The sequence below is a fragment of the Streptomyces sp. NPDC057002 genome (assembly GCF_042673825.1).
Taxonomy (GTDB): domain Bacteria; phylum Actinomycetota; class Actinomycetes; order Streptomycetales; family Streptomycetaceae; genus Streptomyces.
On the sequence record NZ_JBHURZ010000003.1, the window covers coordinates 337,500 to 782,100 of the forward strand.

General features: G+C 70.1%; 467 protein-coding genes, 4 pseudogenes and 2 riboswitches (2 of these 473 only partly in view). Of the genes and pseudogenes, 226 read left to right on the forward strand and 245 right to left on the reverse strand.

The window, feature by feature from the left end; translation table 11 throughout:
- The 5 genes from rpsM to truA all read left to right on the forward strand — a co-directional run.
- Nucleotides 1-100, forward strand: the end of a protein-coding gene (gene rpsM / locus ACFT32_RS16020) for a 30S ribosomal protein S13 (RefSeq protein ID WP_189728755.1). 281 nt of this gene lie to the left of the window's left edge; 100 of the gene's 381 nt are visible here — the last part of the coding sequence; its start codon lies beyond the left edge, outside the window; the stop codon is at nt 98-100.
- A 65-nt stretch (nt 101-165) separates the two neighbouring features.
- A complete protein-coding gene (gene rpsK, locus ACFT32_RS16025; RefSeq protein ID WP_003956432.1) occupies nt 166-570 on the forward strand; it encodes a 30S ribosomal protein S11 in 405 nt (134 codons plus the stop codon).
- Nucleotides 571-719: 149 nt separating this feature from the next.
- Nucleotides 720-1,742, forward strand: a complete 1,023-nt coding sequence (locus tag ACFT32_RS16030; RefSeq protein ID WP_003966937.1) for a DNA-directed RNA polymerase subunit alpha — start codon at nt 720-722, stop codon at nt 1,740-1,742.
- Nucleotides 1,743-1,888: 146 nt separating this feature from the next.
- A complete protein-coding gene (gene rplQ / locus ACFT32_RS16035) occupies nt 1,889-2,389 on the forward strand; it encodes a 50S ribosomal protein L17 (protein ID WP_382489375.1) in 501 nt (166 codons plus the stop codon).
- 69 nt (nt 2,390-2,458) lie between these two features.
- On the forward strand, nt 2,459-3,313 hold the full coding sequence (gene truA / locus ACFT32_RS16040) for a tRNA pseudouridine(38-40) synthase TruA (RefSeq protein ID WP_382489377.1): 855 nt from the start codon (nt 2,459-2,461) through the stop codon (nt 3,311-3,313).
- A gap of 3 nt (nt 3,314-3,316) precedes the next feature.
- Here the strand turns inward: truA and ACFT32_RS16045 are convergent, their stop codons facing one another.
- Nucleotides 3,317-4,189 carry a hypothetical protein gene (locus tag ACFT32_RS16045; protein WP_382489378.1) on the reverse strand — a complete coding sequence of 291 codons (873 nt, stop codon included), beginning with the start codon at nt 4,187-4,189 and terminating at the stop codon, nt 3,317-3,319.
- 74 nt (nt 4,190-4,263) lie between these two features.
- On the opposite strand from ACFT32_RS16045, the gene ACFT32_RS16050 reads away from it, so the two are divergent.
- The 4 genes from ACFT32_RS16050 to glmM all read left to right on the forward strand — a co-directional run bounded on the left by ACFT32_RS16050 (nt 4,264) and on the right by glmM (nt 7,336).
- Nucleotides 4,264-4,599: a hypothetical protein gene (locus tag ACFT32_RS16050; RefSeq protein WP_382489380.1), complete on the forward strand. Its 336-nt coding sequence runs from the start codon at nt 4,264-4,266 to the stop codon at nt 4,597-4,599.
- A gap of 214 nt (nt 4,600-4,813) precedes the next feature.
- On the forward strand, nt 4,814-5,257 hold the full coding sequence (gene rplM / locus ACFT32_RS16055; RefSeq protein ID WP_003992380.1) for a 50S ribosomal protein L13: 444 nt from the start codon (nt 4,814-4,816) through the stop codon (nt 5,255-5,257).
- A gap of 44 nt (nt 5,258-5,301) precedes the next feature.
- Entirely contained in the window at nt 5,302-5,814 is a 513-nt protein-coding gene (gene rpsI / locus ACFT32_RS16060; RefSeq protein ID WP_184591418.1) for a 30S ribosomal protein S9, read from the forward strand.
- A 163-nt stretch (nt 5,815-5,977) separates the two neighbouring features.
- On the forward strand, nt 5,978-7,336 hold the full coding sequence (gene glmM / locus ACFT32_RS16065) for a phosphoglucosamine mutase (RefSeq protein ID WP_382489382.1): 1,359 nt from the start codon (nt 5,978-5,980) through the stop codon (nt 7,334-7,336).
- A gap of 114 nt (nt 7,337-7,450) precedes the next feature.
- Here glmM and ACFT32_RS16070 read toward each other — a convergent pair whose 3' ends face one another.
- Entirely contained in the window at nt 7,451-8,389 is a 939-nt protein-coding gene (locus ACFT32_RS16070; RefSeq protein WP_382489383.1) for a DUF389 domain-containing protein, read from the reverse strand.
- 32 nt (nt 8,390-8,421) lie between these two features.
- Nucleotides 8,422-9,390 carry a type I pantothenate kinase gene (coaA, locus tag ACFT32_RS16075; RefSeq protein WP_359887783.1) on the reverse strand — a complete coding sequence of 323 codons (969 nt, stop codon included), beginning with the start codon at nt 9,388-9,390 and terminating at the stop codon, nt 8,422-8,424.
- A 201-nt stretch (nt 9,391-9,591) separates the two neighbouring features.
- Here coaA and ACFT32_RS16080 point away from each other — a divergent pair, with 201 nt between their 5' ends.
- The 3 genes from ACFT32_RS16080 (at nt 9,592) to glmS (ending at nt 13,361) form a co-directional block, all read left to right on the forward strand.
- Nucleotides 9,592-10,620 (forward strand): ATP-binding cassette domain-containing protein, encoded by a 1,029-nt coding sequence (locus ACFT32_RS16080; RefSeq protein ID WP_382489385.1) that lies wholly within the window; start codon nt 9,592-9,594, stop codon nt 10,618-10,620.
- Nucleotides 10,617-11,426: an ABC transporter permease gene (locus tag ACFT32_RS16085; RefSeq protein ID WP_382489387.1), complete on the forward strand. Its 810-nt coding sequence runs from the start codon at nt 10,617-10,619 to the stop codon at nt 11,424-11,426. Before ACFT32_RS16080 ends, ACFT32_RS16085 begins: the two co-directional genes overlap by 4 nt.
- Nucleotides 11,427-11,513: 87 nt before the next feature.
- Complete coding sequence (gene glmS / locus ACFT32_RS16090; RefSeq protein WP_382489389.1) at nt 11,514-13,361, forward strand: glutamine--fructose-6-phosphate transaminase (isomerizing); 1,848 nt, start codon at nt 11,514-11,516, stop codon at nt 13,359-13,361.
- A gap of 83 nt (nt 13,362-13,444) precedes the next feature.
- On the opposite strand, the gene ACFT32_RS16095 is transcribed toward glmS, so the two are convergent.
- Together ACFT32_RS16095 and ACFT32_RS16100 are read right to left on the reverse strand one after the other, a co-directional pair.
- Entirely contained in the window at nt 13,445-13,792 is a 348-nt protein-coding gene (locus ACFT32_RS16095; protein WP_382489391.1) for a hypothetical protein, read from the reverse strand.
- Nucleotides 13,793-13,838: 46 nt separating this feature from the next.
- Complete coding sequence (locus ACFT32_RS16100; RefSeq protein WP_382489393.1) at nt 13,839-14,237, reverse strand: hypothetical protein; 399 nt, start codon at nt 14,235-14,237, stop codon at nt 13,839-13,841.
- A 309-nt stretch (nt 14,238-14,546) separates the two neighbouring features.
- Between ACFT32_RS16100 and ACFT32_RS16105 the strand changes: the two genes are divergently transcribed.
- A complete protein-coding gene (locus ACFT32_RS16105) occupies nt 14,547-14,918 on the forward strand; it encodes a holo-ACP synthase (RefSeq protein WP_382489395.1) in 372 nt (123 codons plus the stop codon).
- Nucleotides 14,919-14,950: 32 nt separating this feature from the next.
- Here the strand turns inward: ACFT32_RS16105 and ACFT32_RS16110 are convergent, their stop codons facing one another.
- Complete coding sequence (locus ACFT32_RS16110; RefSeq protein WP_382489397.1) at nt 14,951-15,223, reverse strand: hypothetical protein; 273 nt, start codon at nt 15,221-15,223, stop codon at nt 14,951-14,953.
- Nucleotides 15,224-15,351: 128 nt separating this feature from the next.
- A complete protein-coding gene (locus ACFT32_RS16115; protein ID WP_382489398.1) occupies nt 15,352-16,506 on the reverse strand; it encodes a hypothetical protein in 1,155 nt (384 codons plus the stop codon).
- 217 nt (nt 16,507-16,723) lie between these two features.
- Here ACFT32_RS16115 and ACFT32_RS16120 point away from each other — a divergent pair, with 217 nt between their 5' ends.
- From ACFT32_RS16120 to ACFT32_RS16140, 5 genes are all read left to right on the forward strand, one after another.
- Nucleotides 16,724-18,172: an NAD(P)H-hydrate dehydratase gene (locus ACFT32_RS16120; RefSeq protein ID WP_382489400.1), complete on the forward strand. Its 1,449-nt coding sequence runs from the start codon at nt 16,724-16,726 to the stop codon at nt 18,170-18,172.
- Nucleotides 18,173-18,310: 138 nt separating this feature from the next.
- Entirely contained in the window at nt 18,311-19,480 is a 1,170-nt protein-coding gene (alr, locus tag ACFT32_RS16125) for an alanine racemase (RefSeq protein WP_382489401.1), read from the forward strand.
- 108 nt (nt 19,481-19,588) lie between these two features.
- Nucleotides 19,589-20,848, forward strand: a complete 1,260-nt coding sequence (locus ACFT32_RS16130) for an alpha/beta fold hydrolase (protein ID WP_382489403.1) — start codon at nt 19,589-19,591, stop codon at nt 20,846-20,848.
- A complete protein-coding gene (tsaE, locus tag ACFT32_RS16135) occupies nt 20,817-21,335 on the forward strand; it encodes a tRNA (adenosine(37)-N6)-threonylcarbamoyltransferase complex ATPase subunit type 1 TsaE (protein WP_184591390.1) in 519 nt (172 codons plus the stop codon). The genes ACFT32_RS16130 and tsaE overlap by 32 nt, the downstream gene beginning before the upstream one ends.
- 191 nt (nt 21,336-21,526) lie before the next feature.
- Nucleotides 21,527-21,694 carry a hypothetical protein gene (locus ACFT32_RS16140; protein WP_382489404.1) on the forward strand — a complete coding sequence of 56 codons (168 nt, stop codon included), beginning with the start codon at nt 21,527-21,529 and terminating at the stop codon, nt 21,692-21,694.
- A gap of 157 nt (nt 21,695-21,851) precedes the next feature.
- On the opposite strand, the gene ACFT32_RS16145 is transcribed toward ACFT32_RS16140, so the two are convergent.
- The 6 genes from ACFT32_RS16145 to ACFT32_RS16170 form a co-directional block, all read right to left on the reverse strand.
- The gene (locus tag ACFT32_RS16145) at nt 21,852-22,205 is read right to left on the reverse strand and encodes a helix-turn-helix domain-containing protein (protein ID WP_382489406.1); all 354 of its coding nucleotides are present in this window, start codon (nt 22,203-22,205) and stop codon (nt 21,852-21,854) included.
- A gap of 562 nt (nt 22,206-22,767) precedes the next feature.
- Nucleotides 22,768-23,085, reverse strand: a complete 318-nt coding sequence (locus tag ACFT32_RS16150) for an SCO5918 family protein (RefSeq protein ID WP_382489408.1) — start codon at nt 23,083-23,085, stop codon at nt 22,768-22,770.
- 47 nt (nt 23,086-23,132) lie between these two features.
- Nucleotides 23,133-23,447, reverse strand: a complete 315-nt coding sequence (locus tag ACFT32_RS16155) for a hypothetical protein (RefSeq protein ID WP_382489410.1) — start codon at nt 23,445-23,447, stop codon at nt 23,133-23,135.
- 87 nt (nt 23,448-23,534) lie between these two features.
- On the reverse strand, nt 23,535-25,025 hold the full coding sequence (locus ACFT32_RS16160) for a DEAD/DEAH box helicase (RefSeq protein ID WP_382489411.1): 1,491 nt from the start codon (nt 25,023-25,025) through the stop codon (nt 23,535-23,537).
- Between the two features lie 201 nt (nt 25,026-25,226).
- Nucleotides 25,227-25,430, reverse strand: a complete 204-nt coding sequence (locus ACFT32_RS16165) for a cold-shock protein (protein ID WP_189725621.1) — start codon at nt 25,428-25,430, stop codon at nt 25,227-25,229.
- Between the two features lie 403 nt (nt 25,431-25,833).
- The gene (locus ACFT32_RS16170) at nt 25,834-26,388 is read right to left on the reverse strand and encodes a hypothetical protein (RefSeq protein WP_382489414.1); all 555 of its coding nucleotides are present in this window, start codon (nt 26,386-26,388) and stop codon (nt 25,834-25,836) included.
- Between the two features lie 263 nt (nt 26,389-26,651).
- Here ACFT32_RS16170 and tsaB point away from each other — a divergent pair, with 263 nt between their 5' ends.
- Genes tsaB through ACFT32_RS16190 form a run of 4 tightly spaced genes read left to right on the forward strand, consistent with a single transcriptional unit; the run spans nt 26,652 to nt 29,188 of the window.
- Complete coding sequence (gene tsaB, locus ACFT32_RS16175; RefSeq protein WP_382489416.1) at nt 26,652-27,305, forward strand: tRNA (adenosine(37)-N6)-threonylcarbamoyltransferase complex dimerization subunit type 1 TsaB; 654 nt, start codon at nt 26,652-26,654, stop codon at nt 27,303-27,305.
- Nucleotides 27,306-27,316: 11 nt separating this feature from the next.
- Complete coding sequence (rimI, locus tag ACFT32_RS16180) at nt 27,317-27,808, forward strand: ribosomal protein S18-alanine N-acetyltransferase (RefSeq protein WP_382490702.1); 492 nt, start codon at nt 27,317-27,319, stop codon at nt 27,806-27,808.
- On the forward strand, nt 27,801-28,934 hold the full coding sequence (gene tsaD / locus ACFT32_RS16185) for a tRNA (adenosine(37)-N6)-threonylcarbamoyltransferase complex transferase subunit TsaD (protein ID WP_382489418.1): 1,134 nt from the start codon (nt 27,801-27,803) through the stop codon (nt 28,932-28,934). The genes rimI and tsaD overlap by 8 nt, the downstream gene beginning before the upstream one ends.
- A complete protein-coding gene (locus ACFT32_RS16190; protein ID WP_382489420.1) occupies nt 28,931-29,188 on the forward strand; it encodes a hypothetical protein in 258 nt (85 codons plus the stop codon). The genes tsaD and ACFT32_RS16190 overlap by 4 nt, the downstream gene beginning before the upstream one ends.
- A 9-nt stretch (nt 29,189-29,197) precedes the next feature.
- Here the strand turns inward: ACFT32_RS16190 and ACFT32_RS16195 are convergent, their stop codons facing one another.
- Nucleotides 29,198-31,519, reverse strand: coding sequence for a glycoside hydrolase family 3 N-terminal domain-containing protein (locus ACFT32_RS16195; protein ID WP_382489422.1), 2,322 nt, complete (start codon nt 31,517-31,519; stop codon nt 29,198-29,200).
- Nucleotides 31,520-31,681: 162 nt separating this feature from the next.
- On the opposite strand from ACFT32_RS16195, the gene ACFT32_RS16200 reads away from it, so the two are divergent.
- The 5 genes from ACFT32_RS16200 (at nt 31,682) to ACFT32_RS16220 (ending at nt 35,936) form a co-directional block, all read left to right on the forward strand.
- Entirely contained in the window at nt 31,682-32,749 is a 1,068-nt protein-coding gene (locus tag ACFT32_RS16200) for a LacI family DNA-binding transcriptional regulator (RefSeq protein ID WP_382489424.1), read from the forward strand.
- An 11-nt stretch (nt 32,750-32,760) separates the two neighbouring features.
- Nucleotides 32,761-32,979: a cellulose binding domain-containing protein gene (locus tag ACFT32_RS16205; RefSeq protein WP_382489426.1), complete on the forward strand. Its 219-nt coding sequence runs from the start codon at nt 32,761-32,763 to the stop codon at nt 32,977-32,979.
- A gap of 94 nt (nt 32,980-33,073) precedes the next feature.
- On the forward strand, nt 33,074-34,117 hold the full coding sequence (locus ACFT32_RS16210; protein ID WP_382489428.1) for an LCP family protein: 1,044 nt from the start codon (nt 33,074-33,076) through the stop codon (nt 34,115-34,117).
- Nucleotides 34,118-34,254: 137 nt separating this feature from the next.
- On the forward strand, nt 34,255-34,611 hold the full coding sequence (locus tag ACFT32_RS16215) for a YciI family protein (protein WP_382489430.1): 357 nt from the start codon (nt 34,255-34,257) through the stop codon (nt 34,609-34,611).
- A gap of 47 nt (nt 34,612-34,658) precedes the next feature.
- On the forward strand, nt 34,659-35,936 hold the full coding sequence (locus ACFT32_RS16220; protein ID WP_382489432.1) for an RNA polymerase sigma factor: 1,278 nt from the start codon (nt 34,659-34,661) through the stop codon (nt 35,934-35,936).
- A gap of 3 nt (nt 35,937-35,939) precedes the next feature.
- Here the strand turns inward: ACFT32_RS16220 and ACFT32_RS16225 are convergent, their stop codons facing one another.
- Entirely contained in the window at nt 35,940-37,103 is a 1,164-nt protein-coding gene (locus ACFT32_RS16225; protein WP_382489433.1) for a methyltransferase domain-containing protein, read from the reverse strand.
- 166 nt (nt 37,104-37,269) lie between these two features.
- Between ACFT32_RS16225 and ACFT32_RS16230 the strand changes: the two genes are divergently transcribed.
- From ACFT32_RS16230 to groL, 4 genes are all read left to right on the forward strand, one after another.
- A complete protein-coding gene (locus ACFT32_RS16230; RefSeq protein WP_382489435.1) occupies nt 37,270-38,157 on the forward strand; it encodes a polysaccharide deacetylase family protein in 888 nt (295 codons plus the stop codon).
- A 35-nt stretch (nt 38,158-38,192) separates the two neighbouring features.
- Nucleotides 38,193-38,885 carry a polysaccharide deacetylase family protein gene (locus ACFT32_RS16235; protein ID WP_382490704.1) on the forward strand — a complete coding sequence of 231 codons (693 nt, stop codon included), beginning with the start codon at nt 38,193-38,195 and terminating at the stop codon, nt 38,883-38,885.
- Between the two features lie 205 nt (nt 38,886-39,090).
- Entirely contained in the window at nt 39,091-39,399 is a 309-nt protein-coding gene (gene groES, locus ACFT32_RS16240) for a co-chaperone GroES (protein ID WP_003974211.1), read from the forward strand.
- A gap of 121 nt (nt 39,400-39,520) precedes the next feature.
- Nucleotides 39,521-41,146 carry a chaperonin GroEL gene (gene groL / locus ACFT32_RS16245; protein WP_382489437.1) on the forward strand — a complete coding sequence of 542 codons (1,626 nt, stop codon included), beginning with the start codon at nt 39,521-39,523 and terminating at the stop codon, nt 41,144-41,146.
- A gap of 72 nt (nt 41,147-41,218) precedes the next feature.
- On the opposite strand, the gene ACFT32_RS16250 is transcribed toward groL, so the two are convergent.
- The 3 genes from ACFT32_RS16250 to ACFT32_RS16260 all read right to left on the reverse strand — a co-directional run bounded on the left by ACFT32_RS16250 (nt 41,219) and on the right by ACFT32_RS16260 (nt 43,556).
- Nucleotides 41,219-41,926, reverse strand: coding sequence for an ester cyclase (locus ACFT32_RS16250; RefSeq protein ID WP_382489439.1), 708 nt, complete (start codon nt 41,924-41,926; stop codon nt 41,219-41,221).
- Nucleotides 41,927-42,019: 93 nt separating this feature from the next.
- Nucleotides 42,020-42,793 carry an SDR family NAD(P)-dependent oxidoreductase gene (locus ACFT32_RS16255; protein ID WP_382489441.1) on the reverse strand — a complete coding sequence of 258 codons (774 nt, stop codon included), beginning with the start codon at nt 42,791-42,793 and terminating at the stop codon, nt 42,020-42,022.
- A gap of 94 nt (nt 42,794-42,887) precedes the next feature.
- Nucleotides 42,888-43,556 carry an MOSC domain-containing protein gene (locus ACFT32_RS16260; protein ID WP_382489443.1) on the reverse strand — a complete coding sequence of 223 codons (669 nt, stop codon included), beginning with the start codon at nt 43,554-43,556 and terminating at the stop codon, nt 42,888-42,890.
- A gap of 80 nt (nt 43,557-43,636) precedes the next feature.
- Here ACFT32_RS16260 and ACFT32_RS16265 point away from each other — a divergent pair, with 80 nt between their 5' ends.
- Entirely contained in the window at nt 43,637-44,533 is an 897-nt protein-coding gene (locus ACFT32_RS16265) for a LysR family transcriptional regulator (protein WP_382489445.1), read from the forward strand.
- 48 nt (nt 44,534-44,581) lie between these two features.
- On the opposite strand, the gene ACFT32_RS16270 is transcribed toward ACFT32_RS16265, so the two are convergent.
- Nucleotides 44,582-44,911, reverse strand: coding sequence for a WhiB family transcriptional regulator (locus ACFT32_RS16270; RefSeq protein WP_184591351.1), 330 nt, complete (start codon nt 44,909-44,911; stop codon nt 44,582-44,584).
- 380 nt (nt 44,912-45,291) lie between these two features.
- Between ACFT32_RS16270 and ACFT32_RS16275 the strand changes: the two genes are divergently transcribed.
- The 4 genes from ACFT32_RS16275 (at nt 45,292) to ACFT32_RS16290 (ending at nt 49,804) form a co-directional block, all read left to right on the forward strand.
- On the forward strand, nt 45,292-45,903 hold the full coding sequence (locus ACFT32_RS16275) for a response regulator transcription factor (RefSeq protein WP_003948568.1): 612 nt from the start codon (nt 45,292-45,294) through the stop codon (nt 45,901-45,903).
- A 430-nt stretch (nt 45,904-46,333) separates the two neighbouring features.
- Nucleotides 46,334-46,921 carry a sigma-70 family RNA polymerase sigma factor gene (locus ACFT32_RS16280; RefSeq protein WP_189722729.1) on the forward strand — a complete coding sequence of 196 codons (588 nt, stop codon included), beginning with the start codon at nt 46,334-46,336 and terminating at the stop codon, nt 46,919-46,921.
- 150 nt (nt 46,922-47,071) lie between these two features.
- On the forward strand, nt 47,072-48,574 hold the full coding sequence (guaB, locus tag ACFT32_RS16285) for an IMP dehydrogenase (RefSeq protein ID WP_193481566.1): 1,503 nt from the start codon (nt 47,072-47,074) through the stop codon (nt 48,572-48,574).
- 105 nt (nt 48,575-48,679) lie between these two features.
- Entirely contained in the window at nt 48,680-49,804 is a 1,125-nt protein-coding gene (locus ACFT32_RS16290; protein ID WP_184591345.1) for a GuaB3 family IMP dehydrogenase-related protein, read from the forward strand.
- A gap of 15 nt (nt 49,805-49,819) precedes the next feature.
- Here the strand turns inward: ACFT32_RS16290 and ACFT32_RS16295 are convergent, their stop codons facing one another.
- On the reverse strand, nt 49,820-51,028 hold the full coding sequence (locus ACFT32_RS16295; protein WP_382489448.1) for a nucleotide sugar dehydrogenase: 1,209 nt from the start codon (nt 51,026-51,028) through the stop codon (nt 49,820-49,822).
- Between the two features lie 272 nt (nt 51,029-51,300).
- On the opposite strand from ACFT32_RS16295, the gene ACFT32_RS16300 reads away from it, so the two are divergent.
- Nucleotides 51,301-53,007 carry a glycerol-3-phosphate dehydrogenase/oxidase gene (locus tag ACFT32_RS16300; protein WP_382489450.1) on the forward strand — a complete coding sequence of 569 codons (1,707 nt, stop codon included), beginning with the start codon at nt 51,301-51,303 and terminating at the stop codon, nt 53,005-53,007.
- Nucleotides 53,008-53,092: 85 nt separating this feature from the next.
- Here the strand turns inward: ACFT32_RS16300 and ACFT32_RS16305 are convergent, their stop codons facing one another.
- Nucleotides 53,093-54,136 carry a serine hydrolase domain-containing protein gene (locus ACFT32_RS16305; protein ID WP_382489452.1) on the reverse strand — a complete coding sequence of 348 codons (1,044 nt, stop codon included), beginning with the start codon at nt 54,134-54,136 and terminating at the stop codon, nt 53,093-53,095.
- A gap of 172 nt (nt 54,137-54,308) precedes the next feature.
- On the opposite strand from ACFT32_RS16305, the gene ACFT32_RS16310 reads away from it, so the two are divergent.
- From ACFT32_RS16310 to ACFT32_RS16345, 8 genes are all read left to right on the forward strand, one after another.
- The gene (locus ACFT32_RS16310; protein WP_382489454.1) at nt 54,309-56,348 is read left to right on the forward strand and encodes a serine/threonine-protein kinase; all 2,040 of its coding nucleotides are present in this window, start codon (nt 54,309-54,311) and stop codon (nt 56,346-56,348) included.
- 153 nt (nt 56,349-56,501) lie between these two features.
- The gene (locus ACFT32_RS16315) at nt 56,502-59,021 is read left to right on the forward strand and encodes a protein kinase (protein WP_382489456.1); all 2,520 of its coding nucleotides are present in this window, start codon (nt 56,502-56,504) and stop codon (nt 59,019-59,021) included.
- Between the two features lie 167 nt (nt 59,022-59,188).
- Nucleotides 59,189-60,925: a serine/threonine-protein kinase gene (locus ACFT32_RS16320; RefSeq protein WP_382489458.1), complete on the forward strand. Its 1,737-nt coding sequence runs from the start codon at nt 59,189-59,191 to the stop codon at nt 60,923-60,925.
- Nucleotides 60,926-61,030: 105 nt separating this feature from the next.
- Entirely contained in the window at nt 61,031-62,245 is a 1,215-nt protein-coding gene (locus ACFT32_RS16325) for a protein kinase (protein ID WP_382489460.1), read from the forward strand.
- Nucleotides 62,246-62,327: 82 nt separating this feature from the next.
- Nucleotides 62,328-64,001, forward strand: coding sequence for a serine/threonine-protein kinase (locus ACFT32_RS16330; RefSeq protein ID WP_382489462.1), 1,674 nt, complete (start codon nt 62,328-62,330; stop codon nt 63,999-64,001).
- Nucleotides 64,002-64,072: 71 nt separating this feature from the next.
- Complete coding sequence (locus ACFT32_RS16335; RefSeq protein WP_382489464.1) at nt 64,073-65,692, forward strand: serine/threonine-protein kinase; 1,620 nt, start codon at nt 64,073-64,075, stop codon at nt 65,690-65,692.
- 144 nt (nt 65,693-65,836) lie between these two features.
- Entirely contained in the window at nt 65,837-67,465 is a 1,629-nt protein-coding gene (locus tag ACFT32_RS16340) for a succinic semialdehyde dehydrogenase (RefSeq protein ID WP_382489466.1), read from the forward strand.
- 72 nt (nt 67,466-67,537) lie between these two features.
- Nucleotides 67,538-69,325, forward strand: coding sequence for a GMC family oxidoreductase N-terminal domain-containing protein (locus ACFT32_RS16345; RefSeq protein WP_382489468.1), 1,788 nt, complete (start codon nt 67,538-67,540; stop codon nt 69,323-69,325).
- Nucleotides 69,326-69,430: 105 nt separating this feature from the next.
- On the opposite strand, the gene ACFT32_RS16350 is transcribed toward ACFT32_RS16345, so the two are convergent.
- Nucleotides 69,431-70,411 carry an LAETG motif-containing sortase-dependent surface protein gene (locus tag ACFT32_RS16350; RefSeq protein ID WP_382489470.1) on the reverse strand — a complete coding sequence of 327 codons (981 nt, stop codon included), beginning with the start codon at nt 70,409-70,411 and terminating at the stop codon, nt 69,431-69,433.
- Nucleotides 70,412-70,624: 213 nt separating this feature from the next.
- On the opposite strand from ACFT32_RS16350, the gene ACFT32_RS16355 reads away from it, so the two are divergent.
- The gene (locus ACFT32_RS16355; protein WP_382489471.1) at nt 70,625-71,761 is read left to right on the forward strand and encodes a hypothetical protein; all 1,137 of its coding nucleotides are present in this window, start codon (nt 70,625-70,627) and stop codon (nt 71,759-71,761) included.
- 546 nt (nt 71,762-72,307) lie between these two features.
- Here the strand turns inward: ACFT32_RS16355 and ACFT32_RS16360 are convergent.
- On the reverse strand, nt 72,308-72,601 hold the full coding sequence (locus ACFT32_RS16360) for a chorismate mutase (protein WP_382489473.1): 294 nt from the start codon (nt 72,599-72,601) through the stop codon (nt 72,308-72,310).
- Nucleotides 72,602-72,944: 343 nt separating this feature from the next.
- Here ACFT32_RS16360 and guaA point away from each other — a divergent pair, with 343 nt between their 5' ends.
- On the forward strand, nt 72,945-74,525 hold the full coding sequence (gene guaA, locus ACFT32_RS16365; protein WP_382489475.1) for a glutamine-hydrolyzing GMP synthase: 1,581 nt from the start codon (nt 72,945-72,947) through the stop codon (nt 74,523-74,525).
- Between the two features lie 3 nt (nt 74,526-74,528).
- Here the strand turns inward: guaA and ACFT32_RS16370 are convergent, their stop codons facing one another.
- Entirely contained in the window at nt 74,529-75,002 is a 474-nt protein-coding gene (locus tag ACFT32_RS16370; RefSeq protein WP_382489477.1) for a pyridoxamine 5'-phosphate oxidase family protein, read from the reverse strand.
- 190 nt (nt 75,003-75,192) lie between these two features.
- Here ACFT32_RS16370 and ACFT32_RS16375 point away from each other — a divergent pair, with 190 nt between their 5' ends.
- Nucleotides 75,193-75,987: a class II aldolase/adducin family protein gene (locus tag ACFT32_RS16375; protein WP_382489479.1), complete on the forward strand. Its 795-nt coding sequence runs from the start codon at nt 75,193-75,195 to the stop codon at nt 75,985-75,987.
- 12 nt (nt 75,988-75,999) lie between these two features.
- Here the strand turns inward: ACFT32_RS16375 and ACFT32_RS16380 are convergent, their stop codons facing one another.
- Nucleotides 76,000-76,866: a DUF4429 domain-containing protein gene (locus ACFT32_RS16380; RefSeq protein ID WP_382489480.1), complete on the reverse strand. Its 867-nt coding sequence runs from the start codon at nt 76,864-76,866 to the stop codon at nt 76,000-76,002.
- A gap of 289 nt (nt 76,867-77,155) precedes the next feature.
- Here ACFT32_RS16380 and ACFT32_RS16385 point away from each other — a divergent pair, with 289 nt between their 5' ends.
- Nucleotides 77,156-78,460: a hypothetical protein gene (locus tag ACFT32_RS16385; protein WP_382489482.1), complete on the forward strand. Its 1,305-nt coding sequence runs from the start codon at nt 77,156-77,158 to the stop codon at nt 78,458-78,460.
- A gap of 127 nt (nt 78,461-78,587) precedes the next feature.
- Complete coding sequence (locus tag ACFT32_RS16390; protein WP_382489484.1) at nt 78,588-79,115, forward strand: DoxX family protein; 528 nt, start codon at nt 78,588-78,590, stop codon at nt 79,113-79,115.
- A gap of 72 nt (nt 79,116-79,187) precedes the next feature.
- On the opposite strand, the gene ACFT32_RS16395 is transcribed toward ACFT32_RS16390, so the two are convergent.
- Nucleotides 79,188-79,406: a hypothetical protein gene (locus tag ACFT32_RS16395; RefSeq protein ID WP_184591311.1), complete on the reverse strand. Its 219-nt coding sequence runs from the start codon at nt 79,404-79,406 to the stop codon at nt 79,188-79,190.
- Nucleotides 79,393-80,865: a PspC domain-containing protein gene (locus ACFT32_RS16400; protein ID WP_382489485.1), complete on the reverse strand. Its 1,473-nt coding sequence runs from the start codon at nt 80,863-80,865 to the stop codon at nt 79,393-79,395. The genes ACFT32_RS16395 and ACFT32_RS16400 overlap by 14 nt, the downstream gene beginning before the upstream one ends.
- 178 nt (nt 80,866-81,043) lie before the next feature.
- Here ACFT32_RS16400 and ACFT32_RS16405 point away from each other — a divergent pair, with 178 nt between their 5' ends.
- The gene (locus ACFT32_RS16405; protein ID WP_382489486.1) at nt 81,044-82,330 is read left to right on the forward strand and encodes a PspC domain-containing protein; all 1,287 of its coding nucleotides are present in this window, start codon (nt 81,044-81,046) and stop codon (nt 82,328-82,330) included.
- The gene (locus ACFT32_RS16410; RefSeq protein ID WP_382489487.1) at nt 82,327-83,070 is read left to right on the forward strand and encodes a LuxR C-terminal-related transcriptional regulator; all 744 of its coding nucleotides are present in this window, start codon (nt 82,327-82,329) and stop codon (nt 83,068-83,070) included. The genes ACFT32_RS16405 and ACFT32_RS16410 overlap by 4 nt, the downstream gene beginning before the upstream one ends.
- Before the next feature lie 22 nt (nt 83,071-83,092).
- On the opposite strand, the gene ACFT32_RS16415 is transcribed toward ACFT32_RS16410, so the two are convergent.
- Nucleotides 83,093-84,160 (reverse strand): NlpC/P60 family protein, encoded by a 1,068-nt coding sequence (locus tag ACFT32_RS16415; RefSeq protein ID WP_382490707.1) that lies wholly within the window; start codon nt 84,158-84,160, stop codon nt 83,093-83,095.
- A gap of 421 nt (nt 84,161-84,581) precedes the next feature.
- Here ACFT32_RS16415 and ACFT32_RS16420 point away from each other — a divergent pair, with 421 nt between their 5' ends.
- Complete coding sequence (locus tag ACFT32_RS16420; protein ID WP_382489489.1) at nt 84,582-84,935, forward strand: hypothetical protein; 354 nt, start codon at nt 84,582-84,584, stop codon at nt 84,933-84,935.
- Here ACFT32_RS16420 and ACFT32_RS16425 read toward each other — a convergent pair.
- On the reverse strand, nt 84,913-85,929 hold the full coding sequence (locus ACFT32_RS16425; protein ID WP_382489491.1) for a hypothetical protein: 1,017 nt from the start codon (nt 85,927-85,929) through the stop codon (nt 84,913-84,915). The two genes, ACFT32_RS16420 and ACFT32_RS16425, sit on opposite strands and share 23 nt — an antisense overlap.
- A 76-nt stretch (nt 85,930-86,005) precedes the next feature.
- The gene (locus ACFT32_RS16430; RefSeq protein ID WP_382489493.1) at nt 86,006-87,178 is read right to left on the reverse strand and encodes an NlpC/P60 family protein; all 1,173 of its coding nucleotides are present in this window, start codon (nt 87,176-87,178) and stop codon (nt 86,006-86,008) included.
- Between the two features lie 8 nt (nt 87,179-87,186).
- Nucleotides 87,187-87,345, reverse strand: a riboswitch (cyclic di-AMP (ydaO/yuaA leader).
- A gap of 304 nt (nt 87,346-87,649) precedes the next feature.
- Here ACFT32_RS16430 and pcrA point away from each other — a divergent pair.
- Entirely contained in the window at nt 87,650-90,127 is a 2,478-nt protein-coding gene (gene pcrA, locus ACFT32_RS16435; RefSeq protein WP_382489495.1) for a DNA helicase PcrA, read from the forward strand.
- Nucleotides 90,128-90,207: 80 nt separating this feature from the next.
- Here the strand turns inward: pcrA and ACFT32_RS16440 are convergent, their stop codons facing one another.
- Together ACFT32_RS16440 and ACFT32_RS16445 are read right to left on the reverse strand one after the other, a co-directional pair.
- Nucleotides 90,208-91,875: a M23 family metallopeptidase gene (locus ACFT32_RS16440; RefSeq protein WP_382489497.1), complete on the reverse strand. Its 1,668-nt coding sequence runs from the start codon at nt 91,873-91,875 to the stop codon at nt 90,208-90,210.
- A 97-nt stretch (nt 91,876-91,972) separates the two neighbouring features.
- Nucleotides 91,973-92,839: an esterase/lipase family protein gene (locus ACFT32_RS16445; RefSeq protein ID WP_382489499.1), complete on the reverse strand. Its 867-nt coding sequence runs from the start codon at nt 92,837-92,839 to the stop codon at nt 91,973-91,975.
- 476 nt (nt 92,840-93,315) lie between these two features.
- On the opposite strand from ACFT32_RS16445, the gene ACFT32_RS16450 reads away from it, so the two are divergent.
- The gene (locus tag ACFT32_RS16450) at nt 93,316-93,732 is read left to right on the forward strand and encodes a cobalamin B12-binding domain-containing protein (RefSeq protein WP_382489501.1); all 417 of its coding nucleotides are present in this window, start codon (nt 93,316-93,318) and stop codon (nt 93,730-93,732) included.
- A 155-nt stretch (nt 93,733-93,887) separates the two neighbouring features.
- Here the strand turns inward: ACFT32_RS16450 and ACFT32_RS16455 are convergent, their stop codons facing one another.
- Nucleotides 93,888-95,519: a DUF5691 domain-containing protein gene (locus tag ACFT32_RS16455; protein ID WP_382489503.1), complete on the reverse strand. Its 1,632-nt coding sequence runs from the start codon at nt 95,517-95,519 to the stop codon at nt 93,888-93,890.
- Nucleotides 95,520-95,652: 133 nt separating this feature from the next.
- Nucleotides 95,653-97,008, reverse strand: coding sequence for an SWIM zinc finger family protein (locus ACFT32_RS16460; RefSeq protein WP_382489505.1), 1,356 nt, complete (start codon nt 97,006-97,008; stop codon nt 95,653-95,655).
- A 145-nt stretch (nt 97,009-97,153) separates the two neighbouring features.
- Between ACFT32_RS16460 and ACFT32_RS16465 the strand changes: the two genes are divergently transcribed.
- The 6 genes from ACFT32_RS16465 to sucD all read left to right on the forward strand — a co-directional run bounded on the left by ACFT32_RS16465 (nt 97,154) and on the right by sucD (nt 105,972).
- The gene (locus ACFT32_RS16465) at nt 97,154-98,272 is read left to right on the forward strand and encodes an AAA family ATPase (protein WP_382489507.1); all 1,119 of its coding nucleotides are present in this window, start codon (nt 97,154-97,156) and stop codon (nt 98,270-98,272) included.
- Nucleotides 98,273-98,341: 69 nt separating this feature from the next.
- Complete coding sequence (locus ACFT32_RS16470; RefSeq protein ID WP_382489508.1) at nt 98,342-100,831, forward strand: DUF5682 family protein; 2,490 nt, start codon at nt 98,342-98,344, stop codon at nt 100,829-100,831.
- Nucleotides 100,832-100,970: 139 nt separating this feature from the next.
- Nucleotides 100,971-102,134, forward strand: coding sequence for a VWA domain-containing protein (locus tag ACFT32_RS16475; protein ID WP_382489510.1), 1,164 nt, complete (start codon nt 100,971-100,973; stop codon nt 102,132-102,134).
- Nucleotides 102,135-102,357: 223 nt separating this feature from the next.
- On the forward strand, nt 102,358-103,380 hold the full coding sequence (locus ACFT32_RS16480; RefSeq protein ID WP_382489512.1) for a hypothetical protein: 1,023 nt from the start codon (nt 102,358-102,360) through the stop codon (nt 103,378-103,380).
- A 507-nt stretch (nt 103,381-103,887) separates the two neighbouring features.
- Nucleotides 103,888-105,066 (forward strand): ADP-forming succinate--CoA ligase subunit beta, encoded by a 1,179-nt coding sequence (gene sucC / locus ACFT32_RS16485; protein ID WP_189722767.1) that lies wholly within the window; start codon nt 103,888-103,890, stop codon nt 105,064-105,066.
- A gap of 21 nt (nt 105,067-105,087) precedes the next feature.
- Nucleotides 105,088-105,972: a succinate--CoA ligase subunit alpha gene (gene sucD / locus ACFT32_RS16490; protein WP_193481601.1), complete on the forward strand. Its 885-nt coding sequence runs from the start codon at nt 105,088-105,090 to the stop codon at nt 105,970-105,972.
- Between the two features lie 104 nt (nt 105,973-106,076).
- On the opposite strand, the gene ACFT32_RS16495 is transcribed toward sucD, so the two are convergent.
- Complete coding sequence (locus ACFT32_RS16495; RefSeq protein ID WP_382489514.1) at nt 106,077-107,321, reverse strand: helix-turn-helix domain-containing protein; 1,245 nt, start codon at nt 107,319-107,321, stop codon at nt 106,077-106,079.
- A 114-nt stretch (nt 107,322-107,435) separates the two neighbouring features.
- Between ACFT32_RS16495 and ACFT32_RS16500 the strand changes: the two genes are divergently transcribed.
- Complete coding sequence (locus tag ACFT32_RS16500; RefSeq protein WP_382490710.1) at nt 107,436-109,388, forward strand: DUF6350 family protein; 1,953 nt, start codon at nt 107,436-107,438, stop codon at nt 109,386-109,388.
- A 16-nt stretch (nt 109,389-109,404) separates the two neighbouring features.
- On the opposite strand, the gene ACFT32_RS16505 is transcribed toward ACFT32_RS16500, so the two are convergent.
- Nucleotides 109,405-110,184 (reverse strand): hypothetical protein, encoded by a 780-nt coding sequence (locus ACFT32_RS16505; protein ID WP_382489516.1) that lies wholly within the window; start codon nt 110,182-110,184, stop codon nt 109,405-109,407.
- A 345-nt stretch (nt 110,185-110,529) separates the two neighbouring features.
- Here ACFT32_RS16505 and purN point away from each other — a divergent pair, with 345 nt between their 5' ends.
- Both purN and purH read left to right on the forward strand, forming a co-directional pair.
- Nucleotides 110,530-111,168: a phosphoribosylglycinamide formyltransferase gene (purN, locus tag ACFT32_RS16510; protein ID WP_184591279.1), complete on the forward strand. Its 639-nt coding sequence runs from the start codon at nt 110,530-110,532 to the stop codon at nt 111,166-111,168.
- Nucleotides 111,165-112,730 carry a bifunctional phosphoribosylaminoimidazolecarboxamide formyltransferase/IMP cyclohydrolase gene (purH, locus tag ACFT32_RS16515; RefSeq protein ID WP_382489518.1) on the forward strand — a complete coding sequence of 522 codons (1,566 nt, stop codon included), beginning with the start codon at nt 111,165-111,167 and terminating at the stop codon, nt 112,728-112,730. The genes purN and purH overlap by 4 nt, the downstream gene beginning before the upstream one ends.
- A 351-nt stretch (nt 112,731-113,081) precedes the next feature.
- Here the strand turns inward: purH and ACFT32_RS16520 are convergent, their stop codons facing one another.
- The 4 genes from ACFT32_RS16520 to ACFT32_RS16535 form a co-directional block, all read right to left on the reverse strand.
- Nucleotides 113,082-113,564 carry a hypothetical protein gene (locus tag ACFT32_RS16520; RefSeq protein WP_382489520.1) on the reverse strand — a complete coding sequence of 161 codons (483 nt, stop codon included), beginning with the start codon at nt 113,562-113,564 and terminating at the stop codon, nt 113,082-113,084.
- 133 nt (nt 113,565-113,697) lie between these two features.
- Nucleotides 113,698-114,033, reverse strand: a complete 336-nt coding sequence (locus tag ACFT32_RS16525; RefSeq protein WP_382489522.1) for a hypothetical protein — start codon at nt 114,031-114,033, stop codon at nt 113,698-113,700.
- A gap of 121 nt (nt 114,034-114,154) precedes the next feature.
- Nucleotides 114,155-114,538 (reverse strand): hypothetical protein, encoded by a 384-nt coding sequence (locus tag ACFT32_RS16530; RefSeq protein WP_382489523.1) that lies wholly within the window; start codon nt 114,536-114,538, stop codon nt 114,155-114,157.
- A gap of 105 nt (nt 114,539-114,643) precedes the next feature.
- Nucleotides 114,644-114,973, reverse strand: a complete 330-nt coding sequence (locus ACFT32_RS16535; RefSeq protein ID WP_382489525.1) for an ATP-binding protein — start codon at nt 114,971-114,973, stop codon at nt 114,644-114,646.
- Between ACFT32_RS16535 and ACFT32_RS16540 the strand changes: the two genes are divergently transcribed.
- Nucleotides 114,866-115,108 (forward strand): Scr1 family TA system antitoxin-like transcriptional regulator, encoded by a 243-nt coding sequence (locus tag ACFT32_RS16540; protein ID WP_382489527.1) that lies wholly within the window; start codon nt 114,866-114,868, stop codon nt 115,106-115,108. The genes ACFT32_RS16535 and ACFT32_RS16540 overlap by 108 nt on opposite strands.
- Nucleotides 115,109-115,183: pseudogene (locus ACFT32_RS16545) on the forward strand (hypothetical protein); the annotation flags it as partial.
- Between the two features lie 57 nt (nt 115,184-115,240).
- Here ACFT32_RS16545 and ACFT32_RS16550 read toward each other — a convergent pair.
- The 6 genes from ACFT32_RS16550 to ACFT32_RS16575 all read right to left on the reverse strand — a co-directional run bounded on the left by ACFT32_RS16550 (nt 115,241) and on the right by ACFT32_RS16575 (nt 121,633).
- On the reverse strand, nt 115,241-116,728 hold the full coding sequence (locus ACFT32_RS16550) for a protein kinase (protein WP_382489529.1): 1,488 nt from the start codon (nt 116,726-116,728) through the stop codon (nt 115,241-115,243).
- A gap of 173 nt (nt 116,729-116,901) precedes the next feature.
- Nucleotides 116,902-117,507, reverse strand: a complete 606-nt coding sequence (locus ACFT32_RS16555) for an ALF repeat-containing protein (protein WP_382489531.1) — start codon at nt 117,505-117,507, stop codon at nt 116,902-116,904.
- Between the two features lie 171 nt (nt 117,508-117,678).
- A complete protein-coding gene (locus ACFT32_RS16560) occupies nt 117,679-118,413 on the reverse strand; it encodes an FHA domain-containing protein (protein ID WP_382489532.1) in 735 nt (244 codons plus the stop codon).
- A gap of 197 nt (nt 118,414-118,610) precedes the next feature.
- A complete protein-coding gene (locus tag ACFT32_RS16565; RefSeq protein WP_382489534.1) occupies nt 118,611-120,170 on the reverse strand; it encodes a protein kinase in 1,560 nt (519 codons plus the stop codon).
- Nucleotides 120,167-120,913 carry an FHA domain-containing protein gene (locus ACFT32_RS16570; RefSeq protein WP_382489536.1) on the reverse strand — a complete coding sequence of 249 codons (747 nt, stop codon included), beginning with the start codon at nt 120,911-120,913 and terminating at the stop codon, nt 120,167-120,169. Before ACFT32_RS16570 ends, ACFT32_RS16565 begins: the two co-directional genes overlap by 4 nt.
- 132 nt (nt 120,914-121,045) lie before the next feature.
- Nucleotides 121,046-121,633: a hypothetical protein gene (locus ACFT32_RS16575; RefSeq protein WP_382489538.1), complete on the reverse strand. Its 588-nt coding sequence runs from the start codon at nt 121,631-121,633 to the stop codon at nt 121,046-121,048.
- Nucleotides 121,634-121,908: 275 nt separating this feature from the next.
- Here ACFT32_RS16575 and ACFT32_RS16580 point away from each other — a divergent pair, with 275 nt between their 5' ends.
- The 10 genes from ACFT32_RS16580 (at nt 121,909) to ACFT32_RS16625 (ending at nt 134,894) form a co-directional block, all read left to right on the forward strand.
- Nucleotides 121,909-122,763 (forward strand): bifunctional methylenetetrahydrofolate dehydrogenase/methenyltetrahydrofolate cyclohydrolase, encoded by an 855-nt coding sequence (locus ACFT32_RS16580; RefSeq protein ID WP_382489540.1) that lies wholly within the window; start codon nt 121,909-121,911, stop codon nt 122,761-122,763.
- Nucleotides 122,753-123,382 (forward strand): DUF3017 domain-containing protein, encoded by a 630-nt coding sequence (locus tag ACFT32_RS16585; RefSeq protein WP_382489542.1) that lies wholly within the window; start codon nt 122,753-122,755, stop codon nt 123,380-123,382. The genes ACFT32_RS16580 and ACFT32_RS16585 overlap by 11 nt, the downstream gene beginning before the upstream one ends.
- Before the next feature lie 385 nt (nt 123,383-123,767).
- A complete protein-coding gene (locus ACFT32_RS16590) occupies nt 123,768-125,111 on the forward strand; it encodes a DUF2690 domain-containing protein (RefSeq protein WP_382489544.1) in 1,344 nt (447 codons plus the stop codon).
- Between the two features lie 739 nt (nt 125,112-125,850).
- Nucleotides 125,851-126,840 (forward strand): malate dehydrogenase, encoded by a 990-nt coding sequence (locus tag ACFT32_RS16595; protein ID WP_382489546.1) that lies wholly within the window; start codon nt 125,851-125,853, stop codon nt 126,838-126,840.
- Nucleotides 126,841-126,943: 103 nt separating this feature from the next.
- Complete coding sequence (locus ACFT32_RS16600) at nt 126,944-127,528, forward strand: DinB family protein (RefSeq protein ID WP_382489548.1); 585 nt, start codon at nt 126,944-126,946, stop codon at nt 127,526-127,528.
- Between the two features lie 180 nt (nt 127,529-127,708).
- Entirely contained in the window at nt 127,709-129,229 is a 1,521-nt protein-coding gene (locus ACFT32_RS16605) for an aldehyde dehydrogenase family protein (protein WP_382489550.1), read from the forward strand.
- Between the two features lie 107 nt (nt 129,230-129,336).
- Entirely contained in the window at nt 129,337-130,869 is a 1,533-nt protein-coding gene (locus ACFT32_RS16610) for a GMC family oxidoreductase (RefSeq protein WP_382489552.1), read from the forward strand.
- Between the two features lie 5 nt (nt 130,870-130,874).
- The gene (locus ACFT32_RS16615; protein WP_382490712.1) at nt 130,875-131,987 is read left to right on the forward strand and encodes a glycine betaine/L-proline ABC transporter ATP-binding protein; all 1,113 of its coding nucleotides are present in this window, start codon (nt 130,875-130,877) and stop codon (nt 131,985-131,987) included.
- A complete protein-coding gene (locus tag ACFT32_RS16620; RefSeq protein ID WP_382489554.1) occupies nt 131,987-133,936 on the forward strand; it encodes an ABC transporter permease in 1,950 nt (649 codons plus the stop codon). Before ACFT32_RS16615 ends, ACFT32_RS16620 begins: the two co-directional genes overlap by 1 nt.
- Before the next feature lies 1 nt (nt 133,937).
- On the forward strand, nt 133,938-134,894 hold the full coding sequence (locus ACFT32_RS16625) for an ABC transporter substrate-binding protein (RefSeq protein WP_382489555.1): 957 nt from the start codon (nt 133,938-133,940) through the stop codon (nt 134,892-134,894).
- A 6-nt stretch (nt 134,895-134,900) separates the two neighbouring features.
- On the opposite strand, the gene ACFT32_RS16630 is transcribed toward ACFT32_RS16625, so the two are convergent.
- The 5 genes from ACFT32_RS16630 to ACFT32_RS16650 form a co-directional block, all read right to left on the reverse strand.
- A complete protein-coding gene (locus ACFT32_RS16630; RefSeq protein ID WP_382489557.1) occupies nt 134,901-135,617 on the reverse strand; it encodes an isocitrate lyase/phosphoenolpyruvate mutase family protein in 717 nt (238 codons plus the stop codon).
- Nucleotides 135,614-136,060: a carboxymuconolactone decarboxylase family protein gene (locus ACFT32_RS16635; RefSeq protein ID WP_382489559.1), complete on the reverse strand. Its 447-nt coding sequence runs from the start codon at nt 136,058-136,060 to the stop codon at nt 135,614-135,616. Before ACFT32_RS16635 ends, ACFT32_RS16630 begins: the two co-directional genes overlap by 4 nt.
- Nucleotides 136,057-136,584: a carboxymuconolactone decarboxylase family protein gene (locus tag ACFT32_RS16640; RefSeq protein ID WP_382489561.1), complete on the reverse strand. Its 528-nt coding sequence runs from the start codon at nt 136,582-136,584 to the stop codon at nt 136,057-136,059. The genes ACFT32_RS16635 and ACFT32_RS16640 overlap by 4 nt, the downstream gene beginning before the upstream one ends.
- Nucleotides 136,565-137,542 (reverse strand): RNA-guided endonuclease InsQ/TnpB family protein, encoded by a 978-nt coding sequence (locus ACFT32_RS16645; protein ID WP_382489563.1) that lies wholly within the window; start codon nt 137,540-137,542, stop codon nt 136,565-136,567. The genes ACFT32_RS16640 and ACFT32_RS16645 overlap by 20 nt, the downstream gene beginning before the upstream one ends.
- Before the next feature lie 94 nt (nt 137,543-137,636).
- Complete coding sequence (locus tag ACFT32_RS16650) at nt 137,637-137,894, reverse strand: helix-turn-helix domain-containing protein (protein WP_382490714.1); 258 nt, start codon at nt 137,892-137,894, stop codon at nt 137,637-137,639.
- A 364-nt stretch (nt 137,895-138,258) separates the two neighbouring features.
- Here ACFT32_RS16650 and ACFT32_RS16655 point away from each other — a divergent pair, with 364 nt between their 5' ends.
- Entirely contained in the window at nt 138,259-138,726 is a 468-nt protein-coding gene (locus tag ACFT32_RS16655; protein ID WP_382489565.1) for a carboxymuconolactone decarboxylase family protein, read from the forward strand.
- Nucleotides 138,727-138,801: 75 nt separating this feature from the next.
- Here ACFT32_RS16655 and ACFT32_RS16660 read toward each other — a convergent pair whose 3' ends face one another.
- From ACFT32_RS16660 to ACFT32_RS16690, 7 genes are all read right to left on the reverse strand, one after another.
- Nucleotides 138,802-139,599 carry an aminotransferase class IV gene (locus ACFT32_RS16660; RefSeq protein WP_382490716.1) on the reverse strand — a complete coding sequence of 266 codons (798 nt, stop codon included), beginning with the start codon at nt 139,597-139,599 and terminating at the stop codon, nt 138,802-138,804.
- Between the two features lie 13 nt (nt 139,600-139,612).
- Complete coding sequence (locus ACFT32_RS16665; RefSeq protein ID WP_382489567.1) at nt 139,613-140,791, reverse strand: FAD-dependent monooxygenase; 1,179 nt, start codon at nt 140,789-140,791, stop codon at nt 139,613-139,615.
- Entirely contained in the window at nt 140,788-142,383 is a 1,596-nt protein-coding gene (locus ACFT32_RS16670) for a class I adenylate-forming enzyme family protein (RefSeq protein WP_382489569.1), read from the reverse strand. The genes ACFT32_RS16665 and ACFT32_RS16670 overlap by 4 nt, the downstream gene beginning before the upstream one ends.
- 23 nt (nt 142,384-142,406) lie before the next feature.
- Nucleotides 142,407-143,930: an AMP-binding protein gene (locus tag ACFT32_RS16675; RefSeq protein ID WP_382489570.1), complete on the reverse strand. Its 1,524-nt coding sequence runs from the start codon at nt 143,928-143,930 to the stop codon at nt 142,407-142,409.
- Nucleotides 143,927-146,923 (reverse strand): aminodeoxychorismate synthase component I, encoded by a 2,997-nt coding sequence (gene pabB / locus ACFT32_RS16680; RefSeq protein ID WP_382489571.1) that lies wholly within the window; start codon nt 146,921-146,923, stop codon nt 143,927-143,929. Before pabB ends, ACFT32_RS16675 begins: the two co-directional genes overlap by 4 nt.
- Nucleotides 146,924-146,953: 30 nt before the next feature.
- Nucleotides 146,954-147,568: an antibiotic biosynthesis monooxygenase gene (locus ACFT32_RS16685; RefSeq protein ID WP_382489572.1), complete on the reverse strand. Its 615-nt coding sequence runs from the start codon at nt 147,566-147,568 to the stop codon at nt 146,954-146,956.
- Nucleotides 147,569-147,656: 88 nt separating this feature from the next.
- Complete coding sequence (locus ACFT32_RS16690; RefSeq protein WP_382490719.1) at nt 147,657-148,529, reverse strand: hypothetical protein; 873 nt, start codon at nt 148,527-148,529, stop codon at nt 147,657-147,659.
- 162 nt (nt 148,530-148,691) lie between these two features.
- Here ACFT32_RS16690 and ACFT32_RS16695 point away from each other — a divergent pair, with 162 nt between their 5' ends.
- The 5 genes from ACFT32_RS16695 (at nt 148,692) to ACFT32_RS16715 (ending at nt 153,758) form a co-directional block, all read left to right on the forward strand.
- Entirely contained in the window at nt 148,692-149,054 is a 363-nt protein-coding gene (locus ACFT32_RS16695; RefSeq protein WP_382489574.1) for a hypothetical protein, read from the forward strand.
- A 14-nt stretch (nt 149,055-149,068) separates the two neighbouring features.
- The gene (locus ACFT32_RS16700) at nt 149,069-150,250 is read left to right on the forward strand and encodes a glutathionylspermidine synthase family protein (RefSeq protein WP_382489576.1); all 1,182 of its coding nucleotides are present in this window, start codon (nt 149,069-149,071) and stop codon (nt 150,248-150,250) included.
- A gap of 95 nt (nt 150,251-150,345) precedes the next feature.
- Nucleotides 150,346-150,432, forward strand: a riboswitch (ZMP/ZTP riboswitch).
- 31 nt (nt 150,433-150,463) lie between these two features.
- On the forward strand, nt 150,464-151,909 hold the full coding sequence (locus tag ACFT32_RS16705) for a glycine hydroxymethyltransferase (RefSeq protein ID WP_382489577.1): 1,446 nt from the start codon (nt 150,464-150,466) through the stop codon (nt 151,907-151,909).
- A gap of 115 nt (nt 151,910-152,024) precedes the next feature.
- Nucleotides 152,025-153,038: a tryptophan--tRNA ligase gene (gene trpS, locus ACFT32_RS16710; RefSeq protein ID WP_382489579.1), complete on the forward strand. Its 1,014-nt coding sequence runs from the start codon at nt 152,025-152,027 to the stop codon at nt 153,036-153,038.
- Between the two features lie 141 nt (nt 153,039-153,179).
- Nucleotides 153,180-153,758 carry a 2'-5' RNA ligase family protein gene (locus ACFT32_RS16715; RefSeq protein WP_382489580.1) on the forward strand — a complete coding sequence of 193 codons (579 nt, stop codon included), beginning with the start codon at nt 153,180-153,182 and terminating at the stop codon, nt 153,756-153,758.
- 7 nt (nt 153,759-153,765) lie between these two features.
- Here ACFT32_RS16715 and ACFT32_RS16720 read toward each other — a convergent pair whose 3' ends face one another.
- A complete protein-coding gene (locus ACFT32_RS16720) occupies nt 153,766-154,521 on the reverse strand; it encodes a decaprenylphospho-beta-D-erythro-pentofuranosid-2-ulose 2-reductase (RefSeq protein WP_382489581.1) in 756 nt (251 codons plus the stop codon).
- 15 nt (nt 154,522-154,536) lie between these two features.
- Nucleotides 154,537-155,919: an FAD-binding protein gene (locus ACFT32_RS16725; protein ID WP_382489582.1), complete on the reverse strand. Its 1,383-nt coding sequence runs from the start codon at nt 155,917-155,919 to the stop codon at nt 154,537-154,539.
- Between the two features lie 133 nt (nt 155,920-156,052).
- On the opposite strand from ACFT32_RS16725, the gene ACFT32_RS16730 reads away from it, so the two are divergent.
- From ACFT32_RS16730 to ACFT32_RS16745, 4 genes are read left to right on the forward strand one after another with little or no spacing between them, the layout of a single operon-like run.
- Nucleotides 156,053-156,574, forward strand: coding sequence for a phosphatase PAP2 family protein (locus ACFT32_RS16730; RefSeq protein WP_382489584.1), 522 nt, complete (start codon nt 156,053-156,055; stop codon nt 156,572-156,574).
- Between the two features lie 10 nt (nt 156,575-156,584).
- Nucleotides 156,585-157,529, forward strand: a complete 945-nt coding sequence (locus ACFT32_RS16735; protein ID WP_382490721.1) for a decaprenyl-phosphate phosphoribosyltransferase — start codon at nt 156,585-156,587, stop codon at nt 157,527-157,529.
- A complete protein-coding gene (locus tag ACFT32_RS16740) occupies nt 157,526-157,981 on the forward strand; it encodes a GtrA family protein (RefSeq protein ID WP_382489585.1) in 456 nt (151 codons plus the stop codon). The genes ACFT32_RS16735 and ACFT32_RS16740 overlap by 4 nt, the downstream gene beginning before the upstream one ends.
- Nucleotides 157,969-158,898: a YihY/virulence factor BrkB family protein gene (locus tag ACFT32_RS16745; RefSeq protein ID WP_382489586.1), complete on the forward strand. Its 930-nt coding sequence runs from the start codon at nt 157,969-157,971 to the stop codon at nt 158,896-158,898. The genes ACFT32_RS16740 and ACFT32_RS16745 overlap by 13 nt, the downstream gene beginning before the upstream one ends.
- Nucleotides 158,899-159,673: 775 nt before the next feature.
- Here ACFT32_RS16745 and ACFT32_RS16750 read toward each other — a convergent pair.
- Nucleotides 159,674-160,978 carry a D-alanyl-D-alanine carboxypeptidase family protein gene (locus ACFT32_RS16750; RefSeq protein WP_382489588.1) on the reverse strand — a complete coding sequence of 435 codons (1,305 nt, stop codon included), beginning with the start codon at nt 160,976-160,978 and terminating at the stop codon, nt 159,674-159,676.
- A gap of 91 nt (nt 160,979-161,069) precedes the next feature.
- Here ACFT32_RS16750 and ACFT32_RS16755 point away from each other — a divergent pair, with 91 nt between their 5' ends.
- The 3 genes from ACFT32_RS16755 (at nt 161,070) to ACFT32_RS16765 (ending at nt 164,555) form a co-directional block, all read left to right on the forward strand.
- Nucleotides 161,070-161,309, forward strand: coding sequence for an SCO4848 family membrane protein (locus tag ACFT32_RS16755; RefSeq protein ID WP_382489590.1), 240 nt, complete (start codon nt 161,070-161,072; stop codon nt 161,307-161,309).
- A gap of 23 nt (nt 161,310-161,332) precedes the next feature.
- Nucleotides 161,333-162,850: a metallophosphoesterase gene (locus ACFT32_RS16760; RefSeq protein ID WP_382489592.1), complete on the forward strand. Its 1,518-nt coding sequence runs from the start codon at nt 161,333-161,335 to the stop codon at nt 162,848-162,850.
- Nucleotides 162,851-162,998: 148 nt separating this feature from the next.
- Entirely contained in the window at nt 162,999-164,555 is a 1,557-nt protein-coding gene (locus ACFT32_RS16765; RefSeq protein ID WP_382489594.1) for an ABC transporter substrate-binding protein, read from the forward strand.
- Nucleotides 164,556-164,568: 13 nt separating this feature from the next.
- On the opposite strand, the gene ACFT32_RS16770 is transcribed toward ACFT32_RS16765, so the two are convergent.
- The 3 genes from ACFT32_RS16770 to ACFT32_RS16780 are packed head-to-tail and all read right to left on the reverse strand — an operon-like array spanning nt 164,569 to nt 166,259.
- A complete protein-coding gene (locus ACFT32_RS16770; RefSeq protein WP_382489596.1) occupies nt 164,569-165,312 on the reverse strand; it encodes a TetR/AcrR family transcriptional regulator in 744 nt (247 codons plus the stop codon).
- A gap of 32 nt (nt 165,313-165,344) precedes the next feature.
- Nucleotides 165,345-165,839 (reverse strand): thiol-disulfide oxidoreductase DCC family protein, encoded by a 495-nt coding sequence (locus ACFT32_RS16775; RefSeq protein WP_382489598.1) that lies wholly within the window; start codon nt 165,837-165,839, stop codon nt 165,345-165,347.
- Nucleotides 165,840-165,851: 12 nt separating this feature from the next.
- Nucleotides 165,852-166,259 (reverse strand): hypothetical protein, encoded by a 408-nt coding sequence (locus ACFT32_RS16780; RefSeq protein WP_382489600.1) that lies wholly within the window; start codon nt 166,257-166,259, stop codon nt 165,852-165,854.
- A gap of 118 nt (nt 166,260-166,377) precedes the next feature.
- Between ACFT32_RS16780 and ACFT32_RS16785 the strand changes: the two genes are divergently transcribed.
- Complete coding sequence (locus ACFT32_RS16785; protein ID WP_382489602.1) at nt 166,378-166,770, forward strand: hypothetical protein; 393 nt, start codon at nt 166,378-166,380, stop codon at nt 166,768-166,770.
- Nucleotides 166,771-167,031: 261 nt separating this feature from the next.
- Nucleotides 167,032-167,214 carry a hypothetical protein gene (locus tag ACFT32_RS16790; protein ID WP_382490767.1) on the forward strand — a complete coding sequence of 61 codons (183 nt, stop codon included), beginning with the start codon at nt 167,032-167,034 and terminating at the stop codon, nt 167,212-167,214.
- A 1-nt stretch (nt 167,215) separates the two neighbouring features.
- Here the strand turns inward: ACFT32_RS16790 and ACFT32_RS16795 are convergent, their stop codons facing one another.
- The 6 genes from ACFT32_RS16795 to ACFT32_RS16820 form a co-directional block, all read right to left on the reverse strand.
- Nucleotides 167,216-167,827, reverse strand: a complete 612-nt coding sequence (locus tag ACFT32_RS16795; protein WP_382489604.1) for a Uma2 family endonuclease — start codon at nt 167,825-167,827, stop codon at nt 167,216-167,218.
- A 154-nt stretch (nt 167,828-167,981) separates the two neighbouring features.
- Nucleotides 167,982-168,761 (reverse strand): succinate dehydrogenase iron-sulfur subunit, encoded by a 780-nt coding sequence (locus ACFT32_RS16800; RefSeq protein WP_215119176.1) that lies wholly within the window; start codon nt 168,759-168,761, stop codon nt 167,982-167,984.
- Nucleotides 168,761-170,515: a succinate dehydrogenase flavoprotein subunit gene (sdhA, locus tag ACFT32_RS16805; protein WP_382489606.1), complete on the reverse strand. Its 1,755-nt coding sequence runs from the start codon at nt 170,513-170,515 to the stop codon at nt 168,761-168,763. Before sdhA ends, ACFT32_RS16800 begins: the two co-directional genes overlap by 1 nt.
- Before the next feature lie 19 nt (nt 170,516-170,534).
- Nucleotides 170,535-171,017, reverse strand: coding sequence for a succinate dehydrogenase hydrophobic membrane anchor subunit (locus ACFT32_RS16810; RefSeq protein ID WP_031107857.1), 483 nt, complete (start codon nt 171,015-171,017; stop codon nt 170,535-170,537).
- A 5-nt stretch (nt 171,018-171,022) separates the two neighbouring features.
- A complete protein-coding gene (sdhC, locus tag ACFT32_RS16815; protein ID WP_031107855.1) occupies nt 171,023-171,403 on the reverse strand; it encodes a succinate dehydrogenase, cytochrome b556 subunit in 381 nt (126 codons plus the stop codon).
- A 255-nt stretch (nt 171,404-171,658) separates the two neighbouring features.
- A complete protein-coding gene (locus tag ACFT32_RS16820; RefSeq protein ID WP_382489608.1) occupies nt 171,659-172,117 on the reverse strand; it encodes a 2-oxo-4-hydroxy-4-carboxy-5-ureidoimidazoline decarboxylase in 459 nt (152 codons plus the stop codon).
- Nucleotides 172,118-172,435: 318 nt separating this feature from the next.
- Between ACFT32_RS16820 and ACFT32_RS16825 the strand changes: the two genes are divergently transcribed.
- The 4 genes from ACFT32_RS16825 (at nt 172,436) to ACFT32_RS16840 (ending at nt 175,821) form a co-directional block, all read left to right on the forward strand.
- Entirely contained in the window at nt 172,436-174,013 is a 1,578-nt protein-coding gene (locus ACFT32_RS16825; protein ID WP_382490724.1) for a glycoside hydrolase family 20 protein, read from the forward strand.
- Between the two features lie 96 nt (nt 174,014-174,109).
- Nucleotides 174,110-174,616 carry a hypothetical protein gene (locus ACFT32_RS16830; protein ID WP_382489609.1) on the forward strand — a complete coding sequence of 169 codons (507 nt, stop codon included), beginning with the start codon at nt 174,110-174,112 and terminating at the stop codon, nt 174,614-174,616.
- Between the two features lie 108 nt (nt 174,617-174,724).
- Nucleotides 174,725-175,279 (forward strand): hypothetical protein, encoded by a 555-nt coding sequence (locus ACFT32_RS16835; RefSeq protein WP_382489610.1) that lies wholly within the window; start codon nt 174,725-174,727, stop codon nt 175,277-175,279.
- 146 nt (nt 175,280-175,425) lie between these two features.
- Nucleotides 175,426-175,821, forward strand: coding sequence for a hypothetical protein (locus tag ACFT32_RS16840; RefSeq protein WP_382489613.1), 396 nt, complete (start codon nt 175,426-175,428; stop codon nt 175,819-175,821).
- Nucleotides 175,822-175,823: 2 nt separating this feature from the next.
- Here the strand turns inward: ACFT32_RS16840 and ACFT32_RS16845 are convergent, their stop codons facing one another.
- The gene (locus ACFT32_RS16845; RefSeq protein WP_382489615.1) at nt 175,824-177,101 is read right to left on the reverse strand and encodes a peptidoglycan recognition protein; all 1,278 of its coding nucleotides are present in this window, start codon (nt 177,099-177,101) and stop codon (nt 175,824-175,826) included.
- A 231-nt stretch (nt 177,102-177,332) separates the two neighbouring features.
- On the opposite strand from ACFT32_RS16845, the gene ACFT32_RS16850 reads away from it, so the two are divergent.
- Nucleotides 177,333-177,950, forward strand: a complete 618-nt coding sequence (locus tag ACFT32_RS16850) for an RNA polymerase sigma factor (protein ID WP_382489617.1) — start codon at nt 177,333-177,335, stop codon at nt 177,948-177,950.
- A 136-nt stretch (nt 177,951-178,086) separates the two neighbouring features.
- The gene (locus ACFT32_RS16855; protein WP_382489619.1) at nt 178,087-178,617 is read left to right on the forward strand and encodes a hypothetical protein; all 531 of its coding nucleotides are present in this window, start codon (nt 178,087-178,089) and stop codon (nt 178,615-178,617) included.
- Nucleotides 178,618-178,663: 46 nt separating this feature from the next.
- On the opposite strand, the gene ACFT32_RS16860 is transcribed toward ACFT32_RS16855, so the two are convergent.
- The 21 genes from ACFT32_RS16860 to ACFT32_RS16960 form a co-directional block, all read right to left on the reverse strand.
- On the reverse strand, nt 178,664-179,635 hold the full coding sequence (locus tag ACFT32_RS16860) for a ScbA/BarX family gamma-butyrolactone biosynthesis protein (RefSeq protein WP_382489620.1): 972 nt from the start codon (nt 179,633-179,635) through the stop codon (nt 178,664-178,666).
- Between the two features lie 583 nt (nt 179,636-180,218).
- Nucleotides 180,219-180,695, reverse strand: coding sequence for a flavin reductase family protein (locus ACFT32_RS16865; RefSeq protein ID WP_382489622.1), 477 nt, complete (start codon nt 180,693-180,695; stop codon nt 180,219-180,221).
- A gap of 96 nt (nt 180,696-180,791) precedes the next feature.
- On the reverse strand, nt 180,792-181,901 hold the full coding sequence (locus ACFT32_RS16870; protein WP_189722831.1) for an LLM class flavin-dependent oxidoreductase: 1,110 nt from the start codon (nt 181,899-181,901) through the stop codon (nt 180,792-180,794).
- 63 nt (nt 181,902-181,964) lie between these two features.
- Nucleotides 181,965-183,230, reverse strand: coding sequence for an ATP-grasp domain-containing protein (locus ACFT32_RS16875; RefSeq protein ID WP_382489624.1), 1,266 nt, complete (start codon nt 183,228-183,230; stop codon nt 181,965-181,967).
- Nucleotides 183,227-184,570: a PLP-dependent aminotransferase family protein gene (locus ACFT32_RS16880; protein WP_382489626.1), complete on the reverse strand. Its 1,344-nt coding sequence runs from the start codon at nt 184,568-184,570 to the stop codon at nt 183,227-183,229. The genes ACFT32_RS16875 and ACFT32_RS16880 overlap by 4 nt, the downstream gene beginning before the upstream one ends.
- Nucleotides 184,571-184,623: 53 nt before the next feature.
- On the reverse strand, nt 184,624-184,929 hold the full coding sequence (locus ACFT32_RS16885; RefSeq protein ID WP_382489628.1) for a YciI family protein: 306 nt from the start codon (nt 184,927-184,929) through the stop codon (nt 184,624-184,626).
- A 46-nt stretch (nt 184,930-184,975) separates the two neighbouring features.
- Nucleotides 184,976-185,731, reverse strand: coding sequence for an SDR family NAD(P)-dependent oxidoreductase (locus ACFT32_RS16890; RefSeq protein WP_382489629.1), 756 nt, complete (start codon nt 185,729-185,731; stop codon nt 184,976-184,978).
- 30 nt (nt 185,732-185,761) lie between these two features.
- On the reverse strand, nt 185,762-187,009 hold the full coding sequence (locus tag ACFT32_RS16895; RefSeq protein ID WP_382489631.1) for an MFS transporter: 1,248 nt from the start codon (nt 187,007-187,009) through the stop codon (nt 185,762-185,764).
- Nucleotides 187,009-188,598, reverse strand: coding sequence for a transposase (locus tag ACFT32_RS16900; RefSeq protein ID WP_382489632.1), 1,590 nt, complete (start codon nt 188,596-188,598; stop codon nt 187,009-187,011). Before ACFT32_RS16900 ends, ACFT32_RS16895 begins: the two co-directional genes overlap by 1 nt.
- A 163-nt stretch (nt 188,599-188,761) precedes the next feature.
- Nucleotides 188,762-189,991: a hypothetical protein gene (locus ACFT32_RS16905; protein WP_382489633.1), complete on the reverse strand. Its 1,230-nt coding sequence runs from the start codon at nt 189,989-189,991 to the stop codon at nt 188,762-188,764.
- On the reverse strand, nt 189,988-190,875 hold the full coding sequence (locus ACFT32_RS16910) for an FAH family protein (RefSeq protein WP_382489634.1): 888 nt from the start codon (nt 190,873-190,875) through the stop codon (nt 189,988-189,990). The genes ACFT32_RS16905 and ACFT32_RS16910 overlap by 4 nt, the downstream gene beginning before the upstream one ends.
- Before the next feature lie 72 nt (nt 190,876-190,947).
- A complete protein-coding gene (locus ACFT32_RS16915) occupies nt 190,948-192,093 on the reverse strand; it encodes an enolase C-terminal domain-like protein (protein WP_382489636.1) in 1,146 nt (381 codons plus the stop codon).
- On the reverse strand, nt 192,083-192,964 hold the full coding sequence (locus tag ACFT32_RS16920; RefSeq protein WP_382489638.1) for an alpha/beta hydrolase: 882 nt from the start codon (nt 192,962-192,964) through the stop codon (nt 192,083-192,085). Before ACFT32_RS16920 ends, ACFT32_RS16915 begins: the two co-directional genes overlap by 11 nt.
- 43 nt (nt 192,965-193,007) lie before the next feature.
- On the reverse strand, nt 193,008-194,681 hold the full coding sequence (locus ACFT32_RS16925; protein WP_382489639.1) for a GH3 auxin-responsive promoter family protein: 1,674 nt from the start codon (nt 194,679-194,681) through the stop codon (nt 193,008-193,010).
- A 154-nt stretch (nt 194,682-194,835) separates the two neighbouring features.
- Nucleotides 194,836-195,030, reverse strand: a complete 195-nt coding sequence (locus tag ACFT32_RS16930; protein ID WP_382489640.1) for a hypothetical protein — start codon at nt 195,028-195,030, stop codon at nt 194,836-194,838.
- Nucleotides 195,027-195,713 (reverse strand): hypothetical protein, encoded by a 687-nt coding sequence (locus tag ACFT32_RS16935; RefSeq protein WP_382489641.1) that lies wholly within the window; start codon nt 195,711-195,713, stop codon nt 195,027-195,029. Before ACFT32_RS16935 ends, ACFT32_RS16930 begins: the two co-directional genes overlap by 4 nt.
- Before the next feature lie 308 nt (nt 195,714-196,021).
- Nucleotides 196,022-196,828 (reverse strand): carbon-nitrogen family hydrolase, encoded by an 807-nt coding sequence (locus ACFT32_RS16940; RefSeq protein ID WP_382489643.1) that lies wholly within the window; start codon nt 196,826-196,828, stop codon nt 196,022-196,024.
- Nucleotides 196,829-196,876: 48 nt separating this feature from the next.
- Nucleotides 196,877-197,638 carry an SDR family NAD(P)-dependent oxidoreductase gene (locus ACFT32_RS16945; RefSeq protein WP_382489645.1) on the reverse strand — a complete coding sequence of 254 codons (762 nt, stop codon included), beginning with the start codon at nt 197,636-197,638 and terminating at the stop codon, nt 196,877-196,879.
- A 43-nt stretch (nt 197,639-197,681) separates the two neighbouring features.
- Nucleotides 197,682-198,245 carry a TetR family transcriptional regulator gene (locus ACFT32_RS16950; protein ID WP_382489647.1) on the reverse strand — a complete coding sequence of 188 codons (564 nt, stop codon included), beginning with the start codon at nt 198,243-198,245 and terminating at the stop codon, nt 197,682-197,684.
- A gap of 198 nt (nt 198,246-198,443) precedes the next feature.
- On the reverse strand, nt 198,444-199,412 hold the full coding sequence (locus ACFT32_RS16955) for an NAD-dependent epimerase/dehydratase family protein (protein WP_382489649.1): 969 nt from the start codon (nt 199,410-199,412) through the stop codon (nt 198,444-198,446).
- Nucleotides 199,409-200,074: a ScbR family autoregulator-binding transcription factor gene (locus ACFT32_RS16960; RefSeq protein ID WP_382489651.1), complete on the reverse strand. Its 666-nt coding sequence runs from the start codon at nt 200,072-200,074 to the stop codon at nt 199,409-199,411. Before ACFT32_RS16960 ends, ACFT32_RS16955 begins: the two co-directional genes overlap by 4 nt.
- Nucleotides 200,075-200,213: 139 nt before the next feature.
- Here ACFT32_RS16960 and ACFT32_RS16965 point away from each other — a divergent pair, with 139 nt between their 5' ends.
- Nucleotides 200,214-201,146 (forward strand): ScbA/BarX family gamma-butyrolactone biosynthesis protein, encoded by a 933-nt coding sequence (locus ACFT32_RS16965; protein ID WP_382489653.1) that lies wholly within the window; start codon nt 200,214-200,216, stop codon nt 201,144-201,146.
- A gap of 49 nt (nt 201,147-201,195) precedes the next feature.
- Here the strand turns inward: ACFT32_RS16965 and ACFT32_RS16970 are convergent, their stop codons facing one another.
- Nucleotides 201,196-202,116, reverse strand: coding sequence for a LysR family transcriptional regulator (locus ACFT32_RS16970; RefSeq protein ID WP_382489655.1), 921 nt, complete (start codon nt 202,114-202,116; stop codon nt 201,196-201,198).
- 116 nt (nt 202,117-202,232) lie between these two features.
- Between ACFT32_RS16970 and ACFT32_RS16975 the strand changes: the two genes are divergently transcribed.
- The 4 genes from ACFT32_RS16975 (at nt 202,233) to ACFT32_RS16990 (ending at nt 206,124) form a co-directional block, all read left to right on the forward strand.
- Nucleotides 202,233-203,258 (forward strand): DMT family transporter, encoded by a 1,026-nt coding sequence (locus ACFT32_RS16975; RefSeq protein WP_382489657.1) that lies wholly within the window; start codon nt 202,233-202,235, stop codon nt 203,256-203,258.
- Entirely contained in the window at nt 203,255-204,019 is a 765-nt protein-coding gene (locus tag ACFT32_RS16980) for a cyclase family protein (RefSeq protein ID WP_382489659.1), read from the forward strand. Before ACFT32_RS16975 ends, ACFT32_RS16980 begins: the two co-directional genes overlap by 4 nt.
- Nucleotides 204,020-204,358: 339 nt before the next feature.
- Nucleotides 204,359-205,033: an RNA polymerase sigma factor gene (locus ACFT32_RS16985; RefSeq protein ID WP_382489661.1), complete on the forward strand. Its 675-nt coding sequence runs from the start codon at nt 204,359-204,361 to the stop codon at nt 205,031-205,033.
- Nucleotides 205,033-206,124 carry a hypothetical protein gene (locus ACFT32_RS16990; RefSeq protein ID WP_382489663.1) on the forward strand — a complete coding sequence of 364 codons (1,092 nt, stop codon included), beginning with the start codon at nt 205,033-205,035 and terminating at the stop codon, nt 206,122-206,124. The genes ACFT32_RS16985 and ACFT32_RS16990 overlap by 1 nt, the downstream gene beginning before the upstream one ends.
- 157 nt (nt 206,125-206,281) lie before the next feature.
- Here the strand turns inward: ACFT32_RS16990 and ACFT32_RS16995 are convergent, their stop codons facing one another.
- Complete coding sequence (locus tag ACFT32_RS16995; RefSeq protein WP_382490727.1) at nt 206,282-207,133, reverse strand: L,D-transpeptidase family protein; 852 nt, start codon at nt 207,131-207,133, stop codon at nt 206,282-206,284.
- 149 nt (nt 207,134-207,282) lie between these two features.
- On the opposite strand from ACFT32_RS16995, the gene ACFT32_RS17000 reads away from it, so the two are divergent.
- On the forward strand, nt 207,283-208,863 hold the full coding sequence (locus ACFT32_RS17000) for a methylmalonyl-CoA mutase (protein WP_382489665.1): 1,581 nt from the start codon (nt 207,283-207,285) through the stop codon (nt 208,861-208,863).
- Between the two features lie 58 nt (nt 208,864-208,921).
- Entirely contained in the window at nt 208,922-209,575 is a 654-nt protein-coding gene (gene leuE / locus ACFT32_RS17005; RefSeq protein WP_382489667.1) for a leucine efflux protein LeuE, read from the forward strand.
- A gap of 4 nt (nt 209,576-209,579) precedes the next feature.
- Here leuE and ACFT32_RS17010 read toward each other — a convergent pair whose 3' ends face one another.
- Nucleotides 209,580-210,986 (reverse strand): FAD-dependent oxidoreductase, encoded by a 1,407-nt coding sequence (locus ACFT32_RS17010; protein ID WP_382489669.1) that lies wholly within the window; start codon nt 210,984-210,986, stop codon nt 209,580-209,582.
- Nucleotides 210,987-211,060: 74 nt separating this feature from the next.
- Here ACFT32_RS17010 and ACFT32_RS17015 point away from each other — a divergent pair, with 74 nt between their 5' ends.
- Entirely contained in the window at nt 211,061-211,711 is a 651-nt protein-coding gene (locus ACFT32_RS17015) for a TetR/AcrR family transcriptional regulator C-terminal domain-containing protein (RefSeq protein WP_382489671.1), read from the forward strand.
- A 10-nt stretch (nt 211,712-211,721) separates the two neighbouring features.
- Here ACFT32_RS17015 and ACFT32_RS17020 read toward each other — a convergent pair whose 3' ends face one another.
- The 4 genes from ACFT32_RS17020 to ACFT32_RS17035 form a co-directional block, all read right to left on the reverse strand.
- A complete protein-coding gene (locus tag ACFT32_RS17020; RefSeq protein WP_382489673.1) occupies nt 211,722-212,645 on the reverse strand; it encodes a class I SAM-dependent methyltransferase in 924 nt (307 codons plus the stop codon).
- 63 nt (nt 212,646-212,708) lie between these two features.
- The gene (locus ACFT32_RS17025; RefSeq protein WP_382489675.1) at nt 212,709-213,863 is read right to left on the reverse strand and encodes an acyltransferase family protein; all 1,155 of its coding nucleotides are present in this window, start codon (nt 213,861-213,863) and stop codon (nt 212,709-212,711) included.
- Between the two features lie 231 nt (nt 213,864-214,094).
- Nucleotides 214,095-215,426 carry an alpha-2,8-polysialyltransferase family protein gene (locus ACFT32_RS17030; RefSeq protein ID WP_382489677.1) on the reverse strand — a complete coding sequence of 444 codons (1,332 nt, stop codon included), beginning with the start codon at nt 215,424-215,426 and terminating at the stop codon, nt 214,095-214,097.
- Nucleotides 215,426-216,412 (reverse strand): glycosyltransferase family 2 protein, encoded by a 987-nt coding sequence (locus tag ACFT32_RS17035; RefSeq protein ID WP_382489679.1) that lies wholly within the window; start codon nt 216,410-216,412, stop codon nt 215,426-215,428. Before ACFT32_RS17035 ends, ACFT32_RS17030 begins: the two co-directional genes overlap by 1 nt.
- A 198-nt stretch (nt 216,413-216,610) precedes the next feature.
- Between ACFT32_RS17035 and ACFT32_RS17040 the strand changes: the two genes are divergently transcribed.
- The 4 genes and pseudogenes from ACFT32_RS17040 to ACFT32_RS17055 form a co-directional block, all read left to right on the forward strand.
- Nucleotides 216,611-217,957, forward strand: coding sequence for a DUF6716 putative glycosyltransferase (locus ACFT32_RS17040; RefSeq protein ID WP_382489680.1), 1,347 nt, complete (start codon nt 216,611-216,613; stop codon nt 217,955-217,957).
- Between the two features lie 35 nt (nt 217,958-217,992).
- Complete coding sequence (locus ACFT32_RS17045) at nt 217,993-219,258, forward strand: cytidylyltransferase domain-containing protein (RefSeq protein ID WP_382489682.1); 1,266 nt, start codon at nt 217,993-217,995, stop codon at nt 219,256-219,258.
- Nucleotides 219,259-219,271: 13 nt separating this feature from the next.
- Nucleotides 219,272-220,219, forward strand: coding sequence for an N-acetylneuraminate synthase family protein (locus tag ACFT32_RS17050; RefSeq protein WP_382489683.1), 948 nt, complete (start codon nt 219,272-219,274; stop codon nt 220,217-220,219).
- Nucleotides 220,220-220,266: 47 nt separating this feature from the next.
- Nucleotides 220,267-221,313, forward strand: a pseudogene (locus ACFT32_RS17055) (hypothetical protein); the annotation flags it as partial.
- Between the two features lie 429 nt (nt 221,314-221,742).
- Here ACFT32_RS17055 and ACFT32_RS17060 read toward each other — a convergent pair.
- Entirely contained in the window at nt 221,743-222,423 is a 681-nt protein-coding gene (locus ACFT32_RS17060; RefSeq protein WP_382489685.1) for a class I SAM-dependent DNA methyltransferase, read from the reverse strand.
- A 299-nt stretch (nt 222,424-222,722) separates the two neighbouring features.
- On the opposite strand from ACFT32_RS17060, the gene ACFT32_RS17065 reads away from it, so the two are divergent.
- The 9 genes from ACFT32_RS17065 to ACFT32_RS17105 all read left to right on the forward strand — a co-directional run bounded on the left by ACFT32_RS17065 (nt 222,723) and on the right by ACFT32_RS17105 (nt 233,184).
- Complete coding sequence (locus ACFT32_RS17065; protein WP_382490729.1) at nt 222,723-223,955, forward strand: M20 family metallopeptidase; 1,233 nt, start codon at nt 222,723-222,725, stop codon at nt 223,953-223,955.
- Between the two features lie 248 nt (nt 223,956-224,203).
- Nucleotides 224,204-225,250, forward strand: a complete 1,047-nt coding sequence (locus ACFT32_RS17070; RefSeq protein ID WP_382489687.1) for a BMP family protein — start codon at nt 224,204-224,206, stop codon at nt 225,248-225,250.
- 261 nt (nt 225,251-225,511) lie between these two features.
- Entirely contained in the window at nt 225,512-226,561 is a 1,050-nt protein-coding gene (locus ACFT32_RS17075) for a BMP family protein (protein WP_382489689.1), read from the forward strand.
- A 211-nt stretch (nt 226,562-226,772) separates the two neighbouring features.
- Nucleotides 226,773-228,338, forward strand: a complete 1,566-nt coding sequence (locus ACFT32_RS17080) for an ABC transporter ATP-binding protein (protein WP_382489691.1) — start codon at nt 226,773-226,775, stop codon at nt 228,336-228,338.
- On the forward strand, nt 228,338-229,459 hold the full coding sequence (locus ACFT32_RS17085; RefSeq protein WP_382489692.1) for an ABC transporter permease: 1,122 nt from the start codon (nt 228,338-228,340) through the stop codon (nt 229,457-229,459). The genes ACFT32_RS17080 and ACFT32_RS17085 overlap by 1 nt, the downstream gene beginning before the upstream one ends.
- Nucleotides 229,456-230,730, forward strand: coding sequence for an ABC transporter permease (locus ACFT32_RS17090; protein WP_382489694.1), 1,275 nt, complete (start codon nt 229,456-229,458; stop codon nt 230,728-230,730). Before ACFT32_RS17085 ends, ACFT32_RS17090 begins: the two co-directional genes overlap by 4 nt.
- Nucleotides 230,727-231,131: a cytidine deaminase gene (locus tag ACFT32_RS17095; protein WP_382489695.1), complete on the forward strand. Its 405-nt coding sequence runs from the start codon at nt 230,727-230,729 to the stop codon at nt 231,129-231,131. The genes ACFT32_RS17090 and ACFT32_RS17095 overlap by 4 nt, the downstream gene beginning before the upstream one ends.
- A gap of 85 nt (nt 231,132-231,216) precedes the next feature.
- On the forward strand, nt 231,217-232,494 hold the full coding sequence (locus tag ACFT32_RS17100) for a thymidine phosphorylase (RefSeq protein WP_382490732.1): 1,278 nt from the start codon (nt 231,217-231,219) through the stop codon (nt 232,492-232,494).
- A 96-nt stretch (nt 232,495-232,590) separates the two neighbouring features.
- Nucleotides 232,591-233,184, forward strand: coding sequence for a Uma2 family endonuclease (locus ACFT32_RS17105; protein WP_382489697.1), 594 nt, complete (start codon nt 232,591-232,593; stop codon nt 233,182-233,184).
- A gap of 1 nt (nt 233,185) precedes the next feature.
- Here the strand turns inward: ACFT32_RS17105 and ACFT32_RS17110 are convergent, their stop codons facing one another.
- Nucleotides 233,186-234,112 (reverse strand): AEC family transporter, encoded by a 927-nt coding sequence (locus tag ACFT32_RS17110; RefSeq protein WP_382489699.1) that lies wholly within the window; start codon nt 234,110-234,112, stop codon nt 233,186-233,188.
- A gap of 139 nt (nt 234,113-234,251) precedes the next feature.
- Between ACFT32_RS17110 and ACFT32_RS17115 the strand changes: the two genes are divergently transcribed.
- Entirely contained in the window at nt 234,252-234,638 is a 387-nt protein-coding gene (locus ACFT32_RS17115; protein WP_382489701.1) for an STAS domain-containing protein, read from the forward strand.
- Here ACFT32_RS17115 and ACFT32_RS17120 read toward each other — a convergent pair.
- The 3 genes from ACFT32_RS17120 to ACFT32_RS17130 form a co-directional block, all read right to left on the reverse strand.
- Nucleotides 234,522-235,538 carry a sigma-70 family RNA polymerase sigma factor gene (locus ACFT32_RS17120; protein ID WP_382489703.1) on the reverse strand — a complete coding sequence of 339 codons (1,017 nt, stop codon included), beginning with the start codon at nt 235,536-235,538 and terminating at the stop codon, nt 234,522-234,524. The two genes, ACFT32_RS17115 and ACFT32_RS17120, sit on opposite strands and share 117 nt — an antisense overlap.
- 140 nt (nt 235,539-235,678) lie before the next feature.
- The gene (gene dnaN, locus ACFT32_RS17125; protein WP_382489705.1) at nt 235,679-236,818 is read right to left on the reverse strand and encodes a DNA polymerase III subunit beta; all 1,140 of its coding nucleotides are present in this window, start codon (nt 236,816-236,818) and stop codon (nt 235,679-235,681) included.
- 98 nt (nt 236,819-236,916) lie between these two features.
- Complete coding sequence (locus tag ACFT32_RS17130; RefSeq protein ID WP_382489706.1) at nt 236,917-238,188, reverse strand: MFS transporter; 1,272 nt, start codon at nt 238,186-238,188, stop codon at nt 236,917-236,919.
- A gap of 63 nt (nt 238,189-238,251) precedes the next feature.
- Here ACFT32_RS17130 and ACFT32_RS17135 point away from each other — a divergent pair, with 63 nt between their 5' ends.
- Nucleotides 238,252-239,211 carry a LysR family transcriptional regulator gene (locus tag ACFT32_RS17135; protein WP_382489708.1) on the forward strand — a complete coding sequence of 320 codons (960 nt, stop codon included), beginning with the start codon at nt 238,252-238,254 and terminating at the stop codon, nt 239,209-239,211.
- A 98-nt stretch (nt 239,212-239,309) separates the two neighbouring features.
- Here the strand turns inward: ACFT32_RS17135 and ACFT32_RS17140 are convergent, their stop codons facing one another.
- Nucleotides 239,310-240,071, reverse strand: coding sequence for a prolyl oligopeptidase family serine peptidase (locus ACFT32_RS17140; RefSeq protein WP_382489710.1), 762 nt, complete (start codon nt 240,069-240,071; stop codon nt 239,310-239,312).
- A 123-nt stretch (nt 240,072-240,194) separates the two neighbouring features.
- Between ACFT32_RS17140 and ACFT32_RS17145 the strand changes: the two genes are divergently transcribed.
- The 11 genes from ACFT32_RS17145 to ACFT32_RS17195 all read left to right on the forward strand — a co-directional run bounded on the left by ACFT32_RS17145 (nt 240,195) and on the right by ACFT32_RS17195 (nt 247,218).
- The gene (locus tag ACFT32_RS17145) at nt 240,195-241,295 is read left to right on the forward strand and encodes an adenosine deaminase (protein ID WP_382489712.1); all 1,101 of its coding nucleotides are present in this window, start codon (nt 240,195-240,197) and stop codon (nt 241,293-241,295) included.
- Complete coding sequence (locus ACFT32_RS17150) at nt 241,214-242,908, forward strand: recombinase family protein (RefSeq protein ID WP_382489714.1); 1,695 nt, start codon at nt 241,214-241,216, stop codon at nt 242,906-242,908. The genes ACFT32_RS17145 and ACFT32_RS17150 overlap by 82 nt, the downstream gene beginning before the upstream one ends.
- A 238-nt stretch (nt 242,909-243,146) precedes the next feature.
- The gene (locus ACFT32_RS17155; RefSeq protein WP_382489716.1) at nt 243,147-243,449 is read left to right on the forward strand and encodes a hypothetical protein; all 303 of its coding nucleotides are present in this window, start codon (nt 243,147-243,149) and stop codon (nt 243,447-243,449) included.
- A gap of 110 nt (nt 243,450-243,559) precedes the next feature.
- The gene (locus tag ACFT32_RS17160) at nt 243,560-244,369 is read left to right on the forward strand and encodes a hypothetical protein (RefSeq protein ID WP_382489718.1); all 810 of its coding nucleotides are present in this window, start codon (nt 243,560-243,562) and stop codon (nt 244,367-244,369) included.
- Complete coding sequence (locus tag ACFT32_RS17165) at nt 244,359-244,688, forward strand: hypothetical protein (RefSeq protein ID WP_382489719.1); 330 nt, start codon at nt 244,359-244,361, stop codon at nt 244,686-244,688. The genes ACFT32_RS17160 and ACFT32_RS17165 overlap by 11 nt, the downstream gene beginning before the upstream one ends.
- A gap of 414 nt (nt 244,689-245,102) precedes the next feature.
- Complete coding sequence (locus ACFT32_RS17170) at nt 245,103-245,399, forward strand: hypothetical protein (protein ID WP_382489721.1); 297 nt, start codon at nt 245,103-245,105, stop codon at nt 245,397-245,399.
- On the forward strand, nt 245,392-245,706 hold the full coding sequence (locus tag ACFT32_RS17175) for a hypothetical protein (RefSeq protein WP_382489723.1): 315 nt from the start codon (nt 245,392-245,394) through the stop codon (nt 245,704-245,706). The genes ACFT32_RS17170 and ACFT32_RS17175 overlap by 8 nt, the downstream gene beginning before the upstream one ends.
- Before the next feature lie 80 nt (nt 245,707-245,786).
- The gene (locus tag ACFT32_RS17180) at nt 245,787-246,146 is read left to right on the forward strand and encodes a hypothetical protein (protein ID WP_382489725.1); all 360 of its coding nucleotides are present in this window, start codon (nt 245,787-245,789) and stop codon (nt 246,144-246,146) included.
- Nucleotides 246,147-246,218: 72 nt separating this feature from the next.
- Nucleotides 246,219-246,383, forward strand: a complete 165-nt coding sequence (locus ACFT32_RS17185) for a hypothetical protein (RefSeq protein WP_382489727.1) — start codon at nt 246,219-246,221, stop codon at nt 246,381-246,383.
- Between the two features lie 140 nt (nt 246,384-246,523).
- Nucleotides 246,524-246,925 (forward strand): hypothetical protein, encoded by a 402-nt coding sequence (locus ACFT32_RS17190; protein ID WP_382489729.1) that lies wholly within the window; start codon nt 246,524-246,526, stop codon nt 246,923-246,925.
- The gene (locus ACFT32_RS17195; protein ID WP_382489731.1) at nt 246,922-247,218 is read left to right on the forward strand and encodes a hypothetical protein; all 297 of its coding nucleotides are present in this window, start codon (nt 246,922-246,924) and stop codon (nt 247,216-247,218) included. The genes ACFT32_RS17190 and ACFT32_RS17195 overlap by 4 nt, the downstream gene beginning before the upstream one ends.
- A gap of 52 nt (nt 247,219-247,270) precedes the next feature.
- Here ACFT32_RS17195 and ACFT32_RS17200 read toward each other — a convergent pair whose 3' ends face one another.
- The 77 genes from ACFT32_RS17200 to ACFT32_RS17580 all read right to left on the reverse strand — a co-directional run bounded on the left by ACFT32_RS17200 (nt 247,271) and on the right by ACFT32_RS17580 (nt 308,663).
- The gene (locus ACFT32_RS17200; RefSeq protein WP_382489733.1) at nt 247,271-248,770 is read right to left on the reverse strand and encodes a hypothetical protein; all 1,500 of its coding nucleotides are present in this window, start codon (nt 248,768-248,770) and stop codon (nt 247,271-247,273) included.
- A 4-nt stretch (nt 248,771-248,774) separates the two neighbouring features.
- Entirely contained in the window at nt 248,775-249,038 is a 264-nt protein-coding gene (locus tag ACFT32_RS17205) for a hypothetical protein (RefSeq protein WP_382489735.1), read from the reverse strand.
- Nucleotides 249,035-249,502: a hypothetical protein gene (locus ACFT32_RS17210; protein WP_382489736.1), complete on the reverse strand. Its 468-nt coding sequence runs from the start codon at nt 249,500-249,502 to the stop codon at nt 249,035-249,037. Before ACFT32_RS17210 ends, ACFT32_RS17205 begins: the two co-directional genes overlap by 4 nt.
- Before the next feature lie 8 nt (nt 249,503-249,510).
- Entirely contained in the window at nt 249,511-249,807 is a 297-nt protein-coding gene (locus tag ACFT32_RS17215) for a hypothetical protein (RefSeq protein ID WP_382489738.1), read from the reverse strand.
- 8 nt (nt 249,808-249,815) lie between these two features.
- Complete coding sequence (locus tag ACFT32_RS17220; RefSeq protein WP_382489739.1) at nt 249,816-250,058, reverse strand: hypothetical protein; 243 nt, start codon at nt 250,056-250,058, stop codon at nt 249,816-249,818.
- Nucleotides 250,059-250,068: 10 nt separating this feature from the next.
- On the reverse strand, nt 250,069-250,551 hold the full coding sequence (locus ACFT32_RS17225) for an HNH endonuclease signature motif containing protein (protein ID WP_382489741.1): 483 nt from the start codon (nt 250,549-250,551) through the stop codon (nt 250,069-250,071).
- Nucleotides 250,548-250,841 (reverse strand): hypothetical protein, encoded by a 294-nt coding sequence (locus ACFT32_RS17230; protein ID WP_382489742.1) that lies wholly within the window; start codon nt 250,839-250,841, stop codon nt 250,548-250,550. The genes ACFT32_RS17225 and ACFT32_RS17230 overlap by 4 nt, the downstream gene beginning before the upstream one ends.
- A gap of 231 nt (nt 250,842-251,072) precedes the next feature.
- On the reverse strand, nt 251,073-251,756 hold the full coding sequence (locus ACFT32_RS17235; protein ID WP_382489744.1) for a transglycosylase SLT domain-containing protein: 684 nt from the start codon (nt 251,754-251,756) through the stop codon (nt 251,073-251,075).
- A gap of 80 nt (nt 251,757-251,836) precedes the next feature.
- On the reverse strand, nt 251,837-252,121 hold the full coding sequence (locus ACFT32_RS17240; protein WP_382489746.1) for a hypothetical protein: 285 nt from the start codon (nt 252,119-252,121) through the stop codon (nt 251,837-251,839).
- Nucleotides 252,118-252,858, reverse strand: a complete 741-nt coding sequence (locus ACFT32_RS17245; protein ID WP_382489747.1) for an N-acetylmuramoyl-L-alanine amidase — start codon at nt 252,856-252,858, stop codon at nt 252,118-252,120. Before ACFT32_RS17245 ends, ACFT32_RS17240 begins: the two co-directional genes overlap by 4 nt.
- Nucleotides 252,858-253,169 carry a hypothetical protein gene (locus ACFT32_RS17250; RefSeq protein ID WP_382489749.1) on the reverse strand — a complete coding sequence of 104 codons (312 nt, stop codon included), beginning with the start codon at nt 253,167-253,169 and terminating at the stop codon, nt 252,858-252,860. The genes ACFT32_RS17245 and ACFT32_RS17250 overlap by 1 nt, the downstream gene beginning before the upstream one ends.
- 13 nt (nt 253,170-253,182) lie before the next feature.
- Nucleotides 253,183-254,688 (reverse strand): fibronectin type III domain-containing protein, encoded by a 1,506-nt coding sequence (locus tag ACFT32_RS17255; protein ID WP_382489751.1) that lies wholly within the window; start codon nt 254,686-254,688, stop codon nt 253,183-253,185.
- Complete coding sequence (locus ACFT32_RS17260) at nt 254,681-254,857, reverse strand: hypothetical protein (RefSeq protein ID WP_382489752.1); 177 nt, start codon at nt 254,855-254,857, stop codon at nt 254,681-254,683. The genes ACFT32_RS17255 and ACFT32_RS17260 overlap by 8 nt, the downstream gene beginning before the upstream one ends.
- On the reverse strand, nt 254,854-255,255 hold the full coding sequence (locus ACFT32_RS17265; protein WP_382489754.1) for a hypothetical protein: 402 nt from the start codon (nt 255,253-255,255) through the stop codon (nt 254,854-254,856). The genes ACFT32_RS17260 and ACFT32_RS17265 overlap by 4 nt, the downstream gene beginning before the upstream one ends.
- A gap of 1 nt (nt 255,256) precedes the next feature.
- Nucleotides 255,257-255,502, reverse strand: a complete 246-nt coding sequence (locus ACFT32_RS17270) for a hypothetical protein (protein ID WP_382489756.1) — start codon at nt 255,500-255,502, stop codon at nt 255,257-255,259.
- 106 nt (nt 255,503-255,608) lie between these two features.
- Nucleotides 255,609-255,860 carry a hypothetical protein gene (locus tag ACFT32_RS17275; RefSeq protein WP_382489758.1) on the reverse strand — a complete coding sequence of 84 codons (252 nt, stop codon included), beginning with the start codon at nt 255,858-255,860 and terminating at the stop codon, nt 255,609-255,611.
- A gap of 1 nt (nt 255,861) precedes the next feature.
- Nucleotides 255,862-256,155: a hypothetical protein gene (locus ACFT32_RS17280; RefSeq protein ID WP_382489759.1), complete on the reverse strand. Its 294-nt coding sequence runs from the start codon at nt 256,153-256,155 to the stop codon at nt 255,862-255,864.
- 5 nt (nt 256,156-256,160) lie between these two features.
- Nucleotides 256,161-256,730, reverse strand: coding sequence for a hypothetical protein (locus tag ACFT32_RS17285; RefSeq protein WP_382489761.1), 570 nt, complete (start codon nt 256,728-256,730; stop codon nt 256,161-256,163).
- A complete protein-coding gene (locus ACFT32_RS17290; protein WP_382489763.1) occupies nt 256,727-257,494 on the reverse strand; it encodes a hypothetical protein in 768 nt (255 codons plus the stop codon). Before ACFT32_RS17290 ends, ACFT32_RS17285 begins: the two co-directional genes overlap by 4 nt.
- A gap of 3 nt (nt 257,495-257,497) precedes the next feature.
- Nucleotides 257,498-257,692, reverse strand: coding sequence for a hypothetical protein (locus tag ACFT32_RS17295; RefSeq protein ID WP_382489765.1), 195 nt, complete (start codon nt 257,690-257,692; stop codon nt 257,498-257,500).
- Nucleotides 257,689-257,973, reverse strand: a complete 285-nt coding sequence (locus ACFT32_RS17300) for a hypothetical protein (protein ID WP_382489767.1) — start codon at nt 257,971-257,973, stop codon at nt 257,689-257,691. The genes ACFT32_RS17295 and ACFT32_RS17300 overlap by 4 nt, the downstream gene beginning before the upstream one ends.
- A 3-nt stretch (nt 257,974-257,976) precedes the next feature.
- On the reverse strand, nt 257,977-258,345 hold the full coding sequence (locus ACFT32_RS17305; protein ID WP_382489769.1) for a hypothetical protein: 369 nt from the start codon (nt 258,343-258,345) through the stop codon (nt 257,977-257,979).
- 116 nt (nt 258,346-258,461) lie between these two features.
- Nucleotides 258,462-258,749, reverse strand: a complete 288-nt coding sequence (locus ACFT32_RS17310) for a stage V sporulation protein S (RefSeq protein ID WP_382489771.1) — start codon at nt 258,747-258,749, stop codon at nt 258,462-258,464.
- A gap of 63 nt (nt 258,750-258,812) precedes the next feature.
- A complete protein-coding gene (locus ACFT32_RS17315; RefSeq protein ID WP_382489773.1) occupies nt 258,813-259,379 on the reverse strand; it encodes a crossover junction endodeoxyribonuclease RuvC in 567 nt (188 codons plus the stop codon).
- Nucleotides 259,379-259,843 carry a hypothetical protein gene (locus tag ACFT32_RS17320; RefSeq protein WP_382489775.1) on the reverse strand — a complete coding sequence of 155 codons (465 nt, stop codon included), beginning with the start codon at nt 259,841-259,843 and terminating at the stop codon, nt 259,379-259,381. Before ACFT32_RS17320 ends, ACFT32_RS17315 begins: the two co-directional genes overlap by 1 nt.
- Entirely contained in the window at nt 259,840-260,748 is a 909-nt protein-coding gene (locus tag ACFT32_RS17325) for a hypothetical protein (RefSeq protein WP_382489776.1), read from the reverse strand. The genes ACFT32_RS17320 and ACFT32_RS17325 overlap by 4 nt, the downstream gene beginning before the upstream one ends.
- Nucleotides 260,730-261,092, reverse strand: a complete 363-nt coding sequence (locus ACFT32_RS17330; protein WP_382489778.1) for a WhiB family transcriptional regulator — start codon at nt 261,090-261,092, stop codon at nt 260,730-260,732. The genes ACFT32_RS17325 and ACFT32_RS17330 overlap by 19 nt, the downstream gene beginning before the upstream one ends.
- A complete protein-coding gene (locus tag ACFT32_RS17335; protein WP_382489780.1) occupies nt 261,092-261,406 on the reverse strand; it encodes a hypothetical protein in 315 nt (104 codons plus the stop codon). Before ACFT32_RS17335 ends, ACFT32_RS17330 begins: the two co-directional genes overlap by 1 nt.
- Nucleotides 261,406-262,452 carry a hypothetical protein gene (locus ACFT32_RS17340; protein ID WP_382489782.1) on the reverse strand — a complete coding sequence of 349 codons (1,047 nt, stop codon included), beginning with the start codon at nt 262,450-262,452 and terminating at the stop codon, nt 261,406-261,408. The genes ACFT32_RS17335 and ACFT32_RS17340 overlap by 1 nt, the downstream gene beginning before the upstream one ends.
- A 206-nt stretch (nt 262,453-262,658) precedes the next feature.
- Entirely contained in the window at nt 262,659-263,075 is a 417-nt protein-coding gene (locus ACFT32_RS17345) for a hypothetical protein (protein WP_382489784.1), read from the reverse strand.
- Nucleotides 263,072-263,437, reverse strand: a complete 366-nt coding sequence (locus tag ACFT32_RS17350) for a hypothetical protein (protein ID WP_382489785.1) — start codon at nt 263,435-263,437, stop codon at nt 263,072-263,074. The genes ACFT32_RS17345 and ACFT32_RS17350 overlap by 4 nt, the downstream gene beginning before the upstream one ends.
- 22 nt (nt 263,438-263,459) lie before the next feature.
- Nucleotides 263,460-265,337, reverse strand: a complete 1,878-nt coding sequence (locus tag ACFT32_RS17355; protein WP_382489787.1) for a DNA polymerase — start codon at nt 265,335-265,337, stop codon at nt 263,460-263,462.
- 81 nt (nt 265,338-265,418) lie between these two features.
- Nucleotides 265,419-266,162, reverse strand: coding sequence for a hypothetical protein (locus tag ACFT32_RS17360; RefSeq protein ID WP_382489788.1), 744 nt, complete (start codon nt 266,160-266,162; stop codon nt 265,419-265,421).
- A 3-nt stretch (nt 266,163-266,165) separates the two neighbouring features.
- A complete protein-coding gene (locus tag ACFT32_RS17365; RefSeq protein WP_382489790.1) occupies nt 266,166-266,618 on the reverse strand; it encodes a hypothetical protein in 453 nt (150 codons plus the stop codon).
- Nucleotides 266,615-267,067 (reverse strand): hypothetical protein, encoded by a 453-nt coding sequence (locus tag ACFT32_RS17370; protein ID WP_382489791.1) that lies wholly within the window; start codon nt 267,065-267,067, stop codon nt 266,615-266,617. Before ACFT32_RS17370 ends, ACFT32_RS17365 begins: the two co-directional genes overlap by 4 nt.
- Complete coding sequence (locus ACFT32_RS17375; protein WP_382489793.1) at nt 267,064-267,534, reverse strand: hypothetical protein; 471 nt, start codon at nt 267,532-267,534, stop codon at nt 267,064-267,066. The genes ACFT32_RS17370 and ACFT32_RS17375 overlap by 4 nt, the downstream gene beginning before the upstream one ends.
- A gap of 96 nt (nt 267,535-267,630) precedes the next feature.
- Nucleotides 267,631-269,220 (reverse strand): DEAD/DEAH box helicase, encoded by a 1,590-nt coding sequence (locus ACFT32_RS17380; protein WP_382489795.1) that lies wholly within the window; start codon nt 269,218-269,220, stop codon nt 267,631-267,633.
- Complete coding sequence (locus ACFT32_RS17385; RefSeq protein ID WP_382489796.1) at nt 269,220-270,200, reverse strand: toprim domain-containing protein; 981 nt, start codon at nt 270,198-270,200, stop codon at nt 269,220-269,222. The genes ACFT32_RS17380 and ACFT32_RS17385 overlap by 1 nt, the downstream gene beginning before the upstream one ends.
- Entirely contained in the window at nt 270,178-271,410 is a 1,233-nt protein-coding gene (locus ACFT32_RS17390) for a DnaB-like helicase C-terminal domain-containing protein (RefSeq protein ID WP_382489798.1), read from the reverse strand. The genes ACFT32_RS17385 and ACFT32_RS17390 overlap by 23 nt, the downstream gene beginning before the upstream one ends.
- On the reverse strand, nt 271,407-271,688 hold the full coding sequence (locus ACFT32_RS17395) for a hypothetical protein (RefSeq protein ID WP_382489800.1): 282 nt from the start codon (nt 271,686-271,688) through the stop codon (nt 271,407-271,409). Before ACFT32_RS17395 ends, ACFT32_RS17390 begins: the two co-directional genes overlap by 4 nt.
- Complete coding sequence (locus tag ACFT32_RS17400; protein ID WP_382489802.1) at nt 271,685-272,521, reverse strand: phage antirepressor; 837 nt, start codon at nt 272,519-272,521, stop codon at nt 271,685-271,687. Before ACFT32_RS17400 ends, ACFT32_RS17395 begins: the two co-directional genes overlap by 4 nt.
- Nucleotides 272,518-272,979, reverse strand: a complete 462-nt coding sequence (locus ACFT32_RS17405; RefSeq protein WP_382489804.1) for a hypothetical protein — start codon at nt 272,977-272,979, stop codon at nt 272,518-272,520. The genes ACFT32_RS17400 and ACFT32_RS17405 overlap by 4 nt, the downstream gene beginning before the upstream one ends.
- The gene (locus ACFT32_RS17410) at nt 272,976-273,641 is read right to left on the reverse strand and encodes an ATP-binding protein (RefSeq protein WP_382489806.1); all 666 of its coding nucleotides are present in this window, start codon (nt 273,639-273,641) and stop codon (nt 272,976-272,978) included. Before ACFT32_RS17410 ends, ACFT32_RS17405 begins: the two co-directional genes overlap by 4 nt.
- Nucleotides 273,638-274,168: a hypothetical protein gene (locus ACFT32_RS17415; protein ID WP_382489808.1), complete on the reverse strand. Its 531-nt coding sequence runs from the start codon at nt 274,166-274,168 to the stop codon at nt 273,638-273,640. Before ACFT32_RS17415 ends, ACFT32_RS17410 begins: the two co-directional genes overlap by 4 nt.
- Before the next feature lie 173 nt (nt 274,169-274,341).
- Nucleotides 274,342-274,752 carry a helix-turn-helix domain-containing protein gene (locus tag ACFT32_RS17420; protein WP_382489809.1) on the reverse strand — a complete coding sequence of 137 codons (411 nt, stop codon included), beginning with the start codon at nt 274,750-274,752 and terminating at the stop codon, nt 274,342-274,344.
- Between the two features lie 96 nt (nt 274,753-274,848).
- Nucleotides 274,849-275,736: a hypothetical protein gene (locus tag ACFT32_RS17425; protein ID WP_382489811.1), complete on the reverse strand. Its 888-nt coding sequence runs from the start codon at nt 275,734-275,736 to the stop codon at nt 274,849-274,851.
- A 144-nt stretch (nt 275,737-275,880) separates the two neighbouring features.
- Entirely contained in the window at nt 275,881-276,189 is a 309-nt protein-coding gene (locus ACFT32_RS17430) for a hypothetical protein (protein WP_382489813.1), read from the reverse strand.
- 13 nt (nt 276,190-276,202) lie between these two features.
- On the reverse strand, nt 276,203-278,281 hold the full coding sequence (locus tag ACFT32_RS17435) for a hypothetical protein (RefSeq protein WP_382489814.1): 2,079 nt from the start codon (nt 278,279-278,281) through the stop codon (nt 276,203-276,205).
- Complete coding sequence (locus ACFT32_RS17440) at nt 278,278-281,205, reverse strand: phage tail protein (protein ID WP_382489816.1); 2,928 nt, start codon at nt 281,203-281,205, stop codon at nt 278,278-278,280. Before ACFT32_RS17440 ends, ACFT32_RS17435 begins: the two co-directional genes overlap by 4 nt.
- A gap of 13 nt (nt 281,206-281,218) precedes the next feature.
- Complete coding sequence (locus ACFT32_RS17445) at nt 281,219-281,974, reverse strand: hypothetical protein (RefSeq protein WP_382489818.1); 756 nt, start codon at nt 281,972-281,974, stop codon at nt 281,219-281,221.
- Nucleotides 281,975-281,985: 11 nt separating this feature from the next.
- Nucleotides 281,986-283,509, reverse strand: coding sequence for a baseplate J/gp47 family protein (locus tag ACFT32_RS17450; protein WP_382489820.1), 1,524 nt, complete (start codon nt 283,507-283,509; stop codon nt 281,986-281,988).
- Between the two features lie 102 nt (nt 283,510-283,611).
- The gene (locus tag ACFT32_RS17455; protein WP_382489822.1) at nt 283,612-284,700 is read right to left on the reverse strand and encodes a poly-gamma-glutamate hydrolase family protein; all 1,089 of its coding nucleotides are present in this window, start codon (nt 284,698-284,700) and stop codon (nt 283,612-283,614) included.
- Nucleotides 284,701-284,710: 10 nt separating this feature from the next.
- Entirely contained in the window at nt 284,711-285,682 is a 972-nt protein-coding gene (locus ACFT32_RS17460) for a phage baseplate assembly protein V (protein WP_382489824.1), read from the reverse strand.
- Entirely contained in the window at nt 285,679-286,878 is a 1,200-nt protein-coding gene (locus tag ACFT32_RS17465) for a hypothetical protein (protein WP_382489826.1), read from the reverse strand. Before ACFT32_RS17465 ends, ACFT32_RS17460 begins: the two co-directional genes overlap by 4 nt.
- Nucleotides 286,865-287,149, reverse strand: coding sequence for a hypothetical protein (locus tag ACFT32_RS17470; RefSeq protein ID WP_382489827.1), 285 nt, complete (start codon nt 287,147-287,149; stop codon nt 286,865-286,867). The genes ACFT32_RS17465 and ACFT32_RS17470 overlap by 14 nt, the downstream gene beginning before the upstream one ends.
- 11 nt (nt 287,150-287,160) lie before the next feature.
- Nucleotides 287,161-287,886, reverse strand: coding sequence for a hypothetical protein (locus tag ACFT32_RS17475; RefSeq protein WP_382489829.1), 726 nt, complete (start codon nt 287,884-287,886; stop codon nt 287,161-287,163).
- Entirely contained in the window at nt 287,886-290,816 is a 2,931-nt protein-coding gene (locus ACFT32_RS17480) for a C40 family peptidase (RefSeq protein WP_382489831.1), read from the reverse strand. The genes ACFT32_RS17475 and ACFT32_RS17480 overlap by 1 nt, the downstream gene beginning before the upstream one ends.
- A 142-nt stretch (nt 290,817-290,958) precedes the next feature.
- Entirely contained in the window at nt 290,959-291,819 is an 861-nt protein-coding gene (locus ACFT32_RS17485) for a hypothetical protein (protein ID WP_382489833.1), read from the reverse strand.
- Between the two features lie 26 nt (nt 291,820-291,845).
- A complete protein-coding gene (locus tag ACFT32_RS17490; protein WP_382489835.1) occupies nt 291,846-292,430 on the reverse strand; it encodes a phage tail protein in 585 nt (194 codons plus the stop codon).
- Nucleotides 292,431-292,502: 72 nt separating this feature from the next.
- A complete protein-coding gene (locus ACFT32_RS17495; protein WP_382489837.1) occupies nt 292,503-294,332 on the reverse strand; it encodes a fibronectin type III domain-containing protein in 1,830 nt (609 codons plus the stop codon).
- 177 nt (nt 294,333-294,509) lie between these two features.
- The gene (locus ACFT32_RS17500) at nt 294,510-295,463 is read right to left on the reverse strand and encodes a putative Ig domain-containing protein (RefSeq protein ID WP_382489839.1); all 954 of its coding nucleotides are present in this window, start codon (nt 295,461-295,463) and stop codon (nt 294,510-294,512) included.
- 225 nt (nt 295,464-295,688) lie between these two features.
- Nucleotides 295,689-295,955, reverse strand: a complete 267-nt coding sequence (locus tag ACFT32_RS17505; RefSeq protein ID WP_382489841.1) for a hypothetical protein — start codon at nt 295,953-295,955, stop codon at nt 295,689-295,691.
- 90 nt (nt 295,956-296,045) lie between these two features.
- Nucleotides 296,046-297,332 (reverse strand): hypothetical protein, encoded by a 1,287-nt coding sequence (locus tag ACFT32_RS17510; RefSeq protein WP_382489843.1) that lies wholly within the window; start codon nt 297,330-297,332, stop codon nt 296,046-296,048.
- A gap of 9 nt (nt 297,333-297,341) precedes the next feature.
- The gene (locus ACFT32_RS17515) at nt 297,342-297,551 is read right to left on the reverse strand and encodes a hypothetical protein (RefSeq protein ID WP_382489845.1); all 210 of its coding nucleotides are present in this window, start codon (nt 297,549-297,551) and stop codon (nt 297,342-297,344) included.
- A 1-nt stretch (nt 297,552) separates the two neighbouring features.
- A complete protein-coding gene (locus ACFT32_RS17520; protein ID WP_382489847.1) occupies nt 297,553-298,530 on the reverse strand; it encodes a hypothetical protein in 978 nt (325 codons plus the stop codon).
- 143 nt (nt 298,531-298,673) lie between these two features.
- Nucleotides 298,674-299,345, reverse strand: coding sequence for a hypothetical protein (locus ACFT32_RS17525; protein ID WP_382489848.1), 672 nt, complete (start codon nt 299,343-299,345; stop codon nt 298,674-298,676).
- Complete coding sequence (locus ACFT32_RS17530) at nt 299,329-299,937, reverse strand: hypothetical protein (protein ID WP_382489850.1); 609 nt, start codon at nt 299,935-299,937, stop codon at nt 299,329-299,331. The genes ACFT32_RS17525 and ACFT32_RS17530 overlap by 17 nt, the downstream gene beginning before the upstream one ends.
- 6 nt (nt 299,938-299,943) lie before the next feature.
- Entirely contained in the window at nt 299,944-300,774 is an 831-nt protein-coding gene (locus ACFT32_RS17535) for a hypothetical protein (protein WP_382489852.1), read from the reverse strand.
- Between the two features lies 1 nt (nt 300,775).
- Nucleotides 300,776-301,267, reverse strand: a complete 492-nt coding sequence (locus tag ACFT32_RS17540; protein WP_382489853.1) for a hypothetical protein — start codon at nt 301,265-301,267, stop codon at nt 300,776-300,778.
- Nucleotides 301,267-301,533, reverse strand: coding sequence for a hypothetical protein (locus tag ACFT32_RS17545; protein ID WP_382489855.1), 267 nt, complete (start codon nt 301,531-301,533; stop codon nt 301,267-301,269). The genes ACFT32_RS17540 and ACFT32_RS17545 overlap by 1 nt, the downstream gene beginning before the upstream one ends.
- A gap of 116 nt (nt 301,534-301,649) precedes the next feature.
- Nucleotides 301,650-302,036 carry a hypothetical protein gene (locus ACFT32_RS17550; RefSeq protein ID WP_382489857.1) on the reverse strand — a complete coding sequence of 129 codons (387 nt, stop codon included), beginning with the start codon at nt 302,034-302,036 and terminating at the stop codon, nt 301,650-301,652.
- Between the two features lie 77 nt (nt 302,037-302,113).
- Entirely contained in the window at nt 302,114-303,256 is a 1,143-nt protein-coding gene (locus ACFT32_RS17555) for a N4-gp56 family major capsid protein (RefSeq protein WP_382489859.1), read from the reverse strand.
- Between the two features lie 71 nt (nt 303,257-303,327).
- Nucleotides 303,328-304,152, reverse strand: a complete 825-nt coding sequence (locus ACFT32_RS17560) for a hypothetical protein (RefSeq protein WP_382489861.1) — start codon at nt 304,150-304,152, stop codon at nt 303,328-303,330.
- Nucleotides 304,153-304,209: 57 nt separating this feature from the next.
- Nucleotides 304,210-305,916 carry a phage portal protein gene (locus tag ACFT32_RS17565; RefSeq protein WP_382489863.1) on the reverse strand — a complete coding sequence of 569 codons (1,707 nt, stop codon included), beginning with the start codon at nt 305,914-305,916 and terminating at the stop codon, nt 304,210-304,212.
- 11 nt (nt 305,917-305,927) lie between these two features.
- Complete coding sequence (locus ACFT32_RS17570; RefSeq protein ID WP_382489865.1) at nt 305,928-306,635, reverse strand: hypothetical protein; 708 nt, start codon at nt 306,633-306,635, stop codon at nt 305,928-305,930.
- Nucleotides 306,636-306,645: 10 nt separating this feature from the next.
- The gene (locus ACFT32_RS17575) at nt 306,646-307,041 is read right to left on the reverse strand and encodes a hypothetical protein (protein WP_382489866.1); all 396 of its coding nucleotides are present in this window, start codon (nt 307,039-307,041) and stop codon (nt 306,646-306,648) included.
- Between the two features lie 68 nt (nt 307,042-307,109).
- Nucleotides 307,110-308,663: a terminase large subunit domain-containing protein gene (locus ACFT32_RS17580; protein ID WP_382489868.1), complete on the reverse strand. Its 1,554-nt coding sequence runs from the start codon at nt 308,661-308,663 to the stop codon at nt 307,110-307,112.
- A gap of 105 nt (nt 308,664-308,768) precedes the next feature.
- On the opposite strand from ACFT32_RS17580, the gene ACFT32_RS17585 reads away from it, so the two are divergent.
- From ACFT32_RS17585 to ACFT32_RS17605, 5 genes are all read left to right on the forward strand, one after another.
- Nucleotides 308,769-309,821 (forward strand): hypothetical protein, encoded by a 1,053-nt coding sequence (locus tag ACFT32_RS17585; protein ID WP_382489870.1) that lies wholly within the window; start codon nt 308,769-308,771, stop codon nt 309,819-309,821.
- 66 nt (nt 309,822-309,887) lie between these two features.
- Nucleotides 309,888-310,277, forward strand: a complete 390-nt coding sequence (locus tag ACFT32_RS17590; protein WP_382489872.1) for a KTSC domain-containing protein — start codon at nt 309,888-309,890, stop codon at nt 310,275-310,277.
- A gap of 4 nt (nt 310,278-310,281) precedes the next feature.
- Nucleotides 310,282-310,626, forward strand: a complete 345-nt coding sequence (locus ACFT32_RS17595) for a hypothetical protein (protein ID WP_382489874.1) — start codon at nt 310,282-310,284, stop codon at nt 310,624-310,626.
- A gap of 32 nt (nt 310,627-310,658) precedes the next feature.
- Nucleotides 310,659-310,784 carry a hypothetical protein gene (locus ACFT32_RS17600; protein ID WP_382489876.1) on the forward strand — a complete coding sequence of 42 codons (126 nt, stop codon included), beginning with the start codon at nt 310,659-310,661 and terminating at the stop codon, nt 310,782-310,784.
- A gap of 72 nt (nt 310,785-310,856) precedes the next feature.
- Nucleotides 310,857-311,537: a pentapeptide repeat-containing protein gene (locus ACFT32_RS17605; protein WP_382489878.1), complete on the forward strand. Its 681-nt coding sequence runs from the start codon at nt 310,857-310,859 to the stop codon at nt 311,535-311,537.
- 4 nt (nt 311,538-311,541) lie between these two features.
- Here the strand turns inward: ACFT32_RS17605 and ACFT32_RS17610 are convergent, their stop codons facing one another.
- The 5 genes from ACFT32_RS17610 to ACFT32_RS17630 all read right to left on the reverse strand — a co-directional run bounded on the left by ACFT32_RS17610 (nt 311,542) and on the right by ACFT32_RS17630 (nt 314,289).
- Nucleotides 311,542-312,414 (reverse strand): aKG-HExxH-type peptide beta-hydroxylase, encoded by an 873-nt coding sequence (locus ACFT32_RS17610; RefSeq protein WP_382489880.1) that lies wholly within the window; start codon nt 312,412-312,414, stop codon nt 311,542-311,544.
- Between the two features lie 89 nt (nt 312,415-312,503).
- The gene (locus ACFT32_RS17615) at nt 312,504-312,686 is read right to left on the reverse strand and encodes a hypothetical protein (protein WP_382489882.1); all 183 of its coding nucleotides are present in this window, start codon (nt 312,684-312,686) and stop codon (nt 312,504-312,506) included.
- Between the two features lie 359 nt (nt 312,687-313,045).
- Complete coding sequence (locus ACFT32_RS17620; RefSeq protein ID WP_382489884.1) at nt 313,046-313,207, reverse strand: hypothetical protein; 162 nt, start codon at nt 313,205-313,207, stop codon at nt 313,046-313,048.
- A gap of 256 nt (nt 313,208-313,463) precedes the next feature.
- A complete protein-coding gene (locus ACFT32_RS17625; protein WP_382489886.1) occupies nt 313,464-313,814 on the reverse strand; it encodes a hypothetical protein in 351 nt (116 codons plus the stop codon).
- Nucleotides 313,815-313,836: 22 nt separating this feature from the next.
- Nucleotides 313,837-314,289, reverse strand: a complete 453-nt coding sequence (locus tag ACFT32_RS17630; protein ID WP_382490734.1) for an ATP-binding protein — start codon at nt 314,287-314,289, stop codon at nt 313,837-313,839.
- A gap of 138 nt (nt 314,290-314,427) precedes the next feature.
- Here ACFT32_RS17630 and ACFT32_RS17635 point away from each other — a divergent pair, with 138 nt between their 5' ends.
- Nucleotides 314,428-315,315: a DUF5753 domain-containing protein gene (locus ACFT32_RS17635; protein ID WP_382489888.1), complete on the forward strand. Its 888-nt coding sequence runs from the start codon at nt 314,428-314,430 to the stop codon at nt 315,313-315,315.
- Nucleotides 315,308-315,553 (forward strand): DUF397 domain-containing protein, encoded by a 246-nt coding sequence (locus ACFT32_RS17640; RefSeq protein ID WP_382489890.1) that lies wholly within the window; start codon nt 315,308-315,310, stop codon nt 315,551-315,553. The genes ACFT32_RS17635 and ACFT32_RS17640 overlap by 8 nt, the downstream gene beginning before the upstream one ends.
- A gap of 165 nt (nt 315,554-315,718) precedes the next feature.
- On the opposite strand, the gene ACFT32_RS17645 is transcribed toward ACFT32_RS17640, so the two are convergent.
- The 7 genes from ACFT32_RS17645 to ACFT32_RS17675 all read right to left on the reverse strand — a co-directional run bounded on the left by ACFT32_RS17645 (nt 315,719) and on the right by ACFT32_RS17675 (nt 318,275).
- Nucleotides 315,719-316,030, reverse strand: coding sequence for a hypothetical protein (locus tag ACFT32_RS17645; RefSeq protein WP_382489892.1), 312 nt, complete (start codon nt 316,028-316,030; stop codon nt 315,719-315,721).
- Between the two features lie 67 nt (nt 316,031-316,097).
- Entirely contained in the window at nt 316,098-316,421 is a 324-nt protein-coding gene (locus ACFT32_RS17650) for a hypothetical protein (RefSeq protein WP_382489894.1), read from the reverse strand.
- Nucleotides 316,414-316,587 (reverse strand): hypothetical protein, encoded by a 174-nt coding sequence (locus tag ACFT32_RS17655; RefSeq protein ID WP_382489895.1) that lies wholly within the window; start codon nt 316,585-316,587, stop codon nt 316,414-316,416. The genes ACFT32_RS17650 and ACFT32_RS17655 overlap by 8 nt, the downstream gene beginning before the upstream one ends.
- A gap of 45 nt (nt 316,588-316,632) precedes the next feature.
- Nucleotides 316,633-316,986 carry a hypothetical protein gene (locus tag ACFT32_RS17660; protein ID WP_382489897.1) on the reverse strand — a complete coding sequence of 118 codons (354 nt, stop codon included), beginning with the start codon at nt 316,984-316,986 and terminating at the stop codon, nt 316,633-316,635.
- Between the two features lie 5 nt (nt 316,987-316,991).
- Nucleotides 316,992-317,387, reverse strand: coding sequence for a hypothetical protein (locus tag ACFT32_RS17665; protein ID WP_382489899.1), 396 nt, complete (start codon nt 317,385-317,387; stop codon nt 316,992-316,994).
- Nucleotides 317,377-317,607, reverse strand: coding sequence for a hypothetical protein (locus ACFT32_RS17670; RefSeq protein ID WP_382489900.1), 231 nt, complete (start codon nt 317,605-317,607; stop codon nt 317,377-317,379). The genes ACFT32_RS17665 and ACFT32_RS17670 overlap by 11 nt, the downstream gene beginning before the upstream one ends.
- 200 nt (nt 317,608-317,807) lie before the next feature.
- Complete coding sequence (locus ACFT32_RS17675) at nt 317,808-318,275, reverse strand: hypothetical protein (protein WP_382489902.1); 468 nt, start codon at nt 318,273-318,275, stop codon at nt 317,808-317,810.
- Nucleotides 318,276-318,451: 176 nt separating this feature from the next.
- On the opposite strand from ACFT32_RS17675, the gene ACFT32_RS17680 reads away from it, so the two are divergent.
- Complete coding sequence (locus ACFT32_RS17680) at nt 318,452-318,658, forward strand: hypothetical protein (RefSeq protein ID WP_382489903.1); 207 nt, start codon at nt 318,452-318,454, stop codon at nt 318,656-318,658.
- Between the two features lie 65 nt (nt 318,659-318,723).
- Here ACFT32_RS17680 and ACFT32_RS17685 read toward each other — a convergent pair whose 3' ends face one another.
- The 3 genes from ACFT32_RS17685 to ACFT32_RS17695 are packed head-to-tail and all read right to left on the reverse strand — an operon-like array spanning nt 318,724 to nt 319,764.
- Complete coding sequence (locus tag ACFT32_RS17685; protein ID WP_382489905.1) at nt 318,724-319,056, reverse strand: hypothetical protein; 333 nt, start codon at nt 319,054-319,056, stop codon at nt 318,724-318,726.
- A 29-nt stretch (nt 319,057-319,085) separates the two neighbouring features.
- Nucleotides 319,086-319,388, reverse strand: a complete 303-nt coding sequence (locus tag ACFT32_RS17690) for a hypothetical protein (protein ID WP_382489907.1) — start codon at nt 319,386-319,388, stop codon at nt 319,086-319,088.
- A complete protein-coding gene (locus tag ACFT32_RS17695; protein WP_382489909.1) occupies nt 319,372-319,764 on the reverse strand; it encodes a hypothetical protein in 393 nt (130 codons plus the stop codon). Before ACFT32_RS17695 ends, ACFT32_RS17690 begins: the two co-directional genes overlap by 17 nt.
- A 424-nt stretch (nt 319,765-320,188) precedes the next feature.
- On the opposite strand from ACFT32_RS17695, the gene ACFT32_RS17700 reads away from it, so the two are divergent.
- On the forward strand, nt 320,189-320,569 hold the full coding sequence (locus ACFT32_RS17700; RefSeq protein ID WP_382489910.1) for a hypothetical protein: 381 nt from the start codon (nt 320,189-320,191) through the stop codon (nt 320,567-320,569).
- Between the two features lie 64 nt (nt 320,570-320,633).
- Here ACFT32_RS17700 and ACFT32_RS17705 read toward each other — a convergent pair whose 3' ends face one another.
- A complete protein-coding gene (locus tag ACFT32_RS17705; RefSeq protein ID WP_382489912.1) occupies nt 320,634-320,834 on the reverse strand; it encodes a hypothetical protein in 201 nt (66 codons plus the stop codon).
- A gap of 484 nt (nt 320,835-321,318) precedes the next feature.
- Here ACFT32_RS17705 and ACFT32_RS17710 point away from each other — a divergent pair, with 484 nt between their 5' ends.
- Nucleotides 321,319-321,612: a multiprotein-bridging factor 1 family protein gene (locus ACFT32_RS17710; RefSeq protein ID WP_382489914.1), complete on the forward strand. Its 294-nt coding sequence runs from the start codon at nt 321,319-321,321 to the stop codon at nt 321,610-321,612.
- The gene (locus ACFT32_RS17715) at nt 321,609-322,628 is read left to right on the forward strand and encodes a hypothetical protein (protein ID WP_382489916.1); all 1,020 of its coding nucleotides are present in this window, start codon (nt 321,609-321,611) and stop codon (nt 322,626-322,628) included. Before ACFT32_RS17710 ends, ACFT32_RS17715 begins: the two co-directional genes overlap by 4 nt.
- Nucleotides 322,629-322,909: 281 nt before the next feature.
- Here ACFT32_RS17715 and ACFT32_RS17720 read toward each other — a convergent pair whose 3' ends face one another.
- Together ACFT32_RS17720 and ACFT32_RS17725 are read right to left on the reverse strand one after the other, a co-directional pair.
- A complete protein-coding gene (locus tag ACFT32_RS17720; RefSeq protein WP_382489917.1) occupies nt 322,910-324,043 on the reverse strand; it encodes an adenosine deaminase in 1,134 nt (377 codons plus the stop codon).
- Between the two features lie 135 nt (nt 324,044-324,178).
- A complete protein-coding gene (locus ACFT32_RS17725) occupies nt 324,179-324,532 on the reverse strand; it encodes a hypothetical protein (protein ID WP_382489919.1) in 354 nt (117 codons plus the stop codon).
- A gap of 2,521 nt (nt 324,533-327,053) precedes the next feature.
- Between ACFT32_RS17725 and ACFT32_RS17730 the strand changes: the two genes are divergently transcribed.
- The 42 genes and pseudogenes from ACFT32_RS17730 to ACFT32_RS17935 all read left to right on the forward strand — a co-directional run bounded on the left by ACFT32_RS17730 (nt 327,054) and on the right by ACFT32_RS17935 (nt 350,026).
- The gene (locus ACFT32_RS17730) at nt 327,054-327,557 is read left to right on the forward strand and encodes a hypothetical protein (protein ID WP_382489921.1); all 504 of its coding nucleotides are present in this window, start codon (nt 327,054-327,056) and stop codon (nt 327,555-327,557) included.
- Nucleotides 327,554-328,078: a hypothetical protein gene (locus tag ACFT32_RS17735; RefSeq protein ID WP_382489923.1), complete on the forward strand. Its 525-nt coding sequence runs from the start codon at nt 327,554-327,556 to the stop codon at nt 328,076-328,078. The genes ACFT32_RS17730 and ACFT32_RS17735 overlap by 4 nt, the downstream gene beginning before the upstream one ends.
- 84 nt (nt 328,079-328,162) lie before the next feature.
- Entirely contained in the window at nt 328,163-328,405 is a 243-nt protein-coding gene (locus tag ACFT32_RS17740; protein ID WP_382489925.1) for a hypothetical protein, read from the forward strand.
- 468 nt (nt 328,406-328,873) lie between these two features.
- On the forward strand, nt 328,874-329,026 hold the full coding sequence (locus tag ACFT32_RS17745; protein WP_382489926.1) for a hypothetical protein: 153 nt from the start codon (nt 328,874-328,876) through the stop codon (nt 329,024-329,026).
- On the forward strand, nt 329,026-329,262 hold the full coding sequence (locus ACFT32_RS17750; protein WP_382489928.1) for a hypothetical protein: 237 nt from the start codon (nt 329,026-329,028) through the stop codon (nt 329,260-329,262). The genes ACFT32_RS17745 and ACFT32_RS17750 overlap by 1 nt, the downstream gene beginning before the upstream one ends.
- Nucleotides 329,259-329,549, forward strand: a complete 291-nt coding sequence (locus ACFT32_RS17755) for a hypothetical protein (protein ID WP_382489930.1) — start codon at nt 329,259-329,261, stop codon at nt 329,547-329,549. The genes ACFT32_RS17750 and ACFT32_RS17755 overlap by 4 nt, the downstream gene beginning before the upstream one ends.
- Nucleotides 329,546-329,908, forward strand: a complete 363-nt coding sequence (locus ACFT32_RS17760; protein ID WP_382489932.1) for a hypothetical protein — start codon at nt 329,546-329,548, stop codon at nt 329,906-329,908. Before ACFT32_RS17755 ends, ACFT32_RS17760 begins: the two co-directional genes overlap by 4 nt.
- 130 nt (nt 329,909-330,038) lie before the next feature.
- Nucleotides 330,039-330,305: a hypothetical protein gene (locus ACFT32_RS17765; protein WP_382489934.1), complete on the forward strand. Its 267-nt coding sequence runs from the start codon at nt 330,039-330,041 to the stop codon at nt 330,303-330,305.
- Nucleotides 330,302-330,805: a hypothetical protein gene (locus tag ACFT32_RS17770; RefSeq protein ID WP_382489936.1), complete on the forward strand. Its 504-nt coding sequence runs from the start codon at nt 330,302-330,304 to the stop codon at nt 330,803-330,805. Before ACFT32_RS17765 ends, ACFT32_RS17770 begins: the two co-directional genes overlap by 4 nt.
- A 126-nt stretch (nt 330,806-330,931) precedes the next feature.
- Complete coding sequence (locus ACFT32_RS17775; protein WP_382489938.1) at nt 330,932-331,243, forward strand: hypothetical protein; 312 nt, start codon at nt 330,932-330,934, stop codon at nt 331,241-331,243.
- Nucleotides 331,240-331,521 (forward strand): hypothetical protein, encoded by a 282-nt coding sequence (locus ACFT32_RS17780; RefSeq protein ID WP_382489940.1) that lies wholly within the window; start codon nt 331,240-331,242, stop codon nt 331,519-331,521. The genes ACFT32_RS17775 and ACFT32_RS17780 overlap by 4 nt, the downstream gene beginning before the upstream one ends.
- Nucleotides 331,522-331,995 carry a hypothetical protein gene (locus ACFT32_RS17785; protein ID WP_382489942.1) on the forward strand — a complete coding sequence of 158 codons (474 nt, stop codon included), beginning with the start codon at nt 331,522-331,524 and terminating at the stop codon, nt 331,993-331,995.
- Between the two features lie 25 nt (nt 331,996-332,020).
- Nucleotides 332,021-332,281, forward strand: a complete 261-nt coding sequence (locus ACFT32_RS17790; protein WP_382489944.1) for a hypothetical protein — start codon at nt 332,021-332,023, stop codon at nt 332,279-332,281.
- A gap of 76 nt (nt 332,282-332,357) precedes the next feature.
- Entirely contained in the window at nt 332,358-332,606 is a 249-nt protein-coding gene (locus tag ACFT32_RS17795) for a hypothetical protein (protein WP_382489946.1), read from the forward strand.
- A 62-nt stretch (nt 332,607-332,668) separates the two neighbouring features.
- A complete protein-coding gene (locus ACFT32_RS17800; RefSeq protein ID WP_382489947.1) occupies nt 332,669-333,049 on the forward strand; it encodes a hypothetical protein in 381 nt (126 codons plus the stop codon).
- On the forward strand, nt 333,046-333,747 hold the full coding sequence (locus tag ACFT32_RS17805; protein ID WP_382489949.1) for a hypothetical protein: 702 nt from the start codon (nt 333,046-333,048) through the stop codon (nt 333,745-333,747). Before ACFT32_RS17800 ends, ACFT32_RS17805 begins: the two co-directional genes overlap by 4 nt.
- Nucleotides 333,748-333,853: 106 nt before the next feature.
- Nucleotides 333,854-334,666, forward strand: coding sequence for a hypothetical protein (locus tag ACFT32_RS17810; RefSeq protein ID WP_382489951.1), 813 nt, complete (start codon nt 333,854-333,856; stop codon nt 334,664-334,666).
- A gap of 46 nt (nt 334,667-334,712) precedes the next feature.
- The gene (locus ACFT32_RS17815; RefSeq protein WP_382489953.1) at nt 334,713-335,510 is read left to right on the forward strand and encodes a hypothetical protein; all 798 of its coding nucleotides are present in this window, start codon (nt 334,713-334,715) and stop codon (nt 335,508-335,510) included.
- Complete coding sequence (locus ACFT32_RS17820; RefSeq protein WP_382489955.1) at nt 335,491-336,174, forward strand: hypothetical protein; 684 nt, start codon at nt 335,491-335,493, stop codon at nt 336,172-336,174. The genes ACFT32_RS17815 and ACFT32_RS17820 overlap by 20 nt, the downstream gene beginning before the upstream one ends.
- Nucleotides 336,171-336,692 (forward strand): hypothetical protein, encoded by a 522-nt coding sequence (locus ACFT32_RS17825; RefSeq protein WP_382489957.1) that lies wholly within the window; start codon nt 336,171-336,173, stop codon nt 336,690-336,692. The genes ACFT32_RS17820 and ACFT32_RS17825 overlap by 4 nt, the downstream gene beginning before the upstream one ends.
- A 57-nt stretch (nt 336,693-336,749) precedes the next feature.
- Nucleotides 336,750-337,169 (forward strand): hypothetical protein, encoded by a 420-nt coding sequence (locus ACFT32_RS17830; protein ID WP_382489958.1) that lies wholly within the window; start codon nt 336,750-336,752, stop codon nt 337,167-337,169.
- Complete coding sequence (locus ACFT32_RS17835) at nt 337,166-337,642, forward strand: hypothetical protein (RefSeq protein WP_382489960.1); 477 nt, start codon at nt 337,166-337,168, stop codon at nt 337,640-337,642. Before ACFT32_RS17830 ends, ACFT32_RS17835 begins: the two co-directional genes overlap by 4 nt.
- A 17-nt stretch (nt 337,643-337,659) precedes the next feature.
- Complete coding sequence (locus ACFT32_RS17840) at nt 337,660-338,214, forward strand: hypothetical protein (RefSeq protein WP_382489962.1); 555 nt, start codon at nt 337,660-337,662, stop codon at nt 338,212-338,214.
- An 89-nt stretch (nt 338,215-338,303) separates the two neighbouring features.
- Nucleotides 338,304-338,894, forward strand: a complete 591-nt coding sequence (locus tag ACFT32_RS17845; protein ID WP_382489964.1) for a hypothetical protein — start codon at nt 338,304-338,306, stop codon at nt 338,892-338,894.
- A complete protein-coding gene (locus tag ACFT32_RS17850) occupies nt 338,894-339,166 on the forward strand; it encodes a hypothetical protein (protein WP_382489966.1) in 273 nt (90 codons plus the stop codon). Before ACFT32_RS17845 ends, ACFT32_RS17850 begins: the two co-directional genes overlap by 1 nt.
- Nucleotides 339,166-339,714, forward strand: a complete 549-nt coding sequence (locus ACFT32_RS17855) for a hypothetical protein (protein WP_382489968.1) — start codon at nt 339,166-339,168, stop codon at nt 339,712-339,714. The genes ACFT32_RS17850 and ACFT32_RS17855 overlap by 1 nt, the downstream gene beginning before the upstream one ends.
- Nucleotides 339,711-340,157, forward strand: coding sequence for a hypothetical protein (locus tag ACFT32_RS17860; RefSeq protein ID WP_382489970.1), 447 nt, complete (start codon nt 339,711-339,713; stop codon nt 340,155-340,157). Before ACFT32_RS17855 ends, ACFT32_RS17860 begins: the two co-directional genes overlap by 4 nt.
- A 94-nt stretch (nt 340,158-340,251) precedes the next feature.
- Nucleotides 340,252-341,580, forward strand: a complete 1,329-nt coding sequence (locus ACFT32_RS17865) for a hypothetical protein (protein WP_382489972.1) — start codon at nt 340,252-340,254, stop codon at nt 341,578-341,580.
- A gap of 128 nt (nt 341,581-341,708) precedes the next feature.
- Nucleotides 341,709-342,218 (forward strand): hypothetical protein, encoded by a 510-nt coding sequence (locus ACFT32_RS17870; RefSeq protein WP_382489974.1) that lies wholly within the window; start codon nt 341,709-341,711, stop codon nt 342,216-342,218.
- A gap of 98 nt (nt 342,219-342,316) precedes the next feature.
- Entirely contained in the window at nt 342,317-342,781 is a 465-nt protein-coding gene (locus tag ACFT32_RS17875) for a hypothetical protein (RefSeq protein ID WP_382489976.1), read from the forward strand.
- Nucleotides 342,782-342,805: 24 nt separating this feature from the next.
- Nucleotides 342,806-343,165 (forward strand): hypothetical protein, encoded by a 360-nt coding sequence (locus ACFT32_RS17880; RefSeq protein ID WP_382489978.1) that lies wholly within the window; start codon nt 342,806-342,808, stop codon nt 343,163-343,165.
- An 88-nt stretch (nt 343,166-343,253) separates the two neighbouring features.
- Nucleotides 343,254-343,727: a hypothetical protein gene (locus ACFT32_RS17885; protein WP_382489980.1), complete on the forward strand. Its 474-nt coding sequence runs from the start codon at nt 343,254-343,256 to the stop codon at nt 343,725-343,727.
- Nucleotides 343,727-343,993, forward strand: a complete 267-nt coding sequence (locus tag ACFT32_RS17890; protein WP_382489982.1) for a hypothetical protein — start codon at nt 343,727-343,729, stop codon at nt 343,991-343,993. Before ACFT32_RS17885 ends, ACFT32_RS17890 begins: the two co-directional genes overlap by 1 nt.
- The gene (locus ACFT32_RS17895; RefSeq protein WP_382489984.1) at nt 343,990-344,610 is read left to right on the forward strand and encodes a hypothetical protein; all 621 of its coding nucleotides are present in this window, start codon (nt 343,990-343,992) and stop codon (nt 344,608-344,610) included. Before ACFT32_RS17890 ends, ACFT32_RS17895 begins: the two co-directional genes overlap by 4 nt.
- A gap of 101 nt (nt 344,611-344,711) precedes the next feature.
- On the forward strand, nt 344,712-345,533 hold the full coding sequence (locus tag ACFT32_RS17900; protein WP_382489986.1) for a DUF6881 domain-containing protein: 822 nt from the start codon (nt 344,712-344,714) through the stop codon (nt 345,531-345,533).
- Between the two features lie 40 nt (nt 345,534-345,573).
- Complete coding sequence (locus ACFT32_RS17905) at nt 345,574-345,900, forward strand: hypothetical protein (RefSeq protein ID WP_382489988.1); 327 nt, start codon at nt 345,574-345,576, stop codon at nt 345,898-345,900.
- A gap of 127 nt (nt 345,901-346,027) precedes the next feature.
- Nucleotides 346,028-346,354: a hypothetical protein gene (locus ACFT32_RS17910; protein ID WP_382489990.1), complete on the forward strand. Its 327-nt coding sequence runs from the start codon at nt 346,028-346,030 to the stop codon at nt 346,352-346,354.
- Nucleotides 346,351-346,683 (forward strand): hypothetical protein, encoded by a 333-nt coding sequence (locus ACFT32_RS17915; RefSeq protein WP_382489992.1) that lies wholly within the window; start codon nt 346,351-346,353, stop codon nt 346,681-346,683. The genes ACFT32_RS17910 and ACFT32_RS17915 overlap by 4 nt, the downstream gene beginning before the upstream one ends.
- A 302-nt stretch (nt 346,684-346,985) precedes the next feature.
- Nucleotides 346,986-347,318: pseudogene (locus ACFT32_RS17920) on the forward strand (Lsr2 family protein); the annotation flags it as partial.
- Nucleotides 347,319-347,821: 503 nt separating this feature from the next.
- Nucleotides 347,822-348,667: an Lsr2 family protein gene (locus tag ACFT32_RS17925; protein WP_382489993.1), complete on the forward strand. Its 846-nt coding sequence runs from the start codon at nt 347,822-347,824 to the stop codon at nt 348,665-348,667.
- 178 nt (nt 348,668-348,845) lie between these two features.
- Nucleotides 348,846-349,304, forward strand: coding sequence for a hypothetical protein (locus tag ACFT32_RS17930; RefSeq protein ID WP_382489995.1), 459 nt, complete (start codon nt 348,846-348,848; stop codon nt 349,302-349,304).
- A complete protein-coding gene (locus tag ACFT32_RS17935; protein ID WP_382489997.1) occupies nt 349,304-350,026 on the forward strand; it encodes a hypothetical protein in 723 nt (240 codons plus the stop codon). The genes ACFT32_RS17930 and ACFT32_RS17935 overlap by 1 nt, the downstream gene beginning before the upstream one ends.
- A gap of 65 nt (nt 350,027-350,091) precedes the next feature.
- Here ACFT32_RS17935 and ACFT32_RS17940 read toward each other — a convergent pair whose 3' ends face one another.
- Complete coding sequence (locus ACFT32_RS17940) at nt 350,092-350,676, reverse strand: hypothetical protein (protein ID WP_382489999.1); 585 nt, start codon at nt 350,674-350,676, stop codon at nt 350,092-350,094.
- Between the two features lie 138 nt (nt 350,677-350,814).
- Here ACFT32_RS17940 and ACFT32_RS17945 point away from each other — a divergent pair, with 138 nt between their 5' ends.
- The 3 genes and pseudogenes from ACFT32_RS17945 to ACFT32_RS17955 all read left to right on the forward strand — a co-directional run bounded on the left by ACFT32_RS17945 (nt 350,815) and on the right by ACFT32_RS17955 (nt 351,876).
- Nucleotides 350,815-351,192, forward strand: a complete 378-nt coding sequence (locus ACFT32_RS17945) for a hypothetical protein (RefSeq protein ID WP_382490001.1) — start codon at nt 350,815-350,817, stop codon at nt 351,190-351,192.
- A pseudogene (locus ACFT32_RS17950) lies at nt 351,150-351,407 on the forward strand (adenosine deaminase); the annotation flags it as partial. The gene ACFT32_RS17945 and the pseudogene ACFT32_RS17950, both read left to right, overlap by 43 nt.
- 142 nt (nt 351,408-351,549) lie before the next feature.
- The gene (locus ACFT32_RS17955) at nt 351,550-351,876 is read left to right on the forward strand and encodes an ATP-binding protein (RefSeq protein ID WP_382490002.1); all 327 of its coding nucleotides are present in this window, start codon (nt 351,550-351,552) and stop codon (nt 351,874-351,876) included.
- A gap of 85 nt (nt 351,877-351,961) precedes the next feature.
- On the opposite strand, the gene ACFT32_RS17960 is transcribed toward ACFT32_RS17955, so the two are convergent.
- The 5 genes from ACFT32_RS17960 to afsQ1 all read right to left on the reverse strand — a co-directional run bounded on the left by ACFT32_RS17960 (nt 351,962) and on the right by afsQ1 (nt 355,813).
- Nucleotides 351,962-352,174: a PspC domain-containing protein gene (locus tag ACFT32_RS17960; protein WP_193481686.1), complete on the reverse strand. Its 213-nt coding sequence runs from the start codon at nt 352,172-352,174 to the stop codon at nt 351,962-351,964.
- A gap of 63 nt (nt 352,175-352,237) precedes the next feature.
- The gene (locus ACFT32_RS17965) at nt 352,238-352,822 is read right to left on the reverse strand and encodes a VanZ family protein (protein ID WP_382490004.1); all 585 of its coding nucleotides are present in this window, start codon (nt 352,820-352,822) and stop codon (nt 352,238-352,240) included.
- Nucleotides 352,823-352,920: 98 nt separating this feature from the next.
- Entirely contained in the window at nt 352,921-353,538 is a 618-nt protein-coding gene (locus ACFT32_RS17970) for a hypothetical protein (protein WP_382490006.1), read from the reverse strand.
- The gene (locus ACFT32_RS17975) at nt 353,538-355,139 is read right to left on the reverse strand and encodes an ATP-binding protein (RefSeq protein ID WP_382490008.1); all 1,602 of its coding nucleotides are present in this window, start codon (nt 355,137-355,139) and stop codon (nt 353,538-353,540) included. The genes ACFT32_RS17970 and ACFT32_RS17975 overlap by 1 nt, the downstream gene beginning before the upstream one ends.
- Nucleotides 355,136-355,813 (reverse strand): two-component system response regulator AfsQ1, encoded by a 678-nt coding sequence (gene afsQ1 / locus ACFT32_RS17980; RefSeq protein ID WP_097219620.1) that lies wholly within the window; start codon nt 355,811-355,813, stop codon nt 355,136-355,138. The genes ACFT32_RS17975 and afsQ1 overlap by 4 nt, the downstream gene beginning before the upstream one ends.
- Before the next feature lie 237 nt (nt 355,814-356,050).
- On the opposite strand from afsQ1, the gene ACFT32_RS17985 reads away from it, so the two are divergent.
- A complete protein-coding gene (locus tag ACFT32_RS17985; RefSeq protein ID WP_382490009.1) occupies nt 356,051-356,800 on the forward strand; it encodes a SigE family RNA polymerase sigma factor in 750 nt (249 codons plus the stop codon).
- Nucleotides 356,801-356,975: 175 nt separating this feature from the next.
- Here ACFT32_RS17985 and ACFT32_RS17990 read toward each other — a convergent pair whose 3' ends face one another.
- Complete coding sequence (locus tag ACFT32_RS17990) at nt 356,976-357,635, reverse strand: uridine kinase (protein ID WP_382490011.1); 660 nt, start codon at nt 357,633-357,635, stop codon at nt 356,976-356,978.
- A gap of 101 nt (nt 357,636-357,736) precedes the next feature.
- Between ACFT32_RS17990 and ACFT32_RS17995 the strand changes: the two genes are divergently transcribed.
- Nucleotides 357,737-358,138, forward strand: coding sequence for a hypothetical protein (locus ACFT32_RS17995; RefSeq protein ID WP_382490013.1), 402 nt, complete (start codon nt 357,737-357,739; stop codon nt 358,136-358,138).
- Nucleotide 358,139: 1 nt separating this feature from the next.
- Here the strand turns inward: ACFT32_RS17995 and ACFT32_RS18000 are convergent, their stop codons facing one another.
- The gene (locus ACFT32_RS18000; RefSeq protein ID WP_382490015.1) at nt 358,140-359,663 is read right to left on the reverse strand and encodes a DHA2 family efflux MFS transporter permease subunit; all 1,524 of its coding nucleotides are present in this window, start codon (nt 359,661-359,663) and stop codon (nt 358,140-358,142) included.
- Complete coding sequence (locus tag ACFT32_RS18005; RefSeq protein WP_382490017.1) at nt 359,660-360,256, reverse strand: NADPH-dependent FMN reductase; 597 nt, start codon at nt 360,254-360,256, stop codon at nt 359,660-359,662. Before ACFT32_RS18005 ends, ACFT32_RS18000 begins: the two co-directional genes overlap by 4 nt.
- 140 nt (nt 360,257-360,396) lie before the next feature.
- Here ACFT32_RS18005 and ACFT32_RS18010 point away from each other — a divergent pair, with 140 nt between their 5' ends.
- Nucleotides 360,397-361,152, forward strand: a complete 756-nt coding sequence (locus ACFT32_RS18010) for a TetR/AcrR family transcriptional regulator (protein ID WP_382490018.1) — start codon at nt 360,397-360,399, stop codon at nt 361,150-361,152.
- A gap of 84 nt (nt 361,153-361,236) precedes the next feature.
- Here the strand turns inward: ACFT32_RS18010 and ACFT32_RS18015 are convergent, their stop codons facing one another.
- From ACFT32_RS18015 to deoC, 3 genes are read right to left on the reverse strand one after another with little or no spacing between them, the layout of a single operon-like run.
- The gene (locus ACFT32_RS18015) at nt 361,237-362,121 is read right to left on the reverse strand and encodes an aldehyde dehydrogenase family protein (protein WP_382490020.1); all 885 of its coding nucleotides are present in this window, start codon (nt 362,119-362,121) and stop codon (nt 361,237-361,239) included.
- Nucleotides 362,114-363,550, reverse strand: a complete 1,437-nt coding sequence (locus tag ACFT32_RS18020; protein WP_382490022.1) for an aldehyde dehydrogenase family protein — start codon at nt 363,548-363,550, stop codon at nt 362,114-362,116. The genes ACFT32_RS18015 and ACFT32_RS18020 overlap by 8 nt, the downstream gene beginning before the upstream one ends.
- A gap of 21 nt (nt 363,551-363,571) precedes the next feature.
- Entirely contained in the window at nt 363,572-364,534 is a 963-nt protein-coding gene (gene deoC / locus ACFT32_RS18025) for a deoxyribose-phosphate aldolase (RefSeq protein ID WP_382490737.1), read from the reverse strand.
- 155 nt (nt 364,535-364,689) lie between these two features.
- Between deoC and ACFT32_RS18030 the strand changes: the two genes are divergently transcribed.
- The gene (locus tag ACFT32_RS18030) at nt 364,690-365,376 is read left to right on the forward strand and encodes a PH domain-containing protein (protein WP_382490024.1); all 687 of its coding nucleotides are present in this window, start codon (nt 364,690-364,692) and stop codon (nt 365,374-365,376) included.
- Nucleotides 365,377-365,462: 86 nt separating this feature from the next.
- On the opposite strand, the gene ACFT32_RS18035 is transcribed toward ACFT32_RS18030, so the two are convergent.
- The 3 genes from ACFT32_RS18035 to ACFT32_RS18045 form a co-directional block, all read right to left on the reverse strand.
- Nucleotides 365,463-367,094 (reverse strand): phospho-sugar mutase, encoded by a 1,632-nt coding sequence (locus ACFT32_RS18035; protein ID WP_382490026.1) that lies wholly within the window; start codon nt 367,092-367,094, stop codon nt 365,463-365,465.
- Nucleotides 367,095-367,490: 396 nt separating this feature from the next.
- Nucleotides 367,491-368,327: a purine-nucleoside phosphorylase gene (locus ACFT32_RS18040; RefSeq protein ID WP_382490028.1), complete on the reverse strand. Its 837-nt coding sequence runs from the start codon at nt 368,325-368,327 to the stop codon at nt 367,491-367,493.
- A 91-nt stretch (nt 368,328-368,418) separates the two neighbouring features.
- Nucleotides 368,419-368,856 (reverse strand): gamma-glutamylcyclotransferase, encoded by a 438-nt coding sequence (locus ACFT32_RS18045; RefSeq protein ID WP_382490029.1) that lies wholly within the window; start codon nt 368,854-368,856, stop codon nt 368,419-368,421.
- A 96-nt stretch (nt 368,857-368,952) separates the two neighbouring features.
- On the opposite strand from ACFT32_RS18045, the gene ACFT32_RS18050 reads away from it, so the two are divergent.
- Nucleotides 368,953-370,401, forward strand: coding sequence for an NAD(P)H-quinone dehydrogenase (locus ACFT32_RS18050; RefSeq protein ID WP_189722896.1), 1,449 nt, complete (start codon nt 368,953-368,955; stop codon nt 370,399-370,401).
- Nucleotides 370,402-370,578: 177 nt separating this feature from the next.
- A complete protein-coding gene (locus ACFT32_RS18055) occupies nt 370,579-371,553 on the forward strand; it encodes a DeoR/GlpR family DNA-binding transcription regulator (RefSeq protein ID WP_382490031.1) in 975 nt (324 codons plus the stop codon).
- A gap of 142 nt (nt 371,554-371,695) precedes the next feature.
- Here ACFT32_RS18055 and ACFT32_RS18060 read toward each other — a convergent pair whose 3' ends face one another.
- Nucleotides 371,696-373,471 carry an acetyl/propionyl/methylcrotonyl-CoA carboxylase subunit alpha gene (locus tag ACFT32_RS18060; RefSeq protein ID WP_382490032.1) on the reverse strand — a complete coding sequence of 592 codons (1,776 nt, stop codon included), beginning with the start codon at nt 373,469-373,471 and terminating at the stop codon, nt 371,696-371,698.
- Nucleotides 373,472-373,815: 344 nt separating this feature from the next.
- Here ACFT32_RS18060 and ACFT32_RS18065 point away from each other — a divergent pair, with 344 nt between their 5' ends.
- Nucleotides 373,816-374,247: a hypothetical protein gene (locus ACFT32_RS18065; RefSeq protein WP_382490033.1), complete on the forward strand. Its 432-nt coding sequence runs from the start codon at nt 373,816-373,818 to the stop codon at nt 374,245-374,247.
- On the opposite strand, the gene ACFT32_RS18070 is transcribed toward ACFT32_RS18065, so the two are convergent.
- The 4 genes from ACFT32_RS18070 to ACFT32_RS18085 all read right to left on the reverse strand — a co-directional run bounded on the left by ACFT32_RS18070 (nt 374,216) and on the right by ACFT32_RS18085 (nt 376,940).
- Nucleotides 374,216-374,836: a Maf family protein gene (locus ACFT32_RS18070; RefSeq protein ID WP_382490034.1), complete on the reverse strand. Its 621-nt coding sequence runs from the start codon at nt 374,834-374,836 to the stop codon at nt 374,216-374,218. The two genes, ACFT32_RS18065 and ACFT32_RS18070, sit on opposite strands and share 32 nt — an antisense overlap.
- Nucleotides 374,837-374,868: 32 nt before the next feature.
- Entirely contained in the window at nt 374,869-374,997 is a 129-nt protein-coding gene (gene mmpB / locus ACFT32_RS18075) for a morphogenic membrane protein MmpB (RefSeq protein WP_382490036.1), read from the reverse strand.
- 103 nt (nt 374,998-375,100) lie between these two features.
- Nucleotides 375,101-375,310, reverse strand: coding sequence for an acyl-CoA carboxylase epsilon subunit (locus tag ACFT32_RS18080; RefSeq protein ID WP_382490037.1), 210 nt, complete (start codon nt 375,308-375,310; stop codon nt 375,101-375,103).
- A 25-nt stretch (nt 375,311-375,335) separates the two neighbouring features.
- Nucleotides 375,336-376,940 (reverse strand): acyl-CoA carboxylase subunit beta, encoded by a 1,605-nt coding sequence (locus tag ACFT32_RS18085; protein WP_382490039.1) that lies wholly within the window; start codon nt 376,938-376,940, stop codon nt 375,336-375,338.
- A 110-nt stretch (nt 376,941-377,050) separates the two neighbouring features.
- Between ACFT32_RS18085 and ACFT32_RS18090 the strand changes: the two genes are divergently transcribed.
- Nucleotides 377,051-377,926 carry a biotin--[acetyl-CoA-carboxylase] ligase gene (locus ACFT32_RS18090; RefSeq protein ID WP_382490041.1) on the forward strand — a complete coding sequence of 292 codons (876 nt, stop codon included), beginning with the start codon at nt 377,051-377,053 and terminating at the stop codon, nt 377,924-377,926.
- 177 nt (nt 377,927-378,103) lie between these two features.
- Nucleotides 378,104-379,207: an adenylate/guanylate cyclase domain-containing protein gene (locus ACFT32_RS18095; protein WP_382490043.1), complete on the forward strand. Its 1,104-nt coding sequence runs from the start codon at nt 378,104-378,106 to the stop codon at nt 379,205-379,207.
- 8 nt (nt 379,208-379,215) lie between these two features.
- Here ACFT32_RS18095 and ACFT32_RS18100 read toward each other — a convergent pair whose 3' ends face one another.
- The gene (locus ACFT32_RS18100; protein ID WP_382490045.1) at nt 379,216-379,905 is read right to left on the reverse strand and encodes a hypothetical protein; all 690 of its coding nucleotides are present in this window, start codon (nt 379,903-379,905) and stop codon (nt 379,216-379,218) included.
- Nucleotides 379,906-380,123: 218 nt separating this feature from the next.
- Between ACFT32_RS18100 and ACFT32_RS18105 the strand changes: the two genes are divergently transcribed.
- The 3 genes from ACFT32_RS18105 (at nt 380,124) to hutH (ending at nt 383,912) form a co-directional block, all read left to right on the forward strand.
- Nucleotides 380,124-380,924, forward strand: coding sequence for an enoyl-CoA hydratase/isomerase family protein (locus ACFT32_RS18105; protein WP_382490047.1), 801 nt, complete (start codon nt 380,124-380,126; stop codon nt 380,922-380,924).
- 203 nt (nt 380,925-381,127) lie between these two features.
- Nucleotides 381,128-382,282 (forward strand): diguanylate cyclase domain-containing protein, encoded by a 1,155-nt coding sequence (locus ACFT32_RS18110; protein ID WP_382490053.1) that lies wholly within the window; start codon nt 381,128-381,130, stop codon nt 382,280-382,282.
- Between the two features lie 91 nt (nt 382,283-382,373).
- Complete coding sequence (hutH, locus tag ACFT32_RS18115) at nt 382,374-383,912, forward strand: histidine ammonia-lyase (protein WP_382490739.1); 1,539 nt, start codon at nt 382,374-382,376, stop codon at nt 383,910-383,912.
- A 70-nt stretch (nt 383,913-383,982) separates the two neighbouring features.
- On the opposite strand, the gene ACFT32_RS18120 is transcribed toward hutH, so the two are convergent.
- On the reverse strand, nt 383,983-384,297 hold the full coding sequence (locus ACFT32_RS18120) for a hypothetical protein (protein WP_189722908.1): 315 nt from the start codon (nt 384,295-384,297) through the stop codon (nt 383,983-383,985).
- 109 nt (nt 384,298-384,406) lie between these two features.
- On the opposite strand from ACFT32_RS18120, the gene ACFT32_RS18125 reads away from it, so the two are divergent.
- From ACFT32_RS18125 to ACFT32_RS18135, 3 genes are all read left to right on the forward strand, one after another.
- Complete coding sequence (locus ACFT32_RS18125) at nt 384,407-384,796, forward strand: hypothetical protein (protein WP_382490055.1); 390 nt, start codon at nt 384,407-384,409, stop codon at nt 384,794-384,796.
- 246 nt (nt 384,797-385,042) lie between these two features.
- Entirely contained in the window at nt 385,043-386,308 is a 1,266-nt protein-coding gene (locus ACFT32_RS18130; RefSeq protein ID WP_382490057.1) for an Ig-like domain-containing protein, read from the forward strand.
- A 318-nt stretch (nt 386,309-386,626) separates the two neighbouring features.
- Nucleotides 386,627-389,941, forward strand: coding sequence for a S8 family serine peptidase (locus ACFT32_RS18135; protein WP_382490742.1), 3,315 nt, complete (start codon nt 386,627-386,629; stop codon nt 389,939-389,941).
- Nucleotides 389,942-390,023: 82 nt separating this feature from the next.
- Here the strand turns inward: ACFT32_RS18135 and ACFT32_RS18140 are convergent, their stop codons facing one another.
- On the reverse strand, nt 390,024-390,950 hold the full coding sequence (locus ACFT32_RS18140; protein ID WP_382490059.1) for a helix-turn-helix domain-containing protein: 927 nt from the start codon (nt 390,948-390,950) through the stop codon (nt 390,024-390,026).
- Between the two features lie 181 nt (nt 390,951-391,131).
- Between ACFT32_RS18140 and ACFT32_RS18145 the strand changes: the two genes are divergently transcribed.
- A complete protein-coding gene (locus ACFT32_RS18145) occupies nt 391,132-392,172 on the forward strand; it encodes an NAD(P)-dependent alcohol dehydrogenase (protein ID WP_382490061.1) in 1,041 nt (346 codons plus the stop codon).
- Between the two features lie 47 nt (nt 392,173-392,219).
- Here ACFT32_RS18145 and ACFT32_RS18150 read toward each other — a convergent pair whose 3' ends face one another.
- From ACFT32_RS18150 to ACFT32_RS18160, 3 genes are read right to left on the reverse strand one after another with little or no spacing between them, the layout of a single operon-like run.
- A complete protein-coding gene (locus ACFT32_RS18150; protein WP_382490063.1) occupies nt 392,220-393,272 on the reverse strand; it encodes a FecCD family ABC transporter permease in 1,053 nt (350 codons plus the stop codon).
- Nucleotides 393,269-394,279 (reverse strand): FecCD family ABC transporter permease, encoded by a 1,011-nt coding sequence (locus ACFT32_RS18155; protein ID WP_382490065.1) that lies wholly within the window; start codon nt 394,277-394,279, stop codon nt 393,269-393,271. Before ACFT32_RS18155 ends, ACFT32_RS18150 begins: the two co-directional genes overlap by 4 nt.
- Nucleotides 394,276-395,334 (reverse strand): ABC transporter substrate-binding protein, encoded by a 1,059-nt coding sequence (locus ACFT32_RS18160; RefSeq protein WP_382490744.1) that lies wholly within the window; start codon nt 395,332-395,334, stop codon nt 394,276-394,278. The genes ACFT32_RS18155 and ACFT32_RS18160 overlap by 4 nt, the downstream gene beginning before the upstream one ends.
- A gap of 81 nt (nt 395,335-395,415) precedes the next feature.
- Here ACFT32_RS18160 and ACFT32_RS18165 point away from each other — a divergent pair, with 81 nt between their 5' ends.
- Together ACFT32_RS18165 and ACFT32_RS18170 are read left to right on the forward strand one after the other, a co-directional pair.
- The gene (locus tag ACFT32_RS18165) at nt 395,416-395,799 is read left to right on the forward strand and encodes a VOC family protein (protein WP_382490067.1); all 384 of its coding nucleotides are present in this window, start codon (nt 395,416-395,418) and stop codon (nt 395,797-395,799) included.
- 98 nt (nt 395,800-395,897) lie between these two features.
- Entirely contained in the window at nt 395,898-396,659 is a 762-nt protein-coding gene (locus tag ACFT32_RS18170) for an SDR family oxidoreductase (RefSeq protein WP_382490069.1), read from the forward strand.
- A 15-nt stretch (nt 396,660-396,674) separates the two neighbouring features.
- Here ACFT32_RS18170 and ACFT32_RS18175 read toward each other — a convergent pair whose 3' ends face one another.
- The 5 genes from ACFT32_RS18175 to ACFT32_RS18195 all read right to left on the reverse strand — a co-directional run bounded on the left by ACFT32_RS18175 (nt 396,675) and on the right by ACFT32_RS18195 (nt 401,546).
- The gene (locus ACFT32_RS18175; RefSeq protein WP_382490071.1) at nt 396,675-397,616 is read right to left on the reverse strand and encodes a DUF5829 family protein; all 942 of its coding nucleotides are present in this window, start codon (nt 397,614-397,616) and stop codon (nt 396,675-396,677) included.
- A 66-nt stretch (nt 397,617-397,682) separates the two neighbouring features.
- Entirely contained in the window at nt 397,683-398,369 is a 687-nt protein-coding gene (locus tag ACFT32_RS18180; protein ID WP_382490073.1) for a DUF4389 domain-containing protein, read from the reverse strand.
- 120 nt (nt 398,370-398,489) lie between these two features.
- A complete protein-coding gene (locus tag ACFT32_RS18185) occupies nt 398,490-399,608 on the reverse strand; it encodes an AI-2E family transporter (RefSeq protein WP_382490747.1) in 1,119 nt (372 codons plus the stop codon).
- A 62-nt stretch (nt 399,609-399,670) separates the two neighbouring features.
- Complete coding sequence (gene msrA / locus ACFT32_RS18190; protein ID WP_382490075.1) at nt 399,671-400,339, reverse strand: peptide-methionine (S)-S-oxide reductase MsrA; 669 nt, start codon at nt 400,337-400,339, stop codon at nt 399,671-399,673.
- Nucleotides 400,340-400,427: 88 nt separating this feature from the next.
- A complete protein-coding gene (locus tag ACFT32_RS18195; RefSeq protein WP_382490076.1) occupies nt 400,428-401,546 on the reverse strand; it encodes a hypothetical protein in 1,119 nt (372 codons plus the stop codon).
- Nucleotides 401,547-401,709: 163 nt separating this feature from the next.
- On the opposite strand from ACFT32_RS18195, the gene ACFT32_RS18200 reads away from it, so the two are divergent.
- Complete coding sequence (locus ACFT32_RS18200; protein WP_382490078.1) at nt 401,710-402,867, forward strand: cystathionine gamma-synthase; 1,158 nt, start codon at nt 401,710-401,712, stop codon at nt 402,865-402,867.
- Between the two features lie 17 nt (nt 402,868-402,884).
- Here ACFT32_RS18200 and ACFT32_RS18205 read toward each other — a convergent pair whose 3' ends face one another.
- The 3 genes from ACFT32_RS18205 to ACFT32_RS18215 form a co-directional block, all read right to left on the reverse strand.
- A complete protein-coding gene (locus ACFT32_RS18205; protein ID WP_382490080.1) occupies nt 402,885-403,133 on the reverse strand; it encodes a hypothetical protein in 249 nt (82 codons plus the stop codon).
- A gap of 54 nt (nt 403,134-403,187) precedes the next feature.
- A complete protein-coding gene (locus tag ACFT32_RS18210; RefSeq protein ID WP_382490082.1) occupies nt 403,188-403,691 on the reverse strand; it encodes a sigma factor-like helix-turn-helix DNA-binding protein in 504 nt (167 codons plus the stop codon).
- A 124-nt stretch (nt 403,692-403,815) separates the two neighbouring features.
- The gene (locus tag ACFT32_RS18215) at nt 403,816-404,322 is read right to left on the reverse strand and encodes a MarR family transcriptional regulator (RefSeq protein WP_382490749.1); all 507 of its coding nucleotides are present in this window, start codon (nt 404,320-404,322) and stop codon (nt 403,816-403,818) included.
- 164 nt (nt 404,323-404,486) lie between these two features.
- On the opposite strand from ACFT32_RS18215, the gene ilvA reads away from it, so the two are divergent.
- The 3 genes from ilvA (at nt 404,487) to ACFT32_RS18230 (ending at nt 407,732) form a co-directional block, all read left to right on the forward strand.
- Nucleotides 404,487-405,716, forward strand: coding sequence for a threonine ammonia-lyase (gene ilvA / locus ACFT32_RS18220; RefSeq protein ID WP_382490084.1), 1,230 nt, complete (start codon nt 404,487-404,489; stop codon nt 405,714-405,716).
- A gap of 148 nt (nt 405,717-405,864) precedes the next feature.
- Entirely contained in the window at nt 405,865-406,878 is a 1,014-nt protein-coding gene (locus ACFT32_RS18225) for an ATP-binding cassette domain-containing protein (RefSeq protein WP_382490086.1), read from the forward strand.
- Nucleotides 406,875-407,732 carry an ABC transporter permease gene (locus tag ACFT32_RS18230; RefSeq protein ID WP_382490088.1) on the forward strand — a complete coding sequence of 286 codons (858 nt, stop codon included), beginning with the start codon at nt 406,875-406,877 and terminating at the stop codon, nt 407,730-407,732. The genes ACFT32_RS18225 and ACFT32_RS18230 overlap by 4 nt, the downstream gene beginning before the upstream one ends.
- A gap of 55 nt (nt 407,733-407,787) precedes the next feature.
- Here ACFT32_RS18230 and greA read toward each other — a convergent pair whose 3' ends face one another.
- Together greA and ACFT32_RS18240 are read right to left on the reverse strand one after the other, a co-directional pair.
- Complete coding sequence (gene greA, locus ACFT32_RS18235; RefSeq protein ID WP_382490090.1) at nt 407,788-408,285, reverse strand: transcription elongation factor GreA; 498 nt, start codon at nt 408,283-408,285, stop codon at nt 407,788-407,790.
- A 179-nt stretch (nt 408,286-408,464) separates the two neighbouring features.
- Entirely contained in the window at nt 408,465-408,863 is a 399-nt protein-coding gene (locus ACFT32_RS18240; protein ID WP_382490092.1) for a DUF4307 domain-containing protein, read from the reverse strand.
- 147 nt (nt 408,864-409,010) lie between these two features.
- On the opposite strand from ACFT32_RS18240, the gene mca reads away from it, so the two are divergent.
- A complete protein-coding gene (mca, locus tag ACFT32_RS18245; RefSeq protein ID WP_382490094.1) occupies nt 409,011-409,892 on the forward strand; it encodes a mycothiol conjugate amidase Mca in 882 nt (293 codons plus the stop codon).
- Complete coding sequence (locus ACFT32_RS18250; protein ID WP_382490095.1) at nt 409,885-410,196, forward strand: hypothetical protein; 312 nt, start codon at nt 409,885-409,887, stop codon at nt 410,194-410,196. The genes mca and ACFT32_RS18250 overlap by 8 nt, the downstream gene beginning before the upstream one ends.
- 32 nt (nt 410,197-410,228) lie before the next feature.
- On the opposite strand, the gene ACFT32_RS18255 is transcribed toward ACFT32_RS18250, so the two are convergent.
- The 4 genes from ACFT32_RS18255 to ACFT32_RS18270 form a co-directional block, all read right to left on the reverse strand.
- On the reverse strand, nt 410,229-411,218 hold the full coding sequence (locus ACFT32_RS18255; RefSeq protein WP_382490097.1) for a hypothetical protein: 990 nt from the start codon (nt 411,216-411,218) through the stop codon (nt 410,229-410,231).
- Entirely contained in the window at nt 411,215-412,552 is a 1,338-nt protein-coding gene (locus ACFT32_RS18260) for a CHAT domain-containing protein (protein WP_382490099.1), read from the reverse strand. Before ACFT32_RS18260 ends, ACFT32_RS18255 begins: the two co-directional genes overlap by 4 nt.
- 13 nt (nt 412,553-412,565) lie before the next feature.
- Nucleotides 412,566-415,406, reverse strand: a complete 2,841-nt coding sequence (locus ACFT32_RS18265; protein WP_382490101.1) for a hypothetical protein — start codon at nt 415,404-415,406, stop codon at nt 412,566-412,568.
- Between the two features lie 106 nt (nt 415,407-415,512).
- Complete coding sequence (locus ACFT32_RS18270; RefSeq protein ID WP_382490109.1) at nt 415,513-418,713, reverse strand: tetratricopeptide repeat protein; 3,201 nt, start codon at nt 418,711-418,713, stop codon at nt 415,513-415,515.
- Between the two features lie 237 nt (nt 418,714-418,950).
- Between ACFT32_RS18270 and ACFT32_RS18275 the strand changes: the two genes are divergently transcribed.
- The 5 genes from ACFT32_RS18275 (at nt 418,951) to ACFT32_RS18295 (ending at nt 427,714) form a co-directional block, all read left to right on the forward strand.
- Nucleotides 418,951-420,987: a thioredoxin domain-containing protein gene (locus ACFT32_RS18275; protein WP_382490111.1), complete on the forward strand. Its 2,037-nt coding sequence runs from the start codon at nt 418,951-418,953 to the stop codon at nt 420,985-420,987.
- 146 nt (nt 420,988-421,133) lie between these two features.
- Nucleotides 421,134-422,453, forward strand: a complete 1,320-nt coding sequence (locus ACFT32_RS18280) for a glycosyltransferase (protein WP_382490113.1) — start codon at nt 421,134-421,136, stop codon at nt 422,451-422,453.
- Nucleotides 422,450-424,102 (forward strand): ArnT family glycosyltransferase, encoded by a 1,653-nt coding sequence (locus tag ACFT32_RS18285; protein ID WP_382490115.1) that lies wholly within the window; start codon nt 422,450-422,452, stop codon nt 424,100-424,102. Before ACFT32_RS18280 ends, ACFT32_RS18285 begins: the two co-directional genes overlap by 4 nt.
- Entirely contained in the window at nt 424,099-425,319 is a 1,221-nt protein-coding gene (locus tag ACFT32_RS18290; RefSeq protein WP_382490117.1) for a glycosyltransferase, read from the forward strand. The genes ACFT32_RS18285 and ACFT32_RS18290 overlap by 4 nt, the downstream gene beginning before the upstream one ends.
- Complete coding sequence (locus tag ACFT32_RS18295) at nt 425,303-427,714, forward strand: galactose oxidase-like domain-containing protein (RefSeq protein WP_382490119.1); 2,412 nt, start codon at nt 425,303-425,305, stop codon at nt 427,712-427,714. Before ACFT32_RS18290 ends, ACFT32_RS18295 begins: the two co-directional genes overlap by 17 nt.
- Here the strand turns inward: ACFT32_RS18295 and ACFT32_RS18300 are convergent.
- The 4 genes from ACFT32_RS18300 to ACFT32_RS18315 all read right to left on the reverse strand — a co-directional run bounded on the left by ACFT32_RS18300 (nt 427,705) and on the right by ACFT32_RS18315 (nt 431,497).
- Nucleotides 427,705-428,436 carry a Mut7-C RNAse domain-containing protein gene (locus tag ACFT32_RS18300; RefSeq protein WP_382490121.1) on the reverse strand — a complete coding sequence of 244 codons (732 nt, stop codon included), beginning with the start codon at nt 428,434-428,436 and terminating at the stop codon, nt 427,705-427,707. The genes ACFT32_RS18295 and ACFT32_RS18300 overlap by 10 nt on opposite strands.
- 33 nt (nt 428,437-428,469) lie before the next feature.
- Nucleotides 428,470-429,096: a TetR/AcrR family transcriptional regulator gene (locus ACFT32_RS18305; RefSeq protein WP_382490123.1), complete on the reverse strand. Its 627-nt coding sequence runs from the start codon at nt 429,094-429,096 to the stop codon at nt 428,470-428,472.
- Between the two features lie 5 nt (nt 429,097-429,101).
- Nucleotides 429,102-430,661 (reverse strand): DHA2 family efflux MFS transporter permease subunit, encoded by a 1,560-nt coding sequence (locus tag ACFT32_RS18310; protein ID WP_382490125.1) that lies wholly within the window; start codon nt 430,659-430,661, stop codon nt 429,102-429,104.
- A 122-nt stretch (nt 430,662-430,783) separates the two neighbouring features.
- On the reverse strand, nt 430,784-431,497 hold the full coding sequence (locus ACFT32_RS18315) for a hemolysin III family protein (protein ID WP_382490126.1): 714 nt from the start codon (nt 431,495-431,497) through the stop codon (nt 430,784-430,786).
- Nucleotides 431,498-431,824: 327 nt separating this feature from the next.
- On the opposite strand from ACFT32_RS18315, the gene ACFT32_RS18320 reads away from it, so the two are divergent.
- The 10 genes from ACFT32_RS18320 (at nt 431,825) to ACFT32_RS18365 (ending at nt 444,179) form a co-directional block, all read left to right on the forward strand.
- Nucleotides 431,825-433,654 carry a phosphoenolpyruvate carboxykinase (GTP) gene (locus tag ACFT32_RS18320; RefSeq protein WP_382490128.1) on the forward strand — a complete coding sequence of 610 codons (1,830 nt, stop codon included), beginning with the start codon at nt 431,825-431,827 and terminating at the stop codon, nt 433,652-433,654.
- 239 nt (nt 433,655-433,893) lie between these two features.
- Nucleotides 433,894-435,627, forward strand: coding sequence for an Ig-like domain repeat protein (locus ACFT32_RS18325; protein ID WP_382490130.1), 1,734 nt, complete (start codon nt 433,894-433,896; stop codon nt 435,625-435,627).
- A 408-nt stretch (nt 435,628-436,035) separates the two neighbouring features.
- Nucleotides 436,036-438,273, forward strand: a complete 2,238-nt coding sequence (locus ACFT32_RS18330; protein ID WP_382490132.1) for a glycoside hydrolase domain-containing protein — start codon at nt 436,036-436,038, stop codon at nt 438,271-438,273.
- A gap of 10 nt (nt 438,274-438,283) precedes the next feature.
- Nucleotides 438,284-438,742, forward strand: coding sequence for a hypothetical protein (locus ACFT32_RS18335; protein ID WP_382490134.1), 459 nt, complete (start codon nt 438,284-438,286; stop codon nt 438,740-438,742).
- Complete coding sequence (locus tag ACFT32_RS18340; RefSeq protein ID WP_382490136.1) at nt 438,739-439,512, forward strand: hypothetical protein; 774 nt, start codon at nt 438,739-438,741, stop codon at nt 439,510-439,512. The genes ACFT32_RS18335 and ACFT32_RS18340 overlap by 4 nt, the downstream gene beginning before the upstream one ends.
- A gap of 59 nt (nt 439,513-439,571) precedes the next feature.
- Nucleotides 439,572-440,036 (forward strand): hypothetical protein, encoded by a 465-nt coding sequence (locus ACFT32_RS18345; RefSeq protein WP_382490137.1) that lies wholly within the window; start codon nt 439,572-439,574, stop codon nt 440,034-440,036.
- 30 nt (nt 440,037-440,066) lie between these two features.
- Entirely contained in the window at nt 440,067-440,975 is a 909-nt protein-coding gene (locus ACFT32_RS18350; protein WP_382490139.1) for a hypothetical protein, read from the forward strand.
- 62 nt (nt 440,976-441,037) lie between these two features.
- Nucleotides 441,038-442,237 carry an HlyD family efflux transporter periplasmic adaptor subunit gene (locus ACFT32_RS18355; RefSeq protein ID WP_382490141.1) on the forward strand — a complete coding sequence of 400 codons (1,200 nt, stop codon included), beginning with the start codon at nt 441,038-441,040 and terminating at the stop codon, nt 442,235-442,237.
- A complete protein-coding gene (locus tag ACFT32_RS18360; RefSeq protein WP_382490143.1) occupies nt 442,234-442,944 on the forward strand; it encodes an ABC transporter ATP-binding protein in 711 nt (236 codons plus the stop codon). The genes ACFT32_RS18355 and ACFT32_RS18360 overlap by 4 nt, the downstream gene beginning before the upstream one ends.
- A complete protein-coding gene (locus ACFT32_RS18365) occupies nt 442,941-444,179 on the forward strand; it encodes an ABC transporter permease (RefSeq protein ID WP_382490145.1) in 1,239 nt (412 codons plus the stop codon). Before ACFT32_RS18360 ends, ACFT32_RS18365 begins: the two co-directional genes overlap by 4 nt.
- Nucleotides 444,180-444,362: 183 nt before the next feature.
- On the opposite strand, the gene ACFT32_RS18370 is transcribed toward ACFT32_RS18365, so the two are convergent.
- On the reverse strand, nt 444,363-444,601 hold the 3' portion of the coding sequence (locus ACFT32_RS18370) for a hypothetical protein (RefSeq protein ID WP_382490147.1). 178 nt of this gene lie beyond the right edge of the window; the window shows 239 of its 417 coding nt (coding positions 179-417); the start codon falls outside the window, past its right edge; its stop codon occupies nt 444,363-444,365.

Genomic DNA, 444,601 nt, shown 5'->3' on the forward strand with positions numbered 1-444,601 from the left:
CGGCCTGCCCGTCCGCGGTCAGCGCACCAGCACCAACGCCCGCACCCGCAAGGGGCCGCGTCGCGCCATCGCCGGCAAGAAGAAGCCGGGCAAGAAGTAGTCCGCAGCGGACGCCTGTCCACGGTCTTCGCTGTAGGACCGACCACCTCCCGTAGGAGTTAAGAGATGCCCCCCAAGGGACGTCAGGGCGCTGCCAAGAAGGTGCGCCGCAAGGAAAAGAAGAACGTCGCTCACGGCCACGCGCACATCAAGAGCACGTTCAACAACACGATCGTCTCGATCACGGACCCGTCGGGCAACGTGATCTCCTGGGCCTCCGCCGGCCACGTCGGCTTCAAGGGCTCGCGCAAGTCCACGCCGTTCGCCGCGCAGATGGCCGCCGAGTCGGCTGCCCGCCGCGCTCAGGAGCACGGCATGCGCAAGGTCGACGTCTTCGTCAAGGGCCCGGGCTCCGGTCGTGAGACCGCGATCCGCTCCCTGCAGGCGACCGGCCTCGAGGTCGGCTCCATCCAGGACGTCACGCCGACCCCGCACAACGGCTGCCGTCCGCCCAAGCGCCGTCGCGTCTGATCTTGGACGCAGGCCGCTTGGTCTGAGGTTTTCGGGCGGTACGACTCCTTCGGGTCGTATCGCCCGTACCCTTGCACGTAACACCATCAGGCTTCGCCTGGTGAATCAGGGCGTCAAATAGCGGGCGCCCCTGACAGAAGGATCGCAATATGCTGATCGCTCAGCGTCCCTCGTTGACCGAAGAGGTCGTCGACGAATTCCGCTCCCGGTTCGTGATCGAGCCGCTGGAGCCGGGCTTCGGCTACACCCTCGGCAACTCCCTCCGCCGGACCCTCCTGTCCTCGATCCCGGGTGCGGCGGTCACGTCCATCCGCATCGACGGTGTCCTGCACGAGTTCACCACCGTGCCGGGCGTCAAGGAGGACGTCACCGACCTGATCCTCAACATCAAGCAGCTGGTCGTCTCCTCGGAGCACGACGAGCCGGTCGTGATGTACCTGCGCAAGCAGGGCCCGGGTCTGGTCACCGCCGCCGACATCGCGCCCCCGGCCGGTGTCGAGGTGCACAACCCCGACCTCGTCCTCGCCACGCTCAACGGCAAGGGCAAGCTGGAGATGGAGCTGACGGTCGAGCGCGGCCGCGGTTACGTCTCCGCCGTGCAGAACAAGCAGGTCGGCCAGGAGATCGGCCGGATCCCGGTCGACTCGATCTACTCGCCGGTGCTCAAGGTCACGTACAAGGTCGAGGCCACGCGTGTCGAGCAGCGGACCGACTTCGACAAGCTGATCGTCGACGTCGAGACCAAGCAGGCGATGCGTCCGCGTGACGCCATGGCCTCCGCCGGTAAGACCCTGGTCGAGCTGTTCGGTCTCGCCCGCGAGCTGAACATCGACGCCGAGGGCATCGACATGGGTCCGTCCCCGACGGACGCCGCCCTCGCCGCCGATCTGGCGCTGCCGATCGAGGAGCTCGAGCTCACCGTTCGGTCGTACAACTGCCTCAAGCGTGAGGGCATCCACTCCGTGGGTGAGCTCGTCGCGCGGTCCGAGGCGGACCTGCTCGACATTCGCAACTTCGGTGCGAAGTCGATCGACGAGGTCAAGGCGAAGCTGGCCGGCATGGGCCTGGCCCTCAAGGACAGCCCGCCCGGATTCGACCCGACCGCCGCCGCGGACGCGTTCGGTGCCGACGACGACGCGGACGCCGGTTTCGTGGAGACCGAGCAGTACTGATCGGTTCTTGGCTGCGGGCCCGCTGTGGCTGGTCGCGCAGTTCCCCGCGCCCCTTGGGGCGCGGGGTCTCCGACGAGCAAACCCGCTCGCTCGGATACTGACCCCGGTACCTGATACGGCCGGGGCAGACACCTAGGAGAAACACCATGCCGAAGCCCACCAAGGGTGCCCGTATGGGCGGCAGCGCCGCGCACGAGAAGCTGCTCCTCGCGAACCTCGCGAAGGCGCTGTTCGAGCACGGTCGCATCACCACCACCGAGGCGAAGGCCCGAAAGCTGCGGCCGTACGCCGAGCGTCTGGTCACCAAGGCGAAGAAGGGCGACCTTCACAACCGCCGTCAGGTGCTCCAGGTGATCACGGACAAGAGCATCGTCCACACGCTCTTCACCGAGATCGGCCCGCGCTACGAGAACCGTCCGGGTGGCTACACCCGTATCACCAAGATCGGTAACCGCCGTGGCGACAACGCGCCCATGGCTGTCATCGAGCTGGTCGAGGCGCTGACGGTGGCGCAGGAGGCGACCGGCGAGGCCGAGGCCGCGACGCAGCGTGCGGTCAAGGAAGACGCCCTCAAGAAGGACGAGGCCGCCCCGGCCAAGTCCGACGAGGCCGCCGAGGCTTCCGCCGAGGAGTCGAAGGACGCGTAAGCGTTCTGCCGCGGGCCCGTTCCTTCACAGGAGCGGGCCCGCTTTTTTGTGCTCTGAGAGGATCTGTGCGTGAGTGATGAAGCAGCTGCGGGGTTTGTTCGTGTCCGGCTTGATCTGTCGTACGACGGGAGTGAGTTCTCCGGGTGGGCCAAGCAGGCCGGGGGGCGGCGGACCGTGCAGGGGGAGATCGAGGACGCGCTGCGGACCGTGACGCGGTCGCGGGAGACGTACGAGCTGACCGTGGCGGGGCGTACCGATGCCGGGGTGCATGCCCGGGGGCAGGTCGCGCATGTCGATCTGCCGCGTGAGGTCTGGGCCGAGCACCACCAGAAGCTGCTGAAGCGGCTCGCCGGGCGGCTGCCCCGGGACGTGCGGGTCTGGGCCCTCAGAGAGGCGCCCAGTGGCTTCAACGCGCGATTCTCGGCGGTCTGGAGGCGGTACGCGTACCGGGTCACCGACAACCCCGGAGGCGTCGACCCGCTGCTGCGCAGCCACGTGCTGTGGCACGACTGGCCCCTGGACGTCGACGCCATGAACGAGGCCGCGCGCCGGCTGCTCGGGGAGCACGACTTCGCCGCCTACTGCAAGAAGCGGGAGGGCGCGACGACGATCCGCACGCTCCAGGAGCTGAGTCTCGCGAAGGGCGACGACGGGATCATCACGGCGACCGTGCGGGCCGACGCCTTCTGCCACAACATGGTGCGCTCGCTCATCGGGGCGCTGCTGTTCGTGGGCGACGGGCACCGGCCGCCGGACTGGCCGGGGAAGGTGCTGGCGGCCGGTGTCCGGGACTCGGCCGTGCACGTCGTACGGCCGCACGGGCTGACGCTGGAGGAGGTCGGCTACCCGGCCGACGAACTGCTGGCCGCGCGCAACAAGGAGGCGCGGAACAAGCGGTCGCTGCCGCCGGCCGGGTGCTGCTGACGGCTATTCGTTGGCCGCGGCCGATGCCTGGGCCTCGCCGCGGCGGCGGATCTGGTTGAACGTGAACTGCTGGAGGTTGTCGCCCGTGGCGAACACCTCGGTGTCCTTCTCCGTCACGTCCTTGCCGTTGGTGAAGCCGGCGTTGGTGAAGTAGGCGTAGCGGCCGTAGGAGTTGCTGGTCGTGCGGCAGAACCCGGCCTCGCAGAAGGGCTTCACGCCGCCGCCGGAGAGCGACTTCACGAAGCTCTTCTTGTTGGTCTGGGCCTTGGCCTTGACGGCCTGCGCCTCGGTGTCGAAGACCGCCACGCCGACCGTCACCGCGATACCGTCCTTGGTGTAGGTGACTCGTATCAGGCGGGTGCAGTCGTTCGTCTTGAGGACCTTGGGCAGCGAGCCGCCCGCCGCCGTGCCGCAGCTCCTGGTGTCGGCCGTCGGGCCCTTCTTGTAGACCGTCTCGCCCATGGTCAGCTGGGTGCCGGGGAAGAGGGTGTCCGGGCCGAGCGGCGCCTTGTCCTTCTTCGCGCTGGCGACGAAGTCCTTCGGGTCCAGTGGGGGCGGGGCGCTGGTCGGGGCGAACGACGGGCCGGAGGGCGACCCGCTCGGGATGTCCGCCGAGGGCAGAGCGGCCGGGTTGTTCGCCTGGTTGTCGCCATTGGCCGAGACCACGGCCACGGCGACGGCAGCACCGATCGCGACGGTGGCGACCGCGCCGCCGCCGACCAGCAGCAGCCGCCGTCGTTTGTTACGCGACTCGGACGCCTCGGCGAGCGCGGCCCAGTCCGGAGACTGGCCTCCGCCCCCGCTGTTCCAGGGCTGCTGCGACTGCGGTTTCCAGGGATCCCACTGGGACTGGGGTCCCCCCTGCCCATAGCTCATGTGGCGCATCTTAGACGGGACATGGGGTGTGCTGGTCCGTCTGGATCGGCCTCGTAGCGCTTAGCGTTCCTCCCATGCGGACGGGCAAAGGCGACATCTCCGGGTGGTTGGGGCGACTCGTGAGCCGGAGTCTGTGGGTGGGGTCCGTGCGGGTGCTGGTGGCCGTCGCGCTGCTGGTGTGCCTGCTGTCGTGGCCGTCGGTCGGGCTGCCGGCCGGGCTCGCGGCGCTGCGGGCGTACCGTCGTCCGCGCGGTGGCGGATCCGTGCTGCGGTGGGGGTTCGCGGTGGTCGTCGATGTGCTGCTGTCGTCGGTGTTTCCGTTGGTGCGGCCGGTTCGGCGCCGGACCCTGCGGAGGGCTGTCACGCTCTGTGCGGGCCTGTGCGTCTGCGTGTTCGATCGTCGACGGTGATCCCGCGTTTTGACCCTTGTCGTGAGCCCCGGTATTCTGCTTGTTCGTTGTGTATTGGCTTGCTCATTCTCACGGGACGGGCCCTTACACCGGTCCGCCGGGCCGATGACCAGCGACCAGCACGCGGTTTGCGTCACCGCAGTGCGGTCAAGGCTGTCGTGATCGTTTCGGTGACCTGTTATGGACCATTCACTCGAAGCGAAGGCTACGAACCGTGCGTACGTACAGCCCCAAGCCCGGCGATGTGACGCGCCAGTGGCACGTCATCGACGCCCAGGACGTTGTCCTGGGTCGTCTCGCCACCACCGCAGCGACCCTCCTCCGGGGCAAGCACAAGCCGATCTACGCCCCCCACGTCGACGCTGGTGACTTCGTCATCATCATCAACGCGGACAAGGTGCACCTGTCCGGCAACAAGCGGACCCAGAAGATGGCGTACCGCCACTCCGGTTACCCGGGTGGTCTGCGCTCCGTCCGTTACGACGAGCTGCTGGACAAGAACCCCGAGAAGGCCGTCGAGAAGGCCGTCAAGGGCATGCTCCCCAAGAACTCCCTGGGCCGTCAGATGCTCTCGAAGCTGAAGGTCTACAAGGGTGACCAGCACCCGCACGGCGCGCAGCAGCCGCAGCCGTACGAGATCACCCAGGTCGCGCAGTAAGTCCGGCCACACCCCCTAAGACTGAACAGAATCTGAGGAGCATCGTGGCCGAGACCACTGCCGAGCAGCCGCTCGAAGAAGTTGACATCGACAGCTACACCACCGAGTCCGAGGTTCCGGTGGAGGGTGAGTACACCTCCGAGTCCCTCGCCTCGCGTTTCGGTGAGCCCCAGCCGGCCGCCGGCCTGGGCCGTCGCAAGAACGCCATCGCCCGTGTCCGGATCGTCCCGGGCACCGGCAAGTGGAAGATCAACGGTCGCACCCTCGAGGACTACTTCCCGAACAAGGTGCACCAGCAGGAAGTCAACGAGCCCTTCAAGGTGCTCGAGCTCGACGACCGCTACGACGTCGTCGCCCGCATCTCCGGCGGCGGTGTCTCCGGTCAGGCCGGTGCGCTCCGTCTCGGTGTCGCCCGTGCGCTGAACGAGGCGGACGTCGACAACAACCGCGGCCCGCTGAAGAAGGCCGGCTTCCTCAAGCGCGACGACCGTGCGGTCGAGCGCAAGAAGGCCGGTCTGAAGAAGGCCCGCAAGGCCCCGCAGTACAGCAAGCGCTAATCGCGTCCGCTGTCTTTGCAACGATCGCCCCGGCGGCACGAATGGTGCCGCCGGGGCGGTTCGTTTACACAACCCCTACCGCCCCCGGACAGTCTCAGGGATGTACCAGGGAAGTACTCGGGGATGTGAGCCGCATTCTCAGAGCAATTCGGAGGACACCACAGTGGGACGACTCTTCGGCACTGACGGCGTGCGCGGTGTGGCCAACGCGGATCTGACGGCGGAGATGGCCCTGGGCCTCTCCGTGGCCGCGGCGCACGTACTGGCCGAGGCGGGCACCTTCGAGGGGCACCGCCCGACCGCGGTCGTCGGGCGTGACCCGCGCGCGTCCGGGGAGTTCCTGGAGGCCGCCGTGGTCGCGGGCCTCGCCAGCGCCGGTGTGGACGTCCTGCGGGTCGGCGTGCTGCCGACCCCGGCGGTGGCGTACCTGACCGGAGAGCTCGGCGCCGACCTCGGTGTGATGCTCTCCGCGAGCCACAACGCCATGCCCGACAACGGCATCAAGTTCTTCGCCCGCGGCGGGCACAAGCTCGCCGACGAGCTGGAGAACCGGATCGAGTCCGTCTACGAGGAGCACCGCACCGGCGCCCCGTGGGAGCGGCCGACCGGGGCCGGAGTGGGCCGCGTCCGGGAGTACGGGGAGGGCTTCGACCGGTACGTCGAGCATCTGCTGGGCGCCCTGCCCAACCGGATCGACGGGCTGAAGGTCGTCCTCGACGAGGCGCACGGCGCCGCCGCCCGGGTCTCGCCGGAGGCGTTCCAGCGGGCCGGTGCCGAGGTCGTCACGATCGGGGCCGAGCCGGACGGGCTCAACATCAACGACGGATGCGGCTCCACGCACCTGGACAAGATCAAGGCCGCCGTCGTCGAGCACGGGGCGGACCTGGGCATCGCGCACGACGGTGACGCCGACCGGTGCCTGGCCGTGGACCACACCGGTGCGGAGGTGGACGGCGACCAGATCCTGGCCGTGCTCGCGCTGGCGATGCGGGAGCGCTCCGTTCTGCGGTCCGAGACGGTGGTCGCGACGGTGATGTCCAACCTCGGATTCAAGCTGGCCATGGAGCGTGAGGGCATCCGGCTGGTGCAGACCGCTGTCGGTGACCGGTATGTGCTGGAGGAGATGAAGGAGCACGGGTTCGCCCTCGGGGGCGAGCAGTCCGGGCATGTGATCATCCTCGACCACGCGACGACGGGTGACGGGACGCTGACGGGGCTGCTGCTGGCGGCGCGGGTCGCCGGGAGCGGGCGGTCGTTGCGGGAGCTGGCGTCCGTCATGGAGCGGTTGCCGCAGGTGCTGATCAATGTGCCGGATGTGGACCGGACGCGGGTGGGGTCGTCCGCGGAGTTGTCGGCGGCGGTTGCCGATGCGGAGGCCGAGCTTGGGGCTACCGGGCGGGTTCTGCTTCGGCCGTCCGGGACCGAGCCGTTGGTTCGGGTGATGGTGGAGGCGGCTGATATCGAGCAGGCTCGGTCTGTTGCGGGGCGGCTGGCTGATGCGGTGAAGTCCGCGCTCGGGTAGTCGGCCTTTGCGGTTCGGGGTGGGGGGTTCTGTTGTGGGCGGGCTGCGGGTGCGTCGTGGCTTGTCGCGCAGTTCCCCGCGCCCCTGGGGACGCTGCCCCTGGGGACGCTGCCCCTAGAGGACGTCTACCTGCTTACGTTGTTTGGACCAGAGCCATTTCTGGGTCAGTAGCGTTGCCGTGCCGGCGACGATGATGCCCAGGAGGTTCAGCAGGAGTTGCTGGGTGGAGCCCCAGGTCTGGGTGGTGTCGCCGTAGCTGAGGGCTACTGCCGCGTTCGCCGCGGCCGGGATCGTGGTCACCGAGATGGCCACGCCCACCAGGGCGCCGGACTTCGCCGAGGTCAGGGAGAGGGTGCCCGCGATGCCGGCCAGGACCGCCACGACGAAGGAGAACCAGTCGGGGGCGTAGATGAAGCCGGTGTTCGGGCGGTCGGCCGACAGTTGTTCCTCGCTGAACAGGCCGACCGCTTCCATGAAGAGGCTGAAGGCCACCGTCACCGCCATCGCCACCGCGAAGCCCACCAGCAGCGCGGTCAGCGAGCGCAGGGCCAGGCGCGATCTGCGCCGGACGATCGCCGTGCAGAGGCCGGCGAGGGGGCCGAACTCCGGGCCCACGGCCATGGCGCCCACGATCAGGATCGCGTTGTCCAGGACCACACCGCAGGCCGCGATCATCGTGGCCAGCGTGATGAAGGCCAGGTAGGTGACGGAGAGCGTCGACTCCTCGTGCGTGGCGTCGCTCAGGTGCTCCCACAGGACCGCGTCCGCGCCCTCGCCCGGGGCGTCGGCCTCGGCCTTGTCGGCCCGCTCCGACAGGGACAGATCGATGGTCTCGACGGCGATGGAGCCGCTGGTGTCGATGCCCAGTTCCCGCAGGCCGGTGAGGAGTTCGTCGCCCGCCTCGCGGGCCACGTCGCACATGACGACGTCCCCGGCGGGGTTGCGTGCGGTGTCCGGCAGCACTACGAGGTGGGTGGTGCCGACCGTCTTCTCGATCAGCAGCACCACTTCGTCGGTCTTCTCGGACGGTGTGATCAGGCGCAGGTGGAGCATGGCGACCATCTAACCGGCCTTTTCCCCGGGCGTCACAGCTTGCGCAGGCTGAGCCGCTGCACCTTGTGGTCGGGGCCCTTGCGCACGACGAGGGTGGCCCGGCCGCGGGTGGGGGCGATGTTCTCGACCAGGTTGGGCCGGTTGATCGTGCGCCACATCGTCTGCGCGTAGTCGAGGGCCTCCTCCTCCGAGACCTGGGTGTACTTGCGGAAGTACGAGGACGGGTTCTGGAAGGCGGTCGCGCGCAGCTTGCGGAAGCGGTTGAGGTACCAGCGCTCGACGTCCTCGACGCGGGCGTCGACGTACACGCTGAAATCGAAGTAGTCGGCGAGACCGACCCGGGTGCGGCCGTCCTTGCCGGGCAGGGCGGGCTGGAGGACGTTCAGGCCCTCGACGATCAGGATGTCGGGGCGGCGGACCGTGAGCTTCTGGTCCGGGACGATGTCGTAGATGAGGTGGGAGTAGACCGGGGCCGTGACCTCGTCCTTGCCGGCCTTGATGTCAGCGACGAAGCGGGTCAGGGCGCGGCGGTCGTAGGACTCGGGGAAGCCCTTCCGTGACATCAGGCCGCGGGCCTGGAGCTCCTTGGTGGGCAGCAGGAAGCCGTCGGTGGTGACCAGCTCGACGCGCGGGTGTTCCGGCCAGCGTGAGAGCAGGGCCTGGAGGAGGCGGGCGACCGTGGACTTGCCGACCGCGACCGAGCCGGCGACCCCTATGACGAACGGGGTGCCGGACTGGGAGCCCTGTTCGCCCAGGAACGTGTTCAGGGCGCCTCTGAGGCCGTCGGTGGCGCCGACGTAGAGGTTGAGGAGTCTGGACAGCGGGAGGTAGATGTCCCGCACCTCGTCGAGGTCGATGACATCGCCGAGACCGCGCAGCTTCTCGACCTCCTCGGCCGTCAGCGGGAGCGGCGTCTTGTCACGCAGCGCGCTCCACTCGGCTCGGGTGAGGTCGACGTAGGGAGTCGCCTCCGGCCGCTGCCGGTGGGCGCTCCGGGGCATCGAGGAGACCGGAGAGATCACAGTCCATTGTTACGGGCGTACGAACGGACTGTGAGGTGGGATCCGTCACGCGAAGCATTCGCCGCTGTTCGCCCTTGTTTGTGCGGAGAAAAACCGACACAGGCGGAATGTCAGTGGCATGCGTCACAGTTGTGGGAGGAGTGGGCCCGGTCCGGGGTCCGCGAACGCCTGGGGGTACCCATGACGTACGCGATAGAGGCGGAAGGCCTGGTCAAGCGGTTCAAGGAGACCGAGGCGCTGGTCGGCGTCGACCTGGCGGCCCGCAAGGGCACGGTGCTCGGGCTGCTGGGGCCCAACGGTGCCGGGAAGACGACCGCGGTGCGGATCTTCGCGACACTGCTGCGCCCGGACGGGGGCAGAGCCCGGGTGGCAGGCCATGACGTGGTCCGGGAGGCCGGGGTGGTCCGCTCCCTGGTCGGGCTGACCGGGCAGTACGCGGCGGTGGACGAGAATCTGACCGGCACGGAGAACCTGGTGATGATCGGCCGGCTGCTGGGGCTGCCGAGGCGTGAGGCGAAGGCACGGGCGGGTGAGCTGCTGGAGCGGTTCCAGCTGACGCACGCGGCCGGGCGGGCCGCGAAGACCTTCTCGGGCGGCATGCGCCGGCGTCTGGACCTCGCGGCCAGTCTGGTGGGGCGGCCCAGCATCCTCTTCCTGGACGAGCCGACCACGGGTCTCGATCCACACAGTCGCGGTGAGCTGTGGGATCTGCTGCGCGGCCTGGTCGCTGACGGGGCCACCGCGCTGCTGACCACGCAGTATCTGAACGAGGCCGATGTGCTCGCCGACGACATCGTGGTGATCGACAAGGGCCGGGTGATCGCCGAGGGCACGCCGGACCGGCTGAAGGCGCAGGTCGGCGGGCAGGTGCTGGAGCTGCGGCCGATCGTCGGGCAGGACCTCGCGCGGGCGCACGCGCTGGTGGCCGGGGCCGCGGGGCCGGAGGCCCGGATCGAGGGCGAGATGGTCACCGCCCCGGTGAAGGACCCCGAGCTGATGCCGGCCGTGGTGCGCGCGCTGGACCGGGAGGGGATCGCGGTGGGGGAGCTGGCCCTGCGCCGCTCCTCGCTCGACGAGGTCTTCCTCGCCCTGACCGGACACCGCGCCGAGCCGGGCGAGCCCGAGGGGGACGGCGGGGCCGCCGTCCATGAGGACGGGGAGACCGCCCGTGACGACGACGGGCTGGAGAAGGCGGTGAGCCGGTCATGACCGCCACCACGCTGACCGCGCCGGTCACCGCGTCGGGCCGGGTGCCGCCGCTCGCCGGGATGCGGCAGACCTTCACGATGGCCTGGCGGAGTCTGGTCGCCGTCAAGCACAACCCGCTCGAACTGGTCGACTACAGCATCACGCCGATCATGTTCGTGTTCCTCTTCACCTATGTGCTGGGCGGGCAGATGGCCGGGTCGCCCGAGGCGTATCTGAAGTACGCGCTGCCCGGGATCATCGTGCAGAACACCCTGTTCATGACGATGTACACGGCGATGGCGCTCAATACCGACCTCACCAAGGGCGTGTTCGACCGGCTGCGCAGTCTGCCGATCGCGCGTTCCGCACCGCTGATCGGGCGGATCACCGCGGACCTCGCCAAGCACCTGTGGGCGCTGCTGCTGATGATCGGCCTCGGTCTGGCGCTCGGCTTCCGCATCACCGGCGGATTCGGCGGGTTCCTGCTCGGCGCGCTGCTGGTGGTGGTGTTCGCCGCGGCCGTGTCCTGGAGCGCGGTGCTGATCGGGATGCTGGCCGGGGACGCGGAGAAGGTGCAGGCGTTCGCCTTCACGCTCATCTTCCCGATCACCTTCACCAGCAGCGCGTTCGTCGTCGTCGACACCATGCCGGGCTGGCTGCAGGCGTGGAGCGCCGTCAATCCGGTCACGCATCTGTCCGACGCCTTCCGCGGGCTGCTGCTCGGCGGGGCGGTGGCGGAACCGGTGCTGTGGTCATTGGTGTGGGCGGCGGGTATCGCCCTCGTGTTCTATCCGCTGGCCATGAGGGCCTATCGGGCGAAGGTCTGATCCAGGGCTTCGTACCCCGGTGGGAATTTCCGAATTCGGGCACGCAACGGCCTGTTCGGCACCGGAATCGACCCTAAGCTGCCGCCCATGTGTGGAATCGTGGGATACGTGGGGCCGCAGTCCGCGCTCGAGGTCGTGATGGCCGGGCTGAAGCGGCTGGAGTACCGGGGGTACGACTCGGCGGGTGTCGCCGTGCTGGCCGACGGCGGGCTGGCGGCGGCGAAGAAGGCCGGGAAGCTCCTCAATCTGGAGAAGGAACTGGACGGCCGGCCGCTGCCGACCGGCACGACGGGCATCGGGCACACCCGGTGGGCCACGCACGGCGGCCCGACGGACTCCAACGCCCACCCGCACCTCGACAACGCGGGCCGGGTCGCCGTCGTGCACAACGGCATCATCGAGAACTTCGCCCTGCTGCGGGCCGAGTTGGCGGAGCGGGGCCACGAACTGGGCTCCGAGACGGACACCGAGGTCGTCGCGCATCTGCTCGCCGAGGAGTTCTCGTCCTGCGCGGATCTCGCCGAGGCGATGCGGCTGGTGTGCCGGCGGCTGGAGGGCGCGTTCACGCTGGTCGCGGTGCACGCCGACGAGCCGGACGTGGTCGTGGGCGCACGGCGGAACTCGCCGCTCGTGGTGGGTGTCGGAGAGAGCGAGGCCTTTCTCGCCTCGGACGTCGCCGCGTTCATCGCCCATACACGGTCGGCGATCGAGCTGGGGCAGGACCAGGTGGTGGAGCTGCGCCGGGACGGCGTGACGGTGACCGGCTTCGACGGCAGCCCGGCCGAGGTCCGGTCGTACCACGTCGACTGGGACGCGTCGGCCGCGGAGAAGGGCGGCTACGACTACTTCATGCTCAAGGAGATCGCCGAGCAGCCCAAGGCGGTCGCCGATACGCTGCTGGGCCGGATCGACGGCTCCGGGTCGCTGACCCTGGACGAGGTGCGGATCCCCCAGGGGGTGCTGCGGGAGATCGACAAGGTCGTCATCGTGGCGTGCGGTACGGCCTTCCACGCCGGGATGATCGCCAAGTACGCCATCGAGCACTGGACGCGCATTCCGTGCGAGGTGGAGCTGGCCAGCGAGTTCCGGTACCGGGATCCGATCCTGGACGCGCAGACCCTGGTCATCGCCATCTCGCAGTCCGGCGAGACCATGGACACGCTCATGGCGCTGCGCCACGCCCGCGAGCAGGGCGCCAGGGTCCTGGCGATCTGCAACACCAACGGCTCGACGATCCCGCGCGAGTCCGACGCGGTGCTGTACACGCACGCCGGGCCGGAGGTCGCCGTGGCCTCGACGAAGGCGTTCCTGACACAGCTCGTGGCGTGCTACCTGGTCGCCCTGTACCTGGGGCAGGTGCGGGGCACCAAGTGGGGCGACGAGATCCGGGCGGTGATCCGGGACCTGTCCTCGATCGCCGGCGCGGTGGAGCAGGTCCTCGGGACGATGGAGCCGGTGCGGGAGCTCGCGCGCACGCTCGCCTCGAAGGACACGGTGCTGTTCCTCGGGCGGCACGTGGGCTATCCGGTGGCGCTGGAGGGCGCGCTGAAGCTCAAGGAACTGGCGTACATGCACGCCGAGGGGTTCGCGGCGGGGGAGCTGAAGCACGGTCCGATCGCCCTGATCGAGGAGGACCTGCCGGTCGTCGTCGTGGTGCCGTCGCCGCGGGGGCGGTCCGTGCTGTACGACAAGATCGTGTCCAACATCCAGGAGATCCGGGCGCGAGGGGCTCGGACGATCGTCATCGCGGAGGAGGGGGACGAGGCCGTGGTGCCGTACGCGGATCATCTGATCCGGGTTCCGGCCACGCCGACCCTGCTGCAGCCGCTGGTGACCGCGGTGCCGCTCCAGGTCTTCGCGTGTGAGCTGGCGACGGCCCGCGGCAACGATGTGGACCAGCCCCGGAACCTGGCGAAGTCGGTGACGGTGGAGTGAGGACGGCAGGGTGAGAAAAGGGGCGAACGGCTGAGTGCCGTTCGCCCCTTCATAGGCCGATCAGTGGTCGGCCGGCCGGGCGTTCACCAGTTGATGCAGGTCTTCGGGACCCAGCCGTTCACCTTGTCGCCGCCGTAGTACCACATGTTGCTCTTCACGCCGCAGGCCTTGTAGGAGCCGCCCTTGTAGGCCTTGCCGTCGTTGCAGATCCCGCCCTTCTTGCCCTTGCCCCAGATGCCGAGGGCCGTGGCGGACGTCTTCGGCGAGGTGCGGACGTTGACGGTCTGCTTGGCCTTGACGTTGACGATCGCCTTGCTGCAGTCCTTCGGCGGAGCCGCGGCGGCGGTGCCGGCCGTGGCGACGGTCCCGGTCAGGGCCGTGGCGAAGAGGACCGCGGAGGTGGCGGCGGTTCCCAGCGACTTGAACTTCATTGGTCGTTCTCCCCGTTGTGTGCAGTTGTGTGTGGTGGCGCGCCGGTCAGGAGTGGCCCCACTTGTACTTCAGCGTGTAGTCGGCGCCGTTGGTGAACTTCAGCGTGCCGCTGCCGCTGCTCACGGTGTGCTTGCCGATGACGTCGTCGGGGTCGGGACCGTCCTGCTCGATGAGCTTGATGGTCGCCTTGTTGGTGTGGACGTACCGGTGGATGGAGACCTTGTCGCCCGGGTCGAAGAACTCGGTGAGGATGTTCTTGCCGTTGACCTCGATCCGGAGCTCGTCCTGGTTCCAGTCCTCGGTGTCGTTGCACTTGATGGAGTCCAGGTAGATCCACTTGCCGGAGGCGGCAGAGGTGCTTGCCTGGGCGGTTCCGCCGGTGAGAGACACGAGTGCCAGAGCGGCGATGCCCGCGGCAGCGGACGTACGAATCCTGCGCTTCATGTGGTGCTTCGCTTTCCCCGTGTCGGTGCGGTCAGAGCCCCGTTCGTGCGCCACGAAGTCGGCCCAACTCGCCGTGCTGTGGCGGAGTTCGGGTCGTGTGGTCGCACGTCCCTGATCCGGAACCGGACCGTACCAGACTTGTCGTGCCCTTGACTTTCATTTCTGCGAACGAAAATGAGGGGTGGATCATGTGTGTGGTCTGCGGTGATGCTGTGGAGCTTTGCGTGCCGATATGCCGCGTGCCGCCGCATGGGATCGCCGGGAGCGGACCGGCCGGAGGGGGCGGGCGCTGACCGTAGGGTGCTCGGCATGAGCATCATCGGTGTGGGGATCGACGTGGCGGAGATCGACCGGTTCGCGGCGTCGCTGGAGCGGACGCCCGCGATGGCCGGGCGGCTGTTCGTGGAGGGGGAGTTGCTGCTGCCCAGTGGGGAACGGCGTGGGGTCGCCTCGCTCGCCGCGCGGTTTGCCGCCAAGGAGGCGTTGGCCAAGGCGCTCGGGGCTCCGGCCGGGCTGCTCTGGACCGACGCGGAGGTCTATGTGGAGGACAGTGGGCGGCCCCGGCTCCGGGTGAGCGGGAGCGTGGCCGCGCGGGCCGCCGAGCTCGGGGTGCGGTCCTGGCATGTGTCGCTCAGTCACGACGCGGGGGTGGCCTCGGCGGTGGTGATCGCGGAGGGGTGACCCGGGGGTGGCGCCGGCGGCCCGCTCCCCGGCTAGAACATGCCCCCGAGGAGTACGACCGTGCCGATGAAGCCCAGGGCGCCGAGTACCGCGCCTGTCGCCGAGATCCACATGCGGCCCACGCCCTGACGGGCGTAGTGCGTGCCCATGGCGCCGAAGGTGACGGCGAGGGCGCCGGCGATCACCGTCCAGGGGATGAGGAACGCCCAGGTGCCCGCGGCGGAGAAGGCGCCGAGGACGAGTGCGGTTGGGCCCAGGGCGGTGGCGGGTGTGTCGGTTCCCTCGGGTGTGGTCGCGTTGCTCATGCTTCGGTCCCCCGTTTTGAACGAGTTCAAATCCTGGGCTCATCGTACTGCCGGAGCGGGGGAGTGGGGTAGTCGGGCCCGCCGGGCCCCCGCCGCCGGGCGGGCGGGGGTCTTGGGGTGTGTGTCGTTCAGCAGATCGACTGGCCGGTGTTCACCCGTGTGATGTTGCGGAACGTCGTGTTCTCGCCGCACGGGCTTTCCCTGATGGCCGAGTTGGTGACCGTCAGGTTCTGGACGGTGATGTCCTTGTTGTTCGGGAACTCGGAGCGGGCGGCCAGGCGCAGTTCGCCGCCGCCTGTGATCGTGCCGCTCTGGGCCGCCAGATTGACGTTGTAGCAGTTCTCGATCAGGACCGAGTTGTTGCCGGTGCCGGAGAGCGTGACCTTGTCGATCGTCGCCCCGCCGCTCTCCGAGACGCAGAACACACCGCGTCCGCCGCCGCGGGCGATGACCTCGCCGACCCGGATGTTGGTGGGGTAGCCGCTGCCGACCCGGCCGTTGCGGTTGGCCATGCGGAAGGCCGCGTAGCCGGTGCCGGTGCCGGCGTTCTCCGCGTCGACCTTGGTGACCTTGGCGTTGATCGTCTGGTTGAGCAGCAGGCCGGACTCGCCCACGTTGCGGGCGGTGACCGTGCCGATGGTGAGGCCGTCGACGCCGTAGGTCTCGACGGCGTGGCTGGACGCGCCGGAGACGTAGACGTTGTCGATGCGGACGTTGCGCGTCCACTGGCTGGTGTCGCCGCGGTTGTCGATACGGACGCCCAGGCCGCGGGAGAGACGCATGTCGATCTGGCCGAGCACCACGTTCTGGACGTTGCGCAGGAAGATGCCGTAGAGCGGGGTGCCGGTGAGCTTGAGGTTCTGCACCTCGATGTCGCGGGTGCCGCGGGAGTAGACCGGGGCCTGGTCGCCCGAGCCGCTGCCGGTGACGTTGATGGTGCCGCAGACGTCGAGGACGGTGTAGCTCGGGAGGGAGATGCGCGAGCCCGCCGAGATCGAACCCGAGCCGCGGACCACGACCCGCTCCTTCGAAGTCCGGCCCGAGGTGAGGCTGTTGACGGCCGCCTGGACCGCCGCGCGCATGTCGGTGCCGGTGTAGACCGTGCTGCTGCCGCGCCGGGCGGTCCAGTTGCTGCCGCTCTGCACGGCCTCGGCCTGGTAGGAGCCGTCTCCGCAGGCCAGTGCTCGCGTGGGGGCGGCCGTGGCGGGGGCGGTCAGGGTGCCGGCGGCGGTGAGGAGAGCGGCGGCGCCGGCGGCGGCCAGGAAGGCGGATCTGCGTCCCATGGGGGCCTCGGTTTCATCGGATGTGGGGGGTGTGCAAGCGCTTTCTGCGCGGCACGGCCGGTGAGTCTGGCAAAGGGGCGGCAAAGCGTCAATGGGTGTGACATGGCGGGGAGTTGGGCGGTGCGGGATGGTGCGGAGGCGCGCGAGTGGCGACACGGTGCGCAGTCGCGCGAGTTGCGCGGGAGTGGCCGGGCGGTCGTACGGGAAACTCGACCGCATGCGGAGTGCGTACAGCGTGGAGACGGTCAGGACCGCCGAACGGGAGCTGATGGCGCGGCTGCCGGAGGGGGCGCTGATGCAACTCGCCGCCGCCGGACTCGCCGCCGCCTGCGCCGATCTGCTCGGGCGGGTGTACGGCAGCCGGGTCGTGCTGCTGATCGGGAGCGGTGACAACGGAGGTGACGCGCTGTACGCCGGGGCCCGGCTGGCCCGGCGCGGGGCCGGGGTCACCGCCGTGCTGCTCGCGCCGGAGCGTGCGCACACGGCGGGGCTCGCGGCGTTGCGGCGGGCCGGGGGGCGGGTCGTGGAAGCCGGTGGGGCCGTGGGCGGCGGTTCCGTCGAGGAGTTGATCGAGCGGGCGGATCTCGTCCTCGACGGCATCGTCGGGATCGGCGGGAAGGGCGGGCTGCGGCCGGACGCCGTGCCGCTGGCCGCCGCCGCCGGGCGGGCGCGGGGCGCCGTGGTGGCCGTCGATCTGCCGAGCGGGGTCGACGTCGACACCGGGCAGGTGCGCGGCGTCGCGGTCCGGGCCGATGTGACGGTGACGTTCGGGACGCACAAGCCGGGCCTGCTGATCGATCCGGCGCGGGAGTACGCCGGGTCGGTGCGGCTGGTCGACATCGGCCTCGGGCTGCCGGTCGAGCCGGAGCTGGAGGCGTTGCAGCACGCGGACGTGGCGCGGCTGCTGCCGGTGCCCCGGGCCGAGAGCGACAAGTACCGGCGGGGTGTCGTCGGGATCGCCGCCGGGTCCGCGCGCTACCCCGGTGCCGCCGTACTCGCCGTCTCGGGGGCGTTGCGGGGCGGGGCCGGTGCCGTGCGCTACGTCGGGCCGGCCGCGGACGCCGTCATCGCACGGTTTCCCGAGACGCTCGTGTCGGACCGGGGGCCGAAGCACGCCGGGCGGGTGCAGGCGTGGGTCGTCGGACCGGGGGCCGGGGACGACGCGGCGACGGTGGGTGAGGTGGTGGCGGCGGACGTGCCGGTGCTGATCGACGCGGACGGGTTGCGGCTCGCCGACGCGGCGGCCGTACGAGCGCGGAGGGCACCGACGCTGATGACGCCGCATGCCGGGGAGGCGGCGGCGCTGCTCGGGGTGGAGCGTGGGGAGGTCGAAGGGGCCCGGCTGGCGGCGGTGCGGGAGCTGGCGGGGCGGTACGGGGCGACCGTGCTGCTGAAGGGGTCCACGACGCTGGTCGCCGACTCGGGGGGCGGGGCGGTGCGGGTGAATCCGACGGGGACGTCCTGGCTGGCCACGGCGGGGAGCGGGGACGTGTTGTCGGGGCTGGCGGGGTCGTTGCTGGCGGCGGGGCTGTGCGCGGTGGACGCGGGGAGCGTCGGGGCGTATGTGCATGGGCTTGCCGGGAGGCTGGCGGCGGACGGGGCGCCGGTGGGGGCGCATGATGTGGCGGACGCCGTACCGGTGGCGTGGCGGAATGTTCTTGGGTGAGGGAGTGGGTGTGGTGGGGGCCACGGGGTGGGGTGCCCGCGCTTCGGCCCGGACGGCCTCGTCCTCAAGCGCCGGACGGGCTGGAATCGCAGGGCCACAGCCCCGGGAGTGCCAGGCCGCTCTGAGACACTGTTCGCGATGAGCGAGAGAACAGCCCCGCGGACCGCGCCCTCGCGGGCCCGCGCCGAGATCGACCTGGCCGCCCTGCGGGCCAATGTGCGGGCCCTGCGTGCCCACGCGCCGGGCGCGGCCCTGATGTCCGTGGTGAAGTCCGAGGCGTACGGCCACGGGGCTGTGCCGTGCGCCCGTGCCGCCGTCGCAGCCGGGGCGGACTGGCTGGGCACCGCCACGCCCGAGGAGGCGCTCGCCCTGCGGGCCGCCGGGCTGCCGGGCCGCGTCATGTGCTGGCTGTGGACGCCCGGCGGGCCCTGGCGCGAGGCGATCGAGGCCGACCTCGACGTGTCCGTCAGCGCGATGTGGGCCCTGGACGAGGTCACCGCGGCGGCCCGGCTCGCCGGTCGGCCCGCGCGGGTGCAGCTCAAGGCCGACACCGGGCTCGGGCGCAACGGCTGCCAGCCCGGTGACGACTGGGCTCAGCTGGTCGACGGGGCCCTGCGCGCCGAGGCCGAGGGCCTCCTGCGCATCACGGGGCTGTGGTCACACTTCGCCTGCGCCGACGAGCCCGGCCATCCCTCCATCGCCGCCCAGCTGACCCTGTTCCGGGAGATGGTCGCGTACGCCGAGGAGCGGGGCGCCCGGCCCGAGGTCCGGCACATCGCCAACTCGCCGGCCACGCTCACCCTCCCCGAGAGCCACTTCGACCTGGTCCGCACCGGCGTCGCCACCTACGGCATCTCGCCCAGCCCCGAGCTCGGCACCCCGGCCGACTTCGGGCTGCGCCCGGTGATGACGCTGTCCGCCTCGCTCGCCCTGGTCAAGCACGTACCGGGCGGGCACGGCGTCAGCTACGGCCACCGGTACGTGACCCCCGGCGAGACCACCCTCGGCCTCGTCCCCCTGGGCTACGCGGACGGCATCCCGCGGCACGCCTCCTCCGCCGGACCGGTCCTGGTCGAGGGCAAGTGGCGCACGATCGCGGGACGGGTCGCCATGGACCAGTTCGTGGTGGATCTGGGCGGCGACACGCCCGCGGCGGGCGCCGAGGCGGTGCTCTTCGGGCCCGGGGACCGCGGTGAGCCCACCGCGGAGGACTGGGCCCAGGCGGCCGGAACCATCGCATACGAGATCGTGACGCGGATCGGAACGCGCGTTCCTCGCGTCTATGTGAATGAGGAACGGGACGGGTAACTCGCACAGGGTGGCCGTCACGCGAGAAACAACGGGCACCCTGGCAACACCAGCACCATCCGACCCAGCAAGTCACCTGATCAGCACCCCGGCGAAGAGGAGCGGTACGTGAGCGAGAGCAGTGCGGAGGCCGTCGCGAACGCAGCCTCCGCGGCCGTCGCGGCCTCCGCCGCGGGGGCGGCGGGAGGCTGGCGCCGGGCGACCGGCGTCGCGGGCGTCGCGATAGGCGTGGTGGCCGCGGGCGCGGCCGCCGGTGTCGCCCTGGAGCGGATGACGGTCGGCCGGGGCATGCGCCAGAAGGCCCGGCTCGCCCTGGACTCGGCCGGACCCTACGGCTCGCTGCGCGGCATGCCCGGCAAGGCGTTCGCCGACGACGGTACGGAGCTGTACTACGAGGTCGACGACATCGACCCGGAGGCAGCGCCCGCCGCGATCGGCCCGCGCCGCCGACGGCTCTTCGGCCGCAAGGCACCCGCTCCCGTCACCGTCGTCTTCAGCCACGGCTACTGCCTGAGCCAGGACTCCTGGCACTTCCAGCGGGCCGCGCTGCGCGGCGTCGTCCGGACCGTGCACTGGGACCAGCGCAGCCACGGCCGGTCCGGCCGTGGCGTGGCCCAGACGCGGGACGACGAGCCGGTCACGATCGAGCAGCTCGGCGCCGACCTGAAGGCCGTCATCGACGCGGCCGCCCCCGAGGGGCCGATCGTGCTGGTCGGCCACTCGATGGGCGGCATGACGGTGATGGCACTGGCCGACCGGTACCCCGAGCTGATCAGCGAGCGGGTCGTCGGGGTCGCCTTCGTGGGGACGTCGTCGGGGCGGCTCGGCGAGGTCAACTACGGGCTTCCGGTCGCCGGGGTCAACGCGGTGCGGCGGGTGCTGCCCGGTGTGCTGAAGGTGCTGGGGCAGCGGGCCGACCTGGTGGAGAAGGGGCGCCGGGCCACCGCGGACCTGTTCGCCGGGATCATCAAGCGGTACTCCTTCGCGTCCCGGGACGTCGATCCGGCCGTCGCCCGGTTCGCCGAGCGGATGATCGAGAGCACGCCGATCGACGTGGTCGCCGAGTACTACCCGGCGTTCAACGACCACGACAAGACCGAGGCGCTCGGGTGCTTCGCCGACATGCCGGTTCTCGTCCTGGCCGGGGTGCAGGATCTGGTCACGCCCAGTGAGCACAGCGAGGCCATCGCCGATCTGCTGCCGGACGCCGAGCTGGTGCTGGTGCCGGACGCCGGGCATCTGGTGATGCTGGAGCACCCGGAAGTGGTCACCGACCGCCTCGCCGACCTGCTCACCCGCACGGGTGCCGTGCCCGCAGGGGCTACCGTGAAGGGCTATGGAAGCACCAGCACCGCACAGCCCGGCTGAGCCCGGATCCGTCCAGATCGTCGTCACGTCCCCCGAGCAGATGCGGGAGCTGGGCCGCCGGCTCGCGAAGCTGCTGCGCGCGGGTGACCTGGTGATGCTCAGCGGAGAGCTCGGCGCGGGCAAGACGACACTGACCCGTGGGCTGGGGGAGGGGCTCGGCGTGCGCGGGGCCGTCACCTCGCCGACCTTCGTGATCGCCCGGGTGCATCCTTCGCTGGGCGACGGGCCGCCGTTGGTCCATGTCGACGCCTACCGGCTCTCCGGCGGTCTCGACGAGATGGAGGACCTCGACCTCGATGTCTCGCTGCCCGAGTCCGTGATGGTCGTGGAGTGGGGCGAGGGCAAGGTCGAGGAGCTGACCGAGGACCGGCTCCAGGTCGTCATCCACCGCGCGGTGGGTGACACGACCGACGAGGTCCGGCAGATGACGATCACCGGTGTGGGCGAACGCTGGGCTTCGGCGGACCTGAGCGTGCTCGCCGCGTGAGTTCGTGAGCCGGGTACGTCGCGGTCCGGGTACGTCGTGATCCGGGTACGTCGTGGTGTGCGGTCTTTTGATGAACGTTCCGACAAGACGTCGGCAAGATGTTGCGTTCGGCGTCTTGTGCGTGGTCACATGGTATCCAGTCCGTGGTTAGGTAAACCTAACTTCGTTGCCCCGGCCTTCGGGAGGCGTCCATGTCGGCTACAGAGAGCAAGGGGCAGCCGCAGCCGTTCGCGGTCGCCGGGGTGTCCATGCGTGATCTGCTGGCGGCCGGCGAGGCGGCGGCCCTGATCTCCACGCCCCCGCGCGCTCCCGAGCCGGAGTTCTCCGGACGGGCTCCGGAACACCGCGAAGCGGCTTAGAGGCCAGGCCCTGGTGGTGCGCCGGGCCGTGGGCTGATGACGTGCCGCGAGGGAGCGGTCGCTCCGGCGGGCGGGGCCCACGCGGTGGGCGCAGATGTCGCCAAGGGCGCGCGGGACGCTGACACGCGGCGCACGACATGCTGTCCCGGGCGGGCGCTCAGCTGGAATCGGGAGCGGTGCTGTCGGGAACTTCGTTCCCGGCGCGGCGGCGGTACTCGGCGTTGATGCGCTGAGCTTCCTCGAGCTGGTCCTCGAGGATGACGATGCGGCAAGCGGCGTCGATCGGGGTGCCTCGGTCGACGAGCTCGCGGGCGCGCGCCGCGATCCGCAGTTGATAGCGGGAGTACCGGCGGTGTCCGCCCTCCGAGCGCAACGGAGTGATCAGCCGGGCCTCACCGATGGCGCGGAGGAAAGCCGGGGTGGTGCCGAGCATCTCGGCGGCCCGCCCCATCGTGTACGCGGGGTAGTCGTCGTCGTCCAGACGATCACTGAGCGGGGTATCTGCTGTCATGTCACCTCGATGTGCAACGCGTCGAGGGGCCCTGGTGCCGTACGGCACCAGGGCCCCGAAGGAAATTCAACACCATCTGTCGGCCCTCATGCTGTGCCGACCTTCTGTTTTCCGCTACCGGCCCTGCAGAAGGGGGGTGCGGGGATCGCGGTGCGTGACCGGGGACCACCTTCCAATCCGGGGTCTTGCGGTACCCGGGCCGAGTGCTTCTCGGGCCGGGCGATCCTGATGGCGTCTGCTCCTCCGTCCTTCCTCTGAACCAACCACTGGGCGAACTGGTCCTGCGGAACTGCTCAGGTACTGCACCCGCCAGTTCATGTCTGCCGGGTTTCGCTTGACCTCGTCTACGAGAAAGATGCTAACCGCGCCAGAGCTCAATGTCTACTCTGGCAAGTATAGATTTCAGCTCCCTAGGGGCGCAGATAGCCTGTGGTCGGCCTTGAGGGTGGCATCCTCGGGCCCTGCGACGGGCGGAACGGACGGCGAGACGGCGATGAGGGCCCTGCCGACGCGCGTCGGCAGGGCCCTCATCGGGATCTTGGTGGCGGTTTCCCGCCCTTCCTCATTCGTCCAGGGCCGGGGCGCCGAGCAGTGCCGACGCCGTCTGGAGCGGAGTGGAGCTAGGGACCCGCGCGGCCGCAGTTGTGACGTGGGCGTGGCAGGTGAAGCCGAGACGGGTCAAGGCCCGGATGACTTCGCCGCTGGTGAAGTCGCGGCGGTCCTGCCGGGTGATGACCTCGCCGACCTGCTTGACGGGGTAGCGGCGGCGGCCGATGGTCACGGACTCAGCCGTGACGAGCTCGGGTGTGACGCCCTTCATCGAGGTCAGCACTCCGCTCTTGGTCAGGTCGAACGGGTATCGGGCGATGACACAGCGCATGATGCCCCCTGGGAGAAGGAGAACGGGCTGACCGGGCCGAAGGCGGATCAGTGGGAGAGGGTGAGGACGCCCGGGGCCCGGCCGTGCACCCCGACGGCGACGGGCCGAGGGACGGGCGAGACGAAGGAGCCGTCGAGGACGTCCCGTAGACGGATCCGGTCCGTGAACGTGGCACTGTCGCGGTGAACGGCGAGTTCGGCCCGGGTGACCGAGCCCGTGCACTGGTCGTCCCCGTCGCACAGGAGGAGGTACTCGACCCGGGCACTGGCCATGACGGACAGCGCGACCTCCACCGTCATGTCGTCCCGGACCCGGGGGCCGGACGCGGCCATGTCGTCGGCCATGTCGTCGGCCAGGGCCATGGGAGAGCGATCCGCCTCGTGTCGCCGTGTCTGAACCGGTGTCAAAGCTGCCTCCTCGGAGATGGGTGAGCTCTTGATCGACGCGCTCTAGGCCGTCGGGTCGAAGGCGGGCCGCTGTGGCCTGCGCCGCCCCGCTCGCCCGGTGGTGCGCCCCTGGGCGGGACCGTCGTGGCGGCCTCGGGACGAGGGAGCCGCAAGAGAAGCGGCGCGGCGGGGGCGGGGCACGGCCGGCGGGCTGATGACGACGGGGACACCGGAAGGGGCCTGGGCGCCTGTGATGCGGCTCAGTTCCGCTTCACCCGAACGTACCGCGGTGATCCGGGGGGTGATGGCGGCCGAAGCCATCAGCCGGCTCATGCCGCGGCGCTGGCCGGGGGTCACGAGGGTGACGACGCTGCCGGACTCGCCGGCGCGGGCGGTCCGGCCGCCGCGGTGCAGGTAGTCCTTGTGGTCGCCCGGCGGATCCACGTTGACGACCAGGTCGAGGTGATCGACGTGGATACCGCGGGCCGCGACGTTGGTCGCCACCAGCACCGTCACATGTCCGGTCTTGAACTGGGCGAGGGTCCGGGTGCGCTGGGGCTGGGACTTGCCACCGTGCAGCGCCGCGGCGCGGACGCCGCTGTCGAGCAGGTGCTGGGTCAGCCGGTCCACGGCGTGCTTGGTGTCCAGGAACATGATCACCCGGCCGTCTCGCGCCGCGATCTCGGTGGTCGTCCTGAACTTGTCCGCTTCGTGTACGTGGAGCACGTGGTGGTCCATCGTGGTGACAGCCCCCGCCGAAGGGTCGACGGAGTGGACCACCGGGTCCGTCAGGTAGCGGCGGACCAGCAGATCGACGTTGCGGTCCAGGGTGGCCGAGAAGAGCATCCGCTGCCCTTCGGGACGCACCTGGTCGAGCAGGGCGGTGACCTGGGGCATGAAGCCCATGTCGGCCATCTGGTCGGCCTCGTCGAGGACGGTGATGCCGATGTCGTCCAGTCGGCAGTCGCCACGATCGATGAGGTCCTTGAGCCGCCCCGGCGTCGCGACGACGATCTCCGCCCCGGCCCGCAGCGCACCGGCCTGCCGGCCGACGGACATCCCGCCGACCACGGTCGCCAGTCGCAGCCGCACGGAACGGGCGTACGGGGTGAGCGCGTCGGTCACCTGCTGGGCCAGTTCGCGGGTGGGGACGAGGACCAGGGCGAGCGGCTGCCGTGGCGCCGCGCGGCGGCCCGCTGTGCGGGCCAGCACCGCGAGGCCGAAGGCGAGGGTCTTGCCCGAACCGGTACGGCCGCGGCCGAGCACGTCGCGTCCGGCCAGGGAGTTCGGCAGGGTCGCCCCCTGGATGGGGAACGGTACGGTCACGCCTTCGTGGCCGAGCGCGGCCAGCAACGGCGCCGGCAGGGCGAGGTCGGCGAACGACTCGACGGCGGGCAGCGCGGGCGTGATCGTCTTCGGCAGGGCGAACTCGCCCTGGCGTGCGGCCGGACGCTTGAAGCCGTTGGAACGCCGCGGCGCTCCCGAGCGCTGGGCGGCAGCACCCCGGGAGCGGTCGTAGGCGCGGGTCGTGCGGTCAGTGCGTGCGCGGTTCAAGCGGAACCTTCCTCGATGTGGGCACTTAGGCGCGTAGCAAGGAATTTCCGCAGCAAAATGCACGGCGCAGAGAATCGCGAGAACGAGCCGGAGATGATGGGCGGCGAGTCGGATCGACGGTACACGCCCTGAAATGCAGCGAGCTGGGGCCCGCACCCCAAGGTGCGGGCCCCAGCTGCGAAGTATGCGTTGCCGCCGGGGTCAGGCGGGAACGATGTTCTCGGCCGTCGGGCCCTTCTGGCCCTGCGCGATGTCGAACGACACCTTCTGGCCTTCCTGGAGCTCGCGGAAGCCCTGGGTGGCGATGTTCGAGTAGTGGGCGAAGACGTCGGCGCCGCCGCCGTCCTGCTCGATGAAGCCGAAGCCCTTTTCCGCGTTGAACCACTTCACGGTGCCTGTAGCCATGTCATTTCTCCTTCGGAGACGATGTTCGGAATTCGCCCTGTGCGGATTCCGCGTCGCCGTGCTGATTAACCGTCGGAAAAATGAACCTTCTGGCAACCACACCTGCAACTGAGATCGACATTAGCACGGTGCGATGGGCGCTGTGCGGTCGAAAATTCCGATCCGGTCTGCGGTCGAGGAATACTCGCAGGGGACCGCAGCTATTTCTTACTTCACGGATACAGATATTGATTCCGTGCGGGTGAAGTGTTCCTGCCGATCACTGCCGGCCACAGCGCCATGACCTCCGTCGATGAGCCATGCGCCGCTCCCGTCGTCATGGCCGAAGGGGGTGACGGCGAGCGCGCCGAGACCACGCTGTCGCGAGGAAGGTCACATGGCGCTGTCCTGTGCGGTCACAGCACTAGCGGACCACGACGACCTTGCGGCCGATCGTCGCGAACGTCCACATCGCGTCGCCGTTCACGCGCGACTCGCGGATGCCGCCCGTGCGGACCTTGGGGTCGGGGGTGGCGGTCGAGCCGGGCACGGCCGCGCTGAAGCCGATGACCACGCCGTCCACGCTGGTGAAGCGCACGACGTGCTCGACGGGGATGCCGTCGGAGCCGGTGATCGCGTTCGAGCGGGATGTCACCGCATAGCTGCCCGGGGCCGGATCCACCGCGCTCGGGTCGACCCCGAACGTGCGTGTGACCACCTCGTCCGTGCCGACCAGCCAGACCCGGTCGCCGCCCAGGGAGTACACGACCCGGGCGCCCTGGCCGGAGCCGGCGGGCAGTGCGGAGGGGTCCTTCTTCGTCCTGGGTGCTTTCGAGGCGCCGGCCTTCGGTGAGGCGCCCGCCTGGGGCCTGCCGAGACCGGCCGGGGCGGTCGCCGACGCCTGGTAGGCCAGGTAGCCGACCGTCGCGAGCGCCGCGGCGGTGAGCCCGGCCACGATTCCCGAGCTGCTGACTGCCACCGGCGGCCACCTCCGCGTCGTACGTCCCTGCCGTGACGGTAGGTGACGGTAGCAGCAGGTGACGGCCCGGCAGGTGCGGCTCCACCGGGCCGGGAGCCCGTGTCGAACGCCTTGCGTGCCCCGCGATGCCAGGCACGCGCATCTCCCCGAGCATCGGGCTCCGCCGCAGCTGGGGGCACCCCCTCCGTGCCGCCGCGGGGCCCGCTCGACGGGCGGGTGGCAAGGCGTCCGACACCGGCCCCGCGGAGCCGTAGGCTGTTTGCGTGCTCTTGCTCGCTCTGGATACCGCCACACCCGCCGTCACCGTCGCGCTGCACGACGGCCGCGACGTCATCGCCTCGTCGAGCCAGGTGGACGCGCGGCGGCACGGGGAACTGTTGCTGCCGGCGATCGACCGGGTGCTCGCCGAGGCCGGTCTGAAGCTGGACGCCGTCACCGGGATCGTCGCCGGCATCGGTCCGGGCCCGTACACCGGGCTGCGGGTCGGGCTGATGACCGCCGAGACCTTCGGGCTGGCGCTCGGCGTCCCCGTGCACGGTCTGTGCACGCTGGACGGCCTCGCTTTCGCCGCCGACCTCGGGGGCCCGTTCGTCGTGGCCACCGACGCCCGCCGCAAGGAGGTGTACTGGGCGCGCTACGCCGACTCCCGCACCCGCCTCACCGACCCGGCCGTCGACCGGCCCGCCGACATCGCCGAGCAGGTCAAGGGCCTGCCCGCGGTCGGCGCCGGCGCGCTGCTCTACCCGGACACCTTCCCCAAGGCGCACGAGCCGGAGCACGTGTCCGCCGCAGCACTCGCCCGGCTGGCAGCCGAGAAGCTGGCGGCGGGCGAGGAGTTCCCCGCGCCCCGGCCGCTGTATCTGCGCCGCCCGGATGCCCAGGTCCCCAAGAACTACAAGGTGGTCACCCCCAAGTGACCGAACCCGTGATGTGTGCGATGCGCGAGATGCGCTGGTGGGACATCGACCCCGTGCTGGAACTGGAACGGGACCTGTTTCCCGAGGACGCCTGGTCGCGTGGCATGTTCTGGTCCGAACTGGCCCACTCGCGCGGGCCGGAGGCGACCCGGCGGTACGTGGTCGCCGAGGCCGGCGGGCGGATCACCGGGTATGCCGGACTCGTCGCCGCCGGTGAGCAGGGCGATGTCCAGACCATCGCCGTCGCCCGGGACCTGTGGGGCACCGGCCTGGGCGGGCTGCTGCTGGCCGAGCTGCTGCGCGCGGCGACGGCCTTCGAGTGCGCCGAGGTGATGCTGGAGTGCCGCGTCGACAACGTCCGCGCGCAGAAGCTCTACGAGCGCTTCGGCTTCGAGGCCATCGGGTTCCGGCGCGGCTACTACCAGCCCGGGAACGTGGACGCCCTGGTGATGCGACTCACCGACCCTTCAACTTCCGTACAAGGGACCGAGATCAATGGCTGACGAACCGCTCGTCCTGGGCATCGAGACCTCCTGCGACGAGACCGGCGTCGGCATCGTCCGCGGCACCACCCTGCTGGCCGACGCCATCGCCTCCAGCGTCGACGAGCACGCCCGCTTCGGCGGAGTGGTCCCTGAGGTCGCGAGCCGCGCCCATCTGGAGGCGATGGTCCCCACCATCGACCGCGCGCTGAAGGAGGCGGGGGTCAGCGCCCGCGACCTCGACGGCATCGCCGTCACGGCCGGCCCCGGTCTCGCCGGTGCCCTGCTGGTCGGCGTCTCGGCGGCGAAGGCGTACGCGTACGCGCTCGGCAAGCCCCTGTACGGCGTCAACCACCTCGCCTCGCACATCTGCGTGGACCAGCTGGAGCACGGCCCGCTGCCCGAGCCGACCATGGCGCTGCTGGTCTCCGGCGGCCACTCCTCGCTGCTGCTGTCCTCGGACATCACCTCCGACGTCCGCCCGATGGGCGCGACCATCGACGACGCGGCCGGCGAGGCCTTCGACAAGATCGCGCGCGTGCTGAACCTGGGCTTCCCGGGCGGCCCGGTCATCGACCGGTACGCGCGGGAGGGCGACCCGAACGCCATCGCGTTCCCGCGCGGCCTGACCGGCCCGCGCGACCCGGCCTACGACTTCTCCTTCTCGGGGCTGAAGACGGCCGTGGCCCGCTGGATCGAGGCCAAACGGGCGGTGGGGGAGGAGGTCCCGGTACGGGACGTGTCGGCCTCCTTCCAGGAGGCGGTCGTGGACGTGCTGACCCGCAAGGCCGTCCGGGCCTGCAAGGACGAGGGCGTCGACCATCTGATGATCGGCGGCGGTGTGGCCGCCAACTCCCGGCTGCGCGCCCTGGCCCAGGAGCGCTGCGAGGCGGCCGGGATCCGGCTGCGGGTGCCGCGGCCCAAGCTGTGCACGGACAACGGGGCGATGGTCGCCGCGCTCGGCGCCGAGATGGTGGCCCGGAACCGGGCCGCGTCGAGCTGGGACCTGCCGGCCGACTCCTCGCTGCCGGTGACGGAGCCTCATGTGCCGGGCAACCACGAGGGCAGCCGGCACGACCGCCACCACGACCGCCACCACGGCCACGACCATGTGCACGAGGTCAGCAAGGAGAACCTCTACCCGTGACGGTCGCCCTGATGTGGGAGGCGCGGGCCGTGGCCGGGCGCGGCGAGGACCTGCTGGCCTGGGCGCGCGCCCAGCAGCTGTCCCGCGAGCCGCTGCGCCGGGAGACCCTGCGCGCTCCCCAGGACCGGGTCCTCGTTCTCACCTGGTGGGACGCCCCGTACGACGCGGATCTGCCCGAACTTCCGGAGCCGGACGGGGAGTTGGTGACCCGGGCGGTGCACCGGTGGCGGTTCGAGTCGCTGGGCGTGGACTGACCGGGCCGGTCACTCCACGCCGCCGATCTCCGTGTCGCAGCGCAGCCGCCGGTCGGTGCCGAGTACCCGGACCGGGCCCGTGAGGGCGATGCGCGCGGTGTGCCGTACGTCCGCGCTCGATGCCGCCAGCCGCAGTTCCAGGGCGCCCGGCTCGACCACCCGGCGGCCCGCCCGGTCGGTGAAGGACGACAGGTCCGCGTGGAAGCGGAACGTCACCCGGGCCGCCTCGCCCGGAGCCGCCGTCACCCGCTGGTAGCCGATCAGCCGCATGTCGGGGCGGGTCACGGACGCCACCGGGTCGTGCAGATACAGCTGCACCACCTCCGCGCCCTCGCGCTCGCCCGTGTTGCGGACGGTCACCGACACGTCGTACGAGCCGTCCGTGCCGATCTCGGCCGGCTCCTCCCCGCCCGTCCCGTCCTCCCAGGCGAACGTCGTGTACGAGCGGCCGTGGCCGAAGGCGTACAGCGGGGTCGGGTCGAGGTTGCTGACCTCGCCCGCGAGGCCGAGGGGCGGCTGGAGATACGTCCAGGGCTGGCCGCCGGGTGCCTGCGGGACGCTGACGGGGAGCCGGCCCGACGGGTTCACGCGGCCCGACAGCACGCCCGCGACCGCCGGGCCGCCCTCCTCCCCCGGGAAGAAGGCCTGGACGACGGCTCCCAGACGTCCGTGCCAGCGGCCGAGGGCGTACGGCCGGCCGGTCAGCAGCACCAGGACCACGGGCACCCCGGTGGCGATCAGCGCGTCCAGCAACTCGCCCTGGGCGCCCGGCAGGCCGAGGTCCGCCGCGTCGCAGCCCTCGCCCGAGGTGCCCCGGCCGAACAGGCCCGCCCGGTCGCCGAGGACCGCCACGCACACGTCCGCCTCGGCGGTGCGGGCGACGGCCTCCTCGAAGCCCGAGGTGTCCGGGCCGGTCACCTCGCACCCTTGCGCGAACGTCACCTTGGCGTCGGGGAGTTCGGTGCGCAGGGCGTCGAGGACGGTCGGGATCTCGATGCCGGTCGGCACCTCGGGGTGGTGGGTGAGGACGTGGGACGGGAAGGAGTAGCAGCCCAGCATGGCCAGGGCGTCGGCGGCCCGGGGACCGACCACGGCGATCCGGGTGTCGGGGGCCAGCGGGAGCAGTCCGTCGGGGTTGTCGAGCAGGACCACCGACTCCTCGGCCAGGCGGCGGGCCAGGATCCGGTTGCCCGTGGAGTCCAGGTTCACCTCGGTGGCCGGCTCGGGGGTCCAGTCCTCGTCCAGCAGGCCCAGTTCGCACTTCTGGAGCAGGACGCGGCGGGCCGCGCGGTCCACGAGTTCCTCGGGCACCCGGCCCGACCGGACGGCGGCCGGCAGCGGGTCGCCGTAGCACTTGAGGGTGGGCAGTTCGACGTCGATGCCGGCCTCGAGGGCCGCGTGGGCCGCCTCGGCCGGGGTGCCGGCGACGCGGTGCAGGGTCTGCAGGAATCCGATGCCGAAGTAGTCGGCGACGACCGTCCCGGTGAAGCCCCACTCCTCGCGCAGGAGCCGGGTCAGCAGGTCGGGGTCCGCCGAGGCCGGGACGCCGTCCCGCTCGGTGTACGCGGCCATCACCGAGCGCGCGCCGCCCTCGCGCAGCGCCATCTCGAAGGGCGGGAGCGTGACGTCCGCGAACTCGCGGACACCGGCCCGTACCGGTGCCAGATTGCGGGCGCCCGCCGAGGAGGCGTACCCGGCGAAGTGCTTGAGCGTGGCGACGACCCCGGCCGACTCCAGGCCCCGCACATAGGCCGAGCCGACCGTGCCGACCAGGTACGGGTCCTCGCCGATGGTCTCCTCCACCCGGCCCCAGCGCGGATCGCGTACGACGTCCAGCACGGGCGCGAGGCCCTGGTGGACGCCGGCCGAGCGCAGGTCCTCGCCGATCCGGCGGGCCATCTCCTCGACCACCGGGGGATCCCAGGTCGCGCCCCAGGCCAGCGGGACCGGGTAGGCCGTGGCCTGCCAGGCGGTGAAGCCGGCCAGGCACTCCTCGTGCGCGATCGCCGGGATGCCGAAGCGGCCGGCCTCGGTGATACGGCGCTGGGCGCGGGCCAGGGCGCGCACGCCGAGCGCCGGATACACGGGGGCGGTGCCGAAGGAGCGCGTGAGCTGGCCCAGGCCCCGCGTGATCAGCTCGTCCCACGCCTCGTCGGAGTAGTCGACGGTCATGTCGTGCTGATGCGGAGCGACTCCGTCGCCGTCCGTCGAGGCGCCCACCCACACGCCGTACAGCTGGGCGGTCTTCTCCTCCAGGGTCATCCGGGAGAGCAGGTCGTCGACGCGGGCGGCGGCGGGCAGCGCGGGGTCACGCCAGGGCGCGGTGGTCATGAAGCTCCTGTCGGGTGGACGGACGGCCCTCTCACGAACGGTGCTGACGAGCGTTCTCACGAACGAATTCACGAATGTTTCGCTACGCATTCCGAATGTTCCGGGAACCTATGGCGCCGCGAGGACTTCGTCAAGGGGGCCCGCAGGGTTACGATCGCCGCCATGACTTCCCCGGAGCCCGTTGAAAGCCGGACGCAAACCCGGACGCAGGGGCGCACCGCGCAGACCGCGACGCTCGCCGAGATCGCCCGCGAGGCCGGTGTGTCGGCGCCGACTGTTTCGAAGGTCCTGAACGGCCGGGCCGATGTCGCCCCGGCCACCCGGGCCCGCGTCGAGGACCTGCTGCGCGCCCACGGCTACCGGCGCCGCCGGGCCGAGGCGACCCGCTCGCCCCTGATCGACCTGGTCTTCCACGAGCTGGAGAGCGCCTGGGCGATGGAGGTCATCCGGGGTGTGGAGAACGTGGCCCGGGACGCCGGGCTGAGCGTGGTGCTGTCGGAGAGCGCCGGGCGGCTCACCCCCGGGCGGACCTGGGCCGACCAGGTCGCCGCGCGCCGCCCGCACGGCGTCGTCCTGGTGCTGTCCGGGCTCGACGCGTCGCAGCGGGCGCTGCTGACCAGCCGCTCCATCCCGTTCGTGGTGATGGACCCGGCCGGCGACCCGGGTGCCGACGTGCCGTCGATCGGCGCGACCAACTGGCAGGGCGGTCTCGCGGCCACCCGGCACCTGGTCGAGCTGGGGCACCGCAGGATCGGCGCGATCACCGGGCCCTCGCAGATGATGTGCAGCCGGGCCCGGGTCGACGGCTACCGGGCCGCCCTGGAGACGGCCGGGCTGCCGGTGGACCCCGGGCTGATCGCGGACGGCGACTTCCATCACGAGGCCGGCTACCGGCGGGGCCTGGAGCTGCTGCGCCGTCCGGACCGGCCGACCGCCGTCTTCGCCGGGAACGACCTGCAGGCGCTCGGGCTGTACGAGGCCGCGCGCGAACTGGGGCTGCGCATCCCCGAGGACCTCAGCGTGGTCGGGTTCGACGACCTGCCGGTGGCGCCCCTGGTCGGGCCGCCGCTGACGACCGTACGGCAGCCGCTGACGGAGATGGCCGAGGCGGCGGCCAAGCTGGTCCTGGACCTCGGCCGCGAGGAGGGCAGCCCGGCGGCGACCCGGGTCGAGCTGGCGACGAGCCTGGTGGTGCGCAGCAGCACGACGGCGCCCCTGGCCGGAAGTTGACGTATTGACGGGTGGGGCGGGCGTCTCCACGCTCCTCCGAAGCCAATCGGTTACACCGACGAAACTTTCGGATGCGGCGCTGGCACAAGGCGGTGATGAACGCCTGTGTGACGGTCAGTTGTGTGAACGCCTCGTACAACGGGTCGGTGCCGGAGGGCGGTTCGGGGACGTTCGGGTCCAACGGCTCGTGGAGCGGGAGCAATCCGGTGCCGGTGGTGGCACCGGGGTGAGAAGGGGGCCGTCCGGCCCGCGAAGTCTGAGAATTTCCGAAGAAAAGGCGCGTCGAGGTCCCTGCCCGTAATAATTCGGACTTATGTTCCTGCCGTGACGGGACATGAGGCGAACGGGGACGAGAGCAGAGGCACGGGCCGGCGGTCGATCGCGCTGCGGACCGCCGGCCTGACCCTGACGGCCCTGCTGATGCTGGCCGCCGCGGCGGCGGGCTGGGCCTACTGGCATCTCGACAGCAACATCAAGAGCGTCGACATCGACAACGCGCTGGGCGACAACCGCCCGCCGAGGCCGGTGAGCGCGCCGTCGCCCTCGGCGTCCGCCCTGCCCAGCGGCGCGCTCAACATCCTGGTCCTGGGCTCCGACTCGCGCAGCGGCGAGCAGAACCAGAGGATCGGGGGCGGCGACAGCACGGGCGCCCGCTCCGACACGGCGATGGTCGTCCACCTCGACGCCGGGCGGACCAGCGCGACGGTGGTGAGCATCCCGCGCGACACCCTGGTCACCCGCCCGTCCTGCCCCCGCTCCTCCGGCGGTCCGACGGCGGTGGCCTACCACTCCATGTTCAACAGCGCGTACGCGGTGGGCGGTCCGGTCTGTGCCGTGAAGACGGTCGAGTCGCTCACCGGAGTCCGCATGGACCACTACATCGAGGTCGACTTCTCCGGCTTCGAGAAGCTGGTGGACGCGCTCGGCGGTGTCACCGTCACCACCGAGGAGGACATCGCCGACGACCACAGCCATCTGCGCCTGAAGGCGGGCACCCACCATCTGGACGGCGCCCGGGCCCTCGCGCTCGCCCGCACCCGGCACGGCATCGGCGACGGCAGCGACCTCGGCCGTATCGGCCTCCAGCACACGCTGGTGAAGGCGCTGCTGGAACAGATCGCCGCACAGAACCTGCTCACCGACCCGGCGAAGCTGTACCGGGTCGCGGACGCGGTGACCGCCGGCCTCACCACCGACACCGGCCTGGACTCCCTGACCGATCTGACCCGGCTCGGACAGAGCCTGCGGGGCCTGTCGGCGAGCGAGGTGCGGACGGTGACGATGCCGGTGGTGCGGGCGCCGTCGGACCCCAACCGGGTGGTCGCCGAGGAGCCCGAGGCGGAGAAGCTGTGGGAGTCGCTGCGGTGACCTGCGGGAACGCGGGCCGGGGAAGAACCCGGGAAAAATCTCGAGGAAATACGGCGACCGTCGATCCCGGGGCCTCCCGATCGACGCAGGGGTGAGAGCGGGAAGAGATCCCGCTCCGGAGACCCCGAGGAGTCACCATGCCGCGCTTTCTCACCCTGATCCGCATCGACGAGAAGAACGCCCCCGCCGAGGGCCCGAGCCCCGAGCTCATGGAGCGGATGGGCGCGCTCCTGGAGGAGATCACCAAGGCCGGGGTCATGCTCGACACGGCCGGGCTCACCCCGACCTCGGACGGCAGTCGGGTGACCTGGGAGGGCGGGCAGCTCTCCGTCACCGACGGGCCGTTCACCGAGTCCAAGGAGGTCATCGGCGGCTACTCGATCAGCCAGTGCAAGGACAAGGCCGAGGCGATCGAGTGGACCAAGCGGTTCCTGTCCACGCACGAGGACTACTGGACGATCACCGCCGAGGTCCGGCAGATCACCGAGGACTGACCGGCGCTGCTTGGCCGGGTGCCGCCGAGGGTGTCTGATGGTGGGCTGTGACAGCGCAGCCCACCCCGGACCCGAGCGGCACCGGCACGGCCATCGAAACGGTCTTCCGCATCGAGTCGCCCCGCATCATCGCCGGCGTCACCCGGATCGTCCGGGACGTCGGCATCGCCGAGGAACTCGCGCAGGACGCCCTGGTCGCCGCGCTGGAGCAGTGGCCGCGGGACGGCGTGCCCGACAACCCGGGCGCGTGGCTCATGGCCACCGCCCGCAACCGCGCCGTCGACCTGGTCCGCCGCCGGGAGAACTACGCCCGCAAGCTGGCCGAGATCGGCCGCGACCTGTCGGCCGTGTCTCCACCGGAGGAGCCCGCGGTCCTCCATGACCCCGACGACATCGACGACGACCTGCTGCGCCTGGTCTTCACCGCCTGCCACCCGGTGCTGTCCACGGAGGCCCGCACCGCCCTCACCCTGCGCCTCCTCGGCGGCCTCACCACGGCCGAGATCGCCCGCGCCGTCCTGGTCCCGGAACCGACCGTCGCGCAACGCATCGTCCGCGCCAAACGCACCCTGGCCACGCGGAACATCGCCTTCGAGGTGCCCTACGGCCCCGACCGCGAGGCCCGCCTCGGCTCCGTCCTCGACGTCATCTACCTCATCTTCAACGAGGGCTACGCCGCCACGGCCGGCGACGACTGGCTCCGCCCGTCCCTGTGCGAGGACGCCCTGCGCCTGGCCCGGGTGCTCTCGTCCCTCATGCCGAAGGAACCCGAGGTCCACGGCCTGACCGCGCTCCTGGAGTTCCAGGCGTCCCGCACGGCGGCCCGGACCGGCCCCTCCGGCGAACCGGTCCTCCTCAAGGAACAGAACCGGGCCCGGTGGAACCGCATGCTCATCGCCCGCGGCGTCGCCGCGCTGGGCAGGGCCGAGGCCGCCTCCTCGGGCGCCCCGGGCCCGTACCTCCTGCAAGGCGCCATCGCCGCCTGCCACGCGCACGCCCACACCTACGAGGAGACCGACTGGGCCCGCATCGCCGTCCTGTACGGCCTCCTGGCCGCCCGCTCCCCCTCCCCGGTCGTGGAACTGAACCGCGCGGTGGCCGTCTCCATGGCCGAGGGCCCGTCCGAGGCCCTGCCCATCGTCGACGCCCTGACCGGCGACCCCGCCCTGCGCGACTACCACCTGCTCCCCAGCGTCCGGGCCGACCTGCTCTCCCGCCTGGGCCGCACGGCGGAGGCCCGGGCCGAGTTCGAACGGGCGGCGGCCCTGACCCGGAACGCGCGCGAGCGGGAGCTGTTGCTGCGGCGGGCCGCGGAGGAGACCTGAGCGTCAGACCGGGTGCCCGATGAGCATCGCCGGTGCCCCCGCCACCCGGGTCAGGAACACCGTGGCCGCGTGCGGGCCCTGGGGCTTGACCTTCTTGCGGAGTTCCTCGGGCTCGACCGCCGAGCCCCGCTTCTTGACGGTGAGGGTGCCGACCTGGCGTTCCCTCAGCAGGGCCTTCAGCTTCTTGACGTTGAAGGGGAGATGGTCGGTGATCTCGTAGGCGGTGGCGTACGGCGTCGGGCGCAGGGTGTCGGCCGTGACGTACGCGATGGTCGCGTCGAGCAGGCCGCCGTCCACCTGGTCGGCCACCTCGGAGACCAGGTGGGCCCGGATCACGGCGCCGTCGGGCTCGTACAGGTAGCGGCCGGGCGGGCGGACCTCCGGGTCGGGCAGGCCGCGCGCGAGCAGGGTGCGGGGGCCCGGCAGCAGGGTGGCCCGGACCGCCCCCGGCTCGGTGCCGAACCACAGCACCGCCTCCTTCACGTCCCCGCCGTCGGAGATCCACTCGGCCTCGGCGTCCTCGGGCACCGCCTCGTGCGGGATGCCGGGGGCGATCTTCAGCGCGGCGGCGCGAGGGGCCCGGCGGGCGGCCGACACCGCCCAGGACAGGGGCGGTGAGTAGGCCTCGGGGTCGAAGATCCGGCCCCGGCCGCCGCGCCGGGCCGGGTCGACGAAGACGGCGTCGTACCCGGCCGTGTCCACCTCCGTGACATCGGCCTCCCGCACCTCGATCAGGGGGGCGAGACCCAGTTCATCGGCGTTCGCCCGAGCCGCCGCGGCCGTCATCGGGTCCCGGTCCACGGCCAGCACCCGGATCCCGGCGCGGGCCAGCGCGATCGCGTCCCCGCCGATGCCGGAGCACAGGTCGGCGACGGAGGTGATCCCCAGGTCCTTCATCCGCCGGGCGCGATACGCCGCCACACTCGCCCGGGTCGACTGCTCCACCCCGTTCGGCGTGAAGAACATCCGCCCCGCGTCCTCGGCCCCGAACTTCACCGCCGCCCGCTGCCGCAGCCGCGCCTGGCCCAGCGCCGCCGACACCAGCTCGGCGGGGTGCTCCCGGCGCAGCCGCGTCGCCACGGCCAGCTCCCGCGCCGGGTCGGTGTCGCGGACCTCGTCGAGGAGGGCGCGGCCTTCGGGGGTGAGGAGAGGGGCGAGGTCGTTCACCGGATCATTGTCGGCCACGGGGCGGCGGGGGCGGCGGGCCGGGGCGGATGTGGGCCAGTCGGAGGACGGTGGGCCGTCGGCCGCGGTGTCGGGGAGGGTACGCACCGGCCGGCTGCGAGGATCCGGCATCATGCGAGCAGTCGTACAAAATGACAAAAGGCGGGCAATGGGCGGCGTCCGCATCGGCCTTGTCGTGCTCGCCCTCGCTGCCATCGCCTCGGGCTGCGCGCAGGCGGACGGCGGCCAGGTCGCCCCGGCCGGCGGCCAGCAGCCCCTCGACGCGCCCCCGGCCCGCGCACTCGACACCTACGCCACCAAGCTGCGCGCCGCGCACGCCGCCCGCATCGCCGCGGCACACCGCTGGGGGCTGAGAAGGGTCCCGCCGGCCGCCCCGCCGGCCCCCGAGAAGAAGCCCAGGATCAGGACCCGCAAGGGCTTCGAGGTGGACGGCCACCGGGAGCTGGGCCTCCCGCCCGTCTTCACCACCATCCCCACCCGGGACAAGGTCGTCTTCCTCACCATCGACGACGGCGCCGAGAAGGACCCGGAGTTCCTGCGGATGATGAGCGACCTGGACGTCCCGTACACCGCCTTCCTCAGCGGCTACCTGGTGAAGGACGACGACCGCTACTTCCGGCAGATGCAGGCCAGGGGCGTGGTCCTGAACAACCACACCCTCTGGCACCGCTACATGCCGGGCCTGTCGTACCGCGCGCAGAGGCGCGAGATCTGCGGCATGCAGCGCTTCATCGAGAGGCGCCACGGAACCCGCCCCACCCTCTTCCGCCCGCCCTTCGGCAGCTACGACAGGGCGACCCTGCGCGCCGCCGAGGTCTGCGGCATCGAGTACGTCCCCCTCTGGAACGCGGAGGTCTTCGCCGACCACTGGGAGTACCGCGAGGCGGACCGGAGGCTGCGCCCGGGCGACATCGTCCTCACCCACTTCCGCGGCCGCGAGCAGTGGAAGGGAACGATGCCCGACATGATCCGCCGCTTCCTGAACAAGGTCACGGCAGAGGGATACGCGGTGGCGCGGCTGGAGGACTACCTGTGAGGCGGCTGCCGGCCGCCGCCGCGCTGTGTGCGGGCATGCTCCTGCTGGCCGGCTGCGCCGGGACGGCGGGGGAGCGGGCGGGAGCGGACGGCCGGGGCCAGGACCCGGCCCACGCGGCCGGCCCCCTCGCGCGTCCGGCACGCCTGCCGCCCGTCGTGGACCGGGTCCGCACCCCCGACCCGGTCGTCTTCCTGACCTACGACGACGGCGCCGAACGCGACCCCGGCTTCGCCGGCCTCGTCCGCGAACGGCGGCTCCCGGTCAGCCTGTTCCTCACGGACAGCGTCGCGGGCCCCGGCTACGGCCACCTGGCCCGGCTGCGCGCGGTCGGCGCGACCGTGCAGAACCACACCCTCGACCACCCGGCCCTGCGCGGCCTGCCCTACGCCGGGCAGCGCGCCGAGATCTGCGGCCAGCAGCACAAACTCCGCACCCGCTTCGGCATCCGCCCCCACCTCTTCCGCCCGCCCTACGGCACCTATGACACGACGACCCTGCGCGCCGCCGCCGACTGCGGCATCACGGCGATCGTCCTCTGGCGGGCCTCCCTGTCCGCCGACGGCGAACTGACGTACACCCACGGCGAGCCACGCCCTCGCCCCGGCGACATCGTCTCCGTGCCGTCGGCCGGGACGAATCCCCTGACGACGACGGAACGAACCGTGCGGCTGCTGAGGGAGATCGAGGGGAGAGGCCTGCGGGTGGGACGGCTGGAGGACTACCTCTGACACGAAGTCCCCGGCCGACGCGCCGCGGGCAATTAGCAGTCCGCTTGACCGAGTGCTAATCACGGTCATAGTCTCGGCTCTGGCACTCACCCCTGGAGAGTGCCAACACAGCGACGGGCAGGTCCGGCACCCGCGACGACGGATCCACCTGGTCGCCACCTCAGACAGTTAACCCCGTGAGATCTCCGAAGGGGGAGGTCGGATCGTGACGACCACCAGCTCCAAGGTTGCCATCAAGCCGCTCGAGGACCGCATTGTGGTCCAGCCGCTCGACGCCGAGCAGACCACCGCCTCTGGCCTGGTCATCCCGGACACCGCCAAGGAGAAGCCCCAGGAGGGCGTCGTCCTGGCCGTGGGCCCGGGCCGCTTCGAGGACGGTAACCGTCTTCCGCTCGACGTCTCCGTCGGCGATGTCGTGCTCTACAGCAAGTACGGCGGCACCGAGGTGAAGTACAACGGCGAGGAGTACCTCGTCCTCTCGGCTCGCGACGTGCTCGCGATCGTCGAGAAGTAATTCACCCCGCATTACCAGCATTGCAGTGAACTGCGCCCCTGGCCCCCGCGACCTTATGAAGCCGGGCGTCGGGGGCGCGGTTCGTTTCACCCACATTTTCCGAGAGGGCTGAACCGCTCCCATGGCGAAGATCCTGAAGTTCGACGAGGACGCCCGTCGCGCCCTCGAGCGCGGCGTCAACAAGCTTGCCGACACGGTCAAGGTGACGATCGGCCCCAAGGGCCGCAACGTCGTCATCGACAAGAAGTTCGGTGCCCCCACCATCACCAACGACGGTGTGACCATCGCCCGTGAGGTAGAGGTCGAGGACCCGTACGAGAACCTCGGTGCCCAGCTGGTCAAGGAGGTGGCGACCAAGACCAACGACATCGCGGGTGACGGTACGACCACCGCGACCGTGCTCGCCCAGGCGCTCGTGCGCGAGGGCCTGAAGAACGTCGCCGCCGGTGCCTCCCCGGCCGCCCTGAAGAAGGGCATCGACGCCGCGGTCAAGGCCGTGTCCGAGGAGCTCCTCGCGACCGCCCGCCCGATCGACGAGAAGTCCGACATCGCCGCCGTCGCCGGTCTGTCCGCCCAGGACCAGCAGGTCGGCGAGCTCATCGCCGAGGCGATGGACAAGGTCGGCAAGGACGGTGTCATCACCGTCGAGGAGTCCAACACCTTCGGTCTGGAGCTGGACTTCACCGAGGGCATGGCCTTCGACAAGGGCTACCTGTCGCCGTACTTCGTGACGGACCAGGAGCGCATGGAAGCGGTCCTGGACGACCCGTACATCCTCATCACGCAGGGCAAGATCTCCGCCATCGCGGACCTGCTGCCGCTGCTGGAGAAGGTCATCCAGGCCAACGCCTCCAAGCCGCTGCTGATCATCGCCGAGGACGTCGACGGCGAGGCGCTGTCCACCCTCGTCGTGAACAAGATCCGCGGCACCTTCAACGCCGTCGCGGTGAAGGCCCCCGGCTTCGGCGACCGCCGCAAGGCGATGCTGCAGGACCTCGCGGTCCTCACCGGCGCCACGGTCGTCTCCGAGGAGGTCGGCCTCAAGCTCGACCAGGTCGGCCTGGACGTCCTCGGCTCCGCCCGCCGCATCACCGTCACCAAGGACGACACCACGGTCGTCGACGGCGCCGGCAACAAGGACGACGTGCAGGGCCGCGTCGCCCAGATCAAGGCCGAGATCGAGTCCACCGACTCCGACTGGGACCGCGAGAAGCTCCAGGAGCGCCTCGCGAAGCTGGCCGGCGGCGTGTGCGTCATCCGCGTGGGTGCCGCCACCGAGGTCGAGCTCAAGGAGCGCAAGCACCGTCTGGAGGACGCCATCTCCGCGACCCGCGCCGCGGTCGAGGAGGGCATCGTCTCCGGTGGTGGCTCCGCTCTGGTCCACGCCGTGAAGGTCCTCGAGGGCAACCTCGGCAAGACCGGCGACGAGGCCACGGGTGTCGCGGTCGTCCGCCGCGCCGCCGTCGAGCCGCTGCGCTGGATCGCCGAGAACGCCGGCCTGGAGGGCTACGTCATCACCTCCAAGGTCGCCGAGCTGGACAAGGGCCAGGGCTTCAACGCCGCCACCGGCGAGTACGGCGACCTGGTCAAGGCCGGCGTCATCGACCCGGTCAAGGTCACCCGCTCCGCCCTGGAGAACGCCGCCTCCATCGCCTCCCTCCTCCTCACGACCGAGACCCTGGTCGTCGAGAAGAAGGAAGAGGAGGAGCCGGCCGCCGGGGGCCACGGCCACGGCCACTCCCACTGAGGCACCGACCTCGTAGAGAAGCCCCCGTCCCGCCTCGCGCGGAACGGGGGCTTCTCCCTTGGGTCCCGCGGGTCACAGCTCCAGCGGGTCGAGCGCCCCGAGCTGCTGCATCAGCCCGAGCCGGTCGTACTCCCACCAGCCCTCGGCGATCTTCCCGTCGGGCGTGCACCGGTGGAAGGTCGTCCCCGTCATGGTGACGTCCTTGCCGGTCGGCGGAATCCCGAGGAAGTCGCCCTTGTGGTGTCCCTTCCAGGTCCACCGGGTGCAGACCCGGTCGCCCTGGGCGACCTGGTCGTCGATCGTGAACGAGAAGTCGAACCCGCCCCGCCACACCTCCAGCTCGCGCCGCACCGCGTCCAGCCCGATGACGTCCTGCACATTGGCGGGATCGTGGTCGTGGTAGTCCTCGATGAACACGTCGTTGAACGGGGGCGCCGCACCCTGCCCGGGCGCCTGTTCGAAGAACCTGCGCGCGGTGGCCGCGTACAACTGCTCGTCCCGCACCACGTCCAGATCGGTGAACGTCGGTGCCTCGTCGCAGAGCGCCACCATGTCCTGGAAGATCCGGTCGGTCTCCGGAAGCCCGGAGTTCCGCATCGCCTCCTCGTACGACGGGAACTCCACGATCTCGACCACGTGCGACGCGTCGGCCCGGTCCTTCGCCACCACACTGTGCGACGCGGTCCGCTTCCCTTTGGTCTGCTCGACCCACCTGTCCATCAGCCGGTTCATCTCGTCGAGCCGACTGGTCCTGCATTCGATGAGCTGTACGAAGGTCATGGCCTCGCCTCCGGGCTCGCTGGGTCCGGCTACAGCTCCATTCTCCCAAGCGGGCCGCCCGGATGCCTCCCGGAGCCTCGGCGGCCGAACCCGCTACTGCGGCCCGTACTTCCGCCCCGTCTTGGACGAGACCGCCCCGAGCATCCCTCTGGGCACCAGCTTCGCCGCCCCCATCAGCGCCTTGTAGCGCGGGTCCGGGATCGACAGCGTCTTGCCCCGGGCCAGATCGTGCAGCGCCGCCGCCACCAGCTTGTCCGCGTCGAGCCACATCCAGCTCGGGATGTTGTCCGTGCCCATGCCGGCCCGGTCGTGGAACTCCGTGCGCACGAAACCGGGGCAGAGCGCCATCAGCCGTACGCCGCTGCCGGCCAGGTCGCGCGCCGCGCCCTGCGTGAACTGCACGACCCAGGCCTTGGACGCGCCATAGGTGCCCCGCGGGACGAACGCGGCGACCGACGCGACATTGACGACACCGCCCCGGCCGCGCTCCCGCATGCCCTCGGCCGCCGCCGACGTGAGCCGCAGCACCGCCTCACAGTGCACCTTGAGCATCCGCAGCTCATCGGCCATGGAGACATCGAGATAGCGGCCCTTGTTGCCGAAGCCGGCGTTGTTGACCAGGAGGTCGACGGGGTTCTTGCGGTCGCCCAGCCGGCCGGCCACCGCCTCGATGCCCTTGTCCTCCGCGAGGTCGGCCGTCAGCACCTCCGCCTCGATGCCGTGCCCGTCGTGCAGCTCGGTCGCCTGTTCCCTGAGCCGCTTGGTGTCGCGGGCCACCAGCACCAGGTTGTGCCCGTCTGCCGCCAGTCGCCGCGCGAACGCCGCCCCGATGCCTGCCGTCGATCCCGTAATCAGAGCCGTTGTCATGGCAGAAGGTTAGTGACCCGGACTGGGTGCATCCGCTTCCGAACAGGACCTTCGCCGGTGAAGGGTCCGTGGAGACAGTCGCGGTGAGGCGCCGTCAGGCCCCGTACTTCTCCTTGTACTCCCGCGCCTGGCGCAGCACCTCCGGGTGCAGGGCCTCGCCCGCCGCCAGCAGCCGCGGCAGCAGCGTCCGCTCGGTGGTCACCGCCCGGAACTGCAGGGCCACCGTGACGTCATGGTCGGGACGGTGCAGGATCTCGACGGCGTCGCCCGCGCGGATCGCCCCGGGCTCGATCACCCGCAGATACGCCCCGGGCGCGCCCCGCTGAGTGAACCGCTTCACCCAGCCCTTCTCCTCCAGATGGCCCTGGAACGTGCGGCACGGGATCCGCCCGGAGGTGATCTCCAGCACCGCCTCGGGCCCGATGCGCCACCGCTCGCCGATCAGTGCGCCGGACACGTCGAGCCCCTGGGTCGTGAGGTTCTCGCCGAACGCCCCGTCGGCCAGCGTCCGGCCCAGCTCGCGCTCCCACTCGTCCAGGTCCTCGCGCGCCATCGCGTACACCGCCTGGTCGTCGCCGCCGTGGTGCTCCAGCTTGCACACCGCGTCCCCGGCCAGCCCGCTCCCGCCGATGCCCTTGGGCCCGGGCGCCGACACCCGCACGGCCCCGTCCACCGGACGCTTGTCGATCCCGGTCACGCCCTCCGGGTTGTCCGTGTACGGCACAGCCTTGGCGCGGCCCAGATTCACAGACAGAAGCTTCATACCCGCACGGTAAGGGACCGGAGCTCAAAGCGTCGACGCATTATTCGCATCGGCATCAAAGAGTCGCTTATTCTCAAAGGGTGATCGAAGCTCGTCATCTCCGTGTACTGCGCGCCGTCGCCGCCACCGGTTCCTTCTCCGCCGCTGGGCGGGAACTGGGCTGCACGCAGCCCGCCGTCAGCCAGCAGATGAAGGCCCTGGAGACCTCCGTCGGCACGCCCCTGCTCATCCGCACCGGGCGGGAGATGCGCCTGACCCAGGCCGGTGAGGCGCTGGTGCGGCACGCCGCCGGGATCCTCGCCGGGCTCACGGCCGCGGAGGAGGAGGTCGCCGCCATCGCCGGGCTGCGCGCGGGACGGGTCCGGCTCGTCTCCTTCCCCAGCGGCAGCTCCACGCTCGTACCGACGGCCCTCGCCGCACTGCGCGCGGCGCACCCGGGTACCCGCGTCTCCCTGGAGGAGGCCGAACCGCCCGCATCGGTGGGCCTGCTGCGCGAGGGCGACTGCGACGTGGCGCTCGCCTTCCGCTACGAGGGCGCGGCGGGTGCGGAGGAGTGGGACGACCTCGTCGTACGGCCGCTGCTGTCGGACCGGCTCGTCGCCCTCGTGCCGGAGCGGCACCGGCTCGCGGGTGCGGGGTCCGTCGCCATCGGGGAACTCGCGCGGGAGTCGTGGATCGCGGGCTGCCCGCGCTGTCGCGGCCAGTTGGTCGAGGTGTGCGCGGCGGCCGGCTTCACGCCTCGCATCGATTTCGCCACCGACGACTATCCGGCGGTGGTCGGCCTGGTCGGCGCCGGGCTGGGCGTGGCGGTCCTGCCGCAGCTGGCTGTCGAGTCGGTGCGGCCCCGGGGTGTACGCACCGTGACGCTGGAACCGGCGGTGCGCCGGGAGATCGTCGCGCTCACCCTGCCCGACCTCGCACAGGTCCCGGCGGTGTCGGCGACGCTCGACCAGCTGGCGCGGGCGGCCGTCCGCTAGCAGGAACCGACCGGCACGCGTGCGCGTGCCTTTCGCAGAAACGTTATTTCAGTGATGCGAGGCGGTGTGTCCGCCCGGTGCCGACGCCGACACCAGCCGGTTGCGCGCCCGCCCCATGAGCTCTTCGCGCTCGTCCTCGGTCAGCCCGCCCCACACGCCGTACGGCTCGCGCACCGCCAGCGCGTGAGCAGCGCACTCGGCGCGTACCGGGCACCTCATGCAGACCTCTTTGGCCGAGTTCTCGCGAGCACTCCGAGCCGCACCGCGCTCGCCCTCCGGATGGAAGAAGAGCGAGCTGTCCACCCCGCGACAGGCAGCCAGCAGCTGCCAGTCCCACAGGTCCGCGTTCGGTCCGGGAAGGCGGGAGAAATCTGCCATTACGTGACCCCTTGTAGCCGTTCTGGGCGGATCCGGTGTCTACGACCGTACAACTACGATCTAAGGAGATGAAAATATGACTCATTGCGAATCTAGCTCCAGACACTGGCAAAGCGGAAGAAATGGGTCTGAATGGGGCATAGGTTGTGATGAAAGTTCGTGGGTCTGCTGCGCATGTCTGCACCGTGTCCGCCCCCTCACGTAGAGTGCCGAAGAGGACAGCCGACCCCGTAACTCTTTCGAGTGACCGTCGTTGAGAGTGCGAGGCGGTTGAAGGAACAAGCGCTCGGACAGGCGTCCGAGGCGGTCGACCGCACAGGTGACGATTCCGTACCAGCCTGGAGGCTCAAGGTGACGCGCATCAGCTGCGGAGGGCGGTCATGACTTCCGTCCTCGTCTGCGACGACTCCCCGCTTGCCCGAGAGGCGCTCCGTCGCGCGGTCGCGACCGTGCCCGGCGTAGAGCGCGTGACGACGGCGGCCAACGGCGAGGAAGTCCTCCGCCGCTGGGGGGCCGACCGCTCGGACCTGATTCTGATGGACGTACGCATGCCCGGTCTGGGCGGCGTCGAGACGGTCCGGCGGCTGCTGTCCGCCGACCCCGGTGCGCGCATCATCATGCTCACCGTCGCCGAGGACCTGGACGGTGTGGCGCTCGCCGTCGCCGCCGGCGCCCGCGGCTATCTGCACAAGGACGCCTCCCGCGCCGAGCTGCGCGCGACGGTGACGCAGGCCCTGGCCGACCCGACCTGGCGGCTCGCCCCGCGTCGGCTGCGCTCGGCCGAGATGGGCGCGGCGCCCACGCTCACGGCGCGTGAGATCCAGGTCCTCGAAGGCATGAGCCACGGCCGCTCGAACGCGGAGATCGGCCGCGAGCTGTTCCTCTCCGAGGACACCGTCAAGACGCACGCCCGGCGCCTGTTCAAGAAGCTCGGCGCCTCGGACCGGGCCCACGCCGTGGCGCTCGGCTTCCGGTGGGGTCTGGTGCGCTAGGGCCTGTCGTTCGGATCGGGCCGGCTTCGAGGCGCGGCCTCCGGCGCGGGTCGGAGAGCGGGGGCATGCGGATGCCCCCGCGCGAGCCGGGCGCACGCGTGCGAGGGTCCGGCGGGGTGCCTGCGGGGCCGCCCGGCCCCGGGACGATCCGAACGGCAGGTCCTGAGGGCCGCCGCGCGTGTGGCGGTGGTCGCAATGGGGGCACGAAGAGCCAGGTGGGCGGGGTCGGACCGGGGGTCCGCCGGGTGCCCGCTGCTTGTTTCGCCGCGGATGCCGCATCCTTGAGGGTGTGGAGTTCCTCGGGGACGAGTCGGTCGAGCGGAAGGGGAGGGCGCAGGGGATGAGTGCCGGCGCACCTGCTCATAACGCTTCGGTGCACAACAACGGGCGCGGTGCCGCGGACCCAGTGGCCGCAAGGCACCATGGACCGATGCGCGACGACGAGGCGGTCAATGCCCATGGGGCGATCGGCGCGCTCGTCCACCGCGCCGTCGACGGGGACGAGCAGGCAACGCACGATCTGCTCGCCCATGTCCACCCCTTGGCGCTGCGCTACTGCCGCACCCGTCTGTCCCGTCTCCCGGGCGACGCCCGGCACTTCGTCGAGGACCTCGCCCAGGAAGTGTGCGTGGCGGTGCTCCTCGCGCTGCCCCGCTACCGGGACACCGGGCGCCCCTTCGAGGCGTTCGTCTTCGCCATCGCCGCTCACAAGGTCGCCGACCTGCAGCGCGCGGCGATGCGCCACCCAGGCTCGACGGCCATCCCCTCCGACGAGATGCCCGAGCGCCCCGACGACTCCCTGGGACCGGAAGAGCGCGCACTGCTGAGCAGTGACGCGGAATGGGCCAAGAAGCTCCTGGCCAACCTGCCCGAGAACCAGCGGGAGCTGTTGCTGCTGCGCATCGCGGTGGGGCTCACGGCCGAGGAGACGGGCCAGATGTTGGGAATGTCACCCGGTGCCGTCCGGGTGGCGCAGCACCGGGCGCTGAGCCGACTGCGGGCGCTCGCCGAGCAGTAGCCCCTTCAGCAGCCCTTGGTTGAACAGGCGGTGCGCGGCCTCCGTACGAACATACGAAGCCCTGAGCGAGCCGGAACCGTGGAATGAGACAGCCGCGCTTCCCGTTAGCATGGACATCCGCACCGATCAAGGCCATTTGGGGAAGGTGTCATGACTGCAAACGTCGACGGAGTGCCCGGAAAATTCGCGACACTCGGGCTGACCTACGACGACGTGCTGCTGCTGCCGGGCGCATCCGAGGTGCTCCCCAACGCGGTCGACACCTCGTCCCGCATCTCCCGCAACGTCCGGGTCAACATCCCGCTGCTCTCCGCGGCGATGGACAAGGTGACCGAGTCCCGTCTGGCGATCGCCATGGCCCGCCTCGGCGGCGTCGGCGTGCTGCACCGCAACCTGTCGGTCGAGGACCAGGTCAACCAGGTCGACCTGGTCAAGCGGTCCGAGTCCGGCATGGTCACCGACCCCATCACGGTGCACCCGGACGCGACGCTCGCCGAGGCGGACGCCCTGTGCGCCAAGTTCCGCATCAGCGGCGTCCCCGTCACGGACCCGGCCGGCAAGCTGCTCGGCATCGTCACCAACCGCGACATGGCCTTCGAGACCGACCGCAGCCGTCAGGTGCGTGACGTCATGACGCCGATGCCGCTGGTCACCGGCAAGGTCGGCATCTCCGGCGTCGACGCCATGGAGCTGCTGCGCCGCCACAAGATCGAGAAGCTGCCGCTCGTCGACGACCGCGGCATCCTCAAGGGCCTGATCACGGTCAAGGACTTCGTCAAGGCCGAGAAGTACCCGAACGCCGCCAAGGACGCCGAGGGCCGGCTGCTGGTCGGTGCCGCTGTGGGCGCCAGCCCCGAGGCCCTGGAGCGCGCCCAGGCGCTCGCCGAGGCCGGGGTGGACTTCCTGGTCGTCGACACCTCGCACGGCCACAACAGCAACGCCCTCAGCTGGATGTCGAAGATCAAGTCGAGCGTGTCCGTCGACGTGATCGGCGGCAACGTCGCCACGCGCGACGGTGCGCAGGCCCTGATCGACGCCGGTGTCGACGGCATCAAGGTGGGTGTGGGCCCCGGCTCGATCTGCACCACGCGTGTGGTCGCCGGCATCGGCGTCCCGCAGGTCACCGCCATCTACGAGGCCTCCCTCGCCGCCCGCCCCGCGGGCATCCCGCTGATCGGCGACGGTGGTCTGCAGTACTCCGGCGACATCGGCAAGGCGCTCGCCGCCGGTGCCGACACGGTCATGCTGGGCAGCCTGCTCGCGGGCTGTGAGGAGTCGCCCGGCGAGCTGCTCTTCATCAACGGCAAGCAGTTCAAGTCCTACCGCGGCATGGGCTCGCTCGGCGCCATGCAGTCCCGCGGCCAGGGGAAGTCGTTCTCGAAGGACCGCTACTTCCAGGCCGAGGTCGCCTCCGACGACAAGCTCGTGCCCGAGGGCGTCGAGGGCCAGGTGCCCTACCGCGGCCCCCTGGCCAACGTGCTGCACCAGCTCGTCGGCGGTCTGCGCCAGACCATGGGCTACGTGGGCGCGGCCACCATCGAGGAGATGGAGTCCAAGGGCCGCTTCGTCCGCATCACCTCGGCGGGCCTGAAGGAGAGCCACCCGCACGACATCCAGATGACGGTCGAGGCGCCGAACTACAGCCGTCAGTAGGCATCAGGCCTGATGGGGCGGCCCTGGAAGCATCCGGGGCCGCCCTCGTCATGCCCGTCGGCGATACTGGAAGACGCTGCAACGCATCAGGGAAAGGCCACAGACGTGACTGAGATCGAGATCGGGCGCGGCAAGCGCGGCCGCCGGGCGTACGCCTTCGACGACATCGCCGTCGTCCCCAGCCGCCGTACGCGGGACCCGAAGGAGGTCTCGATCGCCTGGCAGATCGACGCCTACCGCTTCGAGCTGCCCTTCCTGGCCGCTCCCATGGACTCGGTCGTCTCCCCGGCCACCGCGATCCGCATCGGCGAGCTCGGCGGCCTCGGCGTGCTGAACCTCGAGGGCCTGTGGACGCGCCACGAGGACCCGCAGCCGCTGCTCGACGAGATCGCCGAGCTGCCCGCCGAGGCGGCGACCCGGCGCCTCCAGGAGATCTACGCCGCGCCGATCAAGGAGGAGCTGATCGGCGCCCGCATCAAGGAGGTGCGCGACTCCGGCGTGGTCACGGCCGCCGCGCTCTCCCCGCAGCGCACGGCCCAGTTCTCCAAGGCCGTCGTCGACGCGGGCGTGGACATCTTCGTCATCCGCGGTACGACGGTCTCGGCGGAGCACGTCTCCGGTGCGTCCGAGCCGCTGAACCTGAAGCAGTTCATCTACGAACTGGACGTCCCGGTGATCGTCGGCGGCTGCGCCACGTACACCGCGGCCCTGCACCTGATGCGCACCGGCGCGGCCGGTGTGCTGGTCGGCTTCGGCGGCGGCGCCGCGCACACCACGCGCAATGTGCTCGGTATCCAGGTCCCCATGGCTACGGCGGTCGCCGACGTGGCCGCCGCGCGCCGTGACTACATGGACGAGTCCGGCGGCCGCTACGTGCATGTGATCGCGGACGGCGGTGTCGGCTGGTCCGGCGACCTGCCCAAGGCGATCGCCTGCGGTGCCGACGCGGTGATGATGGGCTCCCCGCTCGCCCGCGCGACCGACGGCCCGGGCAAGGGCCACCACTGGGGCATGGAGGCCGTGAACGAGGAGCTGCCGCGCGGCAAGAAGGTCGACCTCGGCACGGTCGGGACCATCGAGGAGATCCTCACCGGCCCGTCCCACACCCCCGACGGCTCGATGAACCTCTTCGGCGCCCTGCGCCGCGCCATGGCCACCACCGGCTACAGCGAGCTGAAGGAGTTCCAGCGCGTCGAGGTGACGGTGGCGGACTCGCAGCACCGGCGGTAGGCCCCGGGTACGACGTCACAGACGGTGGGCGGCACCCGCGGGTGTCGCCCCTCGTGTGTCCAGGAGCAGCTGCGCCTTCACCGACAGGCCCTGGAGGTCGTACGTGCGGTGCTGCTGGAGCAGGATGGTCAGATCCGCGTCGGCGGCCGCCTCGTAGAGGGAGTCCGCCCGGGGGACGGGGCGGTCGAGGACGCTCCAGTCGGGGATGTGCGGGTCGTGGTAGCTGACCGACGCGCCCAGGTCCATCAGGCGCAGGGCGATCTCCTCGGCTGGGGTGCCCTGCAGGTCGGCGAGGTCGGGCTTGTAGGTGACGCCCAGGAGCAGCACGCGTGCGCCGCGCGCCGACTTGCCGTGCTCGTTGAGGAGCTGGGCGCCGCGCTGGACGACATAGCGGGGCATCCGGCTGTTGACCTTCTGGGCCAGTTCCACCATGCGCAGGCTGCGGCCGCCGTGGGCGGTCAGGTCCTGCGGGAGGGTGTGGCCGCCGACGCCCGGGCCGGGGCGGAAGGCCTGGAAGCCGTACGGCCTGGTCTCCGCGCAGCGGATCACGTCCCACAGGTCGACGCCCAGGTCGTGGCAGAGCGCGGCCATCTCGTTGACGAGGGCGATGTTGACGTGGCGGTAGTTGGTCTCCAGCAGCTGCACGGTTTCCGCCTCGCGCAGTCCACGCGCGCGTACCACCTTGTCCGTGAGCCGTCCGTAGAAGGCGGCGGCCGACTCGGTGCAGGCCGGGGTGAGGCCGCCGATGACCTTCGGAGTGCCGGCGGGGGTGAGGTCGCGGTTGCCGGGGTCGACGCGGCTGGGGGAGTGGGCGAGGTGGAAGTCCCGGCCCGCCCGCAGGCCCGATCCCTCTTCGAGGAGCGGACGCAGGAATCCCTCTGTCGCCCCGGGGTACACAGGTGACTCCAGGATCACCGTGGTGTGCGGGCGCAGATGGGCGGCCAGGGTGCGGGCGGCCGTCTCCACCTGGCTCAGATCGAGCCGGCCGTCCGCACCCGGCGGGGTCGGTGCGCAGATGACCGCGGTGCGGACCCTGCCGAGTTCGGCGGCGTTCGTGGTCTGCCGGAAGCCCCCCGAGAGCATCCGGCGCAGTTCGGCGGGGCTGAGGGGACCGGTCTCGGGTCCGGTCCGGTAGCCGATGGTGGGGACGCCGGCGGCGACGGCGGCCTGAGCCAGGGGCAGGCCGTAAGGGCCGAGTCCGATGACGGCGAGATCTGCGGGCACGGCGTGGCCGTCCTTCCCAGTAGCCGAAGTGGGACAGGTGCGCAAGCCCTGTGGACAGGACGGGCGAGTGCAATGTCAGACTAGGAGTAAATATGACCGTTATGTGGGATTGCCTGGCCGAGTTTCGGTGAGTGTTCCGTGCGGGTTGTCCACAGGCTGAGGGCCCGTGGTGGCTGAAGTCGGGCAACCCGGTCAGAATTTGGGCATGGGGGGATACGGACGGGGCCTCACCCGACGGGTGCGGCCGGCGCGACCGATGAGCGGGAGGCAGCGTGAGGACAGCGACACTCGGGCCGGCGCAGCGAGCCGAGTCACTTGCATCCATGGCCGAGCGAGAGCTGGACGTGCTGGTCGTGGGCGCGGGCGTGGTGGGTGCGGGAACCGCCCTCGACGCCGTGACCCGGGGGCTCGCCACCGGCCTGGTCGAGGCCCGCGACTGGGCCTCGGGTACGTCCAGCCGGTCCAGCAAACTGATCCACGGCGGCCTGCGCTATCTGGAGATGCTCGACTTCGCGCTCGTCCGGGAGGCGCTGAAGGAACGCGGCCTGCTGCTGGAGCGGCTCGCCCCGCACCTGGTGAAGCCCGTGCCGTTCCTGTACCCGCTGCAGCACAAGGGCTGGGAGCGCCTGTACGCCGGGTCGGGCGTCGCGATGTACGACGCCATGTCCATGGCGCGCGGCCATGGCCGGGGCCTGCCCGTGCACCGCCACCTGACCCGCTCTCACGCCCTGCGCGTGGCGCCCTGCTTGAAGAAGGACGCCCTGGTCGGGGCGCTCCAGTACTACGACGCCCAGATGGACGACGCCCGCTATGTGACCAACCTCGTGCGCACGGCCGTGGCGTACGGCGCCAAGGCCGCCAACCGCGCGCGGGTGACGGGCTTCCTGCGCGAGGGCGAGCGGGTCGTCGGCGCACGGGTGCAGGACGTCGAGGGTGGCGGGGAGTACGAGATCCGCGCCAAGCAGGTCGTCAACGCGACCGGCGTCTGGACGGACGACACCCAGGCGATGGTCGGGGAGCGCGGCCAGTTCCACGTCCGGGCGTCCAAGGGCATCCACCTGGTCGTGCCGCGCGACCGGATCCACTCCACGACCGGACTGATCCTGCGCACGGAGAAGTCCGTGCTGTTCGTCATCCCCTGGGGCCGGCACTGGATCGTCGGGACCACGGACACCGACTGGGACCTCGACAAGGCCCACCCGGCCGCGTCCAGCGCGGACATCGACTACCTGCTGGAACATGTGAACTCGGTGCTCGCGGTGCCGCTCACCAGGGACGACGTCCAGGGCGTGTACGCGGGCCTGCGGCCGCTGCTCGCGGGCGAGTCGGACGCCACCAGCAAGCTGTCGCGCGAGCACACCGTGGCGCATCCGGTGCCCGGGCTCGTCGTCGTGGCGGGCGGCAAGTACACGACGTACCGGGTCATGGCCAAGGACGCGGTGGACGCGGCGGTGCACGGGCTCGACATGCGCGTTGCCGAGTGCGTCACCGAGGACGTGCCGCTGCTGGGCGCCGAGGGCTACCGGGCGCTGTGGAACGCGCGGGCGCGGATCGCCGCCCGGACCGGACTGCACGTGGTGCGGGTGGAGCATCTGCTGAACCGGTACGGGGCGATGACCGAGGAGCTCCTGGAGCTGATCGCCGAGGATCCGTCGCTGGGCGAGCCCCTGGCGGCGGCCGACGACTATCTGCGCGCCGAGATCGTGTACGCGGCCTCGCACGAGGGGGCGCGGCATCTGGACGACGTGCTGACCCGGCGGACGCGCATCTCGATCGAGACCTTCGACCGGGGCAGTCGCAGCGCACGCGACGCCGCCGGGCTGATGGCGCCCGTGCTCGGCTGGGACAAGGACCAGATCGAGCGCGAGATCGAGCACTACCAGAAGCGGGTGGAAGCCGAGCGCGAGTCGCAGCGGCAGCCCGACGACCTCACGGCGGACGCGGCGCGGTTGGGGGCGCCGGACATCGTGCCTCGGTAGACGCCTGCCGTGCCCGGGACATCCCGCCCCGACATCACTCGAACGAGTGTCGTGAGCCGGGATATCCGTTCGGGGCCCGGTCGTTCTACGAGGTGCGGGGGCAGAACTCGGCCGCGAGCACCGCGGGTTCGAGGTCGGGATCCGCGATCGCGTCCGTGTTCACACGGAAGGTGAGGACACGCCGGCCGCCGACGGTGGCCGCGGTGCGCACGTAGCTGCCGGATATGTGCCCGTTGTGTCCCCACACCGTGATGCCGCACGGAAGCTTCTCGGGGAACAGCCCCATGCCGTACGCGCCGTGTGCGGCACGGGTGTCGCGCATCTCGCGCAGCCAGCGCGGGGGCAGCAGCCGGCCGTCGAGCAGGGCCGCGTAGAAGCGGTCCAGATCGGCGAGCGTGGTCACCAGCTCGCCCGCGGCGCCGGCCACCCGCGGATCGAGATCGGTGACGTCGGTTCCGTCGGCGGCGTAGGCGCGGCCGTGCGGAGAGGGCAGCGAGGAGCGGGAGCCCGGGAAGGAGGTGCCCGTCAGACCCAGGGGAGCGATGATGCGGCGCTCGGCCTCGGTGGCGTACGAGTCGCCGGTGACCTGCTGGATGACCAGGCCGAGCAGGACGTAGTTGGTGTTGGAGTAGGAGAAACGGCCGCGCGTGGTCGGAGGGTGGGTGAGTGCGATGCGTACGGCCTGACGGGGTGTGACGGGTGCCCTTCCGTCGGTGTCCGCCGTGAAGTCGGACAGGCCGCTGGTGTGGGTGAGCAGCGAGCGCAGGGTCAGCGCGCGGCCGTCGTTGCCCGCTCCCCGCACCAGGCCGGGCAGGTGCCGCTCCGCGGTGTCGGACAGGGACAGCCGGTGCTCGGCGGCCAGTTGCAGCACGACCGTGGCGATGAACGTCTTCGTGATGCTGCCGGCGCGGAAATGGTCCGACCGGGCGATTCCGGGACCGGCGTGGGCATAGCGGGTGGTGGTTCCCTCCCGGGCCAGCAGGGCCGCGGCGGGGGCTCCGCCCCGGGTCGTGAGAAGAGGCAGCAGGGCGTCCGTGGGCGGGGCCGAAAGGGCCGAGGAGTCGGCCGGGGGCAGGCCGAGGAGGGCGACGGCCGCGGGCAGGGCCAGCAGCGTCCGAATCGGCGGCATGCGGGCTCCTCCCTCGTCAGAGCCCATCATGCAAGGCGGCGCGGGGTGCGGCGCACCCGGGTTCCGGGTGGGCGGGCCCGGTGCCCCGTGCCCAGGGGCCCCCTGGGCACGGGGCACTTGTCGGGTGAGAGACAATGGAGGCTCTGTCAGGGCGGGTTGTATGAGGGGACGCATGTCGGAGGCGGAGCGGGCGGGCACATCCCGTCAGGACACTCGTCAGGACAACAGGGAGCGTCTCCTGGCGGGGCGCTACCGGCTGGGTGAGGTGCTCGGCCGCGGCGGCATGGGCACGGTGTGGCGCGCCGAGGACGAGACGCTGGGGCGGACGGTCGCCGTCAAGGAGCTGCGGTTCCCGACCAACATCGACCAGGAGGAGAAGCGGCGGCTGATCACGCGGACGCTGCGCGAGGCCAAGGCGATCGCGCGGATCCGCAACAACAGCGCCGTGACCGTCTTCGACGTCGTCCAGGAGGACGACCGGCCCTGGATCGTGATGGAGCTCGTCGAGGGCAAGTCGCTCGCCGAGGTCATCCGGGAGGACGGCCTCCTCGAGCCGAAGCGGGCCGCGGAGGTCGGGCTCGCCGTCCTCGACGTGCTGCGGTCCGCGCACCGCGAGGGCATCCTGCACCGCGACGTGAAGCCGTCGAACGTGCTGATCTCCGACGACGGCCGGGTCGTGCTCACCGACTTCGGCATCGCCCAGGTCGAGGGCGACCCGTCCATCACCTCGACCGGCATGCTCGTCGGCGCGCCCTCCTACATCTCCCCGGAGCGGGCGCGCGGGCACAAGCCGGGCCCGGCCGCCGACCTGTGGTCGCTCGGCGGGCTGCTGTACGCGTCGGTGGAGGGAGCGCCGCCGTACGACAAGGGGTCGGCCATAGCGACCCTCACCGCGGTGATGACCGAGCCGCTGGAGGAGCCGAAGAACGCGGGCCCGCTGACGGACGTCATCCACGGGCTGCTCACCAAGGACCCGGCCAAGCGGCTCGACGACGCGGGCGCCCGGGCGATGCTGAACTCCGTCATCCACGCGCCGGAGAAGGCCGAGCCTGAGCCGCTGGACGCGACGAAGGTCGTGCCGCTGCCGAAGCAGCCGGACAAGGCCTCCCGCAAGGGTGGCTCGGCGAGTGCCGGGAGCAAGCGGGGCGAGGAGGCCGGGGAGCGGCTGCGCGGGGCGCTGCGCTCCGTGCGCAAGGCCGCGGCCGGACCCGCCGCGGCGTCGGCCGCGACCCGCACCGAGTCCGAGGACGCCAAGCCCGCTTCCGGGCTTAAGGACGAGGCGGCCGTTGGGGGCGCCAGCGCGTCTGCGGCGAAGCCGGGTCCGAAGCAGACGTCGGGTGCTGCGGCTTCCGGGGCCGGTGAGCGAGCCGCGCAGGAGGCGAAGGCGACCTCCGAAGGGCGGAGTTCGGGGTGGCCCGTCATGCCGCCGCCGGATCTGCCGCCGCGGCAGGTGCCCAGGGCGCCGCTCACCGACGTGGTGTCGCGGCGGACCTTGATGATCATCGCCGTGGTCGTGGTGCTCGCCGTGCTCGGCACAGTGCTCACCATCGCGTTCAGCGGGGACGACAAGGGCTCGAAGGGGGCCGGGGGCGAGAGCGGCGGCAAGACCGTCGCCACGGCGTCGAGCGCCGACACCAAGGGCGACGAGAAGGGCGGCGCGCGCACCGACGACACCGCGACGCAGCCCGCGCCCTCGGGGCCCGCCTCGAACAGCGAACCGAGCGGCGGGGAGAGCGGATCGGCCGGCGACGGGAAGGACGGGTCCGCCGGAAAGGGCACCGCGGCGGAGTCGACTCACCAGGGGAACCAGGGGTACTCGATCGGCCTGCCGAAGGGGTGGAAGTTCCAGTCCACGGGCTCCGCCGGCGACCGGTTCACCGGGCCCGACGGGCAGAAGCTGCTCATCGCCTGGACGTCCACGCCCAAGGGCGACCCGGTGGCGGACTGGAAGAGCCAGGAGCGCTACATGCAGCGCACGGAGTACAGGAAGATCCGAATAGAGAAGGTGGACTACCGCGGCTGGAACACGGCCGACTGGGAGTTCACCTACCGGGAGAGCGGCACCAAGTACCGGACGATCGACCGCGGGTTCGTCGTCGACGACTCCCAGGGCTACGCGCTGATGTACACGGCGAAGGCGGCCGGCTGGGGCGGTGAGTCGCGCAAGAAGACATGGGCGACGCTGACCAAGACCTTCGAACCCAAGTCCTGAGCATGAGCGTCCCCGGGTTTGGGGAGGCAGATCTGGCATCCCCACATTGCGGGTTGCCTGCGGCACGTATCGTAAATATTTGCGGTCCGTGCGCAGCCGGAACGGACCGTGGGGCGAACGGATGTGACCGACCGGGCTGACGGGGGAGGCAACGTGGACGACTATGCGGGCCGGGTACTCGCCGACCGCTACCGCCTGCCGCTGCCGCCGTCCGACGAGTACGAACTCACCGAGACCCGGGCCTTCGACACCTACAGCGGACAGGAAGTCCTCGTCAGGCAGGTGCCGTTGCCGGAGGTGGTCGAGGCCGAGGTCCTCGACGCGGAGGGGCTGCCCGACGGCTTCACCGCCCGTGACGGTGGTGCGCGGCGGTCCGGCGCGCGTCCGGGCCTCCGGCGGCCCACGGACCCGGTGGTACGGCGTGCGGTCGACGCCGCCCAGGCCGCCGCGGCCATTCCCGACCATCCGCGGCTAGACCAGGTCTTCGACGTGTTCGCCGAGGGCGGTTCGCTGTGGATCGTCAGCGAGCTGGTGGCCGCGCGTCCGCTGGCGGCGCTGCTCGCCGAGAAGCCGCTGACGCCCTACCGGGCGGCCGAGGTCGCCTCCGACGTCCTCATGGCGCTGCGGGTGCTGCACGCCCACGGCTGGGTGCACCGGAACGTCACCGCGCGGACGGTGCTCGTCTGCGACGACGGCCGGGTGATGCTGACCGGTCTCGCGGTGGGCGCGGCGGAGGAGGCACTGTGCGGGTACGACCCGGTGCCGGCCGCCGAAGAGCTTGAGCGGGGGCCGGCCCACGAGGGCGGTGCCGGGCCGGTCAACGGCGTCGGAGGCCCGGGTGGCGGCGCCCCGGGCGGCCTCGGCGGTGCGGTCGATCCCGAGGCCGCGCGGCGAGCCGCCATAGAGGCACGGGAGGCCAGGGGGCTGCCCGCGGCCGGGGGTGACACGGCGGGCGGGGGCCCGGCCGCGTCGGCCCGCAGGAGCGTGGACGACAGCGGTGACCCACGGGCCGCCCGGGCCGGGGCCATCGCGGCCTACCGGGCAGGTGCCCGGGCCGCCGCACGGGTCCAGGAGGCGCAGGAGGGCGGCCGGGCCGCCCTGCCCGGTGCCCGGTCCGCCCCGGACAGCGGGCCCGCGCCCCACGGCAACGGCTCGGCGCAGTCGCCGTACATCCCCGGGCAGGGCCCGGCACCCGGTGCGGGTCCGCCGGGGCGGATAGCCGACCCCTACGGCGTGGGCGGCGCCCCCCGGACGACCGCCTGGCACGGCGCCACGCCCCGGGGCGGAACCGGCGGCGCTTCCTTGCCGCAGGGGCAGGAGCAGGCGGCTCTCCCGCCGGCCCCGGACCCCTCCGCCCAGGGCTCGCCAGCCCGGTGGGACGAACTGGTCGCCGACACCCCCGCACCCCGGCGCGGCCCGGCCACGGCCCTGGCCGCCGAGCGGGCACGGCAGGCGCGGATGGCCGTCGTGGGGCCCGTGACGGAGCGCTGGGCGCCCGAGCAGGCCGGACCCGTGCACGAGAACTGGCAGCTGGCCGCCCCGATCGGTCCCGCGACCGACCTGTGGGCGCTCGGCGCGCTGCTCTTCCGGGCCGTACAGGGGCATGCACCCTACCCGGAGGAGTCGACGGCCGAGCTGGTGCAGATGGTGTGCGCCGAACCGCCCGCCTACGCCGAGGAGTGCGGGCCGCTCCGGCCGGTGGTGGAGTCGCTGCTGCGTCAGGACCCGACCGAGCGCCTCGACTTCGAGGAACTGCGCGGCTGGCTGCGCTCGCTCGTACGCTCCGCGCCCGAGCCGGAGGCCGGGGTGCACGTCGTCGCGGCGCCGCCCGCCGACGCGAGCCGGCTGCCCGTCGTACGCCGCAGGGGCGAGCTCGTGCGCAGGCGGAAGGCCGGGCTGCCCGCGCACCACGGGCGGCACAAACGGGCCAAGCGCGAGTCCCGGTCGCCGAACCGCCTCGGCCGCACCCTGCTCCTGCTGGTCCTGCTCGTGATGGCCGCCGCGATCGCCTACGCCATGCTCTTCATGCCCAAGTCGAAGACCGACGGCGCGGAAGGCACGGACGGTACGGACCGTGCCGGTTCCGCCGGTGAGGTCAGCCAGGCGCCCGAGCCGGACGCCAGCAGCGAGCCTCGGCCCGACCAGACGTCGCCCGAGCCGGAGAAGAGCCCGTCGAAGTCGGCCGGTTCCGCGGAGACGCAGACCGCGGGCCCCGATGTCGCCGACGGCTTCACCCTGCGCAAGGACCCGGCAGGGTTCCAGGTCGCCGTCGCCAAGGGCTGGAGCCACACCCCGCGTAACGGCAGCGGCCAGGTCGTCTATGCGAAGGGCGACTTCGAGCTCATCGTCGTACCGGGCCGGGACAGCGCCACGGAGTTCGGCACTGACCCGATGGCCTACCAGCGGGAGAGGGAGCGCGAGTTGCAGCCCTACCGCGACTCCAGCTGGGCCACCTCCACCGGGCTGAAGACGATAGAGGTGGGCGGACGGACCATGGCCGAGGGGCAGTTCACCTGGACCGGCGGCGACGGGGGCGAGCTGTATGTGCGCAACCTCGCGATGCTGGTCGGCGGGCGGTACCACGTGGTCCAGGTGCGCGGGCCGGAGGCCGAGCGGGACGAGGTGACGCGGCTGTACGAGCAGGCGGCGGCGACCTACAAGGCGACGGGCTGAGCGCCCGGCGCGCCGCCTGTACGCGGTAGTTCAACCTCTGGTTGCCTCGCGTCCCGACAGGCGACAACCGTCACAGTGCGGTCACCGTGGTACCCCGCTTGTTCCCTGGGGAGGGGCGGGTCCTTACGCTGACCCTGTCAAGACCATTGCGGGGCAACGTGAATCAGATGCAGGGCCAGCTCGTCGCGGGCCGCTACCGGCTCGCCGACTCGATCGGCAGCGGCGGCATGGGCCGGGTGTGGCGCGCCCATGACGAGGTGCTGCACCGGTCCGTCGCCATCAAGGAGTTGACGGCAGCCCTCTACGTCTCCGAGAGCGAACAGGCCATCCTCCTGGCGCGCACCCGGGCGGAGGCGCGGGCCGCCGCGCGGATCAACCACTCGGCGGTCGTCACCGTGCACGACGTGCTGGAGCACGACGGCCGTCCGTGGATCGTGATGGAGCTGGTCGAGGGCCGTTCGCTGGCCGACGCCGTCAAGGAGGAGGGACGCGTCGAGCCGCGCGAGGCGGCACGCGTCGGCCTCTGGGTGCTGCGGGCCCTGCGCGCCGCGCACACCGCCGGTGTCCTGCACCGGGACGTCAAGCCGGGCAATGTCCTCCTGGGGCGTGACGGACGCGTCCTGCTCACCGACTTCGGCATCGCCCAGATCGAGGGCGACACGACCATCACGCGGACCGGCGAGGTCGTCGGTTCCGTCGACTACCTGGCGCCCGAGCGGGTGCGTGGCCACGACCCGGGCCCGTCCTCCGACCTGTGGGCGCTCGCCGCGACGCTCTACACGGCGGTGGAGGGCCGGTCGCCGTTCCGCCGGACCACCCCGCTGACCACCATGCAGGCGGTGGTCGAGGAAGAGGCCGCCCAGCTGCAGCACGCCGGTCCGCTCGGGCCCGTCATCACCGCTCTGCTGCGCAAAGATCCGGCCACCCGGCCCGACGCGTCCGAGGCCGAGCGCATGCTCGCCGAGGCGGCGGAGGGGCGGCGGCCGAGCGGGGCACAGGCGTACGTCCCGACGCAGTACGGGGGAACGCCGTACCAGGACGTCCACAGCGGCACGGGCACGACCGGCCCGGGCCTGTCCGGCACCGGCTCCGGGTCGCACACCCGGACGCCGCTCCCGCCGCTGGCCGGTACCCCCGCCAACGGTGCCCCGGCCCCCCGGACACCGGTGTCCGGGACCCCCGTCGCCGGCCATCCGACGACCGGTCCCACCACGGTCGGTCCGACGGCGACGGGTCCGCAGGGGTCCGGGCCGCAGCAGACCGGTTCGGGCCGGCGCCGTCGGCTGCGTACGCTCGCCCTCGTCGTCGCGCTCGCGGCCATCATCGGCGGGACCACCGCCGTGGTGCTCCAGCAGTGGAACGAGGGCCGGCAGAAGCCGGGCGGCGCATCCGCCTCGGCGAGTCCCACGAACACGCAGCAGCCCGGGGGAGTTCCCGACAGCTGGGTCCGCCACGACGACCCCGCGGGTTTCAGCCTCTCCCTGCCCAAGGGCTGGAAGCGCAAGCCCTTCGGTCCGCAGGGCGAGCTCAAGCAGATCGACTACACGCCGGACGGCGGACGGCACTTCGTGCGCATCGCCGTCGACACCTCCCCGGACTTCGCCGACCCGTACGCGCACCAGCTCGACCTGGAGCAGCAGATCAAGGATCTGGTCGCCTACAAGCGGATCACGCTGGAGCGCAACGTCTACCGTGACCGGGGCGGCGCCCTGTGGGAGTACACCTGGACCGCGCGGGCGAAGGACACCCCGTTCCCCGGCCCGCGCCGCGCCATCGAGGAGACATACGTCGCCCGCGACGGCACCGAGTACGCGCTCTACATGTCGTCGCCCGCCCAGGACTGGGCGAAGGCGCGCAAGCAGTTCACCTCGCTGCTCCAGGGCTGGCAGGAGAAGACCTCCTGACACAGAGGCCGGTCGGCCCGGCGCGCTGCTGACGCGGGCCGTCTGTTTCGGCCACCCGTGAGCGCCGCCCCGGAGCCGGTCCGTCCGGTGGGGCATGATTGCCGCATGGGGACCGAGGGGCACAACACGCGTGTCATCGCGGGCCGCTACCGGTTCGAGGAGAGACTCGGGCGCGGTGGCATGGGCGTGGTGTGGCGGGCGACCGACCAGCTGCTCGGCCGGGGCGTGGCCGTCAAGGAGCTCCCCTACGACGAGACGCTCTCCGCGGCGGAGGCACGTCGGCAGCGGGACCGTACGCTGCGCGAGGCCCGGGCCGTCGCCCAGCTGAGCCATCCGCACATCATCGTGGTCCACGACGTCGTGGAGGACGACGAACGCCCGTACATCGTCATGGAGCTGATCGAGGGCGGCTCGCTCGCCGACCGGGTCGCCGCCCGGGGCCCGGTCGACGCCGCCGAGGCCGCACGCATCGGCATCGACCTGCTCGGGGCGTTGCGCGCGGCGCACGCGGCCGGGGTCCTGCACCGCGACCTCAAGCCCGCGAACGTCCTGCTGGAGGCCGGAACCGACCGGGTCGTCCTCACCGACTTCGGCATCGCCCAGGTCGCGGGCGCCCCCACCCTCACCGAGAACAACTCCTTCGTCGGCTCGCCCGAGTACACCGCGCCCGAGCGGATGTCGGGGGCCAGGACCGGGCCCGAGTCCGACCTGTGGTCGCTGGGCGCGCTGCTGTGCGCGGCCCTCAGCGGTGAGTCGCCGTTCCGCCGTGACTCGTTGGGCGGCATCCTGCACGCGGTCGTCGCCGCCGAGATCCGGCCACCCGCGCAGGCCGGTCCGCTCCTGCCCGTCGTACAGGGCCTGCTCGAACGCGATCCCGACCGGCGGCTGGACGCGGACCGGGCGGAGCGGATGCTGCGGGCCTTTCGCGACACGGGCCGGACGCCGGAGGCGCCGCCGCCCGGGTACGTGCCGACGGTACGGGACACACCGGGCGGACGGCCGCGCGGCACCGCGCAGGACGCCGCCGACCAGCGGCCGTTCATGCGGCCTGCGGGCATGCCCGCACCGGGCCGGCTCGCCGAGCAGCTGATGCGGCAGCCCACCCGGAGGGTGCTCGTGGCCGCGCTGCTGGTCGCCGCGATGGCGGGAGCGGGAGTGTCCGCGGCGGCGCTGCTCATGGACGAGAGCGGCGAGCCGGGAGGAGGCTCCACACCGACGAGTTCGGCTCCCGAGACCCCCACGACCCGGCCTTCGTCCCCGAGCGCTCCCGCACCCACGACCACCCCTGTCGGCTCTCCTACCGGCACAAACGGGAGATAAGCCCTCGGCCAGGGTCACGGGTCTGTGACCGGTTCGCGGCATTGGTGGATACGTAAGCGCTTGGCGCGATATGGATGACCCCATGAGCAGCGACGGGGGATCCAGATCCGGGGCCGAAGAGCCGACGAGTTTCGTTCTGCAACCGCCCAACCCATCGGCGCCGGTACCGGGCAACCCGTACGCGACGCCCACCCAGGTCGTGCCGCCCCGGTCGGCGGCCGCGGCACCGGCGGCGACGGCAGCGGCCGAGGATCCCGGTGCCGGGCGGCTCATCGCCGGGCGTTACCGGCTGATCGCCAAGCTCGGGCACGGCGGCATGGGCACGGTGTGGCGGGCCGAGGACGAGACGGTGGACCGGGAGGTCGCCGTCAAGGAGCCCCGTGTCCCGGATCATCTTCCCGAGCGCGAACGCGCCAATGCCTTCGAGCGCATGCGCCGTGAGGCGCGTGCCGCGGCCCGGCTCGATCATCCGGCCGTGGTCGACGTCCACGACGTGGCGGTCGTGGACGACCAGCCGTGGATCGTGATGGAGCTGGTGCGGGGCCGGTCGCTGGGCGACGCGCTCCAGGAGGGCACCCTGTCCGCGCGCGAGGCGGCCCGGATCGGCCTTGAGGTGCTCGGCGCGCTGGAGGCCGCGCACGCGGCGGGCATCCTGCACCGCGATGTGAAGCCGGACAACGTGCTGCTCGGCCGGTACGACCGGGTCGTCCTCACGGACTTCGGCATCGCCCAGATCGAGGGCGAGACCAACCTGACCGACACCGGCGGCTTCGTCGGCTCGCCGGAGTACATCGCGCCGGAGCGGGTGCTGGGCCAGCGCCCGGGCCCGGCCAGCGACCTGTGGTCCCTGGGCGTGGTGCTGTACGCGGCGACGGAGGGCGTCTCGCCGTTCCGCCGCAGCAACACCCCCGCCACGCTGCAGTCCGTCCTCAACGCCACGCCCGCGCCGCCCGCCTCCGCCCCGGGCCCGCTCGCCGAGGTCATCACGGGCCTGCTGCACAAGGACCCGGCCCGCCGCCCGAACGCCGCACAGGTGCGTGCCCGGCTGGAGGCGGCCGCGAACCCGCCCGCCGCTCAGCCCACCCAGGTCGTCCGGGGCACGGACCGGGGCACGGACCGCGGCACCGGAAGCCGGGGCTTCCGGCTCGGCCGCGGGGCGTGGACCGGACTCGGCGCGGCGGTCTTGGCGGCGGCGGTGACGGCGTACCTGGTGATCGCGGATCCGTTCGCCGGGCCGTTGCCCGACGGCTGGCAGACCAAGCAGGAGAAGAGCCTCGCAGCGTCGCTGGCCGTCCCCGACGAGTACCGGCGGACCGTGCCCGACCGGGAGCGGGACCAGGGGCACTGGGTCACCTACACCGACTGGAGCGGCAGCGTCTGGATCGGCCTGCGCCTCTTCAAGAAGGCGGAGGACACCGGCGCCAACATCGCGGGCTCCGCGGCCGCCGAGATGTACGACGACGACAGCGGGTTCAAGGAGAGCGGCAGCTACGACCTGGACATGCCGGAGAACCCGAGGACGAACCCCAAGGTGACGACGTACAGAGGCAAGAAGGCCGCCGAGAACACCGTCGTATACGACACCGACGACACCGAGAACCCCCGCCCCCGCGAGCTCCGGATGTTCTACTACGGGACTCCCGACGGCGACATGTACAAGCTCACCGTCAGCTACCCGGGCAAGGGCGACTTCACCGAGCGCGGGCGTGAGGTGGCGAGCACGGCGATCGCGAACCTGGACATCGACGGGACCTGAACCCGCGCCTCCAACACCCCTGGAAAGCACCCGCGTCGACAACCGCCCGCCCCGCACGGTACTGATGGGGCATGAGCAACGACGGGGGCGGGACGGGCGCTCGGGGCCGGCTGATCGGTGGGCGCTACCGGCTGATCGAGCGCATCGGCTCCGGCGGGACGGGCACGGTCTGGCGGGCCCGCGACGAGCTCGTCCAGCGTGAAGTCGCCGTCAGGCAGCCCCGGTTGCCGGGCGGCCCCCAGGACGAGAGCCACCGGCGTGCGGCCCACCGGCTCCACCGCGAGGCCCGGGCCGCCGCCCGCGTCGACCATCCCGCGGCCGTCACCATCCACGACGTGGTCGTCGAGCCGGAGCGGCCGGAGGAGCGATCGGGCCCCACCGGCCCCGACGAGCTCGACGCGACCGAAGCCCTCGACGGGCTCCCCTGGATCGTCATGGAGTTGGTGAAGGGCGAGTCCCTGCACGAGAAACTGCGACGCGGCCCGGTCGAGGCGCATGAGGCCGCCCGGATCGGCCTCGACGCCCTCGGTGCCCTGCGCGCCGCGCACTCCGTGGGCATCGTGCACCGGGACGTCAAGCCCGCCAACGTGCTGCTCGGTCCCGGCCGGCGAGTCGTCCTCACCGACTTCGGCATCGACCATGCGGGGGGCGAGGAATCCCTCATGGCCGGCGGGGAGTTCGTCGCCCCCGAGCGGATGTCCGGCCGTACCGCCGGGCCCGCGTCCGACCTGTGGTCCCTGGGCGCCCTGCTGTACGCCGCCGTGGAGGGCTCCTCCCCGTTCCGCCGGGCCACGCCGGAGGCCACACTCACCGCGATCCGCGCCGCCGAGCCGCCCGGCTCGGAGCGGGCCGGACCGCTCGGGCCGCTGATCAGCCGCTTGCTGCTGCCGGACCCCGAAGAGCGGCCGGACGCCGAGGAGGTCGCGAAGGAACTGGAGGCGGTGGCGGGACCACCGCCCCTCGCGCCCGTCGCGGAGGTACCCGCCGGGGACGTCGCGGAGATACCCGCCGGGGACCAGGAGGCCGACGACATAGAGGAGCCGGCGGACGACCCCGGCCCCGGCCCGGGAACTCACCCGGACGCGACCCCCGCACCACCGGAGCCGCCGAAACGGCACAGCCTCCTCCGCCCCGCCCCCCTCGCCCTCCTCAGCGCACTGCTCGCCGGAGGCATAGGCGCCGCCACCCACCTCGACGGCGCCGGCACCGCGGAGAGCGCCGAACAGACCGCCGACACGACGGAAACCTGGACCCCGCACCACGACCCGGACCTGGCGGCCGTACTCCGTCTCCCGCGCCACTACCGCGAACTCGACCGGACCGGCAGCGCGACCGACCAGCCCCGCACCGTGCTCTACGGCGACGAACGGGGCGGCACGGTCCAGGTCCGCCTCCTCCTCTGGGACCGGGCCCCGGGCTCCCCGATGGACCAGGCCCGGAAGGCACCCGTCGTCCAGGGGGACACGCGCTACACCCGCACCGGCGTCCAGGGCCACCAGGCCGCCCTCGCCGACACCGCCTACCTCGCGGACGAGAGCCCCAGACGGGTCATGCGCGTGCTGATCCGCACCGGCGACGACCGCATGTACGAACTGCGCGTCGACATGCCCAGGGGCACGCCGGAGGAGGAGGAAGGCACCTCGGTGTTCCAGGGCGCCCGCGGCCGGCTGGGGATCGGCTCGGGATCGTGAAAGGCTGAATTACACCGACTGTCACCGCACAACGCCCTGATCAGGGTGTTTGTTGCCAGCAGCCACTGGCGTCGTGTGTGCACTCGGTGAAGCCGTATTACCGACGGGTACCCAAAGCCTCCGCCGGGGCATACTCTGCGGCTCATGACGGACGCGCACGCCCCGGAGAAGACCGGCACGGCACAGACCGGCACGAACCCCCTCGCCCCCGCCCCGGAGGGCGCCCGCACCGCCGCCGACGTGGTCACCCCGGAGCTGGTCGCCCAGCTCACCAAGGGCGTGGTCGGCTCCGGTCGCACCGCCAACCACACGCCGTTCACCGGGGAGAAGCTGGCCGACCTCCCCGAGTCGACGCCCGAGGACGTGGCGAGGGCCTTCGAACTGGCCCGCACCGCCCAGGCCGTGTGGGAGCAGACGCCCGTACGGCAGCGCGCCGCCGTCCTGCTCCGCTTCCACGACCTGGTGCTGGAGCGCCAGGCCGAGGTGCTCGACCTGATCCAGCTGGAGACCGGCAAGGCCCGGCTGCACGCCCACGAGGAGGTCCAGGCCGTCGCGATCGCCGCCCGGCACTACGGCCGCAAGGCCCCCTCCTACCTCCGGCCCAAGCGGCACGCCGGTGCCATGCCGACCCTCACCAAGGTCACCGAGCTGCGCCACCCGCGCGGTGTGATCGGCCAGATCGCCCCCTGGAACTACCCCCTGGAGCTGTCGGTCGGCGACGCGATCCCGGCCTTCGTCGCGGGCAACGCGGTCGTCATGAAGCCGGACACGGAGACCTGCCTCACCGCACTGTGGGCCCGCGACCTGCTCATCGAGGCCGGTCTGCCCGCCGATGTCTTCCAGGTCGTCCTCGGCGACGGCCCGGTCATCGGCCCCGAGGTCGTCCGGCACGCCGACTACGTCTCCTTCACCGGCTCCACCCGCACCGGCCGCGAGGTCGCCCAGGGCGCGGCCGCCCGGCTGGTCGGCGTCTCCCTCGAACTCGGCGGCAAGAACGCGATGCTGGTGCTGGAGGACGCCGACATCGAGAAGGCGGCGGCCGGTGCCGTCCGCGCCTGCTTCTCCTCCGCCGGCCAGCTCTGCATCTCCATCGAGCGGCTGTACGTCCACGAGTCCGTCGCGGACGCCTTCCTGGAGCGCTTCGCCGCCCGAACGAGGACGATGCGCCTCGGCAGGTCGCTGTCGTACGGCGCCGACATGGGCTCCCTGGTCGGCGAACGCCAGCTCGAGACCGTCACACGGCACGTGGACGAGGCGGTGTCCAAGGGCGCGAAGGTCCTCGCCGGCGGGACGGCCCGCCCGGACATCGGCCCGTACTTCTTCGAGCCCACGATCCTCGACGGGGTGGAGACGGCGATGTCCGTCTGCGCCGAGGAGACCTTCGGCCCGGTCGTGTCGGTCTACCGCTTCAAGGACGAGGACGAGGTCATCGAGCGCGCCAACGCCACGGCGTACGGCCTGAACTCCTCGGTCTGGACGAAGAACGCCCGGCGCGGCCAGGAGGTCGCCGCCCGGCTGCGCACCGGCACGGTCAACATCAACGAGGGCTATGCCCCCGCGTACGGCAGCGTCCAGTCGCCCATGGGCGGCATGAAGGACTCGGGCCTCGGCCGCCGCCACGGCTCCGAGGGCATCCTCAAGTACACCGAGGCCCAGACGGTCGCCCACCAGAGGGTTCTCCCGATGGCCCCCTCTCTCGGCATGGACGACGAGAAGTACGCCCAGTTCATGAGCAGGAGCCTCCGCCTGATGAAGGCATTCCGGTTCCGGTGATGTCTTAGGGGCGCGGGGAACTGCGCGATCAACCACTGACGGCCCGCACGCGAAACTCAACGAGGAGAACACGTGCCTCAGGACGTTCATGACTACGACGTCATAGTCGTAGGCTCCGGCTTCGGCGGCTCCGTGACCGCCCTGCGCCTCACGGAAAAGGGCTACAAGGTAGGCGTCCTGGAGGCCGGCCGCCGCTTCACCCGCGAGTCTCTCCCCAAGAACTCCTGGGACCTCAAGAACTACCTCTGGGCGCCGAAACTCGGCATGTACGGCATCCAGCGCATCCACCTGCTGGGCAACGTCATGGTCCTGGCCGGCGCGGGCGTCGGCGGCGGCTCCCTGAACTACGCCAACACCCTCTACGTCCCGCCGAAGCCGTTCTTCGAGGACCCGCAGTGGCGTGACATCACGGACTGGCAGGACGAGCTGAAGCCGTTCTACGACCAGGCCCGGCGCATGCTGGGCGTGCGGCTCAACCCGACCATGACTCCCTCCGACGTGCACCTGAAGGCCGCCGCGGAGCGCATGGGCTGCGGCGACTCCTTCCACCTCGCCCCGGTCGGCGTCTTCTTCGGGGACGGCGAGGACGCCGACGGCACGGCGAAGGCGAAGCCGGGCCAGGAGGTGCCCGACCCGTACTTCGGCGGCGCAGGCCCGGCCCGCAGGGCCTGCGCGGAGTGCGGCGAGTGCATGACCGGCTGCCGCCATGGCGCGAAGAACACCCTCAACGAGAACTATCTGCACCTGGCCGAGAAGGCCGGCGCCGTCGTCCACCCCCTGACGACGGTCGTCTCGGTCACCGACGACTCGCGTGGCGGGTACGCCGTCGCGACGCTCCCCACCGACGACCGCCGCAAGGCGAAGGGCCGCACCTACACGGCCCGCAAGGTCGTCATCGCCGCCGGCACCTACGGCACCCAGACCCTCCTGCACCGCATGAAGGCGGGCGGACAGCTGCCGTACATCTCCGACAAGCTGGGTGAGCTGACCCGTACCAACTCCGAGGCCCTGGTCGGCGCCCAGACCGACGACCGGCGCTACCGCAAGGCCCACGGCGGCCGGAAGGCCGACTTCACCCGGGGCGTGGCCATCACGTCCTCGATCCACCCCGACGAGAACACCCATATCGAGCCGGTCCGCTACGGCAAGGGCTCCAACTCGATGGGCGGCCTGTCCATCCTCCAGGTCCCCTACGCCGGCGGCGCCTCGGGCACCTCGCGGGTCCTGGGCTTCCTCGCCAACGCGGCGAGGCACCCCCTGCTGGTGCTGCGTTCCCTGTCCAACCGCCGCTGGTCGGAGCGGACCATCATCGGCCTGGTGATGCAGTCGCTGGACAACTCCCTGACGACGTATCTGAAACCGTCGGGCGCCGGCCGCGGCCTGCTCACCGCACGGCAGGGCCACGGCGCCCCCAACCCCAAGCAGATCGAGGCCGCCACGGAGAGCGCCTCGGCCCTGGCCGCCGAGATCAACGGCTTCGCGGGCTCGAACGTCGGCGAACTGATGGGCACCCCGCTCACCGCCCACTTCCTGGGCGGCTGCCCCATCGGCGCCTCCCGCGAGACCGGCGTGATCGACCCGTACCACCGCCTCTACGGCCACTCCGGCATCTCGGTGGTCGACGGCGCCGCGGTCTCCGCCAACCTGGGCGTCAACCCGTCCCTCACCATCACCGCCCAGGCCGAACGGGCGATGTCGTACTGGCCCAACAAGGGCGAGCCCGACCTCCGGCCGGAGCAGGGCGCGGCCTACGAACGTCTCCAGCCGGTCGAGCCCAAGTCCCCGGCTGTCCCGGCGGACGCGTTCGGCGCACTGCGGCTGCCGTTCCTGGGCATGCCGGCGGTGCCGCCCAAGAACTGACCGACAGCGGGAAGCCGAGGGTCGGAAGGACCGGAAAGAGAAGAGGGACCTGCGCCCCCCTCCGAGCGCAGGTCCCTCTTCCGTCTTGCGTAAAGCTCTGGCGTCTTAGGCCTGGACACCGGCCTTGCGGCGACGCACCACGAAGATCGCACCGGCACCGGCGACGACCGCGGCACCGCCGACGAGGCTGATCATCGGCAGGGCGGAGCTGGAGCCGGTCTCGGCGAGGCTGCCGGTGACCTCCGGCGTGGTGCCGGCCGGCTTCTTGTCGGTGACGGGCGCCTTGCCGCCTTCCTGCGGCTTGGTGCCACCGGTGTCCGTACCGGCCGAGACGATCTGGAACTTGTAGGAGATCTGGCCGAAGCCGGTGCACTCGGCGTCGTTGTCGCCGTAGATCGTCGCGCCGAGCGAGAAGCCGGCGCCGACCGGGGCGGACTTGCTGACGTTGAGGCGCAGCGGGATGTTGACCTCGTAGTCGGGCTTCAGCTCGTCGGTGTAGCCGACGTAGCCGACCGCGAGGCCACCCTCGTTGAGGTCGACCCAGATCTTGTCCTGGGGGTCCCAGGCCTGGAGCTGGACCTGCTTGCTGGAGAACAGGTCCTCGCCGTCCTTGTCGGCGGAGGCGCCGGCGAAGAAGTCGAGGTCGTTCAGCGTGGAGTCGGAGTTGTTGAGCACGTTCAGCGAGAACTTGTGCCAGCCGCTGCCCGCCGCGATCTTGCCGGGCAGGCCGGAGATGCCGACGTCGACCTTGGTGTCCTCGCAGACCGAGGGCTCGGGGTCGGGGGACTCCGACTCCTCGGGCTCGGAGGCGGAGGGCGCCGGGGAGGACTCGCTCGCAGAGGCGCTCGGCGTGGGCGTCGTCTCCGGAGCGGACTCGCTCGCGGAGGCGCTCGGAGTCGGCGTCGTCTCCGGCGTGGACTCGCTCGCCGAAGGCGAGGGGGACGTCTCGGGAGCGGACTCGCTCACGGACGCGCTCGGCGTGGGCGTCGTTTCGTCGGTCGCGTACGCGGCCGGTGCCGCGAGCAGTGCCACCGGGGCTATGACCGCCGTAGCGGCCGCTGCTGCCATGGCGCGGCGAAGCTTCATGAAGACCTCGGAGAGTCCGGCGTACCGCAGGGTGCGGTACGAACGTTGGGGGAGGCCTCCGCGTGTGGGGCGCGGGAGTGCCCGTGGTTCTGAAGGTTTGATCCGTGAAACCTGTGAATGGTTGCACTGGCCTTCACAGGATTTTTATGTGTGCTGAGTCACATCCATGACCTTCTTGTGAAGGCGCTTGCCGAACGCCTAGAACTGACGCTCGTGTCTGACAAGCCGTCCGACGATCAGCCGTCGGCCTCCGAGATTCCCGATGATGTCTGGGAACAGTTCATCCGCGACGCCGAACGGGACACCCGCGGCTCCGCCCCGAAGGAGCCGTCCGCGCGGGCGCGCATGGTGACCGAGAGGTTGCGCCGGCAGGAGGAGCGGGGCGAGGTGCCTCCTGGGTGGCGCACCGGCCCTGCCTCGCCGGGGGTGAACGGCCGGGCGGCCCGGCGCCGCAAGCTGTGGGCCGTGCTCGGTGTGCCGGTCGCCGTCGCCGTGGCCCTGGTCGCCCTGAAGCCGTCGCTGTTGCCCGGTGACCCGTTCGGTACGGGTGAGCCCGGGGCCGCCGAGGCCTCGCCCCTGCCCGCCGAGACGGCGGCGCCCACCGCCGCACCCGGGGCGTCGGACCCCGAAACCCCCACCCTGGACGAGCCCTTCGCCGGCTCCCCGGCGCTGCACTGGGCCGACGGCGAGGCCGGCATCGTCCTGCCCGAGGCGAAGGCCGTCGGCCCGGTCCCGAAGGACCGCGTGGAACAGGCGCTGAAGCTGACGAGGAAGCTGCTGATCGCCGCCAACCTCGACCCGGGGACGGTACGCGGCGAGCGTCCCGAGGCGGCGCTCGGCGTGCTCGACCCCAAGCAGCCGGGGCTCCTCGACGACCTCAACACCGCCCTGCGCTCCCCGAGCGGCAAGCACGACCCGGTGACGATGTTCAGCCGTTTCGACCCCGACGAGATACGGCCGGTCGGTGACGTGATCAAGACGCGCGGGCGTATGACGTTCGAGAAGGGCTCGCACGCGGGGGTCGCGGTGCGCGCCGACTACACCTTCGTCTACCCCGTCATGCGCGCCGACGGATCGACCGAGGTCACCCGCACGATCGTGCGCAGGGTCCTCGACGTCGAACTCGCCGACCCCGTCCGCTACCGGGTCACCCCGGGCCGGCTGACCGTCCGGACGTACGACGAGGAGATCGGCAACTCCACCTGCGACGTCCACGACGGCTATCTGCACCCGGAGTTCCCGTCGAGCGGGGACAAGGGCCCCGACCCCACCGGCCCGACGACGGACCCGTACGACCGCAGCAGGAGCATCGACGACGGCGACGACTGCGGGACGGTGACCCGCACCTGAGCGAGCGCGAGAGCCCCGACAAGCAGGCGCGAAACGCATGAGGGAAGGGCCCCGCGGGGTGGAGCCGCGGGGCCCTTCTTCTCGTCAGCACCGACGTCAGGGCAGCGCCGGTGCCTGGAAGCGGCGCCGGGGGGTGCGCCGCTGGTCTCGACCTTTGGCAGTCGGGCAATGCGGGTGTCAGCGGGGGGACTTGGGCTGTATGCGCATCGTGCTGGATGAACGCGGCGCTCGCAACCGTCCGACCCGGCCTTGCGCGTTTTCTCGATGTCCGCCGGGCGGCCCCGGGCGTCCCCGGAGCCGTCCGTTCTCTTGGGTGACCGGGCTGCTGTCCCCTGCCGTCCGGTCACTTCCCTGGAGCGAGGTCCCACGACGCACGGCACGATCCGTACGTCTCATCGCTCCAGTGAGCCACGCGTGGTTCTTTCGGGCCCGCCCCTGGCTGGTGCGGACATCGAGACCAACGAGGCGTCCCGGGGGCGGTCACGCGCCGTACGGGTGAGAGGGGTGCGTACGTCTGTCCCGGGAACGCGGATTCCTCCGGTGGGCTCAGATCTTGCCCCGGCACAGCTCCAGCAGGGTCATCGCGAGGGCCGTACCCGGCTTGCCGAGCGCGTCCCTGTAGTGACCGAGCACCTCCATCTCGCGGGAGAGGTTGACGCGCCGGCCTCCGGAGGTGATCCGCGCCTCCTGGATGACGGCCGACACGGCCACCCGTTCCTGGATCAGGCCGATGATCCGGTCGTCGAGCGCGTCGATCCGCTCACGCGCGCCGGTGATCACCTCGGCGGCCTCGGGGGTGCGGGCGCCGGTCACGTCGCTGGCGGTGGTGGGAACGGTCATGGGAGGGGCTCCTCGTCGTCAAGGGGTGCCCCGGAGCGGCAAGGCCCGGACGACGACAGACGCCCCGGGCCTTGTCGGCCCGGGGCGCCTGGGAAGTCGCTTGTCAGTTGCTCAAGCAGCACGACCATGGCAGCCGGCGGGCCGGGTGCCATAGGTAAAGCGGAAGGTCTGGTGCGTGAGCATGGCGCCCAGTATGCCCCGGGGCGACGCGGCGTCCAAGCGGGTTCGCATGGTGAGACACGGGTGCCGGAGCCCGGACCGTCCGTGGGCGGGACGCTCCCCACGAGCACCTCGGTAGAATCGGGTGGCACAAGACCCCCGCCCCACCGCCGGAAGGCACCCCGTGTCATCAGCGACTCCCGCTGCCGCCGCCCCCGACACCGTCCTGGTCGTCGACTTCGGCGCGCAGTACGCCCAGCTCATCGCCCGTCGTGTCCGCGAGGCGCGGGTCTACAGCGAGATCGTGCCGAGCACCATGCCGGTCCAGGAGATCCTCGCCAAGAACCCCGCGGCGATCATCCTCTCCGGCGGCCCCTCCTCGGTCTACGAGGAGGGCGCCCCGAGCCTCGACCGCGCGATCTTCGAGGCCGGCGTCCCCGTCTTCGGCATGTGCTACGGCTTCCAGCTGATGGCGCGGACCCTCGGCGGCACCGTCGACAACACCGGAGCCCGCGAGTACGGCCGCACCGGCCTGCACGTCTCCAAGTCGTCCTCCACCCTCTTCGAGGGCACCCCCGCCGAGCAGGCCGTCTGGATGTCGCACGGCGACGCCTGCTCCGCCGCCCCCGAGGGCTTCTCCGTCACGGCCTCCACGGACGTCGTGCCCGTAGCCGCCTTCGAGAACGACGAGAAGAAGCTCTACGGCGTCCAGTACCACCCCGAGGTGATGCACTCCACGCACGGGCAGCAGGTGCTGGAGCACTTCCTGTACCGGGGCGCGGGCCTGACGCCGTCCTGGACCACGGGCAGCGTGATCGAGGAGCAGGTCGCGGCGATCCGCGAGCAGGTCGGTGACCGGCGCGCCATCTGCGGGCTGTCCGGCGGTGTGGACTCCGCGGTCGCGGCGGCCCTGGTCCAGAAGGCCATCGGCTCCCAGCTGACCTGCGTCTACGTCGACCACGGCCTGATGCGCAAGGGCGAGACCGAGCAGGTCGAGAAGGACTTCGTGGCCGCGACCGGCGTGCAGCTGAAGGTCGTGGACGCGGAGGAGCGGTTCCTCAAGGCGCTCGCCGGGGTCTCCGACCCGGAGGAGAAGCGGAAGATCATCGGCCGTGAGTTCATCCGGGTCTTCGAGCAGGCCCAGGCCGAGATCATCGCCGACCAGGGCCCGGCGGTGGAGTTCCTCGTCCAGGGCACCCTCTACCCGGACGTGGTCGAGTCCGGCGGCGGCACCGGCACGGCCAACATCAAGTCCCACCACAACGTGGGCGGCCTGCCCGAGGACCTCGAGTTCCAGCTGATCGAGCCGCTGCGCCAGCTGTTCAAGGACGAGGTCCGGATGGTCGGCCAGGAGCTCGGCCTGCCGGACGAGATCGTCCAGCGCCAGCCCTTCCCCGGCCCGGGCCTCGGCATCCGTATCGTCGGCGACGTCACCAAGGAGCGCCTGGACCTGCTGCGCGAGGCCGACGCCATCGCCCGCGAGGAGCTGACGGCGGCCGGCCTCGACCGGGACATCTGGCAGTGCCCGGTGGTCCTGCTCGCGGACGTCCGCAGCGTCGGCGTCCAGGGCGACGGCCGAACCTACGGCCACCCGATCGTGCTGCGCCCCGTCTCGTCCGAGGACGCCATGACGGCCGACTGGTCGCGCCTGCCGTACGACGTCCTGGCGAAGATCTCGACCCGGATCACCAACGAGGTGCGCGACGTCAACCGCGTCGTCCTCGACGTGACCTCGAAGCCCCCGGGGACGATCGAGTGGGAGTGACCCCTAGGTGCGCTTGATCGTGCGCAGGGGATCGCCGGGCGTCCAGACCTGGACGACGAGGTATGTGTCGTCCTCGACGTAGGTCCTCACGACCTCCGTCAGCTCGGTGCGGAAGAGGTGGAGCGGCTCCGGCGGTTCCACCTCTTCGACGTATCCGGCCTTGGTCTCCGCGTCTTCCACCTCGATCGCCCGGCCGCTGATCCGGATGTCTCCGCCGCCCATGCCCGTGCCCTCCCCGGGGTTCGACTGGAGCGTGAAGCGCGGGTCGCGGCGCAGATCGAGGGCCTTGAGCGAGCCCGGCATCATGCCGAGCCACAGCTCGCCGTTCAGGAACCGCACCTCGAGGCCGCTGGTGCGGGGCGAACCGTCCTTGCGGAGAGTGGCGAGGACGTGGTGGGTGTAGGCGCCGAAGCGCTTCTCGACCGTGTCGGCCAGGTCCGGTTCGGCGGTGGTGAAAGCCGCCCAGTTCGCTGTCATACGGAGAGTGTGGCGCCGAAATCCGACATCTTCTGTCGGCTATTCGTGGGGTAGGGGAGACCGGGGGCAAAAGGGTGCGCAGGGGGTGCTCGCAGGGGCGCTCGTTTCATCTTTACGAAACGGTTCTGTTCATCCCGGCCCGACCGGCGGTAGCTTCCGCCCCGTACGAAGAAACAGCGCTGGAGGACCTATGCACGGGCCCACCCCGCCCCTGCCGCTGCCCACCGACCGGCTGCGGTTCGCGATGCCGCCCATGCACGAGTCGGTGGAGGACGAACGCCGGCACCGCAAGGAACGGCTCGCGGGCGCCCTCAGGATCTTCGGGCGGCTCGGCTTCGAGGACGGTGTGTCGGGGCACATCACGGCCCGCGACCCGGAATACACCGACTGCTTCTGGGTCAACCCGTTCGGGCTGCCCTTCCGGCACGTCACCGTGAGCGACCTGGTGCTCGCCAACCAGGACGGCCAGGTCGTCGAGGGCCGCTACCACGTCAACCAGGCCGCGTTCACCGTGCACGCCCAGGTGCACGCCGCCCGCCCCGACGTGGTCGCCGTCGCCCACTGCCACTCGGTGCACGGCCGGGCGCTCGCGGCCCTCGGCGAGCTGCTGGAGCCGATCACCCAGGAGAGCTGCGCGTTCTACGAGGACCACGCCCTCTACGACGCCTACACCGGCGTCGCCGTCGACGCCGAGGAGGGGCGGCGCATCGCGGCCGTGCTCGGCTCCCACAAGGCGCTCGTGCTGCGCAACCACGGCCTGCTGACCGTCGGCGACTCGGTGGACGCGGCGGCCTGGTGGTTCGTGTCGATGGAGCGGTCCTGCCAGGTGCAGCTGACGGCGCAGGCGGCCGGGCGGCCGGTCCGCATCGACCACCGGATGGCGGTGGCGACGCGGGAGCAGCTGGGCGGCGACCTGGTGGCGTGGATCAACTACCAGCCGATGTGGCAGGACGTCAGCCGGAGCGAGCCGGATCTGCTGAGTTAGGCGGTCGTTGCCTCAGAAGCCGCGCAGTACTACTGCTTTCGTCATCGCGAACTCCTCGTCCGTGAGCACCCCGTCCCGGTGCAGCCGGCCCAATTCGCGCAGACGGCGCAGCAGTACGTCGTGGTGCTCGGAGGCGGGCGGGTAGTGGGCGGACATGTCGTGCGCGGCGTCGGTGGACGGGTGCGGCAGCCGGGCCGTGACCGCAGTGGCGACGAGCGCCGTGAGCAGATCGCGGCGGGTGCTGCCCCACAGGTCCAGGGCGTACGGGTCCTTCTCCGGCGGCAGTTTCGAGAACACCGTCTCGCGGGTCACGAAGCGCAGGAGGCCGTCCTCGTGGCCGGAGTTCGGAAGCCACTCGACCCGGACCAGGTCGCCCATCGTGATGATCCGCGGGCCGGTGGCGCGTTTGACCCGTTCGGAGGTGTCGGCCCAGTCGATCCGTACCCGGGTGCCGTCGAAGGAGACCGTCCCGTCGGACGAACGGACCGAGACCGGGACCGGCGGGCCGGGCAGCAGATAGGCCTTCGCCGGCTCCTTCGGAATCCGGTCCAGGAGCAGCGCGCGGCGGATCTCCTCGGCGATGTACTCGGCGACCCCCGTCCGGTCGGCGTCCACCGTCAGCCGGTACGGATCGGCCGCGTCCGGCAGCCGCCCGCCGGTCGCGTGGAGCAGGGGGTCGGCGCCCTCCCGCAGGCGCAACCGCAGCCGTCCGTGCCTGCGTTCGGGTTCGAGGACGACACTCGAGACCGCCTCGAGCGGCACGGCGATCTCCCCGTACGTCTGCCGGAACAACGGCACGGAGCGGTGCAGACCGGGCGTGATCCGGACCGTGTCACCGTCGAAGGCCCAGGCCCCGTCACGCTGGATGATCTCGGCCATAGGGGAATTCTCCCAGCCAGGTCAACACGGCACGCCGAAATTCACCCGTGTTGACCAGACCGAGCGGACGCGAACCGGCTGGTGTAGGGCACAATTCGCTGTCGTCGCAGGGGAGTTGTACAGCGGTTTTTCCGGGGTCCGGAAGGCCGACGGTGGTTGGGTCGCGGGAAGGCGGGCGTCGGGCGTGGCGGTGCGCGAGGGACAGGGCGGCGCGGAGGCGGGTGGCTACGCGAATGCGGGGGCGTATACGGACGCGGGTGCGTATGCGGGCCGGTATGCCGGTGGGCCCGTGAGCGGGTACGCGGGCGGCCACGGCAGTGCTCATGGCGGTACTCACGGCAGGGCTTACGGCGGGGCTCATGAAGGCGGGTGCGCCTGCGGGGACTGTCCGCACGGGGCGCGTGAGGGGCACCGGCGGGCCGTCGCCGCGTTCCTGCGCAGGCGCGATGAGTTCGCGGCCGGTCAGGGGCTGCCGGCCGCGGTGGCCCACTCCGCCTCGGCTTCCCGGCAGTGGGTCTCGGAGGAACTGGCGCAGTCCGCGGAGCTCGTCGCCGAGCGCGGCCGGGCGGAGGGCCGGTCCTGGCTGACGGGCCTGTGGCGCCGTACGGCGGGTGTGGTGTGGGCGGCCGTCGTGCTGTTGCTGCTCGGGCAGTGCCTCACCGCGGTCGGTGCGGGCTGGACGGCGGCGCGTACGGCCGGGCTGGTCGCGGCGCTGGTGGTGGCCGGTGCCCTGACCGCCGCGTCCTGGTTCCACCGGTCGAAGGGCGGTGCGCTCGCGCCCGTGATCGGCGAGGACAACCGCCTGTCCACCTCCCGCACGGTCGCCGCGGCGTGGGTGCTGTTCGTGGCCTACGCGGTGCTCGTCCTGGCGGGGCGGCTGGCGGGCGCCTCCCGGCACCGGGAGCGGGACGCGCTGATCTCCGGGCTGGAACTCGCCCGCGGCGCCGGAGTCGTGACCGTGCTCGCCGTGGTGTGCGGGATCGCGGTGCTCGTACGGCGGGTGGTCGGGCTGCGGGTGCTGGGGCAACGGCTGCAGAAGGTGCGCGCCGACCGGCCGCGCGCCGCCGACCTGCTGACCGACGACGCGGGCCGGGGCACCTTCGCCGACATCCAGTACGTCGTCATCAGCGGTGTCGCGCTGGTCTTCGCGGCGGTGCGGCTGGCCAGGCGCCCGGACCAGTTGCCGGACCTGCCGTGGGGGCTGGCGGTCGTTGTCCTGGTGTCGGCGGCGACCTACCTGGCAGGCAAGTACGCCGAGGGCGGCCGGCCGGTCATCCTCTCCGTGGTCCGGGCCCGGGAGGCGGGCGACCTCGACGGGCCGATCCGCACGGGCGACGACATCGAGATCCGGGGAGCCGGATTCGTGCCGCCGGGTGCGCAGGGGGCCGACCGGCTGGCCCGGATGGTCGTCCGGGTGGGTGCCGTTCATGTCCACGTTCCGCTGGTACCGGTACCCGGCGGCTTCAGCAACCCGGCGGACACGCTGCTGACGGTGCCGGTGCCCGCGGATGTCGAACCGGGGCGGGTGGACGTGCAGGTCGTCACGGCGGCGGGGGTGGAGACGAATCGGTACACGGTTGATGTGACGGAGTGACGGTCGCCCGCCGGCTCCGGCGGTCGGGCAAAAACTGGGGACAGACAGGGTTGAGCGCGGTCTGTTTGTCGTACGTATGGTCTGTTGAGGGGGTCTCGGCACCGGCGGCGAGAGGCGGCTTGCAGCGATGACTCACAGTATGCGAACGGACACGAGCTCCCCCCACTTCCGCGGCGACGGAGGCTGGCGGGACACAGCCGGCCGCTACGCCCTCCTTCCTCTGCGCATCTTCCTCGGCGTCACCTTCATCTACGCCGGCTTGGACAAAATCACCGACAGCGCCTTCATGAAGGACTCCGGCGCCGGGTCGATCGGCGACATGATGCGTGCCGTCCGCGACTCCTCAGCCATTCCCGCCCTGGTCGACCTCTCCCTGAAGAGCCCGGTCGGCTTCGGCTACGCCATCGCCTTCGGAGAACTGGCCGTCGGCATCGGGACCCTGCTCGGTGTGCTCGCCCGTCTGGCCGCATTCGGCGGCGCGCTGATCTCCCTCAGCCTGTGGCTGACCGTGAGCTGGGCCTCCGATCCGTACTACTACGGCAACGACCTCGCCTACCTCATGGCCTGGATCCCCCTCGTCCTGGCGGGCGCGCCCATGCTGTCCGTGGACGCCGCCCTGAGGTCACGACGACGGCAGAGGCGGGAGTACCGGTAGCCCGGAGTACCGGTCGCCCGGAGTGCCGGTAGCCGGGGGCCGGGGCACCAGTGGCTGGTGACCCGGCGGGCACTAGTCGGTGGCCGTACGCCCCGCTGTGCGGCGTCGGCGCAGGCGGCCCGTCAGGAACGCCACCGCGCCCGCCAGGCACAGTCCGCCGGTGACGAGGGGGATCGCCACGAACCAGGGGATCTCCCAGGCGCCGCCCGCGTCACCGGCGTAGAGGACGCCCGTCAGGACGAGGACGACACCGGCGACCAGCTTTCCGGGCCGGGGCTCATGACGCAGCACGGGTCACCTCCGCCTGTCCCATGCCGACCTGGAGGTCCAGGTCGATGGTGCCGGACCTCTCGACGCCCTTGGCGGGGGAGAGGGTGATCTGCTTCTGCTGACCCGGTCTCACGTCCACGTCCTTCGTGTCGTCGCCCGGCAGCTGGAGGTCGCCGAGCCCCACGTCGACGCTCAGCCGCACGGTCACGTCCTCGGGCACCAGCACCTTCACCCGGCCGATGCCCACATCGGCGCTGGTCGTCACGGTCTGTTTCCCGGCCAGGTCCAGCCCGGTCAGGTCGAGGGTGCCGACGCCGGTGCCCAGTTCGTACTGCTGCCGTACGTCAGCCACCGTGGCGGGCCGCCAGGTCGTGCGGGCCCACTCGGTGCCGATGTCCTTGGGCAGTGCCGCCGACCCGGCGAGCAGTCCGGCCGTGATGATCGCCAGGAGGATCGAGCCCGCCCCGGTCCGTCCCAGGAAGGCGCTGACGGCTATGCCCAGGCCCAGGACGGCGAGCGCGCAGGCCAGACCCGTCTGCAGGCTGGTGCCCAGCGGGTGCTCGTCCCAGGTCTCGCCGGTGCCCAGGGCACCGGCGAGCAGGGTCAGCAGGAAGACCCAGCCGCCGATCCAGCGGGGGCCGCGCGGCTCGGGCGGCCGGCTGCGCGGGACGGGTATGTCCTGGCGGCCGCCGGGCCGGGTGCCGAGCCCGATGTTGACGGCGGCCGTGACGTCCGGGTCGCGGGTGTCGCGGGGGCCCCACAGGTAGCCCGTGCCGCCGATGTGGGTGCCGTCCTTGACGATGGGGTCGCGCCACCAGGAGGGCGAGGTGACGAGGGCCGGCGGCGCCTGGGGCTCGGGCGGGGCGTCGGCGGCGGCCTGGGCGGCCAGCGGGTCGGGGCTGGGGGTGCCGCGCTGGCGTGACCAGTATCCGCAGCCGGCGAGGAGTATGGAGAGGACGAAGGCGAAGGTCAGCACTCCGCCGTTGTTCAGCAGGGTCAGGAACACTCCGCAGCCGACCAGCGCGAACAGCACGGCCGTCAGGGCCTGGCCGTCGACGCGGCCGGTCAGCAGCTTGCGCACCTCGTTCTCGTCCTCGTCGTCGTACGGGACGAGGAGCCAGACGAAGCCGTAGAAGAGCAGGCCGATGCCGCCGGTGACGGAGAGCACCGCGAGCGTGATCCGGAAGATCACCGGGTCCAGGTCGCACTGCCGCCCCAGCCCGGCGCAGACGCCGGCCAGGGTCTTGTGGCGGCGGTCGCGACGGAACGCGTGGGGCGGGCCGGGCGGGGCCGCTTCCCCGGCCGGGTCGGTCGGGTCGGTCGGGCCGGCCGCGTCGGGGGCTCCTCCCTGTTGTCCCGCGCCCGCACGCCCTTGCGCCGGGGAGCCCGCGGGCGCGGCGTCCTGCGGCCCGGCGCCCGGTGCGGGGCGCGGGCCGGAGCCGGGTCCCGGACCCGTCGCGGCGTGCTCGTGATCGGTCATGGGTCCATGGTGACGGGCGCGGCGCCGCGGCGGCAGTCGGAACGACCCTGGCCGGACCCTGATATCGGCCCTGAGGAACGGCTCGGGAGGTGTTCGACGGCCCGGCCTCCGGAGATCAGGGGAGTCTCCGGGGTCGACCCTGATGCTCCCGCCTTCCGGCCGTGTGACCATCAATGGCATGTCGGAAGCCGCAGCAGCGCCACTCGCCGAACCGCGGCCGCCGCGCAAGCTCTACCGCAGCAGCGACGGACGCTGGCTCGGTGGCGTGGCGCGAGGCCTCGCCGGGCACCTCGGGCTGCCCGTCGTCTGGGTGCGGCTCGTGTTCGTCGGCCTGTTCATGGCCGACGGTCTCGGTGCGCTGCTGTACGCCGCGTTCTGGTTCTTCGTCCCGCTCGGCGTCGGCGGAGTCGACGCGCAGAAGCCTCCGGCCGCCTCGGAGACCTCGCCCGACGGCCGCCGCAGACTCGTCGCCCGCAAACCCGACAAGGGCCAGATAGTGGCCCTGCTGCTCATGGTCGCCGTGGCCCTGGTGTTCGTCGGCAATGTGAACCTCAGCGGCGGGGCCCGGGTGTACCTGTGGCCGGCGGTGCTCGTCGGCGCGGGCGTCGCTCTGGTCTGGCGGCAGGCGGACAACGCCCGCCGGGCCCGCTGGGTCGAGGTCGGCCGCCGCCGGCGCACCGTCACGCTGCTGCGCGCGGGGGGCGGGGTGCTGCTGGTGACGGCCGGTGTCTCCGGCATCTTCGTCCTGCAGGGCTCCGCCGCCCACCTCGGCTCCGTCCTGCAGGCGGCCCTCGCGGTCCTCGTCGGGATAACGCTCCTCGCCGGGCCGTATCTGGTGCGCATGACGCAGGACCTCTCCGAGGAGCGTCTGATGCGCATCCGGGCCCAGGAGCGCGCGGAGGTCGCCGCCCATGTGCACGACTCGGTGCTGCACACCCTCACCCTGATCCAGCGCAACGCGGAGAACGCGAACGAGGTGCGCCGCCTCGCCCGCGCCCAGGAGCGCGACCTGCGCACCTGGCTCTACAAGCCCGAGGGCACCGGCAAGGACGAGGCCGACGAACCCACCACGCTCGCCGACGCGGTGCGGCGCAACGCGGCCGAGGTGGAGGACAAGCACGGCGTGCCCATCGAGGTCGTGGTGGTGGGGGACTGCCCGCTCGACGAGGGAACCGGCGCACAGATGCAGGCCGCGCGGGAAGCAATGGTGAACGCCGCCAAGTACGGTGGCGAGGGCGGAGCCGTACAGGTCTACGCCGAGGTCGAGGGGAAGACGGTCTTCGTGTCCGTCCGGGATCGCGGCCCCGGCTTCGACCTCGACTCGATACCCGCCGACCGCATGGGTGTCAGAGAATCGATCATCGGCCGCATGGAGCGCCACGGTGGCACGGCGCGGCTGCGCGCGGTGCCGGACGGCGGCACGGAGGTCGAGCTGGAGATGGAGAGGGCGGAGAAGACGTCATGAGCGACCCGACCGAGTCGAACGGTACGGCGGGAGCGGCGGAGGCGGCCGGGCCCGGGGAGTCGGGCGGCGGCACCGGCGGGCGTCGTGTACGCGTGGTCCTCGTCGACGACCACCGCATGTTCCGTACGGGGGTCCAGGCCGAGATCGGGCAGACCGAGCAGACCGGTGTCGAGGTCGTCGGCGAGGCCGCGGACGTCGACCAGGCGGTCACGGTCATCACCGCGACCCGGCCCGAGGTGGTCCTCCTCGATGTGCATCTCCCGGGCGGTGGCGGGGTGGAGGTGCTGCGCCGCTGTGCCCCCTTGATGGCCGACGCCGAGCAGCCGGTCCGCTTCCTCGCGCTGTCCGTGTCGGACGCGGCGGAGGACGTGATCGGCGTGATCCGCGGCGGGGCCCGCGGGTACGTCACCAAGACGATCACCGGCACGGACCTCGTCGACTCCGTCTTCCGCGTCCAAGAGGGCGACGCGGTGTTCTCCCCGCGGCTGGCCGGGTTCGTCCTCGACGCCTTCGCCTCCACGGACGCGCCTCCGGTCGACGAGGACCTGGACCGGCTGACCCAGCGCGAGCGCGAGGTGCTGCGGCTCATCGCCCGGGGGTACGCGTACAAGGAGATCGCCAAGCAGCTGTTCATCTCCGTGAAGACGGTCGAGTCGCATGTCTCGGCGGTCCTGCGCAAGCTCCAGCTCTCCAACCGGCATGAGCTGACGCGCTGGGCCACGGCTCGACGGCTGGTGTGACACGCGGCCCGGGCCGGCCCCGTCAGACCACCCGCGTCGCCCCGGCGTACGGCATCTCGTCGAGCGGGGCGACCCGTACCGGGGCCGATGAGTTCGGGGCGTGGATCATCTGCCCGTTCCCCACGTAGATGCCGACGTGACTGATACCGGCGTAGTAGAAGACCAGGTCACCGGGGAGGAGTTCGGAGCGGGAGACGCGGCGGCCGACGGCGATCTGGGAGTACGTCGTGCGGGGCAGCGAGACGCCCGCGGAGCGGTACGCGGCCTGGACGAGGCCCGAGCAGTCGAAGGCGTTCGGGCCGGTCGCGCCCCAGACGTAAGGGCTGCCGAGCTTCTGGTAGGCGTAGGAGACGGCGGCGGCCGCGCGGGCGTTGGGGGCCTGCGCGGCGGCGGAACCGGGGGCCGCCAGGGTGCCCCGGACGCCCGTCGAGGAGCGTGAGGCGCGGTTCGAGCCAGGCCCTACGCCCAGGTCGGCACGTTCCTGCGCGGTGAGCCGGGACAGCAGCTGCCGTGCGGAGCCCAGCTTGCCGGTGATCGTCTTCTTGTGCCGCTTCAGCTCCGTCTGCCGCGACTTCAGGGACGTCAGCTCGATGTGGGCGGCCCCGCGCAGCTGCTCGATCTCCCGGAGCTGCTTGCGGACGCCCGCGACGGCGGACCTCTGCCGGTTGCCGGCCCGCTCCACGAACTCGGCGTTCTCGAGGTACCGGTCGGGGTCGTCGGACAGGGCGAGCCGGAGGGCGGGGTCGATGCCGCCGTCCCGGTACTGCGCGGCGGCGACCGAGCCCAGGGCGTCGCGGGCCGAGTTGAGCCGCTCCTCCTTGCGGGCCGCCTGGTCCTGGAGGTTCTTGAGCCGTTCTCCGGCGGCGTCGGCCTTCTCCTTCGCGCCGTTGTACTTCTCGGTGGCGACCTCCGCCTCCTGGTACAGCTTGTCCACCTCGGCCTTGACCTGGCCGGGGGTGAGCTGCGGTTCGGCGTGTCCGGTTCCGTCCAAGCCCGTCGCGGTCGCCGCGCCGGCGAGCGCGATCGTGGCGGCCGTACGGGCCGTGTTGCCGCTCGCGGTGCGCTGTCGGGGCTTGCGGTGCGCTGCCACCTTGGGAGCCACGTCCTTTCCTGCGACCGCCCGGTGCGTGCGACGGCCGCCGTGGGGAGCGGACGGGCGGCCTGCGCGTCCGGCGGCGGCTCGCACAGGGGAAGCGGGCCGCCGCCGGACTTCTGGCGGTGGTGCCCGACTGCCGCCCCTGGCCCGGGCGGCGGTGGGGAGCCGGTCACCTGGAGGAGGACGTTAAACCTCGCCATGGCGGGCCCGTGGCCGGTGCGCGGAACTGTTCCGAGAGGACCGACGGTGACCGTATGCGACCGCGATCCCGCCTTGGCGCCGTCGCCTTAACTCAGCGTGATGACCGATGCGTCGAATCCTGGGCGAGTGCCGGTGATCGGGTGCTATGGGGCGCATATATGCATCGGTGGGCCGGTGTCGGGCGGATCGGACCCCCTGATTAGGCTCCGGCCTCATGGACGTACTCATCCACCTCTTCGTCGGCCTCCACATCATCGGCATCGCCTCGCTCCTGGGCGGCTTTCTCACCCAGATGAAGGCGATAGGCGAGGGCACCGCCCGCTACACCCCGGCGATGCTGCACGGCGCGCTGACGATGCTGGTCACCGGTGTGATCCTGGTCGGTCTCAACCAGGCCGACGACCAGTCCGTGAACAACATCAAGATCGGCGTGAAGCTGGCCCTGCTGATCGTGATCCTCGGCCTGGTCTACGTGAAACGGGACGACGAGAAGGTGGACAAGGGCCTGTTCGGCCTGGTCGGCCTGCTGACCACGGCGAACGTCTTCATCGCCGTGCTCTGGACCTGACCCGGCGGCCGGGCCGCGCACCGGAGCGGACCGAGGCGGCCGTCCACGCGGCGGCCACGAGCCACGCGGCCACCGCGATCCACAGCAACGCCTCCCCGAAGCCGTCCAGCCAGGAGACGTCGACGGCGACGGCGACGGCCAGTGCCGCCGTCCCCGTCTTGGCCCAGGTGAACACGGTCGCCCAGCGGCGGACGTCATGGCGGGGCCGGGGCCACAGGAACTCGCCGGCGAGCAGGACGGCGTAGCAGACCAGCGCGAGCACGAGCAGCACCACGGTCACGGTGCGCAGGACGTCCCGGTCGTCTTCGTTCCACAGGTACAGACGCGCGCTGTCGGCGCTGATCAGCCGCGCCCCGGCGAGCGCCGAGAGGGCGAGCGCCCCGCCCGCGAGCCAGTGATCGCCGATCCCCTCGGCCACCTGGCGCACATCGAAACGGACCAGGGCGAGGACGTACAGCACCAGCCCCAGCCAGAACAGCACCAGCGCCGCGTGCGCGAGCCAGTCCGCCGACTCGGCCGCGGCCAGCGTGGCGCCGAGCACGGCGAGCCCCTGTGTGGCCATGCAGCGCGCGAACACCGTCCCGGGCCTGCGCCGCTCCCCGCCCTGCGGGACGAGGACGAGCGGCACCGGCCAGAGCAGCACGGCGAGCACCAGCAGCGTCACGGCCAGAGCCTGGGAGCCGGCCGCCGAGAAGGCGGTGCCCAGGACGGCCGTCGCCGCCACGGTGGTGAGGGCGGTCGTCGTCACGCTCTCGAGGACGCCCGGCCTGCGCGTATACGCCCGCCACCTGGTCCCGGCCCGCAGCAGCCGCAGGGTGAAGTCCGCGGCGAACAGCAGCCAGGCCGCGCAGGCCAGGCCGAGGGTGATGCGTGAGAGGACCTCGTACCCCGCCAGCTCCAGACCGACCGACAGGGTGCCGGTCGCCAGCACGGCGGCACTGGCCGCCGGAGCACGCTGCGCCCACCAGGCGACGGAGGGGGAGTGGCCGGGCATGGGGCCGATGCTAGGAGGCCCCGCGCGCGTTACGGGCAGGCCACGCGCGCGGGGTCCCAAAAACCTGCGAGACCCGTCAGGCCGGCCGCACCACGCTGTGGATCGACGACTCGCCGTCGTAGTAGATCGACTCCTCGCGCACATACGTGCCGGGCTTCGGAGCGTGGATCATCATGCCGTTGCCGATGTAGATGCCGACGTGGGTGACATCGTCGTAGAAGAAGACCAGGTCACCGGGCCGGGCGTCGGCCAGGGGGACCGTGGTGCCGGCGTTGACCTGGTCGTACGTCGTGCGCGGCAGGGTCACCCCGGCGGCCTTCCAGGCGGCCTGGGTGAGGCCGGAGCAGTCGTAGGAGCCGGGGCCGGTGGCGCCCCAGACGTACGGCTTGCCGATCTGGGCGCGGGCGAAGGCGAGCGCCTTGTCGGCCTTGGTGGCGTACGAGGAGTCGGGCGCGGTGGACGACGAGGACGAACCCGTCGAGGAGGAGCCGCTGTCCTGCTGCTGGGCGGCCTCCTGTTCCTGTTCCTGCTGCTTCTGCTGCTCGGCCTGCTGCCGGGCCAGCTCGGCGGCCTTGCGGGCGGCCTCCTCCTGCTTCTCCTTCTCGATCGCCGCGAGCCGCGCCTTCTCCTCGGCGGTCAGCTTCGACAGCAGCTCGCGGGCGTCGGCGAGCTTCCGCTGGACGGTCGCCTTGGCCGTCTTCAGGTCGCCCTGCGACTCGGTGAGCGTCTCGAGGCTCTCGGCGGCCTCCTGACGCTTCTCCATCGTCTCTGACTGCTGAGTGATGTAGTCGTCGACCGCCACCTTCTGACGGCCGGTCATCCGGTCCATCAGCTGGGTCTGGTCGAAGTAGTCCTGCGGGGTGTCCGCGAGCAGGAACGTCGCCGTGTCCGGGGTGGAGGCGCCGGTGCGGTACTGGGCGGCGGCGAAGGTGCCCAGCTCCTCCCGCGCCTCGTTCAGCTTCTGGGTGCGCTTCGCGACGTCGTCGAGGAGGGTGTCGACGCGCTTGCGCTGCTTGGCGGTCTTCTCCTTGGCGCCGTTGTACTTCTCGGTCGCGGACCCCGCCTGGCGGTAGAGGTCGTCGACCTTCTTCTCGACTTCCTCCAGGCTGGGCTTGTCGTCGGCCTCGGGGGCGGCGTTGGCCGACTGGGACAGCAGGGCCACGGAGGTGAGGGCCGCCGTCGCGAGGGCGGGGGTCCGTATGCCTGCAACGCGCGAACCCGTAGGACGCGACTTGCGGTGCGACGCCAAGGGAGGCGACTCCTTCCATGCTCCGCCTACCGGGTTAGCTGTCGGGTTCGGGCGGGTGGTTCGGAAGGGTTGCCCTACGGCCGTCTCCGGAAAGGGAGTCGGGCCGATTCACCCCGGGGTCTCGGTTGGGTCCCCGGCTCTGGCGGCCGCTGCGGCACGCCTGACTCGGCGGAGGCCACGCGGCCCGGCGACGTTCGCCGGTGGGGGTCGTGTGACCTCCTCGCACGGTAGCCAACTCGTGTGGCCCTTGTGAAGGTTGATGGGTGATATGCCCGATACATTTCCGTGACCTTACTCATGAGCGTCGCCGAGAGTGATCGATCGAGGGGGGTTGGTCACTGTTCATACGCAATTGTGAAGTCCGTAGCGGCCTGTGATCACGTGCACCTGGAGGGTGACAGGGGGGTCCTTTCGGCGATGTTCTCGGGGCGGCGGCGGGCTGTCAGTGGGGCGCCCTAGACTCGGAGAGCGATGAGCAGCCTCTTTGACGACAGCTTCCTGGCGGACCTCCAGGCCCAGCGGGGCCCCGCGGACGAGCCCCCGCCGCCGCCCGAGGACGATCACGGACCGGAGCCGGTTCCGGACGATCTGTTCGGCGGGAAGTTCGACGTACCGCCGGACCGCGACGCCTACTACCGGGACGGCGCCCCGCGCCCGCCGGTGGACGCCGCCACGCTCCTGGAGGGGCTGAACGACAACCAGCGCGCCGCCGTCACACACTCCGGCTCCCCACTGCTCATCGTGGCCGGCGCCGGCTCCGGCAAGACCCGCGTGCTCACACACCGCATCGCCCACCTGCTCGCCGAGCGGGACGTCCACCCGGGCCAGATCCTCGCCATCACCTTCACCAACAAGGCCGCCGGCGAGATGAAGGAGCGCGTCGAGCAGCTCGTCGGCCCGCGCGCGAACGCCATGTGGGTGATGACGTTCCACAGCGCCTGCGTACGCATCCTGCGCCGGGAGAGCAAGAAGCTCGGCTTCACCTCGAGCTTCTCGATCTACGACGCCGCCGACTCCAAGCGCCTGATGGCCCTGGTCTGCCGCGACCTGGACCTCGACCCCAAGCGCTTCCCGCCGAAGTCCTTCAGCGCCAAGATCAGCAACCTGAAGAACGAGCTGATCGACGAGGAGGACTTCGCCGCCCAGGCCGGCGACGGCTTCGAGAAGACCCTCGCCCAGGCCTACGCGATGTACCAGTCGCGGCTGCGCGAGGCGAACGCCCTCGACTTCGACGACCTGATCATGACGACGGTCAACCTGCTGCGCGCCTTCCCTGACGTCGCCGAGCACTACCGCCGCCGCTTCCGCCACGTCCTCGTGGACGAGTACCAGGACACCAACCACGCCCAGTACGCCCTCGTCCGGGAGCTCGTGGGCACCTCCGAGCACCCCGTCGACGTACCGCCCAGCGCGGACGACCTGCCGCCCGCCGAGCTGTGCGTGGTGGGTGACGCCGACCAGTCGATCTACGCCTTCCGCGGCGCGACGATCCGCAACATCCTCCAGTTCGAGGAGGACTACCCGGACGCGACGACGATCCTGCTGGAGCAGAACTACCGCTCCACCCAGACGATCCTCAGCGCGGCCAACGCGGTCATCGAGCGCAACGAGTCCCGCCGCCCCAAGAACCTGTGGACCAACGCGGGCACCGGCGCGCAGATCACCGGCTACGTCGCCGACACCGAGCACGACGAGGCGCAGTTCGTCGCCGACGAGATAGACCGTCTCACCGACGCCGGCGAGGCGAAGGCCGGCGACGTCGCCGTCTTCTACCGCACCAACGCCCAGTCCCGTGTCTTCGAAGAGATCTTCATCCGCGTCGGCCTGCCCTACAAGGTCGTCGGCGGCGTCCGCTTCTACGAGCGCAAGGAGGTCCGGGACGTCCTGGCCTACCTGCGCGTGCTGGCCAACCCGGAGGACTCGGTGCCGCTGCGCCGGATCCTCAATGTGCCCAAGCGCGGCATCGGCGACCGCGCCGAGGCGATGATCGACGCCCTCTCCCAGCGGGAGAAGATCAGCTTCCCGCAGGCGCTGAAGCGCGTCGACGAGGCGTACGGCATGGCCGCGCGCTCCACCAACGCCGTCAAGCGGTTCAACACGCTGATGGAGGACCTCCGTACGGTCGTCGAGTCCGGCGCCGGGCCCGCCACCGTGCTGGAGGCGATCCTGGAGCGCACCGGATACCTCGCCGAACTGCAGGCCTCCACCGACCCCCAGGACGAGACCCGGATCGAGAACCTCCAAGAACTCGCCGCCGTCGCCATGGAGTTCGAGCAGGAGCGCGGCGAGGACGAGCAGGGCACCCTGGCCGACTTCCTCGAGAAGGTCGCACTGGTCGCCGACTCCGACCAGATCCCCGACGAGGAGGACGGCGACGGCGTCATCACCCTGATGACCCTGCACACCGCCAAGGGCCTGGAGTTCCCGGTCGTCTTCCTGACCGGCATGGAGGACGGCGTCTTCCCCCACATGCGCGCCCTCGGCCAGACCAAGGAACTGGAGGAGGAGCGGCGCCTGGCGTACGTGGGCATCACGCGCGCGCGGGAACGGCTCTATCTGACGCGCTCCACCCTGCGCAGCGCCTGGGGCCAGCCGTCGTACAACCCGCCCTCCCGGTTCCTGGAGGAGATCCCGCCGACCCACCTGGAGTGGAAGCGGACCGGTGCGACCGTGCCCGCGTCCTCCGGGCCGGTCTCCGCGGTGGCGGCCTCGCTGTCGTCGTCCCGTTCGCGTTCGTCGGCGTCGGGCGCCTCCGGTTTCGCCACACGCCGCACCTCCGAGAAGCCGGTGGTGTCGCTTGGGGTCGGGGACCGTGTCACGCACGACCAGTTCGGGCTCGGGACCGTCGTGGCGGTCAAGGGCACGGGCGCGAACGCCGAGGCGACGATCGACTTCGGGGACAAGCCGAAGCGGCTGCTGCTGCGGTACGCGCCGGTGGAGAAGCTGTAGCCCGGTGCGGCGATAGTCCTGTGAGGTGAGCCTCCGCCGGCCGGACCGGCGGGGGCCGGACCGACGGGGCTGCCGGGACGTTACGTCGGGTCGACGCCGTGGCTGCGCAGCCACGGGAGCGGGTCGATCGGCGAGCCGCCGCCCGGACGCACCTCGAAGTGCAGATGAGGGCCGGTCGAGTTGCCGGAGTTGCCCGAGCGCGCGATCGAATCGCCCGCCTTCACGCTCGTACCGGAGGGGACCGTGTAGGTGGAGAGGTGGCAGTACCACGTCTCCGTGCCGTCCTTCGCGGTCAGGATCAGCATGTTGCCGTACGCGCTGTTCCACTGGGTGCGGACGGTGCCGTCGGTCGCCGCCATCACGGTCGTGCCGTACGAGACGGGGAAGTCGATGCCGGTGTGCAGGGACATCCAGTTGATGCCGGACTGGCCGTACTGGGCGCTGAGTCCATGGCGGGCGACCGGCACGGCGAACTTCGGGCGCAGCCGCTCCTTGCGGGCCGCCTCCTCCGCCGCCCGCTTCCGCTCGGCCGCCTGCTGAGCCTTGAGGTCGATACGTTCCTGCGTACGGCTGGCCCGGTCGGCGAAGTCGTCGGCTCCGGCGGAGAGGCTCTGCAGCTGCGTGTCCAGCTTGTTGTTGGCGGCGGCCGGCTGCACCGGCTGCGCGTCCGCCGCGGTCGTCTGCGCCTCCGCGGCGCTGTCCTCGGTGAGGCTGCCGACAGAGGCGGCGGCGATCCCCGCGACACCCATCACACACGCCGAGGGCACCGCGATGGTCAGCAGCGCCGAGCGCTTGGGGGGTGTACGGCGGCGGGAGCGGGACCCGGCGCGCGAGGCCGCCCGTGCGGCGGTGCGCGGGCCGACCTCCTCCTGACCGTCCAGGAGCGGGGTGACGGTGGGCAGTTCGCCGGTGGCGGCCTGCTCAGCGCCGTCCGCGGCGGGGTCGTCGTAGGGGGCCCCGGTGGCTTCGTCGTAGCCGATCTGCTCGAACGTCGCCGTCTCGTGCTGGTGGAAGGCGTCCGCGTGCTGCTCGTACCCGTCGGGGGACGGCGCGGCGGAGCCGTCGGAGTTCCACTGCGTGGCGTCGTAGGTGCCCGTGTCGAAGGCCTGGGTGCCCCATTCCCACTGCTGGGTCTGGTCGGCCGGATTGCCGGACTGGTCGGGCTGGAGCCAGGCGCCGGTGTCCCACTGGCCGGTGGCGTCGGGGGACCCGGCCTGCGGCGGGATGACCGACAGCGGCTGCTGCTGGGCCGCCCAGGAGGTCGTGTCGTAGACACCCGTGTCGTAGGCGGCGTGGTGCTGGGCCGCGTACGCGTCGTAGTGCGGGTTCTCGTGCGTGCCCGTGGGCCAGTGACCGGTGTCGTACGTGCCCGTGTCGGGGCCGCTGCCCGGCATGTCGCCGAAGAGGGGGTCGCTGGCGAAGGTCGCGGTGGTGTGCCCGGTGGCGTCGAAACCGGCGCCGTCCGTACCGGCCGTGTGGGCGCCGGTGGCGTCAAATCCAGTGGCGGCGTAGTCGCCGTACGTGGTGAAGTCGCCGTACTGGGCTTCCTGGGTGCCGTACGACGCGTAATGCGCCGAGGCGGCCTCGGAAGCCGGAGCCGGGGTCATGGTCCCCGACGGGTGACGGTCGTTCACCAACTTCTCTTTCGCCTCGACAACAGGGGCTGCCAGAGCAGTGCGGCGACTGTACCCGGCGGTACGCGGGCACGACAATCTTCGGCAGGTTTCGCGCGCGCATGAAACGGGCATTCGGCCGTGTTTTGGCGGACGGCGGGCGCGGGTTTGGCTTTGTGTTCGAAGTTTGTTCGACGTTTCGACACGAAGCGCGCATCCGTCGAGTCCGGTGTCAGGCCACCGTGAGGCCGCCGGTGTGATGGGCGGACGGTTCACCCGGGTGGGCCGTGTCGAGGACCTGCCGTATTCCGTTGGCGACTGCGGGGTGCACGGGCAGGGCGAGATGGCCGATGCCTGTCACGAGTACGTTCTGCGCCGTCAGATCGGGATGGTCGATGCGGGCCGTCTCCAGCGGGTCCATCACATGGTCCAGGTCGCTCCAGAAGCTGACGAAGTGCGTACGGCAGTCCGGGGCGGGCCGAGTGAGCTCCTCGAGCACCGGTGAGCCGGGGCGCATCTGGCGCACGATGGGGTGCGCGTCCGCGAGGGGCGCGACTCGGGTTCCGGAGTGCGGCGTGCCGAGGGTGACGAGGGTCCGGACGCGGGCATCACCGCCGAGTCGCTGCACGTAGTAACGCGCTATCAGGCCGCCCAGGCTGTGCCCGACGACATCGACCCGCTGGGCCCCCGTGCGCTCGCAGATCTCCTCTATGCGCCGGCCGAGCAGCTCGGCCGCGGCGCGTATGTCGCAGGTCAGCGGCGAGTAGTTGAGGGACTCGATCTGCTGCCTGCCGTGCTGGGCGAGGCTGCGCCGCAGCAGGACGAAGACCGAGCGGTTGTCGATGAAGCCGTGCAGCAGGACGACCGGGGGCTTGGCCTCCGTGGGCAGTTGGGCGGCACCGTCCACCGGGGGCAGTGCCCGGGCGGGGGCCCGCCGCTCCTGGGTGATGCCGGAGGGGTAGAGGAGGAGATGCCCGGCCAGGATCGCGATCTCCAGGGCGGTGGCCTTCAGAAGTGCCAGGGAGAGTCCCGTCAGCCGGCTCGGCAGCAGGCGCTGGCAGAACGGAAGAAAGGGCAGAGCAGCCCTGGTGACCTTCATGGCCGACCTCCTGTCGGCACGCGGAAGGACGGCTCCGCCCCCCGTGTGCCCTCGTGGAAAGCTGCCGCGAAGACGGTCGGCGATGACCATGTGAGCGACCCGAGCCGCGTGTGCCGTGGGGCCTGAGTGAGGCGTGTGGCGTGTGTGGCGCCAGTGATCCCCTGCGTGCGGTACGTGCCGAACGTGCGGTTCTTGCCCTGCGTGTCTTCGCCGAAGTGCCGTACCGCCGCTGTGCGTGGTGGGTGCGGCGGCGGTACGGCGACTTCGTCGCGGCTCCCCTTGCGCTTGTCCCACCGTGTGATTTCCCCCTCGGTCTGCAGCGCGAAACTGCCGGTTGCGGGATCCTGGAGATAACGTTCGTTCACTTGCCCGGACGATGCGGGGCGGGGTGTCCGTGCGGTGCGGCGTGTACTGCGTGCCCGATGTGTGCGGTACTTGTCGGTACGGATGGATGTATTCGCTTCATGGAGGCAGTGATGGGTGTGGCAGCCGGTCCGATCCGCGTAGTGGTGGCCAAGCCGGGGCTCGACGGCCACGATCGCGGGGCCAAGGTGATCGCGCGGGCCCTGCGTGACGCCGGTATGGAGGTCATCTACACCGGGCTCCACCAGACTCCCGAGCAGATCGTCGACACGGCGATCCAGGAGGACGCCGACGCGATCGGGCTGTCCATCCTCTCCGGCGCGCACAACACGCTCTTCGCGGCGGTGATCGAACTGCTCAAGGAGCGGGACGCGGCGGACATCCTGGTCTTCGGTGGCGGGATCATCCCCGAAGCGGACATCCCCCTGCTGAAAGAGAAGGGTGTCGCGGAGATCTTCACGCCCGGCGCGACGACGACGTCGATCGTGGAGTGGGTCCGGACCAACGCACGCCAGCCGGCTGGGGCGTAGGCCTCCGGCGGTGGGGCCGGGACGGCTTCGGCTGGTCGGGGGTGAGGCCGGTGTCGGGGGCAGGGCCGGGGTCGATGTCGGTTTCGGTGCCGTGCCTGGTGGGCCTGTTGTCGGCCGGGGACCGTTCCTGGCGTAGTCGTCCGGTACTCGCGGGTCTATGACACGCCCAGTTCCTCCGCCATCGCCGCGCGCAGCCGCAGGGTCGTGACCAGGCGCTGGAAGGCCTCCGCCCAGTAGCCGCCGGCTCCGGGAGACGCGTTCTCCGGTTCGTCCGGTACGGCCAGCAGGGCGTCGAGGCGACCGGCCTCGGACGGGTCGAGGCAGCGCTCGGCCAGGCCCATGACCCCGCTGAAACTCCATGGATAACTCCCTGCGTCCCGAGCGATGTTGAGCGCGTCCACCACCGCCCGGCCGAGCGGCCCCGACCACGGCACCGCACACACCCCGAGCAGCTGAAAGGCCTCGGACAGACCGTGCGTCGCGATGAAGCCGGCCACCCACTCGGCCCGTTCGGCGGCGCCCAGCGTGCCGAGCAGCTTGGCGCGTTCGGCCAGGGACACCGCGCCAGGGCCGCCCGCCTCCGGCGCCGAGGGCTCGCCAAGCAGCGCGCGCGACCATTCGGCGTCCCGCTGGCGCACCGCCGCCCGGCACCATGCCGCGTGCAGTTCGCCCTGCCAGCCGTCCGCCACCGGCAGCGCCACGATCTCCCGGGGGGTCCGCCCGCCCAGCCGCCGCGACCAGGTCCCGAGCGGTGCCGCCTCCAGCAACTGGCCGAACCACCAGGACCGTTCTCCCCGTCCCGCCGGGGCCTTCGCCACGACGCCGTCGCGCTCCATGCCCGGATCGCACTCGTGCGGCGCTTCGACGGCGATCGTCGGTGTGATCTGTGGGGTCTGTGTGTGGTCGATGGCCAGACACGCCTCCGCCCTGACCGCCATCCGCGCGGCGAGCGCCGAGCCGGGCAGCGCCGACAGCAGCTCCGCCGCCGTCGCCCGGACGTTGCGGCTGCGGTCGGCCAGGGCCTGTTCCAGGAAGGGCTCGTCGTCCGGGCCCAGGCCCGCGCGCATGGAGTCGAGGAACATCAGCCGGTCCTCGGCCCGTTCCGTCGTCCAGGTCGTCGCGAGCAGTTCCCGTGCGGCGGCCGGTTCGCGGGAGCGCAGGGCGGAGAGAAGAGCGACTCGTTCGGCGAACAGGCCCTCCTGCCACAGCTGCTGAATCCGGTCGTCGTCATCGGTGTGCGGCAGCGCCGCCCCACCACCCGGGGTCGAGCGCAGGGCGAACCGCCAGTCCTGGTTCAGCCGCGCCAGCCACAGCGCCCGGGGCCCCGAAAACTCCAGCACCGCCGGACGCAGGTCGGTACGCCCCCGGGCCGCGTCCAGCAGCGCGGGGAGCGCGTGCGGAGGCGGTGCGAAACCACGGGCGTTGGCCCCCGCGAGCCATTGGGGCAGCAGCTCCACCAGATCGGGCGCGGCGCCCCGGCGGCCGCCGCCGGACGCGCCGGGGCGGTCGGCAAGCAGCAGCGCGAGTCTGCGGGCCGCCGCGGGCGGCAGCGGCGGACGGGGGTCCTCCGGGGCCGCTTGCGGGCGCTCCGCCGCCCGCGCCGGGCGCAGACCGGCCCGGCGTCGCACGGTCTCTGCCGCGGCCGCGTCCAGGAGCGCCACCGGGGCCTCCGGGCCCGGTCCGGAGCCCGGCGGGGTGCGCCGGTCCGTGCCCAGCAGTGCCGTGGTGACGAGCCCCTCCCAGGCGCTGGTGGCGGGCGCGTCCACAGAAGCGGTGGTACTGGTCATGAGCTTCCTTTCCGTGGGGCGCCCGGGAGTGGTTGAAGGCTCACCCTCATCGGTTGTCCCGTGATGCCTGAAAGATGCGTTGATTTGTGGGAAGGGTGGGTCGGGTCGGAAAGGCCGGTCCACCGCAGTCGGTTCAGCACAGCGCCACCGCGTCGCCCGCGCCCTTGGGCCAGGCCGTCAGTGGAGTGAAGCCCTGGTGGCCGCATTCGCCGAAGACCCTGACCGGGGCACCGCCCGACAGGGCGACCAGCCGCCACAGGCCGGGCCGGGAACGCGCGGCGGGAGTGAGCGGCAGCGCCGCGTCCTCGTCGGTGTCCGCCAACTGCCAGGAGCCGCCGTCCGGGGTGGGGACGACCCGGTCCAGCGTCACCGGGACGGAGTCCAGCCAGGGATCGTCGCGCAGGGCGTCGCCGTAACGGGCCGCCGCCTGCGACGTCGTCACCCCCGGCGGACGTATGTCCGTGGGCGTGGGCGGCGCGAACTGCTCGCCCAGGGACACCCGCAGCTGCCCGGCGCCCGGGTAGGCGGACATCTCGGCATCGAGGGTCAGCCCCACCGGCAGCGCCAGCTCCGGAGCGCGGCCGGCGGCGCCGTAGGAGAGGAGCAGCACGGTGCGGTGCGAGCCGGCGCCGTGCAGCCAGATCCGGCGGGTCGTCAGGCGTGGGTCCGTCGTGTCGTACTGGGCGAGCACCAGCCAGCTGTCCCGCACCGGCGGGCCCTCCGCGGAGGTTGGCAGGCCGATCCGTGAACGGACCGTGGCGGCGAGCCCGTCCGGCAGCCGCTCGCGGCGCAGCCAGCCCTGGCCGAGGAGATGCAGCAGCGCGCACTCCTCCAGCAGCCGCACCGGCCAGCCCGGGCCGGTGGACGGGATCGCCCCCAGCTCCCTCACCCGCGCGGCAAGGCCCTGCGCCTGGGCGTCGACCATGCGGGCCGCCGTCTCCTCCCAGAGGCCGTAGCCGGACTGCTCCGCTGTCGCCAGGCCGCCGCGCAACAGGTCAGCCAGACGCTGCTCCAGCTCCACCGCACCCGCCGTGACCCGCTCGGCCCGCCGCTCAGCACGGCGCCGCGCCGCCTCCGGATCAGCGGACCCGGACGGCGAAGCCGGGCTCTCTCCCGAACCCTTCTCCTCCGCGCGCTCGCGCCGCCCCGCTATCCACTGCCCGGCCCATTCCGGCACCTGCCCCGGCGGCACCGCTCCGTCGCCGCCCGCCCAGAGCAGCAGCAGCCCGAGAGCGTGCTTGCACGGGAACTTGCGGCTCGGACAACTGCACTTGTACGCGGGCCCGGAGGCGTCCGCGATGTCGACGACCGTCTGATACGGCTTGCTTCCGCTGCCCTTGCACAGCCCCCACACCGTCCCCTCGTCGGAACTCCCCGCCTCGGACCACGGACCCGCCGCGCCGAGTTTGCTTCCTGCTTTGCGTGACGCGATGTCAGGCGCCAGTGCCAGCACCTGGTCCGCCGTCCAGCGCACCCCCTGCTGAGTCATGTCATCGAAGGTAGATCCCACCACTGACAATCGGGTCCGCGAGCGGCTCCGGCAGGACGTTTTTGCAGGTCAGAGCGGATTGTCAGTGGTGTGGTGCAACGTGGAACCCAGATCCGAACCGGCCGAGCTGGAGGGGGACTCAGCCATGCCTGTGTCCGTTGAACCGACGTCGCAGACCGACGGTGCCGAGGCGCTGCGGCCGCACGCCGAGGACGCTTTCGCCGGCGAACTCGCCGCACTCGCCGCGCAGGACGACCGCCCGCGCCCGGCCCGCTGGAAGCTGTCGCCGTGGGCCGTCGCGACCTACCTGCTCGGCGGCACGCTGCCGGACGGCACGGTGATCACACCGAAGTACGTCGGCCCGCGCCGCATCGTCGAGGTCGCGGTCACCACGCTCGCCACCGACCGCGCCCTGCTCCTGCTCGGCGTGCCCGGCACGGCGAAGACCTGGGTGTCCGAGCACCTGGCCGCGGCGGTCAGCGGCGACTCCACGCTGCTGGTGCAGGGCACTGCCGGCACACCGGAGGAGGCCATCCGGTACGGCTGGAACTACGCGCGGCTGCTCGCCCACGGCCCGAGCCGCGACGCCCTCGTGCCCAGCCCGGTCATGCGGGCGATGTCCGACGGCATGACCGCCCGCGTCGAGGAGCTGACGCGCATCCCGGCCGATGTGCAGGACACGCTCATCACGATCCTGTCGGAGAAGACACTGCCGATACCGGAGCTGGGCCAGGAGGTGCAGGCGGTCCGTGGCTTCAACCTGATCGCCACGGCCAACGACCGCGACCGCGGGGTCAACGACCTGTCCAGCGCCCTGCGCCGCCGCTTCAACACGGTGGTGCTGCCGTTGCCGGAGAGCCCCGACGCCGAGGTCGACATCGTCTCGCGCCGCGTCGACCAGATCGGCCGCTCCCTCGACCTGCCGGCCGCGCCCGACGGCCTCGACGAGATCCGCCGGGTCGTCACGGTCTTCCGGGAGCTGCGCGACGGGGTCACGGCCGACGGCCGGACGAAGCTGAAGTCGCCCAGCGGCACGCTGTCCACGGCCGAGGCGATCTCCGTCGTCACCAACGGACTCGCCCTGGCGGCCCACTTCGGCGACGGTGTGCTGCGGCCGAGCGACGTCGCCGCGGGCATCCTCGGCGCGGTGGTCCGCGACCCGGCGGCCGACCGCGTCATCTGGCAGGAGTACCTGGAGACGGTGGTCCGCGAGCGCGACGACTGGAAGGACTTCTACCGGGCCTGCCGCGAGGTGAGCGTGTGAGCGGTACGGGGCGGAGCCGACAGAGGTGCGCGTGGAGGGGAGGGGGTTGGCGTGACAGGCATGACAGGCATGACAGGCGTGACAGGCGTGGCGAGGGCTGAGGGCCGGGGGGCCGGGGCCGGGCCGCTGCTGCTCGGAGTGCGGCATCACGGGCCGGGGTCGGCCCGGGCGGTGCGGGCGGCGCTGGAGGAGGCCCGGCCGCGGGTGGTGCTGATCGAGGGGCCGCCCGAGGCCGATGCCCTGATCCCGCTCGCCGCCGACGAGGAGATGCGGCCTCCGGTCGCCCTGCTCGCCCATGCCGTGGACGAACCCGGCCGCTCTTCGTTCTGGCCGCTGGCTGAGTTCTCCCCCGAGTGGGTCGCCATCCGCTGGGCCCTGGCACATGACGTCCCGGCCCGCTTCATCGACCTGCCGGCCACGCACACGCTGGCCTGGGGGAGGCAGGAGGACGCGACGGGGCCTGACGGCGACGGCGACGGCGACCGCGACCGCGACCGCAATGGCGACGGCGACGGCGACCGCGACCGCAATGGCGACGGCGACGGCGACCGCGACCGAAATGACGACGGCGACGGCGACGGCGACCGCGACTCGGCTCCCGGACCCGCCGACCTGCGGATCGATCCGCTCGGCGTGCTCGCCGAGACCGCCGGCTACGACGATCCGGAGCGGTGGTGGGAGGACGTCGTGGAGCACCGGGGCGCGGGGAAGGGGGACGCGCTCGCGCCGTTCACCGTGCTCGAGGAGGCCATGGGGGCGCTGCGCGAGACCTACGGCAGCGGGGGACACGACCGGGACCTGGTGCGGGAGGCCTATATGCGGCTCCAGGTCCGGGCCGCGCAGCGGGAGTTCGAGGACGGCGTGGCCGTAGTCTGCGGGGCCTGGCACGTGCCCGCCCTGCGGCAGAAGACGACCGTCGCCGCCGACAAGGCGCTGCTGAAGGGGCTGCCCAAGGTAAAGACCGACATGACGTGGGTGCCGTGGACCCACCGCAGGCTGTCCCGGATCAGTGGATACGGGGCCGGCATCGAGTCGCCGGGCTGGTACGGGCATCTGTTCAGCGCCCCGGACCGGCCGGTCGAGCGGTGGCTGACCAAGGTGGCCGGGCTGCTGCGCGCCGAGGACCGGATCGTCTCCTCCGCGCATGTCATCGAGGCGGTGCGGCTGGCCGAGACACTCGCGGCGATGCGCGGCCGTCCGCTGCCCGGTCTGAGCGAGACGACCGACGCGGTGCGGGCGGTGATGTGCGAGGGCTCGGACATACCGCTGGCGCTGGTGCACGACCGGCTGGTCGTGGGGGACGTGCTGGGGGAGGTGCCGCCGACGGCGCCGGCGGTTCCGTTGCAGCGGGACCTCGCCCGGCTCCAGCGCCGGCTGAGGCTGAAGCCGGAGGCGCTGGAGCGGGAGTTGGAGCTCGACCTGCGCAAGGAGACCGACGCCGGCCGCAGCAGGCTGCTGCACCGGCTGCGGTTGCTCGGAGTCGCGTGGGGCGAACCGGCCGCCTCGCGGGGCAGTACGGGCACGTTCCGGGAGACCTGGCGGCTGCGCTGGGAGCCCGAGCTGTCGGTGCGGGTCGCCGAGGCCGGCGTGTGGGGGACGACCGTACTGTCCGCCGCGACCGCGAAGGCCGAGGCGGACGGGGTCGCCGCGCAAGGCCTCGCCGACGTCACCGCGCTCGCCGAGCGCTGCCTGCTGGCCGAACTGCCCGACGCCCTGCCCACGGTGATGCGGATCCTCGCCGACCGGGCGGCCCTCGACACGGACGTCGGCCATCTCGCCCAGGCGCTGCCGGCCCTGGTCCGCTCCCTGCGCTACGGCGATGTGCGCGGCACGCACACCGGGGCCCTGGGAGAGGTCGCCGCGGGCCTGGCCGAGCGGGTCTTCGTCGGTCTGCCCCCGGCCTGCGCCACGCTCGACGCGGACGCCGCCGAGGAGATGCGGCGTCATGTGGACGCCGTGCACGGGGCCGTGGGGCTCCTGGGTGACGCACCCGCGGCGGGGCACGGCGATCTGAGAGGCCGTTGGCAGTCGGTGCTGCGGGTGCTGTGCGGGCGGGACACCGTGCCCGGGGTGATCCGGGGGCGGGCCGTGCGGCTCCTGCTCGACGAGGGGGAGCTGGAGCAGGACGAGGCGGCGCTGCTCATGGGGCTCGTCCTGTCGCCGGGCACACCGCCAGCGGACGCGGCCGCGTGGATCGAGGGCTTCGTCGGAGGAGGCTCCGGCGGCGGAATGCTCCTGGTGCACGACGAGCGGCTGCTCGGGCTCGTCGACGCCTGGCTGACCAACGTGCCGGCGGAGGCCTTCACGGACGTGCTGCCCCTGCTGCGGCGGACGTTCTCGGCGTACGAGCCCGGGGTGCGCCGGACCTTGGGCGAGCTGGTCCGGCGGGGGCCAGGGGCCGGGGGCGGTCCGGCGGCGGCCGGCTCCGGCATACCCGGCTTCGCGGCCGAGCTCGACACGGCGCGCGCGGATGCCGTGCTGCCGGTCGTGCGGCTGCTGCTCGGGCTGGACGAGGTGGATGAGGAAACCGGTAACGACCTGGCGGGGGTGACGGGATGACGACCGAAGGACCGAGGAAGCCGGCTCCGAGGACGGAAGCGGCGGATGGCATCGGCGACGGGCCCCGGGTGGAGCGCCGGCCGACGACGACCGTGCCGGTGATCCCGCTGTGGGAACGGCGTCGCGGGGGAGGACACGGATGACGACCGAGGTGACGGACCCGGCGCAAGAGCGGTTGCGGCGGTGGCGGCTGGTACTCGGGGGCGACGCGGCGGACGGCACCGGATGCGCGCTGTCGGGGCAGGACGCGGCGATGGACGGGGCGCTCACCGCGCTCTACGGAAAGGGGGAGAAGCCGCAGGGGGGCAGGGACCGTTCGGCGGGGCTCGGGGCGTCGGCACCGTCCGTGGCGCGCTGGCTCGGGGACATCCGGACGTACTTCCCGTCCTCCGTCGTGCAGGTCATGCAGCGCGATGCCATCGACCGGCTCGGTCTCGCCACTCTGCTGCTGGAGCCGGAGATGCTGGAGGCGGTGGAGGCCGACGTGCATCTCGTCGGCACGCTGCTGTCGCTCAACAAGGCCATGCCGGAGACGACGAAGGAGACGGCACGGGCCGTCGTGCGCAAGGTCGTCGAGGACCTGGAGAAGCGGCTCGCCACCCGCACCCGGGCCACGCTCACCGGCGCCCTCGACCGCAGCGCCCGTATCAACCGGCCCCGTCACCACGACATCGACTGGAACCGCACCATCGCGGCCAACCTCAAGCACTACCTGCCCGAGTACCGAACGATCGTGCCGGAGCGGCTCATCGGGTTCGGGCGGGCGTCCCAGTCCACCAAGAAGGAGGTCATCCTCTGTATCGACCAGTCGGGATCCATGGCGGCATCCGTTGTGTACGCGTCGGTGTTCGGGGCGGTGCTCGCCTCGATGCGGACGATCTCCACGCGACTCGTCGTCTTCGACACGGCGGTCGTCGACCTGACGGACCAGCTCGACGACCCGGTCGACGTGCTGTTCGGCACGCAACTCGGGGGCGGTACGGACATCAACCGGGCGCTCGCGTACTGCCAGTCGCAGATCACCCGGCCCGCCGAGACGGTTGTCGTGCTGATCAGCGACCTCTACGAAGGGGGCATCCGGAACGAGATGCTCAAGCGGGTCTCGGCGATGAAGGCCTCGGGGGTGCAGTTCGTGACGCTGCTGGCGCTCTCGGACGAGGGGGCGCCGGCGTACGACCGGGAGCACGCGGCCGCGCTCGCCGCGCTGGGGGCACCGGCGTTCGCCTGCACGCCCGATCTGTTCCCGGAGGTGATGGCGGCGGCGATCGAGAAGCGGCCGCTGCCGATACCGGACGCGGTGTGACGATTTGTCGACGCGTCGTCGTCCGATTCGGTTCGGCAAAACGGATATGACTGGCCATCAATAGCGAGGGGCTTGCGCGACCTCCGCACTCCCGTGCGAGGATCAGCGCCTGCTCGGCAGGGCGCCGCGCCGCGCCGGGCAGTACGGCGTTGTGCCGACTCGTTGCCCGTGACGCGTGATGCGTTCCGCACTTGTTCCGTCGCACGGGAGGAAGCTCCCCCTCTTGACCTCGTCAGCAGCCCTGTCCGATGCCGCTGTGCGCGTGCTGCGCACGGCGGCCGGGCGGCGTGCGCTCCAAGTGGCGCTGCTGGTGGGCGGGGTGCTCGTCATCGCGCTTCTGTGCGGCGAGCGGGCGTATGCGGCGGACGGTCTGCGGGTGTCGGCGGACAGTGCGGCCGGGCGGTCGGTCAGTGGGCAGAGGCCGCTGGTTCGACCCGACGCGCATGCTTCGGCCGACCGGGTCGTACGCGTGGTGGATGACGCGAGGGAGTCGGTCAGCAGGGAGCTGGTGAAGGCGCAGGCGAAGCTGCCGGTACCTCCTAAGGCCCCCTCGCTGCCGGACCTGCCGGACCTCTCCGTGCCGCCGAAGGCACCATCCGTGCCCGTGCTGCCAGGCTTGCCGTCCCTGCCCGACCTCCCGGTTGTGCCCGAGTCGCCGGCGCTGCCGGACCTGCCCGGGCTGCCGGGTCCGCCCGCTCCGCCCGATGGTGACGTCACGGTCCCGGGAGCGCCCGCTCAGCCCGGCCTCCCCGGCTATCCGGCGTTCCCCAGTCACCCCCTGCCCGCGACCGCGCCCGTCACGGTCGAGCCGCAGCCGGTCGACACCCCCGCCACCTCGACCCCGACCCCGACCCCGGCCCCGGCCGGGGAGGCGGCCCCCGTGGCGCACGGCCTGCACGGCCCGTACGGCCCCTACGGCGACCAGTACCGCGCCCCACACGCCGACCGCACAGCCCACGACCGCGCAGCTCACGGTCGCGCGCACCACCTCAGACGCGCAGCTCACGCCGGACCGTCCGCAAGCGTCGGAGGCGCCGTCCCGGTCGGGCACGTGCCCGGAGGGCGTCCGGACGGCACGCTCTGCAACCGTTCCATGGCCGACCACGGCACACCGCGTCACGGCGACGTGCATGCCGTCACGCCGAGCGGCCGGGCTCCGATGAGCCTCGTGCGCGGCGTCGCCACCCGCACCGGCGTGGCCGGTACCCGGGACAGTCACCGGGACATCCCCGTCTTTCCCGGCTAGCGGAGGCAGACCACCGCTCCTCCGCCGTACCGATCCCTCGCGCGGGGGCGCGTTCCTCCCCCAGAGACTCCGCGAGCCCTCACGCCCGGACGGTCGAAAGCCGTCGACGGTCCGAGGCCGAAACCTCGTGGATGAGGTCGGCCGGTCCCCATTGGGGTGGGGACCGACCGACCCGCCCCCCGGAGAGCAGGGCCCTGAACTGGGCCTTTGTATTCCTTCGAGGGTGTTCGGCGGGCCTCACCGGGTTTACCCCAGCCCGGTGAGGCCCCTCACCCCAGGCACGCTGTGCCAGAGAGCGCGGCATCATGTGACAGGTATCACCGCTCAGGTGTGACCCTCGATTTAGGGGCCTCATGCAAGCAGCGATAACCTGCGAGACGGACATGCCGCGCGCTCGGACACCGTGTGCGCCTCCCTTGTGACTGACAGACGGCGGACGTCACGTTGCCCTCGCGGCACGCCCACGCAGACAACGAACCGCGAGATCACTGATAGGGACGGAAGCGCGTGGACCTGTTCGAGTACCAGGCGAGGGACCTCTTCGCCAAGCACGATGTACCGGTGCTGGCCGGTGAAGTCATCGACACGCCTGAGGCGGCCCGCGCAGCCACCGAGCGCCTCGGTGGCAAGTCCGTCGTCAAGGCCCAGGTGAAGGTCGGCGGCCGTGGCAAGGCCGGCGGCGTGAAGCTGGCGGCGACCACCGACGAGGCGGTCGAGCACGCGACCAACATCCTCGGCATGGACATCAAGGGCCACACGGTCCACAAGGTGATGATCGCCGAGACGGCCCCGGAGATCCTGGAGGAGTACTACGTCTCCTTCCTCCTGGACCGTGCCAACCGCACCTTCCTCTCCATCGCGTCCGTCGAGGGCGGCATGGAGATCGAGGAGGTGGCGGAGACCCGCCCCGAGGCCGTCGCCAAGACGCCGATCGACGCCAACGTGGGTGTGACCCCCGAGGTCGCGCGCCAGATCGTCGAGGCCGCGAACTTCCCGGCCGAGGTCGCCGACAAGGTCGCGAACATCCTCGTCACCCTGTGGAAGACCTTCGTCGAGGAGGACGCCCTCCTGGTCGAGGTCAACCCGCTGGCCAAGGTCGCCTCCGGTGACGTCATCGCCCTCGACGGCAAGGTCTCCCTGGACGAGAACGCCGAGTTCCGTCAGCCGGAGCACGAGGCCCTCCAGGACAAGGACGCGGCCAACCCGCTCGAGGCCGCCGCCAAGGAGAAGAACCTCAACTACGTCAAGCTCGACGGTGAGGTCGGCATCATCGGCAACGGCGCGGGTCTCGTCATGAGCACCCTGGACGTCGTCGCGTACGCCGGTGAGGCGCACGGTGGCGTCAAGCCCGCCAACTTCCTCGACATCGGTGGTGGCGCCTCCGCCGCCGTCATGGCGAACGGCCTGGAGATCATCCTCGGCGACCCGGACGTCAAGTCCGTCTTCGTCAACGTCTTCGGTGGCATCACCGCCTGCGACGAGGTCGCCAACGGCATCGTCCAGGCGCTTCAGCTGCTCAAGGACAAGGGCGAGGAAGTCACCAAGCCCCTGGTCGTCCGTCTGGACGGCAACAACGCGGAGCTGGGCCGCAAGATCCTCTCCGATGCCAACCACCCGCTGGTGCAGCGCGTGGACACCATGGACGGAGCGGCCGACAAGGCCGCCGAGCTCGCGGCTGCGAAGTAAGGGACGAGGGACTAAACAGCCATGGCTATCTTCCTCAACAAGGACAGCAAGGTCATCGTCCAGGGCATGACCGGTGCCACGGGCATGAAGCACACCAAGCTCATGCTGGCCGACGGCACGAACATCGTCGGTGGCGTGAACCCGCGTAAGGCGGGCACGTCCGTCGACATCGACGGCAACGACATCCCGGTCTTCGGCACGGTCGCCGAGGCGATCGAGAAGACGGGCGCCAACGTATCCGTCCTCTTCGTGCCGCCGGCCTTCGCCAAGGCCGCCGTCGTCGAGGCCATCGACGCCGAGATCCCGCTCGCGGTCGTCATCACCGAGGGCATCGCCGTCCACGACTCGGCCGCGTTCTACGCCTACGCCGTGTCGCAGGGCAACAAGACCCGCATCATCGGCCCGAACTGCCCCGGCCTCATCACCCCGGGCCAGTCGAACGCCGGCATCATCCCGGGCGACATCACGAAGCCGGGCCGCATCGGCCTGGTCTCGAAGTCCGGCACGCTGACGTACCAGATGATGTACGAGCTGCGTGACATCGGCTTCTCGTCGGCCGTCGGCATCGGTGGCGACCCGGTCATCGGCACGACGCACATCGACGCGCTCGCCGCGTTCGAGGCCGACCCCGACACCGACCTGATCGTGATGATCGGTGAGATCGGCGGCGACGCCGAGGAGCGGGCCGCGGCCTTCATCAAGGAGAACGTGAAGAAGCCGGTCGTCGGCTACGTCGCGGGCTTCACCGCGCCCGAGGGCAAGACCATGGGCCACGCCGGCGCCATCGTCTCCGGCTCCTCCGGCACGGCCGCCGCGAAGAAGGAGGCCCTCGAGGCCGCCGGCGTCAAGGTCGGCAAGACGCCGACCGAGACCGCGAAGCTGGCCCGCGCCATCCTCGCCGGCTGAGCAGCGCCTCACGGCTCACAGGTGGGCCCGCTCCCCGCACGGGGGGCGGGCCCACCGCTGTTTCGGACGTACCACGGACGCCTCCGTCACCACGGACGCCGCCATCACCGGGGCTGCGGCATCAGCCGGTCCGGCCCCCGCTGCTGCTCCTGGCGCAGCAGCTTGCTCCGCAGGTGCCGCTCCGACTCCGACAGCGGCCCGGGCGCGACCGGTGGCGGTACGCCCTGGACCGTCTCGCCCGCCGGTACAGGTGGCTCGTAGCGTGTCGGGGCCGTACGCACGGTGAGCACCGTGGTCCCGATCAGCAGGGCCGTGAAGGCGATGGCGGCCCGGGTCCAGAGGCGGGCCCGGCGTTCCCCGGCCTGCCGCACCACCAGCGGCTTGGCGGCCCGCAGCCGCTCGGTGGAGGCGAGTTCGACCAGCCGCCAGTGCAGGACCTCCGGGTCCGCCAGCTCCGGCAGCCGTTCGGCGACCGCCTCGCGCGCGTGCGTCAGCCGGTTCACGGCGGCGCGGGTGCTCGCCTCCGTCTCCGCCGCCGTCTCCGGCAGGCCGAGGCCGACGCCGTCGTAGAGCAGCAGCGTGCGGCGGTACGAGGGCGGGAGCCTCAGGAGGGTGTCCATCAGAGCGCGGTCGAACGCGTCGGGCGGGGGCGGCTCGGGGTGCCGGTAGCGGGGCCTGAGCCGGTGCCACGGGGAGAGCGCGCACTCGTACGCCACCGCGCGCACCCAGCCCGCCGGGTCCCGGTCGCGGGCCACCTCGGGCCAGCGCTGCCAGGCGATCTGGAAGGCCCGCTCGACGGACTCCCTGGCCAGCTCACGGCGCCCGGTCAGCAGATAGGTCTGCCGGACCAGCGCGGGGGCGCAGAAGGCGTACAGCGCGTCGAAGGCCTGTTCGGGGTCGAGCGCGGAGGTCGCGTCGTCCGGCCGGTGCGGGGTCTTCGCACGGCGGGGGGCCCGGCTGAGGTCGGCGAGGGTGACGCGGGGGGTGGTGCGGCCGCGGTCGGGAGTGGGGGAGCGGCCCCGGTCGGCGGCATGGGCGCGGTCCCGGTCCCTGGCGGGCGGGCGGCTCCCGGCGCCCCTGCCCCGGGAGGAGGGCCGGCCTCGGTCGGTCGTGGTGACACTCGTATGAGGCTCCGTCACCTCCCGCGGCGTACCCAGTGAGTTCAGCAGCCTCGCGTACTTCTCCCCCTTCCGGCCGCGTGGCGTCGCGCGGCCGGTCTCCCATCCGCGCACCGTCTCGCTGGTGACGCCCACCCGGGAAGCGAGCTGAGCCCGCGTCAGCGAGGCGGCCTCGCGCAGGCGTCGGCGTTCCTTGGGCGGAGGGAGCTGGAGGGCAGGGCTCTGGGTCACAGGACGCCCCTGGGTACGGAAAAGTACATAAACGTATATTGAGCGACACAACGGTGGTTCGCCTGTTACGACGGGAAAGCGCGTGTCGTTGGGAGCATGGCGGGCGTGATCAAGATGACCGCTCGCCGCCGTCTGCCGGCGCTCCTGCTCGCCCGGGTGCGCGACCGTTCGCCCGGACTGGGAGACGCCCTCGTGAGTGGTGCGGTGGCGGCGGGCCTGGGGCTCGCGTGGTTCGCCGTGCTGGTGATGCTGCTGTGGATCACCTCGCCGTACCCCGACAGCGGGCCCGGCGGTGTGCTGCACGTGACGGCGGCGCTGTGGCTGCTGGCCCACGGAGCCGAGCTGGTCCGCGTCGACACGCTCTCCGGCGTCCCGGCCCCCGTGGGCATCCCGCCGCTGCTCCTGCTCGTGCTGCCGGTGTGGCTGCTGCTCCGGGCGGCACGCGACGCCACGGAAGGCAGGGCTGGGGACGAGGACGTCATCGGCGGCTTCAAGGCCATCGCGACCGTCGAGGACCTGGAGGGCCCCGAGGATGCCGAGGAGATCGACGGCGCGGGACCGCCGTTGGTCGCCGCCCGTACGGCGTGGACGGGTGTCGTCCTCGGCTACCTGGCCGTCGGCCTGGCCGCCGCGCTGTTCGCCGCCGGCGGTGTGCTGCGGCCGTCCTGGCTGTGGACGGGCGTCCATGTGCCGCTGGTCGCTGTCCTCGCGGCGGGGGTGGGTGTGTGGTCGGCGTACGGCCGTCCGGGCGGGCCGCTGCGGCGGTTGCTGCGGGTTCTGCCGGCGGGCCTGCGGCCGCTGGTCCACGGCCCGGACGGGCGCCCGGGTGTCGCCGCCCGGGCCGCGGCGGCCGGAGTGGCGGTACTGCTCGGGGGCGGCGCGCTGCTGGTGGCGGTGTCGCTGGTGGGGCACGGCACGGAGGCCCAGGCCTCGTGGCTCCGGCTGACCGAGGGGTGGTCGGGGCGGTTCGCGGTCCTGTTGCTGTGCGCGGCCCTGCTGCCGAACGCGGCGGTATGGGGTGCCGCGTACGCCCTCGGTCCCGGCTTCGCGATCGGTGCCGGCCATGTCGTCGGCCCGCTGTCCTCCGCGCCGCCGCCGTACCTGCCGCCGTTTCCGCTGCTGGCGGCGGTGCCGGAGGCGGGGCAGGGGGCGTTCGTGCACTGGGCGGCCGGGGTCGTGCCGGTGGTCGCCGGGGTGGTGATGGGCCGGACCGCGGCGCGCGGGGCGGCCTCCGGAGAGCGTGGCGGGCGGGGCGCCGGCTGGTCGCCGTGGCGCGGTGCCTGTGCCGCCGCGCTGGCGGCACTCCTGTGCGCGGCCGTGCTCGCGGGGCTCGCCGCGTTGGCCGGCGGGCCGCTCGGGGTCGCCGTACTGGCCCGTTTCGGCCCGGTGTGGTGGCAGGTGGGCGCGGCGACCCTGGCCTGGCTGACGCTGGTGTCCGTCCCGACGGCGGTGGGGGTGGGCCTCTGGCGCCGCCGCTCACCCAAGGCGGAGGAACCGGCGATCGGCAGACAGCGCGAGGAGAGCGCCGGCGCCGGCAGGGCCGGGCGGCCGAGCCGCCGAGGCGGCTGGTTCGCGCGCACCGGAGCCGCCGGGACCACCAGGGCCTCCGGAGGCACCGGGCGGTCCGGACGCACCACGGCCGCCGGGGGCAAGGGAGCAGCCCCCGGACAATCCCCAGCCGCCTGGGACACCGAGGGGGCCGGAGCCGCCGGGGACGCCGGAGACGCCTGGGGCGCCGGGAACGCCAAGCAGCCCGGGAACACCAAGGGCACCGGGGAATCCGGAGTCGCCTGGGGTGCCAAGACCGGCAAGAGTGCCGGAATCGCCGGGGGAGCCGGAGTCGCTCGTGGGGGCAAGGGCGCCATGGGCGCGCCGGGCCTCGGGCGTGGCGACTCCGTGTCGGATGGGGCTGCGGCATCTCGTACTCCGGACCTGCCCTACGTCCCCTACGCACCCTTCGAGCACGACGCTCTGTACGGCGGCCCGCAGGACCAGGACGACGACGCCGGTTACCAGCCCTACGACTTCCTGCCGGCCGACCCGGCTCCGGGCTCCGACAGCCCCTGACGGGGGCGGGACCGCCTCAGCCCTGGGACCCCAGGAGGCCCCGCAGCTCCTCCGGCAGCAGCTTCGTACAGGACTTCTCGGCCTTGTTCGTGAGGGCGTCGTTCGTGCACGTGTAGTAGTCGCTGTAGACCAGCTGCGCAGTGAACGTCGCGGCGACCAGGGCGATCGCCAGGGACGCCGTGACCAGGCCGCTGACCGCGGCGGTCGTCTGGGGGCGCCCCGGCTGCTCCGGGGCCGGGGAGTCCGGGTCGGACCTGCGGGGCTTGGCGCGCAGCGCGCTGATGCCCCAGTAGAGGGCGAGCGCGCCGAGCAGCAGCGCCACGTACGGCCAGCTGAACAGGGCGAAGAAAAAGGCCCACATGCCCGACAGCAGGGCATAGCGCGCACGGCGCTGGGAGGGGTCCGTCGGGTCCCAGCGGAGGTTCGGGCCGCCCTGGCCGCCGCCGCCCTGGCCCTCGGGGCCGCCGCTGGGGCGCTCGCCGAAGCCGTCGGGGGAGCGGCCGGGCTGCCGGTCGCTCCACTGACTGCCCCATGGCGCACGGTCGCCCCCGTCGCCGTCCTGGGAGTCGTCGCCCGACGGGCGGCGGGGCTGCCAGGGCCGGTCCGGGGTGCCCTCGGGCGGCGGGGCGAAGGGGTTGTCCTCCTGGGAGCCGCGCCCTCGCCCGTCGCCGCCGGAGCCGTCCGACGGCGCGTCGGGCGGTGAGCTGGGGCGCTCCCGCAGCAGCACGGCGCCGCGCTCCCCTCCCTGCGCCGACAGCGGGGGGAACGTGAGGAGTCGCAGGCTGCGGTCCGGCATCAAGTGAGCGTCTTCCCGTTGGTGAGTAGGACGGTGAGTGGTGCTGGGGGATCAGGAGTGGGGGATCAGGCTGGACGGACAGAGGTCGGTGCGGCGTCGGGACCGGCTCCGTCACCCTCCTGAACGCACCACGCCCGGACGGCGTTCCCGAACCGGCTCCGCCCAGACGCTACCTTCCGGCCACGCCCCCGTCCCGTGGGGGCCGTCCGGTGTGCCGGTATCGTTGCTGACGGTCGGCCGGTTCGTAGGCTTCCCCGTATCAGGGGACCCGAAGCATTCGTATGAATGTACAAACGCCACAGTCCGACCGCCCGGACAGACGCTCCCCCGAGAAAGGCCCCCACCGTGGCCGCCAAGCCCGTGGCCCCGCGCGCCAAGCGCCTCGTCGTGCTGGTCTCCGGATCCGGCACCAATCTGCAGGCGCTCCTCGACGAGATCGCCGCCACCGGCGCGCAGGCCTACGGGGCCGAGATCGTGGCCGTCGGCGCCGACCGTGAGGGCATCGAGGGGCTGGCACGGGCCGAGCGCGCCGGGCTGCCGACCTTCGTCCGCAAGGTCAAGGACCACGGGAGCCGCGAGGAGTGGGACACCGCCCTCGCCGAGGCCGTCGCCGCCTTCGAGCCCGACCTCGTCGTCTCCGCCGGCTTCATGAAGATCGTCGGCAAGGAGTTCCTCGCGCGGTTCGGCGGGCGGTTCGTCAACACGCACCCCGCCCTGCTGCCCAGTTTCCCGGGAGCCCACGGCGTGCGGGACGCGCTCGCGTACGGCGCCAAGGTCACCGGCTGCACCGTCCACTTCGTCGACGACGGCGTCGACACCGGCCCGATCATCGCCCAGGGCGTGGTCGAGATCCGGGACGAGGACGACGAGAGCGCTCTGCACGAGCGCATCAAGGACGTCGAGCGAAGGCTGCTCGTCGAGGTCGTGGGGCGGCTCGCCCGCAACGGCCATCGCATTGAGGGACGAAAGGTAGTTATCCAGTGACCGCCGACAGCAACAAGCGGCCCCTTCGCCGGGCGCTCGTCAGCGTCTACGACAAGACCGGGCTCGAGGACCTCGCGCGCGGGCTCCACGAAGCCGGGGTCGAGCTCGTCTCCACCGGCTCCACGGCCGCGAAGATCGCCGCTGCCGGCGTCCCCGTCACCAAGGTCGAGGAGCTCACCGGCTTCCCCGAGTGCCTGGACGGCCGCGTCAAGACCCTGCACCCCAGGGTCCACGCCGGCATCCTCGCCGACCTGCGCCTCGAGGACCACCGGCGGCAGCTCGCCGAGCTGGGCGTCGAGCCGTTCGACCTGGTCGTCGTCAACCTCTACCCGTTCCGCGAGACCGTCGCCTCGGGCGCCTCGCCCGACGAGTGCGTCGAGCAGATCGACATCGGCGGGCCTTCGATGGTCCGCGCCGCCGCCAAGAACCACCCGTCGGTCGCGGTCGTCACCAGCCCGGCCCGGTACGCCGATGTGCTCGAGGCCGTCCAGAGCGGCGGCTTCGACCTCGCCACCCGCAAGCGGCTCGCCGCCGAGGCCTTCCAGCACACGGCCGCCTACGACGTCGCCGTCGCCTCCTGGTTCGCCTCCTCCTACGCGCCCGTCGACGACTCCCGGTTCCCCGACTTCCTCGGCGCCACCTGGGAGCGCGAGCACACCCTGCGCTACGGCGAGAACCCGCACCAGCCCGCCGCGCTCTACGTCTCCCCGGAGGGCGGCGGTCTCGCCCAGGCCGAGCAGCTGCACGGCAAGGAGATGTCGTACAACAACTACACGGACACGGACGCCGCCCGCCGTGCCGCGTACGACCACGCCGAGCCGGCCGTCGCGATCATCAAGCATGCCAACCCCTGCGGTATCGCGGTCGCCGCGGACGTCGCCGAGGCGCACCGCAAGGCGCACGCCTGTGACCCGCTGTCGGCGTTCGGCGGCGTGATCGCGGTCAACCGCCCGGTCAGCAAGGAGATGGCCGAGCAGGTCGCCGAGATCTTCACCGAGGTCATCGTCGCGCCGGACTACGAGGAGGGGGCCCTCGAAGCCCTCGCCAAGAAGAAGAACATCCGGGTGCTGAAGGCCGTGGGCGCCCCCGCGAACCCGGTCGAGGTCAAGCCCATCGACGGCGGCGCGCTCCTCCAGGTCACCGACCGCCTCCAGGCCGACGGCGACGACCCGGCGAACTGGACCCTGGCGACTGGCGAGGCGCTCTCCCCGGCGGAACTGGCCGAGCTGGCCTTCGCCTGGAAGGCCTGCCGCGCCGTCAAGTCCAACGCGATCCTCCTCGCCAAGGACGGCGCCTCGGTCGGCGTCGGCATGGGCCAGGTCAACCGCGTCGACTCCTGCAAGCTGGCCGTGGAGCGGGCCGGTGCCGAGCGGGCCCGGGGTTCCTACGTCGCGTCGGACGCCTTCTTCCCGTTCCCGGACAACATCGACGTGCTGAGCGAGGCCGGGGTCAAGGCCATCGTCCAGCCCGGCGGTTCGGTCCGTGACGAGCTGGTCGTGGAGGCCGCGAAGAAGGCGGGCATCACGATGTACTTCACGGGGACGCGGCACTTCTTCCACTGAGCCGCACACCTTTTTGGCCCGCCGCTCGGTGACCGGCGGGCCCTCGCCCATGTATGTGGCTGCGGGCGAGCGGCATATGTGGGTGCGGGCGAGCGGTGCGGGGGTGGACGGCACCGCTCGCCGTGCCCTACTGGCTCCACTTTGCGCCGCCCGGCCGAGTGCCGCGCGCTGACGGCACTCGGGGCGATCGGACACACCACCGGCGACCTCACTCCGGCGGCACACCACATCGGCGCGGCTCAGCGCATCCAGCGGGAGACCGGCTACCGCCCCGCACCTACCGACGTCCTTGCTTCGGGGTAACCGGCAGGTGGTTGAGGCCCCGGGGCAGACGCAGGAGCGGTGGGTCACTCAGCGCACGGCGACGGGCATCTTCGGATAGAGCTTCCTGGCCCCGGCCTCGACGCACTCGATCGCCTGGTTCTCCCGCTCAGGCCCGACGGCTCGGATCAGATCGGGCATGTTTCTCTCGTCACCTGCCGTGGCGATGCCTTGGCCGGACAGGCACGTGCGCGAGTACTTCAGGAGCGCGGCCGCCATGGCGGGAGCATGGTCTTGAGCGTACCGCTGCTCAACCTTGCCCAGATGTGCCGTGTGGCACTGGTCGCTGCGGGCAGCAACTTCGTCCTCTGGTATGTCCGCATTGCGGTACCACAGATTCATCGATCGATGGTCCACCGGATTCCAGCCACGATTGACCAGCGTGATTTCACCTTCCTCCAGGCATTTCTCCAGCCGGTCCACCGCGGCCTTGTAGTCGCTCCCACTCGCGGTGCCGTCGGTCAGCAGCGCGTCCTGGGCCGCCAGGCCCGCTTCGCGTTCCTGCTCGCTCACGTACTGGCGGAACTGGGCGGATGGTACCGAGATGTCCGGGCCCCCCGACATCTGGCCGCACCCGCTCAGCCCACACACCAGCACCACGGCAGTGACAGCACCGCGGTACCGATACCTCATCGAGGTCAGCCTCCTAGTGCTTGACGGTCTCGTAGGAGCACGTCTCACAGCTCTTGTGATCGCTCACCGTGATCCCCTTGAGGCCGGGGGCGGTGAACCTCGCCTTCCACGGGTCGTGGATCCAGTTACTGATTGCGCCGTTCCACTTCACCCGGAGCCAGGCGTGTCCTTTGCAGTCCCCCTCGCCCTTCGTCGTATCGGCCTCGCCGTGACTGCTGGTGCCGAAGTACACGCAATCACCCCGGCTGACGTTGACGATCCCCGTGTGTGCCTGCGCAGGCACGGTGGTTATAGCCACCCCTGCCACGGCCGCCGTGGCCACGGCGGCCATCTTGAGCCTTTCCTTCATGTCTGCTCCAGTCGTGTTCGTGCTGGTGGCCACCCCCGTGGTGGCGCGCTCTCAGCATTCACGGGCCTCGCTGACGGGGGTACTGGAACATTCGAGGGTTACTCTCGCGGTTTCATGTCGGTCAGACCTTCTGAACCGAGATCTTGACCGCGGTGGGGCTCCAGTGGGTGCCATCGCCGGGCATCTTGTCGAATTCGTCCTTGTCGCCGTTCGGGCACGCCTGGGGGGAGTAGTCCGTGTCCTTCTTGCCGTTGGAGCCGTACCAGGTGAGAACGACCTGGACGCAGTAGCTGTCCGACTTCTTGTCCTTCACCCAGCCCTTGGCGTGGGTGGAGCTTCCGGAGCCGGTGAAGTCGCCCTCGCTGGAGCCCCAGCTCGCGGAGCACGTCCATGAGGTGGTGGACGCGTCGCAATCCGTGGCTGCCGATGCCGTCGGTGCGGTCACTGCCAGCGATCCGGCGGCGATGAGGGTGCCTACGGCCGCGTACACGGTGCGTCGGAACATCATGAGTACCTCTCGGCTTCGATGGATGGATGAACGTCATGGTGAGCCGAGGCCGGCGCGTGGGAGAACCTGCAAAGTTCCAGGTACGGCGGGAGGTGAAGGCCCTTAGGCTCCGGGCAGCAGGCCGCGGCCGGTCTCGTCGTCCGTACCGGGGTGACGCGGGACGAGCCAGGAGTGCGGGTCGGGATCGGTGACGGCCAGGCGGACACGGCCGTTCTGGGCGCGGGTGAGGCGGACGGTCACCGGGGTGCCCTCGCCGAGGTGACGGATCGCGTTCGCGAGTAACTCGCTGACGCACAGCTGGACTTCGGGACAGGCCGTGCCCAGGTGCTCTTTGCGAGCGAGGCGCCGCCGAAGTTCTGGGCGGTTCTCGACGAGTCGGTCATCCGGCGACGGGTGCTGTCGCCTGCCGGTATGGCCGAACTTCTGGCTCACATCGCCAAGGTGGTCAGGGCCACACGGTCCATTGTGCAGATCGTCCCGGAAACTGCCGCGACCCATCCGTTCATGATGGGGATGACCCGGATCATGACCATCCACGACGCGCCACCGCAACGGGACCGGCGGTGAATGCGTCGAGGTCGCCGACAACCTCCCGACCTCGTCCCCGTCCGCGACTCCGAGAACCCGGACGGCTCCGCCCTCGTGTTCCCCTCCCAAGCCTGGGACCTCTTCATCAAGTCCCTCTGGCGACGACCCCGGTCAGTTGAACAGCGAGAGGATCGTCCACAGCACCGACTTGGTCGCGCAGCTGCCCACCAGCCGGTGCGACCGCGGCGCGGCCTCTCCCGCCACGTTGCCCATGGAGTTCACGGTCGAGCAACCGCTGCGCTGTGCCACGCGGCGGCGGTCCGCGCCGGCGGGCTCGAAGTCCGTCCCGCGGAAGTAGGTCAGGTCGTGCTGCTTCCGCTCGTCCGCGATGTTGTTGAAGATCGAGCGGACCGGAGCACTCGCCGCCCAGGTGCAGGTCTCGTCGCCCGACGACCAGTCGGCGTCGTCGCCGCGCCAACTGCACATGCGGCCATTGCCGTTGTACTCGCTGAAGAAGCAGGCGCTGTCCTCGGGGCAGCGGTGGTAGCCGTAGACCAGCTCGCCGCCCGGCCCCCTGGACGCCGACTCCGTGGGCAGTGCCCTGTACACCGGCACTCCGTTGTCCTGGTTCACGTACAGGTAGGCAGCCCCCACCGTCCCCGTCGTCGCCAGGAGCACCGTCGCGAGGGCCGACGTCAGTACGGGGTGCCGCCGCCAGAACCGGGGGCGCAGGCGGGGCAGGCGGGCCGAGCGGGCAACGCCCGCCGCCTCCTCCACGCGGCGCAGGAGCGAGGCCGTGTCGTGCGTGACGCGTTCCCGGTGCTTCGGGGCCAGACAGTCCCGCACTATCTCCCGCCACGCGTCGGGCAGATCGGGAGACAGTCGCAGTTCCTCCGCGCCCCGCGCGTACCGCATCGCCGCGTCGGTGCGAGCTTCCGTGCTGCCGCCCGGCAAGGGGTGGGAGCCCGTGAGGACCACGTGTGCGAGGACGCCGAAGGACCAGACGTCGGCGGAAGGACGGATCCGCGTGCCCCGCTCGTCGATCTCGGCCCAGAACAGTTCCGGTGGGGTGTAGTCGGGGGTGGCGAAGACGGGCGCGTACGCGTGTGTGCCTTCCAGTTCGGCAGCCAGGTTGAAGTCGGCCAGCCGTACCGAACCGTCTTCCATCAGCAGGACGTTGGCGGGCTTCAGATCGCCGTGCACCCAGCCCGCGTGGTGCAGTTGGTGCAGGCCCTCGCAGATCTGGGCCAGCAGCGCGGGGCCCGACTCGGGCGTCGGGTCGTCTTCCAGCAGGGTGTCCAGGGAGCCTTCGGCGCGTTCCAGGACGAGGACGGTGGCGCCGTCGAGTTCGGGGTGGTCCGGGTCGTCCACGGTCAGTGTCTCGTACATCCGGATCAGGCGCGGTGCGCGCAGCCGCTCCAGCAACTCCACTTCCCGCTTGGCCAGTTCGCGCAGATGGCGCAGTTGGCGCGGGGTGCGGGTGCCCGTCGGCAGGAACTTCAGGGCGGCCCGGCGAGGCAGGGCAGGATCCGCCTCGCCGGTCGCCCTGCCCGTGTACACGGTCGCGAAGGCACCCGACGCCAGAGGCTCCCGTACCTCCCAGTGCCCCACGCGGTAGCCCTGCGGTACGGGGACCGTGTGCGACCGCTGTCCGGTCATGGGGCCGCCTCGCTCGATGCCGCGGTCGGCACGACGATGACTCTGAGCACGGACCCGCCCCTCCCCCGATCCATGAGGGCAACCCTCACCCGGCCACGAAGGGCAGAGTAAGGGTCGTTCCAGACAGACGACGAAGCTTTGCCCGCGGCACGGCGCGTCCGCGAGACGGGGCCTTAGCCGTCCACCTCGTACTGCCCCACCTCGATGAAGTACCGCAGCTCTTCCGGCGTTCCGTCGATGACTTCCTGCGCCGCGGCCCACAGCGCGTCGCTGATGGTCGGGTCGGCGAGGATGCGGGCGACACGGACGCGGTCGTCCTCGGCCCGGGCGAGGCGGTAGCCGGTCTCCAGGAAGGCGCGAAGGGCCTGAGGGGTGTTGGCGTCGAGGGCCTCGTTGGCCTCCCTGATGACCCCCCTGTCGGTCTTCGGGTCGGCGGACGCGAGGATGCGGGCGATGGCGACGCCATCGTCCTCGGCCTGGGCTGTCCAACGGCCCGTCTCCAGGAAGTACCGCTGGTCCTCGATGGTGCCGTCCATGGCCCGCTGCGCGGCGGCGTACACGGCCTTGCCGGTGCTCGGGTCGGCGATGATGCGCATGATCGCGACTCGGACGTCGTGGTCGGACATCTCGTCGACACTCGAACCGGCCGCGTCGGTCACGGTCGCCACGGCGGCGGACGGCGGAACGGACTCGGCGGCGAAGGCCGGGCCGGTCAGCAGGAGCGCCGGGGCCAGGGCGGCGGTTGCCACGAGGGTCAGGGCGGTACTTATCGGTCTCACGTGTGAACCTCTCTTGAACCTGAATACGTCATGTGCCGGTGTGTGTATCTTTCCTGAGCCCGTGAGCCCGCGCCGGAGATCACCGCAATATCCAAGTCCCGCAGGCCTCGCGCACCTCCCACGGGCCGACTCGGTAGCCCTTCGGGACGGGAACGGCGTGCGACTGACCGGTCATCGGGCCACCTCGCCGGCCGCTGCGGCCAGCACCACCAGGTCGTCCTCGCGGACCAGGTCGAAGCGGAGCGCGAGCGAGACCAGCGACTCCTTCTTGCCGTTGACGCGCAGGCCGGGCTCGGCGGTGTCGGGGCGCAGCCGGAGTTTGAGGGCCAGGTAGTCGATGTTCCAGTAGACGGACGAGCGGCTGACCGCCGGCCAGACCGGGCGTAATCGTTCCACCAACTGTTCCACCGCCGGAAGCGACGCGTGCGGTTCCCCGCGCAGCCGCGGCTCGCACAGGGCGGCCAGCACGGCGAAATACCTGCTGGTGCGGTCCAGGGCGAACGCCGGTGCCGTGGCGGCGCCGGGGAGTCCCCGGCGGTCGACGCTGCGGAAGGCGTGGCGTGGTGCCCAGACGTCGAAGGCGAGCAGGTCTCCCGCGGCGGGCAGGACCACCCGCGAGAACTCGAACGGTACCGGGGCCTCCATACGGCCCGGCGCGATCTTGAGGTGTTCTCCCGCGCCCTCCGGGTTCTCCACCACATAGGTCTGGTCCTCGCTGAGGTTGCTCAGCAGCCAGAAGGACCGGTGTGCCGTGATCTCCCCGGCGACCCGGGGCACCCCTTCGTGGTCGATGGTGAGTCCGCCGTCCGTCCCGGCCCTGCCGAACGTCAGCCTTTCGCCCGCGGCGATCCTGACCTGCCCGTCCGCGCTGCCGCACTTCGGTGGTACGACGATGAGGCTGTACATGGAGTCGTCCCCCTCCTCCTATGACGCCAGGGGGCGCAGCCCCCAGTCCGACGAGGGGCAGGGTATGGGACGTTTTTGGACGAGTACGAAGCATCGCGCCTGATACAGGGTGTTCCGTGAAGGGTTTGTGAGAGAAGGCGGCACCGGCGCAGCGGCCTCCGGACGGGGACGACGGGGGCACCTCAGAACTCTCAGGGTCACTTCTTCCCGGGCGGGCTGTACTCCTTGAGGTAGTGCGCGACGCGGCCGGCGTAGGTACGAGTGTCCGGGGGAACGCCGCCCGCGTCGTTCACCGTCTTGTACGACGTCCGGTACGCGGCGGCGACCAGCACCCGCCTCTCGCCCCGCAGCCCGGGCTCCAGGCGCGGGGCGATCCAGCACAGGTAGCGGCCCATGGCCGGGATGGACTCGGCGGGCGGGAAGGGGGGCCGGGGGACGGTCTCGCCGGGAGTGCCGTCCTCGTTCATCCACCAGCGCAGGACGCGCGGGGTCCAGCGGGCGATGCCGTACTCGTCGTTGGCGGGATCGGAGAGGTCCGGGTCGAAGTCGCTCTCCACCTTCAGCATGGCGGCGATCAGGACCGGGGTGACGTCCTTCTGGTCGCAGTCGTGCGCCGTCTCCACGATCAGCAGCCGGTAGGCGGGCGGGATGCCCCGGTCGGTGCGCAGATCGGAGGCGCCGTACGCGGCGGCCGAGACGTTCGCGGTGGCGCCGGAGCCACCGCCGCCCGGGGCACCGCCCGCCCAGACGCTGACGCCGTAGGCGAGGGCGGCGAGCGCGCCGACGGCCATGGCCGCCGCGACGGACGTACGGCCCACGCGGCGGCGGGCCGGGCGCAGCCGGGGCAGCCGGAAGGGCCGGTGGGCCGTCCCGGCGGCGGCCGCCCGGACGCGGCGCAGCAGTGCCTCGCCGGTGATGCGGTCCTGGTACGTCCGGGTCAGACAGGCGCGGATGATCTCCCGCCAGTCGTCGGCCAGTTCGGGCGACAGGCGCAGCTCGTCGGTGCCGCGGGCGTAGGCCGCCGCCGCGTCGCGACGGGCCGTCGGGGTGGCGCCGGGCAGCGGGAAGGAGTCGGTCAGGACGAGGTGGGCCAGGACGCCGAAGGCCCACACATCGGCGGACGGTCGGATCCGGCGGCCTCGTTCGCCGATCTCGGTCCACAGGAGCTCGGGCGGCGTGTAGTCGGGGGTGGAGAAGGCCGGGGTGTAGGCGTGGGTGCCCTCCAGCTCGGCCGCCATGTTGAAGTCGGCCAGCCGGACCGAACCGTCCTCCATCAGCAGCACGTTGGCCGGTTTCAGGTCGCCGTGCACCCAGCCGGCGTCGTGCAACTGGGCCAGCCCTTCGCAGATCTGCGCGAGCAGCGCGGGACCCGCCTCGGGCCGGGGCACCGCCGTGAGCAGGGCGGACAGCGAGCCCTTGGCCCGCTCCAGGACGAGGACGGTGGCGCCGTCCAGCTCCGGGCTGCCCGGGTCGTCGACCGTCAGCGTCTCGTACATCCGTACCAGCCGCGGGTGTTTCAGCCGCCGGTACAGCGCGACCTCCCGGTCGATCAGCTCGCGCAGATGGCTGAGCCGGCGCGGCGTGGCCGTACCGGTGGGCAGGAACTTCAGGGCGGCGGTCCGGGGCAGCTCCGTGCTCCCGCCGACGCGCCGGGCGGCGTACACACTGCCGAAGGCGCCGGTCGCGATCGGCTCGCGCACCTCCCAGGCGCCGACCCGGTAGCCCTTCGGCACCGGCACCGCATAGGCCTCGTTCACCGGGTCACCCCGCCCGGCGGGGCGGCCAGGACGCCCAGGTCGTCCTCCCTGACCAGATCGAAACGGAGCGCCAGGGAGACCAGCGACTCCTTCTTGCCGTTGAGCCGCGGGCCCGTGTCCGCGCTCTCCGGGCCCGGTTTGAGGCGCAGCTTCACGGCGAGATAGTCGATGTTCCACTGCACGGCCGTGCGGGACGCGGCAGGCCAGGCGGGGCGCAGGCGGTCGGCGACCTGGTCGACGGTGGGCAGCGGGGCGTGCGGAGTGCCGCGCAGGCGCGGTTCGCACAGGGCCGCCAGGACCGCGAAGTAGCGCTTGCTGCGGTCGACGGAGAACGCCGGGGCGGTCGTCGCGCCGTCGAGGCCGCCCGTGCCGCTGAGGTAGTCGTGGCGTGGCGCCCACACCTCCAGCGCCAGCAGGTCGCCGGCGGCGGGCAGCACGATCCGCGAGAACTCGAAGGGGACCGGCGCGTCCAGCCGCCCCGGCGCCACCTTGACGTGTTCGCCCGCGCCCTCCGGGTTCTCCACCACGTAGGTCTGCTCGCGGCTGAGGTTGCTCAGGATCCAGAAGGCGCCCTGCGCGGTGATCTCACCGGCCCGGCGGGAGACCCCGTCGTGAGGAATGGGCAGGTCGTTGTCGTGCGCGGACCGGCCGAAGGTGAGGCGTTCGCCGGGCGCGAGTCTGACTTGCGTGCGGTTTCGCTCGTCCTCCGTGGTCGGCGGAGGTACCACGATGATGCTGTACAAGGTGCTCTCCCCGTGCCTGAACAGCTACCACCGTCAGACTAGGGCGACGCACCAGGGCCGTGCCCCCCTCGTACGGGTGAGACACGGCCCTTGGGTGTGATTGGCGTGAACTGGTCCGCGCGCCGGGGCGGTTCAGTAACGGGGGCGGTTGAACCAGGCCTTGCCGTTGGCGTTGCCGACGAACACCGCGACCAGGACGGCCAGGATGGTGTGCACCAGGCCGATGATGACGAACGGGTAGATGCCCAGGACGGCCGTGATGATCGCGAAGACCAGGATGGTGATCCGCGCGCTGTTGCCGCCGGACTTGAACTTCGTCGCCAGGACCGCGCCGAACACCAGCCAGGCCAGGCCGAAGACGACGTAGCCCCAGATCACGCCGGTCGACTGGCCGACCAGGTCCTGGAAGGCGGTGTTGTCCTGGAGGGACTCTTCGTCCTTCGCGGCGTTGAGGGCCGCGGCGGCGAAGGCCATGAGGGCCACGCCGACGACCTGCAGACCGACGATCACCCACATCATCGCGCGGGCCGCGCTCACCGAGCCCGCCATCGTGGTCGGCGCGGCGGGGCCGGCGCCGTAGGGGGACACCGGAGGGGCCTGCGGGTAGCCGTAGCCGGGCGCCTGGCCCTGCTGCTGCGGGTAGCCGTAGCCCGGCTGCTGCGGCTGCTGCGGCTGTCCCTGGGGGGCGCCGTAGGGATTGTTCGGGTCGCCGTAGCTCATGGCTGACTTTCCTCCGTTGTTCCGAGTGCGGGGACGACGCGGGGCATCCGCACGGAGGAGAAGTACTTCAGATTGCGACCGTCCCCCCGTTGAACTGCCCGCGGCACTTGTCATGTCATCGTTCTGCACCGGTGACGGGCTTGTCCAGCCGCATTCCTGATGTGTTGTGCAAGTGCAACATCGCTGATCATGGGCGGATACGGGAGGAGCGGCCCCCGGTGCCCGGATTGTGGCCGGATTGGAACCGTGGGCGGGTCATCCGCGAGGATGGGGTCATGACCGCCCAGATTCTCGATGGCAAGGCCACCGCAGCCGCGATCAAGTCCGATCTGACCGCCCGCGTGGCGGCGCTGAAGGAGAAGGGCGTCACGCCCGGCCTCGGCACGATCCTGGTCGGGGACGACCCCGGCAGCCAGAAGTACGTCGCCGGCAAGCACCGCGACTGCGCGCAGGTAGGTATCGCCTCGATCCAGCGCGAGCTGCCCGCGACGGCGACGCAGGAGGAGATCGAGGCCGCCGTCCGCGAACTGAACGAGGACCCGGCCTGCACGGGTTACATCGTGCAACTGCCGCTGCCCAAGGGCATCGACGAGAACCGCATCCTGGAACTGATGGACCCGGACAAGGACGCGGACGGGCTCCACCCCATGAACCTCGGCCGCCTCGTCCTGAACGAGCCGGCCCCGCTGCCCTGCACCCCGAACGGCGTGCTGACCCTGCTGCGCCGCTACGGCGTGGAGATCAAGGGCGCGGAGGTCGTGGTGGTCGGCCGGGGCGTGACCATCGGCCGGCCGATGCCGCTGCTGCTGACGCGGCGCAGCGAGAACGCGACGGTGACCCAGTGCCACACCGGCACGCGTGATCTGTCGGCGCACCTCAAGCGCGCGGACATCATCGTCGCCGCGGCCGGTTCCGCCCATCTGGTCCGTGCCGAGGACGTCAAGCCGGGCGCGGCCGTCCTGGACGTCGGTGTCTCCCGCAGCGCCGAGGGCAAGATCGTGGGCGACGTCCACCCCGACGTGGCCGAGGTCGCCGGCTGGATCTCCCCGAACCCCGGCGGAGTCGGCCCGATGACCCGTGCCCAGCTGCTCGTCAACGTGGTCGAGGCGGCGGAGCGCAGTGTCGGCTGAGCGGAGCGCGCGGAGCGCGGCGGGCGGCGGGAGCGTCGAGGCCGGGCAGGCCGGCCCGATCGCTTCGGACGAGCCGGATGGGCGTGCGGGCCGGAGCGCCTCGGCCGAGCCGGATGAGCAGGTCGGTCTCAGCGCTTCGGACGGGGCGGACGGGTCGGCGGAGGGCGAAGACGACCTCACCGTGCGGGATCCGGTCAGCGCACCCGACGCCGACGGGCGGGCGCGGCGGGTCACCCGGCGGTTTCCGCTGTTCACCAGGGACACCGCGCGGCCCGAGGGCGGTGGCCGGGCCGTGTCCGGGGACGCGCCCGCGCCGGTGCGGCAGTGGCCCGTGCTCGCCGTGCTGGGGCTGGTGGGGCTCGGGCTGCTGGTGACCGCCTTCGACCAGTTCCGGCTCGGGACGCTGCTGATCGGCGTCGCCCTGCTGGGCAGTGGCGTGATGCGCTGGCTGCTGCCGGACGTCGGCATGCTCGCCGTCCGCTCCCGCTTCACGGACATCGTCACGTACGGCGTACTCGGTCTGGTGATCGTCCTGCTGGCCCTGATGGCACAGCCGGAGCCGTGGCTGCAGATCCCGTTCCTGAAGGACACGCTGCACTTCACGGTCACCAGCGGATGACCGGACGGCGGTCCGTCCTCTCCCCCGAGGAAGGACGGGCCGCCGCCACGGACCACCCTCCTGCACGGCGAACGGCCTGTTCAACGGCTGTCAGAGCGCTGTGGCACGGAAGTGACGGTTCCGGTACTTCCTCTGGCGGATTCCGCACGAACTGGTGCGACAACGGGGTTGGCGTGGACAATCAGGACGGTCCAGGGTGTATCGCGCGCGGTCTGCATGCTTCTGTGCGCCCCCAGTCAGGGAACTGAGATCCTGAGTGTGCGCATCCCTGTGGGTAACCAGAACGGGGACTCGGCCAAGGCCGCCAACGCGCGGGGCGAACAGCGCGAGAAATATCAGCACGACCGGGGGGAAGAGGGGGGAAGCAATGCCTCGTTGGAGGGCCTTGCCGGATGAGCTCGATCCACAGATCAGGGAGTTCACCAGCCAGCTGCGCAGACTCGTGGACCGTAGTGGTCTGAGCATCGCGTCGGTGGCGGACCGCACGGGCTACAGCAAAACGTCGTGGGAGCGTTATCTGAACGGCCGGCTGCTCGCGCCCAAGGGCGCGATCGTGGCACTGGCCGAGGTCACCGGGACCAACCCGTTGCACCTGACCACCATGTGGGAGCTCGCCGAGCGCGCCTGGAGCCGCTCGGAGATGCGGCACGACATGACGATGGAGGCCATCCGGATCTCCCAGGCGCGCGCCGCGCTCGGGGAGTTCGGCGGGCAGGACTTCGGCGACCCGTCGGCCGGCTCCAAGAGCGGCGGTACGACGGCCTCCGGCGGCAAGAGCGCTTCGGGCAAGTCGGCCTCCCGGGGTGACGACAAGCCCGCCCGCAGGAGCGGCAGCGCCACGGTCACGCCGGGTATCGCGGGGCCGGCCGGAGTGGCCCCGACGGTGCCGCCGCAGCCGACGGCGCCCGAGGTCCAGGACTCCTCCACCAGCGGTGGTGTGCGGGAGGACGGCGGCCGGGGCGGTGCGAGCGGGGTCAACTCGTGGGGCATCGCCGGGTACCAGGGTCCGTCGCCGTCGGCCGGCCGCTCAGGCGGCACCGGCACCGGCACCGGCACCGGCACCGGCGCTGGCGTCGGCAGCGGCGCCGGCAGCGGCATCGGGTCCCGGCCCGGTGCGGGCGGCGGTTCTCCCGCCGGGGCGCCCGACGGGCCTGCCCGGACGCCGGGTGCGGGCGCGGGCTCGCAGCACCGGTCGCCGCGTGGCGCCGCCCCGGCCCGGGCGAAGGGCTCTGCCGGGGGCAAGCGGCGGACCGCGACGTTCCTCGCGGGTGTCGTGGGCGTGCTCGTGGTGATCGCCGGCGCGTTCTATCTCACCGGCGGCGGTGGCGACGACGAGGCCAAGGGCAGCACCAAGTCGCCCAAGCCGAGCGCCACCACGAACCCGGACCTGCCGCCCGGTGTGAAGTGCAGCGGCGACAGTTGCACCGGCAAGGACGCGGAGGCCATGGGGTGCAGTGGTGACCTGGTCACCACGGCACAGACCGCGACCGTCGGCACCGCCGTCGTGGAGGTCCGCTACAGCGAGACCTGCAAGGCTGCCTGGGGCCGGGTCACCCAGGCGACCCAGGGTGACGAGATCCAGATCAGCGCGGGCAAGGCGAAGCAGTCCGGAAGCATCACCGTGGCCGGCGACGCGATCGCGTACACCCCGATGGTGGCGGTGAAGAACGCCGCCGACGCCAAGGCCTGCGCGACCCTGGCCTCGGGCCAGCAGGGCTGCACGGAGTAGCAGTCGGCAGGGCTGCGCGGAGCAGGAAGGCGGCCTCGGTGAATCGGGGCCGGCGGACGCCGTGGGATTAGGCGGCGGCGGCACGTCTCGCGGACGGACGCCGCCTGCCTCCGGCCGTCTTACGGGACTTGGCGGGGCACCCGGCGTACGGCGGGAGCCCGGCTCTCGGCGGTCGGCTGGCTCTCGGTCGTCGGCTGGTTCTCGGCGGTCGGCTGGCTCTCGGTCGTCGGCCGGTTCTCGGCGGTCGGCCCGGCTTCCGGCGGCCCCGGGGCCCGGCAAGCGCCTCGCAGGGGCGGCCCGTCAGCCCGTCGCGGAGCGGCTCGCGTCCGGTCTCTGGCGGGTCGGCTCGTGTCCTGGCTCTGGCGGTCGGCTCGGTCCCTGTCGCGGTCCCGGCATGGGCCGCCCCGGTGCCGGGTGACCCGGTCGCAGGACCGGTCCGAACTAATTTCGGAGACGGAGGAATGACCGGGGGAATCGGGGGCACGCGAACCGTACCCCCACGGGAGTCCGGCACGGTCGGTTCCCCCCCCCGGCGGCCGCCTCAGTCCCCCTCTCCCGGACGGGCGGCCGCCTTTTGCATGGGCGCCGGGAGGGTTGTGGGGTGGGCCACACCGACCCGGCCGTGCGAGATACCGGATGCGCGATAGCCTGACCGCTGGTGGATCTCTTGACGCCAAGAGATCGATCAGACGTCCGGGGCAGGGACCGCCCCACCGCCAGCTGTCATACGGAGAACGCCATGACCCGCACTCCCGTGAACGTCACCGTCACCGGCGCGGCCGGCCAGATCGGTTACGCCCTGCTCTTCCGCATCGCCTCCGGTCAGCTGCTCGGCGCGGACGTGCCGGTCAAGCTGCGCCTCCTCGAGATCACCCCGGCGCTCAAGGCCGCCGAGGGCACGGCCATGGAGCTCGACGACTGCGCGTTCCCGCTCCTGCAGGGCATCGACATCTCGGACGACCCGAACGTCGCCTTCGACGGCGCCAACGTCGCGCTGCTCGTCGGCGCCCGCCCCCGTACCAAGGGCATGGAGCGCGGTGACCTCCTCGAGGCCAACGGCGGCATCTTCAAGCCGCAGGGCCAGGCCATCAACGCCCACGCCGCGGACGACATCAAGGTCCTGGTCGTCGGCAACCCGGCCAACACCAACGCCCTGATCGCCCAGGCCGCCGCGCCGGACGTACCGGCCGAGCGGTTCACGGCGATGACCCGCCTCGACCACAACCGCGCGCTGACGCAGCTCGCGAAGAAGACGGGCTCGACGGTCGCCGACATCAAGCGTCTGACGATCTGGGGCAACCACTCCGCCACCCAGTACCCGGACATCTTCCACGCCACGGTCGCCGGCAAGAACGCCGCCGAGGTCGTGAACGACGAGAAGTGGCTGGCCGAGGACTTCATCCCGACCGTCGCCAAGCGCGGCGCCGCCATCATCGAGGCCCGTGGCGCCTCGTCGGCCGCCTCCGCCGCGAACGCCGCGATCGACCACGTCCACTCGTGGGTCAACGGCACCGCCGACGGCGACTGGGTCTCCATGGGCATCCCGTCCGACGGTTCGTACGGCGTGCCGGAGGGGCTCATCTCCTCCTTCCCCGTCACCACAAAGGACGGCAAGTACGACATCGTCCAGGGCCTGGACATCAACGAGTTCTCCCGCGCCCGGATCGACGCCTCCGTCAAGGAGCTCGAGGAGGAGCGCGAGGCGGTCCGCGGCCTCGGCCTCATCTGACCGGAGTCTCTCCGCGCGTCCGCGCAGGCCCCGTACCGGCTTCGGCCGGTGCGGGGCCTGTGTGCTTCCCGCGTTGTCAGAGCCGGGTCGTAGTCTTCGCGGCATGACACAGGACGTGGGACGGGAGTTGGCGGAGGTGCCGCTGGAGCCGCCGGTCGCGGGCGATGAAGTCGACACGCTCGTCGGCTCCCTGGAGCGGCAGCGCAGGACGTTCGCCTGGAAGTGCGAGGGCCTGGACGCGGCGGGACTGAGCGCGCGGGTGGCCTCCTCGGCCGTCACGCTGGGCGGGCTGCTCAAGCATCTCGCTCTGGTCGAGGACCACTATCTGTCCGTGCGGCTGCTGGGGAGGGAGCCCGCGCCGCCGTGGGACGCGGTGGACCGGGACGCCGAGCCGGACTGGGAGTGGAGTTCGGCCGCCGGGGACACGCCCGAGCAGTTGTACACGCTGTGGACGGAGGCCGTGCTGCGGTCCCGGGCGAATCTGCGGGAGGTGCTCGCGGAGGGCGACGCCGGCCGCCTCGCCGCCTTCACGACCCGGGACGGCCGGTCACCGAGCGTGCGGCGCATGCTGGTCGACCTCATCGAGGAGTACGCCCGCCATGTCGGCCACGCCGACCTCATACGCGAGTCCGTGGACGGGCGCGTGGGCGAGGACCCGCCGGAGAGCTTCCGACCTCGGACGACCTGACCCCGGCCGTACCTGATCGGCGGGTGTTTCGCCCGCGTTTGCCCGCATCCTCAGTGACACAGCGCACTTTCGGCCACGGATCGTGCATGCATCCAGGGGGTCAGGGCAGGCGCACTCGGTCTCTTAGTGACACGTGTGTGACACAAGGGCGCTGATCAGGAACGGAAGGCGAAAGCGGTCATGGCGGAAAGCAACGTACTTCAGACGCGCAGCACCATCCACGCGGGAGGCGAGTGGCGTGCGGCCGTCTCCGGCGCCACCCGGGAGATCCTCGACCCCGCGGACGCGCTGCCGTTCGCCGTGGTCGCGGAGGGTGACGAGAAAGACACCGACCTGGCGATCGCCGCCGCCCGGCGCGCCTTCGACGAGGGCGACTGGCCCCGCACGCCCGTCACCGAGCGCGCCGCGCTGCTGAGGCGCGTCGCCGACCTGCTGGTGCGCGACCGCGAGGAGCTCGGGCGGCTGGAGGCCCAGGACGCGGGCAAGACCGTCGAAGAGGGCCGCGTCGACATCGACTGCGTCGCCGACGCCTTCCGCTACTTCGCCGACCTGGTCGCCGGCGAGGCCCCCGGCCGGGTCGTGGACGCGGGCTCGCCCGACATCCACAGCGTCGTCGTGCACGAGCCCATCGGCGTCTGCGCGATGATCACGCCCTGGAACTACCCGCTGCTGCAGGCCAGCTGGAAGATCGCCCCGGCGCTCGCGGCGGGCAACACCTTCGTCATCAAGCCGAGCGAGATCACGCCCATGACCACGATCGCGGTCATCGAGCTGCTGGTCGAGGCCGGGCTGCCCGCCGGCGTCGCCAACATCGTCACCGGCCCCGGCCACTCGGTCGGCGCGCGGCTCTCCGAGCACCCCGACGTCGACCTGGTCTCCTTCACCGGCGGTCTGATCAGCGGCACCAAGGTCGCCCAGGCCGCCGCGCCCGGCGTCAAGAAGGTCGCCCTCGAACTCGGCGGCAAGAACCCCAACGTCGTCTTCGCCGACGCCTGCGCCACCGAGGAGGGCTTCGACACCGCCGTCGACCAGGCCCTCAACGCCGCCTTCATCCACAGCGGCCAGGTCTGCTCGGCCGGCGCCCGCCTCATCATCGAGGAGTCGGTCCGGGACCGCTTCGTCGCCGAACTGGCCCGCCGCGCCGAGAAGATCCGGCTCGGCCGCGGCACCGAGGACGGTGTCGAGTGCGGACCGCTGGTCTCCGAGCAGCAGCGCGCCAAGGTCGAGATGTACGTCGAGTCCGCCCTCAAGGAGGGCGCGGTGCTGCGCTCCGGCGGCAAGCGCCCCGAGCCGTCCCCGCAGCGCCCCGAGAACGGCTACTTCTACGAGCCGACCGTCCTCGACCACTGCCACCGCGAGATGCGCGTCATCCGGGAGGAGGTCTTCGGACCGGTCCTCACCGTCGAGACCTTCCGCACCGAGGACGAGGCCGTGACCCTGGCCAATGACACCGAGTACGGCCTCGCGGGCGGTGTCTGGACCTCCGACGCGGGCCGCGCCCGGCGCGTGGCCGGCCGGCTGCGGCACGGCACGATCTGGATCAACGACTTCCACCCCTACCTGCCGCAGGCGGAGTGGGGCGGCTTCGGCAAGAGCGGAGTGGGCCGGGAGCTCGGCCCGGCCGGACTCGCCGAGTACCGAGAGACCAAGCACGTCTACCAGAACCTCGCCCCGAAGCCGGTGCGCTGGTTCGCGGGCTGACCCCCCCCGCACCCGCACACCCGCGCACCCGCGCATCCCCGCACCCGCGCCCTTCGGGCCCGACCTCTTCGTCCCCTCTGGTCCATTCCCTCTGGAGCAAGTACGCCATGTCCCACACCAGTCACGAGTACGACTATGTCGTGATAGGCGGCGGAACCGCAGGTTCCGTCATTGCCTCCCGCCTGACCGAGAACCCCGACGTGACCGTCGCCGTCATCGAGGGCGGCCCCAGCGACGTCGGCCGCGACGACGTGCTGACCCTGCGCCGCTGGATGGGCCTGCTGGGCGGCGAGCTCGACTACGACTACCCCACCACCGAGCAGCCACGCGGAAACTCGCATATCCGGCACAGCCGCGCCCGGGTCCTCGGCGGCTGCTCCTCGCACAACACCCTGATCGCGTTCAAGCCGCTGCCGGCCGACTGGGACGAGTGGGAGGCCGCCGGTGCCAAGGGCTGGGGCGCGGTGCAGATGGAGGCGTACTTCGCGCGCCTGCTCAACAACGTCGTCCCGGTCGACGAGAAGGACCGGAACGCCATCGCGCGCGACTTCGTCGACGCGGCCCAGGCGGCGCTGAACGTGCCGCGCGTGGAGGGCTTCAACAAGAAGCCGTTCACCGAGGGCGTCGGCTTCTTCGACCTCGCCTACCACCCGGAGAACAACAAGCGCTCCTCGGCGTCGGTGGCGTATCTGCACCCGGTGATGGACGAGCGGCCCAACCTGACGATCCTGCTGGAGACCTGGGCGTACAAGCTGGAGCTGGACGGCAACCGCGCCGAGGGCGTGCACGTCCGCACCAAGGACGGCGAGGAGATCCTCGTCAAGGCCCGCAACGAGGTCCTGCTCTGCGCCGGGGCGGTCGACTCGCCCCGGCTGCTGATGCACTCCGGCATCGGCCCTAAGGCGGACCTGGAGAAGCTCGGCATACCCGTGACGCACGACCTGCCGGGCATCGGCGAGAACCTGCTCGACCACCCCGAGTCGGTGATCGTGTGGGAGACCAACGGCCCCATCCCGGAGAACTCCGCGATGGACTCCGACGCGGGCCTGTTCGTGCGCCGGGACCCCGAACAGCCGCACCCCGACCTGATGTTCCACTTCTACCAGATCCCCTTCACGGACAATCCGGAGCGACTGGGCTACCAGCGGCCGGAGTTCGGCGTCTCGATGACCCCGAACATCCCCAAGCCCAAGAGCCGCGGCCGGCTCTACCTGACCAGCGCCGACCCCGAGGTCAAGCCGGCCCTGGACTTCCGCTACTTCACCGACGCGGACGACTACGACGGGCAGACCCTCGTCGACGGCATCAAGATCGCCCGCGAGATCGCGAAGACCGAGCCGCTGGCCGGCTGGCTCAAGCGCGAGGTGGCGCCCGGCCCGCACGTGACCGACGACGCGGAGCTCAGCGAGTACGCCCGCAAGGTCGCGCACACCGTCTACCACCCCGCGGGTACCTGCAAGATGGGTGACGCCGACGACCGGCTCGCGGTCGTCGACCCCGAGCTGCGCGTCCGCGGCCTGGAGGGCATCCGCATCGCGGACGCCTCCGTGTTCCCCACCATGACCACCGTGAACCCGATGATCGGCGTGCTCATGGTCGGGGAGAAGGCCGCCGAGCTGATCGGCGGTGGTGACCGGTGACCGAGATGACCGAGATCCCGACCCTCGAACCCCCCACGGAGCAGACCATGGACACCACCCCCGTCTTCTCGGTGGAGGGCTTGTGGAAGGTGTTCGGCCCCAAGGCCGAGCGCGTTCCCGCCGACCCCGAGCTCACCGCCCTCGACCCCGCCGAGCTGCGCTCCCGCACCGGCTGCACGGCCGCCGTCCGCGACGTCACCTTCGATGTGCGCAAGGGCGAGGTCTTCGTCGTCATGGGCCTGTCCGGCTCCGGCAAGTCCACGCTGGTGCGCTGTCTGACCCGGCTGATCGAGCCGACGGCCGGCACCATCGCCATCGACGGCGAGGACGTCCGCGCCATGGACCGCTCCCGGCTGCGCGAACTGCGCCGGCACCGCGCCGCCATGGTCTTCCAGCACTTCGGCCTGCTGCCGCACCGCACGGTCCTCGACAACGTCGCCTACGGCCTGGAGATCCAGGGCATGGGCAAGGCCGCGCGGCGTGAGCGCGCCGCCGAGGTCGTCGCCAAGGTCGGCCTGGAAGGCATGGAGCACCGCCGCCCCAGCCAGCTCTCCGGCGGCCAGCGGCAGCGCGTCGGCCTCGCCCGCGCGCTCGCCGTCGACCCCGAGGTCCTCCTCTTCGACGAGCCGTTCAGCGCGCTCGACCCCCTCATCCGGCGCGAGATGCAGGACGAGGTCGTCCGGCTGCACCGCGAGGAAGGCCGCACGATGGTCTTCATCACCCATGACCTCCAGGAGGCCCTCAAGCTGGGCGACCGCATCGCCCTGATGCGCGACGGCCGGGTCGTGCAGCTCGGCACGCCCGAGGAGATCGTGGGCTCGCCCGCCGACGACTACGTCCGCGAGTTCGTCCGGGACGTCCCGCGCGAGCAGGTCATGACCGTCCGTACGGCCATGCGCAACCCGTCGGCGGACCTGGACGGCAGCGGACCGGCCGTGCGGCCCGACGCGACGGTCTCCGAGGCGATCGAGGCGGTCGCCCGTGCCGGTGCCCCGGCCCGGGTCGTGGACGAGGGCCGGTGCGTGGGCATGGTCGACTCCGACACCCTGCTCGGTGTCGTCGCCGGCACGGAGCAGCCGGCTCCGCCCCGGACGGAGCAGTCCAAGGAGGCGGTCTGATGGCGACCATCACCGCGTCCCCGCCCCGGGTGGGACTGCCCGGCCTCCTCAAGTCCCCGGCCGTCCGCAAGCTGCTGCTCCTCGCCCTGGCCGCCGCGATCCTCGTCCCTCTGGCGAACGCCCGCTGGGCGAGCGGCAGCTGGCCGGCCGCGCTGACCGTCGACTTCTCCGAGCCGCTCGCCAAGGCCAGCGACTGGATCATCGACAACCGCGACAGCCACCCGCTGTTCCTGTACTTCTTCGGCCACGTCAGCAACGTCGTCGTCATCGCCGTACGAGCCGTCTACCTCGGCCTCCTGGCCGTCGGCTGGGCGGGCGTCACGGCCCTGGGCGCGCTGGTCGCCTGGCGCGTCGCCGGCATCCGGCTCGCGCTCGGCACGGGCGTCGCGTTCCTGGCCTGCGGCCTGCTCGGTATGTGGGTGCCGACCATGCAGACGCTCGCCCTGATGGTCGTCGCGGTCCTCGCGTCGGTCGTGGTGGGCGCGCTGCTCGGGCTCGCCGCCGGGCTGTCCGACCGGATGGACCGCCTTCTGCGCCCGGTCCTGGACACCATGCAGGTGCTCCCGGCCTTCGCCTATCTGCTGCCGGTCGTGCTGGTCTTCGGCATCGGCGTCCCGGCGGCCGTCCTGGCCACCGTCATCTACGCCGCCCCGCCCATGGCCCGGCTGACCTCGCTCGGTCTGCGCGGCGCCGACAAGGAGGTTCTGGAGGCGGTCGAGTCGCTCGGCTCCACCGCACGCCAGCGGCTGCTGACGGCCCGTATCCCGCTGGCCCGCAAGGAACTCCTGCTCGGCCTCAACCAGACGATCATGATGGCGCTGTCGATGGCCGTCATCGCTGCCGTCATCGGCGCGGGCGGTCTCGGTGACCGCGTCTACCAGGCGCTGGCCTCGGTCGACGTCGGTGCCGCGCTCGCCGCCGGCATCCCGATCGTGCTGCTGGCCGTCGTCCTGGACCGCGTCACGGGCGCGGCGGGGGAGCGGCTCGGCGCCGAACCGGAGCCCCGGCAGGGACTCGGCTGGCTGTACGCCCTGGTCGCCTTCGCCGCCGTGGCGGTCGCCGGGCGCCTCGTCGGCCGGCTCGACTGGCCCGAGTCGTGGGTCGTCGGCATCGCCGAGCCCGTCAACCGCGCGGTCGACTGGATGACCGCGCACCTCTACTCCGGCGTCCCCGTCATCGGCGGCACCGCCGACTGGGCGGGCCACTTCACCACCTGGGTGCTCGACCCGATGCGCGACGGCCTGCAGGCGCTGCCCTGGTGGTCGGTCCTGCTGATCGTCGCCGCCCTGGCCTGGGTGATCGGCACCTGGCGCACCGCGCTCACCGCCGTCCTCGCCATGGCCGCGATCGGCGCGCTCGGCGTCTGGAAGCCCTCCCTCGACACCCTGTCGCAGGTCCTCGCGGCCGTCGCCGTCACCCTCGTCGTCGGCTTCGCCACCGGCATCGCGGCGGCCCGCAGCGACCGTCTGGAGCGGCTGCTGCGTCCCGTCCTGGACGTCTTCCAGACGATGCCGCAGTTCGTGTACCTGATCCCGGTCGTCGCCCTCTTCGGCGTCGGCCGCGCCCCGGCCGTCGCGGCCGCGATCGTGTACGCGCTGCCGGCCGTCGTCCGGATCACCACCCAGGGCCTGCGCCAGGTCGACCCGGCCGCGCTGGAGGCCTCCGGCTCGCTCGGCGCGACCAGCTGGCAGCAGCTGCGGCAGGTCCAGCTCCCGCTGGCCCGCCCGGCGCTGCTGCTCGCCGTCAACCAGGGCCTCGTCCTGGTCCTCGCCGTCGTCGTCATCGGCGGCCTGGTCGGCGGTGGCGCGCTCGGCTACGACGTGGTCTTCGGCCTCGCCCAGGGCGATCTGGCGACCGGTCTGGTGGCCGGCGCGGCGATCGTCTGCCTCGGCCTGATGCTCGACCGGGTGACCCAGCCCACCGAGCGGCGCGCGAAGAAGGGAGCGTGACATGCGAGTCCGTACGACTGCCATGATCGCCGCAGTGAGCTCCCTGGCGCTGCTCACCGGCTGCGGCGCGGCCGACATGACCAAGCAGGCCTCGCCCTTCGCCAACGCGCAGGGCGCCAAGTCCGTGACCCTGTCCGTGCAGTCCTGGGTGGGCGCGCAGGCCAACGTGGCCGTCGCCCAGTACCTCCTGGAGAACGAGCTGGGCTACCGCGTCGACACCGTCCAGGTCGACGAGGTGCCCGCCTGGGACGCGCTCAGCCAGGGCCGCGTCGACGCGCTCCTGGAGGACTGGGGCCACCCGGAGCAGGAGCAGCGGTACGTCAAGGACAAGAAGACGATCGCGCCCGGCGGCGGACTCGGCGTCACCGGGCACATCGGCTGGTTCGTCCCGACGTACTTCGCCAAGAAGCACCCGGACATCACGAACTGGAAGAACCTCAACAAGTACGCCGATCAGTTCCGCACCCCGGAGAGCGGCAGCAAGGGCCAGCTGATGGACGGTTCGCCGTCCTACGTCACCAACGACAAGGCGCTGGTGAAGAACCTGAAGCTGGACTACCAGGTGGTGTTCGCCGGCTCCGAGGCGGCGCAGATCACCCAGATGAGGCAGTTCGCCAAGGAGAAGAAGCCCTTCCTCACCTACTGGTACTCCCCGCAGTGGCTGTTCAAGAAGGTCCCGATGACCGAGGTGAAGCTGCCGGCGTACAAGGAGGGCTGCGACGCCGACCTGGAGAAGGTCGCCTGCGCCTACCCGCACACGCCGCTGCAGAAGTACCTCAACGCGGACTTCGCCAAGAACGGCGGCAAGGCGGCGGCGTTCCTGAAGAAGTTCAAGTGGACGACCGAGGACCAGAACGAGGTCTCCCTGATGATCGCCGACAAGAAGATGACGCCGGAGGAGGCGGCCAAGAAGTGGGTGGACAGCCACAAGTCCACGTGGAAGAAGTGGCTGTCCTGACGCCTCCTACGTCAACTGAGCGGCGATCTCCCGCAGTGCGCGAGTCGCCCGCCGCTGGAGCCCCGGCCCGAAAGTGATCCGGGTGGCCCCTCGAGCGCCGAGTTCGGCGGGCGAGGGGCCTTCGCCGATCAGGGCTCCCACATTGACGGGCCCCTGGATCCCGGCCCGCAGCAGCGGCAGCACCTCCGGCGGGGCCCCGATCGGATAGACGCAGTCGGCGCCCGCGGCGACGTACAACGCGGCCCGCTCGATGGCCCGTCCGGGGTCGTGGACCCCGCAGGCGAAGGTGTCCACGCGGGCGTTCACGAAGAGCCGGTCCCCGGCCGCGGCCCGCACCTCGGCGAGCCATTCGGCGTGCGCGCGCGGGTCCTTGAGCACCCCGTCCTCGGAGTCCTCCAGATTGCAGCCCACCGCCCCCGTCTCCAGCAGCCGCTCCACCAGCTCCTTCGGGGCGAGTCCGTAGCCGCCCTCGACATCCGCCGACACCGGCACGTCCACGGCCCGGACGATCCGGGCGACCGCGGCGAACATCTCGTCGGCCGGGGTCTGCCCGTCCTCGTATCCCAGGGACGCGGCGACTCCGGCGCTGGGCGTGGCGAGCGCCGGGAAGCCCGTCTCCTCGAACACCCGGGCACTGGCCGCGTCCCAGGGGCCGGGCAGCACGAGGGGATCGCCGGGCACCCGGTGGTGGTGCAGGGCGCGGAACACATCGGCCTTGCTCATGGCGTGTGACCCCCCGGCGGGATCCGGCGGCTGACCATCACCCGGTTCCAGCTGTTGATGGCGACGACCAGCCCGATCAGATGGGCCAGCCGGGCCTCGTCGAAGTGCTCGGCGGCCCGCTCGTACGCCTCGTCCGGCACAAAGCCCGCCGTCAGCAGGGTCACCGCCTCCGTCAGCGCCAGCGCGGCCCGCTCCCGCTCGTCGAAGACGTCCTCGGCCTCCTCCCACGCGGCCAGCATGCCGAGTTGCCGCTCGCTCACGCCGTGCTCGCGGGCGATCGCGAGATGCATGTCGAGGCAGAACGCGCACTGGTTGAGCTGCGAGGCGCGGAGCACGACGAGTTCGGCCAGGGCCGGGTCGCCGAAGCCGCGCTTGGCGACCTTGCTGAGCGCGGACATGGCCCCGCCGACCGCCGGGTCGAGCAGCCGGGTCCGGGCCGTCATTTGTACTGGCCCGGCTGGTAGTGCCCCGGCGCCATCCGGCAGGTCACGCCGAACCGGTTCCAGGCGTTGATCACAGTGATCGCGGCGATCAGCTGCGCCAGCTCCGCCTCCTCGAAGTGCCGCGCGGCCTGCTCGTACACCTCGTCCGGGACGAACCCGTCCGTCAGGACCGTCACGGCCTCCGTCAGCTCCAGCGCCGCGAGCTCCTTGGCGGTGTAGAAGTGCCGGGACTCGTCCCAGGCGCCGAGCTGCACGATCCGCTCGACGCTCTCGCCCGACGCGAGGGCGTCCTTGGTGTGCATGTCGATACAGAAGGCGCAGTGGTTGATCTGGGAGGCGCGGATCTTCACCAGCTCGTACAGCGTGTGGTCCAGGCCCTGCCGCGCGGCGGTCTCCAGCCGGACCATCGCCTTGTAGACATCGGGTGCGTGCTTGGCCCACTCCAGGCGGGCGGGCCGCTCGGCGGCGTACTCCGCGCTTGCCGGGGGCGTCGTGGTCGTCGTCTCATCGGGGTGCGTCGTCATGCCTCGACCCTAGGCAGTAAGCAGCCCAGGAGTATGGTCCATTTCCATGGCTGAACCATGGGCCACTCTGGGCATCGACCTGCATTTGACATCCTCCCCCTCCTAAAAGAAGGGGGATTCCAGCCCATGTGGGTTGAGGTTCACGGGCGTTCGAACGGCTGGTGGCCGTTGTCGCCCCTCCGGCACCGGCTGTTCGCCGGGGGCGGGGGATCCCGCCCTGTCCTGCCGCGACGTTGATACTCGCGTTGGTGTCCGCGTTGCAGGTGAAGCCGCAGGAGGAGCAGACGAACTCGGCTTGGCTCTTGCGCGAGTTCTTGTCGATCCATCCGCAGGCACTGCACCGCAGACTCGTGTAGGGGGCGGGGACGTCTTCGACCCGGCCGGGGGCCTTGTGCCGGGTGCGCTCGCGGAGCAGGCCCCAGCCCTGGGAGAGGACGGCCCGGTTGAGGCCGGCCTTGGCCGCCCGGCCGTTCCTGAGGTACTGGCCGGGGTGGTCGGGGTCGGGCTTCGCCTTGGGCTTGGCGGTCATCGTCTTGATGTTCAGCTTCTCGAACCGCACCAGGTCATAGGTACGGGCGAGCATGGTCGAGGTCTTCTCGCACCAGTCCTTACGCCGGTTCGCCTCCCTGGCCTTGAGCCTGGCCACCTTCGCGTACGCGGCCGTCTTGCGCTCGCTGCCCTTCGGGGCGCGGGCGGCGCGGCGCTGGTGCTTGCGGATCTGGGCGCGCTCGCGGGTGGTGAGCTGCGGGCAGGTGAGGGTGCGCCCGTCGGAGAGTGCGGCCGTGATGGTCACACCCCGGTCGATGCCGATGACCTCGCCCGTGCCCGGCTTGTCGATCGGGTCGGGAATGACAGCGAACGCGATGTGCCACTGGCCGTTCTGGGGGTGACGCGGAACGTCTTCGCCGCAGGAAGCCGAGCACCCTTGCCTTTGACGCTGAGGCGGAAGCGGACCCATCCACATCCGGGCACCTTCACCTGCGCCCACCGCCGGTTGAGCTTGTGTACGGCGACGGCGCGGCCCATGACCTGCTTACCGGTCTTGGGATTGATCAGCGGCCGGCCGGCCGTCCGGCTCGTACTCGGGTACACGATCGTCGCCGATGACGCGGAAGCCCTCGTGCACATGCTTCCTGCGCCAGGCGGCACTGCTCCGCGAACGAGGGCGCCCCGGTGCGCTTGCCGTCGGGCCGATGGTGCGCCTTGTCCCGGCGCCAATGCGCGTGCTGCTCCACCGCAAGGTTCCACACGTACCTGGCGTGCGCGCAGTGCAGCAGCATCTGCTGCTCCTGCTCGCTCGTCGGGTACATCCGAAACCGTGCCACGCCGCGAACCTAGATCACGGATTCCCCCACCGCGCTGATCACACTCACCCGCACGAGTGACCACACCTGGCCGGCATCAGCCACCAACCCCAGGACCCCCAACCCCGTCACCACCACCCGCCCGGGGCCAGCCCTGGCATCTGGACGACGACGCCGAATCGCCCTGACGGCGATTCGGCTTCCCCTGCCCCCGGTGCCCGGGCCGCTCCGGCCGACGCCCTGGTCGTCGGCTACGGCACACCACCGGACCACGCCTGGTCCGGGGCGCTGGACGCGCTGTGCGCGGTACTGCCTGGATAATCGCGCGAATTCCCCTTCGGTAATGCGCTCTTGAGGATATGGTCACCTCATGAGTGAAAGCCCTTCCATATCCCGCGTCGCCCTGAAGAAAATCACCCCGGACGTCTCCGCCGCCATGGGTTCCCTGCACTCCGCCGCAGTTTCCGCGGCGCAGGACGCAAAGGTCGAACCGGAACTGCTGGAACTGGTCAGGATCCGCGCCTCGCAGATCAACGGCTGCGCGTTCTGCCTCGACATGCACACCAAGGACGCCCGCGCCCAGGGCGAGACCGAGCAGCGCCTCTACACCCTGAACGCCTGGCGGGAAACGCCCTTCTTCACCGCACGCGAGCGCGCCGCACTGGCGCTGACCGAGGCCGTGACCCTGGTCCACGACGGTCGCGTCCCGGACGCGGTGTACGCCGAGGCGGCCGAGGTCTTCGACGAGAACCAGATCGCCGCGTTGATCTGGGCGGCCACCGTCATCAATGCCTACAACCGCATCGCGATAGCCACGCGTATGGTGCCGAAGGGCTGAAAAAGAACAGCGGAAATCACGCCGGGTCGAATTCCTTCGGCCCGGCGTCGTCATGTCTTCTGTTCTTCTGTGAATTCAGCTCGGCAGCGGCTCCATGAGGCCGTCGAGCCAGGTCCGCCATTCCCCGGCCCGCTCCGCCGGAGGCACCCGCATCGGGCGCCCCGTCCAGCCCGTGACGGGCCGGATCCCGTGCAGCGCGTTCACCAGCCACACCTCACGGCCGTCCAGTTCGGCCACGGTCCTCTCGCGGTGCGCGATCCGGATCCCGGACCGCAGCGCCCGCTCCTGGATCAGCCCGGCCGTCACACCCGGCAGCACGGGCAGCCGGGGCGGGGGCAGGCACAGGGTGTCGTCCTCCCACCACAGCACGCTCGCGGTGGCCGACTCCAGTACCGTGCCCGAGGGCGCGATCAGCACCGCCTCGTCGGCACCCTCGCCGGCGGCCCGGCGGCGCACCCGGGCCAGGGTCTCCAGGTCCGGGCCCTTGCGACGGGGCACGGTCCGTGGGTCGGGCTGACCCGCCGCCCACAGCCGGATCTCCGTGCCGAGCGGCGGGGCGGGTCGCACCAGCAGCCGCAACTCCAGCGAACCCGCCGCGAGTTCCACTCGCGGGAACCACTCACCGGTGCGTGGCAGCGCGGCGGTCACGTCCTGCCAGAACGCGACGAGCCGGCGCGGCTCCGGCCCGCCGCACTCGACGCAGGACCGCGAGAACCGCTCCCGGTGCCGGGCATAGGCCCGCACCCGGCCCTCGCGCAGCAGCCACGAGTCCGCGACGAGCAGCCGCCCCCCGGCCTCCTGGTCCGGGGCGGGGGCAAGGCCACCGCCGGGCGTCCAGGTCCACAGGCCTTCCGCCACCGCCGGGCGTGTCACCACCGGCTCCTCCTCAGTACTTGCGGCCCGCGACGGCCGGCGCCCCGTGCCGGGGCCCGTACGGCGCGTGCTCCAGCCATGATCCGCACCACGGCAGCACCGGCGCCAGGGCCGCCGCCGCCCGCTGTCTGACCCGGACGGTACGGCGGTGCGGCCGCAGATGGTCCAGGGCCGTACCGGCGGCGGCGCTGTTGAACAGGCCCGCCGCCCGCCGCACCTCGGCGAAGTGCGCGACCGCCTCGCCCGTCCCGGAGGCGATCGCCTCGGCGGCGGCCGCCGCGTCCGCGATCCCGCTGTTCATGCCGCGCGCCCCGAACGGCGGGAAGAGATGCGCCGCCTCCCCGGCCAGCAGCACGCGCCCGTGCGGATCGGTGAACGAGGCCGCCACCTTGCGCAGGAAGCGGTACGTCGACACCCACATGATCCGGTCGCCGTAGCCGTCCCCGACGATCGCGGGCAGCCAGCGCCGGACGGCCTCCTCCGTGCCGTACTCCTCCTGCGCGTCGTCGTCCCGGCACTGCAGGTCGACCTGGAAACCGCCGGTGAACGGCACCCGCATCACACTGCGCCCGCCGACCCCGGGATGCTCGTAGTGGAAGACCCGCTCCAGCGGCAGCTCCGCGCCCGGCACGTCGGCGACGTCCACCACGACGTGGAAGCCCTCGCCGTGCGTGCCCTCCAGGGGGATGCCCAGCTCGCGCCGGACGGCGGAGCGGGCGCCGTCGGCGGCCACGGCGTACGCGCCGGTCCACACCCGCCCGTCCTCGCCCTCCAGCCGCACCCCCGTCTCCGAGGTGCTCACGCCCGCCACGCGCGCGCCCCACACGAACTCCACCCTGGCCCCCTCGCAGGCCGCCCGCAGGAACCGTTCGGTGTCCGTCTGGCGCAGGCTGGTGAAGGGCGGCGGCCCGGACGGCGGCGGGAACGTGCGGGCGTAGACCTCACGCCCCCGGTAGAGGGTGCGCCGGGTGTGCCAGGTCCGCCCGTACGAGGTGATCTCGGCGGCGAGGCCGGGCAGCATCGCGTCCAGCAGGCCCAGGGTCTCCCGGTGCACGAACAGGGCCCGGCTGCCCGGCCGTTCCCGGTCCTCCGGGTCGGCCTCCAGCAGCACCACCGGCAGTCCGTACCCGCGCAGGGCCAGAGCCGCCGACAGGCCCACGGGTCCGGCGCCCACGACCACGACCATGGTCATGCGCGGGCGCCTTCGGCCCTGGTCCCGGCCAGCATCCGCGCGATCTCCACGCGCTTCACCTTCCACGTCGCGGTCATCGGCAGATCCTCGAAGCGCCACTGCCGCGGCTCGGCCATCGCCGGCAGCCCCGCCGTGGCGTTCCGCCAGCGCTCCGGGTCCAGGGGGCGCTCGCCGCGCACGCACACCACCGGCACCGGCTCGCGGTCCGCGCCCGGCACGATGACGACCTCGCGCAGCTCCTCCAGCCGGGACATCAGCGCGTCCTCGACCTCCAGATTGCTGTGCACGGCGTCGATCCGGTCCACCTCACGGTCGATCAGGTACAGCCCGCCAAGGCGGCTCCGATAGCCCATGTCGCCCATCTCCCACCAGCCGTCGGTGAGCTGACGGTCGTAGCGCTCCGGCATGCCCAGGTAGGTGAGGATCCGCCCCCGGGTGCGGGCCTCGATCCGGCCGGGCGTGCCGGGCGCGACCCGCCTGCCCTCGGCGTCGGTGACGCGGACCCGGGTGAAGCCGGGTATCCCGATCCCGACCCGGCGCCCGTCCACCCGGGCGGCACCGCGCCGCGTCACCACCTGGAACGCCACCGGGCCCGTCTCGCTCTGCCCGTACAGCTGGATCAGCCAGGGCGTACGGCGCCGGGAGGCACCCAGCAGCCGCCGTACGGTGCGCGGATGGATCGCGTCGAACGTGGAGCCGTACGACCGGACCCGGGACAGCGGCGCCCCGGGGGCGTCGGCCAGCTCCTCCCACAGCACGAACGTGTTGGGGTGCGTCTCCACGATGCCGGGCCGGTGCCGGACCAGCAGCGGGCCCACCGCGGCCGGATCCGGGTCGGTGATCAGCACCAGGGGGCTGCCGAAGTGCAGCAGGACGCCGAGCAGATGGTAGAAGCGCGAGTGCACGAAGGACATGTGCAGCGCCGCCGGCTCGCCACGGGTGGGCCAGCCCATCGCCTGCTGCGGCACGAGCCGGTTCCACATGGTCTGCGCGCAGTGCACGGCCAGCTTCGGGACTCCGGTGGTGCCCGAACTGTGGGTGATCAGGGCGGGTTCGCGGGGGTGGAGCCGGACCGGCGGGGGCGGCTCGGCGCCGGCGTACTTCGCCAGGGGCTCCGCCCCGGGCGCGTCGTCCACGCAGAGCGTCCGCCGCACGAGCCCGGACAGGGCGAGGTCCTTCAGACCGTCCAGGGTGGCGCTGTCGGTGATCAGCCACGGGCGGCGCAGCCGGGCGAGGAGCTGCCCTGCCACCTGCGGGGCCAGCGTGGGCGACAGCAGCACGGGCACGGCGCCGATCCTGGCGGCGGCACAGGTCAGCAGCATGATGTCGACGTTGTCGGCCTTGTGCACGACGACTTGCTCCGAGGGCCGCACCCCGGCCTCCCACAGGCGGCCGGACAGTTCCTCGACCACGTCGGCGAGCACGGTGTAGCTCAGGTCGACCCCGAGGGAGGGGTTGACGTCCAGCGGCCGGTCCAGGGTGACGAAGACGGCCCCGTGCCGGTCGGCGGCACGCCGGAAGACCGGTCCCAGACAGAAGCCGCGATCGGCGAGCGAGGGCAAGGGCAAGGACAAGGGCTGGGTCTGTCGCATGCGGCCGTTCCTTTCCGTGGTGTTCACCAGGCACCCCGGCGCACCAGATGGCGGCGGAGCTTCCCGGTCGGGGTGCGCGGCAGCGAGGGGACGAAGCTGACGCTGCGGGGGACCTTGAAGGCGGCGAGGCTCTCCCGCGCCAGGCCGATCAGCTCGTCCGACAGACCGTCACGCGCGGACGCGGCCGGCACCACGAAGGCCCGCAGCCGGCTCGCGCCCCGCCCGTCGGGCACCGCCGCGACCGCCACCTCCCGCACGGCCGGATGGCCGCGCAGCACGGCCTCCACCTCCAGCGGGGAGACGGTGATGCCGCCGACCATCTCCATGTCGTCGGCACGGCCCAGATGCCGGTAGGAGCCGTCCGGTTCGCGGCACGCCCGGTCGCGGGTGGCCAGCCAGCCGCCGACCAGGGTCCGCGCGGTCTCCTCGGGCCGGTTCAGATAGCCCGGGGTGACCGTCGGCCCGCGCACCCACATCTCGCCCTCCTCGCCGTCCGGCACCGGGCGCCCGTCACGGTCGCGCAGCTCCACTTCGAAGCCGGGCACGGGACGGCCGACGGTGCCCGGGTGGTCGTGGGCGAAGCCGTTGGCGCAGAACGCGTGACCGGCCTCGGTGGAGCCGATCTGCTCCAGCACCGGCGCCCCGAGCAGCGCGGTCAGCTGCCGTGCGAGCCCGTCCGGCAGCCCCTCGCCGGCCGACACCGCGGCCCGCACCGAGGCGAAGCAGCCCTCGTGCCCGTGGCCCCGCTCGGCGACCAGCGCGGCGTACGCGGACGGCACGGAGTAGAGCAGCGTCACCCGGTGCCGCGCGACCAGCTCGTCGATCGTGGCCGGAGAGGGGCGCCGGTCCACCAGCACCGCGGACGAACCGGAGAACAGCGGGAAGACGAGGGCGTTGCCGAAGCCGTAGGCGAAGTACAGCTTCGACACCGACAGAGTGACGTCGTCCGCGGTGATCCGCAGCACCCGCCGGCCGACCAGGTCGTGGTACGTCCGGGGATCGCCGTGCGTGTGCACGACGCCCTTGGGGCGGCCCGTGGTGCCGGAGGTGTACTGGACGTACAGCGGGGCGTGCGCGTCGACCTGGTGGGCGGGCGCGGGCTCGGCGGCCGGGGTGAGTGCCATCAGCTGGTCCGCTCCCAGGCAGGCCCGGCGGGCGAACCGCTCCTCCAGGCCCGGCCCCGTCACGCACAGCAGCGCTCCGGTGTCCTCGGCCAGGAACACATGGTCGGCCGCGGGGAGTTCGGGGTTGACCAGGACCGCGACGGCGCCGAGACGGGCGGTGGCGAGGAAGGCCGTCACCCAGGCGAGGGAGTCGGGCAGCGCCAGCAGCACACGGTCCCCGGGGCGCACCCCGTACTCGGCGAGCACGGTGGCCGCACGGGCCGCGAGGTCGTGCACCTCCCCGTGGCTCCAGGCCCGGTGGCCCTGGTGAAAGGCGGTCCGGCCGTTCCACCCGCGCCGCTCGGCGAGTTCCGCGAGCTGGGCCGCCATGTTCCCGGGCGCCGCGGCCTCGGCCGGGTTCAGCTCGATCTGCGGACTGGTCATCGCCGGGCCTCCCCGGCCGCCCCGGCTCTGTCACCCGGCGGGGCCTGATGCCGTATCCGGTCGGCCGTGTGCTGGTGCAGGGCGCGCATGGGTGCCGCGGTCTTCAGCAGCATCTCCTCGTACTCCGCCTCCGGATCGGAGCCGAGCACGATCGCGCCGCCCGCGCCCAGATGCAGCCGGCCGTCGGCGAACACCGCGGTACGGATGACGATGCTGAGATCCGCGCCGCCGCCGCACCCGAAGTAGCCGAGGGCACCGGAGTACACGCCCCGGGCCTCGGTCTCCAGCGAGTCGATGATCTCCAGCGTGCGCAGCTTGGGCGCGCCGGTCATCGAGCCGCCGGGGAAGCAGGCCCGGACACAGTCCACCGCGTCCGTGCCCGGCCGCAGCCGTCCCGCCACGGTCGAGACGAGCTGGTGCACCGTGGCGTACGTCTCCGTGGCCATGAGCTTCGACACCCGCACCGATCCCGTCCGGCAGACCTGTCCCAGGTCGTTGCGGAGCAGATCGACGATCATCAGGTTTTCGGCCCGTGTCTTGTCGTCCGACGCGAGCGCGTCCCGCAGCCGGGCGTCCTCCTCCGGGCCGTCGCCCCGGGGCGCGGTTCCCTTGATGGGCCTGGCCTCGGCGGTACCGTCCCGCCCGATCTTCAGAAACCGCTCGGGCGAGGAGCCGGCCACCTCCAGCTCCCCGAATCTCAGGAACGCCGCGTACGGGGCCGGGTTGTCGCGGCGCAGCGTCCGGTAGAACTCGAGCGCGTCGGAGGGAGCGGGTAAACGGGCGGCGTTCGTGAGGCAGACCTCGTAGCTGGTGCCGGCCCGCAACTCCCGCTGGCACGCCTCGATGTCCGCGAGGTATGTCGCCCGGTCGCGTACGAGCCACGGCTCGGCGGCGCCGGGGTCGGCCGGGGCCGGTGACACGGGCAGCGGCGTCCGCTCCGTCGCCACGCAGCTGAGGTCCGCCAGCGCGCTCTCCAGCCAGTCGGCGGCCTCCCGGGCGGCCTGCGGGGTGTCCTCCGCCAGGCACACGGCGTAGGTGAAGCCCTCCTGGTGGTCCACCGCGATCACCCGGTCGGCGAACAGCCAGGCGGCGTCCGGGTCCGGGGAGCGGTGCCGGTTGGGCGACCCGCAGTCGGCCTTCACCTCGTAGCCGAGGTAGCCGACGTAGCCCCCGGTGAAGTCGAACGGCAGCCCGGTGGCGTCCACGCGCCGATTCGTCAACTGCCGCTTCAGATAGTCGAAGACATTCGCCGCGACCTTGCGCACCGGCCGCCCGGCCCGCTCGATCTCACAGCGCCCGGCGGTGACGTCGTACCGCACGAACTCGGCGAGCGGCCCGCTGCCGTCCCCCAGGAACGAGAACCGCGACCGCCCGGGCTCGACCAGGGAGCTGTCCAGCCAGAACGACCGGGGAGACGCGGCGAACATCCGGGTGAAGGCCGCCTCGGTGTCGACGGCACCGGTGACCCGACGGGTGTGCAGCCGGTAACCGACACGGCCGGGACGCCGGGGGCGGGGAATGGCGGCGGCGGACGGCTTGGCGCTGCCTACCGGAACGGTGTCTCCGGCCGCCGCGGCCCCCTGAGCCGGGTTCAACGCCCCCTTGGACATCGCCGAGACGGGGAAGACGGCAGCAGGCCGAGGCACCGCGGCCCGCGGCGGACCCACCGTGGCCCCGGCCTGACTGCCGGCCCCGGCTCCGGAAGCGGCCGCCGCCCGACTGCTCAGCTCGGTTCCCGGCTCATTGCCGGCCCCGGCTCCGGAAGTGGCCGCCGCCCGACCGCTCGCCACAGCCCCGGCAGCGGCCGCAGGCCGGGAGCCCGCCGCGGTCTCGGAAATGGCCCCGGCCTGACTGCCGGTCCCGGCTCCGGAAGCAGCCGCCGCCCGACTGCTCGGCTCGGTTCCCGGTTCATTGCCGGCTCCGGCTCCGGAAGTGGCTGCCGCCCGACCGCTCGCCACAGCCCCGGCGGCGGCCGCAGGCCGGGAGTCCGCCCCGGTCTCGGAAATGGCCCCAGGCTGTTCGCCGGTCCCGGCTCCGGAAGCGGCCGCCGCCCGACTGCTCGGCTCGGTTCCCGGCTCTTTGCCGGCTCCGGCTCCGGAAGTGGCTGCCGCCTGACCGCTCGCCACCGCTCCGGCAGCGGCCTCAGGCCGGGAGCCCGCCCCGGTCTCGGGAATGGCCCCGGGCTGTTCGCCGGTCCCGGCTCCGGATACGGCCGCCGTCCCACGGCTCACGCCGGCCCCGGCGACAGCCGCAGGCCGGGAGTCCGCTCCGACCGCCGCCTGAACCCCCGCCGTAGCCCCCTGAGCCCCCGTCGGCCGGCGGACGCCCGTGTCGCACTCCGGTACCACTGCCCGGCGGCGGGTCGGGGCCTCGGGGGACGGGATCGCCGTGTTCTTCGTGCGCAGCTTGCCGGCCCGTTCGGCGGTCAGGTTGCGGAAGTTCACGAGCATGCGGTGGCCGTACTCCGTGAGGACGGACTCCGGGTGGAACTGCACACCCCACAGCGGCCGGCTGCGGTGCCGCAGCCCCATCAGGACGCCGTCCTCAGCCCAGGCCGTGGCCTCGAGCGCCGGAGGCAACGGCTCGCGCACGGCCAGCGAGTGATAGCGCACGGCGGTGAAATGCTGCGGCAGGCCCCGGAACAGGTCCTGTTCGTCATGCCGGACCGTGGTGAGATGCCCGTGCCGCGGTTCCGGCGCCGGCCCCACAAGCCCCCGCTCCCCGAGCGCGATGCCCTGATGGCCGAGACACACGCCGAGCACGGGAACCGGGGAGGTCGCGAGCAGCCTGGTCCCGATGCCGAAGTCACGCGTGTCACCCGGGTGCCCGGGGCCCGGGGACACCACCAGATTGTCGAACTCCCGGAGATCCGGAATCCCGTCCGCCGGCGCGTCGTTGCGTACCACCACCGGCTCCTCGCCGTTGACCTCGGCGATCAGCTGGAACAGGTTGTACGTGTACGAGTCGTAATTGTCGATGAGCAGGGTCTTCACCCGCCCACCTCCCTCTGTTCGTTCGCGGACCTACGTGGCCCGGCGTTTGTGCCGCCCACGAAGCGCCTGGAGCGACGGGTACAGCCATTTCTTGAAGAAACGCTGAAGGCGCGGCATGAGAATCCAGGTGACAAGGGCGGTCACACACAGACATAACAACAGCGTGCGTATCAGTGCATTGAGGTCACCGAGATAGGGAAGCACTGTCAGATTGAACAGGAGCACCGGCGGAAAAACCGCGCTCATATTCACGAACCACAGTTTCCATTTCTTCGGCGGTGCCGGCGGCGGGGGCGTCAGCGTCTGCGCGTCGAACCAGGCCCTGGCGCCCGGCACTCTCCGGCGCTCCGCCTCCCGCGCGACCCCCTCCAGCCGGGCGTCCCACTGTGTCCGGGAGGGCGATCGCTCCCAGGCCAGGGCCGACCCCTCGCTGGCGAAGCGATAGACGACATGCCACTCCGCCCCTCCGTCGACAAGTACCCCACCCCCCAAAAAACCCGGCTGCCGCGCGGTCGCGCCCAGCATGGCCCACCCCCAGGAGTGGAAGTCGGCCGCTCGGCCCGGCGTCACGCGATAGGCCACGGTGACCGTGACGGGATTACTGGTCACGCCGTCCCATACGGAAAGCGGTTCCCGCGCGTTCAAGATTCAACAAACAATTTTCCGGCCGCCCGGAAGTCGTCCGGAACGTGAAGCTTTACGGCAGGTGCGCCCTCCCGCGGAAAAGCCCAGCTCACTTCGGCGTGACCGCGTCCTCCCCGGCTTCCCCCGCCACCGCCCCGCCCCCGGACTCCACCGGCGCCTCCCCGAACCGCGACAGCGCCAGCGCCCCGGCCACCGCCACCGCGAAACCGAGCACCGCCAGCCAGCCCAGCCCCTCCCGTGTACGGTCCCCGAGCCAGATCACGCCGATCAGCGCGGGCGCGACCGTCTCCCCGAGCACCAGACCGGCGGTCGCCGTGGTCACCGACCCGCGCTGCAGGGCCGAGGTCAGCAGCAGGAACGCGGCCCCGCCCCCGAGCACCAGCGCGTAAGCCGCCGGGTTCGTGAAGAGCTCCCCGGGCGACAGCCCGTCGATGAGCCGGACCGCCACCTCCACCACCCCGAACCCGCAGCCTGCCCCCAGACCGAGCGCGAGCGCCCGCCCCCGCTCCGGCAGCCGCCCGCCCACCGCCCCGAGCAGCAGCACCCCGCCCGCCGCCCCGAGCATCGCCCATTTCAGCCAGTCCGGCCCGGACTCGTCACCCTCTGCCCCGGCCGCAAGCCCCAGCAGCGCGAGCCCGGCGCACACCACCCCCACCGCGGCCCACTCCACGCGGCTCAGCCGCACCTCGAGCAGTCGCGCCGCGACCACGGCCGTCACCGCGAGGCTCGCGGCCAGCGCCGCCCCCACGGCATAGATCGGCACCGACCGCAGCGCGATGATCTGGAGCAGGAATCCGAGCCCGTCCAGCGCGAGCCCCAGCAGATACCGCCACTGCCGCAGCGCCCGCCACAGCAGCGCCACGTCCCCGCCCGGGCCGGTCGCCGCGGCCGCCCGCGCGGCCATCGCCTGAAACACCGTCGCCGTACCGAAACAGACGGCCGCACCAAGGGCGCACACCATTCCAAAGATCACAAAACGACAGTAGGGGAGGGGGCGCGGGCAGGGGGGCATGCACGCCCGCTCTCACCGATCTCTAGGCTGACCGCTCGGCAGTACCCGGCGCGGTACCCGAAGCGGTACCGACGCCGTACACGACACGAAGAACACGGGGGAGAGACGAACATGGCCGAAACACGTCGACGGCTGCGCTCCAGCACGGTGGTGCTGGGCGGCATGGGTGTCCTCGCGGCGGCCCTCTCCGCCTGCGGCTCCGACCCGGACCGCCGCTGTGTGGACCGGGACAGCTACGACTACATCAACGGCTACAAGGTCGTCGCCGACAAGAACTGCAACTCCGGCTCCTCGTCCGGCTCCTCCTACGGCAAGGGCCGCAAGAAGAGCGGGAAGTCCAAGACCACGGACGCCGACTGGTACTACGACGCCGACGTCAGCGCCGGCTACGCCGACAACGGCACCTTCAGCCGCAGCGAGGCCGTCGACCGGGGCGGCTTCGGCTGCTCGGGCTCCGGCAGCGGCGGCGGCTGAGCGGGCCCGGGCAGATGGAACGCCGCACCATGGAGCCCCGCCCCGGCTGGCAGCAGACCGTCGAGGAACAGGGCCTGATCTACCCCCTCACCCGCTACCCCGACGACTCCCTGCGCCCCTACTGGGACGAAAGCGCGTACTACGTCTTCACCCTTCCGGAGATCGAGGCCCTGGAAGAGGTCGTAGAGGAGCTCCACCGCATGTGCCTGGCGGCGGCCGCCCACATCGTCGCCGAGGACCGTTTCGCCGACCTGGGCATCACCGACCCCCGCGTCGCCCGTGCGGTCGCCGAGTCCTGGCACCGCCGCGCCGAACTCCCCTCTCTCTACGGCCGTTTCGACCTGCGCTACGACGGGACCGGCCCGGCCAAGCTCCTGGAGTACAACGCCGACACCCCCACCTCACTGGTCGAGGCCGCGTCCCCCCAGTGGTTCTGGATGGAGGAGCGCTTCCCCGGCGCCGACCAGTGGAACTCCCTCCACGAACGCCTCATCGACGCCTGGAAGAAGCAGGCCGCCCTCCTCCCGCCGGGCAGCCCCCTGTACTTCGCGTACTCCTCCGCCGACGAACTCGGCGAGGACATGATGACGGTCGCCTACCTGAAGGAGACGGCCGAGCAGGCGGGCCTGGCCACCGACTGGATCGCCATGGAGGAGATCGGCTGGGACCGCCTCTCCGGCCGCTTCGTCGACAACCGCCTCCGCTTCATCCGCAGCGCCTTCAAGCTCTACCCCTGGGAGTGGCTCACCACCGACCGCTTCGCCGACCACGTCCTGGACACCCTCGACAACGGCGGCGGCACGGGCTCCACGCTGTGGATCGAACCGGCCTGGAAGATGCTCCTCAGCAACAAGGCGCTGCTGGCGATCCTCTGGGAGCTGTACCCGGACCACCCGAACCTCCTCCCCGCGTACCTGGACGGCCCCCGCGCCCTGTCCACCACGGGCTGGGTGGCCAAACCTCTCCTCGGCCGAGAGGGCGCGGGCGTCACGATCCACGACCCGGGCTCGGCCCCCGCCCTCCGCGACGAACCCTGCGTCTACCAGCGGCTGGCCCCCCTGCCCGACTTCGACGGCAACCGCGTGGTCCTGGGCGCGTGGGTGGTGGAGAACGAGTCGGCGGGCCTGGGCATCAGAGAGTCATCGGGCTTGATCACAGACGAGTACGCAAGGTTCCTGCCCCACGTGATCCTTTGAGCGGGGTGGGGGCTGACGCCTTCAGGGGCGCGGGGAACTGCGCGAACAACCACAACGCACCCGCACCCGGCAACGATGAGCAACCCGGTAGGCTGACCGTGGGCCGTGACTGGCGCGCTGGGATGGGACAAACCATCGGGGAGCGGCCCGAACGACAAGAGCCGTGCGCCTGGGCCGTACCGTGAACGCTGAACGCAACGTCCGGAGGTCCCCATGCCCGAGCCCCTCTCCCCCGCTTCCACCGCCTACCGCGCCGCGCTGGACGTCATCCGCGCCGTGGAGCCCCGCGTGGCGGACGCCATCGGCCAGGAGGTCGCCGACCAGCGCGAGATGCTCAAGCTGATCGCCTCCGAGAACTACGCCTCCCCGGCCACCCTCCTGACCATGGGCAACTGGTTCAGCGACAAGTACGCCGAGGGCACCATCGGCCGCCGCTTCTACGCCGGCTGCCGCAACGTCGACACCGTCGAGTCCCTGGCCGCCGAGCACGCCAAGGAGCTCTTCGGCGCCCGCCACGCCTACGTCCAGCCGCACTCCGGCATCGACGCCAACCTCGTCGCCTTCTGGGCCGTCCTCGGCGCCCGCGTCGAGGTGCCCTTCCTGGAGAAGACCGGCGTACGCCAGATCAACGACCTGACCGAGGCCGACTGGTCCGAGCTGCGCCAGGCCTTCGGCAACCAGCGGATGCTGGGCATGTCCCTGGACGCCGGCGGCCACCTCACCCACGGATTCCGCCCGAACATCTCCGGCAAGATGTTCGACCAGCGCTCCTACGGCACCGGCCCGGCCACCGGCCTGATCGACTACGAGGCCCTGCGCGCCCAGGCCCGCGAGTTCAAGCCGCTGATCATCGTCGCGGGCTACTCGGCCTACCCCCGCCTGGTGAACTTCCGGATCATGCGCGAGATCGCCGACGAGGTCGGCGCCACGCTGATGGTCGACATGGCGCACTTCGCCGGCCTGGTCGCGGGCAAGGTCCTGACCGGCGACTTCGACCCGGTCCCGCACGCCCAGATCGTGACGACGACCACCCACAAGTCGCTGCGCGGCCCCCGCGGCGGCATGGTCCTGTGCGACGACACCCTGAAGGACCAGGTCGACCGCGGCTGCCCGATGGTCCTCGGCGGCCCGCTCCCGCACGTGATGGCCGCCAAGGCCGTCGCCCTCGCGGAGGCCCGCCAGGAGTCCTTCCGTGACTACGCCCAGCGCATCGTCGACAACTCCCGCGCCCTCGCCGAGGGCCTGATGCGGCGCGGCGCGACCCTGGTGACGGGCGGCACGGACAACCACCTCAACCTGATCGACGTCGCCTCCTCCTACGGCCTCACCGGCCGCCAGGCCGAGGCCGCCCTGCTCGACTCGGGCATCGTCACCAACCGCAACGCGATCCCCGCCGACCCGAACGGCGCCTGGTACACCTCCGGCATCCGCATCGGCACCCCGGCCCTGACCACCCGCGGCCTGGGCACGGCGGAGATGGACGAGGTCGCCGGCCTCATCGACCGCGTCCTCACCAGCACGGAAGCGGGCACGACCAAGTCGGGCGCCCCCTCCAAGGCCCAGCACATCCTCGACGCGAAGATCGCCGACGAGATCTCCCAGCGGGCCACGGACCTGGTCGCGGGCTTCCCCCTGTACCCGGAAATCGACCTCGGCTGACAAACGCCCTCAGGGGCAGCGTCCCCAGGGGCGCGGGGAACTGCGCGAACAAGCCCCACCGGCCCGCAGTTCCCCGCGACCCGAGCCCCCTGAGCTCTCTGAGACAATGAGAAACATGGCCTCTGACCGTCCCCGCGTGCTCTCCGGTATCCAGCCCACCGCCGGCTCGTTCCACCTCGGCAACTACCTCGGCGCCGTCCGCCAGTGGGTGGCCCTCCAGGAGACCCACGACGCGTTCTACATGGTCGTCGACCTGCACGCGATCACCATCCCGCAGGACCCGAAGGACCTGCGCGCGAACACGCGCCTGGCCGCGGCCCAGCTCCTCGCGGCCGGTCTCGACCCGGACCGCTGCACGCTCTTCGTCCAGAGCCACGTCCCCGAGCACGCCCAGCTCGCCTGGATCATGAACTGCCTCACCGGCTTCGGCGAGGCCGGCCGGATGACCCAGTTCAAGGACAAGTCCGCCAAGCAGGGCGCCGAGCGCGCGTCCGTCGGCCTGTTCACGTACCCGATCCTCCAGGTCGCGGACATCCTGCTCTACCAGGCCCACGAGGTCCCGGTCGGCGAGGACCAGCGCCAGCACATCGAGCTCACCCGCGACCTCGCCGAGCGCTTCAACGGCCGTTTCGGCCCGACCTTCACCGTGCCGAAGCCGTACATCCTGAAGGAGACGGCGAAGATCTACGATCTTCAGGACCCGACGATCAAGATGAGCAAGTCGGCGTCCACGCCGAAGGGCCTGATCAACCTCCTCGACGAGCCGAAGGCCACCGCGAAGAAGGTCAAGAGCGCGGTCACGGACACCGACACCGTCATCCGCTTCGACGCGGCCGAGAAGCCCGGCATCAGCAACCTCCTCGGCATCTACTCGACCCTCACGGGGGAGAGCATCGCCGAGCTGGAGGCGAAGTACGAGGGCAAGGGCTACGGCGCGCTCAAGACGGACCTCGCGGAGGTCATGGTCGATTTCGTGACGCCGTTCCGGGAGCGCACCCAGCAGTACCTGGACGACCCCGAGACGCTCGACTCGATCCTCGCCAAGGGCGCCGAGAAGGCACGCGCGGTCGCCGCGGAAACCCTTTCCCAGGCGTACGACAGGGTCGGTTTCCTGCCCGCCAAGCACTGAACCCGCCCCCGCGCACAGCCGTACCACCCGACAGCGCTGTACATCACTCCGGTTGCGCCTGCCCGTAACCCGGCCGTGGCCGTACAGTCGATAACCGGGTGGTCGTATCAGCGACCCGCCAACTGAACGACAGGAGACGACGTGGGGACCGTAACGATCGGTGTCTCGATCGCGGTCCCGGAGCCTCACGGCAGCGAGCTCCAGCAGCTGCGCGCGGGCTTCGGCGACGCCTCGGCTCACGGCATCCCCACGCACGTCACCCTGCTGCCGCCGACGGAGATCGACGAGGACGCCCTGCCGGCCGTCGAGGCGCATCTGACCGAGGTCGCCGCGGCCGGCCGGCCGTTCCCCATGCGGCTGTCCGGCACGGGTACGTTCCGGCCCGTGTCGCCGGTCGTGTTCGTCCAGGTCGTCTCGGGAGCGGAGGCCTGCACGGGGCTCCAGCAGCAGGTCCGCGACCCCGCCGGGCCGGTCCCGCGCGAACTGCAGTTCCCGTACCACCCGCACGTCACGGTGGCGCACGGCATCGACGAGGCGGCGATGGACCGCGCCTTCGAGGAACTCGCCGGCTACGAGGCCGAGTGGCCCTGCACCGGCTTCGCCCTCTACGAACAGGGCGCCGACGGCGTCTGGCGCAAGCTCCGCGAGTTCCCCTTCGGCGGCGCGGTCGTGCCGTTTCAGGCCGGCCCCGCGGAACGCGGCTCGGTCCCCACGCGCTGAACCGCAGTCAGATCGGCAGCCGCCGGAACACCGCGCGCGGCAGGTGGCGCAGCGCCGCCATCACCACGCGCAGGGCGCCGGGTACCCACACCGTCTCCGAGCGGCGGCGCAGACCCAGCTCCACGGCCGTCGCGACGGCCTCGGGCGTGGTCGCCAGGGGTGCCTCGGGCAGGCCGGCGGTCATCCGCGTACGGACGAAGCCGGGGCGTACGACCATGACGTGCACGCCCGTGCCGTGCAGCGCGTCGCCCAGGCCCTGCGCGAAGGCGTCGAGGCCGGCCTTGCTCGAGCCGTAGATGAAGTTCGCGCGACGGGCCCGCTCGCCCGCCACGGAGGACATGACGACCAGGGAGCCGTGCCCCTGGGACTGGAGCGCGCGGGCGCACACCAGGCTCGCCGAGACCGCGCCGGTGTAGTTGGTCTGCGCGACCCGCACCGCCGCCTCCGGCTCCCGCTCGTCACGGGCCTGGTCGCCGAGCAGGCCGAAGGCGAGCAGCACCATGTCGATGTCGCCCTCGGCGAACACCTTGCCGAGCACGCCCTCGTGGGAGCCGGGGTCGAGCGCGTCGAAGGCGATGGTGTGCACATCGGCCCCGAGCCCGCGCAGCCGCCCGGCGGCCTCCTCCAGGGCGGCAGAGGGGCGGCCCGCCAGCCAGACCGTGCGGGTGCGGCGGGCGATCAGCCGACGGGCGGTCGCCAGCGCGATCTCCGACGTACCGCCGAGGACGAGCAGGGACTGGGGGAGACCGAAGGCGTCCTTCATGGAAGCTCCTAGTGCCTAGAGGTTGAGGCGGCGGGCCAGGTCGGACACGAACACCCCGTGCGGGTCCAGTTCGGCGCGCAGTGCGCGGAAGTCGTCGAGGCGCGGGTACATGGCCGCGAGCAGGTCCGGGCGCAGCCGGGCGTCCTTGGCGAGGTAGACGCGCCCGCCCGCGGCGGCGACCTCCTCGTCGAGTTCGTCGAGGAACGCCCCGAGGCCGGGCAGCCCCGCCGGGATGTCCAGCGCCAGCGTCCAGCCCGGCACGGGGAACGACAGCCAGCCCGGGTCTGACTCCCCGAAGCGCTTGAGGACGGCCAGGAAGGACGGGCAGCGGCGTTCCGCGATACGGCGGACGACGCCGCGCAGCGCGTCCTCCCGGCCGTGGCCGACGACGAACTGGTACTGCACGAAGCCGCCGCGGCCGTAGACGCGGTTCCAGTGGGGCACGCCGTCCAGGGGGTGGAAGAAGGCCGAGATCCGCTGGAGCCGGCCGACCCGTGCGCGCGGGGACTTGCGGTACCAGAGCTCGTTGAAGAGGCCCACGGTGGTCCGGCTGAGCAGGCCCTCGGGGACGACGGCAGGGGCGGCCGGGAGGCGGGCGGTGCGGAAGGCCAGCGGGTCCGTGCGCAGCCGGGCGGGCAGCGCGTCCAGGGGCGCGTGGTCGCCGCGGGTGAGGACCGCCCGGCCGGTGGCGGCGCCACGGGCCAGCAGGTCGATCCAGGCGACCGAGTAGCGGTAGCGGTGGTCGGTGGCCGTCAGCCGGGCCATCAGGTCGTCGAGGTCCGCCGCCCGTTCGGTGTCGACCGACATCAGCGAGGTCTCGACCGGCTGGAGGCGGATCGTCGCGGTGAGGATCACGCCGGTCAGTCCCATGCCGCCCGCGGTGGCGTCGAACAGGGGCGTGCCGGGGACCACCGTGCGGATCTCGCCGTCGGCGGTGAGGAGTTCGAAGGACAGCACGTGCCGCGCGAACGAGCCCGAGACATGGTGGTTCTTGCCGTGGATGTCGGCGCCGATCGCCCCGCCGACGGTGACGTAGCGCGTGCCGGGGGTGACCGGCACGAACCAGCCGAGCGGCAGCAGCACCTGCATCAGGCGGTGCAGGGAGACGCCCGCGTCGCACAGCACGGTCCCGCCGGCGGCGTCGATCGCGTGGACGCGGTCCAGGCCCGTCATGTCGAGCACGGCCCCGCCCGCGTTCTGCGCCGCGTCCCCGTACGCCCGTCCCAGGCCCCGGGGGATCCCGCCCCGGGCCCCGCACTCCCGGACGGCCGCCGCGGCCTCCTCGTACGTCCTGGGGCGGATCAGCCGGCCCGCCGTGGGAGCGGTGCGGCCCCAGCCGGTGACGGTGGTGTGGTCCAGGCCCATGACGTCCGGGGCGGAATCGGTGTCGGCAGACATGTCCGTGACCGTATCGCCCTCTTATGAGCGATTAGTTAGCGAACATGGCATCCCTCCCCGAAATGGGTGATTAATGGGATGTCGCTCAATATTGCCGGAGTTCGGGCCACGGGGGCGTGAACAGTGAGTCCACATGGACGACCTCGACGACCTGCACGACATGGACCACCGGATCGTTTCGGCGCTCAGGGCGTGCGGCACCGACCCGCGTGTGGCGGGCGCCGCGCGGGCCCTGTCCTGGGCGGGGGAGCACGCGGCGCTGTGGCTGGCGGCGGGGCTCGCCGGAGCCGCCGTGGACGGCGGGCGGCGCGGGGCCTGGCTGCGCGGCACGGCACTGACCGCCGGGGCGCATCTCGTCAGCATGGGCGTGAAACGAGTCGTGCGCCGACCGCGCCCCGCGCATGTGGAGCCCCTGGTGCGCACCGCCGGCCGGCACTCCTTCCCCAGCTCGCACGCCGCCTCCGCCGCGGCCGCCGCCGTCGCCTTCGGCGCGCTGGGAGCGCGCGCGGTCCCGCCCCTCGCCGCCGCCGTGTGCGTCTCACGGCTGGTGGCCGGCGTCCACTACCCCTCGGACGTCGCGGCCGGCGCCGCCCTCGGGGCGCTCACGGCCCGGCTCGGTGCCCGCTGGGTGAAGGGGGGCGCCCGCCATGACTGAGGCGCCCGCCATGGCCGAGACGGCCGTCCTGCGGCAGCGCGCCGGCGAGCAGCGGCCCGCGCAACCCCGCAAGGGCGGTCTCCTGGCCGGTCTCCTCAGGACCGCCCGCCCCCGGCAGTGGATCAAGAACGTCCTCGTGGTCGCCGCCCCCGCGGCCGCGGGCGACCTCTTCTCCCGGCACGCCCTGGCGCAACTCGCCCTCGTCTTCGTCCTCTTCACCGCCTGCGCCGCCGCCGTCTACCTCGTCAACGACGCCCGCGACGCCGAAGCCGACCGCGCCCACCCCACCAAGCGGCACCGGCCGGTCGCCGCCGGCCAGGTCCCCGTCCCCGTCGCCTACGCCGTCGGCGGTGTCCTCGCCGTCCTCGCGCCCGCCGCAGCGGCCCGGCTGTGCCCCCCGGCCGTCGCCGCCCTGCTGGTCGCCTACCTCGGCATGCAACTGGCCTACTGCGTCAGCCTCAAGCACGTCCTCGTCGTCGACCTCGCCGTCGTCACGACCGGCTTCCTGATGCGGGCGATGATCGGCGGACTCGCCCTCGGCATCCCGCTGTCGCGCTGGTTCCTGATCACCACCGGCTTCGGCGCGCTGTTCATGGTGTCGGCCAAGCGCTACTCCGAAGCCGTGCAGATGGCCGGAAAGGCGGGCGCCACACGTGCGTTGCTCACCGAGTACACCAGCGACTACCTCCGCTTCGTCTGGCAGCTCGCGGCCGGGGCCGCCGTCCTCGGCTACTGCCTGTGGGCCATGGAGGAGGGCGGCGTCCCGCACACCAGCGTGCTGCCCTGGCGGCAGCTGTCCATGGTCGCCTTCATCCTCGCCATCCTCAGATACGCCGTCTTCGCCGACCGGGGTACGGCCGGTGAACCCGAGGACGTCGTCCTGCGTGACCGGGCGCTCGCCCTCATCGGCCTGGTGTGGATGGCGATGTACGGCCTGGCGGTGGCCAATTGGTGACCACGCGCGCGTGGCGGCACCGACCGGCACGCCCGTGGCGCCGTGAACTGGCCGGCTTCGCCGCCGTCGGTCTCCTCGCCTACGCCGTCGACCTGGCCCTGTTCACCTGGCTGCGCGGCCCCGCCGGACTCGACCCGCTCACCGCCAAGGCCCTGTCCTTCGTGGCCGCCTGCTCGGTGGCCTACGCGGGCAACGCCCTCGGCACCTACCGGACCACGCGGGGCCGGGGCTGGCGGCCCTACGCCGTCTTCTGCGCGGTGAACCTCGCCGGTGCCGCCGTCCAGTTGCTCTGCCTCGCCGTCAGCCACTACGGCCTCGGGCTCACCTCCCAGCGCGCGGACACGGTCTCGGGCGCGGTCGTCGGTATGGCCCTGGCCACGATTCTGCGGTTCTGGGGTACCCGTACATGGGTGTTCCGGGCGGAGGGCAGAAGCGGATCATGGACTGGCTGAAAAAGCTTCCGGTCGTCGGGCCGTGGGCGACCCGGCTGATGATCACGCACGCGTGGCGGTCGTACGAGCGGCTGGACCGCGTGGCGTGGACGCGGCTGGCCGCCGCGATGACCTTCACCAGCTTCGTCGCGCTGTTCCCGTTGCTGACCGTGGCCGCCGCGATCGCCGCCGCCACGCTCGGCAAGGACCAGCAGGACAAGCTGCAGGACAAGATCGCCGAGCAGGTGCCAGGCATCTCCGACCAGCTGGACATCTCAGGGCTGGTGGACAACGCCGGCGCCATCGGTCTCATCGCGGGCGCGCTGCTGCTCTTCACCGGCATCAGCTGGGCGGGCTCCATGCGCGAGTGTCTGCGCGCGGTGTGGGAGCTGCCCGACGAGGAGGAGAACCCGGTCCTGCGCTATGCCAAGGACGCGGGTGTCCTGATGGGCCTCGGCGGCGCGATCCTCGTCACCCTCGCCGCCTCGGCGGTGGCCTCCGCGATGGTCGGCTGGATCATCCGGCAGCTGGGCATCGACGAGGGCGGCTGGGGCGGGGTCCTGCTGCGGATCGCCGCGTTCCTGGTCGCCGTCCTCGCCGACTTCCTGCTGCTGCTCTACGTCCTGACGCTGCTGCCGGGCGTGGAGCCGACGCGCCACCGCCTGTTCGTGGCCGCGTTGACCGGAGCGGTCGGCTTCGAACTCCTGAAGCTCCTGCTCAGCGGCTACCTCCAGGGCGTGGCCGCGAAGAGCATGTACGGCGCGTTCGGCGTCCCCGTCGCGCTGCTGCTGTGGATCAACTTCACCTCGAAGCTGGTCCTTTTCTGCGCCGCCTGGACGGCAACACAGAGCAAACAGGACGAACTCCCTGCCACCGTCCCCGACCGCCCGGACGGCCCCGACGGGGCAGCGAATCCGGCAGTGGCGGGCGGCGGCTGACCGGAAACACCGGCAGCGCTGCGGCGCCGCCGGGGCGTCGGCTGTCGTCGCCGGGCGGGTGGGGGGGCGTGCCAGGTGCGGTAGTGGTGGGTGGCGGTCGGTCGCGGAGGTGTCGTCCGACCGGCCCGGTTGTCGTGCGGTGATGCCCGAGTGCGACGGCTGTCGTGACCGGGGCGGGTGGGGTGGCGTACCGGATCCGGTGGTGGTGGGTGGTGGTGGGTTTGGGAGGCGCTGCCCGGTCGGCCGGTGGTTGTGCGGCGCCGCTGGCTCCCGGGCGTCGGCTGTCGTCGCCGGGCGGGTGGGGGGCGTGTCAGGCCTGGTGGTGGTGGGTGGTGGTGGGTCTGGGAGGCGCTGCCCGGTCGGCCGGTGGTTGTGCGGCGCTGCTGGCTCCCGGGCGTCGGCTTTCGTCGTCGGGGCGGGTCGGTCGGCGTGACAGGCCCGGTGGTGGTGGGCAGCGGTCGGTCCGTGAGGCGGTGTCCGAGCGGCCCGGTCGTCGTGCGGTGGAGCCCGTGTGCGGTGTGGACGGTTGTCGTCGCCGGGGCGGGTCGGTCAGCGTGACAGGCCCGGTGGTGGTGGGCAGCGGTCGGGTCGTGAGGCGGTGTCCGAGCGGCCCGGTTGTCGTGCGGTGGAGCCCGTGTGCGGTGTGGACGGTTGTCGTCGCCGGGGCGGGTCGGTCAGCGTGACAGGCCCGGTGGTGGTGGGTGGCGGTCGGTCCGTGAGGCGGCGTCCGACCGGCCCGGTCGTCGTGCGGTGGTGCCCGAGTGTGGTGTGGGCGTCAGCTGTCGTCGCCCGAACGGGACCGGCGGCGTACCAGGTCCGGCAGGGGCCAGCGGCGGTTGATCAGGAAGGCGCCGGCCGCGAGCAGGACCAGGACCCCGCCGGTGATGCCGAGTGCCGTTCCGATGCCGCTGGAGCCGTCCGCGGCCGAGGCGCTGGCCACCGGCTTCGAACCGGTCCCGGCGTCGCCGGAGCCGCCGGCCTCGCCGGAGGGGTTCGCGCCGGGCCGGTCACCGCCCCCCGCGGCACTCTTCGGCGGCACCAGCTCACCCACCGGCTGCACCTTCCCGGCCGCCTTGAACCCCCAGTCGAACAGCCGCGCGGTCTCCTTGTAGACCTCGTTGTGCTCGTCCTTCTCCGGGTTCATCACCGTGACCAGCAGCACCTTGCCGTTCCGCTCGGCGACGCCGGTGAACGTGGCACCCGCGTTGGTGGTGTTGCCGTTCTTCACGCCCGCGATGCCCTCGTAGACGGGCACGTCCGCGTCGCCGCTCAGCAGCCGGTTGGTGTTGCGGATCTCGAAGGGCTTGCGGACGGACTTCCCCTTCTTGTCCTTCTTCGTCTCGCCGGGGAACTTCGCGGAGACCGTCGAGCTGTACTCCCGGAAGTCCTTCTTCTGGAGCCCCGAACGGGCGATCAGCGTCAGGTCGTAGGCCGACGACACCTGCCCCTCGGCGTCGTAGCCGTCCGGGCTGACGACGTGCGTGTCGAGGGCCTGGAGCTCCTCGGCGTGCTCGTTCATCTCCTTGACGGTGTTCTCGACGCCCTTGTTCATCGCGGACAGGACATGCACCGCGTCGTTGCCGGACTGCAGGAAGACACCGAGCCACAGGTCGTGGACGGTGTACGTCTCCTCCTCCTTTATCCCGACCATGCTGGACCCCGCCCCGATGCCCGCCAGGTCGGAGGGCACGACCTTGTGCTCGGTCGTGCTGGGGAACTTCGGCAGCAGCGTGTCCGCGAACAGCATCTTCAGCGTGCTCGCCGGGGCCAGCCGCCAGTGCGCGTTGTGCGCGGCCAGCACATCACCGGTCTCGGCGTCGGAGACGATCCAGGAGCGGGCGCTCAGGTCCTTCGGCAGCACCGGCACACCGCTCGCCAGGTTCACCTGTGTCCCCGGCCGTCCGAGCCGGGCGCCGCCCAGGGACGACATCGAGGCCGGGGGAGTGGCCGAGGGGCTCGCCGACGGGCTGCCCGACGGCTTCGGGGCCGCGACGGCGGCGGGCGCGGCCAGGGCGAGGGACGACAGGACGGCGGCGGTGACCAGCAGGGATCGCCTGGCGGTCTTCTTCGGTGCGGGCACGGTCGGAAACGTACATGCCATACGCAGGGAAGTCCCGCCTCCGGCCCCACCCCGGGAACGGAACAGGACACGCTCTGGCGATACTGGACTCATGAAGCTCAGCCGCCCCGTCTCCTGGTTCCTGCTCGCCTTCGGGGTGTGGAGCTGGGTCATCTGGATCACTTTCGTCAAAAACCTTGTCAAGGACAGCAGTGGGCTCGCCTTCGACGACGGTCGTCCCACGGCGTACTTCTGGGTGCACCTGCTGCTCGCCGTCGTTTCCTTCGTATTGGGGACGGCCGTCGGGGCCATCGGGTTGCGTGGTCTGCGCGCACTGCGCCGGACGTCATAACGGCAATCGGGAGACACGACACCGTGGCCATCGTCTTCGTACTCGTCGCACTGCTGGTCCTGGCCGTCATCGTGACGGCCAACTGGTACGTGTGGCGCCGCCTGTTCCGCGACACGACCCGCGGACCGGGCCTCACCCGCCGCGCGGGCGCGGTCCTGATCGCCGGAGGCTGGACCCTGGCGATCACGGCCCTGGTCGCCGAACGCTCCGGAGCCCCCTTCTGGCTCCAGCAGACCCTCGCCTGGCCGGGCTTCCTGTGGCTGGCCCTGTCGATATACCTGCTGCTGGCGGTGGTGGCGGGCGAGGTCGTGCGCCCCCTGCTGCGGCGGTTCCTGGAACGCCGGGACAGAGCGAGAGCCGAAGCCGGGACGGGGCCGACGGCATCGCCCGCGGACCGGCCGCACACCCCTGACGCCCCCGGCGGAGCGACGGGCTCCGCGCCTGCGGCCGCCGCCGCCCAGGTCGGCCCCCATGGCGGAGCGGCCGATGCCGCGCCGGCGGCCGATCCGCAGGCCGGCGTCGGCGCCGCAGCGCCCGGTGTGGCCGCCGCTGCCGCCGCACAGGCCGGTCTCCGCGGCGGAGCGAGCGGAGCGACCGCGTCCGTCACCGAGCCCCACCCCCTGACGGACCCCACCCCCGCCGCCCCGGAGGCCACCCCGCAGCCGCTCACCCCCACCGGCACCACCGACACCACACCTGCCCCCGCCCCCACCGGCCCCTCCCGCCGCCTCTTCGTCTCGCGGGTCGTCGCCGGGGCCGCCGCGGCCGCCGCCGTCGGGACCGTGGGGTACGGGACGTACGGCGTGCTGCGGGGGCCGAAGGTGAAGCGGGTGACCGTGCCGCTGGCCAAGCTGCCGCGCGCGGCACACGGGTTCCGGATCGCGGTGGTCAGCGACGTCCACCTCGGCCCGGTCCTGGGCCGCGGCTTCGCCCAGACGGTCGTCGACACGATCAACGCGACCCAGCCCGACCTGATCGCGGTCGTCGGCGACCTGGTCGACGGCAGCGTCAAGGACCTCGGCCCCGCTGCGGCCCCGCTGGCTCAGCTGAGGGCCCGTCACGGGTCCTACTTCGTCACCGGCAACCACGAGTACTTCTCCGGCGCCGAACAGTGGGTCGAGGAGGTCCGGCGCCTGGGCCTCACCCCCCTGGAGAACGCCCGCCGGGAGCTCCCCTACTTCGACCTGGCCGGAGTCAACGACGTGGCGGGCGAGGAGGAGGGCCAGGGCCCCGACTTCGCCCGGGCGCTCGGCGACCGGGACACGGCCCGCGCGTGCGTGCTGCTCGCCCACCAGCCCGTCCAGATCCACGACGCCGTCGAGCACGGCGTCGACCTCCAGCTCTCCGGCCACACCCACGGCGGCCAGCTCTGGCCCGGCAACCTCATCGCCTCCGCCGTCAACCCGACCCTCGCGGGCCTGGAGCGCTACGGCGACACCCAGCTCTACGTCTCGCGCGGCGCGGGCGCCTGGGGCCCGCCCACCCGGGTCGGCGCGCCGTCGGACATCACGCTGATCGAGCTGGCGTCGAAGCAGGCCTGATCCGGACCGATCCGCCCATCGGTAAGTTCTTTCCCAAGTCGTCAGATCTCCCTTCCCCGGCCCCAAAAGCCTGTGATTGTGTGAGCCCGCCACGAAGGGGTGTGGCACCGGCACAAGGGCCCAAAGGGCCCGGGGAGGGCAAGGGCCGATGCGATCGGTTCGCATGCGGATACTCGCGGGGCTGCTCGTCCTGGCCGCCGTGGGCGTGGGCGCCTGGCAGTTCCTGCCGTCGAAGAGCGACGGCAAGGCCATCACGGTGGGCACGACGGACGCCGTCACCTCGCTCGACCCGGCCGGCGCCTACGACGCCGGCTCCTGGGCGCTGTTCAGCAACGTCTTCCAGTCGCTGCTCACCTTCACGCCGGGCGGCACCGCACCCGTACCGGACGCGGCCAAGAGTTGCGCGTTCGCCGGCGGCGACCTGACGACGTACCGCTGCGACCTGCGCTCCGGCCTCACCTTCCCGAGCGGTCGGACGATGACCGCCGAGGACGTGAAGTACTCCTTCGACCGGATCCTGCGGATCAAGTCGCCCGTCGGCCCGGCGCCCCTGCTCGACACCCTGGGTTCCGTCAGCGCCGACGGGCTGACCGTCACCTTCCACCTGTCCTCGCCCGACGCGACCTTCCCGTTCAAGGTGGCCACCGGCGCCGGCTCGATCGTCGACCACACCGCGTACCCGGCCGGCAAGCTGCGCACCGACAACGGTGTCGACGGCACCGGCCCGTACACCCTCACCTCCTACACGAAGAACGCCGAGGCGGTCCTCGCGCCCAACGCCCACTACCAGGGCGCCGTCAAGGGCGGCGCGGGCCGCTCCGTCGAGCTGCGCTACTACGGCACCCCCGACGCCCTCGACACCGCCTGGAAGGACAGGCAGGTCGAGGTCGCGACCCGCCAGCTGCCGCCCCAGGTCCTCGCGAGCCTCAACCCGAGCGACCCGGCGCAGCGCGTCTTCGAGGCGGACGGCTCCGAGACCCGCAACCTGTACTTCAACACCCGCGCGGGCAAGCCCCTGCACAAGCCCGAGGTCCGCCGGGCCATGGCCTGGCTGATCGACCGCGAGCGACTGGCGGCCACCGTCTACGACGGCACCGTCGACCCCTTGTACTCCCTGATCCCGGCGGGCATCACCGGCCACACCGCCTCGTTCTTCGACGACTATCCCGGGAAGGACGCGAAGAAGGCACGGCAGTCGCTCACCAAAGCCGGCGTCACCCTGCCCGTCCGCATCACCTACGGCTACGCCAAGGGCCGCGGTGCCGGTGCCCAGGAGGGCGCCGAGATCAAACGGGAGCTGGAGTCGAGCGGACTGTTCAAGGTCACTCTCCAGGGCTACGAGTGGACCGACTTCCAGAAGCGGTGGGCGACCGGAAAGCTCGACGCGTACGCCGTCGGCTGGGTCGCCGACTTCCCCGATCCGGACACCTTCGGCGCCGCGCTCGTCGGCACCGGCAGCGCCATGAACACCGGCTACAGCAGCAAGACCGTGGACCGGCTCATCAAGGACAGCCAGCGCTACGCCGACCGCGGCGAGGCCGACCGGGACTTCCGCGAGGTGCAGCAGACCGTCGCACAGGACGTGCCGGTGCTCCCGCTGTGGCAGGCGAAGGAGTACGTCGTCACCACCGAGGACATCGGCGGCGGCCAGTACCTCTCGGACGGCACGGGCGTCTTCCGCCTCTGGAGCCTCACACGGCTCTGAGGCGGCGGGTGTCCTAGGACTCGGTGCGGCGCGCCGCCGGGTCCGGGATCGCCCGGGTCATCCCCGGCAGGAAGTCCGTGAACAGCTCGTGCACCTCCCGCACCAGCGGCCGCAGCACGCGGAAGCGGGCCAGGGCGACGCCGCGCGCGGTGAGCCGGGCACCCCGCTCGGCGAGCCGGTAGCTGCGCTCCCGCCCCTCCGTACGGTCGAAGATCCAGTACAGGACGAGCCCCATCTGGGACAGCCACATCAACTCGGGCAGGATGTCCCGCAGTTCCTCGGGCACCTTCGTCTTCGTCGCCCCGGCCAGCACCTCCCGGTGGACGCTGATGGCCTCCACGCGCGCGTGCTCCGACTCGGGGGAGAAGGGGCTGAGCGGGCTGTCCGGGTCGGCGGCGTTCTTGAAGAACTGCACCGCGAACTCGTGGTAGGGCGCGGCGATGTCCAGCCAGGTCCGCAGGACACCCGCGAGCCGTGCCTCCAGGTCGGTCTCCCGGTCCAGGATCTCCCGGACCGCCACCTGGTGCTCGGCGGCGATCCGGTCGTAGAAGCCCTGGATCAGGTGCTCCTTGCCCGCGAAGTAGTAGTACGCGTTGCCGACGGAGACCCCGGCCTCCTGGGCGATGGCCCGCATCGTCGTCTTGTCGTAGCCGCGCTCCTGGAACAGCCGCATGGCCGTCTCCAGGATCAGGGCGCGGGTCTGTTCGGACTTCGTGGGGGTGGCGCCGTCGTCGGGGCCGTCGTTCTTCGCGGACACGGGAAGAGAGCCTAACGTCAGCACCGGTGCGGCTACCGAGGGGCGCAGGTGCCGTCGGCGCAGCCCGGCGCGGTGTAGGACCAGCCGGCGTCCGGGTCGTACGCCCACCCGTCCGCGCGCCGGTACACCCGCCCGCCCCACTGTGCCCCGCCCCGCGGCCCCTGGTGCCACTGTCCCCCGCGCCACTTGGCGGCGGCGAGCACCGCGCCCTTGGCGAGCAGGGCGCCGGACGGGGTGCTCAGCCGGTGGGCGAGCGGCCGGTGCTCGCGCAGCGCCCACAGGGTGACGATCCAGGCGGCGGGCCCGAGGTAGACCTGCCCGGCGTCGCCGACGACGGTGATCTCGTCGAGGGTGGCGCCGTGGTCCAGTCCGGGAAAGCGCCGCCGGGCCTCCTCGGAGGCGGCCGGGACCAGCTCGAGCGGCACCAGCTGGGGCTGCCGCAGGAGCCAGTCGCGCAGGAACGCGCACAGGGAGCACTCGGCGTCGTACAGGACGGTGAGCCGGCGGACCGGTGCGGTGGCGTTCACCCGGGCCTCCGCTCAGGCCCGGGCGGACGGGGCCGCCCAGCCCTGCGGCGGCACGGGCGGAACCTGCTCCCGCTCCATCACGCCCCGCCGCCGGATCCGGTTCAGCACATAGACGTTGGCCAGGTGCATCACGCCGAGCACCAGCAGCACCACGCCGAGCTTGGTCGACAGGGCCTCGAAGACGCCGCGCGTGTCGGTGATGGTCTCGTCGCCGCTCAGATACAGCGCGACGAACCCGAGGTTGACGAGATAGAAGCCGACCACCAGAAGGTGGTTGACGGCGTCAGCGAGCTTCTCGTTGCCGTGCAGCACATCGGCGAGGAAGACCTTCCCGTTCCGGCTGAGCGTGCGAGCCACCCAGATGGTCAACCCGACGCTGACCAGCAGGTAGATGACGTAGGCGATGACCGTGCGGTCCATTGCCCCACCCTTCTTGAACACGTTCAAAACGCTGTCGAGGAAGACTGTAGACCCTTTTTTGAACGCGTTCAACATGCGGGCGCGGTGATTGTCAGTGGTGGCTCGTACTGTCGTCGGCATGGCAATCGTGACGTTCGTCGACGAGACGACAGCGGGGGAGCGGCGGACGGCCTGGGGGCTGGAGATCGCCGAGGAGCGGCTGACCGCACGGGAGTTGATCCGGCGCCGGGTCTTCCAGGAGGTCGCCGAGTACAACGCCCGTACACCCGAGGTGTTCCAGGGGCTCGTCCAGCCCGAGGACACCGAGCGCGTGCTGAACGGGTACGCGGTGCGCACACCCCGCCGCATCGACCCCGAGGCGCAGACGGCCCTGGCCCTGCGCGCCTTCGGGGGGAACGGCTTCCTGGTGCTGGTGGGGGACCGTCAGATCACGGACCCGGACGAGGAGATCGAGCTGCCGCTGGGCACCGAGGTCACCTTCCTGAAGCTCGTGCCCCTGGTGGGTGGCTGATGAGCGCCTTCCGGACGCCCCGGTCGCACACGGACCGGCTGCGCAACAAGATCGAGGACGGCGACATGGGCCGGGTCGCCGACGAGGCGCTGCGGGTCATGGGGACTCCAGCCGCGGCACCTGGGGCGGCGGCTGGGAGCGGGTGCTCGACCAGCTCCGTGACCTGCCGGCCGACCGGCGCCGTGACCTGCTGCACGCCCTGGCCGACCGCTTCGGCCAGGCCGGTGACGACACCGAGGCCCGCTGCCGCCATCTCGCCCTGTGCGGCCTGGTCTCCGAAACGACCAGTACCTGTGCATCGTCCCGAAGCCCGACCCGACCGCCCCGGGGACGGGCTACCTCCCCTTCGAGGGCGACCGCATGCTGGCGGTCATCCTGAGCAAGGCGATGCTCCTGGCGGCGGACACGAAGATCACGGACCCCACGATCCTGAGCCAGTTGTGACTCAGTCGCTCGTTTCCGGCTGTCCCGCCTTCAAGATCGCGGCGACATCGAGGGTGACCTCGGCGCCGATGGTGTCGGGGAGTGTGACGAGTTCGCCGGGGGCATGGGGACGGTGGTTCTCGTACTTGTCCCCGGCGGGGGCCGTGAGGACGTGGAGGCGCTGGTGTTTGCGGTCGACGATGACATAGACCGGGACCTTCGCCTCCGCGTACGCGGTGACCTTGGTGCGCAGATCGGTCCGGTAGTTGCTGGAGGTGACCTCCAGGACCATGCGGAAGCAGACGGGGTCGTAGCAGTTGTTCTCGATGAGGTGGTCCCGGTAATCGGCGTCCACCAGGGACAAGTCCGGGATCGCGTAGTCCTCCGTCCCGGTCGGCAACCAGAGGCCGATGCCCTGGATCAGTCGTGACTCCGTCCCGTGGAGGCCGGCCGCGATGAAAGGCAGCGTCAGGTCGGTCATCACATCGCCGTGAGGGCCGTCGGGAGGTGGGGACACGAGGATCTGGCCTCCGATGATCTCGACTCGGTAGCCCGGGTTGCGATCCATGAGCCGGTTGGCCTCCGCGATCAGCGGACGCTTTCCGTAAGGCCGCTCGACGGCTGCAGCGGACATCAGGTGCCTCCCGTGGCTGGTGTCGAGAGCATCATCGTAGGTCGGACGCCCCCTGAGCGTCCCTCTCAGCCTCCTTCACCCGATGGTGTGGCATATGCCCGAGGGCCCCGTTCTCAGCGGAAACGGGGCCCTCGAAGGACTGCGGAACGCGGTCTCAGAAGCGGCGCGTGATCAGCGCTCGCTTCACCTCCGCGATCGCCTTCGTGACCTCGATCCCGCGCGGGCAGGCGTCCGTGCAGTTGAAGGTCGTGCGGCAGCGCCAGACGCCGTCGCGGTCGTTGAGGACCTCCAGGCGCTGCTCGCCGGCCTCGTCACGCGAGTCGAAGATGAAGCGGTGCGCGTTGACGATGGCCGCCGGGCCGAAGTACTGGCCGTCGTTCCAGAAGACCGGGCACGACGTGGTGCAGGCCGCGCAGAGGATGCACTTCGTGGTGTCGTCGAAGCGCTCGCGGTCCTCGGCCGACTGAAGCCGCTCACGCGTCGGCTCGTTCGTGTCCTTCGTGATGAGGAAGGGCATCACGTCGCGGTACGCCTGGAAGAACGGCTCCATGTCGACCACGAGGTCCTTCAGGACCGTGAGGCCCTTTATGGCCTCGACCGTGATCGGCTTCTCGGGGTTGATGTCCTTGATCAGCGTCTTGCACGCGAGGCGGTTCTTGCCGTTGATCCGCATGGCGTCGGAGCCGCAGATGCCGTGCGCGCAGGAGCGGCGGAACGTCAGCGTGCCGTCGACATCCCACTTGATCTTGTGGAGGGCGTCGAGGACGCGCTCCTTGGGGTCGATCTCCAGCTGGAAGTCTTCCCAGGTCGCCTCGGCCGAGACCTCCGGGTTGAAGCGGCGGACCCGGAAGGTGACGGTGATGTAGGGGGAGTCGGCGAAGCCGGGCTCGGGCTGGCCGGCCGCTTCCGCCTTGTCCACAACAGGGGTAGCCATCAGTACTTACGCTCCATCGGCTGGTAGCGGGTCTGGACGACCGGCTTGTAGTCGAGACGGACGGTTTCGGAACCGTCGGCGCCGACCTCGCGGTACGCCATGGTGTGCCGCATGAAGTTGACGTCGTCGCGGTTCGGGTAGTCCTCGCGGTAGTGACCGCCGCGGGACTCCTTGCGGGCGAGCGCGGAGACCGCCATGACCTCGGCGAGGTCCAGCAGGTTGCCCAGCTCGATGGCCTCCAGCAGGTCCGTGTTGAACCGCTTGCCCTTGTCCTGGATCGACACGTTCTTGAACCGCTCGCGCAGCTCCGCGATCTTCTCGACCGCCGTCTTGATCGTCTGCTCGGTGCGGAACACCATGACGTTGGCGTCCATGGTCTCCTGCAGTTCCCGGCGGATCGCCGTCACGCGCTCGGTGCCGGTGGAGTCACGCAGTCGCTCCACCTGCTCGATCACGAGCTCCGCCGGGTTCTCCGGCAGCTCGACGAACTCCGCCGTCTGCGCGTACTCCGCGGCGGCGATGCCCGCGCGCTTGCCGAACACGTTGATGTCCAGCAGCGAGTTGGTGCCGAGGCGGTTGGCGCCGTGCACGGACACACAGGCGACCTCGCCGGCCGCGTACAGGCCGGGGACGACGGTGGTGTTGTCCGACAGGACCTCACCCTCGACGTTCGTGGGGATGCCGCCCATGACGTAGTGGGCCGTGGGCTGGATCGGGATCGGGTCCGTGTAGGGCTCGATGCCGAGGTAGGTGCGGGCGAACTCCGTGATGTCCGGGAGCTTCGCGTCCAGCTGCTCCGGCGGGAGGTGCGTCAGGTCCAGGTAGACGTGGTCGCCCTCGGGGCCGCAGCCGCGGCCTTCCCGGATCTCCGTGTAGATGGAGCGGGACACGACGTCACGGGACGCGAGGTCCTTCATGACCGGCGCGTACTTCTCCATGAAGCGCTCGCCGTCCTTGTTGCGGAGGATGCCGCCCTCACCACGGGCGCCCTCCGTCAGCAGGATGCCCATCCGCCAGATGCCGGTCGGGTGGAACTGGAAGAACTCCATGTCCTCCAGCGGCAGACCGCGGCGGTAGACCGCCGCCTGGCCGTCGCCCGTCAGCGTGTGCGCGTTGGACGTCACCTTGAAGAACTTGCCGCAGCCGCCGGACGCGTAGACCACGGACTTCGCCTGGAAGACGTGGATCTCGCCGGTGGCGAGCTCGTACGCCACCACACCGGCCGACTTCCTGACGCCGTCGACCTCGGTGATGAGCTGGTCCAGGACGTAGAACTCGTTGTAGAACTCCACGCCCTCCTTGACGCAGTTCTGGTACAGCGTCTGGAGGATCATGTGGCCGGTGCGGTCGGCCGCGTAGCAGGAGCGGCGGACCGGGGCCTCGCCGTGGTTACGGCTGTGACCGCCGAAGCGGCGCTGGTCGATGGTGCCGTTCGGCGTGCGGTTGAACGGCAGGCCCATCTTCTCCAGGTCGAGGACCGAGTCGATGGCCTCCTTCGCCAGGATCTCGGCGGCGTCCTGGTCGACCAGGTAGTCACCGCCCTTGACCGTGTCGAAGGTGTGCCACTCCCAGTTGTCCTCCTCCACGTTGGCCAGCGCGGCGGCCATGCCGCCCTGCGCGGCGCCCGTGTGGGAGCGGGTGGGGTACAGCTTGGTCAGCACCGCGGTGCGGCTGCGCTTCGTCGACTCGATGGCGGCGCGCATGCCCGCGCCACCGGCGCCGACGATGACGGTGTCGTACTTGTGGATCTTCATGATTCTCGCAGCCCCGTGCCTAGCGGATGTTCGGGTCGAAGGTGAAGATCACCAGCGTGCCCAGCAGGATGGTGAACACCGTGGCGGTGTAGAGCAGGCCCTTGAGCCACAGCCGGGTGTTCGCGCGCTCCGCGTAGTCGTTGATGACCGTGCGCAGGCCGTTGGCGCCGTGCAGCATCGCGAGCCACAGCATCAGCAGGTCCCAGACCTGCCAGAAGGGGCTCGCCCAGCGGCCCGCCACGAAGGCGAAGCCGATCTTCGACACGCCGCCGTCCAGCACGAGCTGGATCAGCAGGTGGCCGAGGACCAGCACGACCAGCACCACGCCGGACAGGCGCATGAACAGCCAGGCGGCCAGCTCGAAGTTGCCCCGCGTGGACTTCGGGGTCTTCTTGGTGCGCTGGCGCGGGGCCTCGATGAAGGGGGCCGGGTTGTCGACGGTGTAGACGGCGCCGCCCTCGACGGGGCCGACGCCCGCGGCGGTCTTGTCAGTCGTGGACATTGGCGTCAGCTCCCGAACAGTTCACGAGCGGCGTGGCCGAGGACGGGGTAGATCGCCCCGAGCATCAGCACGACCCACAGGGCGACGACGGTCCAGAGCATCTGCTTCTGGTACCGGGCGCCCTTGATCCAGAAGTCGACGGCGATGACACGCAGGCCGTTGAGCGCATGGAAGAGGATGGCGGCGACGAGGCCGTACTCCAGCAGCGCGACGATCGGCGTCTTGTACGTGGCCACGACCGTGTCGTAGGCCTCAGGGGACACGCGGACGAGGGCGGTGTCCAGCACGTGAACGAACAGGAAGAAGAAGATGAGGACGCCGGTGACTCGATGAGCCACCCAGGACCACATTCCTTCCCGGCCGCGGTACAGCGTTCCAGCCGGCACGGAAGTTTCCTCCGGGAGCGGGGATTGGGGCCGCGCCGGCTTGGTGTGTCGGTCGGGCCCGGCCGGGTACGGTCCACCGGCCCCCAGCATCGTAGCGATGCGCTGCCGCTGGGCTGCGCCGGGGTCTGGCTGTGTGATCAAACTGGCATGCGTACGGGCTAGCCTCGGCGGCTTCTGGGGTGTGATTTCCCGTTATCTGCCGGGTGCGGCGCCGTTGTGGCTTGTCGCGCCCACGCGGCGGTAGCCGCAAATCGACTACAGCTCCGCGCCCCTGAGGGCGTCGACCAGCCGTTCCTGTGCCAGGCGGCGGAGTTCGTCGGCCACCACTGCCCGCTCCTCCTCGGGATCGTTGGTCAATCGTGATCGGATGGCTTCCAGGAGGTGGTCCAGGACCTCGCCCGGGGGCAGGCCGTCCAGGCAGATGACGAACACATGGCCGAAGCGGGCCTCGTAGGCGGCGTAGGCCGCGCTGAGGGCCGTGTGGGCCGCGGCGTAGGTGTCCGACGGGAGGGCGGGCAGGGGCTCGGCCGCCAGGGCTTCCGTGAGGTCGCCCCAGGCCAGGTCGTACGCCGCCTCGTCGGAGGCGGCGAGCAGGGAGGCCAGGTCCGGGTAGGGGCGGTGTTCCGCGACCCGCCGGGACCAGCGGTGGCTGCGCAGGCAGGTGAGGAGGGTCCGCTCCAGCTCCTGCGCGGAGGCTGCGTTGAAGTGCTCCACCGGTATGGCTGCTCGGCCGGGGAGGTCTGGGAGGCGGTGCGCAGGCAGCGTGGGTCCTCGTGGGCGTCACGTGTGTCGGCAGGGCAAGGTGTGAGAGATGTGACGTCACGCTATCGAGTGCGACCGAGACGTGTCCGACGGATGCCCGAATTTCACCCGGGGGAGAGAGTTTCGGAACGTGTGGTGGACGCGCCCGGACGCGCGCCGGGCGCCGTCGGGTTTTAGGTTGGCCGTGTGAGTCAGCACAGGCGCCGGGATACGGCGAAGCAGGTGAAACAGCGGCCAGTGCTGGTCGTGGCCATGGCCGTCGCGTTGGTCATGGTCGCGGCCGGGGTGAGTCTGGGGCTCTGGGCGGCCTCGGACGGCGACGGCGGGTCCACGGGGACGGAGGCCAGACCCTCCGAGGGCCGGACCGCTGCCGCCCCGCAGGGCACCTCGCCGGAGAGCAGCCCCAGTCCGAGCCGCTCCTACGCCCTGTCCAAGGCACCGCGGACGATCCCCGCCGTGCGCGACCACGAGCCGGCGCGCGGCCCGGGCTGGCAGCCCGAGAGCGGCAACCGCGTGGTCGTGGCCGACGCGGCGCTGGCCGACGAGGGACGGCTGGTCGCGGGCGAGCTGGGGCTGACGTACGCGGGCGAGAAGGACGACCGGCGCGCCGGGGACCTGCGGCTGGCGCTCGGCGGTGACAAGAAGGCCAACCCGGAGTCGTACGTCATGACCGTGCGTGACGGGCGCACGGAGATCACCGGGCCCGCCGAAGCGGGCGTCTTCTACGGCACCCGCACGCTCAAGCAGGAGACGAGCGACGGCGGGACGGCGCCCGAGGGCGTGGTGCGGGACGAGCCGGCCAAGCCGCAGCGCGGGTTCATGCTGGACATCGCGCGCAAGAACTTCACGGCCGGCTGGATCGAGGACCGGGTCCGGGAGCTGGGCGATCTGAAGTTCAACCAGCTGGGCCTGCACTTCTCCGACGACCAGGGCTTCCGGATCGAGTCCGACACGCAGCCGGAGATCGTGTCCCAGCCGCATCTGACCAAGGCGCAGGTGCGGAAGATCATCGACCTCGCGGAGAGCCGGCACATCACCGTCGTGCCCGAGATCGACTCGCCCGGGCACCTGGGGGCGGTCCTCCGTGCCCACCCCGACCTCCAGCTGCGCACCGCGCAGGGGTCGGCGGTGCAGGGCGCCATCGACATCTCCAAGCCCGAGAGCGCCGAGATCGTCGACGAGCTGCTGAACGAGTACGCGGAGCTCTTCCCCGGCAAGCCCTGGCACCTCGGGGCCGACGAGTACCAGGCGCTGGTCCGCTCCGACCCGGAGGCGGCGTTCCCGCAGCTGGCCGCCGCGGCGCAGCAGAAGTACGGCGCCGGTGCCACGGTCGCCGACCTCACCACCGGTTGGCTCAACGACCGGGCCGCCACCGTCCGCGAGCACGACCGCACCCCGCGCGCGTGGAACGACGGCTTCTTCCGCGGCACGTCCGTCGAAGCCGACAAGGACATCCAGGTCGCCTACTGGACCGGCAAGGAGATCGGTGCCCGGGAGCCCCTGGAGTATCTGGAGGCGGGCCGGAAGGTGATCAACTACAACGACGAGTTCCTGTACTACGTGCTCGGCGAGCCGCAGACCTTCGTCTATCCGACGGGGCAGCGGATCTACGAGCAGTGGACGCCACGGGTGCTGCGCGGCACCGCGGCCGTGCCGGAGCGCTACGACGGCCAGATCCTCGGCGGGAACCTCGCCGTCTGGTGCGACCTCGCGAACTCTCAGACCCAGGACCAGGTGGCGGCCGGGATCCGGATGCCGCTGCGGGCGACCGTCCAGAAGCTGTGGGACCCGGACAGGCCCGAGCTGTCCTGGGCGGAGTTCCGGGCGCTGGCGGACAGGCTCGGCTGACTCCGCACGAATTGGCCCATACGGCTGCGAACTCCCGTGCGACTGTGGTGGTCTTCTGACGCCAGTCGAATCGAATATGCCGGGGGGAACCGGAAGATGGGCTACTGGGGTTACTTCGTCGTGGGCAGAGCGGAGCAGCCGCTGGCGGAGCTGGCCGCGCTGACGGGGGCCGAGGGCGGTATGACGCCGCACACCTCGGCGCCCGGCGGATGGCAGCTGTGGGAGTACCCGAGCGGCGAGGGCGACGTCGGGAACATGAACGACCTGGCCCGGGAGACCGGGGCGCCCGCGCTGTTCGGGTACGTCATGAACAGCGACTGCGTGGTGCTGGAGGCCGCGGCCCCGGAGAGCGGGGCGTGGACGACCTGCCTCGCGCGGACCGCGATGGCCGGCTACTTAGGCGCGGACCGGGAGGGCCTCACACTGGAGGACTACTTCCTGGAGCCCCGTGACGCCGCCGAGCGCGCGGTGCGCTGGGCCGCCGAAGCCGGACACGAAGTGAACGCCGACGCGCTTGTGGACGTACTGACTTCAGACCCTGATCCCCTGGCCGAAAACCTTTTGTTCCGCTTCCTCGACAGACTGGGCGTGGTGCCCCTGTGACACTCCGGGGCCGTCGCACGCAGTAAGGGGAAGTGCGGGTTCCGTGAGGGGTGAGGGCTGGTAGCGGCCTGGTAGGGCCCCGGAGAAGGCCCGCGGAGGGAGGCGTGGATGAGCCTGGTGGAGTTGATCGCACAGGCCGACGAACGCGGGCTGGCCGCGAGCGGCCTGGCTTGTTTGGATCGGTGTGTGCCCCTGCTGGGCGGTGACGACGAGATCCTGCGGCCCCTGTGGGCGAGCCTCACCGACGACGCCGGTGCCGGCGACTGGGGTGACGGTCTTGAGCAGGCGCGCGGGAAGCTGGACGTCACGGGTGACGGCGACGAGGCGGTCGCGCTCGCCCACCGGATGCTCGAAGCCGCTCCCGCGGAGCGCTCCGCCGCCGATGTGCGGGTGTGGGCCGACGCTTGTTCCGTCGCCTCCCTGCAGATCCACCGCCTCCTCGACACCGCCCCGGACGACGCCTCCTCGGTCGACACCCGTCGCCAGGGCCGTACGGAGGGCATGTCGCCGCTCGTCGCCGCCGAACTGCGCCGCCAGGTCACCGTCCTGGAGGTCCTGGCCGGACACGGGCAGGCCGGGCTGCGGCGGGCGCTGGAGGTGTCGACCGAGGGACGGCGGGTGCTGCGCGCGGTGGTGTCCCGCCGGACCCGGCAACGGAGCTGAGCGCCAGGGACCCTGACCGGCCTAAACCCCGTTCCTGCGAGAGTCCTGTGACTGTCGTAAGGCCGAGGTGGGGCGGTCCTGCGCCACTTCCGGGAAGTCGCCGATTTCGCGTGACGAAACGCCGCCCGGCAGCGCATTGAAGGGGTGTGACGACTCAGCAGGAGACCAGGCCATCGGCGGCTGCGAAGCCGCTGCGGTGGGCGGCGGACACGGTGGCGACGATGCGCGAGGGAGCACGACTGCGCCTCGACTACTCGGCACAGAGTCTGTGGAGCATCGACCGCATGATCGAGGAAATACGGCGGGAAGGAGCGCCCTACGCGGCCGTGGAGGAGGTGCTGCGCGGGTTCGGGGCCTATGCCGGTGAGGTGATGGCACGTGAGACCGGGGCCGAGTGGTGGGCCACCGGCGGCGACCACTGGATCCGCACCCCCGACGGGCGCCTCTGGGACCCGATCGACGAGGCCCGCCGCTGCTACGGCGGTCACGGATCGCTGCGGCTGCTGTGCCGGGACGCGGCGGGCACGGCGCCCCGGCAGTAGCGTCAGCGCGCCAGCACGCCCTCGATCCCCAGCTCGGCGAGCTCCCATTCCGACTCCGGTACCCACTCCGTCGCCGGTTGGGGTGCCGGCTCCGTTCCCTGCCCAGGTTCCGATTGCGGCTGCGGCTGCGGCTGCGGCTGTGGCTGTGGCGCGACGAGCGTGCCCGCCTTCGCGGCGAGGGCGCGGATCTTGGGCAGGTCGTCGTAGAGGTTCTGCCCGGGGCATTCCGTCGGGGAGCCGTCGCGGTGCCCGGAGACGCGGTTGAGCGTGACCTTCTGGCCCGCCTGGTACTTGCCGTTGTCCGCACCGGAGGTCAGCACCACGGTCCCGGCCGGGTCGAGGCCGTACAGGCCGAGCTTCCAGGCCGCCACCTTGGCGACCGACTCGCGCACCGCCGCGTTGGTGGTCGCCGTGGAGTAGTCGCCGAGCACGGACACGCTGCTGGTGGCGGTGTTGAAACCGTAGGTGTGCGCGCCGAGGACGGGCTTGTCGATGCCGCCCGCACGGCCCTCGAAGACGGTCCCGCACTTGTCGACGAGGAAGTGGTAGCCGATGTCGTTCCAGCCGTTGCTCTGCACGTGGTAGAGGAACACCCCGCGCACGACCGACGCCGACTGGGAGCAGGTGTAGTCGTTGGTGCCCGCCGTGTGGTGGACGAACATCGCCTGGGTGCCGGTGGTGTAGGTGGGCGGGTCCTTCACCAGGGACTCGTCGGCGCCCCAGGCGGAGCGTGACGTCACGGCGGGGCGGCCGGCCAGGGGCGCTCCGGGTGCCGGTTCGACGGCACCGGGCTGGGGCGCGCCGGGTTCGACGACCGAGGTGTGCACGGCGTCCGACCCGCCGTCGGGGTCGACCAGTTCGACGCGCAGCCCCTTGGGCAGCCGCCCGCCCGAGACGCGCACCTGGACGCCGTCCGAGGGCCCGGTCCACAGCGGCTGGGTGCCGCCGCGCACCCCGGCGTGGTCGCGGTCGGGGCCGCTCTCGGGCATGCGCACATCGGTGTCCAGTGCCCGCCACGCGCTCCACTCGCCGCTCTCGCGGGAGCGGGTGCGCACGAACGCGGTGCCGTCCAGGGCGGCGTCCGGGTCCGCCCAGGTGACACCGACCATGCTGAACGGCTCGGTGGTGCGCGGGGCGAGGGACCGCTTGTGCGGATCACCGTCCGGCACCCGGACGGTGTACACGCCGTCCGAGGACGAGGCCCGGGCGGGCTGGGCCAGACCGAGGGCACCGAGGGCCAGAGCGGTGGCGACGGCGGTGCGCAGGAGGGGAGATGGCATACGGCGCTCGCCTTTCGTGGGGCGGAAGCATCGCGTGCAGAGCTCCCCGGTACGTCACTTGGCCCAAACCTCCGCGGGCCGGCGCTCCCGAGGACGGCGGGTCGGGTTGACCCGAACGGGGGCCGGACCCGAAGCGCCTGACGCGCTGTGACACTTCCGTCCGCACCGGCGCTGATCACCGTGGGGGCGTGGTACGGGAGGGCGCGCACTCGGTACGGACAGGGACGGTACGTGGGTCAGGGAGCGGCGCCCCGGCGCATGCAGGCGTACGACGGGGAACTGGGCGCGGCCGTCGCGCGGGCCCAGCAGGGCGACGAGGCGGCCTTCGCGGTCGCCTACCGGCTCGTGCAGCCCGGCCTGCTCGGCTATCTGCGCGGCCTGGTCGGGGACGACGCGGAGGACGTGGCGTCCGACGCCTGGCTGGAGATCGCCCGGGATCTGGGGCGGTTCCAGGGCGACGGGGCCGGTTTCCGCGGCTGGACGGCGACCATCGCCCGGCACCGGGCGCTGGACCATCTGCGCCGGCAGCGGGTACGGCCCCGGCCGGCCGTGCTGGAACAGGACGTCCTGGACCTGCCCGGGCCGCAGAGCACGCACGACCAGGCGCTGGAGGCCCTGTCCACCGAGCACGCCCTGGAGCTGGTCCGCGGGCTGCCCCGCGACCAGGCCGAGGCCGTGCTGCTGCGCGTCGTGGTCGGCCTCGACGGCCCGGCCGCCGCGCGCGTCCTGGGCAAGCGGCCGGGCGCGGTACGCACGGCCGCGCACCGGGGGCTGAAGCGCCTCGCCCGGCAGCTGGGCGCGGACGGTGTGACGGATGAGACTCCCCGGACGCTGGGGGAGTCGACGTGAACGATGCTCAGCTTCTCCGGCGGGGCTGACGGGACCGCGCGGTCGCTCCGTCCTGAACAGGCCGGACGAGCGGGCCGTACTGGTGAGGCCCGGCGAGCCGGGCGGGCGAGTGGATCGAGCAGGGACGGAATCGGACATGGCTGAACGGCAGAGCGGTGGCGGGCTTCCCGGCCGTCGTTCCCGTCCCGCCCTGTCCGACGCCGAGGTCGAGGCGCTGATCGTCGCCTCCCTCGTCCGGGACGGTGTCGACGCCGAGGCCGAGCAGCGGGCCGTGGCCGCGTTCCGGGCCGCCCGGGACGCCGGGACCCACCGCGGCCGCGCCCGCCGCCGGGACGACTGGGGGCTCCGGGACCGGCGCCGCGCGGTGCCGTCCCCGCGGACGACGCTCTCCGTGCTGTTCGCCGGTCTCATGCTGGTCGGTGTCGCCATGGGCGTGGTCGGCGCGGCGGGTTTCCCGGCGGACGACGAACGCCCGGCCCCCGCCCAGGGCACCGAGGCCGACTGCCGCGACTACCAGGAGGTCGGGGGAGACGGCCAGGGCCTGAACGCGACGGTCCGGCAGCGTCTCGTGGCGGCGGCGGGCGGCGAGAAGAACGTCACGGCCTACTGCACAGAACAACTGGCAGAGCCCGAGCCGGGCGGGAACGACGGCCGCGCCACGCCCTAGGAGTGTCCTGAGGATCCCGCCGGTCCCCCTTCGGTCTTCTCGGTCATCAGTCGCACAGGCTCGCCACCACGAGGCTGTCGAAGGCCAGCCGGCCGGACTGCCACGCGGTGACCCGGACCGCGGCGTCCTCGCTCGCGTCCTGCGCGGGGAGCCTGGTCGCGGAGATGCGGCAGGGGATGTCCGGGGCCAGGGGGAAGTGGAAGGCGCTGCGCAGTTCCACGGGGAGTACGCGGTACGGGGCGCAGGCCGCCTGAACGGCCTGGCGGGCTGCCTCCAGGAGCACCATGCCGGGGACCTCGTGGGTGGGATGGTCGAAGAGCACCGGGTGGCCGGGGTCGATGCGCAGATCCCAGTTCAGGCCCCGGCGGGCGGCGGCGGAGCGGGGGACGCCGAGGACGACGTCGCGTTCGTCGAGGCGGCCCACGATTGCGGGCGGCACGGGGTCGGGCAGGGGCGGGTACCCGCCGCCCTCCCCTGCGGCGGGGCCCGGGGCGGACACGCGCAGTGTCAGCCGTCCCGCGCCCGCGAAGTCGTCGCCGCGCAGCAGGTCGGCCTCCAGGGTGAGTGCGGTCGGGGGGCCGTTGCGGCGATCGGCGCCCCGGACGTCCGTGGCCGCGGCCTCCAGGCGCATCTCGGCGGGGCGGGTGCCGAGCAGGATGACACCCGGCACGACCTCGAACTCCAGTTCGGCGATGGTGAAGTGACGGTCCGCCGGGACGCCGTAGTACGTCTGCCCGACCAGGACGGAGGCCTGCCGTAGCGACTCCGCTGTGAGCAGGGGGTCGTACCAGGCACCGGCGATGGGTGCGTAGAAGTGGTGCCCGCGCGGCCACTGCGCGCCCAGCCGGAACGCGTCCGGGCCCAGCCGCCGCCAGTCGGTGATCAGCACCTCTGCCACGGCACTGCGGTCGACGAGATGACGCGGGGCGGTCCGGACGAAGTGGAGGTCGGCCTCCGGCCCGGCATCCGGCGGCAGGGGGAGGGTGAGCGCCTTGGGTATCGGATCGGTGTGGGACACGCGGGTTGCCTTTCTCATGGGCGTCGACGCGAGGAACGCGTCCCGGGGCGGGTCCCGGGCCGGGCCAGGTCCGGGCGGGGCGGAGTGCGGAGTCGGGTCCCGGGGCGGGGCCGTGCGGACCGGGCCGGGCCCCTGACGGGCGGAGCCAGGTCCCTGGTGGGGCGCGGCCGTTCAGGCCGGGCCGAGGACGCCGGTGGCCTCGGCTCGGCGGGTGGCGGTCGGGGAGAGAGGGCGGAGGATGGTGAGCGACGGGGGCCGCGTCCCGTCTGGCGGCCTGGCCGGTGCAACTGCTGGATCCGGTGCCGAAGCCGGACCCGTGGCCACGGCCTGGCCCGTGCAGCGGCTGGATCCGGGGCCGGGGCTGGTCCCGTACCCACGGGCTGGCCTGTGCGAGGGCTGGATTCGGTGCCGGAGCTGGACCGTAGCGGTGACCTGGCTTGTGCAATGGATGGACCCGGGCCGGAGCGGCCGGTGCCGGGCCGTTGCCGGTCCCCGGGCCGGCGCCGGAGGGAGCTGCGCCGGGGTCCTGTCGGGCCGTATCCGGGGGGTATCCCCGAGGGATCCGGGGCGGGAGAGAGACGGGTCAGGCCGCTGCCAGGGCCGTGAAGCGGCCTGCGTGGAAGACCAGGGGGCCCGCCTGGGCCGTCAGGGCGCCTTCCAGGGCCTCGGCGATGACCAGTTCGTGGTCGCCCGCCGGATGGAGCGTGGTGATACGGCAGTCCAGCCAGCCGAGACCGTCGGCGGGAATGGGGTGCCCGGCCCGGGTCGTGGACCAGGCGCCCGCGGCGAAGCGGTCGGCGCCCTTGGCGCTGAACAGGCGGCACAGCTCCGCGTGCTGGTCGCCGAGGATCGTGACCGCGAAGGAGCCGGCCTCGCGGATCGCGGGCCAGGTCGAGGAGGTGTCCGCGGCGCACAGGGCGACCAGCGGCGGGGTGAGGGAGACGGAGGTGAAGGAGTTGACCGCCATGCCCTTGGGGCCTTCGGCCGTGTCGGCGGTGACCAGAACCACTCCCGTGGTGAACCGGCCGAGTATGTCGCGGAACGAGCGTTGCTCCAGCATGAGTTCTTTCCGATCGGGTGGGACGCACGGCCGGGCCGACGGAACGGCCCGACCTGGCGTGACATACGGAGGGCTCGGCGAGGACGCTCCCTCGCGCTACTTCTTCCGGCTGGCGATCGCGAAGTCCACCGCCTCCTGCGGACGGGCCGCCGAGCCGTTGATGCGGGGGGCGACATGGCGGGCCAGCAGTTCCATGCTGCGGTTGGTCTTCTCCCAGGACGTCCAGTCGGCGACGTAGACGAGCAGCGTGCCGAAGCCGCCGGTGATCTCGTGCAGCCGCTCGATGCCGGCGACCACGTCGTCCACCGAGCCGACGAGCGCGCCGCCCGCCTCGACCCGGGCCTCCAGCGCCCTCTCGCGCGGCACGTCGGGGCTGAGGACCTCACGGCCGGCCGCCTTGCCGAAGTACTCGAACAGCCAGCGGTCGTAGCCCTCGCGGACGTCGGCGTACGCCTCCTCGCGGGTCTCGGCCACATGCACCGGCAGCGCGATACGCCACTTGTCGCGGTCCAGGGTCTGCCCGTGCTCGGCGGCGGCCTCCTCCGCGTACTTCCACTGGTGGGCCAGGTTGATGTGCGCGGGGGCACCCGGCGTGAGGAGGGCGAAGGGCAGCGCGAACGAGGTCATGCTCAGCCCGTACTGGCCGATCAGACGCGGGCTGGACTGCGAGGTGCCGGAGGTCGCGACCGCGACCTCGATGCCCTGCGGGCTGAAGCGCGGCAGCTGGAGCTTGGCGTCGCGCAGATCGAACCAGTCCGTCTGCTGGGTGATCCGCTCGTCGCCGTTGACCAGCTCGAGGACCGTCGGCAGGGCCTCCTCCAGGCGGCGGCGCTGCACCGGCTGCTCCAGGCCGAACATCTTCGCGTCGAAGGGCACGCCCGGGCCGACGCCCAGGATGTACCGGCCGCGGGTGAGGTGGTCGAGGTGGACCGCCCGGCTGGCCACATGGAAGGGGTGGTGGCCGGAGAGCGGGACGACGCCGTGGGCCAGCTTGATCTGGGTGGTGCGCTGGGAGGCGGCGGCTATCAGCGTCTCGGGCGCCCCGACCAGGCCCCAGCCCAGCGTGTGGTGCTCGCCGAACCACGCCTCGTCGAAGTTGAGGTCGTCGACGTACTCGACGAGGTCCAGGTTGCGGCGGATCGCGAGGTGCGGGTCCTGGCCGGTCTCGTGGACGGGGGACAGGAAGAGACCGATACGGCTGTGCATGACAGACCTCCGGGAAGCAAGTAGAGAGAACAAATGCAGGGCAGGGCAGGGAGTGGGTGGGGGTCAGGCGACCCGGTACACCGCGTCCTTGAGCGCGCGGACCTTCTCGTAGCCGGCCGTCAGGGCCGTCTCGTCCGGTGCCGTGAGGAACACCCGCATCGAGCTGGTCAGCAGGTCGACCGTGGGCCTGATCCGGGCGCCGGGCGCGTACTTGACCGTCGCGAGGAAGACGCTCTCCAGGCCGCGGATCTCCGCCACGGCCGTCTCGTCGACGGAGTCGACGACACCGTCGAGCTCGGTCGGGGTGTTGTAGACGACGGCGGGCTGAAGCCTCCGGTACGTCCGTCCGGCGTGCTCCGCGAGGAACTCCTCGGGCCGGGTGTACGCCTGCGCGGTGAGCGCCGCCTGGTTGTGGCCGAGGCACACGTCGTGGAAGGGGGCGTTGATGTTGCCGTTGAGGCGGGTGCCGATCTCGACCAGGACGGGGCCCTCGTCGGTGACGATGACCTCGGCGTGGGCCGGCCCCCAGGCGACGCCGAGGGCGGCGAGGACCTCGTCGACGTACGAGGTGAGCTCGGCGACCACCGGGTTGTCGTCCGGGTCGGCGAGGAGGTCGCGGTTGTAGATGTTCTTGCCGGACGGCAGCAGCGTCTTCTCGTACTCCCAGACCCCGCAGACATACCGCTCGCCGCCGCGGCTGACGGTGTCGACGATGTACTCGGTGCCCTTGAGATAGGCCTGTACGAGGATCTCGGTGTTGGCGAGGCCGAACATGTTCGGGGCGTCGAGGACGCTCCGGGCGGCGGCGCGGACCGCGTCGGGGCCGTCGCAGACGAAGACGCCGTCGGAGGCCGCCGAGCTCAGCGGTTTGACGACCACCGGGTAACTGCCGTGCTCCTCGGCCCAGCCGACCGCCGCGTCCAGGTCGTCGGTCTTGAGCTGCCGCGCGCAGCGCACCCCGGCGCGGCGCAGCGTCTCGATCATCTCGTACTTGTCGCGGCGGGCCGGGGACAGCGCCGAGCCGTTGGAGGGGACGCCGACCGCCTCGCTCAGCCGGTCGGCGAGCGGCACGGACGACTCCTGGCCGGCGATCACGCACACGGGGGCGAGGGCGCGCAGCCGCTCGACGAGGGCGTTCTCGTCGCCGTGTCCGGCGATGTTCTCCCGGTAGGCGGGCAGGTCCGGCGGTGCCATCGCCGGGATCAGCTCCGGGGTGGACTGGACGTGGACGACGTCCGTGCCGTACGCGGCGAAGGCGGCGGGGTAGAAGTTGCCGGCGGAGTAGCCGTCGACGATCACCGCCACGGGGCGTGTGGGGCTGTTGCTCATGAGGTGGCCTCCGGTTCGGACGTGGATTCGGCCTCGATGAAGCGGGCCAGGCGGGCGATGCCCTCGCGGATCGCGGCGGGGGTGAGGTTGCTGAAGCCCAGGCGCAGGGCGCGTTCGCCGCTGCCGTCGAGGTGGAACATGCTCATCGGCGCCCAGCTGACCGCGTAGTCGCGGGCCGACCGTTCCATGGCGACGAGGTCGGCCTCGAAGGGCACCTCGACGACCAGGAAGAAACCGCCGCGCGGCCGGTTCCAGCGCACGCCGTGCTCCGCGTACCGCTCGGGCGGGAAGTGCTCGGCGAGGGCGTCGAGGGTGGCGGCGAGCCGCTCCTGGTAGACGGCGGCCAGGTCACGGGTGGCGGAGCGCAGGTCGTAGCCGGCGTCGACGAGGATGCCGCCGATCGCGGCCTGGGAGAGCGAGGACGAGCCGACCGTGAACATCGCCTTGGCCTTGGAGAGTTCCTGGGCGAGGGTGCGCCGGGTGCCGTCGTCGCCGACGACCTCCCGGTCACCGACCAGATAGCCGAGGCGGGCGCCCGGGAACGCGGACTTGGCGAAGGAACCGAGGTAGACGACGTCACCGCGGGTGTCCAGCGCCTTGAGCGTCGGCAGCCTCTCCTCGTCGCTCGCGAAGAGCCCGTACGGGTTGTCCTCCAGGATGGTGAACCCCTCCTCGGCGGCCAGCTCGAGCAGCCGCCGCCGGGCCTCCAGCGGTACGACCGTGCCGGACGGGTTGGAGAAGTCGGGGACCAGGTAGAGCGCGGCGGGCCGCTTGCCCTCGGCACGCACGGCACGCACGGCGGCGGCCACGGCCTCCGGTTCGAGCCCGTGGGGCCCCTCGGTGATGCCCTTGACCGGAATGTCCAGCATGCGGGCGGCGCCGCGAATGCCGACGTACGCCGGGGAGACGGACAGCAGCACGTCGTCGGGCGACCGGAACAGCCCCCGCAGGGCGACGAGCGCCGCCTCCTGGAAGCCGTGCGTGATCATGATCGCCTCGGGCGCGACATCGATGTCCTCGTCCTTGGCGAGCATGCGGGCGACCTCTTCCTGGATGAACCCGTTGACGGGTCCGTACTGGAAGTGCAGCCGGGTGACGCGCTGCTCGGGCACCCCCTGCTCCCGCAGGTGCGCGATGTACCGGTCGACGTAGTACGAGAGCTTCGCGAGGTTGTGCGTACCGTCGTGGGGCGCCCCCGACGAGAACGACAGCGCCTCGGGGAACTTCATCGCCGTCTCACTGAGCAGCCGCATCGAGTCCATGCCCGGATCGACGATCCCGGCGTGCAGGGCTTCCCGGCGCAGGGGGGTGGGGGTTTGCTGAACTGGCGTCACGAGCACGTCAGTCGGTCCTTTCGGGGAGGCTTGCTTCATTACGGGGAGGGGCGGAGGGCTCAGGCCGCGGCCTTTTTCTCCGACGCCGCGGCCCACGTGCCCTTGCCCGGCGCCCACTGCCGGATACGAACCCGGCAGACGATGCCGCCCTTGACGTAGGGCTCGGCGTCCAGGACCTCCTGGAGGCGGTCGCGGTCCTCGGCCTCGTAGATCAGCAGGCCACCGTTGATGTCCTGGAGCGGCCCGGCGAGCAGCAGTACGCCGCTGTCGGTGAGGGCCCGCAGATAGTCGGTGTGGGCGCGGTGCAGATGCTCCCGGCCGGCACGGTCGACGTTGTACTCGAACTCGACGACGAACTTCGCCATGGTTACCTCCGGTGTCACTGGGCGTGGGACGGTGTGCGGGCGGGACTCACATGTAGATGCCGCCGTTGATGTCGATGACGGACCCGGTCGAGTAGCCGGCGCTCTCGGAGCAGAGGTGCAGCACGCTGCCGACGGCCTCGGCGACGGTGCCGTACCGGCCCATCGGCAGCTTGGCCAGGACGGCCTGCTGCTGCTCCGGGTCGCGCCGCTCGAACGCCCCGGCTACCCGCTCGGTGGCGATGGGCCCGTGGGCGACGACGTTGACCACGACCCCGGTCGGGGCCAGCTCGAACGCCAGCTGCTTGGTCATGCCGATGACGGCGGCCTTGGCGGCGACGTACGCGGCGTTGTTGAAGCGGCTGTACGTACGGCCGCCCGCCGAGGCGAAGTTGACGATGCGGCCGTAGCCGTCGGCGGCCATCCGCGGGGCGCACACCTTGACCGCGATCCAGCTGCTGACCACGTTCTCCAGGAAGGACTCGTCGAAGTGGTCGGTGGTGAGGTCGGCGTAGCCGATCACGCGGGTGTCGCCGCCGACGCCGTTGACGAGGATGGACGGGGCGAACCGGTCGACGATGTCGGTCAGTTGGCGCTCCGCCGCCGGGATGTCGGTGATGTCACCGACGACGGTCTCGACCTTGGTGATCCGGCCCAGCTCCTCGGCGAGCCGGCCGACGGCCTCGGCGTCCCGGTCGAACAGGACCAGCGTGTGGCCCTCCTCGGCGAGCTCGCGGGAGACCTCCTTGAGGATGCCGCCGGCGGCGCCGACGAGGAGTGCGGTGCGGGGGGTGGGTGCGGGCATGGTGGGTCACCTTGTCTCTCGGGTCGGGCTTTACGGGGTGGTCGCTCGGGCGGTGGTGACGGACTCGGTGTCGGAGGCGGAGCCGGAGCCGGGCTTGGTCACGAACCCGGCCAGCCGGGGCAGCAGGGCGAAGCCGGCCGCCACCGCGAGCCCCAGGCCGAGGACGGACATCCACAGCGGCCCGTAGCCGTGGGAGTGGGCGAGGGCGAGTCCGGCGGGACTGCCGACGACGAACGCCGCGTTCCAGGCGAAGAAGTACGAGCCCTGGTAGGTGCCGCTGCGTCCGGCCGGGGCCCGGTCGGCGATGAAGGTGGCGGACATCGGGGCCCACAGCACCTCGCCGAGCGTCCATACGACGGTGGCGACGGTGAAGGAGACCATGCCGCCGGCGAGGGCGTTGCCGCCGAAGCCGAGGGCCATGAACACGGCCGCCAGGATCAGCGGGACGTGGGCGCGCAGCCCGCCGACCAGGCGGGGCACGAGCGGGAGCAGCAGCACGGACAGTACGGCGTTGACGGCGAGGACGAAGCCGATGTCCCCGGTGGTCAGCCCGCTGGCCCGCATGTCGAGCGGCAACGCGGAGTTGACCTGGAGGTAGATGCAGGCCAGCAGGAAGGTCAGGAGGAGGAAGGCGACCAGGACGGGGGTCCGGAAGGGTTCGGCGATCCCGCGTGCGGCCGCCTTGAGGGCCGCCGCGGCCCCGGTAGGCCGGTCAGCGCCGTGCGCGGGCGGCTGATCGGCGGGCACCGCGAAGACGAGGGCCGCGTAGACGAGGCTGGAGGCCGCCCAGACGACGAAGAGGGCACGGGGGCTGACCTCGAGCAGGAAGCCGGAGAAGACGGGGCTCAGCGACATGCCGATGTTGAAGCCGACGAGGAAGAGGCTGTACGCCTTCGAGAACTGCTCCTGCGGAACGATCGTGGAGATCAGCCCGGCCCCGGCCGGCCGGTCGACGGACGACAGGAACCCGGTGATCAGCGACAGCGCGCACAGGGCGACGACGTTCTCGGCGACGGCGAAGAGCAGGGCCATCACGGCGGTGACCGGCTGGGCGGCGATGATGGTGCGACGCGGCCCGATCAGATCGGCGACCGCCCCTCCCACCAGCCCGGACAGCACGACACCGGCACCGAAGAGCCCGACGACGAGCGGGGTCGTGCCCGGGGCGACGAGCCCGTCCTGCTCCATGTAGAGCACGAGGAAGGCAGGGGCGAGCGTCCCGAGCCGGCTGACGGTCTGCCCGAACCACAACAACCAGAACGCTTTGGGAAGGGCCATCAGGATTCCGTTCGTATCGGGGTGGGGAGCGGGTGCGAGGGGCGTGCGGGGGGTTGGGGTGGGACGGCGAGGGTGCGTGTCGGGGGCCCGGGGAGCCGGGCGGGTGGCGCAAGAACCACCGGAGTCCACGCCGAAGCCGTGTCAGCTCGGCCGAGTGGCGCGGGAGTCCGTACCGGGGCCGTGTCAGCTCGGCCGAGTGGCGCGGGAGTCCGTACCGGAGCGCCGGCAGCGCGCGTCGAAGCCGCCGGAACCCCCGCCGCAACCCCCGCCGCAACCCCCGCCGGAACCCCCGAGACCCGCTCAGGAGCCCCGCTGGCCTGCGCCGATGTCTCAGCCGTCCGCGCCGGAGCAGCTGGGGCTCGCCCGGGTGCCGTGAGCGCCCGGGCCGGGGCCCCGGCGGCGCGCCCCGGGGCCGTGCCGGCCCGTCCGCCTGTCGTCGAAGTCCGTGCCCGGTGCGGAGGGCGGGCGGTGCGTGGCCGGGGCGACGCATGGGCCGGGGTGCCGGGCCGCGTCGGGGCGGAGCCGAGCGTGCGGTAGGCGAAGGCGGCGGAGACCAGGGTCTTGTGGTGGTGCCAGCCGGCGTACGAGCGCCCCTCGAAGGCGCGCAGACCGAAGTCGTCGGCCAGCCGCTCCACCGTGTCGACGGCACCCGCGTGCAGCCGGGCCAGCGCCAGCACCTCGCGCGGCGACCTGTCCACGAGATCCGTGACCCAGATCCGGCCGCCTCCGGACTCGCCGATCAGCCGGAGGGCGACGGGGATGCCGGGGAGGCGGACCACCCCCGTCGCCACTCGCGCCGGGTGGTCCGTGAGGAGGCTCCGCGCGGTCACACCACCGGCGTCCGCACCGGCCCCGGCACGAGAGCCCGGCCCAGCGAGAGCCGCGCGGTCCGGGTGCACCACAAAGTCATCGGGTACGGCCACGACGAACCGCCGCCCCCGGCCGGCGAGCCCGCCCGCCAGCGCGGCGGTGTCCGCGACCCCGAGCAGGTCGGCGACGACCGGCACCCCGCCCGGGCCGGACCCGTCCACCAGGTCCAGCGCCAAGGCATCAGCCGACCCCGCGGCCGGAACCGAACCGGCCCGCCCGCGCGCCTCCGCGTCCTCGGCCCACCGCCCGGGCAGCAGCAACCGCCAGTCGACCGGAACCGACCCCTGCTCCACCGCGAGGAACGCCCCGATCCCGACCTGGCAGTTGACCGTACGTCCGTCCCGCGGGACGAAGCGGCGGTGCACTCCGCAGGAGCGGTCACCCCGCTTGGGCAGCACCGCCGTACCGATGACCAGGGCACGCGGCCGGGACCGCCGTACCACCCAGTCGGCCAGGCGGGCGCGGACCGGCTCCCAGTCCCAGGGGCTGGCGTTGACGAACTGGTGCAGGGCCTGGGCCGCCGTGGCGGAGTCCGAGGCGGAGGCCGCGAGCCGGCGCACCGTCTTGCGACCCGGCGTCACCAGCAGGCCCCGCGTGTAGACATGGGCCCATCCGCGCTGGTCGGCACGGGGCAGCCGTTCGAAGATCTCCGCGATGAAGGCATCGAAGGCGCCCGAGGAGGAGCGGTGCGCGGAGGGTCCGCTCCGCCTGGGAGCCACCCTGGAAGACGCCCTCACCATGACGCGTTCCCCTTCCTCTGGACTGGGCGGGCCCCGCCGGTTCGAAGCCTGCCCTCAAAAAATAGAGAACGAACTCTTTGTTTTCAATTGAAGGGACCACTTCCAGCTACGACTTTGAGGAGTCCGCACCCCCGCAGGGCTCTCACCTGCGGTCGAGCAAAAGCATGGCGTCAGTCAACTCCCGCTGTGCCACCGCCACCCAAGGCGCCCCGACGGCCAGCCCCACCGACAACGCCCCCTTGAACGACGACAGATGCAGCGTGCCGTCGAGCGCCCCGGCCCCCGGGGCCGCCACGGTCCGGAACCCCGTGACCCTCTCCGCGTGCGGCCCGAGCGCGGTGTCCACCGAACCGGCGTCGGTCACCCGCAGCTCCGGCCCTCCGGCCCCCTCCGCCTCCCGTTCCACGGCCCGGCGGATCGCGGTGTGCCCCCGCCGCTCCGGGCGCCAGTCCCGCCCGGCCGAGCACAGCACCTCCGCGTGGCCCCGGGCCCGGCCCACGAGGTCGCCCCCCGCACCCACGGCGTCGCGGCCGGCGCCGCCCGCCCGCAGCCGCGCCCGCACCACGCCCAGCACACACCCGGGCTCGCTGATCAGCGCCCGCTCGGCGTAGCGCCGGCGCAGGGACACCGCCCTGGCGACCGTGACCTCCCGGCGGCCGCTCTCCCGGGCGAACGCGTCGGCCAGCACGGTCGCCAGGAACCCGCCGACCGTCAACCGCCGCGCACCGCACCAGTCCCGCAGCCGCCGGGTCTCCTGCGGACCGAGGTCGAGGGTCACACCCCCACCCTCACGAACCACCCCGGCCGGACGCCCACGCCCCGGCCCCGGCCCTGTTCCTCCTCTGTGCGACGCCGGAGCCCGCCGGGCCGGCCCCGGCACGCACATCCCGCAGACCCCACCGCTCTCGTAGGTCAGCTCGTCGGTGTCCGGCGGCAGCTCCTCCTCCCCGGCACAGGCGCCCGGAACGCCGAACAGGGCGTCCAGCAGCGGCCGTACGAGACGCCCGACGGAGTAGCCGTCGCAGATCGCGGGGTGCAGGCTGAGGGAGAAGCAGGTCGCTCCCTCCGAAGCCCGCCCGACCCGCAGCCCCCACAGCCGCTCACCATCCGGCGACACGGGCTCCCCCTGCCGGAACCACAGCCCCGCGCCCCCGGTGTCCTCGATCCGCAGCGACAGCAGCGGCAGCCTCCTGAGCCACAGCTCCACGGCGGCCTCCACCCGCTCCGGCGAGAACACGCCGTTCACCGTGAAGGAGGTGGTGAGCCCGCCCCCGCCCCGCTTCAGCGCATGGGTGTACGCGAACGTCGCCTCCGTGGCGCTGAGCCTGCGCACCCCGTCGACCGGGGCGTGCCCCCGCCCACCGCCGCTCACGATCCCTCGCGCGCGGCGGCCGCGAGCGTCGGGGACGCACATCGCACGGTGTTCGACAGCGTGACTCCGTGGCTCGCGAAGTCCAGGGTGACGCGGTCGCGGTCGGCCATCCGGAAGCCGTCGTGGAAGCTGCTGCGGTCGGCGCCGATGTAGACGTAGTGCACACGGCCGGGGGCGAGCAGAGCGTCGTAGGAGAACAGCTCGGACATGATGTCGTCGAGCCCGTAGTGCAGGGCCTTGGTGCCGGTGGTGAACTCGCCCCGCCAGCACGGCTCGCCGTCCCGCTCGATCGTGACGTGCCCGGTGACGTGGCGCGGCGGTTCGTCGAGGAAGAGCCAGGGCGCGACGGCCGCGTCGCACAGCTTGGCGTACGAGAGGTGTCCCCGGTGGCGGCGGAAGCGGCCGATGTCCGTGAGGTCGTTGCCGAAGGTGTAGCCGACGTACCGGGGGACGCCGTCCGCGTCGGTGACGTAGACGAGGACGACCTCCGCCTCCTCGGTCAGCGCGATGGATCCGACCGGTGCGCGCAGTTCCTCCCCGGAGGTCCTCAGCACATCGCCGAGGCCCTTGAGGAACCAGTTCGGCTGGGACGGGGTGTCCGCGTCCACCTTGACGTTGTGGGTCTGCATGAAGCCGCCGACGGCCGCGTCACCGAGGTGGTCGGGCAGCAGCGGCGGGCGGAAGGAGACGGAGTCGCGTTCGCTCACGGGAACGGTCACCGTCTCGGAGGCGGCGAGGAGCACGGCGACGTCACCGCCCTCGGTGAGCAGCTTCCCCAGGTTCCGGTCCGTGAGCGGCGTGAGGCTCAACGGCTGGTCGTCCTTGGGCAGTCCGAGGCCGAAGTATCGGTCACCCCGGTAGGTGCATTCGAACAGTACGGTCATGATGTTCCCGCCTTTCGGGCATGGGTGTGGTGGGGAATGTGGGTCGGTGGTGTGCGAGTGGGAAGAGGCGGCTCAGAAGTACTTCACGGCCCAGCGCTCCGCGCTCGCGGCGAGGTCCATGCCCCAGCCGGTGCCGTCCGCCGGGGCCAGCGTGTTCGTGTGGCGGTCGACGGCCGGGGGCGGGGCGACGATCATCTCCGGGAAGAAGCGGTCGGACTGCCCGGCCTCGACGGTGAGCGCGTCCGGGTGGCCGAAGGCCAGTGCCCGGCCGGAGTTGATGAGCGGGCCCACCTCGGCGACCTGGACCCCGAACTGGAAGCGGACGCCGTTCTCCCGGGCGTAGGCGACGAGCCCGGCGGCCGGCAGCGGCCCCCCGTTCTTCGACACCCGGATGTTGAACGCGTCGCAGGCCCCGGACTCGACCGCCGTGCGGGCGTCTTGGGCCGTGCACACCGACTCGTCCAGCATGATCCGCAGCCCGCCGTCGCGGCGCAGCGCGCGCAGCGCCTCCCACGAGCCCTTGGGCAGCGGTTCCTCCACATAGTCGACGCCGGCCTCGCGCAGCCGGTGGGCGTGGTCGACCGAGTTCTCGGGCGTCCAGCACATGTTGGCGTCGACCATGATGGGTACGTCGTCGCCGACCTTGTCGCGGATCGTCCGGACGGTACGGGCATCGTGCTCGATGTCGTCCGACGCCTTGATCTTCACGAAGTGGAAGGGCCCCCGGGTGGCGAGGAACTCCTCGGCGTCCAGGCTGAGGTCCAGCACCTGCGAGACGGGCAGCGACCGGCGCCCCTCGTCGGTGTCGCCCGGCAACAGCTCCCGCGCGCCCAGCCCCGACCGGCGCCCCAGCCAGTCCAGAACCGCCGTCTCCAGCAGGCAGAGCAGGTTGTTGCCGCCGTCGATCCCGAAGGTCCGCGCGAAGCCGTCCCGGTGGAGCAGCTCCAGCAGCTCTTGCGGATCCCGGCCGGTCATAAGCGCGAACACCGCGTCGAAGTCGACCTGTTCGAGCGCCGTGCGCACACTCGCGGTGGTCTCCCCGGTGACGTACGACCGGGGCGCGCACTCGCCGATGCCGTCCACGCCGTCGGCCGAGAGCCTCAGGACCAGGCTGTCGGAGGTACGGCGCCGGGCGGCGGGATGGTCGAACGGCGTCCGCATGGGCAGCTCGACGTGGTACAGCCGGGCCTGTCCGGACCTCCCGGCCTCAAGCGCCACGGTTCACCCCCTGGAGCAGGGTGTACGTCGACGTCCAGTCGACCAGGTCGCCGCTGACGCCGGTGTAGAAGAGGTAGTGCTTGTCGGTGGGGAACTTCATGATCGAGCCGCGTCCGGAGACAAGGTCCTGGAAGACGGAGTGCGCGGCGTCGAGGTCCACGATCGGGTCGGTCATCCCGGAGACGAAGGTCGCGGCGGGGGCCGCCGGGCTCAGGCGTCCGCGCGTCAGATAGAGCCGCTCCAGTTCCAGCAGCACCGCCCGCGACCGCCGCGTCAACTGCCGTACCGCCAGGTCGTCGTGGTCGATGAAGTGCTGGTACTTGACCTCGTCGGTGAAGTCGCCGGCCTTCAGCCCCGCGTCCCACAACTCCTCGCTCCCGCTCGCCGCGACGGCCTCGCGGGCGTCCGGGTCGAGGGTCGCGTGCATCCGGCCGAGCCAGGACGAGCAGAAGACGGCGGCGTCGTACGAGGTGGTGAACCCCTCGTACGCCATCAGGGCCGCCATGAAGGAGCCGCCGAGGCAGTGCCCGAACAGGGACAGGGGCACGGTGTCGCCGATCATGTCCCGGACGAACGCGACGGCCTCCGCGTAGTCGCCGAGGACGGTGTCGACGTCCGGTATCTCGTGACGCGGCCCGGGGCTTATGCCGCTGCCGCGCCGGTCGAGGACGAAGAACGCGATGTCGTTGTCGGCGAACTGCGGGCCCACTTCCCACAGCCACCCGGCGTGGCTCTGCAGCCCGTGGAAGTAGAAGACGGCTCCCTTGATCTGCTCCGGCCGCCACAGGTGCAGTGCGAGCCGGGTGTCGCCGCAGGGCAGGTCGATGATCTCGCGGCGGGTGTTCTGTGGGGGCCTGAGGGTCTCCAGCATGGTCAGCTCTCCTTGATCGGTAGTGAGTGGGTGAGGGGCGGTGTCAGTCGGCGAGGATCGCGTCGACGAAGTCGATGTCCTTCTGGAACGGCTTGTACTTGTACTGAGTGGCGTTGCCGCCCTGCCGCCGCGACTCGACGTACGCGGCGATCGCGCCTTGCGCCACGGTCCGCACCCGGAGCGCGGCGAGCCGTCCGCTGTCCCGCTTCGAGGCGTACTCGATGTTGATGACGGACAGTTCGCGGTCGATCGCGGCGGACAGCACCCGGTCGAGGTCCGCTCCGGGTTCCGGTACCTCGACGACGACCGTGTAGGACGGCGGCTCGTCCCAGCGCGGCCCGCACATGTACAGCCCGGTGTCGAGCCCGCTGCCTTCGAGCCCCTGCCGGATGGCCTGGGTGACCTGGCCCTCGGTGATCTTCTCGCCGGTGAAGGAGTGGAAGACGCCGTCGCGGTGGGTGAAGTGGACCCAGGGCGTGCCGTCCGCGATCCGGTCCACGCGGTAGATGTCACCGGTCCACAGCCGGTAGAGGCCGTTCCCCTGGGACATGATCAGGTGGTAGTCGCGGCCTGCCTCGACCTCGTCGTACAGCAGCGTCTCGACCTTCTCGCCGGCGTCGAGGAGCGCGCCGAGCGGTACGTCGGCGGGGACGAACTCGAAGTACGCCTGGCTGATGGCGAGCGGCTGGCTCTCCAGGGTGTCGTCCACCGGGATGGTGGTGACGCCCTCGGTCCCGCAGCTCATGAAGGGCAGCTTGGCGACACCGGGCAGCACGGCGTCCAGACGCGGCCGGTACAGCTCGGCGGAGGCCGACAGCCAGCAGCTGTACAGCGTCAGCGACGGCCAGAGGTCCACGAGGCTGAACTCGCCCTTGTCCAGGACCTGTTCGAGGTGCAGCGCGGCCTTCTCGTCGGGCTCGGTCCACGGCCTGCCCTGGAGGGTGCCCTCGCGCAGGTCGCGCACCAGCTCGGCGCCGTGCTCGGCGATCAGGTCGCGCAGCGAGACCAGGGTGCTGGGATTGATCGCCGAGATGTAGTGCAGGTCCTTGCCGACGAGGTGCCGTACGCGGTGGTACATCCGCCCGGCGTGGCTGGTGGGCGTGTCGGGGCCGAACCACGGCGACTCGTACCACGGCGGGTTCCAGTCCCGGCTGTTGATCTGCGGATGCCGGTTGCTGATCGCCTGGTGCTCGACGCCGTGCACGAAGTCGTACACGTCCTCGCGGACCGTCTGGGTGTCGAGGGTGGCGAAGGGGTGGGCGAGGATCTCGGGGTGGTGTTCCAGGTAGGTGCCCCACATCGCCTTCATCGCGGGGATGCGGTACTTGAGCAGCCAGTGCAGCGTGTACGGGACGCGCTTGGGGGTGCCCGTCGTGCCGCTGGTCTTGAGCCAGCGCAGTACGGGGCTGCACGACAGGATGCCGCCCTTGGTGCGGGTCTCCCGGTCGATCTGCTCGACGAAGTCGTTGTAGCGCATGATCGGCAGCACCGCCCGGAAGGTCTCCGGGGCGGTGGCGACGGCGTCGTACCCCTGCTCCTTCCAGTGCAGCGAGGCGGCGCCGATGTCGATGAGGTCGTCGAGGACACGGGCCTGGGCGGCGCCGGGGTCCTTCAGATCGGCGAGCAGGTTCTCACGGGCCCGGAAGCACTCCTCGACGAAGGGGTCGCGCCGGTCCTGCCAGTGCTGCTGCCATTGCGATGTCTGGTACGTCTCCATGGCTGTCTCTCCTCGAGGGCGGTGGCGGCGGCCCGTTTTCGGGCATGCCGAAGGGCCGCGCGGCGGTGGCCGAACGGTGGGGTGGGTGCTATGGGCTGGGTGCTATGGGATGGGGCGGTCTTCGGTGCGGGGAGGGTCTCTACGGGGTAGAGGGCTACGCGCCGCTCTCCCCGGCCGCGAGCGCTGCCAGCTCGTTCAGGTCGTACAGGGCCTGGCGTTTGGTCCCGTACCGGGTGATCTTGCCGCGTCGGGCCCACTGGCGGATCGTGCCCTCGCGGACGCCGAGGGCGAGGGCGGCGAGCGAGGTGGGGACGCGTTTGCCGCGCGGGGCACGCAGGTCGTCGTTCATCCCGACTCCTTGGTCTCGAGCGTTGACTGACGGTGATTCATGAGAAGCCACTGGCGTGGCGAGAGCACATGCCCCGCGCCGCACATCGGTCCGCGCAGCACCAGGTCGTCGCCGCCGCGCCCGGGGAGCGACACCTCGGCGTCGCAGCCCGGCTCCACGCACCGGCCGAGCGGTACGAGCTCGGGCTTGGGCGGCGCGACGACGAGCCGCAGGGCGGCGGCGGTGCGGGCGATCTCGTCGGCCGCCGGGCCCGCGGCGGGGTGGGCGGCCAGGAAGTCGATGTGCCGGCCGAGGAAGGCGGCCAGAGCTGGGACCGTCCGCTCCGGCGGGGCTCCGGCGGCCGGGTCCTCGTCCAGGACGAGCCGGGCCCAGGAGGCCAGTCGTACGACGGCGTCGTGCCGGGCGTCCAGTGCCGCGTCGCTCACGGGCGGCGCGTCCGGCCGGTGGCCCGTGACCCGGGCGAGGCCCCCCTGCCGTGCGGGGAGTACGAGCCGCTGCTCGCTCTCGTGGTGGAGCGCGGGCAGGGCGGTCAGATCGGCCGCGAGGGCGCGTTTGCAGGGACCGCAGAGCCGGGCACCGGGAGCGGCGGGCCTGCGTCGCAGACCGTCGGAACGGGCCGCACGGCGGCAGCGGTTCGACGCGCACCGCTCCGGGCGGGGATGCGAGGGAGTCGGGTCGGCCATGGTCACTGGTCGCCTCACCTTCGGGAGACAAGGAGATGCGGGAAAACCGGGAAGCGGGGCGGTGCGGAAGCGGAACCCCGGAAAACAAAAAAGCGCCGCTCGACGGCGACGCGATGGCAGTGCGAAGGCTCCTGGAAGTGGGCAGACTGCCTCGCGAAAGAGTGTTACACGTCTGCCTTGTGGGCCGCAAGAGGCCACCGGAAAATATCCAACAAGTTTGTTCCGCCTGGTAGTTGGCCGCGCACAGACGACAGGTGCCGTCCGCCCCGGCACTCGCGGGGCGGACGGCACCTGTCGCCGAGGGCCGGTCAGCCCGGCGTCGGCACACCGAGAACACGGTCGCGAAGGGCGGGGAACTCGGCACGGGTCTTCGCGACGAGCGCCGGGTCGAGGTCGACGACGAGGGTCTCCTCTCCCGCCCCGGCCTCGGCGACGACCTCGCCCCAGGGATCGACCACCACGCTGTGGCCGGCCTGTTCCACCCCGGCGTGCGTACCGGCCGTACCGCAGGCGAGGACGTACGCCTGGGACTCGACGGCCCGTGCGCGGGCCAGCAGCGACCAGTGGGCGCGACGGGTGGCGGGCCAGCCGGCCGGGACGACGAACAGCTGCGCGCCGGCGTCCACCAGGAGCCGGAACTGCTCGGGGAAGCGCAGGTCGTAGCAGGTGGCGAGCCCCGCCGTCAGCTCCGCAGGGCCACCCTCGTCCAGCGTGACGGTGACGGTCTCCTCACCCCGGCCCAGCAGGGCGGCCTCGCCCCGGTCGAAGCCGAAGCGGTGGATCTTCCGGTACGTCCGGCGCAGCCGGCCGTCGGGCGCGAAGACGAGGGAGGTGTTGAACAGCGCGTCGCCCGGGCCGTGTTCGATGATCGAGCCCGCGTGCAGCCAGACCCGAGCCTCGGCCGCTGCCGCGCCCATCGCCCGGGCCGTGGGCCCGTCCAGGGGCTCGGCGTGGGCGCGGAACTCGTCGAAGGCGAACGCGCCGACCGTCCAGAGTTCCGGCAGGACCACCAGGTCGGCGGTGTGCTGTTCACGAACGAGACCGGCCACGCGGGCACGCCGCTCGGCGACGGGTTCGTCCGGTCGTACGGCGATCTGCGACAGCGCGGCGCGCACGGGGTCTCCTTTGAGGTGTGGTGCGGCCCGGGAGGGCCGGGTGTGGGGTCAGCGCAGGTGCGAGGCGCCGTTGACGTCGATCACGGCACCGCTGCACCACTCGGCCCGCTCACCGCTGAGCCAGGCCACGGCGGCGGCGACGTCCGAGGGCGCGGCGATCCTGCCGAGCGGGCTCTGGCGGCGCACCTGCTCCTCGGCATCCCCGACGAGCATGCTTTCCGCCAGGTCCGTACGGACGAAGCCCGGGGCCACGGCGGTCACCGCGATGCCGAGCGGGCCGAGGGACTGGGCGAGCGACTGGGTCAGCGAGTGCAGGGCGGCCTTGGTGGCGCCGTAGGCCGGGGCGTCGGGTTCGCCCCGGTAGGCGCCGCGCGAGCCGACGTTGACGATGCGGGCGCCCCGCGGGCCCTGCGGCCGCCGCTGGAGGTGGTCGACGAGGTGCCAGATCAGGTCGGCGGGTCCGAGCAGGTTGACGTCGACGAGACGCCGCCAGTCGGCCTGCCAGTCCTCGTACGAGGTGGTGGCGACGGGCTGCTCGGAGTAAACGCCGGCGTTGTTGACGAGGACGTCCACGGTGCCCAGTTGCCCGATGGCGGACTCGATGACCTCGCGGGCGGCGCCCGGTGTGCCGACATCACCGGTGACCAGGGCGTGGCCGGTGCCGGGCAGGGCGTCAAGGACGGCCTTCGCGGCGGCGGTGTCGGCACGGCAGTGCACGGCCACGCGGTGTCCGTCGGCGGCGAGTTCGGTCGCGATGGCGGCCCCGATGCCCCGGGAACCACCGGTGACGAGCGCGCAGCGTCGAGTCATGGGATGAGCCTTTTCGTCGGATCGGTCAGAAAGAACAAGGGGATCAGCGAGGCCCGGCCGGACACTCCTTCGAGGAGTGCACCAGGGCCCACAGACACTTCAGTTGGGCCTGTACCTCCGCGCCGGTGCGCCCCGCCCGCAGGGCCGCCTCCGCGCCCGCCGTCAGATAGACCGCCAGCAGTTCCAGTTCGTCGGGTGCGGGACGGGCACCGGCCGCTTCCCGGGCCGCCGCCACCAGCTCCCGCAGGGCTGCCCGCCAGACGGTGTACCAGTGGGACGGGACGGCCTGTTCCCGGGTGAGCCGGGCCGCCGCACGGACGCTGACCTCCTGCTCCAGCAGCCGGGCCACCTCGAGGGTGAACTCGGCGACCGGCGGGAGGGGTCCGGCCGGTTCGAGCCGGGCGAGCGCCTCGCCGGTGAGGGCCTCGGCCTCACGGCAGACCGCGGTGGCCAGGTCCGCCTTGGCGGGGAAGTGGAAGGTGAGTGCTCCCATCGTCGCCCCGCAGGCCCGGTGCACGGCGGACAGCGAGGTACCGGCGTACCCCTGCCGGTCGAACTCGACGGCCGCCGCCGCGATCAGTGCCTGACGGGTACGTTCCGCTCTCACCTGCTTCACCATGGGCTTGACCTCTGCATCCATCACGGGAAATGACCCCCACGGGCCCGCCGGGACGGGGGCTGGGGGACGGGGGAGGACGAAGGCCACGCCCCCAGTCCTGTGAACGTACCGCCGCTTTCCCCCGCGGACGCCTCCCGTGCCCAACCCCGCAACCACTTGGCCAAGTCGGGCGCGTCCGCCTTGACTTCAGCCGGCGCGCAAGTGCTCCCGGTACCAAGCCGCCGCCCCGTCCAGCCGCTCCAGCGGTCCCGGCCCGGGGGCGCGGCCGGTGAGCCGCCAGATCTGCTCGCTCTCGTACCAGTGGTCCCGCGCCAGCAGGGCGAACTGCCGCTCGCTCATACGCCCCGGCGTCTCCCGCAGCCGCGCGAGGCACTTCTCCCAGTCCCAGTCGTCGGCGCCGGCCGACGGCAGTACGTCCAGTTCGGCGAGCCTCGCCATGAGGTCGCCGTTGCGCACCGGCACCGGATGGCTGGCGTGGTGGACACCGGAGGCCACGGCGCCGCTGTCCGGTGCCGTGACCAGGGCGGCGACGAGGCGGGCCAGGTCGTCGACGTCCACGGCGGAGAGCAGTCCGTGCCCACCGTCCCAGCGGGCCGGCACCCGCCGGAGCAGTTCGCCGAGCGCGGGCACGACCCAGCGGTCCCCGGGGCCGAGGACCAGCCCGGGGCGCAGGACGACGGCCCCCGCGTCGAGCGCGATCCGCTCGGCCGCCAACCGCGTACGGCTGGCCGCCGACACGGGCGCGGGCACGACCCCGTCGACGGGGATGCCGCGGTGCGGACCGGGCCCGTACACCGCCGCCGTGGACAGGTGGACGACCCGCCCCACCCGCGCACGCCGTGCCTCGTCGACGATCGCCCGGGTGCCGCCGACGTTCGTCCGCTCGCACTCCTCCGCCCCGCCGGAGACCCGGCAGGCGAGGTGGACGAGGACGTCCGTACCGTTCGCCGCCCCATGGAGCGAGGCGGGGTCCGTCAGGTCCGCGCACACCCACTCCACGCCCGCCCGCTCATCCATGCCGGCGGGAACGGCGCGGGCTACGGCTCGCACCTCGACCCGCCGCCCGTCGGCCCCGCTTGCGCCCAGCAGCCGGCGGAGGACCGCCCGCCCGACGAACCCGGTCGAGCCGGTCAGCAACACCCGGACACTTCTCATGAAGCCGCACCCTCCCCAGGCTCCGCCTCCACCACCGATTCCCCCGCCGTCTCCCCGTTCCCCGGGAACTCCAGCGAGTCGACGATCTCCGCCGGCGCGATGGCCGGCAACAGACATCGCAGCATGTTCTCTATGCGCGCGGGCAGGTCGGACCGGTTGGTGGAGATGCGGGACATGATCTGCGTACCGGTGTACGAGGCGACGATCACCTGGGCGAACGCGGCCTCGTCCACCTCGGGCTTGAGCTGGCCGAGTTCACGTGCCTCGGCCAGATGGGTGCGGAACTGCTCGGACCACCAGTCGTAGATCGAGTAGTCGAGCAGGTTCACCTCGCTCTGCTCGACGGCGAGCCGGACGCCGGCCCGGAACAGCACGTTGGAGCGCATTTCCACGGCCAGGTACTGGCACACGTCGATCAGCTGCTGCAGCCCCTTCTTGCCCTGGGGCCACTGCAGTTCGGCGGCCTGGTCGACGATGACCGCGCGGGCCAGTTCTTCCTTCGACTTGAAGTGGAAGTACATGGCTCCGGTCGTGATGCCGGCTCTCTGCAGGATCGCGTTCAGACCCGCGCCGTGGTACCCGGCCTGGTCGAACACCTCCGCGGCCGCGTGAATGAGCGCGGCCCGAGTCCGTTCCGCGCGCTCCTGCCGTTGCCTTGCCATCGGCAGACTCCCTCAACCCGTAGACAAACAAAAAGAACGACCTCTATTTTATTCACGTCGGCGCCGTCCTGTCACCGGGAGCGCCTTCGCTTCACCTGCGCGTGCCCAGAAGAGAGTCACCGCATCAGGGGGGAACACCATGTCCATCAGCCTTGCCCAGCACGGCGTCGGAAATCGTTTTGAGACGGTTTCGCCTGTTCTCACGCACAAGACGAACCAGGACGAAGTACTGCTGCGCAGCTGGCGGCGGACCGCGCCCGACGCCTTCACGGTCACGGCCGCCTGGCCCGCCACCCACCCGTTCTACGTCAACCGCCTGGGTCTGCACGACCCCCTGATGCTCAGCGAGACCGTACGCCAGACGCTGCCGCTGCTGTCCCACGGCGCCTACAACGTGCCGTTCGGCCACCAGCTGCTGTGGAAGGACTTCAGCTGGACGCTCGACCCGGCCGCCGCTCACGCCGACGGGGGGCCGGCCGAGCTGGAACTGCACATCACCTGCGACGAGGTGACCTACCGTCGTGAGCGGGCGTCCGCGATATCCCTGAGAGTCGACGTCGAGCGCGACGGCCGCCCGCTGGCCTCGGTGCGCTCGCGCTTCACCGTCCAGGACCGCACCGTCTACAACCGGCTGCGCGGCCCGTACGCCGACGCGGCGGCGGCCACCGCGCGCGCCGTGCCGCTGCCGCCTCCCGCGGGCCTCACCCCCTTCGGCCGCGACCGCTTCGAGGACGTGGTGCTCGCCGCGACCGACCGGCCCGACCGCTGGCAGCTGCGGGTGGACACGACCCACCCCATCCTCTTCGACCACCTCGTGGACCACGCCCCGGGCATGCTGCTGCTGGAGGCCGCCCGCCAGGCGGCGCTGGCCACGGCCCACCCCGACACGGTGACGGTCACCGGCATGGAAACCGACTTCGTCCGGTACGCCGAGATGGACATCCCCTGCTGGCTGGAGGCGGAGCAGCTCGCGGACCCGGACCAGGTCAGGATCAGCGCCCGGCAGCACGGCAAGGAGATCTTCGCCAGCGTGGTGACCCTGGCCGCCGCACCCACCGTCCACCGCGTCTGACATGTTCCTCTTCCGTCCTCGCCGCCGACCCGCGCCCCTTGGGCAGCGGTCAGTCCGCCCCGGGTCCGCCGGGCGGGCCGGCGGTGACGGCCGCGTCCCGCAGCGCGTCCAGCAGGCCGCGCATGGCGGGCTGTTCGAGGGCGGTCTCCCGTGCGGCCGCCGAGATCACCCGGATCGGTTCGGGGTTGCGGACCGGGCGTACGACGACGCCGGGGTGCCGGTTGCGCAGTCCAAGACCCGGCATCAGACCGACGCCGAGACCCGCCGCGACGAAGCCCTGCGCGGTGGCGTAGTCCTCGCTCTGGATGACGAAGTCGGGGCTGAAGCCGGCCGCCGCACAGGAGTCGATGACGGGTTCGAGGCAGGGGCCGGGGGGTTCGCTGCCCACCCACTGCTCACCGGACAGCTCATGGAGGTCGACGACTTCCTTGCCGGCGAGCGGATGACCGAGGGGCAGTACGGCGGCGTACGGGTCGTCGAGGAGGTGGACGAGCCGGAAGCCGTCGCCCGCGCGGTCATGGGTCCGGACGACCACGGCCAGGTCGGCCCGGCCCCGCACCACCTCCTGGAACGGGTCCTCCGGGTCGGTGAGTTCGAGGTCGACGCGGACGCCGGGGTGCTCGGCGCGCAGCCGGGCCAGGGCCGGAGCCACCAGGGTGGAGCCGGCCGTGGCGAAGTAACGGACCGACAGCCGGCCGGTGCGCCCGGCGCGGAGGTCCGCGAGGGCGGACTCCGCCTGGGCGACCGCCGAGCTGATCAGGGCCGCGTGCTCGGTGAGCAGCAGCCCCGCGGCCGTCGGGCGCACCCCTCGGCCGACCCGCTCCAGCAGCGCCGTGCCGGCCTGCTTCTCCAGTGCCGCCACCTGCTGGCTGACGGCGGACGGTGTGTAGCCGAGGTGAGCCGCGGCGGCGGTGACCGTGCCGCTGGTGACCACCGCGCGCAGGACCTGGAGCCGCCTCACATCGAGCATGTAGCCGAGCTTAACAGAATAGGTAGAACCATTTGCTTGTCCTCAAAGCTTGACTGAGGCACCTTCGTAGGAGCGGGACGAGAACGCATCGAGGCCCATGGCAGGGAGGAACCATCGTGAACAGCGGTACGCGGAGTCTGTGGGGCGGATTACGGGTGGCCGTGCTCGCCCTGCTGTGGGGATCGACCTTCCTCTGGATCGAGTTGGCGCTGCGCGGGCTCTCCCCGCTCCAGGTCACGTTCGCCCGCTGCGCCCTCGGCGCGCTGGTCCTCGTCGTCGCCTGTTACGCGACGGGGCATCGGATGCCCCGGGGTATGACCGTCTGGCGGCACATCGCCGTCGCGGCCTTCTTCTGCAACGCGCTGCCCTTCGCGCTGTTCAGCCTGGGCCAGCAGACGGTCGACTCGGGTCTGGCGGGTGTGCTGAACGCCACGACCCCGCTCTGGTCGATCGCCCTCGGTCTGGCCCTCGGCTCGGAGCGCGGACTCCGTCCCGTACGGGTGGCCGGCCTTCTGCTGGGCTTCACCGGGACGATCGTGATCTTCGCCCCCTGGCAGACGACCGGGGCGACCGGCTGGGGCGCCCTCGCCATCCTCGGCGCGGCCGCCAGTTACGCCGTCGCGTTCACGTACATGGGCCGCACGCTGGTCCGCAGGGGCACCCCCACCCTCTCGCTCTCCGCCGCCCAGCTCGTGGCGGCGAGCGGGCTGACCGCGCTCGCGATGCCGGTGGGCGGCCTGGAGTCGATCGACGTCGGTCCGGCCGTCGTGATCGCGGCCGTCGTCCTGAGCGTCTTCTGCACGGCGATCACCTTCCACCTCACCTACCGGATCATCAACGACGAGGGCGCCACCAACGCCGCCGTGGTCGGCTATCTGCTGCCGGTCGTCTCCGTCCTGCTGGGCGCGGTCGTCCTGGGCGAGAGCCTCAGCGCGCGGGTGGTGCTGGGCATGGTCGTGGTCCTCGTGGGCGTCGGGCTGACACGGAGGAAGGCGGCGGTGGGTTCGGCGTCGGCTTCGGTTTCGGGGGACGGGGGGCGTGGCTCCGGGGTGCCGACCGGCGAGGCGGGGGCCTCCGGGAAGGGGGCCTCTGAGCAGTCTGTCCCCGAGGAGCCCGGCACGCTCCTGGAGAACGCCCGGTGACCCTCGGTGAATCCGAGCCCCGGCTGTGGTCGGCGTATCGCGCGCTGACCGAGAAGGCGGTCTTCACGGACCTCACCCACGCCTTCCGGCCGGGGCAGCCGCATTTCCCGGGCTTCGGGGACGAGCGGCGCGAGACGCTCTTCGACCTGGAGCGCGGCGACGGTTTCACGGTCCACCGCTACACGCTGGTCGGCCAGTGGGGCACGCACGTCGACCCGCCCTCCCACTTCGTGCCGGGGGCCCGCGCGCTGGACCGTGTCCCGGTCGAGGAGATGATCCTGCCGCTGGTGGTCCTCGACATCGCCGCCCGGGTCGAGACCGACCCCGACGCCACACCCACCCTGGACGACGTGAGGTCGTGGGAGGAGCGCAACGGCCGTATCCCGTCCGGTTCGTTCGTCGCCCTGCGCACCGGGTGGAGCCGGCGCTGGCCGGACCCGGTGGCGCTGGCCAACCGGGACGAGGCGGGCGTCAGCCATACACCGGGCTGGTCGGCCCAGGTGCTGCGATATCTGTTCGAGGACGCGGGGGTCACGGCCATCGGTCACGAACAGTCCGACACCGACCCGGGCCTCGCCGCCTCCGCGGGTGACTACAGCCTGGAGGCGTACGTCCTGGGGCGTGACCGCTGGCAGATCGAGCTGCTGGCCAACCTCGACCGGGTCCCCGAGGCAGGGGCGCTGATCATCGCCACGTGGCCCAAGCCACAGGGCGGTTCGGGATTCCCGGCGCGGGTGTTCGCCGTGCGTCCGGCGGAGTAAGCGCGTCCCAGGGGTGCCGTGGCAACGGCCGGGGCCGCCACCCCCCACAGGAGAGGCCCCGGCCGTCACGCGGCACGGACCGCGCGGCGGCCCGTACTTCCTACAGCGCCATGTCTGCGTTTTCTGTCACACCTCGCCGTGTCACGGCTTAGTTGCATCCCGGACGGACATGGACGGGGAATGGTTTCAGGACGTAACGTGCCTTTCGCGCCAACGCGAAGGCGGCAAGACCACCGCAACCACCTGCGGAGTTAACACCGCAACCATCACTTGAGGAACCACGACGGCGAGAATCCGGTCCGCGAGAGCGGCGCCGGCTTAGGCGCAGAAGGGCGCGCGGTGCTGGGGGACGACGCGGAGCTGACCGCCGCGGTGCGTGCGGCACAGGACGGAGATGAAACCGCGTTCCGGACTGTGTACCGAGCCGTGCACCCGCGGCTGCTCGGATATGTACGGACGCTGGTCGGCGACCCCGACGCCGAGGACGTGACGTCCGAGGCCTGGTTGCAGATAGCCCGTGACCTGGAGCGGTTCACCGGCGACGCGGACCGTTTCCGCGGCTGGGCCGCCCGTATCGCCCGCAATCGCGCGCTGGACCACATACGCATGCGCGGGCGCCGGCCCGCGATCGGCGGTGACGAGACCGAACTGACCGGCCGGGCCGCCGAGTCCGACACCGCAGGCGAGGCCATGGAGGCGCTCGCCACCGACGGCACGTTCTCCCTGATATCCCGGCTGCCGCAGGACCAGGCCGAGGCGGTCGTGCTGCGGGTGGTCGTGGGGCTCGACGCGAAGTCCGCCGCCGAGACGCTCGGCAAGCGCCCGGGCGCCGTCCGGACGGCGGCACACCGGGGTCTGCGGCGGCTCGCCGAGCTGCTCGGCGACGACCCGGAGGCCGATCCGGAATCGGCCGGGGTGCTCGACGCCCTGCCGCCCCAGCGAGAACCGCGCGGCGGTGCGGTGACGTCCGCAGGTGTGACGCGCAGCGTCCCGCGGACGCAGAAGGATGTGTGATGGCCGACGAGCAGTACAGGTGGCTGGACCGCGAAACGGCGGAGCGTTTGCTGAGCGGAGAGCCACTCGAAGCTGTCGACGGCGCCGACCGCGGCCAGGCCGAACGACTCGCGAGGACGCTCGGTGCGCTGTCCGCGTCACCCCCGCTGACCAGCGAGGAACTCCCCGGTGAGGCCGCGGCGATGGCCGCATTCCGCAAGGTGCGCGCGGAACGTGCCGACGCCGCGGCGGCCCTCGCGGCCTCGGGGGCCACGGGCGGACAGGCCGCCGACGAGGTCGTGGACGCCGGACTCGTCCGGATCGGAACCTCGCGCGGCAGCGGCTCCGGCGATGTCCGGCGGCCTCGCTGGGCCCGTCCCGCACGCCTCGCCCTGGCCGCCGTGCTGGCGGTCGGCATGGTCGGCGGGATCGCGGTCGCGGCCGGAACCGGAGTCCTGACACCGTTCGGCGGCGACGAGCCCGACCCCGGTGCCTCGGTCTCCGCCGCCGTCTCTCCTCCCGAACGCCCGCTGGAGTCGCCCTCGCCGAGTGACGAGGTGCAGGGCGGGTCCACCCCGGACGACGTCCCGAGCGGCCCCGCGGCGGGCGGTGCCGGTGGCACCGGGCGGGGCGAGGCACGCGAGGACGCGGCACCGAAGCCCGGCTCCGGCGAGCGGGGAGACCGCCCCGGCGACAGCCGCAGGAAGATCGCCTCCGCCTGCCGCGACCTCCGCGACGGCAAGCGGCTGGACGCCGACCGCAGGCGCGCCCTGCGGGACGCGGCGGGCGGCACCCGGGTGTGGAAGTACTGCAAGGGCGTCCTGTCCACGTCCGGCTCCCGCTCCACGGACCGGAACGACGAGGACAGCGGCAAGGGCGGGTCCCGGAACGAGGACCGGGACAAGGACCGGGACGGGGACCGAGAGCGGGACGGGAAGCGGGACCGCAAGCACGACAAGGCCGAGCGGAAGGCCGACCGCCAGGCCGGGACGCGTGCCGAGCAGCGGAACGCCGACGATGACGACGCGGACCGCGGCCACTCCCGGCAGTCTCTCGCACCCCTCCGACCTGCGGTTTCGTACTCCGTGAAAATCTCCTGGCCGAGGGTGTGACGTTTTCGGCCGCCCCGGCGCAGTAATGAGTGAGCCGACTGGTCATCGGCCGTCGCACAGAGCCGGGGTTCCCCCCGTACCTACGGCTCGTGCACCTGAGCGCGGGCGGGACACGTTCCCCCGGTCCCGCCCGCGCCCCAACTTCCCTCCCGCGTCCTCACCAGGACACGACGACCTTGTCGCCGTCGCGGACCTGCGCGTACAGCTCCGCGATCGCCGCCTCGTCCCGTACGTTGACGCAGCCGTGCGAGGCCCCCGCGTAGCCCCGGGCGGCGAAGTCCGTCGAGTAGTGCACGGCCTGGCCGCCGCTGAAGAACATCGCGTAGGGCATGGGTGAGTCGTAGAGCGTCGACACATGGTCGCGGGACTTCCAGTAGACGGAGAAGACGCCCTCCCGGGTCGGCGTGCCGCTCGAGCCGAAGCGGACGGCCACCGTCGAGACGGTCCGCCCGTCGATCATCCAGCGCAGCGTCCTGCTGGTCTTGTCGATGCACAGCACCCGGCCCCTCGTGCAGCGCGGGTCCGGCGGGTCGGCCGGCTGGCCGCCCATCAGGTACCGGTCCCACCGGCCCGGCTCGCGGGTCATCCCCAGCAGCCGCTGCCAGGTGACGGTGTCCATGCGCCCGGTGCGCGGCAGCCCGCGCTTGCCCTGGAAGCCGCTGACCGCCCGCTCCGTCTGTTCGCCGTACGTCCCGGTCGGCCCCTCGAAGAGCCAGGCGACCTGCCGCAGCCGGGCCTGGAGCTCGCGGACGTCCCGGCCGGTGGCACCGCGGGACCACAGCACACGGGCCGGGGCGGGTGGTGCCGCGCTGGGCTTGTCGTCGTCGGGCGGGTCGGGGGCGGTGCTCGGGCTGCCGCCGCCGGCCGGGGTGCGCGCCGGGGACGGGGTGCCACTGGGTAACTCGATGTGCACCGGCGAGCGGCCTTTTCCGTCGCCGTCCGAGGGCTGCACCGTGCAGCCGGTCACCGCGGCCAGCGCGGCGAGCGCCGCCGCGATCGCTCTCCCCATGCCCTTGGTACGCACGCGGCCCCCTGTTGTCTCACCGGTGTGCCCGGATGCCACCTCAGATGTTCCCCCGGCGTGACCCGTCGCGAACCAGGGGGCATGGTGGTGAGCGAGGTCCCGACCACCCACTGCTCGGCGGGAGGCATCACACCATGGCGCGTGAGTCGGAGTCCGGGCTGCCCATCGAGCCGGTCTACGGGCCGGAGGCCCTCGAGGGCTGGGATCCCGCGGAGAAGCTGGGGGATCCGGGGGCGTACCCCTTCACGCGGGGCGTGTACCCGTCGATGTACACCGGCCGTCCCTGGACGATGCGCCAGTACGCGGGCTTCGGTACGGCGACGGAGTCCAACGCCCGCTACCGGCAGCTGATCGCCCACGGCACGACGGGCCTGTCGGTCGCCTTCGACCTGCCCACCCAGATGGGCCACGACTCCGACGCCCCCATCGCGCACGGCGAGGTCGGCAAGGTCGGCGTCGCCATCGACTCCGTCGACGACATGCGGGTGCTGTTCGGCGGCATCCCGCTGGACCAGGTCTCGACGTCGATGACGATCAACGCCCCCGCGGCCCTGCTGCTCCTGCTCTACCAACTGGTCGCCGAGGAGCAGGGCGTGCCGGCCGCACGGCTGACGGGGACGATCCAGAACGATGTGCTGAAGGAGTACATCGCCCGGGGCACGTACATCTTCCCGCCGAAGCCGTCGCTGCGGCTGACCGCGGACATCTTCCGGTACTGCGGGGCCGAGATCCCGAGGTGGAACACGATCTCCATCTCCGGCTACCACATGGCCGAGGCGGGCGCCTCGCCCGCGCAGGAGATCGCTTTCACCCTGGCCGACGGTGTCGAATACGTCCGTACCGCGGTGGCGGCGGGCATGGACGTGGACGACTTCGCGCCGCGCCTGTCGTTCTTCTTCGTCGCCCGTACGACGTTCCTGGAGGAGGTCGCCAAGTTCCGTGCCGCACGGCGGATCTGGGCGCGGGTGATGAAGGAGGAGTTCGGCGCGAGGAACCCCAAGTCGCTGATGCTGCGCTTCCACACACAGACGGCCGGGGTGCAGCTGACGGCCCAGCAGCCCGAGGTGAACCTGGTCCGCGTCGCCGTGCAGGGCCTGGGAGCGGTCCTCGGCGGCACCCAGTCCCTCCACACCAACTCCTTCGACGAGGCGATCGCCCTGCCGACCGACAAGAGCGCGCGCCTGGCCCTGCGCACCCAGCAGGTCCTCGCCTACGAGACGGACGTGACGGCGACCGTCGACCCCCTCGCGGGCTCCTACGTCGTCGAGAGGATGACCGACGACGTCGAGGCCGCGGCCGTCGAACTGATGGCCAGGGTCGAGGAGCTGGGCGGCGCGGTCGGCGCCATCGAGCACGGCTTCCAGAAGGACGAGATCGAGCGCAGCGCCTACCGGATCGCCCGGGAGACCGACTCCGGCGAGCGGGTCGTGGTCGGCGTCAACCGCTTCCGGCTCGACGAGGAGGAGCCCTACGAGCCGCTGCGCGTCGACCCGGCCATCGAGGCCCGGCAGGCCGAACGCCTGGCCGCGCTCCGCGCGGAGCGCGACCAGCGAGCGGTGGACACCGCGCTCACGGCTCTGAAGAAGGCCGCACGGGGTTCCGACAACGTCCTGTACCCGATGCGCGAGGCCCTGCGAGCACGGACGACCGTGGGCGAGGTGTGCGACGCGCTGCGGGAGGTGTGGGGGGCGTATGTCCCCTCGGACGTCTTCTGAACCGGGGCCGGTGACCGGGGGAGGAGCGGTGTCGGACCCGCGTGCGACACTCATTTGCATGTTCGGTGTCATCGATCTGCCCACCTACCTTGTGGGCCTCGTCCTGATCGTCCTGTTGCCCGGTCCCAACTCGCTGTACGTGATCTCCGTCGCCGCGCGACGCGGTACGCGCACCGCGTATCGGGCCGCGGCCGGGGTGTGGTGCGGGGACGCGGTGCTGATGACGCTGTCGGCGGCCGGGGTCGCCTCGCTGCTCCAGGCGAACGCCGTGCTGTTCGGGATCGTGAAGTACGCCGGCGCCGGGTATCTGGCCTGGCTGGCGGTCGGGATGCTGCGCGCGGCCTGGGGCCTGTGGCGGACCCGTCGTGAACGGGCCGCGGAGGGCGGCGCGCCCGGGGCGCCGGCCGATGAGCGGCCCTTCCGCAGGGCGCTGGTCATCAGTCTCCTCAATCCCAAGGCGATCCTGTTCTTCGTCGCCTTCTTCGTCCAGTTCGTCGACCCGGGCTACGCCTACCCGGCCGTCTCCTTCGTCGTCCTCGGCACCTTCGCCACGCTGGCCAGCGTCCTGTACCTCAGCGCGCTGATATTCGGCGGCACCCGGCTGGCCGCCGCCTTCCGCAGCCGCAAGCGGCTCGCCGCGGGCGCCACGTCGGCGGCGGGGGCCCTGTTCCTGGGCTTCGCGGCGAAGCTGTCCCTGGCGAGCGGCGCGTAGCGCCTCACCGGCGCGGGCCGAACCGGGCGAAGTACTCCGTGAGACCGGTCGCCGAGTCCCCGGCCCAGCCGACGTAGCCGTCGGGCCGTACGAGGAACAGCCCGGCCCCGTAGGCCCCGTGCGCCGGGCCGTGGACGGTCCGCACCTGCTCGCCGAGGGCGGGAGGCCGTGCTCCGCCCAGGGCCAGCAGCGTCCAGTGCGGTCCGCGGAACGCGTCGAAGAGGCGGGTCCCGTCCACCGTCCCGTCGGGTGCCCGGTCGCCGGCCCGTACCCGTCCCGGGCCGGTGCGTGTCTCCCGTGTGAGTGACGACGCGCGGTAGCCGAGGCCCAGCTGACGGGTCGCCTCGCCCCGCCGGGTCTCGCCCCGGTGCACGCTGGTGGACAGCCCGAGCATGTCGGCGGCGACGGGACGCCGTTCCTCCTCGTAGGAGTCGAGCAGGGCCGCCTCCGTGCCGTCGCGCAGCACCGCGCCCAGTTTCCAGCCCAGGTTGTAGGCGTCCTGGACGCTGGTGTTGAGGCCCTGGCCGCCGGCCGGGGAGTGCACATGGGCCGCGTCGCCGGCGAGGAAGACCCGCCCGGAGCGGAAGCGGTCCGCCAAGGCCGCCCGGGGGCGGAAGTCCGAGGCCCAGCGCAGCTCGGTCACGGTCTCGGGGGCGAGGTGCGAGCGGGCGGCGACGACCTTCCGTATGCCCTCCAGCGAGAGGTCCGGGGCCGTCCCGTCGGGGAACTGCGCGACCAGCTGGAAGTCCTCCGTGCCGGCCAGCGGGCAGAGCGCGAGGTAGCCGTCGCCGTCCCCGGCCGGCGGGAAGATGTGCCAGTTGTCCCGGTCCAGGCCGCTGATCCGGACGTCGGCCACCAGGGTCGGGTTCGGGTCGAGGGTCTCGCCCGCCATACCGATGCCGAGGAGCCTGCGCACCGTCGAGCGGCCGCCGTCCGCCGCGACCGCGTACCGGGCGGTGACGGGCTCGCCCGAGGCGAATTCCGCGCGCACCCCGTCAGCGTCCTGCGTCAGACCGGCGAGCTCCCGGCCGAAGGCCACCTCTCCTCCCAGCCCGGCCAGCCGCGCGTGCAGGATCTCCTGCGTGCGCCACTGCGGCACCATCCACGGCTCCGTGTACGGCGCGTCCTCGCTCGCCTCGGCCGGGTCGAACATCCGGTGCTCGCCGGCCCGCCTGCCGTCCTGCCAGATCATCCCCACCGGGTAGCGGCCGCCCGCCGCGCGGATCGCGTCCAGCACGCCCAGATCGTCGAAGACCTCCATCGTGCGCGGCTGGATGCCCTTGCCGCGCGAGCCGGGGAACAGCGCCTGGGCCCGCTCGACGACCAGCGCGGCCACGCCCCGCCGGGCGAGGTCGATGCCGAGTGCCAGGCCCGTCGGGCCCGCGCCCACCACCAGCACGTCCGTGTCCATGATCCACCATCTCCTTAACGCTGTTAAGTAACCCTCTGTCCGAGGGTCGCCTTAACGGTGTTAAGTTGTCAAGCGTGAGTACGGAACGACGTGAGCCCCTGGACCGGCGGCGGGTCGCCGACACCGCCCTGCGGCTGCTGAACGAGGTGGGCCTGGACGGTCTGACCCTGCGGGCCATCGCCCGGGAGCTGGATGTGAAGGCGCCCGCCCTCTACTGGCACTTCAAGGACAAGCAGGCGCTGCTCGACGAGATGGCGACGGAGATGTACCGCCGGATGGTCGCCGGGGCCTCGCTCGACCCGGCCGACACCTGGCGGGAACGGCTGCTGAAGGCCAACCGGGGGCTGCGCGCGGCCCTGCTCGGCTACCGGGACGGCGCGAAGGTGTTCAGCGGCTCACGCTTCACCGGCATCGAGCACGCCGGACAGATGGAGGAGAACCTGCGCCTGTTCACGGCCGCCGGTCTCACCCTCGCCCAGGCGGCCCGCGCGCTCACCACGGCGTACATGTACACGCTCGGCTTCGTCACCGAGGAGCAGGGCGTGCGGCCCCTGCCGGACGAGCGCCGTGAGGGCTACGACGTGAACGAACGCGCCCGCCTGATGGCCGACTTTCCCTTGTCGGCCCAGGCGGGCGCGGAGATCTTCGAGGAGTACGAGCAGCACTTCGAGGAGGGACTCGCCCTCGTGATCGACGGGATCGGGGCGCGCTACGGGGTTTCATGACACCCCGGCGTCAGGAACGCTTCGCGCGCGCCCGCCGTACGGCCCGGGTGACCAGGGGCGGCAGCAGGTCCTTGGCGAGCCGGCGCGCCCGGGACGGGGCGGGCCGGGCCGGTCGCGCCGCACGGGACTCGGTCACCTCGGCGGCCGGGGCCTTCGCCGCGGCCGGCGGCGCCACATAGTGCCGGGAGGCCGGGAACGGCGGCGGCTTCATGCCCCGGGACCGGGCGCGGACCAGCCGGTGCCCGGCCGCCGACTGCACGCTCAGCCCGACGTCCGAGCGCTGCCGCAGCATGTCGAGCAGTTCCTCCTGGAGCGGCTCGGGATCTCCCCAGGTGCCGTACAGCTTCTGCGTGCTGAGGCAGATCGGGCGCAGACCGCGGTTGAGGACGGCCTCCCAGGCGGCGACCGAGACACCCGGGGTGTGCTCGGAGCGGAAGTCGTCGAGGACGACGATGCCCTCGGGCACCAGGATGTCGTGGGCCGCGCCGATGTCGCCGTGCACGTGCTCGTACAGGTGCGAGGCGTCGACGTGGATGAAGCGGCAGCTGGCCGGGGCCACCTTCTCGGACACCACGGAGCTGGGCGCCGCGATCACCGTGGGCAGGTCGTCGTGGAAGGAGAGGTAGTTCCGCTCGAAGGTCTGCTGGGTCAGCGAGGCATACGACTTCGCCGACTCCGCCTGGTTGGCCCCGTCCGGGGCATCGCCCTCGAACAGGTCGCAGACCGTGAACTTTTCGCCGTCCTGGAGGTGGTGGCCGAGCAGGATCGCGCTCTTGCCCATGTAGACGCCGAGCTCCAGCAGATCGCCCTTCATTCCCTGCTTCTGCTGCCGCTCCAGGAACCAGGTGAACAACATCTGGTCCAGCGGCGGGAACCAGCCCGGGACGTCGGCGAGTTCGCCGGGGTGCTTGTCGGTGACTTGTGCGTTGGTCATGAGACGAGCCTTCTCTCTGAGCGATGCCCAAACCGACGGTCGGTTGAACGTCCCGTGAACAGCTCAGCGGTCCTTCGCCAGCACTGCCCGCAGGCGTGGCGTCAGGGGCTTCTCCACATACTGGTTCAGCAACCACGCGAGCAGCAGCATTGAGGCCGCGGTCAGGGCGAATGTCGCCCCGGATGGCAGGCCCAGGCCGCGGTGCAGCGCGTGGATCACCACCCAGCCGAGGTGTTCGTGGACGAGATAGAACGGATATGTCAGCGCCCCCGCCACGGTCAGCCAGCCCCAGTTGGCCCAGCGCAGCCAGCCCAGCGCGATCGCAGCGACCGCCAGGAAGCCGAAGGTCACGACGAGGACGATGCCGGTCGAGGAGCGGTAGGAGAAACCGTCCGCGCCGGCGGCGTGCCACAGGCTCTGCACCGCGTAGTGCTGCCCGATCAGCCAGCTGACGGCGACGATGCCCCACGCGTAGGCGTCCCGCCGGTCGAGATGGACGAGGTAGAGGCCGACACCGCCGATGAAGTACGGGGCGTACTCGGGCATCAGGACGATGTCGAGCAGCGGCATGTTCGCGTTGTCCGCGATCACCGCCGCCAGCATCCAGCCCGCGCAGAACATGATCACCCGGCGGCGACTGGCCCCCGGGAGCACCACGCAGAGCGCGAACAGGGCGTAGAAGCGGACCTCCGCCCACAGCGTCCAGCACACCCCGAGCACCCGGTCCACGCCCAGCGGCATCTGCAGCATGGTCAGGTTGACCAGCGCGTCGCTCGGCGACACCGCCTTGTAGGCCACCACCGGCAGGGCGAACACCACCGTCACTATCGCGACCGCCACCCAGTAGGCGGGCAGCAGCCGGGATGCGCGGGAGGCGAAGAACGACTTCAGGGGACGGCCCCAGCCGCTCATGCAGATCACGAACCCGCTGATGACGAAGAAGACCTGGACGCCGAGGCAGCCGTAGGCGAAGAACTCGTGCAGCGTGGGGAACTGGACCTTGGGCGAGCTGCCCCAGGCCTCGGAGACCTCACCGTCGCGACCGCCGTAGTGGTACGCCGCCACCATCAGCGCGGCCACCAGCCGCAGGCCGTCCAGGGCACGCAGCCGGCCGCCGGAGCCCTTCCTGCGCCGCGGGACGTTCGTGGCTCCCGGTGGTTCGACCAGCACGGTGACTTCGGGCTGGGGCTTGCGGGTGCTGACGACCGTCTCGGTCACGCTGGAAACCTCTGTAGCTCGTATGTCCTTCACCTGAGCCGCCTGTGGGCGGGCAGGGCGCCGCCTGTCACCCTAGGACGTGAATTGACGCTTAAACGTTCGACGGAAACAGGCTTCGCCTTCCTGTTCCCATGGATTCATCTGGATGTCGGATACCGGTGGCGAAAACGCGAGGCGCCGGCCCGCGCTTCTGCGGCGGACCGACGCCCTTGCGGTGCTCGGCATACGTTTTCAGCGGCGTACCGCCTTGCGCAGCGCCCTGGCCCGCCGGACCACCCGGCGTGCCGTGGAATTGCGCGGCAGGAAGGCCAGCCGCTGCGGAATACCGCCGGGCAGGCCGAGCGAGGTGAGACGGCGCTTCTTGAAGTAGCGCCGGGTGCGCGGACCGAGATACCGGGAGAGGAACAGCTCCGCCTGCGGGCGCAGCTCCGGGTAGATCTGCGGCTGCATGGTGAACCCGACGGCGGTGACCAGACCGGACAGCCGCTCGGCCGGCAGGATGTCGCTCTCCTGCCCGCCGTCCAGGTCGGGCAGCAGCGCGTCCGCGAGGGTGGTGGGGATCCGGTTGCTGTTCTGGTACGGCGTCAGCCGCTCCAGCAGCAGCTCGGTGCCGATGCGCGCGACCGGCAGGTCGTAGAGCGCCGAGGCCGTGAACAGCGCGGTCGAGAAGCAGCCGACGACCAGCGCGGGCCGGGCCCGGTCGAACAGCACCTCGGCGAGCACGGGCGTGTCCAGCACGGTGAGGTCCACGCCGAGCTTCTCGGCCTCGGTCTCCAGGGCGCGGCTGTAGCGGGCCGGCGCGGTCGGATGCGGCTTGAAGACGACCGTGCGGTGGCCGCGGGCGACCGCGCCCCGCATCATCCGCACATGCAGGTCTTCCTCTTCCTCCGGGGAGAGGATGTTCAGCGCCGACAGATACTGGCCGAGCAGCAGCGCCGCGTCACCGGGCACGGCGGGCAGCTCGGGGACGGTCTCGGTGACCTCGCCCAGCACCTTCAGGAACGCGGGCGACGGCACCAGGTGCGCCGGCACCTCGAACTCGGTCAGCAGCATCGGCGTGAGCCCCGGCACCAGATCGAGGTGCAGCAGCCGCCGCACCCGCGTGCCGACCAGCGGGTCGAGCTTGTTGCGCGTCGGGCCGTAGCTCATCAGCCCGTCGGCGTAGACGTCGATGGGGGCGTCGGTGAACAGCTGGGCCACGGTCAGCGCGGGCGCCACCTGGATGGACTCCAGGACCAGGCTCACGCGGTCGTCGCCGAGACCCCACAGCATCCGCAGATAGCGCTCGAACAGGGGGATGTCGTCGGAGCGCGGCGTCCAGGCCCCGGGGTGGAAGGGGCGGATCGCCTCGTTCCAGGACAGCACCTCGTCGAAGTGCTCGCGCAGCGGAGCGAAGCCCGGCATCTCGTCGAGGGCCGGGGTGGTCTCCGGGGTCGCGGAGTTGTTGAACACCAGCAGCACACGACGGTCCGGCTCGTCGAACAGGTCGGAGTCGATCGCGGCGGCCAGGGTGGCGACGCCGTACAGCGTCGAGGCGCAGAAGATCTGAGTGGTCCCGGGCATCAGGCGGCCGCCTCCGTGGTGGTGGCCCTGCGCCGCAGCCGCCGCAGCTTGGACGAGCGGTCCATGTCCATCGCCTCCAAGGCGTCACCGAGCGCGTCCTGCGGCATGCGCTTGATGGCCGCCGCGCTCATCGACCGCAGCTGTCTGGCCACGGCCGGTTCGAACCTGTCTTCGTTGGAGAGGTGGTGGGCGATGATCGCGCAGTAGGTCCGCACCGCCTTGGGGAGCAGCCGGTCGGCGTCGCGGTCCGACGCGGTCTCCTCGATCACCTGGTCGAAGGCCCGGATGAAGTCGAGCTGGCGGACATCGCCGATCTGGGTCAGCGACGAGGCCACCCCGCGCCGGTAGAACACGCCCAGCAGGCTCACCACGGCGAACGACTCCGCCTCCCGGTGCAGCTTCCAGATCCACGGCCGGTCCTCGGCCGTGCGCAGCCCGTGGGTGAAGTGGAGCACGCCCTTGTCGAGGAGGCGGCGGTGATAGGCGCCGGCCCAGGCGTAGGCGTAGTCCACCGACGTCGAGCGGTGGGCGGGGAGGATGGCGTCCCGGGGGCTGAACACCTCCCAGCGGCGGCCCACCGGCACCCGGCTCACGGAACGGGCGCGCGCGGTGGCCTGCACATGGTCGGTGCGCACGAAGTCGCACCCCAACTCATCCATGGCGGACACCAGTTCGGTGAAGTAGCCGGGGGCCAGCCAGTCGTCGCCGTCCAGGAACGTCAGGTACTCGCCCTGGGCGGCGTCCAGGCCGGTGTTCCGGGCGGTGGCGAGCCCGCCGTTCTCCTCGTGGCGGATGTAACGCACCTGGGCGACATCCGAAAGTTCCTCGGCCGCTCGTTCGAGAATGGCCGGGGTTTCATCCTTCGAATGGTCGTCGACCAGGATGAACTCGAAATCACGCTCGGCGTTCAGTCGAAGGCTTCTGAGGGTGTCCGGGGCATATTGCTGCACGTTGTAGAACGGCACGATCACGGAAAGCTTAGGCACCTGCAAAACGTTAGGAGCCCGCCCGGCAGCGCAACTTTCCGATGAACGTACACCGGGTGAACTCAATGTGTCAGAACGGTGCACCCCGTGTACTTCCGGCCTTCCGGCAGGCCAGTTCGGCTCTCGGTGGGGTGTTGTTAACTTTTCGTTGAGTCCTGGTTCCGCCATACCTCGGATTCGCTTCCTAGCGTCATCGACGTGCCAGCAAGTACACCGAAGCGCCCGCGAATCGCCGTCCTCGCGGACTCAGACACCCGATGGAAATGGGGTGCGCTGACCGCGGACCGCATCGCCCCGGGCCCGTCCATGGAAGCCGGACCGCGCGAGGGCGCGCAAGTCCGCCCTGTCCTCGACGGCTTCCTGCTGCGCGGCCGGGCCACGCCCACCCCGCGCCAGCTGGAGGAAGTGGGCGTGCGCGCCGACTCGCTGCGGGAGGTCACCGCCGTCGAGTTCCTGCGCGCCATGGAGGAGGAGTCGTACGACCTCCTCGTCCTCGCCCTCGTCGGCGGCGGTGTGCAGGCCATGCTGCACGGCCTGGCGCGCGTCTGGCAGGACCGCGCCGAGCGGCCCGTCGTCGTCACCGGCTACGTCGGCGTCGTCTACGAGAAGCTCGCCGACGGCCTGCTGCTGCGGCACGGCGCGGACCTCGTCCTCGCCAACTCCCGACAGGACGCGGACCGCTTCCGGGCCGTCTACGACGGAGTGGGCGCCGACGCCTCCTCGGTGACCGAGGTGGCCCTGCCGTTCCTCGGCGGCGCCCCCTACACCGGCGAGCACGACCCCTACACGGTCGTCTTCGCCGCCCAGCCCTCCGTCCCGGACAGCCGCAAGGACCGTACGTACCTGCTGAGCCGGCTGGTCCAGCACGCCCGCAGGCACCCCGAGCGCGAGGTGCTGCTGAAGCTGCGCTCCAAGCCGGGCGAGCACACTACCCACATCGAGGAGCTGCCGTACCAGAAGCTGGTGCAGCGCCTCGACCCGCCGGACAACTTCCGCCTGGTCTACGGGAACATGGGCGAGGTCCTCGACCGCACCGACCTGCTGGTGACGGTCAGCTCCACGGCCGCCCTCGAGTCGCTGCACCGCCGGGTCCCGACCGTCGTCCTGACCGACCTCGGCATCCGCGAGTCGCTCGGCAACCACCACTTCGTCGGCTCCGGCTGCCTCGCCTCCTGGGACCAGCTCGACGCCGGGCACCGGCCCACGCCCGACGAGGAGTGGGTCGCCCGGCAGGGCGTCGTCGCGGACGGCTCCTACGAGTCCGCCTTCGACGCGGCCCGCGAACGCATCGCCGAACTGCTCGGCCGGCCCGGCGGCATGCCCCCGCTGGCCCCGTACTACACACCCGTCACCGCGCCCGGCTATCTGCCCGGGATCCTCGCCCGCCACCACCTCGGCCCGGACGGCACCCCGCTGCCCGGCGCGCCCGCCGCCGACAAGGACCCCGGACCGGTCCGGCAGATCGTGCGCCGGGCGGCGCGCGGCGCCTACCGGCACGGCGTGCAGCGCGTGGCGCCCGTCATCCGGCGGATGGGCGAGCTGTGAGCCGCCCCGAGTCCCCTGCCCAAGGAGTAGTCCCCATGTCCCAACCGGAAGCGGGCCAAGGCGCCTCGGTGCGCCGCGTGCTCGCGGTGATCCCCGCGCGCGGCGGCTCCAAGGGCGTGCCCGCGAAGAACCTCCTCCCCGTCGGCGGCGTCCCGCTGGTGGCCCGTGCGGTGCGCGAGTGCAGCGCCGCCCGGCTCGTGACGGACGTCGTGGTCTCCACCGACGACCAGGCCATCGCGGCCGCCGCCCGCGAGGCGGGCGCCGAGGTCGTGCTGCGGCCCGCCGCCATCGCCGGCGACACGGCCACCTCCGAGGCCGCCGTCCTGCACGCCGTGGACGCGCACGAGGCCCTGCACGGCGCGGTCGTGGACGTGGTGCTGCTGGTGCAGTGCACCAGCCCGTTCATCACCCGGGAGGACATCGACGGCGTCGTCGAGGCCATCGTCGAGAACGGCGCCGACACGGCGCTCACCGTGGCACCGTTCCACGGCTTCGTCTGGCGCGACGCCGAGGACGAGGTCGCGGCCGGCACCGTCGCGGAGGCCGACGCGGCCACCGGCGGCGGCTACGGCGTCAACCACGACAAGTCCTTCCGCCCCCGCCGCCAGGACCGCCCCCAGGACCTGCTGGAGACCGGCGCCGCCTACGGCATGGAAGCGGTCGGCTTCCGCAAGCACCAGCACCGCTTCTTCGGCCGCACAGAACTGGTGCGCACCGACCCCGCGCGCGTGCTGGAGATCGACGACCCGCACGACCTCGCCCGCGCCCGGGCCCTGGCCCCGCTCTTCGACGCGGACCGGCCCGGCGCGCTCCCGACCGCCGACGACATCGACGCGGTCGTCCTCGACTTCGACGGCACCCAGACCGACGACCGGGTGCTCGTCGACTCCGACGGACGGGAATTCGTCTCCGTGCACCGCGGGGACGGACTCGGTATCGCGGCCCTCCGCAAGAGCGGCCTGAAGATGCTGATCCTGTCCACGGAACAGAACCCTGTGGTCGCCGCCCGGGCCCGGAAGCTCAAGCTCCCGGTGCTGCACGGCATCGACCGCAAGGACCTCGCGCTGAAGCAGTGGTGCGAGGAGCAGGGCATCGCGCCGGAGCGCGTGCTCTACGTCGGCAACGACGTCAATGACCTCCCGTGCTTCGCCCTCGCGGGCTGGCCCGTGGCGGTCGCGAGCGCCCACGACGTCGTGCGCGGCGCCGCACGCGCGGTCACCACCGTCCCCGGTGGCGACGGCGCGATCCGAGAGATCGCCAGCTGGATCCTCGGCCCCTCTCTCGATTCCCTCACCAAGTAAGGAAATTTTCGCCATGAGCGCTGTTACATCGAGCTCCCGCATCCGCAAGTTCGGTACCCGCGAGGCCGGCCCCGGCCGCCCCGTCTACGTCACCGGCGAGATCGGCATCAACCACAACGGCGACATCGAGAACGCGTTCAAGCTGATCGACGCCGCCGCCGAGGCCGGCTGCGACGCGGTCAAGTTCCAGAAGCGCACGCCGGAGATCTGCACCCCGCGCGACCAGTGGGACATCGAGCGCGACACCCCCTGGGGTCGGATGACCTACATCGACTACCGCCACCGCGTCGAGTTCGGCGAGGACGAGTACGGCCAGATCGACGCCTACTGCAAGAAGCGCGGCATCGACTGGTTCGCCTCCCCGTGGGACACCGAGGCCGTCGCCTTCCTGGAGAAGTTCGACGTCCCCGCCCACAAGGTCGCCTCCGCGTCCCTGACCGACGACGAGCTGCTGCGCGCCCTGCGCGCCACCGGCCGTACGGTCATCCTCTCCACGGGCATGTCCACCCCGAAGCAGATCCGCCACGCGGTCGAGGTCCTGGGCAGCGAGAACATCCTGCTGTGCCATGCCACCTCGACCTACCCGGCGAAGGCCGAGGAGCTCAACCTCCGCGTCATCAACACCCTGCAGGGCGAGTACCCGAACGTCCCGATCGGCTACTCCGGCCACGAGACCGGTCTGCAGACCACCCTCGCCGCGGTCGCCCTGGGCGCCACCTTCGTCGAGCGTCACATCACCCTCGACCGCGCCATGTGGGGCTCGGACCAGGCCGCCTCCGTGGAGCCGCAGGGCCTCACGCGCCTCGTCCGCGACATCCGCACCATCGAGGCCTCCCTCGGTGACGGCGTGAAGAAGGTCTACGAGTCCGAGCTGGGCCCGATGAAGAAGCTGCGCCGCGTCAGCGGTGTGGTCGCCGAGGCGGAGATCGCCGACGCCGCGGGCGAGCCGGTCGGCGTCTGAGCCCACACCCCCCACAACCCCCCTTACGACGGGACGGTCGTACGTCGATGAGCCCCCGCGCCGGGAACGCCGGCCCCCACACTCTCGCGTTCGTCGAGAGTCCGGTACAGCTGCTGAACGTGCTGGAGTGGGCGCACGCGCATGCGCCCGGCGTGGGGCTCACCCTCGTGGTGCTGTCGCCCGTCGACCCGATGACGCGCGGCCAGCTGCGGCGGATGTCCGACCTGGCCCGTGACGAGGGGCACGAGGTCCGCTGGGAGGAGGCGCGCGGCGGCCCGCTGGCGCCCTTCCAGACCATCGGCGGCCTGACGGGCGTACTCCGCAAGGCCCGCCGGATCGTCCTGGGGGACCCCTTCTCCCGCTACGTTCAGCTCCTCCTGACCATCACCCGCGCCCGTGACCTGGTCGTCGTCGACGACGGCACGGCGACGATGGAGTTCGTGGGCCAGCTCGCCCGGGGCGAGCGACTGGTGCGCTGGCACCGCAAGGGCGGCCGCCCCGGCCCCCGCGACCTGATCTTCGCGCCGGTGTCCTCCTCGGCCCGCCGCCGCCTCACACCCGGGGACAGGCGCCGGGTGGAGATCTTCTCCTCCATGCCGATGGAGGAAACGCCCGAGGGCGTCACGATCAGCGCCAACGACTTCGCCTGGACCCGGGCCCGCTTCGGCCCGCCGCGCATCACCAAGGGCGCCGACATGGTGGGCACGTCCCTGGTGGAGACGGGGGTCGTCAACGACGACCGCTACCTGGAGGCCGTCCGGGCCCTGGCCGCCGCCCACGGCGCCACCCGCTACTTCGCCCACCGCCGCGAGAGCCCGACGAAGCTCCGTCGCCTCGCGGTCGAGACGGGCCTGGAGATCGTCCGCCCCGAACTCCCTCTCGAACTGATCGCCCGCCGAGGCCCCATCGGCCGCACCATCCTCAGCTTCCCCTCCACGGTCGTCCACACCCTCCCCCTCGCCCTCACCGGCACCGAGGTCCGCGTAGCGGTCTGCGACATCGACCCCACCTGGCTGACCGAGAACGCGTCCCCCCGGGCCCAGGGCTTCCTCTCGGGCGTGACGGGCACGGCCCGGGACGTCCACCGGCTGTCCCCGGGGGGCCCTCCCGACGCCACCGAACACCCGACCGCCCCGGGAACCATCCCGGACCCGACGACCATGACCGGCCCGGCGAGCACCACGGACCCGACGGATCCGGCGACCATGACCGCCCCCGCCCCCGCCGGCCGGGGGAGTGTCACGGGCCCGAAGAGTTCGGCGACCATGCCCGGCCCGGCCGGGCCAAGCAGCATCCCGGCCCCGACGGGCAGGGCGAGCGTGTCCGGCCCGTCAGGCGGACCGGGCCCGGCGGACGCCGCAGGCGCGATGGCCGCCGGCTGAGGCCGTGCAGGACCGCGGCCCCCGACCGCCAGCGCCCTCGACCGAGGCAGGCCGACGCGCCCGCCGAAGCGGAGTCACGTGTCCCTCAGGCCCGGGCCTCGGCCAGGACCGACTCAAGCATCCGGCAGGGCTCCGCTCCGCTCACGCCCCCGCAGGGCCCGGCTTGTGGGCCAGCAGGAACGCCCGGGGGTGTTTCTCCTCGCCCTCCGGCTCCCTGAACACGCGGGCGTGGAGGCGCAGGCCTGCCTTCGTGAGGGTGGTCGCGACCGACTCCGGGGTGCGCCAGTAGTAGTCGAGTGAGATCGGGCTGCCGAAGCGCTCGGTGAGACGCAGATGCCCGTCCTCCTCGCCGGACTGGAAGCCGAGCAGGACCGGCGCCCCCGGCAGCAGCACACGGTGGAACTCGGCGAAGACCGACGGCAGATGGTCGTCCGGCACATGGATGATCGAGTAGAGCGCGACGATCCCGCCCAGCGTCTCGTCCGGCAGGTCCAGGGCCGTCATCGAACCGACGTGGAACCGCAGCCCCGGATGCGCCCGGCGGGCCAGGGCCACCATGCGGGGCGAGACATCGACCCCGAACACCGGCAGCCCGAGGCCGTGCAGCCGCGCCGCGACGTACCCGGGGCCGCTGCCGATGTCCGCGACCGGCGGCCGCACAGGCCCTCCGGGTGCCCGGACCAGATCCACGAAGGCCGTGAGCAGCGCCCGCTCCAGCGGTCTCCCGGCCAGGCTGTCGGGGAACCCGGCGGCATAGGCCTCCGCGATGGCGTCGTACGAGGCCTGGGTGGCTGTGAGGAACTCGGGGCTGTCGGCGCGCACGGGCCGCACACTATCGGGGCCGTGCGTCAGTGAGATGAACAAGACAGTGTTCCCCGCGCGGGGCGTGGTATCCGTGGAGAGGATGGATGGGTACCGCAGTCCCGACTGAGGTGTGGCCGATATCACACTCCCCGGAGTATGGTGACCGGCTCGACCCAAAAGGCGGGCGAGTTTACCCATCTCACTTGATAGCTATACGTCCGGCGGTCATATTTTCTTCCCCTAACGGGTTGAAAATTTGTTGATCGAGGGTCAGCCGACCGCCCTGGCGCCCTACCCTTCAGAGGGTGAAGCAATTGATGTCACTGGAGTCCGAGGTCGATCTTCCCGGCGAAGCCGTACTTCCCGGCGCACTGCCCGACGCCCTGCGCGCAGAGCTCATCGCGTTCCGGCGCGACATGCACATGCACCCGGAGCTGGGCAACCAGGAGTTCCGCACGACCGCCGCGATCAAGGAGCGGCTCGAGCGGGCCGGCCTCAAACCGCGCGTACTCGCCGTCGGCACCGGACTCGTCTGTGACATCGGCGTAGCGGGCGAGCAGTGGGACGGCGGCCCCAGCATGCTCGCCCTGCGGGCCGACATCGACGGCCTGCCCATCCCGGACACCAAGGCCGACTGCCCGTACCGCTCCACCGTGCCCGACCGCGCCCACGCCTGCGGCCACGACGTGCACACCGCCGTCGTCCTCGGCGCCGGCCTGGTCCTCGCCGAACTGCACAAGCAGGGCCTGCTGCCCCGACCCGTCCGGCTGATCTTCCAGCCCGCCGAGGAGGTGCTGCCCGGCGGCGCCGCCGACGTCATCAAGTGCGGGGCGCTGGAGGGCGTCGGCGCGATCATCGCCGTGCACTGCGACCCCCGGGTCGACGCGGGGTACGTAGGACTCCGTGAGGGACCCATCACCTCCGCCTGCGACCGGCTGGAGATCGCCCTCGACGGCCCGGGCGGCCACACCGCACGCCCTCACCTCACGACCGACCTGGTCACCGCCGCCGCCCGCGTCGTCACCGACGTCCCCGCCCTGGTCGGCCGCCGCTTCGACAGCCGCAGCGGGCTCGCGATCACCTGGGGCCGCGTCGAGTCGGGACACGCGCCGAACGTGATCCCGCAGCACGCCGAGCTCTCCGGCACCGTGCGCTGCCTCGACATCGAGGCATGGCGCCAGGCCCCCGACGTCGTGGTCGCGGCGATCGACGAGATCGCCAATCTGCACCGCGCCAAGTCGGAGATCAACTACGTACGCGGAGTGCCGCCCGTCGTCAACGAGCCGGGCGTGACCGAGCTCCTGCGCGACGCCATGATCGCCCGGCGCGGGGTCGATTCCGTCGTGGGCACCGAGCAGAGCCTCGGCGGCGAGGACTTCTCCTGGTATCTGGAGCACGTCCCCGGCGCCATGGCCCGACTGGGCGTACGCGTCCCCGGCGAGCGCCATGTACGCGACCTCCACCAGGGAGACTTCGACGTCGACGAGTCCGCGATCACGGTCGGCGTGGAACTCTTCACGGCAGCGGCCCTGGTCAACGGCCTCCGTTAGGACAGCCCTGGATCCCTGAAAAGGACTCCGGACGGGGCAGCGGAACGGCGCGTGTCGAACAGGCTCGCGCCGTGCCCCCGTCCGCGCCTTTCGGCCCCGTTCGCTCCCGTGGTTCACAAGGACGTAACCGGCCATCGGCACGAATGGATAACGGCCCCACTGCGAACCGTTCCCAAGGGTGTCTACGCGCGTTAATGTGCGCCGCACTGAGCACCCACTGCGGGGCTTTGGAGAATGGGGAACTTCAGATGCGTCGGATTTCCAAACTGACCCGTGTCGCGGTGGGGGTCGCGTCGCTCGGTCTCGTCGCCACGGCCTGTGGCAGCACCAGCAGTGAGAGCGGTGGCAGTGACTCGAAGGAAGACAAGGGTCTCGCCATCGCCTACGACATCGGCGGCAAGGGCGACCAGTCCTTCAACGACGCCGCCTACGCGGGCCTGACGAAGGCCAAGGACGAGTACGGCTACAAGACGGCCGACATCGAGCCCACCGAGGGCGAGACCGACGCCGACAAGGAACAGCGGCTGGCCTCGCTGGCCAAGCAGGGCTACAACCCGGTCATCGGCGTCGGGTTCGCCTACGGCCCGGCGATGAAGGCCGTGGCCGCCAAGTACCCGGACACCACCTTCGGCATCGTGGACTCCGTGGTCGAGGGCAAGAACGTCGCCTCCCTCGTCTTCGCCGAGGAGCAGGCCTCGTACCTCGCCGGTGTCGCCGCCGCCAAGGTCACCAAGTCGAACACCGTCGGTTTCGTCGGCGGTGTGGACATCCCGCTGATCCACAAGTTCGAGGCCGGCTACAAGCAGGGTGTTCAGGACACCAACCCGAAGGTGAAGGTCGTCTCGCAGTATCTGACGCAGACGGCCGAGGAGGGCGGCTTCGCCAGCCCCGACAAGGGCAAGGCCGCCGCCGAGGGGCAGATCGAGAAGAAGGCCGACGTCGTCTACCAGGCGGCAGGTCTCTCCGGCCAGGGCGTGATCGAGGCCGCCGCCAAGGCGAAGGTCTGGGCGATCGGCGTCGACTCCGACCAGTACAAGCAGGCTCCCCTCGCCGCGTACAAGCAGTACATCCTCACCTCCGCCCTCAAGGACGTCGGCGGCGCGGTCTACGCGCTGTCCAAGTCGGTCCACGACGACAAGCCGCTGTCCGGCACCCAGACCTTCGACCTGAAGGTCAACGGCGTCGGAGTCTCCGAGGCGAACCCGGAGTTCGGCAAGGTCGCGGGGCTCAAGGACGCCGTGGACAAGGCCAAGAAGGGCATCATCGACGGCACCATCAAGGTCAAGACCGAGTAGCGCCACCGGTCTGAGACAGCCGGAGAGGGCGGGCACCCCGGGGTGCCCGCCCTCTCCGGCATTCCCGGGCGCGGATCACCCAGCGCCACATCGCGTTCGCGGTCGGCAACGCCCGGGCCGAGCCACGGCGATGGCAGGGCACGGGCGCATAACAAGGTGGACAGAAGGGGTTTTCAGGCAGGTCTACGCGCGTTAATCTGCGGCGAAACCAGCGCCGAAGCTGAAACCGACCCCGGCGCTTGTACGACAGGAGCAGCACACATGCGCCGGATTTCCCGGATCACGGTCGCAGGCGCAGCGACCGCCTCCCTGGCCCTCGCACTCTCCGCCTGCGGCAGCACCTCGACCTCTGCCGGGTCGTCGGACTCGAAGGGGAACAAGGGCCTCGCCATCGCGTACGACGTCGGCGGCAAGGGCGACCAGTCCTTCAACGACGCCGCGTACGCGGGTCTGGAGAAGGCGCAGAAGGAGTTCGGCTACAAGACGGCCGACGTGGAGCCCACCGAGGGCGAGACCGACGCCGACAAGGAGCAGCGTCTGGTCTCGCTGGCGAAGCAGGGCCACAACCCGGTCATCGGCGTCGGCTACGCGTACGCCGCGGCCGTCAAGGGCGCCGCGGAGAAGTTCCCGGACACCACCTTCGGCATCGTCGACGACGCCACGATCAACACCAAGAACGTCGCCGACCTGGTCTTCAACGAGGAGCAGGCCTCCTACCTGGCCGGCGTCGCCGCCGCCAGGAGCACCAAGTCGAAGGTCGTCGGCTTTGTCGGCGGTGTGGACATCCCGCTGATCCACAAGTTCCAGGCGGGCTTCGCGCAGGGCGTCAAGGACACCGACCCGAAGGTCAAGGTGCTCTCCCAGTACCTGACCCAGACGGCCGAGGAGGGCGGCTTCGCCAGCCCCGACAAGGGCAAGACGGCCGCCGAGGGCCAGATCGAGAAGAAGGCCGACGTGGTCTACGCGGCCGCCGGTCTGTCCGGTCAGGGCGTGATCGAGGCCGCCGCCGCCAAGAAGGTGTGGGCGATCGGCGTCGACTCCGACCAGTACGAGCAGGCCGCCCTCGCCAAGTACAAGGACTCCATCCTGACCTCGGCGATGAAGGACGTCGCCAAGGCGGTGTACAACCTTGCGAAGTCGGTCGAGGACGGCAAGCCGGAGACCGGTATCGTTCGTGGCGATCTGAAGACCGGCGAGGTGAGCCTCTCGGACTCCAACCCGAAGTTCGCGGACGACGCCGAGCTTCAGGAAGCCATCAAGACGGCCAAGGAGAAGATCATCAGCGGCGAGATCAAGGTCAAGAGCAGCTGACGACTTACTGCCTCGAGCAGGCAGTGACCCCCGGGGGGTCGCGTCCGCTCAACGGGGTGCGGGGAGGCTGTTCCCGCGCCCCGTTGGCGCGGGGCGCCGGCCCCTTTGTATGCCGTAGGGGCGCTACGCGCGTAGACGACCCCCGTCCCCAGGAGAGTGCGTTATCAACGCGTCCAGCAGCCCTCCGGCCGGAGCGGCGGTCAACGAATCGGTGACCGCCGTCGAACTCGCCGGGATCACCAAGCGTTTCCCCGGCGTCGTGGCCAACCACGACATCCACCTCAGCGTCCGCAAGGGCACCGTCCACGCCCTCGTCGGCGAGAACGGCGCCGGCAAGTCGACGCTGATGAAGATCCTCTACGGCATGCAGAAGCCGGACGAGGGCACCATCGCCGTCGACGGCGAGCAGGTCACCTTCTCGTCGCCGGCCGACGCCATCGTCCGCGGCATCGGCATGGTCCACCAGCACTTCATGCTCGCCGACAACCTCACGGTCCTCGAGAACGTGGTGCTCGGCAGCGAGAAGCTCCACGGCATCGGCGCCAAGGCCCGCCGCAAGATCAAGGAACTCTCCGAGCGCTACGGCCTGGACACCAAGCCCGACCTCCTGGTCGAGGAGCTCGGCGTCGCCGCCCGCCAGCGCGTGGAGATCCTCAAGGTCCTCTACCGCGGCGCCACCACGCTGATCCTCGACGAGCCCACAGCCGTCCTGGTGCCGCAGGAGGTCGACGCCCTCTTCGCCAACCTGCGCGAACTGAAGTCCGAGGGCCTGTCGGTCATCTTCATCTCGCACAAGCTCGGCGAAGTGCTCTCCGTCGCCGACGAGATCACCGTCATCCGCCGCGGCACCACCGTCGGTACGGCCGTCCCCGCCGAGACGACGCCGCGTCAGCTCGCAGAGATGATGGTGGGCAGCGAACTGCCCACGCCCGAGACGGCCGAGTCCACGGTCACCGACCGCCCGGTCATCACGGTCGACAAGCTCCGCCTCGAGGCCCCCGGCGGCAAGGCCCTCCTCGACGACATCAGCTTCACCATCCACGAGGGCGAGGTCCTCGGCATCGCCGGTGTCGAGGGCAACGGCCAGACCGAGCTGGTCGACGCGCTCATCGGCCTCAAGCACGCCGACTCCGGCACGATCACCCTCGCCGCCGAGGAGATCACCGCCTGGCCCACCCGCAGGCGCCGCGAGCAGGGCATCGGCTACATCCCCGAGGACCGCCACCGCCACGGCCTCCTCCTGGAGGCGCCCCTCTGGGAGAACCGCATCCTCGGCCACGTCACCGAGAAGCCCCTCGCCAAGGGCGTCTGGCTGGACCCGAAGGCCGCCCAGGAGGACACCCGTCGCATCGTCGAGGCGTACGACGTGCGCACGCCCGGCATCGACGTCACCGCCGCCTCGCTCTCCGGCGGCAACCAGCAGAAGCTCATCGTCGGCCGCGAGATGAGCCACAAGCCCCGCTTCCTGATCGCCGCGCACCCCACCCGGGGCGTGGACGTCGGCGCTCAGGCCGCCATCTGGGACCTCATCCGCGAGGCCCGCCGCGAGGGCCTGGCCGTGCTGCTGATCTCCGCCGACCTGGACGAGCTGATCGGCCTGTCCGACACCCTGCGCGTGATCTACAACGGCAGGCTCGTCGCGGACGCCGACCCGGCCGGCATCACGCCGGAGGAGCTCGGCTCGGCGATGACCGGCGCCGCGTCCGGACACCTGGAACACGAAGAGACCCCCGAGACCCGCAAGTCTCCCGAGTCTGGGGAAGACGAGGCCCGCTGATGAAGAAGTTCGACAAGGAGCGCGTGCTCCTCGCGGTGGCCGGGCCGGTCATCGCGCTCGCCGTGGCCTTCGTCCTGATCGCGATCGTGCTGATCGCCTCGGGCAAGAACCCGATCGAGCCGTTCGCCCTGATGTTTGAGCAGCTCGGCTTCTCGGACATCCAGGTGCTCATCATCAACCAGGCGTCGATGTACTACATCGCGGCGCTCGCGGTGGCCATCGGCTTCCGGATGAACCTGTTCAACATCGGCGTCGACGGCCAGTACCAGCTCGCCGCCATGATGGCCGCCATCGTCGGCGCCCACGCGAGCATGCCGGCCGCGATCCAGGTGCCGCTGCTGCTCCTGACCGCCGTCCTCACCGGTGCCTTCTGGGCCGGCATCGCCGGTGTCCTCAAGGTCACCCGCGGCGTCAGCGAGGTCGTCGCCACGATCATGCTCAACGCGATCGCCACCTCGGTGATCTCCTACCTGTGGCTGCCGGACGTCTTCGGCGTCAAGGTCGGCAACAACAACACCACCGGCGAGATGCACGAGTCCGGCTGGATCCCCGGCATCGGCATGGGCGCGGCCGGCGAGATCTACGGCCTGGTCCTGCTCGCCGTGCTGCTCGGCATCGGCTACTGGGTCGTCCTCAACCGCACCCGCTTCGGCTTCGACCTGCGCGCCTCCGGCGCCTCGCAGACAGCGGCCGCGGCCAGCGGCGTCGACCCCAAGCGCATGGTGCTGACCGCCATGCTGCTCTCCGGCGGCCTCGCGGGTCTGGCCGGCCTGCCGATCCTGCTCGGCGACACCCACACCTACAGCCTGAACTTCCCCACCGGCATCGGCTTCCTGGGCATCGGCATCGCCCTGCTGGGCCGCAACAGCCCCGTCGGCATCGCCTTCGCCGCCCTGCTGTGGGCCTGGCTCGACAAGGCCTCGCCCGAACTGGACTTCCACGGCTACGACAAGGAGATCGCGGTCATCATGCAGGGCCTGATCGTGCTCTCGGTCGTCGTCTCCTACGAGGCCGTCCGCGAATGGGGCCTGCGCCGCCAGCAGCGCCGGGTCGGCGCCGAACTGGCCGCCGGTCACGTCCTCGGCACCCACAACACCACGAAGGAGGTGGCTGGCCGATGACCGCCCCCCTGATGGCGAATGACCTCAACCAGCCCACGCTGCAGCCCGCGGCGCCGACCGGCCGCCGGCTGTCGTGGCCCGTCCTGCTGCTGGTCATCGCCGGCGGTCTGGCGCTGACCTCGATCGTCCGCATCATCACCGGCGCCGACGGCATCACCAACGTCAGCCAGATGTCCACCGCGCTCCAGCTCGCCGTCCCGATCGGCCTCGCCGGTCTCGGCGGCCTGTGGGCCGAGCGCGCGGGCGTCGTCAACATCGGCCTCGAGGGCATGATGATCCTCGGCACCTGGTTCGGCGCCTGGGCCGGATTCCAGTGGGGCCCGTGGACCGGAATCCTGGTGGGCATCGCGGGCGGCGCGATCGGCGGCCTGCTGCACGCCTTCGTCACGGTCACCTTCAACGTCAACCACATCGTCTCCGGTGTGGCCATCAACATCCTCGCCCTCGGCGCCACCCGCTATCTCGCGCCCCTCGCCTTCGAGGGCCACACGGGCGGCTCCGCCAAGCAGTCCCCGGCGGTGGACTCCCTCGGCAACTTCACGGTGCCGGGCCTTTCCGACGCCCTGCGGGATCTCAACGCCCACGGCTGGTTCCTGATCTCGGACATCGCCGGCCTGCTCGGCGGCCTGGTCACCAACGTCTCCTGGCTGACCCTGATCGCCATCGCGCTGATCCCCGCCACCTGGTGGATCCTGTGGCGCACCGCCTTCGGCCTGCGGCTGCGCTCCTGCGGCGAGAACCCGGTCGCCGCCGAGTCCCTCGGCGTCAACGTCTACAAGTACAAGTACATCGCCGTGATCATCTCCGGCGGTCTGGCCGGCCTCGGCGGTGCCTTCCTGTCCATCGTGGCCAACCCCTTCTACCTGGAGGGCCAGGTCAGCGGCCGCGGCTATATCGGCCTCGCCGCGATGATCTTCGGCAACTGGATGCCCGGCGGACTCGCCCTCGGCGCGGGTCTGTTCGGCTACACCGACAGCCTCAACCTGCGCGGCGGCTCGGCCAACGTGCACGCCCTGCTGCTGCTCGGCGCGCTCCTGCTGCTCATCGGCGCCATCTGGCTGGTGGTCAGCAAGAAGTACGTCCACGCCGCGATCACCCTGATCGTCGGCGGCCTGGTCTTCGCCTGGTACGCGACCACCGACGAGGTCCCGAACCAGGTCGTCTCCGCCACGCCGTACGTCATCACCCTGGTGGTGCTCGCCCTGTCCGCGCAGCGTCTGAGGATGCCGAAGGCGGACGGCATGCCGTACCGGAAGGGGCAGGGCAAGTGACCGGCGCCGGCCCGGCCGTCGACTGGGAGAGGCTGCGTGCGGTGGCCCGGGACGCCATGTCCCGGGCGTACGCCCCGTACTCCGGCTACCCGGTGGGCGTGGCCGCCCTGGTCGACGACGGCCGGATCATCTCCGGCTGCAACGTCGAGAACGCCTCGTACGGCCTCGGCCTGTGCGCCGAGTGCGGACTGGTGTCGGAGCTGCACAACACCGGCGGCGGCCGTCTGACGCACTTCACCTGCGTCGACCGCGACGGCGACCCGCTCGTCCCGTGCGGCCGGTGCCGGCAGCTGCTGCACGAGTTCGGCGGCCCGGACCTGCTGCTGGAGACCCCGGCGGGCATCCTGCCGCTGTCGGAGATGCTGCCCCAGGCATTCGGCCCCGGCCACCTCAGCAAGTAAGTCATTCCCGTACGGCCCCTCCGAGTCGCTCAGGAGGGGCCGTACGGCTTCTGGAAATCCTCGGAAGGAAGCCCAAGCCATGGCCATGGACGCCATCTCCGTCATCCGCACCAAGCGGGACCGCGGCGAGCTCAGCGACGAACAGATCGACTGGGTCATCGACGCGTACACCCGCGGGGAGGTGGCCGACGAGCAGATGTCGGCCCTCGCGATGGCCATCCTGCTCAACGGCATGAACCGCCGTGAGATCGCCCGCTGGACCGCCGCGATGATCGCCTCCGGCGAGCGCATGGACTTCTCGTCCCTGTCCCGCCCGACGGCCGACAAGCACTCCACGGGCGGCGTGGGCGACAAGATCACGCTCCCGCTGGCCCCCCTGGTCGCCGCCTGCGGGGCCGCCGTGCCCCAGCTCTCGGGCCGCGGCCTCGGCCACACCGGCGGCACGCTGGACAAGCTGGAGTCCATCCCCGGCTGGCGTGCCCTGCTCTCCAACGAGCAGATGCTGAACGTCCTGGACACCACCGGCGCGGTGATCTGCGCGGCGGGCGACGGCCTGGCCCCCGCGGACAAGAAGCTCTACGCCCTGCGCGACGTCACGGGCACGGTCGAGGCGATCCCCCTGATCGCCTCCTCGATCATGTCCAAGAAGATCGCCGAGGGCACGGGCTCGCTGGTCCTGGACGTCAAGGTGGGCACGGGCGCCTTCATGAAGACGATCGAGGACGCCCGCGAACTGGCCTCCACGATGGTGGGCCTCGGCACGGACCACGGTGTCCGTACGGTCGCCCTGCTCACGGACATGTCGACCCCGCTCGGCCTCACCGCGGGCAACGCCCTGGAGGTCCGCGAGTCGGTGGAGGTCCTGGCCGGCGGCGGCCCGGCGGACGTGGTCGAACTGACCATCGCCCTGGCCCGCGAAATGCTGGACGCCGCAGGTCTGAAGGACGCCGACCCGGCGAAGGCCCTGGCCGACGGCTCCGCGATGGACGTCTGGCGCCGCATGATCGCGGCCCAGGGCGGCGACCCGGACGCGCAGCTGCCGGTGGCCCGCGAACAGCACGTGATCAAGGCGGCCGCCTCGGGCACCCTGACCCGCCTCGACGCCTATGACATCGGCATCGCCGCCTGGCGCCTCGGCGCGGGCCGCGCCCGCAAGGAGGACCCGGTCCAGGCAGGCGCGGGCATCGAACTCCACGCCAAGCCGGGCGACACGGTCACCGAGGGCCAGCCCCTCCTCACCCTCCACACGGACACCCCCGAACGCTTCGACTACGCCCTCCAGGCCATCGAGGGCTCCCACGACATCGCCGCACCGGGGACGAACTTCACGGCGTCGCCGGTGGTGCTGGAGCGTATTGCCTGACCTGGGGCTTTCTCGTCTGGGTGAACGGGACTGGTGGACCCGCACCAGTCCCGTTCGGCATGCTGGGATCGGTGACGCACTGATTGGAGAACCGCCATGAGCGCACTCACCGTCGACCACTCGACGGCCAGCGGCCACGAGTGGGACGACCTCGTTTGGATCTGGCAGGAGACGGACGCGCCCGAGGGCTGCAAGGTGGAGATCATCGAGGGGATCGTCACCGTGGCACCACCGCCGTCCAATGCCCACAACGACATCGCAGACCTGGTTCAGCGAGCCTTGTACGAGGTCGTCCCCAGGCACTGGGGCATCTACCAGACCCTGGGCACGGCGGTCCCGTCCCGTGACGGGCTCTACATTCCGGATCTAGCAGTCGCCCCCAGGCAGGTGCTGCGAGGCGAGGGCGGCAACTTCATCCCAGCGGCTGCCGCCGAACTCATCGTCGAGATCACGTCCAAGTCGAATGCGGCGCATGACCGGATCAAGAAAGCCGCAGGCTACGCCCAAGCCGGTGTTCCGCTGTACCTACTCATCGACGGCTGGGCCCCCGGCGGTCCGACCATCACGCTCTACGGCGAACCGCAAGCGGACGTTTACCGGGTCCTGGACGCAGGCAAGTTCGGAGAACGCATCGACCTGCCGGATCCCTTCGCCCTCGAGCTCGACACCGGAGAGTTCCCGGAGAACTGAGTCACCCCAACAACGCCGCCACCACCACAAGCACCGGCACCGCCAGCACCGTCGACAGCAGGATCGCCTCCCTCGCCAGTACCTCGCCCACCCGGTAGTTGTTGGCGTACGTGAACAGGTTCTGGGCGGCCGGCAGGGCGGATGTCACCACCACGTCGAGCAGGGACGCTCCGTGGAGCCCGAAGGCGCCCGCTGCCAGGGCCCAGGCGATCAGGGGCTGGGCGATGGCCTTGAGGGCGACGGCCAGCAGGACGGGGGCCCGTTCCGCGCCGCGCAGGGGGAGTGTGCTGCCGCGCAGGGAGATGCCGAAGGCCAGGAGGACCGCCGGGACGGACATGTTGCCGATCAGGGTCAGGGGGTCCATCAGCGGGCCCGGGACGTGGAGGCCGGTCGCCGACGCCGCCACCCCCGCCAGGGAGCCCAGCGCTATGGGGTTGCGCAGCGGAGTGAGCAGGCTCTGCCACAGCGGGCGCTTGTCCTCGTCCCCGACGGTCGCCAGGTCCAGGACCGTCAGCGCCACCGGCGTGACAGCGACCAGCTGGAACAGCAGTACCGGCGCCACCAGCGACGCGTCGCCCAGGACATACACGGCGATCGGGATGCCGAGGTTCCCCGAGTTGACGTAGCTGGAGCACAGGGCGCCGATCGTCGTCCGGCCGACCCCCCACCCGCGCACGGCACCCACCGCCACGAAGACCCCCGCCGCCGCTGCCGTGCTCATCGCCGTGACCAGCAGCCGGTCGGAGAAGATCACCGCCAGGTCGGCCTGCGCGAGCGTCGTGAAGAGCAGCGCCGGGGACGCCACATGGAAGGCCAGCTTGGTCAGGACCTCGCGGCCCCCGTCACCCAGATAGCCCCGGCGGCCGATCAAGTAGCCGACCCCGATGACCACGGCGATGACCGCGAACCCGCTCAGCACTCCCTGCACGACGCCCCCTCACCGGCGAAGAGAGCATCAGGCAGCGCGGGAGGGGCAGGTGCATGGGGCATACAGCCAACCCTCCGGGGAAGGCCATGTCCCGGTCAATGTGATCTTCACAGCGCGACGACAGGAAGGAACCGTCGCGATGAGTTACAGCCGCCCGCCCGGTCTACCGATCGTGGACGCCATGACACCCCCCGTGCTCGTACTGCCCGGCCCCTTCACCCGGGACGAGGTGAGAGGGCTGAGCGACGACGTACGGGCACTGCTGCACACCAGCGGTGCCCGGGTCGTGGTGTGCGATGTCGGAGGCCTGGGGCCACCGGGCCTCGCCACCGTCGACCTGCTGGCGCGGCTCCAGCTCGCCGCCCGCAGGGCAGGAGGCCGGATCAGACTCCGCGACCCCGACCCGGCCCTAGGCGCCCTGCTCGACCTGGTCGGTCTCCGCTTCGAGACGGAGGGGCAGGTCGAAGAGCGGGAACCAGCGCTCGGTGTCGAGGAAGCAGTGGAACCCGGTGATCCGGCCGTCTGAGATCTCCAGCACCTGGACCGCCCACGGCATGAAGCCGCCGCCCTCCGGGTCGGGCTTGTACTGGGCGAACCCCGGCACCCCGTTGACCTCGACCGGCACCAGGCGGGAGCCCGCGCAGGGCGCGCCGAGCGTGGTCATGAAGCCGGTGATGTCGTCGACGCCGGTCAGCCACAGGTCGAACGGCGGCATCGTCATGACCGCGTCCTCGTGCAGCAGGGCCGTGAGCGCCGCCATGTCGTAGCCCTCGAAGGCCGCCATGTAGCGGTCGAGCAGCTTCTGCTGGTCCTCGTCCAGCGGGTCGGAGACGACCGCGTCGGCACCCGGCTGCTGCCGCTCGGCCAGGGTGGCGCGGGCCCGCTGGAGGGCGCTGTTGACCGACGCCACCGAGGTGTCCAGCAGCTCGGCGACCTCGCTGGCCTTCCAGGCCAGGACCTCGCGCAGGATCAGCACCGCCCGCTGCTTGGCCGGCAGCTGCTGCAGGGCGGCCATGAAGGCCAGCCGCACGGACTCCTTGGCGACCGCCGCCTCCGCCGGGTCGCCGGTCGAGGGCAGCACACGGGCGTCCGGCATGGGCTCCAGCCAGGTGTTGTCCGGTCGGGGGGCGAGCGCCGCCTGGGCGAGCGGGGTGGACTCGGTGAGGTCCATGGGCCGGGCGCGCTTGTTGCCCGCGGTCAGCATGTCCAGGCACACGTTCGTCGCGATGCGGTAGAGCCAGGAGCGGAGGCTGGAGCGGCCCTCGAACTTGTCGTAGCTGCGCCAGGCGCGGACCATCGTGTCCTGCACCGCGTCCTCGGCCTCGAAGGAGGAGCCGAGCATCCGGTAGCAGTACCCGGTCAGCTCGGTCCGGTGTGCCTCCAGCCTGGCATCCAGGTCCGTCGGTGTCGCCGTGCCGTTCGTCATCGCCCACCCACCCCAGTGGAATTTCTGTCACGCGCCATTGCGCCCAGCACTTCGGAAGCTACCGCAGCCCACTGACAACGGCGCCCCGAGCGCACAAACGCGCAGGCAGGAGCGGCCGCTTCAGACCGGTTGCAGCCGCCTCAGACCAACTGCTTCACCGACATCAGCAGATGCCGGTGTGTCCCGTCCCCCGCCGTGTCCGCCCCGGGGCCCGGCACCCCGTGCAGCAGCGCCCGCTGCCCCGCCCCCAGCAGCTCCAGCCGCACCCGAGGGCTCTCGAAGGACGTCAGCGCGTCCAGCAGATAGGCCGGGTTGAAGGCCACCGGCATCTCCTCGGCGCCGCTCAGCGTGGCCGGCAGACGCTGGACCGCCACGTCGTCCCCGAAGCCGGCGCGCAGCATGACGGAGCCGTCGGCCGAGAAGTCCAGCCGCACCGGGCTGTTCGCCTCCGCCACCACCGCGACCCGCCGCACGGCCTCCGCGAGCCCCTCGCACTCCACCTCGGCGACCGCCGCCCCCGCCATGTCGAACAGCGACTGGTAGGCCGGCAGCCGCCCGTCCAGGAGCCGCAGAGCCGTCCGCGTCGGCCCGCCCTCGAAGCCCATCAGACCGCCGCCACCGGCCGGATCCCACCCGATCAGCACGTCCCCGCAGCGCCCCAGCGACCGTGCGACATCCAGCAGCCGCCGGGCGGGGAGCAGCGCCTCCAGCACACCGTCGACAGCGGCCTCCGGCCGCCACTCCAGCCGCCGTGCGGCGTACCGGTAGCGGTCCGAGGCGGTGAGCGTCATCTCCCGGCCCTCCAGGCGCAGTTGGACGCCCGTCAGCAGCGGCAGCGTGTCGTCGCGTCCGGCGGCGACCGCGACCTGCGCGACGGCGGTCGCGAACGCGGCGGCGTCCACCGTGCCGTACGGCGCGGGCGCCGCCGGCAGGGCCGGGTACTCGGCGAGCGGCAGCGTCGAGAGCCCGAAGCGCGTACCGTCCGCCTCCACCGTGAACCGTGACGCCTCCAGCGCGCAGCTCACCGGCCCCTCCGGCAGCACCCGGCAGACTTCCAGCAGCCGCCGCCCCGGGACGAGCACCCGCCCGGACACCGCGGTCTCCGCCTCGGCCTCCACCCGTACCGCCGCCTCGAAGTCGAACCCCGTCACGGCGAGCCGTCCCGCGTCCGCCTCCAGCAGCAGTCCGCCCAGCACCGGCACCGGCGTCCGCGCGGGCAGCGCCCGTACCGCCCGGCCCACGGCCTCGGCGAACGCCGTACGGTCGATGCGGAACTCCATGAGAAATCCCCCTGCTCGGTCCGGTGGTCAGCAGACGCGGACGTTATCCGCGCCCACTGACAACCGGCCCCGACCAGGGGGAACGACGCACTGTACGGTCAGGCGGCCGTGGCCGGCCTCCGCTGCAGCCGGGCCGCCCGCGTGCCGAACACCGTGATCGTCACGACGCCGAGCACCGCCAGCAGCCCGACCCCGACCGTTCCGGCCCAGCCGCCGGAGTGGAAGGCGATCGCGCCGACCGTGCTGCCCGCGCTGGAGCCGATGTAGTAGGAGGACTGGTACAGCGCCGAGGCCTGTGCGCGGCCGGTCGTGGCCGTCTTGCTGACCGCCGAGGAGGCCACCGCGTGGCCCGCGAAGAAGCCGCCGGTGATGAGGACCAGGCCCAGCAGGACCAGCGGCAGGGATCCGGCCAGGGACAGCAGCAGGCCCGCGGCCGTCGTGCCGCCCGCCGCGTACAGCGCGCCCCGGCGGCCCATCCGGCCCACCAGCCGGCCCGCGGTCGACGCCGACACCGTACCGACCAGGTACACCAGGAAGATCGAGCCGATGATGCCCTGGGGCAGCGAGAACGGGGCCTCGGTCAGGCGGTAGCCGATGACCGTGTACACGCCGCCGAACACCGTCATGAACAGCGCGCCGATCGCGTACAGCCGGCACAGCAGCGGGTTGGACAGGTGGTCGCGGACCGTGCGGGCCAGGACGCGCGGCCGCAGCGAGCCGGCCTTGAAGTGCTCAGGGGCGGGCAGCAGCGCCCGGAAGGCCACCGCACACGCCACGGCGATCGCGCCGATGACACCGACGGCGACCCGCCAGCCCCACTCCTGCGCGACCCAGCCGGTGATGACCCGGCCGCTCATCCCGCCGACGCTGTTGCCCGCGACGAACAGCCCGATCGCGGTGACCAGCGCCTTGGGGCTGACCTCCTCCGCGAGGTACGCGGTCGCCGACGCGGGCAGCCCGGCCAGGGCCGCGCCCTGGAGCGCCCGCAGCACGACCAGCACGCCCAGCGACGGGGCCAGGGGCACCAGCAGCCCGATCGTGACGGCCACGGCCAGTGACCCCGTCATGACCGCACGCCGTCCGAAGCGCTCGGACAGGGCGCTCATCGGCAGCACGAACAGCGCCAGCCCGCCCGTCGCGGCGGCCACCGTCCAGCTCGCGTCGCTCGCCGCCACCCCGAACTCGCCGGAGATCAGCGGGAGCAGTGCCTGGGTGGAGTACAGCAGCGCGAAGGTCGCGACACCCGCGAGGAAGAGGGCGAAACTCATCCGGCGGTAGCCGGGCCCGCCCGGCGACATTCGGGAGTCGGAAGCAGGGACAGAGGCATCGGCGCCCACGATGGTGGACGCCCCGGTACTGGCGGGAGACATGCTTCGAAATTACGTACGCCCCCACTGATCCGTCCAATGCATGGAACGGCGATAATCGTTCCCATGGTGCATCAACCCAGTTCACCGGCTCGCCTGTCACCATCCAGTGACACAGAAGACATGGCAGAGATGTCGAGGGTGCTGGCGCCCCGCCTGGCCTACTTCGCCGGCGTCGCCCGTACCGAGCACGTCACCCGCGCCGCCCAGGAGATGAACGTCCCGCAGTCGACCCTCTCCCGCTCCATGGCCCGTCTGGAGCAGGACCTGGGCGTCGACCTCTTCGCCCGCCACGGCCGTACGGTCTCCCTCACCCCGGCCGGCCGTACCTTCCTCACCTCCGTCGAGCGCGCCCTGGCCGAGGTCGAGCGCGCCGCCGAGGAAGTGCGGGCCGACGCCGACCCGGCCACCGGCAAGGTCGCCTTCGGCTTCCTGCACACCATGGGCGCCGAGACGGTCCCGGGCCTCCTCCAGGCCTTCCGCGCCGACCATCCCCGTGTCCGCTTCAGCCTGGTCCAGAACTACGGGGAGGCCATGCTCGAACGCCTCCGGGCGGGCGAACTCGACCTGTGCCTGACGTCACCCGTCCCCGACGCCCCCGGCCTGGTGGCCCGCCGCCTCGACGAACAGAAACTCCGTCTGGTCGTCCCGGCCGACCACTCCCTCGCCACCCGCCGCCGCATCCGCCTGGCGGAAGCGGCCGACGAAACCTTCGTCACCCTCGAACCCGGCTACGGCATGCGCCGCATCACCGACGACCTGTGCCAGGAGGCGGGCTTCAAGCCCCGCATCGCCTTCGAGGGCGAGGAGGCGGAAACCCTCCGAGGCCTGGTGGCAGCAGGCCTGGGAGTCGCCCTCCTGCCCCCACCGGCAGTCCCTCGCCCCGGCGTCGTGGAACTGACGGTCACGGCCCCCCGAGCAGTCCGAGAAATCGGCGTCGCCTGGCTGGAAGGCCACCCGGACACACCCCCGGTAGCAGCGTTCAAGAGGTTCCTGCTCTCAAGAAGAGGCAGTCTGCTGCCCTAGTCAGGGGCGCGGGGCTGTATCGATCTGCGGCTCCGCCGCGTGGGCGCGACAAGCCACAGACAACCCGCACAGGCCGACCAAGAAGCACCCCGACGACGCTACCGCCGCAACGAAGAGCCGAACCCCGCAGCCAACGGCATCCGCAATCCCAACGGCGGCGGCGCGGCCAACGCATCCCGCACAGGCCGGGACACCGCCCGCCCGTACACCGCCCCCATCACGAAGTCCTCGGCCAACGCCAGCACTTCATCCCGGTACTGATGCAACCCGTGCCCATCCGCATGCACTTCGAACCGGCACACATCCCGATTCGCCTTCTTCATCCGCGCCGCCAGCCGGAACGACAACTCGGGATCCGTCCGCTCGTCGTTCGTGCCGTGCACGATCAGCACCTGCCGCCCCACCAACTGCTTCACCGGTTCGGGTGGCGCCGCCACATCGTCCTCCGGCAGCCAGGGGGCCAGCGCCAGCACGGAGTTGACGGCCTCGTGCCCACCCGCACGCAGCCCGGCCCGGCCGCCCATCCCGGTCCCCGCGAGGCAGACGGGCACGTCCCCGTACCGCCGTACGACCTCGTCGGCCGCCCAGGCGGCGTCCGTCGCGAGATTGGCCTCGCTGCCGTTCCAGCCGCGGCAGCGGTAGTGCACCACGTGCGCGGCCAGACCCTCGTCCCGGCCCGCGCGGGCCAGCCGGCGCCCCAGGGCGCGTACGGAGGCGGTCGCCAGCATGGGCGACGGTCTGCGGCCGGAGACCTCGTCCCCGTTGGGCAGCAGCAGCACCACGCCGCTCACCGCTGTCGGCTCCGGACCGAGTGTCCTGCCCAGCCGGGCCCTGCGAACCGGCGTCGCTTGGTGTGCCATGACAGAACAGTGTCAGAAGCACCGGTGTATTCGACCCGTCCCCGGGGTCACCGTTACGTATCGACGAAAACGTAAAGGGGCCGAAGAGGCGCCATCTACGCGCGTAGGAGTTAGAGTGCGGAAATGACGAGCCAGACCATCGCGAACACCCCGACACCGGACCAGATCCGCCGGGCGCCCAAGGTTCTGCTGCACGACCACCTCGACGGCGGCCTGCGCCCCGCCACGATCGTCGAACTCGCCCGCGAGAACGGCTATACCCAGCTCCCCGAGTCCGACCCGGAGAAGCTCGGTCTCTGGTTCCGCGAAGCCGCCGACTCCGGTTCCCTGGAGCGGTACCTGGAGACCTTCTCCCACACCGTCGGCGTCATGCAGTCCCGCGACGCCCTGGTCCGGGTCGCCGCCGAGTGCGCCGAGGACCTCGCCGAGGACGGCGTCGTCTACGCCGAGGTGCGCTACGCCCCCGAGCAGCACCTCGAGGGCGGGCTGAGCCTCGAAGAGGTGGTCGAGGCCGTCAACGAGGGCTTCCGGGAAGGGGAGCGGCGCGCCGGGGAGAACGGCCACCGCATCCGAGTCGGCGCCCTGCTGACCGCCATGCGGCACGCGGCCCGCGCCCTGGAGATCGCCGAACTGGCCAACCGCCACCGGGACCTGGGAGTGGTGGGTTTCGACATTGCCGGTGCCGAGGCCGGCTACCCGCCCACCCGGCACCTGGACGCCTTCGAGTACCTGAAGCGCGAGAACAACCACTTCACCATCCACGCCGGCGAGGCCTTCGGGCTGCCGTCCATCTGGCAGGCCCTCCAGTGGTGCGGCGCCGACCGGCTCGGGCACGGTGTACGGATCATCGACGACATCCAGGTCCACGAGGACGGCCGGGTCGAACTCGGGCGGCTCGCCTCGTACGTCCGGGACAAGCGCATCCCGCTGGAGCTGTGCCCGAGCTCCAACCTCCAGACCGGGGCGGCGTCCTCGTACGCCGAACACCCCATCGGGCTGCTGCGCCGACTGCATTTCCGCGCCACCGTCAACACGGACTACACATCAGACAGTGCACTCATATGGCCGACGCGAGCGCCACCGAGTGCACCGCAGCATGGTGGTCAGCCGCTTGTCCGTCGCGCTGGCCGCCTAGGAGCACGATGCAGCAGACCATGGGCGGACTCCCCTTCACGCTGGCCTCCGGAAGGGTCGTCCGCACCGCGATCGTCTACATCCGCGTGAGCACCGCACGCGAAGACATGAAAAGCCCTGAGCAGCAGCTCAACATCTGCCAGTTCTACGCGGAAACGCGAAACATTCGGATCGTCGACGTCGTCCCGGACCTCGACCTTTCCGGCGCTGATTTCGCCAAGCGAAAGATCGGCGACATCATCGAGCGCGTTCGTAACAAAGAAGCGGACGCCATCGTTGTGTGGGAGTACAGCCGCTTCGGCCGCACTCTCGTCGGCTCGCTGTACTACATCAAGCAGCTTGAAGCCGCAGGCGGAGAACTGCTCTCTGCCACCCAGGACATCGACGCCACCACCCCCGCCGGCCGCTACATGCGAGACCAGTTCCTGCGTCTGGCGGAATACCAGCTCGACCAGATCACCGATGGCTGGAAGAGCACACACAAGCGTCGCATCGAGAATGGTCTCCCGCACAGCGGCCAAGAGCGGTTCGGCTACCGACGCTGCCCCGCCTGCTACCGACCTGAAGACAACCCGCGTCGTTGGGTCTGCAAGGAAAAGTGCGGCGGCCTTCTGGTTCCCGAGTACCTCGCCGAGGGCGAGGAAGAACGCACACTGCGAAGCGCGCAGTTGGAGCGCGGATACGACATGTTCGTGAACGGCGCCTCGATGTACCAGGTGCAAAAGGACGCCTGGGAGAAGGGGGTTGTCTCCCTGCGTGGAAATCGGATGGACGAGAGTGCGTGGCGAGCCGTCATGGACAGCGGATTTGCCGCCGGGCTACTCCGGGGGCGCAGCGACAAGACGACCCGGCCTACAAGCAGCAGCCCCGCTGAGTACGACATCTGGGGTGACGGTGCGCACGATTCTCTGGTTTCCCAGGAAGTGTGGGACGCGTACGTTGAGAAGCGCCTTCTTCGGGCGAAGTCACACGAGCGTCAAAGCACGCCGAAGTACGCCTTCTCTGGCCTGATTCGCTGTGGAGATCTGATGGCGAACGGGGAGCCGTGCAAGCTCACGATGAAAATCATCGGGCAGACCCGGAAGGGGAAGGAGACGATTCGCTACTTCACGTGTCCGCGTAATGAGCGTCATGTACGCGGTAAGTTCCTCAGTATGGCGATGCACCGCATTGAGAAAGTGGTGCTCGATTGGCTCATCGAAATGTCTAAGGGCGGTGAGCACTTGGCGCAGATCAGCATGGAGCGCGCGGCGAAGGCCGAGAAGAGTGCTTCCGAGATCCCGAGCACCAAAAAGGCCCTGGAGGCTTTGGAGCGGAGGAGGGCTCGAATTAACGAGGGGTGGGAAGCTGGCCTCACCGAGTTGGACGAGGCTAAGGAGAAGATGGCGGCCGTCAAGGTGGAAATCGCTGACATGAAGGCGAAGTTGCGTCGGCTTGAGACCGAGGCCGCCACGAATCGTGTGCCGGAGAGGGAAGTGTTCCAGGGGTTGATTGCGATCTGGGAGCGTGCGACGCCGCTTGAGAAGAGGCGGGCGCTGTCTCAGGTGATTGATCATGTGCGGATCACTCCCCCGCAAAAGTCCTGCACTGAGGGCAGCGACGCGTCGATCATCCCGCTGTGGGCGGATGACTCAGAGCGAGTCCTCAATCAGCCCTTCCGGAAGAAGGATGCTGCTGCTGTCGAGGCTGCCGCTGCTGCCTGAGTGCGGGTGGTCGTCCACCCAGATGCGGTGAGCGATCTCGCCGATTACGTGCCAGAAGTTCTCCCAGCACTCTTCTTCAGTGCTCGGCACTGAGGTACCCGAGGAACGGTCATGCGTCAACATGGCGTTGACCTTCCTCGGGTTTTTTCATACCTGCCAGCACCCATACGAGTGACGCATTTTGTTTGTGTAATAGTGCCCTCTGGAGGTGGGCGAATTGAGTCGTCGATTCACGCGAATGGCGGGAATCCTGTTGGCCCTGGCTTCGCTCGTGGCGGTCGTTGTCATCGCGGTGAGGGACGTGCAGGAGAAAGCTCCTCGTTTGGACAAGCGGAGCTATGAGGCGGGATACGGCGCGCTGGGGGGCGCGTGGCTGCCGCCGAGCGAGGAGGATCGGGCTACCACCGTGGCGCGGTGCGAGGAGACGTGGGTCGGGTACGTGAGGGCCGACGAGCATGCCCACGAGTTGCGGCGGGCCGACTGGGTTTCCGGGTGCGTCGATTTTGTGGAGGGAAAGGATTCGCGGTTCGCGCCCAAATGAGTGACGCGGCCGAAAGTGTGGGCCCCTGCTTCTTTCGGGAGGTGGGGGTCCTTGTCAGTGGCAGCGCCTACTCTGTGCGCGAGTCTCATTTTTCAGGGAGAAATTGGATCATGATCACGCCTCGGGCGCACTCTGTAGAGCAGGGCCGCGCCGACTTCGACGAGCTTGACCTGCGGCTCGACGATCACGTGTGCTTGGGCGACGACGACCACGCCCATGTGCGGGTCTGGCGTGCGCCCGACGACTCGCCGGTGGTGCACATCGGCCTCGACGTGAGAGCCAGCGTCGAGCACGCCAGGTTGCTCGGGGAGAACCTGCGGGTCCCCGACGGGGCGCACATCTTCGCCAACGCCCCGGAGTACGAGGAGGGGTTCGATCGGACGCTGGACGCGGCATTGCCGGCCGACGCGAAGCTGACGTTGATCGAGCATGTGCCGGACCCGCCCGAGGTGGCGAACGTGCCGTGGCCGCCGGAGGCTGCGCCCGTGGTGGTTCAGCTCGTTGTCGATGAGGACGACTTCGGGCTTCTGACGGGTGACTCCTACCCGTTCGGCAGCGACTACACGAATCTGGAGATGATCGACTCGTGGCATCCGAATGTCGGACGGGGCTATGACCACGAGGGAGAGTGGGAACGGGTGTACATCGTCCCGGGCCGGGGTGGGTGGTCGGGGGTGATGATGGCCACCGCGTTCTTGCAGGGGCATCGCCAGGCGTACGAGGTGTGCTGTGACCCGGTGGGTGACTGGTGGCTGTTGACGAACTTCAAGACGGCCGAGGTGCGCCGGAGCGAGCAGCAGCAGCAGGTGAGGGAGCGGCTGAAGCGGGAGGCCGCTGAGGCGTCAGATGACCCGCTGCTGAGGGCGTTCCACATGCCGTCTGCCGAGAAGAAGGGTGAGGATCAAAGCGATGGCGAGTGAGGTTCTGGGAGCGGGCCAGCAGCCGGTTGGTGATCCGTTCGAGGTGATCCTGCGCCAGGGTGCGGTGTGCGCGGAGTGGATGACGGGTCTGCGAACACAGTTGGAGCAACTGGACGTGCTGATCGACTCGGGCACGGCTGGTGCAGCGGAGGGGATGGACGCGACGGACGGTGCGCTTGAGGAGCACACCCTGGCGTTGCGCGAGGAGGCGCTGAAGACGATCCGGTACCTCCAGGCGAAGGTGCGTGAGGCGGAGCTGCACCTGGAGAACAAGGTCGGGAACGTGTACCAGATCCTGGGGGTCGAGAAGGATGAGTGACCTGGGGATCGGGACGTGAGGCACACGGTCCGGAAGAGGCCCGAGGGTCGGTGGCAGTGCGCCGATTGTCGGGCCGCTTTCGTTTCCCCGGAACGCGCCCGCCGGTCACGGTTCGAGTGCCCCGGGGTGCCGCTTCCTCACGGGCTCAAGCGGGAGCACATCGTGTACCCGACGTGGGGCAAGGACCGGTCGTGCGAGTCGTGGGGGTGCCCGGACCCGGACCCCTCGCACGACTTCCATGGGCCGGGGCTGTACTGCGATGACACAGGCTGCCCCTGCATGACGCACACCTGCGACTGCTGTGTGTGCGAAGGCAGGGAACAGGCCCCAGGACTGAACGTCCTGCGGGACAATCACGAGCCGGACGGCAGTGTTCTGCTGAGTCCGCGCAATCGAGTGGGGTGAAAGGTCGAGATGGACGAGTTCTACGTCGTGGCGAAGCTGAAGAAGGAGGCTGGCGGCGATGAGCTGGTGGTCACCGACGAGATCAAGGTGGCCAAGAAGGTCGAAGACGCGGTGAACCGGATCGGCGCGTGGAACGGCGACGTCTTCGCGGTCTGGGCGGTCGGGGACGTGCGCCCGAATCCGGCGAACGCCGAGGCGCACGCGCAGTCCGTCCGTCCGGACTCGCTGTGGGTGATCTCCGGCGAGATGCCGTACCAGATCGAGGACCGCTACTTGGAGACGGTGTGTCAGGACAGCCGTGGCTGAGAACGAGCTGCCCGTCGGCGAGGCCGGCGAGGGGCGCCCGAGGTCGAGCGATCCGTTCGCGGACCTGACGGAGCTGTTCGCCAAGGTCGACCCGGAAAAGCCCAACCAGAGTTTCCAGCAGGTCGTGTGCCGTATCTGCGGTGTGCCGTCGGGGTGGGCCGCTATCTGGGAGCCCGGGGGCAATGGTGCGAAGGCGTTGTCCGACTTCAGGGAGGGGCATCGCAAGGCCACGCAGGGGTCCGGGCCGTTCGGAGCTGTGGGCCACAACAAATGGCACGAGTTCAACATCAACCGGAGCCTGTTGTAACGGCTGATCAACACGGCTGCTAGAGCCCCCGCCTTTTCGGAAGGCGGGGGCTTTTGCATGCCCGGAAATAGGAGGGGACCGTGACCGACGAGTTGAAACGAGCCGCCGTGCGCGTCTACGTGACGTGCGTGCCGGACCTCGTGGTCGACAACGACGACTTCTGGGACAACGTCAGGCTGGGCCTGCTGGGGCTCGTGCCGTTCTGGAGCGCGGATCTGGCCGGGGCGTCCGAGGCGCGGCTGAAGCGGTTGGCCGAGGAATCGGAGGACGTGATCGCGCACAAGGCCGACGTCTTCCAGTTCCAGAAGGAAGGCCAGGAGGCCACGGGTGTGCTGTCGGCGCTGGCTGCCGCCATCGCGCTAGGGGCTCGGATGCCGGGCGGAATCACGCACCTGGGCGTCCATGCGTGTCTGGAGCCGCACGAGGGGTGTCCGCAGTAGGTCGTCGGCTGTGCCAAGGCCCTCGCTCATCGGGAGCGGGGGCCTTTCGTCGTGTCTGGAAGGAGTGCGGTGATGTGGGGTTGGCCGTTCGAGGTGTGGATCATCGTGGCGTCGATCGTGGTGCCGCTGGTGGGCTTAGGCATCGTGTGGCTGTGTATCCCGGGGCCGGGGAAGTCGGCTCTGGGGACAGAGGAGCAGGGGGACGGCAGCGGCCGGCACCGGCGCCGCAGACGGTAGGGCGTTTCTGCGGATGTGCCGGTTGCGGTCGCAGGTGCAATTGCACCCGTGTCACGCTGTGCGGTGAAGGGAGGTCGGTTGTGTCGGGGTGGATACCGTCGGCTGAGGACGCAGCGCTGTTGCCGTGCGCGTGGGAGGCGTTGTCGGACGAGGAGCGCATCTTCGTCCAGGAGATGTGCGCGCCGGGCAGTCTCGGGGTCATGCTCGGGGCCATGTTGCGCGCGGTGGGAGAGTGGGTCCCCGAGATCGGGGGGCGAGTCAGCGAAGGGGCAGGGATGAGAGAAGGACGCGCGGTCGTCGTCAAGACGGTCGAGGCATGGACCGCTCAGGTCCAGGAGGGCATGGAGCAGATCCGGGTCAAGAACGGCGGTGTGGACCCTTCGTCACTGAAGGAGGGCTTCGACATCGACCGTGAAGCGTTCTGCCGAGTGATCGAGGGCATGTACGCGCTCGCGGAGAATGGGCTGGTGGGGATGCCGGATGCGGAGTTGCAGCGGCTGGCCGACCTGAAGCCGGTCGCGCAGATCATGGAGCTTCCGTGAGCGGAGCGCCCGGTGGCCCCCTGCCGGCGTGGGACATCGTCGGCAGCGAGTATGAGGCGGTGACCGGGGACGGTGTCGTGTGGCGGCTGTGGGAGGTCACGCGGCCGGCCGACGATGACCCGCACCCGGCGGGGTACCGGCTCGCACCGCGCGATGACCTGACCGACCCCATGTTCATCACGGGGAAGAGCGGGCTCTATCACGCGCTCGATCTGGCAGGGGTGCGGATCGCGTCACCCGAGGTCCAGGCAGACCCGGCGGGCGCCCGGCGGCAGCTCGGGCTCGACGACTAGCAGGACCGTGGCGTCAGGGACGTGGTTCCGCGTGGGGCCGGCCTGGAGGGGGTTACTCCTTCGGGGCCGGCTCCTCGACGATTTCAGCGTCCATGATCCCCATCTGACTGAATGCCTGCTCGGCTGACACTGTCCCGGCAGGGCTGAGGGCGGGGGGCCCCTCTGACTTTGGTCCGAAGAGTCGGGAGATGAGTCCGACCTCGGCGGTCCCCTTGCTCTCCATCTTCATGGAGAAGGTAAATCCCGCCTCTTCGATGTCTGCCTTCAACTTGACGAACTTAGCGAGGCGGTCCATTTCCGAGGAGAGGTTGGGGTCCGCGTATCCGCCTTCGACCTCCTCTGACATGCGCATAGAGAAGACACGCATGGCTTGCATGGTGATAAGGCTGTCGAGCAGTGCGATGTACTGCTCCTTTGTTTTGACTCGGATCGGCATCTCGTAGACGCACGACTCCCCGGGCTGGTACTCGGGGCATTTGTTGGCGAGGAAGCATCCGTCACAGACCCTGATATTGAGGTCGACAGCGTTGATGCGGTGCTCGGCGCGTTCTTTTCGTTCGCCGGTTTCCGGGTCGTTGTAACGGTGGGTGAACTCCTCGGTTTCGATGCCTGGCAGGAGTTTCCTCACCCGTTCAGCGGGGGGTTCAGTTGCCCCTTCGTTCCCTGCTTTTTGGCGGATGGCCGTAACTGAGGCGAGCTGGTTTTCCTCGTTTCCGGGGTTGCCCGTTTCGGTGGTGGTAGTTACTCCGTTTCCATGGCGCTGCGAAATGTGTGCGATCTGCTTCTGCCAGGACCAGAGGCTGAGCTTGAGGTTCTCGGTGGCGTCGTCGGCGTCGATGAGGTCGGCGTCGAAGCCGGCCGAGGTGATGAGAGTCCTGTGGCGCTTGCGGGCCTGCGCCTTGTAGCGGGCGGGGTAGCGCTTCATCTCCCTGCCGGCCCAGATGAACGTTTCGCCATGCTGAGCGGCCGACAACCAGGTGGTGGAGGAGACGGAGTACCAGTCGGCCGAGAGCATCAGGGGCGGGCTGGAGAAACCCATGCCGTGGAGTTTGACCTGTCGGCTGAGGCCGCGCAGGACGGGGATGATGTCGCGGTCGCCCACGGTGGCCTGGCCGACGGCGATGTATCCGTGCTGGTCGGCCATCTGGCTCAGGGCGTCGAGCCCCCATTCCTCGTGCCAGACGGCGATGGCCTTTTCGGGGTGGAGGTGCTGCCGGCGGGCTTCGATCCAGTCGCGTCCCATGCTGAGCGCGTCGAATTCGGTGTAAGCCTGGATTCTGTCCAGGTTCTGCTCCACGAATTCGTCGTACCGGTCGGCGATGTCCTGGATTTCTTCCTTGGTGACCTCGACGCCGGGGCGATTGAGTGTGTGGCAGCCACTGTCCAGGAAAACGGACTGCTCCGGGGGGTAGTGGTCGGCGATAAGCCACGGCTTGGAGAACTTCACGCGGCGGCGGAGTCCCATATAGCTCATGCCGACGTGGGGAATGTTCTGGGCGGCGAGGAGCGAGCGGTGGGATGGGATTTCCGCGCCGGCGAAGTAGAAGATCATGTTGCTACTCGTCGTGGACGTCGATGAGGTCGACGATGGTTGAGCCGTTATGGCCGTGGATGGCTACGACGTCGTCGATGGAGTCATAAATGGCGGTCGACTTGGTGCCGGTGTTCCAGCGCATTGCCACGGTGCCGTCGGGGAAGATCACGCCGCCAGCGACGGTGCCTTCGCCGCTGATGCCGGTGACGTCCTCGTGCCGGTTGAGGTGGAAGCGGACGAGAGCGGTGTCGCTTCGTACCAGGTAGCGGGAGTGCTTGGTGGTCATGGCTGCTCCGTGCTGTGGGGGGTGAGGCGGAGTTCGTTCTGCCGCTCGACGGCGTTGGTGAGGTCGTCCCAGGGGCGGGGCGAGTGGTCGTAGTCGGGGCGCCACTGGGGCTGGGTGTAGGCGGCGTGGGTGATCAGGGCCGTGTTCCAGCCGTCGCCCAGCTCGGCGGCAGCGCAGGTGGGGTCGCATTCGAGGACCAGGCCGATGCGCCAGCTCCTGATGCGGTTGAGCGCTTCGAGGCGGCCGGCGGGCCCGGGGGTCGGCTGGTGGAGGTAGCCGAGGTGGCCGGTGAGGTGGCGCTTGGCCAGCCACAGCGCGCACTGCTCCTCGGTCCAGGACGCGGAGAGCAGGTAGAGACGCGAGTTCTTGGCGAGAGCCTGGTAGAGGCCCCAGCCGGTGTCGTAGTGGCCCTCGGCGTCCGGGGTGCGCAGGATGCCTTCGACGACCATGACGGCGGCGAGCACGACGGGCCTTAGAGCTTGAGCCGGTCGGCGAGGGACTGGTGCTGCGCGGCCTGCTGCATCTGCGCGGTCATCGCCATGAGCTGATGGGCGGTGATGGCGCTCTGCTTGCTGGCCTCGATGTCCGAGACGACCTCCGAGGCGCCGAACTTCATCTCCAGGACCGTGGCGGTGTGTTCGGCGGTGACGGGCTTGGAGAAGTCCGGCAGGGCCTCCCACTCGCCGTTGGTGTGCTGGACGACCATGAAGGCCGTGCGGACCTGGAGGGTGCCGTCGGGGCTGTCGGGGGTGGGGGTGTCGAGAGGCACGAGTGCTCCTAGCTGATTGCGTCGGGAATGCGGTGAGGATTGGGGCCGGTGCACTGGCAGCCGTCGACCGGGCTCCACGACGGGCAGGTGCCGAGCAGGCCGGCGGTGTGGCGGCAGGGCTCGTTCCAAAACGGCTCGTCGCAGCCGCACTTGTCGTTGTTGTGCCAGCGGGGTACGGGCTGGTGGCAGAGTTCGCAGATGAGGTAGGGGTTGGCGAAGCCGACGTATACGTGGGTTCTGGTCCGAGTCATCAGCGCTCCCCTAGTACTTGAATGACGAGTAGTCGTCCTGCTTTTCCGCGCGTTTGGCCGCTCGGCGTTCGCGGTCCCGGGTTCGAATACAGGTGACGCATTCACGCCGGCCGGAGTGCCAGCGCGTGTTTTCGTCGGTGTACTCGTGACCCTTGGGGCAGTGCGTTTTCCGTGCGTTCTTGGCGGAGAAAGATTCGCCACGCGCGACGTTTTCGGTAGCCGGTACGGGCTCCAGGTGGTCCGGGTTACAGCACGCCCTGATCCGGCATCGGTGGTCTACGTGCCAGCCCGGGGGGACGAGTTTCTGGTTGGCCAGCTCCCAGGCGATGATGTGGGTGCCCTTGGTGCGGCCGTTGGGCAGGCGGAATTTGCCGTACCCGTAATCGTCTTTCGCGCCCTGCCATATGTGGCAGTCATCGAATTCGGTGCCTCGGTCGACCTTGTCGAAGAATCGCTTCGTCCAGTCGGAGGCACTGCTGCGGCGGGAGGTCACTCGTACAGCCCGAGCTTGGAGCGCACTCGCTGCTCGTTGACGGAGCGGATGGGGCAGTAGTCGCAGAGGTAGCGCTGAGCGGCCGGGTTGGACTTGTCCCACTTGGGCAGGCCCTCGCTCTTGCGGTCGGCTGCGGTGGGCGGGGAGAGACGCTTCTTCTCCGAGTGGAAGTCCGAGCAGGTCTCTGGGCGGTGCCTGCTGCGCCAGCACTGCATGGCGTCCGATTTGAGGGTGTCGACGGCCTGGTAGACCCAGGGCTCCATTCCGGTGGCGCCCTCTTGCTGCCACACGCGCCGGAGGATTTCGTCGCGGACTTCGGCGGAGGAATGCCAGCGGTCCTCGTCTACGCCTTCGATCGGGTACAGCCGACCGAAATGCCTTTCACCGTTGGGGTACCGGTGCTTGGCGGCGGCGTATTCGAGGACCGTGTCTCCGCGAGGGTCACCCTTGTATTCGGGAAGAACTTCAGTGGACCGGCAGTCCTTGCAGAGAAGCAGGCGAATCTGGGACATGCGTTGACGCTAGTACCAGTGATTTTTCTGCCAGAAATTCCAGGCGCCGCACGGTGTTCCGTACCGGCTCTTGATATAAGAAAGCCCCCACCGCATCTGGGTGAGGGGGCTTGTGCGCCAGTCGGAGCCGGCCGATGACATCTTCGAGGGCGGTAGTGCCTGGAACAGGCCGTAGGCGCCGGAGCTGGGGTTCGTGGCCCGGTGATTCCAGCCGCTTTCCCGACGGAGCAGGTTGTCCAGGCAGTTGTACTGCGCGGTGGACATCTGGGATCGGGCGACGCTCTTGGCTCCGGCGACCGTCGCGGCCGGGGCTTTCACGGCCTTGCGTTCGGGCGCGGCGCGGGAGACGCGCTGTGCGGGGCGTGCGGCAGGCTTCTTGCTCTGCTGCGCGGTGGTGGTCCGCTTCGGCGGGGCCGGGGCCTTGCGCTGCGGCGGGGCCTGCGCGCTGGCCTGACGCTCGATCGCCTCCCGGGCCTTGTGATGGCCGAGGCCGAGGCGGAGCTGGAGGGAGGCCGGCGGCTTCTCGCGGGTCTGGTGCTGGGCGAGGGCCTTGGCGGGGGCCGGGTCCACTTCGGCGGAGTGGACCGTGAAGCTGGCCGTCATCAGGACGGCGAGGGCGGCTGCGGCGGAGATCCGCCAGGTGCGCCAGGAGATATCCGGGAGCTTGGGCCGGGACACGAGGTGGCCTTTCATCGGGGTCAGGACCCCGGCCATCCCGAAAGGCGTTCCGGCGTCCGTCACCCTAAAGGGCCGAAAAATGAGAGTGGTAGCCGCTACGCGGGCGGCGGTCCGTAGATCGGGTTGTGGGGCTTGGCGGGCGGGACGGGGTAGGCGGGCGGGCGGGCCAGGCCGAGGAACCAGCCGAACGCGGGGCTCACCTTGGCCTCCAGCACACGGAACAGGCCGTAGTAGACCAGGGCGAAGGCGCCAACGAGGGCCTGTGCGAGGGCCTGTTCATCGACGTCGATGTAGATGCGCGCGAGGAGCGCGGCGACCCAGCCGACGATTACGGGGACTGCGGTTCGCCAGAGCGAGACCAGGACGTCGTAGACGGTCATGTTTGGGGGACTTTCTTTTCCAGAGCTGCGATACGCGTGCCTTGCGCCGCGACGAGCTTTTCAAGGGAGGCCACCCGGGATTCGATGGTGGGGGTGGGCTTGCTGGGCGTGGGGGTCCAGTTCGAGGGGTGCTTGAGCCGCTCGGCGATGCGCTCGCGCAGGGACGGCATGGTGAAACCGCGCGGGTCGGATTTGTCATCCGACCATTCCAGGTGTCCGATGATGGACTTGGAGCCCCAGCCGTGGGCGCGGCAGATCGCGGCGGAGGCACGCACGATGGACTCGATCTGCTTGGACGGCCAGGGGTCCTGGCCGTTGCCGAGGTTTTCGCACTCGAAGCCGTAGAACCTCGAATTGCCGTCCACGCCATCGGAGTTGCCCTTGGTCGGCCTGGTGGGAGCGCTGCCGTAGGACTCGTTGATGACCTGGTCCAAGACCTTCGGGTCGCCGCCGCCGGCGTGGTTGGCCCTGCCGAAGCCGACCAGGTAGACCACGCCGTCCTTGCCGATGACCCCGTGGCACAGCGGTCCGGGCAGGCCCTCGTAGCCGGTTCGGCAGATCTCGACCGTGCGGGAGGTGCCGGAGGTGACCGTGTGGTGCACGATCACCCCGTGGACCGGTCCCCACTTGCCGACCGAATTGCGGTTGTAGGTACGCCAGTTGCCTATCTCGACGACGCTGACGCCCTCGGCGCGCAGGGCGGCGATGAGCTTGGCTGCGGTGAGCGGGTCGGCCATCACACACGCTCCGGCCAGTGCCAGGTACCGACGTCCTCCCCCTCCTGGCGGGAGGTGGCCCAGAACACGTCATTGCCGTCGAGGTGGACTTGGAGGTTGAGCAGGCCGCCCTCCCAGACGCGGACGACGACGGCCGGGAAGACCTGCCCTTCGGTGACCTGGTTGCCGACGTGGGCGATGGTGCCGTTCTCTTCGGCGTAGGAGCCGCTGGTGTAGGCGTCCTTGCGGCGTTTGTTGATTTGCTCGGCGTCGTACTCCGTGGCGCGGTAGAGCACGGTCCGTCCGACGGTGGGAGTGGGGGGTGTGGCCACTGTCTTCTCCCTCTCAGGAGGCGGGGGTGGTACCGGTGACGGCCGGGGTCGACTTGGTGCCCTCGCCCACGGAGTTCACGGCGGCGACTTGGATGGAGTAGGCGGTCGAGGCGGTGTAGCCGGTGAGGTTGGCCGTGGTGGTGGGGGCGGTGATCGTCGCCTTGACCGTCGCGCCGTCGTAGACCTTGTAGGAGGTCACCGGCGGGTTGGCGCCTGCGGGGGCCGTCCAGTTGACGGTGAATCCGGTGGGGGTGGCACCGGTGACGCCGACGCCCGTAGGTGCGCCCGGGGCGGCCGGCGTGGGCACGGTGCCGGTCAGAGCGGTCGACGCGGGGCCCGTGCCGGCGCTGTTGCCGGCCTGGACGGTGAAGGAGTAGTTCGCCCCGTAGGGATAGGTGAACGTGACGTGCGGGGCCGTGCCGAGGGGCGCGTTGACGGTGGTGACCTTGCGGGTGCCGTCATAGATCGCGTACCAGGCGGGGGCGCCGTGGGTGCTGTCGATGGTGGGCGCGGTGAGGGTGAGCTTGACCTGGCCGTTGACGATGGGGGTGGTGGTCAGGGTCGGTGCGCCGGCCTGGCCGGGGGCGACCGAGGAAGGCGGGATGACACCGCGCAGGACGGGCGAGAACGCCGAGTAGGCGGTCCCGTTGGAGTCGGTGCGCACCGCGCGGACTTTGAGGGCGAACGGCTGGCCGGGGGCGGTGTAGTTGGGCGTGTCGAAGGTGACGACCGTGGTGCCGGAGCCGGGCTGGTTGACCTCGCCGATCTTCGTGTCGCTCTCGAAGAGGCCGATGCGGCTGGGGTCCATGCCCTCGGTGTTGTCGCGGGCGCTGTTGTCGAAGATCTCGTACTTCGTGACGTTCGCGATCTTCGTCCAGCGGAGCTGAATGGCGCCTCCGCCGGAGGTGGTGATGACCGGCAGGGCAGCGGCGAAGTCGACGTCCTGCGGGGGCAGCGGCGGCAGCGTCAGGGCGCGGAGGTCGTAGCCGACGGCCGGGGTGGTGAGGGTGAGTTCGTCGGACTCGGGCCCGTACTCACCAGCCTGGTTGTGCGCGGCGACGGTGACGGTGTACTCCGTCTCGGGCTCGATGGCCGTCCACACGGGGTCTTCGGGGTCGGTCTTGTCCCAGAAGCCGTTGACGGTGGCCGAGGATTCCCCGCCGGGGTGGTGGAGTTCACCGGTGGTGTTGATGGTGATCCGGTGGCCGGCCACGCCGACGCCCTGAAGTCCGGCGACGCCCATGTAGTAGCTGTCGGCCGGGTCGGCGTCAGCCTGGCCGATGTTCGAGCGCCAGAACAGCGTGAACTCGTAGGGCTCAGTGACACCGTGGGAGTGCGGATCTCCCTCTGTGTCGAGATACCAGATCGGGGCGGGCGGGACGACCTGGTCGCCATACTCGGCCGGCCTGGCGGCCAGGCGCTCCGCCGGGGTGGCGGGCGGGTAGTCAGCCAGGCCGACCGCGCTGCCGGGCTCGGCGGTGAGGTCGCCGGTCGTGTTGAGGTTCCACTTCTTAGCCATCGGCGTTATCGCTTTCCGGAGGGGCCTTCAAAGGCATGGGGGTGTCGGGGTCGCGAGGGACGGGCGGGGGGTCTTCCGGAACGAATTTCGCGATGAGTCGGATGAGGGCGAGGCCCATGGCGCTGATGAAGATGGAGACGACCTGGGCCGTGACGTCGGTGAAGTTCATGGCCGCTCCCGCAGGTGACGCAGCCAGGCCGAGAAAGCGACCACGCAAACCCCGAAGACTGCGAGGGCGTTGGCCATCTGCATTCCCAAAGTCGCGGGCGAATTCATCAGCGAAACGGCGCTGAAGGCGAGCAGGTAGGCCGAGATCACGCCCATCAGACGGAGGCTGGAGGACTTCAGCGAGTACACCAGCGAGACGACTCCGAGAACCACGCCGATCGAGACGTAGACGAACGCAATCCAGTACGTGGCGGTGAATTCCTGCGCTTTGACCACGGAAAACGGTGTCACGGTGCCCTGGGCCTGCCGCAGAGCCGTCGCGCCGACATACACGCTGATGCCCGCGCCGAGGATCTTCTTCGTGATCATCGGCGGGTAGATGAACGAATGCTGCCTCACGTCACAGTCCTGGCCGGTAGGGGTTGGGGGTGGCGACGTAGCCCGGAGTACGCGTGGTCAGGCCGTCGGGGCGGTGCTTGACGGGCGCCTCGTGGATGCCGAACCACAGGTCGTTGAGGTTGCGGCGGGCGTTGTACGTGGCGGGATCGACCTGGCCGCCTCGGTCGCGGTTGACCTTCTTGTAGCCGCAGTCCGTCAGGCCCTCTTCGAGGTCGCCGGTCAGGGAGCGCTGGGGTGCGTAGCTCATGCCGAGTCCCCCTTCTTCTTTTGCGTGGTCTTCTTGGCGGTCCGCTTTGGCTTGCGCCGCAGCCGGCGGACGAGTCGGGTGATGATCGAGGAAAGGGCCTGCATGCTCACTTCTTCTCTCCGAGCTTCTTCACAGCCGGTGCGGCACGCTTTTTCGATCCGCCGGCGGGGACTCCGGCGCCCATCGACCTGCCGACGGTGATACCGGCCTGGAATTCCGAAGTGGTCGACGGCGGCTTCGGGGCGTAACGGGCAGCACTCCGCTGGTCCTGGAGGTTGGACTTTCCGTGCGTTACGCCGGTGACGTTGTCGCCGCGTCCGGTGCGGCGGCGGTCGGTTGTGCGGGTCGCCTTCGGCATTTCACATCACTCCCAGAGCTGGCGTGGAGGTCGCGGAATATCCGGACTGGCGCTGGCTGTAGTCGACGCGGGAGCCGGGGTAGACGTCGTCGAGGCGCGCGATGTCCGTGATGGACAGGGTGTGTTGGGCGTATCCGAACCTCGGCGGGGTCCGGCCGATATTCGGGACGGGGGGCTTTATGCGCCGCACTGCGTCGGGCGGCATGTCGGTCCACTCGGCGAGGTAGTCGCTGACCTGCTGCTCGCGCAGAGAGGACCAGGGGCGGCGGGCGTAGATCGAGTCCTGCCGGAGCATGACCATCACCTCCAGGCCGGGCGGAGGCGCTGGAGCTGGGCGCGGCGCTCCTCGTTGACGGATGTGAACGGCGGCGTGATCTCTTGCGTGTAGACCCTCTGTGCGGTAGCGAAGCGGGCCTGGGTGGCGACGAGCGTCTCCGACTTGCCGTCGTTGACCAGGGGGCTGCCGATCATCGAGCCGCGCTGAGTCCAGCGCTCGCCGCGTGCCTGGGCCTCAAGGGCGGCGGCCGGGTGGACCTGGTCGGTCCAGTAGTAGTCGGCCGGGTCGATGCGCTCACCCTTGTGCACGCCTCGCTCGTACGACTTCTGCGTGGCCCTGTTCCCGATGTTGTTCAGGAGCCGGTCCTGGCGGCGGGTACCGGCACCGATCGTGCCGAGGTAGCCGTCCGGGTATTCAGCGGACGGCACATGGCCGGTGTCCATCAGCCGGCGCGCATCGAGAATGTCCCGGGCCCCGGTCATCAAATAGCCGCCCGAGCCACCGTTGTAGCTGATCGCTCCGGCTGCGCCCGCCTGGTAGGGCGGGTTGTAGACGAGATTGGAGTTGGCGCCTGCGCGCTGCGGGTAGCTCATGAGCGCATCCACCCCTGGTTGGTCTTGTAGGCCGGGTTGCCGGAGCGCTTGGGGTCGGTGGCGATGGCGTTGATGGACTGGAGGGCCTTGGCCCCGACCACAGCCCCGGCGCCCAGCGCGCGGCCGGCGCGAGCCATGCCCGGTGTGACGCGGCCAGCAGTACGGCCGGGCGAGGACGGCGGTGCGGCCGGGCGCGGGGGTGTGGTGGGCCGGGGCGGTACGACGGAGGGTGCGGGCTCGTCGGGCTCGGGGGGCGGGCCGAAGCGCAGGCTGGTGTTGCGGTACGCCAGGCTGTTGATGTCCGCCCGTCGGCCGGGGCCAGCCGGGGCCGACGGCGGTGTGGGCGGGGTGAGGTCGGGCACCGGACCGGGGGCGGCAGGTGTGGACGTACGGGTGGCCTGCGCCGCGCGCTGCTGCGCTGCTGCCGCGCGGGACTCCGCGAGGCTCTGGCGGTGCTGGGCTGCCTGGGCGCGGGCCTGGGCGGTGGCGACGCGGGCGGCGCGTGCGGAGTCGTTGGCAGAACGGATGTCCGCACGTGCCTGAGCGGCGGCACTGAGTCGGCCCGTGCCCGCCGGACGGGAGCCGACCGGAGGGTTGGGCAGTTCAGGCTGAGTCCAGCCGCTGGGGGTGTCCGGCTGCTGAGGGGCGGTGGGCTCGGGGGTGGGCGGAGTGACCCGGTGATGGCGCATCGCCTGATCACCGAAGCCTCGGAAGGCCCGCTGGCCAGGGCCGGGCTGGGGGAACTGGTCCTGGTTGAACTCCATTGCTCACCTCCCTGCGGTGACTCCGTGCTGGAACTCGGAGATGGCGGTGCTGCGGCCGGTGCCGGCGTCGGCGGCGAAGTCGCGGTCCGGGGTGGTGGGGGGCGCCGGGGCGAGGGAGCCGTCAACGCTTGTGCCGGTCAGGCGGATGGCGCTGCGGAAGTCGGCGATGGGGCTGGGCGAGGTGACGGCGGTACTCATGAGCGGGCCCACCCCAGTCCGTCGCCGGCCGGTGCGGGGGTCGGGATGGGCGCAGCGGTCTGGTTGGGACTGTTGCCCTGGCCGGCCCTGTAGCCGCTCGCACCGAACTGCGCGGCCGACAGCATGCGCGAGCCCGTGGTCGCGGCCGGGGCCGTGCCGGCGGAGATGGCGCCGGAGCGGGCGGCGGAGGTGACGGCTGCGCGGCTGGCGGAGGTGGCGGCGCCTCGGGCGGCCGTGGACAGCCCCACCCGGGCGGCGATTCCGGCAATGACGGGCAGCATGGCTCAGCCCTTCTTTCCGGTGGCCGCTCCGGAGCGGAACCCCTCCTGCTCGCCGAACGCGCTGGGCATGCGGTAGCGGCCGGTGGAGGCGCAGCAGGCGCAGCCGTCGCCGTGGAGGGACCGCTTGACCTGGACCACGCCGGTGGGGCCGTAGGTCTCGGAGGCCGAGGTCGTGCGGTGGCTGCGGTGAGTGTTGCGGCCGTTCTCGTTGCCGCCGGACTTGGAAAGGCCCTGGCGGCTGGCAGTCTGCCCGCCCTGGGGGCGTACCCAGGAGACGCGGTGCAGCTCGTCGCCCATGGTCGGGAACTGGCCGGTGGACAGGGCGCTGCTCGTCGAGGTCTTGCCCCGGTTCGGGGGTGTCCAGTGGGTCATGTTCTTCCTCCGCGCGGTGAGGGGCCCTCGGGAGTCAGAACATGATCATTGTGCGAGTCAGAAATGCGCGGGCCTGCTGGGTGGAGTTTAGGGCTCCGGGATTTTCACTCGGTATTTCACGTCCCCATAACCCGGATCGCGATACCGAGGATCTCACCTTCCGGGGTCTTGCTGCGGAAGAAGTTGATCTCCTCGATGAGCTTCGTCCCGAAGGAGCTGACGAAACTCTGCGCAATGGGGATCGCCTTGACCGCCTGGTTGATGGCGCCGGCGCCGACGGCCTTGAGAACGACCTGGTTTCCGGACTTGATGGCGTGTGCGATTGCGGAGCCCAGTTCCGGAGGGGGAGTGACCGACTTGACGCGGAACTCCTTCTCCTTCACGGGTGCGGTCTGAGTCTGCACGGCAATTACGCTCCCTGCATTTGAGCTGATGCAGGGAGCGTATGGCGGTGGAATTACCCCGCGTTATGACCGTGCCCTGACGCGGGGCGGCTTCGGGTTGAGAATGGAGTCGATCACCTCGGCCTGGAACTTCAGCTCAGGCAGGTGAGTGCTGTCCAGACAGGCGGCGATGCGGGCCAGCACGTAGGCATCGGCGGCGTCATGGCCGGACGCTTCGAACTTCCAGCGCATGTAGACCGAGAGGAGAATCTTCTCCTTTTCGGCCCTGCCGCTGCCAGTGACGAATTTCTTGACGGTCGCCGGGGCGACGGCGTGCAGGAGATGTGGCGGGAAGACCTGAATGAGGGCCAGACGCATCACGCCGCCCAGCTCGCCCAGCTCCTCGCGACGGTACGCCTTGCCGTAGGCGTAGCCCTCGAAGCAGACCTGGCGAACGGTGCCGGCGGCCCGCAGAGCCTGGAAGTGCTCGCGCAGGATGTGGTGGACGTGGCCCAGGCGCTGGGGGCCAGTCCCGGCCTTACCGGAAGAGAAGTCGAAGACGTGCTCCACCGCGCTGTCGGCGGCCGGGTTGTACGAGACCACGGCGCAGCCGGTGTAGGACTGGTCGATGCCGACGTAGAGGTTGGGCATCACACGCCCCACTTGCTGTAGCGGCTTTCGGCGCTGTTCTGGCGGCGCGAGAGGTCGCGGGAGCAGAACTGTGCACGGCCTTCGGCGTTCTTGTGGACCATCTCCAGGGCTTCGACCAGGGCGAGGGTGTCGGCGTGCTTCCTTTCGTCTTCCTGGACCTGGTCGTCGGCTGCTGCTGCGGCTTTGCGGCCGGCCACGGTCTTCTCCGTGGAGGCGGCGAGGGCGGCGCGGGCGGTGGAGTGGTTGAGGTTCTGGCGGGCGGCGCGTTCGTTGGCTCGGGCCTCGACCACGCGCATGGCCGCGTACGCGGTCCAGCTCACGTACTCCCCGTAGAGGACCATGAGTTGCCGGTCGTCGAGTCCGGTGACGTCGGCAGGGAGCGGCGGCATGAACCCGTCGGGCTTTTCCTCCTTCTCGAAGCCCAGCTTTTCGAGGCGGTTCCACAGTTCGTCGGCTGCGCTCACTTCTTCTGCTCCTCGAATTCCAGGCACACGGCACAGCCGGCGCGACCGTTGATGTTGCAGAAAGGCGGGGTGTCGGCCTGGAGGCAGTCGACGATTGCGGCAGCGGCTTCGATGAGCGGCTCGGAGAATGACTCGTCGTAGTTGACGGTGAAACTCTTCGTCTCCTGTGTGGGTTTGAAGTCGTAGAAGAACACCGTGCGCTCGGCCGGCAGATCCTCGAAGTGGTTCGCGAGGTACATGTAGAGCTGGGTCTGGCGCACCGCAGTGGGCAGCGGCCGGCGGAAGTCACGCCACAGGCGGGTCAGGTCCGGGACGCGGCCGTGCTCGGTGTCGACGACGTACCGCTCCAGGAACTCGGGACGCTCGAACCTCAGTGAGCCCAGCCCGAGGGTCTTGATCTCGATGAGTGCGTTGTCCTCGGGGCTGTAGCCGTCGGCCTTTCCGCCGATACGCAACGGGTCGGCGTTGAGGGGGACTTCGGCGTACTCCAGGCAGGAGGGCGGGGCGCCGCAGGTGTGGCACTCAGCCGGCGTGGTGTCGTTCCAGAAGACGTCGCCGCAGTACCAGCACTTCCAGTCGCCGGCCAGGCGGCCCATCTCCTTGAGCCATGCCTGCCATTTCGAATGGGTGCGGTGGCCCTCCTCGAAGATGTTCTCCCGCGTGAAGGTGGTCGTACGCTTTTCGGCGGGCTCGACCTGGAGGCGCAGCCGGTGGAAGGCTGCGAGGTGGCACCAGTCGGCCTTGACCATTTCGCTGGGGTGGAGAATGTCCTGCCGGCGGTCGGAGGGTTTGCCTGCCTTCTCCAGCACGTGCTTTTGCACGTCGCCGTAGAGCGGTTCAACGGCTTTCGCCGCGTTGAGGTATTCGGTGAGGCGGGGTCCGCCCTTTACGACGCGTGGGACCACTGACGCTCCTCGGATGTGGGGGCTTCTTCGCTCGGGGGGTGCCAGGTCCAGCGTTCGGGCATTCCTGGGTAACGCATGCGCATTTCGAGGCGGTCTTTGGCGGTCATGCCACCCCAGATGCCGTAGTTCTCCCTGTTGACCATGGCGACGTGGAGGCATTCGGCCCGGCGGGGGCAAATGGCTCCGTCGTAGGTCCCGTTGCAGATGTCCAGGGCCAGGGGTTCATCGGAAAAGAAGATGTCGCGGCTTCGGGTGGGGGTCAGTGAGCCGTCGCGGCATTTGGCTTCCCCACGGTGATGCGTCGGGGACCAGTCGGGTGCATTGATGACGGCACGGATTCCCATCAAGCGTCCTCCTCGTGCTCAATGAGGCGCAGGAATGTCTGCTCCGAGATGACGACCCAGGTGCGCCCGCACATTTCAACAGCGAGAGCCATGTCCCTCATATCGAGGATGGCATTCTTCTCAGCGTTGACCAGTGTGGAGTGGGTGAGGGTGAAGCTGCTGCGGGTGGTCGTCTTGCATTCGATGGACCAGGCTTTGTTCCGGACGTCGTTTTTCACCGCCCACCCATTTCCGGAACCGGCCGTGGTGGTGCCGCCGATTTTGGAGGCGAGCCGCTTTTCCTGGTCGCGGGAGGCTTTGATTCGGCGGTCCATCAAGCCGCCTCGGGCCGGACGTGCGCCAAGACGTCTGCGCTGAGCTGCTCCTGGAGGTCCAGGTCTTCGCGGATCGCGGCGTTCATCTTGGGCTGGCCGTGCCATTGGTAGTCGCCGTACTTGTACCAACTGCCGTCGAGCTTGATGACGCCGTGGAGGATGCCCATGGTGACCAGCTCGGCGGTCATGTCGTACTCGCCCTTGAGGATGCCGGTGGTGCTGTCGGCGAAGTAGAACTTGATGGTGGCAACCTGCTGTGGGGCGGCGCTCTTGGACTTGATGGTCTTGAGCTTGATGACCTGGCCGACGCGGGTGCTGCCTCCGCCGGGCCGCTTCTCGTCCAGCCATTCAGTGCGGCTGACCTCGACCCGGTTGTAGTACGCGTAATTCTTGGCCTTTCCCCCGGGGGACGTTTTCGGGGTCACGCCGGCCGGTGACCAGGCGCCGATCTGGTCACGCCATTGATTGATGAACAAGGCCAGCAGTGGCCGTTCCTCCTCCACCAGAGAGCGGCGTGTGGCGTTTCCGGCCTTTCGGAAGAATTTCCCGGTCACTCGGGCGCCGGCGGAGATGGTGGCCTCGTCCATTTCCTTTTCGGCCTCGGCGTCGGCCACCAGTGCCGGGTAGGAGTCCAGGACCACCGCGTCGAATGCGCGGGATTCCGCTGCGCGCAACATTGCGGTGTAGGCGTCTTCCATGGCGTTGGTGGAGTAGACCGCGACACGGTCGACGTCCACGCCGAGAGCGGTGGCCCATTCGTTGTCGTAGTGCTCGGCCGCCACCCAGAACGTCTGGAATTCGGGGTCACGCTGCTGGTTGGCTGCGATGGTCTTGTGGACGACCGTCGTCTTTCCCGAGCTTTCCGCGCCGAGGATTTCGTTCCACTGGTTTCCCGGCCAGCCGCCTCCCAGCATCACGTCGAGGCTGAGAGAGCCGGAGGGGAAGCGCGGGACGATGGGCATTGTCGAGGCGGCGATGACTGAGCCTGGTCCGTGTTCCTTATTGATCCGCGCCATTACGGCGCGAGCCTCATCGCTGAGCGGCATACGACGACCGTATGGACCGAAAAAATCACCGCACAGCGCCAAACGGGTGGCTCATTTTTCCATTTAGCAACGGCCGGGATGGGCGACCATTCCTAGGCAGACCGGGGTTCGCGCGGGTTCGATCGATGCTTCTTTCACCACGGGCGCGATGCTGTAGACCGCGACCGCGAACGAGGCGAAGATGATGCTGCTGTAGAGAAGGCGCACTACATCCGCCCCACGATCAGGTCGGGCCGGTAGCCGGCGCCCTTCGGCTCGTGCAGGCTGGCGCGGGACGGCGCGTCCTTGTTGGCGATGGCCACGCCCTGGGTCGAGTTCTGCACCGGCCAGCCGCAGTCGAAGCAGGTTGCCTGGGTGTTGGGGGTCGGCCGCCAGTAGTGGTCGCTGTGGCAGGAGGGGCAGTGCTCGGTCTGCCGGGCCGACTGCGCCCGGTCGGTCTGGTAGGCCCGCTGGAGCATCTCCGGGGGCTGCTGCGGCGCCGCCGGGGGCTGCTCGGGCCGGGTGTAGGTGGGGTGTGCCCACCACGGTGCACCGGTCGGCGTGAGACCCGCCGGCGGGGCTGCGGGTGCCTGCGGCGCTCCGTCGGTCTGGCGGAGCTTGTTGAGCCAGAAGTCAGAGGTCATCTCTCCACTCCCAGAGTTCCGTTTTCGAGTAGATGCGCAACGACGGTGGCTACGGCCGTACGGCTGACGAGGTGGTACATGGCGCGTGCCCGTGCACAGTCCTCGTCCTCCTCTTCGTCGCTGAAGATATGAGTGAGCTTGTAGATCACTTCCGCCGCGACATCGGCGTGTGAGAGCGCCTCGTCGGCGACCTCGCCGAATTGGTCGATCCGCATATGGGATTGGCGGTGCTCGATGTCCTCCACGTCTGGGCCGGCGGGCACCAGTCCGAGGAGTCGGCACACTTCGTGGTAGTCGTGGCACGCGACAATGTCGCGGAGCATTCCACGAAAGAGGACCGGCGCTGAGGTTTCGGTGGGCATGCTGTAAGCGTAGGGCGGTTGATTATTTGGCCTCACTCCAGCGGTGGCAGATTTTCACGTCCGTGGTGACGGGTACGGAGAGGAGCTGCATTTCCTGGCCGGCCATGGCCTCTTGCAGTACCTTGGCGCCTTCCTCGGCGGTATCGGCCGGGCACATGGCGGCGATTTCGTCGTGGACGGTGAGCAGGATCTGCATGCCGGGCAGCAGGCTTTTGTGTAGTCGGACCAGGGCGAGCTTGGTGATGTCCGCGTTCGAGCCCTGAATGTGGGAGTTGACGACCTGTCGTTCGGCCTTGGCGCGCAGGCCATGGTCGTGGTTGAGCAGGTCCGGGAGCCGACGCTTGCGGCCGAGTAGGGTGCGCAGGTACGGCTCGGGCCGACGGGAGCGCACGGTCCGCAGGAGCTTGGCCTTGTAGCGGTACACCTCGGGGAACTGCTTCTCGTGCTCGCGCAGGATCTGTTTCGCTCGCCGCAGGGTGGTGTGGGACATGTCCGCCACTTTCTGGGCGCCGGCACCGTAGTTGATCGCGAACGCGATTGCCTTGGCGATCTGCCGCATTTGCTTGGTGACGTCCTCGGGGGCGACACCGAATACGGCTGCTGCGGTCGCGGTGTGCGCGTCCACGCCGTCCCAGAACCCCTGCCAGAGAGCACCCTTCCCGGCGAAGTGCGCGAGAATCCTCTGCTCGATCTGCGCGTAGTCGGCGACGAGCAACACATACCCGGGGATGGGGTCGACGAGATCACGGATCGCCTTTCCCCACTCGGTTTCCGCACGTGGCCAGTTCTGGACGTTGGGAGTGGAGCAGGAAAAGCGACCGGTGACCGTGCCGAACTGCTTGAGCATCGGGTGAATGCGGCCGTTGAAGATCTGGGTCGGCTTGTCCTCGCCGTTGCCGAGATACCCCTCCACATAGGTGGAGAGGATTTTGGAGACTTCCTGGTAGGCGAGGATCGCGTCGACCACCGGGTTGCGGCCTGCGTAGGGGGCCAGGGCCTCGGCGTCGGTGGAGGGGGCGCCCTTCTTGGTCAACTTCCGTGGGCGCAGGCCCTGTTCGCCGTAGAGGATCGCCTGCTTCTGGGGGGTGGAGCCGATGTTGAAGACCTTGCCGGCCGCGCGGTAGACGTCGGCCTCGCAGTCGGTGAGGCGCTCACGCAGGCGTGTGCGGAGCTGCTTGAGGGCCTCGATGTCCACGGGGACGCCGGCGCCCATGTGCAGCAGGCAGTGCAGGACGTCCATCTCCAGGGTCCACATGTCCTCCAGGCCCTCGGCCGTGATCATCGGCCGCATGTGGAGCCACTGGAGCCAGTCCGTGGCGGCGTCAATGTAGGAGTAGTCGGCCACCACGCCGAAGGGATGCTTCTCGATGCACTTGCCGACCTCTTCGGTGTCGTAGACCAGGCCGTAGCGCTCCTTGTCGAGGGCCTTCAGGCCCAGGGCGCGGTTCTCGTTCAGCATCCATGCGGCGACGATCGTGTCCCCGTACGGCGGAGGCGGGTATTTCCCCTTGTAGTACTTGGCGACCGACAGAAGGTCGAAGGGCGCGTTATGGGCGATCTTCGTCCGGTCGCTGTACAGCAGCTCCTCCAGGGCGTCGAAGACGACGCTGGGCCGGAGCTGGGCGGGGGGCTCGTCCCACTGGGCGGGGATGTGCTCCCACTGGCCAGTGGCCTTGTTCTTTCGCCTGGTCGCTTTCCTGAGCAGGTTGTAGCCGTTGGGGTGGCCCATCGGGATGACGACGGACGAGCCGTGGGTGGCCAGGCTGATCCAGGCGACTTCATTGACGGCGGGTACGCCTCTGTAGGCGCCCGTGGTCTCGACGTCGAAGGCGAAACTGTCCTGGGCGCGGAAGTGCCGTACGGCTTCTTCGAGTTGGCGAGTGTCGGTGATGAGCTGCACGAGGTCCCCAAGCCGTGAGTGAAGAGAAGGGGGCCCGCGCCGGCGGAGCGCAGCACCGGCGCGGGTGGCTTGGGTGGGCGGTCAGGCGTCGTCCATCAGGAGCTGGACGATTTCCTCCATGCCTTCCTCGTCGAGCGGTTCCTTGACCCGGTCGCCGTAGTTGTGGCATTCGGCCAGGAATTGCTTCAGAGCCTCGTCGTCGAGCGGAGCGACTCCGTACTCCTCCTCCAGGTCGCGTTCCTTGACCCGCTCCAGGGTGTATTCGACGGCCTTCTTCTTCTGTTCCTTGCGGATCGTGAAATACAGGTCGGGGCGGTTGAGGGGACCGCGCTTTGCATCGGCAGCGATTTCCTTGAGCTGCCGCGCGATCTTGATTCCGACGTCCCATACCTTGAGGACGGGGAATTCCGGGTCTTCCAGGGAGACGACGTCGAAGCAGGCGCTGAATCGTTTTGCCTTGTCGCCGATGGCGCAGAGCGGGCAGTCCGGGGTACCCCAGCAGCGCACGCTCTTGGAGCCCTCTTCGATCTCGTCGATCCAGTGGCTCGCGAAGACGTCGAACGGCCCGTCGGCGAGGATCTTGATGACCATGCGGTTCTCGGTCACCTTGAGGTAGAGGTCCCCGCCGCCAGCGGCCGAGGCGACCTTGTCGACGTCGTCCCAGCCGGCGCCCTGTGCGGCACCCGAGCCGGTCTTCACCACGCGGCCGGTGATGGCCTCGCGGCGGGTGACAGTGCCGTCGCTGCGGCCGGCGTCGAAGCCCTCCTGCTCGGCCTTGCGTGCGGGGAGGGCGCGGCGGCGTCCATAGGTACGGGATTCGGGCATGAGTCAGCTCCAGTCGTGAATGGGTTCGGGCATGACGGCGCGCGTCTGCTTGAACAGCTCCGTGCAGCGCTCCGGGAATTGCGTGTGGGAGATGAAGCGCTTGGTCCCGCTCAGCACGCCCTCTTCGTAGGCGATGAGGACAACGCCCTCGATCTGGCGCCGGGTGTAGAGGCGCCGCCGACCATTTCGGGATTCGCCGTTGTAGATCCAGGTGGCCGACGGGAAAAGGCCGGTGGACTCCCACTTGTAGATGGTCTTGGGGGCCCGATTGAGCGCATTGGCCAGGTGGCTGATCGCGAAGAATTCGCGGTAGTAGCCGCTGATTTTCTTGTAGACGGGGTCCTCGTCCCACCGGGCGATATCGCCTGCGCCGGGATTCTGCACGGGGTGGGGCACGCCGATCGGCCGGGAAGTGCCAGGGTAGACGTCGAGGGGCTTGCGCGGGGGATGGATCACGCCGCAGCACCCTTTGCGTACTCCTCGAAGTCGGAGAACTCCGGCAGGTACTTCAGCAGTAGGGTCGGGTACGACTCCTGCAAGGCTTCAAGGAGTTCCTCGCCCTCCTCCTCGTTCGCCATGACACGGCGGGCCAGGATGTAGAACAACCCGGAGGGGAGGATGGGCGGTTCCACATCCGTGGTCTTGAGGCAGTAGGCCGGCACGTCGAGCGCTCGGCAGATGGCGGTAGCCTCGTCAGCGGTCGCATTTCCGCGTGTGCTGCCTACCGGTGCGTCGCCGTGGTGGCGGTGAATTCTGCGCAGACGCTCCCGGTCGATTCCGGTGGCGAACGCCATGGCACCCCATCCGCTGGGACCGGCGCCAAAGCAGCTTCGCTTGAGCACCTTGCCCCATTCCCACCGGTAGCGTTCGCCACTGCTGAACCGGACCTTGCGGCTGTAGCTCATGACGTCAGGCCCCGGAAAGCGAACGACTCCTTCTGAACCAGGATTTCGTCCATCTCGGCCTCGGTGAGGTGGCCTTCCTGGAGGAGGACGTACAGTTCGTCCGCGTCCAGCATCGGGACCGGTGGGAAGGCGCGGCGGTAGATGTGCTCGCCCTTCGCTTTGGTGATGCGCTCGGCCGCCTGCTCATCGGCGACGACTGAGACGCGGCGTTCTCGTTTGATACGCACGTACTCGTTGTCGCCGGCGGGGATCGGGAAAGGTAGGTCGAGATACTGCGACCCCTTGTGATCCTTGTACCCACGATGCTCGACTGCGTCGGCGATCTTGTCGCGGAGCTTGTTGAGCCGCGAGGTTTCTTCGGTGACCTGAGCCTTGAGGACCGCCCATTCCCGGAACACCGGGATGACTGGGTCGAATGGAATGCGCTGGGATTCCGGGGCGGCCGTGGGATTTGTTTCTTCAGGCACGCAATGCTCCCGTGGATGGTGCGAAGGAGCTACTCACTCCGTGTCGACGACCCTATGAGCTGAAAAAATCGCGGCCAATCGGCCATACGAGTGCCATCATAGGGAATTTCCGACGTGGTCTGAGAGGCTCTCCACGTCCACAGCCAGCGGCCCGTATTGCCCCTGGCCGTCCACGATCGCCTCGGAGAGCTTCTGGCGCAGCCGGAGGGTGGCGTTCACGCGCTCCTCGATGGAATCCTCGACGACCAGATTGACGACGTGGACGCGGTCGAACTGCGAACTGGCCCGCACATGCCGGGTGTTGCGCTGGGCCAGCAGCCCGTTGGAGTAGGGCAAGTCGTAGTTGATGAGGTACTGGACCTCGGGGAGGTCGAGTCCGTAGCCGCCGGCATTCGTCGACAGGAAAATCCGGCAGTCCGGGTCGGTCTTGAATTTCGCCAGCGCGGCGGCTTTCTTGTCCGAGGTGAGCTGACCGTGGAAGTGGACCAGGTCGCCGTGCCTTTCGAGTCGCTCGGAGAGGTAGGGCAGCAGGCGGCGGTAGTCGGTGAAGACCGCGACTTTCGCGCCCTCTCCCACCATCGTGGCGACCAGCTCGTCCAGCGCGTTCAGCTTGGGCGAGTGGTTGAGGTCGGGGAGGTCGGTGCGCGAGGCGGCGAACTGGGCGGCGTACTCGGAGCCCTCGGTCTTGCTCTCGTGGTAGGCGACCGCGCTGTCCATCAGGAGCTGGGGGTGGTCCAGCAGCAGCCGGGCGGCCTGCATGCGCGCCATGACCTTGCCCTGGGCGCCGAAGCCTCCGTCGGGGCGGACGCCGGCGTAGTAGGCGGCGACGTCCAGCTCCTGGCCGGCCTCGGCCAGTTCATCCATCGCGGCCTGGAGGTCGAGGAGGATGGCCTTGTAGATGGCCCGGCTCGTCTTGTCGAGCTGCACCAGGCGCGTCGTCTCCGTCACGGCTGGCAGGTACTTCGCGACCTCCGGGTCCAGGCGCGACTTGCGGATCATCGCCTTGGACAGATTCCGGTGCAGCAGATCCAAGTTCTTGTACCCGGTGACGCCACCGAACCAGTTCCGGATGATGTAACTCTTGTCGAAAAGATCCCAGCGTCCGAGAATCTTTTCGTTGACCCATTCCATGATGGAGAAGACCTCTTCTGGCCTGTTCTCCACCGGCGTCCCGGTGAGAGCGACCCGCACGGGTGGCCGGAGTTTCTTGATGCGCTTGGTCGTCTGGGCCGCGAAATTCTTGATGGCGGTGGCCTCGTCGAGGACCAGCGCGTCGGCCCACACAGCGCACAGGTGCTTCCAGTCGTGCAGAACGGCGCCGTAGGAGGCAATGACGTAGTCCGCGTGCTGGGCCCTCTCCCACTGCTGCTGGCGCTTGGCCGGCGTGCCGTTGACCACCACGCAGACGTCCTCGGTCGGGACGGTGAGCGCGACACCCCGGACCTTGAGCGTGCGGGTCGGGGCGTCGGTGAACTGCGCGATGGCTTGGGCCCACTGAAACTTCAGCGAGTTCGGCACGAGGATGACGCAGCAGCGGATGTCCCCATTGCCGAGCATGTCTTCGAGCGCGGCGATGGTCATGACGGTCTTGCCGGTGCCCATGGAGTAGGCGACCAGGAGGCGCCGGTCGGACAGAATGCGGTCGACGCCGTCGTGCTGGTAGGGGTGCAGCTTGCCGGTGAACATCAGGTGCGCCTCCTGCGCCACGGGTAGTGGGCGTGGGCGTACGCCGACCGGGCGGCCTCGTCGCTCATGTCGCCCAGGTCTTTCGCGGAGATTCCGCTGTAGCTGAGGAACTTCATCGCCAGGCCGCGCGGGCGCCAGCGTGCGTACAGCCGGTCTCGTGAGGCGAGGCCGGCAGTGTCGTTGTCGAGCGCGAGCACGAGGGTCGTGCAGCGGTCCTTCAGGAGCCGCATCTGTGCTTCGGAGACGTGCGCGCCGAACGAGGCGAACGCGCCATCTATGCCGAGGGCGTGGGCGCGGACCGCATCGAGCGGGGATTCCAACAGGAGCGCCGTGGTGCCGCGCCAGGTGAGATCACCGAAAAGGGTGCGCGACTTGAAAATTCCCTGCGGGTAGTTTCGGAAGAACCGTTTCCCTTTCTCCTGCCAGCCCCACAGTTCGCCTGTCATGGGGTTGCGGATTGGAAGAATCCAGTGCTTGCTCGTCGGACTCCACAGCACCCCAAAATCACTGCACGCCTCGGCGGTAAGTCCTCGGGTTTCGAGGGCTCTCGGAGGGGGCGGCACGAAGAGCGCCAGGGCGGCTTCGGTGATGCGCGGCTCATCTGGGTCTTTTTGGGGATTCTGTTCCTCGTCGCTGCATGTGCGGTATACGCCACGGCGTGCGATCCATTGGAACGCTTCCACACGCGCGTACCCCAGCCCGTCTTCGACGAGCTGCACGAACGGCCCGGAGTACCCGCACGAAAAGCAGTGAAAAAGACCGGTCCGCGAATTGACCGAGAACGAGGGCCGGCGGTCCGCCTTCCCGGTCAGAGCAAGGTGGGCGGGACAACGAGCAAGAAACTCCGTTGAGTCCTCTCCGCTCACCTCTCGCAGAACCTCGATCCCGAGGGCCTGCATGGTGCCGGCGACGTCGGACGGCACTGGGTTGGAGAAGGCCGAAAGGTTCTCCCACAGGTCAGTAAGGGAGTGCTTCTTCAATTTCGGCCTCCTCGAACTGCGGCGGCTCCCACGAGATGGAGATCAGGTGTTCTTGCGGAGGAGCGTTGCGGGAGGCGAGGACTTTCATGCGGTAAAAGAAGTCCTCGTCCGTGGCCTCCATGCCGACGACCAGGTCCGCGTCCTGGACCCAGGCGCTGGTGTATCCGAGGCTGTTCGCGGTCAGCCCTTTCGCGCCGACTTTGTGCGAAAGCGACTGCGTCGTGACGACGACCGGCAGGTCGTTGTTCAGAGCGAGCTTTTTCAAGCCCCTGCTGATGTTGGTCAGAGCAATTGGCGTCTGCGACTCGCGGCTGATTTCGTCATGGAGGAAATAGGCGCCGTCGATGAACACCACGCTCGGGGAGAGCTGGTCGATCTTGCTTTGGATTCCGCTGAGCGTCATCGCGCCGGCGCGGTCCTCGGTGACGATGTACGGCTGCTCGCCGAGCGGTCCGGAGAGTGCGTTCTCCAGGGCCCGCCATTCCTTCGGAGACAACTCGCCGGTCTGGAGCTTTTTCGGGTTGACCTTGGCGAGGAATCCGTCGAGGCGACGGGCGATTTCCGCGTACGGCATCTCGAAGGAGATCAGCAACGGCCGTGCGCCGTAGTCGTACGCCGAGCGGGTCATGCCGAGCATCACCGTGGTCTTGCAGCTCTTGGCCAGGCCGGTGAGGACGATCATCTGCTGCGGCTGGACGCCGAGCGTGACCTTGTCCAGGAACCGGAAGCCCGTGGGGATGCCCAGCAACTCGCCCGGGTTGTCCTTGGCCTGGCGGTAGACCTCCAGTCGCTGGACACCGCTGGCGGCGTAGTCGATCTCGCGTGAGGTGGCGGTGGCGGTGGCGGCGTGCGCGAGCATCATCCGCAGCAGGGGCAGCGCGGCTTCCGAGCCGCTCTTGTCGAGGGCCTCCGCCACGGCGTTGAGGCCGAGGTCGATGATGGTGCGTCGGCGGGCCTCGTGCAGCTCGCGGATGAGGTAGTCGACCGGGCCGGAGCCCTCCTCGCGGAAGGCGAAGCCCGGGTGGTCGCGACAGATGACCTCTGGGGTGGGCGGTTCCCCGAAGTCCGCCCGGAACGCCAGGATTTCCTCGAAGATCCGGCGGTTGTTCGGGTCGAGGAAGTGATCAGCCGTAACCCGCGCGGTGGTGACTGTCTCCAGATCACCGGTCAGCGCGATGTAGCTGATCACCTCCTCTTCGATGCTGCTCACAGAACTTCCAGCAGCGTCAAGGGTCCGGCTTCCTCCATGAGGTCGCCGAGCGGGACGGGGCCCATGCAGTCGTCGTCCACGACCGGCTCGACCGTGATCTGCGGCAGCTCGCCGGCGAGGAACGTCACGACGACGGCCCAGCCGACCAGGGGCAGCTCGTCGTAGCCCTCCAGCCCGAATTCCGAGCGCAGACGCGCGATCTTGCTGGTTTTGTCAGGGATGAGCTGGACGACCTCGCGGCGCGGGTCCTGGTGGGGCTCGGGGCGGTAGTCGATCACCGCTTCACTCCGTTCCGCAGGGGGCGTGCAACGTGAGTGGCCGGGCCATGCTGGAGCGAAGGAACGTTTCTCCGGTCGGCCAGATCGCGGAGGAGTCGGCGGATGGCCTCCACGCCCTTCGGAGTGACGTAGACGGTGTAGGTGGTCCTGGCGCCGCCGTCGTCTCCCACGCGTGCGTAGACGCGGGTGACCAGCAGGCCAGCGTCGGCGACCTTTGCGGCCACGTCGTAGTACGCGTCGCCGTAGCGGTTCTTGTGTCGGAAGATCCATCCCTTCTCCACGAGCAGGAGACGCAGCACCTTCTCCTTCATGCCGAGGAGCTTCGCGGCCTCGCGGACCAGCAGGAATTTGTCGCTGGCGAAAAATGCTTCGGCTGCCTCGACCTTCGGGGCTGCGGCGGCCAGTTCCTTCTTCGCGGCCTCCAGCGCCTCCCACTGGGTCGCGGCCAGCAGGAGCGCTTCGCCGAAGGTTTGCGGGGTGTCGAACTCCGGCTTCTTATCGGTGCCGTAGCCGCCGGTGCGCCGGATCTCCGGGATTACCTCGGAGGTGATCCATTTCTTGAACGCCCTGGCCTCGGCCTTGCGGCTGCGGAGGATCATCGAGTACAGGCCGGATTCGCTGATGACGGACATCCGCTGGTCACCGCCAGGGGTGCTCACAGTATGAGCATCCCTTTCGTCGTCATCGAGGCCCCTCAGTGCAGCGTCGGGACGCTCCAGTTCGAGCACGGCGCACACGTCGCGGGCGACCCACCAGGGAGCGCCGTCGATCATGAGAACGCGGACTCTCTTGTTGGTCTCGGGGAAGACCAGCGGGATGACGTCGGCGCTCATCGGGTGACCTTTCGGATGATTTCTGGATTGCGGGGGTGGACGTAGATCCCCTTGGGGCCGTAGCGCAGGGTGTGTTCGGGCAGCGCATGGAAAATGTGGGCGGTGTCGAGAATCCCGATCAGCCGCGCCATTTCCTGTGGTGTGGTGACGACCAGCCGTGTTTTGGGGATGTCCTCGGCCTCGATGCGGGTGGCGAGGTCGCCCTTCAGCTCCTCGGGCAGGTAGGTCACCAGGGCAACGTTCACGTCGCGCTGCCAGAGGTTCCACAGCTCGGCCACGGCCGGGGCGTTGGTCTCCTCGAAGAGGTCCAGGGCGGCGGACTTGCGGTTCCACCACAGGTAGCGCTTGAAGCGGTTCTCGGAGTACCTCGGGCCGGGCAGCCCGATCAGGTGCTCCCACACGACGAAGACCTCGGTGGGGATCGGCTCGTCGGCGGCGAGGTTGGCGTAGCCGATCACGCGTCGGCCCCCCGCTGCTTCTCGCTGACGAAAATCTCGCGGCGGGTGCACCGGTCCATGAAGCTGCGCAGCGGCTTGGAGTAGCGCTGGGCCCAGTCCGTGCCGGCGAGGTTGGTGGTGATGATCGTGGGGCGGCCGTCGTCGAACCGCTGCCGCAGGAGCTGGTCCAGCGTGTCCTCGGCGAACTTCGAGTCGGTGGTGTGCTCATGCCCTACGTCGTCGAGCAGGACGACGTCGGCGTGCTCGACTCGCTCGGTGGCGTAGGTCCAGCGGGAGAGTTCCTCGGGGTCGGTGTCGGAACCGGCCTTGAGGATCTTGATCTTGCGTGCGACGTGGTCGCTGTAGCGGGCGTGGTAGACGGTGGCGCCCCAGCGTCGGCGCAGCTCGCACAGGGCGGCGGCAGCGAGCGTGGTCTTGCCGGTGCTGGGCGGGCCAGCGAAGAGCAGGCCCAGGCCGAAGATGTGCGGGTTGACCGGCACACAGCGCCAGTTCTTGGACTGCTGGGCGCGGTAGCCCTCCACGTAGGCCCGCGTGTTCTTGATGGCGCGAGGCAGGACGATGCCCAGCTCTTCGACGTCGTTGAGGGTGATGCCCCTGAGCCGGGGCGGGAGTCCGGTGCCGACCCAGCGGGCGCGCTCGGGGTCCATGGGTGTGGTGATCACAGGTTCCCCCAGGAGGCGGTGAAGGCGTCGTCCTCGGACTGGTCGGTGCTGGCGGGGGCCTGCCAGGAGGCGTAGTCGGCGTCCGTGACGGTCACGCCGGTGTCGCGGAGGGCCTTGATGAGCTGGTAGCGCTGCCATTTGAAGTCCCAGACGTAGGGGCGCTGGGGCCTTCGGTCGCCGAGGCGGGAGATGTACAGGTCGACCAAGGCCCGGCAGTCGTCCGGGGTCAGGCCGGCATCGCGGCGCAGCTCGCCGAAGACCTGTACGAGGGCTTGGCGGTTGCCGATTTCCAGACCGCCGGCCCAGCTCAGCGGGGGGCAGGCATGGGTGAAGTAGTCGGCCAGGCCCGGGAGGCTGTCGGGGCCGTACCGGCGGCTCTGTGAGCGCCTGACGCGGCGCGGGGCGGGCTCGGGCGGGGTCCAGGCCGGGCAGGGGGCCGGAGCGTCTTCGGAGGAGTCGTGGAGGAGTCGCTGGACGTAGGCCGTGGCGTCGAGTTCGGCGTCGGGGTCGGTGTGGCGACGAGCCATGTGGTTCTCCTGGCGTTGTGGCGGGCCAGAAACTGCACGCGAACGAATGTTCGTGGGCAGCTAATAGAAACCGAAGGTTTCTATTTAGCAGTTCTCTTGCTTGAGCTAGAGCGGGTGCTTTTGCTTGAGCGCGTATGTGCGCGCTCGATGCGCCAGTTGCTGCGTCAGGGGAGTTACTCGCTCTCCGGCATGTTTTCCTCCAGTTCGCGGTTGCTTTTGACGAGAAGGGCGATAGCGCAATCCACGAGCTTGTGGTGCGGCAGTTGTTCCTGAGCCATGCGGATTGGGCCGAAGGGGCTCGCGACGGACACGCTGCTTACCCGGATCTGCGTTTCTGTCTCGGCTCCCGGCCAAGCGAGGACTCGGACAAGTCCGAAGCGGCGAAGGTCACTTAGGGCGCGCGTGGTGGTGCGAAGGCTGACGCCCATTTCACATGCCAAGGCGTCCTGCGTGATGTAAGCGCAGGACCAGCCGGTTTTCTCGTCGAACCTACTGTCCCTGTGTGTAACGAGGTTGGTGTAGGCGACGCGAGCCCTTTCGGGAACTCGGGCGAGAATTTCTTCGACGGGAATATCGAGGGTCATGCTATTCTCCCCGTTGAATGAGTCGAATGGCGTGGCGGCCATAGCAGCGGCCTCCCGGCGGAATCCTGTCAATGTCCGCCGGGAGGTCTTCTCATGTCAGACCTGAACTCGGCGTTTCTGTGCGCCCTTCGGAGGGCGGCCTCGGCCGGCCGGCTCCCACTGGTTTGTCTCCGCGTTGAAGATTTCGAGGCGGGTCTTCTTCGGCTTCTCGTCATCCCCGGTGTCGGCCGGCGTCTCCGGCCGGGGCGCCAGCAGTGAGCGTCCGTGGACGAAGGACTGGCGCAGGCCGTCCGTGCCGTGGACCAGCCCGGCGAGGCCGTCCAGGAATGTCTCGGCCTCGATCAGGGTCCGGTTGAGAGCGACGGCCTCGCCGGCCGTCAGCGTGACGTCAGGGGTGTCGGAAACCACGGTGAGTGCCATCTGGCCGTCGGGCTCGACCTCCAGGGCGGGCTCTTCGGGCGGCTCGTGGTCCGGCAGATGACGCCAGGTCACCTCCAGCAGGGCGCGGGAGAGGTCGTGGACCGGGATGCCCTCGCGCAGGGCCGTGGCGGCGGCCTCAGCGGTGGGCGGCTCGTACGTCGCGCCCTCTTCGCTCAGCACCAGGAGCATCGGGTTCTGCGACTGGCCGAGCCGTTCCACCATGGCCTTGTGGACGTCCGCGACGATGGCCGTGTCGTCCTCGGGGTTCACCACGTTGTGCAGGACGTCGTCCGTGTGCTCGTTGGTGGTCTCGTCCCAGAGCACCTTGTAGGGCAGCTCGCAGCGGACCGCCCATTCCCACACCGCGTGCACACCGGCAGAAGTGGCGTCCTGGCCGGCCGGAATGAGCATGTGCAGTTCGTACTTGTCCGAGGGGCCGAAGTACCCTTCGGCGTCTTCCGGGCCCAGGCTGAAGTGATCGTTGAGGACATCGACGACCAGCGACCTCGCGACCTCTGCGGCCCCCAGAATTCCTAGAGTGACTGTGCGCTTCCCGGTTGCCATATTTTCCTCACATGGGCTGATGTGTCGGGTGAGAGCGATAGTGCCCTTGCCGAAGCCTCGGAAATAGGTGCGACAGGGCAATTCATTTAAGGACCACTCACCTGGGTTAGTTTGGGCCGCCAGGGTGAGACACCAGGTCTGACCTCATGGACCGGGCATTGGCATCCCCCGTCTGGCTCTGCTGCGAGTCACCGTCGCAATTTGAGGTGCCTCACTCGTACGGCTCAGAAGGTGGAGCGTGCCCGCCAAGGAAGCCGCCGCGATGGGCACAAGAAAATGCCTGTCCACCCAATGGGCTAGTGCGAAGGCGGTCGCGCCGGCTGTAAGAGCCTTCAGGTAGGCGGCGAGCAGCTCCGGGACGGGCAGGCGGGAGCACAGGAACGTGATGAGGGGACGCACGAGGCATTCCCAGATGAAGAAGGTGGCGAGCGCAAGGATGAGCAGGTACGTCATGGCGATTCCCGGGTCACGGGGCGCTGGCGTACACGAGTTTGTACGAGGCGCCCACGCCGATCTGCCGCTGAATGAGCTGGTCCAGACGGTATTGGGAGACCCTTTTTCCCCGGTAATAGTGCGAGCGGGAATCCCCGGGAGTGCCCTCCCACATGTAGTCGGCTGAGGGCTCGTTGCCGTCGAAATACGGGGCGAGCCGGTCGGCCTGCTCGACCAAGAGGTGGTCGTATCTGAAGCCCAAGGGGCCGACGTTCGCGTAGGGGCCGTTCGCCACGAGGGACTCCCACAGCAGTCCGTCGTGCTGCACGCGCGCACCAGCGGTGTAGGGGACGCTCTGGGACCAGGTCGGCTCGGCAACCGGGTCCTGCTCGACCTGGACCCAGACGGCGTCGTTGGTGCCGGGCTGGACGGCGGTGTAGACCGACGCGACGTCGTCGGCGGCGTAGCCGAGGCTGAGCCGCGCGGTACCGCCGAAGGTCGACGAGGTCTTGAACGTCACCGACAACCGGGTCCAGGTGGTGCCGGCCGGGTCGACGATTGGCGTGCTCGTGCCCCGGATCAGGTTCGCCCCGTCGTGGGCCCACAGGGTGATCGGGACCGGCGAGGAGAGAGCCAGAACGTAGATCGACGCGGTGTACACGGTGTCCGGCCGGAGTCGGTCGACGAGGGCTGGCTGCGCGGTGGCGGACACCACGCCGGTACGCGGGGAGGTGCCGTTGATCAAGGTGGCGGTCGGGACGGTCGTGATGCTGTACTCGGCCGCGTTCCCGACGATGCCGCTGCCCAGGGCCAGAGTCAGGGACGCGGTGACACCTGCGTCCTTCTCGTGCCCCCAACCCCACAGTGAGTTTTGGAACGAGGGGTTCTTCGCGAGGTTCACGCGCGTGGCGCGGAGTTTCATGATGAGCTGACGAGGCGGCTGCCAGGCCCTGGCGGGTGAGGCGCCGGCGCTCTTCGTGGAGAGTGTGCTCGGGACCCAGATGCGGTGCTCGTCCACGTAGAACTGCACCCGGCTCGCCCCGCCGGAGGTGACGCGCGGGACCACGGCCGCCCAGACGGCGTTGCTCTCCATCTGGAGCATTGCGCTTGCCTGTTGGTACTTGTAGCCGCCTGCCGTGGTCACTGCCGACCCGGCAGCGAAGGTACCGATCAGATTGAAGTTCGCGTCGTAGCGCAAGATCGCGCACGTGAGCTGCTGACCGGCGACTTCGGCGGCGACGGACACCTGTGCCTGGTAGGTCACGCCCGGCTCCACCCGCACCAACGCGGTTTGGAGAGGCCGCAGGGTCAGGGTCGCGGGCGCAGGGATGGGCGTGCCACCGGCGACACCGCTGCCGTCGGGGTTGTCCGGCGTTCCCTCACCGGGCACGAAGGCGTCGTACTTCACGGCGGCGTACGTCTGACGCTTGGCCCGGAGGTTGGGGTAGCTGCCGAACTGGGCCACTGCCTCATACGAGTTGGTGGCTGGTGGCGACTGGTAGACGAACTTGCCGCTGAATTCGCCGCAGGACGGGTATTCCGTGGTGCGCGCGAACGTCAGGTAGGCCGTTTCCCCGCCGCCGCCCACCGGCTCGTACATGGTGCGGCCTTCATACGAAGACTGCTCCAGGTCAAAGAGGTTGGACCCGAACTGGTCCGTGTCAGTGTCTGTTCCTGGCGGCGTGCGCTCGAACTGCACGTACGCCATCTGCTGGGTTTCATTGAGCGCCATGGCCGAGGACGTGACGCCAAGCCGTGCGTAGTCGAACACCCCGTAGATGGCGCCGATGGGTCCTGGGCTGTAGAGACGGTTGGGTGCCTGAACGGTGAGAGAGAGCCGTCGCCAGGTGTTGGTCGGGTCCGTTCCACCGAGGCGGATGACGCCGGACGTCGCATGGCTGAACGCCGGGTCGGAATAGACCGAAGGGCCGTAGGGCACGACCGCGAAGTCCGTGAAAGCCCCCGGGACGTCTGAGTATGTGACAGCCAGCGTGCCGGTGCTGACGCTACGCCCTGCGTTCAGCGCGATTTGTGTAATGAGACGCAGCACGGGATCGAATACGCCCGTGCTGGTCGTAGTTCCGTCCAGGGTAAGGGGGATGGGGATGGTCATGTCCGGACCCTTTCCAACAGCCCATATCCGAGCGCCGTGTTATTTCGGGTGTCGGAGACGTTGGCGAGCGTTCTCCATCCGGACCAGCCGCGCGCTTCGACCAAAATGTCTCCGGACCTGTTACGCACACGCATGCGCTCGCCGTAGGAAATGGGGGTCCAGGTCGCGACGACGGAGACGTTCACGGCGGTGACGTTGCCGCCGGAGACGGTGACGGTGGTGTAGGTCAGCCGATCCCTGGAGGCGAGCCAGTAGCCGACGTTGGGCGTGAAACGGAAGACGATTCCGTGCTCCAGCGTTCCCCCGGAGTCATCGGGGGCCGCCATGAACGTCACGTACGCCTGCTCCCCCTGCTGCCCGCTGGGGGCTGTGGTGTAGACCCAGTCGCGCTGGAACCACAGGACGCGACCCGCCTGGCGCTCCAGTGCGGCGGCGGAGTTCCACGCGGTGGGCCTGACCACGCCACGTGTGTTGGCCCAGGAGCCCCGGGTGACGTTCCAGGGGATGGGGACGCCGTGCGCGCCGGCGGCCGGCACCGTCCAGCCGGCGGGAGCGCTACCGGTTGACTGGGGGTACGTGGGAGTGGTCTCGAACCTGTCGAACTGGATTTGTGCGTCGGACTGAATGAAGCCGAGACCGCCGTAAGTACCGTTGGAGTTGTACCAGTTGACGAAGGGGCGCACGTCTGCGCCCGTCGCTGTGGCGGTTCGATTGTGGTAGACCGAGAACGTGTAGCGCTGGATATTCAACCCGCACCAGCGCCACCACAGGTTGTCGGCGTTATAGCCAGTGGGGAAGATACCCAAAGACGGCCTTGCGGCCTCGTAGAGGTGACCTCGCCAAGCGATCCGAGCACCCTTTTGGTAGGACCGGGTGGCGGACCAGGAGCTGACCTTCGGTGCGTAGACCGAGTCGGTCAGGATGCGGCTTGCCTCGGGTGAGATGTTCGCCTTGTAGGGCGTGAACTTCCACTTATCTGGATTGAGATCGGGCTGGCGTCCCACGCTTTGTGCGGTGGCGACGTAGACGGGTGCGGTGGCCCAGCCGAGAGGATTCCAGGTGACGGCCTGGCCGGGGTAGTAGGTATTTGCGGCGTCCCACGCGTTGGCGCGGACGAGGCCGGACAGGAAGACCTCGCGGGTGCCGGCGGTGCCCAAGGCGGTGTAGTTCAGTGAGTTGCCGGTGCCGGGGCTGCTGGTGCCTACAGACGCGCCCTGGGGGGAGATCCACCAGTCGGGGGTGCTGGTGGATGTGACGTCGGGGTTCACGGTCCCGCTGCTGTTGAGCAGCAAGTTCCAGGACCCGTAACCCCCGGTCAAGGGATTCCACTCGGTGGAGGTGTCCTTAAGGGTGTTCGGGGTGATGGCCTGCCAGTAGGTGGCGGAGGACGCGTCGCCGACCGGGCGGACGTTCAGGTTCGTCGCGCTGCCTTGGATCAGCAGGTAGGAGAGCGTGATGTCATAGCCGCTGGACAGGGCGTTCTTGCCGGTGGTGGTCAGCGTGAGGGTATTGCCCGTCGCGGTCAGCGTGAAGCTGCCCAGGGGCGTAACGGGGATCTGCTGGCGTGAGGAGCTGTACAGGTCGCGGGGCGCCATGGTGCTGGCAACGCCGTTGACGGTCGCGGTGATGATTCCGCCGGCCGGGTCGGCGATGGGCACGATATGCAGGTTGTATGTGCCGGCGCTGGGAGCGGCGAAGGTGAAGGTGAGTGTGGCGCCGCTGGCCGCGCCGTTCAGGCGCACGTATCCCGGGTAGGGATCGGCCACCCTGTCGGGGTCTTTGACGATGGTGCCGGTGCCGGTCTTTGTCGGGTTCGAGCCCGTGTAGGACAGGTAGATCGACTCGCGGCGTGGGGTGCCGATGGCCGCGTACAGGGTGCCGCTGTAGGTGACAATGTCGGAGTAGAGCTGGCTGCCGACGGTGGTGTAGTAGACCTTGTCCCGTTGCCACTCCGGGTACGCAGGGCTGGCGAACGCGGCCTCGTCGAGGTCATGCAGCGCGTTGTAGCCGATCAGGACGTCCGAGTCCCACCCGGTCATTGCCTTGATCAGTTTGGTAGTTGCCTCGACACTGCCTCGGTCGCGGTGGATCAACGCAGCGTTGGCGATGTAGGAGCGGCGCAGCTCGGGTAGGCCAGGGAGCTGGCGGTCGACGCCCATTTCCTGCGCGAGGAGATACAACTGCCTGTCTGTGCAGCGCAGTACGTCGTTCATGCGTAGCAACTGCTCGTGCTCGCATTTCATGACGTCGAAGAAATAGCCGAACAGGCGGCAGAAGCGGAGGAGTTGCTCGTTGACCGGAATGCTCGAAGCAGTGCTTTCGACGACCTCGACCTTGTAAGGGCGGGGGATGTGGTCGTACAGCAGCTCCGAGTGCTTGAAGTCCTTGGCGGCCAGGCCGACGCATCCTCCACAGCGGTACCACGCCTCGGTGATGCCGGTGGTGCTCCAGGACGTCGGGTTCGTATCCGGCTGAAGTCCCGTTGCCGTCTGTGTGTTGATGTAGACCGTGCTGCTGTAGGTGACCAGGTCGCCGGGGTAGTAGGTGGTCGTGGCGCTGTAGGTGTCGGGCGCGGTGGAGACGAAGACGGCGTAGTAGTAGACCTGGCCGGGCACCACCGTGTCGTCGAGGAAGCGGTTGGTCGGGTCGCCCGCACCGCTGCCGGTGCCGGCCGCGCTCTCCAGGATGACCCAGCCGTCGTCCTCGGTCTCCGGAATGCCGTAGGAGTTCCGGACGAGACGCAGCCGCGTCCAGGTCTTCACACCGGCGAGGATCTGGGAGGAGCTGGCCTGGATCGGGGTGTCCCAAGAGACTTCCAGGTTGCCGTAGCCGTTTTGCTCTGCGGCCATGGTCGACTGGAACGATACGAAAAGCGGTGCGCCGTAGAGGGTTTTGGCGTAGATGTCGAGTTCGTAGACGCCCATCGCTACCCCAACCTCACGTCAGGTCGCGAACGAAGGACAGGCTGATATTGCAGTTGGCGTCCACCGTGTTGTCGCTCGCACCGTGCTGGGAGACCTCGACACGCATGGGGACACCAGCGTTCCAACGGCCTTGCCAGGACACGTTGACACGGTGCCGAATCCAGGTCTGAGTCTCGATGAGTGAGTCCTGCCCGGCGATTTCATCGTTGCCGCGCATCAGGCGCACGTGCACGAAGTGCAAGTCGTTGGGTCGGCGTACCGTGGAATCTGCCCAGACATTCAGGCTGACGTCCCAGAACCCTGTGATCGGCGCCACGATATTCGAGCCGCCCTGGTACATCTTGTTGGGGTCGAATTCGGCCGCGCCCCATTTGAAGGGAACCCACTTGCCCTCGCCGGCAGGGATTTTCATGCCGGGGGCGCGGATGACGGCAGCTACGGGCTTGAACGGCTTGCTGCTGCCGGCCTGGCCGACCATCAGGGCCGTCATCTTCGACAGCCACGTAGCCTGTCGCTGCAACCAGTCCAGCCGGTCCGAGACGCTGCTGTATGTCTTCGCGTGGTGGTAGTTCGAGATGGGATTGGGCGTCTTCAGCGTGAACCCAGCCGCCTCCAACATCCCCTTCCAGACATGGGGGTTGACGCCCAGTGTCCGCTCGACGGCGGCCATCTCGTTTTGGAGGTCGTTGACATGAGCGGCGAAGATGGTGTCCACGTTGTCGGTCTTCGGCGTGAAGCTCCGAATCGACATGGGGTAGACAGCGGGCATGGCACAGGCTCCTATACTCCGCCGCTGGCGGTAATGACGATGCTGCCGACGATGGGAATCTCGTTTTCGCGACAGATGACGTCTGCGGTGCCGCTCTGAGAAAGATCCGAGCGGGCCATCATCTGAATGACGGCCCAGTCCACACCGGGCACTTCCTGAATGGCCCGGTACAGATGGGAGATGGAGATGCGGGAGCCGAACGTGGTTTCCGGCGGAGTGAACACCTGCTGAATCGCCTGCTGTACGGCCAGCTTCACCGTGTCGCGCCGGTAGCGCGGCTGGACGGAGACCAGGACCGGCAAGGAGCTGGAGCCGATGTTGACGGGGATCAGGGAGCCGTTGACGACGTTGACGACGACGCCGGACAGCGACCGGGCCTGCACGTACTGGGCGACTGCGTCCCGCTGCCCCTCGCTGGGGAGGATGTTGTTCGGGCCGATGATGAAGATCGTCACCGCACTGGCGGAGCGGACCACGGCGCGGGCGTCGGCCACGCCGGCGACGTTGAGGGCGAGGTCTGCGTAATCGGTCTCGCTGACGGCTCGGCCCTGGGTGCGGAAGACGCGAGGTGCGTTGGTACGGATCTGGTCGATGGGCTCCTCGTCCGCACCGCCGGTCATGGGAGAGGAACCAGAGACCCCGATGCCGGGGATGCCTTCCGCCAGGTCGAGGATGGAGCCCTGGGGCAGGTTGCCGTAGGAGCCGCCGCCGGTGCGGTAGGCGGCTGTGATTTTCAGACCGGTCGCAGGGATGGCTCCGGTCACGCCGTCGCCGAAAGTGATGTAGGTGACGCCCTGGTCGTCGGTGATGGCGGTGAAAATGAGGTCGGAGTCCCGGGTCAGCAGGAAGTCTGTGACCCGGGTCCACTCGGTGCCGCCGACTCCGTCGTCCAGGAAGATCCGGACAGTGTCGAGCAGCACGGGGGACTGCGCGAGCGTGAACGCTTGGCTCTTGGTGCCGTCGGACTCGCCGACGTCCTCGACGCGGACGGTGGTGGCTGGCTGGCCCGAGGTGGAGGCGTACAGGGCCAGGGTGCGGCTGCCCTGGGTGGCGCCCTCGGTGACCAGGCCGACGACTTGCGGCACGGGTGTGGTGTAGGCCGGCACGATGACGTCGGCGGTGGTCTCGTACGTGATGGGCCGGTCCAGGGCGGCGATGTACGCAGTGATGACCTGGGTGCCGGCCGGGAGCGTCACAGGAGACGTCAGGCCCGGGGCCGGGCTGAAAGCGACCTGGCCGGTGGCAGGGATCGCGGTGTGCGGCTGATAGCCGAGTTGCTGCGCGATGGCTACAACGCTTGAGCGCTGGGTGGCGGTCGAAAGGAAAGCCTCGTCCTGGATTCGGTCCTGGTAGAAGCTCATGATGTCGCCGAGGTAGGCGAACAGCTCCACCATGACGACGCCGAAATCAGCCGGACTTCGAGAGGTCCATTCCGGAAGCAGTTGTTCGGCGTACGCCAGGAGAGAATCGCGGTAGCCGGTGAAATCACGCGACGTGTAGTCGATATTCGCTACCGACCCGCTGTCGACTGCCACGGCACACACTTCCTCTCGGTCCCCGCCAGCGGGTCCGAGTCATAAAATGTGTGCCGGCCTGATAATGGGATTCTACGGTCCTGGGCGTCGGCCCGTTAATTGCTACCCGGGGGTCGATACGACGGTGCCTCCGACGAGGACCCCGATGGTGCGTGTGTTGTCCTGCTCAGCGCCCGGGACATCGGAGCGACTGACCTGGACGTTGATGTCCACCATGCCGACTTCGCTGTTCACCGTGGCGACGATCGCCGACACCACGGCGGAGGGCTCCCACTGGGCCACCGCGTCAAGGACCCCCCGCTGAAGCTGATCGTTTGCGACGTCGGCGTTCTCCTCGAACAGGGCTGCGCTCGTCGGCACACCGTAGGTGGCACGCATGACCCGCTCGCCGGGCAGCGTGCCCACCAGGGCGTGGATGCGGTCCAGGAGCTGCTCGCGCGGCTCCGTGGTGGAGGCCACGCCGCCGGTGTGGTCGATCGCGAAAGGTGTGCGCATAGCGACGGAGACCGCCGTGTCGACGGGGCCGGTGGCCTGGATGACTGGAGGTGTCTCGGGCTGCTCCACGGTGAGGGGGACCAGAGCAGCGGCCCGGTTGATCGCGTCGCCGTAGGTGAAGAAGGCCGGCAGCCGGTTCTCCGGGTTGGTGACGGACGTCGCGGACAGGTCGCCAGCAGAGTAGAAGGTCTTGCGCAGTGACCGGGTGAGGTCGAGCTGGACGCCGGCGCGGAGTTTGTTCTTGTTGGTGATGTTCTGCGGGTCGCTCCCCTCGAACCGCAGGGGCGGGGTGTCCGTGACGAAGCCCGAGGCGTTCAGCTCCTGGATAACCAGAGACACGAGGACGTCGTCCAGGCCGCTGACGTAGGTGACCTCCTCGGCTTCGCGCTGGTCCTCCACGCCGCGCCAGGAGATGGTGCGAGCGGAATTGCCCACATTGACCAGACAGAAGGGCTCATCGAACGTGGTAGGCGGCAGAGCGAGGTCGGGCGCGGTCAGGTCGCTGAGGGCCTCGAAGGAGTAGTACGCGCCCCCGTCGGCGCAGTACTGGGCGAGCTGCGAGGTGGGCGGCTCGATCGCACCGCCATGAATGGCGATGTGGCCCAGGTAGTCACCGACACCGTAGGTGTTCTTGATGTCGTAGTCGATGCCCAGCGTTTTCGCTGCCGCGAGGGCCCGGTAATAGGGGTAGGCCACTGCCTTCTCCTTAGACGATGCGGGCGCGGATGCCAGTGAGGGACATGTCGTAGGTGGGGGCTGCGCCTCCTGGGAAAAGCGCCATGAGGTCGCCGTTGGTTTCCATCGTGATCCGCGCCGCCGGGGTGTCGTGCTGGCCCACAGGGATGGCGACGATCCATTTGTTGTCGAATGAAGCGGATGAGCTGGCGCCTTCCGTTCGGTACACGGCTGTCGCGGTGTACGTCGTCCCCGGCGTCATCCCGGTGATTTGGCGGGAGTTGGAGACGGAGGCGTTGTTGGTGCCCTGAAGTTCTGCGGAGCGGTTGTCGTCGCCTTCGGCGATGCTCGTAGCGCCTTGGGTTATCCGGACACCCATCAGACAGCGGCCCGTTGCGGTGGTGTTCTGCATCATGGCGCCGAAGACGACCACGGCCTGTCCCGAGGCTGACGCGATGAAGCTGACGGTCGGCCCGTTGGCGTCGGTGACGTACGTGGTGCTTGTGGTCGACGTCGTGGTCCGGTATTCGCCGTAGACCGACTTGGAGTTGTAGGCGGTGCGGTAGATCGTGGCGGTGATCGCGCGGTGGCGCTCGATGGGGTGGGCATTCTCGGGGAGGCTGGCGAATTTCACGGACGTCCCCAGGGCGATGCCCGTGGTGGTCTCGACAGAACCGGACAGCTCGACCATGCCGTCCTCGGTCGTCCGGTAAACGGGGCTGCCGGCGCTCGATGCGACCCAGTCGGGCTCCAGGGTGAGCGGCTGCCAGGCGGCGACCGTTTCCGTCACGCGGGGCCAGTAGACCGGGTAGTTCGCGTCGCCGCCTTCGAAGGCGACGGTGACCTGATCGCCGGGCGCAACGGTGCCGAAACTCACCGGCTCCGCCCACCCGGAAACTGCGGTCCCTGTGATCTGGGGGATGCGCAGGCGTACGCGCCGTCGGCTCTGCGGGTCCTGGGTGGAGACGACGATGCCGGCGTACACGCCGCACAGGGCGGTCATGACGTCCCCCCGGTGTAGGCAGCCCGCCAGCGGCCGGAGACGAGGACCGTGGGCGCCGGCTGCCTCGGCTGCCCCTGTACACCGAGATCGAGTCCTCGGACGTCACTCCGGCCGACCACGATCGTCGTCGTGTAGGTCGACTTCTGCGGGTACAACTGGTTGATCCCCAGCTTGTGGACAGCGCTCCGGACCATCCACAGCCCCTCGTTGGCGTCCCCGATCCCGGCGCCGCGCAGCTCGACGAGCGAGCCGGGCCTGAGCCTCGGGTCACCGTTGACCGTGGCGCGGGCCTCCACCCACAACCAGTCAGCCGACGCGTCCAACAGCCGCTGTGCCTGGGTGTAGGAGTCCGCCGGCCGGGTGCTGTACTGGTTGGTCAACAGCGGGGCCACTGCCTGGCCCTGCACGGTGGTGCGGTTTTGGGCGTAGGTGCTCGCGGTCAGGACATTGGTGGTGCGGTTGAAGGCGGTGGTCTCGTAACGGGCCCGCAGGCCGCCGGCTGGGTCCGTGTCGCCGATTACCGCGCTGAATTCCCGGAGCGAGTCGATGACGCCCGGTGCCTTGCGCTGGTGGAATACGGGCACGCTGCCGTCGGGGGCCTGCATGACCGTTCGGCGGTTGGTGAACCAAACGGACGTGTTGTCGCAGTACAGCCGGTAGCCGGTCCGGTCCGCCAGATCGCACAGGTACTGCCAGTCGCTGCTCGCCTGGGTGCTCTGCTCGTAGACGTTGCTCGTGGTGTCCACACGCGGCTGGAGGTTGTACTCCCGGGCGATCTGCCGGGCGGCGGCCGAGGCCGTGGTGCCGCGCCACGTCCTGTTGCGGCGGGTCTGCATCAGCATGCTGGCACCGAGCAGTGTGTAGACCACCGGGACTTGCACCGCGTACCCGAAACGCGGGTCGGTCTCACTCGCCAGGACGCGGCTGGAGGCGACGTAGCCGTACCAGTCGGCAGAGTCATCGGTGTACCAGCCGTACTGCAAGTGCACGGGGGTGTTCTCGGCCCAGACCGAGCCCGCCGGCGTCCGCCACTGCTGGGCGGGAAACGCGGGGTTGTAGGTATGCATGACGGTCAGCTCGACGACCTGGTGGGCGCCTTCGGCCTGGTAGATCTCCACGCCAGAAAGCCAGGCGCCCTTTTCGAGGGCGGGGCGCCTGGCGTACAGATGGGGCCGGTAGACCTTACGCCACGCCACGGGGCACCATGATCTGCTGACCAGCGGGCACTTGGGTCCAGTCGAGGATGCCGGGGTTGGCCTCGGCGTACATCCACCAGCTCGACTCGCTCTGGTAATACCGCGTGGCCACGTCATCGACCCGCTCACTGCTGCGCCACCGGTAGTCCGACACGCGCAGCTTCTGTGCCTCGGGCCGGCGGTGCATGACGGCGAGCTGAAGCTGGCCGTTGCGGTCCTTAACCAGGGTCGTCTCGTTGCGCTGGTAGCGCGAAGTGCGGGAAATAGCCATGGAATTCCTCCCTAGACCCAGCCGGCTGTCGACATGAGCTGCATGGAGATGCTGACGGCGCACCGCACCGGGGTCATTCGCTGAGAGAAATGCGTGTAGGTGATGTCGAGGCTGCTGACGTACCCGAAATACTCCATGCGGCTCAGGCCCGGCAGTTTGTCTCGCATGGCGTGGCGTGCCTGCCCGAATCGGCACCAGACCGGATTCATCTGCATGACGCCGATTACCTGGTTGGCGTCCACAGATGACTCGGCCGCCTCCGCGTCGCCCTGATTCCACACCTGCTGAGGGGCGTTGATGCCGACCATGTTGTAGAGCACGTGAATGTCGGCCATGACCCCGTACGTGCCCTCGATCTTGTTGAACTGCGTGCTGTCGCTCATCTCGTAACTGCGGTCGAAAAGCAGCGAAAAGGAGAGCGTGCCGCCGGCCGCGACGAGCGGAGTTCCCTTGTCCTGATCGCTCCTGGTGTAGGCCGGCATGACCTGGTTCGCGGCGTCGATCCCGTGACTGACCTGGACCGTGGAGGGGTTGTACAGGAAATTCAGCATGTAGAAACGGCCGGACTGCCCCTTCGGGAAGGCCGTGACCATGTACCCGCGTTTCAGGCCGTAGTTCGATCCCTTCTCGCCGGGCAGATACGACGGGATGTTCTGGATACGCGGGTCGAAATTGTTCTCCCAGATGCCCTTTCCGGGGAGGTTGACCGCACCGTCGGACTTCTTCTTCTCGGCCATCACCAGCCTCCCATCAGCGACTTGATCCGCTCATCGGCTGCGATGTGAGTCACGAAAGCCTGTGCAGCACTCTTGGCGCCCTCGGCGCTCGCAGTGGGCATTTGAACGACGACCGAGCCGGCACCGAACTGGAGGGTCACGGAACCGGTGCCGCCGGCGGCGTTCGAGCCCTGCCCGGGGCTGGGGTTGAGGCCCTGGTTGAGGAGGGCCTGGCGGACGGTGTGGGCGGTGTTGCGCTCCAGCACCATTTCCCCGCCGTGGAGTTTGGCGTCGAGGCCCTCGCCTGCCTGCCCGGGAACCTCCCACGCGCCGTCGGCGTACCAGTGCGGGCTACGGGAGTTCCAGAAGTTCAAAGCCTTCTGTGGCGTGCCGTACTTGCCCTTGATGTACTTCAGGCCCCAAGCGATCTGCTTCTTCGGCGAGTTGCGCCATTCCTTGGTCGCGGTTTCATGGTGGAGGTTGCTCATTGCCTGGGGGATGCCGTAGGCGTCGCTGTTCGGGTTGTCGGCCCAGTGCCTCCACCCGGACTCGTTGTGCCACAGCTTGTAGAGGGCGGTCCACTGACTGCCCGACCACCCCATTTCGGCGGCCATTTTCTTGCCGAGTGCGACGTTTGCCTTGACGTTGTGCGGCGCGTCCTTTCCGGCGTCGCTGTCGCCTTCGTCGCTCTCTGCTTCTTCGTTCTGGGTGGCCTGTGGGGTTTGGCTGACGGTCTGGGCCGTGCCCGCGCCGCCGGAGAGGGCAGCCGCGAGGGCGTCGACCTCCTCGACGGAGCCGTACGCGCCGGAGACGTTGAACCCTCCGCCGGTCGAGCCGTGGTCGGTGGTCGGGTCGGACTGGTCCCCGGACAGGCTCTCCTTGGCCTCCACACCCCCCGCCATGACACGGCGGGCTCGCTTGAACTTGCTGTACATCGGGCCCTCGACGACGCCGCGCCCTGGGTTCGCGGCTTCGATGACCTTGCCGTCGCCGGCGTAGACACCGACGTGGCTGATGTCCTTGTAGAAGACCAGGTCACCGGGGCGGACCTCGTCGATGGGGACCTCGACACCCTTGTGGATCTGCTGGTAGGTGGTGCGCGGCAACTTGACGCCGGCCTCGGCGAACGCCTGCTGCATGAGCGAGGAGCAGTCCCACGCGTCCGGGCCTTCGGCGCCGAGGATGTACCGCTCGCCGACCTGGGAGCGGGCGAAGGAGATGGCTTTGGAGACACTGCCTCCGGGGAGGCCGGCCTTGTCGCTCTTCTTGGTCTTCTTGCCTTGCTTGGACTCGGGTGTTCCGGAGTCGCCGCCGAAGAGGCCGGAGATGCCCTTCCACGCGCTTTTGGCCCAGGACCCCTGGTCGGTGCCCTCCCCCGCGTCGCCGAAGAAGACGTTGGGACCCCAGTTCCAGCCCGACTTGAGGCCGGTACCGAGAGAGCCCCAGAATCCGCCACCCTTGGCCGAACCGGCGGCTGTGCCGATGACATCGGCCAGCGGCTCCAGAGTCTTTTGCAGCAGGGTGTGGATGTCCGCCAGCGTGTTGGCGCTCGCTTTTGCCGCGTCCAGGAAGGAGGCGGAAGCGGGCAGATGGCCCTCGCGGGACAGGCCCTGGAGGTAGCGCTGGGAGTCCTGGTAGGAGTCGCCGACGCTGGGCGCGTATTTCTTGAGTTTGTCGAACGCCTTCTCGGCCTTTTCGGTGTCCCGTCCGCCCACGTCCTCCAGCAGACTGAGGGCTTCCTTCTGGCTCAGCCCCTTGAGACCCTTCTTCTCCGGATTCATGACGCTCCGGAGAATCTCGGTCTGGTTGCGCATGGCCTCCATGCTCTGACCGGAAAGCCCGGCCACCCGCGCGTAGTTGGCCATGCTCATCGACAGAGAACCACCCTGAGCGAGCTGTGCCGTGAGCTGCTCAGAGGTGAGGTTTCCGAATCCTCCGTTGTTCACGCGCTGCGCGAGGCTCAAGGCCATGGCGCCTGAACTGTTCTGCCGGCCTCCCGCGAATCGGGTCGGGGCGAGGCCGAACATTTGGCTCGCATAAAACGCCTGGCCGGTGCCGAGTTCCTGCTGCATCTGGGCGGCGCCCTGCATGCCCAGTCCCGGCGTGATGAACGCGGCCGAAGCAGCTCGTGCGGCCTGAACCCTCACCTGGTCGCGGGGGTTCTGCATGGTGATGGCGGAGTAGCCGCCGACGGCGTCTTCCTCCGAGGTTCCCCACATGATCGCGCCGGAGCGCTTCATGTCGCGGAAGTAGTCACGCGCCCGTGTGCCGTGCGATCCGGACCAGTCCGGGCGGAGCATCGACATCCGCCGCTCGAACTGGCCGACCATCTCTTCCATGCCGCCGGAGTAGTACGAGCGGGCCGCCCCGACGATGGCGCCGCCGACCTGGGCGCCGAAGCCAATGCGGTTCATGGTCGTCTGGGTACGCTGCTGTGCCCGCATGCGGGCCATGTCGGCGACCATGTTCGCCATGGCGCCCGAATGCTGGTTGTCCTGGAGCTGCCAGTCGCGGCGCGTGCGTGACTGGTTGTTGGCGAAGAGGATCGCCTGCTCGTCGAGCAGATCCTGGGCCTCCTGCCGACGCCAGGCCGGCGACCGCATGTTGTTGGCGTTGCGGGTGCCGACGCGGAGTTGGCGGTCCCACTGGAGCTGCTGGCGCTCCAGCTCGTCCTGCATGCGCTGGCGGGCCGCGTTGTGGGCGTCGTACTGCTGCTGGTAGCGCTGCTGCATTCGGCCGAGCTGGTCCCCCGTGCGCTGCCCCTGGCCCAGGTTCGTCGCCTGGAAGCCCATGGTGTTCAGGCCGGCGGTGCTTGCGAAACGATTCGTGAAAGTCGTGAACGCCCGTGTCAGTGCATCGAGTTGCTGCCCGAGATTGTTCGCGCCGAACAACCGGCCCTGGCCCGGATTAGGCGGGGTCGGTGGGCCGGGCGGCGGCGGAGGAGTTCCCATCTACAGCCTCCTTTCAATTTCCCAGGCGGCGCGGCGAATCCAGTGATTGCGCTCGCGGATGGACAGGGATTTGATTTCGTGGAGGGACCAGGCGGGGTGAATCTGGGCGAGGATCTCGATCTCGGAAAAGGCCCGCTGGTAGTCACAGTCCGCGAAAGAGGGTGGCCAGGTTGATCGGCAGTTCGACCTCCTCCCCGCACGTCTCGTGCGTCCACGTGAAGTCGAGCAAGCGCGGTCCGGGTTGGGTGTCGGTGAGGAATTGGAGCAGGGTTTGCCGGTCGGCCATGGAGATTGTCTGCGCGGGCGGCCGGCGTAGTTCGGTGCCGTCGGGCTGGACCAGGCGCAGGACGCACCGAGAGAGGATTTCCGAGTCCTGCTTGGCCCGGTTGTTCTTGATGCCGAAGACCGCCTCCTGGTCCAATCCGGTGGGCAGGCGCACGATGGCCGTTGCGCCTTTGCGCAGCGGCACGTCGAACTCGGTGCGCTGGGGGTCTTCGAGGCGGACGGTGGGGATGGCGTCGAGGTGTACGGTCAGGTCGACCAGCTCGCCGCAGTGGGGGCAGGGCAGTTGCTCGAATTCGAGGACGTTGCCGAAGGTGGCCCGACGGATGTGCATGATGAGCAGTTCGCGGTCGCCGATGAGGAGTTCGCCGGACAGCTTGCGGGTCATGGGCTCGCCGCCGACGCTCACGACGCCTCGCGCCAGGAGTGTTTCAACCACCTTGTAGGCGGAGTTGCTGGCGCCGGCGGCGGCCATGGCCTCTGCGTCGTAGCCGTTGAGTTCACGCACCTCTGCCTCGCGGTGCCAGATGTCATCCCGGCAGATTCCGCGTTCGAGGGTGACCTGAGTGTCTCCGGGGTCGTCGATGCGGGGCTTGCCGGAATCCCGGGACTCCTTGAGGACGGCCTGGGTGGCGGCGGTGGCCTCTTCCGGCTTTTCCAGACCGTTGATGGTTTGGCCGCCGAACTGCTCGAAGTCGGGGAGCGTAACGGGTTCAGTCACTGTGTGTCCTTCGAGTGGGGGTTGAGTTACGGCAGGGAAATGCCGGTTCCCGGGCCGTACTTGCTCGCGATCTTGAAGTCCCAGCCTTCGTGAGCAAGGGTAATTTGCTGTAGTTCGACCCCATTTGCCCCACTGTCGAGGTCGCCGAAGGCGATGCTCGTGGGCCAGCAGTTGTAGACCCGCCAGCCGGCCTTGTAGTAGACGGTCTGGGTGGTGACGGGGTGGTCGAGGAGGAAAATGTCCATGGTCGCGCGGAAGTTGTACGACCCGTCGTTCCCGCCGGTGCCCTGCATGACCTTGAACAGTTTGGTCAGCCAGGCATAGATGTCCGAATCGCCACAGATCAACCCCCTTGAGAGGGTGATCGGTGCAAAGTCCGACTGGCCCGGCATTTTCTGGGTTGTCGTATTCATCCCGCCCTGCCTGTACACCACCACGTCGGTCGTGATGGACAGGCCGCTGACGGACATGAAGCCGAGCTGGTTGGACCGCTTGCTGGAGTCGAGCGTCGAGTTCGCCAGATGGATCTTGACCTGGAACTTGAAATTCCGGAGTGGGTCGGTCTGGAGCTGTGCGAGGCTCGGCTTCTGGGTCGTACTTGTGGCTGCCACGGGTCACCTCTCATTTCCCGATGAAGGGGCCGCCGGAAAGAACAGAAATGAGAGGCGGTCAGGCTGCTGACGTCAGACGGTGGTGGGCTCTTCGATGGATGAAGTCGACTGGGAGACGCCGCCCTGGTACTGCGAAATCTCGATGATGATGAATTCCGCAGGCGAGGAGAGCGCCACGCCGACCGTGATGTGGATTTCGCCCAGGGCCACGGTCTGCGGCGTGTTGTTGGTTTCGTCGCAGGCCACGAAATACGCCTGGTCGGGTACCGAGGACTGGAGCTGGCCGGCCTGCGTGAGCGTGAGGAGCTGCTGGTCGACCAGGGCTGCCAACGTCGCCCACAGGTCAGGCCCGTTGGGCTCGAAGATCGCGAACCTGGTCACGTCTTCCAGCAGGTTCTCGATGTAGATCAGCATGCGCCGGACACTGATGTACCGGTCCGGCATGCCCTGCTTGAGCGTGCGGGCGCCCATGATGCAGAACCCGCTCTGCGGTACCGGCCGGATGACGTTCAGTCCGGCCTGGTTGAGCGCATCGAGCTGATCGAGCGAGAAGAGATGCTCCACGCCCACGGCACCCACGAGGCTGTAAGCGACGCCGGCCGGGCTGCGGTTGGGGCCGACAGCAGCGTCAGCCTGTGCGTACTGGCCCATCACGGCCCCGCTCGGCGGCAGCATCCGGGTAGACGACACCGAGGCGCCGGCCGGGTCGGCGACCTGAATCCACGGCCCGTACAGGGCCGCGAAGGACGACGCCGGCGCGTAACCGGAGGCGGTCTCGGTGAACTTCGTCGCCGCCGTGGCCGCGTCGATCGGGGCAGGCTGACGGGGCGCGTCCAGGACCAGGAAGGCGCCGCGCCGTGCCTCTGCCCATGCCAGGGCCGCGTTGATCTGTGTGGTCGCCGGAATGTGGTCCGTCAGGCTCGTGTTTCCGCACAAGTTGACCAGGAGCACATCGGAGACCGAGGCGAAGTGCTGGCTGAGCTGCTCGGCCAGGTTCACGGCCTGGACACCGTCAGCGCCGGTAGCCAGGGGGGCGTCCGTGAGCAGCTCCGGTTGCCAGGAGGCATCCGGGGTAGCGCTGGTGCCGGGCGTGCTGGCCGAGGGGGGCAGCATGTTCGCCACGGAGACGTAGTTCGAGCCGGACTGCGAGGAGTTGAGCAGGCTGACCACGTAGCGGGGGTCACCCGGGTTGAGGGAGAGATCCTGCCATGTCTCCACCAGGTTTCCTTGGTTGGTGCCGCCGTACTTGATGAACAAGTGGAAGCGGCCCGCGTTCCACGAGGCCGTGGTGGAGACGTAGATCGAGTTGCCGTACTTCCCCCTGCCGCGCGCTGTGATCGAAAGCGCGTCGACCTCGGTGTAACCCGCCGCCGTGTCGAACGTCGCGGGAGTGGTCATCGGGTCGCCGGCCGTGGCCCCCTTGTAGGGGGTGATCTGGACCTCGTACGTCGTTCCGGGCGCCAAGTCCGTGAAAGCCGCCTGCGGCTTACCGCTGGACGGCTGCGTGACCCACACCGTCTTGGAGAAAGAGCCCTCGTCCGGCCGCGTCACCTCGACCTCGTAGGCATCCACGCTCGACAGCGGTGTGATCGCATCCCACTCGATCATGAAGGCCGTCTGCTCCGGATTTGCGGTGACACTGCCGCTGGGCGCCACGAACTGCACGTTGGTGACCTCGCCCGACGGTGCGCTCCCCGAGCCGGTGGGCGCCGTGCCGTCGGGGGTGGCGACGATGGTCTCCGGCGGCGGCAGGGGCTGGTTCTTGATCACCAGGCGGGCCGCGACGGAATCGGTGGGGGTGGCCCGCAGAATCCACGCGTTCTGGCCACCGTTCGAGAAATATTCGTAGACCTGGAAAGGCAAGTAATTCATGCCGTTTCCGAAGCCGCCGTACAGGCCCATGAACTGCTCCCAGCTCGCCACCTTCACCGGCGTGCTGGGACCGGCGTCGTGCGTGCCGACGAACGTGGCCACTGCTACGCCCGGGGGGCTGACCTGCTGCGGGAGAGGCTTGAGTGTCTCGCTGATGTAGACCCCGGGCCTCTTGTACGGGAACGTCGTAGGAGTGGTCATTGCGCATCAGCCTCCGGGCGGTGCGGGCAGAACGGTGAGCGAGAGGACGGCCTGCGCCACCTGCGGAGCGATGTCCGAATCCTGGGCGGTGACCTGGAATTGCGCCGGTGTGGTCGTCGCGGTGACGGGAGTTCCGTGCAGGACGCCGGCAGTGGTGAGGGAGAGGCCCTGGGGCAGGTGGGCGCCGTCGGAGAGGGACCAGGTGACCTCCCCGGTCCCCCCGGCCGTCTCAAGGCGCTGCCGGTAGGGCTGGCCTACGAGGGCCTGCGCGAGCGCCGTGGTGGAGACGCTCAGCTTCTCCTTGGTGATGACCTGCGTTTCGCTCAGCGGGACGATGTGGCCCTCGTCCCAGTAGCCCTTGTCGAGGAAGTCGACGAGAACGCGCTGAGCGGGCGTCAGGGTACGGATTTCGCTGAGGAAGACCTCGCTGGAGACGCGGATGGCCCACGTTGCGACGAACAGCCGCTTTCCCAGCTCATCCTTGGACTCGGAGTATTCGGGGCCGCCGAGGATATCCAGGCGGCGAACGGTACCGTCCTCGGGGATCGGCAGATAGCCCAAGCGGGCCGGCAGGAAGTGGAATCCCATGAGCGCACCCGTCATCTCGATCAGGTGCAGCTCTTTTCGGGCGTAGGCGTCGAGCTGGTAGTCGACATTCAGGGGAATGGGCATCTCCGCCATGTACGGAGACTGCGTGGGGTCGGTCATATCCGCCCACGGCTCGTATCCCTCGGGGGCGTAGTGGAGACTCACCTCGCCCCGGTGCTCTCGCTCTTCGTCGCGAGAGATACGGGAATGGCTGATCAGGATCAGCGGGTAGGTGGCGTCGGCCAGCTCGTATTCCGGGTTCCTGTACCGAACGGTCACCTTGCGACCGGCATCACCGGAAGTGGCGTCATGCACCAATAGACCCTGGAACTTCTGCTTCAGGGCCTTATCTTCGTTCAGAAGAAAGGGCACAGCGGCACTCCGGTATGGGCGGTTGTAGATCGCCCCACCAGAATGCGTGCGCCCATTTGCGACCAGTTAATGCCGCAGGATCAGAAGACGCCGAGCATCTTGAGAATGAGAACGAGGACCAGAAGGACCAGTACGACTCCGACGATCTGAGCGACAGTCATGACGCACTCCTTGCGTGATGCCGGGCCCGCCGCCCCCGAGAACGGCAGGCCCCCGGCAGTCCGATTACTGGTGCGGGTTGCCCCGGCCGCCCGGCTGGGTCTGCGCGCCCTGGCCGCCCCCGTCCCCCTGTACGCCCTGGTCGGCCGTGCCGTCGGCTGCGAAGCCCGCGCCGCCGCCTGCCGCGTAGGAGTAGCCGGCCGTCAGAGCGGCGTCCTCCGGCATGAGGTGCGTGCCCTCCTCCGGCGTGTGCTCCGACGGGTTGTCCAGCTCCAGCGGGCCGTCCTTGATTACCTTGTCGTTCTGGTCATTGCTGACCGCGACATAGCGCATCGAGGTTCCTCCTTGTAGGAAAAGGCAAGGGGCGATCACAAACTGATCTGACGGACCGAGCGTCGCACGCCTGCTTATAGCTCAGGTAATTCAGAACCAGGCGGTGTCCGACCACGCTTTCAAGGGTTTCGTCACCCAGGCGCTTCCGTTCCAGACCTTGACGGGCTTGACAACCCAAGCTGATCCGCTCCAGACCTTGCACACTGTGGTCGGGATGGTGTTCACGTTGTCGACTTCAGCCGGCGTGGTGGTACTGCCCGTATCGGCATAGCCCTCGAAGTTCGTACGCAGCGTTCCGAATTTTGCCCACTGAGGCGTAGTGATACTGCGTCGGACAGTCCAAGTGGTGGCATCCGGGCTTGTTTCCCAGTAGAAGGTGCCGTTCGCCTCCCTGAACCGCCACCAGCGATGAGCGACGGGGTCGAACGCCAGCGTGGTCGGCGTGGCGTCGAAATATCCGACGCAGCTCTCGAAGGTCAGGTTTCCAGTGGCCAGTCCGTACCGGGTGCGGATGAATGTGCCGTTGTCGGTAGGCCCGAGCACAATGGCGGAGAAGGCGGTACCGGTGCCCCCTGTCGGCAGGTGGACGACCTCGAAGTAATGAGTGCTGCCTGTGATCTCGTAACCGACGTCAGTTGCCATGAGGCCCGCGAACTGGTCATTTGCGGGAACGGCGGCCCGCTTCCAGGTCCCATTCCAGAACGTGCCACCCCAGTACACGAAGTAGCTGCCGATACCGGTACTGAACTTGTCGATGATCTGGGAGGTGGGGGTAGCGAACATGCCGTCCGCGCCGGAGAACTCCACCCAGCCGGGATTGGTGGTCACGGCCGTGGCGCCGCTGGCCATATCGGTGGTGCCGGTGGCGCCGTAGTACAGAGTGCCGGTGTACGAGGTCGCGGAGGTGTTCTGCGCCTGGTAGCCGAACTCCACCACCAGGCGGTCCCCGGCCTGGAGCGCTACGGACGTGATCGCGGTACCCGTCGTGCCGCCGCCGGCCGCCGTGGTCGGGAACGCCGTGCCCCCGGTGTAGTCAGTGAGCAGCGTCCCGCGCACGGTGTCGCTGTCGCCGACGGTCACGTACATGTGGGCGCGTACAACCAGGGCTGCTGCTGCGGCCGACTGCATTCGGCCGGTCATCCATGCCACGGTCCCCGACAGCGTGCCGGCGACTCGCGCCGGCGGGCTGATCCACCGTCCAAGCAGAACGTTCGTCGTGGTGGTGGAAGTCTCGGCCTTTGCGGACGTCGTCGAGGTACCGGCCGGTTGGCGTCCCAGCAGGCCGGTGACTGTCGCGGTGGCGTCCGTCCAGGTGCCCCGCTTGGTGGCGGGTGTGTAGGGAGCGGCGGTGGTGGTGAGCCAAAAGCGTGTCGCCACGGCGGGGCCTCAGTTCGTATCGATCCACACGTCCCCGGCGGCGGGGGTCGCGGGCGCAGTGATCCCCACAGTGATCTTGGGAGTGGGGAGTTGCGCTTGGGGAACCTTGCTGTCGGCGCCCAGGCCGGCGACGCCGCTCGCTGCGCCCACCTTGTCCGTCGAGACGACGTTGCCGCCGGTCGTGGGCACTGTCTGGGCGGCGAGCTGACGGGCCGGCATCTCAGCCCACCACCGTCACGCGGAAGGTGTCGGCGGCGTAGGAGGCCGCCGTGGTGACGCTCACGGTGTTGGCGTCCACGACGATGAACTTTGCGCCCACCAGCTCGCCGGTCGAGATCTCCTTCAGCGAGGGTTCGAGGATGTCCGTGGTGTTGAGGTTGTGGGTGATGTTCAGTGCCGAACCGCCGGTCAGGGCACCGACGTTGGCGGAGTACTTGCCTGCTGTGCCCAGAGCGGTGCGGGCGCCGGCCGCCGTGGTCGCGCCGGTGCCTCCCTTGGCGATGGTGACCAGACCGACGGTCAGGCCGGACGCGCTCTTGGAGAGGGTGGCGTCGGCCAGCTCCAGGGAGAACGTGGTCCCGGAGAGTTCCAGGCCCTGGCCGTCGGCGGTGTAGGTCTGGCCGCCACTGCTGTACTGCGTCCAGGTCTGTGTCCAGGCGCCGGGCGCCCCGGAGGGGGTGGCGGTCTGAATGAACTGGGTGCCGGCCTTGGTGCCCTCGGACACTGCCACGAGCGTGCCGTCGAGCACCTCCCCGGTGGCGTCCGCGTCCGAGCGGCGGGTGGCCGCCTGGCCGGACCCGGGGTAGGTGTAGATGCCGTTCTGGGTGCCGGTGGTCTGCGCCGAGGCGAGGAAGCTGTTCCCGCCGGCCATGGTGACACCGTCGATCGCGGACGGCAGGTTGGACAGGTCGACGTTGGCCTCGGCGACGACCCTGACCGGGTCCTTCACACCGGCGATGCCAGCGCGAAGGTTGTCCGCGTACTGCTTCGTCACCAGGTCGGTCGCGGCGGTGGGATCGGCAGCGTTGGTGGCTCGCTGGCCCCCCAGGTCGACCGCAACATTCGGAGCGGCGAACTGGTTCAGGCGGTAGCCCTGCACCACCGTGGCGAGGTCACTGATACTGCTCGCGGGCTGGCTGCCGGTGTGGTCCGCGCGGTCGATCGGATTCTTCCACGCACTGGCATTCCAGAACTTCACCACATGACTGGCGGTGTCAGTCCACAGTTGCCCCTCAACGGGCGCTGAAGGGGCGGAACTTGCCGATTCCGGGACCAGGCCCTGAACCGGCAACTTGTTCAGCTTGATCGGAAACCGGAAATCCGTAGTGGCCATCGGAACTCCTAATGCAGTACGGCCGAGCCGGTTTCCGCGTACGCGAACCGGACTGTCACGGTGGTGGGAGAGGGGTAGTCGACCGAGCCGCCGATTTCCCGGCCCGAGGTGTCGTAGACGCTCACGAGCGGCCGGTAAGGCAGGGAGTGAGAGATCGTCCACTCGTTGCTGGGCGCAGCCTGGGTCCATTCCTGCGGGCGTGGCGCCACTCGGGCTTCGAGCGCATCGAGCTGCTCCAGGGAGACCTCGCCCGGGTCGCCCTTGTCCCCCTTGGCGCCCTGGGGGCCCGTCACCGGCAGGTAGTTCCCCGTGTAGGGGTTGACCGGGGCAATGTCGGCCAGGTCGACCGGGGTTGAGGAGGCCGGCAGCAGGATGTGGTACACGCGGGGCGGTATGCCCTTGAGCTTTTCGGTGACCTGGTAGGCCCAGCTCGATGGGGACATGCCTGGTGCGTCCGTGGCAACCAGCGTCACCTCGAAGCGGCCCTCGGCATCGAGGGTGACCTTCGCGGCCGTCGCGGCGAAGGTGTCCGAGCCGGGCAGCGTCAGCACCGACGGCGGGGCGAAGTGAACGGTCCCGGACAGTGGAGAGCCGTCCGGGGCGATGTAGCGGCCCGTCAGCGGTGTCGAGGGAATCCCGGCTGGCATCGCCGCAGCGGAGATCTCAGGAGTAGGGGTCATCGCTCGCGCCTTCCTCCGGGGGAGGAACCACGGACTCCGCCATCAGCTCCGGCGATATCTCCGGGTGCTGCGTCGGGTCGGTGAGGTAGTCCTGGAATTGCGGGTCGTTGACCAGCTCGTCGTTCTTGATCTGCTGGCCCTCGATGACGGTGATCACGTCGCGCCGCCGGATCTGCCCGAGGACGTTCAGCCGCTGTACCGCGTACAGCGCGCCGTCGTAGGCCATGCGGTCGCGCTGGAAGGTCCCGTGCTTGATGTCCATGGCGGTCAGCCCGAATTTCATGAGCTGGTCGAATTCCAGGACCACGCGGATGGTGTCGGTGATGTACAGGCCACTGTCGCGCGGGTCGTCATTGCCGGACTCCACGTGCGTCACGTGCAGGGCAGGGAGTTGCCATTTCCCGTAGAAGACCTTGCCGCCACCGGTGGCCTCGTCGTAGACGTCGTGCATGTCCGACTCGGCGTGCTGGAACCGGTAATAAGTGATGACGTCGCCGGTGCGGTTCTGCCAGCCGCGCAATGCGCGGTGGATAAGGGTCGTTTCCGTGTTGACGCCGAAGCGTCCCCTCTTCCAGTCCAGCCGTGACCACATTTCCGCTCACCCCCAGGTCCCCGGATAGAGGGGAGAGGGGATGCCGGACTCGTCGTCGTAGGCGTCGCCGTCGATCGGCGGCAGCAGCCTCTCCGGCTTGGAGGTGTCGTCGTACTCGCGGCTCTGGAAAATGGGCACAAGGCGGTTGGTGGTCCGCGCGATCCGCCGGAGCTGGAACATCTCGATACGGCCGAGCCCCACGTTGAGCTGCTGCGCCAAGGTGTTGTACCGGCCCTGGAGTTCGCTGATGTGTTCCATGAGCTGCCGGTAGCGCTGCGACCGAGGTACGAAGGTCCCCTCGGCCGTGTTCACGTCGATATCGGTGCTGGCGTCGGTGGCCAGCGTCCACAGGACGTTGATTGCCGCCAGGTAGGCGACCAGCGGCTCCTCCACTGCTGGGAGGTTCTCCAGGGTGATGGGCTCCAGGTCGTACCGGATGTGCCCGTGCCCGTCGCGGTACCGCGTTTTGATCGTGCGGCCGTAGGTGTGCTGGTTCATCGCGTCGCCGACGTACGTCTCCAGCTCCGCGTCCGTGAACATCCCCTCCGACCGGCCGCGCACGATCAGGGTCTGGCCGTGGCGCAGCGGGGAGTAGACGGGGTTGATCAGCAGGATGCTGCCCTCGCCCGGACTGAGGACGTAGTCGGTGTCCTCCACCAGCTCGACGGTGCTCGCGGGGTCCGCCGTGGTGACCTTCGCCTCCACCGAGGTCACGTTCACTTCGGACAGGTCGTACGTGCTCAGCTCGTCGCCGCCGATGAAGGTGTCCACGAACGGCGCTGCGAGGTCTCCGACCTCGGAACGGATGCGCCGCACAATCCCCGCGAGCGTCGCCATCTCAGGTCACCGCCAGCGTCATCGTCAGCGCGCCGGCGGCGATTTGCAGGGCTTGGTTCTGCTGGGTGGTGATCGCGGTTTCCAGGTTCCACGCCATCAGGCAGAGGCCGGTGGGCTGGCCGGCCGACGACGTCATGCGCGTGACCAGCGCCGCCCCGGTCACCGGGGCCGCGAGACCGGTGGCATCACTGAAGGGCCCGAACTGCACGAGGTCGGTCGTCGTCGACTGCCGGGTGCTGGTGGAGGCCGCGCCCCAGGGGATGGGCTGGCGGGCGTAGCCGGTGCCGGCTGCCTCGATGCCGATGAGCGTGGTCATGTCCGTCTGGGCGTCCGTCACGACTTGGGTCAGCAGCATGAGATAGGTCGTTTTCGGCTGCGGGTCGCCAGCCGCTGTCTTGGCCTGCCACTCGGCCTCCAGGCCGGTGGTACGGCCCGTCAGGTAGTCGAGCCCGGAGACGGCCCCCTGGACCGCGATGAACCCGTTGGCCGGCATCACTCACCGCCGGAAGAGTTCTCGGCCTGCCAGTCCACGTACTCCGGTGGCTCTTCGCCGACTCCGAACAGGGCGACGAACTGGCTCAGCGGGAAGGAGATGTTGTGCTGGACCAGGCGGCCGGGGGCGGGCGACTCCAGCCACATGCACAGCACCGTCTTCTCCGCGCTGTAGCCGACGCCGTAGGTGGCCGGCTCCAGGATTTCCAGGACCCGCAGCATGCGGACCTCGTCCTGGTCCTTGTAGTAGTGGGTCTTCGTGAGCATGCCGACGCCCTCGCCGAAATCTTCGAGGAGCCGATACCACTTCCCCTGCTCGGGGGTTGCCTTGAGTTTTTCCAAGGACTTGGTCGGTGCCGCCACGGCGGGATACCCCCTCTTGGTCAGAGCCACTGCCAGACGTAGCCGAGCCGGTCCAGGTGCAGTGCGACGTTGAGGGGCACGGTGTAGACCTGACCCTCCTTGAAATCGAATTCCGTGCCCTGCCCGATCGTCACCTTCTCCAGGTCACAGGCAATGCGAATGCTCACCTGCTCCGGGGGGAGTTCCACCGGGCCTTCAGGCTTTTCCTCCTCGGAAACTGCCTGAACGGTTCGGCCCTTCTCGTCGAGCTGAATCGGCTGGTCGAGATTGGCGGCAGCCTCGGCGTGCTGCATGGCGAGTTCGCCCTTGCGGCGGGCGAGTTCCTCGGCGTGCTGCTCGGCGAGCACCCTCTTCTTGTTGCCGGTGTGATCCTTCGGATTGGGCTTGGTGCGAGGATTCGCGGGCACGGTGTTCTCCTATCGAGTCGGATGCCAAATCCAGGGCGGCGGCGAACTTGCGGCCACCGCCCTTTCCTGCGGGTGGGTCAGTTCGTCGCGCACTGGACGACGGCGTAGTCCGTGATCAGGCCAAGCCCGAAAATCGAGTACCACGCAAGGGCGTGCTCGCGGCCGAAATCGAGCACACCGCCATCGCGGAGTTCGACCGGAAGCGAGATCGCGTGGCCCGCCGCGTTGTCCCCGATTACCAGAGCGCGGTAGATGGGGTTCGCGGGGGCATTCGGGTTCGACGGAGACGCGGTCACTGCACCGATTGCCGGGGTCGATCCGGACGCGGTACGGGCGGCCTGGCCACCCCACTTCTGGGAGGTGTTGGTGGGGATATTCGTCCCCATCTGCTGGGTCGCCGGCGGGGTCGTATTGCCCTGGAAGACCTGCGTCGTCTCGATGAATACGACGTCATTCAGCCGGCCGATTTCTCCGAGCATGAAGTTGCCCGGCGCGGCATATTTCGTGACCTCGATGAATTCCGGGTCATCGCGAAGTCGACGGCTTTGATGCGGGTGGACAAAAGCGACATATGTCTCACCCAGGCGAGGGACGTTCTTCGTCGCGAGGGTCTCCACCGCGTCCTTGACCAGGGCAGACGTGAAGAAGAAGCCGCCGTTCGTCGACATCGTGGCTTCCGAGTCGGCGAACATTCCCCGGTCGTACGGAGAAAGCGGAGTGCGCGTTGCACCGGCCGACCAGGACGCCAGCTTGTCGTATCCGTAGAGGACCGACGGGGCGCCGAGGAGGGTGTCGCGGCAGAGCGCGTCCAGATACGTTGCCATATTCCGGCCCAGCAGACGGGCACCCGAAGCCATGACGTCATCGAAAGACGCGTTGAGCAAAAGCTCGGTCACCGCGATGGCGAATCCGTGCTCGGCGACGGTGATGGTGATCTGCTCAGCGGAAAGCGCGTGCGTCTCCATGCGCACGCCTTCCACGAGCTGCTGCGCACCGTCCAGCGAGCGGTAACGCATGAAGTTCACGGTGAGGCCCGGAGCGGTACCCAGCTCCGTCTTCTTGACCATGAATTGCTCGAACCTGAGCACGGGCATTGCCTGGAACAAAATTTCTTTGCTCCAGATCGTCTGGATGGCCGGCGTGAGCATGGTGGAGTTGGCCGCCTGATAGGCGGTCGGCGTGGGGGACAGGACCGGAGTCCCGGTGATTCCGCTTGCCACGGGAACCTCTCATTCCGTGAGTTGGCCGCCGGAATGAGTAGGAATGAGAGGCGGTTTAGCGAGGGAGCGGGTCAGTCGAAGAGCCCGCGATTGCTTGAGTTGTTGGCTGCCGCGCCGAGGAGCTGGCTCCTGTACTTTGCGAATTCGCTCATCGGCATGTTCTTGATGTCGTCGACCGAGAGCTGGCGTGCACCCGCGTCACCATCCGTGGGTCCGTTGCCGGTGTACCCGGTAGACGCCACGCCCCGCATCTGGGAACGCGCCGTCTGCTGGGCCTGCTGCACGGACTGGAAGATCGCGTCGGTCTTCGCCTTCAGCATCTCGATCGACTGGTCAACCTCTTCCGGCGTATTGCCGGCGACGAGGTCCCTGAGTTCGGGAGCAATGCTGTTGCTCTCCGCAGTGAGTCGTTCCTGAATGTATGCACGCAGCCGGTTGAATTCGGCTTCCTTGGCGAGAGCCGCGCGCTCCTGCTCTCGCTCCCGCTGAAGCTCGGCGAACTTCTGCTCCCACTCGGTAGAGCGTTCTTCCACCAGCTTCCGCGCGGACATCTCCGCTTCGGCCTTCTCCTTGGCCGCCTGCTCCTCAGCAGTCTGGCGGTCGGCTTCGGCCTTCTCGCGTGCCTCGCGCTCCTCGCGCAGGGTCGTGAGTTCGGCCTCCAGCGCCTGGAGGCGCTCGTCGCCCTTCGTCAGGCGGGAGTAGAGCTTGTCCTTCTCCTCCTGCCGGGCCTTGGCGATGTCCTCGGCCGTAAAGGTGCGGCCCTGGGCCGGTGGTGCCGGCGGGTTGGTGTCCGTGTGCACGGTCACGCTGCCGTCGGCGTTGGCCTGGGCGCCGCTGCCCGGGTGAGACGGGGGTACGGGCTTCGGCGGAGCGGGGGGGTTCGGGTTGTCGGGCACTGCTTCACTCCGAGTCGGGGAAGCCGCCGAAACGAATAGAAATGAGAGGCGGACGGTCTAGTCGTTTTCCGGGTTTCTCCGCTGGGCCAGCTTCGTGCCCTTGGAGAGCGTCACAAGTTCACTGAGAACTGATTCGATGTCTGCACCACTCCCTGTCCCGGGGAGTCCGGGGAGGGGGCCGGCACTCGTGGCACCTGATTTCGGGTTCTTCGAGTTCTCCCCCGAGGCAGGTGCGGGCGGCGGGCTTTCCACGCCCGTAGGCGGCAATCCCGTTGTGCGCAAGATAGCCGAGGCAATTTGCGCCTTAATAAATTCGAGGGCGCCCTCCTCCTTGGCCTCTGCGAGCCGTTCGTCGAAGATTTCCTGCATCTTCTCGTCGACGAACGTCTCACCAAGGTCGCGGAGCGCCCCGCGCTTGGATTCCAGACCGAGCGCGAGCTTCGCCTGGACTTCATTGAGCTTGACCAGCTCGTCGACCGGCAACGGAGGCGGCCAGTCGCAGGTCGTGTCGTAAACCTCTGGGTCGCGAGGGTCGATGATCAGAGGCTGTTCCTCAGAGCTGCGGATTCCCTGAGTGGCCGGGTTGTAGATGCGAGTCTCCGGCTCGTACAGGAAGAGCGTCCGCAGGACCAGCTCGTTGATCCGCTTGAGACCAGACGTGTAGTTGGTCTGCTTGAGCGAATACCTCTGCATGAGCGGGAAGAATTGAATGCTCAAAGCGACTCCCGATGTGTTGGAAATCGCTTGAGCCTGCCCGAGGGCGGATTCCGGGACCCCGGTCAGTTCGTGCATCGAGCGCTTGATCATGTCCAGGTATGCGAGTGGTCCGGACAGGTCGACGCCATTTTCCAAGTTGAAAACATTTGCGTCTTTAGGTAGTCCGCCCCAGATCTTGCGAGCACCCTTCTCCAGGTTGCTCGCCTTGGCGCCGGTGATGATGGTGACCGGCGCCGAGTGGTAGTTGACGATGTCCGAGACCTCGGTGGCCTTCTCGTTGAATTCGCGGTTGAGCGGGATGACATCCACGATGTCCGCGAGGCCCCACGGGGAGCCGGAGATGGCGATGTTCCGGATGTGCACGACCGGGATCTGGCCGAGGGGGTTCTCCCGGGCGTCGAGCAGCTCGTCGTTGACGTACTCCTCGATCACGTCATCCGTGATGATCTCGGTGTAGGTGTATACGGCGCGCGTCCCCTCTAGGGAGGTCGCCCAGAACTTGTACTTGATCTTGAATCGGAGCAGGCGGTCGCGATCGTGAGGGTGGTACTCGGGAAAGCACTGAGCGCCATTGAGGGGAAGAATGCGGACGCGTCCGGGGTGCGCGTTTCCGGCGGCGTCGAACCATGCCGGCTCATAAGCGACCTTGACGAAGCAGTCCCCGGCGACCGAGCCGTTCTCGCCCATCTGCCACAGGACGGACTTCTTATCGTTGTCGACAGACCAGGCTCGATCGAGCAGCGCGGGAACGATGTGCTCGTACTTCTTCTCCGACTGGAAGTGAACGCCTCGGCCGAAGGTGAAATTGGTGATGTACCGGCTCAACGCGCCAACGTAGTTGATGGTGATGTTGGGCTCGCCGGCCTCCCGTTTGTACGCCCAGTGGTAGCCCAAATACCACGCCCAATGATTTGCGTAGCGCGTCAGGCGAGGGCCGTGGACCTCGAATTCTTCGTCGGCCAGCTCGACCAGGCCGAGCGGGCTGACGGAGACGGTGAGGTCGGATGCGGAGGCCCGCATCGAGGGCGAGACGAACGCGATGCTCACGGCGCCCCCCCCTACAGTCCTGGGAAGGAGACGGTGGGGCCACGCCACGGAAGCATGATCATGAAGAGACGGGCGCCGAATTCCTGCGCTTCCGCAGTCTTGGTCGAAGCGGCGGTGCCGTAGACCTCGATGGTCGCCTGGGCGCGGTGGGACTTGCCGGCCGGGACGGTCTCCATGTGGAAGCACTGGAGGGTCTGGGCGGGGCCGGAGGAGATGTCCTGGATTCGGTCGCTGTAGGTCGACGACCCGTCAGGCCGGATCTGGAGGCGCGAGCGCAGCGGGACCGTGGTCGTGTTGTCGGTCCAGCCGACGCTCATGGTCGACCACAGCAGCAGCAGGCAGGTCGAGGTCTGGGACGGGATCTGGTACGAGAGAACGCCGGTGGGCGTCGTCTTGTTGCCCGCGATCGACCACCCGGTGGTGCGCGCGGAGACGGCGGCCCACGGCGCGATGTTCAGGGTCGTGACCTGGCCCTGCAAGGTGGTGATCTGGCCCTGTTGAACCGACTGGGTGTTGTTGAGCGAGCCGATGGACGCCGAGGCGTCGATCAGGTTGGGGCTGAGCGGACCCGTGGGCGCAGTGCTGCCCCCGATCACGTTCTTCAGGAGCGTGTCGAGCGGGTCCATGAGCGCGGCAAGGTCAACCGGAACGTCCGGGACCTTGCCTTCGCTCGGGATGGGCAGTTTCCCCCAGGGGGTCTGCTGGCCGGGGTTGGTCACAGCTCAGTCCTCAGTCCACGCGGGCGTAGTTCCGGCGCTGCTTGCGGCCCTCGCCCCGGTCGACCGAGGAGTACTTCAGCTCCGGCTCGCTGGCACCCTCGGCCATGCCGGAAATGAAGGTCGGGGCCTCGGGCCAGCTCGCCGATCCGACGTGGGCGCGCTCGCGCATGGTCTGCTCGGCCGGCTTCTCGAAGACGTTGGCGTTGTGGTTGCTCCGGCCGGGCGGGGTGCGGTACCCCTGCATGACGCCCTCGGAGAATTCGCTGGGAATGTCGCTGTCCGACGCCACGCCCTCCTGGAAACGCAGGGGGCCGCGACGGGTCGGGTTGCTGGCCGTCTTGGTCTCGTAGAAACGATCGGCGGACTCGCGGAAATTCGGGTCCGGGGCCAGAGGGCTCTGCGCCATGGTGGGCCTCCCAATTTGAGACGTCTCACCAAGGACGCTAAGCACGGCTTTTTTACGACCGGTAATGGCTACCAAGGCGCATTGTGCATCTCGACCTCCGGCAACGCCATGTCGGCCGTCAGGTAGAGCGCGTTGGCGAGCGAATCCACGTAGTCGTCGTGCGCCGCGTCGACCTCTGGGGCGGCGACAATGATGTGCGGCCCCTGGTACGTGAGTTCCGCGTCTTCCATCTGCTGCCGGAATTTTCGCCAGTTCTTTGTCTGCCGGGTCTTCGCATGCGCCGGCCAGATGATGAGGCCCTTGGACATGAGATCCATCGTGTGGGCCCACCGCTTGGTCTGATTGGTGCGGTCGCTCTTGAGGTCGACGATTTGCGCGTAGGGCATGAGGACGCGAAGTCGGCTGGCGACGACGTCGCCCAGGCCGCCGGCGTCGATGCCGATGGCGAATACGTTGTAGTGGTTGAGGAAGTCCACGATCCGGTAGTACTGGGTCTCCCAGTCCATGCCCGTCAGATCCAGCCAGTTGAGAACGCGGTGCTCGTACTGGCCGTGCTCATTCGGATAGTCCCAGTTAATCCAGCAGACCGTCACGACGGTGGAGTCTGTCTTACGGGCCGGATCGATTCCGACGACGACAGGGGAGCGGTGCCATTCCTGCACAACGCGCATGGACACGTCACCGAGGGAGTCGAACCGGTCGGAGGTGCAGAGCATTCCCTTGTCGAGCAGCCAGATCAAGCGGTAGCTCAACTTGAATTCGTCCGACTCCTCGCCGAGGCGGTCCATCTCGGACTGGACGAACTTTTTGTACCGGGGGACGTGCCGGGCGACTTCCTTCCAATCGACCTGGAAGTGATTGGCCTTTCTCCCCTTGCGGGTGGCCTCGCGCCGGTTCTTTTGGATCTGCTCGTAGAAGCCGGACTTCGTGTAGGTCGGAGTTCCAGTCAAACAGAGCGTTCCGGCGGTGCTGGAAAGCATCGGTGCGATCGACTTGTTCAACACCTTGTCGTCGGCGGCCTGAGCCTCATCGATCACGACCAGGTGGTAGGTCTGGCCCTCGATCATCGCCTTGGGGTGCGCGGTCTGTTTCCGGATCAGCGACCCGCAGCGCTTGAGGTGCAGCACCTTTCCCCGGGCGACCAGCTTTTCGTCGATCTCCGGGTCCGCGAGGATGTCCTGAGCGCGTTCGGAAGTGAGCCGGCCGACGATCCTCGTAAAGAGGGTCTCGCTCATTTCGTCCGTGGGCGCGAATACGCCGACCCACAGCCCCTCTTTGAACTTGCCGAGGAGGGCGGGGAAAACCTTGGCCAGACGCGGCAGCATGATGCAGGCGCCGGCCACGGTGTCTGCGACGGTCTCCGACTTCCCGGACTGACGGGACCACAGCGCGGTGATCTTGGCGGAGTCCTCGGTGATGAGGGACTCCAGGATGCGGCGGGCGAGGGGGAGCTGGTAGGGGCGCAGAGGGTGGCCCGACAGCTCGTCGATGACGAGGACGATCTTGTCGATGATGTCCTCGATCAGGGCCTGGTCCGTGACGGCGGCCGTGGCCGGCTCGGGCTCCTCGGGCAGGCCAAGCGTCAGCTCGTGTTCCGTGGCGTCGAGCGGCGTGGTCCCCATGTCGGCGAAGCTAAAACGCCGCAAATATGGACAGATAATCCTCGTGCGCTGGCTTACTTGGCCGTTTGTAGCTAGGAAAGGCCAAGTGTGGGCTAGGGTCGGCGCATGGAACCTGAACTCGATGACTTCTTCGACCTTGCTGCGCTCAACCCGGACCGCCTCGCCAAGCGCAGCATCGACCAGCTCGCCGACTCCTTCGCCGAGTTGAAGGCCATCAAGCACCCCGAGACAGCCGCGCGCTACCGTGCCGAGATCGGGTTCTTCTTCCAGTTCATGCGCCGCTTCGGCGCCGACCCCACCGTCTGCTCCCAGCCGCACGTCATGCGCTACATGACATGGCTGGCCCAGGAAACCCACCCCGACCACCGTGGGGAGTGCTGGCACGAGTGCAGGCACCTGCCCTACGGCGCCGCGTCCCGGGCCCACCGCCTGGCGGCCCTCAGCGGGTTCTACAACTACGCCATCGCCAACGGCCTGGACCTCGCGGCCAACCCCTGCCTGGACATCCCGATCGTCGTCCCCGGCACGGCAGCCGTCGACCATCTCACCGAGTGGCAGGCCCACCAGTTCTGGGACGGCGCCCGCGACCACTCCCACCGCAGCGGCGCCCTGGTCGGCCTACTCCTCGGCTGCGGCCTGCGTAAGGAAGAGGTCCGCCGCGCCCGTGTGGAGAACCTCGGCGAGAACGACTACGGCCCCACCCTCCGCTTCTGGCGCGTCAAGCGTAAGAAGGAGCAGTCGTGGCAGACCATCAACCTGCCGCAGCCGACGGCGCAGGCCGTGATGAAGTGCGTCGGGGACCGCACGCGCGGTCCCATCCTCATGTCGCCGCGATGGACCGTCGCCGAGGACGGAGAGCGGGAGAAGGCTCATCTCACTGACGCCGGGATCGACGACATCCTCCACCGGATCGCCGCCCACGCCCGCGTGCGGGAGGACAGCATGTACGCCCACCTCTCGCGCAAGACCAGCATCAGCTTCTCGCGGACGTTGCCGGGCCTGGCCCTGGAGACGACCATGACGTTCTACGGGCACCTCACGCTGAAGGACCACATGCGCTACGACGCCTTCGCGTACGAGACCTTCAAGGACCCCATCTACAACCCGGCGCAAGGCAGCCGGCAGCAGGTCCGGGACTTCTGGCGCCTGGCTGCCTGACGAATATCGGCGGAAAACCCTCCCCTCCTACGGTCGAAGCATCGGCACGGAAGGGAGGGTTTTCTCATGCCTCGCTACATGGGGAGCTACGACCCCGAAGAAATCCGCGAGCACATCCTGCAATCACGCGAAACGCTCGGCCCCCGGAAGACACAGGCGCTCCTGCGGGCATTCCACCTCGGCGACGACCAGTTGCTCCTCACTGAGCGGCCGACCAACACTTCCAATCCGCCCCGGCCGAGGACGATCGCGGCCGGCTACGACTACAAGTCGAAGACGATGTTCGTCCGATTCCGTGGAGAGCGAATCGCCTCCGGCCTTTACCGCGACGGAGTGGGCTACGAGTACTACAACGTCAGCCGGCGTGAGTGGGACCGCTTCCGCCGGTCCCCCTCCCCCGGCCGGGAAATCAACCGCGTCTTCAACCACAAGCCGTACACGGCGGCGAGCTGGTAAGCCCATGCTCCTGATCAAGACCACCCGATGCCGGCGCGACTGGCCCTGGCGGTACCGCACCTACTACCAGGAGACCGCTCCCCCGTACCGGCGTGCCGAGCCGGCCACCGTCTTCCGGCTCGGCACACGCGGCCTCGTCGTCGGCCGCTGGACCTCCCGCGCCGACAGCGAGCACCAGGCCCTCACGGACGCGCTGGGAGCCCGCCCAGCGGCCCTCCTGGGCTCTGACGGACATCTCCTGCCCAACTACCGCCGCAGCATGCCCAACACCCCTGTGGAGACAGCGTGTTCACCCGCCACACAGAAGACGCACAGCTCGCCACGGCCCGGCGACGCGCCGCCCGCCTGAACCCCACGGCGGCCCGCGAGTGGGGCATCGCCGTGTCCGGCTACCTCATGCGTGTCCTGGAGAATCCCAGCGAGCACCTCGAAGACGACCTCGGAGAGATCGACACCGCCCTGGGGGCCCTGCACGCCATCCGCGACCGAATCGCCCAGGCACGGTAGCCGCCGGACCGTCCTCGCGCCTGTCGCCACGCTGCTACGCTGCGTCACTCGCCGTATTCGAAGGAGAGCAGGATGACGCCGGTCAGGCAGCGCGACGTGTACCAGGCCCCGATCCAGGCGCCGGCCAAGCCCAAGGTGAACCCCAACCCCCGGCCGGCTGAGGCCGAGGAGTTCGAGGACGACGCCGTACTCAAGGCCGTCCTCTTCGAGGGCACCCCCCTCAGCGGGCGGGCGGTCGAAATCGTCGAGCTGGAGCAGTCGCGTCTCGCCGGTGCCCGCCTGAACGGAACCTCGCTGACGCGGTGCGTGCTCAGCGACCTGGTGTGCGACAACGTCGACTTCGCCAACCTCCGGGCCCAGGACACCTCGCTGCTCAAGAGCACGGTCACCACCAGTCGGCTCACCGGCTCCCACTGGTCCTCGGGACAGTTCACCGACGTCACGTTCGAGGGCTGCCGTGCCGACATGGCCCAGTTCCGGCACTCCAAGCTCCGGCGCGTCATTCTCCGCGAGGTGAATCTTCAGCAGGCCGATTTCCAGTTCGCCGAGCTGGCGCACGTCACGTTCGAGCAGTGCGACCTGACCGGCGCCCAGTTCGCCAACGCCAAGATGACCCGGGTCGAGTTCGTGAACTGCACCATGCTCGACATCGGCGGCACGGCCGGCCTGAAGGGCGCAACAGTACGAGGCCCAGGCGCCATGGAACTGGGCCTGAGCCTCGCACGTGAAGCAGGAATTGCGATCGAGCATTGACCCGTCAGGCCGCCGCGACCGACACCGGCTTGTACCCGCTGTAGTCGGGGTGGGAGATGCTCCGCTCGACCTCGTCGAAGTCGAGGGTCTCGGCCCACTCCGTCATCTCGTCGAGCAGCATCCGCCCGTACACCGTGAACTGCTCTCGCTGGACCTGCATGTCGGCGCACGCGTCCCGCAGCGAAGCGCTGTACTTCTCCACCAGGTCGCCGGTGCCCAACCGGTGCTCGATGTACATGAGCGGGACTGCCACCACAGCGGCGTGGAAGGCGGCGTGCAGGGGCCGCTTCTGCCCGATCTTGACGGCGGACAACGCCCGGTACTCGTCCTTCTCCAGCTCCGAGGGCGGCAGGGTGAAGAGCGGCTCGACGACGTCGAGGATGAACAGCGCGGTGTGCAGGCCCTCGTGGACGATGCACTCCGCGTACTGCATGACCTCCCACTCGTCGCTGGGACTCATCAGCACCACCCCGGGCAACGTGTTGGCGCTTCCGCCGCCGTCCGCACCGGAGTTGAAGACCACGATGTCCGTGACGAACAGGTCCACCCACCGGCCCAGGTCCGGGTTCATGTCGTGGATGAGCTGGACGGCGGCGCGAATGTGGCCGTCCCAGCGCTCGCGGGTGGGCCCGTCGGAAGCCGTGGCGGGGCCCACGATGTGGGCGAAGATCTTCTCCTCGCGGCAGTGCTGCGCCCAGGCGCCGTCCTCGTAGGAGACGGAGATGCCGATCTCCTCGGCCGGCATGGGGCGCAGCGGCTTGATGGCCTCGCGGTAGGCCGCCGGCACCGCGTCGGCGTCCTCGGGGTACGCGCCGGTCATGGCGTGGCTGAAGCGGGCGGTCATCTCGCTGAGGTGGCCGACGTTGAGGAAGTGCACAGGTAGCTCCTTCGGGATCAGACGGGGTGTGCCCCGGGCCGGGGAACGGCCCAGGCCCGGGGCACACGAAGGGGTGCGACGTCAGAGCGTCACTGGGAGTCGGTCCAGCCGCCCATCATCAGAAGGTGGCCGTCCTGGCGGGAGCTGGCGACGCGGCCCCGGATGGCGGCCGGCAGACCCTGCGGGTCGTCCTGCACCGCCAGCACGAGCCCGGTCAGGTGCGCGGCCGGCATGGTCTTGGCCGGCGGGGTGGGCCCGGGGGGATTCGTCATTACTGCCTCCTGTGAATCGCGAAGGTTTGGCGAGGGGATCTTTGCCGCCGGATTGCCGACGCTCTCGCCGTGGAGAAAGTTACCTACCAATCCGGGGTCCGGAAACACCGAAAAGCAAGATTCTTAGGAAATGGAATATGCCAAAATCCTGCACCTGAATTCGGGCATGCCAAAAGCCCGGAGATGCCGCTATCGGCAGCCCGGAAAAGGGCACGTTGAATTCCTGGGCCGACTCTCCGCGCGGGGAGGAAATGGCGTCAGCCAGCCCAGGAAGATTAACGCGCGATTGGCTTGAATCCGATCCCTAAATCACCCCCTCGTGAAATGGGAAAGTCCGTGGCTGAAGCGACGTCCCTCGATTACAGGGATTCGTCCTCTGCACAGCCGGGGCACCACTCGCCGTGGCGAACGACGGCGAGAATCATGAAGACCGAACCAACCAGGACGGTCAGCCCGCACAGCCCCACCGCGAGGCAGATCACCCCGGTGTCGCTGGGCCTGCGGCGCTTACGCCTGCGCATACGCAGAACTCCTTGATCATGTGAGCCGCCCCGACATCCGCACGACGGGGCGGCCCCGCTGCCGGCCGGAGGAACAGGGGCTCGGCAGCAGCCCATGGGATTGAGGACCCGGCCAGCACCGAAAGGGGTCACGATGGTGCCGGCCGGGCCTCGTGGACGCGGGAATGGGAGCCCCGCGTCCCCCCGTCCGCACACCAGGACGGGAGTCAAGACGTGGCCTGGCCCTCCAGAGCGCGGTACAGGCCAGGCCACGGGTCTACAGCTTCTCCAGAAGTGCGTCTCTGACGCGTGCGAGGACGCCCGGGTCGTGGGGTGAAGGGCCGGTGTAGCGCCAGGCGACTTGCGTGCCCCTCGCGCGCTCGTCCGCCTCCGCCTCCGCCTGTCGGCGTGCTCGACTTGCCAACGCCAGCTCCTGGGCGCGTATTTGGGCCCGGAGGTCGGCAAGATCGGCTGAGTCCATGCGGAGATTGAGATCGGCCACACGGTGGCCGCCCTCGGGGGAGTCCTGCCACCAGCCCTGGAAGGTGAGCCGAAAGGGCTGATCGGGGCAGGGATCGTCGATTAGATGGTCCTCGTCGAGCAGGGTGACGTGCACCTGCGGTCCCACGCGTGCCTCCTCGCGACGGCTGTCAGCCCAACTTGGGCTGGAAACAAACGCACTTGCCCGTCGTGCCGAGCACGACTTCGTACCCCGGAGCCATTAAGTCGAGCAGCTCCAGCCCCCGGCCGCCCTCCGAGTCAGGACGGGCCTGTCTGCGCTGCGGCTCCACGGGGGACCCGTCCCAAAGCTCGATCCACAGCTCGTCCTGATGGATGCGGACCGTGAAGTCCGCGCCGGTTGCGTGGATGACGGCGTTGGTGGCCACCTCGCTCACGAGCAGATAGCAGGCGTCAGGATCGGCACCGGCGTCGGCGTACACAGACGCCGCCCACCGGCGAGCCCGTCCTACCTGTTCAGGGGCCCGAGGGAAGACCCTCTCCGCCACCCGATCCGTAACTGCGTGCTGATCCGTGTGCATTGCAACCTCCAGCACGCGGCCATGGTTTGGCCACGTATGTGACGCACCGCAACACATCCCCATCGGCGCGTGATTGCGAGTGTGGTGCAAACGCACCTGCGTTTGCAACCGGGTGGGCCGAAATACCCTCACAAGTGCCCTCTGGCGTGCTCTCGCGCTACTCTGCGGGTTGACTACAAAGCGACATGAGGAGGGCCCGCCGTGGCGGTCAGTACCGCAGGCATGGTCGCGCGCCAAAGATTCGGCGGAGCGCTCACGCAGTTGCGTCTCGCTGCCCGCACCGCCGACGGCGCGACGGTCAAGCAGCAAGACGCCGGCAAGGCGATCAAGCGCAAGGGCCCCGACCGCGTTTCCCGCCTGGAGCGGGGCGACGCCTGGCCTGAGCCGTGGGAGCTTGACCGGCTCCTCAAGCTCTACAGCGCGGACGTGGAGACCAGCGTCCGATTGAGGACGATGCTCGAAGAAGGCCAGGCCATCTCCAGCTCATGGTGGCAGTCCTTCCAGAACGACTTCCCGGAGAGCTTGATCGAGTTCGTGGCCTACGAGGACGCGGCGACGAAGATCGTCACCTGCGCGGGCAACGTCGTGCCTGGACTACTCCAGAGATCGGCGTACGCACACGCGATCACCAAGCACCTCACCAAGTCGACAGCGACGGCACCCCTCGTGGAGCGGTCGGTTGAGCTGCGCACCAACCGGCGAAGGATCTTCGAGAAGGCCAACAGGCCGGCCGTGGAAGCGATCATCGGTGAAGCGGCTCTGCGTCAGCAGGTCGGCGGCCGTAGTGTGATGCTGGAGCAACTCGACGGTCTCCTCACAGACGCCGAGGATCACGGAGTGACGTTCCGCGTCATCATGTTCGAGGCTGGCGCAACGCTGACCTACTTCTTCCACCTGCTGGAGTTCGGTGGATCGAATGAGACCCCTGTCGCAGCGTTCGACGCAATGACGGGTATGACCTTCCGGAAGAGCACCAGGGAAGTGCGGGGTGTGAAGGGCTTCGTCGAAGCCTCCCGTGACCTGGCGCTCTCTCCGGAGGACTCCTTGGAAATGATCAGGACAATTAGAAAAGAGATGTCGCGTGACTAAGGAACAGGCCCTCAAGGCGCTCATGGACCAGGACCTCACGGGTGCTGCCTGGACCAAGTCCGAACTCTCCGGCGGCGGTGGTACGGGTGACTGCCTCGAAGTCGCTCGCCTGGAGGGCGGCTGGGTGCTGCGGCACTCGATCAACCAGGAGCAGAAGATCTGGCTGACCGACGGCGAGTACAACGCCTTCGTCGGTGGCGTCCAGGCCGACCAGCCCGGACTCGTCCCCGGCGTCTGAGCACATTCGGAGGCGCGCAACCTGAAGGCCCGCTCTCCTCGTTACAGGGGAGCGGGCCTTCGTCATGTCTTCACGGCATGGCTACGACATGCCGAGGAGCGCGGTGATCTGGACGGTGACGGACACGAAGACGTCGATGACGCTGGACATGGGAGACCTCCGGGGTCAGTAAGTGGGTGCCATGAATATCGAGCTGCGGCCGTGGCCCATGGACGGTGCTCCGGTGGGTGCGGCACCGGGGGAGCCGAGGCCGAGCTGGGAGCGGGTGGGGCGTCCTCGGACGGGTGCGGTGCCCGGCTGGGCGGTCAGTCGCGGCAGGGAGGCCGCAGCGAGCGCCGGGGTGCCGCCGGGGCGGGGGTCGGGAAGCTCCGATGGCCAGCCGGCGGCGAGCTGGGTCCTCGGACCGCCGGTGGGGGTGCCGGGGAACACCTCCTGGAACGCATCCCAGTGGGGGTTGGGGCGTCGGACCAGAGGCATGCAGATCACCTCGTCTTCAGGGCGGTAACCTCTTCACGGTGCCGCCGCTGAATTCGCCCCGGGTAATTCAGGGATTGCCGTACTGGGGTTTTGCGTAGGTCATTTTCGGGAGCTGCTTGGTGAGCTTTCGGATGCGCTTGTACTTAGCTCTGACGCTGTGGTTGTCCCAGGGGTAGTGGTCGACGACGGGGACCTTGTCGAAGAGCCAGACGTCGTCCGGGTGAATGTGCCAGGCGAGTTGGCCGGTGGGTGACTCGATGTACAGCACGGGCCAGCCGGGGGTCAGCGGGTCGGTGTAGGAGAGGACGCCGCCGAAGAGGGCGACGAGCACGGCCAGGAGGTGGGCGCGCTCGGTGTAGACGTCCATTTCCTTCTCGTCGGGCTCAGCCATTGCGGATGGTGAGGAGCGGGACGGGAACGAGGGTGCCGTCGGGGGTGGCTTCCCACCCGATTTTGAGGACGACTTCGACTTTGCTGCGGTTGGTGGTGAGCAGGCCGGCCACGACCGCTTTCATCGGGCCGGCCACCGATGCGGGCATTTGAACGACGTCAGCCATATGGGCGTCCTTCCAAACGAAGCTGACGCCATACTGCACGGCTGTCTATTGCGTAGGCGGCGGCACAACCCGTGTCGCAGGGGAACCCTCCGATGAGCCGACACCCGACCGGATTTCTTCCCAGATTTCGAGGCGGGTGACTTTCCTTTCCCGACACTCGAATGGCGGGGTGTACATGCCGTAGTACTGGTCGGTGTCGGAGTCGTACCCCATGAAGACGAGGCCGGCCGGGAACCGGAACGGGATCTGCCAGCGCGTGAACTGCGTGGAGACGAACCCGAACCGGTGCAGCTCCTGCATCGCGGCCTGGAGCCGCTGGTGAGGCACGATCGGATTGGTCACCTGCCAGCCGTACTCCTCGGGCCGCCTGAACCCCTTGGGGAACCGGAGCTGGTACATGAGGCTCACCCCCTGGGCGCAAAGAGCAGGGCGGTACCGAGGGCGAGTTCGTAGGCGACCCTCGACCGGTGCGGCTGGTGTGCGTTGCGCTCCAGCAGGCGGACCATGAGTTCGTACAGGTTGGAGCGCACGCCGAGGCACTCGCCTTCGAGGTAGGTGTAGCCGTTGCGTGGGCGGCCTTCCTCGGCCAGGTGCAGCAGGGGGAGGGTGACCGGCGGCGGGGCACCGTCGAGGGCCGTGTGCTCGCACAGGGGGCAGCAGCACGTCAGGCCGCTGAACTGGTCGACGTACCGGCATTTTTCGTGGACGCCGGCGCGGCAGGCAGGGTCCAGGTGCAGCTCCTGGGAGATGGAGTACAGCAGCTCGGCCATCGGACGTGCGCTGGTGTCGTCAGCCGGCATGGCGCACCTCCCAGCTCTCGACCTGCGTGCGGCCGGCCTCGGTGACCGTGTAGCGCTGGAGCCCCTCGCGGGGGACTCTGGCGGCCTGACGGTTGCGGACGAGGGCGCCCAGGGCGGCGAAGACCCGGCCCGTCGGGATTTCCGTCGTGGCCGCCACTTGGGCGAGCGTGCAGTGCTCGTTGTCGCGGAGGCACTTCAGCACCCGCATTGTCTCGGTCATAGTCATGAGTTTTCCATCGGGGACCATTTTCGACTGGGGAAAGAGCGAGACCCCCCACCGGGAACAGTTCAGTGGGGGGTCTCGCTCTCCGGCCGCGACGTCCCTGCCACTCAGGAGAGCGAGAGCGGCACCGTCGTCGTCACGGAACGTCGCGGCCTTCGTATAGGGAAACGGGGTAGCCGGCCGGTCGGTTACGCATTTCAAAGTGCGTCACCCGTCTGGCAGAACCTCGGCCGCAAGTCGCCAAGCATCTCCACGACAGCGTCGGCCGGCGAAACCGACCTGTCCTCCCCGTATTCGGCCACCCACGCCATGCACAGCATCCCTGCCGCGTCGCGGGCGGTCCGCCGCAGCCGGCGCTTGGGCCGCAGCGTGTAGCCCTTGGCCAGGCGGCGGTACCGGCCGCGCCTGATCAGCGTGGCCTTGAACTCCGGGTCGGTGCGGCTGCGGTAGTCGACCTCGACCCAGCCGTCCGTCCAGGAGATGCCGTGCTGCACCGGGATGACCACTGCATCCATGAGGAACAGCGCGAAGTTGCCCATCAGCCGGGCCATAAGCCGCGCATCGCGCTCCATCAACCGCATGCTCTTGCGGTCGCCCTTCGCGAAGAATTCGACGTACGCCAAGCTGAGGAGACGCGCGTCGTCCCCGGACTTGTCTTCCACCATGCTGCGAATGCTAACGATTACGCTCCCCTCATGAATTCAGCGCAGGAACCCAGCGCCGTGTGTCCCGACTGCGGGAAAGAAATCAACGACACTCGAATGGACTATCTCTACTGTCCGCTGTGCCGTAATTGGCACTGGCGCTCCGTGTGCGTCGAGCCGGCGGACGGGGAGGGTCGATGACGCTGTGCGCCTGCGACTGCGTTGTGTCTGCCCTGGTTGTGCTGGCGCCGCCGAGGCGCACGGAGCCGGGCCATTTCTTCTACTGCGACAGCCACCGGCAGATGGTGGTCTGGGACGGGCATCGCTGGCGCTGGTCGAATCAGCCCGAGGATATCCAGGAACTCCTACGAATGGCGGACCCCGCAAAGGCCGACGCCGTGTGAGACTGATTCCGCCGCGAGGCACCACGCAGGAGCCGCACCCCCTTGTGTACCGGGGGGTGCGGCTTTCATCTGCGGAACGGTGATTTGTAGCCGTGGGGAAAAATCTCCACCAAGATCTCGCCGGTCGCAGCGTCCTCCGTAAAGACGGACCAGCAGGGGAATAGATCCCGGTGCCCGACGACCTGGTGGGCCTGGGACTCGACCTCTTCGGCCCAGTCGAAGAGCCTTGCCGGCAGGCGGAACGTTCCGTTGTAGCAGTCAATCCACGCCAGGCCCGTTTCCGGGTCGCTCCAGATCTCGTAGAGCTGCACCTTCATACCGGTCTCGCCGATACGGAACTCGCTCAGCGTACGGACCTCGTTGAGTTTCTGTGCCCGGACGCCGCCCTGGAATTTCATGTGTGCCACTGATCATTCCCCCTCGGGTATCACGTCGCCGACAGCACCCGCGCAGTCGTCCGCCCGCCCGATTCTCGAAAGGCGACAACCTTGGGAAGGGTGAGGAAGCGCCGGCGTGCGTCGTGGTCCAACTTCCTTGCCCAGTCGGACAGTTCGACGGGAAGCCGGTACATCCGCTGCTCCGCCAGGAGGACCCACCACCGGCGACTGTGGGAGTCCCACTGGACCCCGCGCACTTCCACCACCAGGCCGACATCGTCGTCCTCGACGCGAGGCACGATCAGGTGGCTTTCGGCGACCTGCGCCCCGGTGGGGCTATGCCGCCGCGACACGGGCCCGTCCTGACGTGAACTCCTCCACGGCCTCCGGGTGAGCGGCCTTCGCCTCCTCCGGCGAGCCGTACGTCCACAGCCTGTGGAGACACCATCCTGTGGGGTGGTAGGCGGCGGAGGCGAAGACCTGGGGGACGTGATCCTCGGGCACCATCTCCGTCGCGGCCTCGTCGTCGAAGACCAGACACAGGGTCCGCACGATGGCCGGCCTGCCGTCGGGCAGCGTGACCGGCGTCGTGTACAGGACCCGCCGCTCGAAGTCCTCGTACAACTCGGCGGCCACCCGCAGCGTCACCGGTTTTCCGTCCAGCCCGTAGGTGAACGGCAATCCACTCGGGCCGACCTCGACCTTGTCCAGAACGTCTTCACTGGGCATGAGCCCTCCTCCTTCTCCCCTCGAAAACGGAAGGCCCGGCGTAACCAGGTGGGAGACACAGCGTCGGGGGGATGACGCCGTGCCGACTGGTTACGCCGGACCCTTCTCGGAGACGTGCAGGCAGGGCTCCCGACTGGGGGGGAGCGCCGGAGGCCCTGCCCCGTGTGCACGCACAGCCATCAACCCATAACCCGCTGCATTAGTCACGCGGGCCTCGGGAATTTCTAATTCCATCACTCGAATGGGTGAGTCGTAGCACTGTGTGCACACGCCCGCCAGTGGCGATGTCCAAGATGCCCGAGATCGCCTCTCACCTGCTGAGATTTCGCCGAAAGTTCCTAACTCACGGTTATTCCTTCACGTGTTGAGCACCAAATATCCCAACGCCCCACGCGGCCAACCAAGTTGGTCTACTCTCCGCGTTATGGCAGAAACCACCACGAACATCGACGAACTCCTCGAAGCCGCCGGCGCGCTGTTCCGCGCCGCCCACCCCCCGATCAGCGAAGAGGAAGCCGCCGAGCAGACCCGCCGCTCCATGGAGCGCATCGCCACAGACTTCGCCGCGCGCCTGGACGCCAACAACGAGACGGCCTGCCACCTCTGCAACGCCCGCCGGCCGCGCCGCCCCGGAGAGGAAGCCCAGTACAACCACGACTGCACCACCTGCCCGAACGCCCGGCAGTTCTGGCACTTCCGCCGAGACTTCACGCGCCCCGGCCAGCACGACGTACGCAAGTTCAAGGTGCGGAAGGTCTTCCGCCTCTGGTTCCGCATCCGCCCCCTCCGCTGCCGCTGCTTCTGACCCGAAACACGCGAAGGCCCCGCAGCCGCTACACGGCCGGCTGCGGGGCCTTGCTCATGCCTGCTCACCCACGGTCCGGCTGGCAGTCCTCGTGCGGACACACCAGCAGACCGACGAAGTTCTGCGCGAGCGCCTTCCTCGGATGCCGGGGGCAGTGCTCCAGGTCGACCGGCATCAGGTACACCCCCGCGCGACGTAGCGCCGCCATGTCCCGCGTCTCACTGCGCGCGGCCTCAACGAGGAGCTGCTGGAAGTGCGTCGTCATCGGCCTCTCCGTCCCTCGCGCCACCCACGCGGCGTCAGACCCACGCCGGAACGGTACGCCCTGCAACCGCACGCGCAATTGCGCCTGCCTGAACTGGCATATGACATCAGCCTCGTTCCGGGCATGACGAAGCCCCGGCGACATGGCCTACGACCAGCGGTCCACCGGGGCTTGCACAACCCACGCTACGACGCCCGTACTACCGCCAGAATCCCCCAAACGAGTGACCCCACTCCACGGCGCCTGCGCTGGCAGGCGACGCGACGAAAAAATCCCACGCCACCTGTGCCCGGACATGCGAGTGCCCCGCCTTGCGGTCACCTTGTGCGCCTTCTACGGCAGGCTCCTACGGCGGGGCACTCGTTCCTTCATCGGGACGGACAGTCACCGTAGCGCAATTGCACCTGCGTTCGCGCCAGTTGGACGCAGGCCGCCACCTGCGACCTTTGACATACCACCAGCGGTATGCCATACCTCTGTTGGTATGAGCGACGTACAGCAGCGCAACACCTCACCACCCCGCACGGTGCCGGCCACCTTCCAGCCCCTCACCGAACGAGACCTCGCCTACGCCATCGCCCAGGCCGTGGCCGACGCACGCAACGAACTCGGCTGGTCCCAACGCCAGCTCGGCGACGAGGCCGACATGAAGCAGCCTCACGTCTCCCGACTGGAGAGCGCCAGCAAACTCCCCCAGCTCAGCACGCTCCTGCGCATCGCCAACGCCATGGGCGTCAAACTCGTCGTGACTCTCGAAAAGGACGTCGAAAAACCGTGAAAGGCACCTTCTTCTACACCAGCAGCCGATTCCTGATGTGGCTCGCGTGCCGGGGGCTCTTCTTCGTCGCGCTCTTCATGCCCGCAGCAGTCGCGATGGGACAACTCAGCGACAAACACTGGGCGTTCGCCGTCGGCCAATGGACCCTCATGGTCCTCAGCACCATCCTGCTGATCTTCCACATGGGATCGCACGGGTACCACCCGACGTGCCAACGCCACGAAAGGACCGGCGAAGACCTCAAGAAGCGCCGCTACCGCCTGGTGCTCGCTTACGCACGGACCTGGCCCATCGCCATCGCCGGCGCCGCCGTCTTCCTCGTGGTGACACCGATCATCCGGCCCACCAAGGCCGACGTCCCGAACGACAGGATCGCCCCCCTCTACACCGCCATCATCACCGGCCTCCTGTGGATCGGTCTGAGCCTCCTGGCTGCCTACCTCTTCAGGGTCCGCAACCGCAGCCACCTCCCGACGCGCGAACCCTCCCCCCGCGCCCAGAGGCTCGCCGAGCACGTCCGGCGCTTCTGCCACCGCAGCCACTGGTTCGTCGTCGGCTCCATCCTCGGAGTCGTCGCCGCTGTCCTCTTCATCCCGGAGCAGGGGCCCTGGAGCAGCATCACCAGCGTCATGATGATCCTCGTCCTGGCGGCCTACGCCGCCGACGCCCGGCACAGTGAAAACCTGTGCGAGACATGCGTGACGGAGTTCCGAGTCGACGCCCCGGAATACGCGGCCTCGAAGTCCTGGGTCTTCACCGTCGACCACAAGGGCCGGCGCTTCTACTGGCTCGCCGCATTCGCTGCCATCACGGTGCAGTTCACTTTCGACAACACTCCGGCCGCCACGACGGCCACCCTCACCATCAACGCACTATTCATCGCCTCCGCCTTGGTCAACCGCTTCCACCGCACGTACCAGCCCTGGTGCCCCTACTGCCGTGGCGACGACGGCGGCCACGAGCACACCGAGGTCCCCGACCCCACCGGCGGCCACGGCAAGCCCGTCCCGGTGTGAAGGTGCCGGCGCGGCCGGCCATGACGAAGCCCTCCTGGAGCACACGGCCAGGAGGGCTTCGCTACGTCTCACGCAACCTCCGAGGGCGAGCGCCGGCACCCGCCAGGCGCTCGCGCGAGCGAAAAAATGCGTCCCGCAGCCGCAATCACGAGTCGGTAACGCTTCGTCAGGCGGTCGGCCGGGCATGAGCGGACCAGCCGGTGGTTCCCCTACCCCCGAGGGGGGCCGCCGGCCTGAGCTGGTGCACGCCGGAAACCGCTTCGCCGACCAACCCAGCGCGATTAGCCGCGCGTACCCGGCTCAGGAAACAGCCATTCGGATTTCAACTCGGCGTAACCGGGCTTGATGACGTCACTGATCATCGCGAGGCGTTCATCGAAAGGAATGAACGCTGATTTCATCGCATTGACGGAGAACCATTCGAGATCCCCAAGCGTGTAACCAAATGCCTCGACAAGATGCTCGAATTCACGGCTCATGCTCGTTCCGGACATCAAACGATTGTCCGTGTTGACCGTGGTCCTAAACCGCAGCCGGCGCAGCAGCCCGATCGGGTGCTCGGCGTACGAACTGGCAGCGCCCGTTTGGAGGTTGGAGGTCGGGCACATCTCCAGCGGAATGCGCTTGTCCCTCACATAGGCGGCGAGCCGGCCGAGGTGGACCGTGCCGTCGTCCTTGACCTCGATGTCGTCGATGATGCGCACGCCGTGACCGAGCCGGTCGGCACCGCACCACTGGAGCGCCTGCCAGATCGAGGGCAGCCCGAAAGCCTCGCCGGCGTGGATGGTGAAGTGGTTGTTCTCGCGCTTCAGGAATTCAAAGGCGTCGAGGTGCCGGGTGGGCGGGTGACCGGCCTCGGCGCCCGCGATGTCGAAGCCGACGACGCCGAGATCGCGGTAGCGGTTGGCGAGTTCGGCGATCTCCAGCGCGCGGGCCGCGTGCCGCATCGCGGTGAGCAGGGCGCCGACGCGGATGCGGTGGCCGCTCTCGCGTGCCCTCCGCTCGCCTTCCCGGAAGCCCTCGTCGACGGCCTCGACGACCTCTTCGAGGCTCAGGCCCTTCTCCAGGTGCTGCTCGGGCGCGTAGCGCACCTCGGCGTAGACGACGCCGTCGGCGGCGAGATCCTCGGCGCACTCGGCGGCCACGCGGATCAGCGCCTTGCGGGTCTGCATGACGGCGCAGGTGTGCGCGAAGGTCTCCAGGTAGCGCTCCAGCGAGCCGGAGTCGGCGGCCTCCCGGAACCAGACGCCGAGCTTGTCGGGGTCGGTCTCGGGCAGTCCCTCGTAGCCGGTCTCACGCGCCAGGTCGACGACCGTGGCCGGCCGGAGCCCGCCGTCGAGGTGGTCGTGGAGGAGCACCTTCGGGGCGCGGCGGATCTGTTCACTGGTCGGAAGGGTGGTGGTCTCGCTCGTCATTTCGGCACTCTAGCCCCTACGCGCGTAGAAGAGCAGGGGCGCGCAGTCGACCCCGTGCAGGTTGCGGGAACGAGGGCCCACAGAGAGCAGTGAGGGCCGTTGCGAGGCCCACGTGCTTGCGTACGGGGCCGACGCCTAATTCACCCCCGTCCAGCCTGCTAGCTCCTCGCGCGTGAAGCCCGTCGACTGGTCGCACGCTCCGGGATGGCCTTCGACGAGCAGACAGGTCTCGTCGACAACGAGCTGCGGGCACCCCTGCGCGACCCGCAGCTCCCGGTGGCCGGCGTCGTCCCACAGCAGCCACCAGTAGACGAGTGTTCCAGGCGCGACGTACTGCATCTGCGCGAGAGTCGCGTGCTGTGTACCGGGCGCGTGCCGGCCAAAGTCGCACTCGCGCGGTTCGGTGTCGACCAGGAAGTCCGCCCCGGGCAAAGCGCTCAGCTCACGCACCTCGTCGGCCCTCAGCGCCGCTTCTGCTGGGCAAGGCATGGGCATGGGGTCCTCCAGGTTGAGTGGTGTGCCGTCACCCCTCAGCCCTGGCAGGGACCCGAACCGGCAATAAATCATGGAATTGGCGATGTGACCTGCGCCACAAGTTGCATCGCCCCGCCGGCCGCTAGAGTCGGGAGCCCCGGAGCCCTCGGCCACTGCCGGCGGCACGGACACTGCCTCTGGAGGGAGGGCCGATATGCGTCTGAGCGCCCAGGCCCCCCGGTGTCCGGTTTGCCCGTTTAACGGTGGGGGGTCCCTTTTGCAGGGATTCGACCCCCGCGCGGCATTCGCGGCGCTTTGGGCGAGTTGGGGTGCTAGTCACGATTGTGAGTCATGCCCGGGTCTGCAACAAAGGCCCCACCTACCCTAAAAGCCTCACATGTCAGCCTATGCCCGGAGTTACTTGGCGTAATATCCCTTACGCCAAGTAATCATGGGCGCAGAGTGACCACCCATGCTCGTAGCGTGAGGTAACCGGAGCGCGTCATGTCGGTTTGCTCAGCGAATTTCAGCAAATGCCGACATGTAGTGCATGTAGTGCAGAGGTTCTGTTACCCCGCGTAAGCCTCAAAGCGTGAGGCACTGCCCTTATGAGGCACTTCGTCATATACGGTGCGGCCCTGGCATAGCTCATTTCTAGGGCATGGGGGAGTTACCACCTCAGAGCACTGCATGCCACGCGTAGGCCGCGAGAGCGCACAAGCAAGGCACAAGCTGCACAGCGGGGCAAGCGTGATCATCCTCTCTCTACTCACATAGGTAGGCAGAGACGGCAGATGCCCTAGAACCCCCGAATTTTCGCGCCCTGGCATTTTCTAGGGCGTGTCCGTCATGCCCTGGTATGTGGAGGCGAGGCGCTGAGCGCCCCTCTGACGCGCCGGACCCCGTGAGGGTACCGAGCGACCCGCGCGCCGAGACAGGCTCACACGCGCCCGCGTAGGCCCGTGGGGGTGGCAACTCCGGGGGTGCGCGCGCCCGTTGCTGGCACCGTGCGAGCACGTCACCGGGCACGTCCGGGCCCCGGGGAGCGTCGCCGGACGGACGGCCCCCGGCGGGGGGAACGGCCCCCAGGGAGGCACACAGGGGCGCGGTTACGTAGCGTCAAAGTTCCCCGATTTTCGGCGATTTTCGCCACGCTCCGTGATTTCGGCCGTCGTCGGGGCGCCCCGTCGGCCAATCTGACGCACTGTCAGCAAATTGACAAAAGCGCAGGTCAGAGGCCCTTTTTTAGCTTCCCGTGATAATCAAGAGCGCTTGTGAATTTTGCGCCTTGAATGCCCTAGCTCGCACCGGCATGCCATACCTAGTAAGGAACTAGTCGGCATGGTGTGCATTGTCAGGATTCTCTGGGGCAGAACGGACACCCCAAGCGTCTCAGTATTTGAGATTTCCCCCCAGTTTTCATGATTCTTTAGCCCTCGAATTCGCCTTTGACCTGCGTATATCACTCGCTGCGCTCAAACGATTACAGGAAAGGTGTTCACAGAGCCCTAGCGAACACCTAATGTCTTCCATGTCACCGCAACGGAGACGCCCCCCAAACCGGGGGGCGCGGCGGGGGCGAAGAAAGGGAGGTGAGAGGGGCGGGGGAAATTCCCCGCACGTGCCCTATGGCACCCGTGCGTTTAGCGGGTGTGACGCCGGTTCTAACCCGGTTCCTGGCACCCATGGCGTTATTTCCTCGCCATGCGTGACCGTGGCTAAATCCGCCCCTAGGGGCGTCATCTAAGCCTTTACGGTCTCGGTTGCCGATTTCCCGTCCCATCGTTTCGCCCCTGCGCACGCCAGTGCACACATTCCCCATGCGGGGGCGAATCCTCCGGACGGCCGTTTGGTCAGCTTTCTGTCAACGCTGTGAAGCGTGGGCATGGGGCCACCATTCGGTTAAGCCCTGGCAAGGGTTGGAAGTTGAGCGGCGATTTCCTGACACGAAAGGTAGTTGTGTAGGGACGTGAGTGTCTCACCGGTGATTTCACACGCGCGGTTTTCCGTGCCCTTGAACTTTCGAAGTCACGAGACATTTGCAACGGAATCTTGAGCCGTGCGCGGAAACGTGCAACGGCAGGGGGACCGGTAACACGGGACGACAGAACCGAACCGCTAGCGCGTGCGCTGGTAGGCGGCTGGTTACGGCAGAAATCGGCAGGGGACATAGCAAGGGTCCCCCCGGATGACGTCAATGCCCGTTGAACCATGCTGCGGAGACTCGCAGCGTGGGTGAATGGCGGCCTGAAAGGGCCAATAGTGCCGGACACCCCCCGAATTGAACCGCTACCGCGTAGACACCCCCCGTGGCGGGGGAGAGTGTCACACGTGCTCGGATTCCCTCCCCCAAATGATCGGCCGTGGATGCGGGGTCATGGGTGGATGCCTAGAGCGACACAAACCCAAAAAGGAAATGGGGCGCGCGAATATCAGCTCTGACGCTCGGAAATCTCGGGTGATCTGACTAGGCGCAAGACCTAGCGCGCGTACTGAACTGACAACGAACTGAACTCACACGAAAGGAGGGGACGTCATGAGCGGTAGCTTTTACGGAGCGGGAACGGTTTCTTTCGGTCCCCCCGCCCCCCGCACGGACGCTAAGCCGGACACGCGTAGCCACAAAGCCAAGACTCACCGGGTGGACTACCGGGGGAAGATCAATCTTCGTGGTGAGCGCACGGGCGCAAAGGTCAACGCACCGCACGCGCGCCACACGGGCAAGAACCTGCGTACGCCTAAGCGGCACATTGTTTCGGACGCTCCCAAGGAACTGGGGAACTCCCCTACCTACGCGCCCGGATCGTTCACCCGTGGCATGGGTCACGACGAAAACAGCGGATACGAATTCCTCGTACGCGTTGACGCCGATTCCCCCATCTACGACCGACGCGTTATCGCAGACATGCGCGCGGCCCGTGACTACGCGCTGAAAATGCAGCGCTCCGCTACGGGCATCGCACGCGACACGTACAGCAGCAAGGTTCGGGAACTCCGCCGGATCGTTCGCACCCTGGAAAAGGAGCACAAGGGATCATGAGCCGTTCCGCCACTCGCGCCCGTAAGCGCGCACGTACCGCCGCCACTCGCCGTAAGTCCCTGGAGTTTCTCGACCACATGCGCGGCGCCGAATTCTCCGCCACGGGCGCGCATTCGTCCCTCGGTCTGCTCGCTGCGGAGAATCTCGTCACGACGCGCGCCACGGTGAGCGCGGCCTACGGAGCCAAGCCGTGTCCGGCCGAACTCCCCCACACTCCGGCCCGTCGGGCCCCCAAGCCGTCCGACATGCCGCAGCGTTCCATCTGGCAGGCGGCGACGGGTGAGCCGACGCCCGCCCCGGTCCCGGACATCCCCGACGGAGCACGTCCGGCCACGGCGCCGACGCCGGTCAAGGTCGGTGACCTGCCTGAGCAGGCCAAGAACCTGGCCAAGATCGCCAAGGACAAGGGCCTGCTGTCGCGCGAGTGGCTGTCGCTCGGTGGCGTCGAGCGGGACGGCAAGACCGTGCACGTTTACGCGCGGCTGCACGGCAACTCGGTCCGCTACGCGGTGGAGAACTGATCCACCCACACCAGGGGCGCCATTCCGGGCGAGAAATCGTCACGGAGCGGCGCCCTTTTCCATGCCCAGAAAGGGGGCGATCAAATGCACACCGCTCTGAAGCGTGCCGGTCAGCGGCGTGTTGTGATTCGTGAGCACCGCAGCGACCTTGCCGGTCAAATGCTGCTCGCCAACGTAAACGTCAACCTGGCCGCAGTGCGTCAGTTGGCCTACACCGGGCTGCTCAAGCCGAAGGTATCGGCGGAGCTGCACGCGCAGACGGGCCGGGCACGCAGGAAGCTGCGCCTGGAAATCGAGGGCCGGAAGCTGGAGCGGATGCCGCTATGACGATCCGGCTTCAGATGTTCGATGAGCGCGAGACCTGGACCACCTACTACGGGCGGGTCTGGTCGAAGGACGAAAAGGCACGCGCCATTCACGACGCTCGGGGATTCTTCGGCGGACGCTCCGACTGGTTCCCCGGCGGCGTTCGGCTGATCGACGTGGCCGGACGCGTGCTGTGGTCGATCGGCGCTGCGCCGACGTTCCGGCTGGTGATCGAGGAGAACAGCAGCAGGCGCACGCTGTGGGGCCAGTGGGGGTTGTCCCGGTCCGAGGCAGAGCAGGGACGCACCGCAATTCCCGCATGTACGGCTCCCCGGTCCACATCGTGCCTGAGACCTACCCGCGCGAGTCGGCACCGGTCGAGCCGGTACGGCCCCTCACGTTTTCCGCGCCCGAGATTCAGCCGGCCGCCCCCCAGGCCGGCCGCCCCGTGGCGCCCGTGATCTTCCAGTTCGGAGAGGAATCCGCAGCATGACGTACAAGATCACCGACAAGTCCGGCCGCCCCCGCACCTTCCTGGAGCTGGGTACGGCGCTCGCCCTGGCGGTCGGCAGCATCCGGGCCACGGACGAGAACGGCCGCACGGTCGTGATCGACCCGGCCAAGATCGGCGGCGCGAAGTGATGCAGCAGATGACCGTGTTCACGGTCGAGGTCTACGACTGCTTCACCGCCGCGACGATCGGCTTCTACCCGATCACCACGGCCAGCGTCGAGGACGTGGACGGCCTGGCGACCGAGCTGCTGATCGCCATGGGCCACGGCCGGAACGCGGCCCTGGACTGGCGGCAGATCGCCGAGCACCCGTTCAACCCGGCTGTCCCGGACACGCCCGCGCTTCGGCTGGTGAGCAAGTCATGAGAACGATCCCCGTTCTGCACCAGGACCCGGGCGACGATCTGCCGATGATCCGCGCCAACTGGGTCATCTTCGCCACCGACTTCCCGCCCGGCACCGCACCGGAGAACGTGCCCGAGTGCACGAGCAGCGCGACGAAGCCGGTGTTCTTCAACCGGCAGGAAACCCCGGCCGCGACCATCCTGCGCCCGAACCTGCTGCACCCGGGATGGTGGCGCGGCGGCATGGGCGAAACGGCCTCGCCGGTACTCCCCGCAATCGTCAACAAGGAAGGAGTCAACGCAGCATGAGCGTAAGGCGAGTTGAGTTCGCGGCTGAGCACCGCGTCGCGGACCGGCATGACGATGCGGCCGGCCGAGAGATCAGTTCGGTCCAACGGGATCTCGAATACCTGGCCACGGAGTACGGGCACTCGGGCGAGCTGCTGGACAGCGCAATCCACATGATCCAGTGCGGCCTCGACCGGCTGCGGGCGCACGGCACCCTCCTGGCCAAGGCGGCGGAGCTGCGGGAGCAGCTCGCCATGATCGAGCGTCTGCCCGACGCGCTGGCCGGTGACCGGTGGGAGGGCGCGATCGAACGGGTCGAGGGGAAGCTGGCCCACCACCTGACCATCGTCCAGGAGACCGTGGACAGCGTGGTCGCGTAGATGGCTACCGGTCGGGCTCGGTGCATGGGAGGCACCGAGACCGGCCGTGGCTGTGCGCGAGTAGCGTGATCGGTCGTGCGGACGCTCGCCGCTCTGGCGAGGACGCACCAGCAATTTCGGGAGGTGATCAGTGAAGCTCGGGCAACCGATCGTGGTGCACATTGAGCGCGGCGACTGGTACGGCGTGTGGCACGGTGGCGAGTACATCAACCTGTACGCGGACCGGCAGAACGCTGACCTGGACGCCAACGGCGGAAACGCACAGAACTGCGTGCACTCGCTGAACACCACGGGCCTGGAGGTCGGCGACGACCCCGAGGCGTTCGTACGCGGTGAGGTGCAGGAGTGGGCCGACGAGTCCGGCGGCGACTACCGGAACGCAGGGTGGGGCGCATGAGCGGGGACTACGTCGACCCGTCGGCCCTGGTCGCGCCGATGGAAGTGCACGTGACAGTTCCCCGTGACCTGATTTTCAAGCTGCCACCCGGTGCCAACCACGTGGAAATCGGACGGCTGGAAAACGACCGGCGCATCTGGGACCAGTCGTTCAGTATCTACGACCCCGCGACCGGAAAGCGCGAGGAACTCGACTACGAAGGATTCAAGCGCCGGTGCGACGAGTGGCTCGTGGCCATGTACGTCGGCGACCGAATCCACGGAGTCGAGGCCCGGCACATTCAGGAACTCGCCGACTTGCACGGTGACAATGTCCTGTACATGAGCGATGGCGCCGTGCAGGAAGTCTTGGCCGCGAGCCGAGTCCAGTACGGCGTCATCATGACTTCCGACGAGCTGACGGATCGGCTCACCGATGCCGACTACGACGACGACGGATTGATCCGCATGGAGTCGGCGCAGCGGATCGCGGACGAACTGAACGGGAAGCGTCCGCAGTAACCCGGTACGACAACTGAACCATCGGGCTGAAAGGGAGCCCCGGCGCGCGTATGTGCCGGTCGGCTCCCTTTTTGCTGCCCATGCTGAATTAAAAGTCCGTCCATCGAATGGGGGAAGGAGAAAACAATGCAAGCACGGCGAGTGAAGGCGCTGCGGCGTCGGCAGGAAGCTGCGCGGACTCAGCAGCAACTGGCAGTGGCCAGGGGCTTCTTCGACACCTGCTGGGAAGTGCTGGGGGGCCTCCCCGCCTACTACGACTGCTACCTGACCTGCGACGAGGTTGAAGCACTGGCAGCCCTGGCACGGGCATTCGGCGCCCATGAGGAGGACGTCCAGGCGCTGATCAAGAACCACGGCGAGGACGACGAGCCCGGCGAGCGGCACCACGTCTGCACCTACCGGTGCGACGCGGACTGTGGACAGGAGGTCGCGGCGTGATCGACCGCAGCGACAAGACGCACACCATCGACGGGGTCGAGATCACGGCCGGACTCCGCGTCTTCAACTACTACGACTGGAAGTGGGGCGCGGTCGCCCCGGCGCAGTTCGAGCGCAAAGGGCCCATCGACCCCGGCGGTGAGCACTTCAACGGCTGGTACGAGGTCCAGCACGACGACGGCTCCACCGCCCTGCTCGACGGCCACCGCATGTCGACGGTCCACCCCAAGGGTGAGGCCGACCCGCGCGCTACCACGGAATCCGGCAAGGGGGAGTAAATGAAGGTCGACCTCACGCAGCGACTTGACTGCGGGCACACCCCGGCAGAGCTGGCCCACATCGGGGAACTTCCCGTCTACACCGACCACGAGTCGGGGGAGAGCTGCTGCCGGACTTGCAGCGACGACCGGCACTACAACCGGGTGCGCAGGCAGTACGCGGAGATCGAAGCGCGAGGCACGGCCGAGGGCTGGACGTACGAGTACTTCGACGACATCGCCAAGGCGTACTACGACCACAACCTGCACGGGAAGCTGGTAGTCCGGGCCTACTGGCGCCGTCAGGACATGCCCACACGCGGCATCATCCAGCCCGCGCACATGTACAACTTCGCGTTCAAGCGGCTGAAGCGAGTCGTCACGAATTCCCCGGTGACCGGGTACGCCCTCCTGTTCCAGGACGGCGAGCGTGACGCGCTCTGCTACGACAAGATCTGCGTCATCACCCGTGAGCCGGCCGGTATCGACAGGTAGGCCGGCGGGGCTGCTGTGGTTCTTCATGCTCCAGCGCTACGTGCCCCCGGCCGATGGCCAACCGGCTGCATGGGTCGATACCGCCGACCGGTACGTAGAACTCAAGCCGCGTCGAGACGGCAAGGAATCCGATCCGGTCGCCGAATACTGCGTGCGCCATATCAAAGCGCGCATGCGTAATGGTGAGCCCAGATATCGAGTGATGGTTCGTGAGTATCTGGGCGCCGTATTCCGTGAGGCATTCGTGGTGCACAGCGACGGCACCCGCACATCAATCAGCTTCTGAGCTAACGGCAGTCCAGGACGCAGCAGAAACGCTGCGTCCCGGGCTGTCGACTGTCAGCAGCTATCAGGGAGGAATAGTGGAACAGCAGCGAATGGACCTGGAAATCGGCGACCGCATTTTCGTGACCCTGCCGTGGTCCGAGGTGTGCGCGCACATGCAGGTCGCCGACAGGGTCATGGAGGTCGAGGTCCGCGAGCGCGGCGCCCAGCTTCTCAAGGACGGCGAGCCGTACTCCTTCCCCATCACGTGGGGTGAGGCCGGTATCTACACCGACTCGGACACGGGCAAGCCCTACACCTACAACGCCGAGAAGGTGTCGGCCTGATGGCAACAATCGCGGATTACCGGGACGCATTCGACCCGGGGAACGTATTCACCATTCCGCGCATGTTCCTGACCACGAACCACCGCCCGGAATGCCCGACCCCTGGCGCCGACGACTGCGAGTGCGAGTGGGAGTCGATGGAACCGACGGTCGTGATCTCTGCCCAGGTCGGCGGAGGTGGTGAACCGGGCGAGGCGTACACGGGCTGGTGGTTCTACGAGCTGTGTGTGGACGGCGAAGTGGTCGAGGCGAACAACGACTACTCGTGCGGCTCGCCGCGTACGGCACAGCAGGTCGCGGCGGAGATCGTCGGTCACCTGGTCGCGCGGGTCGAGGACGATTCGCTTTCCGACTGGCCGGAGGCGGCCCTGGAATTCGGCAAGAAGAACGCGGACCGGCTCACGCTGTGGGCCATCGGAATCGAAGAGGGGGACAACGAATGACCGGTGGAATTGTCGGCTACAGCTACCAGGCCGAGAATCTGTGTCCGTCCTGCACGGTCAAGGCGATGCGTGCGAACGGCATCACCGTGCAGCGAGGCAAGGCGCACGAGGACGCGATCCGCAAGGCGGCCGAGAAGATCGGCGTCGACTTCGACGACGAGCACTCCTACGACTCCGGCAGCTTCCCCAAGCCGGTCACGGACCAGCAGTGCGAGACCGAGCTGACCGAGGTTCCGGACGGTGAGCCCGGCGTACGGCATGCCATCTCGGACGAGCGATGCACCGGTTGTGGCATGTGGCTGAAGCTCGGGGAGAAGTCGCCGACCGAGGCCGGACTGACCCGGTGGGTCTGTGGTGAGTACGAGTTGCCGAAGGACCTGGCCCGGGACGTCGCCGGGCAGTTGCGCGAGTGGGGGCTGTCGCACAAGGAGTTCATCGACGAGGACAACGTCCGCCAGGCCGCCGCGATGTTCCCGCACGACTACGCCACCGTCCACCTCTCCGGTCAGCCGGGCCTCGGACTCATGCCGACGCCCGAGTACGACGGTGACCCGTGCTTCTACTGCTGCCAGCCGTGGGAGAAGCACGTGTTCGTGTGCGTGATCTGCGGAGCCGATGTGCCGGCCGACATCAAGCACTCGCATCCGGTCCAGGTCAAGGGACAGATCAAGTTCCGGGAGGCCCGGACCACCGCATGAGAACCGGCCCGGTCGACGAGCAGCGAAAGCCGTCCTCCCCTATGCGGCATTCGGCGGGTTCAATTCCCGCGCCGGGCACAAATGTAAGTCGCTGAAGGGAAAAGGCATGGCTGAAATTTCGATGGCTGATCTGGCGCAGGCAGCGGCCGATCTGGTGGTGTCTCGCCTCGACGAGAAATACGACCTGGTCTACATCGACCGTGGTGATCGGCTGTCCGACCAGCAGGTCCAGAAACTGTTCGCCGGTGAGGAGGAAGTGCTGGACTCCGAATGGGAGTCGGAGAACAAATGGCACGGTGAGAACGCCGTCCTGGACAACCTGCTGGACAAAGACGCCCGCGATTGGTTGGCCGAACACGACGTGCTGGCCCAGGTGCGCGAAGCGATCGGAGAACGCGACCAGTCCGACCCCCTCGGTGACCTGATGCGCGAGACCGGCCCGATGCTGTTCCGCTACCGGCTCGACGCCGAGGCTGGGGCGGACCCGTGGCGGTACTCCGACCAGCAGACCGAGGACGCAGCACGAACTCTCGGGGCGGCGGCCGGCCTCGACTTCGACGACAACTGCGAGGCACTGCGGGAGCTGGTCGCACACGCCAGCTACGGCGGCGACCTGCACATTCTGTGGCAGGGCGAGATCAAGCCGTCGTACGAGGTCATGTGCCAGGTGCGCTTCAGCGATCCGGCACCCGAAATCTCGGTGCAGTGGACCGACCCGGAGCTGCTCGTACTCGACCAGATCAACGGCTCCGGTCACACGGTGCGGGTGCGCGGCACCGTGCGCCTGCCCTTCGACCCGGACCGCCTCACCGTCGACATCGCCCGAAGTCGGCGCGGCATCTCCTGGACGGACGTAGTCGGCGGCGGATACCGGCCCGAGGGCGACGCGCCGGAATTCACCAAGCCGGACGCGAAATAGCGTCGGGCACTTCGGAATTCAATTTTAGGAAGCAGGGAGGGAAACGGTGGCTGGAATCACGCGCGAAATGCGCGAGCAGGCCCGGGAAGAGCTGGGCTGGGAGAAGCGTGACCCGGAGCGGTACGACGTCGACGGGATCATTCGGGACGCCTGGATCAACGGCAACGGGTCCGAGGAGACGTGGAAGGCGGCCGTCGAGAAGCACTACAAGCGCTTCATGGTCGGCGACTGGGTCCGCGTCACGGTGCAGACCGAGGACGGATTCACCGAGCACCACTACGGCCCGATCGAGAACTTCCGCAAGGCCAACGGGAACCACTACCGGCGCAACGTCACCAACCCGCACTCGGCTTTCCTGCACCCGGAGCACACCCGCAGCCACGTCGTGCCTCTGGCCGAACTGGTCGAAGAGATCAACGACTTCGAGATCGTCACCGAGTGGTCCCAGGTCCACAAGGGCGGACCCCAGCACAACTACGGGGTCTACCACTGCATCGGCATGCACGGGCCCTACCCGCCGCCCGCCACGGTGATGGTGATCCACAAGGCATCCGGCCGGAAGAAGCGGTTCTGCGACAACTGCAACACGCCCCAGCAGCGGACCGGGCTCGCGGATGAAGCGCTGTTCTACCAGCGCAACCTGAAGAGCACGATTCTGGCGCTGCGCGCGGACCCGACGCTGATCACCGGGCCGGGCGCTGATCCCCGGGAGGTCTGGGAGAAGGCGCCCGCCGACGAGGCCCGGGACTTCGCCGACACCTTCCCCTGGCTCGTGCCCGCCCCGGCCGCCGAGCTGTACCAGCAGTGGAAGGAGGAGCAGTCGCGTGCGTGCGCCGCTGCGTAAGAAGTGCTCGACGGGCGGGTGTGACGCCCTGGCGACCCATGTTCTGGAGTACAACGACGAGACCGCGATTGCGGACAACGTGCGCCGGGTGCACGACCCGGTGTGCGAGGAGTGCGGCAACAGCTACATGCGCACGAACGCGGTCAGGCGTCTGCGCCCGTACCTCGCCAGGAACGGGGCCGCGCTGTCAGTGGTGGAGCCTAGGATCAGGGTCCGGGTTCAGTTCGACGACGAGCCCGACGCGTACCCGAGGGACAGTGACTGGTGGGATGACAAGGACGCAGCAGAAATGCGCGCGGGTCGCCTCCAGGTGTACGTCATCGACATCATCGACGCGGCCGGCGAGGTCATCACGGAGTGCCCGAACCGGCTGGCCGGCCCCGGGCACGAGGGTGTTTACCAGCGGCCGGCCGAGATCCGCGAGGAGTGGCTGGCGTACTACGCGGCCGACCACTGGACGCCGTATTTCGGCATCGATCCCGGTGACCTGGTCCATTTCGACGGAGGAATCTGGTCGGTGAGCAACTACGACCAGGTCGACCAGGAATACGGCTCCATAGGCGCCAATACGGGCTTCATCATCTGCCAATCCACCACCGATCCGTCCCGCCGCCTCCTGGTGTGGGTCGAGCATCTGAAGAGAGTCAGGGAGATCACCGCATGACGAAGTACGAGCTGGTCGACGTGGCCCGCCGTGAGGCCGAGGCGAACGAGTACTTCAACACCCAGACGCAGAAGTTCGAGGTCGTCCGCCAGTACGGCTCCTACCGCGTCCAGGAGACGTTCCTGACCCCGGACGGAGACGTTCTCCTCCTGGGCTACGACCAGAACGCGGCCGAGCGCTACGTGATCGGCTACCACGGGCGCAGCCTGGGCGAATACTTCGACGACGGCCAGAAGGCCCGCGCCTGGTACGCCCGGCAGATCGCCGAGTCATTCAAGCTGACGGTCGGCCCGCCGGACTCGCTGATCATCCGCGACGGCGACCGGCTCCTCACTGTCGGCGATGTCCAGTCGCTTCGGGAGCTGGCGCTGTCGGTCAAGCAGGACCCCGAGAACCTGGCGGATGAGACCGCCGAGGAGCTGTGGGAGACGTTCAGGTCGCTGGAGTCCCGGCTGAAGGATCTGGGCTTCAAGAAGTACCGCCGAGACGTGCAGCCGCAGGGCTCCGCCGCCATCTGACATACTGGCCCGTTTCTCTCAGACACCCATCGCGGATCAGTGCCCAGGAGGCCCGCAATGCAAAACCGCGTCAAAACCCCCGGCGGCCTCGCCACCGGTTCCGGCCCGAACTACGTCAGCTCGGGCGCGATGGTGACGTGCTCCGGCTCGCTCTGCGACAGCGAACCGACCCACGTCATGGACCACACGACCTTCGAAGGCAAGACCATGCGCATGGGCGCGCACTGCGCCCCGTGCCTGGAGAAGCAGATCCGGCCGGCCGCCGAGGTCGACGCGGCGAACGAACGCGACATACGGCTCGGGCGTACCGGCGGCATGAACGGCCTGCCCGACACGAGCTGGCACATGCGGGAGTTCACGCCGGAGGAGGCCGCAGAAATCGAGCGGATCAAGGCCGGTGAACTGGTAGAGACGTACCTGTCCCCCGGCGTATTCGAGTGGCAGCCGCCCACCGTCAACAAGGAGAGCAACGCATGAGCAACGTCCAGACGATCGACGAGCGCGTGGTCGAGGACGGCATCCACATGATCGTCCAGAACATCGGGCGGCTGCGGGCCGAGGACGGGAAGTACTCCGACCTGTGGTCGTGCACGCTGGGCTTCCCCGACGACGACTCGGACCAGTTCTGGATCAACACCGGCCAGACCGTGCGCACCATGTCCGGTGTGATCTTCGGTGGCTCGGTCGCCGACCAGGGGAGCGAGAAGCACCCGGACATCGAGGACGTCGTCCAGATGCTCTGCAAGGACGCGGTGAACGTCGAGAACTCCGACGGCCGGTTCGACGAGTGGATGGCCGACTACCTGGAGGCTGGCATGACCCTCGGGCGGGAGGAGCTGGAGGCGCGCTCCCGTCAGTGGCGGGTCATGCAGGCGAACACCGAGCAGCTCCGCGACTTCCTCGGCGGGAAGTTCTACGCCTACCTGCATGAGACGGAGTGGACGCGTTGATCAAGGGGTCAAGCTCCATGAATCCTGACCTGATCCCCGTGCCTGGCGTGCTGGTCTCGCTCCAGCCGCTGAAGGACGAGGGCTACCTGGTCGACCTGAACACGCGCGGTGCCGGTACCGGCATCGGCTACCTCGCCAACCGCGACGACGGCCGGGTGGACGTCCGCCTCGGCACCATGTCAATCGGCATCGCCGACAAGCCGGAGACCGGCATGTGGGCGGTGCTGAAGGCGTACACCGGCGACAAGTTCTACGACAAGCTCGTGGCCGGGTTCGAGCCGCACGAGGACGCAGCCGCAACGCCGCCGCTCAACGAGGTGGTGGAGTTCCACGGGATCAAGTGGCGCTTCACCTCGGTCGAGCCGAACAACGACGGCCGCTACGGATTCGAGGTCCGTCACTTCCTGCGGGATGAGCGCTACGGCTACGTCACGCAGGAGGAGGACGGCACCTTCGGCGCGATGGGCCTGCGTGAGGAGGACGGCTTCGTGGGCGGGTTCGCGAGCTGGCAGTGGGCCGGCCGTTTCCTGATCACTCACCGCCGGCCGCAGAAGATCGACGTCGAGCTGTAGGGCTCGGTGCCCCGTCAGGAGAATGCAGCCGGTTCGATTCCGGCGCGGGGCGCTCTTTTCATATTCGGCACCAATTCGAGGGGAAAAGCATGGACGTCAGGCAGAAGCTGAGCGCGCAGGAACTGTTGAAGCTGGTCGACTGGGTGACCGGCGGCGACTACACGCTCGGCCCGGACATCGTGGACGGCAGCGGCGTGCCGATCGGTTGCCTGCCCGCCTTCGACGCCTACGAGGAGGTGGAGGAGGGTGCCTGGCCGCAGAGGGACGAGGAGGACGGCATCGACTACGTCGCCATGGTCGCCTTCCAGGAGAACGGCGACAAGGTGTACGAGGCCATCGAGGAGCACGGCGAGGACGTCGTCCGCATGGCCGCGAAGCTGATGGACGAGCAGAACGTCGGAGCGGTGCACATCTCGGACCTGGTCGAGTTCATCAAGCTCAACTACAAGCAGCAGTGGGACAGTCCGGGCGAGTTCGCCAAGCAGCACATGCGGGACTACGAGGGCGGCGCCTGGGACGCCAAGACGCTCGACGAGCTGAACGACTGGGTCGACTGGGAGGGCTACGCCGACAGCCCGAACATGTCCGACTTCGTGTTCCTCAAGCCGGAGGGACTGGACGAGGACCGGATCGGCCCGGTGTACGTCTTCGACGCCGACCCGGAGATCCCGGAGAAGTGATGGCGACTGCTGTACGGCGCAAGCCGTGGATACACACCTGGACCGACGAGGACGGAATCCAGCGGCAGGCGAAAATCCACTACACCCGCGATGACCGCACGGTGGTGTGGTCCCCGCGCTACCTGGGCGACGAGGAGCCGTGGTTCGACGGCGACTACGAGCTGAGTAATCCGGCTGCCTATTTCGGCGACGAGGAGTTGGTGACCCTCGGCGACCCCAACGACCCGTGGTTCGGCCTGATTGACCCCGATGAGGATGAGGAGTTCGACTGATGGAAACCGTAAAGGCGTCTGATGCCCTGGGCCTGGCCCAGCGGGAGGAGCGGGCCGGCCGCTCGGGCGTCGTGCTGTTCGGCGGCCGGGGCACCCGCAAGGCCCCGCTGAAGAACCCGGTCCGGGTGACCGTCGAGCAGGCCACCGACGCCAAGGGTGTGCTGCTGCTCAAGGGCGAGGACGGCAAGCTCGTCGACCGCGTGAAGACCGGCACGGAGGTGTACGTCGTCCCTGCCCCGCCGGAGTTCGTCAAGATCCGCAGCCTGGCCGAGCTGCTCGCCCTGTCCCGGGCCGGTGTCCCGGTCGGTGCGCACGATGCCGACGAGGATGGCGTGACCTTCGAGTGGGTCGACGGCCGGGCGGCCGGGCATGGCTTCTGGCCGGAGAAGGAGGCCGGGAAGGAGCCGTACGGGTCGATCCTGGAGGCACACATCCTGGTCAAGCAGCACGGCGTCGAGGTCGCTGCGGTCAACGCGGCCTGGCTGATGAACGCTGCCCTCGACGCGGCCGTGGCCGAGGAGGACAAGCAGAAGGGGGAGACGGCGTGATCAGTGTGCTGGACGGCATGAACTTCAGCGCCAGGGACTGGCAGGACGCCTACGGGGCCGCCGAGGAGAACGGGTTCGACGAGATCGACGCCCGTGAGAACGGCGGAGAACTGGCCGCCGTGGTGGCCAGCTTCTACACGCACGACAAGGTCGGCCAGGACGAGGGAATCCTGTACGCCGCGATTCAGGTGCTGAGCCAGAAGACGACGGAGTGGGTTCCGGAGTACCTGGAGACAGTGCTGAACTCCTACGACGGTGAGTCGGAGGACGATCTGAAGAAGGTCGCCACCGACTACATCGAGGAGCAGTGGCCCGGCTTCCCGGTCGGGACGGTCCCCGACCTGGAGTCGTTCGCCAGGACGTACGCCATTCCGGAGTCTCGGGTGTTCAGCCCTTCACAGCCGGGCGGTACGCTCCACTACTTCGACACGAACAAGTGGTGATCCGGGGGGAGTAAGTCCGGGACGCCACAGAAATTTCGCGGGCGGCTCATCCGAAAGGGTGGGTCGCCTTTTTTCATGCCCAAAAAAAGGGGGGGTGGCCGGCTTGGAGAACTGGTGCAAGGAATGCGACGGCCCGTGTGAGTGCCACGACCCCAACGCGCCAGAGCCCGAGCCGCAGGGCCTGGAACTGACGGGTGAAGCCCTGGTGGCCTACCTCGACAGCCTCACCGAGGAACAGCGACAGGAAATCGCCGGACCGTGGCCGGTCCGCTGGCTGTACCCCCGCAAGCCGGGTGAGCCCAAGCGTGTGATCAACGTGTGCGGCGGCTGCGGCGGGGGCTGCGCCGGCCTGCGGCTGGTGCTGGGCATCGAGCTGGACATGGTCTGCGTCGACACATCCAAGGACGCCACCACGACGGCACGGGCCGCCGGGTGCAACGCGATCCACATGCGAGCGCAGGACGTCGACCCGCGCCACCTGGCGCTCAGGGAGACCTCGTACGCGGTCTACACGATGCCGTGCCCCGACTACTCCCAGGCCGGTAAGCGCGAGGGACTCAAGCCGGAGAACATCAACATCCTGTGCAACGTCATGACGGACGTGGCGGAGGCGTTCGGGAACGTCTGGCGTGCGGGAGGCGCGCATGGCGATGTCACCACCGCCGTATTCGGCCGGGACTCCGGCATTCCCGTCGAGGAAATGTGGGGGTGGCTGGAGGAGGACGGCATGGGGGGCAAGACGGCCGGCCTGATGCTGGCGCCGGTCCTGGTCTCCGTGGGGCTGCTGCGCTCCGGTGCTCCTCTGGAAGGTGTGCTGATCGAGCAGGCGTGGACGCTGCCGGAGGAGATCCGGTTCGCCATCGGCATGGAGCTGACGGTGGACGGGTGGCTCGATGTCCGCTGGGACGTCTTGGACGCGGGTGACTTCGGAAGCCCGTCGGCCAGGCGCAGGGCGATCATGGTGGGGTCTCGCGACCACGAGCTGGAGCCGGTCAAGGCGCCCGGCGTCACCACGTGGGCGTCGGACGCAATCGGCTGGGACCCCGAGACCTGGATCAACACTCGTGGTGTCCGAAAGACCAGCGGCGGCAACGAGTTCAAGCTGGGCCGCGTCATGCCGGGCGTCACGTCGAAGATCCGTGGCTGGTACGACGCGGCCGACTCCGAGCACCGCTTCACCATCCAAGAGGTGTGCCTGCTGGTCGGTCTGCCCGCCGACTACCCCGTGGTCGGGTCACGTTCCTCGCAATGCCAGCAGCTCGGCGACATTTTCTCCCCGCTCGTCTCAGCGGCTGTGTGGGGCGCCCTGCTGGGCATCAACTGGCTGCCGTACCTGCTTCGTTACCTAGCGGAGCGGTACCCCCAGGTGCACCGATTCGAGCTAGCAAGAATCCAGCACGCACCACAAATCCTCGCGGCCTGAACGACCACCGGCCCCCTCGAATGGCCGACGCCGTAATCCGCCTTATGCGGGTTCACTGAAAGCTGGCTCCCGCGATTCCGGTGCGGGGCCGGTCCCATTTTTCTGCCCACGTAGCGAGGAGCTATTCGATGACGAACACCGAAAATAACGACGACAAGACCTGGGTTGTCGACGCGACGATCAGGAGCCCCGAGTCTGCCGAGGAACTGGCCGACTACATCGGCAAGCACCTGGTCGCGATCCCGTTCAGCCGCGAGGGAGACACGGTCGGCGGACAGCTCGTTGCCCTGGACCCCGAAGCCAAGACCGCATCGCTGCGCCGGTACGACAACGACTTCCTCAACGTCGTCCCCTGGCTCGGCACCGAATTCCGGCACGCGGCCTGCATCGACAACCCCTTCAAGAACCTGAAGGTCGGGTCCAAGCGCCGGTTCGAGTGGTTCCTGGACATCGAGGGCCGCGAGACGCGTATCCCGCGCACGCTGGTCGGCACCGTCGACGATGTCACGCCGGAAAAGGTGCTCCTGTGGGTGCGTGACGAGGCGTACACCGGCGGCGGCTGGTGGGCCCCGGTCAAGGCCGAAGACGCCGACCGGCACTCGCTGCGCGCAGTGAACCTCAAGCAGCCCAGCGAATAAACAATTCCGTCACTCGAATGGGTGACCTGACCAATTTCCGTGGCGCTCGTTGAGCAATGAGTGCCAGCGTCGCCGACCAGTCATATAAGGAGCCCACCATGGCGATCGTCCACGAGGGATGTCTGAAGTGCCCCCGCTGCCGCGAGTACGTCGTCGAGGCCGACCCCGATGATTTCCCCGACGGACTGCCCGAGGACGGCGAGTCGCCCACGGCCTGTAGCGAGTGCGAGCCCCACGTCGAGGCCCAGAAGCAGGCCAGGCTCCGCACGATCGTCGCCGACTGGCAGACCGTCACCGACGACGAGGGCTGCACCATCTCCCCGGACATGCTGCCCGTCGTGATCACCGTCCCGGCGACCAGCCGTGATCAAGCGCTCCAGGCCGCCGCCGACAAGCTCCAGAAGCACTTCGGCCCGAGCGTCGAGGCACTCTACGAGACGGCGATCGAGCGGGACTGGTGGTTCGGCTTCAACGACACCGACCCCCTGCTTCGCCCCTCCGCAATCTTCGTCGGTGAGCCGGAGCTGGACCACGACGACTCCATGACCACCGTCCTTCGCTGACCTCGGCCCGAAAGGACCCGCGCCATGAAATTCGTCGTTCCCGCGTCTGACGAGATGTACCGCAAGTCCGACACCGCCTACTCGTGGACCGACGCCGGGGAAATCCTCAGCATCGGCACGGACAGCACGTTCGTCGGTATTTCCTCGGGTCGGCACACCACCCGGGGCAAGGTCGTCGACCTGAACACCGCCCGCGAAGACGTGACCGAGAAGGTCATCGAGCTGCTGACAAGGCAGGGCTGGTACGACCCCCACCGCGAGACCCAGAGCACCGAGTGCCAAAAGCGCATGCGCGAGCCCTTCGGCCTGGCCCGGGGCTTCAACGTCGGCGTCGCGCTGGAGATCCACGAAGGCCGACCCCGGCTGCACCAACCCGAAGCATGACCTCTCGGCCGCTTCCGTCCGCCCCCTCGGGGGCGTGGCGGTCTTTGCCGAGCACCCGCCATTCCCACACCCCGAGAAGGGATTTCCCGTGACCGCGCTCTCTACCGCCGCCGCGCAGATCAACGTACCGCCCGCAACCGGGTGGCTGACCGACCTGGACGAGGAGCAGTTGCCGAAGCTGGTCGGCGCCATGGTGAACGTGACCTCCGGCGCCCGGACCGCCACCGGCCTGATCACCGACATCGAGAACGGCGTCGCCCACATCTACCGCACCGACGAAGCCGACCCTCTCGAATTCCCGGTGATCTCCACCCTCTACCAGCGTGTCCCCGGCACGTCGATGCGGCCGGCGCTCGCCCGCGCCCTGGCCTACCAGCGCTCCTGGGACGAGCAGCGCGAGGAGCTGACGGACGACGACGGCAACGCGCTCAACCAGTACGACTACGACAAGGCGCTCGGCGAGTGGGAATGGGGTCTGTCCGACGTCTACGACGACCTGATCAGCGAGGCCGCCCTGCTGCTGTTCGCCCCGCTCACCGAGTCCGCGAAGGCGGCGGGCTGATGCGGCGGTTCCTGTACGTGTACGCCGACCTCAAGGGCAGCGACACCGACATGACGCCCGGGGTCGAAAACGGCCGCTTCTACGTCGGCAAGATCCTCACGGACCGCGACGCCATAGCCGACCTCGCGCCGCTCTTCCTCGGAGCCAGGTACGACGGCCGGCGCATCACCCGCATCGAAGTCGGCAGGCCCGACGAGGGCGCCGCTCTCGACACCGTCCACTCCCTCACCACCACCTATCCCAACAACCAGGAGGCATCCTCGTGAGCGACAAGGACCAGAAGGACTCCGCTCCCAAGTTCCAGCCGCCGTACGGCGGCGCAATCGTCCACATCACCAACCCCCACCAGCACCACGGCTACCGGCACATGGTCGCCTGGTGCGTCTCCCTCGGAGCGACCAGCCGCGAATACATCCTCGGCGAGATCGAGAAGGCGAAGAAGGCGGAGGCCGACGCCGAAACGATCTACCAGGTGCACAAGGAATCAGAGCACCGCCCCGGCGAGTGGATCACCGTGGCGGACCTCCGGCTGAGCAACCCGGAGGCAGCCGACCAGGTCCAGCGCTACGTGGACGCCATGGTCGACTACGAGGAGAGGATGGCCGCGTACCACAAGCGGCCGACGCCGCCGCGCCAGAACTCCTACACCCTGACCTTCCCCGCCTCGGTGTCCGTGGTCGTCCAGGCCCCCACGCTCGCCGCCGCCTACGCCGCGCTCACCCCGCGCGAGGACACCTCCGGCCACGAGATCAAGCAGGCGGACCCGCACATCCCCGGCACCATGCGCATCGAGCTGGACCGCGCGCACGGCACCCTGATCGCCACGGACGATCCGAAGCACCAGCAGCCGCCGGCGGAGCGCAGGGCGCCGCTGTCCGTATGATCACCTTCAGGCCCGGCCGCTTCGCGACTCCCATTCGCTGAGCGGCCGGGCCTTCGTCGTACCCACTCCCGATGTCACAGCCCGATGGAAGGATGCCCCGTATGGACACCACGCCCGAGAACCCCGACGACCGCCAGGTCATCGAGATGTCCTTCTACACCGAGAAGGACACCCGCTACCCGCTCGCCTTCTACGCCATCGCCGTACACCTCGGCATCATCGAGTACACCGAGGACAACGCGGCCGAGTGCCTGCGCCGGGCCAAGGCGTTCTTCCAGATCTACGAGGACGCCGGCCAGCACATGCTGACTCACGCGGACGGCACCCCGCTGCTGGTCGCGGACATCGACGAGGGCTTCATCCGCCACCACCTGGGCCAGAGGGTCGAGTTCGGCTTCCGCTCGCCGGAGGACTTCGACGAGCACATGCGGAACCTGAAGGCCAGCGTGACCGGCGTGCCGCGTGTCTCCTACCGCCGCATCCGCTGCCACCGCCTGCGCCTGGACACGCCCTTCATGATCTACCAGGAGATCGACGACCAGTACCGCGCCGAGAAGCGCCGGGTCGAGATGCTCTCCGACGGGCAGATGCTGTGGCGCGAGGACGGCTACCACGGCGAAGGGACGGCCAACTCCGCCCCGGAGTACGTCGACTATGAGGACGTCCCCGGCATCGGGATCATCAACGACCGCTCCGGCTACCGCGCCGAGGAGATGACGGCCGAGGAGTTCGAGCGGCTGTGGGAGCGCGCCACGAGTGACACCTGCGGCTGGGTGATGGAGCTGCACGACCAGGGCCTGACCGGGCTGCCGGGCGCGGAGGCCGTGTACTGCACGAAGGAGCACGGCGAGGAGGAAGCCTTCTGCGCCGAGCACCAGGAGATGGCCCGCCGCATGTTCCCGCGTCTGTTCTGGGTCGCGTAGGTTCGCCGGGGCAAGGACGCAACAGCAACCGGAGGACCGGATGAAGGTCAAGATCGTCAGCTCGGCGGAGTTGGCCGCGAACCCGTGGGGGGCGGTGCATCACTTCCCCTCGGACCCCACTCCCGAGGGCGAGCGTCTGGTGCGTGCCTTCGGGCTCGTCTCGCAGATGCGTGAAGCACATCCGGAGGAAGCCTCCGAAAAGAACTGGGACGAGGCCGAAGCGCTTTTCCGTGAGCTGGCGGAGAAGCGCTCGCGGCAGTTCCGTACCGGCACGGTGGAGCAGCGCGCGAAGCGGGATGCGGATGTGGCGCTTTTCCGTAAGGCGGGTCTGCTTCCACCGCGTGCCGACGAGAAGGCCGCCGGCTGACGGTTTCGCCAGCCCATCACTCGAACGGGTGACCCCGAGAGAGGGTGGGCTGGAGTGTTTGCCAGCCGAAAGTACACCGCCCGCCGGGCGACCAGGTCATCGGTGAATATAGAAATGGAGTGCGAATTTGCCTGAGTCCCGCGCCCGTATGGTCTACACGGATGAGAACGGCGCGAAGCACCAGTTCTACGTGAGCGGCATCAAGCGCCTTCAGTACGTGGCCGAAAATGCCAAACCCGGAAAGCCGGTCGGACGCTTCAAGCATGCCGTCGGGAGCTGGAAGGTCCACGAGGTCCGGGCCTTCGACGAGGCCGAGCTGTGGACGGTCAACTGGTGCGAGCCGTACGACGATGCCCGCGAGGGCGCCTGGGCGATCACGGGGCTCACCGAGAAGGGCCGCAACGTACTCGCCGAGTGGAACCGCCGCAAAGAGCAGAAGGAGAACAACGCATGAGCCAGCTCAAGAGGCCCCGCTGGACGCTGGTCCAGCACTCCAAGTACGCCGCCCACCAGGACCCCGCCTTCGCGAACGCCGTGGAGCCGGCCGGCCTCACCACCCACCAGCAGCTCGGCGAGGTGGTCGACGCCGGCGGCCTGCTCTTCGACGACATGGGGAAGGCCGAGGATGCCTCCGATGCCGTCTGCGAACCTGCGATGGACCGTGCCCTCTTCGGAGTACCGCAGCAGGAAAGCGCCAGCCCCGCACCGCTGCAATTTCACGAAACCCTGACCATCGGCGGACGAGCCCTCTACGTACCCCCCAACGGCGGCACGGCGAGTTAACAGCCCCGTCACACGAACGGCGTACCGAACGAGCCAGGCAGCGCCCCCCGCCCCGCAGTGCCTGGACGGCCGAAAGCAAGGCCCCAACTCGCCATCAATGCAAGGGACTCGTCCAGAGGCATGCGCCCTCCATGCGCCCCGCGTATGCGCCCGGCGGAGTAGCGAAACTCGCAACCGGTTGGCAGAAATGCGTCCACCCAATCGGCTGGCAAAACAACTTCGGCTACCCCGCTTTGGGGGCTTCACACGCCTGGCCCCGCTACAGTTCTGGCGACCACGTTAAATCGCATGGAGGAACAGCCATGGCGCAGCGCACCGTCGTATACCTCACAGACGATCTCGACGGCAGTGAAGCCAAGGAGACCGTCACCTTCGCCCTCGATGGCAAGGCGTACGAGATCGACCTGAGCGAAGGCAACGCCAACAAGATGCGGGCAACCCTCGACCCGTTCATCAGGGGGGGCCGCCGAGCAGGGACGAACAACCTACGAGCCAAGGGCCTGACCGTCACCACAGCAGGCCGCGTCTCCTTCAGCCAGGACGACTCCGCGAAGGTCCGCGCCTGGGCCCAGAAGTACGGTGTGCCGGTCAACGAGCGAGGCCGCGTCGCCAGCAACATCCGTGAGGCGTACGAAGCCTTCACCAAGAGGAACGACCGCGAACCCCTCAATCAACTCCTGGCCAAGGAGAACATCGACCCCGAGGAAGCCGAGGCAGCAGCCAAGGCAGCAGAGGAAGCCTCTGCCGAGGCGGCAGCACCGAAAGTCGTGACCGCTGACGAACGTGACCGCCTCAAGGCCAGGCAGGTCCGCACCCTCAGCAAGGCCCAACTCAACCGCCTGCGCTCGGCGTTCGCCGACAAGGACGGCCTCTACATCTCAGACGGCAAGTCTCAAGACGCCACCTCCTGCGAAGCCCTCATCGACCGGGGCCTGTTCAGACTGATGGAGGAGAACACCTACGAGATCACTTCCGTAGGTCGCATCTGGTTCGAGGTGCACGGCATCAGCCCCGAAGCCTGACCAAATACGCACCACACGCTCAAAGCCCGCCGAACCCCCCACTCGGCGGGCTTTGGCATGCCCCCAACGGCCCCGTCAAAGCGGGGCCTCTCGCATTCACACCGAAGGGAAGAACCGTGGCCACGAAGAGGATCGTCCTCCTGCTCGATGACCTGGCAAACGATGGCGAGACGCTCGCCGACGAGACCGTGCCGTTCAGTCTCGACGGTGTCGACTACGAGATCGACCTCAGCAACGAAAACGCCCACCGACTCCGCGCCCGCCTCAAGGAGTTCAAGCAGGCGGGCCGCGTCGTCTCCAAGAGCCGCAAGCGGACCGCGCGGCCCATGACCCAGCCCGCCGGTGACGGAGCCACCCTCAGCCGACACCAGGGCGGCCAGGACCCCGCCGCCGTCCGTGCCTGGGCCGTGAACAAGGGCCTCCTGGAGGCCGGCGGACGCGGTCGGCTCTCCAGCCGCATCAAGGAGGCGTACGCCGCGAGCAAGTTCGACGACGACGGCCCGCTCAACGAGCTGCTCGCGGAGCTGAAGGAGCAGCCCGCCGCCGATGCCACGCCCACCCGCGAGGTCCAGCCCGAAGCCGAGGCTCAGCCCGGGGCCGGCGAGACGCTCGCGGACCTGGACGAGGCCGAGGCCAAGAAGCACTACGCACCGCTGGCCCGGCGCAGCGAGCGAGCGGCCGACGACGCGTACTGGAAGCGGCGTACCTCCGGTGAGCACAAGGTCGAGGACATGACCCTGGTCCAGCGGATCGAGATGCTCACCCCGTTCAACGTCAAGATCCTCGGCAAGCTCGCCGGCCACCTCAACCTCGACAAGGGCGGCAAGGTCAGCGGACTGAAAACCTCAGCGGCCAAGCTGGAAAACCTGGAGATGATCCAGGTCGACCCCGACAGCCCCCACGGCTTCAGCAGCACCCCGTTCGGCGACTACGCGTTCAAGCTGCACAGCATGGGTGAGTGAAGTGTGGCGGATGTGTGGAGCATGCTGAAAACCGCTTGCGCGCATGCTCCATCACCCGCCTAAACAACATTCACCCATTCGAGTGTCGATGAAAGCAATCGGGCAGGCACGTTCCAGCCACGGCCACATCCCAGCTATTTTGTGATCCACGCAATAGGGATCTCGGCAGGGAGTAAACGTGGAAGACGAGTTCATGCCGCCCACCGAAGAAGACGTGTACGCCTACATGGACGGCATCCCCACCAAGCTCCGCAGGTGCGCCGCCGCCCAGCACAACTGGCAACCACACGACTGGACGGGCTACCGAGCCAACGGCAAACCCCTGAAGGCAGGGGAAGACCCCAAGAAGGCAAGCAGCTTCGAAGTCACCGAAGTCTGCGGGGGAAACGCCGGCTGCGGCCTCAAGCGCCACTACACCTTCAGCGTCGTCGGAGACCGCGTCTACGACCGCAGCGGCTTCACCTACAGCGAGCGCAACGAGAACCTCACGAGCCCGCACGGCATCTCCACCACAGGCATCAGCGTGCGACGCGAAATGGCCAACGACAACATCTACCGTCGTATCCTCGGCCGCCGCATCCACCTCGCACCCGCAGGCCGCACCAAGAAAGTACTGTCCAGCGTAGGAGGCTCTTAATGGCACGCCAGCTTGTCCAGACCGCCGCTGTCCTGTGCGACTGGCACGCTGCCCTCCCCAACGCTGATCAGGTCATGGCCGACGCGCAGCGCATGGTCTCCAGCGGCAAGGAAATCGACCTCTGCGGCTTCTGCGCCCTCGTCTGGGATCTCGCCTTCCCGCGCCTGGAAGAACTCATCCAGATGATCCAGCCCGACGTCATCGAAGTCCTCATGCGATCGGCCCACCCGCTCAAGGACGACGCCGCTGACAAAGCGCCCGTGCAGCTCGCCATCAAGGAAACGGCTGCACTCGAACCCCCCGGGCCCGCGAAGAACAAGGCCAAGCCCGCCAGCAAGCAAAAAACGGGTGGCCGTCGAAACGGTGAATGGCAGCCAGACGTCGAACAGGTCCGCTGCCCCCTCCCACACCGCGCCGGCAGCCCGGACCCCTATTGGGTCAAACTCCGGGACCGAGGCAGCCACGCAAGAAGCAGCCATAACCTCCTCGGCCCGCAGGTCGCCTACGAACTCCCAGACACCGGCCAGCTCGGTGGAGAAACGATCGTGTTCGCGGCGAGGTGCTTCGAGCACAAGGTATGCGCCGAGACCGGCGGCTTCCCGTTCCTGGACGAGGCCGGCCTCAACTGCCACATCATCAAGTGCCGCAACTGGGAGAAGGCGTCCGAGGCCAAGGACGCCGCAGAAACAAGCGCGGCGCTTACACAGGCGCCAGCCGCGTAATACAGACACAGTGAAGGCCCCCATCCTCTCCCACGGAGATGGGGGCCTTCGCCGTGCCGGGACGCTTAAAGCCCCGGCCGAAGCCTGATCGTCCCCTGGAGGATTTGGCCGGGATCACGCGTAGGGCGACCCTGAGCGAGGTGCGCCTTCAACGCCTCGCGGTAGCCCGGCATGGCGGCCATTTTCTCCCAGCGTGAGGGCTCGATCCCCATCGCTGAGCCCCCGTACCAAAGCGCGAGATTCATCAGGCGCATGGCCTCGACGTCGTCCAGCAACCCCTCTGTCGGGCGACAGCCCCAGGGGCAAGCCATGGACTCGAAGACCCCCCAGATTCGACAGATCATTGGTCTGGCCTCATAGACCCGGCACACGAGCCGCGTTTGATCGAGAGCCGAACAGACGGTTGCTGCGTGTGTCCCGTCAGGCAGCGGAACAAGGCCCCCGGATTTCCACTCGATGCCTGTGCGGCGCAGGCGTTCCTTTTCGAGCGGGCTCAACTGAATATGCCCACCGCACGAGGACCAGCATTCGCCGACACACTTCACCTTCGGCAGTGACTGGTAAATCTCGTCGAGCGCTTTCGGGTCAGGCTCTCGCACGGGGCCGCCGGCGAGCGCGGTCACCACCGCCATCGCGTCGTCAAGTTTCATGCCTAGCAGGCTAAGTGAGCCCCCGTCGGATGGAAGTCACGTTCACCCGTTCGTGTGGTGGACTTAGTTACTCCATGGCTATGATCACGTCCCTAAGAACGGTGCTAGCCCCTCTTGGCGGGGGCACGGGGAGGGGTCATGGCGGCGGAGCTGTCACCGCTTGAGCTTCTGATGGAGAAGGACCGCGACAAGACCGCCGCGCAGCGCTTCGGGGAGCGCATGCGGCGGGTTCGGGTCGCTGAGGGCCGGGAGGCGCCGGAGGGGGCACCCGCAGAGTCCGAGGAGGCGGCCTCTGGGGTCGTCGTCGGTCGGCTGACCCCTCGGCTCGTGGCTCGCCTCGCGGAGGCACTGGGAGACGCTGACGATCTTGAAGCGGACATGATCCGCATCGCGTTCGACATCGCGCTGCCGGAGCAGCAGCCCGTCACCGCAGGTCAGGACAAGGGTGGCAAGATGCACTTCCTGGCGGATAGTCTGTCAATACGGACAATCGCCTCATGTCCTACACCAGCATGAGCCGGGAATTCGAGCACCTGGTCGAGGCGTTCGGTTATACGCTCGACGACCTGCAGTGGTTCTCAGTCAATGCGATGAAATCAGCGTTCATTCCTTTCGATGAACGACTGGCCATGATCAATGACGTGATCAAGCCGGGATACGCCGAGCTGAAATCCGAATGGCTGTTCCGGCAGACCGCTTCGACCAGCGGCTCTGTGGATTCGGGGAGCTGAGCCCGGGGGAATCGGCACACAGGGAATGCGGACGGTGTTCACAAGCCGTCCGCATTTCGATGTTTGCGGCGGGTGGTGCCGCGTGATTACGGTCGCCGCACCGCTCACACACCCCGTCATCCCATTGCGAGGACGCGTTTTCATGAAGCAGTCTGCTGCCAAGTCCCTCGGTGTCGCCGCTCTCGGTGCCGCCTTCGCCGCCACCGGTGCGGGCGCCGCCAACGCCGCCCCGGCCGTCCCGGACGCCACCCAGGCGCTGGGCGGCGTCACCCAGGCGCTCCCGGCGGAGCAGCTCTCCCAGACGCTGCCGGCGGGCTCGGGCGAGGCGGTGGGTCAGGGGCAGAGCCTGGCCGGTACCGGTCTCGCCGCGGCCCAGCCGGTCGCCGGGCAGCTGCTCGCCAAGGGCCCGAACGGCCCGGCCCCCAAGCTGCTCGGCGGGCTCCCGGTGAACGGCATTCCCCTCGCCTGACCCTCCCGCCCGTGCGGACGCACACGCCGATGGGGCGCACCCCTGGACACAGGGTGCGCCCCATCGGCGTTTCCGCGGCGGGCGGTCACCAGGCCGTCTGGGCCTTGTTCCGCACCTTGTCCTCCGAGGGCAGCACGATCCACAGCGCGATGTACAGCAGGAACTGCGGGCCGGGCAGCAGGCACGAGACCAGGAAGATCACCCGCATCGTCGTGGTGGAGGTGCCGAAGCGCCGTGCCAGCGCGGCGCACACTCCGCCGATCATGCGGCCGTTGGTGGGGCGGGCGAGGCGGGACATGTGCGACTCCTTCAGCGTCGGTGTGCGAGGTCTCTCGTCCGAGTACCCCATCTGCACTCCACGCTACGGAGACGAAGGGGGCAAAGCGTCGCTCCACGGGGCGATCCCGACCCTGGGAATCGTCGGGGTCCGACCCTGAGCCGGCTCCTCCGGGGCCAGGGGCGCCCGGGTCAGGGGCGCGGCGGCGCGGCGGCGCAGCCAGGCGCGGCCCGCGGGGACGAGCGCCAGGTGCGCGAGGCCCACGCCCGCGGTGTTCAGGAACAGCGAGTCGACATCCACGACCTGACCGGGCACGCCGGTCTGCAACAGCTCGATGCCAAGCGACAGCAGCGCACCGGCCGCGACGGTGCGCAGCAGGGACGCCAGCGGCGAGACCACCAGCCTGCCGCCCACCATCGGCAGCAGCACGCCCAGCGGGGCGAGCAGGGCCAGCTTCTCGCCGATGTGACGGGCCGCCTCGGGCCAGCCCAGGGCGAGATCGGCCCGGATCCCGGCGAACGGCCGCAGATTGGCGGGCATCACCCAGGGCACCTCCAGCGGCCGCAGCGTGAACCAGGCGACGAACGCGAGGTGTGCGACGAGGAGGACACCTCCCGTCACACGGATGCGGAACTCGGCGCTGCCGCCGATGGAGCCTTGACGCTGCACGCCCCCCTAGACGCGGCCTCCGGCAGGATCGGTTCCGGGATGCCCCCAGGGAGGCCTGTGAGGCGTGCGCCACAGCCCGGCGGAACCCGCCCGCCGCCTCACTCGCCGGCCACGTCCTTGGACGGCGGCTCCGTGCTGCCCGGGCGGGCCCGCACCTCGTCGGTGCACTCGTAGCGGCGCGGGGACTCGGGGCCGGGGCCGCCCAGGACCACGGAGCCGTCGCCCTCGGCGGCGGCGGAGTCGGAGAAGGTGCAGACGATCTGGGCCAGGGCGTACGAGGTGAGGCCGTCCGGCGCCGTGCTCAGCCGCAGCGTGTCCTCCGGGTCGCCCTTCCCGGGCCCGCCCACGGTGATGCCGCCGCGTACGTCCGTGCTGTAGCCGGCCTCCTTCTCGGCGGGCGACGGAGTCTCGGCGAGCTCGTCCAGCAGGCCCTGCGCCACCAGCATGCGCCGCTCGGAGTCGGCCGCGCCGTCCGGGACCCGTACGGTCCGGTCGACGGTCACCAGCGAGGACCCGCACAGCAGGAACACCTGCACCGGCAGCCCCCGTGTGGCCTGCGCCGACACGTCCGGCTCGGCGAGCGAACACCGCACCCGCGAGGGCGCGGGCCCGAAGTTCGTCGGCACCTCCGTGGCCCGGATCCCGCAGCCTGCCAGCAGAACGGCGAGGGCGGGCACGGCGAGCAGACGAGACACGGCCGCGAGACGTACGGTCATCAGGCGTCCCCCTTCGAGTCCTCGCCCTTGGGCTGGTCGGTATCGCTCCCGGGCTGCTGCCCGTCATCGGCGGGCTCTTCCACCGGAGCGGTGCCGCGCGGGAGCCGCAGGGTGAACACCGCCCCCGAGTCGGCCGAGTTGGCCGCGGTGATCTCGCCGCCGTGGATGTGGGCGTTCTCCAGGGCGATGGACAGGCCGAGACCGCTGCCCTCGGAGCGCGGCCGGGAGGCGCTGGCCTTGTAGAACCGGTCGAAGACATGTGGCAGCACGTCCTCGGGGATGCCGGGCCCGTGGTCCTGCACCTCGATGACGAGCGAGTCGTCATCCGCCCGGATGGTCACCCGCACCGGGGAGCCGCCGTGCTTGAGCGCGTTGCCGATGAGGTTGGCCAGGATGACGTCGAGGCGACGCGGATCCAGGCGGGCGTGGATACCGCGCTCGGCGTCCAGCTCCACCGCGTCCAGCCAGGCCCGGGCGTCGATGCACGCGGTGATCTGGTCGGCGATGTCGACGTCGTCCAGGACGAGCCGGGCGGTGCCCGCGTCGAAGCGGGTGACCTCCATCAGGTTCTCGACCAGGTCGTTCAGCCGCCGCGTCTCGCTGACCACCAGCCGGACGGCGGGCTCGATCATCGGGTCCATGCTCCCGGTCTCGGCCTCCAGCTCCTCCTCCAGCACCTCCGTCACGGCGGTGATGGCGGTGAGCGGCGTACGCAGCTCATGGCTCATGTCCGCGACGAACCGCCGGGAGGCCTCGTCCCGCGCGGCCATGTCGGCGACCCGTTTCTCCAGCGCCTCGGCCGCGTTGTTGAAGGTCCGGGACAGATCGGCGAGTTCATCGGTGCCCGACACCCTGAGCCGGGTGTCCAGCTTGCCCTCGCCGAGCCGCCGCGCGGCCGTCCCGAGCCGCTGCACGGGCTTCAGCACCGTCGTCGCGGCGGCCTGCGCGAGCAGCGCCGAGCCGATCAGCGCGAGTCCCGTGGCGATTCCCAGCGACCAGGCGAGCGAGTTCAGATCCTTCGCCTCCGGTTCCAGCGACTTGAGCATGTAGCCGGTCGGGCCGCCGCCGATCACCCGCGTCCCGGCTACGAGATACGGGGTGTCGTGGTCTATGACCCGCTGCCAGTACAGGTGGTGCGGGTGCTTGTTGGCCCCGTCGACCTTCTGCGTCCTGTTGACCGCCGTGCGCAGCGAGGCCGGCACGTCCCGCAGCGAGAAGCCGCTCAGCCCGCCGGAGCTGCCGTAGACGGTCCTGCCGTCGGCGTCGCGGGCGACCAGCAGCACGCTGAAGCGCTGGTCGCTGCCCGCCATCTGGCCCGCGGTGTGCTGCAACTCGTCCTGCGTCGGCCGCTCGGGCAGCGCGCCCGCCCGGTTCTGCATCTCCTGCTCGAAGTCGCGCAGCACCGCGTCCTGGGTGCGGGTGAGGACCGCCTCGCGGTTGAGCCAGTACGCGATCCCGGACGCGGACACGGCGGCCGTCAGCGCCACCAGGCCGAAGACGACGACCAGCCTCAGCCGCAGGCTGGTGAAGCGCAGCCGCGACAGAACTCCCTTGCGCGCCCCGGTCCAGCCGCGGGCCCCCCCTTGGTGCGCCTGGGTCACTGAGGCGCGTCCAGCCGGTAGCCGACACCCCGCACGGTACGGATCAGCGTCGGGGACGACGGCACGTCCTCGACCTTGGCACGCAGCCGCTGGACACACGCGTCCACGAGCCGCGAGTCGCCCAGGTAGTCGTGCTCCCACACCAGCCGCAGCAGCTGCTGGCGGGACAGCGCCTGCCCCGGCCGCCGGCTCAGCTCCAGCAGCAGCCGCAGCTCGGTCGGCGTGAGCTGGAGGTCCTCGCCGTTCTTGGTCACGGTCATCGCGGAGCGGTCGATGACGAGGCTGCCGAACGACGCCGCGTCGTTGGACTCCCGCTCGCCGCGCCGCAGCACGGCCCGGATCCGGGCGTCGAGCACACGCCCCTGCACCGGTTTGACGACATAGTCGTCGGCGCCGGACTCCAGCCCGACGACCACGTCGATGTCGTCATTGCGCGCGGTCAGCAGGATGATCGGCAACTGGTCCGTGCGCCGGATGCGCCGGCACACCTCGAATCCGTCGATGCCGGGCAGCATCACATCCAGCACGATCAGATCCGGCCGCTGCTCGCGCAGCAGCTTCAGACCGTCCTCACCACTGGCAGCGGTCGCCACGCGGTGACCCTGGCGCGTCAGTGAGAGCTCCAGGGCCGTCCGGATGGCGTCGTCGTCCTCGATCAGCAACAGGGAAGGCACGGGCTCATTCTGGCCCATGAGGGGGGCGGGGTTCGACCTGTGGGCCGAGATCAGGGCCTCGCCTACCGCCGACGCCTGTGTACAAGCCGTGCTCGTCCTGTGGCCGACCCCTGTGACAGGCCTGTGACAGTCGGCGGACAAGGCGATGAAAGTGCCGGGGCAAGCTTTTCGGCACAAGCAAGGAAGCCCGCCCGACCGGCGGGCCGCACACCGGAAGTCCACGACGGGGGGCGCGAGATGAACACGCTGCACGGCATCAGCACCAGCGCAGTGATCACGCGTCTGCACGACGTGCACCGGGTTTCCGAGAAGTCCGGTGCCGTGAGCGGGCGGGGGTGCGCTCGCGGCACCGGGCGTCAGCACACCACTTACATGACGGTGGTTGACGCACCGACGGGGGAGATCAACAAGGGGGCTCACGGGGGAGCCGCGTACAGGGAGGACTCGGGGGAGCGCCGTTCGCTGTCGGAGGCGGAGTTCACCGCCTACGTCCAGGAGCGCCGCGCCTCCCTGTACGCCACCGCCTACCACCTCACCGGCGACCGCTTCGAGGCCGAGGACCTGCTGCAGAGCGCGCTGTTCTCGACCTACCGGGCGTGGGACCGGATCAGTGACAAGGCGGCGGTCGGCGGATACCTCCGCCGCACCATGACGAACCTGCACATCAGCGCGTGGCGCCGCCGCAAGCTGAACGAATACCCGACCGAGGAGCTGCCGGAGACCGCCGGTGACACGGACGCGATGCGCGGCACCGAGCTGCGCGCCGTCCTGTGGCAGGCGCTCGCCAGGCTCCCCGAACTCCAGCGCACCATGCTGGTCCTTCGTTACTACGAGGGCCGCACGGACCCGGAGATCGCGGAGATCCTCGACATCAGTGTCGGCACGGTGAAGTCCAGCATCTGGCGGTCGCTCCGCCGGCTGCGCGAGGACGAGGTCCTCAGCTTCGGCCGTGACGAGGAAGACGCCTTCGGCGAGCTCGTGGCCTGAAGGTTCGGGGGGGGGGGGGAGCACCACAAGGGGGCCCACGGGGGACTGCGGAGACGCTGGGGGGCGTCTCCTCAGGAGAGTGGGGACACGGGGGAGCACCACAAGGGGGGGACACAGGAGCGGGACTGGAGGGCCGGGGGGTCCGTCCAGTCCCGTTTCTTTTCGTTCCTGTGTCTCAGGCCGCCGTACGGAGACTCGCGCACCGGCCCGCCGCGGCCGCCGCAAGCCGGCCCATCGCCTCGTCGCGGTCACAGGCGTACGCGCCCAGCGCGCTCTGGCGGGCGACGATCGAGCGCTCCTGCCGCATCAGGCGCCAGCCGCGGCGCAGCAGGAACGGCACCGACTTGCGGCCCTCCTTCAGATCCCGCAGGAAGCGGCGGCGGAAGGTCTTCACCGGGCCGCGGCTCAGGCACAGCGCGTCGGCGAGCACACCGAGTTCCCGGCAGCGCGTGACGATCTCCGCGGCGAAGATGCCCTCGGCGAGGAACAGCGGGGTCCGTCCGATCTCGACCGTCTCCTCGCCGGTGCGGGCGCTGAGCGAGAGGTCGTAGACGGGGACGGCCGTGCGGCCCGTGCGGCACAGCTGGGTGATCGCGGCGACGGCGGTGTCCGCGTCCCAGGAGTCCGGATGGTCCCAGTCGATGTCCGAACTCCCCTCCACCACAGGCAGAGTCGGGTCGTCGCCCTCCTTGTAGAAGTCGTCGAGCCGCAGCACCGGAAGGCCGGAGCGGGCCGCGAGGAGGGACTTGCCGGAGCCGGAAGGGCCGCAGAGCAGCACGACTCGCGTCGGTATGGGCAGAGGGGAACTCACGGGACACCAGTGTGAGGCATCCATCGGGGGTCGTACGACCCCGCGGGTCGGCTTTGATGCGCGCGTCACATCTCAACTACCCTTCGTGTCGTTCCGATTACCCAGAGCGTCAAGAGGTGGCAGTGATGGCCCGACACGTCTCACCCAAGAAGCCGACAGCCCAGCGTGCCCTGGCCGTCCTCGCGACCGCGGGAGTGGCACTGGGGGCGGGTGCGGGGGCGGCGTCGGCCGCGGCGGGCGCCGGCTCGGTCCTGGATGTGGCCCGCACCTCCCTGGGGAAGACCGACACCCGGGCCGGCCTCCAGGCCGCGAGCGACACCCTCGCCTACGCCACCGGCACGGCGACGGGCCTCAAGCCCAATCCCCTCGCCGGCACGGGAGTCGACCCGCTCGACAACAGCGTCGGCACCGAGGTCGCCGACTTCAGGCCGATGGATTCCAAGGAGGTGACGGGCCCGGTGGCCCAGGCGCCGTCGGTCGGGGACGCCCTGGTGCTGGGCCAGGTCACCAGGCTGGTCTCGGGGTAGTTCAACGGCCCCGCAGCGGGACCTCCCGGACCAGCCAGGACACCGCGAACGCCACGGCGCACAGGACGGCCGTGCCGAGTGCGACACCGTGCAGTCCGTCCACCACGCCCGCCCGGAAGGCGTCCCGGACCGGCTCCGGCAGGTCCCGCAGCGCCTCGGGGGTGAGCTCACCGCCGGTCAGCCGGGCGCCGTCGGGGCCGAGCCGGTCCGTGACGGCGGCCGTGAGCCGGCCGGTGTAGACGGAGCCGAGGACGGCGACACCGAGCGAGCCGCCGACGGTGCGCAGCAGCGTCTGGGTGCCGCTGGCCGCGCCCATGTCGCGTGGTTCCGCGCTGTTCATCGTGATGAGCATCGTCGGCTGCATCAGACAGCCGATGCCCACGCCCAGCACCAGCGTCAGGCCGGAGGCCACAGGTGCCGTCGTGGCCGTGCCGAGCGTCAGCAGGGCCAGCGCCCCCGCCGCGGCCAGCGCGCCGCCCGCGATGGGGTAGCCGCGGTAGCGCCCGCCGTCGCCGACCCGCCGGCCGATGGCGAGCTGGGCGGCCATCATGCCCAGCATCAGCGGGAGCAGCAGCAGTCCGCTCTCGGTGGAGGACATGTCCCGTACGAACTGCAGGTACTGGGGCAGGTAGCTCGCCGCCGCCAGCATGGCCGCGCCCGTGACGAAGCTGAGCACCTGCGCGACCGAGAAGTTGCGGTCGCGGAACAGCCGGGGCGGGATCACCGGTTCCGGGGCGCGCCGCTCGACCCGCACGAAGGCGGCCAGCGCGGCCGCGGAGACCAGGGCGAGCCCGATGACCTGCGGTGACGACCAGGCGTACGTCGTCCCGGCCCAGCTGGCGAGGAGCGTCAGGGCGAGGATTGCGCTGGTCAGCAGCCCGGCTCCGGCCAGGTCGATCCGGGCCTTGACCCGGGCGGCGGTCAGCCGCACCCCGAAGCCGATCAGGGCGAGTGCCACCGCGCCGACCGGGACGTTGACGTAGAACACCCAGCGCCAGTCGAGCTGGTCGGTGAGGAAGCCGCCGGCCAGCGGTCCGCCGATCATCGCGGCGGGCAGCAGCACCCCGATCAGCGACTGGGCCCGGCCGGCCTCCGCCGGACTGAGCAGGGTGCCGATGAGGGCGAGCGCGCCCACGAAGAGGCCGCCCGCGCCGATGCCCTGAAGGGCCCGGAAGGCGATCAACTGCCCCATGTCCTGGGCAAGTCCGCACAGCACGGAGCCGACGAGGAACACGGTGATGGAGGTGAGATAGCTGCCCTTGTGGCCGTACAGGTCGCCGACTTTTCCCCAGATCGGGGTGGAGACGGCCGTGGTGAGCAGATAGGCCGTGATCACCCAGGACAGGTGGTCGAGGCCGCCCAGGTCGCCGACGATGGTGGGCAGTGCGGTGCCGACGACGGTTCCGTCGAGCGTGGCGAGCACAATGCCGAGCAGCAGGCCGAGGATGACGAGCCGGGAGGGCGGGGTGTCCGGCCGGGCCGGATGTGCCGTGCTCGCGGGCGCGGTCGTGGTCTCCCCGGTCATGCGACGTAGTCGCGGACGGACTTGGCGTCCCGCAGGGCGTGGCCCCACCAGACGAGCTGGTCGAGCAGGGCCTTCGCGGCCGTGTCGGCGGCGGGGTCCGTGCAGGTGCCGTCCTCGTCGAAGCGGCTCCAGGCGTTGTGGAAGCTGACGGTGTTGCGGACGGTCGTGGCGTTCACCTCGGCCATGACGACCCGCAGTTGTTCCACCGCGCGCAGGCCGCCGGACAGGCCGCCGTAGGAGACGAAGCCGACCGGCTTGCCGTGCCACTCCTCGCCGTGCCAGTCGATCGCGTTCTTCAGGGACGCCGGGAAGCTGTGGTTGTACTCGGGCGTGACGAGGACGAAGGCGTCGGCGGCCGCGAGCCGGGGTGACACGAGGGCCAGCCGCTCCTCGGTGCCGGGCGGCGGCTGCTGTCCGAAGGCCGGGAGCACCGTCGGCAGCGGCGTCTCCACGAGGTCGACGACATCGGCGCGCAGGTCGTCGCGCTGGTCGAGGTGGCCGGTCAGCCACTTCGTCACGACGGGCGCGAAGCGTCCCTCCCGGGTCGAGCCGACGAGAACGGCGACGCGGAGCGGTTCGGCGGTGGCGGGCATGGGTCTCCCCCTGGGTGTGTACGGCGGTGTGCACGGCTTTGTGTACGGCGTATCTTCTGTGCGTACAACGTACACAGCGATGTGTACGTCGTCTACTGGAGATACGCTGTACGCGACGATCCGACAGGGAGGAGCGGGCCATGGCGGTCGCGAAGAAGAAGGAGGGCGAGGGGGGCGAGGAGAGCGGGGTCGAGGCGCCCTCCCTCTGGGAGCGCATGGAGCGGCCCGCCCCGGCCCCTCGCACCTCACTGACCCTGGAGCGGATCGCCGCCGCCGCGGTCGAGATCGCCGATGAGGAGGGCGGCGCTGCCGTCACCATGCGCCGTCTCGCCACGAAGCTCGGCGTCGCGCCCATGGCCGCCTACCGGCACGTCAGCGGCAAGGACGATCTCTGGGCGCTCATGATCGACAGGGTGTCCCGGGAGCTGGCCGTGCCGGAAGGGGCGACGGACTGGCGGGATGTGCTGCGCGCCTACGCCCTCCAGACACGGGAGTTGATGCTCGCCCACCCGTGGATGGCGGTCATGCCCACCCCGGTGATCATGCTGACGCCGTCGCGGATGGCCGTGGCGGAACGGCAGCTGGCCGCGCTCGCCGTCCGCGGCCTGGACGCCGACTCGGTGATGGCCGCCTTCCGGGCCGTCACCTCATTCGTGCACGGCGCGGCCCAGACCGAGATCGCCATGCGGGAGTACCAGGAACGTCATGGCTGGACCAGCGGCGACGAGACCCGCCAGGCCCTCGCCCCGCAGATGGTCTACCTGATGAGCACGGGCCGTTATCCCACGTACGAGCAGTACGCCCTCAGCGCGACCCGCAAGGACGACCGCGCCTGGGAGTTCACGTTCGGCCTCGACTGCGTGCTCGACGGCATCGCGCAGCGGCTCGGGATCTGACGGGGGCGTGCGTCCACGCGAGAAGCCCCGGCACTCCTGGACGGAGGAGGGCCGGGGCTCCGTATCGAGGGGTGTCGGGGGTGTCTAGTACGAGGAGCCCGACGCGCCCAGTGACCCCGTGGGGTGCCAGACCGTTTTCGTTTCCAGGAACGCCGTCATGCGGTCGGTGCCCGGGGTCTCCGTGTAATCCACAGGCTGTGGACGGAGGACGCGCTTGAGGTTGTCGGCCGCCGCGATCTCCAGTTCCTTCGCGAGGGCCTCGTCGGCGCCCGCGAGGTCGATCGCGTTGACGTCCTGGTGGGACGCGAGCGGGGTGGCGATCTCGGCCGTGCGGCCCGAGAGGACGTTGACCACGCCGCCGGGGACGTCGGAGGTGGCCAGCACCTCTGCCAGGGACAGGGCGGGGAGAGGGGACTTCTCGCTGGCCACCACGATCGCCGTGTTGCCGGTGGCGATGACCGGGGCCACCACCGAGACCAGGCCCAGGAAGGACGACTCCTGGGGTGCCAGGACCGCGACCACGCCCGTGGGCTCGGGGGAGGACAGGTTGAAGTACGGGCCCGCCACCGGGTTGCCGCCGCCCACCACCTGGGCGATCTTGTCGGTCCAGCCCGCGTACCAGACCCAGCGGTCGATCGTCGCGTCCACGACCGCCGCCGCCTTGGACTTCGACAGGCCCTCCGCGTCGGCCACCTCACGGATGAACTGGTCGCGTCGGCCCTCCAGCATCTCGGCGACGCGGTAGAGGACCTGTCCGCGGTTGTACGCCGTCGCGCCGGACCAGGCGCCGAACGCCTTGCGGGCCGCGACCACCGCGTCACGGGCGTCCTTGCGGGAGGACAGAGGCGCGTTCGCCAGCCACTTGCCCTTCGAGTCGCTCACCTCGTACACCCGGCCGCTCTCGGAACGCGGGAACTTCCCGCCGACGTACAGCTTGTAGGTCTTCAGGACGTTGAGCCGATCAGACATCGAGGTACGCCTCCAGGCCGTGGCGGCCGCCCTCGCGGCCGAAGCCCGACTCCTTGTACCCGCCGAACGGCGAGGTCGGGTCGAACTTGTTGAACGTGTTGGACCAGACGACACCCGCGCGGAGCTTGTTCGCGACCGCCAGGATGCGCGAGCCCTTCTCCGTCCAGATGCCGGCGGAGAGGCCGTACTGCGTGTTGTTGGCCTTGGCGACCGCCTCGTCCGGGGTGCGGAAGGTCAGGACCGACAGCACCGGGCCGAAGATCTCGTCCCGGGCGATCCGGTGCGCCTGGGTGACGTTCGTGAAGAGCGTCGGGGCGAACCAGTAGCCGCTCTCCGGAAGTTCGCAGGCCGGCGACCAGCGCTCGGCGCCCTCCGCCTCGCCCTGCTCGACGAGGGAGGTGATCCGCGTGAGCTGCTCCTCGGAGTTGATCGCCCCGATGTCCGTGTTCTTGTCGAGCGGGTCGCCGAGGCGCAGCGTCGACAGGCGGCGCTTGAGGGAATCGAGCAGCTCGTCCTGGATCGACTCCTGGACCAGGAGGCGGCTGCCGGCGCAGCAGACCTGGCCCTGGTTGAAGAAGATGCCGTTCACGATGCCCTCGACGGCCTGGTCGATCGGGGCGTCGTCGAAGACGATGTTGGCGCCCTTGCCGCCCAGTTCGAGCGTGACCTTCTTGCGGGTGCCGGCGACCGTGCGCGCGATCTCCTTGCCGACGGCGGTGGAGCCGGTGAAGGCGACCTTGTTCACGTCCGGGTGGGCCACCAGCGCGGCGCCCGTGTCGCCGTAGCCGGGGAGGATGTTGACGACGCCCTTGGGGAGACCGGCCTGGCGGCAGATGTCCGCGAAGAAGAGCGCCGAGAGGGGGGTCGTTTCGGCGGGCTTGAGGACGACCGTGTTGCCAGTGGCGAGGGCGGGCGCGATCTTCCACGCCAGCATCAGGAGCGGGAAGTTCCAGGGGATGACCTGGCCCGCCACACCGAGGGGACTCGGGTTCGCGCCGTAGCCGGCGTGGTCGAGCTTGTCGGCCCAGCCCGCGTAGTAGAAGAAGTGCGCGGCGACCAGCGGCAGGTCGGCGTCGCGCGTCTCCTTGATCGGCTTGCCGTTGTCGAGGGTCTCGAGGACGGCCAGCTCGCGGGAGCGCTCCTGGATGATGCGGGCGATCCGGAAGAGGTACTTCGCGCGCTCCGCGCCCGGGAGCGCCGACCACTTCTCGAAGGCCTTGCGGGCGGCCAGTACGGCACGGTCCACGTCCGCCTCGCCTGCCTGGGCGACCTCGGCGAGGACCTCCTCGGAGGAGGGGCTGACCGTCTTGAAGACCTTGCCGTCGGCCGCCTCGGTGAACTCACCGTCGATGAACAGGCCGTACGAGGGAGCGATGTCGACGATCGCCCGGGACTCGGGGGCCGGGGCGTATTCGAATGCGGGTGACACGTTTTCCATGTTCATGGGGTCTCAGTCCACCGTCACGTAGTCGGGGCCGGAGTAGCGGCCGGTGGCCAGCTTCTGGCGCTGCATCAGCAGGTCGTTCAGCAGCGAGGAGGCGCCGAAGCGGAACCAGTGGTTGTCCAGCCAGTCCTCGCCCGCGGTCTCGTTGACCAGGACGAGGAACTTGACGGCGTCCTTGGTGGTGCGGATGCCGCCGGCCGGCTTCACGCCGACCTGGATGCCGGTCTGGGCGCGGAAGTCGCGGACGGCCTCCAGCATGAGCAGGGTGTTGGCGGGGGTGGCGTTCACCGCGACCTTGCCGGTGGAGGTCTTGATGAAGTCCGCGCCGGCCAGCATCCCGAGCCAGCTCGCGCGGCGGATGTTGTCGTACGTGGACAGCTCGCCCGTCTCGAAGATCACCTTCAGGCGCGCGGAGGTCCCGCAGGCCTCCTTCACGGCGGTGATCTCGTCGTACACCTTCAGATACCGGCCCGCGAGGAACGCGCCGCGGTCGATGACCATGTCGATCTCGTCGGCGCCCGCGGCGACGGCCTCGTGGACGTCGGCGAGCTTGACGGTCAGCGGGGCGCGGCCCGCCGGGAACGACGTGGCGACGGAGGCGACCTTCACGCCGGAGCCGGCGACGGCCTCCTTGGCCACGGCCACCATGTCGGGGTAGACGCAGACCGCGGCCGTGGCGGGCGACGTACGGTCGGTCGGGTCGGGCCTGACCGCCTTGGCGCCGAGCGCCCGGACCTTGCCCGGGGTGTCCGCGCCTTCCAGCGTCGTCAGGTCGACCATCGAGATGGCGAGGTCGATGGCGTACGCCTTCGCGGTCGTCTTGATCGAGCGCGTGCCGAGGGAGGCCGCACGTCCCTCGAGTCCGACCGCGTCGACGCCGGGGAGCCCGTGGAGGAAGCGGCGCAGCGCGCTGTCGGACGCGGTGACGTCCTTGAGGGGGTGAGCTGCGGTGAGTGCAGAACTGGGCATGGTCACCAGACGAGCATATCTACGCGCGTAGCGGCTGTACAGCCCCCGGGGTTGGCTTGGGTGGGACGGTGCGGTGGTTTGGGCTTTGACTGGGGTGCGGTGGCTTGAGCCGGGGTGGCGGGGGTGGGGGTGTCGGCGTCCGGCAGAATCGGGGTATGACGAGTCCCGAGTCCCAGTCGCCCGAGTCCAAGGACCGGGTCTACCGGTCGGTCCCGGCCATCGCCGGTGGTGTGCTGCTGCTCGCCATCGCCGGGTGGCTCGGCATCGACGCGCTCGTCTCGGGGGAGGGGCGCACGCAGTGGCTCGCGCTCGCGCTGATGCTGCTCATCGTGCCGCTCGTCGTCGCCTTCACCCTGCGGCCCGCCGTGTACGCGGGCGACGACCGGCTGCGGATCCGCAATCCCTTCCGCGTCATCGCGCTGCCCTGGGGGCAGGTCGCCTCGCTGAAGTCCGCCTACTCGAACGAGGTCCTCACCGAGTCCGGCGCCAAGTACCAGTTGTGGGCCGTCCCCGTGTCGCTGCGCGCCCGCAAGAAGGCCGCGCGGCGTGAGATGCGGGCGACCGCGCAGGCGCGGCGGGCCATGGGGCGGGACGAGGGGCGCGGCAGCGCCCTCGGGATGCGTGCGGGGCTGGGGCAGGGCCTCGGTGGGGGCGGTCCCGAGTCCGAGGGGCCCGCGCGTGCGGAGACCGACCGGATCATGGACGAGCTGCGCGGGCTGCACGAGGCGCGGCACCGGGCGGAGACGGCGCAGGGTGAGGTGACCGTGCGGTGGGCCTACGAGGTGGTGGGGCCGGCGGTTGCCGGGGTGGTGCTTGTCGCGATTCTGCTGGCTGCGGGGTAGCCGACTCGGGGTGCCCTGGGAGGGCACCCCGTTTCGTGTGGTCTGACCGCCTGTTTTGTGTGGTCAGATGCCCGTGTTTTGTGTGGTCAGATGCCCGCTGCTGCCGACAGGTCGCGTTTGATCGACTCCAGTAGCGTCGTCGCCTTCGCGCGGGCCGTGGGGAGGTCGGTGTGGGACGCGACCGGGATCACGACCTCCAGGTAGCACTTCAGCTTCGGCTCCGTGCCGCTCGGGCGGACGATCACCCGGGCGCCGTCCAGCGTGTAGCGCAGGCCGTCGGTGGGCGGGAGGCTTTCCGTGCCCTGGGTGAGATCGTCCGTGCGGGTGATGGGCAGGCCGGCGAGTTCGGTCGGGGGCTGTTCGCGCAGGCGGTGCATCGCGGCGGCGATGAGGGAGAGATCCTCTACGCGGACCGACAGCTGGTCCGTGGCGTGCAGGCCGTGTTCCACGGCCAGGTCGTCGAGGAGGTCGAGGAGAGTGCGGCCCTCCGACTTGAGCCGTGACGCCAGTTCCGTGATCAGGAGGGCGGCCGTGATGCCGTCCTTGTCGCGTACGCCGTCAGGGTCCACGCAGTAGCCGAGGGCCTCCTCGTAGCCGTAGCGCAGGCCCTCGGCGCGGGCGATCCACTTGAAGCCGGTGAGGGTCTCGACGTGGGGGAGGCCCGCCTTCTCGGCGATACGGCCGAGGAGGGAGGACGAGACGATCGACTCCGCGAACGTGCCGGTCGCTCCGCGGTGGACCAGGTGGGCGGCGAGGAGGGCGCCGACCTCGTCGCCGCGGAGCATGCGCCAGTCGGTGCCGTCCTGCACGGCGACGGCGCAGCGGTCCGCGTCCGGGTCGTTGGCGATGATCAGGTCGGGGGTGGTTTCGCGGGCCTTGGCGAACGCCAGGTCCATCGCGCCGGGTTCCTCCGGGTTGGGGAACGCGACGGTCGGGAAGTCCGGGTCGGGGTCGGCCTGTTCCGTGACGAGGGCCGGGGGCGGGAAGCCCGCGCGGGCGAAGGCCGCCAGGAGGACGTCCTTGCCGACGCCGTGCATCGCCGTGTACACCGTGCGGGCCGTGCGGGGGGAATCCTTGGACAGTACGGCGTCGGTGCGGGTGAGGTAGGCGTCGAGGACGCTGTCGTCGAGGGTGTCCCAGCCGTGGGTGGGGCGGGGGACGGTGGTGAGGGACGCTACGGCGGCGATCTCTGCCGCGATGTCGGCGTCTGCGGGCGGGACGATCTGGGAGCCGTCGCCCAGGTAGACCTTGTAGCCGTTGTCGCGGGGTGGGTTGTGGCTGGCGGTGACCTCCACGCCGGCGACCGCGCCCAGGTGCCGTATGGCGAAGGCGAGGACGGGGGTGGGGAGGGGGCGGGGGAGGACTGCGGCGCGGAGGCCGGCGCCGGTCATGACGGCGGCGGTGTCCATCGCGAAGTCGTGTGACTTGTGGCGGGCGTCGTAGCCGATGACGACGAGGCCGTTGTCGTGGCCCTGCTTCTTGAGGTACGCGGCGAGGCCTGCGGCGGCGCGGATGACGACCGAGCGGTTCATGCGCATGGGGCCGGCGCCGAGTTCGCCTCGGAGGCCGGCGGTGCCGAACTGGAGGGTGCCGGAGAAGCGGGCGGCGAGTTCGGTGTGATCCTGGGCGTCGAGGAGGCGGGCGAGCTCGGTGCGGGTGTCCGGGTCGGGGTCCTCGGTGAGCCACGCCTGGGCCTGTGCGATGAGTTCGTCGTGCACGGTCGGGTCTCAGCCTCTCGGTTGTCGGGGGTGCGCGGGATGCCTGCGGCGCCTGTGCGGGTGTGGTGGGGTGCGCGTAGCGCCTGGTCGCCGGGGGTGGGTCGGGGCCGCGCCGGGGGGTGTCCGTCCTCGGAACGTCGCGATGGGGTGCCACGCCGACTGACTGTCCGTTGACGCGACAACCGCTGCGGGCGGACACCCCCCGACACGGCCCCTTCTCGCCATAGGCGGGTGCGGGCGCGTCGTGGCTCCCGCCGTCCGCTTTGGCTGCGGGCATGCGTGCCGCTGGGGGTGGCACGGGGTGGGCGGTGGGGGTCCCCCCGCTCGAGCGAAGGGGAGGCACCCCGTTCCGCCGGGTTGCGGGCCCAGCCGGCTCCAGCACCGGCGCCGGGTGTCCTACAGGCGTCCCAGGACCTGGGCGAGCAGGGAACCCATCCTCGTCGCGGAGTCGCGGCCGGCCTGGAGGACCTCCTCGTGGTTGAGGGGCTCTCCCGTCATGCCTGCGGCGAGGTTGGTCACCAGGGAGATACCGAGAACCTCCGCACCCGCTTCCCGCGCGGCGATCGCCTCGAGGACCGTCGACATGCCCACCAGGTCCGCGCCGATGACGCGGGCCATGCGGATCTCGGCCGGAGTCTCGTAGTGCGGGCCGGGGAACTGGGCGTAGACGCCCTCCTCCAGGGTGGGGTCGACTTCCTTGCACAGGGCGCGCAGGCGCGGGGAGTAGAGGTCGGTGAGGTCGACGAAGTTGGCGCCGATGATGGGGGAGGTGGCCGTGAGGTTGATGTGGTCGCTGATCAGGACCGGCTGGCCGGGGCGCATGCCCTCGCGCAGGCCGCCGCAGCCGTTGGTGAGGACGATCGTCTTGCAGCCGGCCGCGACGGCGGTGCGGACGCCGTGGGAGACGGCGGCGACGCCGCGGCCCTCGTAGTAGTGCGTGCGGCCGAGGAAGACCAGGGCGCGCTTGTCGCCGATCTTGTACGAGCGGATCTTGCCTCCGTGGCCCTCGACCGCCGGGGGCGGGAAGCCGGGCAGCTCGGTGACCTGGAACTCGGCGTCGGGGGCGCCAAGGGCGTCCACGGCCGGGGCCCAGCCGGAGCCCATCACGAGGGCGACGTCGTGGGTCTCGGCGCCCGTCAGTTCGCGCAGGCGGGCCGCTGCGGCGTCGGCTGCGGCCCTGGGGTCGATCGGGGCGGCGCCCTGGATGTCGTCCGGAAGAAGAGATGCGTTCACGCGGACGAGGGTAGCCGGTGAATGCCTACGCGCGTAGATGGTGGAGTCAACGGGGTGGCGATCGTTGTCTTGTCGTTTCCGACGACGGGGCTCAGCAGGGGCGCTTGCGGAGCTCCATCACATAGTCGTGCGGGGCGCCCGCCGATTCGGCCGCGTCGGCGACCTCGCCCAGGTAGCGGGCGGAGGGGAGGCCGCCCTCGTAGGCGTTGAGAGCGTAGGACCAGGCCGGCTCCTCGCCGTCCAGGGTGTGCACCCGTACGCGGGTGCGCCGGTAGATCTCCAGGCCCACGCCCTCCCAGCGGTCCATCGAGTCCTCGTCCATGGGGGCGATGTCGTACAGGGAGACGAAGACCTGGGAAAGGGGGTCCTCGACGATCGTCGGCAGGGCGCCCTCCCAGCCCATGTGCTCGCCGCCGAAGGTCAGCCGCCACCCGTTCAGCCAGCCGGTGGCGCGCAGCGGCGAGTGCGGGGCGCGGCGGGACATCAGCCGCGCGTCGAGGTTGCCGGCGTACGCGGCGTAGAGCGACATGGGGGAAGGGTACGGCAGGCTGACTCGCGTCACTCGCGTAACGGAGCCGCATCGCGGCGGGCCCCCGGGCGGTGTCGCCTTGAGGGGTGCGGGACAATGGAGTACGTGACTCGGATCGTGATCATCGGTGGCGGACCCGGCGGATACGAAGCGGCGCTGGTGGCCGCTCAACTCGGCGCGGAGGTGACCGTCGTCGATTGCGACGGTCTGGGCGGGGCGTCGGTACTCACCGACTGCGTGCCGTCGAAGACTTTGATCGCGACGGCCGAGGTGATGACCACCTTCGACTCGTCGTACGAGGAGCTGGGGATCATCGTCGCCGACGACACCCCGCCCATGGAGCAGTCCGCCCGGGTGGTGGGGGTCGACCTGGGGAAGGTCAACCGGCGTGTGAAGCGGCTCGCGCTCGCCCAGTCGCACGACATCGCCGCCTCCGTGACGCGTGCCGGGGCGCGTGTCATGCGCGGGCGCGGGCGGCTGGAGGGCATGCAGGCTCTCGACGGGTCGCGGAAGGTGGTGGTGCGCGCCGCTGACGGGAGTGAAGAGACTCTTACGGCCGATGCGGTGCTCATCGCTACCGGTGGGCATCCGCGTGAGCTGCCCGATGCCCTGCCGGACGGTGAGCGGATCCTGAACTGGACCCAGGTGTACGACCTGAACGAGCTCCCCGAGGAGCTGATCGTGGTCGGGTCGGGTGTGACCGGTGCCGAGTTCGCGGGTGCCTACCAGGCGCTGGGTTCGAGGGTGACGCTCGTGTCGTCGCGGGACCGCGTGCTGCCGGGCGAGGACCCGGACGCGGCCGCCGTGCTGGAGGACGTCTTCCGGCGGCGCGGCATGAACGTCATGGGGCGTACCCGGGCGCAGTCCGCCAAGCGGGTGGGGGACCGGGTCGAGGTGACCCTCTCCGACGGGCGCGTCATCACCGGATCGCACTGTCTGATGGCCGTCGGCGCCGTGCCCAACAGTGCGGGCATGGGGCTGGAGGACGCCGGTGTCCGGCTGCGCGAGTCCGGCCACATCTGGACCGACAAGGTGTCCCGTACGACCGCTCCGGGTGTGTATGCCGCCGGTGACGTGACCGGCGTGTTCGCTCTCGCCTCCGTGGCCGCCATGCAGGGGCGGATCGCGATGTACCACTTCCTCGGCGACGCCGTGGCCCCGCTGAACCTGAAGACCGTGTCGTCGAACGTCTTCACCGACCCGGAGATCGCCACCGTCGGCTACACCCAGGCCGACGTCGACGGCGGGAAGATCGACGCCCGGGTCGTGAAGCTGCCGCTGCTGCGCAACCCGCGCGCCAAGATGCAGGGCATCCGCGACGGCTTCGTCAAGATCTTCTGCCGGCCGGGCACCGGGATCGTGGTCGGTGGTGTCGTCGTGGCGCCGCGGGCCTCGGAGCTGATCCACCCGATCTCGATCGCGGTCGACAACAATCTGACCGTCGAGCAGATCGCGAACGCCTTCACCGTCTACCCGTCGCTGTCGGGCTCGATCGCCGAGGTGGCACGGCAGTTGCACACGCGCAAGGAGACCGGCGAGGGCTAGGACAGGCCCTAAGGCCGAAACCGGCTCCTCGCTGGTCACGGGGAGTATTCGACCATGTGTATGGCATAGGCGGCGGGACTAGGCTCTATACCACTTCCCGCTGCCTGGTGCGAACATCTTCTGCTATTCAGCGCAAACTGCTGAAAGCAGACGGTCGCTGGCGTTACTGTCAGTTTCGTGTTCGCTGCAGAACGTCGCCAATTGATCCTCGAAATGGTGCGAGCGAACGGGGCCGTGTCGCTCCGTGAGCTCGCCCGCGTCGTCCAGACCTCCGAAGTGACCGTACGGCGGGACGTGCGCGCGCTGGAGGCAGAAGGACTCCTCGACCGCCGGCACGGCGGTGCGGTACTGCCGGGCGGTTTCACGCGGGAGTCCGGCTTTCCGCAGAAATCCCATCTCGCGACCGCCGAGAAGACCGCCATCGCCGACCTCGCCGCGAACTTCGTGGAAGAGGGCGAGGCGATCGTGGTCGGGGCGGGTACGACGACCCAGGAGCTGGCGCGCCGGCTCGCCCGGGTGCCCGGACTGACCGTCGTCACCAACTCGCTGCTGGTGGCGCAGGCATTGGCCCATGCCAACCGGGTCGAGGTCGTGATGACCGGCGGTACGCTCCGCGGTTCGAACTACGCCCTGGTCGGCAGTGGTGCCGAGCAGTCCCTGCACGGGCTGCGGGTGTCGCGGGCGTTTCTGTCCGGGAGCGGTCTGACCGCCGAGCGCGGGCTGTCCACGTCCAACATGCTGTCGGCGTCCGTCGACCGGGCGTTGGTGCAGGCGGCCGCGGAGGTGGTGGTCCTCGCCGACCATACGAAGCTCGGGACGGACACGATGTTCCAGACCGTGCCTACGGATCTCATCACCCGGCTTGTGACCGATGAGCCGCCCGCGCATGACGACCGTGCGGCCACCGAGCTTCAGGCGCTTGCCGATCAGGGCGTGCAGATCGCCGTGGCCGGGGGGCAAGGGGGGTCGGCGGGGGCGGCCGGGCCGGGGGGTGAGTCCGTCCCGGCTCGCCAGCAGCGTCGGGACGTACCGTTGCCCGGGCCTCGGCGGCAGGTTCCTGGGGCGGGGGGTGGGTTGCGGTCCGCCGCGATGCTGGGGGAGCAGAGTCCTGGGGCCGAGCGGGCTCGGGTGGCGGATCTGCGGCGGCGGTAGGGAGCCGGGCGGGTCGGTCCAGTTGCTGGGGGGAACCTCACCGCCCACCCGTGCCGCCCTTAGCGGCACGATTGCCCGCAGCTAGGTAAACAACAACGGGCGGGCAGGCGCTTGTGCGCCTGCCCGCCCGTTTTGTGTTGTGTCAGTCCTTGATTTCGCAGATGGGCGCGCCGGATGTGACCGAGGCGCCGATTTCCGCGCTGAGGCCCTTGATCGTGCCCGACCTGTGGGCGTTCAGGGGCTGTTCCATCTTCATCGCCTCGAGGACGACGACCAGGTCGCCCTCCTTGACCTCCTGGCCCTCCTCGACGGCCACCTTGACGATGGTGCCCTGCATGGGGGAGGCGAGGGTGTCGCCGGAGGCGACGGGGCCCGACTTCTTCGCCGCGCGGCGCTTGGGCTTGGCGCCCGCCGCCAGGCCCGTACGGGCCAGGGACATGCCCAGCGAGGCCGGGAGGGAGACCTCCAGGCGCTTGCCGCCGACCTCGACGACGACCGTCTCGCGGTCCAGCTCCTCCTCCGCCTCAGTGGCGTCGGCCGCCGCGGCGAAGGGCTTGATCTCGTTGACGAACTCCGTCTCGATCCAGCGGGTGTGGACCGTGAACGGGTCGGACGAGCCGGTGAGCTCGGGGGCGAACGCCGGGTCCTTCACCACCGCGCGGTGGAACGGGATCGCCGTGGCCATGCCCTCGACCTGGAACTCCTCCAGCGCGCGGGAGGCCCGCTCCAGGGCCTCCTTGCGCGTGCGGCCGGTGACGATCAGCTTGGCCAGCAGGGAGTCCCACGCCGGGCCGATGACCGAGCCGGACTCCACGCCCGCGTCCAGGCGGACGCCCGGGCCGGCCGGCGGGTCGAACTTCGTGACCGTGCCGGGGGCCGGGAGGAAGTTGCGGCCCGGGTCCTCGCCGTTGATGCGGAACTCGAAGGAGTGGCCGCGCAGCACCGGGTCGTCGTAGCCGAGCACCTCGCCGTCGGCGATGCGGAACATCTCGCGGACGAGGTCGATGCCCGCGACCTCCTCGGTGACCGGGTGCTCCACCTGGAGGCGGGTGTTGACCTCGAGGAAGGAGATCGTGCCGTCGAGGCCGACGAGGAACTCGACCGTGCCGGCACCGACGTAGCCGGCCTCCTTGAGGATCGCCTTGGAGGACGAGTACAGCTCCTCCACCTGCGCGTCGGACAGGAAGGGGGCGGGCGCCTCCTCGACCAGCTTCTGGTGCCGGCGCTGGAGGGAGCAGTCTCGGGTGGAGACCACGACGACGTTGCCGTGCCGGTCGGCCAGGCACTGGGTCTCCACGTGCCGCGGCTTGTCCAGGTAGCGCTCGACGAAGCACTCGCCACGCCCGAAGGCGGCGACCGCCTCGCGCACCGCCGAGTCGTAGAGCTCGGGCACCTCTTCGAGCGTGCGTGCGACCTTCAGGCCGCGACCGCCGCCGCCGAAGGCCGCCTTGATGGCGATCGGCAGACCGTGCTGCTCGGCGAAGGCGACGACCTCGTCGGCACCGGAGACCGGGTCGGGCGTGCCCGCCACCAGCGGGGCGCCCGCGCGCTGCGCGATGTGCCGGGCGGCGACCTTGTCACCGAGGTCGCGGATCGCCTGCGGGGGCGGGCCGATCCAGATCAGGCCGGCGTCCAGGACCGCCTGGGCGAAGTCCGCGTTCTCGGAGAGAAAGCCGTAGCCGGGGTGGATGGCGTCCGCGCCCGACTCCCGCGCGGCTTTGAGCACTTTCTCGATGTCGAGATAGCTGGTGCCCGGGGTGTCACCGCCCAGGGCGAACGCCTCATCCGCGGCGCGGACATGCAGAGCGTCCCGATCCGGGTCGGCATAGACGGCCACGCTCGCGATGCCGGCATCCCGGCAGGCCCGGGCCACACGGACAGCGATTTCGCCACGGTTGGCGATGAGCACCTTGCGCACGATGAGGCTCCCTCCTTGAAACAAGCCGAGTTTAGGGACTGCCGACACGGCACTTCGACCCGTCCCCAGTGGTGAGCTTGCCCACACGGAGCGTGATGCGAGGCTCGCTCGACCCGCGAAATCCCTTGTCGCACCGCGGTACGCAGCACTCCTGCGGGAAACCCTAGCCGTCCCCTGTGGTCAAGGTCTCTGTCATCACGTGCTGCGGGCCACTCCGTTTCTTTGTGGAGTCCCTACGAATGGCCCAATGATTCTTTGCCCGCCGCTCAGCCCTTGTCCCAGGGTTTACCTGTCAGTAGCGTTCGCGATGTCTCGAACGTACTAGGGGTAAGAGGGTGGGCCCGGTGGTGCGCAGGCCGGTGGCGTGGGTCGTGGCGGTGGTGCTCTTCGGTGAGGCGTTCGGCATCGCCGCGCTGAACTGGTTCCTCGGGGTCGTCGTCGACCGGCAGGACATGTCCCTGGCCGGGCTCGATCCGCACATGATGTCGGTGTCGTCGAAGATCGGCGGGGTCGCCTTCGGCCTCTACTTCGCGCTGTGCGGCCTGGTCGCCCTGCTCGTGGCGCTGCGGGACCGCCCCCCGGCGGGCCTCGGGCGGGTGCTGCTGATCAGCGCGGCGGTCGTGCACGGGCTGCTGGGCGCCTTCACGTGGGGAATCGTCGGCTGGCCCGCGTTCCTTTTCATGATGCTGGTGCTCGGCCTGATCGTCCTGCTGCTGATGACGTACGACCGCCCGGCCGAGCCGGTCATCGCTCCGCCGGCGCCCACAACTCCGTGATGCCGACGCCCAGGTCGGCGAGGAGTCGCCGGACCAGGGGCAGGCTGATGCCGATCACATTGCCGTGGTCGCCGTCGATGCCGTTGATGAACGGGGCCGAGCGGCCGTCCAGGGTGAAGGCCCCGGCGACGTAGAGGGGTTCGCCGGAGGTGACGTAGGCGGCGATCTCCTCGTCCGTCGGGTCGCCGAAGTGGACGACCGTGGACGCGGTGGCGGAGACATAGCGGCCGGTGAGCGTGTCGTAGACGCAGTGGCCGGTCTGGAGGGTGCCGGCACGGCCGCGCATCGACTTCCAGCGGGCCGTGGCCTCCTCGGCGTCCGCGGGCTTGCCCAGGGCCTGGCCGTCCAGGTCGAGCACCGAGTCGCAGCCGATCACGAGCGCGCCCTTGGTCTCCGGCCGGGCCGCCACGACGGAGGCCTTCGCCTCGGCGAGGGCGAGCGCCAGCTCGGCGGGGGTGGGGGCGGTGACGGCGTCCTCGTCGACGCCGCTCACGATCACCTCGGGGGTGAGTCCGGCCTGGCGGAGCAGTCCGAGCCGGGCGGGGGACTGGGAGGCGAGGACGAGTCGCCTGCGGGGCTGAGCGGTCATGCAGTCAGGTTAGTCACTCGGGCGAGGCCGTCTCACCTGATGCCGATCACCAGCATGCCCACGAACATGGCCAGTGCCATGAGAACGCCCAGCCGCCGGAGCATGTCCTGCATGTCGCGGAGTTCTTTCGGCGGTTCGTTCTCGGGGTCGGACCACAGCATGAGTCCAGCGTGCGGCTCGGCAGGGCGGGGCGCCTGAGTAGGGATACTCAAATCGGCGCCCCGCGTTGTTCCGCCGTGCGCGGTTCCCCGCGCCCCTCGGAGATCAGGCAGGCCAGTAGGTCCTGCCCCATGCCGCCGGCCCCGGCTGGGGCAGGCGGTGGGATGCGATGCGGGACGGGTCGGACCAGGAGTCGCGGGGGGCCGGTGCGCCGGGCGGGGTCTCTGTCGCCGCCGCGGCGCGGGCCCTGACCACCGCCAGTGCGGCGGCCAGCTCCTCCGGTGTCGGGTTGCCCCGTACGACCTTGATCGTCATGTGGGCCTCCTGGGCTCGCTGCGGGCTAGAGGGGGATGTTGCCGTGCTTCTTCGGAGGCAGGGATTCCCGCTTCGTGCGCAGTTGACGCAGACCCCGTACGACATGGCAGCGGGTGTCGGACGGCATGATCACCGCGTCGACGTAGCCGCGCTCGGCCGCGACGTAGGGGTTGAGCAGGGCGTCCTCGTACTCCTGGATCAGCCGGGCCCGGACCGCCTCGAGATCCTCGCCGTTCGTCTCCGCCTCCGCGATCGTGCGGCGGTGCAGGATGTTGACCGCGCCCTGGGCGCCCATGACGGCGATCTGGGCGGTGGGCCAGGCGAGGTTGAGGTCGGCGCCGAGGTGCTTGGAGCCCATGACGTCGTAGGCGCCGCCGAAGGCCTTGCGGGTGATGATCGTGATGAGCGGGACGGTGGCCTCGGCGTAGGCGTAGATCAGCTTGGCGCCGCGGCGGATGATGCCGTCGTGCTCCTGGTCGACGCCGGGCAGGAAGCCGGGGACGTCCACGAAGGTGATGACCGGGACGTTGAAGGCGTCGCAGGTGCGCACGAAGCGGGCCGCCTTCTCGGAGGCGGTGATGTCGAGGCAGCCGGCGAACTGCATCGGCTGGTTGGCGACGATGCCGACGGGGTGGCCCTCGACCCGGCCGAAGCCGGTGACGATGTTCGGCGCGTACAGCGGCTGAGTCTCGAAGAACTCGGCGTCGTCCAGGACGTGCTCGATCACCGCGTGCATGTCGTACGGCTGGTTCGCGCTGTCCGGGACGATGACGTCCAGCTCGCGGTCCTCGTCGGTGATGTCGAGGTCGGCCTCCTCGGCGAAGACCGGCGGCTCGGAGAGGTTGTTGGACGGCAGGTACGACAGCAGCTGCTTGACGTACTCGATGGCGTCCTTCTCGTCCCCGGCCATGTGGTGGGCCACGCCCGAGGTCGCGTTGTGGGTACGGGCTCCGCCGAGCTCCTCGAAGCCGACGTCCTCGCCGGTGACCGTCTTGATGACGTCGGGCCCGGTGATGAACATGTGCGAGGTCTGGTCGACCATGACCGTGAAGTCGGTGATGGCCGGCGAGTAGACGGCGCCGCCGGCGCAGGGGCCCACGACGAGGCTGATCTGCGGGATCACGCCGGAGGCGTGGGTGTTGCGGCGGAAGATCTCGCCGTAGGCGCCGAGTGAGGCGACGCCCTCCTGGATCCTGGCCCCGCCGGAGTCGTTGATGCCGATGACCGGGCAGCCGGTCTTCAGGGCGAAGTCCATGACCTTGACGATCTTCTGGCCGTAGACCTCGCCGAGCGCCCCGCCGAAGACCGTGAAGTCCTGCGAGAAGACGGCGACGGGGCGGCCGTCGACGGTGCCGTACCCGGTGACGACGCCGTCGCCGTACGGTCGGTTCTTGTCCAGTCCGAAGTTGGTGGACCGGTGCCGGGCGAACTCGTCCAGCTCGACGAAGGAGCCTTCGTCCAGGAGGAGTTCGATCCGCTCACGGGCCGTCAGCTTGCCCTTGGCGTGCTGCTTTTCGACGGCGCGTGCGGAGCCGGCGTGCGTCGCTTCCTCGATACGGCGCTGGAGATCCGCGAGCTTGCCCGCGGTCGTGTGAATGTCGGGCTGCTGCAGCTCTTCCGGCTCGGACATCGGGATGCGGCTCCCTGCCTGCTCAAAAGGGGGGACGGTTACTCATCCGTAGAGTAGTGCGGTGCCTTCAGGTCGGCAGTGCGGCGTTTACCACACCTAGGGTGGCTTGCATGACGCCGCGAGATGCATCAGAGCCGAGTGAGCCGAACGGCAGCCGCTGGTCGGACCTGGACCGTCCGCCCCTCAATGTCACCGCCCTGCGCCGGGGGCTGGTGCGGGAGGGAGGGCTGTGGTCGGAGGTGGACGTGGTGCAGCGCACCGGCTCCACCAACTCCGACCTCGTGGCCCGGGCGGCCAAGGGGGAGGCCGTCGAGGGCGCGGTGCTCGTCGCCGAGGAGCAGACGGCCGGGCGAGGCCGCCTGGACCGGCAGTGGACGGCGCCGCCGCGGTCGGGCCTGTTCTTCTCCGTGCTGCTCACGCCGGGTGAGGTGCCGGTGGGGCGCTGGGGGTGGCTGCCGCTGCTGACGGGCGTGGCGGTGGCGACGGGGCTGTCGCGGGCGGCGGGTGTCGACACGGCCCTGAAGTGGCCGAACGACGTGCTGGTCACGGTGCGGGGCGAGGAACGCAAGGCCGGGGGGATCCTCGCCGAGCGGGCCGGTGACGACGGGGTCGTGATCGGGGTCGGCATCAATGTCTCGCTGAAGGAGAACGAGCTGCCGGTGCCCACGGCGGGGTCGGTGGGGCTGGCCGGGGCGGTGAGTACGGATCGGGATCCGCTGCTGCGGGGAGTGCTTCGTGCTCTGGAGGAGTGGTACGGGAAGTGGCGTGCGGCGGGGGGTGACCCGGAGGTGAGCGGGTTGCAGAAGGCGTATGCGGCGTCGTGCGCGACGCTCGGGCGGACCGTGCGGGCGGAGTTGCCGGGGGATCGGGGCATCGTGGGGGAGGCCGTGGCCGTGGACGGGGACGGGCGGTTGGTGCTGGCGACGGAGGACGGCGTGCAGGAGCCGGTGGGGGCGGGGGACATCGTGCACCTGAGGCCCGCCTGAGCTGAGGCCGGGTGGGTGCGCAACCCGGCGGAGCGGCATGCCGCTGCGCCCACCCGTGCCGCCCTTAGCGGCACGCATGCCCGCAGCTGAGTGGCTCACGGAGTGAGCTGGCGCACACCTGCCGTAGAGTTGAGGCCGGTCGATACATGACCGTGACAGATCGGAAGGGCAGCACGCGTGACCGTCGAAGACCCGGATTCCGGCACGGACGCGCAGGGCGCCGACCCCGGCGAGGACCCGCTCGCCCTGCGCCTCGAAGGGCTCATTCTGGGGGCCGAGCGCCGGTACACCCCGTTTCAGGCGGCCCGTAGCGCCGGTGTCTCCATGGAACTGGCCTCCCGCTTCTGGCGGGCGATGGGCTTCGCGGACATCGGGCAGGCCAAGGCCCTCACCGAGGCGGACGTACTCGCCCTGCGGCGTCTCGCCGGTCTCGTCGAGGCCGGGCTGCTGAGCGAGGCGATGGCCGTACAGGTGGCCCGGTCCACCGGGCAGACCACCGCACGGCTCGCCGAGTGGCAGATCGACTCGTTCCTGGAGGGGCTGACCGAGCCGCCCGAGCCGGGCATGACCCGTACCGAGGTGACGTACCCGATCGTCGAGCTGCTCCTGCCCGAGCTGGAGGAGTTCCTCGTCTATGTCTGGCGGCGTCAGCTCGCCGCCTCGGCCGGACGGGTCGTGCAGGCCGCCGACGACGAGGAGATGGTCGACCGGCGCCTCGCCGTGGGCTTCGCGGACCTGGTCGGGTTCACCCGGCTCACCCGCCGGATGGAGGAGGAGGAGCTCGGCGAGCTGGTCGAGGCCTTCGAGACCACGGCCGCCGATCTGGTGGCCGCGAACGGCGGACGGCTGATCAAGACCCTCGGTGACGAGGTGCTGTACGCCGCCGACGACGCGGGCATCGCCGCCGAGATCGCCCTGCGGCTGATCGAGACCATGGCGCACGACGAGACGATGCCGGAGCTGCGCGTCGGCATGGCGTTCGGCACCGTGACCACCCGTATGGGCGATGTCTTCGGTACGACCGTGAACCTGGCCTCCCGGCTCACCTCGATAGCTCCGAAGGACGCCGTCCTCGTGGACACCGCCTTCGCCGAGGAGCTGATCCGCACGCAGGACGCCCCGTCCTCCGAGGCGGAGGCGGCCGAGGAGGCCGCGGCGGCGGAGAAGGAGGGCGAGGAGCCCCCGGTGTACCGGTTCGCGTTGCAGCCGATGTGGCAGCGGCCCGTGCGTGGCCTGGGCGTCGTGGAGCCGTGGCTGCTCACACGGCGGGATCTGGGCTGACAGGGCGGTCAGCCGGGGCGGCCCGGCTGGTCCACGCACAGGCCGATGACCGGCACGCACAGCCCGGGGTCGTCCGGCTTCTTCGGCTTCTTCGGCTGCTCGGGCTTGGGCTCGGGCGCCGGGGCGGGCGTGGTCCGGCTCGGCGGAGCGGGCGCGGCCGGGGCCGGACGTGGGGCGTCGCCCTGGGTGGCCGGTGCCGGGGTGTTCGGGGTGTCGGGGATGGTCGTGGGCCGGTGAGCGGCGGTCGTTGCGGCCCCTCGGGTGCCGGTCGCGGCGGGAGGGGCCGGCCGTGCGCCCCTGGTGGCCGGGGACGGGGTCAGGCCGCCCAGGGCCGTGGGTGACGAGGGGCTGGCCTCGGGGGTGGCGGCCGGGAGGGTCGCGGCGGTGTCGGCGGTCCGGTCCGTGTCCGTGCCGGTGGTGACCGGGTCCGGGCGGGGTTCGGCCTCGACGGTGCCGACGCCGTCGGGGCCCGGGCCGGGGGCCAGGCGAACGAGGCTCAGGGCGCCGGCGGCCAGGGCGAGGCCGCCGGCGGCGAGCAGGGCCTTGTGGGAGCGGGGCTTGCGGTGGCGGCCCCGGACACGGGGGGCGAAGGGGCCGGTTTCCGCCGGCGGCTCGGCGGGTGCGATCGGTTCCGTTCGGCGGGGCGCCGTGGCAGTCCCGGTGTCCCGCTGTGGCCCGGTCGGTGTGTTCGCCCTCATCACGGTTCCTCCCCGATGCGCACGCGCCCCCTGTGCGCCGTTGGCGGACGCACGCTATGCGCTCCCATGGGCGGTCGGGCCGGAATTGAGGTGATGTCACTCGAACGGGTGGGCGGGTGAGGGTGCGGGAACCGGTCGCGTCCGCTCTTTCGTGCGTGGGGTGCGGCTGCGATGATCGGGGCGGTGAGGTTGTTAACCCGCGTTAACCGGAGGGTGTCATGAACGAGGAACGGTTCGGGGAGTTCGTGCTGGTGCGGCGGCATGAGCAGGGGCATGTCGCGGAGCTCGTCCTCGACCGGCCCAAGGCCATGAACGCCGTGTCGACCGGGATGGCGCGGTCCATCGCCGGGGCGTGTGCGGCGCTGGGGGAGGACCGGGACGTACGGGTGGTCGTGCTGACCTCGACGCATGAGCGGGCGTTCTGCGTGGGGGCCGACCTGAAGGAGCGGAACTCGTTCAGCGACGCGGATCTGGTGCGGCAGCGGCCGGTGACGCGTGGGGCGTACACCGGGGTGCTGGAGGTGCCGGTGCCGACGGTGGCGGCGGTGCACGGGTTCGCGCTGGGGGGCGGGTTCGAGCTGGCGCTCGCGTGTGACGTGATCGTGGCGGACCTTACGGCGGTGGTGGGGCTGCCGGAGGTGTCGGTGGGGGTGATTCCCGGGGGTGGGGGCACGCAGTTGCTGCCGCGTCGGGTGGGGGCGGCTCGGGCGGCCGAGCTGATCTTCTCGGCGCGGCGGGTGGAGGCCGTGGAGGCGGGCGAGTTGGGGTTGGTCGATCAGGTGGTGGAGGAGGGGCGGGACCGGGAGGTGGCGTTGGAGCTGGCCTCTCGGATCGCGGGGAATTCGCCGGTGGGGTTGCGGGCGGCGAAGCGGGCGTTGCGGTTGGGGCAGGGGTTGGATCTGCGGGCGGGGCTTGAGGTGGAGGACGCGGCGTGGAGGGCGGTGGCGTTCTCGGGGGATCGGGCGGAGGGCGTGGCGGCGTTCAACGAGAAGCGGAAGCCGGAGTGGCCGGGGGAGTGAGCTGGGGTTTGCTGTCCGGTGCTCGGCGTTGCCGCTGGGGGCGGGTGGGTGCGCAGCTCGGCGCGGCGAGGTGCCGCTGCGCCCACCCGTGCCGCCCTCAGCGGCACGCATGCCCGCAGCGGGGCGGCAAGCGCCAGCAGCCCGGCCTCCCCGTTCGCGTCGTCCACAGAACGGATTGGCTGAAAAGTCCCTAGCCTGGAGTGATGGGTGAGGACAGACGGCTGGTGGCCGTCGTCGCGTTGGCTCAGGGGATGGCGGCCGCGCACGGGTCGCGTGAGGCGTGGCGTGCGGCGGCTGCCGGGGCGTGCCGGGCGCTGGGCGGGAGTTTCGCCGCGCTGTCGGTGTGGGAGCGGGAGCTCGGGCGGCTGAAAGTCCTCGTGAACGTGGGTGCGCTGGCCGACGGGGAGGAGGAGTTCCCGGAGGACGAGGCCTATCCGGTGCACCAGTTCGCGGAGATCACCGAGTTCCTGCACGAGCAGTGGGCGGCGGGGGGCGGGGAGCCCGACGCATGGGTGGAGACCGCCGAGGGCCCCGCCGCCGGGCGGCGTCCCGGCTACTGCCATCAGCGCGTCGCCGCCCTGCGCCGACGGGGCCGGGGCTGCTGCGTGGTCGCGCCGATCGTGCTGCACGGCCGGGCCTGGGGCGAGCTGTATGTCGCCCGCCCGGCCGGTGAGGCCGTCTTCGAGCGGGCCGACGCCGACTTCGCGACCGTCCTGGCCTCCGTCGTGGCCGCCGGCATAGCCCAGACCGAGCGGCTGGAGGAGGCCCGGCGGCTCGCGTTCACCGACGCGCTGACGGGACTCGCCAACCGTCGTGCCGTGGACGTACGCCTGGAGCAGGCGATCGAGCGGCACCGCAGGGACGGCGCGGTCGTCAGCCTCGTCGTCTGCGATCTGAACGGGCTCAAGCGGGTCAACGACACCCATGGGCACGCCGTCGGCGACCGGCTCCTGGAGCGTTTCGGCTCGGTGCTGTCGCTGTGCGGGGCCATGCTGCCGGGGGCCTTGGCGGCGCGGCTCGGCGGGGACGAGTTCTGTCTGCTCGCGGTCGGGCCGCCCGCCGACCAGGTCGTGAAGGCGGCGGGTGAACTGTGCCGCCGGGCGTCCGAGTTGGAGCTCGGGGACGGGGTGGCCTGCGGGGTCGCCTCCACCGAGGATCCGATCGGGCCCGTACGCTCCGCGCGGCGGTTGTTCCGGCTCGCGGACGCGGCCCAGTACCGGGCCAAGGCCGAGCGGGCCGCCCGGCCGGTGGTCGCGGGCCGGGCCGGGCCGGATGATCCGGTCATGCGGCTGGCGGACGAGCCGTCCAAGGGGGCCGACGGGGAGCGCCGGCGGTTCCGGGGGCGGCACGCGCCGTAGGGGAGCGGCCGTGTGACGTATCGGTAAGGGGTGAACCCCGCCCCCAGTGGTGACATCATCGAATTCACTGCGTACGCTCCTGAATATGGATATGCACACTGTGGTGGTGGGGACGTCCGGCGTGACCGCGTCCGACGTGCTCGCCGTGGCGCGTGCCGGTGCCCGCGTCGAGCTCTCCGAGGAGGCGGTGGCCGCCCTCGCCGCGGCCCGCGAGATCGTGGACGCGCTGGCGGCCAAGCCGGACCCCGTGTACGGCGTGAGCACCGGCTTCGGGGCCCTGGCGACCCGGCACATCAGCCCGGAGCTGCGCGCACAGCTCCAGCGCAACATCGTCCGCTCGCACGCCGCCGGCATGGGGCCGAGGGTGGAGCGGGAGGTCGTACGCGCCCTGATGTTCCTGCGGCTGAAGACCGTCTGCTCCGGGCGCACCGGCGTACGGCCCGAGGTGGCGCAGACGATGGCCGACCTCCTCAACGCCGGTATCACCCCGGTCGTGCACGAGTACGGCTCCCTCGGCTGCTCCGGGGACCTCGCACCGCTGTCCCACTGCGCGCTCGCGCTGATGGGCGAGGGCGACGCCGAGGGCCCCGACGGTGCCGTACGCCCCGCCGGCGAACTCCTCGCCGCGCACGGCATCCAGCCGGTCGAACTGCGCGAGAAGGAAGGCCTCGCCCTTCTCAACGGCACCGACGGCATGCTCGGCATGCTGGTCATGGCCCTGGCCGACCTGGACACGCTCTACCGGTCCGCCGACATCACGGCCGCCCTGTCCATGGAGGCCCTGCTCGGCACCGACCGGGTCCTCGCGCCCGAACTGCACGCCATCCGGCCGCACCCGGGGCAGGCCGCCAGTGCCGCCAACATGCTCGCCGTGCTGAAGGGTTCGGGTCTGACCGGGCACCACCAGGACGACGCCCCGCGCGTCCAGGACGCCTACTCGGTGCGCTGCGCCCCGCAGGTCGCCGGGGCCGGGCGGGACACCATGGCCCACGCCCGGCTGGTCGCCGACCGCGAGCTGGCGTCGGCGGTCGACAACCCGGTGGTGCTGCCCGACGGCAGGGTGGAGTCCAACGGCAACTTCCACGGCGCGCCGGTCGCCTACGTCCTGGACTTCCTCGCCATCGCCGCCGCCGACCTCGGCTCCATCGCCGAGCGGCGCACCGACCGGCTGCTCGACAAGAACCGCAGCCACGGCCTGCCGCCGTTCCTCGCCGACGACGCCGGTGTGGACTCGGGCCTGATGATCGCTCAGTACACGCAGGCCGCGCTGGTGAGCGAGCTGAAGCGGCTCGCCGTACCGGCGTCCGCCGACTCGATCCCGTCCTCCGCGATGCAGGAGGACCATGTCTCGATGGGCTGGTCGGCGGCGCGCAAGCTGCGCACGGCCGTCGACAACCTCACCCGTGTCCTCGCCGTCGAGCTGTACGCCGCCACGCGCGCCGTCGAGCTGCGCGAGGGGCTGACGCCGGCGCCCGCGACGCGGGCGGTCATCGACGCCGTACGGGAAGCGGGAGTTCAGGGTCCCGGACCGGACCGGTTCCTGGCGCCCGACCTGGCCGCCGCGGACGCCTTCGTGCGCGACGGGCGGCTGCTCGCCGCGGTGGAGACGGTCACCGGGCCGCTCCGGTAGTACGACGAACGCGGCAGGGGTCTTGCCTGGCGGCAGGGCCCCTCGGCGGTCGCCCTTGCGCCAAGTGCGCTCAGAGGCCGAGCCGTTCCCGGCGGACCGAGTAGGCGACGAAGCCCGCGCCCAGCATGAGGAACATCGTGCCGCCGGCCACGTAGGGCGTGCTGTCGAAGCTGCCCGTGTCGGCGAGGCGGGTGTCGGTGACGGAGTCGCCGGCCGTCGTGGCCGCGATCCGCGCCTGCTCTGTGACCTGCGGCGACGGGCTTGCCGAGACCGCGTCTCTCACCGGCGAGTCCGACGTCGCGTTGGCGGACGGGACGAACCACAGGGCGCCCAGCAGGGTCGCTGCGGCGGTGGTGGTCAGCAACGGGCGGCGAGCGGATGACACGGAATATCGATCCCCTTGTGGCACTGGCGAATTGGCCGTGTGGGGTGATGTTAGTAAAAGGCGCGGGTCACGGGAAAGTCACGGGAGATCCTGGACGTACGCTCCCGCCATGAGCACTCCTGAGACATCACGTTTTGTACGGGTTCGGGTAGAACTCGTTCTGGAGGTCGGCGACGCGGACGCGGTCACCAAGTCCGCGCTGCGCCGGATCGCCGACGACGCAGAGTTGCCGGCGTCGGAGCGGGTACACGCCGAGAGCGCTGTGACGGAAGACACCGCGGAGGCCCTCGCGTACCTGGTGGACCCGTTCGACCTGGTCAGCCAGGTCCCGGGGGTCGAACTCCAGCAGGCCTCCTGGAGCAGCGAGCGGATCGAGTACGACCCCGATTCGCCGGACTGGGACTACGACGAGGATGATGATGAGGGCGAGTACGACCTGAACGACAGTGACGACAGTGACGAAGGGGACGGCGGAAGCCGGGCGCACGCGGCCGGCTGAGGCGGCTCGGGGAGAACATGACCCCGGGTGGCAACCGCCGCCCGGGGTTTCGTCGTCTCAAGCGACGCACCGACCGCACCAGCACCATCCGCGCCGCGGACGTGGTGATCCCCACACCTGTGTCACATGGGGAACCTGACGAACCGGTCGTAGCGTTGAAAGGTCTCGACGAGGACTCACGAGTCCACGCGGGGGCACTTGGTCTTTGACGGGGACACACTCGGGGTCTTGGGGAAATCGGCAACGATGGAGAAGCGTGTGATAACGGTCAGTAAGCGGCGCAAGGGCCTGGCGGTCGCGTCCGCACTGCTCGGTGGAGTGCTGGTGCTCTCGGCCTGTACCGGCGGCGACGACAACGCCTCCGGGAGTGACGGGGGCGACAGCTCCCAGTCGAAGGTCGACGAGGCCGCGGCCAAGAAGACCTCCGCGGCCCAGATCAAGATCACGCCAGAGGACGGCTCCGACAACGCCTCCATCAACAACTCCGCCGCCGTCACCGTGAGCAAGGGCACGCTCACGGACGTCTCGATGACGACGTCCGACGGCACGGAGGTCAGCGGCCAGATATCCGCCGACAAGAAGAGCTGGAAGCCGAGCACCCAGCTCGAGCGCTCCACGAACTACAAGCTCGCCGCGGAGGCGAAGGACGACGAGGGCCGCGTCGCCCACGAGAACGCCTCGTTCACCACGGTCTCCCCGGCCAACAGCTTCATCGGCAACTTCACCCCGGACGACGGCCAAACCGTGGGCGTCGGCATGCCGGTCTCGATCAACTTCGACAAGGCGATCACCAACAAGGCCGCCGTCCAGAAGGGCATCAAGGTCAGCACGACCGGCGGCCAGGAGGTCGCCTGCCACTGGTTCAACGCCAACCGCATGGACTGCCGGCCCGACGAGTACTGGAAGGAAGGCTCCACCGTCACGCTGAAGCTCGAGCTCGACGGCGTCGAGGGCGCCAAGGGTGTCTACGGGGTCCAGCAGAAGACGGTCACCTTCAAGATCGGCCGCAACCAGGTCTCGTACGTCGACGCGAAGACCAAGCAGATGAAGATCACGCAGGACGGCAAGACCGTGCGCACCATCCCGATCTCCGCCGGCTCGCCCGAGAACAAGACCTACGAGGGCATCATGGTGATGTCCGAGAAGTTCAAGGAGACGCGCATGAACGGCGCGACCGTGGGCTTCACGGACGACGACGGCAAGGGCGAGTACGACATCAAGGACGTGCCGCACGCCATCCGCCTCTCCAGCTCCGGCACCTTCATCCACGGCAACTACTGGGGCGCGAAGTCCATCTTCGGCGGCGTGAACACCAGCCACGGCTGCGTCGGCCTCCAGGACGCGAAGGGCGCCGACGACCCGAAGACGCCGGGCGCGTGGTTCTACAACAACTCGATCCTCGGTGACGTGGTCGTCGTCCAGAACACCGGCGACAAGACGGTCGCGCCGGACAACGGCCTCAACGGCTGGAACATGAGCTGGGCCGACTGGAAGGCCGGTTCGGCGGCCTGACGGTCCGATAGCTCCGGAAGCCTCTGAAAGGAAGCCGCCGCCCGCCCTGGAAACAGGGGCGGGCGGCGGCTTCCTTGTCTCCGCCATAGTTCCTCGCTCCTCCACGCGTAACCCTGCGGCCCTGTAACGGAGTTCCGGCGGACGTGTAACAGTCAGCCGACGGAGTTCTTACCCTCTTCTCATCTATTGAGCAGCTGATCACCCCTCGGCATACTTCGTTTTCCGGGGGGTGTACGGCCATGCGTACGAGACCACCCCCGGCCGGGTGAACGGGGAATTCACCTGGTTCTTCTGCAAGGGGGAATCTTGCGCAGACAAGTGAAAAAGGCGTGCGCGGCCACGGTCGCCACAGCGGCGGCCGTGGCCCTGGCGGCGGGAATGACCAGCCCGGCGTCGGCGAACGGCGAGCAGACGGCCGCAGCCTCCAAACCCACCTCGCTCACCGCCAAGCACCGCATCACGCTGATCACCGGCGACCGGGTCGTCCTGGACGCCAAGGGGCGCGTCGTCGGCCTGGAGCGGGCCAAGGGACGCGAGGACATTCCCGTCCAGGTCCGCAAGCTCGACGGCCACACCCTCGTGATCCCCGCCGACGCGGCCCGCCTGGTCGCCACCGGCAAGCTCGACCAGCGGCTCTTCGACGTCACCGAGCTCAACAAGTCCACGACCCGCAAGGCCCAGAAGAAGGGCCTGAAGGTCATCGTCGGCTACCAGGGCAGCGCCACGGCCGCCAAGGCCGACGTCCGCGACGCGGGCACGCTGAGCCACTCGCTGAAGTCCGTGAACGCGGACGCGGTGCAGACGCCCAAGGAGGACACGCCCGACCTGTGGGACGCGGTCACCAACGGCGACAAGACCGCCTCCGGCATCGCGCACGTCTGGCTCGACGGCGTCCGCAAGGCCAGCCTCGACAAGTCCGTGGCGCAGATCGGCACCCCCAAGGCGTGGTCGGCCGGCTATGACGGCAAGGGCGTGAAGATCGCCGTCCTGGACACCGGTGTCGACGCCACCCACGCCGACCTCAAGGGCCAGGTGATCGGCGCCAAGAACTTCACCACCTCGCCCGACACGACCGACAAGGTCGGGCACGGCACGCATGTCGCCTCGATCGCGGCGGGCACCGGCGCGAAGTCCGGCGGCAAGTACAAGGGCGTCGCGCCCGGCGCGAAGATCCTCAACGGCAAGGTGCTCGACGACGGCGGATTCGGCAGCGACTCCGAGGTCCTCGCCGGCATCGAGTGGGCCGCCGCCGAGGGCGCCGACGTCGTCAACATGAGCCTGGGCGGCGGCGACACGCCCGCGATCGACCCGCTGGAAGCGGCGGTGAACAAGCTGTCCGAGGAGAAGGGCATCCTGTTCGCCATCGCCGCCGGCAACGAGGGCGACTTCGGCGAGCAGACCATCGGCTCCCCGGGCAGCGCCGCCGCGGCCCTGACCGTCGGCGCGGTCGACGACAAGGACGTGCTGGCCTCCTTCTCCAGCCGCGGCCCCGGCATGGACGGCGCCCTCAAGCCCGACGTGACCGCGCCCGGCGTGGACATCACCGCGGCCTCCGCTCCGGGCAACCAGATAGCCCAGGAGGTCGGCGAGAACCCGGCCGGGTACATGTCGATCTCCGGTACGTCGATGGCGACCCCGCATGTCGCGGGCGCGGCGGCGATCCTCAAGCAGCAGCACCCGACGTGGAAGTACGCCGAGCTGAAGGGCGCCCTCACCGGCTCCACCAAGGGCGGCAAGTACACCCCGTTCCAGCAGGGTTCGGGCCGTATCCAGGTCGACCAGGCCATCAAGCAGTCCGTGGTGGCCGAGCCGGGCTCGGTGAGCTTCGGCGTCCAGCAGTGGCCGCACACCGACGACAAGCCGGTCACCAAGGAGCTGACGTACCGCAACCTCGGTACGAAGGACGTCACGCTGAAGCTGACGTCGACCGCCACCAACCCCAAGGGCCAGGCCGTCCCGGCCGGCTTCTTCAAGCTCGGCGCCACCTCGGTGACCGTCCCGGCCGGCGGCAAGGCCTCGGTCCCGTTCACCGCGAACACCAAGCTGGGCGGCACGGTCGACGGCGCGTACTCGGCGTATGTGACGGCGACGGGCGGCGGCCAGACCGTGCGGACGGCGGCGGCGGTGCAGCGCGAGGTGGAGTCGTACGACGTCACGCTGAAGGTCCTCGACCGTGACGGCAAGCCCGCCAAGAACTACTCCGTCGACCTGGCCGGCACGTCCGGCCTGGGCAACGGCAAGTTCTTCATGCCGTACGACGCGGACGGCACCGTCACCGCCCGTCTGCCCAAGGGCGGGTACGTCCTGAACTCGAACCTCTACGTGAGCGACGACCCGGAGAAGTTCGAGGGCGTCGACTGGCTGGCCCAGCCGCAGCTGAACGTCACCAAGAACACGACGATCACGCTGGACGCGCGCAAGTCCAAGCCGGTGAACATCACCGTGCCGGACGCCGCCGCAAAGCCGGAGTTCGCCTCGGCCGACTACGTGGTGGAGGCGGGGGACTCCAGCTTCGGCTTCGGCTGGTGGCTCGACTCGTTCGCCGACCTCCGTACCGCGCACGTCGGCCCGCAGGTCACCGGCGGCTCGGTGACCCAGCAGTGGGACGGTCACTGGAGCAAGGGCGACAAGGAGCAGTACGACGTCACCGGCGGCGGTCCCGTCAAGCAGCTCGCCACCGGCTACACCAAGCACTACAAGGCGAGCGAGCTCGCCACGGTGAAGGCGGGCCTCGGCGCCGCGGCGAGCGGCAAGAAGGGCTCGATCAGCGCCATGGGCTGGCTGCCGTGGAGCGGCGGCGCCTCCTCGTTCAGCGTCGTGCAGCCCCTGCCGGGCACGCGGACGCTGCACCTGTCCACCCTGGGCGGAGTGAAGTGGGACTTCGACTTCGCCCAGACCGGTGGTGTCGACGCCGAAGGCTTCCCGGTCTTCGAGGCCGGCTACACGCTGGACGACCAGAAGTTCGCAGGCGGCAAGAGCTACTCGAAGACGTTCAACACCGCCGTCTTCGGGCCGCGCATCAACGCCGACTTCGGTCTGTTCCGTGAGGGCAACCAGATCCACGGCTCCGTGCCGCTGTTCGCCGATGGCAAGGGAAACCCGGGCTCCTCGGCGTTCACCTCGGCGAACACGACCCTCTACCGCAACGGCACCAAGGTCGGCAGCAACGACGACCCGCTGTCCGGCGGCGAGGCGTTCAAGGTCCCGGCCGGCGACGCCGAGTACAAGCTGACGACCTCGGTCAAGCGCAGCGTCAAGGTCGCGGCGGCCTCCACCCGCATCGACGCGAGCTGGACGTTCCGCTCGAAGAAGACCACGGACCTCAAGCAGCTGCCCGCCTCCACGGCCCGCTTCAACGCGGTCACGGGCCTGGACAGCAAGGTCCCGGCCGGCAAGACGGTCAGCATCCCGGTCACCGTCGAGGGCGCTGCCAAGGGCAGCAACCTGAAGTCGCTGTCGGTGTACGTGTCGTACGACTACGGCAAGACCTGGAAGAAGCTCACCGTCAAGGACGGCAAGGTCGGCGTCAAGAACCCGGAGAAGGGGAAGGCCATCTCCTTCCACGCCAAGATCGCCGACAAGAAGGGCAACAAGTCGACGATCTCGATCTACAACGCGTACTACGGCAAGTGAGCAGCCGTTAGCGGACGGCCCGTCGGAAGCCTCGGTTTCCGGCGGGCCGTCCGTGTGGGTCAGGCCGGGTGTCAGACCGGGGTCAGGCCGGTGGTGTTGAGCTTCCGGCCCCCGCACGGGTCGCGTCCGCCCCCCAGCTCGCCAGCAGGCGCAGCGCCTGGGCCGACGGGGTGTCCGGTTCCGCGTGGTAGGTGATCAGGGACTGCTCGGCGTCGTCGACCAGGCGGAACGTCTCGAAGGACAGGGTCAGGTCGCCGACCAGCGGGTGCCGCAGGCGCTTGACGCCGTAGCTCTTCTCCTTGACGTCATGGGCGGCCCAGAGACGACGGAACTCCTCGCTCTTCACCGACAGCTCGCCGATCAGCGCCGACAGCTGCGGGTCGTCCGGCCGGCAGCCCGCGTCCATGCGCAGGTAGCCGACCATGTCCTTGGCCTTCTGGTCCCACTCGACGAACAGGTCGCGGTACTCGGGCCGCAGGAACACCAGCCGCGCCCAGTTCCGCTCCGGCGCCGGCAGCTCCGCCCAGTCGCCGAAGAGGGCCGCGGCCATCCGGTTCCACGCCAGGACGTCCGAGCGGCGCCCCACGATGTACGCCGGGACGGTGTCGATCGAGTCCAGCAGATACCGCAGCGTCGGCCGCACCTGCTGGGTGCGCGCCACCGGCTTCTTCTTGTGCTGCTTCGGCTTCGCCAGGTGCGTCAGGTGGGCGTGCTCGGCGTCGTTCAGCCGCAGGGCGCGCGCGATCGCGTCCAGCACCTCCGCCGAGACGTTGCGCCCGTTGCCCTGCTCCAGCCGTGTGTAGTACGCCACGGAGACCCCGGCCAGCTGTGCCAGCTCCTCGCGGCGCAGCCCCGGCACGCGCCGCCGCCCGAAGTCGGGCAGCCCCACGTCCTCCGGCTTCAGCCGGGCACGCCGGGTGCGCAGGAACTCACTGAGCTCGGCACGCCGGTCCAGGCCCCCGCCGGGCTGCGATGCGGGCTCCTGTGCGGGTTCGGGCTGTTCGTCCATGCCCTCCAGTATTCACGGTCGTACGCACACGAGCCTGACCCCGCCAGTGGTACGCACCGTGTGCGTACGCAAAACCGTGGTCTGGGTAGACGCTCGCGTTTTCGGCACGCTGGTGAACGTGCCCGGTCAGAAGATCCAGAAGGCAGCCGGGCACGGAAACCCCCGCTAGGAGAACCCCGGCATGACCACTGTCGCCGCGTACGCCGCACCCGCCCCCAAGGCTCCGCTGGAGCGCACCACCATCGACCGCCGCGAGGTCCGCGAGTTCGATGTCCTGATCGACATCAAGTTCGCCGGCATCTGCCACTCCGACATCCACCAGGCCCGCGAGGGCTGGGGCGAGGCGATCTTCCCGATGGTCCCCGGCCACGAGATCGCCGGTGTCGTCACCGAGGTCGGCCCGGGCGTGACGAAGTTCGCCGTCGGCGACCGCGTGGGCGTCGGCTGCATGGTCGACTCCTGCCGCGAGTGTGAGAACTGCAAGGCCGGGCGCGAGCAGTACTGCGTCGAGGGCAACATCCAGACGTACAACGCCGTCGGCCGCGACGGCGAGCCCACCTACGGCGGCTACTCGCAGAAGGTCGTCGTCGACGAGAACTTCGTCGTCCGCATCCCCGACGGCCTCTCCCTCGACATCGCCGCGCCGCTGCTGTGCGCCGGCATCACCCTCTACTCCCCGCTCAGGCGCTTCGGCGCCGGCCCCGGCAAGAAGGTCGCGATCCTCGGCCTGGGCGGCCTCGGCCACATGGGCGTGAAGATCGCGCACGCCCTCGGTGCCGAGGTGACCGTGCTGTCGCAGTCCCTGCGCAAGCAGGAGGACGGCCTGCGGCTGGGCGCCGACCACTACTACGCCACCAGCGACCCGAAGACCTTCGAGGAGCTGAACGGCACGTTCGACCTGATCGTGTCCACGGTGTCGGCCCCGCTGGACTTCAACGCCTACCTGGCGCTGCTGAAGCCCGAGGGCACGCTGGCGAACGTCGGCGCCCCCGAGGAGCCGATCTCCCTCAGCCTCTTCTCGGTGATCGGCGGCGGCAAGTCGCTCGCCGGTTCCATGATCGGCGGCATCCCGGAGACCCAGGAGATGCTGGACTTCTGCGCCGAGCACGGCCTCGGTGCCGAGATCGAGCTGATCCGCGGTGACCAGATCAACGAGGCGTACGAGCGGGTGCTGGGCAGCGATGTGCGGTACCGGTTCGTGATCGACACGGCGACGATCTGAGACCGGCTCCGAGGGCCTCGGACGCACGTGGTTCGTGGCCGGGGCCCTCAGCGCCGTCCGAGGAGCCACAGCAGATACGGCCCGCCCACCAGCGAGGTGAGCGCGCCGACCGGGATCTCCAGCGGCGGCAGCAGCGTACGGGCCGCCAGATCGGCACCGACCAGGATCACCGCACCCGTCAGAGCCGAGGAGAGCAGCGGCGGCTGAGGCGTGCGCGTGAGCCGCCTCGCCAGCTGCGGAGCGGTCAGCGCGACGAAGCCGATCGGGCCCGCCGCGCCGGTCGCCGTCGCCGCGAGCACCACCCCCAGGACCGTCAGCCCGAGCCGGGCCCGGCCCACCCGTACGCCGAGCGAGGCCGCGGTCTCGGGGCCGAGTCCCAGTGGGCGCACGGCCCGGCTCGCCCACACCAGCCCCGGCAGACACAGCAGACACACCACGGCCAGCGGCCCCGCCTGCTCCCAGCCCCGCCCGTTCAGACTCCCGGTCAGCCACAGCTTGACCTGCTCGGCGGCCTCCAGCTCGCTGTCCGTCAGATACAGCTGCACGACAGCCGACAGGGCGACGCCGATCCCGACACCCGTGAGCACGAACCGGCTCGGCTGCATGCCGTGCCGCCAGGCCAGCGCATAGACCAGCGCGGCGGCCGCCAGTCCGCCCGCGACCGACACGGCGGGCAGCGCGCCCGGCGAGGTCACCGCCCCCGTCGCCAGCGCGAGCACGGTCGCGGCGGCGGCCCCGTGCCCGACCCCGATCACATCCGGACTGGCCAGCGGGTTGCGCGTCACGGCCTGCACCAAGGCCCCCGCCACGCCCAGCGCCCCGCCCACCAGTGCCCCCAGCACGATCCGGGGCACCCGCAACTCGCCCACGACGAGTGCGTGGGGCCCGCTCCCGGTGCGCAGGGTGTGCCACACCTCGCCGGGCGGTACGTACGCCTGCCCGACACAGGCGGAGACGAGCATGACGCCGCCGAGGAGCAGAACGAGTGCCAGGGCGACGGCGGCGGAACGGCGGTGGAGGAGGAGGGAGACGCGGGGGTGGGGCCGCAACACCGTGACGTGCGCCGGCCCGGACGCGGGCAGTCGTGCGGTACCGGTCACGCCACAGCTCCCCTGCGCCGTACCAGCACCACCAGCACCGGCACCCCCACCACCGCCGTCATGACCCCAGCCGGAACCTCCGCGGGAGCCCGGATCACACGCCCCGCCACATCGGCCCCCACCAGCAGCCCGGCCCCGAGCAGCCCGGACAGCGGCAGCACGACCCGATGGCCCCCGGAGACCAGCCGCCGGGCGAGATGCGGCACGGCCAGCCCCACGAACGCGATCGGCCCCGCCGCGGCCACCGCCGCAGCCGTCAGCAACGTCGCCCCCGCCGCGGCCGCACCCCGCACCAGCCCGACCCGATGCCCCAGGGCCCGCGCCGCCTCGTCACCGAGCGCCAGCGCGTCCAGCCCCCGGGCACACGCCAGCACCGACAGCAGCCCCACGCCGAGGAACGGCAGCATCGCGCCGACCGTGTCCGCGTCCCGGCCGCTGAGCGCCCCGACCTGCCAGAACCGGAACTGATCCAGCGTCGCCGAACTCGCCGTCAGTACGACGGTCGTAGCACCCGAGGTCATCGCCGACAAGGCCGTCCCGGCCAGTGCCAGCTTCACCGGCGAGGCCCCGCCCCGCCCGCGCGCGGCGATGCCGTAGACCAGGCACGCGGCCACGACCGCGCCGGTGAAGGCGTACCAGACGTATCCGCCGAAGCCGCCGGCGAGCCCGGACACGATGGCCACGACGACCCCGGCCGCGGCGCCCTGGCTCAGCCCGAGGATCCCCGGGTCGGCGAGCGGATTGCGGGTGACCGCCTGCAACGCGGCCCCGGCGACGCCGAGAGCCGCGCCCGCGGCCAGCCCCACCGCGGTCCGCGGCACCCGCAGGGACCGTACGACGAGCGCGTCCGGGGAGCCGCCGCCGTGCAGCAGCGCGTCGAGCACATGGTCCGGCGCCACCGGCCGCGTCCCGACGGCGAGGGAGAGGAGACCGGCTACGGCCACCACCAGCACGGCACCCAGTACGGCGAGCGCGGCCGGCGGCCTGACGGCGAGACGCCGGGTCACCTGCCGAGGTGCTCGGCGAGCTGCCGTACGACGAGCCGGGCGGCGGTGGGACCGGCGTTGAGGTACCAGGGGTCGTCGTCGACCTTCACGGCGTGCCCGGCGTCGACGGCCTTCATCGACTTCCACAGCGGCCCGGCCAGCACGCTCCCGGCGTCGGTCCGGCCCGGATCGCCCTGCACCGAGTAGAAGATCCAGTCACCGTCGGCGACATCGATGCTCTCCGGCCCGACGTCCTCGGAGATCGCCGTGAACCGCTGGGACTCCGGCCGCTTCAGCCCCATGTCCACGGCGAGGGACCCGGTGAATGAGGAGACGCCGAACATGCGCGTCCGGTCGGGAGTGAACCGCACCATGGAGACGGCCGGGTCGCCCTGCACGTCCTGCCCCTGCTCGCGTGCGTCCGCGGCGATGCCGTCGAGCAGTTTCCGCGCCCGCTGGCCCTTGCCGACCGCCTCGCCCACGAGCAGCAGGTCGCGCTTCCAGTTGATGCCGTTGCCGGCGGTGATCACGGTCGGCGCGATCTTCGACAGCTTGGGGTAGAGCTCGCCGAGCGAGTCGTTGGCCAGGATCAGGTCCGGCTCGGCGGCGGCCAGGGTCTCCAGGTTGGGGGCCGAGCGGGTGCCCGCGTCGGTCATGCCGGCCAGCCGGTCCTTGTGGCGCGGGAAGGCGTCGGCCAGGTAGCCGGGCACGAGGCCGGCGTTGTCGGCGCGGGTGGTCGCCGTCGGGACGATCCCCAGCGAGAGCAGGTCGTCGAGCTGCCCGGTGCTGAGGACGGCGATCCGCTGCGGCCGGGCCTTGATCGCCGTACTGCCCTCGAAATGCTTGACGGTGCGCGGGAAGACCCCGTCCTCGCCGGTGTCGGCGCCCATGCCCTTCGCGAGGGCGCTCGGTGCGGCGGAGGGACCCGCGGAGCCTTCGGCGGCGCCGATGACCTGGCTGCGCGAGCCGTCCTCCCGCTTGCCGCCCCCGCTGCCGCCGCCCGGCGACGAGCAACCGGCCAGCAGCCCTCCGGCGACGGCCAGGGCCAGGGCGGCCCTTGATCCCACTGCGCGCACCACTTACTCCGATCCATCAAATTAGGTGAGGCTTACCTTAATAGGTGCGGGAGTATCGTGGTTCGGGAGGGGAGGCCCACCATGACCGTGCAGCTGAACCACACCATCGTCGTCGCGCACGACAAGCGCGCCTCGGCCCGGTTCCTCGCCGACCTCCTGGGACTCGAAGTGAGCCCGCCCTACGGCCCGTTCCTCCCGGTCGAGATCTCCAACGGTGTGACGCTCGACTACATGGACAGCCCCGGTGCCATCACGCCGCAGCACTACGCCTTCCTCGTCTCGGAGGACGAGTTCGACGTGATCTTCGGCCGTATCCAGGAGGCCGGTCTGACGTACTGGGCGGACCCGTTCCACAGCCGCCCCGGCGAGATCAACCACAACGACGGCGGCCGGGGCGCGTACTTCGACGACCCCGACGGCCACCGACTGGAGATCATCACGAGGCCGTACGGCAGCGGCGGCTGATCTCCCGGCCCTCCGGACCTCTCCGTCTGTCACATCTCCCCGCCGCCCTCCGTCATACCGGCGAAGGCGAATCGGAAGTCGACAGTCGGGGAGTAGTCATGACGTCATCCATCCTGGTCACCGGCGGCACGGGCACCCTGGGCGGCCATGCCGTGCCGCTGCTGCGCGCGGCCGGCCACGAGGTGCGGATCCTCAGCCGGAGCCCCCGCCCCGCCGCGGACGGCATCGAATACGTCACCGGCGATCTGCTCAAGGGCGAGGGCGTCGAGGCCGCTCTCGACGGCGCGGAGACCGTGCTGCATCTGGCGGGCGGTCCCAAGGGCGACGACGAGGCCACCCGCAATCTGGTGCGCGCCGCGTCCCGGGCCGGGGTACGGCACCTGGTCTACATCTCGGTCATCGGCGCGGACCGGGTGCCGTTGGCCTGGATGCGGACGAAGCTGGAGTCGGAGCGGGCCGTCGCCGGCTCGGGCATTCCGTGGTCGACCCTGCGCGCCGCCCAGTTCCACGACCTCGCGCTGACCATGGTCGAGAAGATGGCGAGGCTGCCGGTGTTCCCGGTCCCCGGCGGCCTCCGGCTCCAGCCGGTCGACTCCCGCGAAGTCGCCGCCCGCCTCGCGGAGCTGACCCTGGGCACCCCGGCCGGCCTCGTCCCCGACCTGACCGGGCCGCACGTCCACGGCCTCGCCGACCTGGCCCGCCCCTACCTCCGCCTCACGGGGCGGCGCCGCCCGATGCTGCCGGTGCGCATCCCCGGGAAGGCCGGGCGGGCGTACCGGGCGGGGGCGAATCTCACCCTGCGGGGGGCGGAGGAGGGGAAGCGGACCTGGGAGGAGTTCCTGGCGGAGCGGCTGGGCTAGCCCGGGAGCCGGTGGTTACCGGGAAGCCGGCCGGTCCTGGTCGTCGAAGGTCCACACGGCACGGGGTCCCGGGCCGACGGCGAGGGTGGAGTGACCGATGCGCTCCTCATGCCGGTACGACACCGGCCGGTTCAGCGACATCTCGACCTGCCGGAGGCCCACCTGGTCGATGGGCACCGCGTCGAAGCGGAGTGTGGTGCCGCCGCCCTTCGCGACGACGCCCCCGTCCTCCAGGGAGCGCACGGCGAACCCGCCGGCCTTCAGCAGCGGCACCGTATTGGCGAGGTCGCGTGCGGTCACCGCGAGCCGGATGCCGGTCACGTCCCGCATCAGGTGGTCACGGTAGGCGTCGGGCAGATAGCGCTCCCGGCCCACGTCACCGGGGTGTGCGGCGGGCTCGGTGTTGCCGCGTGGGTCGGCGAAGTACTCCGGCCGGTACTCCATGCCCCAGGTGCCGAAGAGGTCGTACTGGTCGGTGGTGAAGACGGCGTCGAACCACGGCACGGGAACGCCGTCGCCGAAGTCGCGCGTCTGCCGGAACTCGACGGGGTCGCTGATCCCCTGCTCACGCAGCCGGGCGAGCACCGTCACCAGGTCGCCCTTCAGCTCGGTCGAGACGCCCATGCCGGCGGAGCCGAGGGTTCCGTCCTTGCCGGGCAGGTCGCCGACGCCGAACAGCTCCAGATAGGTCTCGCGCCCCATCAGATAGCGGCCGGTCCAGGTCTGCCCGCCGGAACCGGTCGTAGTGCGGACCTGGAAGTCGGCGAACTCACGCAGATAGGCCGAGTGCTCGATGGCGTCGGCGGTCTCCCGGTCGAGGACGCCGTAAGCGTGGTTGTAGAACAGCAATTGCCGTCCGGCGTCTCCGGTCCGCGCCGAACTCACCCCGCCCTGGACCGCCCCCGCGAGGGCCAGAGTGACGACCATGATCACCTGTAACGCTCGTCTGAGAACCATGCGAAGGAGCGTAGAGCGGGAGGAATCGATTCCGCTGGGGATTCCGGCGCTGTCCCGGGCTCCTTGTCAGGGACCCTTGGCCAAGGGCCCTTGGCCGGGGGATTCCTGCCCGCCCTGGTCGAGCCGGAACGGCGGGTACTGGTCGGTCATCAGGGCGGCGTAGGCGGTCACCCGCGCGCACCAGCGGGCGAGGCCCAGCAGGAAGTCGAAGAGGTGCCGTGGATAGCGGGCGGTGAACAGCAGGATGACCACCGCGACCAGGGAGAGCCAGGTCATCAGCCCGCCGCCCCGCCAGCCGCCCCCGTCGTGCCAGCCGGAGCCCCAGCCGCCGCCCACGAACATCGCTACGACGATGTACTGCGGGATCGCCAGCAGCCACCACTTCACCAGGACCAGTCCGCGCGACAGCCGCTCGGGATAGACGACGTCGAAGCGCGCCGGATAGCCGGGCACGTCGGCGAGGGTGAACGGCGGGTACCGGTCGGTGCCGAGCGCGGTGTGGGCGTAGTAGCCGACCCGCCAGTTCCAGCGCAGCACGCCGACGTTGAAGTCGAAGAGGGACCGGGGGTACCGGGCGGTGAACAGGATGGCGAAGAACGCGATGACCGTCACGACCGCGAACGCGATCCACAGGAAGAACAGCACGATGTAGTGCGGGATGGCGAGCAGCCACTTCACCAGCCACAGCCATCGGGACAGCCGGGGGTCGACAGACGCCTCGATGCGCACGGGCGACGCGGTGACAGGGTTCATGTGGCGGAACTCCTTTCGCCTGCAGATTCGCAAGCGAGGAGGAGCCCCGCGACCTGGGCGGGGCCGTTCGCGCGTCCAGCACCGTTCGCGCGTCCAGCACCGGTCGCGCTCCCGGGGCCGTTACGACGGCACGGGGGCGGTGGTGTCCGGCTCGGCGGTGCCGTCCGGTTCCCGTGGCGGGTCGCTGAGCTGCTCGCGCACGTAGTTCCACACCACAGCGATCAGCGCGGCGATGGGAACGGCGAGCAGACTGCCCACGATGCCGGCCAGACTGCCGCCCAACGTCACGGCCAGCAGCACCACGGCCGCGTGGAGGCCGAGCCCACGACTCTGGATCATGGGCTGGAAGACGTTCCCCTCGAGCTGCTGCACCACCACGATGATGGCCAGCACGATCAGCGCGTCCGTCAGACCGTTGGAGACCAGCGCGATGAGGACCGCGACGAAACCGGCGAACAGGGCGCCGATGATCGGCACGAACGCGGAGACGAAGGTCAGCACCGCCAGCGGGAGCACCAGCGGCACACCCAGGATCCACAGGCCCAGCCCGATCAGGACCGCGTCGAGCATGCCGACGGCCGCCTGGGACCGTACGAAGGAACCCAGGGTGGCCCAGCCGCGCGCGAACACGATCGGGACGTCGGTGGCGAACCGGCCCGGGAGCTGCCGGGACAGCCAAGGCAGGAACTTCGGCCCGTCCTTGAGGAAGAAGAACATCAGGAACAGCGCGAGGACCGCGGTGACCACACCGCTCACCACGGTGCTGACGCCGGTGACGACCGTGCCGACCATGCTGCCGACGCCCTCCTGGGCGCGGGCGACCGCGGTGTCGAACGCCTTGTTGATCTGGGCGTCACCGATGTTCAACGGCGGCCCGGCGGCCCACTCGCGCAGCCTCTGTATGCCCTCGACCACGCCGTCCGTCAGCTCACCGGACTGCGAGGCCACCGGCACCGCGATCAGCGCCACGACGCCCCCGGCGACCAGCAGGAACAGCACGGTCACCAGCGACGCGGCGAGCGCGGGCGGCCATCCGCGACGACGCAGGGCGCGGGCCGCGGGCCAGGTCAGCGTGGTCAGCAGCAGTCCGACGACGAGCGGCCACACCACCGACCACATCCGGCCGAGCAGCCACAGAGACACGGCCAGCATCACGAAGACCAGCAGCAACTCCCCGGACACCCGCGCGGACAGCCGCAGCGCATGACGGGCTTTCGCCGAACTCAGGGTCGAACTCAAGGGCGCAGTCACGGAGGCACCCTATTGCCAGGGAGCCCCCGCGTATTCAGTGGTACCGGGGTTCAGCCCTCGGCCTTGGCCACACCGATCGGGCAGGACACGCCCGTGCCGCCGATGCCGCAGTATCCCGCCGGGTTCTTGTCCAGGTACTGCTGGTGGTAGCCCTCGGCCGGGTAGAAGGGGCGGTCCTGGGCGGGGGCGATCTCCGTGGTGATCTCGCCGTGGCCGGAGGACGTGAGGACCTTCTGGTAGGACTCCCGGGAGGACTTGGCGGTCGCCGCCTGCTCGGGGGTGTGGGTGTAGACCGCCGAGCGGTACTGCGTGCCCACGTCATTGCCCTGGCGGAAGCCCTGCGTCGGGTCGTGGGCCTCCCAGAACGTCTTCAGCAGGCGCTCGTACGAGATCAGCCTCGGGTCGAAGACCACGCGCACGACCTCCGTGTGGCCGGTCAGGCCCGAGCAGACCTCCTCGTACGTGGGGTTCTCCGTGCGGCCGCCCTGGTAGCCCGCCAGGGTCGTCCACACTCCCGCCGGGAGCTGCCAGAACTTGCGCTCGGCGCCCCAGAAGCAGCCCAGACCGAAGTCGGCGACCTCCAGGCCCTCCGGGTAGGGGCCGAGCAGGGGGTTGCCGAGGACGGTGTGGCGGTCGGGGACCGTGAACGCCGGGACCGGGCGGCCGGGCAGCGCCTGCTCGGCGGACGGCAGCTGGGGCGTACGGCTGTGCAGGAACATGCGGTCTCCAATCGGGGCGACGCCGCGCCGGGGCGACGCTCCTTACAACGTGCGGCGGCCGGGGGGAATTCCGGCCGGGGCCCGTGCCTCAGTGCGGCAGGCTCGCCGGGCTGCCGCCGTTCGCCTCGTAACCCGCCACCGCCAGCGCCCGGTACACCGCGAACTCCGCCGCCGGGTCCTCGGACAGGGTCCAGGGCAGGGCGCCGACGTGGCCGTCGATGTGTATCAGCTGGCTCATGGCCTCCGCCCAGCGCTCGCCGCGGACCAGGAAGAAGACCAGCAGATGCCGGGCGTGCGCCAGCATCGGGTCGTCGGCACGGGCCGAGTGCACCGCGTGCAGCGCGCCGTGCACCGCCTTGGTGACGACCTCGGACTGCCAGAAGCTGCTGACCAGGGTCACCTCGGGGAGGTGCTCGAACACCGCGAAGAGGGGCATCGCCGCCAACAGGGAACCTTGGGGCGCGCGGGCCGCCGCGGCCTCGGCGAACGAGTACGCCAGCTCACGCGAGCCGTGCCACTTCTCGCACCAGTAGTGCAGCGCGGCCAGATGCGCTCCCATGTGCGCCGGGTCGCGGTCCAGGATCTTCAGCCAGAGCTGCTCGAAGTCCTTCCGGGAGTAGCCGAGCCCGCGGGCCACCGACAGCTCGACGATGTACGGGACGGGATCGCCGGGGGAGAGCAGCGCCGCGTCGCCGCACGCCGACCTGGCCTCCTCCATGATGATCCGGAACTCGTCCGTCCCCGGCGTCGCCGTCCGCCACGCCTGCTGCACCAGGAACTCGGCCTGCACAGCCGCGCCGCCCGCGTCCTTGGGCGCCTCGGCCCGCCACACCCGCAGCCACTGCCCGCCCGGCGCCTCGCCGACCCCGCCGGGCCGCTGCGCGAGCTCCAGCGAGGCGGCACCCGCGAAGGCCTGGACGCGCTGCCAGCGCCGCTCGCCCTCCGTCTCCGTGCCCGCGAGGAGCTGCTGCGCCGCGCGGTAGTCCTGCGAGCGCTGCACCACGTCCAGGACGTCCAGCAGGTCCTGGTCGGGGCCGGGCATGCGGATGTCGAGCTCCTCCTCGCGGACGAAGCCGTAATTCGCCGGGTCCGCGGCGTCCGGGTGGTCCGGCGAGACCAGTCCGACCGCACCGCGCCTGCGCCGCAGGAAGGGGAGCAGCACGAAGCCCAGCATGACCAGCGCGATCAGGACCCAGAGAATCTCCATGCAACAAGCGAACCAGACCGCGCCGACAATTGGCCAACCTGCTCCCCGAACCTGTGGAAAACCCGGCCGAGCAGCCCCCGCGGCCCTGTGGAAAACGCGGCGCCGGGCGCGCTTCGACTCGTACTCCGGCACTCTTCGCGTCGGCGCACTACCCTCGGTCCTCATGAGCGACAGGCACATGAGTCAGCACTTCGAGACGCTCGCGATCCACGCGGGCAACACCGCCGACCCCCTGACGGGCGCGGTCGTCCCGCCGATCTACCAGGTCTCGACCTACAAGCAGGACGGCGTCGGCGGCCTGCGCGGCGGCTACGAGTACAGCCGCAGCGCCAACCCCACCAGGACCGCGCTGGAGGAGAACCTCGCCGCCCTGGAGGGCGGCCGCCGCGGTCTCGCGTTCGCGTCCGGGCTGGCGGCCGAGGACTGCCTGCTGCGTACGCTGCTCAGCCCCGGCGACCACGTGGTCATCCCCAACGACGCCTACGGCGGCACGTTCCGGCTGTTCGCCAAGGTCGTCGCCCGCTGGGGCGTGGAGTGGTCGGTCGCCGACACGAGCGACCCGGCGGCCGTACGGGCGGCCCTCACCCCGAAGACCAAGGTGGTGTGGGTGGAGACCCCCTCCAACCCGCTGCTCGGCATCACCGACATCGCCGCGGTCGCTCAGATCGCCCGGGACGCCGGCGCCCGCCTCGTCGTCGACAACACCTTCGCCACGCCCTACCTCCAGCAGCCGCTGGCGCTGGGCGCGGACGTCGTCGTGCACTCGCTGACCAAGTACATGGGCGGCCACTCGGACGTCGTCGGCGGCGCGCTGATCACCAGCGACGCCGACCTGGGCGAGGAATTGGCCTTCCACCAGAACGCGATGGGCGCCGTCGCCGGGCCCTTCGACTCCTGGCTGGTGCTGCGCGGCACCAAGACGCTCTCGGTCCGCATGGACCGGCACAGCGAGAACGCCGTCAAGGTCGCCGACATGCTCACCCGGCACGCGCGCGTGACGAGCGTGCTGTACCCCGGCCTGCCGGAGCACCCCGGCCACGAGATCGCCGTCAAGCAGATGAAGTCGTTCGGCGGCATGGTCTCGTTCCGTGTCGAGGGCGGCGAGGAGGCGGCCGTCGAGGTCTGCAACCGCGCCAAGGTGTTCACGCTGGGAGAGTCCCTGGGCGGCGTCGAGTCGCTCATCGAGCACCCCGGCCGCATGACGCACGCGTCCGCCGCCGGCTCGGCCCTCGAGGTCCCGGCCGACCTGGTCCGCCTGTCCGTCGGCATCGAGAACGCCGACGACCTGCTGGAAGACCTTCAGCAGGCGCTCGGCCAGTAATCCCCGGCCCTCAGGGGTCACCAGCCGGTGAGGGGTGGAGTCGTGTCCGACGGCGGCTCCACCCAGGGGCGGGCCGTCAGGGCCCACACCGTGAACGCCACGGCCGCCGTGAGCAGCAGCAGCCACAGCAGCCGGCGGGCCAGCGTCCTGCGCCGCAGCATGCGGCCGCCCCGGCGCACCGCCTCCGTGTGGATCTCGGGCGGCACGGGCCGCGGCGCCTGCTCCATCAGCCGCCGCGCGGTCGCCTCGCGGTCGTTCCCGCTCATGACGGACTCCGGTCGCCGGAAGGGCTCACGACGTTCTCCGCTCGCCGGAAGAGCTCATGACGGCACCGCCTTCGCGGCCGGCACCGCCGGTGCGGGTCCCCGGGGCCGGTGCAGCAGGGTCGACGTCGCCCGGTGGCAGATGGCCCGTACACGCTCCACGGACAGGCCGAGCAGGGCCGCCGTCTGCTCCTCGGCGACGCCCTCGTAGAGCCTGAGGACCAGGATCAGACGTTCCTGCGGGGTGAGCGGCGCCAGGGGGCTGTCGGGGTGCGGGCGGGCGCGGCCGAGGCCGCCGTACTGGTGCCAGGTGCCGCGCGCGAAGCGGGTGGCGAGGTACTGACGGGTGCGGTCGTACGGATCCTCGCCGCGCAGCCGGTCCCAGCACGCGTACGTGTGCGCCAGGGACAGGGTCAGCAGGCGCCGCGCGCGGGGGTTGTCGTCCGGGGCCTCGGCGGTGAGCAGAGTGGCGGCGTGCAGCAGCCGCCCCGCCGCGCCCGCGACGAACGCCTCGAACTCCCGGGCCCGACGGGTCGCCCGGGACGCATGCCGTTGTCGCATCGCGCCTCCCGCCCGCCGGCGATCCTGAGGATGCGGGCCCGGTCGCGTACGCCTGTACGACAGGACCCGGTCTCATATCAGGCCAGGGTCGGCCCCGCGGTCAAGAGTCGCGCACGGCCGGCGCTCAGGACTGCGGCTGGGTCTCCGGCCCCGGCACCCCCGGCACCGCCATCCGGGCGGACAGCGCGCTGTTGAAGCGGGTGAGCAGCGAGCAGAACGCCTCGCGCTCCTCCGGCTCCCACTCCTCGGTCAGCTCGGCCATCAACTGCCGCCGTGACGAGCGCACTTCCTCCAGCCGGGCCTGCCCGCGCGGGGACAGCTGGAGCACCACCGCGCGTCCGTCCTCGGGGTGCGAGGTGCGCTTGACCAGGCCGGTGTCGACCAGCGGAGCCACCTGCCGGGTGACCGTCGACGAGTCGATCCCCATGCTCGCGGCGAGCGCCTTGACGCCCATCGGGCCTTCCTTGTCGAGACGGTTGAGCAGCAAGTACGCGGCGCGGTCCATGGAGTTGCGCACCTGCCCGACTCCGCCGAGCCGGGTCTGTTCGGCACGGCGGGCGAACAGCGCCACCTCGTGCTGCAGCGTGTCGAGAAGACCGGTGTCACCGACGGTCGTCATGTCCATCGACATTTCAGGTGTTGTGGGCATGGCCGGGGGCTCACTTCGTGGAGGGCTGGCTGATTGGGGGACAGGGTACGCGGCTGGGGGGCGGGTCGTACCGGCGCTTCACAAAGCGGGTCTCGGAGGTTGGTCACAACCGTCGTTCCCGCCTGTGAACTGCGATGCTGGGTGTCATGAGCTACAGCACGGCTGACTCCTTGCGCCCCGTCACCCTCGACGATGTGCGCGGCGCCCAGAAGATGCTGTCGGGTGTGGCGCGGGTGACCGCGATGGAAGGCAGCAGGCATCTGTCCCAGATGGTCGGCGCGCCGGTGCACCTCAAGTGCGAGAACCTCCAGCGGACCGGTTCCTTCAAGCTGCGCGGCGCGTACGTCCGGATCGCCGGTCTGCTGCCCGAGGAGCGCGCCGCCGGTGTCGTCGCCGCGAGCGCCGGCAACCACGCGCAGGGCGTCGCCCTCGCGTCCTCGCTGCTCGGTGTGCGCTCCACGGTGTTCATGCCGAAGGGCGCCCCGCTGCCCAAGGTCAGCGCCACCCGGGACTACGGGGCCGAGGTGCGGCTGCACGGCCAGGTGGTCGACGAGACGCTGGCCGCCGCGCAGGAGTACGCGGCCGAGACGGGCGCGGTGTTCATCCACCCCTTCGACCACCCCGACATCATCGCGGGCCAGGGCACGGTGGGCCTGGAGATCCTCGAGCAGTGCCCCGAGGCGAGCACGATCGTCGTCGGCATCGGCGGGGGCGGTCTCGCCGCCGGGATCGCGGTGGCGGTGAAGGCCATGCGGCCCGACCTCAAAATCGTGGGCGTCCAGGCGGAGGGCGCGGCGGCCTACCCGCCCTCACTGGCCGCGGGGCGGCCCGTGTCGGTCGAGAACCCGGCGACGATGGCCGACGGCATCAAGGTCGGACGGCCGGGCGACGTGCCGTTCGGGCTGGTCGGCGAGCTGGTCGACGAGGTGCGCACGGTCAGCGAGGACGAGCTGTCCGCAGCGCTGCTGCTGTGCCTGGAGCGGGCCAAGCTGGTCGTGGAGCCCGCCGGGGCGAGCCCGGTCGCGGCGCTGCTGAGCGAGCCCGGAGCCTTCGAGGGCCCGGTCGTCGCGGTGCTGTCGGGCGGCAACGTCGACCCGGTGCTGATGGAGCGGGTGCTGCGGCACGGCATGGCCGCGCAGGGCCGCTACCTGGCCGTCCGGCTGCGGCTGACCGACCGTCCCGGCGCTCTCGCCACACTTCTGGGTGCGTTGTCAGTGGTGGACGCTAACGTCCTCGATGTGAGCCATGTACGGACCGACCCACGGCTCGGGCTCACGGAGGCGGAGGTCGAGCTGCACCTGGAGACGAAGGGCCCGGCGCACTGCGTCGAGGTCGGCCAGGCGCTCCGCGAGGCGGGCTACACGGTCATGAACTGATCCGCCGCCGGAGCCGGCCAAGATCCCTTTTTCTCACGGAACGCGACACCGAGAAAACCTATTGTGAGACGCGATACATCGCGTTATGGTGTGTTCGTGCGAAGTATCAGCCATATGTCCGGCGATCCCCGAAGACGTGGAGACTCATATGCCAGGCGCCATCTATGCCGAAGGTCTGGTCAAGACCTTCGGTGACGTCAAAGCCTTGGACGGTGTCGACCTCGATGTGCCCGAGGGCACGGTCCTGGGCCTGCTCGGGCCGAACGGCGCGGGCAAGACGACCACCGTCCGCTGTCTGACCACCCTGCTGCGGCCCGACAGCGGACGGGCGGTCGTCGCGGGTATCGACGTGCTCAAGCAGCCCGACGCCGTCCGACGCTCGATCGGCCTGTCCGGCCAGTTCGCGGCCGTCGACGAGTATCTGACCGGCCGCGAGAACCTCCAGATGGTCGGCCAGCTCTACCAGATGAGGGCGAAGGCGGCGAAGGAGCGCGCGGTCGAGCTGCTGGAGCAGTTCCACCTCACGGACGCCGCCGACCGGCCCACCAAGACCTACTCCGGAGGCATGCGCCGCCGGCTCGACCTCGCGGCGGCCCTGGTCGTCTCGCCGCCCGTGATGTTCATGGACGAGCCGACGACCGGCCTCGACCCCCGCAACCGCCAGCAGCTGTGGGGGGTCATCAAGCAACTGGTCTCCGGCGGTACGACGCTGCTGCTGACCACCCAGTACCTGGAAGAGGCCGACCACCTGGCGCACGACATCGCGGTCGTCGACCAGGGCCGGGTCATCGCCCAGGGCACCTCCGACCAGCTCAAGGCCCGCACCGGCGGCGAGCGGGTCGAGGTCGTGGTGCACGAGCACGAGCACATCCAGGCCGCCGTCGAGGTCCTCGCCGGCTTCGGCAAGGGCGAGACCACCGTCGAGGAGCACATGCGCAAGCTGACCGCGCCCGTGACCGGCGGCGCCAAGCTCCTCGCCGAGGTCATCCGCGAACTGGACACCCGCGGCATCGAGATCGACGACATCGGCCTGCGCCGGCCGACCCTCGACGACGTCTTCCTGTCCCTGACGGGACACGTGGCCGAGGCCAAGGACGAGGAGATCGACGAGGAGATCGACGAAGCGATCGACACGAAGACCGACAAGGAGGCCGCCAAGTGAGCGCCGTCACCGACACCGTGCGGGTCGCGCCGGCCGCGAACCCGGTCAGCCAGTCGATCCGGGACTCGATGGTCGTTGCGAAACGCAATTTGATCAGAATGTCCCGCATTCCTGAGATGATTATCTACGGGCTGATCCAGCCCATCATGTTTGTCGTGCTGTTCACCTATGTCTTCGGCGGCTCCATGCAGATCGGCAGCAGCACCAGCGCTGTCGACTACAAGAACTTCCTGATGGCCGGCATCTTCGCGCAGACCGTCACGTTCGCCACGGCCAGCTCCGGAGCGGGCATCGCCGACGACATGCACAAGGGCCTCATCGACCGCTTCCGCTCCCTGCCCATGGCGCGCGGCGCGGTGCTCACCGGGCGCACGCTCGCCGACTCGGTGCAGACCGCCCTGACCCTGGTGGTGCTCGCGGTGGTGGCCCTCCTGGTGGGCTGGCGCGTCGGGTCGGACGGCAGCACGAACGCGGGCAAGGTGCTCGGGGCCTTCGGCCTGCTGCTCCTGCTGGGCTACGCGTTCACCTGGATCGGCGCCTTGATCGGCATGTCCGTCAGAACCCCCGAGGCGGCCACGTCCAGCGGGCTCATCTGGCTCTTCCCGGTCACGTTCATCTCGAACGCGTTCGTGGACACCAGCCACATGACCCCATGGCTGCGCCACATCGCCGAGTGGAACCCCTTCAGTGCCACGGTCCAGGCCTGCCGCGTGCTGTTCGCCAACCCGGGCCAGTCGCCGTCGGACGCCTGGCCCATGCAGCACCCCGTCTGGGCCTCGCTGATCTACTCGATCCTCATCCTGGTCGTCTTCCGGACGCTGGCGGTGCGCAAGTACCGGTCCGCGACGGCATGACAATGCCCCCGGCGCCGCAGCGACGCCGGGGGCAGGTCAAGGCTCGACGGTTGGTTCAGCCGTCGTACGGCTCGGCCTTGATGATCTTCACCGAGGCCTTCTTGCCGTTCGGCAGCTCGTACTCGGCGTCCTCGCCGACCTTGTGGCCGAGCACGCCGGTGCCCAGCGGGGACTGCGGCGAGTACGTCTCGATGTCGGAGCTCGCGTATTCGCGTGAGGCGAGCAGGAACGTCAGCGTGTCGTCCTCGTCGCCGTCGAACGCGATCGTCACGACCATGCCGGGCGCCACCGCGCCGTCAGCCGCGGGCGCCTCACCGACCTTCGCGCTCTCGAGGAGCTGGGTGAGCTGGCGCACACGGAGTTCCTGCTTGCCCTGTTCCTCCTTGGCCGCGTGGTACCCGCCGTTCTCACGCAGGTCGCCCTCCTCGCGCGCAGCGGCGATCTTCGCGGAGATCTCCGTTCGCGCGGGACCAGTAAGGTGCGCAAGCTCAGCCTTGAGCTTGTTGTACGCCTCCTGGGTCAGCCAGGTGACGTTCTCGCTGGTCTGGGTCACAGGTGCTCCTCGTAGGTACTGGGAATACAAAGCATCGCCCTACCCAGAAGAATGTTCCTTCACGGATGGGCGAAACCACGAGCCTAACAATTCAGGAGCAGAAGGGGGAGGACATAAGCCACCAGATTCACGTCACCGCAGGTCAGGCGCTACGTATTGCAGGTGACGTCCGTGCGGCCTCAGTCGGCCTGGCAGCCCTGCAGCTCGGCGGTCGTCCCGGGCGCGGTCGTGCGCAGGGTGAAGACCTTGTCGATGACGGTGGCGTCACTGTCGAAGCGCACCTCGGCCCGGCCCACCACGGAACCGTCCTCGGCCTGGGATCGCACGGTGCAGTAGCCGGTGGCACCGGCGTCCTTGCGGACCTCCAGGTGCACCTTCACGGATTCCTTGCCGGGCTCGAAGGTGATCACTTCGGCGCTGATCTCGTTCTGGACGACGTAGTGGTAGCCGAACCAGCCGACCAGGCTCAGCAGTGCCACCGAGAGGACAGCGCCGATGATCTTGAGCTTGCGGTCGGCGCGCTCGTCCGAGGTACGGCCGTAACGGCCCTCGGGCGGTCGCGTGCTCGCCGTACTCATGATCGTCCTCCTGACAAGGCCCGGGCGAGGGTCCCGGCAGGGGCCCCGTGGCCCGGTCCCGGAATTATTCGCCCCCCGGTTCGGTCACTATAGAAGCCGCTGATTGCGCCGACGCACACAGGGCGCCGACTTACTGAGGATTGAGTCTTGACTGACCAGTTGCGACTGATGGCCGTGCACGCCCACCCCGACGACGAGTCGAGCAAGGGCGCGGCCACCATGGCGAAGTACGTGTCCGAGGGGGTGGACGTGCTGGTCGTGACCTGCACGGGCGGGGAGCGCGGCTCCATCCTCAATCCCAAGCTTCAGGGCGACAAGTACATCGAGGAGCACATCCACGAGGTACGCAAGAAGGAGATGGACGAGGCCCGGGAGATCCTCGGGGTCAAGCAGGAATGGCTCGGCTTCATCGACTCGGGGCTGCCCGAGGGGGACCCGCTGCCGCCGCTGCCGGAGGGCTGCTTCGCCCTGGAGGACGTCGATGTGGCGGCCGGTGAGCTGGTGCGGAAGATCCGCGCCTTCCGCCCCCAGGTGATCACCACCTACGACGAGAACGGCGGCTACCCGCACCCCGACCACATCATGACCCACAAGATCTCGATGGTCGCGTTCGAGGGGGCGGCGGACACCGAGAAGTACCCGGAGGGCGAGTACGGCCCGGCCTACCAGCCGCTGAAGATGTACTACAACCAGGGCTTCAACCGCCCCCGCACCGAGGCGCTGCACCAGGCGATGCTGGACCGGGGCCTGGAGTCGCCGTACGGGGACTGGCTCAAGCGCTGGGACGAGTTCGGTATGAAGCAGCGCACTCTCACCACGCACGTGCCCTGCGCCGAGTTCTACGAGATCCGCGACAAGGCGCTGATCGCGCACGCCACGCAGATCGACCCGGACGGGGGCTGGTTCCGGGTGCCGATGGACATCCAGAAGGAGGTCTGGCCGACGGAGGAGTACGAGCTGGCGAAGTCTCTCGCCGATACCTCCCTCCCCGAGGACGACCTCTTCGCGGGCGTCCGCGACAATGCCTGACATGAGCGCAAGCGCAAGCCTGGCAATGACGCACCTCGTCTCCTTCGCCAAGGAGGTCGACGAGGACAAGGTCACCCCCGGCGTCCTCGGCTTCATCGTCTTCGCGGCGATGGCCCTGGCGGTGTGGGCCCTGATGAAGTCCATGAGCCGGCACATGAACAGGGTCGACTTCACCCAGGTCCCGGACCCCAAGGCCGAGCAGGCGGAGGCGGATGCGGAGCCGGACTCGGACTCGGAGTCCGAGTCGAAGGCGTCCGCCGAGAGCGCCGCCGGGTCCGCGAAGAAGCCGTCCGCGAACGGCTGACCACCCGGCTGCCGCCCGTCGGCAGCGCGCCGTCACCGGCTGTGGGCGGCCAGTGACAGCAGCAGGTGTGCCGTCTCCGGCCGCAGATGGTCGGAGTGGGCGCCCGCCGGGCCGTGCCCCCGGACGAAGACGTCGCTCGCGTCCACGCTGACGAAGCGGTGGTCGAGCGCCGCGAGGGGATAGGGCTCGGCGGGCGGCAGCATCCGGACCGCCGAGACGGGGGCGGGCGCGGTTCCGATGCCCGCGTGGCCGACACCCGCCCGCTTCTCGGCCCGCAGATGCCAGAAGCCGGTGGCGCGGTCGTGCTGGGAGTACGTCGCGACCACGGGGCCGCGCAGGGGCGCCTGGGAGAGGGCCGGGAAGCCGGTCGCGAAGGCGTCGCGCGGAGCCGCCATCTGCAACAGCAGCATCGAGTCCACGGTGAAGGGCCGGCCGGGCGGCTCCGGTGTGCTCCAGCCCAGGGTGAGCGGCTCGTCGGCGGCCCACTGCACGGCCTCGCACAGGAAACGGCAGCCGAAGGAGTGGCCGATCAGGTGCAGAAACTGGCCCTCGCGGTTGGCGAGGACGGGCGGGGCGGCCGGGTCCCCGCGCCGGCCGTCCAGATAGCCGAGCAGCCGGCCGATGACCTGAGCCGCATGGCCCCGAGTGCTCATGGCGTGCGCCCGGTCGCGGATGCGCCGGTAGCCCCCGAGCGAGGGCAGGGAGCGGGAGGGCCAGCGCACCAGGACGGTCCACGGCCGCCACGGCCGCAGCCCCCGGTACATGACCTGGCGGCGCTCGTACTGGGCCGTGGCGAGGGCCAGCAGGCCGCGGACCGCCACCAGGGCCGCGTCGCGGTCGGTCTGCCAGCCGTGGACATAGACCAGGAGGTCCGTCGCCCAGGCGGGCGGGGACAGCTCCTCGTGGAAGTGATCGGCCAGCCGGTCGGCGGGCACCGGGCGGGGACCGCGGCGCGTCTCCTCCAGCAGCCAGCCGTCCGGCCCCAGGTCGACGGTGCGCACCGGCGCGTCGGGAGTGCTCATGCGGGCACCTCCAGGCCGGCGTCGGCGTCGGGCGCGGCGGCCCGTTCCAGGCGGGTGTCCATGCCGTGGTGGAGGGCGTAGGCCAGGCCCAGGGGATTGTGCAGCTCGTCGGCGAAGTGCCTGGTCACCGCGAGGGCGATGCTGCCCGCGGTCTGCGTCCCGTCCAGATAGCGGGTCAGGAACTCCAGGGCGTACTCGGCCGCGAAGACCTGAGGTATCTCTATCTGCGGGCCCAGCACACCCCGCGCCCCCGCGTCGACGAACGCCCGGCTCAGGAACCTGGCGTCCGCGCTTCCCTCGGGCAGCCCCGCGTAGCAGGCGTTGAGGACGACGAACGGCTGGAACGGGTGGTCGAAGCCGAAACGGCGCCGCCGGTCGCGGATCGTGTGCGCGTCGATGCTCTTCTGATCGGTCAGGCTGAGCACCAGGGACGGCGGCTGGGGTCCGTCGGAGGCGAAGCGGCCGTGGCACCAGAAGTACATCAACTGCTCGCACAGATCGGACCGGGCCAGCGCGCTCACCAGTTCCCGCCAGGTGGACCGCTCGACGAACCGGGTGCCCTTGGCGAGGAGCGCGGCCACGTCGGCGGCCCGGGTGCGGCCGGCCCGGTCGACGCGCGTGTCGTGGTTGAGGCTCACGGCCGGCACCTCGGGGGCGTCACGGAGGCCGTCGAGCCAGGGATAGGCCCCGCCGGTCTGCTCGATCTGATGGCGGTGGCCGAGGAAACGGCGGAAGAGCGCGGGGAGGGCCTCGGCCGGGGGCGCGGTGCCGGACGGCAGGTCCTCGGGCGCCAGGCAGACCATGGGCCAGGGCAGATGCAGGTCCGAGTCGAAGCGGACCCGCAGGCCCTCGCCCCCGGCCAGCGCCTCCGTCAGATAGCTGCGGAACCGGTCGATCCGAGGGTCGCTGCCGCCCAGCAGGGTGCCGTACAGCAACTCCGAGCCGACCAGGGCGAGTTCCTCCATGAGGGTGGTCAGCTCGTCCACGGGACGGGAGCGCAGGTCCACCAGGGAGGCGTACGGGGTCTCCGGCTCACCGGGAGCGGGTCGTCCGTCGGCGGTGAGGGGGCGGTGGTCGACGAGGACCTCCTTCCACATCCGGCACAGCCGGGCCGCGGCGGACCGCACCTCGGCCGGGTGCACCGCCAGGTCCACCTTGTGCTCGGTGCCGTGCAGCGACGGCACGGCGGGGCCGTACAGGCGCGCCCTGAGACGGTCGTCGCCCAGGACGTCCAGGGACACCGTGATGTCCGGCCCCTCGGCCAGCGCGTCGGGCAGGGTCGTGAAGCCGCGGCTGGGGTCCTGGACGATGCGAACGTGAAGCTCTCTTGCCATGCGCGGGGCGTTCCTAGCGGCCTCGGTGCGTGACGGCTTCGGGCGAGGACAGCCCGCCGTGCTCGTCGTGGTCCAGGATGTCGAGTTCTGTTTCCACCTGTTGGAGGACCGTCCCGGTGCGTTCGAGGGCGATGGTGAAGCGGAGGCGGTGGGTGCCGGTGCGATGCGCGGTGAAGGTGAACTCCGCTCCGTGCAGCGCCTGTTCCGACGGGAGCAGGTGGGCGCTGGCGGGGTCGACGGACGCGGGGGTGAGAGGCGAGGCGGTCACCGTCAGCCAGGGCCGGTCCGCCTCTGAGGCTCCCCAGGGGTGGCCGTCCTCCGGGGAGACCCGCACCAGCAGGCGGGCGGTGGTGTCCTCGGCGGAGGAGTCGTCGAGGAGGGTGACGCGGACGCGGCAGCGGGTGCCCGCCGGGCCGGGCAGGTCCAGAACTTCGGGGCCGCTGTAGCGGACGGTCACCGTGTCGCGGGCGTGGAAGGGGATGGGCCGGCCTCCCCGCACACCCTCGCTCTCCAGGAACAGCACCACCTCCTTCACCAATCGGTCCCGGTTCCGGATGCCGCGCGGCACGGAGGCCACGAGGGTCTCGACGCCCCGGTGGGGGGCACTGTCCAGGTGGTTGCGCAGTACGGTCTCGACTGCCGCCACCCACACCCGGCCGGACTCGTCGCCGAGGTCCCGGAAGCGTTCTCCCGCCGTGGACAGCAGAGGCATGGTGAGTTCGGACGGGGGGCGGCGGGCCGCCATCTCCAGTTCGGTCCAGGCCGTACCGAGCGGGCAGTCGATCTCGCCGAACAACTCCCAGGCGGGGCTCAGCGACACCAGGGCGATCTCGGCGCGGTCCTTGCCGCGGCCTGTGGGGAGGAGGGCCATCCGGTGCTTCGCCCAGGCGCTGCCGAGGTAGTCCTCGCAGCTCAGGAAGTACTTCTCGGCCATGGCCAACTCCTGGTCGGCGCTGCGGAAGTCTCGCTCCTCCAGATGGGTGAGGGCCAGATACAGCGACGTCCACCCCAGCCCTCGGATGTCCTCGGCGGACGCGTGCCGCTGTTTCGCCTGCACCGCCAGTTCCTGGGCGGCCTCCGGCCCGCCGCGTCGCAGCGCGACCCGGATCCGCTCCGTCGTGACCCAGTTCCGGCCGCGGGTGTCGCTCGCGGCGAGCAGCGCTGTGTCGGCCTGGGAGAGCAGGCCGCCGGCTTCCGCGTCCCGGCCGCTCAGCAGGTACACCCGGGCGCGGTGCAGCAGCGTCCAGCCGAGGCCGCGGTGACAGCCGGAGGCGCGATGCAGGACGGTCGCCCTGAGGAGCGCCCGGTCGGCCTCCGCCACCTCGCCCCGGTCGCACCTAACGGCACCGAGCGCCAGCAGCCCCCAGGCAGTGTGCCGGTCCTCGCGGCGGCCGTCGTCCCCGAGCAGCGTGTCCAGTACGTCCAGCGCGCCGCCCAGTCGGCCCGACTGGTGGCAGACGAGCGCTCCCCGGTGGACGGCGTCGAGGCTCACCCAGGAAGCGGCGTCGAACAGGGCCAGGGCGACCTGCGGCAGTCCCAGGTCGGAGGCGAGCGAGCCCAGGGCCCGGCGTACGGGCGGAACCGGCTGCAGCCGGTGGAGTGCCACGAGCCTGTGTGCGTCGCCGAGAACGGACAGCAGCACGGCCAAGCCGTCCGCGATCCGGTGCTGTTGCCGGCGAGTGCCGTGGCGGTCGGCGAGCATGACCAGGAACTCGTCTACGTGCGGGGCGAGTTCGTCGGGGGTGAGGCGTACGGGGTCCCGGTCGGTCGGCTGCTCCGGCCGGGACCGCCCGTCCAGCAGCCCGGCCGTGTCCTGGAGCACGCGGCCCGCCCACACGACGGAGGACGCTTCGGCCGAGGGGGCCTCCGGTCGTACGGCTTCCGCCACCGGGTCCGGGAGGAAGAAGGTCTCGGCAGCGTGCCACCGCTGCACCAGCTCGTGCGCGAGCAGGCCGTCGAGCAGAGCGCGGACGTCGGGGAGCCGGAGGTCCGTCGTGTAGAGCGACTCGACCGTGCGGAGCGTGAAGGGCGCGGCGGAGTGCCGCTCCGCGAGGCGCCCCAGCAACTCCCGCTGACCGGGCGTGCAGTCGGCCAGGGCGAGCCGGACGAGCCACTGCGGTCCCGACTCGCCCTCGCGTCGCTCCTGCTGCGGTGACACCCCTTGGTCGGCGAGATTGCGGGCGACGCGGGCGAGTGCGGGCAGCCCCCGCACCAAGTCGGTCAGGTCGAACCGCTGTGCGGACCAGAAGCTCTGGTCGGCCGGCAGCCGGCGTTCGGCCCCCCTGGTGATGAAGAAGCTGGTGGACAAGGCGGTCAGGGGAGCGACGTCGACCCGTTGACACCCTGCGAAGCGCCAGCCTCTGCGCTGCCGTGACGTGACGAGCACGGCCAGGTCCGGACAGTCACGGAGGTAGGGCAGCAGGGCGCGGACCGTCGAGGGGACCGCTCCGTCCAGTACCACGAGGCGGCCGCGGAGCCGCGCGGCGAACTCGCGCAGTGCGCGCCGGAACGTGCGGTCACCTTCCAGGGCCTCCCGCACGAGTGCGGCACTCGGCGCACCGCACTCGGCGAGCAGCCGTAACAGCGTCAGTTCGGCGTCGGCGCGGGGGGCGTCGTGCGAAGAGATCCAGTGCGTCGCCGGGCCGAGTCGCCGGCAGGCCGTGGCGGCCAGGGCTGACTTGCCGACACCGGCCGGTCCGAGCAGAACCATGAGGGCCGGGCGGGCGCGGTCGGCCGGCGCTCGGGTGTCCCTGTGCTGCCGCAGCCAGGCTTCGACCTGGCCGAGTTCCCTCGTCCGCCCGAAGAGTTCCTGGGGTTCCGGAGGATGTGTCGGACCACGCAGGTGCTGTCCCAATGGCTTCCCCCGTCGGCCTGCCCGCGCTGTGAATGCCTTCCTACGGTGACAGTCCCGCAGTCCCGTCGTCAGCGAAACGTCCGACAATGACCCGTCCGGGCCCGTCTCACCCCCGTTCCGCCGAAACGACCACCCCCATCACCTCCCGCGCATGCCGGCTCGGCGTCATCCCCAGGCCCCACGCCTGCCACCCCGCCTCCAGGCTCACGCCCCGTTCCAGCATCAGCCCCCAGGCGTCGATGTATTCGTCGAGCTTCTCGTCCCGGAGGGGGTGGCCCGCCCGGGACAGCTGGGCCAGTTCCTCCTGGGCGACGGCCGTGCCGACCTCCGCGCCGCCCGGGGCCGCGTACGGCAGGAGCGTGCAGCGCAGGAAGCGGGCCCAGTCCTCGCCCCGGCGGTCGCCGTAGGACGTGAAGAGGTCCGTCGCCTCGTCGCACAGGGCGAGTGCCTGCTGGGTGCGGGCGTTGCCGGCGTCCACGACGGCCAGTTCCAGGCAGGTCCACGCCTCGCCGTGGGCGACGCCGATGCGCTGGAAGTCGGCGCGGGCGTCGACGAGAAGCTGGCGGGCGAAGCCGGAGTTGCGCAGGGAGCCCGTCTGGGCGGCGCGCTGGTCGCGGGTGGCGCGGGCCGAGTGGTGGCGGGCGCAGGCGAGGCCGTAGACGTCGCGCATGCGGGAGAACATCGTGCGGGAGCGTTCGAGTTCGCGGACCGCCTGGTCCAGGGCGCCCGTCTCCTCCAGGGCCTGGCCCAGGTAGTAGAGGGTCCAGGCCTCGCCCCGCGCGTCCTCGTTGTCGCGGTGCCGGGCCGCCGCGCCGCGCAGTTCCTCCACGGCCGGGGACGCGTCGCCGGCGACCAGCAGGGCCCGGGCCAGCTGGGTCAGGGCCCAGGCCTCGCCCCGGGCGTCGCGGGTACGGCCGTAGAGGTCGAGGGCCGCGCGCAGTTCGGACTCGGCGCGCGGGACGTCGCCCATGCGCAGGCCCAGCTGGCCGAGCTGGAAGTGGGCCCACGCCTGGCCGTGCACCGACTCGCCGGCGCGATGCAGGACCAGGGATTCGGTGAGCAGGTCCAGGGCCTCCGACACCCGGGCCCGGTCCCGCTCCACCGCCGCCAGGGCGTGCATCGTCCACGCCCGGTCCGTCGCCAGCTCGGCGGACGACTGCAGGGCCAGGGCCTCGCGGAGCTTCGCCGACGCCTCCGTCAGATTGCCCTGGTGGTGCAGGGTGATGCCGAGGGAGCACAGGGCGCGGGCGGCACCCGCGTCGTGGTGGGCCTCCCGGTACAGGTCGACGACCGAGGCGAGCGTGGTGCGGGCCTTGTCGAGTTCGCCGAGCTGCCGCGCCGCGATGCCGGTGCGCCACTGCACCGAGCGGACCAGCAGTCCCTCGTCCACCGCCTGCGCCAGCTCGCTGATCTCGCCCAGTCGGTAGAGGTCGCCGCGCAGCAGGCAGTAGTCGCACAGGGCGCCCAGCAGGTTCAGGACCGCCGCCTGGTTCACGCCCTCGGCGTGCCGCAGCGCCGCCGTGATGAAGCTCGACTCGTCGTCCAGCCAGCGCAGCGCCTCGTCGAGGGAGGTGAAGCCGTACGGGCTGAAGCGGTTGGTGCGGGTCGACATGTTGCCGTCGACCATGCGCAGCACCGAGTCGGCCAGCTCGGCGTAGTTCACGATCAGCCGCTCCTGCGCCGCCGTGCGCTCGGCCGGTTCCTCCTCGTCGAGGAGCCGGGCCTGGGCGAAGGCGCGGACCAGGTCGTGCAGCCGGTAGCGGTCGCCCCGGACGTGGTCGATCAGGCCCGCGCGGGTCAGGGCCTGGAGATGCCGCTTCGCCTCCGCCTCGTCGGTGGAAAGCAGCGCGGCGGCCGCGGCGGCGCCGAGCGAGGCCCGGCCGGCCAGGGCCAGCCGGCGCAGCAGCCGCCGTACGGTGTCCGGCTGGTCGGTGTAGCGCAGCCACAGGGCGCGCTCGACCGGCTCGACCGGGCCGTACGCGCCGAGGTCAGTGGCCAGCGCGCGCGGGGAGCGCGGGCCGAGGCACGACCCCACGATGCGCAGCGCCAGCGGCAGCCCGCCGCACAGCTCCCGGACCCGGTCGGCGGACTCGGCGTCGTACGGCCCGGAACGGTCCTCGGCCGCCGCGCCCAGCAGCTCCTCCGCGCCCGCGGCGTCCAGCGGCTCCACCGCCAGCTGATGCACCCGCGCGGGCAGCTCGGCCGGCTCCAGCGGGCCCCGCGCGGTCACCAGCACCAGGCTGTCGGACCGCTCCGGCACCAGGGCGCGGACCTGCTCGGCATCCGAGGCGTCGTCCAGGACGATCGTGACCGGCAGGCCGGTCAGATGCTGGTGGTACAGCTCGCTCAGCCGCTTGACCTGCTGGTCGGGGGAGGAGCGCTCACGGAACAGCAGTTGCTCACGGGGAGCGCCGAGCCGGTTGAGCAGATGCAGCAGGGCGTCGCGGACGGACAGCGGGGACCCGGCCGGGCCCTCGGCGCGCAGATCGACGACGCAGGCGCCGCGGAAGTAGTCGCGCAGATCGTGCGTGGCCTGCACCGCGAGCGTCGTACGGCCGCTGCCGGGCGTGCCGTGCAGGACGACCACCGTCGGCCGGCTCTCCGTGCTCGCGCGGGCCGCCTGCACCCACTGCCGGATCTGCGCCAGCTCCGGCCGCCGCCCCGCGAACGGCTCCGCCGGGTCCGGGAGCTGCGCGAAGGACTGCTCCAGCACATTGCGCCCGCGCGCCGCCGCGCTCTTGTCGGCGCCCCGAAGCCGCGGCCCGGTCTTCTTCGGCCCGGTGGAGGCGGCGAGCACCCGCTGCTGGTCCAGGAACGGCCGGATGCCCCGCACCTCCAGCGCCGTCAGCCACTGCAGCCGCAGCTGTTCCGGGCCGCCCGGCTGGCTCACGGCCCCGGCGCGGTGGTGCGCGGCCGGCAGATGGGAGCCGACCACCTTCACGACCGTCGCCGCGGCGCCCACGACCCCGACGGCCACGCCCGCGCCCAGTGCCGTCCCGGTGCCCGTGCCGAGGGCCATGTCGGCGACTACGGCCGCGACCGCCGCGACTCCGGCCACCAGCAGGGGAGTCCCGGCGCCCTCACGGGCGTACCGCTGCCCGAAGGTGAGCTGTCCGGCCGCCGCCTCGTCCAGGGCGCGTGTGTAGGCCTCGTACTCCTCGGCCGCGCGCTGCGCCATCCCGTCGAGCCCTCCGCGCGCCCGCGCGAGCAGCACCTTTCCGTCGTTGCGCCCGCCCGTCCGTCGCACCTCCTCCTCGACGGCCCGCGCCAACAGCCCCTCGGCCTCCGCCCGATGACTGTCCCGCATGTCACGTCCCCCTCCGGCGGCAACGGCGTTCTCCGCGGTCACCTCGGTCGTGTTCTCGGTCGTTTCTTGGTCAAGTGTGCTGCGGACGGCGCATCGTTGCGAGGGGGCGTGCCCCGCCCGATTGTGTGAAGACACGGGCCCGGCGGCGCGCCGTGTGCCCGGCGGGCGTGCGGCGGGAGCGTCGCCCGGGCGGCGCCTGACGCGTGACCGGCGGGGTACTGCGGCAGGATGGACACCATGCCGAACCGACTGGCGCACGAGACGTCCCCCTACCTCCTTCAGCACGCCGACAACCCCGTCGACTGGTGGCCCTGGTCGGCGGAGGCCTTCGAGGAGGCCCGCAAGCGGAACGTGCCCGTGCTGCTCAGCGTCGGATACAGCAGCTGTCACTGGTGCCACGTCATGGCCCACGAGTCCTTCGAGGACCAGCAGACCGCCGAGGACCTCAACGCGCACTACGTGAGCATCAAGGTCGACCGCGAAGAGCGCCCCGACGTGGACGCCGTCTACATGGAGGCCGTGCAGGCGGCGACCGGGCAGGGCGGCTGGCCCATGACCGTGTTCCTCACGCCGGACGCCGAGCCCTTCTACTTCGGCACCTACTTCCCGCCCGCCCCCCGCCAGGGCATGCCCTCCTTCCGGCAGGTGCTCCAGGGCGTGCACCAGGCGTGGGAGGAGCGGCGGGACGAGGTCACCGAGGTCGCCGGGAAGATCGTCCGGGATCTGGCGGCCCGGGAGATCTCCTACGGGGACGCCCGGACCCCCGGTGAGGAGGAGCTCGCGCAGGCGCTGCTCGGGCTCACCCGGGAGTACGACCCGCAGCGCGGCGGATTCGGCGGGGCGCCGAAGTTCCCGCCGTCCATGGTGCTGGAGTTCCTGCTGCGGCATCACGCGCGCACCGGCGCCGAAGGCGCCCTTCAGATGGCGTCCGACACCTGCGAGCGCATGGCCCGGGGCGGCATCTACGACCAGCTCGGCGGCGGCTTCGCCCGCTACTCCGTCGACCGCGACTGGGTCGTGCCGCACTTCGAGAAGATGCTGTACGACAACGCTCTGCTGTGCCGGGTGTACGCCCACCTCTGGCGTGCCACGGGCTCGGAACTCGCGCGCCGGGTCGCCCTGGAGACCGCCGACTTCATGGTGCGCGAACTGCGCACGAACGAGGGCGGGTTCGCCTCAGCGCTCGATGCCGACAGCGACGACGGGACCGGCAGGCACGTCGAGGGCGCGTACTACGTGTGGACGCCTGAGCAGCTGCGTGAGGTGCTGGGGGAGGAAGACGCCGAGCTGGCCGCGCTGTACTTCGGCGTGACCGAGGAGGGCACCTTCGAAGAGGGCGCCTCCGTCCTCCAGCTGCCCCAGCAGCAGGAAGGGCTGGTCGACGCCGGGAAGGTCGCCTCGGTGCGGGAGCGGCTGCTCGCGGCGCGGGCCGAGCGGTCCGCGCCCGGCCGGGACGACAAGGTCGTGGCCGCCTGGAACGGGCTGGCGATCGCCGCGCTCGCCGAGACCGGCGCCTACTTCGACCGGCCCGATCTGGTCGAGGCCGCCGTCGCCGCCGCCGACCTTCTGGTCCGGCTGCACCTCGACGAGCAGGCCCGGCTCACCCGCACCAGCAAGGACGGCCACGCCGGCGCCAACGCGGGCGTGCTGGAGGACTACGCCGACGTGGCGGAGGGCTTCCTCGCGCTGGCGTCCGTCACGGGTGAGGGCGTCTGGCTGGAGTTCGCCGGGTTCCTCGCCGACCACGTCCTGGTCCGCTTCACCGACCCGGAGTCGGGCTCCCTGTACGACACCGCCGCCGACGCCGAGCAGCTCATCCGCCGCCCGCAGGACCCGACCGACAACGCCGCCCCGTCCGGCTGGACCGCGGCGGCGAACGCCCTGCTCGGCTATGCCGCGCACACCGGGTCCGAGCCCCACCGCACCGCCGCCGAGAAGGCCCTCGGCGTCGTCAAGGCGCTCGGGCCGCGGGTGCCCCGCTTCATCGGCTGGGGGCTCGCCGCCGCGGAGGCCGCGCTGGACGGGCCGCGCGAGGTCGCGATCGTGGGGCCGTCGCTCGATCACGAGGGCACGAAGACCTTGCACCGCACGGCACTTCTGGGCACCGCGCCGGGCGCGGTCGTCGCCGTCGGCGCTCCGGAGAGCGACGAGTTCCCGCTGCTCACGGGCCGTCCGCTGGTCGGCGGTGAACCGGCCGCGTATGTCTGCCGTAACTTCACCTGTGACGCCCCGACGACCGAAGTTGAAAGGTTGCGTGCGGTGTTGAGCAGCTGAAGTCGCGAATCAACGGAAACGTGCTCTTTATCTGAACAGCCCCCGGGCTTCACAGTTCCCCCTTAATCTCTGCACAGTGATGTGACGGATGGGGCCGCACAGGCCCACTGTCACCACTGGGGGTTCTGGGATCTGGGGGGATCTGTTTGCTCACGTCTGTCTTCATCGCTGCCGTGTCACTGGCTCTGTTCTGGATGGCGGCGTTCACCTTGTGGTGGCAGATGCACGCCTGGCGCACGCCGGAAGTGCTCGCCTCCACGCGGTTCAGCAGTCCGGACGGGGACGAGCACGTCTCCTTCTCGCTGCTGCTGCCCGCCCGGCACGAACAGGCGGTGCTGGACCACACGATCCAGCGGCTGCTGGAGTCGAGCCACACCGACTTCGAGATCATCGTGATCGTCGGGCACGACGATCCGGAGACCACCGAGGTGGCCGAGAAGGCCGCGGCGCGTGACCCACGGGTCCGCGTCGTCGTCGACACGCACGAGAAGAAGAACAAGCCGAAGGCCATGAACACGGCCCTGCCGCACTGCCGCGGCGATGTCGTCGGGGTCTTCGACGCGGAGGACCAGGTCCACCCCGAGCTCCTCGCGCACGTCGACCACGCCTTCCGCACCACCGGCGCGGATGTCGTCCAGGGCGGTGTGCAGCTGATCAACTTCCACTCCAGCTGGTACAGCCTGCGCAACTGCCTGGAGTACTTCTTCTGGTTCCGCTCGCGGCTCCATCTGCACGCGCAGAAAGGTTTCATTCCGCTCGGCGGCAACACCGTCTTCGTCCGCACGGACGTCCTCAGGGAGGCCGACGGCTGGGATCCCAACTGCCTCGCCGAGGACTGCGACCTGGGCGTCAGGCTCTCCAGCGTCGGCAAGAAGGTCGTGGTCGCCTACGACTCCGACATGGTGACCCGGGAGGAGACCCCGGGCTCGCTGATGTCCCTGCTGAAGCAGCGCACCCGCTGGAACCAGGGGTTCCTCCAGGTGTACCGGAAGAAGGACTGGAAGCAACTGCCCACCCTCGGGCAGCGGCTGCTCGCCCGCTACACCCTGATGACCCCGTTCATGCAGGCTTTCACCGGCCTGATCATCCCGCTGAACGTGGCGATCGCGCTCTTCCTCGACGTGCCCGTCGGCATCGCCTTCATCACCTTCCTGCCGGCCGTCACCGCCCTGGTCACTTTCGTCTTCGAGATCGTCGGACTGCACGACTTCGGCAAGCAGTACGGGCTGCGCGTCCGCTTCGCGCACTACCTGAAGCTGGTCGTGGGCGGCCCCTTCTACCAGGTCCTGCTCGCCGGGGCGGCCGTGCGGGCCGTGTGGCGTGAGCAGCGCGGCCGCAACGACTGGGAGCTGACGACCCATGTCGGCGCGCATCTCGACGCGACGGCCGCGACCCGGGCGGGCGCCCCGCACACCCGTGAGGACGTCGAGGACGTACCCGTGACCCGAGAGGACGTTCCCGCGTGACCTCCACCCTTCCCGCGGCGACCACCCCGAAGGTCCCCGCGCAGCGGCAGCGTGTGCCGGGTGCCGGTCCGGCCCGTCGCACACCCGAGCCGCCGAGCCGGCTGCGCTCCTCCCGGCCCGACCTGGTCCTCTGCGGTGTCCTCCTCGTGGCGATCCTCGTCGTGCAGGGCTGGAACATCGCCGACTATCCGGCCCTCAGCGACGACGAGGGCACCTACCTCGCCCAGGCCTGGTCCGTCCAGCAGGGCAACGGCCTGGCCCACTACACCTACTGGTACGACCATCCGCCCCTCGGCTGGATCCAGATCGCCGTGCTGACCTGGATCCCCGCGCTGATCAGCCCCGAGTCGATGACGGTGGGCACCATGCGCGCCGCGATGCTGCTGATCAGCGGCATCAGCGCGGTCCTGGTGTTCGTGCTGGGCCGCCGTCTGGCGCTGCCCCGCTGGGCCGCCGGGCTCGGCATGGTCTTCTTCGGGCTCTCGCCGCTGTCCGTGGTCCTCCAGCGGGAGATCTTCCTCGACAACCTCGCGGTGATGTGGACGCTGCTGGCCTTCACCCTCGCCGCGTCCCCGAGCCGCCATCTCTGGCACCACTTCGGCGCGGGCATCGCGGCCGCCACGGCCGTCCTCACCAAGGAGACGATGCTCGTCGTCCTGCCCGCCCTGTTCCTCACCATGTGGCGCCACAGCCACAAGGACACCCGCAAGTTCGCCCTCACCGGAGCCGTCACGGCCTGCACGCTGATCGGCTTCTCGTACCCGCTGTTCGCCCTGCTCAAGGGCGAGCTGCTGCCGGGTGCCGGGCACGTCTCCCTCTGGGACGGCGTCAAGTACCAGATGACCAGACCCGGTTCGGGCTTCATCCTCGACCAGGGTTCCGGCTCCTGGGGCGTCCTCCAGTCGTGGCTGTACTACGACCGCGTCCTGCCCCTCGGCGGCCTCGCGGGCGCCCTGCTGCTGCTCGCCACCTGGCGCTGGTCGGTCACCGCCCGGGCCCTGGCCGGACCCGCCCTGGCCGTCGCGATCTTCGCCGCGCTGGCCCTGCGCCCCAACGGCTATCTGCCCGCGATGTACGTCATCCAGGCCCTGCCGTTCCTCGCGCTCGTCCTGGCGGGCGGCACCGCTTCCGTCGCCCACGGGGTGCTGAGCCGCTGGCGCTCCGAGGCGGAGAAACGGTACGTCAGTCTGGGCCGGTACGCGCTCGCCGCGGTCCTGGCCCTCGCCGCCGGCGCCTACGTCGTACCGCGCTGGTACGACGGAGCCCGCATCGCCGTCACCACCGACGCCAACGCCGGCTACCAGGCGGCCTCGAAGTGGCTGGCCACGGAGGTCGAGGACCCGGAGCGCACCCGGGTGCTGGTGGACGACGCCCTCTGGCTGGACCTGGTGCACCAGGGATACCGGCCCGGGCTCGGCGTCATCTGGTTCTACAAGGCCGATCTCGACCCGGCGGTGACGAAGACGATGCCGCGCGGCTGGAAGGACCTGGACTACGTCGTGGCCTCGCCGACGGTACGGCGGGACGCGGCCGACCTGCCCAACGTCAAGGCCGCCATGGAGCACTCGGACCCGGTCGCCACCTTCGGCACCGGCGAGGACCGCATCGAGATCCGCCAGATCCAGACGTCCGCCGGAGGCGCGCGATGAGCCAGGAGTCCACCGTCCCCGGTGAGGTCGTCGAGACCGAGACCGAGACCACCGAGATCCCCGAACCGGGCGCCGTCACCATCGTCGTACCGACGTTCAACGAGTCGGCGAACGTACGGCAGCTGCTGCACCAGATCACCGAGGCCGTCCCGGCCCGGCTGCCCTGCGAGGTCGTCTTCGTGGACGACTCCACCGACGACACGCCCGAGGTCATCCAGAAGGCGGCACAGGACTGCCCCTTCCCGGTGACGGTCCTGCACCGGGACGAGCCGGTGGGCGGGCTCGGCGGCGCGGTCGTCGAGGGCATGAAGGCGGCGACCTCCGACTGGATCGTCGTCATGGACGGCGACTGCCAGCACCCGCCGTCGCTCGTGCCCGACCTGGTCGCCACCGGCGAGCGGGCCAACGCAGGGCTCGTGGTCGCCTCCCGGTACATCAAGGGCGGCAGCCGGGCCGGGCTCGCGGGCAGCTACCGGGTGTTCGTCTCGCGCGGGGCGACCTGGCTGACCAAGGCGCTGTTCCCGCGCCGGCTGCGCGGCATCAGCGACCCGATGAGCGGCTTCTTCGCGATCCGCCGCAGCGCCGTCACGGCCGAGGTGCTCCAGCCGCTCGGCTACAAGATCCTCCTCGAACTCGCCGTCCGCAGCCGCCCGCGCACGGTCACCGAGGTGCCCTTCGTCTTCCAGGACCGGTTCGCCGGGGAGTCCAAGTCGACCGCCCAGGAAGGCCTGCGCTTCCTGCGCCATCTGGCCGGGCTGCGCACCGCCTCGCCCGGCGCGCGCATGGTCGGCTTCGGCCTGATCGGGCTCACCGGCTTCCTGCCGAACCTGGTCGGCCTGTGGGCGCTGACCGCGCTCGGCATGCACTACGTACCGGCGGAGATCCTCGCCAACCAGCTCGGCGTCGCCTGGAACTTCCTGCTCATCGAGCATCTGCTGTTCCGCGAGCGGCGCAGGCACCGCCGCTGGTGGGACCGGGCCGGGCGGTTCGCGCTGCTCGCCAACGCCGACCTGGTGCTGCGCATCCCGCTGATCGCCCTGTTCGTGCACCAGTTCCACCTGGGCGTGCTGTCCGCCACCGCGCTCGCGCTGGTGACGACCTTCGTCCTGCGCTTCGCGGGGACCGAAGCGCTGGTCTATCTGCCGCGCCGGGGACGTGAGAAGCCCGGACGCGGGAGCTCCGCACAGCAAGGAGAGCCGTGTGAAAAGACGTCGTAGAAGTACCGCACTCCTGGCCGTGGCGGGCCTCACCTCGGGCCTGCTGCTGACCTCTCCGCAGACCGCCTCCGCCGCCAACCTCATCAAGAACCCCGGATTCGAGACCGCCGGCACCGGCGACATGCCGTACTGCTGGGAGAAGTCCGGCTGGGGCGACAACGACTTCACCTTCACCACCACGACCGACGCGCACTCCGGCGGCAAGGCCATGAAGGTCGAGCTGACCCGCCGCGCCGACGGCGACCGCAAGGCCCTGATCACCGAGTCCGCCCAGTGCGCGCCGGTGGTGACGCCCGGCAAGCAGTACGACCTGGGCCTCTGGTACAAGACGACCACCCCGGACGCCTCGGTGACGCTCTTCCGGCACGACGCGACGGCGGGCTGGCAGTACTGGACCGACCTCAAGACGCTGGAGATGGCCGGGAACTGGACCGAGGCCACGGTCCGCACCCCCGAGGTCCCGGCCGGCACCGACCGCATCTCCTGGGGCGTCTCCGTCTACGGCACCGGCTCCGCCACCACCGACGACTACACGATGGACCAGGTACCCGACCCGGTCCTGCCGCCGCGGTGCACCGGCACCGCCGAGCAGTGCGCGAACGGCAAGTGGGAGGTCCTGCCCACGCGCAACCCGGTCCGCTCGATGCACTCCGTCGTCCTGCACAACGGCAAGGTCCTGCTCATCGCGGGCTCCGGCAACGACGAGTCGATGTTCGAGGCCGGCACCTTCACCTCCGCGGTCTACGACCCGGCGGACGGCTCCTACAGAGTCGTCCCCACGCCGAAGGACATGTTCTGCGCCGGGCATGTGCAGCTCCAGGACGGGCGCGTGCTGGTGATGAGCGGCAACAAGGGCTATCCCTCGGCGGACGGCCGCGTCGGCTACCAGGGCTACAAGGACTCGTACATCTTCGACCCGGAGACCGAGACCTACTCCAAGACCAACGACATGAACGACGGCCACTGGTACCCGTCGGCCACGATCCTCGGCAACGGTGACGTCATCTCCTTCGGCGGACTGCGCGAGGACTCCACCGGCTCGGTCACCGCCGAGCTGTTCTCCCAGGCCGAGCAGCGGTGGCAGCCCACCTGGAAGGTCAACCAGACCTGGTCCTACTGGGGCCTGTACCCGTCGATGATCCTCATGCAGGACGGCCGCCTCTTCTACTCGGGCAGCCATGTCTTCGGCAACAACATCCCGGGCACCGGCTCGGCGCTCTACGACTACGGCGCCAACACGATCACCCAGGTGCCGGGCCTGCAGAAGAAGGACGAGCGCGACCAGTCGGCGAGCGTGCTGCTGCCCCCGGCGCAGGACCAGAGGGTCCTCACCCTCGGCGGCGGCAACATCGACTCCAACCCGGAGGCGAACCGTCTGACCGACATCATCGACCTCAAGCAGCCGAACCCCTCGTACGTGGCCGGGCCGCCGATCCCGCAGGGCACGGTCGACCTGGGCGACGGGCCCGTCCCGCAGACCGGGAACCAGGGCAAGATGTACGTCTCCGCCGTGCTGCTGCCCGACGGCAAGGTGCTGGAGACCGGAGGCGCCCTGCACAACCGCGCCGACCCGGTCTACGAGACGTCGATCTTCGACCCGGAGTCGGAGACCTTCGACCCGGTGGCCGTCGACCCCGAGGCGCGGGGCTACCACTCCTCGGCGTTCCTGCTCCCCGACGGCCGTGTGATGACCACCGGCGACAACCCCGGCAACGGCACTTGGAACCACGACGTGTCGGTCTACAGCCCGCCCTACCTGTTCAAGGGCCCGCGTCCGCAGATCACGTCCGTCATCGACACCGAGTGGAACTACGGCGACACCCAGCGGATCACCGTCGACCGGCCCATCGCCAAGGCCGAGTTGATCCGCCCGGCCGCCGTCACACACTCCTCCGACCCGAACCAGCGGTTCGTGGACCTGCCGCTGTCGGTGGACGGCAACAACGTCGACCTGAACGTCACGAGCAACCCCAACCTGGCCCCGCCCGGCTGGTACATGCTCTTCGCGGTCGACGCCGACGGAGTGCCGTCGGTGGCCGAGTGGGTGCACCTCCAGGGCCCGCAGGCACTCAAGGCGACGGACGCGTCAGCGCATGTCCACGACTTCGCCGACGCGCCCGAGGGCAAGGTGGTGAAGCCCGGCAAGAAGCGGGTCTCGCAGAAGGTCAGCCCGACCATCTCCGGCTGCGACCGGCACTACGGCTCGATCAACGTCTGCGTGCCGACCGACTTCCCGGCGGAGGTGAAGAAGACGACGGCAGCCCGCTGCGAGTGGCTCAAGGCCAACGACTACGGCCGCCTGAAGATCAACGGCAAGGACGACCCACTGGGCCTGGACCGGAACCGGGACGGAATCGCCTGCGGAAAGGGTGATGTGAGGAAGAGTCAGCCCTGATCGCGTGACTCGGTCAGGGCGCGCTCCACGATCGCCTCCAACTGCTCGTGATGCGCGCCCTTCCAATAGGCCCGCCCACACGCACCGCACTGCGCGAACACGTCGTACGTCGCATGCGTACCGTGCTTCAGCTGGTCGGCGACCTCGTCCTTGGTCGCCCTGCGGAGCACCCCGTTGCAGGCGGTGCAGCGCGTCCAGGGAAGCAGCTCGGGACGGAACCGGTCCAGGACGTCCCGGAGCTGCTCCTCAGGACGCGTGCTGTACACGAACGCCCCCGCCCACAGTTCACGCCTGCGCAGCAGCCCCCGGTCCCGGCTCAGCATGACCCGCTGCTCGGCCGCCGAAAGAGCGGCCAGCGCCGGATCGCCGATGTCGGTCGACTCATAGGCCGTGTCCACGCCGAGCAGCCGCAGCCTGCGGGCCAGCGTGCCGAGGTGCACATCGAGGAGGAAGCGCAGAGGAGCGCCCGGAACCTTCTGGGGGCGTGCGACGGCCTGTACGGTCACGGACTCGCCGCCTGCCGGGACGTGTGAGACGGGCACCTCGCGGCCGTCCACGACCAGGGCGCCCACCTCCGTCAGCGGCACGCCCAGCGACTCGACGACATGGCCGAGGCTGGAGACGCCGTCGGTGGCGGCCCGTACGGTGCCCGCACGCCGGGCCCGGGGGACGAACACATGCAGCTCGGGAGCGAACTCGACGTGGATCTCGGGACCGTTCACCTGGTCAGGATGACACGGCGACGGGCCGCCGCCTCAGGGTTTTCCGCTCGGCAGGCCGTGTTCCAGGACGTCCAGGGCGCGGTCGACGAGGTCCCGGATGTCGTCCCGGTGGCCGGTCTCGGCCCAGTAGTGGGAGACCTCCATCAGCCCGCCCATCACGGACATGGCGAAGACCCGTAGCTCCAGGCTGTCCGGGTCGAGCCCGGAGCGCTCGGCGAGGGCCTCGCGGAGCAGCAGGCCGGTGGCCGCCGTGCTCTCGATCATGCGGGCCCGGACCGCCGGCACCTCGACTCCGAGCCGCGTCCGCAGCCGGGTCACCTCGGGTTCCTCGGCGAGGCTCAGGTCGAGTGCCTTGCGCATCACGTGCCGCAGGACGTCGGCCCACGACTCGTCCTCCGGCCGGGCCCGCAGCTCCGCCAGCATGACCGGGTCCCACTCGTCGGTGATGACGATGTCCTCTTTGGTCGGGAAGTAGCGGAAGACGGTCGACGGCGACACCTCGGCACGGTCGGCGATCTGCTCGATCGTCGTGGCGTCGTAACCCTGCTCCTCGATCAGCGCGTAGGTCGCGCCGCGGATCGCCTGGCGGGTCTTGATCTTCTTCCGCTCCCGGAGTCCCAGCGGGGGCCGGTCGGCGGGGGTGGTGCGTGGGGCCGTCATGAAGGTCATTGTCGGGCATCGGCCTCGGGCTCGGCCATGGCCGGGGCGCCGCTCGCCCCGCCCGGGGCGGACCGGCTGTCGGGCAGGAACGCCGCGGCGAACAAGGCGGCGACCAGGGCGGCCACGCCGCACACCAGCAGGACGACGCCCATGCCGTGGACGTACGCGCTCTTCGCGGAGGCGGCCAGGCCGGGCGCGGAGGTCCGTTCGGCGACGAGGTGGGCCGCGACCACGGACTCCCCGGCCGTGTCGGCGGCCCGGGCGGGCAGCCCGGCGACGTCGAGCCGGTCCCGGTAGACGCCCGCGAGCAGACTGCCGAGCAGGGCGATGCCGATCGCGCTGCCGACCTGGCGCAGGGTCATGAGAAGCCCCGAGCCGCTGCCTGCCCGGTCGGCGGGCAGCGCGGCCAGGGCCCCGTCCATCGCCGGGACCACCGCGAATCCGAAGCCGAGGCCGGTGATGGTCAGCCACAGCGCGGTGAAGCCGTAGCCGGAGTCCGCCGCCGTACGGCTGCCGAGGAACGCGGCGAAGGCCAGCACCACCAGGCCGGCGCTGACCACCGCGCGGGGGCCGAACCGGGCGGCCACCGGCTGGGCGGCGCGCGCGGCGATCACCAGCCCGCCCATCATCGGCAGCAGCCGCAGCCCGGTGCCGAGGGCGTCGTGGCCGAGGACGGCCTGGAGGTAGGGCGGCAGCAGGAACAGCAGGCCCGCCAGGACGAAGGTGACCAGGGTCGCCGCGAGCGAGTTCACGAGGAAACAGCGGTGGGAGAGCAGCTCCATGTCGAGCATGGGCCGTGCCGCCCGGCGCTCGCGCAGGACCAGTCCGGCCAGCAGGACCGCGGAGCCCGTGAGGAACCCGGCCACCAGCGGGTCGCCCCAGCCGCGCGTGGGCGCCTCGATGATGGCGTAGACGAGGGCGCCGAGGCCGGCCGCGGTGAGTGCCGTCGAGACCGTGTCGACCTTGGGGGAGGCGGGGTCCCGGGTCTCGGGCAGCAGGACGAGGCAGGCCGTGATGCCGATGCCGACCATCGGGACGTTGACCAGGAAGACCGAGTCCCACCAGAAGTGGTCGAGCAGCCAGCCGCCGATGATCGGGCCGAGCGGCATGCCGAGCGCGGAGGCGGCCGACATGACGCCGACGGCCTTGGTGCGCTCGTCCGGTCCGAACAGCGAGGGCAGCACGGACAGGGCGAGCGGCATGACCAGCGCGCCTCCGACGCCCATCACGGCACGGGCGGCGACGACCCAGGTCACGTCCCCGGCCAGGGCGCCCGCGACCGAACCGGCCAGGAAGATCCCGAGCCCGGTGACCAGCATCAGCCGCCGCCCGAACCGGTCGCCGAGCAGCCCGGCGGGGAGCATCAGGGCGGCGAACACGACGACGTAGGCGTCCGCCATCCACTGCTGCTCACCGGTGGTGGCGCCCAGGTCCTCGGCCATGGTCGGCAGCGCGACGTTGAGGATCGTCATGTCGAAGCCGAGCGTCAGCATGCTCGCGACCAGGGCCCCGAGGGCCCACCAGCGGCGCGGGTCCTGGCGGACCCCGTTAGTGACAGTAGCCATGAAATGAAAGTAACTCTCAAAAAGTAGGCACTGTCAATAATTATCGATCCAGGGGCCGGCACCGGGCGCAAACGAAAACGGCCACGGCTGGAGAGCCGTGGCCGTGAAAGTCGGGAGGGGATCTACGCGTGCTGGTACGCCACCAGGGAGATCCCCACGTAGTGCGTGATGAAGGCCGCCAGGGTGAAGGAGTGGAACACCTCGTGGAAGCCGAACCAGCGCGGTGACGGGTTGGGCTTCTTGATCCCGTAGACCACGCCGCCCGCGCTGTAGAGCAGACCGCCGACGATGACCAGGACGAGGACGGCGATCCCGCCGGTCCGCATGAAGTCCGGCAGATAGAAGACGGCCGCCCAGCCCATCGCGATGTAGCACGGCGTGTAGAGCCAGCGCGGGGCGCCGACCCAGAACACGCGGAAGACGATCCCGGCCGCCGCCGCGGCCCAGACACCCCACAGCAGCCACTGCCCCTTCGCCCCCGGCAGGAGCAGCATGGTCAGCGGCGTGTAGGTGCCCGCGATGATCAGGAAGATGTTGGCGTGATCCAGACGGCGCAGAACGCCGTCCATGCGCGGACTCCAGTTGCCCCGGTGGTACAGCGCGCTCACGCCGAACAGCAGGCAGGCTGTCAGCACGTAGATACCGCAGGCGAGGCGCCCTCTGGACGAGTCGGCGAGGGCGGTCAGCACCAGGCCCGCGACGAGAACGGCCGGGAACATGCCGAGGTGCAGCCAGCCGCGCAGCTTGGGCTTCACGGGGTGCGGCAAGGAGAGCGCCACCGGGCCACGGCCGTCGGCCGGCGTATCCGAGGGCGCGTCGGGGACGAACGCAGTCATGGCCGAATGGTAGCTACGGAAGCGTAAGTGACCTATCAGTCCAACTGATTGGCCGACGAAGAGTGGCCATCCTCTCACCGTCGCCGAACGATGGTCACGCAAACGGACGGTCATATGAACCCAACGTGCACGCAAAGCGTCGCGAGAAACCGTGGCGATCCTCACGTTGCTCACCTGTGCGCTCCTCTGGACAGATGGGCGCGGACGTCGGATGATCAAATGAGTGCGGTCGGCACCGGATGAGCGCCAAGTTTCACCGTGAAGCATCCGGGTCGCAGCCCCCACGGGGCCTCCACATCACCAAAAATCCCTCATTTAGGAGCAATCGTGGCGCGCGATATCGCGGCTCCCACCGTCCCCACCACCCACCAGGGGCTGATCTCGTGGGTCAACGAGATCGCCGAGCTGACCCAGCCGGACAACGTGGTCTGGTGTGACGGATCCGAGGCCGAGTACGAGCGCCTGTGCGGGGAGCTCGTCCAGAAGGGCACCTTCCGGAAACTCGACCCGATCAAGCGCCCCCACTCCTACTACGCGGCCTCCGACCCCACCGACGTCGCCCGCGTGGAGGACCGGACGTTCATCTGCTCCGAGAAGGAGCAGGACGCCGGCCCGACCAACCACTGGAAGGCCCCCGCCGAGATGCGGGAGATCTTCCAGGGTTCCGGGGGCCAGGGCGGCCTGTTCCGCGGCTCGATGCGCGGCCGCACCCTGTACGTCGTGCCCTTCTGCATGGGTCCGCTCGGCTCGCCGCTGTCCGCGCTCGGCGTCGAGATCACCGACTCGGCGTACGTCGCGGTCGCCATGCGCACGATGACGCGCATGGGCCAGGCGGTCCTGGACGAGCTCGGCTCCGACGGCTTCTTCGTCAAGGCCGTGCACACCCTGGGCGCCCCGCTGGAGCCCGGCCAGGAGGACGTCCCCTGGCCCTGCAACCAGACCAAGTACATCTCGCACTTCCCCGAGGACCGCGAGATCTGGTCCTTCGGCTCCGGCTACGGCGGCAACGCCCTGCTCGGCAAGAAGTGCTACGCCCTGCGCATCGCCTCCGTGATGGCGCGTGACGAGGGCTGGCTGGCCGAGCACATGCTGGTCCTCAAGCTCACCCCGCCGCGCGGCGAGGCCAAGTACGTCGCCGCGGCCTTCCCGAGCGCCTGCGGCAAGACCAACCTCGCCATGCTGGAGCCGACCGTCCCCGGCTGGACGGTCGAGACCATCGGCGACGACATCGCCTGGATGCGCTTCGGCGAGGACGGCCGGCTCTACGCCATCAACCCCGAGGCCGGCTTCTTCGGTGTCGCCCCCGGCACCGGCGAGCACACCAACGCCAACGCGATGAAGACGCTCTGGGGCAACTCCGTCTTCACCAACGTCGCCCTCACCGACGACAACGACATCTGGTGGGAGGGCATGACGGAGGAGACTCCGGCCCACCTGACGGACTGGAAGGGCAACGACTGGACGCCCGAGTCGGGCGTTCCGGCCGCGCACCCCAACGCCCGCTTCACCGTCCCGGCCTCGCAGTGCCCGATCATCGCGCCGGAGTGGGAGGACCCCAAGGGCGTGCCGATCTCGGCGATCCTCTTCGGCGGCCGCCGCGCCACCGCCGTACCGCTGGTGACGGAGTCCTTCGACTGGAACCACGGCGTCTTCCTCGGCGCCAACGTGGCCTCCGAGAAGACCGCCGCCGCCGAGGGCAAGGTCGGCGAGCTGCGCCGCGACCCGTTCGCGATGCTGCCGTTCTGCGGCTACAACATGGGCGACTACATGGCCCACTGGATCGATGTGGCCAAGGACAAGGACCAGTCCAAGCTGCCGAAGATCTACTACGTCAACTGGTTCCGCAAGGACGACCAGGGCAAGTTCGTGTGGCCCGGCTTCGGCGAGAACTCCCGTGTCCTGAAGTGGATCGTGGGGCGCCTGGACGGCACGGCCGAGGGTGTCGAGTCGCCGATCGGCGTCCTGCCCGCCAAGGGCGCCCTCGACACGGACGGCCTCGAACTGTCCGAAGCCGACCTGGACTTCCTGCTCACGGTCGACAAGGAGGTCTGGCGCGAGGAGGCCGCCCTGGTCCCCGAGCACCTCAACACCTTCGGCGACCACACGCCGAAGGAACTGTGGGACGAGTACCGCGCGCTGGTGAAGCGCCTGGGCTGAGACCCGCACCCAAGACTCCGCGGCCGGTCTACCGAGAGTGCCCTGACCAGCAACATCGTCACGGCCGGCCGCGGTGACAGCAGTACCGGAGGCAGGGGTTCGCACAACGGCGTGCGAGCCCCTGCCTTCGTCGTTCCCGTCGCGCCCCCTTGCTCACCGAATCTTCACACCTGTTTCATGCTCTACAGGTGCCTCACCGGTCCCGGTGGGGCTCTCAAAGCAGCCTGTGGGGGGCACAGTTGAATACCGCACACCGTTCCAGACGGCTCGCCGCCACGCTGTCCGCCGCGTTACTCGCGGGGACCGGCCTGACCGTCGCCGCCGCACCCGCGGCGCACGCGGCGGCCTCGGACGCCGTGGCCAAGCTGCCGATCTCGTCGTACTCGGCGCTGGCCGTCGACAACGTCCACCAGCGCGTCTTCGTGGCGGACAGCAACGTCGGCTACTACCTCAACTCCGGCACCATCGCCGTCTACAGCTTCGAGGGCGAGCGCCTCACGACGCTCACCACCAACCAGGCCCATGTCTCCGGCCTCGCGGTCAGCGCCGACGGCAACACGCTGTACGCGGGCCTGCGCGACCGTATCGAGGCCTACGACACCACCACCTACCAGCGCACCACCGTCGCCTCCGCCAACACCGACACCTGCGGCCGGGAGGTCGCCCAGTCCGGCGGCCAGACCTGGTTCACGACGCCCTACGCGTCCTCGGCCTCCCAGTGCGCCACCGCCGAGACCCACCTCGACGGGATCGTGAACGGCACGCACACCCGCACCGGCTGGAACGACAGCGGCGATCTGCTGCTGGAGGCCGGCGCCGGGGACCGCATGCTCATGGGCCAGCCGCTCAACGCGAAGGCGGCCGACCCCTTCCTCGCCGTGTACGACACCAGTGACGGCTCCCTCGTGCGCAACGCCGCACGGCGCTTCGCCGACGGCCAGGGCAACGGCGCCCTGAACCTCAAGGACCTGGCGTTCTCCGCCGACGGCGGCAAGGTCGCCCTCGCCGACGCCACCGCGGGCACCAGGCTGCTGAACACCGGCGACCTGTCGGACGCGGCGACCGGCTACCGGGCCCTGCCCGACGGGGCCACCGCCAGCGCGGTCGCCTTCAGCGGCGACGGCAAGTACATCGCGCGCGGCGCCTCCGCCACGGGTGCCGTCCCCGACCTGCTGGTGCAGCCCGCCGACCCGGGCGACTCCACCACCCCGCTGGAGTTCGTCTTCGAGGGCAGCCTCGACGGCGACCGGGTCGTGCCGCGCGGCATGGAGTGGGCGGCGGACGGATCCCGGCTGTTCGCGGTCACCACCAACGCGGCCGGCGGCCAGTACTGGCTGCACATCATCAAGCCGCCCGCCGTCCAGTACGACGCCCGTTTCACCGGCGGCCTCACCCACAGCCCCGGCCAGGCCGTGGCGGGCGAGCCGCTCGCCGTGCGCGGCCGGCTGGAGCACGACGGGCCCGCGCCCACCGAGCCGCTGAAGGTCAAGGCGACCCGCACCGACGCGAGCGGCACCCACGACCTGGGCACCGCCACCGTCAAGGCGGACGGCACCTTCACGGTCCTCGACGAGCCCGACCGGCTCGGCGAGGCCACGTACACCGTCTCCTACCTCGGCGACCTGACCCACCGTCCGGCCACGGACATCACCCACACGGTGACGGTGGGCAAGGCCTCCAGCGCGATCGCCCTCACCGCCCCGGACGAGGCCACCATGTCCGGCGGCATCGAGATCACCGGCACTTTCACCGCCCAGGGCAAGCCCCTGGCGGACCGGGCGGTACTCAAGGTCGTCCGCGAGGACCGCCTCGGCACCGGCACGCTCTCGTCGGTGACCGTCGCCGCGGACGGCACCTTCACCATCAACGACATCCCCCGCACCCACCGCGACGTGACCTACACGGTCAGCTGGCCGGGTGACGCCCTGCACGAGGGATCGACGGCGTCGGCGGAGGTCTACGTAAGGCGCTAGGGAACGGCGACCGCCGATGTGACGGTGCCACACATTCCGTATGTGTCCACGCAGTTGGGACGCTTGAGCGTGCGAAAGGTTGTGCGCACATTCGGCCTCACCTTGGGCACGGGTCCATCACAACTGGTCGCTCGCCGGGTCCGATCTGGGTGCTATTGCTGGGATCAATCCAAGATCGTCTGATGCCCGGGCTATGAAATGGTCAAGCGAAAGACTTCACAAGGGCGTTGATCCCACCCCCGCCTTTCGCTCCGCCCTTCGCTCGGACCCTCCGGCTGCCGGTGCCCACCGAGGCCGGAGGTGTCCGGTGCCCGAACGGCGGGACCTCACCCGCCCAGTGCCGCTCCACCCATCAAGTGCCGCCCGGTCCAGGCGCGGCCCCGCATCCACCAGCTGAGAGGGCACCTCATGGCCGACGAGATGGTGCGTCAAGCCCAGGTCTTCATCAACCGCGTGTACGGCAGCCGCATCGGCATGACCGTCGAGGAGAACGGGCAGACCGGCTGGCCCACCATGTACGCCCTGACGCGCGCGCTCCAGTACGAGCTGGGCATCACCAATCTGTCGAACAGCTTCGGGCCGGCCACCCTGGCGGCCATCGCGGAGAAGTACGGCAAGATCGACGCCAACAACGTGCCGCACGCGGACTTCTGCCGGATCCTCCAGTCCGCCCTGTACTGCAAGGGCTACGACGGCAGCGCCATCGACGGTACCTACAGCGCCCGCGTCCAGCAGTCCGTCACCCAGCTCAACGCCGACATGGGGCTGAGCGCGGTCTACCCGGGCAGCGCACTGTGGCCGAAGGTCATCAAGGGCCTGTTCAACATGGACGCCTATGTCACCGTCAGCGGCGGCTCCAACGCGGTTCGCGCGGTGCAGCAGTGGCTCAACGGCCAGTACGTCCTGCGCAAGGACTACTACGTCATCCCCTGCGACGGCCACCACTCGCGCGATGTCGCCAAGTCGATGCTCTTCGCCGTCCAGTACGAGATCGGGATGGCGGACGGGGTCGCCAACGGTGTCTTCGGCCCCGGCACCCAGTCCGGACTCAAGTCGCACACCCTGTCGGTCGGCAGCTCCGGCAACTGGGCACGGCTCTTCACCGGCGCGATGATCCTCAACCAGCGCTCGGTGGCCTTCGGCAACTTCACCAGCGCGGTCTCCACCGCCGTCTCGAGCTTCCAGTCCTTCGCGAAGCTCCCGGTCACCGGCAAGGGTGACTTCTCCACCTGGGCCTCTCTCCTCGTCTCCTACGGCGACCAGAGCCGTAGCGGCGAGGCCTGCGACGGCGTCACCAAGATCACTGACGCGCGCGCGGCCACCCTCAAGGCGGCCGGTGTGAAGTACATAGGCCGCTACCTCACCAACCCCAGCGCCACCTCGCTCCCCGAGAAGGCCATCCAGCCCGGCGAGCTGGCCACCATCGCCTCGAACGGCCTGCGCTGCTTCCCGATCTATCAGACGTACGGCAGGGACGCCGCCGGCTTCAACTACGGCGCCGGACGGGCCGCGGGCCAGGCCGCCGCCAACGCCGCCCTCGACCACGGCTTCAAGCCCGGCACCCGGATCTTCTTCGCCGTCGACTTCGACGCGCTCGACCACGAGGTGACGTCGAACGTCCTGCCGCACTTCAAGGGCATCGTGGACGCGCTGGCCGTCGACGGGGCGGAGTTCGCGGTAGGTGTGTACGGGCCGCGCAACGTCTGTACCCGCGTCGGCGAGGCCGGGCACTCCACCGCCTCCTTCGTCTCCGACATGTCCTCCGGTTTCTCCGGGAACTTCGGCTACCCGCTGCCCGCCGACTGGGCGTACGACCAGATCGTCACCCGTACCGTCGGCTCCGGCGCCGGCTCCATCGAGATCGACGTCAACATCGCCTCCGGACGCGACACCGGCCAGGGCTCCTTCAACGCGCCCCGGCCGCCGCGCCCCGACGTCGGCTTCGACGGCACCTTCCTCAACGCGCTGCACGCGGACCTCAGCCGCTACATGCGCGACATCGGCTACGAGGACGACGGCGGCACCGGCACCGAAGCGCGTCTCTTCACGCACACCCAGTGCTTCGAGACGATCATGTCGCACGACGCACAGACCACCCAGCTGTCCCGTGCGTACAACATGCGCAAGGCGATGATCCAGACCTCCGCCTACTGGGAGATGCGGCACTACGACCTCATCGACCAGGGCGTGGACCACGCGGTCGCCCAGTACCACCTCAACGGCGTCGGCATCAAAAAGGACTCCTCGACCGGCATCGGGCAGATCAGCGGCGCGAACGGCATTCGCGCCTGGAACCACTGCATCGACAACGGCTTCGTCACCGGCACCCGTCTGGATCCGACCAAGGACGCCGACATCTGGACGATGTGGCAGAGGGTCAACAAGGACAACGCCTTCACCATGCGGACCGTGCCGCTGATGCACCTCTGGGGAGTCGCGGGCAAGCCCGGCGGCCAGAACCCCCCGACCGGCGAGACCAAGCTCCGCGCCATGAGCCTCAACTACACCGAGGGCGAGATCTTCGAGATCATCCGCCGCTACCAGGGCTGGGGCGACGAGGCCGAGGCTCATGCCGCCAAGCGCATGGGGCTGTACCACATCTTCGAGAAGTACAACAACCTTGTCCGGCAGCTCGCCGGCGGGTGAGGTGGTCGCCATGACCACCTCGTACCCTGCCGCCCTGCCCCTGCTGCTCTGCATCGTCGTCGCCGCCGTGACCGCCTTCGGTCTCGTCGGGTACGGCCTGCCGGCGATCGGCAGGGGCGGCCCGGGGGCCGTGGCACGCGGCGGCGCCGCGCTCGCCGGGGCCCTCGCCGCGATCGCCTGGGTCTGGGGCCTGGTGTCGCTCTTCCTCGACGAGAGCGGCACCGCCCAGGCCTGCCAGGACGCGAACCCTTCGCTGTACGGGCAGGTGAGCGGCTACAGCGTGTCCTACCTGCCGCCCGCCCTCGACTGCCGCATGTCGTCAGGTGGTTCGTACGCGGCGGCCGTCCCCGGCTTCATCGCGCCCGTGATGACGGTCTGTGCGGTGATCGCGGTGACGCTCGCTCTGATCGCCCTCGCCGAACACCGCCGCACCACCACACCCGAGCATCCCGAGAAGAGGACCACGTGAGCGACGCTCCCGCCCCGCTGTCCCGCAGAGGCTTCCTGCTGCGTGCCGCCGCCGTCACCGCCGCCGCCGCCGCGGCGGTCCCGTACTCGCAGGCCCTGGCCACCCCCGCGTACGCCGCCGAGCCGCGGGACTACACCTTCCCCAAGGCGGTCCGCGAGGGCGTCGCCCGGGCCGAGGCCCGTAACGAGCGGCTCCTCGCCGGGGCCGACTCGGTCAACGGGTGGGACATGGAGACCGCCGCCGACCAGGGCGGATCCATCGCCACCCGGCCCGTGCCCGGCACCCCGGTGAAGGACCTCCAGATCCGGCTCGGCGCTCCCGAGACGGTCCTGGTCCACCTCGTCCGCCGCTTCCACTACGAGATCGCCGAGCTCCAGCCCGGTGAGGCCGTCGGCTGGACCGCTCCGAAGGGGCTGCGCGGGCCCGCCCGCAACCTGGCCTCCGGCACCGCCGTCCGTATCCGGCCCGGCCACTACCCGGCCGGCGCCAAGGGCGGCTACTTCCCCCTGGAACTCGCGGTGCTGCGCGACATCCTCGCCGAACTCGACGGCGTGGTCCGCTGGGGCGGCGACGACCGTGCCGTCGACGAGGCGCTCTTCTATCTCGCCGTCGGCCCCGACGACAAGCGCCTGACCGCGGTCGCCGAACGCCTCCGCGCCGGCGGCGAGGGGACCGCGGGCGAGAGCGCCGGCACCCTCGTGGACGTCCACGAGAAGGGCCGCCGCTCGGCCGCCGAGGCCCTCGCCCGCCGCCAGCGGAAGGCGGCCTGACGCCGCGTCGGGCGCGGCCCGGGCTTCCGAGTTTGCAGTCGACCACCAAGGAGAAGGCAGTGAAGAGAAAGTTGACCCTCGTGGCAGCGGCCGCCGTGGCGATGGGGGCTTTTGTGACCCCGTCCGCCCATGCCAACACGGGGTTCGAGAATCAGACGAGCCCCGAAGCCTGCCAAAAGTCTCAGGCAGCGTCCGATTTCAAGTACGCGATCTACTACAACTCGAACTACGGCGGCGCTTACCGCAACGTCGGCTACAGCGTCTGGGATTTCGCTGACGAGCGGATCGGCGGTGCTCCGCAGGGCGGCACGCAGCCGCTGAACTTCTGCCACGGCGGAAACGGGAACCTGCAGGGCATCAAGAACAACGCCGCGTCGGTGAAGAACAAGCACTCGACGTATTACGCCGTGACCTATTACAACAGTGGTTACAAGGGCTCCGCTGACTGGTCCAGCCCGCGTTCTCAGACCAACCTCTCGGTGACCAAGAACGAGAACGCCTCGTTCGCCTGGCAGACGCTCTAAATTCCAACGGCAGGTACCCTCCCCATGCGCATGAAGGCCACGCGAGCAGGCGTCGGTTCGCTGTTGATCGCGGCAACTCTGGTATCACTTGCCGGTTGTTCGGGCGATGCGACCACGGCGAATCCGTCGGTGGCGACACCGAAGCCCACGGTTCCGTTCGACGCGGCCGATCCTGCGACATGGGTGCTCCCGATCGAGGGGTACCTGCCGTCGGAGACCGAGCGAAAGCAGATCTCGCAGGCCCGGAAGATACTCGTCGGCGATTGCATGAAGGGTTTCGGCTTCTCCTGGCAGCCGGCTGCCGACCTGCCACGTCTGGGCGGCAAGACCTTGGTCGACTGGCGCTACGGGATTCACGACATGGCGCTCGCCGAGGAGCGGGGATACAAGCCGGCGGCCGAGGAGCAGGAAGCCTACGACCAGGCCGTCGAAAAGGGTGCCCTGGACGGTACGTCGGGTTCCGGCCCGGATACGCGGGCCCTGGAGGGCGGCGTCAAGGAGGTAGGGGGCAAGCCCGTACCGGAAGGCGGCTGCCTCGGCGAGGCCGACCGGAAGATCTCCGCCGGTGGTGCGAACACCACGATCGCCCAGACGATCAGCAACGAGACCTTCGCCCAGTCCCAGCAGATCCCCGAGGTCGTCGAAGCGTTCGAGGCCTGGTCGGCCTGCATGAAGAAGAGCGGTTTCACCTACGCGCGGCCGCTCGACGCCAGCGATGACCCGCAGTTCGGTTCGCAGAGCGTCACGCCGCTCGAAATCAGGACCGCGACCGCCGACATCTCCTGTCGGGACAAGACCAAGGTCGCCAAGGTCTGGTTCGACGCCGAGGTGGCGATGCAGAAAGAGGAGATCGAGTCGGGAGCCGAGCGGTTGAACGGGGAGAAAAAGTCCCTGAACTCGGCCGTGAAGAAGGCCGCCGATGTCATAGCGGGATCCTGATGCGCTCTCGCGGCCTCGCTCAGCGTCGAAAAGCTCTCGGTTTCCTGGTTCTGGCATGTCTCGTGTGCACGGGAGCGGGCGCGGGCGCTGCCCTTCTCATCAAGTCTCCGGCGCAGGTCGCCGCGGACACGGCGCCTCCGCCGCCGGACATCCTCACGGCGGAAGTGGAGGACCGGGTGATCTCCCAGGCCCTGATCACCCGTGGGAAGGTCACGTCTTCCCAGCGCACCGACATCTCCTCCGGGCCCCGAGCGGGCGAAGACGCCGGCCGGTCAGTGGTGACGAAGGTCAAGTCCGCTCCCGGCCGGAAGCTCACTGCCGGGCAGGTGCTGCTCGAAGTCTCGGGTCGTCCGCTGTTCGTCCTCGAGGGCGCCGTACCCGCCTACCGTGACCTCGTGCCCGGCAAGCGCGGCGAAGACGTCGCCCAGCTCCAGGCGGCGCTCCGGGGCTCCGGCCACCCCACGGGGACCGACCTCTCAGGAGTCTTCGGCCCGGGCACCGAACAGGCCCTGACGTCCTTCTATCGCTCCATCGGTTACGAAGTGCCGGTTACCGAGGCTCCCGTGAGCCTGGCCGAGGCGCCACAACCCGAGGCTCCACAACCCGACGCATCGCCTTCCCCGACGGCGAAGCCCGAGGAGGCCCCGCCTCGCTCCCTTCCCACCTTTCCGATGTCGGAAGTGGTCTTCGTCCGGTCCTTCCCCGCGTACGTCGAGGAAGTGCACACCAGAGTGGGGGACGAAGCCGGGGAGAATCTGCTGTCCCTGTCCTCCGGTGCGCTCACCGTCGAGGGTTCCGTGACACCGCAGGAGAAGGGGATGATTCGCGCGGGCCAGAAGGTGCGGATCTACTCCGATACGGCGGGCCGCGAGTTCAGCGGAAAAGTGGAGTCCGTCGCCTTGGAACGCGCGTCCGCGAAAGACGGCGGCGAGGAGTCGGGCGAGCAGAAGTACACGGTCAAGGTGGCACCGTCCCGGCCCTTGCCCATGAAAATGAACGGCGAGAATGTGCAACTGACCGTTGTGGCGGCCTCGTCCCGGGGGAAGGTCCTCGCCGTGCCCTCGTCGGCCGTCTCGACCGGCGCCGACGGTCTGACCAGCGTCACCGAGAGGACAGGGCGGAAGGAGCGCCGGATTCCCGTCACCGTCGGTGTATCAGGGGACGGATTCGTGGAGATCGTTCCGCGGAAGGGCGCGCGTCTCGAGGCCGGTGCCCGGGTGGTCGTAGGCGTGCAGATGAGAGCGACTGCGGGCCGGCCGTGACCACGACCACCAAGGACAGCGCGGTCATCGAGTTCCGTGGCGTCGGGCTCAGATACCCAGGTCCTCCGGCCGTCGACGCCCTGCGTCCCTGCGATCTGCGCATCGCCGACGGGGAGTTCGTCACCGTGGTGGGGCCGTCGGGCTCGGGCAAGTCCACCCTGCTGAACATCGCGGGGCTCCTGGACGCCCCCACGCAGGGCCGGTACCTGCTGAACGGGATCGACACGGCGGCCTTGAGCGCCTCGCGTCTGGCTGCTCTGCGCGGTGAACGGATCGGGTTCGTCTTCCAGGCCTTCCATCTCCTTCCCCATCGCAGTGCGCTGGAGAACGTCGAACTGGCCATGGTCTACCGGGCCGTTCCCCGGCGGGAGCGCCGTGCGCGCGCTGCCGCGGTCCTGGAGCGCGTGGGCCTGGCACACCGTGCTACGGCGCTCCCGACCCAGATGTCGGGCGGCGAACGCCAGCGCGTCGCGGTCGCGCGCGCCCTGGTGGGGGAGCCCTCACTCCTGCTGTGTGACGAGCCGACAGGGAATCTGGACTCCGCCACGTCCGCATCCCTGCTGGAACTGCTGGACGCCCTGCATCGCGACGGCATGACCATCGTCGTGATCACCCATGATCCTCAGGTCGCCGAGCATGGCCGACGCACCGTCACGATCCGCGACGGCGTTCTCCATGACTCCGGCCAGCGGTCGGGGGCGGCATGACGACGGACCGGCCGAGCGCCCCGGAACGGTCCCGGCTGGCCGTACGCGATCTGCTGTCCGAAGCCGTGGCCGGCATGCTTCAGCGACCGGCCCGGTCGGTACTCACCGCCCTCGGAACCGTTCTCGGTGTCGGCGCCTTCATCGCGGTCCTGGGGCTCACCGGGACAGCCACTTCGCAGATCGACAACCGGTTCAACTCGCTGACGGCCACCGAGGTCAGCGTCACGGACATCGGGTCCGGTAACGCCGCGGCACGCGATCTGTCGTTCCCGCAGGACGCCGACGCCCGCATCGCCCGACTGAACGGCGCGCTCGCCGCGGGTGTCTCCTGGAGTGTCCGGCTCGGGCCACAAGAAGCGGTGCGGGCCGCCCCCGTCGGCTCGGCCAACAGTGTCGACGCCCAGACACAGGTGATCGCCGCCTCTCCCGGTATCTGGCAGGCGTCACAAGCCCGGTTCGTCGAAGGCAGGGCATTCGACGGCTTCCATGACACGCATCACCAGGCGGTCGCCGTGATCGGCCAGGCCACCGCGGCACGTCTCGGTATCACCACGCTGCGCACGCATCCCGCCGTCTTCATCGGCAACACCGCCTTCACCGTGATCGGCATCCTGAAGGACGTCGAGCGGAAGCCGGAGCTTCTGATGTCCATCACGGTGCCGCGTTCGGTGGCCGAACGGACGTGGGGAGCCCCCACGGACGAGGGGGCGCAGATGCTGATCTCGACTCGGCTCGGTGCGGCCGGCCAGATCGCGGACGAGGCGGCAGTCGCCCTGCGCCCGGACCACCCCGAGTACTTCAAGGTGACACCGCCTCCGGACCCGCGGTCCCTGCGCACCGCGGTCAGCGACGACCTGAGCCAGCTGTTCCTGCTCCTCGCAGGGGTGTGCCTCATCATCGGGGCCGTCGGAATCGCGAACACCACGCTGGTGGCGGTGCTGGAACGAACCGGAGAGATCGGCCTGCGACGCGCTCTGGGCGCGCGCGGCGTTCACATCACCCTGCAGTTCCTGACCGAGTCCGCGGCGCTCGGCCTCCTCGGAGGCCTCGTCGGCACCTCGATCGGCACGGTCGTCGTGGTCACCGTCGCCGCGGCGAAGCAGTGGACACCGGTGATCGACCCCGCCACCTTGGCCGCCGCCCCGACACTGGGCCTGATCGCCGGCCTGATCGCCGGCCTCTACCCGGCATGGAGAGCCTCCCGAATCCCACCCGTCGAAGCACTGCGCCGCTGAGCGGTCAGCGCCCCTCAGGGGCGCGAGGAACTGCGCGACAAGCCACACTCCACCCGCACCCACCCACGGGCGACACCCCGACGGCGACAATCGGCTCAAGCCAACGCAGTGCTGTGGCACCCGGTCCGCGCGTCGCTGCGGGTGCGCGCGGACCGGGGCCGTCGAAGGGAGCCCGTGACGGGCTCAGTGGGACGCGAGGGTTCGCGGCTCCAGAGCCGCCGAGTGGGCATCCATGCACTCGGCGGCAAGGATGGCGGCGGCCGTATCGGCACGGGACGCGGCGACGACCAGCGCACGCCCCGCCAGGGCATGCGCCCGCCGGTGGAGCGCCACGGCGCTCCGCTCGCGGCGGCCCCTGGGCGCGCGGACCGGCGTACGCCCACCCCTCAGCCGGGCCACCTGCTCCGTGAGCCGCTCCGCCG

Bases quoted from the DNA above. Each gene is read 5' to 3' on its own strand.
- rpsK (WP_003956432.1), top strand. From the start codon at position 166: ATGCCCCCCAAGGGACGTCAGGGCGCTGCCAAGAAGGTGCGCCGCAAG.
- ACFT32_RS16030 (WP_003966937.1), top strand. From the start codon at position 720: ATGCTGATCGCTCAGCGTCCCTCGTTGACCGAAGAGGTCGTCGACGAA.
- rplQ (WP_382489375.1), top strand. From the start codon at position 1,889: ATGCCGAAGCCCACCAAGGGTGCCCGTATGGGCGGCAGCGCCGCGCAC.
- ACFT32_RS16045 (WP_382489378.1), bottom strand. From the start codon at position 4,189: ATGAGCTATGGGCAGGGGGGACCCCAGTCCCAGTGGGATCCCTGGAAA.
- ACFT32_RS16050 (WP_382489380.1), top strand. From the start codon at position 4,264: ATGCGGACGGGCAAAGGCGACATCTCCGGGTGGTTGGGGCGACTCGTG.
- ACFT32_RS16070 (WP_382489383.1), bottom strand. From the start codon at position 8,389: ATGCTCCACCTGCGCCTGATCACACCGTCCGAGAAGACCGACGAAGTG.
- coaA (WP_359887783.1), bottom strand. From the start codon at position 9,390: ATGCCCCGGAGCGCCCACCGGCAGCGGCCGGAGGCGACTCCCTACGTC.
- ACFT32_RS16080 (WP_382489385.1), top strand. From the start codon at position 9,592: ATGACGTACGCGATAGAGGCGGAAGGCCTGGTCAAGCGGTTCAAGGAG.
- ACFT32_RS16085 (WP_382489387.1), top strand. From the start codon at position 10,617: ATGACCGCCACCACGCTGACCGCGCCGGTCACCGCGTCGGGCCGGGTG.
- glmS (WP_382489389.1), top strand. From the start codon at position 11,514: ATGTGTGGAATCGTGGGATACGTGGGGCCGCAGTCCGCGCTCGAGGTC.
- ACFT32_RS16095 (WP_382489391.1), bottom strand. From the start codon at position 13,792: ATGAAGTTCAAGTCGCTGGGAACCGCCGCCACCTCCGCGGTCCTCTTC.
- ACFT32_RS16100 (WP_382489393.1), bottom strand. From the start codon at position 14,237: ATGAAGCGCAGGATTCGTACGTCCGCTGCCGCGGGCATCGCCGCTCTG.
- ACFT32_RS16105 (WP_382489395.1), top strand. From the start codon at position 14,547: ATGAGCATCATCGGTGTGGGGATCGACGTGGCGGAGATCGACCGGTTC.
- ACFT32_RS16110 (WP_382489397.1), bottom strand. From the start codon at position 15,223: ATGAGCAACGCGACCACACCCGAGGGAACCGACACACCCGCCACCGCC.
- ACFT32_RS16115 (WP_382489398.1), bottom strand. From the start codon at position 16,506: ATGGGACGCAGATCCGCCTTCCTGGCCGCCGCCGGCGCCGCCGCTCTC.
- ACFT32_RS16120 (WP_382489400.1), top strand. From the start codon at position 16,724: ATGCGGAGTGCGTACAGCGTGGAGACGGTCAGGACCGCCGAACGGGAG.
- alr (WP_382489401.1), top strand. From the start codon at position 18,311: ATGAGCGAGAGAACAGCCCCGCGGACCGCGCCCTCGCGGGCCCGCGCC.
- tsaE (WP_184591390.1), top strand. From the start codon at position 20,817: ATGGAAGCACCAGCACCGCACAGCCCGGCTGAGCCCGGATCCGTCCAG.
- ACFT32_RS16140 (WP_382489404.1), top strand. From the start codon at position 21,527: ATGTCGGCTACAGAGAGCAAGGGGCAGCCGCAGCCGTTCGCGGTCGCC.
- ACFT32_RS16145 (WP_382489406.1), bottom strand. From the start codon at position 22,205: ATGACAGCAGATACCCCGCTCAGTGATCGTCTGGACGACGACGACTAC.
- ACFT32_RS16150 (WP_382489408.1), bottom strand. From the start codon at position 23,085: ATGCGCTGTGTCATCGCCCGATACCCGTTCGACCTGACCAAGAGCGGA.
- ACFT32_RS16155 (WP_382489410.1), bottom strand. From the start codon at position 23,447: ATGGCCCTGGCCGACGACATGGCCGACGACATGGCCGCGTCCGGCCCC.
- ACFT32_RS16165 (WP_189725621.1), bottom strand. From the start codon at position 25,430: ATGGCTACAGGCACCGTGAAGTGGTTCAACGCGGAAAAGGGCTTCGGC.
- rimI (WP_382490702.1), top strand. From the start codon at position 27,317: ATGTGTGCGATGCGCGAGATGCGCTGGTGGGACATCGACCCCGTGCTG.
- tsaD (WP_382489418.1), top strand. From the start codon at position 27,801: ATGGCTGACGAACCGCTCGTCCTGGGCATCGAGACCTCCTGCGACGAG.
- ACFT32_RS16195 (WP_382489422.1), bottom strand. From the start codon at position 31,519: ATGACCACCGCGCCCTGGCGTGACCCCGCGCTGCCCGCCGCCGCCCGC.
- ACFT32_RS16200 (WP_382489424.1), top strand. From the start codon at position 31,682: ATGACTTCCCCGGAGCCCGTTGAAAGCCGGACGCAAACCCGGACGCAG.
- ACFT32_RS16215 (WP_382489430.1), top strand. From the start codon at position 34,255: ATGCCGCGCTTTCTCACCCTGATCCGCATCGACGAGAAGAACGCCCCC.
- ACFT32_RS16230 (WP_382489435.1), top strand. From the start codon at position 37,270: ATGGGCGGCGTCCGCATCGGCCTTGTCGTGCTCGCCCTCGCTGCCATC.
- ACFT32_RS16235 (WP_382490704.1), top strand. From the start codon at position 38,193: ATGCTCCTGCTGGCCGGCTGCGCCGGGACGGCGGGGGAGCGGGCGGGA.
- groL (WP_382489437.1), top strand. From the start codon at position 39,521: ATGGCGAAGATCCTGAAGTTCGACGAGGACGCCCGTCGCGCCCTCGAG.
- ACFT32_RS16250 (WP_382489439.1), bottom strand. From the start codon at position 41,926: ATGACCTTCGTACAGCTCATCGAATGCAGGACCAGTCGGCTCGACGAG.
- ACFT32_RS16255 (WP_382489441.1), bottom strand. From the start codon at position 42,793: ATGACAACGGCTCTGATTACGGGATCGACGGCAGGCATCGGGGCGGCG.
- ACFT32_RS16260 (WP_382489443.1), bottom strand. From the start codon at position 43,556: ATGAAGCTTCTGTCTGTGAATCTGGGCCGCGCCAAGGCTGTGCCGTAC.
- ACFT32_RS16270 (WP_184591351.1), bottom strand. From the start codon at position 44,911: ATGGCAGATTTCTCCCGCCTTCCCGGACCGAACGCGGACCTGTGGGAC.
- ACFT32_RS16275 (WP_003948568.1), top strand. From the start codon at position 45,292: ATGACTTCCGTCCTCGTCTGCGACGACTCCCCGCTTGCCCGAGAGGCG.
- ACFT32_RS16280 (WP_189722729.1), top strand. From the start codon at position 46,334: ATGCGCGACGACGAGGCGGTCAATGCCCATGGGGCGATCGGCGCGCTC.
- guaB (WP_193481566.1), top strand. From the start codon at position 47,072: ATGACTGCAAACGTCGACGGAGTGCCCGGAAAATTCGCGACACTCGGG.
- ACFT32_RS16305 (WP_382489452.1), bottom strand. From the start codon at position 54,136: ATGCCGCCGATTCGGACGCTGCTGGCCCTGCCCGCGGCCGTCGCCCTC.
- ACFT32_RS16310 (WP_382489454.1), top strand. From the start codon at position 54,309: ATGTCGGAGGCGGAGCGGGCGGGCACATCCCGTCAGGACACTCGTCAG.
- ACFT32_RS16320 (WP_382489458.1), top strand. From the start codon at position 59,189: ATGCAGGGCCAGCTCGTCGCGGGCCGCTACCGGCTCGCCGACTCGATC.
- ACFT32_RS16325 (WP_382489460.1), top strand. From the start codon at position 61,031: ATGGGGACCGAGGGGCACAACACGCGTGTCATCGCGGGCCGCTACCGG.
- ACFT32_RS16330 (WP_382489462.1), top strand. From the start codon at position 62,328: ATGAGCAGCGACGGGGGATCCAGATCCGGGGCCGAAGAGCCGACGAGT.
- ACFT32_RS16335 (WP_382489464.1), top strand. From the start codon at position 64,073: ATGAGCAACGACGGGGGCGGGACGGGCGCTCGGGGCCGGCTGATCGGT.
- ACFT32_RS16340 (WP_382489466.1), top strand. From the start codon at position 65,837: ATGACGGACGCGCACGCCCCGGAGAAGACCGGCACGGCACAGACCGGC.
- ACFT32_RS16350 (WP_382489470.1), bottom strand. From the start codon at position 70,411: ATGAAGCTTCGCCGCGCCATGGCAGCAGCGGCCGCTACGGCGGTCATA.
- ACFT32_RS16360 (WP_382489473.1), bottom strand. From the start codon at position 72,601: ATGACCGTTCCCACCACCGCCAGCGACGTGACCGGCGCCCGCACCCCC.
- ACFT32_RS16370 (WP_382489477.1), bottom strand. From the start codon at position 75,002: ATGACAGCGAACTGGGCGGCTTTCACCACCGCCGAACCGGACCTGGCC.
- ACFT32_RS16375 (WP_382489479.1), top strand. From the start codon at position 75,193: ATGCACGGGCCCACCCCGCCCCTGCCGCTGCCCACCGACCGGCTGCGG.
- ACFT32_RS16380 (WP_382489480.1), bottom strand. From the start codon at position 76,866: ATGGCCGAGATCATCCAGCGTGACGGGGCCTGGGCCTTCGACGGTGAC.
- ACFT32_RS16390 (WP_382489484.1), top strand. From the start codon at position 78,588: ATGACTCACAGTATGCGAACGGACACGAGCTCCCCCCACTTCCGCGGC.
- ACFT32_RS16400 (WP_382489485.1), bottom strand. From the start codon at position 80,865: ATGACCGATCACGAGCACGCCGCGACGGGTCCGGGACCCGGCTCCGGC.
- ACFT32_RS16405 (WP_382489486.1), top strand. From the start codon at position 81,044: ATGTCGGAAGCCGCAGCAGCGCCACTCGCCGAACCGCGGCCGCCGCGC.
- ACFT32_RS16410 (WP_382489487.1), top strand. From the start codon at position 82,327: ATGAGCGACCCGACCGAGTCGAACGGTACGGCGGGAGCGGCGGAGGCG.
- ACFT32_RS16420 (WP_382489489.1), top strand. From the start codon at position 84,582: ATGGACGTACTCATCCACCTCTTCGTCGGCCTCCACATCATCGGCATC.
- ACFT32_RS16425 (WP_382489491.1), bottom strand. From the start codon at position 85,929: ATGCCCGGCCACTCCCCCTCCGTCGCCTGGTGGGCGCAGCGTGCTCCG.
- pcrA (WP_382489495.1), top strand. From the start codon at position 87,650: ATGAGCAGCCTCTTTGACGACAGCTTCCTGGCGGACCTCCAGGCCCAG.
- ACFT32_RS16440 (WP_382489497.1), bottom strand. From the start codon at position 91,875: ATGCCCGTTTCATGCGCGCGCGAAACCTGCCGAAGATTGTCGTGCCCG.
- ACFT32_RS16445 (WP_382489499.1), bottom strand. From the start codon at position 92,839: ATGAAGGTCACCAGGGCTGCTCTGCCCTTTCTTCCGTTCTGCCAGCGC.
- ACFT32_RS16450 (WP_382489501.1), top strand. From the start codon at position 93,316: ATGGGTGTGGCAGCCGGTCCGATCCGCGTAGTGGTGGCCAAGCCGGGG.
- ACFT32_RS16455 (WP_382489503.1), bottom strand. From the start codon at position 95,519: ATGACCAGTACCACCGCTTCTGTGGACGCGCCCGCCACCAGCGCCTGG.
- ACFT32_RS16460 (WP_382489505.1), bottom strand. From the start codon at position 97,008: ATGACTCAGCAGGGGGTGCGCTGGACGGCGGACCAGGTGCTGGCACTG.
- ACFT32_RS16465 (WP_382489507.1), top strand. From the start codon at position 97,154: ATGCCTGTGTCCGTTGAACCGACGTCGCAGACCGACGGTGCCGAGGCG.
- ACFT32_RS16470 (WP_382489508.1), top strand. From the start codon at position 98,342: ATGACAGGCGTGACAGGCGTGGCGAGGGCTGAGGGCCGGGGGGCCGGG.
- ACFT32_RS16475 (WP_382489510.1), top strand. From the start codon at position 100,971: ATGACGACCGAGGTGACGGACCCGGCGCAAGAGCGGTTGCGGCGGTGG.
- sucD (WP_193481601.1), top strand. From the start codon at position 105,088: ATGGCTATCTTCCTCAACAAGGACAGCAAGGTCATCGTCCAGGGCATG.
- ACFT32_RS16500 (WP_382490710.1), top strand. From the start codon at position 107,436: ATGACCGCTCGCCGCCGTCTGCCGGCGCTCCTGCTCGCCCGGGTGCGC.
- ACFT32_RS16505 (WP_382489516.1), bottom strand. From the start codon at position 110,184: ATGCCGGACCGCAGCCTGCGACTCCTCACGTTCCCCCCGCTGTCGGCG.
- ACFT32_RS16525 (WP_382489522.1), bottom strand. From the start codon at position 114,033: ATGAAGGAAAGGCTCAAGATGGCCGCCGTGGCCACGGCGGCCGTGGCA.
- ACFT32_RS16530 (WP_382489523.1), bottom strand. From the start codon at position 114,538: ATGTTCCGACGCACCGTGTACGCGGCCGTAGGCACCCTCATCGCCGCC.
- ACFT32_RS16550 (WP_382489529.1), bottom strand. From the start codon at position 116,728: ATGACCGGACAGCGGTCGCACACGGTCCCCGTACCGCAGGGCTACCGC.
- ACFT32_RS16560 (WP_382489532.1), bottom strand. From the start codon at position 118,413: ATGTACAGCCTCATCGTCGTACCACCGAAGTGCGGCAGCGCGGACGGG.
- ACFT32_RS16575 (WP_382489538.1), bottom strand. From the start codon at position 121,633: ATGAGCTACGGCGACCCGAACAATCCCTACGGCGCCCCCCAGGGACAG.
- ACFT32_RS16580 (WP_382489540.1), top strand. From the start codon at position 121,909: ATGACCGCCCAGATTCTCGATGGCAAGGCCACCGCAGCCGCGATCAAG.
- ACFT32_RS16595 (WP_382489546.1), top strand. From the start codon at position 125,851: ATGACCCGCACTCCCGTGAACGTCACCGTCACCGGCGCGGCCGGCCAG.
- ACFT32_RS16600 (WP_382489548.1), top strand. From the start codon at position 126,944: ATGACACAGGACGTGGGACGGGAGTTGGCGGAGGTGCCGCTGGAGCCG.
- ACFT32_RS16605 (WP_382489550.1), top strand. From the start codon at position 127,709: ATGGCGGAAAGCAACGTACTTCAGACGCGCAGCACCATCCACGCGGGA.
- ACFT32_RS16610 (WP_382489552.1), top strand. From the start codon at position 129,337: ATGTCCCACACCAGTCACGAGTACGACTATGTCGTGATAGGCGGCGGA.
- ACFT32_RS16615 (WP_382490712.1), top strand. From the start codon at position 130,875: ATGACCGAGATCCCGACCCTCGAACCCCCCACGGAGCAGACCATGGAC.
- ACFT32_RS16620 (WP_382489554.1), top strand. From the start codon at position 131,987: ATGGCGACCATCACCGCGTCCCCGCCCCGGGTGGGACTGCCCGGCCTC.
- ACFT32_RS16625 (WP_382489555.1), top strand. From the start codon at position 133,938: ATGCGAGTCCGTACGACTGCCATGATCGCCGCAGTGAGCTCCCTGGCG.
- ACFT32_RS16630 (WP_382489557.1), bottom strand. From the start codon at position 135,617: ATGAGCAAGGCCGATGTGTTCCGCGCCCTGCACCACCACCGGGTGCCC.
- ACFT32_RS16635 (WP_382489559.1), bottom strand. From the start codon at position 136,060: ATGACGGCCCGGACCCGGCTGCTCGACCCGGCGGTCGGCGGGGCCATG.
- ACFT32_RS16640 (WP_382489561.1), bottom strand. From the start codon at position 136,584: ATGACGACGCACCCCGATGAGACGACGACCACGACGCCCCCGGCAAGC.
- ACFT32_RS16645 (WP_382489563.1), bottom strand. From the start codon at position 137,542: ATGGGTCCGCTTCCGCCTCAGCGTCAAAGGCAAGGGTGCTCGGCTTCC.
- ACFT32_RS16650 (WP_382490714.1), bottom strand. From the start codon at position 137,894: ATGTACCCGACGAGCGAGCAGGAGCAGCAGATGCTGCTGCACTGCGCG.
- ACFT32_RS16655 (WP_382489565.1), top strand. From the start codon at position 138,259: ATGAGTGAAAGCCCTTCCATATCCCGCGTCGCCCTGAAGAAAATCACC.
- ACFT32_RS16665 (WP_382489567.1), bottom strand. From the start codon at position 140,791: ATGACCATGGTCGTGGTCGTGGGCGCCGGACCCGTGGGCCTGTCGGCG.
- ACFT32_RS16670 (WP_382489569.1), bottom strand. From the start codon at position 142,383: ATGCGACAGACCCAGCCCTTGTCCTTGCCCTTGCCCTCGCTCGCCGAT.
- ACFT32_RS16675 (WP_382489570.1), bottom strand. From the start codon at position 143,930: ATGACCAGTCCGCAGATCGAGCTGAACCCGGCCGAGGCCGCGGCGCCC.
- ACFT32_RS16690 (WP_382490719.1), bottom strand. From the start codon at position 148,529: ATGGTGTGCGCCCTTGGTGCGGCCGTCTGTTTCGGTACGGCGACGGTG.
- ACFT32_RS16695 (WP_382489574.1), top strand. From the start codon at position 148,692: ATGGCCGAAACACGTCGACGGCTGCGCTCCAGCACGGTGGTGCTGGGC.
- ACFT32_RS16700 (WP_382489576.1), top strand. From the start codon at position 149,069: ATGGAACGCCGCACCATGGAGCCCCGCCCCGGCTGGCAGCAGACCGTC.
- ACFT32_RS16705 (WP_382489577.1), top strand. From the start codon at position 150,464: ATGCCCGAGCCCCTCTCCCCCGCTTCCACCGCCTACCGCGCCGCGCTG.
- trpS (WP_382489579.1), top strand. From the start codon at position 152,025: ATGGCCTCTGACCGTCCCCGCGTGCTCTCCGGTATCCAGCCCACCGCC.
- ACFT32_RS16720 (WP_382489581.1), bottom strand. From the start codon at position 154,521: ATGAAGGACGCCTTCGGTCTCCCCCAGTCCCTGCTCGTCCTCGGCGGT.
- ACFT32_RS16725 (WP_382489582.1), bottom strand. From the start codon at position 155,919: ATGTCTGCCGACACCGATTCCGCCCCGGACGTCATGGGCCTGGACCAC.
- ACFT32_RS16730 (WP_382489584.1), top strand. From the start codon at position 156,053: ATGGACGACCTCGACGACCTGCACGACATGGACCACCGGATCGTTTCG.
- ACFT32_RS16735 (WP_382490721.1), top strand. From the start codon at position 156,585: ATGGCCGAGACGGCCGTCCTGCGGCAGCGCGCCGGCGAGCAGCGGCCC.
- ACFT32_RS16745 (WP_382489586.1), top strand. From the start codon at position 157,969: ATGGACTGGCTGAAAAAGCTTCCGGTCGTCGGGCCGTGGGCGACCCGG.
- ACFT32_RS16755 (WP_382489590.1), top strand. From the start codon at position 161,070: ATGAAGCTCAGCCGCCCCGTCTCCTGGTTCCTGCTCGCCTTCGGGGTG.
- ACFT32_RS16765 (WP_382489594.1), top strand. From the start codon at position 162,999: ATGCGATCGGTTCGCATGCGGATACTCGCGGGGCTGCTCGTCCTGGCC.
- ACFT32_RS16780 (WP_382489600.1), bottom strand. From the start codon at position 166,259: ATGGACCGCACGGTCATCGCCTACGTCATCTACCTGCTGGTCAGCGTC.
- ACFT32_RS16785 (WP_382489602.1), top strand. From the start codon at position 166,378: ATGGCAATCGTGACGTTCGTCGACGAGACGACAGCGGGGGAGCGGCGG.
- ACFT32_RS16795 (WP_382489604.1), bottom strand. From the start codon at position 167,827: ATGTCCGCTGCAGCCGTCGAGCGGCCTTACGGAAAGCGTCCGCTGATC.
- ACFT32_RS16800 (WP_215119176.1), bottom strand. From the start codon at position 168,761: ATGGCTACCCCTGTTGTGGACAAGGCGGAAGCGGCCGGCCAGCCCGAG.
- sdhA (WP_382489606.1), bottom strand. From the start codon at position 170,515: ATGAAGATCCACAAGTACGACACCGTCATCGTCGGCGCCGGTGGCGCG.
- ACFT32_RS16810 (WP_031107857.1), bottom strand. From the start codon at position 171,017: ATGTCCACGACTGACAAGACCGCCGCGGGCGTCGGCCCCGTCGAGGGC.
- ACFT32_RS16825 (WP_382490724.1), top strand. From the start codon at position 172,436: ATGGTCGCGGCCGGGGTGAGTCTGGGGCTCTGGGCGGCCTCGGACGGC.
- ACFT32_RS16830 (WP_382489609.1), top strand. From the start codon at position 174,110: ATGGGCTACTGGGGTTACTTCGTCGTGGGCAGAGCGGAGCAGCCGCTG.
- ACFT32_RS16835 (WP_382489610.1), top strand. From the start codon at position 174,725: ATGAGCCTGGTGGAGTTGATCGCACAGGCCGACGAACGCGGGCTGGCC.
- ACFT32_RS16845 (WP_382489615.1), bottom strand. From the start codon at position 177,101: ATGCCATCTCCCCTCCTGCGCACCGCCGTCGCCACCGCTCTGGCCCTC.
- ACFT32_RS16855 (WP_382489619.1), top strand. From the start codon at position 178,087: ATGGCTGAACGGCAGAGCGGTGGCGGGCTTCCCGGCCGTCGTTCCCGT.
- ACFT32_RS16865 (WP_382489622.1), bottom strand. From the start codon at position 180,695: ATGCTGGAGCAACGCTCGTTCCGCGACATACTCGGCCGGTTCACCACG.
- ACFT32_RS16870 (WP_189722831.1), bottom strand. From the start codon at position 181,901: ATGCACAGCCGTATCGGTCTCTTCCTGTCCCCCGTCCACGAGACCGGC.
- ACFT32_RS16875 (WP_382489624.1), bottom strand. From the start codon at position 183,230: ATGAGCAACAGCCCCACACGCCCCGTGGCGGTGATCGTCGACGGCTAC.
- ACFT32_RS16885 (WP_382489628.1), bottom strand. From the start codon at position 184,929: ATGGCGAAGTTCGTCGTCGAGTTCGAGTACAACGTCGACCGTGCCGGC.
- ACFT32_RS16890 (WP_382489629.1), bottom strand. From the start codon at position 185,731: ATGCCCGCACCCACCCCCCGCACCGCACTCCTCGTCGGCGCCGCCGGC.
- ACFT32_RS16895 (WP_382489631.1), bottom strand. From the start codon at position 187,009: ATGGCCCTTCCCAAAGCGTTCTGGTTGTTGTGGTTCGGGCAGACCGTC.
- ACFT32_RS16910 (WP_382489634.1), bottom strand. From the start codon at position 190,875: ATGACCGTACTGTTCGAATGCACCTACCGGGGTGACCGATACTTCGGC.
- ACFT32_RS16920 (WP_382489638.1), bottom strand. From the start codon at position 192,964: ATGCTGGAGACCCTCAGGCCCCCACAGAACACCCGCCGCGAGATCATC.
- ACFT32_RS16925 (WP_382489639.1), bottom strand. From the start codon at position 194,681: ATGGAGACGTACCAGACATCGCAATGGCAGCAGCACTGGCAGGACCGG.
- ACFT32_RS16930 (WP_382489640.1), bottom strand. From the start codon at position 195,030: ATGAACGACGACCTGCGTGCCCCGCGCGGCAAACGCGTCCCCACCTCG.
- ACFT32_RS16935 (WP_382489641.1), bottom strand. From the start codon at position 195,713: ATGGCCGACCCGACTCCCTCGCATCCCCGCCCGGAGCGGTGCGCGTCG.
- ACFT32_RS16945 (WP_382489645.1), bottom strand. From the start codon at position 197,638: ATGACTCGACGCTGCGCGCTCGTCACCGGTGGTTCCCGGGGCATCGGG.
- ACFT32_RS16955 (WP_382489649.1), bottom strand. From the start codon at position 199,412: ATGAGAAGTGTCCGGGTGTTGCTGACCGGCTCGACCGGGTTCGTCGGG.
- ACFT32_RS16960 (WP_382489651.1), bottom strand. From the start codon at position 200,074: ATGGCAAGGCAACGGCAGGAGCGCGCGGAACGGACTCGGGCCGCGCTC.
- ACFT32_RS16965 (WP_382489653.1), top strand. From the start codon at position 200,214: ATGTCCATCAGCCTTGCCCAGCACGGCGTCGGAAATCGTTTTGAGACG.
- ACFT32_RS16970 (WP_382489655.1), bottom strand. From the start codon at position 202,116: ATGCTCGATGTGAGGCGGCTCCAGGTCCTGCGCGCGGTGGTCACCAGC.
- ACFT32_RS16990 (WP_382489663.1), top strand. From the start codon at position 205,033: ATGGCCGACGAGCAGTACAGGTGGCTGGACCGCGAAACGGCGGAGCGT.
- ACFT32_RS16995 (WP_382490727.1), bottom strand. From the start codon at position 207,133: ATGGGGAGAGCGATCGCGGCGGCGCTCGCCGCGCTGGCCGCGGTGACC.
- ACFT32_RS17000 (WP_382489665.1), top strand. From the start codon at position 207,283: ATGGCGCGTGAGTCGGAGTCCGGGCTGCCCATCGAGCCGGTCTACGGG.
- leuE (WP_382489667.1), top strand. From the start codon at position 208,922: ATGTTCGGTGTCATCGATCTGCCCACCTACCTTGTGGGCCTCGTCCTG.
- ACFT32_RS17010 (WP_382489669.1), bottom strand. From the start codon at position 210,986: ATGGACACGGACGTGCTGGTGGTGGGCGCGGGCCCGACGGGCCTGGCA.
- ACFT32_RS17020 (WP_382489673.1), bottom strand. From the start codon at position 212,645: ATGACCAACGCACAAGTCACCGACAAGCACCCCGGCGAACTCGCCGAC.
- ACFT32_RS17030 (WP_382489677.1), bottom strand. From the start codon at position 215,426: ATGCCCGGGACCACTCAGATCTTCTGCGCCTCGACGCTGTACGGCGTC.
- ACFT32_RS17045 (WP_382489682.1), top strand. From the start codon at position 217,993: ATGTCCCAACCGGAAGCGGGCCAAGGCGCCTCGGTGCGCCGCGTGCTC.
- ACFT32_RS17050 (WP_382489683.1), top strand. From the start codon at position 219,272: ATGAGCGCTGTTACATCGAGCTCCCGCATCCGCAAGTTCGGTACCCGC.
- ACFT32_RS17065 (WP_382490729.1), top strand. From the start codon at position 222,723: ATGTCACTGGAGTCCGAGGTCGATCTTCCCGGCGAAGCCGTACTTCCC.
- ACFT32_RS17070 (WP_382489687.1), top strand. From the start codon at position 224,204: ATGCGTCGGATTTCCAAACTGACCCGTGTCGCGGTGGGGGTCGCGTCG.
- ACFT32_RS17075 (WP_382489689.1), top strand. From the start codon at position 225,512: ATGCGCCGGATTTCCCGGATCACGGTCGCAGGCGCAGCGACCGCCTCC.
- ACFT32_RS17085 (WP_382489692.1), top strand. From the start codon at position 228,338: ATGAAGAAGTTCGACAAGGAGCGCGTGCTCCTCGCGGTGGCCGGGCCG.
- ACFT32_RS17090 (WP_382489694.1), top strand. From the start codon at position 229,456: ATGACCGCCCCCCTGATGGCGAATGACCTCAACCAGCCCACGCTGCAG.
- ACFT32_RS17100 (WP_382490732.1), top strand. From the start codon at position 231,217: ATGGACGCCATCTCCGTCATCCGCACCAAGCGGGACCGCGGCGAGCTC.
- ACFT32_RS17105 (WP_382489697.1), top strand. From the start codon at position 232,591: ATGAGCGCACTCACCGTCGACCACTCGACGGCCAGCGGCCACGAGTGG.
- ACFT32_RS17115 (WP_382489701.1), top strand. From the start codon at position 234,252: ATGAGTTACAGCCGCCCGCCCGGTCTACCGATCGTGGACGCCATGACA.
- ACFT32_RS17120 (WP_382489703.1), bottom strand. From the start codon at position 235,538: ATGACGAACGGCACGGCGACACCGACGGACCTGGATGCCAGGCTGGAG.
- dnaN (WP_382489705.1), bottom strand. From the start codon at position 236,818: ATGGAGTTCCGCATCGACCGTACGGCGTTCGCCGAGGCCGTGGGCCGG.
- ACFT32_RS17130 (WP_382489706.1), bottom strand. From the start codon at position 238,188: ATGTCTCCCGCCAGTACCGGGGCGTCCACCATCGTGGGCGCCGATGCC.
- ACFT32_RS17135 (WP_382489708.1), top strand. From the start codon at position 238,252: ATGGTGCATCAACCCAGTTCACCGGCTCGCCTGTCACCATCCAGTGAC.
- ACFT32_RS17140 (WP_382489710.1), bottom strand. From the start codon at position 240,071: ATGGCACACCAAGCGACGCCGGTTCGCAGGGCCCGGCTGGGCAGGACA.
- ACFT32_RS17145 (WP_382489712.1), top strand. From the start codon at position 240,195: ATGACGAGCCAGACCATCGCGAACACCCCGACACCGGACCAGATCCGC.
- ACFT32_RS17150 (WP_382489714.1), top strand. From the start codon at position 241,214: ATGCAGCAGACCATGGGCGGACTCCCCTTCACGCTGGCCTCCGGAAGG.
- ACFT32_RS17155 (WP_382489716.1), top strand. From the start codon at position 243,147: ATGGCGGGAATCCTGTTGGCCCTGGCTTCGCTCGTGGCGGTCGTTGTC.
- ACFT32_RS17160 (WP_382489718.1), top strand. From the start codon at position 243,560: ATGATCACGCCTCGGGCGCACTCTGTAGAGCAGGGCCGCGCCGACTTC.
- ACFT32_RS17165 (WP_382489719.1), top strand. From the start codon at position 244,359: ATGGCGAGTGAGGTTCTGGGAGCGGGCCAGCAGCCGGTTGGTGATCCG.
- ACFT32_RS17170 (WP_382489721.1), top strand. From the start codon at position 245,103: ATGGACGAGTTCTACGTCGTGGCGAAGCTGAAGAAGGAGGCTGGCGGC.
- ACFT32_RS17185 (WP_382489727.1), top strand. From the start codon at position 246,219: ATGTGGGGTTGGCCGTTCGAGGTGTGGATCATCGTGGCGTCGATCGTG.
- ACFT32_RS17200 (WP_382489733.1), bottom strand. From the start codon at position 248,770: ATGATCTTCTACTTCGCCGGCGCGGAAATCCCATCCCACCGCTCGCTC.
- ACFT32_RS17205 (WP_382489735.1), bottom strand. From the start codon at position 249,038: ATGACCACCAAGCACTCCCGCTACCTGGTACGAAGCGACACCGCTCTC.
- ACFT32_RS17220 (WP_382489739.1), bottom strand. From the start codon at position 250,058: ATGACTCGGACCAGAACCCACGTATACGTCGGCTTCGCCAACCCCTAC.
- ACFT32_RS17235 (WP_382489744.1), bottom strand. From the start codon at position 251,756: ATGAAAGGCCACCTCGTGTCCCGGCCCAAGCTCCCGGATATCTCCTGG.
- ACFT32_RS17240 (WP_382489746.1), bottom strand. From the start codon at position 252,121: ATGACCGTCTACGACGTCCTGGTCTCGCTCTGGCGAACCGCAGTCCCC.
- ACFT32_RS17245 (WP_382489747.1), bottom strand. From the start codon at position 252,858: ATGGCCGACCCGCTCACCGCAGCCAAGCTCATCGCCGCCCTGCGCGCC.
- ACFT32_RS17255 (WP_382489751.1), bottom strand. From the start codon at position 254,688: ATGGCTAAGAAGTGGAACCTCAACACGACCGGCGACCTCACCGCCGAG.
- ACFT32_RS17260 (WP_382489752.1), bottom strand. From the start codon at position 254,857: ATGAACTTCACCGACGTCACGGCCCAGGTCGTCTCCATCTTCATCAGC.
- ACFT32_RS17270 (WP_382489756.1), bottom strand. From the start codon at position 255,502: ATGAGCTACGCACCCCAGCGCTCCCTGACCGGCGACCTCGAAGAGGGC.
- ACFT32_RS17275 (WP_382489758.1), bottom strand. From the start codon at position 255,860: ATGCCGAAGGCGACCCGCACAACCGACCGCCGCCGCACCGGACGCGGC.
- ACFT32_RS17280 (WP_382489759.1), bottom strand. From the start codon at position 256,155: ATGCTCCGGCAGGACTCGATCTACGCCCGCCGCCCCTGGTCCTCTCTG.
- ACFT32_RS17285 (WP_382489761.1), bottom strand. From the start codon at position 256,730: ATGAGCTACCCGCAGCGCGCAGGCGCCAACTCCAATCTCGTCTACAAC.
- ACFT32_RS17290 (WP_382489763.1), bottom strand. From the start codon at position 257,494: ATGGAGTTCAACCAGGACCAGTTCCCCCAGCCCGGCCCTGGCCAGCGG.
- ACFT32_RS17295 (WP_382489765.1), bottom strand. From the start codon at position 257,692: ATGAGTACCGCCGTCACCTCGCCCAGCCCCATCGCCGACTTCCGCAGC.
- ACFT32_RS17300 (WP_382489767.1), bottom strand. From the start codon at position 257,973: ATGCTGCCCGTCATTGCCGGAATCGCCGCCCGGGTGGGGCTGTCCACG.
- ACFT32_RS17305 (WP_382489769.1), bottom strand. From the start codon at position 258,345: ATGACCCACTGGACACCCCCGAACCGGGGCAAGACCTCGACGAGCAGC.
- ACFT32_RS17315 (WP_382489773.1), bottom strand. From the start codon at position 259,379: ATGCCCAACCTCTACGTCGGCATCGACCAGTCCTACACCGGCTGCGCC.
- ACFT32_RS17330 (WP_382489778.1), bottom strand. From the start codon at position 261,092: ATGGGAATCCGTGCCGTCATCAATGCACCCGACTGGTCCCCGACGCAT.
- ACFT32_RS17335 (WP_382489780.1), bottom strand. From the start codon at position 261,406: ATGGACCGCCGAATCAAAGCCTCCCGCGACCAGGAAAAGCGGCTCGCC.
- ACFT32_RS17340 (WP_382489782.1), bottom strand. From the start codon at position 262,452: ATGCCGCTCAGCGATGAGGCTCGCGCCGTAATGGCGCGGATCAATAAG.
- ACFT32_RS17345 (WP_382489784.1), bottom strand. From the start codon at position 263,075: ATGACCTCTGACTTCTGGCTCAACAAGCTCCGCCAGACCGACGGAGCG.
- ACFT32_RS17350 (WP_382489785.1), bottom strand. From the start codon at position 263,437: ATGCCCACCGAAACCTCAGCGCCGGTCCTCTTTCGTGGAATGCTCCGC.
- ACFT32_RS17360 (WP_382489788.1), bottom strand. From the start codon at position 266,162: ATGCCCGAATCCCGTACCTATGGACGCCGCCGCGCCCTCCCCGCACGC.
- ACFT32_RS17370 (WP_382489791.1), bottom strand. From the start codon at position 267,067: ATGAGCTACAGCCGCAAGGTCCGGTTCAGCAGTGGCGAACGCTACCGG.
- ACFT32_RS17380 (WP_382489795.1), bottom strand. From the start codon at position 269,220: ATGTTCACCGGCAAGCTGCACCCCTACCAGCACGACGGCGTCGACCGC.
- ACFT32_RS17400 (WP_382489802.1), bottom strand. From the start codon at position 272,521: ATGAGCGCCGACGTCATCCCGCTGGTCTTCCCCGAGACCAACAAGAGA.
- ACFT32_RS17415 (WP_382489808.1), bottom strand. From the start codon at position 274,168: ATGGCTCGTCGCCACACCGACCCCGACGCCGAACTCGACGCCACGGCC.
- ACFT32_RS17420 (WP_382489809.1), bottom strand. From the start codon at position 274,752: ATGACCCTCGATATTCCCGTCGAAGAAATTCTCGCCCGAGTTCCCGAA.
- ACFT32_RS17425 (WP_382489811.1), bottom strand. From the start codon at position 275,736: ATGGCAACCGGGAAGCGCACAGTCACTCTAGGAATTCTGGGGGCCGCA.
- ACFT32_RS17430 (WP_382489813.1), bottom strand. From the start codon at position 276,189: ATGACGTACCTGCTCATCCTTGCGCTCGCCACCTTCTTCATCTGGGAA.
- ACFT32_RS17435 (WP_382489814.1), bottom strand. From the start codon at position 278,281: ATGACCATCCCCATCCCCCTTACCCTGGACGGAACTACGACCAGCACG.
- ACFT32_RS17440 (WP_382489816.1), bottom strand. From the start codon at position 281,205: ATGGGCGTCTACGAACTCGACATCTACGCCAAAACCCTCTACGGCGCA.
- ACFT32_RS17445 (WP_382489818.1), bottom strand. From the start codon at position 281,974: ATGCCCGCTGTCTACCCCATGTCGATTCGGAGCTTCACGCCGAAGACC.
- ACFT32_RS17460 (WP_382489824.1), bottom strand. From the start codon at position 285,682: ATGACCGCCCTGTGCGGCGTGTACGCCGGCATCGTCGTCTCCACCCAG.
- ACFT32_RS17470 (WP_382489827.1), bottom strand. From the start codon at position 287,149: ATGGCTATTTCCCGCACTTCGCGCTACCAGCGCAACGAGACGACCCTG.
- ACFT32_RS17475 (WP_382489829.1), bottom strand. From the start codon at position 287,886: ATGGCCGAGAAGAAGAAGTCCGACGGTGCGGTCAACCTCCCCGGAAAG.
- ACFT32_RS17480 (WP_382489831.1), bottom strand. From the start codon at position 290,816: ATGGGAACTCCTCCGCCGCCGCCCGGCCCACCGACCCCGCCTAATCCG.
- ACFT32_RS17495 (WP_382489837.1), bottom strand. From the start codon at position 294,332: ATGGGCCTGTACGGCGGCTTCGGAAACGGCATGAATTACTTGCCTTTC.
- ACFT32_RS17505 (WP_382489841.1), bottom strand. From the start codon at position 295,955: ATGCGCTATGTCGCGGTCAGCAATGACCAGAACGACAAGGTAATCAAG.
- ACFT32_RS17515 (WP_382489845.1), bottom strand. From the start codon at position 297,551: ATGCCGGCCCGTCAGCTCGCCGCCCAGACAGTGCCCACGACCGGCGGC.
- ACFT32_RS17525 (WP_382489848.1), bottom strand. From the start codon at position 299,345: ATGACCCCTACTCCTGAGATCTCCGCTGCGGCGATGCCAGCCGGGATT.
- ACFT32_RS17530 (WP_382489850.1), bottom strand. From the start codon at position 299,937: ATGTGGTCACGGCTGGACTGGAAGAGGGGACGCTTCGGCGTCAACACG.
- ACFT32_RS17535 (WP_382489852.1), bottom strand. From the start codon at position 300,774: ATGGCGACGCTCGCGGGGATTGTGCGGCGCATCCGTTCCGAGGTCGGA.
- ACFT32_RS17540 (WP_382489853.1), bottom strand. From the start codon at position 301,267: ATGCCGGCCAACGGGTTCATCGCGGTCCAGGGGGCCGTCTCCGGGCTC.
- ACFT32_RS17545 (WP_382489855.1), bottom strand. From the start codon at position 301,533: ATGCTCACGAAGACCCACTACTACAAGGACCAGGACGAGGTCCGCATG.
- ACFT32_RS17575 (WP_382489866.1), bottom strand. From the start codon at position 307,041: ATGGCGCAGAGCCCTCTGGCCCCGGACCCGAATTTCCGCGAGTCCGCC.
- ACFT32_RS17580 (WP_382489868.1), bottom strand. From the start codon at position 308,663: ATGGGGACCACGCCGCTCGACGCCACGGAACACGAGCTGACGCTTGGC.
- ACFT32_RS17585 (WP_382489870.1), top strand. From the start codon at position 308,769: ATGGAACCTGAACTCGATGACTTCTTCGACCTTGCTGCGCTCAACCCG.
- ACFT32_RS17590 (WP_382489872.1), top strand. From the start codon at position 309,888: ATGCCTCGCTACATGGGGAGCTACGACCCCGAAGAAATCCGCGAGCAC.
- ACFT32_RS17595 (WP_382489874.1), top strand. From the start codon at position 310,282: ATGCTCCTGATCAAGACCACCCGATGCCGGCGCGACTGGCCCTGGCGG.
- ACFT32_RS17605 (WP_382489878.1), top strand. From the start codon at position 310,857: ATGACGCCGGTCAGGCAGCGCGACGTGTACCAGGCCCCGATCCAGGCG.
- ACFT32_RS17615 (WP_382489882.1), bottom strand. From the start codon at position 312,686: ATGACGAATCCCCCCGGGCCCACCCCGCCGGCCAAGACCATGCCGGCC.
- ACFT32_RS17620 (WP_382489884.1), bottom strand. From the start codon at position 313,207: ATGCGCAGGCGTAAGCGCCGCAGGCCCAGCGACACCGGGGTGATCTGC.
- ACFT32_RS17630 (WP_382490734.1), bottom strand. From the start codon at position 314,289: ATGGGGATGTGTTGCGGTGCGTCACATACGTGGCCAAACCATGGCCGC.
- ACFT32_RS17645 (WP_382489892.1), bottom strand. From the start codon at position 316,030: ATGCCTCTGGTCCGACGCCCCAACCCCCACTGGGATGCGTTCCAGGAG.
- ACFT32_RS17650 (WP_382489894.1), bottom strand. From the start codon at position 316,421: ATGGCTGAGCCCGACGAGAAGGAAATGGACGTCTACACCGAGCGCGCC.
- ACFT32_RS17655 (WP_382489895.1), bottom strand. From the start codon at position 316,587: ATGGCTGACGTCGTTCAAATGCCCGCATCGGTGGCCGGCCCGATGAAA.
- ACFT32_RS17660 (WP_382489897.1), bottom strand. From the start codon at position 316,986: ATGTACCAGCTCCGGTTCCCCAAGGGGTTCAGGCGGCCCGAGGAGTAC.
- ACFT32_RS17665 (WP_382489899.1), bottom strand. From the start codon at position 317,387: ATGCCGGCTGACGACACCAGCGCACGTCCGATGGCCGAGCTGCTGTAC.
- ACFT32_RS17670 (WP_382489900.1), bottom strand. From the start codon at position 317,607: ATGACCGAGACAATGCGGGTGCTGAAGTGCCTCCGCGACAACGAGCAC.
- ACFT32_RS17675 (WP_382489902.1), bottom strand. From the start codon at position 318,275: ATGGTGGAAGACAAGTCCGGGGACGACGCGCGTCTCCTCAGCTTGGCG.
- ACFT32_RS17680 (WP_382489903.1), top strand. From the start codon at position 318,452: ATGACGCTGTGCGCCTGCGACTGCGTTGTGTCTGCCCTGGTTGTGCTG.
- ACFT32_RS17685 (WP_382489905.1), bottom strand. From the start codon at position 319,056: ATGAAATTCCAGGGCGGCGTCCGGGCACAGAAACTCAACGAGGTCCGT.
- ACFT32_RS17695 (WP_382489909.1), bottom strand. From the start codon at position 319,764: ATGCCCAGTGAAGACGTTCTGGACAAGGTCGAGGTCGGCCCGAGTGGA.
- ACFT32_RS17700 (WP_382489910.1), top strand. From the start codon at position 320,189: ATGGCAGAAACCACCACGAACATCGACGAACTCCTCGAAGCCGCCGGC.
- ACFT32_RS17705 (WP_382489912.1), bottom strand. From the start codon at position 320,834: ATGACGACGCACTTCCAGCAGCTCCTCGTTGAGGCCGCGCGCAGTGAG.
- ACFT32_RS17710 (WP_382489914.1), top strand. From the start codon at position 321,319: ATGAGCGACGTACAGCAGCGCAACACCTCACCACCCCGCACGGTGCCG.
- ACFT32_RS17720 (WP_382489917.1), bottom strand. From the start codon at position 324,043: ATGACGAGCGAGACCACCACCCTTCCGACCAGTGAACAGATCCGCCGC.
- ACFT32_RS17725 (WP_382489919.1), bottom strand. From the start codon at position 324,532: ATGCCTTGCCCAGCAGAAGCGGCGCTGAGGGCCGACGAGGTGCGTGAG.
- ACFT32_RS17730 (WP_382489921.1), top strand. From the start codon at position 327,054: ATGAGCGGTAGCTTTTACGGAGCGGGAACGGTTTCTTTCGGTCCCCCC.
- ACFT32_RS17735 (WP_382489923.1), top strand. From the start codon at position 327,554: ATGAGCCGTTCCGCCACTCGCGCCCGTAAGCGCGCACGTACCGCCGCC.
- ACFT32_RS17740 (WP_382489925.1), top strand. From the start codon at position 328,163: ATGCACACCGCTCTGAAGCGTGCCGGTCAGCGGCGTGTTGTGATTCGT.
- ACFT32_RS17745 (WP_382489926.1), top strand. From the start codon at position 328,874: ATGACGTACAAGATCACCGACAAGTCCGGCCGCCCCCGCACCTTCCTG.
- ACFT32_RS17750 (WP_382489928.1), top strand. From the start codon at position 329,026: ATGCAGCAGATGACCGTGTTCACGGTCGAGGTCTACGACTGCTTCACC.
- ACFT32_RS17755 (WP_382489930.1), top strand. From the start codon at position 329,259: ATGAGAACGATCCCCGTTCTGCACCAGGACCCGGGCGACGATCTGCCG.
- ACFT32_RS17760 (WP_382489932.1), top strand. From the start codon at position 329,546: ATGAGCGTAAGGCGAGTTGAGTTCGCGGCTGAGCACCGCGTCGCGGAC.
- ACFT32_RS17770 (WP_382489936.1), top strand. From the start codon at position 330,302: ATGAGCGGGGACTACGTCGACCCGTCGGCCCTGGTCGCGCCGATGGAA.
- ACFT32_RS17775 (WP_382489938.1), top strand. From the start codon at position 330,932: ATGCAAGCACGGCGAGTGAAGGCGCTGCGGCGTCGGCAGGAAGCTGCG.
- ACFT32_RS17785 (WP_382489942.1), top strand. From the start codon at position 331,522: ATGAAGGTCGACCTCACGCAGCGACTTGACTGCGGGCACACCCCGGCA.
- ACFT32_RS17790 (WP_382489944.1), top strand. From the start codon at position 332,021: ATGCTCCAGCGCTACGTGCCCCCGGCCGATGGCCAACCGGCTGCATGG.
- ACFT32_RS17800 (WP_382489947.1), top strand. From the start codon at position 332,669: ATGTTCCTGACCACGAACCACCGCCCGGAATGCCCGACCCCTGGCGCC.
- ACFT32_RS17805 (WP_382489949.1), top strand. From the start codon at position 333,046: ATGACCGGTGGAATTGTCGGCTACAGCTACCAGGCCGAGAATCTGTGT.
- ACFT32_RS17810 (WP_382489951.1), top strand. From the start codon at position 333,854: ATGGCTGAAATTTCGATGGCTGATCTGGCGCAGGCAGCGGCCGATCTG.
- ACFT32_RS17825 (WP_382489957.1), top strand. From the start codon at position 336,171: ATGACGAAGTACGAGCTGGTCGACGTGGCCCGCCGTGAGGCCGAGGCG.
- ACFT32_RS17830 (WP_382489958.1), top strand. From the start codon at position 336,750: ATGCAAAACCGCGTCAAAACCCCCGGCGGCCTCGCCACCGGTTCCGGC.
- ACFT32_RS17835 (WP_382489960.1), top strand. From the start codon at position 337,166: ATGAGCAACGTCCAGACGATCGACGAGCGCGTGGTCGAGGACGGCATC.
- ACFT32_RS17840 (WP_382489962.1), top strand. From the start codon at position 337,660: ATGAATCCTGACCTGATCCCCGTGCCTGGCGTGCTGGTCTCGCTCCAG.
- ACFT32_RS17845 (WP_382489964.1), top strand. From the start codon at position 338,304: ATGGACGTCAGGCAGAAGCTGAGCGCGCAGGAACTGTTGAAGCTGGTC.
- ACFT32_RS17850 (WP_382489966.1), top strand. From the start codon at position 338,894: ATGGCGACTGCTGTACGGCGCAAGCCGTGGATACACACCTGGACCGAC.
- ACFT32_RS17855 (WP_382489968.1), top strand. From the start codon at position 339,166: ATGGAAACCGTAAAGGCGTCTGATGCCCTGGGCCTGGCCCAGCGGGAG.
- ACFT32_RS17870 (WP_382489974.1), top strand. From the start codon at position 341,709: ATGACGAACACCGAAAATAACGACGACAAGACCTGGGTTGTCGACGCG.
- ACFT32_RS17875 (WP_382489976.1), top strand. From the start codon at position 342,317: ATGGCGATCGTCCACGAGGGATGTCTGAAGTGCCCCCGCTGCCGCGAG.
- ACFT32_RS17880 (WP_382489978.1), top strand. From the start codon at position 342,806: ATGAAATTCGTCGTTCCCGCGTCTGACGAGATGTACCGCAAGTCCGAC.
- ACFT32_RS17890 (WP_382489982.1), top strand. From the start codon at position 343,727: ATGCGGCGGTTCCTGTACGTGTACGCCGACCTCAAGGGCAGCGACACC.
- ACFT32_RS17900 (WP_382489986.1), top strand. From the start codon at position 344,712: ATGGACACCACGCCCGAGAACCCCGACGACCGCCAGGTCATCGAGATG.
- ACFT32_RS17905 (WP_382489988.1), top strand. From the start codon at position 345,574: ATGAAGGTCAAGATCGTCAGCTCGGCGGAGTTGGCCGCGAACCCGTGG.
- ACFT32_RS17915 (WP_382489992.1), top strand. From the start codon at position 346,351: ATGAGCCAGCTCAAGAGGCCCCGCTGGACGCTGGTCCAGCACTCCAAG.
- ACFT32_RS17935 (WP_382489997.1), top strand. From the start codon at position 349,304: ATGGCACGCCAGCTTGTCCAGACCGCCGCTGTCCTGTGCGACTGGCAC.
- ACFT32_RS17940 (WP_382489999.1), bottom strand. From the start codon at position 350,676: ATGAAACTTGACGACGCGATGGCGGTGGTGACCGCGCTCGCCGGCGGC.
- ACFT32_RS17945 (WP_382490001.1), top strand. From the start codon at position 350,815: ATGGCGGCGGAGCTGTCACCGCTTGAGCTTCTGATGGAGAAGGACCGC.
- ACFT32_RS17955 (WP_382490002.1), top strand. From the start codon at position 351,550: ATGAAGCAGTCTGCTGCCAAGTCCCTCGGTGTCGCCGCTCTCGGTGCC.
- ACFT32_RS17960 (WP_193481686.1), bottom strand. From the start codon at position 352,174: ATGTCCCGCCTCGCCCGCCCCACCAACGGCCGCATGATCGGCGGAGTG.
- ACFT32_RS17970 (WP_382490006.1), bottom strand. From the start codon at position 353,538: ATGACCGTACGTCTCGCGGCCGTGTCTCGTCTGCTCGCCGTGCCCGCC.
- ACFT32_RS17985 (WP_382490009.1), top strand. From the start codon at position 356,051: ATGAACACGCTGCACGGCATCAGCACCAGCGCAGTGATCACGCGTCTG.
- ACFT32_RS17990 (WP_382490011.1), bottom strand. From the start codon at position 357,635: ATGGATGCCTCACACTGGTGTCCCGTGAGTTCCCCTCTGCCCATACCG.
- ACFT32_RS17995 (WP_382490013.1), top strand. From the start codon at position 357,737: ATGGCCCGACACGTCTCACCCAAGAAGCCGACAGCCCAGCGTGCCCTG.
- ACFT32_RS18000 (WP_382490015.1), bottom strand. From the start codon at position 359,663: ATGACCGGGGAGACCACGACCGCGCCCGCGAGCACGGCACATCCGGCC.
- ACFT32_RS18005 (WP_382490017.1), bottom strand. From the start codon at position 360,256: ATGCCCGCCACCGCCGAACCGCTCCGCGTCGCCGTTCTCGTCGGCTCG.
- ACFT32_RS18010 (WP_382490018.1), top strand. From the start codon at position 360,397: ATGGCGGTCGCGAAGAAGAAGGAGGGCGAGGGGGGCGAGGAGAGCGGG.
- ACFT32_RS18015 (WP_382490020.1), bottom strand. From the start codon at position 362,121: ATGTCTGATCGGCTCAACGTCCTGAAGACCTACAAGCTGTACGTCGGC.
- deoC (WP_382490737.1), bottom strand. From the start codon at position 364,534: ATGCCCAGTTCTGCACTCACCGCAGCTCACCCCCTCAAGGACGTCACC.
- ACFT32_RS18030 (WP_382490024.1), top strand. From the start codon at position 364,690: ATGACGAGTCCCGAGTCCCAGTCGCCCGAGTCCAAGGACCGGGTCTAC.
- ACFT32_RS18045 (WP_382490029.1), bottom strand. From the start codon at position 368,856: ATGTCGCTCTACGCCGCGTACGCCGGCAACCTCGACGCGCGGCTGATG.
- ACFT32_RS18050 (WP_189722896.1), top strand. From the start codon at position 368,953: ATGGAGTACGTGACTCGGATCGTGATCATCGGTGGCGGACCCGGCGGA.
- ACFT32_RS18070 (WP_382490034.1), bottom strand. From the start codon at position 374,836: ATGACCGCTCAGCCCCGCAGGCGACTCGTCCTCGCCTCCCAGTCCCCC.
- mmpB (WP_382490036.1), bottom strand. From the start codon at position 374,997: ATGCTGTGGTCCGACCCCGAGAACGAACCGCCGAAAGAACTCCGCGAC.
- ACFT32_RS18080 (WP_382490037.1), bottom strand. From the start codon at position 375,310: ATGACGATCAAGGTCGTACGGGGCAACCCGACACCGGAGGAGCTGGCC.
- ACFT32_RS18085 (WP_382490039.1), bottom strand. From the start codon at position 376,940: ATGTCCGAGCCGGAAGAGCTGCAGCAGCCCGACATTCACACGACCGCG.
- ACFT32_RS18090 (WP_382490041.1), top strand. From the start codon at position 377,051: ATGACGCCGCGAGATGCATCAGAGCCGAGTGAGCCGAACGGCAGCCGC.
- ACFT32_RS18100 (WP_382490045.1), bottom strand. From the start codon at position 379,905: ATGAGGGCGAACACACCGACCGGGCCACAGCGGGACACCGGGACTGCC.
- ACFT32_RS18105 (WP_382490047.1), top strand. From the start codon at position 380,124: ATGAACGAGGAACGGTTCGGGGAGTTCGTGCTGGTGCGGCGGCATGAG.
- ACFT32_RS18110 (WP_382490053.1), top strand. From the start codon at position 381,128: ATGGGTGAGGACAGACGGCTGGTGGCCGTCGTCGCGTTGGCTCAGGGG.
- hutH (WP_382490739.1), top strand. From the start codon at position 382,374: ATGCACACTGTGGTGGTGGGGACGTCCGGCGTGACCGCGTCCGACGTG.
- ACFT32_RS18125 (WP_382490055.1), top strand. From the start codon at position 384,407: ATGAGCACTCCTGAGACATCACGTTTTGTACGGGTTCGGGTAGAACTC.
- ACFT32_RS18130 (WP_382490057.1), top strand. From the start codon at position 385,043: ATGGAGAAGCGTGTGATAACGGTCAGTAAGCGGCGCAAGGGCCTGGCG.
- ACFT32_RS18140 (WP_382490059.1), bottom strand. From the start codon at position 390,950: ATGGACGAACAGCCCGAACCCGCACAGGAGCCCGCATCGCAGCCCGGC.
- ACFT32_RS18145 (WP_382490061.1), top strand. From the start codon at position 391,132: ATGACCACTGTCGCCGCGTACGCCGCACCCGCCCCCAAGGCTCCGCTG.
- ACFT32_RS18165 (WP_382490067.1), top strand. From the start codon at position 395,416: ATGACCGTGCAGCTGAACCACACCATCGTCGTCGCGCACGACAAGCGC.
- ACFT32_RS18170 (WP_382490069.1), top strand. From the start codon at position 395,898: ATGACGTCATCCATCCTGGTCACCGGCGGCACGGGCACCCTGGGCGGC.
- ACFT32_RS18175 (WP_382490071.1), bottom strand. From the start codon at position 397,616: ATGGTTCTCAGACGAGCGTTACAGGTGATCATGGTCGTCACTCTGGCC.
- ACFT32_RS18180 (WP_382490073.1), bottom strand. From the start codon at position 398,369: ATGAACCCTGTCACCGCGTCGCCCGTGCGCATCGAGGCGTCTGTCGAC.
- msrA (WP_382490075.1), bottom strand. From the start codon at position 400,339: ATGTTCCTGCACAGCCGTACGCCCCAGCTGCCGTCCGCCGAGCAGGCG.
- ACFT32_RS18195 (WP_382490076.1), bottom strand. From the start codon at position 401,546: ATGGAGATTCTCTGGGTCCTGATCGCGCTGGTCATGCTGGGCTTCGTG.
- ACFT32_RS18200 (WP_382490078.1), top strand. From the start codon at position 401,710: ATGAGCGACAGGCACATGAGTCAGCACTTCGAGACGCTCGCGATCCAC.
- ACFT32_RS18205 (WP_382490080.1), bottom strand. From the start codon at position 403,133: ATGAGCGGGAACGACCGCGAGGCGACCGCGCGGCGGCTGATGGAGCAG.
- ACFT32_RS18210 (WP_382490082.1), bottom strand. From the start codon at position 403,691: ATGCGACAACGGCATGCGTCCCGGGCGACCCGTCGGGCCCGGGAGTTC.
- ACFT32_RS18215 (WP_382490749.1), bottom strand. From the start codon at position 404,322: ATGTCGATGGACATGACGACCGTCGGTGACACCGGTCTTCTCGACACG.
- ilvA (WP_382490084.1), top strand. From the start codon at position 404,487: ATGAGCTACAGCACGGCTGACTCCTTGCGCCCCGTCACCCTCGACGAT.
- ACFT32_RS18225 (WP_382490086.1), top strand. From the start codon at position 405,865: ATGCCAGGCGCCATCTATGCCGAAGGTCTGGTCAAGACCTTCGGTGAC.
- ACFT32_RS18240 (WP_382490092.1), bottom strand. From the start codon at position 408,863: ATGAGTACGGCGAGCACGCGACCGCCCGAGGGCCGTTACGGCCGTACC.
- ACFT32_RS18250 (WP_382490095.1), top strand. From the start codon at position 409,885: ATGCCTGACATGAGCGCAAGCGCAAGCCTGGCAATGACGCACCTCGTC.
- ACFT32_RS18255 (WP_382490097.1), bottom strand. From the start codon at position 411,218: ATGAGCACTCCCGACGCGCCGGTGCGCACCGTCGACCTGGGGCCGGAC.
- ACFT32_RS18260 (WP_382490099.1), bottom strand. From the start codon at position 412,552: ATGGCAAGAGAGCTTCACGTTCGCATCGTCCAGGACCCCAGCCGCGGC.
- ACFT32_RS18270 (WP_382490109.1), bottom strand. From the start codon at position 418,713: ATGCGGGACAGTCATCGGGCGGAGGCCGAGGGGCTGTTGGCGCGGGCC.
- ACFT32_RS18275 (WP_382490111.1), top strand. From the start codon at position 418,951: ATGCCGAACCGACTGGCGCACGAGACGTCCCCCTACCTCCTTCAGCAC.
- ACFT32_RS18290 (WP_382490117.1), top strand. From the start codon at position 424,099: ATGAGCCAGGAGTCCACCGTCCCCGGTGAGGTCGTCGAGACCGAGACC.
- ACFT32_RS18305 (WP_382490123.1), bottom strand. From the start codon at position 429,096: ATGACGGCCCCACGCACCACCCCCGCCGACCGGCCCCCGCTGGGACTC.
- ACFT32_RS18310 (WP_382490125.1), bottom strand. From the start codon at position 430,661: ATGGCTACTGTCACTAACGGGGTCCGCCAGGACCCGCGCCGCTGGTGG.
- ACFT32_RS18315 (WP_382490126.1), bottom strand. From the start codon at position 431,497: ATGACTGCGTTCGTCCCCGACGCGCCCTCGGATACGCCGGCCGACGGC.
- ACFT32_RS18330 (WP_382490132.1), top strand. From the start codon at position 436,036: ATGGCCGACGAGATGGTGCGTCAAGCCCAGGTCTTCATCAACCGCGTG.
- ACFT32_RS18335 (WP_382490134.1), top strand. From the start codon at position 438,284: ATGACCACCTCGTACCCTGCCGCCCTGCCCCTGCTGCTCTGCATCGTC.
- ACFT32_RS18350 (WP_382490139.1), top strand. From the start codon at position 440,067: ATGAAGGCCACGCGAGCAGGCGTCGGTTCGCTGTTGATCGCGGCAACT.
- ACFT32_RS18365 (WP_382490145.1), top strand. From the start codon at position 442,941: ATGACGACGGACCGGCCGAGCGCCCCGGAACGGTCCCGGCTGGCCGTA.